This is a genomic window from Streptomyces sp. NPDC002680, from assembly GCF_042889145.1.
In the GTDB taxonomy this organism is placed as follows: Bacteria; Actinomycetota; Actinomycetes; order Streptomycetales; family Streptomycetaceae; genus Streptomyces; species Streptomyces adonidis.
Genome location: NZ_JBIAQP010000007.1, coordinates 1 through 457,067, shown reverse-complemented (window position 1 = coordinate 457,067; position 457,067 = coordinate 1). Strand labels below are relative to the sequence as shown.

393 protein-coding genes, 5 tRNA genes, 1 other RNA gene, 7 pseudogenes and 1 riboswitch (1 of these 407 running past the window's edge) are annotated in these 457,067 nt (G+C 70.2%); of the genes and pseudogenes, 203 read left to right on the top strand and 203 right to left on the bottom strand.

The window, feature by feature from the left end; genetic code table 11:
• Positions 1 to 469, top strand: partial view of a type ISP restriction/modification enzyme gene (locus ACFYXF_RS21130; RefSeq protein ID WP_389351157.1) — the end only. 2,996 nt of this gene lie to the left of the window's left edge; the window shows 469 of its 3,465 coding nt (coding positions 2,997–3,465); its start codon lies off the left edge, out of view; its stop codon occupies positions 467 to 469.
• 247 nt (positions 470 to 716) lie between these two features.
• Here ACFYXF_RS21130 and ACFYXF_RS21125 read toward each other — a convergent pair whose 3' ends face one another.
• The 4 genes from ACFYXF_RS21125 to ACFYXF_RS21110 all read right to left on the bottom strand — a co-directional run bounded on the left by ACFYXF_RS21125 (position 717) and on the right by ACFYXF_RS21110 (position 7,129).
• Positions 717 to 1,910, bottom strand: coding sequence for a hypothetical protein (locus ACFYXF_RS21125; RefSeq protein ID WP_389351155.1), 1,194 nt, complete (start codon positions 1,908 to 1,910; stop codon positions 717 to 719).
• Positions 1,911 to 2,028: 118 nt separating this feature from the next.
• Entirely contained in the window at positions 2,029 to 2,574 is a 546-nt protein-coding gene (locus ACFYXF_RS21120) for a hypothetical protein (protein WP_389351153.1), read from the bottom strand.
• Entirely contained in the window at positions 2,571 to 3,770 is a 1,200-nt protein-coding gene (locus ACFYXF_RS21115) for a helix-turn-helix domain-containing protein (protein WP_389351151.1), read from the bottom strand. Before ACFYXF_RS21115 ends, ACFYXF_RS21120 begins: the two co-directional genes overlap by 4 nt.
• Before the next feature lie 143 nt (positions 3,771 to 3,913).
• Positions 3,914 to 7,129, bottom strand: coding sequence for a DNRLRE domain-containing protein (locus ACFYXF_RS21110; protein WP_389351149.1), 3,216 nt, complete (start codon positions 7,127 to 7,129; stop codon positions 3,914 to 3,916).
• Positions 7,130 to 7,715: 586 nt separating this feature from the next.
• Between ACFYXF_RS21110 and ACFYXF_RS21105 the strand changes: the two genes are divergently transcribed.
• The 3 genes from ACFYXF_RS21105 (at position 7,716) to ACFYXF_RS21095 (ending at position 19,053) form a co-directional block, all read left to right on the top strand.
• Complete coding sequence (locus ACFYXF_RS21105; protein ID WP_389351244.1) at positions 7,716 to 15,626, top strand: ricin-type beta-trefoil lectin domain protein; 7,911 nt, start codon at positions 7,716 to 7,718, stop codon at positions 15,624 to 15,626.
• A gap of 96 nt (positions 15,627 to 15,722) precedes the next feature.
• Entirely contained in the window at positions 15,723 to 16,340 is a 618-nt protein-coding gene (locus ACFYXF_RS21100) for a hypothetical protein (protein WP_389351147.1), read from the top strand.
• Positions 16,341 to 16,482: 142 nt separating this feature from the next.
• Positions 16,483 to 19,053, top strand: a complete 2,571-nt coding sequence (locus ACFYXF_RS21095; RefSeq protein WP_389351145.1) for a DUF262 domain-containing protein — start codon at positions 16,483 to 16,485, stop codon at positions 19,051 to 19,053.
• A 13-nt stretch (positions 19,054 to 19,066) separates the two neighbouring features.
• Here the strand turns inward: ACFYXF_RS21095 and ACFYXF_RS21090 are convergent, their stop codons facing one another.
• Genes ACFYXF_RS21090 through ACFYXF_RS21080 form a run of 3 tightly spaced genes read right to left on the bottom strand, consistent with a single transcriptional unit; the run spans position 19,067 to position 20,014 of the window.
• The gene (locus ACFYXF_RS21090) at positions 19,067 to 19,495 is read right to left on the bottom strand and encodes a PIN domain-containing protein (protein ID WP_389351143.1); all 429 of its coding nucleotides are present in this window, start codon (positions 19,493 to 19,495) and stop codon (positions 19,067 to 19,069) included.
• Positions 19,492 to 19,740, bottom strand: coding sequence for a type II toxin-antitoxin system Phd/YefM family antitoxin (locus tag ACFYXF_RS21085; protein WP_389351142.1), 249 nt, complete (start codon positions 19,738 to 19,740; stop codon positions 19,492 to 19,494). Before ACFYXF_RS21085 ends, ACFYXF_RS21090 begins: the two co-directional genes overlap by 4 nt.
• Before the next feature lie 13 nt (positions 19,741 to 19,753).
• On the bottom strand, positions 19,754 to 20,014 hold the full coding sequence (locus ACFYXF_RS21080; RefSeq protein ID WP_389351140.1) for a hypothetical protein: 261 nt from the start codon (positions 20,012 to 20,014) through the stop codon (positions 19,754 to 19,756).
• Positions 20,015 to 20,048: 34 nt separating this feature from the next.
• Here ACFYXF_RS21080 and ACFYXF_RS21075 point away from each other — a divergent pair.
• From ACFYXF_RS21075 to ACFYXF_RS21065, 3 genes and pseudogenes are all read left to right on the top strand, one after another.
• Positions 20,049 to 20,204: pseudogene (locus ACFYXF_RS21075) on the top strand (transcriptional regulator); the annotation flags it as partial.
• 81 nt (positions 20,205 to 20,285) lie between these two features.
• Positions 20,286 to 20,483, top strand: a complete 198-nt coding sequence (locus ACFYXF_RS21070) for a DUF397 domain-containing protein (RefSeq protein ID WP_389351138.1) — start codon at positions 20,286 to 20,288, stop codon at positions 20,481 to 20,483.
• A 68-nt stretch (positions 20,484 to 20,551) separates the two neighbouring features.
• Positions 20,552 to 22,162 (top strand): annotated as a pseudogene (locus tag ACFYXF_RS21065) (UvrD-helicase domain-containing protein); the annotation flags it as partial.
• A gap of 43 nt (positions 22,163 to 22,205) precedes the next feature.
• Here ACFYXF_RS21065 and ACFYXF_RS21060 read toward each other — a convergent pair.
• The 4 genes from ACFYXF_RS21060 to ACFYXF_RS21045 form a co-directional block, all read right to left on the bottom strand.
• Positions 22,206 to 23,555, bottom strand: a complete 1,350-nt coding sequence (locus ACFYXF_RS21060) for an AAA domain-containing protein (protein ID WP_389351136.1) — start codon at positions 23,553 to 23,555, stop codon at positions 22,206 to 22,208.
• The gene (locus tag ACFYXF_RS21055) at positions 23,552 to 25,060 is read right to left on the bottom strand and encodes a hypothetical protein (RefSeq protein ID WP_389351134.1); all 1,509 of its coding nucleotides are present in this window, start codon (positions 25,058 to 25,060) and stop codon (positions 23,552 to 23,554) included. The genes ACFYXF_RS21060 and ACFYXF_RS21055 overlap by 4 nt, the downstream gene beginning before the upstream one ends.
• Positions 25,057 to 26,211 (bottom strand): hypothetical protein, encoded by a 1,155-nt coding sequence (locus tag ACFYXF_RS21050; protein WP_389351132.1) that lies wholly within the window; start codon positions 26,209 to 26,211, stop codon positions 25,057 to 25,059. The genes ACFYXF_RS21055 and ACFYXF_RS21050 overlap by 4 nt, the downstream gene beginning before the upstream one ends.
• A 144-nt stretch (positions 26,212 to 26,355) precedes the next feature.
• Complete coding sequence (locus ACFYXF_RS21045; RefSeq protein ID WP_389351130.1) at positions 26,356 to 27,228, bottom strand: hypothetical protein; 873 nt, start codon at positions 27,226 to 27,228, stop codon at positions 26,356 to 26,358.
• Between the two features lie 288 nt (positions 27,229 to 27,516).
• On the opposite strand from ACFYXF_RS21045, the gene ACFYXF_RS21040 reads away from it, so the two are divergent.
• The gene (locus tag ACFYXF_RS21040) at positions 27,517 to 29,199 is read left to right on the top strand and encodes a DUF6119 family protein (protein ID WP_389351128.1); all 1,683 of its coding nucleotides are present in this window, start codon (positions 27,517 to 27,519) and stop codon (positions 29,197 to 29,199) included.
• A 32-nt stretch (positions 29,200 to 29,231) separates the two neighbouring features.
• Here ACFYXF_RS21040 and ACFYXF_RS21035 read toward each other — a convergent pair whose 3' ends face one another.
• The 12 genes and pseudogenes from ACFYXF_RS21035 to ACFYXF_RS20980 form a co-directional block, all read right to left on the bottom strand.
• Positions 29,232 to 30,455 carry a TIGR02679 domain-containing protein gene (locus ACFYXF_RS21035; protein ID WP_389351127.1) on the bottom strand — a complete coding sequence of 408 codons (1,224 nt, stop codon included), beginning with the start codon at positions 30,453 to 30,455 and terminating at the stop codon, positions 29,232 to 29,234.
• Positions 30,448 to 34,698 (bottom strand): TIGR02680 family protein, encoded by a 4,251-nt coding sequence (locus ACFYXF_RS21030; protein ID WP_389351126.1) that lies wholly within the window; start codon positions 34,696 to 34,698, stop codon positions 30,448 to 30,450. Before ACFYXF_RS21030 ends, ACFYXF_RS21035 begins: the two co-directional genes overlap by 8 nt.
• The gene (locus ACFYXF_RS21025; RefSeq protein WP_389351124.1) at positions 34,695 to 35,348 is read right to left on the bottom strand and encodes a DUF2398 family protein; all 654 of its coding nucleotides are present in this window, start codon (positions 35,346 to 35,348) and stop codon (positions 34,695 to 34,697) included. The genes ACFYXF_RS21030 and ACFYXF_RS21025 overlap by 4 nt, the downstream gene beginning before the upstream one ends.
• The gene (locus ACFYXF_RS21020) at positions 35,329 to 35,856 is read right to left on the bottom strand and encodes a DUF2398 family protein (protein WP_389351122.1); all 528 of its coding nucleotides are present in this window, start codon (positions 35,854 to 35,856) and stop codon (positions 35,329 to 35,331) included. The genes ACFYXF_RS21025 and ACFYXF_RS21020 overlap by 20 nt, the downstream gene beginning before the upstream one ends.
• A complete protein-coding gene (locus ACFYXF_RS21015; RefSeq protein ID WP_389351120.1) occupies positions 35,853 to 37,397 on the bottom strand; it encodes a DUF2397 domain-containing protein in 1,545 nt (514 codons plus the stop codon). Before ACFYXF_RS21015 ends, ACFYXF_RS21020 begins: the two co-directional genes overlap by 4 nt.
• A gap of 51 nt (positions 37,398 to 37,448) precedes the next feature.
• On the bottom strand, positions 37,449 to 38,429 hold the full coding sequence (locus ACFYXF_RS21010) for a DUF6907 domain-containing protein (RefSeq protein ID WP_389351118.1): 981 nt from the start codon (positions 38,427 to 38,429) through the stop codon (positions 37,449 to 37,451).
• 491 nt (positions 38,430 to 38,920) lie between these two features.
• Positions 38,921 to 39,148, bottom strand: coding sequence for a hypothetical protein (locus ACFYXF_RS21005; protein ID WP_389351116.1), 228 nt, complete (start codon positions 39,146 to 39,148; stop codon positions 38,921 to 38,923).
• Between the two features lies 1 nt (position 39,149).
• Positions 39,150 to 39,854 carry a hypothetical protein gene (locus ACFYXF_RS21000; protein WP_389351115.1) on the bottom strand — a complete coding sequence of 235 codons (705 nt, stop codon included), beginning with the start codon at positions 39,852 to 39,854 and terminating at the stop codon, positions 39,150 to 39,152.
• A gap of 105 nt (positions 39,855 to 39,959) precedes the next feature.
• The gene (locus ACFYXF_RS20995) at positions 39,960 to 40,817 is read right to left on the bottom strand and encodes a hypothetical protein (protein ID WP_389351113.1); all 858 of its coding nucleotides are present in this window, start codon (positions 40,815 to 40,817) and stop codon (positions 39,960 to 39,962) included.
• Between the two features lie 398 nt (positions 40,818 to 41,215).
• Positions 41,216 to 41,622: RNase P RNA component class A (gene rnpB, locus ACFYXF_RS20990), an RNA gene on the bottom strand.
• Positions 41,623 to 41,737: 115 nt separating this feature from the next.
• A pseudogene (locus tag ACFYXF_RS20985) lies at positions 41,738 to 42,520 on the bottom strand (DMT family transporter); the annotation flags it as partial.
• Between the two features lie 19 nt (positions 42,521 to 42,539).
• Complete coding sequence (locus ACFYXF_RS20980) at positions 42,540 to 43,379, bottom strand: AraC family transcriptional regulator (protein ID WP_389351111.1); 840 nt, start codon at positions 43,377 to 43,379, stop codon at positions 42,540 to 42,542.
• 88 nt (positions 43,380 to 43,467) lie between these two features.
• On the opposite strand from ACFYXF_RS20980, the gene ACFYXF_RS20975 reads away from it, so the two are divergent.
• Both ACFYXF_RS20975 and ACFYXF_RS20970 read left to right on the top strand, forming a co-directional pair.
• Positions 43,468 to 44,220 carry a MerR family transcriptional regulator gene (locus ACFYXF_RS20975; RefSeq protein ID WP_389351109.1) on the top strand — a complete coding sequence of 251 codons (753 nt, stop codon included), beginning with the start codon at positions 43,468 to 43,470 and terminating at the stop codon, positions 44,218 to 44,220.
• Positions 44,217 to 44,855, top strand: a complete 639-nt coding sequence (locus ACFYXF_RS20970) for a hypothetical protein (RefSeq protein WP_389351107.1) — start codon at positions 44,217 to 44,219, stop codon at positions 44,853 to 44,855. The genes ACFYXF_RS20975 and ACFYXF_RS20970 overlap by 4 nt, the downstream gene beginning before the upstream one ends.
• Here ACFYXF_RS20970 and ACFYXF_RS20965 read toward each other — a convergent pair.
• Positions 44,806 to 46,260: an RNB domain-containing ribonuclease gene (locus ACFYXF_RS20965; RefSeq protein WP_389351105.1), complete on the bottom strand. Its 1,455-nt coding sequence runs from the start codon at positions 46,258 to 46,260 to the stop codon at positions 44,806 to 44,808. The genes ACFYXF_RS20970 and ACFYXF_RS20965 overlap by 50 nt on opposite strands.
• An 88-nt stretch (positions 46,261 to 46,348) precedes the next feature.
• Between ACFYXF_RS20965 and yaaA the strand changes: the two genes are divergently transcribed.
• The gene (gene yaaA, locus ACFYXF_RS20960) at positions 46,349 to 47,131 is read left to right on the top strand and encodes a peroxide stress protein YaaA (RefSeq protein ID WP_389351103.1); all 783 of its coding nucleotides are present in this window, start codon (positions 46,349 to 46,351) and stop codon (positions 47,129 to 47,131) included.
• A 140-nt stretch (positions 47,132 to 47,271) separates the two neighbouring features.
• Positions 47,272 to 47,919: a bifunctional 4-hydroxy-2-oxoglutarate aldolase/2-dehydro-3-deoxy-phosphogluconate aldolase gene (locus ACFYXF_RS20955; RefSeq protein WP_389351101.1), complete on the top strand. Its 648-nt coding sequence runs from the start codon at positions 47,272 to 47,274 to the stop codon at positions 47,917 to 47,919.
• Here the strand turns inward: ACFYXF_RS20955 and ACFYXF_RS20950 are convergent.
• Genes ACFYXF_RS20950 through ACFYXF_RS20940 form a run of 3 tightly spaced genes read right to left on the bottom strand, consistent with a single transcriptional unit; the run spans position 47,894 to position 50,765 of the window.
• Positions 47,894 to 49,126: a bifunctional RNase H/acid phosphatase gene (locus ACFYXF_RS20950; RefSeq protein ID WP_389351099.1), complete on the bottom strand. Its 1,233-nt coding sequence runs from the start codon at positions 49,124 to 49,126 to the stop codon at positions 47,894 to 47,896. The two genes, ACFYXF_RS20955 and ACFYXF_RS20950, sit on opposite strands and share 26 nt — an antisense overlap.
• Positions 49,127 to 49,167: 41 nt before the next feature.
• Entirely contained in the window at positions 49,168 to 49,911 is a 744-nt protein-coding gene (locus tag ACFYXF_RS20945; RefSeq protein WP_389351242.1) for a zinc ribbon domain-containing protein, read from the bottom strand.
• Positions 49,908 to 50,765 (bottom strand): Nif3-like dinuclear metal center hexameric protein, encoded by an 858-nt coding sequence (locus ACFYXF_RS20940; RefSeq protein WP_389351097.1) that lies wholly within the window; start codon positions 50,763 to 50,765, stop codon positions 49,908 to 49,910. The genes ACFYXF_RS20945 and ACFYXF_RS20940 overlap by 4 nt, the downstream gene beginning before the upstream one ends.
• Before the next feature lie 198 nt (positions 50,766 to 50,963).
• Between ACFYXF_RS20940 and ACFYXF_RS20935 the strand changes: the two genes are divergently transcribed.
• Positions 50,964 to 52,136, top strand: coding sequence for a hypothetical protein (locus tag ACFYXF_RS20935; RefSeq protein WP_389351095.1), 1,173 nt, complete (start codon positions 50,964 to 50,966; stop codon positions 52,134 to 52,136).
• 96 nt (positions 52,137 to 52,232) lie between these two features.
• Complete coding sequence (locus ACFYXF_RS20930; protein ID WP_389351094.1) at positions 52,233 to 52,400, top strand: hypothetical protein; 168 nt, start codon at positions 52,233 to 52,235, stop codon at positions 52,398 to 52,400.
• An 86-nt stretch (positions 52,401 to 52,486) separates the two neighbouring features.
• Here ACFYXF_RS20930 and ACFYXF_RS20925 read toward each other — a convergent pair whose 3' ends face one another.
• Genes ACFYXF_RS20925 through ACFYXF_RS20915 form a run of 3 tightly spaced genes read right to left on the bottom strand, consistent with a single transcriptional unit; the run spans position 52,487 to position 55,443 of the window.
• Positions 52,487 to 53,434, bottom strand: a complete 948-nt coding sequence (locus tag ACFYXF_RS20925; protein WP_389351241.1) for a 3-oxoacyl-ACP reductase — start codon at positions 53,432 to 53,434, stop codon at positions 52,487 to 52,489.
• A gap of 23 nt (positions 53,435 to 53,457) precedes the next feature.
• Positions 53,458 to 54,534 carry a Zn-dependent alcohol dehydrogenase gene (locus ACFYXF_RS20920; protein WP_389351092.1) on the bottom strand — a complete coding sequence of 359 codons (1,077 nt, stop codon included), beginning with the start codon at positions 54,532 to 54,534 and terminating at the stop codon, positions 53,458 to 53,460.
• A 45-nt stretch (positions 54,535 to 54,579) separates the two neighbouring features.
• Positions 54,580 to 55,443: a MaoC/PaaZ C-terminal domain-containing protein gene (locus ACFYXF_RS20915; RefSeq protein WP_389351090.1), complete on the bottom strand. Its 864-nt coding sequence runs from the start codon at positions 55,441 to 55,443 to the stop codon at positions 54,580 to 54,582.
• Positions 55,444 to 55,735: 292 nt separating this feature from the next.
• On the opposite strand from ACFYXF_RS20915, the gene ACFYXF_RS20910 reads away from it, so the two are divergent.
• The 4 genes from ACFYXF_RS20910 to ACFYXF_RS20895 all read left to right on the top strand — a co-directional run bounded on the left by ACFYXF_RS20910 (position 55,736) and on the right by ACFYXF_RS20895 (position 60,559).
• Positions 55,736 to 57,055 carry a sensor histidine kinase gene (locus ACFYXF_RS20910; protein ID WP_389351089.1) on the top strand — a complete coding sequence of 440 codons (1,320 nt, stop codon included), beginning with the start codon at positions 55,736 to 55,738 and terminating at the stop codon, positions 57,053 to 57,055.
• A gap of 5 nt (positions 57,056 to 57,060) precedes the next feature.
• Positions 57,061 to 57,693: a response regulator gene (locus ACFYXF_RS20905; RefSeq protein ID WP_389351239.1), complete on the top strand. Its 633-nt coding sequence runs from the start codon at positions 57,061 to 57,063 to the stop codon at positions 57,691 to 57,693.
• A 180-nt stretch (positions 57,694 to 57,873) separates the two neighbouring features.
• On the top strand, positions 57,874 to 59,616 hold the full coding sequence (locus tag ACFYXF_RS20900) for an MFS transporter (RefSeq protein WP_389351088.1): 1,743 nt from the start codon (positions 57,874 to 57,876) through the stop codon (positions 59,614 to 59,616).
• Between the two features lie 292 nt (positions 59,617 to 59,908).
• A complete protein-coding gene (locus ACFYXF_RS20895; RefSeq protein ID WP_389351087.1) occupies positions 59,909 to 60,559 on the top strand; it encodes a class I SAM-dependent methyltransferase in 651 nt (216 codons plus the stop codon).
• A gap of 45 nt (positions 60,560 to 60,604) precedes the next feature.
• On the opposite strand, the gene ACFYXF_RS20890 is transcribed toward ACFYXF_RS20895, so the two are convergent.
• Positions 60,605 to 61,696 (bottom strand): endonuclease/exonuclease/phosphatase family protein, encoded by a 1,092-nt coding sequence (locus tag ACFYXF_RS20890; RefSeq protein ID WP_389351085.1) that lies wholly within the window; start codon positions 61,694 to 61,696, stop codon positions 60,605 to 60,607.
• A gap of 104 nt (positions 61,697 to 61,800) precedes the next feature.
• On the opposite strand from ACFYXF_RS20890, the gene ACFYXF_RS20885 reads away from it, so the two are divergent.
• The 3 genes from ACFYXF_RS20885 (at position 61,801) to ACFYXF_RS20875 (ending at position 64,799) form a co-directional block, all read left to right on the top strand.
• Entirely contained in the window at positions 61,801 to 62,730 is a 930-nt protein-coding gene (locus ACFYXF_RS20885) for an N-acetylmuramoyl-L-alanine amidase (protein ID WP_389351237.1), read from the top strand.
• 109 nt (positions 62,731 to 62,839) lie between these two features.
• Positions 62,840 to 63,685, top strand: coding sequence for a hypothetical protein (locus tag ACFYXF_RS20880; RefSeq protein WP_389351084.1), 846 nt, complete (start codon positions 62,840 to 62,842; stop codon positions 63,683 to 63,685).
• 103 nt (positions 63,686 to 63,788) lie between these two features.
• Positions 63,789 to 64,799 (top strand): LLM class F420-dependent oxidoreductase, encoded by a 1,011-nt coding sequence (locus ACFYXF_RS20875; RefSeq protein WP_389351083.1) that lies wholly within the window; start codon positions 63,789 to 63,791, stop codon positions 64,797 to 64,799.
• 13 nt (positions 64,800 to 64,812) lie between these two features.
• Here the strand turns inward: ACFYXF_RS20875 and ACFYXF_RS20870 are convergent, their stop codons facing one another.
• Genes ACFYXF_RS20870 through ACFYXF_RS20860 form a run of 3 tightly spaced genes read right to left on the bottom strand, consistent with a single transcriptional unit; the run spans position 64,813 to position 68,382 of the window.
• Entirely contained in the window at positions 64,813 to 65,601 is a 789-nt protein-coding gene (locus ACFYXF_RS20870) for a hypothetical protein (protein ID WP_389351081.1), read from the bottom strand.
• Positions 65,588 to 67,162, bottom strand: coding sequence for a substrate-binding domain-containing protein (locus ACFYXF_RS20865; RefSeq protein WP_389351079.1), 1,575 nt, complete (start codon positions 67,160 to 67,162; stop codon positions 65,588 to 65,590). Before ACFYXF_RS20865 ends, ACFYXF_RS20870 begins: the two co-directional genes overlap by 14 nt.
• Complete coding sequence (locus ACFYXF_RS20860; protein ID WP_389351078.1) at positions 67,159 to 68,382, bottom strand: hypothetical protein; 1,224 nt, start codon at positions 68,380 to 68,382, stop codon at positions 67,159 to 67,161. The genes ACFYXF_RS20865 and ACFYXF_RS20860 overlap by 4 nt, the downstream gene beginning before the upstream one ends.
• 167 nt (positions 68,383 to 68,549) lie before the next feature.
• Here ACFYXF_RS20860 and ACFYXF_RS20855 point away from each other — a divergent pair, with 167 nt between their 5' ends.
• Positions 68,550 to 68,840: a hypothetical protein gene (locus ACFYXF_RS20855; RefSeq protein ID WP_389351077.1), complete on the top strand. Its 291-nt coding sequence runs from the start codon at positions 68,550 to 68,552 to the stop codon at positions 68,838 to 68,840.
• Between the two features lie 89 nt (positions 68,841 to 68,929).
• Here the strand turns inward: ACFYXF_RS20855 and ACFYXF_RS20850 are convergent, their stop codons facing one another.
• The 3 genes from ACFYXF_RS20850 to ACFYXF_RS20840 are packed head-to-tail and all read right to left on the bottom strand — an operon-like array spanning position 68,930 to position 72,158.
• Complete coding sequence (locus ACFYXF_RS20850) at positions 68,930 to 70,000, bottom strand: prenyltransferase (RefSeq protein WP_389351076.1); 1,071 nt, start codon at positions 69,998 to 70,000, stop codon at positions 68,930 to 68,932.
• Complete coding sequence (locus ACFYXF_RS20845) at positions 69,997 to 70,731, bottom strand: class I SAM-dependent methyltransferase (RefSeq protein WP_389351075.1); 735 nt, start codon at positions 70,729 to 70,731, stop codon at positions 69,997 to 69,999. The genes ACFYXF_RS20850 and ACFYXF_RS20845 overlap by 4 nt, the downstream gene beginning before the upstream one ends.
• Positions 70,725 to 72,158 (bottom strand): glycosyltransferase family 4 protein, encoded by a 1,434-nt coding sequence (locus ACFYXF_RS20840; protein WP_389351074.1) that lies wholly within the window; start codon positions 72,156 to 72,158, stop codon positions 70,725 to 70,727. The genes ACFYXF_RS20845 and ACFYXF_RS20840 overlap by 7 nt, the downstream gene beginning before the upstream one ends.
• A gap of 274 nt (positions 72,159 to 72,432) precedes the next feature.
• On the opposite strand from ACFYXF_RS20840, the gene ACFYXF_RS20835 reads away from it, so the two are divergent.
• Positions 72,433 to 73,095: a TetR family transcriptional regulator gene (locus tag ACFYXF_RS20835; protein ID WP_389351073.1), complete on the top strand. Its 663-nt coding sequence runs from the start codon at positions 72,433 to 72,435 to the stop codon at positions 73,093 to 73,095.
• A 243-nt stretch (positions 73,096 to 73,338) separates the two neighbouring features.
• Here the strand turns inward: ACFYXF_RS20835 and ACFYXF_RS20830 are convergent, their stop codons facing one another.
• Together ACFYXF_RS20830 and ACFYXF_RS20825 are read right to left on the bottom strand one after the other, a co-directional pair.
• Positions 73,339 to 73,572, bottom strand: coding sequence for a ferredoxin (locus ACFYXF_RS20830; protein WP_389351072.1), 234 nt, complete (start codon positions 73,570 to 73,572; stop codon positions 73,339 to 73,341).
• A 5-nt stretch (positions 73,573 to 73,577) separates the two neighbouring features.
• Positions 73,578 to 75,035 (bottom strand): aldehyde dehydrogenase, encoded by a 1,458-nt coding sequence (locus ACFYXF_RS20825; RefSeq protein ID WP_389351071.1) that lies wholly within the window; start codon positions 75,033 to 75,035, stop codon positions 73,578 to 73,580.
• Between the two features lie 214 nt (positions 75,036 to 75,249).
• Between ACFYXF_RS20825 and ACFYXF_RS20820 the strand changes: the two genes are divergently transcribed.
• The 8 genes from ACFYXF_RS20820 to ACFYXF_RS20785 all read left to right on the top strand — a co-directional run bounded on the left by ACFYXF_RS20820 (position 75,250) and on the right by ACFYXF_RS20785 (position 83,960).
• Positions 75,250 to 76,287, top strand: coding sequence for an MBL fold metallo-hydrolase (locus tag ACFYXF_RS20820; RefSeq protein ID WP_389351070.1), 1,038 nt, complete (start codon positions 75,250 to 75,252; stop codon positions 76,285 to 76,287).
• 58 nt (positions 76,288 to 76,345) lie between these two features.
• Positions 76,346 to 76,426, top strand: a riboswitch (cobalamin riboswitch).
• Between the two features lie 130 nt (positions 76,427 to 76,556).
• Positions 76,557 to 77,810, top strand: coding sequence for a prenyltransferase/squalene oxidase repeat-containing protein (locus ACFYXF_RS20815; RefSeq protein ID WP_389351069.1), 1,254 nt, complete (start codon positions 76,557 to 76,559; stop codon positions 77,808 to 77,810).
• Positions 77,810 to 78,439 carry an SCO2322 family protein gene (locus ACFYXF_RS20810; RefSeq protein ID WP_389351235.1) on the top strand — a complete coding sequence of 210 codons (630 nt, stop codon included), beginning with the start codon at positions 77,810 to 77,812 and terminating at the stop codon, positions 78,437 to 78,439. The genes ACFYXF_RS20815 and ACFYXF_RS20810 overlap by 1 nt, the downstream gene beginning before the upstream one ends.
• Before the next feature lie 103 nt (positions 78,440 to 78,542).
• Entirely contained in the window at positions 78,543 to 79,646 is a 1,104-nt protein-coding gene (locus ACFYXF_RS20805) for an energy-coupling factor transporter transmembrane component T (RefSeq protein WP_389351068.1), read from the top strand.
• Positions 79,643 to 81,385, top strand: coding sequence for an ABC transporter ATP-binding protein (locus ACFYXF_RS20800; protein ID WP_389351067.1), 1,743 nt, complete (start codon positions 79,643 to 79,645; stop codon positions 81,383 to 81,385). Before ACFYXF_RS20805 ends, ACFYXF_RS20800 begins: the two co-directional genes overlap by 4 nt.
• 118 nt (positions 81,386 to 81,503) lie before the next feature.
• Positions 81,504 to 82,328, top strand: coding sequence for an ECF transporter S component (locus tag ACFYXF_RS20795; RefSeq protein ID WP_389351066.1), 825 nt, complete (start codon positions 81,504 to 81,506; stop codon positions 82,326 to 82,328).
• Between the two features lie 316 nt (positions 82,329 to 82,644).
• A complete protein-coding gene (locus ACFYXF_RS20790) occupies positions 82,645 to 83,064 on the top strand; it encodes a transglycosylase SLT domain-containing protein (RefSeq protein WP_389351065.1) in 420 nt (139 codons plus the stop codon).
• A gap of 185 nt (positions 83,065 to 83,249) precedes the next feature.
• The gene (locus tag ACFYXF_RS20785; protein ID WP_389351064.1) at positions 83,250 to 83,960 is read left to right on the top strand and encodes a YoaK family protein; all 711 of its coding nucleotides are present in this window, start codon (positions 83,250 to 83,252) and stop codon (positions 83,958 to 83,960) included.
• A gap of 57 nt (positions 83,961 to 84,017) precedes the next feature.
• Here the strand turns inward: ACFYXF_RS20785 and ACFYXF_RS20780 are convergent, their stop codons facing one another.
• Positions 84,018 to 84,899 carry a helix-turn-helix transcriptional regulator gene (locus ACFYXF_RS20780; RefSeq protein WP_389351063.1) on the bottom strand — a complete coding sequence of 294 codons (882 nt, stop codon included), beginning with the start codon at positions 84,897 to 84,899 and terminating at the stop codon, positions 84,018 to 84,020.
• Positions 84,900 to 85,127: 228 nt separating this feature from the next.
• On the opposite strand from ACFYXF_RS20780, the gene ACFYXF_RS20775 reads away from it, so the two are divergent.
• The 3 genes from ACFYXF_RS20775 to ACFYXF_RS20765 all read left to right on the top strand — a co-directional run bounded on the left by ACFYXF_RS20775 (position 85,128) and on the right by ACFYXF_RS20765 (position 86,726).
• On the top strand, positions 85,128 to 86,030 hold the full coding sequence (locus tag ACFYXF_RS20775; RefSeq protein WP_389351062.1) for an alpha/beta hydrolase: 903 nt from the start codon (positions 85,128 to 85,130) through the stop codon (positions 86,028 to 86,030).
• Positions 86,031 to 86,334: 304 nt separating this feature from the next.
• On the top strand, positions 86,335 to 86,556 hold the full coding sequence (locus tag ACFYXF_RS20770; protein WP_235479498.1) for a hypothetical protein: 222 nt from the start codon (positions 86,335 to 86,337) through the stop codon (positions 86,554 to 86,556).
• Positions 86,553 to 86,726, top strand: coding sequence for a hypothetical protein (locus tag ACFYXF_RS20765; RefSeq protein WP_235479497.1), 174 nt, complete (start codon positions 86,553 to 86,555; stop codon positions 86,724 to 86,726). Before ACFYXF_RS20770 ends, ACFYXF_RS20765 begins: the two co-directional genes overlap by 4 nt.
• Before the next feature lie 16 nt (positions 86,727 to 86,742).
• On the opposite strand, the gene ACFYXF_RS20760 is transcribed toward ACFYXF_RS20765, so the two are convergent.
• The 6 genes from ACFYXF_RS20760 to ACFYXF_RS20735 form a co-directional block, all read right to left on the bottom strand.
• Positions 86,743 to 89,094, bottom strand: coding sequence for a PQQ-binding-like beta-propeller repeat protein (locus tag ACFYXF_RS20760; protein WP_389351061.1), 2,352 nt, complete (start codon positions 89,092 to 89,094; stop codon positions 86,743 to 86,745).
• Between the two features lie 270 nt (positions 89,095 to 89,364).
• Positions 89,365 to 89,937 carry a class F sortase gene (locus ACFYXF_RS20755; RefSeq protein ID WP_389351233.1) on the bottom strand — a complete coding sequence of 191 codons (573 nt, stop codon included), beginning with the start codon at positions 89,935 to 89,937 and terminating at the stop codon, positions 89,365 to 89,367.
• 201 nt (positions 89,938 to 90,138) lie between these two features.
• The gene (locus tag ACFYXF_RS20750) at positions 90,139 to 90,528 is read right to left on the bottom strand and encodes a sortase-dependent protein (protein WP_389351060.1); all 390 of its coding nucleotides are present in this window, start codon (positions 90,526 to 90,528) and stop codon (positions 90,139 to 90,141) included.
• Between the two features lie 102 nt (positions 90,529 to 90,630).
• Positions 90,631 to 92,760, bottom strand: a complete 2,130-nt coding sequence (locus ACFYXF_RS20745) for a sensor histidine kinase (RefSeq protein WP_389351059.1) — start codon at positions 92,758 to 92,760, stop codon at positions 90,631 to 90,633.
• A complete protein-coding gene (locus ACFYXF_RS20740) occupies positions 92,747 to 93,493 on the bottom strand; it encodes a response regulator transcription factor (RefSeq protein ID WP_389351058.1) in 747 nt (248 codons plus the stop codon). Before ACFYXF_RS20740 ends, ACFYXF_RS20745 begins: the two co-directional genes overlap by 14 nt.
• 47 nt (positions 93,494 to 93,540) lie before the next feature.
• Positions 93,541 to 94,875, bottom strand: coding sequence for a glycoside hydrolase family 125 protein (locus ACFYXF_RS20735; RefSeq protein ID WP_389351057.1), 1,335 nt, complete (start codon positions 94,873 to 94,875; stop codon positions 93,541 to 93,543).
• 203 nt (positions 94,876 to 95,078) lie between these two features.
• Here ACFYXF_RS20735 and ACFYXF_RS20730 point away from each other — a divergent pair, with 203 nt between their 5' ends.
• From ACFYXF_RS20730 to ACFYXF_RS20715, 4 genes are all read left to right on the top strand, one after another.
• Positions 95,079 to 96,080 (top strand): LacI family DNA-binding transcriptional regulator, encoded by a 1,002-nt coding sequence (locus tag ACFYXF_RS20730; RefSeq protein ID WP_389351056.1) that lies wholly within the window; start codon positions 95,079 to 95,081, stop codon positions 96,078 to 96,080.
• Positions 96,077 to 96,943, top strand: coding sequence for an ATP-binding cassette domain-containing protein (locus tag ACFYXF_RS20725; protein WP_389351055.1), 867 nt, complete (start codon positions 96,077 to 96,079; stop codon positions 96,941 to 96,943). Before ACFYXF_RS20730 ends, ACFYXF_RS20725 begins: the two co-directional genes overlap by 4 nt.
• On the top strand, positions 96,940 to 97,986 hold the full coding sequence (locus tag ACFYXF_RS20720; protein ID WP_389351054.1) for an ABC transporter permease: 1,047 nt from the start codon (positions 96,940 to 96,942) through the stop codon (positions 97,984 to 97,986). Before ACFYXF_RS20725 ends, ACFYXF_RS20720 begins: the two co-directional genes overlap by 4 nt.
• Positions 97,987 to 98,052: 66 nt before the next feature.
• Positions 98,053 to 99,033 carry an ABC transporter substrate-binding protein gene (locus ACFYXF_RS20715; protein ID WP_389351053.1) on the top strand — a complete coding sequence of 327 codons (981 nt, stop codon included), beginning with the start codon at positions 98,053 to 98,055 and terminating at the stop codon, positions 99,031 to 99,033.
• Positions 99,034 to 99,152: 119 nt separating this feature from the next.
• Here the strand turns inward: ACFYXF_RS20715 and ACFYXF_RS20710 are convergent, their stop codons facing one another.
• Positions 99,153 to 99,701, bottom strand: a complete 549-nt coding sequence (locus ACFYXF_RS20710; RefSeq protein WP_389351052.1) for a YceI family protein — start codon at positions 99,699 to 99,701, stop codon at positions 99,153 to 99,155.
• 55 nt (positions 99,702 to 99,756) lie between these two features.
• A complete protein-coding gene (locus tag ACFYXF_RS20705) occupies positions 99,757 to 100,248 on the bottom strand; it encodes a MarR family winged helix-turn-helix transcriptional regulator (RefSeq protein ID WP_389351051.1) in 492 nt (163 codons plus the stop codon).
• A 123-nt stretch (positions 100,249 to 100,371) separates the two neighbouring features.
• On the opposite strand from ACFYXF_RS20705, the gene ACFYXF_RS20700 reads away from it, so the two are divergent.
• Both ACFYXF_RS20700 and ACFYXF_RS20695 read left to right on the top strand, forming a co-directional pair.
• Positions 100,372 to 101,733 carry an MFS transporter gene (locus ACFYXF_RS20700; RefSeq protein WP_389351050.1) on the top strand — a complete coding sequence of 454 codons (1,362 nt, stop codon included), beginning with the start codon at positions 100,372 to 100,374 and terminating at the stop codon, positions 101,731 to 101,733.
• A gap of 285 nt (positions 101,734 to 102,018) precedes the next feature.
• A complete protein-coding gene (locus ACFYXF_RS20695) occupies positions 102,019 to 102,840 on the top strand; it encodes a BTAD domain-containing putative transcriptional regulator (protein WP_389351049.1) in 822 nt (273 codons plus the stop codon).
• 107 nt (positions 102,841 to 102,947) lie between these two features.
• On the opposite strand, the gene ACFYXF_RS20690 is transcribed toward ACFYXF_RS20695, so the two are convergent.
• Together ACFYXF_RS20690 and ACFYXF_RS20685 are read right to left on the bottom strand one after the other, a co-directional pair.
• Positions 102,948 to 103,808, bottom strand: coding sequence for an SDR family oxidoreductase (locus ACFYXF_RS20690; RefSeq protein ID WP_389351048.1), 861 nt, complete (start codon positions 103,806 to 103,808; stop codon positions 102,948 to 102,950).
• 65 nt (positions 103,809 to 103,873) lie between these two features.
• Complete coding sequence (locus ACFYXF_RS20685) at positions 103,874 to 105,484, bottom strand: FAD-dependent monooxygenase (RefSeq protein ID WP_389351047.1); 1,611 nt, start codon at positions 105,482 to 105,484, stop codon at positions 103,874 to 103,876.
• Positions 105,485 to 105,675: 191 nt separating this feature from the next.
• On the opposite strand from ACFYXF_RS20685, the gene ACFYXF_RS20680 reads away from it, so the two are divergent.
• The 6 genes from ACFYXF_RS20680 to ACFYXF_RS20655 are packed head-to-tail and all read left to right on the top strand — an operon-like array spanning position 105,676 to position 109,231.
• Positions 105,676 to 105,987: an antibiotic biosynthesis monooxygenase family protein gene (locus ACFYXF_RS20680; RefSeq protein WP_389351046.1), complete on the top strand. Its 312-nt coding sequence runs from the start codon at positions 105,676 to 105,678 to the stop codon at positions 105,985 to 105,987.
• Positions 105,984 to 106,436: a nuclear transport factor 2 family protein gene (locus tag ACFYXF_RS20675; RefSeq protein WP_389351045.1), complete on the top strand. Its 453-nt coding sequence runs from the start codon at positions 105,984 to 105,986 to the stop codon at positions 106,434 to 106,436. Before ACFYXF_RS20680 ends, ACFYXF_RS20675 begins: the two co-directional genes overlap by 4 nt.
• Positions 106,411 to 106,911 carry a nuclear transport factor 2 family protein gene (locus tag ACFYXF_RS20670; protein ID WP_389351044.1) on the top strand — a complete coding sequence of 167 codons (501 nt, stop codon included), beginning with the start codon at positions 106,411 to 106,413 and terminating at the stop codon, positions 106,909 to 106,911. The genes ACFYXF_RS20675 and ACFYXF_RS20670 overlap by 26 nt, the downstream gene beginning before the upstream one ends.
• Positions 106,904 to 107,365: a nuclear transport factor 2 family protein gene (locus ACFYXF_RS20665; protein WP_389351043.1), complete on the top strand. Its 462-nt coding sequence runs from the start codon at positions 106,904 to 106,906 to the stop codon at positions 107,363 to 107,365. Before ACFYXF_RS20670 ends, ACFYXF_RS20665 begins: the two co-directional genes overlap by 8 nt.
• A gap of 20 nt (positions 107,366 to 107,385) precedes the next feature.
• A complete protein-coding gene (locus ACFYXF_RS20660; RefSeq protein WP_389351042.1) occupies positions 107,386 to 108,138 on the top strand; it encodes an SDR family NAD(P)-dependent oxidoreductase in 753 nt (250 codons plus the stop codon).
• A gap of 31 nt (positions 108,139 to 108,169) precedes the next feature.
• A complete protein-coding gene (locus ACFYXF_RS20655; protein WP_389351041.1) occupies positions 108,170 to 109,231 on the top strand; it encodes an LLM class flavin-dependent oxidoreductase in 1,062 nt (353 codons plus the stop codon).
• Between the two features lie 86 nt (positions 109,232 to 109,317).
• Here the strand turns inward: ACFYXF_RS20655 and ACFYXF_RS20650 are convergent, their stop codons facing one another.
• Entirely contained in the window at positions 109,318 to 110,385 is a 1,068-nt protein-coding gene (locus tag ACFYXF_RS20650; protein WP_389351040.1) for a phosphotransferase family protein, read from the bottom strand.
• 179 nt (positions 110,386 to 110,564) lie between these two features.
• On the opposite strand from ACFYXF_RS20650, the gene ACFYXF_RS20645 reads away from it, so the two are divergent.
• The 3 genes from ACFYXF_RS20645 (at position 110,565) to ACFYXF_RS20635 (ending at position 112,952) form a co-directional block, all read left to right on the top strand.
• Positions 110,565 to 111,065 carry a flavin reductase family protein gene (locus ACFYXF_RS20645; protein WP_389351039.1) on the top strand — a complete coding sequence of 167 codons (501 nt, stop codon included), beginning with the start codon at positions 110,565 to 110,567 and terminating at the stop codon, positions 111,063 to 111,065.
• 62 nt (positions 111,066 to 111,127) lie between these two features.
• Complete coding sequence (gene fabG / locus ACFYXF_RS20640) at positions 111,128 to 111,916, top strand: 3-oxoacyl-ACP reductase FabG (RefSeq protein ID WP_389351038.1); 789 nt, start codon at positions 111,128 to 111,130, stop codon at positions 111,914 to 111,916.
• 64 nt (positions 111,917 to 111,980) lie between these two features.
• Positions 111,981 to 112,952, top strand: a complete 972-nt coding sequence (locus ACFYXF_RS20635; protein WP_389351037.1) for an aromatase/cyclase — start codon at positions 111,981 to 111,983, stop codon at positions 112,950 to 112,952.
• Between the two features lie 69 nt (positions 112,953 to 113,021).
• Here the strand turns inward: ACFYXF_RS20635 and ACFYXF_RS20630 are convergent, their stop codons facing one another.
• The 5 genes from ACFYXF_RS20630 to ACFYXF_RS20610 form a co-directional block, all read right to left on the bottom strand.
• Positions 113,022 to 113,957 (bottom strand): MBL fold metallo-hydrolase, encoded by a 936-nt coding sequence (locus tag ACFYXF_RS20630; protein ID WP_389351036.1) that lies wholly within the window; start codon positions 113,955 to 113,957, stop codon positions 113,022 to 113,024.
• Complete coding sequence (locus tag ACFYXF_RS20625) at positions 113,954 to 114,220, bottom strand: acyl carrier protein (RefSeq protein ID WP_389351035.1); 267 nt, start codon at positions 114,218 to 114,220, stop codon at positions 113,954 to 113,956. The genes ACFYXF_RS20630 and ACFYXF_RS20625 overlap by 4 nt, the downstream gene beginning before the upstream one ends.
• A 58-nt stretch (positions 114,221 to 114,278) precedes the next feature.
• Positions 114,279 to 115,550, bottom strand: a complete 1,272-nt coding sequence (locus ACFYXF_RS20620; RefSeq protein WP_389351034.1) for a ketosynthase chain-length factor — start codon at positions 115,548 to 115,550, stop codon at positions 114,279 to 114,281.
• On the bottom strand, positions 115,547 to 116,833 hold the full coding sequence (locus ACFYXF_RS20615; protein ID WP_389351033.1) for a beta-ketoacyl-[acyl-carrier-protein] synthase family protein: 1,287 nt from the start codon (positions 116,831 to 116,833) through the stop codon (positions 115,547 to 115,549). Before ACFYXF_RS20615 ends, ACFYXF_RS20620 begins: the two co-directional genes overlap by 4 nt.
• Before the next feature lie 64 nt (positions 116,834 to 116,897).
• Entirely contained in the window at positions 116,898 to 117,650 is a 753-nt protein-coding gene (locus ACFYXF_RS20610) for an SDR family NAD(P)-dependent oxidoreductase (RefSeq protein ID WP_389351032.1), read from the bottom strand.
• A 327-nt stretch (positions 117,651 to 117,977) separates the two neighbouring features.
• On the opposite strand from ACFYXF_RS20610, the gene ACFYXF_RS20605 reads away from it, so the two are divergent.
• The gene (locus ACFYXF_RS20605; protein WP_389351031.1) at positions 117,978 to 118,340 is read left to right on the top strand and encodes a hypothetical protein; all 363 of its coding nucleotides are present in this window, start codon (positions 117,978 to 117,980) and stop codon (positions 118,338 to 118,340) included.
• 43 nt (positions 118,341 to 118,383) lie between these two features.
• On the opposite strand, the gene ACFYXF_RS20600 is transcribed toward ACFYXF_RS20605, so the two are convergent.
• The 5 genes and pseudogenes from ACFYXF_RS20600 to ACFYXF_RS20580 all read right to left on the bottom strand — a co-directional run bounded on the left by ACFYXF_RS20600 (position 118,384) and on the right by ACFYXF_RS20580 (position 123,236).
• On the bottom strand, positions 118,384 to 119,079 hold the full coding sequence (locus ACFYXF_RS20600) for a peptidoglycan-binding protein (protein WP_389351231.1): 696 nt from the start codon (positions 119,077 to 119,079) through the stop codon (positions 118,384 to 118,386).
• 873 nt (positions 119,080 to 119,952) lie between these two features.
• A pseudogene (locus ACFYXF_RS20595) lies at positions 119,953 to 120,759 on the bottom strand (serine/threonine-protein kinase); the annotation flags it as partial.
• Between the two features lie 135 nt (positions 120,760 to 120,894).
• Positions 120,895 to 121,086 carry a DUF397 domain-containing protein gene (locus ACFYXF_RS20590; protein WP_389351030.1) on the bottom strand — a complete coding sequence of 64 codons (192 nt, stop codon included), beginning with the start codon at positions 121,084 to 121,086 and terminating at the stop codon, positions 120,895 to 120,897.
• Positions 121,068 to 121,922 carry a helix-turn-helix domain-containing protein gene (locus ACFYXF_RS20585; RefSeq protein WP_389351029.1) on the bottom strand — a complete coding sequence of 285 codons (855 nt, stop codon included), beginning with the start codon at positions 121,920 to 121,922 and terminating at the stop codon, positions 121,068 to 121,070. Before ACFYXF_RS20585 ends, ACFYXF_RS20590 begins: the two co-directional genes overlap by 19 nt.
• Positions 121,923 to 122,066: 144 nt before the next feature.
• A complete protein-coding gene (locus ACFYXF_RS20580; protein ID WP_389351028.1) occupies positions 122,067 to 123,236 on the bottom strand; it encodes a steroid 3-ketoacyl-CoA thiolase in 1,170 nt (389 codons plus the stop codon).
• Positions 123,237 to 123,512: 276 nt separating this feature from the next.
• On the opposite strand from ACFYXF_RS20580, the gene ACFYXF_RS20575 reads away from it, so the two are divergent.
• The 3 genes from ACFYXF_RS20575 to ACFYXF_RS20565 all read left to right on the top strand — a co-directional run bounded on the left by ACFYXF_RS20575 (position 123,513) and on the right by ACFYXF_RS20565 (position 127,049).
• Positions 123,513 to 124,751 (top strand): cytochrome P450, encoded by a 1,239-nt coding sequence (locus ACFYXF_RS20575; RefSeq protein WP_389351027.1) that lies wholly within the window; start codon positions 123,513 to 123,515, stop codon positions 124,749 to 124,751.
• 190 nt (positions 124,752 to 124,941) lie between these two features.
• Positions 124,942 to 125,796, top strand: coding sequence for a phytoene/squalene synthase family protein (locus tag ACFYXF_RS20570; protein WP_389351026.1), 855 nt, complete (start codon positions 124,942 to 124,944; stop codon positions 125,794 to 125,796).
• Positions 125,797 to 125,912: 116 nt separating this feature from the next.
• Positions 125,913 to 127,049, top strand: a complete 1,137-nt coding sequence (locus ACFYXF_RS20565) for an AraC family transcriptional regulator (protein WP_389351025.1) — start codon at positions 125,913 to 125,915, stop codon at positions 127,047 to 127,049.
• Here ACFYXF_RS20565 and ACFYXF_RS20560 read toward each other — a convergent pair.
• A complete protein-coding gene (locus tag ACFYXF_RS20560; RefSeq protein ID WP_389351024.1) occupies positions 126,961 to 129,012 on the bottom strand; it encodes a bifunctional glycosyltransferase 87/phosphatase PAP2 family protein in 2,052 nt (683 codons plus the stop codon). The two genes, ACFYXF_RS20565 and ACFYXF_RS20560, sit on opposite strands and share 89 nt — an antisense overlap.
• A 353-nt stretch (positions 129,013 to 129,365) precedes the next feature.
• Here ACFYXF_RS20560 and ACFYXF_RS20555 point away from each other — a divergent pair, with 353 nt between their 5' ends.
• Entirely contained in the window at positions 129,366 to 130,247 is an 882-nt protein-coding gene (locus ACFYXF_RS20555) for a metallophosphoesterase family protein (protein ID WP_389351023.1), read from the top strand.
• 59 nt (positions 130,248 to 130,306) lie between these two features.
• Positions 130,307 to 130,978, top strand: coding sequence for an O-methyltransferase (locus ACFYXF_RS20550; RefSeq protein ID WP_389351022.1), 672 nt, complete (start codon positions 130,307 to 130,309; stop codon positions 130,976 to 130,978).
• Positions 130,979 to 130,997: 19 nt separating this feature from the next.
• On the opposite strand, the gene ACFYXF_RS20545 is transcribed toward ACFYXF_RS20550, so the two are convergent.
• Positions 130,998 to 131,390: an FHA domain-containing protein gene (locus ACFYXF_RS20545; RefSeq protein WP_006378544.1), complete on the bottom strand. Its 393-nt coding sequence runs from the start codon at positions 131,388 to 131,390 to the stop codon at positions 130,998 to 131,000.
• Between the two features lie 110 nt (positions 131,391 to 131,500).
• On the opposite strand from ACFYXF_RS20545, the gene ACFYXF_RS20540 reads away from it, so the two are divergent.
• The gene (locus ACFYXF_RS20540) at positions 131,501 to 131,905 is read left to right on the top strand and encodes a DUF1992 domain-containing protein (protein WP_389351021.1); all 405 of its coding nucleotides are present in this window, start codon (positions 131,501 to 131,503) and stop codon (positions 131,903 to 131,905) included.
• 20 nt (positions 131,906 to 131,925) lie between these two features.
• Here the strand turns inward: ACFYXF_RS20540 and ACFYXF_RS20535 are convergent, their stop codons facing one another.
• From ACFYXF_RS20535 to ACFYXF_RS20525, 3 genes are all read right to left on the bottom strand, one after another.
• Complete coding sequence (locus tag ACFYXF_RS20535) at positions 131,926 to 132,441, bottom strand: hypothetical protein (RefSeq protein ID WP_389351020.1); 516 nt, start codon at positions 132,439 to 132,441, stop codon at positions 131,926 to 131,928.
• Positions 132,442 to 132,446: 5 nt separating this feature from the next.
• Positions 132,447 to 133,046, bottom strand: coding sequence for a hypothetical protein (locus tag ACFYXF_RS20530; RefSeq protein WP_389351019.1), 600 nt, complete (start codon positions 133,044 to 133,046; stop codon positions 132,447 to 132,449).
• A gap of 122 nt (positions 133,047 to 133,168) precedes the next feature.
• Positions 133,169 to 135,226, bottom strand: a complete 2,058-nt coding sequence (locus ACFYXF_RS20525) for a DHA2 family efflux MFS transporter permease subunit (protein WP_389351018.1) — start codon at positions 135,224 to 135,226, stop codon at positions 133,169 to 133,171.
• A gap of 197 nt (positions 135,227 to 135,423) precedes the next feature.
• Here ACFYXF_RS20525 and ACFYXF_RS20520 point away from each other — a divergent pair, with 197 nt between their 5' ends.
• Entirely contained in the window at positions 135,424 to 136,383 is a 960-nt protein-coding gene (locus tag ACFYXF_RS20520; RefSeq protein ID WP_389351017.1) for a peptidoglycan-binding protein, read from the top strand.
• 275 nt (positions 136,384 to 136,658) lie between these two features.
• On the opposite strand, the gene ACFYXF_RS20515 is transcribed toward ACFYXF_RS20520, so the two are convergent.
• From ACFYXF_RS20515 to ACFYXF_RS20505, 3 genes are all read right to left on the bottom strand, one after another.
• The gene (locus ACFYXF_RS20515; RefSeq protein ID WP_389351016.1) at positions 136,659 to 137,318 is read right to left on the bottom strand and encodes an HAD family hydrolase; all 660 of its coding nucleotides are present in this window, start codon (positions 137,316 to 137,318) and stop codon (positions 136,659 to 136,661) included.
• Between the two features lie 199 nt (positions 137,319 to 137,517).
• Positions 137,518 to 138,099, bottom strand: coding sequence for a TMEM165/GDT1 family protein (locus tag ACFYXF_RS20510; RefSeq protein ID WP_389351015.1), 582 nt, complete (start codon positions 138,097 to 138,099; stop codon positions 137,518 to 137,520).
• 283 nt (positions 138,100 to 138,382) lie between these two features.
• A complete protein-coding gene (locus ACFYXF_RS20505; protein WP_389351014.1) occupies positions 138,383 to 138,829 on the bottom strand; it encodes a hypothetical protein in 447 nt (148 codons plus the stop codon).
• A gap of 309 nt (positions 138,830 to 139,138) precedes the next feature.
• Between ACFYXF_RS20505 and ACFYXF_RS20500 the strand changes: the two genes are divergently transcribed.
• The 6 genes from ACFYXF_RS20500 to ACFYXF_RS20475 all read left to right on the top strand — a co-directional run bounded on the left by ACFYXF_RS20500 (position 139,139) and on the right by ACFYXF_RS20475 (position 147,501).
• A complete protein-coding gene (locus ACFYXF_RS20500) occupies positions 139,139 to 139,783 on the top strand; it encodes an HNH endonuclease family protein (RefSeq protein WP_369034527.1) in 645 nt (214 codons plus the stop codon).
• Positions 139,784 to 139,921: 138 nt separating this feature from the next.
• On the top strand, positions 139,922 to 141,580 hold the full coding sequence (locus ACFYXF_RS20495) for an alkaline phosphatase D family protein (protein WP_389351013.1): 1,659 nt from the start codon (positions 139,922 to 139,924) through the stop codon (positions 141,578 to 141,580).
• A gap of 260 nt (positions 141,581 to 141,840) precedes the next feature.
• Positions 141,841 to 143,856 carry an FAD/NAD(P)-binding protein gene (locus ACFYXF_RS20490; RefSeq protein ID WP_389351012.1) on the top strand — a complete coding sequence of 672 codons (2,016 nt, stop codon included), beginning with the start codon at positions 141,841 to 141,843 and terminating at the stop codon, positions 143,854 to 143,856.
• A gap of 93 nt (positions 143,857 to 143,949) precedes the next feature.
• Positions 143,950 to 144,390 (top strand): DoxX family protein, encoded by a 441-nt coding sequence (locus ACFYXF_RS20485; protein WP_389351011.1) that lies wholly within the window; start codon positions 143,950 to 143,952, stop codon positions 144,388 to 144,390.
• A 215-nt stretch (positions 144,391 to 144,605) separates the two neighbouring features.
• Complete coding sequence (locus ACFYXF_RS20480) at positions 144,606 to 145,241, top strand: DedA family protein (protein ID WP_389351010.1); 636 nt, start codon at positions 144,606 to 144,608, stop codon at positions 145,239 to 145,241.
• Between the two features lie 274 nt (positions 145,242 to 145,515).
• Entirely contained in the window at positions 145,516 to 147,501 is a 1,986-nt protein-coding gene (locus tag ACFYXF_RS20475) for an RICIN domain-containing protein (RefSeq protein WP_389351009.1), read from the top strand.
• Between the two features lie 104 nt (positions 147,502 to 147,605).
• Here ACFYXF_RS20475 and ACFYXF_RS20470 read toward each other — a convergent pair whose 3' ends face one another.
• The gene (locus ACFYXF_RS20470) at positions 147,606 to 147,836 is read right to left on the bottom strand and encodes a DUF2277 domain-containing protein (protein ID WP_389351008.1); all 231 of its coding nucleotides are present in this window, start codon (positions 147,834 to 147,836) and stop codon (positions 147,606 to 147,608) included.
• A gap of 80 nt (positions 147,837 to 147,916) precedes the next feature.
• Between ACFYXF_RS20470 and ACFYXF_RS20465 the strand changes: the two genes are divergently transcribed.
• Entirely contained in the window at positions 147,917 to 148,846 is a 930-nt protein-coding gene (locus ACFYXF_RS20465) for a ketopantoate reductase family protein (protein ID WP_389351007.1), read from the top strand.
• A gap of 97 nt (positions 148,847 to 148,943) precedes the next feature.
• Here ACFYXF_RS20465 and ACFYXF_RS20460 read toward each other — a convergent pair whose 3' ends face one another.
• Positions 148,944 to 149,768, bottom strand: coding sequence for a chitosanase (locus tag ACFYXF_RS20460; RefSeq protein WP_389351006.1), 825 nt, complete (start codon positions 149,766 to 149,768; stop codon positions 148,944 to 148,946).
• A gap of 186 nt (positions 149,769 to 149,954) precedes the next feature.
• Between ACFYXF_RS20460 and ACFYXF_RS20455 the strand changes: the two genes are divergently transcribed.
• Positions 149,955 to 150,308, top strand: a complete 354-nt coding sequence (locus ACFYXF_RS20455; protein WP_389351005.1) for a hypothetical protein — start codon at positions 149,955 to 149,957, stop codon at positions 150,306 to 150,308.
• Between the two features lie 3 nt (positions 150,309 to 150,311).
• Here ACFYXF_RS20455 and ACFYXF_RS20450 read toward each other — a convergent pair whose 3' ends face one another.
• Positions 150,312 to 151,862 (bottom strand): serine/threonine-protein kinase, encoded by a 1,551-nt coding sequence (locus tag ACFYXF_RS20450; RefSeq protein ID WP_389351230.1) that lies wholly within the window; start codon positions 151,860 to 151,862, stop codon positions 150,312 to 150,314.
• Positions 151,863 to 152,011: 149 nt separating this feature from the next.
• Positions 152,012 to 152,086 (bottom strand) — tRNA-Val (locus ACFYXF_RS20445).
• Positions 152,087 to 152,308: 222 nt separating this feature from the next.
• Here ACFYXF_RS20445 and ACFYXF_RS20440 point away from each other — a divergent pair.
• From ACFYXF_RS20440 to ACFYXF_RS20430, 3 genes are all read left to right on the top strand, one after another.
• On the top strand, positions 152,309 to 153,106 hold the full coding sequence (locus ACFYXF_RS20440) for a DUF4097 family beta strand repeat-containing protein (protein ID WP_389351004.1): 798 nt from the start codon (positions 152,309 to 152,311) through the stop codon (positions 153,104 to 153,106).
• A gap of 55 nt (positions 153,107 to 153,161) precedes the next feature.
• Positions 153,162 to 153,233 (top strand) — tRNA-Val (locus ACFYXF_RS20435).
• Between the two features lie 167 nt (positions 153,234 to 153,400).
• Entirely contained in the window at positions 153,401 to 154,852 is a 1,452-nt protein-coding gene (locus tag ACFYXF_RS20430) for a hypothetical protein (protein ID WP_389351003.1), read from the top strand.
• A gap of 68 nt (positions 154,853 to 154,920) precedes the next feature.
• Here ACFYXF_RS20430 and ACFYXF_RS20425 read toward each other — a convergent pair whose 3' ends face one another.
• The 3 genes from ACFYXF_RS20425 to ACFYXF_RS20415 all read right to left on the bottom strand — a co-directional run bounded on the left by ACFYXF_RS20425 (position 154,921) and on the right by ACFYXF_RS20415 (position 159,406).
• Positions 154,921 to 156,096, bottom strand: coding sequence for an amidase domain-containing protein (locus ACFYXF_RS20425; RefSeq protein WP_389351002.1), 1,176 nt, complete (start codon positions 156,094 to 156,096; stop codon positions 154,921 to 154,923).
• 129 nt (positions 156,097 to 156,225) lie between these two features.
• Positions 156,226 to 157,527: a hypothetical protein gene (locus ACFYXF_RS20420; protein WP_389351001.1), complete on the bottom strand. Its 1,302-nt coding sequence runs from the start codon at positions 157,525 to 157,527 to the stop codon at positions 156,226 to 156,228.
• A gap of 40 nt (positions 157,528 to 157,567) precedes the next feature.
• Complete coding sequence (locus tag ACFYXF_RS20415; RefSeq protein ID WP_389351000.1) at positions 157,568 to 159,406, bottom strand: transglycosylase domain-containing protein; 1,839 nt, start codon at positions 159,404 to 159,406, stop codon at positions 157,568 to 157,570.
• Positions 159,407 to 159,774: 368 nt separating this feature from the next.
• Between ACFYXF_RS20415 and ACFYXF_RS20410 the strand changes: the two genes are divergently transcribed.
• Together ACFYXF_RS20410 and ACFYXF_RS20405 are read left to right on the top strand one after the other, a co-directional pair.
• A complete protein-coding gene (locus ACFYXF_RS20410) occupies positions 159,775 to 159,999 on the top strand; it encodes a zinc ribbon domain-containing protein (protein ID WP_389350999.1) in 225 nt (74 codons plus the stop codon).
• A gap of 71 nt (positions 160,000 to 160,070) precedes the next feature.
• A complete protein-coding gene (locus ACFYXF_RS20405) occupies positions 160,071 to 160,739 on the top strand; it encodes a DedA family protein (protein ID WP_389350998.1) in 669 nt (222 codons plus the stop codon).
• Positions 160,740 to 160,746: 7 nt separating this feature from the next.
• Here the strand turns inward: ACFYXF_RS20405 and ACFYXF_RS20400 are convergent, their stop codons facing one another.
• Genes ACFYXF_RS20400 through ACFYXF_RS20390 form a run of 3 tightly spaced genes read right to left on the bottom strand, consistent with a single transcriptional unit; the run spans position 160,747 to position 165,243 of the window.
• The gene (locus ACFYXF_RS20400) at positions 160,747 to 161,553 is read right to left on the bottom strand and encodes an HAD family hydrolase (RefSeq protein WP_389350997.1); all 807 of its coding nucleotides are present in this window, start codon (positions 161,551 to 161,553) and stop codon (positions 160,747 to 160,749) included.
• A complete protein-coding gene (locus ACFYXF_RS20395; protein ID WP_389350996.1) occupies positions 161,550 to 164,030 on the bottom strand; it encodes a phosphoribosyltransferase in 2,481 nt (826 codons plus the stop codon). The genes ACFYXF_RS20400 and ACFYXF_RS20395 overlap by 4 nt, the downstream gene beginning before the upstream one ends.
• A 40-nt stretch (positions 164,031 to 164,070) precedes the next feature.
• Positions 164,071 to 165,243, bottom strand: a complete 1,173-nt coding sequence (locus ACFYXF_RS20390) for an HpcH/HpaI aldolase/citrate lyase family protein (protein ID WP_389350995.1) — start codon at positions 165,241 to 165,243, stop codon at positions 164,071 to 164,073.
• A 218-nt stretch (positions 165,244 to 165,461) separates the two neighbouring features.
• On the opposite strand from ACFYXF_RS20390, the gene ACFYXF_RS20385 reads away from it, so the two are divergent.
• On the top strand, positions 165,462 to 166,232 hold the full coding sequence (locus ACFYXF_RS20385; protein WP_389350994.1) for a TerD family protein: 771 nt from the start codon (positions 165,462 to 165,464) through the stop codon (positions 166,230 to 166,232).
• A 98-nt stretch (positions 166,233 to 166,330) separates the two neighbouring features.
• On the opposite strand, the gene ACFYXF_RS20380 is transcribed toward ACFYXF_RS20385, so the two are convergent.
• From ACFYXF_RS20380 to ACFYXF_RS20355, 6 genes are all read right to left on the bottom strand, one after another.
• Positions 166,331 to 167,068, bottom strand: a complete 738-nt coding sequence (locus tag ACFYXF_RS20380) for a Tellurium resistance (RefSeq protein WP_235479455.1) — start codon at positions 167,066 to 167,068, stop codon at positions 166,331 to 166,333.
• A gap of 134 nt (positions 167,069 to 167,202) precedes the next feature.
• Positions 167,203 to 168,351: a DUF475 domain-containing protein gene (locus ACFYXF_RS20375; RefSeq protein ID WP_389350993.1), complete on the bottom strand. Its 1,149-nt coding sequence runs from the start codon at positions 168,349 to 168,351 to the stop codon at positions 167,203 to 167,205.
• Between the two features lie 50 nt (positions 168,352 to 168,401).
• Positions 168,402 to 168,977, bottom strand: coding sequence for a TerD family protein (locus tag ACFYXF_RS20370; RefSeq protein ID WP_389350992.1), 576 nt, complete (start codon positions 168,975 to 168,977; stop codon positions 168,402 to 168,404).
• 115 nt (positions 168,978 to 169,092) lie between these two features.
• A complete protein-coding gene (locus ACFYXF_RS20365; protein WP_389350991.1) occupies positions 169,093 to 169,668 on the bottom strand; it encodes a TerD family protein in 576 nt (191 codons plus the stop codon).
• Positions 169,669 to 169,791: 123 nt separating this feature from the next.
• On the bottom strand, positions 169,792 to 170,250 hold the full coding sequence (locus ACFYXF_RS20360; RefSeq protein ID WP_389350990.1) for a peroxiredoxin: 459 nt from the start codon (positions 170,248 to 170,250) through the stop codon (positions 169,792 to 169,794).
• A 106-nt stretch (positions 170,251 to 170,356) separates the two neighbouring features.
• The gene (locus tag ACFYXF_RS20355; RefSeq protein WP_235479451.1) at positions 170,357 to 170,794 is read right to left on the bottom strand and encodes a DUF3052 domain-containing protein; all 438 of its coding nucleotides are present in this window, start codon (positions 170,792 to 170,794) and stop codon (positions 170,357 to 170,359) included.
• A gap of 477 nt (positions 170,795 to 171,271) precedes the next feature.
• Between ACFYXF_RS20355 and aceE the strand changes: the two genes are divergently transcribed.
• The gene (gene aceE, locus ACFYXF_RS20350; protein WP_389350989.1) at positions 171,272 to 174,004 is read left to right on the top strand and encodes a pyruvate dehydrogenase (acetyl-transferring), homodimeric type; all 2,733 of its coding nucleotides are present in this window, start codon (positions 171,272 to 171,274) and stop codon (positions 174,002 to 174,004) included.
• Positions 174,005 to 174,133: 129 nt separating this feature from the next.
• The gene (locus ACFYXF_RS20345) at positions 174,134 to 174,952 is read left to right on the top strand and encodes an ion channel (RefSeq protein WP_389350988.1); all 819 of its coding nucleotides are present in this window, start codon (positions 174,134 to 174,136) and stop codon (positions 174,950 to 174,952) included.
• Positions 174,953 to 175,072: 120 nt separating this feature from the next.
• Here ACFYXF_RS20345 and ACFYXF_RS20340 read toward each other — a convergent pair whose 3' ends face one another.
• Complete coding sequence (locus tag ACFYXF_RS20340; protein WP_389350987.1) at positions 175,073 to 176,692, bottom strand: MFS transporter; 1,620 nt, start codon at positions 176,690 to 176,692, stop codon at positions 175,073 to 175,075.
• Between the two features lie 99 nt (positions 176,693 to 176,791).
• Here ACFYXF_RS20340 and ACFYXF_RS20335 point away from each other — a divergent pair, with 99 nt between their 5' ends.
• The 3 genes from ACFYXF_RS20335 to ACFYXF_RS20325 all read left to right on the top strand — a co-directional run bounded on the left by ACFYXF_RS20335 (position 176,792) and on the right by ACFYXF_RS20325 (position 179,712).
• The gene (locus ACFYXF_RS20335; RefSeq protein ID WP_389350986.1) at positions 176,792 to 177,424 is read left to right on the top strand and encodes a TetR family transcriptional regulator; all 633 of its coding nucleotides are present in this window, start codon (positions 176,792 to 176,794) and stop codon (positions 177,422 to 177,424) included.
• Between the two features lie 112 nt (positions 177,425 to 177,536).
• Positions 177,537 to 178,781, top strand: a complete 1,245-nt coding sequence (locus ACFYXF_RS20330) for an alpha/beta hydrolase (protein ID WP_389350985.1) — start codon at positions 177,537 to 177,539, stop codon at positions 178,779 to 178,781.
• Positions 178,782 to 178,839: 58 nt separating this feature from the next.
• Positions 178,840 to 179,712 carry a DUF4429 domain-containing protein gene (locus ACFYXF_RS20325; protein ID WP_389351228.1) on the top strand — a complete coding sequence of 291 codons (873 nt, stop codon included), beginning with the start codon at positions 178,840 to 178,842 and terminating at the stop codon, positions 179,710 to 179,712.
• A 122-nt stretch (positions 179,713 to 179,834) separates the two neighbouring features.
• Here the strand turns inward: ACFYXF_RS20325 and ACFYXF_RS20320 are convergent, their stop codons facing one another.
• Both ACFYXF_RS20320 and ACFYXF_RS20315 read right to left on the bottom strand, forming a co-directional pair.
• Positions 179,835 to 180,860: an aldo/keto reductase gene (locus tag ACFYXF_RS20320; RefSeq protein ID WP_389350984.1), complete on the bottom strand. Its 1,026-nt coding sequence runs from the start codon at positions 180,858 to 180,860 to the stop codon at positions 179,835 to 179,837.
• The gene (locus tag ACFYXF_RS20315; protein ID WP_389350983.1) at positions 180,857 to 181,336 is read right to left on the bottom strand and encodes a MerR family transcriptional regulator; all 480 of its coding nucleotides are present in this window, start codon (positions 181,334 to 181,336) and stop codon (positions 180,857 to 180,859) included. The genes ACFYXF_RS20320 and ACFYXF_RS20315 overlap by 4 nt, the downstream gene beginning before the upstream one ends.
• Before the next feature lie 95 nt (positions 181,337 to 181,431).
• Here ACFYXF_RS20315 and ACFYXF_RS20310 point away from each other — a divergent pair, with 95 nt between their 5' ends.
• Positions 181,432 to 181,902 (top strand): GNAT family N-acetyltransferase, encoded by a 471-nt coding sequence (locus tag ACFYXF_RS20310; RefSeq protein WP_389350982.1) that lies wholly within the window; start codon positions 181,432 to 181,434, stop codon positions 181,900 to 181,902.
• A gap of 19 nt (positions 181,903 to 181,921) precedes the next feature.
• On the top strand, positions 181,922 to 182,743 hold the full coding sequence (locus tag ACFYXF_RS20305) for a serine hydrolase domain-containing protein (protein ID WP_389350981.1): 822 nt from the start codon (positions 181,922 to 181,924) through the stop codon (positions 182,741 to 182,743).
• Positions 182,744 to 183,043: 300 nt separating this feature from the next.
• On the opposite strand, the gene ACFYXF_RS20300 is transcribed toward ACFYXF_RS20305, so the two are convergent.
• Complete coding sequence (locus ACFYXF_RS20300; RefSeq protein ID WP_389351226.1) at positions 183,044 to 183,697, bottom strand: pirin family protein; 654 nt, start codon at positions 183,695 to 183,697, stop codon at positions 183,044 to 183,046.
• Positions 183,698 to 183,757: 60 nt separating this feature from the next.
• On the opposite strand from ACFYXF_RS20300, the gene ACFYXF_RS20295 reads away from it, so the two are divergent.
• From ACFYXF_RS20295 to ACFYXF_RS20275, 5 genes are all read left to right on the top strand, one after another.
• A complete protein-coding gene (locus ACFYXF_RS20295; protein WP_389350980.1) occupies positions 183,758 to 184,963 on the top strand; it encodes a PucR family transcriptional regulator in 1,206 nt (401 codons plus the stop codon).
• An 89-nt stretch (positions 184,964 to 185,052) separates the two neighbouring features.
• Positions 185,053 to 186,009, top strand: coding sequence for an ACP S-malonyltransferase (locus ACFYXF_RS20290; protein WP_389350979.1), 957 nt, complete (start codon positions 185,053 to 185,055; stop codon positions 186,007 to 186,009).
• A 15-nt stretch (positions 186,010 to 186,024) separates the two neighbouring features.
• On the top strand, positions 186,025 to 187,020 hold the full coding sequence (locus tag ACFYXF_RS20285; protein ID WP_389350978.1) for a ketoacyl-ACP synthase III: 996 nt from the start codon (positions 186,025 to 186,027) through the stop codon (positions 187,018 to 187,020).
• Positions 187,021 to 187,109: 89 nt separating this feature from the next.
• On the top strand, positions 187,110 to 187,358 hold the full coding sequence (locus ACFYXF_RS20280) for an acyl carrier protein (RefSeq protein ID WP_105971431.1): 249 nt from the start codon (positions 187,110 to 187,112) through the stop codon (positions 187,356 to 187,358).
• 111 nt (positions 187,359 to 187,469) lie between these two features.
• Positions 187,470 to 188,753 carry a beta-ketoacyl-[acyl-carrier-protein] synthase family protein gene (locus ACFYXF_RS20275; RefSeq protein WP_389350977.1) on the top strand — a complete coding sequence of 428 codons (1,284 nt, stop codon included), beginning with the start codon at positions 187,470 to 187,472 and terminating at the stop codon, positions 188,751 to 188,753.
• 135 nt (positions 188,754 to 188,888) lie between these two features.
• On the opposite strand, the gene ACFYXF_RS20270 is transcribed toward ACFYXF_RS20275, so the two are convergent.
• Positions 188,889 to 189,383: a DUF3145 domain-containing protein gene (locus ACFYXF_RS20270; protein WP_235479438.1), complete on the bottom strand. Its 495-nt coding sequence runs from the start codon at positions 189,381 to 189,383 to the stop codon at positions 188,889 to 188,891.
• 284 nt (positions 189,384 to 189,667) lie between these two features.
• On the opposite strand from ACFYXF_RS20270, the gene ACFYXF_RS20265 reads away from it, so the two are divergent.
• Both ACFYXF_RS20265 and ACFYXF_RS20260 read left to right on the top strand, forming a co-directional pair.
• The gene (locus ACFYXF_RS20265; protein WP_389350976.1) at positions 189,668 to 190,567 is read left to right on the top strand and encodes an SGNH/GDSL hydrolase family protein; all 900 of its coding nucleotides are present in this window, start codon (positions 189,668 to 189,670) and stop codon (positions 190,565 to 190,567) included.
• A 24-nt stretch (positions 190,568 to 190,591) separates the two neighbouring features.
• A complete protein-coding gene (locus ACFYXF_RS20260) occupies positions 190,592 to 191,569 on the top strand; it encodes an aldose epimerase family protein (RefSeq protein ID WP_389351225.1) in 978 nt (325 codons plus the stop codon).
• A gap of 96 nt (positions 191,570 to 191,665) precedes the next feature.
• On the opposite strand, the gene ACFYXF_RS20255 is transcribed toward ACFYXF_RS20260, so the two are convergent.
• On the bottom strand, positions 191,666 to 194,128 hold the full coding sequence (locus tag ACFYXF_RS20255; protein ID WP_389350975.1) for a beta-glucosidase: 2,463 nt from the start codon (positions 194,126 to 194,128) through the stop codon (positions 191,666 to 191,668).
• Positions 194,129 to 194,284: 156 nt separating this feature from the next.
• Here ACFYXF_RS20255 and ACFYXF_RS20250 point away from each other — a divergent pair, with 156 nt between their 5' ends.
• Complete coding sequence (locus tag ACFYXF_RS20250; RefSeq protein ID WP_389350974.1) at positions 194,285 to 195,559, top strand: pyroglutamyl peptidase; 1,275 nt, start codon at positions 194,285 to 194,287, stop codon at positions 195,557 to 195,559.
• Here ACFYXF_RS20250 and ACFYXF_RS20245 read toward each other — a convergent pair.
• A complete protein-coding gene (locus ACFYXF_RS20245; protein WP_389350973.1) occupies positions 195,529 to 196,311 on the bottom strand; it encodes an EI24 domain-containing protein in 783 nt (260 codons plus the stop codon). The two genes, ACFYXF_RS20250 and ACFYXF_RS20245, sit on opposite strands and share 31 nt — an antisense overlap.
• Positions 196,312 to 196,354: 43 nt before the next feature.
• On the bottom strand, positions 196,355 to 197,215 hold the full coding sequence (locus ACFYXF_RS20240; protein ID WP_389350972.1) for a hypothetical protein: 861 nt from the start codon (positions 197,213 to 197,215) through the stop codon (positions 196,355 to 196,357).
• Between the two features lie 180 nt (positions 197,216 to 197,395).
• Here ACFYXF_RS20240 and ACFYXF_RS20235 point away from each other — a divergent pair, with 180 nt between their 5' ends.
• A complete protein-coding gene (locus tag ACFYXF_RS20235; protein WP_389350971.1) occupies positions 197,396 to 199,972 on the top strand; it encodes a M14 family zinc carboxypeptidase in 2,577 nt (858 codons plus the stop codon).
• Positions 199,973 to 199,985: 13 nt separating this feature from the next.
• Positions 199,986 to 201,137, top strand: coding sequence for a serine hydrolase domain-containing protein (locus ACFYXF_RS20230; RefSeq protein ID WP_389350970.1), 1,152 nt, complete (start codon positions 199,986 to 199,988; stop codon positions 201,135 to 201,137).
• Between the two features lie 84 nt (positions 201,138 to 201,221).
• On the opposite strand, the gene ACFYXF_RS20225 is transcribed toward ACFYXF_RS20230, so the two are convergent.
• The gene (locus tag ACFYXF_RS20225) at positions 201,222 to 202,253 is read right to left on the bottom strand and encodes an NADP-dependent oxidoreductase (RefSeq protein WP_389350969.1); all 1,032 of its coding nucleotides are present in this window, start codon (positions 202,251 to 202,253) and stop codon (positions 201,222 to 201,224) included.
• Positions 202,254 to 202,376: 123 nt separating this feature from the next.
• Between ACFYXF_RS20225 and ACFYXF_RS20220 the strand changes: the two genes are divergently transcribed.
• Both ACFYXF_RS20220 and ACFYXF_RS20215 read left to right on the top strand, forming a co-directional pair.
• Positions 202,377 to 202,820 carry a MarR family winged helix-turn-helix transcriptional regulator gene (locus ACFYXF_RS20220; protein WP_389350968.1) on the top strand — a complete coding sequence of 148 codons (444 nt, stop codon included), beginning with the start codon at positions 202,377 to 202,379 and terminating at the stop codon, positions 202,818 to 202,820.
• A 137-nt stretch (positions 202,821 to 202,957) separates the two neighbouring features.
• Positions 202,958 to 204,514, top strand: coding sequence for a subtype B tannase (locus ACFYXF_RS20215; RefSeq protein ID WP_389350967.1), 1,557 nt, complete (start codon positions 202,958 to 202,960; stop codon positions 204,512 to 204,514).
• 132 nt (positions 204,515 to 204,646) lie between these two features.
• On the opposite strand, the gene ACFYXF_RS20210 is transcribed toward ACFYXF_RS20215, so the two are convergent.
• From ACFYXF_RS20210 to ACFYXF_RS20190, 5 genes are all read right to left on the bottom strand, one after another.
• Positions 204,647 to 205,843, bottom strand: a complete 1,197-nt coding sequence (locus ACFYXF_RS20210) for an aldo/keto reductase (protein ID WP_389350966.1) — start codon at positions 205,841 to 205,843, stop codon at positions 204,647 to 204,649.
• Between the two features lie 96 nt (positions 205,844 to 205,939).
• Positions 205,940 to 207,079, bottom strand: a complete 1,140-nt coding sequence (locus ACFYXF_RS20205) for a metallophosphoesterase (RefSeq protein ID WP_389350965.1) — start codon at positions 207,077 to 207,079, stop codon at positions 205,940 to 205,942.
• Positions 207,076 to 207,246: a hypothetical protein gene (locus ACFYXF_RS20200; RefSeq protein ID WP_389350964.1), complete on the bottom strand. Its 171-nt coding sequence runs from the start codon at positions 207,244 to 207,246 to the stop codon at positions 207,076 to 207,078. Before ACFYXF_RS20200 ends, ACFYXF_RS20205 begins: the two co-directional genes overlap by 4 nt.
• Positions 207,247 to 207,306: 60 nt before the next feature.
• On the bottom strand, positions 207,307 to 208,152 hold the full coding sequence (locus ACFYXF_RS20195; protein ID WP_389351223.1) for an aldo/keto reductase: 846 nt from the start codon (positions 208,150 to 208,152) through the stop codon (positions 207,307 to 207,309).
• An 80-nt stretch (positions 208,153 to 208,232) separates the two neighbouring features.
• Entirely contained in the window at positions 208,233 to 209,120 is an 888-nt protein-coding gene (locus ACFYXF_RS20190) for a helix-turn-helix domain-containing protein (protein WP_389350963.1), read from the bottom strand.
• 343 nt (positions 209,121 to 209,463) lie between these two features.
• Here ACFYXF_RS20190 and ACFYXF_RS20185 point away from each other — a divergent pair, with 343 nt between their 5' ends.
• The gene (locus ACFYXF_RS20185; protein ID WP_389350962.1) at positions 209,464 to 210,441 is read left to right on the top strand and encodes an aldo/keto reductase; all 978 of its coding nucleotides are present in this window, start codon (positions 209,464 to 209,466) and stop codon (positions 210,439 to 210,441) included.
• A 22-nt stretch (positions 210,442 to 210,463) separates the two neighbouring features.
• Here the strand turns inward: ACFYXF_RS20185 and ACFYXF_RS20180 are convergent, their stop codons facing one another.
• The 6 genes from ACFYXF_RS20180 to ACFYXF_RS20155 form a co-directional block, all read right to left on the bottom strand.
• The gene (locus tag ACFYXF_RS20180) at positions 210,464 to 211,144 is read right to left on the bottom strand and encodes a hypothetical protein (protein WP_389350961.1); all 681 of its coding nucleotides are present in this window, start codon (positions 211,142 to 211,144) and stop codon (positions 210,464 to 210,466) included.
• A gap of 274 nt (positions 211,145 to 211,418) precedes the next feature.
• Positions 211,419 to 212,444 (bottom strand): galactofuranose ABC transporter, permease protein YjfF, encoded by a 1,026-nt coding sequence (gene yjfF, locus ACFYXF_RS20175; protein ID WP_389350960.1) that lies wholly within the window; start codon positions 212,442 to 212,444, stop codon positions 211,419 to 211,421.
• Complete coding sequence (locus ACFYXF_RS20170) at positions 212,444 to 213,568, bottom strand: ABC transporter permease (protein WP_389350959.1); 1,125 nt, start codon at positions 213,566 to 213,568, stop codon at positions 212,444 to 212,446. The genes yjfF and ACFYXF_RS20170 overlap by 1 nt, the downstream gene beginning before the upstream one ends.
• Complete coding sequence (locus ACFYXF_RS20165) at positions 213,565 to 215,103, bottom strand: sugar ABC transporter ATP-binding protein (protein ID WP_389350958.1); 1,539 nt, start codon at positions 215,101 to 215,103, stop codon at positions 213,565 to 213,567. The genes ACFYXF_RS20170 and ACFYXF_RS20165 overlap by 4 nt, the downstream gene beginning before the upstream one ends.
• Before the next feature lie 143 nt (positions 215,104 to 215,246).
• Positions 215,247 to 216,251: an ABC transporter substrate-binding protein gene (locus ACFYXF_RS20160; RefSeq protein ID WP_389350957.1), complete on the bottom strand. Its 1,005-nt coding sequence runs from the start codon at positions 216,249 to 216,251 to the stop codon at positions 215,247 to 215,249.
• Positions 216,252 to 216,353: 102 nt separating this feature from the next.
• Positions 216,354 to 217,349: a LacI family DNA-binding transcriptional regulator gene (locus ACFYXF_RS20155; RefSeq protein WP_389351221.1), complete on the bottom strand. Its 996-nt coding sequence runs from the start codon at positions 217,347 to 217,349 to the stop codon at positions 216,354 to 216,356.
• Between the two features lie 484 nt (positions 217,350 to 217,833).
• On the opposite strand from ACFYXF_RS20155, the gene ACFYXF_RS20150 reads away from it, so the two are divergent.
• From ACFYXF_RS20150 to ACFYXF_RS20115, 8 genes are all read left to right on the top strand, one after another.
• Positions 217,834 to 218,991 carry a mandelate racemase/muconate lactonizing enzyme family protein gene (locus ACFYXF_RS20150; protein WP_389350956.1) on the top strand — a complete coding sequence of 386 codons (1,158 nt, stop codon included), beginning with the start codon at positions 217,834 to 217,836 and terminating at the stop codon, positions 218,989 to 218,991.
• On the top strand, positions 218,988 to 219,992 hold the full coding sequence (locus tag ACFYXF_RS20145) for a zinc-binding dehydrogenase (protein ID WP_389350955.1): 1,005 nt from the start codon (positions 218,988 to 218,990) through the stop codon (positions 219,990 to 219,992). Before ACFYXF_RS20150 ends, ACFYXF_RS20145 begins: the two co-directional genes overlap by 4 nt.
• A 130-nt stretch (positions 219,993 to 220,122) precedes the next feature.
• Positions 220,123 to 221,091 (top strand): hypothetical protein, encoded by a 969-nt coding sequence (locus ACFYXF_RS20140; RefSeq protein WP_389350954.1) that lies wholly within the window; start codon positions 220,123 to 220,125, stop codon positions 221,089 to 221,091.
• Between the two features lie 143 nt (positions 221,092 to 221,234).
• Positions 221,235 to 222,347: a multiple monosaccharide ABC transporter substrate-binding protein gene (gene chvE, locus ACFYXF_RS20135; protein WP_389350953.1), complete on the top strand. Its 1,113-nt coding sequence runs from the start codon at positions 221,235 to 221,237 to the stop codon at positions 222,345 to 222,347.
• 32 nt (positions 222,348 to 222,379) lie between these two features.
• Complete coding sequence (gene mmsA / locus ACFYXF_RS20130) at positions 222,380 to 223,930, top strand: multiple monosaccharide ABC transporter ATP-binding protein (RefSeq protein WP_389350952.1); 1,551 nt, start codon at positions 222,380 to 222,382, stop codon at positions 223,928 to 223,930.
• On the top strand, positions 223,927 to 225,174 hold the full coding sequence (gene mmsB / locus ACFYXF_RS20125; protein WP_389350951.1) for a multiple monosaccharide ABC transporter permease: 1,248 nt from the start codon (positions 223,927 to 223,929) through the stop codon (positions 225,172 to 225,174). The genes mmsA and mmsB overlap by 4 nt, the downstream gene beginning before the upstream one ends.
• 52 nt (positions 225,175 to 225,226) lie before the next feature.
• Positions 225,227 to 226,294, top strand: coding sequence for an aldose epimerase family protein (locus tag ACFYXF_RS20120; protein WP_389350950.1), 1,068 nt, complete (start codon positions 225,227 to 225,229; stop codon positions 226,292 to 226,294).
• 211 nt (positions 226,295 to 226,505) lie between these two features.
• Positions 226,506 to 228,104 (top strand): pyridoxal phosphate-dependent aminotransferase, encoded by a 1,599-nt coding sequence (locus tag ACFYXF_RS20115; RefSeq protein WP_389350949.1) that lies wholly within the window; start codon positions 226,506 to 226,508, stop codon positions 228,102 to 228,104.
• A 77-nt stretch (positions 228,105 to 228,181) separates the two neighbouring features.
• On the opposite strand, the gene ACFYXF_RS20110 is transcribed toward ACFYXF_RS20115, so the two are convergent.
• Positions 228,182 to 229,531 (bottom strand): DUF3500 domain-containing protein, encoded by a 1,350-nt coding sequence (locus ACFYXF_RS20110; RefSeq protein ID WP_389350948.1) that lies wholly within the window; start codon positions 229,529 to 229,531, stop codon positions 228,182 to 228,184.
• A 199-nt stretch (positions 229,532 to 229,730) separates the two neighbouring features.
• Between ACFYXF_RS20110 and ACFYXF_RS20105 the strand changes: the two genes are divergently transcribed.
• Entirely contained in the window at positions 229,731 to 230,534 is an 804-nt protein-coding gene (locus ACFYXF_RS20105) for a hypothetical protein (protein WP_389350947.1), read from the top strand.
• Between the two features lie 96 nt (positions 230,535 to 230,630).
• Here the strand turns inward: ACFYXF_RS20105 and ACFYXF_RS20100 are convergent, their stop codons facing one another.
• The 3 genes from ACFYXF_RS20100 to ACFYXF_RS20090 form a co-directional block, all read right to left on the bottom strand.
• The gene (locus ACFYXF_RS20100; protein WP_389350946.1) at positions 230,631 to 230,816 is read right to left on the bottom strand and encodes a type II toxin-antitoxin system VapB family antitoxin; all 186 of its coding nucleotides are present in this window, start codon (positions 230,814 to 230,816) and stop codon (positions 230,631 to 230,633) included.
• On the bottom strand, positions 230,816 to 231,223 hold the full coding sequence (locus tag ACFYXF_RS20095) for a hypothetical protein (protein WP_389350945.1): 408 nt from the start codon (positions 231,221 to 231,223) through the stop codon (positions 230,816 to 230,818). The genes ACFYXF_RS20100 and ACFYXF_RS20095 overlap by 1 nt, the downstream gene beginning before the upstream one ends.
• Before the next feature lie 65 nt (positions 231,224 to 231,288).
• On the bottom strand, positions 231,289 to 231,759 hold the full coding sequence (locus ACFYXF_RS20090; protein ID WP_389350944.1) for an ATP-binding protein: 471 nt from the start codon (positions 231,757 to 231,759) through the stop codon (positions 231,289 to 231,291).
• A 159-nt stretch (positions 231,760 to 231,918) separates the two neighbouring features.
• On the opposite strand from ACFYXF_RS20090, the gene ACFYXF_RS20085 reads away from it, so the two are divergent.
• From ACFYXF_RS20085 to ACFYXF_RS20070, 4 genes are all read left to right on the top strand, one after another.
• Entirely contained in the window at positions 231,919 to 232,758 is an 840-nt protein-coding gene (locus ACFYXF_RS20085) for a Scr1 family TA system antitoxin-like transcriptional regulator (RefSeq protein WP_389350943.1), read from the top strand.
• On the top strand, positions 232,755 to 233,000 hold the full coding sequence (locus ACFYXF_RS20080; RefSeq protein ID WP_389350942.1) for a DUF397 domain-containing protein: 246 nt from the start codon (positions 232,755 to 232,757) through the stop codon (positions 232,998 to 233,000). The genes ACFYXF_RS20085 and ACFYXF_RS20080 overlap by 4 nt, the downstream gene beginning before the upstream one ends.
• Positions 233,001 to 233,261: 261 nt before the next feature.
• Positions 233,262 to 234,161 carry a hypothetical protein gene (locus tag ACFYXF_RS20075; RefSeq protein WP_389350941.1) on the top strand — a complete coding sequence of 300 codons (900 nt, stop codon included), beginning with the start codon at positions 233,262 to 233,264 and terminating at the stop codon, positions 234,159 to 234,161.
• 131 nt (positions 234,162 to 234,292) lie between these two features.
• Entirely contained in the window at positions 234,293 to 235,063 is a 771-nt protein-coding gene (locus ACFYXF_RS20070; RefSeq protein WP_389350940.1) for an intradiol ring-cleavage dioxygenase, read from the top strand.
• A gap of 84 nt (positions 235,064 to 235,147) precedes the next feature.
• On the opposite strand, the gene ACFYXF_RS20065 is transcribed toward ACFYXF_RS20070, so the two are convergent.
• Positions 235,148 to 235,792: a DUF4360 domain-containing protein gene (locus tag ACFYXF_RS20065; RefSeq protein ID WP_389350939.1), complete on the bottom strand. Its 645-nt coding sequence runs from the start codon at positions 235,790 to 235,792 to the stop codon at positions 235,148 to 235,150.
• A 368-nt stretch (positions 235,793 to 236,160) separates the two neighbouring features.
• On the opposite strand from ACFYXF_RS20065, the gene ACFYXF_RS20060 reads away from it, so the two are divergent.
• Positions 236,161 to 237,024, top strand: coding sequence for an intradiol ring-cleavage dioxygenase (locus ACFYXF_RS20060; RefSeq protein ID WP_389350938.1), 864 nt, complete (start codon positions 236,161 to 236,163; stop codon positions 237,022 to 237,024).
• 80 nt (positions 237,025 to 237,104) lie between these two features.
• Here the strand turns inward: ACFYXF_RS20060 and ACFYXF_RS20055 are convergent, their stop codons facing one another.
• Together ACFYXF_RS20055 and ACFYXF_RS20050 are read right to left on the bottom strand one after the other, a co-directional pair.
• Positions 237,105 to 239,393: a peptidoglycan recognition protein gene (locus tag ACFYXF_RS20055; RefSeq protein ID WP_389350937.1), complete on the bottom strand. Its 2,289-nt coding sequence runs from the start codon at positions 239,391 to 239,393 to the stop codon at positions 237,105 to 237,107.
• Positions 239,394 to 239,597: 204 nt separating this feature from the next.
• Entirely contained in the window at positions 239,598 to 240,056 is a 459-nt protein-coding gene (locus tag ACFYXF_RS20050; protein ID WP_235479401.1) for an Rrf2 family transcriptional regulator, read from the bottom strand.
• A gap of 63 nt (positions 240,057 to 240,119) precedes the next feature.
• Here ACFYXF_RS20050 and ACFYXF_RS20045 point away from each other — a divergent pair, with 63 nt between their 5' ends.
• Positions 240,120 to 243,092, top strand: coding sequence for a beta-galactosidase (locus ACFYXF_RS20045; RefSeq protein ID WP_389351219.1), 2,973 nt, complete (start codon positions 240,120 to 240,122; stop codon positions 243,090 to 243,092).
• Between the two features lie 27 nt (positions 243,093 to 243,119).
• Here the strand turns inward: ACFYXF_RS20045 and ACFYXF_RS20040 are convergent, their stop codons facing one another.
• The gene (locus ACFYXF_RS20040) at positions 243,120 to 244,634 is read right to left on the bottom strand and encodes an alpha-N-arabinofuranosidase (RefSeq protein WP_389350936.1); all 1,515 of its coding nucleotides are present in this window, start codon (positions 244,632 to 244,634) and stop codon (positions 243,120 to 243,122) included.
• Between the two features lie 185 nt (positions 244,635 to 244,819).
• Here ACFYXF_RS20040 and ACFYXF_RS20035 point away from each other — a divergent pair, with 185 nt between their 5' ends.
• Genes ACFYXF_RS20035 through ACFYXF_RS20020 form a run of 4 tightly spaced genes read left to right on the top strand, consistent with a single transcriptional unit; the run spans position 244,820 to position 248,790 of the window.
• A complete protein-coding gene (locus ACFYXF_RS20035) occupies positions 244,820 to 245,434 on the top strand; it encodes a transcriptional regulator (protein ID WP_389350935.1) in 615 nt (204 codons plus the stop codon).
• Positions 245,431 to 246,093 carry a toxin-antitoxin system, toxin component family protein gene (locus tag ACFYXF_RS20030; RefSeq protein ID WP_389350934.1) on the top strand — a complete coding sequence of 221 codons (663 nt, stop codon included), beginning with the start codon at positions 245,431 to 245,433 and terminating at the stop codon, positions 246,091 to 246,093. Before ACFYXF_RS20035 ends, ACFYXF_RS20030 begins: the two co-directional genes overlap by 4 nt.
• Entirely contained in the window at positions 246,090 to 247,346 is a 1,257-nt protein-coding gene (locus ACFYXF_RS20025) for an MAB_1171c family putative transporter (protein WP_389350933.1), read from the top strand. Before ACFYXF_RS20030 ends, ACFYXF_RS20025 begins: the two co-directional genes overlap by 4 nt.
• A complete protein-coding gene (locus ACFYXF_RS20020) occupies positions 247,339 to 248,790 on the top strand; it encodes an FAD-dependent monooxygenase (RefSeq protein ID WP_389350932.1) in 1,452 nt (483 codons plus the stop codon). Before ACFYXF_RS20025 ends, ACFYXF_RS20020 begins: the two co-directional genes overlap by 8 nt.
• A 108-nt stretch (positions 248,791 to 248,898) precedes the next feature.
• On the opposite strand, the gene ACFYXF_RS20015 is transcribed toward ACFYXF_RS20020, so the two are convergent.
• Together ACFYXF_RS20015 and ACFYXF_RS20010 are read right to left on the bottom strand one after the other, a co-directional pair.
• The gene (locus tag ACFYXF_RS20015; protein ID WP_389350931.1) at positions 248,899 to 249,822 is read right to left on the bottom strand and encodes an SMP-30/gluconolactonase/LRE family protein; all 924 of its coding nucleotides are present in this window, start codon (positions 249,820 to 249,822) and stop codon (positions 248,899 to 248,901) included.
• A complete protein-coding gene (locus ACFYXF_RS20010; protein ID WP_235479394.1) occupies positions 249,819 to 250,592 on the bottom strand; it encodes an IclR family transcriptional regulator in 774 nt (257 codons plus the stop codon). The genes ACFYXF_RS20015 and ACFYXF_RS20010 overlap by 4 nt, the downstream gene beginning before the upstream one ends.
• Before the next feature lie 141 nt (positions 250,593 to 250,733).
• On the opposite strand from ACFYXF_RS20010, the gene ACFYXF_RS20005 reads away from it, so the two are divergent.
• Positions 250,734 to 251,300, top strand: a complete 567-nt coding sequence (locus ACFYXF_RS20005; protein ID WP_389350930.1) for a hypothetical protein — start codon at positions 250,734 to 250,736, stop codon at positions 251,298 to 251,300.
• 101 nt (positions 251,301 to 251,401) lie between these two features.
• Here the strand turns inward: ACFYXF_RS20005 and ACFYXF_RS20000 are convergent, their stop codons facing one another.
• Positions 251,402 to 252,274 carry a RimK family alpha-L-glutamate ligase gene (locus ACFYXF_RS20000; RefSeq protein WP_389350929.1) on the bottom strand — a complete coding sequence of 291 codons (873 nt, stop codon included), beginning with the start codon at positions 252,272 to 252,274 and terminating at the stop codon, positions 251,402 to 251,404.
• A gap of 154 nt (positions 252,275 to 252,428) precedes the next feature.
• Between ACFYXF_RS20000 and ACFYXF_RS19995 the strand changes: the two genes are divergently transcribed.
• From ACFYXF_RS19995 to ACFYXF_RS19980, 4 genes are all read left to right on the top strand, one after another.
• On the top strand, positions 252,429 to 253,541 hold the full coding sequence (locus ACFYXF_RS19995; RefSeq protein WP_389350928.1) for a MerR family transcriptional regulator: 1,113 nt from the start codon (positions 252,429 to 252,431) through the stop codon (positions 253,539 to 253,541).
• An 81-nt stretch (positions 253,542 to 253,622) separates the two neighbouring features.
• Complete coding sequence (locus ACFYXF_RS19990; protein ID WP_389350927.1) at positions 253,623 to 254,237, top strand: O-methyltransferase; 615 nt, start codon at positions 253,623 to 253,625, stop codon at positions 254,235 to 254,237.
• Between the two features lie 1,047 nt (positions 254,238 to 255,284).
• On the top strand, positions 255,285 to 256,091 hold the full coding sequence (locus ACFYXF_RS19985; RefSeq protein ID WP_389350926.1) for an SDR family oxidoreductase: 807 nt from the start codon (positions 255,285 to 255,287) through the stop codon (positions 256,089 to 256,091).
• 27 nt (positions 256,092 to 256,118) lie between these two features.
• Entirely contained in the window at positions 256,119 to 257,012 is an 894-nt protein-coding gene (locus ACFYXF_RS19980; RefSeq protein WP_389350925.1) for a helix-turn-helix transcriptional regulator, read from the top strand.
• 154 nt (positions 257,013 to 257,166) lie between these two features.
• On the opposite strand, the gene ACFYXF_RS19975 is transcribed toward ACFYXF_RS19980, so the two are convergent.
• On the bottom strand, positions 257,167 to 257,889 hold the full coding sequence (locus tag ACFYXF_RS19975; RefSeq protein ID WP_369035739.1) for a FadR/GntR family transcriptional regulator: 723 nt from the start codon (positions 257,887 to 257,889) through the stop codon (positions 257,167 to 257,169).
• A 290-nt stretch (positions 257,890 to 258,179) separates the two neighbouring features.
• Here ACFYXF_RS19975 and ACFYXF_RS19970 point away from each other — a divergent pair, with 290 nt between their 5' ends.
• The 7 genes from ACFYXF_RS19970 (at position 258,180) to ACFYXF_RS19940 (ending at position 267,071) form a co-directional block, all read left to right on the top strand.
• Entirely contained in the window at positions 258,180 to 259,478 is a 1,299-nt protein-coding gene (locus ACFYXF_RS19970; RefSeq protein ID WP_389350924.1) for an SLC13 family permease, read from the top strand.
• Between the two features lie 74 nt (positions 259,479 to 259,552).
• Positions 259,553 to 261,025 (top strand): acyl-CoA synthetase, encoded by a 1,473-nt coding sequence (locus ACFYXF_RS19965; RefSeq protein ID WP_389350923.1) that lies wholly within the window; start codon positions 259,553 to 259,555, stop codon positions 261,023 to 261,025.
• A 16-nt stretch (positions 261,026 to 261,041) separates the two neighbouring features.
• On the top strand, positions 261,042 to 262,466 hold the full coding sequence (locus ACFYXF_RS19960; RefSeq protein WP_389350922.1) for a carboxyl transferase domain-containing protein: 1,425 nt from the start codon (positions 261,042 to 261,044) through the stop codon (positions 262,464 to 262,466).
• A 236-nt stretch (positions 262,467 to 262,702) separates the two neighbouring features.
• Positions 262,703 to 263,740 (top strand): rod shape-determining protein, encoded by a 1,038-nt coding sequence (locus ACFYXF_RS19955; protein WP_389350921.1) that lies wholly within the window; start codon positions 262,703 to 262,705, stop codon positions 263,738 to 263,740.
• A gap of 21 nt (positions 263,741 to 263,761) precedes the next feature.
• Positions 263,762 to 265,273 (top strand): GAF domain-containing sensor histidine kinase, encoded by a 1,512-nt coding sequence (locus ACFYXF_RS19950; RefSeq protein WP_389350920.1) that lies wholly within the window; start codon positions 263,762 to 263,764, stop codon positions 265,271 to 265,273.
• Between the two features lie 65 nt (positions 265,274 to 265,338).
• Positions 265,339 to 265,878: a hypothetical protein gene (locus ACFYXF_RS19945; RefSeq protein ID WP_389351217.1), complete on the top strand. Its 540-nt coding sequence runs from the start codon at positions 265,339 to 265,341 to the stop codon at positions 265,876 to 265,878.
• 200 nt (positions 265,879 to 266,078) lie between these two features.
• Entirely contained in the window at positions 266,079 to 267,071 is a 993-nt protein-coding gene (locus ACFYXF_RS19940) for a LysR family transcriptional regulator (protein ID WP_389350919.1), read from the top strand.
• Positions 267,072 to 267,237: 166 nt separating this feature from the next.
• On the opposite strand, the gene ACFYXF_RS19935 is transcribed toward ACFYXF_RS19940, so the two are convergent.
• The 10 genes and pseudogenes from ACFYXF_RS19935 to ACFYXF_RS19890 all read right to left on the bottom strand — a co-directional run bounded on the left by ACFYXF_RS19935 (position 267,238) and on the right by ACFYXF_RS19890 (position 277,358).
• Positions 267,238 to 267,930, bottom strand: a complete 693-nt coding sequence (locus ACFYXF_RS19935; RefSeq protein ID WP_389351215.1) for a pectate lyase — start codon at positions 267,928 to 267,930, stop codon at positions 267,238 to 267,240.
• 168 nt (positions 267,931 to 268,098) lie between these two features.
• Positions 268,099 to 268,572: pseudogene (locus tag ACFYXF_RS19930) on the bottom strand (RICIN domain-containing protein); the annotation flags it as partial.
• Between the two features lie 261 nt (positions 268,573 to 268,833).
• Complete coding sequence (locus ACFYXF_RS19925) at positions 268,834 to 270,045, bottom strand: VWA domain-containing protein (protein WP_389350918.1); 1,212 nt, start codon at positions 270,043 to 270,045, stop codon at positions 268,834 to 268,836.
• The gene (locus ACFYXF_RS19920; protein ID WP_389350917.1) at positions 270,042 to 270,722 is read right to left on the bottom strand and encodes an SRPBCC family protein; all 681 of its coding nucleotides are present in this window, start codon (positions 270,720 to 270,722) and stop codon (positions 270,042 to 270,044) included. Before ACFYXF_RS19920 ends, ACFYXF_RS19925 begins: the two co-directional genes overlap by 4 nt.
• Positions 270,719 to 271,642 carry an AAA family ATPase gene (locus ACFYXF_RS19915; protein ID WP_389350916.1) on the bottom strand — a complete coding sequence of 308 codons (924 nt, stop codon included), beginning with the start codon at positions 271,640 to 271,642 and terminating at the stop codon, positions 270,719 to 270,721. The genes ACFYXF_RS19920 and ACFYXF_RS19915 overlap by 4 nt, the downstream gene beginning before the upstream one ends.
• 12 nt (positions 271,643 to 271,654) lie before the next feature.
• The gene (locus tag ACFYXF_RS19910; RefSeq protein WP_389350915.1) at positions 271,655 to 272,452 is read right to left on the bottom strand and encodes an XdhC family protein; all 798 of its coding nucleotides are present in this window, start codon (positions 272,450 to 272,452) and stop codon (positions 271,655 to 271,657) included.
• Positions 272,453 to 272,491: 39 nt separating this feature from the next.
• Positions 272,492 to 274,912, bottom strand: a complete 2,421-nt coding sequence (locus ACFYXF_RS19905; RefSeq protein WP_389350914.1) for an aerobic carbon-monoxide dehydrogenase large subunit — start codon at positions 274,910 to 274,912, stop codon at positions 272,492 to 272,494.
• Positions 274,909 to 275,430, bottom strand: coding sequence for a (2Fe-2S)-binding protein (locus tag ACFYXF_RS19900; RefSeq protein WP_389351213.1), 522 nt, complete (start codon positions 275,428 to 275,430; stop codon positions 274,909 to 274,911). Before ACFYXF_RS19900 ends, ACFYXF_RS19905 begins: the two co-directional genes overlap by 4 nt.
• A 5-nt stretch (positions 275,431 to 275,435) precedes the next feature.
• Positions 275,436 to 276,317 (bottom strand): FAD binding domain-containing protein, encoded by an 882-nt coding sequence (locus ACFYXF_RS19895; protein ID WP_389350913.1) that lies wholly within the window; start codon positions 276,315 to 276,317, stop codon positions 275,436 to 275,438.
• A 183-nt stretch (positions 276,318 to 276,500) separates the two neighbouring features.
• Complete coding sequence (locus tag ACFYXF_RS19890) at positions 276,501 to 277,358, bottom strand: DUF4231 domain-containing protein (protein WP_389351211.1); 858 nt, start codon at positions 277,356 to 277,358, stop codon at positions 276,501 to 276,503.
• A gap of 241 nt (positions 277,359 to 277,599) precedes the next feature.
• On the opposite strand from ACFYXF_RS19890, the gene ACFYXF_RS19885 reads away from it, so the two are divergent.
• The 5 genes from ACFYXF_RS19885 to fxsT (ACFYXF_RS19865) all read left to right on the top strand — a co-directional run bounded on the left by ACFYXF_RS19885 (position 277,600) and on the right by fxsT (ACFYXF_RS19865) (position 286,340).
• Positions 277,600 to 277,776: a hypothetical protein gene (locus ACFYXF_RS19885; RefSeq protein WP_389350912.1), complete on the top strand. Its 177-nt coding sequence runs from the start codon at positions 277,600 to 277,602 to the stop codon at positions 277,774 to 277,776.
• Between the two features lie 134 nt (positions 277,777 to 277,910).
• Positions 277,911 to 280,046 carry a radical SAM/SPASM protein FxsBH, inactivated beta-hydroxylase extension form gene (fxsBH, locus tag ACFYXF_RS19880; protein ID WP_389350911.1) on the top strand — a complete coding sequence of 712 codons (2,136 nt, stop codon included), beginning with the start codon at positions 277,911 to 277,913 and terminating at the stop codon, positions 280,044 to 280,046.
• Positions 280,039 to 280,953 (top strand): AAC(3) family N-acetyltransferase, encoded by a 915-nt coding sequence (locus tag ACFYXF_RS19875; RefSeq protein WP_389350910.1) that lies wholly within the window; start codon positions 280,039 to 280,041, stop codon positions 280,951 to 280,953. The genes fxsBH and ACFYXF_RS19875 overlap by 8 nt, the downstream gene beginning before the upstream one ends.
• Before the next feature lie 93 nt (positions 280,954 to 281,046).
• Positions 281,047 to 282,405 (top strand): TIR-like protein FxsC, encoded by a 1,359-nt coding sequence (locus ACFYXF_RS19870; protein WP_389350909.1) that lies wholly within the window; start codon positions 281,047 to 281,049, stop codon positions 282,403 to 282,405.
• Positions 282,402 to 286,340, top strand: a complete 3,939-nt coding sequence (gene fxsT, locus ACFYXF_RS19865; protein ID WP_389350908.1) for an FxSxx-COOH system tetratricopeptide repeat protein — start codon at positions 282,402 to 282,404, stop codon at positions 286,338 to 286,340. The genes ACFYXF_RS19870 and fxsT (ACFYXF_RS19865) overlap by 4 nt, the downstream gene beginning before the upstream one ends.
• A gap of 18 nt (positions 286,341 to 286,358) precedes the next feature.
• Here fxsT (ACFYXF_RS19865) and ACFYXF_RS19860 read toward each other — a convergent pair whose 3' ends face one another.
• From ACFYXF_RS19860 to ACFYXF_RS19845, 4 genes are all read right to left on the bottom strand, one after another.
• Positions 286,359 to 287,237, bottom strand: coding sequence for an alpha/beta fold hydrolase (locus tag ACFYXF_RS19860; RefSeq protein ID WP_389351209.1), 879 nt, complete (start codon positions 287,235 to 287,237; stop codon positions 286,359 to 286,361).
• A 99-nt stretch (positions 287,238 to 287,336) separates the two neighbouring features.
• Complete coding sequence (locus ACFYXF_RS19855) at positions 287,337 to 288,728, bottom strand: hypothetical protein (protein WP_389350907.1); 1,392 nt, start codon at positions 288,726 to 288,728, stop codon at positions 287,337 to 287,339.
• Positions 288,729 to 288,820: 92 nt separating this feature from the next.
• Entirely contained in the window at positions 288,821 to 290,083 is a 1,263-nt protein-coding gene (locus ACFYXF_RS19850; RefSeq protein ID WP_389350906.1) for a sensor histidine kinase, read from the bottom strand.
• Positions 290,073 to 290,750, bottom strand: coding sequence for a response regulator transcription factor (locus ACFYXF_RS19845; RefSeq protein ID WP_389350905.1), 678 nt, complete (start codon positions 290,748 to 290,750; stop codon positions 290,073 to 290,075). Before ACFYXF_RS19845 ends, ACFYXF_RS19850 begins: the two co-directional genes overlap by 11 nt.
• Positions 290,751 to 291,062: 312 nt before the next feature.
• Between ACFYXF_RS19845 and ACFYXF_RS19840 the strand changes: the two genes are divergently transcribed.
• Both ACFYXF_RS19840 and ACFYXF_RS19835 read left to right on the top strand, forming a co-directional pair.
• Entirely contained in the window at positions 291,063 to 292,160 is a 1,098-nt protein-coding gene (locus ACFYXF_RS19840; protein WP_389350904.1) for a magnesium and cobalt transport protein CorA, read from the top strand.
• A 73-nt stretch (positions 292,161 to 292,233) separates the two neighbouring features.
• The gene (locus ACFYXF_RS19835; protein ID WP_389350903.1) at positions 292,234 to 292,758 is read left to right on the top strand and encodes a hypothetical protein; all 525 of its coding nucleotides are present in this window, start codon (positions 292,234 to 292,236) and stop codon (positions 292,756 to 292,758) included.
• Here ACFYXF_RS19835 and ACFYXF_RS19830 read toward each other — a convergent pair whose 3' ends face one another.
• The 4 genes from ACFYXF_RS19830 to ACFYXF_RS19815 form a co-directional block, all read right to left on the bottom strand.
• Positions 292,759 to 293,307, bottom strand: a complete 549-nt coding sequence (locus ACFYXF_RS19830; protein ID WP_389350902.1) for a DUF6174 domain-containing protein — start codon at positions 293,305 to 293,307, stop codon at positions 292,759 to 292,761.
• A gap of 123 nt (positions 293,308 to 293,430) precedes the next feature.
• Complete coding sequence (locus ACFYXF_RS19825; RefSeq protein ID WP_389350901.1) at positions 293,431 to 294,171, bottom strand: type 1 glutamine amidotransferase; 741 nt, start codon at positions 294,169 to 294,171, stop codon at positions 293,431 to 293,433.
• 45 nt (positions 294,172 to 294,216) lie between these two features.
• Positions 294,217 to 294,792, bottom strand: coding sequence for a MarR family winged helix-turn-helix transcriptional regulator (locus ACFYXF_RS19820; protein WP_389350900.1), 576 nt, complete (start codon positions 294,790 to 294,792; stop codon positions 294,217 to 294,219).
• Positions 294,793 to 294,936: 144 nt separating this feature from the next.
• Entirely contained in the window at positions 294,937 to 295,875 is a 939-nt protein-coding gene (locus ACFYXF_RS19815; RefSeq protein WP_389350899.1) for a TIGR03619 family F420-dependent LLM class oxidoreductase, read from the bottom strand.
• A 264-nt stretch (positions 295,876 to 296,139) separates the two neighbouring features.
• Here ACFYXF_RS19815 and ACFYXF_RS19810 point away from each other — a divergent pair, with 264 nt between their 5' ends.
• Positions 296,140 to 296,895: an NPP1 family protein gene (locus ACFYXF_RS19810; RefSeq protein ID WP_389350898.1), complete on the top strand. Its 756-nt coding sequence runs from the start codon at positions 296,140 to 296,142 to the stop codon at positions 296,893 to 296,895.
• Positions 296,896 to 296,921: 26 nt separating this feature from the next.
• On the opposite strand, the gene ACFYXF_RS19805 is transcribed toward ACFYXF_RS19810, so the two are convergent.
• A complete protein-coding gene (locus ACFYXF_RS19805; RefSeq protein WP_389350897.1) occupies positions 296,922 to 297,956 on the bottom strand; it encodes a LacI family DNA-binding transcriptional regulator in 1,035 nt (344 codons plus the stop codon).
• Positions 297,957 to 298,282: 326 nt separating this feature from the next.
• Between ACFYXF_RS19805 and ACFYXF_RS19800 the strand changes: the two genes are divergently transcribed.
• The 4 genes from ACFYXF_RS19800 (at position 298,283) to ACFYXF_RS19785 (ending at position 304,105) form a co-directional block, all read left to right on the top strand.
• Positions 298,283 to 299,488 carry a hypothetical protein gene (locus tag ACFYXF_RS19800; RefSeq protein WP_389350896.1) on the top strand — a complete coding sequence of 402 codons (1,206 nt, stop codon included), beginning with the start codon at positions 298,283 to 298,285 and terminating at the stop codon, positions 299,486 to 299,488.
• Between the two features lie 240 nt (positions 299,489 to 299,728).
• Complete coding sequence (locus ACFYXF_RS19795; protein WP_389350895.1) at positions 299,729 to 300,541, top strand: hypothetical protein; 813 nt, start codon at positions 299,729 to 299,731, stop codon at positions 300,539 to 300,541.
• Entirely contained in the window at positions 300,538 to 301,656 is a 1,119-nt protein-coding gene (locus tag ACFYXF_RS19790; protein WP_389350894.1) for a hypothetical protein, read from the top strand. Before ACFYXF_RS19795 ends, ACFYXF_RS19790 begins: the two co-directional genes overlap by 4 nt.
• A 76-nt stretch (positions 301,657 to 301,732) precedes the next feature.
• Positions 301,733 to 304,105: a hypothetical protein gene (locus ACFYXF_RS19785; RefSeq protein ID WP_389350893.1), complete on the top strand. Its 2,373-nt coding sequence runs from the start codon at positions 301,733 to 301,735 to the stop codon at positions 304,103 to 304,105.
• Between the two features lie 65 nt (positions 304,106 to 304,170).
• Here the strand turns inward: ACFYXF_RS19785 and ACFYXF_RS19780 are convergent, their stop codons facing one another.
• From ACFYXF_RS19780 to fxsA, 3 genes are all read right to left on the bottom strand, one after another.
• Positions 304,171 to 305,184, bottom strand: coding sequence for a hypothetical protein (locus ACFYXF_RS19780; RefSeq protein WP_389350892.1), 1,014 nt, complete (start codon positions 305,182 to 305,184; stop codon positions 304,171 to 304,173).
• A gap of 52 nt (positions 305,185 to 305,236) precedes the next feature.
• A complete protein-coding gene (gene fxsT / locus ACFYXF_RS19775; protein ID WP_389350891.1) occupies positions 305,237 to 308,899 on the bottom strand; it encodes an FxSxx-COOH system tetratricopeptide repeat protein in 3,663 nt (1,220 codons plus the stop codon).
• Between the two features lie 171 nt (positions 308,900 to 309,070).
• Entirely contained in the window at positions 309,071 to 309,295 is a 225-nt protein-coding gene (gene fxsA, locus ACFYXF_RS19770) for an FxSxx-COOH cyclophane-containing RiPP peptide (protein ID WP_389350890.1), read from the bottom strand.
• A gap of 227 nt (positions 309,296 to 309,522) precedes the next feature.
• On the opposite strand from fxsA, the gene ACFYXF_RS19765 reads away from it, so the two are divergent.
• From ACFYXF_RS19765 to ACFYXF_RS19750, 4 genes are all read left to right on the top strand, one after another.
• Positions 309,523 to 310,842, top strand: coding sequence for an FxsB family cyclophane-forming radical SAM/SPASM peptide maturase (locus ACFYXF_RS19765; protein ID WP_389350889.1), 1,320 nt, complete (start codon positions 309,523 to 309,525; stop codon positions 310,840 to 310,842).
• Entirely contained in the window at positions 310,839 to 312,257 is a 1,419-nt protein-coding gene (locus tag ACFYXF_RS19760; RefSeq protein ID WP_389350888.1) for an HEXXH motif domain-containing protein, read from the top strand. The genes ACFYXF_RS19765 and ACFYXF_RS19760 overlap by 4 nt, the downstream gene beginning before the upstream one ends.
• A 158-nt stretch (positions 312,258 to 312,415) precedes the next feature.
• Entirely contained in the window at positions 312,416 to 313,501 is a 1,086-nt protein-coding gene (locus tag ACFYXF_RS19755) for a glycoside hydrolase family 5 protein (RefSeq protein WP_389350887.1), read from the top strand.
• A gap of 29 nt (positions 313,502 to 313,530) precedes the next feature.
• Positions 313,531 to 314,421: an LLM class flavin-dependent oxidoreductase gene (locus tag ACFYXF_RS19750; RefSeq protein ID WP_389350886.1), complete on the top strand. Its 891-nt coding sequence runs from the start codon at positions 313,531 to 313,533 to the stop codon at positions 314,419 to 314,421.
• 24 nt (positions 314,422 to 314,445) lie between these two features.
• Here ACFYXF_RS19750 and ACFYXF_RS19745 read toward each other — a convergent pair whose 3' ends face one another.
• The 5 genes from ACFYXF_RS19745 to ACFYXF_RS19725 all read right to left on the bottom strand — a co-directional run bounded on the left by ACFYXF_RS19745 (position 314,446) and on the right by ACFYXF_RS19725 (position 319,841).
• A complete protein-coding gene (locus ACFYXF_RS19745; RefSeq protein ID WP_389350885.1) occupies positions 314,446 to 315,438 on the bottom strand; it encodes an expansin EXLX1 family cellulose-binding protein in 993 nt (330 codons plus the stop codon).
• 161 nt (positions 315,439 to 315,599) lie between these two features.
• Positions 315,600 to 316,667, bottom strand: a complete 1,068-nt coding sequence (locus ACFYXF_RS19740; protein WP_389350884.1) for a M12 family metallopeptidase — start codon at positions 316,665 to 316,667, stop codon at positions 315,600 to 315,602.
• Positions 316,668 to 316,685: 18 nt separating this feature from the next.
• Positions 316,686 to 317,543: a caspase family protein gene (locus ACFYXF_RS19735; protein ID WP_389350883.1), complete on the bottom strand. Its 858-nt coding sequence runs from the start codon at positions 317,541 to 317,543 to the stop codon at positions 316,686 to 316,688.
• A gap of 100 nt (positions 317,544 to 317,643) precedes the next feature.
• Positions 317,644 to 318,465: a thioesterase family protein gene (locus ACFYXF_RS19730; protein ID WP_389351207.1), complete on the bottom strand. Its 822-nt coding sequence runs from the start codon at positions 318,463 to 318,465 to the stop codon at positions 317,644 to 317,646.
• A 320-nt stretch (positions 318,466 to 318,785) separates the two neighbouring features.
• Positions 318,786 to 319,841 carry a LacI family DNA-binding transcriptional regulator gene (locus tag ACFYXF_RS19725; protein WP_389350882.1) on the bottom strand — a complete coding sequence of 352 codons (1,056 nt, stop codon included), beginning with the start codon at positions 319,839 to 319,841 and terminating at the stop codon, positions 318,786 to 318,788.
• A 212-nt stretch (positions 319,842 to 320,053) separates the two neighbouring features.
• Here ACFYXF_RS19725 and ACFYXF_RS19720 point away from each other — a divergent pair, with 212 nt between their 5' ends.
• Genes ACFYXF_RS19720 through hydA form a run of 9 tightly spaced genes read left to right on the top strand, consistent with a single transcriptional unit; the run spans position 320,054 to position 328,108 of the window.
• Positions 320,054 to 321,004 carry a dihydrodipicolinate synthase family protein gene (locus ACFYXF_RS19720; protein ID WP_389350881.1) on the top strand — a complete coding sequence of 317 codons (951 nt, stop codon included), beginning with the start codon at positions 320,054 to 320,056 and terminating at the stop codon, positions 321,002 to 321,004.
• Positions 321,005 to 321,011: 7 nt separating this feature from the next.
• Entirely contained in the window at positions 321,012 to 321,887 is an 876-nt protein-coding gene (locus ACFYXF_RS19715) for an ABC transporter substrate-binding protein (protein ID WP_389350880.1), read from the top strand.
• A gap of 19 nt (positions 321,888 to 321,906) precedes the next feature.
• The gene (locus ACFYXF_RS19710; protein WP_389350879.1) at positions 321,907 to 322,635 is read left to right on the top strand and encodes an amino acid ABC transporter permease; all 729 of its coding nucleotides are present in this window, start codon (positions 321,907 to 321,909) and stop codon (positions 322,633 to 322,635) included.
• Positions 322,632 to 323,402: an amino acid ABC transporter ATP-binding protein gene (locus ACFYXF_RS19705; RefSeq protein ID WP_389350878.1), complete on the top strand. Its 771-nt coding sequence runs from the start codon at positions 322,632 to 322,634 to the stop codon at positions 323,400 to 323,402. The genes ACFYXF_RS19710 and ACFYXF_RS19705 overlap by 4 nt, the downstream gene beginning before the upstream one ends.
• 44 nt (positions 323,403 to 323,446) lie before the next feature.
• The gene (locus tag ACFYXF_RS19700; protein ID WP_389350877.1) at positions 323,447 to 323,719 is read left to right on the top strand and encodes a (2Fe-2S)-binding protein; all 273 of its coding nucleotides are present in this window, start codon (positions 323,447 to 323,449) and stop codon (positions 323,717 to 323,719) included.
• Positions 323,712 to 325,109, top strand: coding sequence for an FAD-dependent oxidoreductase (locus tag ACFYXF_RS19695; RefSeq protein ID WP_389350876.1), 1,398 nt, complete (start codon positions 323,712 to 323,714; stop codon positions 325,107 to 325,109). The genes ACFYXF_RS19700 and ACFYXF_RS19695 overlap by 8 nt, the downstream gene beginning before the upstream one ends.
• On the top strand, positions 325,106 to 326,287 hold the full coding sequence (locus ACFYXF_RS19690) for an NAD(P)/FAD-dependent oxidoreductase (RefSeq protein ID WP_389350875.1): 1,182 nt from the start codon (positions 325,106 to 325,108) through the stop codon (positions 326,285 to 326,287). The genes ACFYXF_RS19695 and ACFYXF_RS19690 overlap by 4 nt, the downstream gene beginning before the upstream one ends.
• Positions 326,284 to 326,673, top strand: a complete 390-nt coding sequence (locus ACFYXF_RS19685; protein ID WP_389350874.1) for a gamma-glutamylcyclotransferase — start codon at positions 326,284 to 326,286, stop codon at positions 326,671 to 326,673. Before ACFYXF_RS19690 ends, ACFYXF_RS19685 begins: the two co-directional genes overlap by 4 nt.
• A 22-nt stretch (positions 326,674 to 326,695) precedes the next feature.
• The gene (hydA, locus tag ACFYXF_RS19680) at positions 326,696 to 328,108 is read left to right on the top strand and encodes a dihydropyrimidinase (RefSeq protein WP_389350873.1); all 1,413 of its coding nucleotides are present in this window, start codon (positions 326,696 to 326,698) and stop codon (positions 328,106 to 328,108) included.
• A gap of 18 nt (positions 328,109 to 328,126) precedes the next feature.
• Here the strand turns inward: hydA and ACFYXF_RS19675 are convergent.
• Together ACFYXF_RS19675 and ACFYXF_RS19670 are read right to left on the bottom strand one after the other, a co-directional pair.
• Positions 328,127 to 328,240, bottom strand: a pseudogene (locus ACFYXF_RS19675) (3-hydroxybutyryl-CoA dehydrogenase); the annotation flags it as partial.
• A gap of 202 nt (positions 328,241 to 328,442) precedes the next feature.
• The gene (locus ACFYXF_RS19670) at positions 328,443 to 329,081 is read right to left on the bottom strand and encodes a TetR/AcrR family transcriptional regulator (RefSeq protein ID WP_389350872.1); all 639 of its coding nucleotides are present in this window, start codon (positions 329,079 to 329,081) and stop codon (positions 328,443 to 328,445) included.
• Positions 329,082 to 329,226: 145 nt separating this feature from the next.
• Between ACFYXF_RS19670 and ACFYXF_RS19665 the strand changes: the two genes are divergently transcribed.
• The 3 genes from ACFYXF_RS19665 to ACFYXF_RS19655 are packed head-to-tail and all read left to right on the top strand — an operon-like array spanning position 329,227 to position 332,753.
• Positions 329,227 to 330,156, top strand: a complete 930-nt coding sequence (locus ACFYXF_RS19665) for an MBL fold metallo-hydrolase (protein WP_389350871.1) — start codon at positions 329,227 to 329,229, stop codon at positions 330,154 to 330,156.
• Between the two features lie 42 nt (positions 330,157 to 330,198).
• Positions 330,199 to 331,812, top strand: a complete 1,614-nt coding sequence (locus ACFYXF_RS19660) for an MFS transporter (protein WP_389350870.1) — start codon at positions 330,199 to 330,201, stop codon at positions 331,810 to 331,812.
• On the top strand, positions 331,809 to 332,753 hold the full coding sequence (locus ACFYXF_RS19655; RefSeq protein WP_389350869.1) for a fumarylacetoacetate hydrolase family protein: 945 nt from the start codon (positions 331,809 to 331,811) through the stop codon (positions 332,751 to 332,753). Before ACFYXF_RS19660 ends, ACFYXF_RS19655 begins: the two co-directional genes overlap by 4 nt.
• Positions 332,754 to 332,779: 26 nt before the next feature.
• Here ACFYXF_RS19655 and ACFYXF_RS19650 read toward each other — a convergent pair whose 3' ends face one another.
• The 3 genes from ACFYXF_RS19650 to ACFYXF_RS19640 form a co-directional block, all read right to left on the bottom strand.
• Positions 332,780 to 333,331, bottom strand: coding sequence for a hypothetical protein (locus ACFYXF_RS19650; RefSeq protein WP_389350868.1), 552 nt, complete (start codon positions 333,329 to 333,331; stop codon positions 332,780 to 332,782).
• A gap of 125 nt (positions 333,332 to 333,456) precedes the next feature.
• Positions 333,457 to 333,867, bottom strand: coding sequence for a nitroreductase family deazaflavin-dependent oxidoreductase (locus tag ACFYXF_RS19645; protein ID WP_389350867.1), 411 nt, complete (start codon positions 333,865 to 333,867; stop codon positions 333,457 to 333,459).
• Positions 333,868 to 333,923: 56 nt separating this feature from the next.
• A complete protein-coding gene (locus ACFYXF_RS19640) occupies positions 333,924 to 334,703 on the bottom strand; it encodes an SDR family NAD(P)-dependent oxidoreductase (RefSeq protein ID WP_389350866.1) in 780 nt (259 codons plus the stop codon).
• A 105-nt stretch (positions 334,704 to 334,808) separates the two neighbouring features.
• Here ACFYXF_RS19640 and ACFYXF_RS19635 point away from each other — a divergent pair, with 105 nt between their 5' ends.
• Both ACFYXF_RS19635 and ACFYXF_RS19630 read left to right on the top strand, forming a co-directional pair.
• Complete coding sequence (locus ACFYXF_RS19635; protein ID WP_389350865.1) at positions 334,809 to 335,456, top strand: TetR/AcrR family transcriptional regulator; 648 nt, start codon at positions 334,809 to 334,811, stop codon at positions 335,454 to 335,456.
• 79 nt (positions 335,457 to 335,535) lie between these two features.
• Positions 335,536 to 338,508 (top strand): AAA family ATPase, encoded by a 2,973-nt coding sequence (locus ACFYXF_RS19630; protein WP_389351205.1) that lies wholly within the window; start codon positions 335,536 to 335,538, stop codon positions 338,506 to 338,508.
• Positions 338,509 to 338,548: 40 nt separating this feature from the next.
• Here the strand turns inward: ACFYXF_RS19630 and ACFYXF_RS19625 are convergent, their stop codons facing one another.
• The 3 genes from ACFYXF_RS19625 to ACFYXF_RS19615 form a co-directional block, all read right to left on the bottom strand.
• Positions 338,549 to 339,409: a hypothetical protein gene (locus ACFYXF_RS19625; protein WP_389350864.1), complete on the bottom strand. Its 861-nt coding sequence runs from the start codon at positions 339,407 to 339,409 to the stop codon at positions 338,549 to 338,551.
• A 68-nt stretch (positions 339,410 to 339,477) separates the two neighbouring features.
• A complete protein-coding gene (locus ACFYXF_RS19620; protein WP_389350863.1) occupies positions 339,478 to 339,684 on the bottom strand; it encodes a hypothetical protein in 207 nt (68 codons plus the stop codon).
• Between the two features lie 341 nt (positions 339,685 to 340,025).
• Positions 340,026 to 341,120, bottom strand: a complete 1,095-nt coding sequence (locus ACFYXF_RS19615; protein WP_389350862.1) for a peptidoglycan recognition family protein — start codon at positions 341,118 to 341,120, stop codon at positions 340,026 to 340,028.
• Between the two features lie 497 nt (positions 341,121 to 341,617).
• Here ACFYXF_RS19615 and ACFYXF_RS19610 point away from each other — a divergent pair, with 497 nt between their 5' ends.
• Entirely contained in the window at positions 341,618 to 342,496 is an 879-nt protein-coding gene (locus ACFYXF_RS19610) for a helix-turn-helix domain-containing protein (RefSeq protein ID WP_389350861.1), read from the top strand.
• Between the two features lie 89 nt (positions 342,497 to 342,585).
• Here the strand turns inward: ACFYXF_RS19610 and ACFYXF_RS19605 are convergent, their stop codons facing one another.
• Positions 342,586 to 343,029, bottom strand: a complete 444-nt coding sequence (locus tag ACFYXF_RS19605; protein WP_389350860.1) for an RlpA-like double-psi beta-barrel domain-containing protein — start codon at positions 343,027 to 343,029, stop codon at positions 342,586 to 342,588.
• Positions 343,030 to 343,329: 300 nt separating this feature from the next.
• A complete protein-coding gene (locus ACFYXF_RS19600; protein ID WP_389350859.1) occupies positions 343,330 to 343,728 on the bottom strand; it encodes a hypothetical protein in 399 nt (132 codons plus the stop codon).
• Positions 343,729 to 344,004: 276 nt separating this feature from the next.
• Here ACFYXF_RS19600 and ACFYXF_RS19595 point away from each other — a divergent pair, with 276 nt between their 5' ends.
• Positions 344,005 to 344,697, top strand: a complete 693-nt coding sequence (locus tag ACFYXF_RS19595; RefSeq protein ID WP_389350858.1) for a response regulator transcription factor — start codon at positions 344,005 to 344,007, stop codon at positions 344,695 to 344,697.
• Positions 344,694 to 346,145 carry an ATP-binding protein gene (locus ACFYXF_RS19590; RefSeq protein WP_389350857.1) on the top strand — a complete coding sequence of 484 codons (1,452 nt, stop codon included), beginning with the start codon at positions 344,694 to 344,696 and terminating at the stop codon, positions 346,143 to 346,145. Before ACFYXF_RS19595 ends, ACFYXF_RS19590 begins: the two co-directional genes overlap by 4 nt.
• Before the next feature lie 206 nt (positions 346,146 to 346,351).
• Here ACFYXF_RS19590 and ACFYXF_RS19585 read toward each other — a convergent pair whose 3' ends face one another.
• Both ACFYXF_RS19585 and ACFYXF_RS19580 read right to left on the bottom strand, forming a co-directional pair.
• Positions 346,352 to 348,502 (bottom strand): MMPL family transporter, encoded by a 2,151-nt coding sequence (locus ACFYXF_RS19585; protein WP_389350856.1) that lies wholly within the window; start codon positions 348,500 to 348,502, stop codon positions 346,352 to 346,354.
• Between the two features lie 86 nt (positions 348,503 to 348,588).
• Entirely contained in the window at positions 348,589 to 348,864 is a 276-nt protein-coding gene (locus tag ACFYXF_RS19580; protein WP_389350855.1) for a hypothetical protein, read from the bottom strand.
• A gap of 44 nt (positions 348,865 to 348,908) precedes the next feature.
• Here ACFYXF_RS19580 and ACFYXF_RS19575 point away from each other — a divergent pair, with 44 nt between their 5' ends.
• Positions 348,909 to 349,622: a DUF2568 domain-containing protein gene (locus tag ACFYXF_RS19575; RefSeq protein ID WP_389350854.1), complete on the top strand. Its 714-nt coding sequence runs from the start codon at positions 348,909 to 348,911 to the stop codon at positions 349,620 to 349,622.
• A gap of 39 nt (positions 349,623 to 349,661) precedes the next feature.
• Here ACFYXF_RS19575 and ACFYXF_RS19570 read toward each other — a convergent pair.
• The 3 genes from ACFYXF_RS19570 to ACFYXF_RS19560 all read right to left on the bottom strand — a co-directional run bounded on the left by ACFYXF_RS19570 (position 349,662) and on the right by ACFYXF_RS19560 (position 350,054).
• Positions 349,662 to 349,735 (bottom strand) — tRNA-Ile (locus ACFYXF_RS19570).
• Positions 349,736 to 349,902: 167 nt separating this feature from the next.
• Positions 349,903 to 349,975 (bottom strand) — tRNA-Asn (locus tag ACFYXF_RS19565).
• 6 nt (positions 349,976 to 349,981) lie between these two features.
• Positions 349,982 to 350,054: transfer RNA gene (locus ACFYXF_RS19560), tRNA-Asn, on the bottom strand.
• 208 nt (positions 350,055 to 350,262) lie between these two features.
• On the opposite strand from ACFYXF_RS19560, the gene ACFYXF_RS19555 reads away from it, so the two are divergent.
• The 4 genes from ACFYXF_RS19555 (at position 350,263) to ACFYXF_RS19540 (ending at position 356,024) form a co-directional block, all read left to right on the top strand.
• Positions 350,263 to 350,568: a YtxH domain-containing protein gene (locus ACFYXF_RS19555; RefSeq protein WP_369034774.1), complete on the top strand. Its 306-nt coding sequence runs from the start codon at positions 350,263 to 350,265 to the stop codon at positions 350,566 to 350,568.
• A 165-nt stretch (positions 350,569 to 350,733) separates the two neighbouring features.
• The gene (locus tag ACFYXF_RS19550) at positions 350,734 to 352,194 is read left to right on the top strand and encodes an FGGY family carbohydrate kinase (protein ID WP_389350853.1); all 1,461 of its coding nucleotides are present in this window, start codon (positions 350,734 to 350,736) and stop codon (positions 352,192 to 352,194) included.
• A gap of 162 nt (positions 352,195 to 352,356) precedes the next feature.
• Positions 352,357 to 354,090, top strand: a complete 1,734-nt coding sequence (locus ACFYXF_RS19545) for an ABC transporter ATP-binding protein (RefSeq protein WP_389350852.1) — start codon at positions 352,357 to 352,359, stop codon at positions 354,088 to 354,090.
• Complete coding sequence (locus tag ACFYXF_RS19540) at positions 354,090 to 356,024, top strand: ABC transporter ATP-binding protein (RefSeq protein WP_389350851.1); 1,935 nt, start codon at positions 354,090 to 354,092, stop codon at positions 356,022 to 356,024. The genes ACFYXF_RS19545 and ACFYXF_RS19540 overlap by 1 nt, the downstream gene beginning before the upstream one ends.
• A gap of 224 nt (positions 356,025 to 356,248) precedes the next feature.
• Here ACFYXF_RS19540 and ACFYXF_RS19535 read toward each other — a convergent pair whose 3' ends face one another.
• Positions 356,249 to 357,622: an RNA polymerase sigma factor gene (locus tag ACFYXF_RS19535; RefSeq protein WP_389350850.1), complete on the bottom strand. Its 1,374-nt coding sequence runs from the start codon at positions 357,620 to 357,622 to the stop codon at positions 356,249 to 356,251.
• A 138-nt stretch (positions 357,623 to 357,760) separates the two neighbouring features.
• On the opposite strand from ACFYXF_RS19535, the gene ACFYXF_RS19530 reads away from it, so the two are divergent.
• Positions 357,761 to 358,426, top strand: coding sequence for a hypothetical protein (locus ACFYXF_RS19530; RefSeq protein WP_389350849.1), 666 nt, complete (start codon positions 357,761 to 357,763; stop codon positions 358,424 to 358,426).
• Positions 358,423 to 359,412, top strand: a complete 990-nt coding sequence (locus ACFYXF_RS19525) for a nucleotidyl transferase AbiEii/AbiGii toxin family protein (protein WP_389350848.1) — start codon at positions 358,423 to 358,425, stop codon at positions 359,410 to 359,412. Before ACFYXF_RS19530 ends, ACFYXF_RS19525 begins: the two co-directional genes overlap by 4 nt.
• Positions 359,413 to 359,433: 21 nt before the next feature.
• On the opposite strand, the gene dnaG is transcribed toward ACFYXF_RS19525, so the two are convergent.
• Together dnaG and ACFYXF_RS19515 are read right to left on the bottom strand one after the other, a co-directional pair.
• Positions 359,434 to 361,347, bottom strand: a complete 1,914-nt coding sequence (gene dnaG / locus ACFYXF_RS19520; protein ID WP_389350847.1) for a DNA primase — start codon at positions 361,345 to 361,347, stop codon at positions 359,434 to 359,436.
• Positions 361,348 to 361,394: 47 nt separating this feature from the next.
• Positions 361,395 to 362,660 carry an NAD(P)/FAD-dependent oxidoreductase gene (locus tag ACFYXF_RS19515; RefSeq protein WP_389350846.1) on the bottom strand — a complete coding sequence of 422 codons (1,266 nt, stop codon included), beginning with the start codon at positions 362,658 to 362,660 and terminating at the stop codon, positions 361,395 to 361,397.
• A gap of 263 nt (positions 362,661 to 362,923) precedes the next feature.
• Between ACFYXF_RS19515 and ACFYXF_RS19510 the strand changes: the two genes are divergently transcribed.
• Positions 362,924 to 364,504 carry a M28 family metallopeptidase gene (locus ACFYXF_RS19510; RefSeq protein WP_389350845.1) on the top strand — a complete coding sequence of 527 codons (1,581 nt, stop codon included), beginning with the start codon at positions 362,924 to 362,926 and terminating at the stop codon, positions 364,502 to 364,504.
• Positions 364,505 to 364,557: 53 nt separating this feature from the next.
• Here ACFYXF_RS19510 and ACFYXF_RS19505 read toward each other — a convergent pair whose 3' ends face one another.
• A complete protein-coding gene (locus tag ACFYXF_RS19505) occupies positions 364,558 to 365,805 on the bottom strand; it encodes a deoxyguanosinetriphosphate triphosphohydrolase (protein WP_389350844.1) in 1,248 nt (415 codons plus the stop codon).
• A gap of 82 nt (positions 365,806 to 365,887) precedes the next feature.
• On the bottom strand, positions 365,888 to 366,733 hold the full coding sequence (locus ACFYXF_RS19500; RefSeq protein ID WP_389351203.1) for a sirohydrochlorin chelatase: 846 nt from the start codon (positions 366,731 to 366,733) through the stop codon (positions 365,888 to 365,890).
• 351 nt (positions 366,734 to 367,084) lie between these two features.
• Between ACFYXF_RS19500 and ACFYXF_RS19495 the strand changes: the two genes are divergently transcribed.
• Both ACFYXF_RS19495 and ACFYXF_RS19490 read left to right on the top strand, forming a co-directional pair.
• Complete coding sequence (locus ACFYXF_RS19495) at positions 367,085 to 367,759, top strand: vancomycin high temperature exclusion protein (protein ID WP_389350843.1); 675 nt, start codon at positions 367,085 to 367,087, stop codon at positions 367,757 to 367,759.
• Positions 367,760 to 368,065: 306 nt separating this feature from the next.
• Complete coding sequence (locus ACFYXF_RS19490; protein ID WP_389350842.1) at positions 368,066 to 370,384, top strand: molybdopterin oxidoreductase family protein; 2,319 nt, start codon at positions 368,066 to 368,068, stop codon at positions 370,382 to 370,384.
• A gap of 28 nt (positions 370,385 to 370,412) precedes the next feature.
• Here the strand turns inward: ACFYXF_RS19490 and ACFYXF_RS19485 are convergent, their stop codons facing one another.
• The 8 genes from ACFYXF_RS19485 to ACFYXF_RS19450 all read right to left on the bottom strand — a co-directional run bounded on the left by ACFYXF_RS19485 (position 370,413) and on the right by ACFYXF_RS19450 (position 378,552).
• A complete protein-coding gene (locus ACFYXF_RS19485; protein ID WP_389350841.1) occupies positions 370,413 to 371,621 on the bottom strand; it encodes a cytochrome P450 in 1,209 nt (402 codons plus the stop codon).
• Positions 371,614 to 373,215 (bottom strand): alkaline phosphatase family protein, encoded by a 1,602-nt coding sequence (locus ACFYXF_RS19480; RefSeq protein WP_389350840.1) that lies wholly within the window; start codon positions 373,213 to 373,215, stop codon positions 371,614 to 371,616. Before ACFYXF_RS19480 ends, ACFYXF_RS19485 begins: the two co-directional genes overlap by 8 nt.
• Positions 373,212 to 374,378, bottom strand: coding sequence for a metabolite traffic protein EboE (gene eboE, locus ACFYXF_RS19475; RefSeq protein WP_389350839.1), 1,167 nt, complete (start codon positions 374,376 to 374,378; stop codon positions 373,212 to 373,214). The genes ACFYXF_RS19480 and eboE overlap by 4 nt, the downstream gene beginning before the upstream one ends.
• Before the next feature lie 7 nt (positions 374,379 to 374,385).
• A complete protein-coding gene (locus tag ACFYXF_RS19470; RefSeq protein WP_389350838.1) occupies positions 374,386 to 375,240 on the bottom strand; it encodes a TatD family hydrolase in 855 nt (284 codons plus the stop codon).
• A 2-nt stretch (positions 375,241 to 375,242) separates the two neighbouring features.
• A complete protein-coding gene (locus ACFYXF_RS19465; protein ID WP_389350837.1) occupies positions 375,243 to 375,941 on the bottom strand; it encodes an EboA domain-containing protein in 699 nt (232 codons plus the stop codon).
• 116 nt (positions 375,942 to 376,057) lie between these two features.
• Positions 376,058 to 376,906: a sugar phosphate isomerase/epimerase family protein gene (locus tag ACFYXF_RS19460; protein WP_389350836.1), complete on the bottom strand. Its 849-nt coding sequence runs from the start codon at positions 376,904 to 376,906 to the stop codon at positions 376,058 to 376,060.
• A 70-nt stretch (positions 376,907 to 376,976) separates the two neighbouring features.
• Complete coding sequence (locus ACFYXF_RS19455) at positions 376,977 to 377,924, bottom strand: SCO3242 family prenyltransferase (protein ID WP_389350835.1); 948 nt, start codon at positions 377,922 to 377,924, stop codon at positions 376,977 to 376,979.
• A 214-nt stretch (positions 377,925 to 378,138) separates the two neighbouring features.
• Positions 378,139 to 378,552: a gamma-glutamylcyclotransferase family protein gene (locus ACFYXF_RS19450; protein ID WP_389350834.1), complete on the bottom strand. Its 414-nt coding sequence runs from the start codon at positions 378,550 to 378,552 to the stop codon at positions 378,139 to 378,141.
• 159 nt (positions 378,553 to 378,711) lie between these two features.
• Here ACFYXF_RS19450 and ACFYXF_RS19445 point away from each other — a divergent pair, with 159 nt between their 5' ends.
• Together ACFYXF_RS19445 and ACFYXF_RS19440 are read left to right on the top strand one after the other, a co-directional pair.
• Complete coding sequence (locus ACFYXF_RS19445) at positions 378,712 to 380,334, top strand: M4 family metallopeptidase (protein ID WP_389350833.1); 1,623 nt, start codon at positions 378,712 to 378,714, stop codon at positions 380,332 to 380,334.
• A 155-nt stretch (positions 380,335 to 380,489) separates the two neighbouring features.
• On the top strand, positions 380,490 to 381,299 hold the full coding sequence (locus tag ACFYXF_RS19440) for an SAM-dependent methyltransferase (protein WP_389350832.1): 810 nt from the start codon (positions 380,490 to 380,492) through the stop codon (positions 381,297 to 381,299).
• Between the two features lie 52 nt (positions 381,300 to 381,351).
• Here the strand turns inward: ACFYXF_RS19440 and ACFYXF_RS19435 are convergent, their stop codons facing one another.
• Both ACFYXF_RS19435 and ACFYXF_RS19430 read right to left on the bottom strand, forming a co-directional pair.
• Positions 381,352 to 381,678: an antibiotic biosynthesis monooxygenase family protein gene (locus ACFYXF_RS19435; protein WP_389350831.1), complete on the bottom strand. Its 327-nt coding sequence runs from the start codon at positions 381,676 to 381,678 to the stop codon at positions 381,352 to 381,354.
• Positions 381,675 to 381,887, bottom strand: a complete 213-nt coding sequence (locus ACFYXF_RS19430; RefSeq protein WP_389350830.1) for a hypothetical protein — start codon at positions 381,885 to 381,887, stop codon at positions 381,675 to 381,677. The genes ACFYXF_RS19435 and ACFYXF_RS19430 overlap by 4 nt, the downstream gene beginning before the upstream one ends.
• Positions 381,888 to 381,911: 24 nt before the next feature.
• Here ACFYXF_RS19430 and ACFYXF_RS19425 point away from each other — a divergent pair, with 24 nt between their 5' ends.
• A complete protein-coding gene (locus ACFYXF_RS19425) occupies positions 381,912 to 382,070 on the top strand; it encodes a DUF397 domain-containing protein (RefSeq protein ID WP_389350829.1) in 159 nt (52 codons plus the stop codon).
• Here ACFYXF_RS19425 and ACFYXF_RS19420 read toward each other — a convergent pair.
• Together ACFYXF_RS19420 and ACFYXF_RS19415 are read right to left on the bottom strand one after the other, a co-directional pair.
• Positions 382,067 to 382,576: a hypothetical protein gene (locus tag ACFYXF_RS19420; RefSeq protein WP_389350828.1), complete on the bottom strand. Its 510-nt coding sequence runs from the start codon at positions 382,574 to 382,576 to the stop codon at positions 382,067 to 382,069. The genes ACFYXF_RS19425 and ACFYXF_RS19420 overlap by 4 nt on opposite strands.
• A 129-nt stretch (positions 382,577 to 382,705) precedes the next feature.
• Positions 382,706 to 383,923: a GNAT family N-acetyltransferase gene (locus ACFYXF_RS19415; RefSeq protein ID WP_389350827.1), complete on the bottom strand. Its 1,218-nt coding sequence runs from the start codon at positions 383,921 to 383,923 to the stop codon at positions 382,706 to 382,708.
• A 170-nt stretch (positions 383,924 to 384,093) separates the two neighbouring features.
• Here ACFYXF_RS19415 and ACFYXF_RS19410 point away from each other — a divergent pair.
• Positions 384,094 to 384,207: pseudogene (locus ACFYXF_RS19410) on the top strand (TetR/AcrR family transcriptional regulator); the annotation flags it as partial.
• Between the two features lie 22 nt (positions 384,208 to 384,229).
• Here ACFYXF_RS19410 and ACFYXF_RS19405 read toward each other — a convergent pair.
• The gene (locus ACFYXF_RS19405; protein ID WP_389350826.1) at positions 384,230 to 384,835 is read right to left on the bottom strand and encodes an NADPH-dependent FMN reductase; all 606 of its coding nucleotides are present in this window, start codon (positions 384,833 to 384,835) and stop codon (positions 384,230 to 384,232) included.
• Positions 384,836 to 385,131: 296 nt separating this feature from the next.
• On the opposite strand from ACFYXF_RS19405, the gene ACFYXF_RS19400 reads away from it, so the two are divergent.
• Both ACFYXF_RS19400 and ACFYXF_RS19395 read left to right on the top strand, forming a co-directional pair.
• Positions 385,132 to 385,662: a hypothetical protein gene (locus ACFYXF_RS19400; RefSeq protein ID WP_389350825.1), complete on the top strand. Its 531-nt coding sequence runs from the start codon at positions 385,132 to 385,134 to the stop codon at positions 385,660 to 385,662.
• 191 nt (positions 385,663 to 385,853) lie between these two features.
• Positions 385,854 to 386,504, top strand: coding sequence for a class F sortase (locus tag ACFYXF_RS19395; RefSeq protein WP_389350824.1), 651 nt, complete (start codon positions 385,854 to 385,856; stop codon positions 386,502 to 386,504).
• Between the two features lie 13 nt (positions 386,505 to 386,517).
• Here ACFYXF_RS19395 and ACFYXF_RS19390 read toward each other — a convergent pair whose 3' ends face one another.
• Complete coding sequence (locus ACFYXF_RS19390) at positions 386,518 to 387,270, bottom strand: SDR family NAD(P)-dependent oxidoreductase (RefSeq protein WP_389351201.1); 753 nt, start codon at positions 387,268 to 387,270, stop codon at positions 386,518 to 386,520.
• Between the two features lie 122 nt (positions 387,271 to 387,392).
• Between ACFYXF_RS19390 and ACFYXF_RS19385 the strand changes: the two genes are divergently transcribed.
• A complete protein-coding gene (locus ACFYXF_RS19385) occupies positions 387,393 to 388,031 on the top strand; it encodes a TetR/AcrR family transcriptional regulator (protein ID WP_389350823.1) in 639 nt (212 codons plus the stop codon).
• Between the two features lie 24 nt (positions 388,032 to 388,055).
• On the opposite strand, the gene ACFYXF_RS19380 is transcribed toward ACFYXF_RS19385, so the two are convergent.
• Positions 388,056 to 388,841: a sulfite exporter TauE/SafE family protein gene (locus tag ACFYXF_RS19380; RefSeq protein ID WP_389350822.1), complete on the bottom strand. Its 786-nt coding sequence runs from the start codon at positions 388,839 to 388,841 to the stop codon at positions 388,056 to 388,058.
• Positions 388,842 to 389,150: 309 nt separating this feature from the next.
• Here ACFYXF_RS19380 and ACFYXF_RS19375 point away from each other — a divergent pair, with 309 nt between their 5' ends.
• From ACFYXF_RS19375 to nirD, 3 genes are read left to right on the top strand one after another with little or no spacing between them, the layout of a single operon-like run.
• Positions 389,151 to 390,425, top strand: coding sequence for an NAD(P)/FAD-dependent oxidoreductase (locus ACFYXF_RS19375; protein ID WP_389350821.1), 1,275 nt, complete (start codon positions 389,151 to 389,153; stop codon positions 390,423 to 390,425).
• Positions 390,425 to 393,031, top strand: coding sequence for a nitrite reductase large subunit NirB (gene nirB, locus ACFYXF_RS19370; RefSeq protein ID WP_389350820.1), 2,607 nt, complete (start codon positions 390,425 to 390,427; stop codon positions 393,029 to 393,031). Before ACFYXF_RS19375 ends, nirB begins: the two co-directional genes overlap by 1 nt.
• Positions 393,028 to 393,387, top strand: coding sequence for a nitrite reductase small subunit NirD (gene nirD / locus ACFYXF_RS19365; protein WP_389350819.1), 360 nt, complete (start codon positions 393,028 to 393,030; stop codon positions 393,385 to 393,387). The genes nirB and nirD overlap by 4 nt, the downstream gene beginning before the upstream one ends.
• A gap of 53 nt (positions 393,388 to 393,440) precedes the next feature.
• Here the strand turns inward: nirD and ACFYXF_RS19360 are convergent, their stop codons facing one another.
• The 4 genes from ACFYXF_RS19360 to ACFYXF_RS19345 form a co-directional block, all read right to left on the bottom strand.
• Positions 393,441 to 394,367, bottom strand: a complete 927-nt coding sequence (locus ACFYXF_RS19360) for an oxidoreductase (RefSeq protein ID WP_389350818.1) — start codon at positions 394,365 to 394,367, stop codon at positions 393,441 to 393,443.
• A gap of 113 nt (positions 394,368 to 394,480) precedes the next feature.
• A complete protein-coding gene (locus ACFYXF_RS19355) occupies positions 394,481 to 395,326 on the bottom strand; it encodes an SAM-dependent methyltransferase (protein WP_389351199.1) in 846 nt (281 codons plus the stop codon).
• A 31-nt stretch (positions 395,327 to 395,357) separates the two neighbouring features.
• A complete protein-coding gene (locus tag ACFYXF_RS19350; protein WP_389350817.1) occupies positions 395,358 to 397,136 on the bottom strand; it encodes a SulP family inorganic anion transporter in 1,779 nt (592 codons plus the stop codon).
• Positions 397,133 to 397,744: a carbonic anhydrase gene (locus ACFYXF_RS19345; protein ID WP_389350816.1), complete on the bottom strand. Its 612-nt coding sequence runs from the start codon at positions 397,742 to 397,744 to the stop codon at positions 397,133 to 397,135. The genes ACFYXF_RS19350 and ACFYXF_RS19345 overlap by 4 nt, the downstream gene beginning before the upstream one ends.
• A gap of 255 nt (positions 397,745 to 397,999) precedes the next feature.
• Here ACFYXF_RS19345 and ACFYXF_RS19340 point away from each other — a divergent pair, with 255 nt between their 5' ends.
• From ACFYXF_RS19340 to ACFYXF_RS19325, 4 genes are all read left to right on the top strand, one after another.
• A complete protein-coding gene (locus tag ACFYXF_RS19340; protein WP_389350815.1) occupies positions 398,000 to 398,884 on the top strand; it encodes a response regulator transcription factor in 885 nt (294 codons plus the stop codon).
• Positions 398,881 to 400,404, top strand: a complete 1,524-nt coding sequence (locus tag ACFYXF_RS19335; protein ID WP_389350814.1) for a sensor histidine kinase — start codon at positions 398,881 to 398,883, stop codon at positions 400,402 to 400,404. Before ACFYXF_RS19340 ends, ACFYXF_RS19335 begins: the two co-directional genes overlap by 4 nt.
• 197 nt (positions 400,405 to 400,601) lie before the next feature.
• Positions 400,602 to 401,762, top strand: coding sequence for an alkaline phosphatase PhoX (locus ACFYXF_RS19330; protein ID WP_389351197.1), 1,161 nt, complete (start codon positions 400,602 to 400,604; stop codon positions 401,760 to 401,762).
• Between the two features lie 71 nt (positions 401,763 to 401,833).
• Positions 401,834 to 402,430 carry a hypothetical protein gene (locus tag ACFYXF_RS19325; protein WP_389350813.1) on the top strand — a complete coding sequence of 199 codons (597 nt, stop codon included), beginning with the start codon at positions 401,834 to 401,836 and terminating at the stop codon, positions 402,428 to 402,430.
• Between the two features lie 8 nt (positions 402,431 to 402,438).
• Here ACFYXF_RS19325 and ACFYXF_RS19320 read toward each other — a convergent pair whose 3' ends face one another.
• Positions 402,439 to 404,358 (bottom strand): glycoside hydrolase family 3 protein, encoded by a 1,920-nt coding sequence (locus tag ACFYXF_RS19320; RefSeq protein WP_389350812.1) that lies wholly within the window; start codon positions 404,356 to 404,358, stop codon positions 402,439 to 402,441.
• 215 nt (positions 404,359 to 404,573) lie between these two features.
• Here ACFYXF_RS19320 and ACFYXF_RS19315 point away from each other — a divergent pair, with 215 nt between their 5' ends.
• Positions 404,574 to 405,065 (top strand): MarR family winged helix-turn-helix transcriptional regulator, encoded by a 492-nt coding sequence (locus ACFYXF_RS19315; protein ID WP_389350811.1) that lies wholly within the window; start codon positions 404,574 to 404,576, stop codon positions 405,063 to 405,065.
• A 77-nt stretch (positions 405,066 to 405,142) separates the two neighbouring features.
• On the opposite strand, the gene ACFYXF_RS19310 is transcribed toward ACFYXF_RS19315, so the two are convergent.
• A complete protein-coding gene (locus ACFYXF_RS19310) occupies positions 405,143 to 405,796 on the bottom strand; it encodes an FMN-dependent NADH-azoreductase (protein ID WP_389350810.1) in 654 nt (217 codons plus the stop codon).
• 126 nt (positions 405,797 to 405,922) lie between these two features.
• Here ACFYXF_RS19310 and ACFYXF_RS19305 point away from each other — a divergent pair, with 126 nt between their 5' ends.
• Positions 405,923 to 406,591, top strand: coding sequence for a nitroreductase (locus ACFYXF_RS19305; protein WP_389350809.1), 669 nt, complete (start codon positions 405,923 to 405,925; stop codon positions 406,589 to 406,591).
• 10 nt (positions 406,592 to 406,601) lie between these two features.
• Here ACFYXF_RS19305 and ACFYXF_RS19300 read toward each other — a convergent pair whose 3' ends face one another.
• Positions 406,602 to 407,222 (bottom strand): NADPH-dependent FMN reductase, encoded by a 621-nt coding sequence (locus ACFYXF_RS19300; protein ID WP_389350808.1) that lies wholly within the window; start codon positions 407,220 to 407,222, stop codon positions 406,602 to 406,604.
• A 113-nt stretch (positions 407,223 to 407,335) separates the two neighbouring features.
• Here ACFYXF_RS19300 and ACFYXF_RS19295 point away from each other — a divergent pair, with 113 nt between their 5' ends.
• Together ACFYXF_RS19295 and ACFYXF_RS19290 are read left to right on the top strand one after the other, a co-directional pair.
• Positions 407,336 to 408,175 carry a helix-turn-helix domain-containing protein gene (locus ACFYXF_RS19295; protein WP_389350807.1) on the top strand — a complete coding sequence of 280 codons (840 nt, stop codon included), beginning with the start codon at positions 407,336 to 407,338 and terminating at the stop codon, positions 408,173 to 408,175.
• 198 nt (positions 408,176 to 408,373) lie between these two features.
• Complete coding sequence (locus ACFYXF_RS19290) at positions 408,374 to 410,725, top strand: NACHT domain-containing protein (RefSeq protein ID WP_389350806.1); 2,352 nt, start codon at positions 408,374 to 408,376, stop codon at positions 410,723 to 410,725.
• 158 nt (positions 410,726 to 410,883) lie between these two features.
• Here the strand turns inward: ACFYXF_RS19290 and ppdK are convergent, their stop codons facing one another.
• Both ppdK and ACFYXF_RS19280 read right to left on the bottom strand, forming a co-directional pair.
• Complete coding sequence (gene ppdK / locus ACFYXF_RS19285; protein WP_389350805.1) at positions 410,884 to 413,604, bottom strand: pyruvate, phosphate dikinase; 2,721 nt, start codon at positions 413,602 to 413,604, stop codon at positions 410,884 to 410,886.
• Between the two features lie 434 nt (positions 413,605 to 414,038).
• On the bottom strand, positions 414,039 to 415,250 hold the full coding sequence (locus ACFYXF_RS19280) for an ROK family protein (RefSeq protein ID WP_389350804.1): 1,212 nt from the start codon (positions 415,248 to 415,250) through the stop codon (positions 414,039 to 414,041).
• A 120-nt stretch (positions 415,251 to 415,370) separates the two neighbouring features.
• Between ACFYXF_RS19280 and ACFYXF_RS19275 the strand changes: the two genes are divergently transcribed.
• From ACFYXF_RS19275 to ACFYXF_RS19265, 3 genes are all read left to right on the top strand, one after another.
• Entirely contained in the window at positions 415,371 to 416,813 is a 1,443-nt protein-coding gene (locus ACFYXF_RS19275; protein ID WP_389350803.1) for an amylo-alpha-1,6-glucosidase, read from the top strand.
• Entirely contained in the window at positions 416,810 to 418,747 is a 1,938-nt protein-coding gene (locus ACFYXF_RS19270; RefSeq protein ID WP_389350802.1) for a glycogen debranching N-terminal domain-containing protein, read from the top strand. The genes ACFYXF_RS19275 and ACFYXF_RS19270 overlap by 4 nt, the downstream gene beginning before the upstream one ends.
• 489 nt (positions 418,748 to 419,236) lie before the next feature.
• The gene (locus tag ACFYXF_RS19265; RefSeq protein ID WP_389350801.1) at positions 419,237 to 420,790 is read left to right on the top strand and encodes a CDP-alcohol phosphatidyltransferase; all 1,554 of its coding nucleotides are present in this window, start codon (positions 419,237 to 419,239) and stop codon (positions 420,788 to 420,790) included.
• A gap of 198 nt (positions 420,791 to 420,988) precedes the next feature.
• Here the strand turns inward: ACFYXF_RS19265 and dusB are convergent, their stop codons facing one another.
• Positions 420,989 to 422,143, bottom strand: a complete 1,155-nt coding sequence (gene dusB / locus ACFYXF_RS19260) for a tRNA dihydrouridine synthase DusB (protein ID WP_389350800.1) — start codon at positions 422,141 to 422,143, stop codon at positions 420,989 to 420,991.
• A gap of 64 nt (positions 422,144 to 422,207) precedes the next feature.
• On the opposite strand from dusB, the gene ACFYXF_RS19255 reads away from it, so the two are divergent.
• Positions 422,208 to 423,722 carry an MFS transporter gene (locus tag ACFYXF_RS19255; protein ID WP_389350799.1) on the top strand — a complete coding sequence of 505 codons (1,515 nt, stop codon included), beginning with the start codon at positions 422,208 to 422,210 and terminating at the stop codon, positions 423,720 to 423,722.
• Between the two features lie 27 nt (positions 423,723 to 423,749).
• Here ACFYXF_RS19255 and ACFYXF_RS19250 read toward each other — a convergent pair whose 3' ends face one another.
• On the bottom strand, positions 423,750 to 423,938 hold the full coding sequence (locus ACFYXF_RS19250) for a hypothetical protein (RefSeq protein WP_389350798.1): 189 nt from the start codon (positions 423,936 to 423,938) through the stop codon (positions 423,750 to 423,752).
• Between ACFYXF_RS19250 and ACFYXF_RS19245 the strand changes: the two genes are divergently transcribed.
• Positions 423,910 to 427,449, top strand: coding sequence for a LuxR C-terminal-related transcriptional regulator (locus ACFYXF_RS19245; RefSeq protein WP_389350797.1), 3,540 nt, complete (start codon positions 423,910 to 423,912; stop codon positions 427,447 to 427,449). The genes ACFYXF_RS19250 and ACFYXF_RS19245 overlap by 29 nt on opposite strands.
• Here the strand turns inward: ACFYXF_RS19245 and ACFYXF_RS19240 are convergent.
• A complete protein-coding gene (locus ACFYXF_RS19240) occupies positions 427,427 to 428,308 on the bottom strand; it encodes an MEDS domain-containing protein (RefSeq protein ID WP_389350796.1) in 882 nt (293 codons plus the stop codon). The genes ACFYXF_RS19245 and ACFYXF_RS19240 overlap by 23 nt on opposite strands.
• Before the next feature lie 212 nt (positions 428,309 to 428,520).
• The gene (locus ACFYXF_RS19235) at positions 428,521 to 429,435 is read right to left on the bottom strand and encodes a helix-turn-helix transcriptional regulator (protein WP_389350795.1); all 915 of its coding nucleotides are present in this window, start codon (positions 429,433 to 429,435) and stop codon (positions 428,521 to 428,523) included.
• A gap of 101 nt (positions 429,436 to 429,536) precedes the next feature.
• On the opposite strand from ACFYXF_RS19235, the gene ACFYXF_RS19230 reads away from it, so the two are divergent.
• Positions 429,537 to 430,970, top strand: a complete 1,434-nt coding sequence (locus ACFYXF_RS19230; protein WP_389350794.1) for an MFS transporter — start codon at positions 429,537 to 429,539, stop codon at positions 430,968 to 430,970.
• Between the two features lie 281 nt (positions 430,971 to 431,251).
• Here ACFYXF_RS19230 and ACFYXF_RS19225 read toward each other — a convergent pair whose 3' ends face one another.
• Together ACFYXF_RS19225 and ACFYXF_RS19220 are read right to left on the bottom strand one after the other, a co-directional pair.
• A complete protein-coding gene (locus ACFYXF_RS19225) occupies positions 431,252 to 433,627 on the bottom strand; it encodes an ABC transporter permease (protein ID WP_389350793.1) in 2,376 nt (791 codons plus the stop codon).
• Positions 433,624 to 434,316, bottom strand: a complete 693-nt coding sequence (locus tag ACFYXF_RS19220; RefSeq protein WP_389350792.1) for an ABC transporter ATP-binding protein — start codon at positions 434,314 to 434,316, stop codon at positions 433,624 to 433,626. Before ACFYXF_RS19220 ends, ACFYXF_RS19225 begins: the two co-directional genes overlap by 4 nt.
• A gap of 226 nt (positions 434,317 to 434,542) precedes the next feature.
• Here ACFYXF_RS19220 and ACFYXF_RS19215 point away from each other — a divergent pair, with 226 nt between their 5' ends.
• The 3 genes from ACFYXF_RS19215 to ACFYXF_RS19205 all read left to right on the top strand — a co-directional run bounded on the left by ACFYXF_RS19215 (position 434,543) and on the right by ACFYXF_RS19205 (position 436,950).
• Positions 434,543 to 435,934, top strand: coding sequence for a sensor histidine kinase (locus ACFYXF_RS19215; RefSeq protein ID WP_389350791.1), 1,392 nt, complete (start codon positions 434,543 to 434,545; stop codon positions 435,932 to 435,934).
• Positions 435,931 to 436,644 (top strand): response regulator, encoded by a 714-nt coding sequence (locus ACFYXF_RS19210; protein WP_389351195.1) that lies wholly within the window; start codon positions 435,931 to 435,933, stop codon positions 436,642 to 436,644. Before ACFYXF_RS19215 ends, ACFYXF_RS19210 begins: the two co-directional genes overlap by 4 nt.
• A 99-nt stretch (positions 436,645 to 436,743) precedes the next feature.
• Entirely contained in the window at positions 436,744 to 436,950 is a 207-nt protein-coding gene (locus ACFYXF_RS19205; RefSeq protein WP_235479257.1) for a hypothetical protein, read from the top strand.
• Positions 436,951 to 436,969: 19 nt separating this feature from the next.
• Here ACFYXF_RS19205 and ACFYXF_RS19200 read toward each other — a convergent pair whose 3' ends face one another.
• The 3 genes from ACFYXF_RS19200 to ACFYXF_RS19190 all read right to left on the bottom strand — a co-directional run bounded on the left by ACFYXF_RS19200 (position 436,970) and on the right by ACFYXF_RS19190 (position 440,182).
• Positions 436,970 to 437,581, bottom strand: coding sequence for a LysE family translocator (locus ACFYXF_RS19200; RefSeq protein ID WP_389350790.1), 612 nt, complete (start codon positions 437,579 to 437,581; stop codon positions 436,970 to 436,972).
• A gap of 75 nt (positions 437,582 to 437,656) precedes the next feature.
• Entirely contained in the window at positions 437,657 to 438,574 is a 918-nt protein-coding gene (locus tag ACFYXF_RS19195; RefSeq protein WP_389350789.1) for a DUF4394 domain-containing protein, read from the bottom strand.
• Positions 438,575 to 438,799: 225 nt separating this feature from the next.
• Positions 438,800 to 440,182, bottom strand: a complete 1,383-nt coding sequence (locus ACFYXF_RS19190) for a glycine--tRNA ligase (RefSeq protein ID WP_389350788.1) — start codon at positions 440,180 to 440,182, stop codon at positions 438,800 to 438,802.
• Positions 440,183 to 440,345: 163 nt separating this feature from the next.
• Here ACFYXF_RS19190 and ACFYXF_RS19185 point away from each other — a divergent pair, with 163 nt between their 5' ends.
• The 7 genes from ACFYXF_RS19185 (at position 440,346) to ACFYXF_RS19155 (ending at position 448,063) form a co-directional block, all read left to right on the top strand.
• On the top strand, positions 440,346 to 441,305 hold the full coding sequence (locus ACFYXF_RS19185) for a metal ABC transporter solute-binding protein, Zn/Mn family (protein WP_389350787.1): 960 nt from the start codon (positions 440,346 to 440,348) through the stop codon (positions 441,303 to 441,305).
• Positions 441,306 to 441,333: 28 nt separating this feature from the next.
• A complete protein-coding gene (locus ACFYXF_RS19180) occupies positions 441,334 to 442,104 on the top strand; it encodes a metal ABC transporter ATP-binding protein (protein WP_389350786.1) in 771 nt (256 codons plus the stop codon).
• On the top strand, positions 442,104 to 443,006 hold the full coding sequence (locus tag ACFYXF_RS19175) for a metal ABC transporter permease (protein ID WP_389350785.1): 903 nt from the start codon (positions 442,104 to 442,106) through the stop codon (positions 443,004 to 443,006). The genes ACFYXF_RS19180 and ACFYXF_RS19175 overlap by 1 nt, the downstream gene beginning before the upstream one ends.
• Positions 443,007 to 443,064: 58 nt before the next feature.
• On the top strand, positions 443,065 to 443,484 hold the full coding sequence (locus ACFYXF_RS19170; protein WP_389350784.1) for a Fur family transcriptional regulator: 420 nt from the start codon (positions 443,065 to 443,067) through the stop codon (positions 443,482 to 443,484).
• 117 nt (positions 443,485 to 443,601) lie between these two features.
• Positions 443,602 to 444,828: an MFS transporter gene (locus tag ACFYXF_RS19165; RefSeq protein ID WP_389350783.1), complete on the top strand. Its 1,227-nt coding sequence runs from the start codon at positions 443,602 to 443,604 to the stop codon at positions 444,826 to 444,828.
• Between the two features lie 219 nt (positions 444,829 to 445,047).
• Positions 445,048 to 447,489, top strand: coding sequence for a M4 family metallopeptidase (locus ACFYXF_RS19160; protein WP_389350782.1), 2,442 nt, complete (start codon positions 445,048 to 445,050; stop codon positions 447,487 to 447,489).
• Positions 447,490 to 447,676: 187 nt separating this feature from the next.
• Positions 447,677 to 448,063 (top strand): hypothetical protein, encoded by a 387-nt coding sequence (locus ACFYXF_RS19155; protein WP_389350781.1) that lies wholly within the window; start codon positions 447,677 to 447,679, stop codon positions 448,061 to 448,063.
• A gap of 31 nt (positions 448,064 to 448,094) precedes the next feature.
• Here the strand turns inward: ACFYXF_RS19155 and ACFYXF_RS19150 are convergent, their stop codons facing one another.
• The 4 genes from ACFYXF_RS19150 to ACFYXF_RS19135 form a co-directional block, all read right to left on the bottom strand.
• Entirely contained in the window at positions 448,095 to 448,943 is an 849-nt protein-coding gene (locus ACFYXF_RS19150; RefSeq protein WP_389350780.1) for an isoprenyl transferase, read from the bottom strand.
• Positions 448,944 to 448,996: 53 nt separating this feature from the next.
• A complete protein-coding gene (gene recO / locus ACFYXF_RS19145) occupies positions 448,997 to 449,746 on the bottom strand; it encodes a DNA repair protein RecO (RefSeq protein WP_369034173.1) in 750 nt (249 codons plus the stop codon).
• Positions 449,747 to 449,897: 151 nt separating this feature from the next.
• Entirely contained in the window at positions 449,898 to 450,149 is a 252-nt protein-coding gene (locus tag ACFYXF_RS19140) for a hypothetical protein (protein WP_389350779.1), read from the bottom strand.
• Positions 450,146 to 450,361, bottom strand: a complete 216-nt coding sequence (locus ACFYXF_RS19135; protein WP_389350778.1) for a hypothetical protein — start codon at positions 450,359 to 450,361, stop codon at positions 450,146 to 450,148. Before ACFYXF_RS19135 ends, ACFYXF_RS19140 begins: the two co-directional genes overlap by 4 nt.
• A gap of 120 nt (positions 450,362 to 450,481) precedes the next feature.
• On the opposite strand from ACFYXF_RS19135, the gene ACFYXF_RS19130 reads away from it, so the two are divergent.
• Positions 450,482 to 451,318, top strand: coding sequence for a helix-turn-helix domain-containing protein (locus ACFYXF_RS19130; RefSeq protein WP_389350777.1), 837 nt, complete (start codon positions 450,482 to 450,484; stop codon positions 451,316 to 451,318).
• Positions 451,300 to 451,572 carry a DUF397 domain-containing protein gene (locus ACFYXF_RS19125; RefSeq protein ID WP_389350776.1) on the top strand — a complete coding sequence of 91 codons (273 nt, stop codon included), beginning with the start codon at positions 451,300 to 451,302 and terminating at the stop codon, positions 451,570 to 451,572. The genes ACFYXF_RS19130 and ACFYXF_RS19125 overlap by 19 nt, the downstream gene beginning before the upstream one ends.
• Here the strand turns inward: ACFYXF_RS19125 and ACFYXF_RS19120 are convergent.
• Positions 451,562 to 453,838: a M4 family metallopeptidase gene (locus ACFYXF_RS19120; RefSeq protein ID WP_389350775.1), complete on the bottom strand. Its 2,277-nt coding sequence runs from the start codon at positions 453,836 to 453,838 to the stop codon at positions 451,562 to 451,564. The two genes, ACFYXF_RS19125 and ACFYXF_RS19120, sit on opposite strands and share 11 nt — an antisense overlap.
• Positions 453,839 to 454,197: 359 nt before the next feature.
• Between ACFYXF_RS19120 and ACFYXF_RS19115 the strand changes: the two genes are divergently transcribed.
• Positions 454,198 to 454,923 (top strand): DUF6215 domain-containing protein, encoded by a 726-nt coding sequence (locus ACFYXF_RS19115; RefSeq protein ID WP_389350774.1) that lies wholly within the window; start codon positions 454,198 to 454,200, stop codon positions 454,921 to 454,923.
• Positions 454,924 to 454,926: 3 nt separating this feature from the next.
• On the opposite strand, the gene ACFYXF_RS19110 is transcribed toward ACFYXF_RS19115, so the two are convergent.
• Positions 454,927 to 455,820 (bottom strand): LysR family transcriptional regulator, encoded by an 894-nt coding sequence (locus ACFYXF_RS19110; protein ID WP_389350773.1) that lies wholly within the window; start codon positions 455,818 to 455,820, stop codon positions 454,927 to 454,929.
• Positions 455,821 to 455,998: 178 nt separating this feature from the next.
• Here ACFYXF_RS19110 and ACFYXF_RS19105 point away from each other — a divergent pair, with 178 nt between their 5' ends.
• Positions 455,999 to 456,919 (top strand): SDR family oxidoreductase, encoded by a 921-nt coding sequence (locus ACFYXF_RS19105; RefSeq protein ID WP_389350772.1) that lies wholly within the window; start codon positions 455,999 to 456,001, stop codon positions 456,917 to 456,919.
• Positions 456,920 to 457,067 lie beyond the last annotated feature (148 nt).

Here is a 457,067-nt window from a genome sequence, read left to right as displayed (position 1 = left end):
ACGCATGCGCAACTACACCACTGGCGGGCGCAACGTACTCGACAGCTGGCTCGCCTACCGCAGCAACCGCGCCGCCAGCAAAATCACCAGCGATCTGGACCGCGAGCGTCCCGAGCACTGGGAGCATGAGTGGAGTCGGGAGCTCGTCGAAATCCTCGCCGTACTCAGCCATCTCACCGCCCTGGAACCACAGCAGGCGGAGCTGCTCAACCGCATCGCCGTCGCCCCGCTGATCGACGTCGCTGAACTCACCCGACGCCGTATCCTCCCCGTACCCGAGCGCGCCAAGCACGCTCACACCGGCCCGGACAACGCCTTCCTGCCCGGCATGGAAACAGTCGATGGCCAACCGCCAGGGCCAGTCGACCCACTGACGCTCCCCAACGACTCCACAAGTACCGCGCTACCGGAGCCGCACACATCCGCGCGTCCCGGCCCACACGCCCGACGACGCCGAGGAAGGACCTGATCAGCGCAGTCGGTAGCCAGTCCGTAGTTCGCGATGCATGCCCATCCGCTCTCTTGCCAGCAGCGTGCCTGACGGCCACCGGCCGTCGGCGGAGGCCGACCGACGGTCTCCGGTGCGACCTCGTGCGTGTCTTGATGTCGATCTGATCCGGATCAGAGGGCGAGGTCAGAGGCTCCTGCGTCCCCTCTTCCCCGGCGCCCTCCTGGTACCGCTCGTACACCGATCACCGGTCCGTCCTGGTCGTCTCTCACCCTGCTGGCCGTGATCCTGCGGTGACGGCTGGGCGGTCGGCGCAGTGGGGGCAGGGGGTGCTCGATGCCGGTACCGGTCGACTTGGCTCCTCGTCTGCCAGCTCTATAGCCGCGTTGTCGGTGGGCAAGCCGCCGAAAAGAAGTCCCCTTGCTCGGTTCAGGGCTTCTCGGAGCGGCGGGCAGACCAGGGCGAAACTCGCCAGGCCTGCCGCTGCCAGCAGATCCGAGGCGACTCCCTCGCCCGGGAAGAGGACCGCCCCGGCAAGAAGACCCACGGCCACCGCGAGCCTGCCCGCTCCTGCCAGTAGGCGGTTCCTGAGCAGCTCGGTCGCGACGCCTGCCTCGCCGGGTTCCGGTGTGTCCGCAAGGAGCCGGGAGTCAATGATCACCAGGCTGTCGTGCTGTGCAGGCGGGACGCAGCTGTGGCGCAGGGCACCGGCGACCAGCCGGGACAAGTCGCGTATGGCGGCGGCACGGTCGGGTCCCTCACCGAAGAGGTAGCGCTGGTTGCCGTCGGCGAGCACCGTGACAAGGCGTTCCGTTGTCTCTCGCACCCGTGTGCGGGTGACCGGCGGCATGGTGCGGGTCCCATGCCTGGCCTGGCTGCGCAGGGCGTCGCAGAGGCGTCCGAACAGCTTGCCGTGGACATCCAGCGCCGAGTCCTGTGCCCGGCGCCCGGCCGGGATGAGCAACATCTCCAGGAAGTGAATCGCCTTCACCGTGACGGCCCCGGCAGCGTCGGAGACCGCGGTGGCTCGTTCGTCGGCGGCCATGAGCGTGATGGAGACGGCGCCGAAGCCGACGATCGCAGCGAACATCCAGAAAGGCGTGACCGTGGTGCGGGCGAGCGATGTGGCCCACCAGAAGGGGAGCACAACGACCAGGAGGGGTATCGCCTGGAGCAGCACAGAAACGCACCGACCGGCAACGATACGGTGCCACCGGTCGACGAGTTCGTCCTTGTCCGGCCTGTCTTCCGCCGGTACACCTCTACGCTCCAACTCCGCCAACAGCGCCTCGACACGCTTCTCGCACGCACCGCGTCGGACGCGCCGCGCACCGGGAATCCGGTACACCCCGTCGCCCAGCACACGGGAGCGGCTCTGCCACAGCACGGCGATCCACACCGCCTCGAAGAAAGTCCACCAGCCCCAGAGGAACGCGAGGTTCCCGAATTCCGTCCGCGTCATGACGAACAGAGTCGCAGACGCCACTGACAGTCACGCCAGGGCGACTTCGCCTGAGGCAGGCTGTTCGGCTGCGCCAAGAAGTCGAAGCGAAAGCCGGTACGTATACCCGCGGCCCGCCTCAACGCAACAGGTCCTCCGCCCTGTGGGGAACCCCCCGCAGATGACGTCCGGCCTGTTCCATTCCTCGGAGGAGGCGGTGGCCGTCCTCCGCCATGACAAGGCCGCCCACGACGGCCTCGCGCATAAGGTCGACGGTGTTCTTGACGCGGATGCCCTTGCGGCGCGCATAGTGGCCCGCTTCGCCATCGTCAGTGATCCATACAGAGCTGGCGAACCCGTCGCGATGCTCGATGACAACCAGTGTCTCCGCCTCACCCAGGTGCTGCAGGGGCCGGGACGGGGACCCCGCGAAGACGACGCGGCGGATGCGGTCCACCAGGACGGTTTCCGCCGGGTCATCGATCTCGATGGGTTCGCCGAGCCATCCGTCGGTGAGTACTTGGCTCAGCTTTGGCCAGTACCGCCGCGACTGTTCGGCCTCGGCCGCGACGGCCTGTGTCCAACGGCCTCGGCCGTCAAGGGCCTTCTCCAGGAGGCTCAGTCGGTCGACGGCGGAGAAATTGCACAGCACGGTGTTGTCGGGGAACCAGCAGTGGCGCGTCATGGCTGGAAGACCAGGTCCCCTTCGCCCGCGTCCGTATCCGCATCCGTACCCGTAGTGGATGCCGCGCTCTCTGGTGGAACCGGTTCGGGTTCGAGCAGCTCACGCATCCTGTCCACGTCCACGCCTGTGTACGCGGCCAGCGGGCGGAGGGTGGTGTCGCCGGCGAGGTATGCCTCGTACAGCAACTGCGCTGGGCGGAAGGGCAGTCGCCTGGCCAGTGCCCACGTCTTGTTGGCCTCGAAGAGGTCACTCTGTCCGGCCAGCCAGTGGCAGGTCTGGGTCGTGAGGCCGCGCAGTCTGTTCGCCGTCTCCGGCGCGATGACGCCCAACTGCACGAGCCGTGCCGCGAGTGCGCTAGGTGACACCTGGAAGTGCACCACCAGCGTGGTGAGTTGCTCGTCCGTGAGGTCGCCCTCCTGTACTGCAGAGCTGATCTCGCTCCGGGGCATCAGAAGGTTGGCCGCGAACACGTTGGCGCGTACTTCCGTCAGGTCCTTCTGGTGTCCCGGGGAGAGGTGAGTCTCCGTCAGCAGGTCCTGGGCGTCCCTGGCCAGAATGTGTCCAAGCTCGTGGGCCAAGGTGAAGCGCTGACGTGTCGGCACGTCGGTTCGGGCGATCATGACCAGTCGGAATCCGTCCGCCTGCCAGGCAGCCCCGTCAATTCCCTCCGGCAGACCGATCTTCGCCACGTCGACACCGAAGGCGTGCTCCATGGCCTGGAGCAGATCGGCGGTGTCCAGGCCGCCGACGGCGGAGGAACCTGCGGCGGCAAGTCGGGCGAGTGCGTCCTCCGCGAGGGCCACGCCCTGGTCGACGTAGCGCTTGAGGTCCGAGCGGACCGAGGGCAGCTCCGGCAGTTCGGGCGACAGGCCCAAGAGGTCGATCACCTCGTGTGCCGTGGTGAACCTTTCGACGAGGTCCTTGAGTCTTCCTCGGCCATGCTCGTCGACTGCTGGTGCGCTGGTACGGGCCGCGATGATGGGGCGGAGCGGTTCCCTGCCGGTCAGCAGCCAGTCGACTGTGGTGCTGCCGAACTCGGCGATCCGGGCGAGGTCGAGAGACGTGAACCTGCGGACGCCGCCGAGGGACTTCGACAACTTGTCGGGGGTCAGCCCGATGGTCTCAGCGAACGCCGCCTGGCTGACCGAAGCCACCACCATGACTTTGCGTACACGATCGGTCACAGAATCAGCCATAGGTCCACCATATGGGCCAGATGCGAAAATCGCAACACGCCGGAGTGTGAACCACCGACCGGGCCCTACGGAAAGGGGTGAGCCCCCGGCGCCATGCAGCAGCGCCGAGGGCTCACCCCGTACAGGCCCGAAGGCCAATCACCTCACCCAAACGCCAACTTGTCGTTCCACCCCGACCCGATAACCGTCTTCACCGGAGCGTTCGTGTTAGTAGTCGACGGGTGGTACACGGACATATGCCCGTCAGCCGCAAACCGAGCCCAAATATCCGGCACCCCATCCCCGTTGATATCCGGAACCCCAATGGCCGAATTCACATTGGCCTCAGTCCAGCTGGTCCCGAACGCCTCGTCCCCGTTAACGGCGTTGGCCGCCAACATCAACGAGTTGAGATCAACGCTCCCCGCCCCCGCAGCCCCCACCTTCCCCCGCCGCAGATACATGCTCCCGTTGTCCAGGTTCCGCCAAAGCAGGTCCGCCACCCCGTCCTTGTTCATATCCGCGAGGTTGACGATGTCCCGGCGGGCCCACGCGTCAGCGTTCATCAACGTCGCCGTCTGGACAGTGCCGCCCGTGTACCCGGACAGCACCCAGAACCCCGCAGCCGTTCGAAGCACCAGGTCGGGCAGCTTGTCGCCCGTAATATCACCCAACGCCTTCAGCTGAGTCCAAGTAGAAGGAGTCGGCGCATTCGACGGCAAACGGATCTTCATCCTCTGCCCCACATCGAACGAGCCGTACCCATCCCCCGGATACAGCCAGAAGCCGCCGTCCGGAGTCCGGGCGAACAAATCCGTCGTGCCATCACCCGGGTACGTGTCCTGGTAATGCGCGATCAGCGCCGCCTTGTTACCCAGCGTCGACGCCGCGTCGTACCAGTGGCCCGGCGGGTTCAGGGTCACCGTGCCGTTGGCGCCCCTGCTGTACGACGAGATCAGTGAGCCGTACAGCTCGCCGTCCGGCTTCTGGCCCGCGTATGTCCGCAGGGCGCCCGCCGCGTCGATGACCATCAGGTCGGGGGTGCCGTCGCCGCCTGTGTCGCCGGGGGTGTCGGCGTTCTCCTTCGGGGGGACGTACGTCGTGTAGTCCGTGCGCACGCTCGGGTTGCCCAGGCTGTCGTAGGCGTACACCTGGAGGGTGTTCGGGCCGGCGTTCAGCGGTTGCAGGTCCGGGACCGTGGCGAGCCCGTTCGCGTCGGCGTTGACCGACTTCGGGCTGACCCCGCCCCACGCGTACTGGAATCGCACCGCACCCGGTGACTCGAACGTGATCGGGCCGGTCGTGCCGAAGTTGACCTTCGCCCAGGTGGTGCCGCTCGAAGTCGCCTCCAGGAACACGTCGCTCGTGACCTCGGGCTGGGACGGGCCGCTCGGGTCCACGGTGATGCGGCAGGGCTCGGTGCCCGGCGGGTAGTTGGTGGACGTCGCGCCCGCCAGGTCCTCGCCCATGGCGTCCCAGCTGAACGTGGTGTTGGTCGTGATGTCCTTCAGGCGGGCGTCCGTCACCGGGATGGTCAGCGACGAGGTGCCGCCCGACGCGCCGATGGTGACGTACGTGCCGGCGGGGACCGTGCCGCCGGTCTTCCAGAAGCGGAAGCGGACCTTGCTCATGTTGTTGTCGGGGTCCTTGGCGGTCACCGACAGCGTGATGTTGGTCTTGCCGACGGTCATGCCCGCGCCCGGTCCGGGTGTGCAGGCGCCGCCGGGCTTCGAGGTGCCCTTTGTGGGCTCGGACGGCGGGCGGTTGTAGACGGCCTCGATGGTCGCCGAGGTCGCCCTGAACTTGCGCCAGGTCTGGGTGTCCGACTCGCTGGTGGCCCGCATGCCGAGGGTGACGGTCGAGTGGCCCTTGTCCGTGGCGTACTGGGCGGCGTCCTTCACATTGAAGGCCTCGTAGTCGTCCGGGCAGGAGGACGCCGACCAGCCGTGGGCGAAGGACCTGCGCTGGAGTTCGTCGGACCAGCTGGGCTGTGCGTTCCAGGTCGTGCCCGACGAGATCGAGCCGGTGCGCCAGATCTGGAACTCTCGGTTGGTGCACGACCAGGAGTGGTTGTTGAGCACCTTGAAGGTGGCGCTGGTGATGTCCGCGCCCTTGATGCTGCTGGACCAGTCCATGCGCCAGAAGGAGCGGGCGGTGCCGCCGGTGTCGTCCTCGTGGCCGACGCGGGCGTCGGAGGTGCCGGAGGAGAAGTTGGTGCCGTTGAAGAAGCTGGTGCTGGGGTACGGCTTGTAGGCCACCGTCCACGCGTCCCAGCCGGGGTTCAGGGGCGGGTCGACGTACAGGGGGTACGTGACGCCCTTGCGGTCGGCCAGTCCTGTGGCGGCGAAGCCGAGCTTCAGGCCGGCGGCACCCGTGTTCTCGCCGTCCAGGGTGATCGGCAGCGGCGCGGAGTTGGCGCCCGGCTCGATGCCGGTCAGGCCCGACAGCTTCAGCACGTCGGCCGGGGTGGCGACCGACGTACGGTTCGGGGTGCCCGGGGGCAGTTCGGGGTCACGGCCGCTCGAGTCCCACGCGAACGGCGTCGGGATCGAGCCGACCTCCTTGTTCGTTTTGTCCAGGACCTGGACCCTGCTGGCCTTGCGGTCCTGCCGGAACACGGCGGTGTCGGAGCGCAGCCCGTACGTGACGGTCTTCAGCGCCTCCTGCCGTGCGGCCTCGGGGGTCTTGACGATGAGGACCTGTGCCATGCCGCCCTCTTCGCGGGCCACCAGCAGCAGGTCCACGCCGGGCAGCACCTCGGAGTAGAGGGCGCGCGGTCCGTCCAGCACCGGCTCGGGCAGGGCGCCCGGCCAGGTGTACGCGACGGTGTGCTCGCCCAGCTCCACCTCGGCGAGGATCGTCTCGCCGGGTGTCCGACCCAGCATTCCGTCCCGGGCGAACGAGCGGTCGGCGCGCGCCTTTTGGGCGGTGCCGCTCGCGAAGCGGACCGGGACGACGGGGTTCGCGGGGGCGACGCCGAGTCCGCGTGGGGCCTCGGCGGTCCGCTTGAGCTTGTTGTCGACGGGGGCCCACTTGCCCTCGGCGTTCTTCGCCCGGGTCGGCGCTGCCGTGATCCGGGTCTTGAACTGTCCGTCGGGCAGTGCCCAGGTCAGCGCGGTGGCCGTGGTCGCCGTGTCGACGAGCACCTGCTTGCCGGTGCGCCTGGCCTGGGCCATCGCGGTGACCTCGTCACGCGGGCCGGTCGAGGCGCGGGTGACGTCGGTGGTGGTGCCTCCGGCACCGGTCGGCGGGGTGCCGTCGTCCGGCTGCCACCACGGCAGCAGGGCAGCGGTCAGGGCGGCCAGCACTAGGCCGAGGGTCAGGGACAGCCGTGTGCGTGTGCGCACGAAGGGGCTGAGAAATCGGGGCGGCGCGGTCACGGCGGTCTACTCCCGTGGGAACCAAGCGGATTGAGGACAGCACAAGCAGCCCCGTTCGGCAGGCCGCGGGGCAGGAGGCGGGCACACGATCACACACTCGCCATAGCACGTCCACATTTTAATTAGTTAAGGATTTGTTATGAAAATACTAAGCCGATGTGGCGGTGTGGCAGTTGTGTCCGGTTCGGGGCTTTTTGGATGCCGCATTGATGCCGATCAGGTGATTCACCCGCTCCACCCCATGAGTCACCGACGGGATGGTCTGATGCGTTTCACCCCGTGACCCAGATCACCCAGCAAGGCTTTTCGGCCCATTGGCCGATCTTGAATTGCGCGGCGGACATGACACAGAGTGCGCACGCACGCGTCTGAGCCGGACGTGTGTTTTTGGTGAATTACCAGGTGGGGGTCGACGCGGATGCGTGCTTCAGGTCGCCTGTCATGGCTGGGGCCGATACACCCAGTCCTGACAGACTCACAGAGACGGCGTCGGCGGCGAAACCGCACGGCGACCGTTCTTCTGTTGTCCTCGGTTCTTACGGTGACCAGCCTGGGCGGGGAGGCGCTCGCCGTCCCCGGCCCCGACATGAGCCGTGAGAAGTCGATCGCCGAGGTCGACCTCCCGGACCTGCCGGAGGCCACCGAGGTCGACGGCGACGAGGCCGCGGACAAGACCCTCACCCTGGCTCCGCAGAACCCGGTCGTCCCGTACACCCCCGACGCCATCGCGCCGTGGACCTCCGGGACCGGCAGCGCGACCCTCTCCGCGGCCGACGCGCCCGGCACCACCAAGCCGGTCAGCAACAACCTGCCCGTCGCCATCGGCGTCCCGGCGGGCGGCGACGCCGCCGACCTGGCCGGCAACTGGACCGTGGGCGTGGCCCCGCAGACCACCTCGCAGGACGCGGGCGTCTCCGGCATCGTCATGAAGCTGACCCCGCCGGCCACGGTCGACCCGGCCGCCGAGGTCGCGATCAGCATCGACACCACGGGCTTCGCCGACCTCTACGGACCGCAGGCCGCCGACCGCTTCGGTCTGATGCTGCTGCCCGACTGCGTCTACTCCTCGCCCAACGAGGGCGACTGCGCCGACGCCGGCGGTGTGACCACGATGTCCCTCCCCCAGGGGGACAAGGACGTCAGGAACGGCAAGGAGAACTTCCAGCGGCTGCGCAGCACGGTGAAGACCGTGGCGGCCAAGGACGCGCCCACCAACACCACGACGGCCAGGAACGCCAAGACCCGCAAGATCCTCGGCGGCAACATCCCGGTCGCCGGCCTCGTCGGCGAGGGCTTCGTCCCCGCCAAGGCAACACAGGCCTCGCAGGCCTCCTACCGGGACGGCGTCCAGCCCGCGGTCTCCGCGAACGGCGGCGGCACCGTCGGCGGTCTCGACACCGGCTCGTCGGTGTCCGGTGACTTCACGGCCTCGCCGCTGCTGTCCTCCGGCTCCTGGTCGTCGGGCTCGTCCTCGGGTGCCTTCACGTACTCGTACCAGGCGCAGGTCCCGGAGACCGCCGGCGGTCTGATGCCGAAGGTCAACCTGGCGTACTCCTCGCAGTCCGTGGACGGCCGTACGTCCTCGACGAACAACCAGGCCTCGTGGATCGGCGACGGCTGGGACTACAACGCGGGTTCCATCACCCGTACGTACGCCAACTGCCGTCAGGACTCCAAGAAGGCGGGCTCCAACAACTCCACGCACCGCACCGCGGACCTCTGCTGGGGCTCGGAGAACGCCACCCTCTCCCTCGGCGGCATGACCACCGAGCTGGTGTGGGACGAGACCAAGAGCAAGTGGTTCACGGCCAACGGCGACGGCTCCACCGTCGAGCTGGTCAAGGGCGAGGCCACCGGCAACGGCGCCCGGGACGGCGAGTACTGGGTCGTCACCACCAAGGACGGCATCAAGTACCACTTCGGCAAGAACAAGCTCCCGGGCTGGTCCGACCGCGGCACCGCCGCCGACGACCCGACCACCAACTCGGTGCTGACGGTCCCGGTCTACGGCAACCACTCCGGCGAGGACTGCTACAAGGGCCCGACGACCACCGACTGGACCAACTCCTACTGCACGCAGGGCTGGCGCTGGGGTCTCGACTACGTCGAGGACGTCCACGGCAACGCGATGTCGCTGTGGTGGAAGAAGGACCAGAACCACTACGCCCGGAACTTCAACTTCAAGGACCCGGTCGTCTACGACCGCGACGGCTGGCTCGACCACATCGACTACGGCCAGCGCAGCAACACCATCTACACGGAGACCGCCCCGGCCCGGGTCGGCTTCTCGGTGGAGGAGCGCTGCTACACCGTCGACGACGTCACCTGCTCCGAGGCCAACTTCACGTCCAAGGACCCGCGCAACTACCGGCCCTGGTTCGACACCCCGGCCGACCTGCGCTGCGCGTCCGGCAAGAAGTGCTGGAACGCGGGCCCGACCTTCTGGACCCGTAAACGCCTCGACAAGATCACGACCTCGGCCCAGCGCCGTACCGACACCGCGGCCCGTCAGGTCGTCGACGAGTACCAGCTGAAGCAGAGCTTCGCCAAGCTGAAGACGGGCCCGAACACCGCCCTGTGGCTGGAGTCCGTGCAGCGCACCGGCTACGGCCGCAACGGCACCACCGACGCGAAGGTCACCCTCAACTCGGTGCGGTTCGAGTCCAACGCGGAGGACATGCCCAACCGCGTCAAGGCGGTCAACGCGCACCGTCCCGGCTTCTCCCGGCTCCGTATCACCCGTGTGATCAACGAGTACGGCGGCGAGACCATCGTCCGCTACAAGCCGATCGAGGGCGACTGCCTCACCGGCAACCTGCCGCTGCTCGACCAGCAGTCCGGCGAGACCCGTGCCCAGGCCATGGCCCGGCTGCAGGGCCAGCTGAAGGGCAACAACCGCCTCTGCTACCCGTCCTTCTGGAACCCCGACGCCGAGGTCGAGGACATCGACTGGTTCCACAAGTACGTCGTGGACACCGTCGAGGAACTGCCGAACATCGACGGCAACTTCACCACCAGGACCGAGTACAAGTACAAGAACCCGGCCTGGAAGCTCGCCGAGGCCGAGTTCACCAAGAAGTCCCAGCGCACCTACTCGCAGTTCGCGGGCGTCGAGCAGACCACGGTCCTGACGGGCCCGGTCAACGACGAGGGCACCGCGGACACCGCCGGCCAGCGCTCCAAGGCCGTCACCCGCTACTTCCGCGGCCTCGGCGACACCGTGTCCGTGAAGGACATCACGGGCGCCGAGATAGCCAAGGACGAGGAGCCGTTCGCAGGCCGGATAGCGGAGGAGCTGAGCTACACCGACTCCACGAAGGCCGACTCCGACTGGCTGACCCGCTCGATCACCAAGCCCGCAGCCACCGAACTGGCCAAGCGCGACCGTGAGGACGGCCTGACCCCGCTGCGGGCCTGGCGGGTCACGGAGCCCGAGGAGATCGCGTACACGAAGTCGTCGGGCACCAACTCGGACGACACGCGCACGGTGCGCTCGGTGAAGACGACGACGTCGTACGACGGGACGTACGGGCTGCCGACGCAGGTGGAGTCGTCGGGCGACACCGGGAAGTCCGGTGACGAGTCCTGCACCAAGTCCGAGTACGTGCACCAGACCGGCAGGAACCTGATCGGTCTCAGCAAGCAGGTCCTCGTCTCGCCGACCACCTGCGCGAGCGCGAACTGGAGCGACCTCACGACGCTGAGCGGCGTCACCCGCACCGCGTACGACGGCGGGGCCTACGGCGCGGCGCTGTCGGGCTCGACCCGCGGTCTGGCCACCGAGTCGTGGTCGCTGAACGGCACCGGCACCGGGTTCCTGACCAACGGCACCGTGGGCTTCGACGAGGTCGGCCGGGTCGTCCGGCAGACCGACCCGGACGAGCTGGCCAAGCCGGTCCCGAAGGCGTCGACGACCACGTACGCCTCCGTGGGCCCGGCCACCGGCCAGGTCTTCAAGGTCACCTACACCAACGTGCTCGGCCACAGCCAGATCATGGACCTGGAGCCGGGCCGCTCCGTCACCGTCAAGACGACCGACGCCAACAGCCTCGTCAGCGAGGCCGTGTACGACCCGCTGGGCCGACTGTCCGAGGCCTGGGCCCCGGGCCGCACCCCGTCGGCGTCGTCGGTGCCGGACCTCCGCGCGGTCTACACCGTGCCGCCGGAGGAGACCGACCCGGACGACCCGAACATCAAGATCCGCAAGCCTCCGTACGTCACCACCTACACGCGGGGCTACGAGAACCGGGTCGAGACCTCCGTCACCCTCTACGACGGCCTGGGCCGCGAGCGGCAGACGCAGGAGGAGGCCGACGGCGACTCCGGCTGGCTGATCACCGACACGCTGTACAACAGCTCCGGTGACGTCTACCAGACCAACAACGCCTACCTGACCCAGGAGGCGAAGCCGGGCGAGCTGTTCACCCCGCTCTCGGACATCGCCGTCCCCAACATCACGCGCTACACCTACGACGGTCTCGGCCGCGTGACGCAGGAGACGCCGTACCTCAAGTGGCTGGACCCGATCACCAAGGAGTCGTTCTCCAAGGCGTACGAGGACCGGGCCACCAAGTACGAGTACGGCGAGGACTGGTCGAAGGTCGTCAACCCGAAGGGTGACTCCTCCTACCGCGTCTACACCGACGCGACGGGCCGGACCGTCCGCACGGACACCTTCAACCCCGCGGCGCCCGGTGGCTTCACCTCGACGCGCTACGCGTACGACGCCAAGGGCCAGTTGGAGAAGGCGACCGCCTCGGCCGACCCGACGCACCCGTGGAGCTGGACGTACGACCACCGCGGCCGGACGGACTCGACCACCGACCCGGACACGGGCACCACCCGTACCGAGTACGACTCCCGCGACCGCGTCCTGACGACCACCAACGCCCGTGGCGTGAAGATCTGGAACGCCTACGACGAACTGTCCCGGCCGAAGCAGCAGCGGCTGACCGACGTCAACGGCACCCTGCTCGCGAACTTCACGTACGACTCCGCCACGGGCGGCAAGGGCATGCCCGCCACCGCCACCCGCTACACGGACGGACTGGGGTACACCCAGACGGTCAGCGGCTACACCAAGGACTACCAGCCGACCGCGACCACCCTGTCCCTGCCGCAGTCGATCGCCGACACCTGGGGCCTGAAGAAGGACTACAACTACTCCTACTCCTACTCGGACACCGGCGCCTTGGAGGACACCACCCTTCCCGAGATCGGCAAGTTCGGCGCCGAGAAGCTCGTCGTCCGCTACAACAAGGACGGCAAGCCGCTCTCCATTTCCGGCAAGGACTGGTACGGCTCCGAGACGGCCTACTCGCCGTACGGCCAGGTCCTCCGCTCGACCCTGGGCGCCCAGCCCTACCGGGTGTGGACGCAGAGTTCGTACGACGAGAGCAGCGGCGAGCTGCAGGAGCAGGCGGTCTACCGGGAGAAGGCCGACGCGAGCATCGTCGGCGGCAACCTGGTCTCGAACCGCGCCTACGGCTACGACCCGGCCGGCAACATCACCTCCGTCGAGGAGCGGGCCGTCGGGATCGAGGAGCGCCAGTGCTTCGTGTATGACCCGGTGGGTCAGCTGAAGTCCGCCTGGACCGCCAAGGACCCTGCGGCCGAGTGCGCCGCTCCGAAGAAGGCCGACGGCACGCTCGACGTCGCCGCGGGCAAGGACGGCTCCGGCTACTGGCAGGAGTACGAGTACGACCTGCTCGGCAACCGCACGAGGCTGACGGAGAAGGACCTCGCCGGGAACACCGCCAAGGACGCGGTCACCGACTACGCCTACGGCAAGAACGCCGCCAAGGACCAGCCGCACACCCTCACCAAGGTCACGAAGAAGTTCACGACCCCGGCGGGCGCCCAGGTCACGGCCGAGGCCCAGCGGCTCTACGAGCTGACGGGCGAGACCAGGTCGATCACCTCGGCCGACAACGGCGACAAGCAGGAACTGACCTGGACCCCGGACGGCAAGATCGACCGGATCACCGGCCAGGGCAGCGGAGGCAGGACCCCGTACGTGGGTCTCGGCCAGAAGTGCCTCGACCTCAAGTCCGGTCTCGCGGCCGCGGGCCAGCCGATCCAGCTGTACCAGTGCAACACCACGGTGGCGCAGAACTGGCACTTCCAGCCGGTCCCGGGCTCGACGCAGACCCCCCAGCCGAATCCCGACCTCGGCACCCTGGAGGTCTACGACACCTGGTGCGTCCAGCCCGCCGCCAACACCGCGGGCTCGGCGGTCCAGCTGCAGAAGTGCAACGGCACCAGCGCCCAGCACCTGAAGCGCAACGCGTCCGGTCAGCTCGTCCACGTCGACTCCACCCTGTGCCTCGCGGTCCAGGGCGCGGCGAACGTGAACGCCACCGCGATCGTGCTGGCCACCTGCGACGCGGCCCAGGCCGCCCAGCAGTGGCTGCCGCAGAACGACACCCGGCACATCTACGGGCCCAACGGCCAGCGGCTGCTGACCATCCAGGGCAAGCAGGCGACCCTGCTGCTGGACGAGGCCTCGGTCACCGTCCAGGCGGGCGGGGTCCTGGTCAACACCCAGCGCACCTACGCCGCCCCCGGCGGTCAGGTGATGCGCTACGCGAGCGGCACCGGCTCCGACGTCCTGGTCGCCCAGACCACGGACCACCAGAGCAGTGTCTACACCGAGGTCGCGCTCAACGGCACCATGCCCGTCCGGGTGCGCAAGCAGGACCCGTTCGGCAACCAGCGCGGCGCCGCGACCACGGCGCAGAACCTCCAGAGCCACAAGGGGTTCACGGGCCAGACCCGGGACGACGCCTCCGGCTTCCAGCCGCTCGGCGCCCGTCTGTACGACCCGGTGGTCGGACGCTTCCTGTCCGCCGACCCGGTGCTCGACCTGAACGACCCGCAGCAGACCAACGGCTACACGTACGCGCACAACAACCCGGTGACGTACGACGACCCGAGCGGTCTGGCGATCTCCCTGACCGCCTCGGAGAAGGCCGCGGCCCTCGCCGGTGCGGGGCTGTCCGCGGCGCAGGTCGCCCAGGCGCAGGCCACCATGGGCAAGTCGCTGTCCTCGGTGATCCTCGCGATCGCCTGGGAGACGCTGAAGGACTTCATCGGCATCAACGACGCCATGGCCTGCTTCGGCGGTGACATGTGGTCGTGCGGCAGCATCATCCTGGACGCCATTCCCTGGACGAAGCTGGGCAAGATCCCGTCGGTCCTCAAGGCGATCAACCGCACCATCAACGCCATCCAGGCCTTCAAGGCCGCGAAGAAGGCCGCCGAGGCCGTTCTGAAGGCGGCCAAGGCCGCGGAGGCGGCGGCGCTGCGGGCCAAGAAGGCTGCCATCGAGAAGGCGAAGCGGGAGGCCGCGCAGAGAGCCAAGAAGAAGGCTGCCGAGGCCGCCAGGAGAAAGGCCGACGAGGCGGCCGCGGCGAAGCGGAAGACGGGCAACCCCGTCCAGAAGCAGGCCCAGGCCAAGGCTGCGCCCAAGTCCTCCTCCCACGCCGGCAAGAGCGGCGGCGGAGGCGGCGGGAAGAGCGGCGGCAAGTCCGGCGGCTCCACCCGCAGCAGCGGTGGTACGAGCGGTGGCGGCGGTTCCGGCAGGGCCGACGGTGGCGGCGGCTCCTGCCCGATCAACAACAGCTTCGTGCCCGGCACGAAGGTACTGATGGCGGACGGCTCCACCAAGCCGATCGAGAAGGTCAGGGCCGGCGACAAGGTGGTCGCGACCGACCCGAGGACCGGGGAGACCCGGATCGAGACGGTCACCGCCGAGATCAAGGGCCAGGGCCTGAAGCACCTCGTCACCGTCACCGTCGACATCGACGGCGGGGCGGGAACGAGGACCGCCGAGATCACGGCGACCGACGGGCACCCCTTCTGGGTCCCCGAAGCCGGAGAGGCCGGCGCGTGGATCGAGGCCACCGACCTCACCTCCGGTCAGTGGCTGCGGACCAGCGCGGGCAGCTACGTCCAGATCAGCTCGATCGAGCGCTGGACGGCCCAGGGCGCCACCGTCCACAACCTGACCGTCTCGAACGTCCACACGTACTACGTCGTGGCGGCGGGTGCCTCGGCCCTCGTCCACAACTGTGGTCCGAGCCGGGGCAACGAGGGCGACGGGCTGACGCCGGAGAGCCCCGCGTTCGACGGCGATCCGTACAGCGAGGCGGCGCGCGACGCGCGCAGTGAAGCGTGGAACGCGCACTTCGCCAACTACGAGGACCTGACGAGGCAGCTCGACAGACTCGCCCGCGAGGTGGCCAACAATCCGGGTGCCCGGCAGCGGGTGAACGCCAGCGGTCCGGACATCTTCAGGAACGACGGCAACGCACGGGGCTGGGCAAGCTGGGTGAACTCGCCCATCTTCGACGGCGAGAACATCGGTCTCCCGGCGAACAACCAGCTGCGCGTGATGCTGAATGTGCAGACCGGTGAAGTGGCGTGGTTCCCGCTCAAGAACGGGGTCCACGACTACAACAGACCGACGCTCTACCATTACGGGCGTCGTAGCTGAGCAGCCGAGCGGGCGGGCCGTCCGAAAGGACGGCCCGCCCGCTCGTTTTGCAGAAGAAGGCCAGAAGAAGAAAGCCAGAAGAGGGGAGGTACCTGAATGGACGTGGCGCAGGAGGCGCTGGACAAGCTCTCCGCCGCCGGGCTCGTCTTCCGCGAGGTCATGGGGACGCGGGGGGAACTGCCGCCCGTCAACGTCGCCAGCTACATGGGGAACCTGGACTCCGAGAGCGGTCGGCACGGATTCGTGCTCGCCCATGACGAGAAGGACCTGGGACGCCGTTTCGACCAGGAGTGGGAGCGGCTGGCCCGCGACAGCGGACTCTTCTCCCCGGGTCCGGACGGCCGACCCGAGTTCCTGCTCGGCGTCGACATCGCGCAGGACCACTCGGAGGACGGCGAGGAGCAGGTCTGGCGCTGGGTCCGCGTCGCGCTCGGCGACGGATGGGACATCGCGGGAGCCGGCTGCGAGAACGGGATCCTGGGCGCGGGTGCCGACAACCCGGCCTTCGTCATGATGTCGCTGGACGCGGATGTCGTCGTGAAGGGCGCCTACTACCAGGACGGCATCGGCGCGAGCGCCCTCCGGCATCCCGGCCGCGTTCCCGAACTGCACGCCCACGCCCGCCGTATCGCCTTCGAGTTCGACTGGCTGGAGGACGAGGTACGGGAGTGGGCGGGGCGGTGGGTCACGTACGTGACCGATGGGGAGCTCTGAGGGGGCAGACGAGTCGGGCTGTATGCCGGGGAGTGGTGCGTGTGCGTGGACGAGTGCTGAAGCATTTCCGTGGTTGTCAGTGGGAGGCCCTAGGGTCGTTCCCACGAGGCACGACCGCATCAACTGCCAAGGGGGGACAAGGATGCAGGCGAAGGAGACCCTGTTCGCCGATCTCGTTCAGGGGAGGGCCCAGCAGTTCCAGGTGCCGCTCTATCAACGGACGTATTCCTGGACGGAGAAGCAACTCAGACAGTTATGGAGCGACATCCTGGAGCAGGCCGAGCTGATCGAGCGCGGGGAGAAGGCGAACACGCACTTCCTGGGGTCCGTCGTGCTGGCGCCGTCGCCGCAGAACGATGCGACGTTCCCTCGCTGGCTCGTCGTCGACGGCCAGCAGAGGCTGACCACGCTCTCGCTCGCCCTGGCCGCGATCCGCGATCACATCAGGGACGCCAAGCCGGGCGATGCCGAGCGCATCGATGAGCAATACCTGATCAACAAGTGGAAGACCGGCAGCGACCACTTCCGGCTGCTGCCCACTCAAGCGGACCGGCCACAGTTCGCCGCTCACGTCCGCGGCCCGCTCACGGAACAGGCCGCCGGCGGTGGTGTCGCCGCGGCCTACACCTACTTCCGCCGCAAGCTGGTCGAGGCAGCCGATCCCGCCGCCCCGCAGGACGTGTTCCGCATCGAGGAGGCCATCACTTCCCGGCTGACGCTGGTGGCGGTGACCGCCGAGCGCGGCGACAACGTGCACCGCATCTTCGAGTCCCTCAACAACACCGGGCTCAAGCTCAGCCAAGCGGACCTGCTGCGCAACTACCTGTTCATGAAGCTGCACACCCGCGGTGAACACGTCTACGAGACCTACTGGCTGCCGCTGCAGGACAGCCTGAGCAACGAAGAGCTGGAACAGCTCATGTGGCTGCAACTGGTCCTCGACGGCGACGACCGGGTGCGCCGCCAGGACCTGTACGCGGCCCAGCAGCAGCGCTTCGAGCGCGGCGGGGCGAGCGAGGAGGAAATCGAGGCGTACATCAGGGAGTTGCACCGCCGTGCCACTCTTTTCCGCCGGCTGCTCCACCCCGGCGAGGAACCGGACACAACGGTCCGCGCCCATCTGCACCGCCTGGACACCTGGCAGGCCCAGGCCACCTACCCCGCGCTGATGCTGCTGCTCGACCGGCGCGAGCGCGGAGAGCTCGACTCCTCGGACACCGCCCGTGCGATGTCGTACGTCGAGAGCTTCCTGGTGCGCCGGATGATCTGCCGAGTGCCACCGAACAACCTCAACAGGATCTTCCAAGCCGTCCCCGGGCAGCTACCTCTCGACGTGCCCGTCGCCGACGGGTTGCACCAACTGCTCTCCGCTGACAACCGGTTCTGGCCCGACGACGACGAGCTGCGCGAGAAGATCCAGAAGGCGCCCTTCTACCAGTTCGGACGCTCACCGCAGCGCAAGATGGTGCTGCAGCGGCTGGAGGAGAGCTATGAGCATCCCGAGCCGGTGGACTTCGCCGCCGCGCAGCTCACCATCGAGCACGTCATGCCGCAGTCGCCCGGTGACGAGTGGCTGCGCATGCTGGGCGAGGACGTGGCCGACGGAGAGAACGCGAAGGACCTGCACTCCCGTTTGCAGCACACCCTCGGGAACCTGACGCTCACCGCGGTCAATTCGGAGCTCTCGAACCACCCCTTCGAGCGCAAGCAAGGCCTGCTGCAAGGCAGCCACCTGGAGATGAACCGCCGCATCGCCGCGACCGAGCGCTGGGCCGCGAAGGAGATCCTCGCTCGCGCCGACGAACTCACCGACCGCGCGGTGGCGTTGTGGCCGGCTCCCCTGCGCGGAGTCGGCCGAGCGGAGCGCAGCCGGGACTGGCACCTGGCCCACCAGGCGCTCGCGGCACTCCCCCACGGCACCTGGACGTCCTACGGCGACCTCGCCGCGTTCCTCGGCTCCGGCGCCCAGGCGGTGGGCAACCACCTGGCCGGCACACCGGGGGTGGCCAACGCGTACCGGGTGCTCACCTCGGAGGGCAAGGTCTCCGCGGGCTTCAGCTGGACCTCCGAGGACGAGGAGGGCGACGTCCGTTCCCGGCTGACCGCCGCCGGCGTCGCATTCACCGTGACCGGAGCCGCCGATCCCGCCCAGCGCCTCACCGCCGACGATCTCGCCCTGCTGGTCACCGAGGACGACGACCAGACCGAGGGCTCGGACACCGCCCAGGGCATACCGAGCGACCGGGACGAGGAGACACGCGCCGACCGGTTCTTCCGCCAGCTCGCAGCGGACGACTCCCCCGAGACGGTCGAGGCGGTACGCGCGCTCTTCGCCCGCTGGGAGGAACTCGGCGGCTGGATCGGACACGGAGCGGGCCAGGTCACGACCAGCGCCTTCCTCATGCTCGGGGAGGCGGGCGCGCCGGGCCGGGGCATCTGGCCGCTGACGCTCTATCCGGGCGGCGGGCGCGGTGGCACAGCGGAGGTGGTGTTCCAGCACCTGGCCGCACGAGAACCGTTCACCGACCGGCCCCTGCGCGCTGAATTCCTCAGGCGGCTCAACGGACTGGAGAGTGTCGACATCCCGGAGGGCAAGCTGGAGCTGCGCCCCGGCTTCCGTCTGTCGCTGCTGGAGAAGGACCGCGATCGAGAGCTGCTCGCCGAGACTCTGGCGTGGTTCCGGGACCGCTGGGAGCGCCGGGACGCCGCCTGAGCTGTCGGGCGTGTCAGAGATCGTCCGGGAGCAGCCGGAAGGCGGGGTGACCCGTCAGCGGGCGAAGCATGCGGAAGTGGCGGCGGTCCAGCGTGAGGATGGCGTCCGTGTGGTACTGGGCCGCCATCACCACGTTCATCGTGTCCGTGAGCCCGATCTGTGGGTACCGGTGCATGGTGACCAGCGCGGTGGACAGGTGCGGCTCGATCTCCGGGACCGCGTAACGGCGTACCGCGACACGGTCGCGGATGTGGGCGAGCGCCGCCTGAGCGGCCTCGGGCCCGACGCGTGTACTCAGCAAGTAGTCGAGTTCCGCGAGCACCATCGGTGTCACCACAAGGTGGGACGCGGTGGCCACGGCCTTTTGGCAGGCCCCGTGTTCGGGTGCGTCCGCGTCGAAGAGCGAGTACAGGCCCGAGGTGTCGGCGATCAGTACGGTCACTCGCCGAACCCCTCCAGATAGTCCCCACGCCCGGCCGACCAGTCGATCGGCGAACCACTGTGGAACACGGGGATGTCGCTGTCCCCCATCGGATCCGTGGGATACGGCGGGACCACCTCATCCGTGACGGGCGACAGTATGGCGACCGGGCGCCCGTTCTTGGTCACGGTGATCCGCTCACCGCGCTCGGCGGCGGCGAGGATCTTCGAGGCGTTCTGATTGAACTCGCGCGCGGTCGTCTCCATGTACTACACGGTACTACGGTGCGAGGGTGTGCTCAGCCCAGGCGGTCTTGCCCGGTCCGTCCGGGCTCGGGTGCCAGTACCCAGCGGGCGGCCAGACGCGGAGGCGGAAGTCCCGGCCGGGGACCTGGCCATGCCGGACGGCGTTGGCGGTCAGCCCGGCGACGATCAGGACGAGGTCGTCGTGCGCGCCGGTGCTGTACGGGATGCCCCACCCCTCCAGCCGGAGGGCGGTGAGGCGCGGGCGAGGCGGGCGCCGTGGGGGGAGGTGAAGCACATCTCGAAGATCAAGTGTGGGGTGGGGTGGGGTGGGGTGGCGAGTTGGTTGCGGTGCCGGTACGAGGTACACGGAGCAGGGGCAGCGGATTCCGTCGGCTCGGACGATCGACCTGGCGGACGAAGTGCTGGACGCGGGTCGGTTGTTGAGAGTGCGGAAGGAGGAGGTGGAGCGGGCTCAATATCCGGGATCCGACGCCACTGCTGAGTTTCGTGCTGGACGAGTCGGTGTTGCGGCGCCCGTACGGTGGAAGGGCGTTCTGCAGGGACAGTTGGAGCAGCTCCTCCCGACCGAGCAGAACGTACGCCGAAGCACAGGGAACGAGTCCTCGACCACTGCATCGGGCCGTGAGTGTCTGGATGTCGCGGCCGCTACGACCGCCGTGCACGTCCGGGACTCCAACGACGTCACCGCGGCCGTTCTCACGGTGTCGCTTGACGCTTGGGCGGGGTTCGTCGAGTCGGTCTGACGCGATGTGATCGCCCCCTCCCGTGGCGTGCCGATCGGTAAGTAGGATTTACCGATCGCACAGTCGTTGCGCGAGTCCTCACCCGTACCGCGGTAACCACGGTCGACGACGACATCCGCAATGTCCTGGCCGAGGGCGACTTCCGCGCCTGGAAGGTCTACCTCCACCCCACCCAGCGCAAAACCGTCGAACGGAACTACAGCGGCCCTGCCCGGGTCAGCGGCGGCCCCGGTACCGGCAAGACCATCGTCGCCCTGCATCGTGTGGCCCGCCTCGCCGCGGCTCTGCCGCCCGGCCACGGCAAGCCGATCCTGCTGACCACGTACACCAAGAACCTCACCGCCGACCTGCGCTCCCGGCTCACATCGCTCATGGACCCGGTGCTGCTCAGCCGGGTCGACATCAAGCACATCGACCAGCTCGCCCAGAGCGTCCTCAACGAGAACACCGCGCCCGGCGCACAGCGCAGCCTGATCACCGACGACCGGGCTCTGGACGTGCTGCGCGAGGTCCTCTTCGAACACGACGAGCAGCGCTGGGACGCCGAGTTCCTCTTCGACGAATGGGAACAGATCGTCCTCGGCCAGTCCCTGGCCACCCGCCAGGACTACTTCAAGGCCCGCCGCGCCGGTATGGGCCGCGCCCTCAACCGTTCCGAACGCGCCGTCATCTGGAAACTGCTCGACCAGTTCACCCTCCGCCTCAACGGCATGGGCCGTGAGACCTGGGCCCAGGCCGCCGAACGCGCGGCCCGCTACGAGATGGAACGCGCCCGCAAGATCCAGAGCCGGGCCGAACGCAAGGCGGACATCGGCGGCGGCGACCTGACCCACCTCGACGACAACAGCTCCGCGATGCGCTACCTGCGTCATCGTTACCGCCACATCGTCGTCGACGAGGCCCAGGACCTCAGCCCCGCCCACTGGAAAATGCTGCGCGCCATGGTCGCGTCCGGCCCGGACGGCCTGTTCATCGCCAGCGACACCCACCAGCGGATTTACGACCGGCAGGTCACCCTCTCCACCGTCGGCGTCCACATCCGCGGCCGCGCCTCGAAGCTGACGCTCAGCTACCGCACCACCCAGGAGATCCTCGACCAGGCCGCCAAGGTCGTTCGCGGAGCCGCCTACGACGACCTCGACGACGGCACCGACACCCTTGACGGTTACCACTCCCTGCTTCACGGCCCGGCCCCCGAGTACGTCGCCTGCGCCGACTGGACCGACGAGATCACCCGGCTCGCCGAAGCCCTCAAGCAGTGGCGCGCGGACATCGCCCAGCCCGGCGAGGACGGCACCGTGCGCGACCCGAGCGGCACCATGGCCGTCTGCGTCGCCGACGGCGAGTTGGTCGGCCGCGTCGCCGCCGACCTGGAGATGAAGCACGGCATCACCACGGCGACCCTCACCAAGGACGGCCCGCAGGGCGGTGGCGAGGTCCACATCGGCACGATGCACCGGTTCAAGGGGCTTGAGTACCAGAAGCTCGCGGTCATCGGCGCGAGCGACGGCATCCTCCCGCGCGCCTCTCTCATCGAGAAGTACGAAACGGCCGACCCCAACCGCTACGAGCGCGAACTCAAGAAGAGCCGCAACCAGCTTTTCGTCGCCACCACCCGAGCCCGAGACGCGCTGCGCATCTCCTGGCACGGCAGGGCCAGCCCGTTCCTGCCCTTGTAGGCGGAAGGCCTTGCTGTCCTCCCCGCCCCATGATCCAAACGGCTCAGACCGGCACGCGGTGGTCAGACCGCTCAAGGTGTTCCATGACGAACTGGTGCGCGCGCCAGCCGTCCGGGAACTTGGGCGGGACGTCCAGGTAGACGGGCTGAGCCGAGGGATGACGGTCCAGAAGATCCGGGATCCCGGCGCGGGCGACGACGACGCAGGCATGACGGTGACGGGAGAGCAACACGCACAGGCGGCCGGTCTCCAGGTGGAAGGCGCTGGCGTCTACGCGGCCGGACAAGGGATGCCAGACGAGGGTGACATCGAATTCCCGGCCCTGGAGACGGTTGGCGGTGTCCACGGTGATGCCGTCGAGCTCCGGCGCCAGGGCGAGACGGCTACGGACGGCCTCCGCCTGGTCGTTGTGAGCGACGCCGATGGCGATGCGGCCGGGGGCGAGGCGCCGTCCCTCGGGTGGGGGCGCCTGGTCGCAGTAGGTGCGGAACCCCCGCGTGAGGAGGCGTCTGGCGGTGTCGGCGAGAGCGTCGGCCAGTTCACCGTCGGTGCGCAGGGTGTGCCGGGCGGGCAGTTGGAGATACCCCCAGCCGGTCTCGGCGGCACGGTCGAGGACGCGGTCGACGGGATCGGGGGCGAGGGTACTCAGCAGTGCCGCACGTCGGTCGTCAGGACCGGTGCCGGCGATGAACCGGGTGAACGGGTAGAAGGCACGCTCGACCAGCGGGGCAGCCGAGGCCGGCAAGCGCCAGGACACGGGGAGCTCATGGAGCGTCATGCCGGGGTTGTGCGCCAGAGTGACGTCCACGGCGTTGCGCAGAGGGTTCCAGGTCAGGCCCGTCCAGCGGTCGGTGTCGACACTGCTGAACGGGTCGAGCTGGCCGGGGTCACCGACGAACAGGGCGCTGTCGAAGAGGCCCGCGCAGGCGAGCAGGGCGTCGGAGCGCATCTGGTACGCCTCGTCGACGACGGCGATGGGCCAGTGACCGTCCTCCTCCTTCACCCGCGCCCACTTGGCGGCAGTCGCAATGACGATCGGAGGCAGAGGGCGCAGGCCGGTGACCCGTTCGGCACCGATGACGGCGTCGGAGTGCTCCGCGAGTCGCGGGGACAGTGAGCCTCCGGTACGCAGCAATCTGCCGACGGTGAGGCCGGATTGGTCTCGTACGAGCCGCTCGGCCAGGTCGTCGACCTGCTCGTTGGTCTGGGCGACGATCATGACCGGCTCGCCGCGTGCGGCGAGGTGACGGGCCGCCCGCACGACCAGGGTGGACTTCCCGGCGCCGGGTGGAGAATCCACCACGACGCCGCGAGAGGAATCGCCGTCGAGCCGGTCGAGGTCGGCGAGGACTCCGGCGACGGCGATGTCGGCACGTTCACCGGGTGTGCTCATTCCCATGCCTCGTTCGCGTCGTCGTCGGTGGGTGCGTGGGGCTGGGGCGGGCCGCCGTGCGTCCAGGGCGTCGACTCGTCGTCCGGAAGGGCGGCCGGCAGTGTGAAGACGGGCAGGCTCGTGTAGCAGATCTCCTCGCCGGACTCCGGTACGGTGCCCGGCGGTGCCGGGGGCCGCTGGGAGCGCCCCATGCCGCCGCTCAACTCGAAGTCGATCTCGTACGGTCCCTCCTCGGTTCGCCGTAGGGCCAGGACCTCTGCTTTCTGCCCGGTCCGGGCAGGACTTCGCACCTCGTCACCGACACGAAGGCGCCCGGAGCCCGGAACGGTGAGCGTGAGCGACGGGCGGAGCAGCTGCCTGCCGGAGGGGCTGACGACCGTACGGCTGGGGTCGACCGCTGTCACGACGCCGACCACGGCCTCCCCGGTCAGCTCGTACTCGGCCATCACCAGGGGGTCGTCGAAGGCCCGCTCGGACGCGTAACGGTCGGCAGCGTCCTCAAGTCGGGCAAGCCTCCGGGCCGCACCCGAGGCGTGCTCCCACCTGCCTTGCGGAAGTCCGCCGTCCGCCACGTACGCGGCGAAACCACTGAATCGATCCCTGTCCGTCTGCCACCGCGATGCCACGCTGCGTCCTGCGGGACGGTCCTCAAGAAGGTCCAAGCCGCGCCACATCAGCGTCCAGGTGGGCAGCAGTTGGGTCCGGAGTTGATCTTCCAGCTGGCGTATCGCCGCTGCTCTGTGGCGCTCGCCCGGAGCCTGTCCGATCGCCGTGTAGAGCTCGGTGAGGATGCCGTCGAAAACCGGGTCGGTGGCGGGGCCGGCGGGCGGGAAGCGGGAGGGGTCCTCGGCCTGTCGCGCCGCCGTCGGTCCATCGGTGCCGGGCGGCGGGTCGATCCAGGCCATGAGAGCGGGGAGATGCGCATCCTCGGTGGGGCTCTGCCCGGTGGCCCAGTGGGCGGTCAGCATCCGGGTGAGGCCGAGGCACAGGCTGGAAGTGGGGAACTCGTTCTGGTCGGTGAACCAACTCAGCCACTGACCGAGCCGGGGAACAGCTGGATCCACCGCGTACGGGCCCTCGGCGCGCCGGAACCGGGTGGAGCGGCCGAGCAACCGCAGGAACCCCACGCAGGCGGGATTGGGCACGATCAGCTGCGGGGCGTCGGTGGAGCGCTCCTGTAACTCCTTCGCCTTGCCGCGGCCGTGCTCATAGGGCTCGGTGTCCGTGGCGAACCCCTCGCAGTACGGCAGTACGTGTCCGGCGAGCCGGGCGGCGAAGCGGAAGCGGTCGGTACGGTCCTTCGGATTCGGCACAGTCAGCAGGACGGGGGCGTCGCGGTCCGTTCCCACCATCACGGCGAGCGGGGCACAAGCCTCACCGGCGAGGCTCAGCGGGATGAGGACCAGCGGCCGGTCGGCGATGTGGACATGGCGCACGGTCGTGACCGGCACCGCGCGGCCGGTGGCAGCCGCCTCCAACGCCGCTGCCACACGAAGGGTGCTCATGCCGCACCTCCGGTGAGGCGGAGGGTCCGGAGCCGGACCGCGTCGCCGAGCAACGCGGCCACCTCGTCCTGCGCGGCCGACGGGTTGAGCTCCCCACGGGCGAGTGCGTACGCGGCGGCCGTACTCGCCAAGCCGGGAAGGCTGTCCCGTACGACACTGCCGAGGTGCGCGGGGTCACCGTCGCGCAGGGCTGCGTTCCGGCAGTAGCGGGACAGCTCGCACATGTCGAGACAGCGCGGGCCGTAGAGGTGCGGAAGGGCCTCCACCGTGTGGACCAACTCGTCGGTGCCGACTGTCGGATGACCGGTGCGAGGGTCCGTGGAGAGATCGAGCGTAGCCTCGGGCGGCAGCATGGCAACCCGTTCCTCGACCCTGCCGAGGCGGGCCAACTGGTGGCGGACGGCGTCGAGTTGCTGGCGCAGGTCGACGAGGCGGCCGTAGGGGCGGTTCGCGAAGTCCTTGGGCAGCACCAGGAGGAACTCTTCAGCGACGAGAGCGGGATCCGCGCCGATCCCGCTCAGAACCGAGCGCAGGGCGAGGACGTACACGGCGGCCTGCTTGGCGGCCTCGGCCACCTTGCCCGCGTCGGCCTGCCCGTCCACGGCCGCAAAGGACTTGATGACGACCACGTAGAGACGGTCGCCGATACGGTGGCTGACCGCGTCTGGCACGAGGTAGGCGTTGGTGCCCGCGATATCCAGGGTGAGGACCGGGTGGTCGAGAATCACTCGGGCGTCGTGGTTCGCGGTGATGGCGCCGAGAAGTCTCCTGGTCTCCCCCGCACGCGGCCGCCAACCGGCGTTCTCCCCCACTGTGTTGAGGTCGGCGACGGCCGCCTCTGCGACCGGAACCTCAAGCTCGGCTCGCAGCAAGGTGATCAGTTCGGCGTAACCGTTCGCCTTGAGCTGTTCCTCGAACGCCCGCTGGCGGGTGATGGCGAAGGGGGACTGGCCGAACGGGGCGGTCGGCCCAAGTCTCACGGCCAGGCCGGCCTTGTCGATTCCGGCGGCATCAAGGACGGCTCGCCGGTCGCAGCCGGGGTTGACGGTCAGGGCGGTGATCTTCCGCGCGGAGTAGTCCTGCCGTTCCATACCGCCACGCAGCCGGTCGAGAGGACTGCTTCCGGGCGCCGGAGGAGAGGTTGGCGGCATGGACCTTCCATTGAGCGGGAGTACGGGCATGACGCCCTGCGGCGCCTGGCTGCACTCGTGCAGGCGCCATGGAGGTGGAGCACGGGGCAGGAGTGGCCATACAACCTTACCGGCAACTCCACGTCATCGGCGTGCTACCGGTGGCTACTGTTGCTCGACCGCTTCGACGGCACCCAGGCGGGTCGCACCGAACAACATGCGCACCGGCTCGGTGAGTCGTTCGCGCGCATGGGCGGCGGCGGCCCGCCTGGTGGCCCGATCGGCCTCCGCGTGCACGTCGGCCTCGGCCTCGGCCGCCTGGGACACCCGGGCGGGATCCGGCGAGCCGTAGCCCTCGTATGCGCCAGGGATGTTCAGTGCGAAGCGGCGCAGCAACGCCCAGGCGGGGAGCGTCGGTTCATGACCGGCCGCCCGCATTCGAGCGATCTGCCGGGAGATGCTCCGAGCGTGGACGAGAAAGTCGACACGAGGGCCCAGCGGTCCGACGATCCGCTGCTCAAGAGGCCACGTGGACACTGCCAACAGCCCCCGGACAGGGGTGAGCCGGTCATGGCTGAGGGCGGGGCAGATGTAGTAGGGGCGGGCGAACGGCTGGGCGGTGAAAGAGCGTTCCTCGTCCCGCCGCAGTGACCCCAACCGGGTGGTGACCACTTTCTCGAACAGGAACGCCTCATGGGTCGCGGCGATCAGCTTCGGACCCGCCGGGGCGTCGAGAATGGTCAACGCCTGGTGCGCCTGCTCCCGGATCGGAACAGAGCCGCCTGCGGGGCGGAGCGCGGGCGGCGGGGCTGCCGTCGGAGCGTCATTTTTCGACGCCGGGGTGGGCTCGGACGCGTCCGCCTCGGGTTCGGGCAGATCGTCCATCTCGTCGAGACGACGGCCGTACTCCTGCACGATCGCGCGCAGTTCGGTGCGCAGCTGTCCGGCGGTGACCTTGTCGCCGCGACGCTTGGCAACGCTGATGGCGGCACGGTACTCCGCCATGCGCGCTTCCAGCTCTTCCAGTGACTCAGTCATACGGGACAGGCTACCCACCTCCCACTCAACGCTTCAAGGTCCAAGCTCTCCCAATAATTTGCGTTATTAAGCCGGATGCGGTTACGGTGAAGCACCGGCCCTGCTCCACCGACGCCACAGGCGAGTGGGTGAGGCGGCCGGCACCTTGTCACCCCTGGTTTCAGCGTGTGCGGTCCCCGACGGGTTCCCGCCGCCCCGCGCCGTCGATCGACATCGGCGCACTCCGTCCCGAAGCACCTCGGACTCACCGCCTTCGGCACGACCAGACCTCGCAGGAGCAACACGCCCATGTCCCGGCTCTCTCCCGTCCCGACCTCCACTCGCACCCTCTACCGGCTCGTCGGCGTCGAGCCGACCCTGGAAGGCATGTTCGACAGCATCCAGGCCGACCGCCTCGACGAGATCGGCGCCGAGTTCCGGGCACTCGACCACTTCGACGTCCCGGCCATCGCCCTGCACGGCCGCTACAGCAAGGACGAGGCCGGCTGGTGCGCGGACTTCGCCCGGCTCACCGACTGGCCGGTGGTCCACCCGTCCCTGCGGGGCGCGGGCCTGGTGCTGCTGGCGGTCGACGGCCAGGTGTACGCCCTCGCCTACGGCGACGGCTTCCGGCTCGTGCCGGGACCGCTCAAGGACCGGCGGTTCGGGCTGCGTTTCACGGTCCGCAGCATCGACCCCGACGACATCCGTGCCGCCGTGGCCCGCACTCCGGGCCAGGGCCGGACCGATATCGCCGTGATGCCCGGGGGCGCGCCCATTGGGACGCTGGGCCTGGACACGTACACCAAGCTGGTCCAGCGCATGGGCGGCCGTCTCGCCCGGCCCGAGCTGACGGTTGAGCGCGCCGGCGGTGGCCGGGTGCGCAGCATCGAGGGCGGCTGCGGCCTGCGGCTGCCATACGGCGCGAACGCGGCGTCGCTGATCAGCGACATCCGTACGATCGCCAGGGTGTCGCAGGAAGAACTGCCGCATCCTCAGCTGGAGTTCGTCGAGTCGGTGGTGCAGCTGCAGGACGCGGAGACCGTCGCGCTGCTCGACGCCGCGCTCGACCACGCCCTCGGCACTGTCGACGGAGCCCGCATCGCGGCGACCGTCCCCGCCGACTGCCTGGCGGACTTCGGGCGGGCTCGTGCCGTCGGGGTCCGTTTCGGCTCCGGCGAGGAATGGACGAGTGACACGTTCGAGCTCGACTACGTGCGGGGAAGACTGCGGTTTCACCGGCCCGGACGCCGGGTCGCCGCGCTCCGCGAGGCCCGGGTGACCCTCTACAGGGACCGCCGTACGAAGCCGGGCGACGTCATGCGCACCGAACCGCTGCAGCGCTGGGTCGAGGCGGACCTGCTCCGGGCGGACGGGCGCCGGTTCGTCCTCACGGAGGGCGAGTGGCACGAGTTCGACCAGGCGTACCTCGCGGGCCTCGCCACCCAAGTCGAGCGGCTGATCACCCCCACCCCGTCGGTGGACCTGCCGGCCTGGCGCGCCGGTGACGACGAAGAGGCGTACAACAAGAGCGTTCAGCGCACCCGGGACGGCTTCGTCTGCCTGGACCGGAAGCTGGTGCGGACCCCGCTCCACCGGCAGCGTGGCGTCGAGATCTGCGACCTCCTCGCGCCCGACAACACGCTGGTGATGGTCAAGCAGGCCAGCGGCTCGGGTGCGCTCAGCCATCTGTTCAGCCAGGGTGTCGTGGCCGTGGACGCCCTGCTGAACCAGCCGGAGGCGCGAGCCGGGTTCGCCGACCGGGTGGCGGTCCTGGGCGGACGTCGGCTGCCGGAAGGTTTCCTCCCGGAGCGGGTCGTCTACGCGATCCTGCTCAAGGGTCACGCCGAGCTCACCATCGACACGCTCTACCCGTTCGCGCAGGTCGCCCTCGCTCACGCGGCCCGCGCACTCCAGTCGTACGGAGTGCAGGTGGAGGTCGTCGGAATCCCGCTGGAGGACGCGCCGGAAGACGACTGCCAGGCCGCCTGAGCAGGGAAACCACGCTGCCGAAACTGCCGCGTTCACCGGCTCCGCGGAGGTGACAGATCTTCGAGCAGGGTGGTGAGCAGGGCCTCCTCGTGGATCGGGATGCGGTGTTGCTCGTAGAGACCGCGGAGTGTGTCCACGCCCACCCTCTGATCTCCGGTGATCGTCATGCCGAGGTGGTCGAGGTACGTTCCCGCGTCGTACCGCCAGGGCGTCGCGACCGGTGCTGCGGACAGGAGTTGATCGACCACGACGAACCCGGCGTCGTCGATGTCGGCCCGGACGGCGATCTCGTCCGTGGCGGCCGCCAGTCCCGCCACCAGATCGAGGGCCGCGTTCGAGGGCATCCCGTCCGTGCAGATCAACGCGGGGCAGTCCGGGCCCAGTTCGTCGGCGGCGGCTTCCAGGACGGAGGGGTTCTCACAGACGAAGACCCTGGTCGCCGGGGGCACCGACCAGGTGCCGGTGAGGGAGCGCAGGGACAGCCACAGCGGCTCGCCGGGAGCCGCGGTGCTCCATCGGGCGGCGGGTGCGTCGCCGTACAGGGGCAGGTTCAGGACCAGGACGCGGGAGGAGATCTCATCGCACCACACTCCCACCGCGCCCCAGGCTCGCCTCCAGTCCCGTCCGGGACGCGACGGACGTGGCAGTTCGTGGGCGCAGGCAATCAGCCTGGACAGGGCTCTGCCCAGCGGCTCCCTGTGGTCCAAGGCGTGTGCGTCGTCCATGAGGGTGGCGGCCAGGTGTGCCAGCCGCACGCCTGGCCGGTCCGCACCGGGCAGCCGGCGCCAGACCCGGACCGCTTGTTCCGTCAGCGAGCGGAGTTCTCCATCGCCCGCGCGTGGCGTACCGGGATCGTCCAGCCACACTCGGGCCACCGGCGCGTCGATCCCGGCCTCGGCAAGGAGCGCTTCGGCGGCCGACCGCTCCGCATTGGCCGCCGCCTGCTTCTCAGCTCGAAGCCGCCGCAGACTGACGACCGGTCTGCCGTCGAGTGCCTCAATGAACTCCCGCACAGTCAGACCGTGTTCACCCAGCTCGGCGGCAAGGTCCTTCAGCCGTACCGGCCGCCCGGACACATCCCACGAGGTGCCCACCAGACGGGCCACTTCCCGGCGCTGGGACACCGTGAGGGCGATGCGCAGGGTGCCCTCCTCGGTGTTGAAGCCCCGTTCAGCTCGCTTCCGGACCGCGTCGAGCACAAGGCGAGGTCCGGCCAGCCGAGCCCAGGCGACCAGGCCGGCGGGCAGCTCAGTCATCGTCGTACGCTCCGAACAGTCCTTCGGCCATGACCGGCTCTGCCTCGACGGACAGCCCGAGGCGGTCGACGTCCACCTGGGTCAGCGTGCCCGAGCACCAGAGGTAGGGCATGGCGTCCACGCCTGGCAGGTGCCGTTCGCGGGCCAGGTCGTACACCGCCACCGCGGGCACCTCCGGATAGGTGCACCACTCGTCGTGGGCGGTGAGCATCACGTCGAGTTCGAAATCAACGGTCAGGCCCATGAAGGATGCCTTGACCGCGGTGTCCACACCCGTCATCGCCTCGTCCAGCCACACCCATCGTGGGGCGTGCGGCCCGGCCGCGTCGTACGCCACGACGGCGGCGGCGAAGAGGGGCTGGGACAACAGGACGACTTTCTCTCCGCCGGACTTCGCGGCATGCCGGGCGGAGTCGAACGCCGCCCAGGCGCCGCCCGCACCCAACCGGTATTTCAGTGACAGACGCAGCCATTCCCGGTAGTCGAGCGCCTGCGCGAGCTGTGCCTTCCAGTCGGCGACTCCCTCGGCGGACGCGTCTTTGCGGGCCTCGGCGATCTTGCGGGCGAGGAACGCCCTCACCAGTTCCTGGCGGCCGGAGGAAAGCTCGTCGTAGCCGCGTCCCAGAGCGGCTACCACGGGACCGGCGTCGGGATCGGCGGGATCGGCTGCCCAGTCGACCCGGACCACGTGCCCCTGCCGGGTCGGATGCCCGGCCAGTCGGTTGTTGATCTTGGCGAAGGTGTGCGCGGTGTAGTCCAGCCGCTCCTTCAGGTGCTCGATGAACGTCGATCCCAGGAGGGTGGTGAGGACCCGCTGCTGCTCGGTGTCGTAACCGGCCTGCTGCAGGCGCACTCGGGCGGCCAGGGCATCTGCGGCGTGGTGCGGCGCCTGCCAGCCCCTGTCCGGGTCACCGAGGATCACGACTTGTTGGATACCCCATGCCGCCGCTGCGCCTTCCCCCTCCGATCCGTCGGCCTCGTCGAGAACACGGGCGTCACGGTCCGGCAGCAGGTTCTGCCGGAGTTCCTCCAGTTGTCGGTAGCAACGGCGCCAGAGCCGTTCCTCGTCGGCGGCTTGTGCCGGGACGGCGAGCTCCCGCCGGGCGGTGGCGGCGAATTCGCGTGCGGACTGCACGGAGTGCCGCTCGGGCGGTGTCAGGCCCACCGGCTCCGCCAGACCGGCGTCCACCGTCGCCCACAGGGCGGCCATCGCGAAGTCCCGGCTCTGCTCGGCCACCGCTCGGCGCTCCTCGTGTTTGTCGAGGACTTCCTCGGCGCGGGCGACGGATGCCTTGGCCTCGGACAGGGATTCCGAGAGCTCTTCGATGCGCGTCTCCAAGTCCGTGCCTCGGGCGTCGAGTTCTTCTCGGCGCCGTAGCTGGGCCTGGTGGTCGGTGCCGAGTACCGATTCCGCCGTGGACAGTTGCACCGCTGCCCGGCGCAGTTTCCCGTCGAGGTCGGAGACCTCCGCCTCGACGGCCTGATGGTCACGTTCCCGCTGCTCGACGACTGCGGCCAGGCTCTCAAGGGTGTCCTGGCGCGCGGCCAGCACGTCCAGTTCACCGATCATCGACGCGAGACAGGAACGGAAGTCCTGCAGGGCCGTGGCCTGGCCATCGAGGTCGCGCAGGCCGAACCGGTGCATGCCCGCGTAGTCGGCGAAGCGCGCCCAGGCTTCGTCGCGCCGCACCAGGTCCGCATCGCGCTTCTCCCGCGCGCCCCGAAGCCCGGACTCGTCGGCCAGGCGCCGTCGGATGCGCTCGGCCAGCGTTGCCACGGCTGCGGCCAGCGTCCGCTCGGCCCGGACAGGGATGCGACCGCTGTGCTCGGCCAGTTGGGCCACCGCATGCTCGATGCCCGACAACACGCCGTCCATCTGGGCCAGTTCATCGTCCAGGGCCGACAGCTCAGTCTCCAGCCGCACGGTCTCCCGCTGTCGTGCGGCCTCTCTTGCCGCTGCTCCCAGATACACGGCCGGTCCCGTCGGCTCGGCCCGGCCGACCAGCCCACCCACCCGCCAGCCACCGTCGGCGGCCAGCCAGTAGCCGCGCGCACCGTCCGTGCGGCTCGTGCCGCGCCATCCGATGCCGGCGAGGAGACGTCGTACGACATCGGAGTCCACGCCTCCCGCCGAGTCCGCCTCCAACACGGCCAACAAGCTTGGCTCCGACGGCACTTCGCCGATCACCGGCTGCACATCGGCGACCGGTACACCATCGCGGGCGGCGAGGTGCCCGTCCGAGGTGACCCAGGCATCGAGCAGGCCGGACGCGGTCAGAGCGGCCTCCAGACGGGCGAGCAGATCCTGGTCGATGCCGTTCACGGGATTGACCAGGCGCCACAGCGGCGCACCGCGCAGATCATCGATCTCAGGCCTCTCACGGCGCTTCCAGCTCGTGGGTTCGGGCGGCGAACCTGTGACCTGTTCCCGTACGGCTGTCAGTTCGGCCGTCGCTTCGTCGTGGCGGCCCTGCAGGGGCGATCGGCGCAGCCGGAGCTGTTCGGCCCGTGCGGCGAGCCCGTCGCGCACCGCCGTGACATGTGTACGCATCGCCTCGGTGGGCGATGCCCCGGCATGGACCGTGCCGGTCTCGGTGTCGATGACGGTCAGTTCGGCGACCTGGTCGCACCATTCCTCGACGAGTTCCGCCGGACAGCGCGCGACCCCGCTCTGGGCAGCCCAGTCGCGGATCTGCTCGCGCAGCGCACCGACCTGCCTCTCGGCCTCGGCTCGGGCCTCACGCTCGTCACCCGAGGCCGTGGCCAGCGCTCGTTCTGCGCTTTCGACCTCGTGGCCTGAGCGTTCTGCCCGGCGCTCGATCTCGCCGTACTCGGTGTGGAGCTCGCGCAGAGTCCTGAAGCGATCCGCGCGGGTGCCGAAGTCGGCGGAGAGAGCTTCGACATCCCGCGTCGGCAGATGCCGGTCGGCGGATGCCTCCAGGCCGCAACTGTCGGCAGCCGAGCGGAGTGCGCTTTCGAGACCTCGTACTTTCTCCTCCGCCTTGCCGACCTCTCGTTGTGCCTCACCAGCCTGTCGTCGTGCCTCGTTCAGAGCGACCTGCTCGCGCCCCTGCCGGGCGCGTGCCGCCGCTGTCTGTTCCGTCAGTCCGGCTACGACGCGGCGCAGGCCCTCCACTCGCTCGGCTGCCGCCACCGCATCCTGATACGGCTGGGAGTCCAGCAGTTCACGCAGCTCGGTGGTCTGATCCTGCTTGGCCTGCCGCGACTCCGCCAACCGGCCTGTGGCGGTTCGTACATCCGACTGGGCTTTCTCAAGGACGTCCTGCGCCCGGTTCTTGTCCCGCGTGGTGTTGTCCAGGGTTGTCGTGGCCGCAGCGAACTCGTCGGCCCGGCGGCGAACCACGACACGGCCCCAGGGTCTCCATCCGCCGCTGACGAACCTGGCCACGGCGGTCGCTGCCGACTCCGTCTGCTCCACTGCCCGGCGCAACTGCTCAAGGTGGTCCCAGCCGTCGGCGAGTTGCGTGATCTCGTGGCCGGACAGGGGCGGTAGGGCCGCACGCAGTGTCTCGGCCAGGCTGGCCGGGTTGAGGCGTTCGCCGAGCTTGGGCTTACGGAGCTGCTTGAGGAGTTCGGTCAGGTTGTCGTACGACTCACCGGACAGCCCGAACAATTCCTCGGCGAGACGCGCGCGGTATGCCGCCGCCGTACCCGGCACCGTCACCCCGTCGATCTTCTTGAGGTCCTTCTCCTCGATCGCCCGGCCGCCAGTCAGCAGCGCGAAGTCCTTGCCGGGGCGTCTCACTGTGACGAAGTGCCAGGTCGTGACGGGCTGGCTGCCCGTGCCCCGGCGAGCGCTCGCGCCCATGCCGCACACGAAGTAGCGGGCGGCACCGGTTTCGTCCCGACGACCGAACTCGACCCAGGCGTAGCCGAGGCCTGAGTCAGCCGGGGCACGCGGGTCGTCGCCCTCGCCCGTGGGCAGCAGGTTGAACCGCATGGTGCGGTGCTGAGAGCCGAAGGGGTCGAGCACCGATGGCGTGATCTCCCCGCGAAGCAGCATGAGGGTCGTCAGCTCCAGCACCTTGGTCTTGCCCGCCCCGTTGCCCCCGCGTAGCACCAGGCGGCCGTCGGCGAACCAGAACTCGGCTTCGTCGTACTCCCACAGGCCCACGATCCCCACCCGCAGCGGCTGCCAGCGGATGCGGCCCGGCTCGGGCAGTCCGCCGGTGGTCGCGGCCGCCAGCCATGTCGTCCCGGGCTCGGTCCGTTCCGAGGTCATCGGTCCTCCACCTCGTCGAAGCCGACCGTCACCGACACCACTTTCGGGTCACGGAACCGGGCCGCCGCGGGCGTCAGCCGCCACCAGCCGGTCTCTCCGTCCGACCGCACCAGGTCCAGGGCTCGCAGCAGTTCCAGCGCGTGCTCACGGACCGCCTGATCGGTCTGGAGTTCCCTGGTCATGGCCTTGTGATAGCGGACGCGCACCTCGGCCGCGGCACGGTCAAGCCGGCCGTCGTCAAGCAGGCCGTCGGTGTCCTGGCGGGACAGGAGCTGGTCCAGCACCATCAGGGTGGCGAAGTCGACGGCCCGCAGTCGGGGGAACGGCACGTCCGTCTCGTTCTCGTCGGTGAGGACCAGAGCCAGCCCTTCGGCCCGCTGCTCCACCGTCCAACCGGTCATCTCCGCGCACCAGGCGAGGATCCGGTGCCGTTGCCCGGTGAGGTAGGCACGTTCGCCGGGTGTGAGGTCCGCCCAGAGGCAGACGGGCAGTTCGATCAGCTTCCTCATCACCCCGAACCGTGCGGTGGTCTCGGCCGCAATGGCTTCGTCGACTCCGTCGACGCCCTGGGCAAGGGCCGCGCGCAGGGCGGCCGGGTCCACCAGGCGTAGCAGCAAGTCCCGCCCGATCTCATAGGCACCGCCGATCACGTCCCTGCGGTGTGCCCAACCCTCCCCCCCGTTCTCCCGCGTCGCGAGAGAACGGGCGCAGAGCCCCGCTGTCCACCAGCAGGTGCACGGCCTTGACAAAGAGTTGTCGCTCGGCGAAGCGGTCCGGGTCGTACGGCGCGAAGTCGACATCGTCGTGTCGGGTCAGTATCCGGACCCGGTCCGACAGGTCCTGTGTGGTCGTGACGTCCTCGGCGTCCTCTGCCGCGGCGGCTGCAAGGATCGCGAGGACGAGGACACGTCGGGAAGGCGCACGGAATCGTCTGGGCGCTGTCACTTCCCTGCCCAGAGGCGGCCGGAAGAGACGGGCGGCGACATCGGTGACGACCAGCCGGTATCCCAGCCGTGATGCGAACCACTCGATCAGTACCGGCTGGTGCCGAGGATGCCTGACCAGCGCGAACAGTTCTGGATGGCGCCGCCGCTCAGCCACCGGGTGAACCAGCAACCCTGTGAAAGCTCGCCGCCGATCCTCCGTGTCCCGGCTCACCGCGTCGGCTCCAGCTCGAACAGCCAGTTCAGTGTGACGAGTTGGCCTCGGGGGCTGTACAGCGCGGCAGTGGCCGGGCCACTGCCCGGCGGCCTGAGTGTCACCCGCCATCTGCCGTCCGCGGTGACTGCGGTCCGGGCGGCCCCGCCACCCCGGCCGCGGGCGACGCCGAACAGTTCGAGGAGAAGGTCCAGTTCCGGTTCGGACACGTGGTCCCAGTCGGCAAGGGTGGTTCCAGAACGGGCCCGTAGTGTCGCCTCGGCATCCGCGCGTGCGGCGACGGCCGCGGCGCGGGCGCGCCTGGCTGCCGCCCTGCCCGCCGAGTAGTCCACCGATCGGGCTCTGCGTCCCACGGCGGCTCTGACCCCTTGCTCGCGAAAGCGCGCGGTGACCGGAGCCGCGGGAGCGTCCGCCCAGGAGCTCGTACGGTCGTCGGCGGCATCAGAGGGCAGCAACAGATGCCGTGCGGAGAACAACCCCGTGGCGGTGTCCCACATCCGCCAGGCAGTCTGCTCGTCCGGAGCCCGCTCGATGGCACGCGCCAGTCGCAGCAGCTCGGCGCGGCGCGTGACGGTGCCGCCGGTGTCCATCAGGATGCGAGTGTTCCGCGCCCAGGGCGCCACCAGGTCCCGCAACTGCCGACGCAGCCTCCGTGCCTGCCCGGTGGCACCGGAGAACCAACTGGACAACGCCGTCCACGTCCGGGCCCATCGCTGAGCCTGTACGTCGATCAGTTCCTCCGCCGCGTCCTCTGCCAGCGCGGCCCGCGCGCAGGCTCGCCACACCGACTCGCTGAGCAGAGGCGCGAGTTCGTCGACGAGAGTGGCGATCCGAGGCGTGTGCACGTCGACTTGCTCGCCCCACATGGCGATGTACGACTGCAGGGTGCGCCACAGAACCTCCTGCTTTCCCTGGTCGGGCCCGCCGGACAACGCGTGTGCCAGGCTGCGTTGCCATGCGCGGGCGGCCGCCGCCATGCCCTGGTGGAGAGCGATGATCTGCTGGTACTCGGCGGCCGCGTTGGGATAGCGCCGTTCCCGCACGGCCTGCCCGAACATCTCAAGACGGTCGTGGATCGCCCTCGGTGCCAGGGTCAGGTCGGCCGCCGCGTCTTCGTCGGCCATCGCCTCCTGCGTCCAGAAGACGTGCAGCCTGGCGGCCACGGGCGTGATCTGATAGCGGTCGCGGCGGCGCAGGAAGTCCTCGCCGGTGCGGGCCTGGTCCTGCCAGCGCGTGACCACGCCCCACTTGACGAGCTGGTCCAGCCGGGTGTCCAGATGGAATCCCTCGTCCGAGACCAGCTCGCCGACGACCGCCGGGTCCAGCCGAGCGGCAAGGTGACCGGGCACTCGCGCGACCACTTCGTCGTACGGCATTCCGACCAGGCTGGTGTCCTGCGCCTCCAGCAGGATCTCCACGATCACCCGGTACTGAGCCGCGAACTTCGAAACCAGATAGGCGGGCACCAACTCCTGTCCGGGGAGGTGTCCCGCCCATGAATCCGGTCGACTCGGCTCGGGCAGTTCCTCGTCATCCGACATGACCATCAGCGTACGATCAACTGCGTTGGGTGAGCGATCGGTTCGCGTACATCAGGCGGCTGATTCCGGGTTGGCGACGAACAGAGGTCGTGAATCGGCCAGTTGGAACAGCGCCGTGCCATCCTGCCGGGAGCCGGAGTTGTCGATCGGCACTTCTGCGAGCAGCTTTCGGACGAACGTCTCTGTCCGGTCCCGGGGCAGTCCGCCGGGCACCACCACGCGCACCCGACCGCCGGGGGTAACGTCCCTGAGGATGTAGCCGGGAGAGCCCGAGGTGAGACGAGAGTCCTCGACCACATGGGCACCCATGCGGCTGAGCAGTTCGTCGACTGGCAGGAGGTCCCGGGAGGCGCAGGTCTGCGCAGACGCGATCAACTCGCTGAGATGCTCCCGGAATTGCTCCGCCTCGGTGAGGCTAAGACGGAGCGCTGTCCCGTCCCGACCGGGAGCGGTCACCGTCAGGTCGACCTCCGGGAGCCGTTCGAACGGGCTGTGGTTCAGTGAGATCCACAACTCGTCGGATACACGACGCGCCAGGCCGGTATGTACGTGAGACGTCTTGCCTCGTGCTGTCAGGGAGTACGTACGTGCGTCGCACCAGAACGGACATCCGGAGCCGGTGCGGGCAGGGTGAGCGTCGGCTGGGTTCACCTCCTCCACCAGCACGGCGCCCTGAAGCATCGCCGCGTACCGGATCCGCAGGGCGCGCAACCGAAGCACATGGCTCTCCATGTCCCCGATATGGGCGTCGAACGTGTTCAGGTCCAACTCGGCGCTTCCGCCTTCGCAGTAGACCCAGACCTCCGGCCGCGGACCGCCCGGCTCCTCCTGGTCTTCGTGCAACCAGGCCACGTGCGCCGTGAGCATCGTCTGCGGGGGCCGCCCGTCCGGACCACCGGGCGTCCTCAGCTCCACCGCGGCACCCAGGTGCGCACCCCGACGGTCATCCCCGCAGTCCTCCACGCACCAGTCCGGGCATCGGCTGAGGTCTCGCGGATTCCGTGATCTCTCCTGCTCCGTGCCGTCCCTCATCATGGGTCCCTTTCAAGCAGCCCGAATGGGCGAAGCCGTCATGTCGTCCAAGCGTCTGTACACGCGGAAATCACACTCTCCGGGTCGTCTGCCGAGCCGCTGAAGGATCAGGGCCCCGGCAAGTCCCCATCCGGGGCGCGTGACAGCATGGCGTTCACGCCCGACCAGGAGCATTCCTTCTTCTCCGGGTTCGACAAGCCCATCGGCCATCGTGGCTGCCAGCCCTGTCGTGAAGCCCCAGAGATCGGCCCGCAGATCCGTCGGCAGATCGGCCCTGACGAAAACACAGGGTCTTGCTGCGCCGTTTCTGTACGGAGCTGTCGCTACCGCACCCAGAACATCCGGAACAGGACCGTCCTGGGGCAGGATGTCCACGGCATCACCCCCGAGGTGATCGGTGATGACCTCTCTGAGAGCGAGGATCACCTCACGATCCGAACGCCAGCCACTCCGAGGCTCCCACTGCGGCCCCCGGAACTGGTCCAGGAAGCTCATCGCCGGACTTCTCCGATCAGCAACCGGCAGGGGAATCCGCCCCGGCCGGTCGGCTCATCCATCCGGCTCCTGCCCACGTGCATCGCCTTGGCGGCCATGCGCAGATCCACCACGGTCGGCAGCGCAGGCAGTTCCCACACATTGATTTCCTGACGGGCCAGACGGTCTGGCGCATCGATGCCTCCGCGTAGCCATTGGTGTACCGAATTGTGCTCGCGTGCCATGTCAGGCCGCCGCTACCAGATCTGTGAGGGACGGGTGGGACGGAAGGTCCGGCCCGGATGAAGGACCCGAGACAAGGAGGTAGCGGGCGAGGCGTTCCTCGGCGGCCGCTCGACGAACGCGACAGGCGGTGTATCCGAGGCCGAGACGTCGTGCGGCTGCGGCCAGGCCTTCGCCCTCCATTCGGGTCCGGCCGATGAGCTCCGCCTCGTCGGCCGTGACCGCCCCGGCGTGAACTGCTCGATCCAGGACGAAGTCGGGGTGACCCTGGGTGGATTGTCGGGCGTGCAGCACCCAGCGGTCCATCAACGGAACGGCTCGCACCGCTCCCGTGTAGAGGGACCGGGCGCTCAGGCCCCGGCGATAGCCGGCCCACCAGAGCCGCGATGCCACTCCGCCTGCATCGACGTCGATGGTCGTGAGCTCCCTCAGGAAGCCCTCGATCACTTCGGCCTCGGCGTCCGGGAAGGGCACTCCACCTCCGCGGACCACTCGGGCCGCGGCTCCTCGCAGTCCGGGGGCCATCATCCACACGGCGGCGAGCGGCCAGTCGCCACCCTCGCTCTGGGTTCGAAATACCAGTTCCGCCCAGACTTCCTCCCTGACGGCATAGCTCGTGGTCCGGTCAAGGAGCCGGGCCCGTAGCGCTCTCAACGGGACCTGATGCCGCGGGAGTTCACTTTCTACGTCGATGTCGATATCGCTCATGTCCAGGGCGAAATCCTGCGACTCTGAATCCAAGTCCCGGAACGCCGCCTCGATCGAATCCAACGGTGCCCAATCACCGGCCCACGGCATGAGCGTTCTCCTTCCTCATGCCGCCATCGGTCCGGGGCTCAACTGGACGGACATGTCTTCCACTCCGGTCACCTGCCGCTGTTTCCTCCGGGTCCTGCGCATGAGGAGCGGACCGAGGTCGTCGCCGTGATCCAGCAGGGCAGAGCCCGTCGCCGTCCGGGCCAGGTGCTCCGCAACCCGACGCTCGGCTCTGCCCCGCCGTTTGCTGCATGCTTGGTAGCTGATGCCGAGACGCTGTGCCGCTACGGCGAGAGGTTCACCTTCGAGGCGAGTACGCCCGATGAGATCCCCTTCAGCCTCGCTGATGACGCCTTCCTCGCGCAGTCTGACCAGCGCCAGGTCAGGATGGCTGGGAGCTCGAAACTGGGCAGGAAGGCTTTCACCAAGGTCAGGCACGAGGTGACGCGTGGCGTCCTGATCTTGCCGGCGGGCACGAATCGCCCCTCGGAAGGCCGCCCACCACAGCCGCTGCGCCAGCCCGTCAGCCCTGGGGTCGGTCCTCTCCAACTCGGCCAGGAACGCGACGACGACTTCGGAGTCCAGGTCTTCCCAGTCCCTCCTGGTTCCCCATGCCTGCCGTCTGCTGATGCCACGCAACCCCGGCAGCATGACCCCGATCGCGGCCAGCAACCACCTGTCCCGGTCACCGGCCCCGTGAGCGCAGTTGGTGATGGCCCTCCATACGGCGTCCCGAACTTCCGGTTCAGAGCATTCCAACAATCTCGACCTCACCTCATCCAGAGGTAGCGGCCCGGACGAAACGCCTTGACCCAGTAGGGCACCATCGAGAGTGAGCGGATTCGGGTCGGCGGCGAGTTCATGGAAAGCGGATTCGACTGTTTCCAGCAGTGAGCGGTTCACGGCAGGCGACATCGCCTATCTCCCTACGGATTCCCTCACGGCATCGGGAGGCCCAAGCTCCCGATGATCACCCCTCACCACATGAGACCTGTCTTTCCCGCAATTTAGGACAGCACCGGAGGAAGATTCGCCCATCCGATTGAAATTCTTCAGAACGAGACTGAACTTAATTGAACATTAGGCCAGTTCGAGGTAAGGCGACCCGCCTAAACTGCTGCCAGGAGCAGACTGAGTTCCCGAACGACACCGCCATGGGCGAAGGAAAACCACAGAGTGTCCAGAAAGCGCCTCCCGCAACCAGAGGGCACAGATTCCTACTACCCTCACAGCGCCCTAGGTGGCGGGCATCAGCCAGAGAAACGGCGAGTCGACCGCGGCCAGGCCATCAGCCCCGTTCAGAGCCCAGCCGGCAGACGAGTCGGACTATACGCCGGGTTCTGTCGCCCGGTCGCCTCGCGGCGGCCGGGGAGACGGCCATCCATCTAGGGCCGACGTTGCCGCCGGCCTCGTGCGGTCTACCCGCGGACTCGGGCGGGCAGCCCTCGAACGTCCGCGCAGAGCACGTTTTACGGCGCTCCTTTTGACCTTGCTCCGGGTGGGGTTTACCTAGCTGCCCAGGTCGCCCTGGGCACTGGTGGTCTCTTACACCACCGTTTCACCCTTACCGGAGATCGAAATCCCCGGCGGTCTGTTTTCTGTGGCACTGTCCCGCGGGTCACCCCGGGTGGCCGTTAGCCATCACCCTGCCCTGTGGAGCCCGGACGTTCCTCGGGGAGCGCCCCCGAAGGGGAGTCCACGCGGCCGTCCGCCCGGCTCGTCTGCCGTGTCGACCATGCTACCGGGCGTCCGCCCCGACGCGGTCCAGTGGCCGTCGCCAGGACCGATCCCGCCAGGATCAGGGCGAAGGCGGCGAGGATGCCCGCCGTCAGCGGTTCGTCCAGGAACAGGGCGCCCGCCGCCACCGCGACCGCCGGGTTGACGTACGTGAACACCGTGGCCCTCGTCGGGCCGACCTCCTTGATCAGTTCCAGGAACGCCACGAAGGCGAGGGCCGTGCAGATCACGCCCAGGACCGCCAGGGCGGCCAGGACGTCGGGGGACGGAAGGGTCTCCGGGCGGGTCACCACCGCCGCCGGGGCGTACACCAGGGCCGCCAGCGCCAGGCACGGCGCCGTCAGGTGGAGGGACGGGACGTCCTTCAGGTGGCGGGCCGCTATCAGCGGGGCCGTGGCGTAGCCGATCACCGTCAGCAGTACCTCCGCCAGCGAGCGGGCGTCGCCGCCCGTCAGGTGCGGGACCGTCAGGACCGCCACGCCCGCCAGGCCCAGGGTCAGGCCCGTGAGCCGCCGGGTGCCCAGTCTCTCCGCACTGCCGAAGAAGCGGGCCAGGGCGACGCCCACTATCGGCACGCCCGCGATCAGCAGGCCCGCCGTCGAGCTGGACAGGTGGCGTTCCGCGTCCGTCAGGGTCCACCACGGGCCGATGATCTCGATGACCGCGAAGGCCAGCATCGGGCGCCAGTGCGCGCGGATCGTGCGCGGCAGGCCGCCCTGGCGGATCGCGAAGGGGAGGAGAAGCGCCGCGCCCAGCGTGCAGCGTACGAACACCACCGTGGACGGGGACAGGTCCGCCTCCACCGCCACCTTGATCAGCAGATACGGGATGCCCCAGACCACTCCCATCAGGGAGAACAACAACCAGCCGCGTGCAGTCATGCGGGCAGTGTCGGCCGGCTCAGCGTCCGCCGTCTTGAACGCTGTTGCGGTAGGCCGCCGGGGTCACGCCCATCACCCGCCGGAACCAGCGTGTCAGGTGCGCCTGATCGGCGAAGCCGACGAGTGATGCGACTTCGGCCGGCCGCAGTCCGGACTCCAGCAGGACTCTCGCCCGGGTCACGCGGTACTGCGCCAGCCAGGCGTACGGGGGTATCCCGACCGTCGTCCGGAAGGCTCGGAGGAGCTGGTAGCGGGAGAGGCCCAGGTCGGTGGCGAGGTCGGCGAGGGAGGGCGGGGCGATCAGCTCGTCGGCCAGGCGGGTCCGTACCGCGTGGGCTATCCGGTCCGCGCCGGGGATCCGGTCGTCCACCGGGCGGGCCGTGGAGTGGCGGCGGGCCAGTGCCGTGAGCAGCCAGGGGAGGCGGGACTCGGCCTCCAGGGGGTCCGGGCAGGCGCTCAGGTCGGTGTGCGCGGCGCGGAAGGCGGCGGCCAGTTCGGGGTCGTCGAGCAACGGCTCTCGGAAGTGCGGGAGGCCGCCGGTCGTGCCGTCCGTGAGGAGGGAGGGGGCGGCGTACAGGGCTTGGTAGGCGTAGCCGCCGGCGGTGTCCGGGCCGCCGGTGTGCATCTCTCCGGGGTCCAGTACGACGATGGAGCCCGGCGTGGGGCGCAGGCGCCCACCCCGGTAGTCGATGACCTCGACGCCGCTGGAGCTGACGCCGATCGTGAACTCGTCGTGGGCGTGCGGGGCGTAGACGTGGCGGTCGAAGCGGGCGGTGAGCAGGTCAAGGGCGGGGCCGCAGCGGCCCAGTCTCGCTCTGGTCCACAGTGCCTGTTCGCGTCTGTCCCCGGCTGCCTTCACGCGTCAACGGTACTTCGCGGACCGTGGCTCACGGAGTGCCGATGTTCCCGCTTGACCCTGCCGCAACGTCAACGTTTCTACTGGTCCCATGCGGATCGGAGAGCTTGCCACCGCCGTCGGCGTCACGACGCGGACCGTGCGGCACTATCACCACCTGGGGCTGTTGCCCGAGCCCGAGCGGCTTGCCAACGGGTACCGGGACTACACCTTGCGGCACGCCGTCGTGCTCGCCCGGATCAGACGGCTGACCGAGCTGGGCCTCGGGCTCGCCGAGGTGCGGGACGTGCTCGCGGACGAGGCCGGGCGGGATCTCGTCGAGGTGCTCGCCGAACTGGACGAGGATCTGGCCCGGCAGGAGGCCGCCATTCATGAGCGGCGGACGCGGTTGCGCGCGCTGCTGCGCAATGCGGAGGCGCTGCCCGCCGAAGGGCCCGTCTCGCCCGAACTCGCCGCCGTGTTCGCCGCGTTGGCACCCCTCTCCGACTCCCCCATGGCCTCCAAGGACCGCGAGATGTTCGCGTTCATCGAGACCACGGCGACCCCGGAGGACCGGGCACGGCTGATGTCCGCGCTGGGCGGTGCCTTCGCGACTCCGGAGGGTGCGGCGCGGGCGCACGAGGTGTACGTGCTGCTTGACGCCCTCGCCGACGCCCCGGCCGACGATCCGCGCGTGGCGGAGGCGGCTCGTGCCCTCGCCGACTGTCTCCCCCGCGAGCTGCTCCCGGAGGCCGACATCGACCACGACGACTGTTTCCTGCGCGCCCTCTACGCCGACCTCACACCCGCGCAGGCCGCCGCCGTCCGCGGTGCGCTGCGGATCGTCACCGGAGGACACTCATGACACGCCCGAGAGTTGTCAGGACCGCGGGCGCCCTGCTGCGGCACGAGGGGCGGCTCCTCGTCAGTCTGGCCCTGTGGCTTACGCGGCGCCGGCACGGGATCGGAGCCGGCGGGCAGGCCTTCGGGTACGCCCGTGGGCAGGGCGCGACGATGTTCGCGTTCGCCTTCGTCTGTGTCGTCGAGACGGTCGCGATGTTCGTACTGCTGCGCGACTGGCCGACCCTGCACTGGACCGTGTTCGTCCTGGACGTCTACACGATCGAGTTCGTCATCGGACTGCACGCGGCCTCCGTCGTCCGCCCGCACGTCCTCGACCTCAACTCGCGCTCCCTGCGCGTCCGTTACGCCGCCCACGTCGATCTGACCATCCCACTGGAGACCGTCTCGACCGTACGTCGTGAGCTGCGGGCCACGCACCAGCGGGCCGAGGGGGAACTCTCCCTCCCCATCGGCTCCCAGACCACCATCACCCTCGAACTCACCGAGCCGGTCGCCCACTTCACCTTCTTCGGCCGCCGACGGGACATCCGCCTCGTCCGCTTCCACGCCGACGACGCCGACACCCTCGTACGCTCGCTACGGGCCGTCATGCCGGAGCGAACCGCACCCCCGCCGCACCAAGGTCTGCCCTCGTGAGCCGTACCCGCAGCCGTTCGCCGAGGGGCAGCGGAATGCCGTCGCCGTCCTCGATGCGCGCGACCACCGCCGGAGACTCCAACTGCACTGTCCCTACCGTGGGTCTGCGTTCCTCCACATCCACCACGCACCCCTCGAAGACCTCCCCCACCCGGTCCTTGAGCAGCGCCGCCTCGACGATGTCCAGGCACCCGCGTTCCACCGCGCCCGCCCTTCTTCCGCCCTCGGCCATCTCCTTGGGGAGCGCGTCCAGGGCCGCCAACACCCAGTCGGGCGGCGGCTGTTCGGCGACGGCGGCGAGGCAGAGTTCCGAGGCGTAGCGGTCGGCGAGGCGGCGGAGTGGGGCCGTGCAGTGGGCGTAGGGGGCGGCCACCGCGGAGTGGGTGGTGATCGGCGGGAGGTCACCGTCCCGGAAGACCGTGTAGCCGGCGCCTCTCAGCAGCGTCGTGCACTCCTGGAGGAAGGCCGCGTGGTGGGGGCGGCGCGGGTCCAAGGAGCGGATCAAAGCCGCGTACGAGACATGGTGCGGCCAGTCGATGCGCAGGGCCCGCGCAGTGCGGCGCAGACGGCCCACGGCGCCGTCCGGGGCGGCGGGAAGGGTACGGAGCACTCCCGTGCCGTACGTCAGCATCAGTTCGGCCGCCGCCATCCCCGTCAGGAGGGAGATCTGGGCGTTCCAGCCTTCGGCGGGCAGGGGTGCGCGGTAGGCGAGGGAGTACGTGCCGTTCTCCTCGACCACGATCTCCTGCTCCGGCACGTTCAGGGAGATGCCGCCGCGTTCGACCTCCAGGCGTTCCCTTGCCTCGCCGATGTCCTTCAGCAGGGCCAGTGGCTCCTCCGCCGTTCCGGTGTCGAGTCGCCGTTGCACGCCGTCGTAGTCGAGTTTGGCGCGGCTGCGGACGAGAGCCCGGTGGACGTCCACGGCGACCGTACGGCCGTCCGCGTCCAGGTCGATCGTCCAGAGTGCCGCCGGGCGGGTCCGTCCGGGGAGGAGGCTCGCGGCGTCCTCGCTGAGCGTCGGTGGGTGCAGTGGGGTCTTCTCGTCCGGGAAGTAGAGGGTCGTGACCCGGCGGTGCGTCTCGGTGTCCAGGGGGCCGTTCGGTACGACGAAGGCGGCGACGTCGGCTATCGCGTACCGGACGCGGAAGCCGCCGCCGGGGCGACGGGCGAGGTGCATCGCCTGGTCGAGGTCGGTGGAGGTGGGCGGGTCGATGGTGAGGAACGGGATGTCCGTGGCGTCGTCGTCCGGCTTCGGGAGGGCGGGGGACTTCGCCGTCCGGTCGGCTTCGGCCAGGGCCGCCGGTGGGAAGCTCTCGGGGACACCCAGTTCTGTGCGCAGCGCTGTGAGGGCGGCCCGGAGAGGGGCTTCGGGTGCGCCGGTCACGCTTATGTGGCGGCGGGGCATGGAACGAGCGTAGGCACAATCCGGCCCACCCGCCTCGCCACGTAATCTGACGCGAGTCGAGCCCGCGTACCCGTTTGGAGAACTCACCGTGCTTGTCCTGCTGCCTCCCTCCGAAGGCAAGGCCTCTTCCGGGCGCGGCGCCCCGCTCAAGCCGGAGTCACTGTCCCTGCCCGGCCTCGCCGACGCCCGCGAGGCCGTCCTCGGGGAACTCGTCGAGCTGTGCCTCGGCGACGAGGACAAGGCGCGCGAGGTGCTCGGGCTCAGTGAGGGGCTTCGGGGCGAGGTCGCCAAGAACACGGAGCTGCGGACCGCGGGGGCGCGGCCCGCCGGGGAGATCTACACCGGGGTGCTGTACGACGCCCTCGACCTCGCCTCTCTCGACGCCGCCGCTAAGAAGCGGGCGGCGCGGTCGTTGCTGGTCTTCTCGGGGTTGTGGGGTGCTGTTCGGGTCACGGACCGTATCCCCTCGTACCGGTGCTCGATGGGGGTGAAGCTGCCCGGGCTCGGGGCATTGGCCTCGCACTGGCGGGCGCCGATGGCTGCCGCGCTGCCGGAGGTGGCTGGGGGTGGGCTGGTTCTTGATCTGCGGTCCTCCGCGTATGGCTCCGCCTGGAAGCCGAAGGGGGAGGTTGCTGGGCGGACGGCGACTGTGCGGGTGTTGCATGCGCCGACGCGGAAGGTGGTCAGCCATTTCAACAAGGCGACCAAGGGGCGGATTGTGCGGAGTCTGGTGAGTTCGGGGGTGGCGCCCTCCGGGCCGGGGGAGTTGGTGGAGGCGTTGCGGGATTTGGGGTATGTGGTGGAGGTTGAGGCGCCTTCGCGGGCGGGGGTTGCGTGGGCGCTGGATGTGTTGGTGGACGAGGTTCACTGAGCGGGTGGGTTGTGTGTTGTCTGCTGCGCCGTCGTGGCTTGTCGCGCAGTTCCCCGCGCCCCTAGGTGGGCGACCGTCCCGTATTGCAGCATGCGCAACGACCTTTGCGCGTGCCGCAAAGCGCGGGCAGGATGGTGCGCATGCCCGTCTCCTCCTCCCCCTCCGTTCTTGATCTTGCGCCCGTCATCCCCGTGGTTGTCGTCGAGGATCTGGTCGATGCCGTGCCGCTTGCTCGGGCGCTTGTCGCCGGGGGGCTGCCTGCCATTGAGGTGACTCTGCGTACGCCCGTCGCGCTCGATGCCATTCGGGCCATCGCCGACGAGGTGCCGGACGCGATGGTTGGTGCCGGCACTGTCATCTCGCCCGCCCAGGTGACCGACGTCCTGGCCGCCGGGGCGCGTTTCCTGGTCAGTCCGGGGTGGACCGACGTACTGCTGGAGTCGATGCGGGCGTCCGGGGTGCCGTTCCTGCCGGGGGTGTCGACCACCTCGGAGGTTGTGGCGCTGTTGGAGCGGGGGGTGCGGGAGATGAAGTTCTTCCCGGCGGAGGCGGCGGGCGGGGCCGCCTATCTGAAGGCGCTGGCCGGGCCGCTTCCCCAGGCCCGGTTCTGTCCGACCGGAGGGGTCGGTCCCGCGAACGCGCCCGAGTATCTCGCGCTGCCCAACGTCGCCTGTGTGGGCGGGAGTTGGATGCTTCCCGCGGATGCCATCGCCGCTCGCGACTGGGACCGGGTCGAGGCCCTGGCCCGTCAGGCCGCCGGGCTCAGCGCAGGTGCGACGTGTCGTTGAACAGCCGTACGCTCGCGTTGCCGTCCGCGTAGTACGCCACCGCCGACAGTGACGCCGCCGAGAGTTCCATACGGAACAGGGACTCCGGCGGGGCGCCCAGGGCGAGGCGGACGAGGGTCTTGATGGGGGTCACGTGGGTGACCAGCAGGACCGTACGGCCCGCGTGGGCCGCGATCAGCTTGTCGCGGGTGATCGCCATCCGGCGCGCTGTTGCCGCGAAGCTCTCGCCGCCGCCCGTCGGTTCGGCCTTCGGGGAGGCCAGCCAGGCGTTCATGTCGTCCGGGTAGCGCTCGCGCACCTCGCCGAAGGTCAGCCCCTCCCATGCGCCGAAGTCCGTCTCGCGCAGGCCGTCGTCGATCGTCACGTCGAGGCCCAGGCGGGCGGCGACCGCGGCGGCGGTCTCACGGGTGCGGGTCAGGGGGGACGCGATGATCGCCTCGATCGTGCCTCGCCCGGCCAGGGACTCCGCCACGCGTTCGGCCTGGTCCCGGCCCACGTCCGAGAGGGACGGGTCCGTGCCGCCGCTGCCCGAGAAGCGTTTCTGGGGGGTGAGGAGGGTTTCGCCGTGGCGGAGGAGGACGAAGGTGGCGGGGGCGCCCATGTCTGCGGGGGCCCAACCTGTGGTGGGGGTGGCTACCTTGCTTGCGGCGCGGGCGTCGGCTTCGGCTTTCGCGTCAGCGGTCGTCGTCACAGTTGCGGTCAGTGGGGGCTGGTCGCGCCCGCGCGGCGGAGCCGCATGTGTCACAGCCCCGCGCCCCTTAGGTGGGACGCCTGAGCCTGCGATCCACTGTTCGCCTCTTTTCCCCGCGTCCATCGCCTCGTTGGCGAGCCTGTCCGCGTGTTTGTTCTGCTCTCTCGGGATCCACTCGTACGTCACCTGCCCGGCCGTCGGGAACACCCGCGCCGCCTCCGCCGCCAGGGGCTTCATGTCCGGGTGCTTGATCTTCCAGCGGCCCGACATCTGCTCGACGACCAGCTTGGAGTCCATCCGGACACGGATCCTGGCGGTCGGGTCCAGCTCGCGGGCCGCGCGCAGGCCGGCCACCAGGCCCCGGTACTCGGCGACGTTGTTGGTGGCGATGCCGATGTACTCGGCCGCCTCCGCCAGCGTCTCGCCCGTGGCCGCGTCGATGACGACGGAACCGTAGCCCGCGGGCCCCGGGTTGCCCCGGGAACCGCCGTCCGCCTCGACGATGAACTCCCGCACGCCACAAGCTCCTTGCTGAACCGGCCGACCGGAAAAACTGCTTACAGACCCGACTCCGACGTACGCACCAGGATGCGACGGCAGTTCTCGCAGCGCAGTACCGCGTCCGGAGCCGCCGCCTTCACCTCGTTGACCTCGGTGATGTTCAGCTCCAGGCGGCAGCCCTCGCAGCGGCGCTGGTAGAGACGGGCGGCGCCGACCCCGCCCTGCTGCGCGCGCAGCTTGTCGTACAGCTTGAGGAGGTCGTCGGGCACCGAACCCGCGATGACCTCGCGCTCCTTCTTCGCCGTGCCCACCTCGCCGTCGAGGGTCTCGAACGAGGCCTCGCGCCGGGCGGTCGCGTCGTCGATCTTGCCCTGGACGGCGCCGACGCGCTCGGTCAGCTCGGCGACGCGCTCCTGCGCGGACTCACGGCGCTCCATGACCTCCAGGACGATGTCCTCCAGGTCGCCCTGCCGCTTGGCGAGGGAGGTGATCTCGCGCTGGAGGTTCTCCAGGTCCTTGGACGAGCTGACGGCGCCGGAGTCCAGGCGCTGCTGGTCGCGGGTGGCGCGCTGGCGCACCTGGTCCACGTCCTGCTCGGCCTTGGTCTGCTCGCGGGCGCAGTCGCTCTCCTCGGTCGTCGCGGCCACCAGCAGGTCGCGCAGCTGCGTGAGGTCCTTGGTCAGCGACTCGATCTCGGCGTGCTCGGGCAGCGACTTGCGCTTGTGCGTGAGCTGCTGGAGGCGTGCGTCGAGGGCCTGGACGTCGAGAAGTCGGATCTGGTCGGCGGGCGCGGCGTTCAGTTGGGGGCTCCCAGTGCTTCAGATGTGGTGGTGGACGCCGCGTGGGCGGTCCAGGGGTCGGTGACCGTCGCGGAGACATGGACGCGAAGGCCCCATCCGTTCCGGTCGGAGATCTCGTCGAGCTGGGCGGCGGCCAGCTCGCACCAGGGCCACTCGGTGGCCCAGTGCGCGGCGTCGAGCAGCGCGAGGGGGCTGTGGGCGCGTGCCTCCGAGACCGGGTGGTGGCGGAGGTCCGCGGTGAGGAAGGCGTCGACACCGGCCGCGCGTACGTCGTCGAAGAGGCTGTCGCCGGAGCCGCCGCTGACGGCGACCGTACGGACGAGCGCCTCGGGGTCGCCGGCGACCCGGATGCCCTGCGCGGTCGCGGGCAGCCGTTCGGCGGCGCGGGCCGCGAACTCGCGGACGGTCAGCGGGTGGTCCAGCTCGCAGACCCGGCCGAGACCGCGTCGGCCCGCCGGGTCTGAGGGGTCCGGTACGAGCGGACGTACGACCCGCAGGTCGAGGGCACCGGCGAGGGCGTCGCTGACTCCCGGGTCGGCGCGGTCGGCGTTGGTGTGGGCGACGTGCAGGGCGATGTCGTGCTTGATGAGGGTGTGCACGACGCGGCCCTTGAAGGTGTCCGCCGCGACCGTGGTCGTACCCCGGAGATAGAGCGGATGGTGGGTGACCAGCAGATCGGCGCCCAGCTTCACGGCCTCGTCGACGATGTCCTGGACGGGGTCCACCGCGAACAGGACCCGGGAGATCTCCAGGTCGGGGTCGCCCACGACGGTGCCGACCGCGTCCCAGCTCTCGGCCCGCTCGGGGGGCCAGAGGGCGTCGAGTGCGGCGATGACTTCAGACAGACGGGGCACGCAGGCAAGGCTACCTGGCTGGTCTGTACGGCTGAACCGGTGCGCCCCTCCCTTTGTCGCCCCGGTCCCGGCCAGCACACACGTCTCCGTCTCCTCAGGCGAATCGTTACTTTGCCACCCTTATGTGTGAAGTGGATGCCGCCCGATCCCACGCCCGTGCGTGCGAAAACTAGTTTTGTCGCCGGAGGTGACCGATCGATGACAGCCTGTGCGATCGAACCGAGCACGGAGGACGGGTTGTCCCCGGCGGCGGAGTGCGTGATCACCGCGGACGGCGCCTACGCGGCCCGGCTCGCGCGAAGCGGCGACTCCTGGTTCCCGGAGCGCTGGACACTCGACGGACCCGAGCCGTACGCCGTACCGCTGCCCGGCAACCAGCCTGAGGAACCCGGCACGCAGGTGCTTCCGATGGGCGACGGGCGGGTCCTCATCCACCGTCTCGTCGACGGCCGGCACACCTTCGCGCTGCTCTACCCGACCGGCCCCGGCACCGGCGAACTCCCCCTCGGCGCGGTCGAGTGCCCCGACGCCGGCACCCCGCTGCGGCTGCTGCCCCCGGCGCCGGGCGGCGACCGCGCGTACGCCCTCGCCCTGGGCCGGCGTTCGACGACGGTGTGGCTGGTGGCGGGCGGCGCCTTCGGGCCCGAGTACGTCACGGAGGTCCCCGGGCGCTGTTCGGGCGGGGTCTGGCTGGACCGTACGGGCCGACTGCTCGCCCTGGACCGGGAGGTCGGGGGGCGCACGAAGGCGGTCGTGGTCGACCTGGAGCGCGACGGCGAGGTGTCGCCGCTGCTCCAGATCTCGGCGGAGAGCAACGACCGGCTGCTCCTCGCGGACGCGGACAGCGGGCTGCTGCTGATCGGCTCGGACGCGCCCTCGCCCGGCGGGCCCGAACGGCTGGGCTGGGGGGTGCTCGGCAGCACCCTGCCGGTGCGGTTCCCGGAGTGCCTGCGCGTCGAGGGGTGCACGCTGACGCCGTTCGCGATCCAGCCGGGGCAGGTGCTGACGCCGGAGGGGTGCGGGGTGGCGCTGCGGGTCGACGGTCCGGCGGGGAGCTGGGTCGGGGTGTGGCGGCCCGTCGGGCGACAGGTGCGGCACTTTCCGGCGCCGGAGGGGTGGCTGCGGGGAGTCGGTCTGTGGAGCAGGGACGGGGAGCTTCAACTGCCGTACGCGACGGGGGAGGTGCCGTGCGGGGTGGCTCGGGTGCGGGCCGAGGAGCGGGATGAGGAGCCGGCGGAGGAGCCGGAGGAGAGTGCTCCGGCACCCGTCGTCGTGGCGCGGCCGGTGCCGTTGCAACAGGCGCCACTGGCACGGGTCGTGGCGAAGACCGGGAAGCCCGGTAACGAAGTGACGACGCTTGTAACGAAGTAGTCCCGGTCGGCGTGTGCGGCTCGTGTCACCCCGATGTGTGCCGGTTAAGATCGTCCGGCTGTTAGAAAGATCATGTTGACGGGGTGAACCATTCCGATGAACGACGCAAGCATCACGCAGCCTCTGTCCGCCGATGCCCAGGAGGGCACGGGTCACGGAGGTGGCCACGGCAAGCACCGGGGCCCGGTCTCGGTCCACAACGACGAGGCGACCCCGAACGGCCGTCACCGCAAGCCGTCCGAGCAGGCCGAGAACAGGGCCTGACCGGTACGCAGGCCTGGCACGGCTCCGCCCTTCTCGTACGGGCGGAGCCGTTGCCGTTTCCCGAGCCGTTCCCGACTCCCTTTTCGCTAACCGCGCTTGAGTCCGAGCACCTCCGCCGCCGCGAACGTCTCCCCCGCGGGCCGCTGCGCGTAGTGCGGGGTGAGGAGCGCGTCCAGTTCGTCGTAGGTGAAGGTGTCCTGCTTGCTGTCGAACTTGGCGGCCACCCGCGGGCGTTCGACGACGGCGACCATGCCGCCGTGGACGACGAGCAGCTGGCCGTTGACCTGCTCGGCGGCCGGCGAGGCCAAGTAGCCGACGAGCGGGGCGACATGCTCGGGAGCGAGAGGGTCGAGGCCGCTGTTGCCGTTCTCCGGCCGCTCGAAATCCTGGAAGACGTCCTCGGTCATACGGGTCCGGGCGCGGGGGCAGATCGCGTTCGCCGTGACGCCGTACTTGGCGAGGGCGAGGGCCGTGGAGGTGGTCAGCCCGACGATTCCGCCTTTCGCGGCCGCGTAGTTGGGCTGTCCCGCCGAACCGGCGAGGAACGCCTCCGAGGAGGTGTTCACGATCCGTCCGTACACCGGTGCGCCGCTCGCCTTGGACCGCTCGCGCCAATGCGCGGCGGCGAAGTGGGTCGTGTTGAAGTGGCCCTTGAGGTGGACGCGTATGACGGAGTCCCACTCCCCCTCCGTCATGGAGAAGACCATACGGTCGCGCAGGATGCCCGCGTTGTTGACGAGGACGTCCAGTTTCCCGAACTCGGCGATCGCCAACTCGACGAGTTCACGGGCCTGTTGGTGATCGGCGACGTCTCCGGTGTGCGCGACCGCCATGCCGCCCGCCGCTCGGATCTCGGCGGCGACCTCCTCGGCGGGGGTGGCGGACGCCTCGCCTGAGCCGTCCCGGCCGGGCTGCCCGTAGTCGTTGACGACGACGGCCGCGCCGAGCCGGGCCAGTTCCAGTGCCTCGGCCCGGCCGAGACCGCGCCCCGCGCCCGTGACGATCGCGGCGAGCCCCTCAAGTGGCAGTGACATCATCGGCCTTCCGTCCTCGGCTCTCAGATCTCGATGCACGTACGCAGCGCGGTTCCCGTACGCATCTGGTCGAGGGCCTCGTTGATGCCGGAGAGCGGTACGCGGTGGGTGATGAGGTTCTCCAGGTCGACGCGTCCGGCGCGCCAGAGGGCGATCGTGCGCTCGTAGGACCGCAGGACGTCGCCGCCGCCGTACATGGACGGCAGGATGCGCTTCTCGTCGAAGAACAGCTCGAACATGTTGAGTTGGAGGTTGTCGTCCATGGCGCCCGCGCCGACGACGACCATGGTGCCGCCGCGCCGGGTGGTGTCGTAGGCGGTGCGGGCGGTGGCGGAGCGGCCGACGACCTCGAAGACGTAGTCGAACCCCTCGCCGCCGGTGAGCTGTTGCTTGGCGTCGGCCAGTTCCTCCGGCGAAACCGCCTTCGTGGCACCGAACTTGAGCGCGGACTCGCGGCGCGAGACGACCGGGTCGACGGCGACGATCTCGGCGGCTCCCTGGAGCCGGGCGCCCTGTATCGCGGAGATGCCGACGCCTCCGCAGCCGATGACGGCGACCGACGAACCGGCCTGCACATTCGCGGTGTTGATGGCGGCGCCGAGTCCGGTGGTCACCCCGCAGCCGATGAGGGCGGCGATGTCGAAGGGCACGTCGTCGGGGATGGGCACGGCACAGCCCGCGTCGACGACGACCTCCTCGGTGAAGGTGCCGGTGCCCGCCATGCCGAAGACATCGCCGCCGGGGCGACGGAAGTTGGGAGTGCCCGCGTTCATGAACCCGGAGAGGCACAGTTCGCTCTGCCCGCGCTTGCACGCGGGACACGCCCCACAGGCGGGCAGCCAGCAGACGACGACCCGGTCACCGGCCTTCAAGTGCCCTACCCCGTCCCCGACTTCGAGGATCTCGCCGGCGCCCTCGTGGCCGGGGACGAAGGGCGCGGGCTGCGGCAGTACGCCGTTCATCGCGGAGAGGTCCGAATGGCACAGCCCGGTGGCCCGTACCCGGATCCTCACCTTGCCGGGGCCGAAGCCCACGGCCTCGACGTCGTCGAGGACGTCGAGCTTGTCCTGTCCGATCTCGTGCAGTACGGCTGCGCGCATGATGCGGCTCCCCTCAGGAATGTGCTCGGCTCACGGGTGTGCGGTTCATGCGGAGTGCTCGACGACGGTGTCGGCCAGTACCGGCGCGTCGTCCCGCTCGACGGCGGTGACCGACACCTGGACGCGGTCCGGTTCGGGCGTCCACATCCGGATGCGCAGGGTCTCCCCCGGGAACACGACCCCGGCGAAGCGGGTGCGGTACGCCCGGACCCGGCCGACGTCCCCGCCGAGCACGGTGTCGACGACCGCCTTGAGCGTCATGCCGTACGTGCACAGCCCGTGCAGGATGGGCCGTTCGAACCCGGCGCGGGCGGCGAACTCGGGGTCGGCGTGCAGCGGGTTCCAGTCGCCGGAGAGCCGGTAGAGCAGCGCCTGGTCCTCCCGGACGGTCCGCTCGACGACCTTCACGGGCTCACCGTCAGGCACCGGAAGCCGGGTCGAGGGGCCGCGGTCGCCGCCCCAGCCGCCCTCCCCCCGTACGAAGATCTGCGCGTCGCTGGTCCACAACGGCCCGTCGGCGTCGGCGACCTCGGTGCGCATGACGAGGATCGCGGCGCTGCCCTTGTCGTACACGGCGGCGATGCTGCCGGTGGCGCGCGCCCTGCCCTCGACCGGGATCGGGCGGTGGACCTCGATGCTCTGGCCGCCGTGCAGGACGTGGGCGAGGTCGACGTCGACGCCGGGCATGGACAGGCCGCTGATCACGTCCGGGGAGTCGTTGCCCGCGACGGTGGCGAAGCTGGGCAGGACGTGCAGCCGGGATTCGAGGGTGTAGCGGAGTTCGCCGGGATCGGTCGCGGGGACGCCGGCGCCGATGCCGAGGTGGTAGAGCTGGACGTCCTTGCGGCCCCAGGCGATCTCTGCGGACCGGGGTTCGGCGGCGACGGCCTTGGCGGCGTCAATGGGCATGGGACTCCTGATCGACTGGCAGAGAACTGACGGCGAGCTCGCGGAACTGAGGCGGAACTGAGACCTCGGTACGGTCGTCCGCACCGTCGGCCGCACCGAGGTCGATACGGGCCGTTCTAGAACGCGTTCCAGTCCGGCGCCCTCTGTTGTATAGCCGAGCGGTCCCGAGTTGTGAAGGCTCCTGACACTCCGTCAGCTGTATGCGTGATTCACGGGACCGGGACATTTGTCCTGCCGGAGTCCGTACATCGGCATCTGCCCGGGGCGACGATCGCTTCGTACGCTGATGTCCATGTTCTGGATGCGAGAGGTCGCCTGCCAGGTGAGCGAATGGCAGGCGGAGCGAGCGCGGTGGCGAGCGGACGCGCAGCGGTTCAGGGCCGCCCGGCGCGCCGCGCGGAAGTCGGGCGGCCGGCTGCCGGAGCCGGAGAACCCGGGCCCGCCGCCCACCGGTTTCACCCTGCTGCCCTGGCTGCTGATGGGCCTGGGCTCCTTCTCCAACCTCCTCCAGGGCCGCACCCCACAACCCTGGATCGGCGGCCTGGGCCTGCTCGCCTTCAACTCGCTCTACGTCTACGTCACGTTCCGCGCCTTCGTGAAGGAGAAGCGGGACGCGAGGTCGACGCGGGTCGCGCTCGCCCTGATGGGCGTGGTGACCTGCGCGCCGGCGATCGTGTACGGCGGCAGCTGGCTGTACTTCTTCCCGCTGCTCGGGCTGGCCACGGGCGCGGTGATGCGGGGCCCGCGGCTGGGCCGCGCCGGACTCGCGCTCACCGCACTCGCGGCGGCGGTCTCCGCGGTGCGGGACGGCTGGGACGCGCTGAACATCGCGTACGGGACGTTCCTGTCGACGATGGTGACGGCGGCGATCCTGTCTCTGGCCGAGGCGGTACGTGAACTGCGGTCGGCGCGTGAGGAGTTGGCGCGCCGCGCGGTCGAGGAGGAGCGGCTGCGGTTCTCCCGCGACCTGCACGATCTGCTGGGCCACACCCTGTCGGTGATCGTGGTGAAGTCGGAGGCGGCGCGTCGGCTGGCACCGTCGAACATGGACGCGGCCCTGCTCCAGATCACGGACATCGAGTCGGTGGGGCGCCAGGCCCTGACGGAGATCCGCGAGGCGGTGACGGGCTACCGGCAGGGCGGCCTGGCCACGGAACTGGACCGCGCGGACTCGGTCCTGACGGCGGCGGACATCACCCCGGCGATCCACCGCTCGGGCCCGCCCCTGCCCGCGTCGGCGGAGGCGCTCCTGGGCTGGGTGGTACGGGAGGCGGTCACGAACGTCGTACGGCACAGCGGCGCCGCCCGCTGCGAGATCACGGTGGAGAGCGCGGGCGAACGGGTGCGCCTGAGCGTCGCGGACGACGGCACCGGTGTACAGCCGCCCGCGGGGTCCACGCGTCCGGGTGTCGGCGGCACCGGACTGAAGGGCCTCAAGGAACGTCTGGCGGCGGCGGGCGGCTCGCTGGAGGCGGGCCCGACACCCAGGGGCGGCTTCCTGGTGACGGCCGAGCTACCCACGGAGGTAGCCGCGGAACCGGCTACGGAGATGCGGGAGTCGCCGCCTTCCTCCCAGCTCAGCCCCCACACCCGCCCTACCCTTACCCCGTGAACGAGATGCCCCGGGACCACCGTCCCGCGAAGTCCGTCAGAGTCCTGCTCGCCGAGGACCAGGGAATGATGCGGGGCGCTCTCGCCCTGCTGCTCGGGATGGAGCCGGACATCGAGGTCGTCGCCCAGGTCGGGTCCGGGGACGCGATCGTCGACGCGGCCCTCCTGCACCGCCCGGACGTGGCGCTCCTCGACATCGAACTGCCCGGCATCAGCGGCCTGGACGCCGCCGCCCAGCTCCGCGACGAGGCCCCGGACTGCCGCGTACTGATCCTGACCACCTTCGGCCGCCCCGGCTATCTGCGCCGGGCGATGGAGGCGGGCGCCGCCGGTTTCCTCGTCAAGGACGGCCCGGTGGAGGAGCTGGCGGCGTCGATCCGCCGCGTACTGACCGGCGAGACGGTCATCGACCCCGCCCTCGCGGCCGCCGCACTCAGCGCCGGCCCCAACCCGCTCACGGCCCGCGAGGGCGACGTACTCAAGGCCTCGGTGGACGGCGCGACGGTCGCGGACATCGCCGCCAGACTCCACCTCTCGGAGTCGACGGTCCGCAACTACCTCTCGGCGGCGATCGGCAAGACGGGCACCCGCAACCGGATGGAGGCGGTACGGGAGGCTCGTCGGCAGGGGTGGCTGTAGACGACCCGTATGTCTTGGCGATACCCATGAGTAGGTCAAGAACTAGTTAGTACGCCAAAACATCGGAATAGTTGCCCAGGCACACAGGTTCATCTCACACGTACCCCCGTCCCCCGGACTCCGCACCCCGTCCCCACGGCGAAACGCCACGATCACCGCCCTGCCTGGAGGCTCCACCCCATGACGCACACGACCACGACCGACCGGCCCACCGGGGATACCGGTGGCACCGGCAGAACGGGCGGGGCCATAGTCCCGGTGCTCGCCTTCGCGGGCATTGTTGTCGCGGTCATGCAGACCCTGCTCGTCCCCGTCATCAAGGACCTGCCCCAGCTGCTGAGCACCTCGCCCAGCAACGCCACCTGGGTGCTGACCTCGACGCTCCTCTCCGGAGCCGTGGCCACGCCGATCATGGGCCGGCTCGGTGACCTGTACGGCAAGCGGCGTCTGCTGATCGCCAGCCTCTCCGTGATGGTGGTCGGCGCCCTGGTCAGCGCGCTCACCAGCGACCTGCTGACCATGATCGTGGGCCGGACCCTCCAGGGCTTCGCCATGGGTGCCATCCCCCTCGGCATCGGTCTGATGCGCGACATGCTGCCCCGCGAGAAGCTCCCCTCGGCGATGGCCCTGATGAGTTCCTCCATCGGCGTCGGCGGCGGCCTCGCGCTCCCCCTCGCCGCGCTGATCGCCCAGCACTCCGACTGGCACGCCCTCTTCTACGGCGCCGCCGGTCTCGGTGCCTTCGCCATCGCCCTCACCCTGTTCTTCGTACCGGAGTCCCGGATGCGCGCGGAGGGCACCTTCGACGTGCTCGGCGCCATCGGACTCTCCGCCGGTCTCGTCCTCTTCCTCCTGCCCATCACCAAGGGCAGCGACTGGGGCTGGACCTCCGGCACCACGCTCGGTCTGTTCGGCGCGTCCGCGCTCGTACTGCTTCTGTGGGGCGTACTGGAGCTGCGGTTGAAGGCCCCTCTGGTGGACCTGCGGACCACCGCCCGGCCCGCTGTCCTCTTCACCAACCTCGCCTCGATCATGGTCGGTGTCTCCTTCTACGTCGTCTCGCTCGTCCTGCCCCAGCTCCTCCAGTTGCCCACCTCCACCGGCTACGGTCTCGGCCAGTCCATGGTCATGGCGGGCCTGATCGTGGCGCCGCTCGGCCTGACGATGATGTTCACGGCCCCTGTCTATGCGCGGCTGTCCGCCAAGTACGGGCCCAAGGTCACCCTGATCCTCGGCCTGCTGATCATCGGCATCGGCTACGGCGCCGGCCTCGGCCTGATGAGCGCGGCCTGGCAGTCACTCGTCATCGCGGTGGTTCTGGGTGCCGGTATCGGGCTCGCGTACTCCTCCCTTCCCGCCCTGATCGTCGGGGCGGTTCCGGCCTCGGAGACGGGCGCGGCGAACGGGCTCAACACCCTGATGCGGTCCATCGGTACGTCGGTGTCGAGCGCCGTCATCGGCATGGTGCTCGCGAACACGGCGAACCATGTGGGGGGCGTTGCGATCCCGACCATGCATGGCTTCCGTGTGTCCTTCCTGATCGCTACGGGTGCGGTGGCGGTGGGACTGCTGCTGGCGTTGTTCCTGCCGGGGCGGCGGGCGGACAGTGGGCTCCAGCTGCGGGCGAGCAGCGAGGAGGACGCCTCGGGCGGATCCGGGTTCCGTGGGCGGGTTCTGGGGGCTGACGGGGTTCCGGTCGCGCGGGCCAAGGTCACGTTGATCGACCGGCGTGGGCGGCAGGCCGGCGCCACGCTCTCCGCGTCCGACGGGAGTTACGCACTCGCCGTTCCCGGCGAGGGGGCGTATGTGCTGGCCGCGCGGGCTTCTGGGTATGGGCCGCATGCGTCGTCCGCGACGCATGCGGGTGGGGAAGGGGCGGTTGACTTGGACCTGTCCTTGCCCGGGGAGACCGTCAGCGCGTAGGCGCTCCGCGCGCGAGCGGGGGGGCAGGGTTGTGTGTTGGCTGCGGGCCGGTGGGGGCCGGTCGCGCAGTTCCCCGCGCCCCTGAGGTGGGGATGCGGACCCCCTGTCTTCCCGCGCCCCTGAGGTGGGGATGCGGGCCCCCTGTCTTCCGGTGACCCTGGGGTGGGGATGATGCGGACCCTCTGTCTTCCGGTGACCCGGGGGTGGAGATGCGCACCCCCTGTCCTCCAGTGGCCCGGGGGTGCGGCAGCATGGGGCCGTCGGCATGTCCGTACGATCGAGAGGACCCCCAATGCCCCCCGCGCCCACGCCTGAGATCCTGGCCGCGTTCGAGGCCGCCAAGGGGTTCATGCCCCTGGATGAGGGGCTGGCGCTCTATGCGGCCGCCGTCGAGGCAGGGGCCCTCGGGCTGCCGTTGCTCGAAGTCGGGACGTACTGCGGGCGGTCCACCATCCTGCTCGCCGATGCCGCCCGTGCCGCCGGGGTCAGCGCGGTCACCGTCGATCACCATCGGGGCAGCGAGGAGCAGCAGCCGGGGTGGCAGTACCACGACCCTGACACCGTCGACCCGGAACTCAAGGTCATGGACACGCTTCCGCTCTTCCGGCGGGCCCTCTTCCAGGCCGGCCTGGAGGAGCACGTGATCGCGGTCGTCGGGCGTTCGCCCCAGGTCGCGCGGGTCTGGAACTCCCCGCTCGGGCTCGTCTTCATCGACGGCGGGCACACCGACGAGCACGCCACCGCCGACTACGAGGGCTGGGCCCCGCATGTCGTCGAGGGCGGGCTGCTCCTCATCCACGACGTCTTCCCCGACCCCGAGGACGAGTTCACCGGGCAGGCCCCCTACCGCGTCTACCTCCGCGCCCTCGCCTCCGGCGCCTTCACGGAGGTCTCCGCGACCCGCTCGCTGCGCGTGCTGCGACGGACGGGGGGCGGGGTCTGAGGGCAGGTTGGCGCCGACCGTCGGGCAGCCTTTACAGATCGAGCACTACAGGTCGAGTTCGGCGACGACGGCGGCGTGGTCGGAAGCCTGGTTCTCGGGTCCGGTCACTTCGGGGAACGGGCTGCTGAACTCGGAGATTCCACGCCGCTCCACCTCGACCTTGCTCACCTTGGTGAACAGCTTCGGCGAGAGCATCAGGTAGTCGATCTTGTCCCTGAGGCTCGTGCACGTCCCGTGGGTGCCGGGCAGTTCATCCTGGTAACTGTCGTGGGTCATCGCGTCCTTCAGGCTGGTGGCCTCCAGGACCGCGAGCGGCGGACTGCCCGGGAAGTCGTTGAGGTCCCCGGCGACCACGACATGGGCCGAGCGCTTGAGCGCGGCCTCGTAGAGCTCGGCGACGCGATCACCCTGGAGCTTGCGCTTTTCTTCGCCTCCGCCGAGCTTGCTCTTGAAGTGGTTCCCGAGGAGCCAGAGCGGTTTGCCCTTGATGTCGATCTCGAATTCCGGGCAGTCCCGGCTGAAAACCACCAGGTTGCCCTTCTTGTCGAAGATGTGCGAGCGCACGGAGGTGATCGGGTACCGGCTGAACAGCCCCACGTCGATGCCGCGAATGTCGTTGCCGTCGATCAGCATGTTGTACGGATACGGCTCCGCATCGAGCTGGCCCGCCAGTATCTGTTCGTTGAAGCGGTGCAGGGTGAGCCGGTCCTCGACCTCGACCGTCAGCAGTATGTCGGCGTTCACCTCGGCGATCACCCTGGCCGTGTTCGTGACGGCGTCCCAACCGAGGTCGCCCTTGGCCAGTTCGGCCCAGCCGACCCAGGAGGACCGTCCCGTGACCTCGGGCCTGACCTCGATGTCCTGGCCCACGCCCTTGAGGAGCTTGGCCTGTCCGCGCGGCTGGTTCAGTTGGATCGTCTGGGTGGAGATGTCCTTGGAGACATCGACGCTGTGCTTCTTGAGCAGCTCGATGATCTTTGTCTTGCCGTTGGCCGTGTAGGCGTCGCGTTCGAGGATGTCGACAAGCTTTCTGAAGTCCACGAGCACGGCGTCGCGTATCGGGTCGTTCCCGCTGCCGAAGACGACAGGCCTCCGGAAGAGGTTTTCGCAGTTGAAGGTGGCTATGCGGATACTCATGGGACCTCCTTCCACACTTCCAATTCTCCGGCGGCGTGCGACAACTGTCGAACCGAGCCCCTCGGACGGCATGGACGCCATGGACGGTCAGTAGGGTGGCTGACGTGTCCTACGTCGGCCCCGGCTTCGAGCCGCCCCAGCCCCCCGGTTCCTCACGTTCCTCCGTACGCCGTTCCCTGGCCGTCGCCCTCGCCGTGCTGGTGCTGGGCGGGGGTGGGTGGTTCGTCTGGGGGGCCGTCGCCGATGACGGTGGTGGCAGGGAGGGGGATGCCCTGTCCAGCGGCGACTACGAGCCCCTCTCGCCCATCGGGACGCCCGGTATCTCCGTCCCCAGCGAAAGCGAGAGCGAATCCGCCGCTCCCCTCGCGGGCAAGGTCGTCGTCGTCGACCCGGGACACAATCCCGGGAACTTCAAGCACACCGCCGAGATCAACCGCAAGGTGGACATCGGTACGAACTCCAAGGAGTGCGACACCACCGGTACCGCCACCAACAGCGGTTATACGGAAGCCGAGTTCACCCTCGATGTCGCGCGGCGGCTGCGGACGGTGCTCGAACAGCAGGGTGCCACGGTCAAGTTCACGCAGGACGGCGACCTGGCCTTCGGGCCCTGCATCGACGAGCGGGCGCGGATCGGGAACGCCGCGCACGCCGACGCCGTCGTCTCCATCCACGCGGATGGGAGTTCGGCCGGTAATCGGGGGTTCCATGTGATCCTGCCGGGGGCCGTGCACGAGGGTGGCGCCGACACCCGGCCGATCATCGCCTCCTCCAAGGTGCTCGGGGAGGACGTCAAAGACGGGTTCATCCGCGAGACCGGCTCCGCGCCCTCCAACTACATCGGTGACGGAACCGGTCTGGACACCCGTACGGACCTCGGCGGTCTCAATCTGTCAACGGTTCCGAAGGTGTTCATCGAGTGCGGCAACATGCGCGACAGCGCGGACGCGGCCCTGCTGACCAGCGGGACCTGGCGGGAAAAAGCCGCCCAAGGGATCTCTGAAGGAATCGTGAGTTTCCTGCGCGGTTCGTGATCAACGCGTGCATCCCGGCGGACAGCCCGCTCGGACGGACGATAATGTCGTGCCCCTACGAACGATCGATTGACGACGACACGACCTACGAAGGACCTGAGGACCTGAAGTGAATATCCGCTCCCTCACTCGAGGCGACGGCGTGGTGATCGGAGCAGCGGTGTTGCTGTTCATCGCGTCGTTCCTCGACATCTACTCCGTCGACGGTGCCACTGGCCTCGACATGCCGAGCGCCTGGGCCAGTGGACCGGTCCTGCTGGGCGTCGTCCTCGCGGGCCTCATCGGTGCCGCGCTCGTCGTGGTGTCGCACGGTCTGCCGCAGGTGCCCAAGGTCGCGGGCATCGACCTCGGCCAGTTCGGTGTCGCCTTCACCGTCTTCGCCGCCTGGAGCGCGCTCGGCAACGTCTTCGACCCGGCGGGCGGCGCCAACAACGTCGGTGAAAGCGCCAGTTCGGGGCCGGACGCCGGCACCGGCCTGATCCTCTCCCTCGTCGCCACGGTCGTCATGGCCGCCGCCGCTGTCGCCACCCCGCTGGTCCCGGCCCTCAAGGGCGCCCTGATCGGCGCCCCCAAGCCGCCCGCCCCGCAGCCCTACGGCGGTCAGCCCTACCCCGGTGGCCAGCCCCAGGGCGGCTACGGCTACCCGGGTGCCGGCGCGCCGCAGCAGCCGTACGGCGGCCAGCCGCAGGCCGGTCAGCCCTTCGGCGCCGGAGCCGGTGCGAGCGCGGGTCAGCAGCAGGCGCAGCCCCCGGCCGCCGACTTCTCCCCGTTCTGGTTCGCCGTACCGGTGCCGCGTCCGCTGTTCGCGGAGGACGGTTCGTCGGCGCCGATCGCCGAACTGGCCCCCGGTACCTGGTACCTGGCCGTCGAGCAGCGCGGCCAGGGCCTGATCGCCCAGACGCAGGACGGCCGCCGTGGCGTCCTCCAGGACACCTCCGGCATCCAGCGCGGTTAACCCGTCGCGAGCCGCCACGGCCCCTTGCCCTTCCGGGCGAGGGGCCGTTGTCGTACAGTCGCCGCCAGCTCTCTCACATCTGACGCACCGTCAGGAGGCAGGCATGCGGCTCGGTCTCGCGCTCGGCTACTGGGGGCGCGGTCCCTCCCCGGACCACGTTCCGCTCGCCCAGGAGGCCGAACGGCTCGGCTACGACTCCGTGTGGACGGCCGAGTCCTGGGGCTCGGACGCGTTCACCCCGCTGACCTGGATCGCGGCGCAGACGTCAAGGATCAAGCTGGGCACGGCGGTTGCGCAGATGGCCGCCCGGTCGCCAACGACCACCGCGATGCACGCCCTCACCCTCGACCATCTCTCCGGCGGACGCGTCCTCCTCGGGCTGGGGCTGTCCGGTCCGCAGGTCGTCGAGGGCTGGTACGGCCGCCCGTTCCCGAAGTCGCCGCTCACCGCGACCCGGGAGTACGTGGATGTCGTACGCCAAGTCCTCAGGCGCGAGGCACCCGTTGAGGTGGCGGGACGTTTCCATCCCCTGCCGTACGACGGGCCGGACGGGACCGGTATCGGCAAGGCGCTGAAATCCATCACCCACCCCTTGCGCGCCCAACTCCCCGTCCTGCTCGGCGCGGAGGGCCCCAAGAACATCGCGCAGACGGCCCGTATCGCCGACGGCTGGTTGCCCCTGTACTGGTCCCCGCTGCGGGCCGACACGTACGAGGAACCGCTCGGCGGCGCTCCGGACGGCTTCCTCGTCGCGCCGATGGCGCAGGCCCGCGTCTGCTCCGACGTCTCCGAAGGGCTGTTGCCCGTCAAGACCATGCTCGGGTTCTACATCGGCGGGATGGGGCACGCGGCCCGGAACTTCCACGCCGATCTGATGGCACGCATGGGGTACGAGGAGGAGGCCCGGCGGATCCAGGAGCTGTTCCTCGCCGGGCGGCGCGAGGAGGCCGTGCTCGCCGTGCCGGACGCCTTCGCCGACGAGATCTCGCTCGTCGGGCCTCGTGAACGCATCGCGGAGCGGCTGGAGTTGTGGCGCAAGGGGCCGGTTACCGACCTCCTCGTCCTCTCCCCCGACCCGCACACCCTCCGCGTCCTCGCCGAGCTGAACTCCTAGCGGCCTCAGGCGATTACCGGAAGATGGCGATCGGGTCCAGCGTCAGTTCCCCCGTCTCCCGGTCCCACGTGCGCACCTTGCCCAGGCAGCGCGCCTGGAACGCCCCCGTGTAGTAGTCCTCGTTGCGGAACTCGCCCCGGCCTTCGGACTCGTCGCAGGTGATCTTCACATGGGCGGCCGGCGAACCCTCGTACCGCGCCCGCAGGACGACGTCGCCGCTCTCCGTACGGCGGGCCGAGAACAGGCCGGTGACGGAGACGAACTCCGTCATGACCGCGCTCAGCGGTACCGTCCCGATGCCGCTGCCGGGGTCGGTCCGGTCGCGCAGTGCCTCCGTGAGGGTGCCGTTGGGGAGCAGGCGGCCGGTGGTGAGGTCGGCGTCGACGACGACGTCCTCCTTGCGCATCGTGTCCATGAGCACCCGGATCACCATGATGGGCGTGCTCTCCCGGATGAACCGGATGACGCGCTCCTTGGCGACGTCCCGGTGGGCGTTGATGCCGAGGAGGCCGAGAGTTCTGCCCCACAGTCCGAAGCCGCCGTTGACGTTGATCTTGTCGGCGACCTCCTGTTCCAGGGCCTCCGAGAAGCCGCCGGCCTGGTAGATGTCCATCACGCGCTGCTTGTGCAGGTAGAAGCACATGCCGAGGTCGGTACGGCCGACACCCCGGCGCCGTCTGCGCAGCCAGCCGCTGTCGACCAGCGCGTACCGGAGCAGCACGGCGCAACTGACCGCCGTCACCGCCCAGACGGCCAGCCACGGCCACCACTGGCTCCACCACTGACTCTCAGTGACACCCACGGATCTCCTTGAACGCGTCGGAGAGCGAGGAGAGTCCGGCGTCGACCATACGGCCGCCGGTCGCGTCGGCGGCCTTCTTCAGGGCGGCGGCGTCGGCCTCTCCGAATTGGACGGTGAAGGTGGGCACCTCACGTGCGTCGGGGCCCAGTTGACGGTGTCGGCGCAGGAACTCCTCGTACCCGATACCGGCGTTGCTCTCGCCGTCCGTCATCAGCACGATCGACACGGGCCGTCGGGGCTCCTCGCGCACCGCGTCGGCGGCGATGCGGTAACCCCGGTCGAGGGCCGACCAGACGGCGGTCGCGTCGGCGAAGTCCCCTTCGGCGACAACCTTGTTGAGGTTCCGGAGATCGCCGTCACCCCGGACGGTGACGGTGCGTTCCTCCAGTACGCGGCCCCCGAACCGTACGACGGTCAGGCGCTCGCCCCGGTAGAAGCGGGCGAACTTGCCGGTGGAGGTGGCGTCGGCGCCGCTCAGCCCGGCGAAGGCGGCGCGCAGCCCTGCCATCCGTTCGCCGCGCATCGAGCCGGAGAAGTCGAGCACGAACACGACCTGGTCGGCGGTCGCGCTCGCCGGATCACCGTAGTCGTCGACGAGTCGCTCCACGATGGACAGCTTGTCGGGGAAGGACAGGGCGTTGCCGACGTCGGCGCGCAGCGGTGCGGAGGGCTCGACGTCCTGGTTCACCGGGCGCCGGTACGTCCGTCGCATCAGCTTCTTCTGTACGTCGGCGCTCTTGAGCCAGTCGACGACCCTGACGTACGCGGAGTGCTGTTCCGGGTGGAGCAGGAGCAGCGGGAAGTCGGACAGCACCATGCCGTCCTCGGGGTAGACGATCTCCAGGGGCTGAGGGAGCTTGCCGCCGGCGTTCAGGGAGAGCAGTTCGGACTCGTGGGCGATCAGCGCGTTGGCGTCGCCCTGGTCGTCGGCGTAGGTGTCGAGCAGCTCGCGGGAGCTGGCGCCGGTGAGGGTCTGGCCCGAGCGGAAGCCGCGCAACCGGTCGCAGGACACGTCCTGTTGGCGCAGAGCGCCGCCTGTCCCGGCCGCCGCAGTGGCCACGCCGACGAGGGCCGCTCGACCGGTGTCGCTGCGCCGGGGGTCGGCCATCCCGAACCGTACGGTGCCGTCGGCCGCCGCGTCGGCGATGTCCGCCCAGGAGAGCCGCCCGCCGGGGACACCGGCCCGCACCTTCCTCGCGACCTCGGGGGTGAGGCCGACGACGACGGGTGAGCGCATGATGGCGGTCGACTCGGGCCGGGTCTCCTGGCCGCCCGACTCCTGGAGGCGCAGAAGGAAGGACCGGTCCGAGGCGGGCCAGGCCAGGTCGTAGGCGGAGCCCGAGGAGGCCGCGGTCAGGTCGGCCGTCGCCTTGTACCGCATGTCCAGCTCGACGCCCGTGTCCTCCTTCAGCTCCGCCAACAGCGGGGCCAGGTCGGCGAGTTCGGGACTGGCGAGAACGGTCAGGGTGATGTCGTCCTCGCCCTGGGTGCAGGCCGAGGTGAGGGTGCCGAGGAGGGCCAGTGCGAGGCAGACGGTCGCGGCCCGGGCAACGCGCCTCACGGGGCGGCCTGTTCGGCGGCCGAGCAGTTGCCCACGTAGTCGATGATCTGCTCCAGGACGTTCAGGTCGGGTATGTCGACCTTGGTCTGGTCTCTGTTGCGGGCCGGGACCTGTATCCCGTGCTCGCGCAGATACGCGTTGAGCTGGTCGCTACTTCCCTCCTCGCCGGAGAAGCGGACGCGGAAGCCCAACTCGGTTGCGCGCTGGCGAAGTTCGGCGTCGGTGCGGATGATCTCGACGAGCCGGTCGCCGTCGTCGGTGAGGCCGATGAGCTGGGGCTCGGTGAGGGCGTAGGGCGTGGGATAGAGCAGGACGCGCTGGGTGTCCTGCTTCTTGTGCCGCTCGTAGTAGGCGAGTTGGTGGGCGAGGTACTGGTGCTCGTAGATCACCGCGATGGGCGCGATGCTCTCGCCCTCGCCGGAGAAATAGCTGTCGGCCTGTTCGTCGGACCACATGCCCTGGAGGTTGATCAGGGGTTTGACCTGCTTGGCGAGGTCGAGCGCCTGATCCTCGGCCACCGGCACGCGCTGCCCGTTCTCCACGAACGAGAGGATGCTCAGATACGTGCCGGCGGAGTTGGACTCGCACACACTGGAGGTGCGGACGAGCACCCGGCCGCCGTTGCTCTCGCCCTTGTTGACGTCGTCGAAGCCGATGGCGTTCCAGGTGTCGGCGCTCGCACCGTCCAGCAGGTCGGCGAACTTGTCCATGTCGAGGTTGTAGTAGAGCGTGTCCCCGCCGGACTTCTGGGGCTCGGCGACGCCCTTGGCCTCCAGGGTCTCGGCGTAGTCCCGGAACGTGGCCAGCACCAGCGGGGTGACGAAGGGGCGTACCGAGTCCAGCGTCCGGTTCTCCTTGTCGAGGATGATCTTCGCGGCGGGCTGGCCGGACGGGAAGACGACGTCCATGCCCTTCAGGGACTGCTGGGCGATCCCGCGTGACCCGAGCCGCTGGATCTCGACGCGGATGCCGTGCCTGAGCAACAGCCGCTGTACTTCGGGGTCCTTGAAGTAGTCGGACTTCGAGGCCATCTTGGCCTGGATGGTCGTGATGCGTTCGAAGGGCCGCAGCGCGTTGCCGGAGACCAGCAGGGAGATCAGCCCAGCCAGGGCGAGGGGCATCGCGACGACGACATGGCGCGGGAGACGGCGTCTGGCTCTGCGGCGGCGGGTCGTGAGTCCCGGTTCCTCGATGACGGTCGGTCTGCTCTCGTCGGACACCGCTGTCCCTGCCTCTCCCCCGGGTGAAGGATCATCAGGTACGGCGTCGAACGCAGCCCGTTGAAATCCCCAACTCCAGCCGAACAGGGGGCAAACGGCGGCTGTCCCCACCGCGTTCTTCCCTTGCCGCCCTGGTTTCATCCTGGATTCGAGGGCACCCGAAGGACATGTCCCCTGAAACTCGCCGCAGTGCGAACCGGGCCGGCGCGATCTTCGCCGTCGCCGCTGACATCATGGCCCTCATCCTCGGGCTCTGGATCCTGATGTACCTGCTGGACGCCGACCGCGCGAACGACTTCGTGGAGTTCATCCACGACGCGGCCACGTGGCTGGCGGGCTGGTCCTACGACCTCTTCACCTTCGACGAGCAGTGGGCACGGGTCGTAGCCGGCTACGGACTGGCCGCAGTCGTCTACCTGTTCGTGGGCCACGCCCTAGCCCGCGTCGGCCGTCACTGAGCGATCAACCGCGCCCCAAAGGGGCGCGGGGAACTGCGCGACCAGCCACGACGCACCCGCACCCGCAAACTGAACTCCCCGCCGGGCGGTCACCCGCAACAGTCGGGGTCCAGCCCCATAGGCAACAACTCGCCACCGAACACCGCACAAGTCGCCTCATGACCCCCAAGCGCCGCGACAGCGAGCAGCAGTGAACCCGCCGTCCACGTGGTGAGTTCACGCGGCCAGATCTGCCGGGCGTCGAACACGTACCCCGTCCAGTACAGCCCGCTGTCCGCGTCCCGCAGATGCTGGATCGACTGGAGGATCTCCAGGGCTCGGTCGGACTCGCCCACCGCCCAGAGCGCCAGGGCGAGTTCGGCGGACTCGCCGCCGGTCACCCACGGGTTGGGCACGACGCACCGCACCCCGAGTCGGGGGACGACGAAGCGCGACCAGCCCTCCTCGATACGGGACTTGGCCTCCGAACCCGTCAACGCGCCGCCCAGGACCGGGTAGTACCAGTCCATCGAGTAGCGGTCCTTGTCGAGGAACCGCTCGGGGTGCCGGCGTATCGCGTGCCGCAGCGCGCCCACCGCCAACTCCCAGTCGGGCTGCGGCTCTTCACGTTCCTCGGCGATGGCGAGCGCACAGCGCAGCGCGTGGTGGATGGACGAACTCCCGGTCAGGAGCGCGTCCTTGAGGTCGCTGCCGTCGTCCTCCCGCTTCCACCCGATCTCGCCGCCGGGCTGCTGCAACTGAAGCACGAACTCGACGGCGGCGAAGACCGTGGGCCACATCCGGTCCAGGAAGGTGTCGTCGCCGGTGGCGAGGTAGTGGTGCCAGACGCCGACGGCTATGTAGGCGACGAAGTTGGTCTCCCGGCCCCGGTCGGTGACCGCGTCCGCGTCCCCGTCGGCGTACGCCGCGTACCAGGAGCCGTCCTCGGTCTGGTGGGCGGCCAGCCACAGGTACGCCCGCTCGGCGGCCTCGTGCTCGCCGGCCGCGTCCAGGGCCATCGCGGCCTCGGTGTGGTCCCACGGGTCGAGATGGTGCCCCCGGAACCACGGAACGGCCCCGTCCTCCCGCTGCTCCGCGAGGATCCCGCGGACGGTGACGGCGGCCTGCTCGGCGGTGAGGACCCCGGGCAGGACGAGGTGTTCTGTCCGGGGCGTCGTCACTTTGCTTCCACCAGGGGGAGGTGCGGCTTGGTCGCGTACGCCACGAAGCTCTTGCCGATCAGCGGGTTCAGCGCCTGCTCGGCGACCCGGGTCGCGAGGGGTTTCTTCATGATGTCCCAGACCAGCAGCTTGTGGTACGCGCGGACGGGCAGCGCCTTGTCGTTGTCGACGCCGAACGCGCACTTCAGCCACCAGTACGGCGAGTGCAGCGCGTGGGCGTGATGGGTGCCGTAGGGCTTCAGCCCGGCTCCCTTGATCTTCGCGAGCAGTTCGTCCGCCTTGTAGATGCGGATGTGGCCGCCCTCGACCTCGTGATAGGCGTCGGAGAGGGACCAGCAGACCTTCTCGGGCCCGTAGCGCGGCACGGTGATCGCGATCCGGCCCCCGGGCTTCAGCACCCGGACCATCTCCGCGAGTACGCCCTTGTCGTCCGGGATGTGCTCCATGACCTCGGAGATGATCACGACGTCGAAGGACTCGTCGGGGAACGGCAGCGCCAGGGCGTCGCCCTCCATGGCCGTCGCCGTGGCCCCGGCGGGTGCCTCGCCCGCCTCCCGCATCGCCGCGAACCACTTGGCGACCTCGCGGATTTCCTCCGCGTTCTGGTCGAGCGCCACGACCTGGGCGCCGCGCCGGTAGCACTCGAACGCGTGCCGGCCGGCTCCGCAGCCGAGGTCCAGGACGCGGTCGCCCGGGGCGAGCGGGAACCGGGTGAAGTCGACGGTCAGCACGAGCTCCTGCTTTCGCGGTCGGGGGTCACGGTGGGGGCGGGGGCGGCCGCGGAGCGGCGGGGTGGCTTGGGCGCGGAGCGGGCGGAAGGGGGGTGGTGGGCCGCGGAGCGGGCCATTGCCTCGCGGTAGTGGGCTGCCGTGCCCTGTGCCGCTCGGGCCCAGGTGAAGCGGGTCAGTACGCGCTCACGGCCCGCCCGGCCGAGGCGCGCGCGCAGTTCGGGGTCGGCGAGGAGCGTGGCCAGGGCGGTGGCGAGGGCTCCGGGGTCACCTGGGGGGACCGCCAAGCAGGTCTCGCCGTCGGGGCCCGCGACCTCCGGGATCGCTCCGCCCGTCGTGGCGACCAGGGGCGTACCGGTGGCCATCGCCTCCGCCGCCGGGAGCGAGAAACCCTCGTACAGGGACGGTACGCAGGCGATCTCCGCCGAGCGGACCAGGTCGACGAGTTCGGCGTCCGAGATGCCCTTGACGAACTCGACGGCGCCTTCGAGGCCGTACCGCTCGATGACCTGGGCGACGGGTCCGTCCTCGGCGCGCTTGCCGACGACCACGAGGTGGGCCGCGGGGTGTTCCGTACGTACCTTCGCGAGCGCCTCGACGAGGAACACCAGCCCCTTGAGGGGGACGTCCGCGCTGGACGTGGTCACGATGCGGCCCGGTACCTGGCGTACTGCCGGGTCGGGTGAGAAGAGGTCGGTGTCGGCGCCGATGTGCACGACGTGGATGCGCTCGTCCCGTACGCCGAGATGGTCGACGATCTCCTGCCTCGACGTACCCGAGACGGTGAGCACGGAGGGCAGGCGGCGCGCGACGCGCTTCTGCATGCGCGTGAAGCCGTACCAGCGGCGTACGGACATCCGGCGGCGTATGCCGTCGGCCGCGTCCAGCTCCAACTGGCGGTCCACGGTGATGGGGTGGTGGATCGTGGTGACGAGCGGGGCGCCGATGTCGCCCAACAGGCCGTACCCGAGCGTCTGGTTGTCGTGCACGACGTCGAACTCGCCACGCCGGGCGCGGAGTTGACGGCGGGCGCGGAGCGAGAAGGTGAGCGGCTCCGGGAAGCCGCCGGTCCACATCGTGGCGACTTCGAGGGCGTCGATCCAGTCGCGGTACTCGTCACGGCCCGGGGTGCGGAAGGGGTCCGGGTGGCGGTAAAGGTCGAGGCTGGGCAGCTCGGTGAGGACGGGGTCGGGGCCGGTACTGGCGTGACGGGACCCGTCGAGTACGTCCAGCACGGGGTACGGCTGGGAGCCGATGACCTCGACCCGGTGGCCGAGCCGGGCCAGTTCGCGCGACAGATGGCGTACGTAGACGCCCTGGCCGCCGCAGAACGGGTTCCCCTTATACGTCAGAAGCGCGATGTTGAGCGGTCGCTCGCCGTCCGCGGCGGGATCCCCCAGAGGGCCCGCCTCGCTGGCCTCAGCGGTCACTCCCGGCCCCCTTCTGCCCGCGTTTTCCCGCGAGACTACGTCGGGACGCTAATCTAGAACAAGTTTCAGACTTGATCGTTCAGGAGGCTCCGAATCTACCGGCAGGTACCTCCGCTGTGAGCGGTGGATCAGGTGATTCGCGCCACGGCGGACGCACGACGCGGACGTGCCATGCTGACTGACCGCTGACCGATCTCTGACTGACCGCTGACTGTTTGCTGCTACATGACTGCCCGATCGCCGCGCGATCACCGACTGTCACGGAACGGGACCCATGCCTGCCGACGCGAAGGTGGAAGCACGTACGGCGCGACCGAGTTCGCCGCCGCCCTCCGCTCCGCTCACCGAGCGGCAGGAGGCCCGCAGGCGCCGGATCCTGCACGCGAGCGCGCAGTTGGCCGCGCGGGGTGGGTTCGACGCGGTGCAGATGCGGGAGGTCGCGGAGTCGTCGCAGGTCGCGCTGGGCACGCTGTACCGGTACTTCCCGTCGAAGGTCCATCTGCTGGTCGCCACGATGCAGGACCAGTTGGAGCACATGCACGGCACGTTGCGGAAGAAGCCGCCGACGGGGGAGACGGCGGCGGAGCGGGTGGCGGAGACGTTGATGCGTGCGTTCCGGGCGTTGCAGCGGGAGCCGCATCTGGCGGACGCGATGGTGCGGGCGCTGACGTTCGCGGACCGCAGTGTCTCCCCGGAGGTCGACCAGGTCTCGCGTCAGACGACGGCGATCATCCTGGACTCGATGGGGCTGGGCGAACCGGGGGCCGGTCATCCGACCCCCGAGCAGCTCTCGGCGGTCCGGGTCATCGAGCACACCTGGCACTCGGCGCTGATCACGTGGCTGTCGGGGCGGGCGTCGATCGCCCAGGTGAAGATCGACATCGAAACGGTATGCAGACTGATCGACCTGACGGGCCCGTCGGGGAAGGGCCCCTGAGGCTTCTTTCGCCCCCGCCGCCCCTACCCATACCCATCCCTGGGGGCTGCGCCCCCAGACCCCCTTATCGGCCTGAACGGCCTCGTCCTCAAACGCCGGACGGGCTGGGGATGCCGGCCGGGGCTTGATCTTTTAGCCCGTCCGGCGTTTGAGGACAAAGGGGGGTCTGGGGGCGCAGCCCCCAGAAGGATGGGACGGGTAGGGGCGGCGGGGGCGAGACAAACCGCGCCGGCCGGCGCCCCCTCACTCCTCCGGTGGAAACACCGGCTCCCCACCCCCCAGCAGCGTGATCACGATCGCCTCCACCGGACAGTTCTCCGCCGCCGCCAAGACGCTCTCGTTCGCGTCCGTGTCCGGTTCCACCGGATGGGACTGCATCCCGGTGTCGAGGCGGAACCCGGCCGGGGCCCGGTGGACGCACTGGGCCGAGCCGATGCAGAGCGAGCGGTCGACCTCCACGTGCCAGCGGTCGCCCATGGCCGCTATCCCTCCCAGCCGACCGGAAGATGGATCATCTTGTGCTCCAGGTACTCGCCGAACCCTTCCGGGCCGAACTCCCGCCCCAGCCCCGAGTTCTTGTAGCCGCCGAACGGGCCGAGCATGTCCAGGCTGAAGGTGTTGACGGAGTACGTTCCCGTACGGACCTGCCGCGCCACCTCGATGCCGTGGGCGACATCGGCCGTCCACACACTGCCGCTCAGCCCGTAGTCGGAGTCGTTCGCGATCTTCACCGCCTCGGTCTCGTCCCCGTACGGGAGCAGGCAGATGACCGGCCCGAAGATCTCCTCGCGGGCGATGCGCATCGAGTTGTCGACGTCGCCGAAGAGGGTCGGTTCGACGTACCAGCCCCGGTCGAGCCCGGCGGGGCGGCCACCGCCGGTGAGGATCTTCGCGCCCTCCTCCTGGCCGATGCGGATGTAGTCGAGGTTGCGCTGCTGCTGGCGTCGCGCGACGAGCGGGCCGACCTGGGTCGCCGGGTCGAGCGGGTCGCCGACCACCAGCGCGCTCGCAGCCTGGGTGAAGGCGTCCGCGAACTCGTCGTAGCGGGAGCGCGGGAGGAGGATGCGGGTCTGGGCCACGCACGCCTGGCCGTTGTTCATCCAGGCGGCGGAGACGATGCCGGGGACGGTGGTGTCGAGGTCGGCATCGGGGAGCACGATCGCCGCCGATTTGCCGCCCAACTCAAGCGTGACGCGCGTGAGTTGACGTGCCGCCACCTCCATCACGCGCTTGCCCGCCGCGACCGAGCCGGTGAAGGCCACCTTGTCGATGCCGGGGTGTCCGACGAGGTACTCGCTCACCTCCCGGTCGGCCGGGAGGATGGACAGGACGCCCTCGGGGAGACCTGCCTCCTTCGTTATCTCCGCGAGGATGTACGCGTCCAGGGGCGACTCGGGCGACGGCTTCAGGACCACCGTGCAGCCGGTGAGCAGCGCGGGCGCGAGCTTGGCCGCCGCGACGAACTGCGGGACGTTCCAAGGGACTACGGCCGCGACGACCCCGACCGGCTCGCGGCGGACGAGGATCTTCCCCAGCACCCCGTCGCGCGACTCCTCGTACGTGAAGTCGCGGGCGACGGTGATCGCGGAGTCCCACACCATCATCGCGCCGAGGGCCTGGGCGAGGACGCTCCAGGAGTACGGGGAGCCGTTCTCGGAGGAGATGACGCGGGCGATCTCCTCGTGCCGTACCAGGATCGCGTCCTTGATGCGGGTGACGACGGCGAGCCGCTCGTCGAGGGTCATGCGCGGCCAGGGTCCCTCGTCGAAGGCGGTGCGCGCGGCGGCGACCGCCCGGTCGACGTCGGCCGTCGAGGCGTGCGGCACACGGCCGATGACCTCTTCGGTGTGCGGGGAGATGACCTCGATGACGTCCTTGCCGAGGGGATCGGTCAACTCCCCGCCGATGAACAGCTGTCCGTGTTCCACGAGTTCGGTCATGGCCGACTGCCTCCCCGGGGACCGTCTCTGACGGTTCGTCAGATAGATACGGAGACAGTTACCAGTTCCCTCCCGAGGAGTCCACAGCCCTCACACCACTACACACCACCACGAGGTAAGTGACTTGGGCTCCCATTGAAACTGGTTCTAGTTATAGTTGCCAGGCAGTCGACCGCAGCCGACCGCAATGCAGCCGGGGAAACCGGGGGAACCCATGACACAGGTGTCGACGCAGGTGACCGATCACGGCGGGGGCGTACGGTCCATCCGGGTCCCGATCCCGGACAATCCCCTCGGATACACGCTGGTGTACGTCGTGGACACCGACAGCGGTCCGGTGCTCGTCGACACGGGCTGGGACGACCCGCTGTCCTGGGACACCCTCGCCGAGGGCCTGTCGGCGTGCGGCACCTCGGCCGCCGAGATCCACGGCATGGTGATCACCCACCACCACCCGGACCACCACGGTCTGTCGGGCCGGGTCCGTGAGGTGTCCGGGGCGTGGATCGCGATGCACGAGGCCGACATCTCCCTGGTCCGGCGGACGCGGGAGAACCGGGCCGAGCGCTGGTACTCGTACATGACGGCGAAGCTGGCGGCGGCCGGAGCCCCCGCCGAGCACGTGGCGACCCTGACCAGGACCCCCGTCGGCATCCTGCCCGGCTTCTCCCCCGCCCTCCCCGACCGTGAGATCGTCCCCGGCGAACTCCTCGACCTCCCCGGCCGCCGACTGCGCGCGATCTGGACGCCCGGCCACACCCCGGGCCATGTCTGCCTCCACCTGGAGGAGACCCACCCGGCCCAACTCCCGGGCAACGGCCGCCTGTTCTCCGGCGACCACCTGCTCCCCGGCATCACCCCGCACATCGGCCTGTACGAGGACCCGGACGACACGACGGTCGCCGACCCCCTCGGCGACTACCTCGACTCCCTGGAACGCGTCGGCCGCCTCGCCCCGGCGGAGGTGCTCCCGGCCCACCGCCACGCCTTCCCCGACGCGACGACCCGCGTACGGGAACTCCTCGACCACCACGACGAACGCCTCGCCGGCCTCCGCGCCCTCCTCACCACTCCCCTCACCGCCTGGCAACTGGCGGAACGCATGGAGTGGAACCGCCCCTGGCCCGAAATCCCCCCGGGATCAAGGAACATCGCGGTCTCGGAGGCCGAGGCCCACGTCCGCCGCCTGGTCAAACTCGGCCAGGCGGAGGCGGTGACGGGGAGCGAGCCGGTCACGTACGTGGCGGTGTGACCTCGGTGCCGTTTTCACCGGCCGGTACAGTGGCCAGGTCGTCATCACACCCGTACGGGGGGAAGCCGGTGCAATTCCGGCGCTGACCCGCAACCGTGAGCGGCCCGGGCATCTGCCGGGGCCGTGAGCCGGATTGCCCCGTGGGGACCGTGACCGGCTCGCGTCACCGGCGGTCCGCCGGTGTACGGCACCGTCGAGGCATACGGAGCCGAGCCGCCCGGGGTGTCCCGTGCTGCCCGTCTCCCCGCAGGGAGAGGCATCCGCCGATCATGAATGTCCGCCGCAGCGCCGCGGCTCTGGCCGTCATAGCCGTCGTCGTCTCCGTCGTCTCCGTCGTCTCGGGGGGCGGGCCGGCGTCCGCCGCCTCTCCGTCGCCCTCCTCCGCCGCCCTTCCCGCCGGGCTGTACGGCACCTCCGATCCCACCTACGACGGCGTCTGGCGGCAGTCGCTCGCCCTGCTCGCCCAGGACACCGTGGGCGTGCGGCCCGCCGCCTCGGCCGTGGACTGGCTGGCCGGGCAGCAGTGTGCCGACGGCGGGTTCGCCGCCTTCCGGAGCGATGCCGGTTCGGCCTGCGGTGCCAAGACCCTCGTCGACACCAACAGCACCGGCGCCGCCGTCCAGGCGCTCGCCGCCCTCGGCGGGCAGGAGGCCGTGGTCGGCAAGGCTGTCACCTGGCTGAAGTCGGTGCAGAACGCCGACGGTGGTTGGGGGTACGCGGTCGGCGGGGCCAGCGACGCGAACTCCACCTCCGTGGTCGTCGGGGCCCTCGCCGCCGCCGGTGAGAAGCCTGGCGGGGTGACCAAGGGTGGCAAGTCTCCGTACGACCTGCTCGTGAAGTTCGCTCTGCCGTGCGGTGGGAGCGGCGGGGGTGCCTTCGCCTATCAGCCCGACAAGAAGGGCAAGCTCGTCGCCAACGCCGACGCGACCGCTGCGGCCGTGGTCGGCGTGCTGGGGAAGGGATTCGGTGGGGCGGCGGCCGGGAAATCGGCCGACACCTCTCTGACCTGTTCGCAGTCCGCCTCCGCCGAGCCCGCGCAGGTCGCTCGCAACGGTGCCGCCTACCTCGTACAGGCCCTCGCCAAGGACAAGCACCTCACCTCCGCCCTGGCCGGTGCCGAGGACCAGCCCGACTACGGGAACACCGCCGATGCCGTCGTCGCCCTGGCGACCGTCGGCCAGGGTCGGCAAGCCGCCGGCGCGCTGGACTGGCTGGAGGGCAACTCCGCGCAGTGGGCGAAGCAGGCGGGGCCTGCCGCGTACGCGCAGCTGATCCTCGCCGCCGACGCCGGGGCCGCCGATCCGCGTGACTTCGGCGGGCAGGATCTGGTGAGTCTCCTCAACTCGACCGGGCCGGCGCCCGTGTCCGTCCCGGCCTCCGCGTCCCCGGCTCCCTCCTCAGCGGCCTCCGCCAAGGACGGCGACAGCGGGTTCGGGGTGTGGTGGACCGTGGGTGTGTTCCTCGTCGCCGGTATCGGGATCGGGTTTCTGCTCAGTGGGCGCCGGAAGAGGCAGCAGCCGTGATGCGGCGCCGGGTGCTGCCCCTTCTTCTTGCCTCGCTGTTTCTCTGCCTCTGGGCCGGCGCCGGGCCCGCCCAGGCCGCCGGGTACCGCTACTGGTCCTTCTGGGAGCGCGGCGGCGATGCGTGGACGTACGCCACGGTCGGGCCGTCCACCGCCGTCCCCTCCGACGGTGACGTCCAGGGGTTCCGGTTCGCCGTCAGCCAGGACTCCAAGGACGCCGCCCAGCCTCGCGGCGGTGCCGTGTTCGGGGTCGTCTGCGCGCGGACGCCCGCTCAGGACGGGCGTAAGCGGGTCGCTCTCGTCATCGACTTCGGTACGTCCGCCGACGCGCCGGCCGGTGAGAGTCCGCCCGCGACGCGTTCGGTGTGCGCCCGCGTGGGCCTCGACGCGACCACTGCGGACGCCCTTGCGTCCGTGGCCAAGCCGCTGCGTTACAACTCCGGTGCGTTGCTGTGTGCGGTCGGCGGGTATCCGCGCACCGGTTGCGGCGAGGCGGTGGGCACGGACAAGTCCGCCGGGGACACGGATTCGGGCAGTGGCCCGTCCGTGGGGCTGCTCGCGGGGATCGCGGTCGTGGTGGTGCTCGGGGCGGCGGCCGTCTGGCAGGCTCGCCGGCGTCGGCATGCCTGAACGCTCCGTGGGAAGGGCTGTTTTGAACCTGCGGGCCGGTGGGGGCTGGTCGCGCAGTTCCCCGCGCCCCTATCGGGGCGCGACCCAGCGAGCGTCGGTGTCCATGCACCCTGGCGCGTGGTGGGTCTGGTCGCTCGGCCTGGGTACCGCCGCCACCCGTACCACCAACCCGCTTCTCCTCGGTCTGCTCATCGTCGTGGCCGGGTATGTCGTCGCCACGCACCGTACCGACGCTCCCTGGGCCCGTTCCTACAGTGCCTTCGTCAAGCTCGGGCTGGCCGTGCTTGTCATCCGGCTCGTCTTCGCCGTCGTTCTCGGCTCTCCGATCCCGGGCTCGCACGTCCTCGTCGCACTCCCCGAACTCCCGCTCCCCGACTGGGCGCAGGGGGTGCGCGTCGGGGGGCGGGTGACCGCCGAGGGGCTGGTCTTCGCGCTGTACGACGGTCTGCGGCTGGCCGCGCTCCTCATCTGCGTCGGCGCCGCGAACGCCCTCGCGAACCCGGCCCGGCTCCTCAAGTCCCTGCCCGGAGCGCTGTACGAGATCGGGGTCGCGGTCGTCGTCGCGCTCACCTTCGCGCCGAACCTCATCGCGGACGTCCAGCGGCTGCGCGCCGCCCGTCGGCTGCGTGGCCGTCCGGACCGTGGTGTACGGGGGCTGCTGCAGGTCGGACTCCCGGTCCTGGAGGGCGCGTTGGAACGGTCGGTCGCGCTGGCGGCGGCGATGGAGGCGCGCGGATACGGCCGTACTGCCGAGGTGCCGGTCGGCGTCCGCCGTACGACCGCCGCGCTCACCCTGGGCGGTCTGCTCGGCGTCTGCGCTGGCACGTACGGGCTGTTGACGGCGGCTGGCGGTACGTACGGGCTGCCGGTGCTGCTGGGTGGGCTGGCGGCGGCGCTGGGCGGGCTGTGGCTCGGGGGCCGGCGTTCGTTGCGTACGCGGTACCGGCCCGACGTGTGGGGCGTACGGGCGTGGTTGGTCGCGGGGTCGGGGGTGTCGGTGGCGACGCTTCTCGTCCTCGCGTCCGTCGGCTCCGGCGGCTCGGCGGCGCTGCATCCCGGTGTCGTGCCGCTGGTGTCCCCGACCCTGCCGCTGTGGCCTGCGGCGGCGGTGCTGCTGGGTCTGCTCCCTGCCTTCGTCGCCCCAAATCCACCAAGTCCCCCTGCCGGTAAGCCAGTCGGGCCCATCGCCGTGAAGGAGCCGTCGTGATCCGCTTCGAGGACGTCTCCGTCACCTACGACGAGGCACCCCAACCCGCCGTCCAGCACGTCGACTTCGAGGTGCCGGAGGGCGAACTCGTCCTGCTCGTCGGCCCGTCGGGGGTCGGCAAGTCGACGGTTCTGGGTGCCGTCAGCGGTCTCGTGCCGCACTTCTCCGGGGGCACCCTGCGCGGCCGGGTGACCGTGGCCGGCCGGGACACCCGTACCCACAAGCCGCGTGAACTCGCCGACGTGGTCGGCACCGTGGGGCAGGATCCGCTCGCCCACTTCGTGACGGACACCGTCGAGGACGAACTCGCGTACGGCATGGAGTCGTTGGGCCTCGCCCCGGACGTGATGCGCCGCCGGGTCGAGGAGACCCTGGATCTGCTGGGCCTGGCCGAGCTGCGCGACCGCCCGATCGGCACGCTCTCCGGGGGACAGCGGCAGCGGGTGGCGATCGGCTCGGTCCTCACTCCGCACCCGAGGGTCCTGGTCCTCGACGAGCCGACGTCGGCGCTCGATCCTGCGGCGGCGGAGGAGGTCCTGGCGGTCCTGCAACGCCTCGTCCACGACCTCGGGACGACGGTCCTGATGGCCGAGCACCGGCTGGAACGGGTCGTCCAGTACGCCGACCGCATCGCGCTCATCCCCTCCCCCGGCGCCGCGCCCGTCGTCGGCACCCCGGCCGAGGTGATGGCGTACTCCCCGGTGTACCCGCCCGTGGTCGCCCTCGGCCGCCTGGCGGGCTGGTCCCCGCTGCCCCTGACCGTCCGCGACGCCCGCCGCAGCGCCGGGGAGCTGCGGGACCGGCTGGCGAACCGCCCGTACCCGACGCGGACGTCAACTCCCGTACCGGTGGCGGCAGTCGAGACACCCCCGGCCACACCTCGCCGCCTCTTCCGCAGAACCCCACCATCACCGGCGCCGACGCTTGACCCGACCCCGACCACGCCCCGCCGCCTCTTCCGCAAGACCCCGTCACTCCCAACGACCCTTCGCCCGGCCGAAGTCGACGCGCTGACCGTCCGCCGGGCCCGCGTCGAGGCCCTGCGGCGCGTCACCCTCACCGTCTCCCCCGGCGAGACCGTCGCCCTGATGGGCCGCAACGGCGCCGGGAAGTCCACGCTGCTCGGGGCACTGGTCGGGCTCGTCGAACCGGCCGCCGGTTCGGTGCGGGTCGGGGGCGCCGTGCCGCATCGGACGGCGCCCCGGGATCTCGTACGCCGCGTGGGTCTCGTACCGCAGGAGCCGCGCGATCTGCTGTACGCCGACACGGTCGCCGCCGAGTGCGCGGCGGCCGACGCCGACGCGGGCGCCGGGGCGGGGAGCTGCCGGGCGCTGGTCTCCGAGCTGCTGCCCGGCATCACGGACGACACACACCCGCGCGACCTGTCCGAGGGCCAGCGGCTGGCGCTCGCACTGGCGGTGATACTGACCGCCCGGCCACCCCTGCTGCTCCTCGACGAGCCGACCCGGGGTCTCGACTACGCGGCGAAGGCCCGCCTGGTCGGCATCCTGCGCGGACTGGCCGCCGAGGGCCACGCGATCATCCTGGCCACGCACGACGTGGAACTCGCCGCCGACCTGGCCCACCGGGTCGTGATCCTGGCCGACGGCGAGGTGGTCGCCGACGGCCCGACGGCGGAGGTGGTCGTGGCGTCACCGTCCTTCGCACCACAGGTGACCAAGATCCTGGCCCCACAACGATGGCTCACGGTCACGCAGGTACGGGAGGCCCTCCGGTGAGCGGGGCAGCCGGGAACCGACACCCCGTCCGCACCACCCCCACCATCCGGCCCGCGCCACGCTCCAGCGTCGGGCCCGTCCAGGACGGGCCCGGCGCCCGCGCCCGGGAGGACCTCCAGTGAACCGACCCGGCAAGTCCCGTCCCGTTCGGCTCGGGGCGCGGTCCGCCGCCGTTCTCGTTCTCGTCGGTGCCGTGGGGGTGGTGGGGTTCGGGTGGCCGTTTCTGGCGCCGCCCGCCTCCGCCGTGAGTGCGCACGCGCAGGACGCGCCCTGGCTGTTCGCCGGGCTGCTCGTGCTTCTCGTCGCGGTCGTCGTGGCGGCGATCTCCGAGTCGGGGCTCGGTCCGAAGGCCGTGGCGATGCTCGGTGTGCTGGCGGCGGCGGGGGCGGCGCTGCGTCCGTTGGGCGCCGGTACGGCCGGGCTGGAGCCGATGTTCTTTCTGATGGTGCTCAGCGGGCGGGTCCTCGGACCCGGTTTCGGGTTCGTTCTCGGGGCGGTGACCATGTTCGCGTCCGCGCTGCTCACGGGCGGGGTCGGCCCCTGGATGCCCTTCCAGATGCTCGCGATGGGCTGGTTCACGATGGGCGCGGGGCTGCTGCCGGGCGCGGAGCGGCTGCGCGGCCGGGCGGAGCTGCTCCTCCTCGCCGCCTACGGCTTCCTCGCCGCCTTCGCCTACGGCACGGTCATGAACCTGGCGGGCTGGCCCTTCATGGGCGAGTTGGCCTCGAACATCGCCTTCGCTCCGGACGCGCCGGTGCCGACGAACCTGGCCCGCTTCGTCACGTACTGCCTGGCGACCTCCCTCGGCTGGGACCTGGGGCGTGCGGTGCTGACCGTCGTACTGACGATCACCCTCGGCACGACCGTCCTCAAGGCGCTGCGGAGGGCCACACGGCGGGCCGCCTTCGAGACCCAGGTCACTTTCGACGCGCCCGGCGCGTGAAGCGGCCCACAGGACGCAGGTCACTTACGAAGCGGAGTAGTAGATCGATGTTCGTGTCATGACCACACAGAAACCGGCTCTGACCTGGCCATTGAGAGCCACGTCACAAATGCCTCCTTAAACCCACATACGACCACAACTAGCAAAAGGGGTGATTGCGGACGGGCCGTCGAGCCTGTTTCTCTGGAGCAGTCGCACGGCGCCGACGAACCCCCACGGGTCGCGGCGCCGCCGCATGTCACCGCCACACACGCAGTACGCACCACGTGGCACCGACTTGCCGCGACGGCCCTGACCCCGAAGAAAAAGGTTCTCCGTGTTCGTCTCCCGCATCGCCCGCACCATCGCCTCGCCGAAGAAGGCCCTCACCACCGCCGCCGTGGCCGCCGCCACCGCCGGTATGGTCCTGGCCGCGGCCCCCGCCGAGGCGGCGACCTCCGCCTCCGCCTCCGATGCCAAGGCGATCGCGCACAAGATGATCCCGAACAACGCCCAGTTCAACGCGTTCAGCAAGATCGTCGAGCACGAGAGCGGTTGGGACGTCGACGCGACCAACTCCTCCTCCGGTGCGTACGGCCTGGTCCAGGCCCTTCCCGCCTCGAAGATGGCCTCGGCCGGTTCCGACTGGAAGACCAACGCGGCCACGCAGATCAAGTGGGGTCTGAACTACATGAACGACCGGTACGGCAGCCCCGTCGGGGCCTGGAACTTCTGGCAGGCCAACGGCTGGTACTGAGCCGGCCCGGCCTGACCTGCTTGGGGCGACGGCCCCCGACTCTCCTGAGTCGGGGGCCGTCGCCCCGTCGTCGTATCCGGGCATCCGTTGCCTGCGGGTGCGTCGTGGCTGGTCGCGCAGTTCCCCGCGCCCCTAAAAGCCCACCGCAGCCGCCCGTCGAGAGCCCCCCGTGGTGGACTGGCCCGATGAGTGCCGAGGCCGCCGGGCCGTCCCAGCCGCCGCCGACGTCGCCGTACGACCCCGAGTCGCGCGGGCTGCGGCTCGTCGCCGTACTCCTCGTGCTGACGGTGGTCAGTGGGCTGATCGATGCCGTGAGTTATCTCGGGCTCGGGCATGTCTTCACGGCGAACATGACCGGCAACGTCGTCGTGCTGGGCTTCGCCGCCGCCGGGGCGCCCGGCTTCTCCGTACCGCACACGCTGGTGTCGCTGGCGTCGTTCGTGGTGGGCGCGGTGGCCGGCGGGCGGGTCGCGGGGCGGATGGGCGGCGGATCGCGCCGACGGTGGGCCCGGGTCACCCTCGCCGTCGAGGCGGTGTTCCTGGGCACGTCCTCGGCGGTCGCCTTCGCGGCGCCGGACGCGACCGCCACCGTCTACGCCCTGATCGCGGTCACGGCCTTCGCGATGGGCCTGCGCAACGCGACGGTACGCAGACTGGGCGTCCCCGATCTGACGACCACCGTCCTGACGATGACCCTCACGGGCCTCGCCGCCGACTCCCGCGCGGCCGGTGGCACGGGCAGACACTCACCGCGCCGCTCGGCATCGGTGGCGGCGATGGCCCTGGGCGCGCTGCTCGGCGCGTGGCTGTTCCTCCATCACGGCCTGGGGATTCCGCTGCTGGTAGCGGCCGTGGTGGTGGGGGTGCTGGCGGTGTGCGCGTCGGGGCGGGAGTGAACGGGCGGATCGTCCGGACCACGCTGCTCGGGCGGCACCGTCCGGATCCCACCCCGCTCACGCCCCGTCGCCCGTAGGCACCGCCCCTCGCTGGTCGTGGCTCGCCGCCCACGTCGCCAGCAGCCGCAGGCCGTCCTCGGAGGCGGTGCCGGGTTCGGCGCCGTAGGCCAGGAGCGTCAGGCCCTCGTCCGCGACCAGTTCCATCGCCTCGAAGGTCAGGTCGAGGGTGCCGACCGCGGGGTGGTGGAAGTGTTTGACGCCCGTCGTGTGGCGGCGTACGTCGTGGCGGGCCCAGCGGGTGCGGAAGTCCGTGCTGCGGGTGGACAGTTCGCCGATCAGGGCGGTCAGATCCGGGTCGTGGGGGTTACGGCCGGCCTCGGCGTGCAGGAGGGCCACGGTGTCGTCCGCCGCGTGGTCCCAGTTGTCCCAGAAGTCGTGGGAGCGGGGGTCGAGGAAGATGAACCGGGCGTAGTTGGGAGGCTGCCACGCACTCTCGTGGAGTGGTGCGAACAGGGCCCTGCCCAGCGCGTTGGCCGCCAGGACGTCCGTACGGCCGTTGGTGACGGTCGCCGGCGTGTCGGTCATCGCGTCGAGGAGCCGCTGGACGTTGGGGCGTACACCCTGCGGGGCCCTGGCCGGTCTGCGTCGGCGCGGGCTCGTCCCGGCGGCGCGGGCCAGGTCGTACAGGTGGGTCCGCTCGGTGTCGTCCAGGCGCAGGGCGCGGGTCAGTGCGTCCAGGACGGCGTCCGACACCCCCGAGAGGTTTCCGCGTTCCAGGCGGGCGTAGTACTCGACGCTGACCCCGGCGAGCTGGGCCGCCTCCGCGCGGCGCAGGCCGGGCACCCGGCGGGCGCCGTAGCTGGGCAGCCCGGCCTGGTCGGGAGTGATCCTGGCCCGCCGGGAGGTCAGGAACTCGCGGATCTCGCTGCGGTGGTCCATGTCTTCCAGGCTAGGCAGCCGCAAGCCCCCGTGGGGTGCCCTGCCATTACGCCTTTCAGCGGTGACTCCCTCGGGCTGCCCTACGGCGGTTGCATAGCTGTCGGCCGTTCTCGGCCCCCGCGCAGGGCATGGTTCCGACCGGCTCCGCGCGCCATCCATCTCCCGGTCGGGGAGGGCGGCTGCGGCCCCGGACCCGACCGGACCCGACCGATCAGCAAAGGACTCACCATGCGGAGCATCACCTTCGACAACGCCGGCATCACCATGGCCGGGAACCTCCACCTCCCCGACGGCTTCTCCGAGGACGGGTCCTACCCGGCGCTTGTCTCCGTCCATCCCGGCAGCGGCGTCAAGGAGCAGACCGCCGGACTGTACGCCGCCAAGCTCGCCCGCGAGGGCTTCGTCACCCTCGCCTTCGACGCCTCCCACCAGGGCGCTAGCGGCGGCACGCCCCGTCACCTCGAAGACCCCGCCGCCCGGGTCGAGGACGTACGGGCCGCCGTGGACCACCTGTCCACGCTCGGCTTCGTCGACGCCGACCGCATCGGCGTGCTGGGCATCTGCGCCGGCGCCGGTTATGCCGTCAACGCGACGATGACCGACCGCCGGATCAAGGCCGTCGGCACCATCAGCCCGATCGACATCGGCGCCGCCTACCGTCTGGGCTGGGACGGTTCCGAGCCCGTCGCCGCGCAGCTCGCGACCCTCGACACGGTGGCGCAGCAGCGCGCCGCCGAGGCCCGGGGCGCCGACGCCGCCGTCGTGCCGTACGTGCCCGAGGTCGTGGACGAGAGCACCGTTCCCGACATGGCCGAGGCCCACGACTACTACCGCACGCCCCGCGCCCAGCACCCGAACTCCGACAACCGCATGCTGTTCACCAGCGTCGCGAACATCTACGCCTTCGACGCCTTCCACCAGGTCGAGACCCTGCTCACCCAGCCGCTGCTCATGGTCGCCGGCAGCGAGGCGGGCTCCCTGTGGCAGGCCGAGCGGCTGCTGCCCCGGGTGAACGGGCCCAAGGAGCTGGCCCTGATCGAGGGCGCCGGACACGTCTCCCTCTACGACGTCCCCGAGTACGTCGACCAGGTGACGGCCCACCTGACGCCGTTCTTCGCCAAGTACCTCTGAGCGCCGGGACAGCGGCACAGCAGCGGATGAGAAGGCCACAATTCCCGGGCCTCAGCCCGAGGAGCAAGTCAACGAACGATAACTCTTCACGATTGCCCTACGTGGGCTCGTCCCGCCCGACCGGCCTGCGCGGGGACTCGTCCCGGCCCGCCGCACCCCGTCTGACCTGCGTAACCCTCGCCACCGGGCGGGATCTCGCGCCGTTCGCAGCCTCGTTCGAGGGCCGGGCGGAGGTGCGGGCCGCGAGAGCAGGTAGTGCGCGCGCGGCCCACGGCGGTCCGGAGCGGAGCATACTGGCGTCACAATGACTAAAACAGCGGCGACAAAGGCCCATCTGCCCACCAGCCCCTTCAAAGCCCCTGTGGCACCACCTGCCAAGCGGTTCGCGGTAGGAGACCGGGTCACTCACGATGTGTTCGGCCTCGGCCGAGTGACCACCGTCGAGGACGGCATCGCGGTGCTCGTCGACTTCGGCGGAATGCAGCAGCGGATCACCAGCCCCTACGCCAAGCTGACCGTTCTGTGAACTCGGCCGTAGGAACGACCTCACTCTTCTCCGCACCGGAACAGCTCCCGGTTCACGAGAAGACCGACACCCCCACCCCGGTGATCAACCCCTTCCAGGCCCCGGCCTTCGCGGAGGGCACCCCTGAGCCCTCCGCCGCCTGGGCGGAGGACCCGGGCGCCGGAGAGTAGCCGCTGACGATGCCTTTCAGCTGTGAGGCATCGGCAGCGCGTACACCCTGTCGAAGTGCTGGGCGATCAGCGGGTGGTCACTGCCGACGCCCGGATCGCAGGAGAGCTGCCAGTCGTTGATGCCGGTGTCCCGGCCGTCGGTGAAGTTCCAGAGCAGCTCGCCCCGTCGGGCGTCGATCGCGTAGAACCCGTTCTTGTTGGCCGCGGCCGTGACGAAGACCGCGCTGCCGCCCGCGACGAGGGGGTTCTCCAGGTCGAGCCGGGGCGTCTCGCGGAACCAGCGGCGGGCACCGGTCACGGCGTCGAACGCCTCGACGCCGTGCGGGTTCCTCGTCGTGCAGTACACCGTGTCCTCCGCGACGGCGACGGACGCGAAGCCGCCGTTCTCCGCCCGCACCCGCCAGCGCAGCGCACCGGAGTCCAGGTCCACGGCGATCAGCTCGTTGTCGGCGGCGAAGACGGTCTTGCCGAGCACCACCGGGACCGACCGGGTCTCCGACTCGGACGCCATGGGCTGGCTCCACAGCACGCTGCCGCGCCCGTCGGTGCCCCGGGACGTGAGACGGTGCAGGCCGTCGATGTAGACGAAGTGACCGGCGTCGATGAGCGGCTTCAGGTCGAGGCCGATGTCCTGCGCGCTGATCGGGATGACACTGGCCAGCCGCGCCCCCAGGTTCGTACCGAGGACGACGTTCGTCGACGTGGCCGACCCCTGCGCCCCGTCCGGAGTGTCCTCGCGGTCGAACCGCAGGCCGACGATGGTGACAGTGTCGCCGACCCCGCCGAGCAGGGTGTCGAACCGGAAGTCCGTCCCGAAGTCCAGCGCGTACCGCTCGGCGCCCGTGACCGGGTCGACGCCGATCACGGTCGCGCCGGTGCCGAGGGCGACGACGACGTCCGAGACGAGCAGGGGCGGGGTGGGCGACTGGCTGATGCCCCGGTAGGTCCAGCGGGGACTGGTGCCGTCGGCGAGGCCGAGGCTGAACAACGTGCCCGACTGCGTCTTCAGCAGGGCCGTCTCGTTGTAGAAGACCGCCGGCGCCTGGACGAGCGGGTCGCTCCGGTACATCCACAGCGGTTCCGGCGCCGCACCCGACGGTGCCGCCACACCGCCCCCGGACCGGTCGTCCGAGCCGTGGAGCAGTGCGGCGAAGCCCGTGCCCACGGCGAGCGCGCCGGCCGTGAGGATTCTGCGGCGCGAGGGTCCCGGCCGCAGCGAGCGGCGGGCGCGATGGCTGCCCCGCTCGGGCGACTGGGCGGGCGGTGCGGTGGGGGTCTGCTCGCGTGTCGGGCCGGGCTTCGGCCGTGCCGGGGATTCGGGATGTCCCGCGTGTTCGGGGTGTCCGGGGTGCTCGGGGTGTTCCGGGTGCTCGGGGAAGACCACGGGCTGGGGGCCGCTCGGGCGCCGCTCCGTGATCAGCCGCTGGACGGCCGCCAGGCGCGGGTCCACCCGGACGCCCCCGGGGCCGGAACCAGGGCCGGGGCCGGGCGCGGCTGTGGCGCCGACGCGGGCCGCCTCCCGCTCACGGACGTCCGTCTTGCCGTCGCCCCCCAGGTCCAGGTCCATCAGGGCGGCGGCCTGCCGTCCGATCGAGTCGAGAACGGCCTCCGGGAGCCAGTCGTCCCAGTCCAGCGCGTCGGCGCCGCCGGGCGCGCACGCCGCCGACACCCGGTCCGGGCTGGGCCTGGCCCCCGGGGACTTCTCCAGGCAGAGCCCGATGATCGTGTCCAGCGGCTCCTGGACCCTCGTCAGGTCGGGCGTGCCGTGCACCACCTGGTAGAGCAGGGTGGCCGCCGACGAGCCGTCGAAGGGCGACTTCCCGGTCGCCGCATAGGCCAGGACCGAGCCGAGACAGAACACGTCCCCCGCAGGGCCCATCGGGTCGCCGGTGGCGTGCTCGGGGCACATGTACCTCGGGGAGCCCAACAGGACGCCGGACAGGGTGAGTTCGTAACCGTCGGTGGCCCGGACGATACCGAAGTCGATGACGCGCGGGCCCTCGGCGGAGAGCAGCACGTTGGACGGTTTGAGGTCGCGGTGCACAAGTCCCGCGGAGTGCACGGCGATCAGCGCCTCGGCGAGCCCGGCCCCGAGGGCCAGGACGGATCGCTGCGGCAACGGCCCGTACGCCTCGACCGCCTCGGCGAGCGTCGGGCCGAGGATGTGCGTGGTGGCCAGCCAGGGGACGGGCCCGTCCGGGTCGGCGTCCACGACGGACGCCGTATAGGTACCGCTCACCGCGCGCGCCGCGTCGACCTCGCGGCGGAACCGGTTGCGGAAGGCCTTGCCGGAGGCAAGTTCCGGGCGGATGACCTTGACGGCGACGGTCTGTTGCCGGTCGTCCTTGGCGAGGAAGACCTCCCCCATCCCCCCGGCGCCGAGTCGCGCGACAGTACGGTACGGCCCCAACCGCTCCGGATCCGTGGGACGAAGTGGCTCCATTGTCCTCAGCCCGCCTGTTGCCCTGTTGCCCTGTTCTCCGTACATGGACTTGTGGGGAGAGTAGGTGCTGAAGGGACAGTTGGAGTACGCATCGGAACAAGTCATGGCCATTACTTGAGAGTTAAGGCAGGGATCGTTTGGACGTTACTCGTGACGGCAGGACGAATCCGGCATGTGATATTCCGCATACGGCCCTCAACTCAGCGTCGCGTACACGATGAGGTTGTTCACCGGATGGCCCTGCGCGTCGAAGTCGCCGTCGCATGTGATGAGCCGCAGAGCACGGTCCTGGGTCGGGCCGTAGACCTGCTCCGTGGGGAAGGCGTTCTTGCCGACGCTCTCCGTGTCCGTGACGGTGAAGTGGGCCGCGTCGCCGCTCGCGTCGGTGACGGTGATGTCCGCGCCCTTGGTGATCTTCTTGAGGTCGTGGAAGACGGCCTTGCCGAAGCGGGTGTCGTTGTGGCCGATGATGACAGCCGCGCCGACCTCACCGGGCACGACACCGCCCGTGTACCAGCCGGCGGTCATCCCCTTCTCGGCCGGCGGCACCTCGACCGTCCCGTCCGTGTTGAGCCCCAGCTCCATCAGCGAACTGGCGATCCCGAGGGAGGGAACAGCGACCTCGGCCGGAGCGGCACGCTCCTCGGGTGCCGAGGAGGTCACGGACTCCTGGGACTCCTCGGCCTGTTCGGGCGCCGAGGCGGTGGGCGCGACCCGCAGTCCCGGGTCGGGCGCGGAAGAACAGCCGGAGAGCAGGGTGACAAACATGAGCAGGACGAGGGCCGGACGGAGTGCAGGGGACAACGCGGGCTCCAGAGCGAGGGTGCTGGGTGCGGTAACACGCGTGGCGCCGCCCGATGAAGGACGGCGCCACCGTTTCGTACGAGCGCCCCAAAGGGGCGCGGGGAACTGCGCGACCAGCCACGACGGCGCCGCGGACGACCGCCGACACACCGCGCAGCGGCGCGCTCAGCGGCGAGCGGTGGTGCGGCGGCGCACCACATACGTGCCCGCGCCCGCGAGAAGCAGCGCGCCCGTGGCCGACCCGATCAGCGTGCCGGTGTTGTCCCCGGCCGGGGCCTCGCCCGCGGCGACAGCACCCCGCGGGTAGCCCTTGCCAAGCTTCTGGGCCTCCTGGGCCTTCAGGGCCTCGGCCTCCTTGAGCGCCCTCGCGTCCTCGGCCTTCTTCTTCGCCAGGGCCTCCTTGTCGGCCGGGGTCAGGTCGGACGCGCTCGGCGTCGGGGTCGGGTCGGTGGCGAAGGCCGCGGAGGCCGGGACGAGCAGCGCGCCGGCCGCGACGCCGGTCAGCACGGCGATACGAAGAGTGCTCAGCGGGCGCAGGGTGAGACGGCGGGACATTTAAGACTCCAGTTCCAGCCCGGCCTTGGTCGTACCTGGGTGCTCGATCCGCACCAGGTTCCGGGCATGGCCCCACACTGACTGCCAGTTGTGAGGAACCTGTCAGATCGCCGTGGTCATCCCATCAGGGTCGGCCGCGGGGCTCGTGGGCAGCCGCAGGGTGAAGGTGGCCCCCTTCCCCTCCTCGCTCTCCACGTCCACCGTGCCGCCGTGCGCCTCGGCCAGCTTGAGGACGATCGCCAGGCCGAGACCGCTGCCGCCGGTGCTGCGGTTGCGGGACTTCTCCGCCCGCCAGAACCGGTCGAACACGTACGGGAGATCGGCCGCCGGGATGCCGCTGCCGGTGTCGGACACCTCCACGGCGACCTCGTCCCCGGCACCGGTGACGTACGGGCGCAGGGTCACCGTGCCGCCGGACGGTGTGTGGCGTACCGCGTTGGAGAGCAGGTTGCTGACGGCCTGACGCAGCCGTACGGGGTCGGCGTCGAGGAGCGGGAGGCCGGGCGGCGAGGCGACGACGGTGAGGGCGACGCCCGCCGTCTCGGCCAACCCCTGGTGTGCGGAGGCGACCTGGCCGAGCAGCTCGTCGATCCGTACCGGCTTGCGGTGCAGCCGCAGGGCGCCCGCGTCGGCCGCGCCCAGGTCCTGGAGGTCGTTGATGAGGTGCTGGAGCTGCACCGCCTCCTCCAGGAGCGAGGAGACGAACGCCGGGTCGGGGTCGGCCAGTCCGTCATGGGCGGCCTCAAGCCAGCCCCGGATGTTGCTCAGCGGCGTACGCAGCTCATGGGCGACATCGCTGACCATCACCTTGCGCTGCTCCTCAAGGCGGGCCCGGTGCGCGGCCATGTCGTTGAAGGCCGTCGCCAGCCGTCCGATCTCGTTGTCGGAGCCGACCGGCACGGGCACCGGCGTCGAGTCGAGACCGTCCCGCATCCGCTGGGCGGCACCGGTGAGCGCGTGCAACGGGCGTACGAGCCTGCCGCCCGCGAGCACCGAGGCGCCGACGGTGAGGGCGAGGACCAGGGCGGTGACCCCGGCGATACGGGCGGTGTTGGCCGGGGAGAGGTCGAGGCCGGGCACTCCGGCGGCGCCGGGGCCGTCGATGAACAGCAGTGCGGGCGCGGCGACATAGGCGGTGAGCTGCTCGCGGCGGGCGCTGACGACACAGGCGGCGATGGCCCGGTCGTAGCCGCTCCCCCGGACCCCGGCGGGGATGTCGTAGATCTCGTCGCCGCCAGTTAGCTTCCGCTTGGCGGCATCAGCGGCCTCCGCCGCCTCGGCGGCCGCGGAGGCCTTCGCGGCCCTGGCGTCCCCCGCGATCTTGGCCGCCAGCATCTCGGCCTCCGCCGCTTCCTCCGCCGTCAGCTTGTCGGTGCCGTCCTCGGCGACGCGGCTCACGCCGTCCTGGCCGTATCCCCAGCTCCGGTCCCAGGACAGGTCCAGGTTCAGGGTCACGCCCGTACGGCCCTGGCGTTCCAGGCAGGAGTCGGCGAGCTGGTTGAGGGCGCGCAGGGCCTTCCGCTCGGTCGGGGTGGGGGACACCGGGTAGGAGTCCAGACACTTCGCTTCCATGGAGCGGGCGATCTCGTCCTCGGCCGCGTTGTCCGTCTCGTTGCTGACGAACTGGACGCGGGGCCGTCCGCCGGGGCTCTCGACGATGTCCGCGGCGATCCCGATCTGGCTGAGGCACCGCACCCTCCCCTGGGAGGCCTTCCGCAGAGCGGAACGTTCCTTCGCGGGCAGCCGGAAGGGCCCCACGGCGCGTGGGTCGACACGGTCCGCGCCGGTCTCGGCGGCGTCGGGCACCAGCACGGTGTCGACGGACAGCGGGTCGACGACCGCCGAGGGCTGCGAGGCGAGCGCGGCCGACGACGATCCGCCCTCCCTGGAGCCCGAGTTCGCGGAGTCGGCGAACGGGCGCCGGTCCTCGGCGGTGAGCACGATCCGGCGCCCGGACTGCCGGGCCAGTTCACGCACGGTCGCGTCGACGCCCTCCCAGCCGGGGTGGGTGGCCGCGTAGCCGAGCAGGGTGTCGTAGATCTTCGCGTCGGACTTGAGGTTCTGCCCCTGCTCCTGCCGGATCGCGACGGAGGTCGTCTGCACGGCGAGCCAGGCGGTGGCGGCGACCGAGCACGAGGCGACCAGCGCGGTCACGGTCAACAGCCGCCCGGCGAGGCTCTTCCGGAGCGGCAGCCGGCCCTTCGCACCCCCCTCTTTCTCAGGACGACGCATGGCGCACGCTCTTCGCGGGGTCCGTCAGCTTGTAGCCGACGCCGAAGACGGTGATGATCCGGGACGGCCGGCGCGGGGCGCGCTCGATCTTCTTGCGCAGGTTCATGATGTGCACGTCGACGGTCCGGCCGCTGATGTACTTGTCGAAGCCGTGCAGTTCCTCCAGGAGCCGCGCCCTGCTGAAGACCCGGCCTGGCTCGGCCGCCATCGCCGCGAGGATACGGAACTCACCGGGCGTGCACTCAACTGCGGTACCGCCGACCGAGACCTCGTGCCGGGCCGGATCGACCTTGAGCGCGCCGACCGCCAACACCTTCTCGTCCGGGGCCGTTTCGGGCTCGGGTACGGGCTCGGGGTCGCTGCCGCGCCGGTTGCGGCGCAGCAACGTCCGTACACGGGCCGTCAGTTCGCGCGGGCTGAACGGCTTGGTCATGTAGTCGTCGGCGCCGAGGTCGAGGCCGAGCAGCAGATCGTCCTCGGTGCTGCGGGCCGTCAGCATCAGCACCGGCACCTCGCGGCGTTCGGCGCGCAGGATCCGTACGACGTCCAGGCCGTCGGCTCTGGGCATCATCACGTCGAGGACGACCAGGTCGGGTTCCTGGTGCCGGACCGTGTCGAGAGCGGTCCGGCCGTCCTCGACGACCGTGACGGTGTGACCCTCGTGCTCCAGATAGCGGCGCACCAGTTCGGCCTGTTTCGCGTCGTCTTCGGCGACCACAATGTTTGCGCACACGCCCGCGATCGTAAGCGAGCGCGGGCGCGGGCAGGGCGTAAGTGGCTTTACCGTGAGGGCCGTTCGGTCACGGACAGCCGGGGGTGCAGACGTGCGGTGGACCGTCCGGTGAGGTCGAGCAGCAGCTCGGCGAAGAGGGCGTCGCCCCAGCCGAACCAGGGCCGTGTGAAGGTCGCGGGGTCGTCGACGTGGAAGCTCTCGTGCATGGCACCGGTGCCCGCGTCGGTGCGCAGCAGCAGCTCGGCGAGGCGGACCCGCTCGGCCTCGTCGTCGCTGGTCAGCGCCTGCATGGTGAGGGAGAGCGGCCAGACGTGGCCGGGCGGGGTGTGCGGGCTGCCGATGCCGGCGGCCGAACTGCCCGTGTAGTGGAAGGGGTTGGCGTCGCTGAGGACGAACTCGCGGGTGCGCAGGTAGAGCTGGTCGCCCGGGTCGCACCAGCCGAGGTAGGGCAGTGAGAGCAGGCTCGGGATATTGGCGTCGTCCATCAGCAACTGCCCGCCGAGACCGTCGACTTCGTACGCGTACACCGTGGGGTCTGCCCCTGCGGTCACCCCGTGCGTACGTACCCCGGTGGCGATCTCGCCGGAGAGGGCCGTGGCGTCGGCGGCGAGATCGGGGTCCCCGATCGCGGTCGCCAGTTCGGCGAGGCCGCTCAGCGCGACGGCCGCCATGGCGTTGGACGGGACCAGATAGCCGTACTGGCAGCGGTCGTCGCTGGGGCGGAAGCCGGACCAGGTCATCCCGGTGGGCGCGGTCGGCACGCCCCGGCCGTCGCGGGCCAGGATGTCGTACTCCCAGTCGCCCTCGCGCCGGAACTCGTACGGTGAGCTGTTCTCGTGGTCCTGCTCGACCCGCCACAGGGCGATGATCCGGCGGGCGGCGCGGGCGAAGCGGTCGTCGGCGGTGAGGTGGCCGAGGCTGCCGGTGGCCCGCCAGATGCCGTACGCCAGTTGGAGCGGGGCGCACAGCGAGTCGATCTCGTACTTCTGCTCCCAGACCAGCGGGGCGGGGACCGGATCGTCGACGTAGCCGGCGCCGGAGCCGTCGGGTTCGGCGTTGAAGGCGTTGGCGTACGGGTCGGCGAGGACGTACCGCAGCTGGCGGCGCAGGACGCCGGTGAGCGCGGCGGCGACGGCCGGGTCGTCGGCGGCGAGCAGGTAGGGGCGGACCTGGGCGGTGCTGTCGCGCAGCCACATCGCGGGGATGTCACCGGTGAGGACGAAGACCTCGCCGTCGGGCTGGGGGCGCATGGCCCGGCCCCAGGTGCCGGTGAGCAGGGCCGTGAAGCGGTCGGCGGCGCGCGGGTCGAGGGAGCGCAGCTCGCGGTGCACGTCGGCGCTCAGGGCGCGGAGGCCTTCCGGCAGCTCGTCGACAGGCCTCATCTTCATCCTCCGGTGCGCTGAGACAACGTTGTTTCGGAACAACGTTGTCGGAGCGTACGTACCGACCCCCGCACCGCGCAAGGCGTGCAAAATCCGCGTTCCGATCCATTGACAACGTTGTTTCACGGGAGTTTGCTGTGCGGCACGCAACGACGCGTAGCGACCTTTGTCGCGAAGCGAGCCTTTTCGGAGTGATGCCGGACATGCGAACGCCCACCATGCGGGAGGTCGCCGCCCTCGCCGGGGTGTCGATCAAGACCGTCTCCCGGTTCGTCAACGGTGACGAGACGGTCTCCCCCGCGATCGCGGAGCGGGTGCGCGCTGCCATAGACGAGACGGGTTACCGCCGCAACGACCTCGCCCGGAGTCTGCGCCCCGGCCAGCGCAGCACCACGCTCGCGCTGCTGGTCGGCGATCTGACCAACCCGTTCTACGGTTCGATCGCCAACGGTGTCATGGGCGTGGCCCGCGCCCACGGCCACAATGTCGTGCTGGCCAGCTCCGACGAGGACCCCGAGGCCGAGCGCCGAGGCATCGACGACCTGCTCGGACAGCGCGTCGCCGGGCTGCTGATCGTGCCCGGCGCCATGGACTACGGCTATCTCGGCCGCGAGGTCGCCCAGGGCACCCCGGTCGTCTTCGTGGACCGGCCCGCGCTGGGCCTGGACGCGGACACCGTGCTGCTGGACAACCACGGGGGCGCCCGTAAGGCCACCGAGCATCTGATCGCCGCCGGTCACCGGCGGATCGGGGTCGTCGTGGCCGCCAGCCACTACACCACCGGGCGCCGGCTCGACGGCTATCTCGACGCGATGCGCGCCGCGTTCGGCGAGGTCGACGAGGCCCTGGTCGCCCGCCTGGAGCACGGCACCCGGGAGGAGGCCGAGCAGGCCGCCGCCGAACTCCTCGCACTCCCCCCGGACCGGCGCCCCACGGCCCTGTTCACCACCACCAACTTCCTGACCCACGGCGCCCTGCGCGCCATGGGCCCGGGGCAGGACACGGCCCTGGTCGGCTTCGACGACTTCCCGTTCGCCGATCTGCTGCCCACCCCGGTGACGGTCGTGTCCGGGGACGCCGACGAGATGGGCCGCGAGGCCACCCGACTGCTGCTGACCCGGATCGCGGGCCAGATCGGACCACCCCGCCGGGTCCAGCTCGGCACCGTACTGATCCCCCGTGGAAGCGGAGAGCAGAAACCATGAGCACGCCCACTCCCGCCGGTCCGGTTCCGGTCGGCCCGACCCCGCACGGGGCCACCGCCCTCGCCACCCCGGTCCTCGAACTGTCCGGCATCGTCAAGAGCTACGGCCAGGTGCAGGCGCTGCGCGGGGCCGCGCTCACCGTCTATCCGGGCGAGGTGGTCGCGCTGGTCGGTGACAACGGCGCCGGCAAGAGCACCACCGTCAAGGTCATCTCCGGGGTGATCCAGCCCGACGCGGGCGAGATACGGGTCGACGGCCGGCCCGTCACCATCCCGGACCCGATCGCCGCCCGGCGCCTGGGCATCGAGACCGTCTACCAGGATCTCGCGCTCGCCCCCGACCTGGATCCCGCCGAGAACCTCTTCCTCGGCCGCGAGATCATGCGCCCCGGTCTGCTCGGGAAGCTCGGGTTCCTGGACCGGAAGGCCATGCGGGCCAAGGCCGACGAGGCGTTCGGTTCGCTCGGTGTCGGCATCCAGGACACCGCCGCGCAGGTCGTCACGATGTCCGGCGGCCAGCGCCAGGGCATCGCGGTCGGCCGGGCCGTCAACTGGGCGGACCGGGTGCTGCTGATGGACGAACCGACGGCCGCGCTGGGCGTCGTACAGACCGAACGGGTCGGGCAGTTGATCCAGCGGGTCCGGGCCTCGGGTGTCGCGGTGGTCCTGATCAGCCACAACCTGCCGTTCGTCTTCGAGTACGCGGACCGTATCGAGGTGCTGCGGCTCGGGCAGCGGGTGGCCCGGCTGTCGGGCGCGACGGCGACCAGCGAGAACGTGCTCGGCGCCATGACGGGCGCCCTCACCTTCGAGGACGCGTCCGATCCCGCCCTCGATCCGGCAGACAGCGAGGACCAGTCATGACGACCCCCACCACCGAGGTGAAGTCCGCCCGACCGGACGAGAACTCCGCCCGTCCGCTGCGCTCGGTCGCCCTCGCCGCCGCCTGGCGCAACATGAAGGGCACCCGGAGCCTGGCCCTGGTCGTCCTGCTGGTGCTGCTCGCGGTGTTCGGCGCGGCCTACCCCGACAACTTCCTCACCGCGTACAACCTGCGCAGCGTCGCCATCGAGGCCGCCTCCTACTGCGTCCTGGCCATCGGGATGACGTTCGTGATGACCACCGGGGGCATCGACCTGTCGGTCGGCTCGGTGCTGATCTTCTCCGGGGTCGTGGGCGTGAAGGTGATGTCGGCACTGGGCGGCGGCGGCCCGCTGACCCTCCTCGCGGGCCTGCTGACAACGATGGCAACGGGCCTTGCCTGGGGCGTTCTCAACGGCCTCCTGGTCACGAAGGCCAAACTCCCGCCGCTGATCGCCACGTTGGCGACCCTCTCGGCGGCGGGCGGCGGCGCGCTCGTCCTCACCAACGGCCTGGATCTGCGCGGCGTCCCCGACTCCCTGGTCAGCGGCCTCGGCTTCGGCCGCTTCCTGGGCATCCCGTACACGGTCTGGCTGGCCATCGGCCTCACCATCGCCGGCGCGATCGTCCTCGGCCTGACCCGCTTCGGCACCTACACCCGCACGATCGGCTCCAACGTCGAGGCCGCCCGTCGCGCGGGAGTCGCCGTCGACCGCCACCTCATCAAGGTGTACGCGCTCTGTGGACTCCTCGCCGGAATCGCCGCGTACGTCAACCTGGCCCGCTTCTCCACCACCACCGTCGGCGGCCACACCGGCGACAACCTCCAGGCGATCGTCGCCACCGTGCTCGGCGGCACCAGCCTCTTCGGCGGGGTGGGCAGCGTCCTGGGCACCGCCTTCGGGTCCCTCATCCCGGCCGTGCTGAGCAACGGCCTGGTCATCATCGGCCTCCAGCCGTTCTGGCAGCAGGTGGCGGTCGGCGCGGTCCTGGCGGGGGTCGTGTACGTCGACCACGTCAACCGGCGCCGCCGCACGCTCCGTTAAGCCCCCTAAGCCCCCTCCATTCGCTGGTCCCCGCTCAACGCCCCGTCGCACCAATGGAGTTGCACCATGAAGACCGCCCACCTCACCCTCAGAGGCGCCGCCCTCGCGAGCGTCCTCCTCCTCGGCGTCACCGCCTGCGGGTCCGGCGATTCGTCCTCGACCGCCAACCCGAAGGTGACCGTCATCCTCGGTACCGCGTCCGACTCCTTCTACAACACCCTGGGTTGCGGCGCGAAGGCCGAGGGCAAGAAGCTCGGCGCGACGGTGGACGTCCAGGGCGCGACGACCTTCGACCCGGCGACGCAGACCCCGATCCTCACCAGCACGGTCGCCAAGAAGCCGAACGCGATCGTCATCGCGCCGACCGACTCCAAGGCGCTGGGTACGCCGCTGAAGCAGGCCAACGAGGCCGGCATCAAGATCGTGACGGCCGACACCGGGCTCGACGACACGAGCTTCGTCTCCTCCGCCGTGTCCTCCAACAACGAGGAGGGCGGCGCCGAGGCGGCCCGCACCCTGGCCAAGCTCGTCGGCGAGAAGGGCAAGGTCGTCATCATCGGCGGCACCCCGGGTGTCACCACGGCCGACCAGCGGATCAAGGGCTTCGAGACCGAGATCAAGAAGTACCCGGACATCACCTTCGTCGGCGTCCAGCCCTCGACACCCAGCGGTGGCGTGGTCGAGGCCGCCCGTCTGACCGCCGCGTCCCTCTCCAAGGACCCCGACCTGGCGGGCATCTTCTCCATCAGCACCCCGGCCAGCGACGGCGCCAACAACGCCATCAAGGACGCCGGAAAGGTCGGCAAGGTCAAGGTCGTCGGCTTCGACGCGGGCCCCGCACAGGTCGAGCAGCTGAAGAAGGGCACGGTCCAGGCACTGATCGCCCAGAAGGCGGAGGAGATCGGCGCCCAGGCGGTGCGCGAGGCGGTGAACGCGGTCCAGGGCAAGAAGGTGACGAAGACGATCGGGACGTCGTTCGTGTCGATCACGGCGGCCAACCTGGGCGACGCGAACGTGAGCAAGTACGTGTACCGGTCGACCTGCTGACGACTCGTCAGCGTCAATCTGCGGCAACCGCCTTGTGGCTCCGCCCTGTTGCCTGGGGCGGAGCCACTTCTGCCTGGGGCGGAGCCACTTCGATGCTCAGGCCCCCTGGGGGGTGAGGCTCACGCTTCGAGCGCGGCCTCGACCTCCAGGGCGATCGTGATCTTGTTGCCGACGGCGCCGCCCGCGGCGCCCCCGGTGACGCCGAAGTCCCGGCGGTTGATCTCCGTACGTGCGGAGAAACCGACGACCCTCGTACCGTCGTAGCTCTCGCCGAAGCCGCCCACCTCCAGTTCGAGGGTCACCGGCCTGGTGACCCCGCGCAGGGTCAGTTCGCCGTCGAGCAGGGCCCCACCGTCACCGTCGGGACGCACACCGGTGGAGACGAAGGTCATGGTCGGGTGATCCGTCACGGACAGGAAATCGTCACCGCGTACATGCTCGTCGCGGTCGTTGTTGCGGGTGTCGATGGACGCCGTCCGGATCGTGGCGGTGACCGAGCACTTCAACGGGTCCTCGGCGGTGACGATCACCCCCTCGAAGGCCCCGAAGGTGCCGCGCACCTTGCTGACGCCGAGATGCCGGACGGTGAACGAGACGTCCGAGTGGACGGGGTCGATGTTCCAGGTTCCGGCACGGTAACCCTGGAACTCGGCGAGCTGCTGTGTCATGAGGGATCCTCCACTCTCAGGTGGTCGGAGTTCGGAGTCGGTGAGCCCACGAAGGTCAGCCCTTGCGTCCGCCCGTCGGGCCCGGTCGCTCCGGGCGGCTTCCCGCGGCTCCCGGCAGGGGCTCCCGGAGAACACGCTCCAAGTCCTCCAGGAGCTCCAGGAGTTCTTCGCCGGAGGCAGCGGACAGCCCGGACACGATGTGCTCCGCGAGGGACTTGCCGAGCCTGCGGATCTCGGGCACGACGGCCCGGCCCTGGTCGGTGAGCGTCACCACCACGGCCCGGCCGTCGGTGGCCGAGGCCGCGCGGCTGACCAGGCCGGCCGCGCTGAGCTTGCGCACCATGTTGGTCACCGTGGGCGGCTCGCAGCCCGCGGCGGTGGCGAGCTGAACCTGGGTGCAGGGGCCGCGTTCGGCCAGTTCGAGCAGGATGACGTCCTGGCCGGGGTGCATCTTCAGGTCGGCGAGCAGTGCCGCCGTATGGGTGCGGTGCTTGATGCTGATCCGCCTGATCAGCTGGTTCAACGCATCGGCCTGCTCCGCACGCACCCGGCACCTCCTGGGCTTGAAACAACTTACTTAGCCGTCTAACCTTTTTGCTTAGCCAGCTAATCTTTAGCTGGCTAAGTAAATATAGCAGCGCCTCCCCCTGCCACCACTGGAGCGTTCGACATGACCGACACCCCACAGCGCGACCGCTGGCTGCTGGTGGCAGCCGCCGGGCTGGCGGTGTTCATGGCCACCATCGACATGAGCATCGTGAACGTGGCGATGCCCGCCATCCAGAAGGACCTCGACACCGAGCCGACCGTCACCGAATGGGTCGCCATCGGCTACTTCCTGCCGCTGATCGCGCTCGCGCTGCCGAGCGGCCGCTGGCTGGACCGGGTGGGCAAGCGCGCGGCACTGGGCTTCGCGGCCACCGGGTTCGGGGTCGCCAGTGTCGCGTGCGGGCTGTCCCCCACCATCGAGGTGCTGATCGGCGCCAGGGTGGCCCAAGGGCTGTTCGGCTCCGTGCTGTTCGCGATGACGCCCGTGCTCGCCACCCTCGCGGTACGTCCCGAGGTGCGCGGCAGGGCGCTGAGCGTGTTCGCGACACTGGGCCCGCTGGGCGCGGTGAGCGGCCCCGCGGTGGGCGGCCTGCTGATCAGCGGACTCGGCTGGCAGTGGATCTTCTACGTGAACGTTCCGGTGTGTGCCGCGGTCGTGGCTCTGGGCATGAGCCAGATCGCCCCGGACGGGCCGCTGCGGATTCCGGGCCGCGACTGGTTCGCGGAGGCCGCACTGCTCGGGGCGGGCACGGCCGCGCTGATGCTCGGGCTGTCCTTCACCGCGAGCGAGGGCCTCGGCTGGCTGGCGCTGAGCGCGCTGGCCGTCCCGTTCGTCTGGATCTGGGCCCGCCGACCGAGCAGCGCGGCGCCGCTCTCCCTGCTCCGCACCCCCGGCGTGACCGGCCCGCTGGTCAGCCTGCTGACGATGATGACCGCGCTCGCCTTCGTGCAGTATCTGGCGCCGTTCTTCCTCGACCAGGTGCTGGACCGGTCCGCCGGGACGGTGGCCGCGACGGTGCTGGCCTTCCCTCTCGCCATGGGGGTGTGCGGTCCGATCTCCGGCGTGCTGACCGACCGGTGGAACCCGCGTCTCACCATGATCACCGGCGCGACCGTCGCCACCGTGGGCCTGCTCCTCCTCCTGCCGCTCGACGAGGGCTGGCAGCCGGCGGACGTCGCCTGGCGGCTCGCGGTCATCGGTGCGGGCGTCGGCCTGTTCACCGCGCCGAACCAGACCACCCTGATGTCCAACGCCCCGAAACAGATGATGGCGACCGTGGGCGCGGGCAGCAGCCTGATCCGGCAGCTCGGCCTCTCCCTGGGCCCGGCTCTCGCCACCCTGACGTGGGCGCTCAACGACTACCGGACCTCGGGCATGCGCATCGGCCTCGGTGTGGCCGTCGTAGCCGCGCTGATCGCGGGCGTGTCCGCCGCACGCCGCCCCCGCCCGGCCATGGAAACGAGCCACGGAGTTTGTCGGTGAACAGACCGATCGGAACAATGCATTCCGAAAAAGCTGAGCAAAAATTCTCCAAAAATGTCAACCCCGCAGACCGCATCTGCGTGGAAGACATCCAAGATTAACAAATCATCGCTTGAGCCGCCCCCGCGCCATGCTTTAGGATTTCCTCTGTTTAGGCAGTAACAGGCCAGTAATCATGCTCGAGATCTCCAGTCGCTCGAGGTAACGGGGGAGCCGGAATACCAAACCGAGGGCTGCCCTCCCTCCGTTCCGCTTCGGGCCTCTCCGGGGGAGGTAGGCGAGAACGTGATCGAGTTTTCTGTATTGGGGCCACTGGGTGTGTACGAGCAAGGGTGCTCGTACACCCCGACGGCCCCCAAGCAGCGTCAGCTGCTGGCGCTCCTCCTGCTCAACTCCAACCAGGTCGTCTCGACGGACACCTGTATCGAGGAGCTGTGGGAGAACTCCCCGCCGAACACATCACTGTCCACCCTCCAGTCCTACATCCTTCAATTACGCAGAAAACTGCGACAGATTCCACGCATCGGCAGCTTACGCGCGGCACACAGCGTTCTGGAGACCCGCGACAACGGCTATCTGATGGTCGTCGAGGGCGAGAGTCTGGATGCCGCCGCCTTCACGTCCCTCGCCCGCAAGGGACGTGACCTGCTCAACCAGGACGATGCCACCGCCTCGTCGCTGCTGGCCAAGTCCCTGCGGATCTGGCGGGGTTCGGCGCTGTCGGACGTCCAGACCGGCCCGGTCATGCAGTCCCACCTGGTGGGTCTGGAAGAGGAACGGGCCAGCGTGCAGGAACAGCGCATCGATGCCGATCTGCGGCTGGGCCGGCACCAGGAGCTACTGGGTGAACTCAGTTCGCTCACCACGAAATATCCCATGCACGAACAACTGCACGGCCAGCTCATGCTCGCCCTGTACCGTTCGGGCCGGCGTACACAGTCACTGGAAGTCGTACAGCGGCTGCGGAAAACCCTGCGCAACGAGCTGGGCATCGAACCGTCCCCCCAGATCCATCAGCTGCACCAGGCGGTTCTGGCCTGCGACCCGCTGATCGATTTCCCCAATCCGGTCACGGAATCCTCTTTTGCTCAGGCTCTCTTCCGATGACCGGGAAGTGATCCAGGAAAAAGAGACACGGGAAAAGCGGAATGGCGTGCGGGTGCCGGACGGAGATGATTCCGTCCGGCACCCGCACGCCGCACCAGGATTTCTGATCAGACGAAGAAGCCGCGATTGTCCTCGGCCCACTGGCGGAATGTCCGGGGCGGACGGCCCAGTACCTGCCGTACCCCGTCGAAGGTCCGGCCACGGAATTCGTCGCCCGACTCGATCGCTTCTTTCAGCGCCTTGACCACACCGTCCGCGGTCTCCGGGGAGAATCGCGCGGCGAGGATCTCACGGTGTTCCTCGAGCGAGATCTGCTCGAAGCGCAGCTCCCGGCCGAGCACCGAGCCGAGTATCTCCACCTGCTGCGGAGTCGTCAGCGCCTCGCCTCCGGTCAGCGCGTGGACGGCGCCCTCATGGCCGTCCGTCGTCAGTGCGCGCACGGCGACGTCCGCGATGTCCTGCGGGTCGATATTGGCCTCCGCCAGGTTGGCCGCCGGGCCGCGGACGACCCCCTCGGCCCGGACGGACCCGGCCCAGCCCAGCGCATGGGTCATGAAGCCGTTGGGCCGCAGAATCGTCCAGCCGAGACCGGACCGCTGGAGGGCTTCCTCGGCCAGCCGGTGCCAGCGGCCCAGCGGCGTCTCGTTCGCCTCGTCGGCCTCCTGCACGCCCAGCGTGGAGAGCTGCACGATGTGCCGCACCCCCGCCTTCGTGGCCGCGGCCACGAGATTCGCGTCGTGGGTGCTCTTGTTGTGGCCGAGCGCCATCAGGAAGACCTTGTCGACGCCGTCCAGCACCCCCTGCAGCGTCTCGGGACGGCCCAGGTCGGCGGCGACCACATCGAGGTCCGGGGCGAATCCCGCCCGCGCCGGATCACGGGTCAACGCGCGCACCTTGTGGCCGGACTGCCGTAGCCGGGCCAGTACCTTGCCCCCCACATTGCCGGTGGCACCGGTCACCAGGATCATGGCAACTCCCCTTCTTGGACGGTCGGTCGGACGGACGGTTGGACGGACGGTCGGTCGATCCGCGGTCAGCCGGCGGGGCGGTCCAGCACCTGGCGCAGGGCCTGTTCCAGTTCGTCCGCCCTGCCGTCGCCGGGCGAACGCCAGGCGACGAAGCGGTCCGGGCGCACCAGAACCGCTCCTCGGGGTGTGACGCCGTATGTCTTCTCCCAGCCGCCCGTACGGTGCACCGCGAGCGGTACGCCGAGCCGGGCGGAGGCGGTGGCCGCGGCGGTCTCCCAGTCCTCCGCTTCGGCGCCGGTCAGCAGCACGAACGAGCGGCCGAACAGGGCCGTGGTCGAGGCGGCGGGTGCCGCCGTCCCCTCGTCGGACGGCTCCAGCCGTACGTACGGCGCCCGCGAGCCGGGCCGCCCGGTCGGGCTGACCGGGTCCTCCAGCAGCTCGCCCGCGTCGTCCGGCTCCCGTACGACGGCGCCGTGCGCACAGCGGTAGCCGAAGACCTGGGTGACCGGGTGGATCGGGGCGGCGGCCGTGCCGTCCGCAAGATGCGGGCCGAGGCGCTCGACGGTGTTGGTGAACTGCTGCTCCGCGATCATGTCGGCGACCGGCCTGCGCTCCGTGTCATGGCTGTCCAGCAGGCCGGGGCCGGCCTCGCCCTTGACCACCATGGCCAGCTTCCACGCCAGATAGAAGCCGTCCATGACCGCGGTGTTGCCGCCGAGGCCGCCGGGCGCGGGCACCACCTTGGCCGCGTCACCGATGAGATGGACCCGGCCGACGGTGAAGGTGTCCGCCACCTCGCACTCGATCTCGGTCTCACCGCTGCCCACGACGGTCAGCTCCAGGTCCGGCAACCGGAGCCCGGCCCTGACCAGTTCGGCGCACTGCTCGGGCGAGTAGCCGGAGAAGTCGGGCTGTTCCTCGGTCATGCCGCGGATATAGCCGTACCGTCCGGGGATGTCGGTGGTGTAGAAGACGCCGGGCAGCGGCTTCAGCAGATGGAACAGGGCGAACCTGCCGCCCTCCGCCAGCCCGCCCTCCAGCGTCGACAGCGGTCCGCTCATGTCGGCGTCGAAGAACACCCGGAAGATCCCGCCGAGGAAGCCCCGGCCGTGCGTTCCCACACCCAGGGCCTCGCGCACCGGACTGCGGCGCCCGTCGGCCGCCACCAGATGGTCGGCCCGCACGGTGCGTTCCGCGCCGGTGACCGTGTCGCGCAGTACGGCGGTGACCCCGCCGGCGTCCCGGTCCTGCTCGAAGGAGACCAGGCGGGTGTTGAAGTGCAGGTGGGCGCCGAGTTCCGCGGCCCGGTCGGCCAGGATCTCCTCGGTGCGCTCCTGGCTGGCCATGGCCCACTCCTCGGGCGAGACATGGTTCATGCTCATCTCGCCCTGGGTCATGATGCCGCGCAGCACAGGGCCGGCGAGGGTCTCGGCGATGGCCATGTAGAACCGGCCGTCACCGCCCGGCGAGGCCTCGGTGATCCGGTCGGCCACGCCGCCGATCCGCAACGCCTCCATGGTGTGCGGATACTGGCCCCGTGCCTTCATCACCACGGACGTACCGGGGTGCTTCTCGACGAGATGTGCTCGGACGCCGTGCAGTCCGAGGAAGAGAGCCGTACTCAGGCCGGACAGCCCGCCGCCTGCGATGAGAACGGGAACGTGCTCGTCGGACACGGGGCCTCCTTGAAGTGGGGAACGCGCGGGTCTGCGGCCAGCCTGGTGCCCCCGGATAGTGAGCCGGTCGGGGCCCGGTGACGCCCCGTGCGAGCGCCGGTCGGGACACCCGCCACCGCGCGCGAGGGTCTTCGCCCGGGCTCCAGCGGCTCCCCAACGGCCCGATACCGCAGGGGCGCAGGGTGTGAGCCATGGTTGTCTTCGTCAATAAAGTGAGCGTCATCGGCAACGCCGGGGACTTCGAGCGCGTCTACGGCCACATCGCGGACCATCTGCGCACCCGGCCCGGCCTTCTCCGCTACCAGCTGCTCCGTTCGCAGAAGGACCCCCTCACCTACTTCAACGTCGCCGAGTGGGAGACGAAGGAGCTCTTCGACGCGGCGATGGCGGACCCCGAGTTCCGCGCCAGGCTGAAGAAGCTGGAAGGGCTCATCAAGGGCGACCCGCATGTCGCGGACGTCGTCGACCACGGTGTCGTCGCCGCCGAGGGGAGTTCCCGATGACCCAGACCACGGCCGAGACCGTGCTGGCCGGGCCTCCGGTGGACGGTCAGGTGTACGCGGAGATCCTCCAGTTCTACGCCCACCACATGCAGTTGCTCGACGCGGGCGCGGCGGAGGAATGGGCGGACGGCTTCACCGAGGACGGGGTGTTCGCCCAGAACGTGAAGCCCGAACCCTGGAGCGGCCGGAGCACGATCGCCACCTCCATGCGACGCGGCGTCGACCGGCTCGCCGGCCGGCAGGTGCAGCGGCGGCACTGGTTCGGCATGGTCGCCGCCACCGCCGTGGACCCGGACACCGTGCGCTCCCGCTACTACGCCGTGGTCTTCGAGACGCCCCGGGGCGGCAAGGCCTCCGTGTATCTGAGCACCACCGGTGAGGATCTCCTCGTACGGCAGGACGGCGGCTGGCGGATCCAGCGCCGTGACATCGCGCACGACGGTGTCTGAGCACACCGGACCGGTACCGCCGGCGGATCCCGGACTGTACGCCGAGATACAGCAGTTCTACGCCCGCCAGGTCCAGCTGCTCGGTACCGAGGACATCGACAGCTGGTCCCGGACCTTCGCCGAGGACGCGGTCTTCGAGCAGGAGACCGAGCCCGGCCGGACCTTCGCCCGCGGCGCCCCGTCGCACCGCCGGGGCCGGGCCGCCATCGCGGCGGCGGCGCGGGGCGCCGTCCAGCAGCGCCGTGAGCAGAAGACCGTACGGCGCTACCTGATCGGCATGCTCGACGTCGCCCCGCAGGACGACGGTTCGGTGCGGACGGAGTACTGCGCCGTGCTGATCCAGACCGGCCGGGGAGAACCGCCCGTCGTCCACCTCAGCACCACCGGACGCGATCTGCTCGTGCGGGAACGGGACGCCTGGCAGGTACGGCACCGGATCAACTCTCATGACAACAAGGAGACCCAACGTGGCTGATCTGACCCGGGCCCATGTGGAAGCGGCATACGAGGCCCTGTTGACCGGGGACAAGCAGAAGATCCTGGAGTACTGGCACGAGGACCTGCGGTTCGAGATGCCGGGCAACCACCAGTTCGCCGGCTGGTTCAACGGGCTGGACGACTATCTGGAGAAGATGGCCAAGCTGAACGAGGCGTGCGGCGGACGGTTCACCGCCACGACCCTCAGCATCCTGGTCAACCCGGACGACGGGCTGTCCGTCGACATCACCCGCCTCGACGGCTACCGCGCGGACGCCCCGGAGGACGCCACCTCGCCCTACGAGCGGCTGCAGATCGAGAACATCCATGTACTGCGCTGGGAGAACGGCCGGATCGTCGAGGGCCGCAGCGCGCTGTTCGCCGACGGCGGCACCCTCGCCAACATGTGGTGGTCGCCGATGAACAGCCGCGGCGAACGTACCGAGCTGTGACGGGCCGTATGACGACGGACATGGGCGCGCTGAAGGACCGCGCGATCGTGGTGACCGGCGCGGGCACCGGCATCGGCCGGGCGACGGCGCACGCCTTCGCGGACGAGGGGGCGCGGGTGCTGGCGGTCGGCCGGACCGCGGCGCGGCTCGCCGAGACCGCGGCGGGCCGCCCCGGGATCCAGGTGCTGGGCGCCGACATCTCCCTGTCCGAGGCACCCGAGCGGATCGTGGCGGAGGCGGGCCGCCTGCTCGGCGGCATCGACGTGCTGGTGAACAACGCGGTCACCATGACGTCCGCCCCGCTCGGCCGGATCGACCCCGCGGACATGGCACGGCAGCTCGCCACGAACCTCCAGGCTCCGCTCCTCCTCGCCCAGGAGGCGCTGCCCGCCCTGGAGGCGTCCAGGGGGACGATCATCAACGTCACCACCGCGGGCAACCAGCGCGGCTGGCCCGGGCATTCCGTGTACGGCGCGACGAAGACCGCGCTGGACTTCCTCACCCGCACCTGGGCCCTGGAACTCGCTCCCCGGGGCATCCGGGTGGTCGCGGTCTCACCGGGCCCGGTGGACACCCCGATCGGCGAGCACGCCGGGCTGGACACGGAGGGCATCGCGCGGCTGCGGGAGCGCCAGCGCCGACGGGTGCCGCTGGGCCGGGTGGGGCGGCCGGAGGAGATCGCCTGGTGGATGGTGAATCTCGCCCGTCCGGAGGCCTCGTTCGCGACCGGGCTCGTACTGCCGGTGGACGGCGGCGCGGGCGTCGTCTTCTGAGCACCCGCCCTCTTCCGAGAACGGAGAACGCATGAAGTTCGGGATCAACTTCTTTCCCACCGTGGGCCCCGGCGAGAAACCCGCCGGTGAGTACTTCGAGGAGGCCCTGAGCCTCGTCGAGCTGGCCGAGGAACTCGGCTACGACCATGTGAAGACCGTCGAGCACTACTTCTTCGAGTACGGCGGCTACAGCCCCGATCCGGTCACCTTCCTGGCCGCCGCGGCAGCCCGCACCAGCCGGATCAACCTGGTCACCGGCGCGGTCATCCCGGCCTTCACCCACCCGGTCAAACTGGCGGGCAAGCTGGCGATGCTGGACAACATCTCCAAGGGCCGGCTGCACGTGGGCTTCGGCCGCGCCTTCCTGCCGGACGAGTTCGACGCCTTCGAGCTCTCCATGGACGAGAGCCGCGCCCGCTTCGCGGAGGGGGTGCTCGCCTGCACGCGGCTGTGGCGGGAGGAGGACGTGGTCTTCGAGGGGGAGTTCTACCGGTTCGGCCCGGTCACGCTGCTCCCCCGGCCGTATCAGCGGCCCGCTCCGCCGGTCCTGGTCGCCGCGGCGATCACACCGTCCTCGTGCGAACAGGCCGGCCGGGACGGTCACGGGCTGATGCTGGTGCCGTCCATCTCCAAGCGCGAGAAGGTCCAGGAGATGCTCGGTCTGTACCGCAAGACCTACGCGGACGCGGCCCATGAGCCGGGCGCCGACGAGGTGCACATGAGCTACAACTGCTACGTCAGCGAGGACCCGGCCGAGGCCAGGGCCAAGGGCAAGCAGTACTCGCAGCGCACGAACGCCGTGATGCGCGACGCCGTCGCGGCCTGGGGCGAGCGGCGCAGCTCCGGATACGCGGGCTACGAGCAGATCGTGGACCGTATCGGCAAGGCCGACTTCGACAAGGCACTCGCCGAGAACAAGGTCCTGGTCGGCACCCCCCACGAGGTCACCGAGCGGCTGCGCACGATCCGCGAGTGGTACGGCGACGTGACCATCAGCCTCCAGGTCATCTCCGGCAACCCCACCCACGCGGAGTCGGTCCGCACGATGCGGCTCTTCGCGGAACAGGTGATGCCGCGTCTGGCGGAGGACTGAGACGAACACCGGTGAAGGGGTACGGCGTACAAGGAACTGTCCCTTGTACGCCGTACCCCTTTTCGCCGTTTCGTCGTTTCGTCGTTTCACCGGGCCCGCAGTGTGCGCTCCAGCAGCCGGGCCGCGTTGGCGGCGAGCGGGATGTCCTTCTCCGAGGCGGCCAGGCCGTGTTCCACCAGCAGCCGCCCCACCCGGGAGGCGATCAGGGCGAAGCGGAGGCCGGCGAAGAGTTCGTACCAGCCCATGTGCCCGGCCACGGACCGTCCGGTCAGCGCCTCGTACCGCTCGATGGTGCGGGACCTGTCCGGCAGGCCGGGCAGCCGCTCGGCGCCGACGCCCTCGCTCAGGTGCCGGTCCAGATACAGGAACCAGCCGAGGTCGGCCTCGCCGGGGCCGAGGAACGCCATCTCCCAGTCGACCACGGCGGCGGGCCGCACCCCGCGGAAGAGCAGGTTGCCGAGCCTGGCGTCGCCCCAGACCAGGCCGGGGTTCTCCGGCTCCGGGGGCCGGGTGTCCCGCAGTTCGCGCAGGGTGTCCGCGGCGAGGGGGGAGCCGGCGCAGCCGAAGTGGTCCAAGTGCCCCTCGTAGAAGTCCAGTTGTCCGGTGAGTCCGCTCGGGGCGGTCCGCGAACGGGCCAGGAAGCCGAGCCCGTGGGCGGCCGGGCTCAGCCGGTGGACGCGGTGCAGTACGTCCACTCCGTGCCACCACAGCCGCTGCCGCGACGGCTCGTCGAGCTCCGCCACGGGGCCCGCGCGGTGGTACGACGGGAGGTCCGGCGGGGTCCAACCGTCCACGTACTCCATGACGTAGAACGGCGCGCCCAGCACTGCCGGGTCGGGCTCGTGGCCGCAGGGCCGGGGTACCGGTACGTCCGTCCCGACGAGCGCCTCCAGGACGCGGTACTCCTCGCCCAGCCGCTCCAGGGGCATCACCCGGTGCCGGTCCGGCGCGACCCGTACGACGAGCCGCCGGCCGCCCGCGCCACCGGGACCGGGTCCGGTGAGCCGCACCAGCAGGGTCTCGTGGGAGAACCCGGCCCGCTCGGGCACCGTGACCGACAGTTCCGCTCCCGCGTTCTCCGGCAGCCTGCGGGAGAGCCAGTCCGTGAGGCGCTTGCGGGTCAGTTCGGGATCGCGCTGCTGCGGGACCGGCACGGTTTGCTCCCCAGGACGTGGACGGGCGCTCGATGCCGTCGATCCTCACCCGGCGCGATGGTGCCGCGCTGGTGGTGCGCTCACCCCTTCACCGAGCGCCGACCGGCTCACCAAGAGCGGTTGCCAGCCTGGAGAAGGTCAGCGATCCGGCCGGTGATCCGCCCTCCAGGAGGTCATTCATGAGCATGGCTCCGCCCGTCGGGACCCATGTCGAGCCATTGGTGCTGCGCCAGGTGCTCGGCCATGTCCCGACCGCGGTCACCGTGGTCACCGCCGCCACGGAATCCGGCCCCGCCGGACTGGTGGTCGGCTCCTTCGTCTCGGTGTCGCTGACACCGCCGCTCGTCGGGATCTTCGTCGACGAGAGGTCCACCAGCTGGCCGTCGATGAGCGGCGCGGGCTCGTTCACCGTCAACGTGCTGGCGCACGACCAGCGGGAACTGTGCGCGCGGTTCGCCCACAGCGGCGGGGCGAAGTTCGCGGGGCTGTCCTGGTGGGAGTCGCCGCACGGCAACCCGGTGCTGCCGGGGACCACCGCCTGGCTGGACTGCGTGGTGCAGCAGATCCAGCGGCTGGGCGACCACTACTTCGCGGTCGGGGAGGTGGTCGGTCTGGGGATGGGCGACGCCGTACCGCCGATGGTCTTCCACCGCGGCGCGCTGCGCACGGTCGGGCTCTAGGGCCCGCCGCACGGAACGAGCGAGCACCCCACGCACAGGCCACCACAGACAGAGGGAGAACCATGGCAAGCGAGCAGGACACTCGTACGGTACTGATCACCGGGGCCACCAGCGGCATCGGCCTCGCCGTCGCCCGGACCCTGGGCGCGGCCGGCCACCGGGTCTTCATCACGGCCCGTACCGCCGAGAACGTCGAGAAGACCGTCAAGGAGCTGACCGCGGACGGCATCGTGGCGGACGGGGTGGCGGCCGACGTGCGGGACACCACGGACATCGAACGGGCCGTCTCGGCCGCGGTGGAGCGGTTCGGGCCGATCGACGTCCTGGTCAACAACGCCGGGCGCAGCGGCGGCGGAGTGACCGCCGAGATCCCGGACGAACTGTGGGACGACGTCATCGAGACCAACCTGCACAGCGTCTTCCGGGTGACCCGCGCGGTGCTCACCACCGGCGGACTGCGCGAGCGGGCCACCGGCCGGATCATCAGCATCGCGTCGACCGGCGGCAAACAGGGCGTGGTGCTCGGCGCGCCGTACTCCGCGTCCAAGCACGGCGTCGTGGGCTTCACCAAGGCCCTCGGCCTCGAACTCGCGAAGACGGGCATCACGGTCAACGCGGTCTGCCCCGGCTATGTGGAGACGCCGATGGCGCAGCGGGTCCGCGAGGGGTACGCCGCCGCCTGGGACACCACCACCGACGACGTGCTCACCCGGTTCAACGCGAAGATCCCGCTGGGGCGTTACTCCGCCCCGGAGGAGGTGGCGGGCATGGTCGGCTACCTCGTCAGCGACGTGGCCGCGTCGATCACCGCGCAGGCCATCAACGTCTGCGGCGGCCTGGGCAACTACTGACCCCGCGCCCACGGACACGCACGGGAACCGGCAGACATCCTGAGCAGGGAGGCACAACACCGTCATGACCGACATCCACCGCACTCGGCACACGATCACCGTGGACGCTCCGGCGCGGACCGTCTACGACCTCATCGCCCACGCCACCGACTGGCCCCGGGTCTTCCCCCCGACCGTTCATGTGGAGCGGACCGACGACGGGGACTCCCCGGACTCCGGTGCCTCCGCCGAGCTCATCACCATCTGGGCGACGGCCAACGACGAGGTCAAGAAGTGGACCTCGCGCCGCGAGCTGGATCCCGAGGCGCTCACCGTCGGCTTCCGGCAGCGGGTCTCGCAGCCGCCGGTCGCCTCCATGGGCGGCGACTGGCGGATCGAGCCGCTGACCGACGCCAGTTGCACGGTCGTCCTCGACCACGACTTCACGGCGGTCGACGACGCCCCCGAGAACCTGGCCTGGATCGGACAGGCCGTGGACCGCAACAGCGGCACCGAACTGGCCCGCCTCAAGGCGAGCGCCGAACAGGCCGGGCGGCTCGGCGAGTTGCTGCTCACCTTCACCGACACCGTGACGGCCCAGGGTTCGGCGGCGGACGTGTACGAGTTCATCTGGCGCGCGGAGAAGTGGCAGGAGCGGCTGCCGCATGTCGCCCGGGTGGCGCTGACCGAGGAGGCGCCCGGGATCCAGACGCTGGAGATGGACACGGTGGCCACCGACGGCTCGCAGCACACCACCCGGTCCGTCCGGGTGGGTTTCGAGCCGCACCGCATCGTCTACAAGCAGCTCCTCGTGCCCGCGCTGCTCACCGCGCACGTCGGCGAGTGGCTGCTGACGGAGACGGACGCGGGGCTGGTGATCGCCTCGAAGCACACGGTCGTCGTCAAGCCGGAGGCGGCGCCGAAGGTGCTCGGCCCGGAGGCCACGGTGGCCGACGCCCGTGCCTTCCTCCGCAAGGCCCTGGGCAACAACAGCCTCGCCACGATGCGGCACGCGAAGGAGTTCGCCGAGGAGCGCGGCGGCGTCTCGGTGGGCTGACCGGCAACGCGGGAGGCGCCCGGGGCCAGGAATCTCTTCCTGGCCCCGGGCGCCTCCCGCGTTGTGTGCTCAGGCCAGACAGGTCAGCGGCCGGCCGCCGTTGTAGCGGACCATCTCCGCGAACACCGGCCCCGAGCGGATCTGGGTGTCGATCGGGTGCCCCCGCTCCTCGGAGCAGGCGCGGTGCAGATTGGCCACCACCCGCTCCGGGTCGCGCAGTCCGGCGTGCTCCCCGAGGTCGCTCTCCAGGGCGGCCTCCAGCGGTTCCAGGCCGGCCTCGACAGCCGCCCGGGCGGTGGTGCGGATCCAGCGGAGATACGCCTCCGCCTGGTCGATCGCCTCGGGGCCGCTCACCTCGCCGTGGCCGCCGACGACCGTCCGTGGGCCGAGCGCGCGCAGCCGCTCCAGGGCGTCGAGCGAACCCCGTACGGAGCCCATGAGCACGAACGGCGTGCAGCCGGGCATCAGCACGTCCCCGGCGAAGAGCAGCCGGTGTTCGGGCACCCAGACGACGATGTCGTTGGTGGTGTGCGCCGGACCCACATGGATCAGTTCGACCCGGGTCCCGTCCACGTACAGGGTCAACCGCTCCTCGAACGTCACTGTGGGCAGGGCGAGTTCCACCCGGCCCCAGTCGGTGTCCGGCCAGACCTGGAGCAGTCCGGTGCCCTTCTCCGCCATTTCGGTGCGCGCCAGCTCGTGCGCGACGACCGTCGCCTCGGGGGCGAACAGCCAGTTGCCGAAGGTGTGGTCGCCGTGGTGGTGGGTGTTGATCACGGTACGCGGCGCGACCGGGGTCAGATCGCGCACCGCCTCCCGCAGCCCGCGACCGCGGGACTCGGTGGCGGCGGTGTCCACGATCGCCACCGAGTCCCGGCCCAGGAAGATCCCCGAGTTGCTCAGGCACCAGCCGCCGTCCGGCTGGAGGTAGGCGTAGATGTTCTCCGCGACCTCCTGCAACCGGGGCGGCGCGGTGGTGCCGGACGCGGTGACCGGCGCGGTCACGCGGCCTCGGCCTTGTCCAGCATGCCGTTGACGAGTTCCAGGAACAGCCTGGGGGTGTTGGCCGACGAGGCGTGGTCGTCGTCCAGGCTGATCCGGTACTCGCGCTCGATCATGCCGCTGACCTCCAGTACCGCCAGCGAGTCGTAGCCGAGATCCGTGAACTCCGTGTCCAGCAGGTCGTTCGTGACGTCGGGGGCCTCGTCGCTCTCCCCCGCCGCCCTGTGCAGCATGTCCTTCAGGCTCTCCAGGGTCATCTCGGCCATGGTCGGTGTCTCCTCTTCCCTTTGTTCGTACGTGCCTGTGTGCATGTCCTGGGGTCGTTCAGCCGTCCTGCTTCCGGACCACCAGGGCGGCCGTGAACCCCCCGGTGCCGCGCGCCAGGACCAGCGCCGTGCGCAGGGGTGCCTCGCGCGGTTCGTCGCGTACGAGGTCCAGGCCGGCGCACCAGGGGGCGAGTTCCGCGACATGGACGGTGGGCGGGATCACCCCGTCGCGCAGAGCCAGCAGCGCGGTGGCGGTGTCCAGCGCGCTGCCGCCGGAGGCGAGCCGGCCGACCATGGTCTTGGGCGCGGTCACCGGGACCCCGCCCGGGCCGAAGACCGCGGTGACCGCCTCGGCCTCCGCCCGGTCGGACTCGGGCAGCCCTGAGGCGTCCGCGAAGACGGCGTCCACCTCGTCCGGCCGTACGCGGGCGTCGGTGAGCGCCTGCTCGATCACCCGGCGCAGCGCCGGCGGGCGGCCGGTACCGGGGGCCGGGTCGATCCCGGCGGCGTAGCCCGCCACCTCGCCGTACGTGCGGGTCACGCCCCGTGCCCGGGCTGCCTCCGCGTCCTCAAGGACCAGGATGGCGCCGCCCTCACCTGGCACCCAGCCGGCGGCGTCGGTGTCGAAGGGCACGAAGGCGCGGCCCGGGTCCGCGCGTTCGCTGATCCCGCCGCCGGCGAGGTAGGCGACCCAGCCCCATGGGCAGAGCGCGCCGTCCACTCCGCCGGTGACCACGAAGGGCGTGCCCTTGCGGATGTGGCGCCGGGCGTGCCCGAGGGCGTCGAGTCCACCGGCCTGCTCGGAGACCAGCACTCCGCTGGGGCCGCGCATCCCGTGCCGGATGGAGATCTGGCCGGTGTTGACGGCGTAGAACCAGGCGAAGGACTGGTACGCGCTGACGTGGTTGACGCCCAGGCTCCACAGCTTCTCCAGCTCCCGGTGCCCGAACTCGAAGCCGCCGTAGGCATTGGCCGTCACCACGCTCATGCCGTACTCCGGCAGCTCCGCCGGGTTCGCGGAGGCGTCCTCCAGCGCCCAGGCGGCGGTGGCCAGCGCGAGCCGGGTCATGTGGTCGGTCTGCGGGATCAGCCGCTTCGGGATGTGGTCCGCGGCGGTGAAGTCGCGTATCTCACCGGCGAGTCGGGCCGGGTACTGGCCGGGGTCGAAGCGGGTGATCCGGTCGATGCCGGACTCCCCGCGCAGTGTGGCCCGCCAGTACTCCTCGGTGCCCAGGCCGTTGGGCGCGGCCACCGACAGCCCGGTGACCACCGCGGTCGCCTTCGCCGTTGCCGTGGCCGCGGGTGCCGTCGGGGTCGCCGTGTCCGTCATGACGCCCGCCGATCGGGCCTGGCGAGCACCATCGCGCTCTGGAAGCCGCCGAACCCGCTGCCCACGGTGAGCACCGCGTCGGTCCGCTTCTCCCGCGCGACCAGCGGAACGTAGTCCAGGTCGCACTCCGGGTCCGGGTCCGTGAGGTTCGCGGTGGGCGGGATGACGCCGTGTTCCATGGCCAGGGCCGACGCGGCGATCTCGATGGAACCGACGGCGCCCAGCGAGTGGCCGATCATCGACTTGATGGAGCTGACCGGTGTGTCGTACGCGTGGTGGCCCAGGCTCCGCTTGAACGCCGCGGTCTCGTGCCGGTCGTTCTGCTTGGTGCCGGAGCCATGGGCGTTGATGTAGTCGATGGCGGTGGGATCGCACCTGGCCTCGTCCAGCGCGACCCGGATGGCCTCGGCCATCTCACGGCCGTCGGGGCGCAGTCCGGTCATGTGGTAGGCGTTGCACCGGGTGGCGAACCCGGCGATCTCCGCGTACACATGCGCGCCGCGCTGCCGGGCCCGCTCCCATTCCTCCAGTACGAACATGGCGCAGCCCTCGCCCAGGACGAAGCCGTTGCGCGACCGGTCGAAGGGGCGTGAGGCGCTCCCGGGGTCGTCGTAGCGCGGTGTGGTGGCCTTGATGGCGTCGAAGCAGGCGACGGTGATCGGGGAGATCGGCGCGTCGGTGGCGCCCGCGATCATGACGTCCGTCGTCCCCTCCCGGATCAGCTCGGCGGCGTGTCCCACCGCGTCCAGGCCCGAGGTGCAGCCCGCCGAGACCACGGCGGCCGGGCCCTCGGCACCGACCGCGTGTGCGACCTCCATCGCGAAGGAGCTGGGCACGAACCAGTCGTAGAGATGCGGCATCCCGTACCTGTGGTCGACCGTCCAGCTCTTTCCGCCGTCGCTCACCACCCGGTACTCCTGGTCCAGGCTCATGGTCGCGCCGACGGCGCTGCCCACGGTGACCCCCGTACGGAGCGGGTCGAGCCCGCCGGGTTCCGTGCCGCTGTCCGCCATCGCCTCCCGTGCCGCGGCCAGCGCGAACTGCGCGGCCCGGTCCAGCCGTCGGATCTCCTGCGGGGAGAGTCCCTCGGCCACCGGGTCGAAGTCGGCCTCTCCGGCCACCCGTGACCGGAAGGGGGAGGCGTCGAAGAAGGTGATTCCCCGGGTGGCCGTACGACCGGAAGTGATCAGTTCCCAGAATGCCTTGGTGCCTGTTCCTCCGGGCGCGATCACACCGATGCCGGTGATGACCACCCGGCGCCCAGCCTGTGTCTCTCGTGTCATACGGTCGACCATCCATTCGCGTCCTGGTGCACCGGTGGTGAGGGGAGCGCACGTGGCTCGGGCGTCACCAGCGGAGTCCGCCGTTGACCTCGAGGACATGGCCGTTGACGTAGCGCGAGTCGTCCCCGGCGAGGAACAGCGCGGCGTCGGCCACTTCGGCGCCCTCGCCGGCCCGGCCGGCCGCGATCTTGTCCCGGTAGTGGTTCCACACCCGCTCGTTGCGGGCGAGTTCCCGGCCCATGCCCTCGTCGATGAACCCGGGGCTGAGGCAGTTGACGGTGATACCGCTCGGCGCCAGTTCGACGGCCGTCACCCGCGTGAACGCCTCGATGCCGGCCTTGGACGCGGCGTACGCGGACGAGCCCGCTGCGACCCTGGTCGCCAGCGCCGAGGAGAGGGTGATCACCCGTCCCCCGCCGTCCCGTTCCAGATACGGGACCGCCGCCCGCACGGTCAGGAACGTGCCGGTCAGATTGGTCTCGACGACCTCGGTCCAGTGGGCCGGGTCCAGCCCGGCGGCCGGTCCGGGCCGGCTGGCACCGGCGTTGGCGACGACCACGTCCAGCCGTCCCTGTGTCTCGTACGCCCCGCGCATCAGCTCCCGCAGGGACTCCGCGTCGCGTACGTCGACCGGGAGGAATCCGAGCCCGCCGGACACGCTCGCGCCGAGCGGCGCCAGGTCCCTGTCCGGCGCGGCGCCGGGATTCCGGCCCGCGCACACGACCCGGCAGCCCTCCTTGGCGAACGCCTCCGCGACGACCCGCCCGAGTCCTCGGGTCCCGCCGGTGACGACGGCCACCTTTCCGGCAAGCCTCACAGTGCCTCCCCTCGCTCGCGGGCCCATGTGCCGGACCCGGAAGGCCGACGCTAGAAGGGGCCGGAGGTGAGCGGCTGAACACCCGTTGGGAGCCGACTGGGCGGGGGCTGGACGCACGGGCGTGCGCCGCCCCCTTGCCGCGGACCACCCCTTGCCGCTCCCTTGGCTGCCCCCGTGCTGCCACGAACGGGAGCCCAACGAACGACGAGAGGGCCCGGCCAGCCTTGGAGCCGGCCTTGACCGACGTTCGGCTGCATCGGAGGTAGCTCTGTGTGGAACGTCCACATCCCGGTTCCGGTTGTTCCGGCGGTACCGGTCCCGGCCCCCTTGCCCGCACTGCCGTGCCCGCCGAAACCGCTCGGCGTCCGGCAGCCGGGGCCGCTCACCGGGCAGCGCATAGCCGTCGTCGGCCCGGCGAGGCGGTCCGTGGCCGTCGCGACCAGGCTCGCCGCCCTCGGAGCCCTGACGAGCGTCCACGCCCCCGGGCACGTTCCGGGCGGCACCCGGTCCCGGCGGCTCGACGGCGTCGTCGTCCTGCTCCCGCCGTCCGGCACCCGCGGCAACGCCCCGGCCACGGCGGGCGCCGGGCGACCGGCCCCTCGCTGGACGCTGGTCCTCGACTCGGACACCTCACCCGACGAGATCGCCGACACGGTGGAACGCCTCGGCTCGGGCAGGCGAGCGAGTTGACGCGCACCAGGGAAGCAACACCGGCGCGGAGGGCGTTACTTCGTCACACCGTCGCCCGCAGCACCGGCCATGTCGCCCGCCTCACGATGCCGTCGGCGGCGAGTCCCTTGTCGCTCTGGAAGCTGCTCACGGCGGCCTCCAGCCCCTCCCCGAACACCCCGTCCACACCGGTGCCGCCGATGTCGTACCCGCGCTTCAGCAGGATGCACTGGACCTGCTTGACGCGCTTCCCCGTGGCTCCGAGGGCCGTGCGGGCCTTGCCCGCGTAGTACGTGCACTCGGTGACCCACGGCGCCGTCGCGGCGGGTTCGGTCGAGGAGTTGACCGGAGACGGAGCGGCGGTGGGAGTGGGAGTGGCACCGGTGCCGCTGTCCGTTCCGCCGCCGGTGGCAGGGTCGGTGGCCGTGGCCGTGTCCGTGGGGGCGCCGGGCTCCGTGGGAGCGCCCTCGCCGTCGTCGGCGGAGCCGGAGATCTGTGAGGGTACGGCCGACCCGCCGGCGGTCTCGGTGCCACTGCCGGACGTGGTCGGGACCGACTTCCCGTCCGGGCTCTCCCGCGTCGGCGAGGAGACCCCGGCTTCGACCGCGGTACCGGCGGAGGAGGTCGCGACGGTCCCCGGGGGCGCGGCGGTCGTACGGTCCTCAGGGCGGGCGAGTACGACGGCCAGCGCGGCGAGGGCGCACAGCGCGAGAGCAACCGCCCCTGCCTGTACGGGCCTTCCGCGAACCCACGCGACCACTCCCGTCGGCCGCCGCCGACCCGGGGACGTCTCGTCGGACGACACTCCGACCGGTTCCACCGGGCCAGCGGGAGCCGGAACGGGCAGCGCCGGATTGGGGCTCGGCCGGTGACCCGGCGACCGCAGCTCCGCCGCCCGTGCGACGGGGACGCGATACAGCACGTCGTACGCCCGCTGCCGCTCCAACACCCTGGCGTGGAGAGGCTCCGGCCAGATGGACCCCACCCCGGAGCCCCCGGCACGCCCACTCACTCCACCCGACACACCGTCCCGCCCACCCGGGCCCGCCGACACACCGTCCCACCCGCTAGGGCCTGCCGACCCACCAGCACGCCCGCCCGGGGCCGCCAACCCACCGTCCCGCCCGCCCGGGTCTGCCGGCCCACCAGCCCGCTCACTCGGCCCCGCCGACGCACCAGCACGCCCACCCGGGTCCACCGACCCACCGGCACCCCCGCTCGGGCCCGCCAATCCGCCGGGGCGCCCGCTCGGGTCCGCCAATCCGCCGGGGCGCCCGCTCGGGTCCGCCAACCCACCGGCCCGCTCATTCGGGCCCGGCGACGCACCAGCACGCCCGCTAGGGTCCACCCACCCACCGGCACGCCCGCTCGGGCCCGCCGACGCACCAGCACGCCCGCCGAGGTCTGCCAACCCACCAGCACGCCCGCTAGGGTCTGCCGGCCCACCAGCACGCTCATTCGGGCCCGGCGACGCACCAGCCAGCCCGCCCGCCCCCGCCAACCCACCGGCACCCCCGCTCAGGTCCACCGACCCACCAGCACCCCCGCCCAGGCCAGCCTCGCGATGTCCACGCCGGCCGTCCCCGTCGGCCTGCTCAGCCGTCGAAGGTCCAGGGGCCGCCCCCCGGGCAGACGCCGCCGCCTCGATCAGCGCCGCAGGGGTCGGGCGGCGCCCGGGTTCCTTGGCGAGGCAGGCCGCCAGGAGTGTGCCGAGTGCCGGGTCCGCTGCCGTGATTCCGCCGATCACCTCGGCGGCGGGCTCCTCGAAGGCGACCCGGTGCATCACGTCGACGCCGGTGCCGTCGCCGAACGGGGCCCGGCCTGCCGCCGCGTAGACCAGGGTCCCGGCGAGCGAGAACACGTCGGAGGCCGCGTCGCAGTGGCCGGTGCGCAGATATTCCGGGGACATGTAGGCGGGCGTGCCGACCCGGTTGCCGGTGCCGGTGATCGAACTCGCGTCGGCGGCCTTGGAGATGCCGAAGTCGATGACATGGGCGCCGCTGACGGACAGCAGCACGTTGGACGGCTTCAGGTCCCGGTGCACGATCCCCGTGGCCGAGAGGTCGGCGAGCGCCTGCCCCAGCTCCGCGACCAGCCGCCAGACGGCGCCCGGCTCCAGGGCACCGCCCTCCCGGACGGCGTCCGCCAGATCGAGGGCGGGGAGATACTCCGTGGCCATCCACAGCAGCTCGTCCTGGAACCCCGTACCGCACAGCCTCGGCGCACGCGGAGTACGGACCCGGCCGTGCACCAGGGCCTCGTGCTCGAATCGGCGCCGGAACATCGGGTCCTCGGCGTACTCGGGGCGGATCACCTTGACCGCGAAGAGGCCGGGGCCGTCGTCCAACGGGCGGGCGAGATAGACCCGTCCCATGCCACCGCTGCCGAGCAGCGCCAACGGGACGTAGGGGCCGACGCGTTCGGGGTCGGCGGGACGCAGCGGCGCGGCTCCGGTCTGCCGCAGTGCGGCAGCTTCGTCCGTCACGGAACCCCCGAAGTGATGTGCTGTGTACGCCAGTTCGCCCAGCCGGCAGAACGAGGCTAACCCAGCCCGTGCGTACGCACAGGGTTTCGATCAGGTCCGGACGGCGGCCACGAAGGACGCCCAGGCCGGGACGGGGAATATCAGGGCGGGAATGTCCGGCTTCTTGGAGTCACGGACCGGTACGACGGGCAGGTCGTCGGCGACTTCGAGACACTGGCCGCCCTCGGAGTTGCTGTAGCTGCTCCTGCGCCATCTCGCGGCCTTCAGGTCGATAGGACGCACGGCACTTCCTCCAGCAGCTGCCCGATGTACGTGCGCGACCCGGCGGGGGACAGCGCTCGGTCGCGCAGCGCATCGTATGCGTGCTGCAGCCGGTCGACCGGGGCGTGTTCCTGGACGAGTTCGCCCCAGTGGGCGGTCTCCACGTAGGCGACCGTACGGCCGTCCCGAAGCTTCAGGAACATCACATCGGTGCTGTCCAGACTGCACGGCCCCGCGCTGAACGGGAGCACCTGGATCGTGACGTACGGCAGCTCGGAGACCTCCAGCAGATGCTCCAACTGCTCACGCCACGCGCCCCGTTCACGCAGCGCCACACGCAGCACGGCCTCGTACAGGATGGTCCGGAAGTGCGGTCCCCCGCCCTCTCCGGTCAGCAGCTCGGCCCGGCCGAGCCGCGCCTCGACCTGCTGGACGAGTTCCGCGCCCCGGATGTCGCCCGCCGCGAGCACCTCGGTCGCGTAGCCACGGGTCTGGAGCACGCCCGGAATCCTGGTGACGCCGAAGTGCCACAGGCTCACCGCCTCGGACTCCAGCTGCATGTACTCGCGGTACTGCTCCTTGAACTCGGACTTGTCGCCGAGCGCCAGCTCCCACAGCGCCACCAGGAACCCGTCGGCGCCGAAGTACTGGTCCAGCGCCAGTACGACGTCCGCGCTGCCCAGCGTGTGGCCGTGCTCCATCTTCCCGAAGAGCGAGAAGTCCCAGCCCACCTTGTCGCCCAGCTGCCGCAGGCTGTCGCCGCTCTTCTCCCGCAGCGCCTTCAGCTCCTCGGCGAACCGCGCCCGTGGCTCCTGACTGCGACTGGTCACCGTACGTCGCTGTGGTCGCTGTGACATCGCGCCCTTCCCTGCGGCACCCATGGAGTCTCACGCACGGTAATCCAATGGATGCGCAGGGCACAGGAAAACGTCGGGACACCCCCCTCTGCGGGTGACCCCTACTTCTTAGGGTGACCTTCTCTCAGAATCTCAGAGCCGCTGTCAGAGCCGCTGGATGATCGTTCCCGTGGCGAGCGCCCCGCCCGCACACATGGTGATCAGGGCGAACTCCTTGTCCGCGCGCTCCAGTTCATGGAGCGCCGTGGCGATCAGCCGGGCGCCGGTCGCCCCGACCGGATGCCCCAGGGCGATGGCCCCGCCGTTCACGTTCACCTTGTCCAGGTCCTGTCCGAAGACCTGCGACCAGCTCAGTACGACGGAGGCGAACGCCTCGTTGATCTCGATCAGGTCGATGTCCTTGAGGGTCATGCCCGCCTTGCCGAGCACCGCGCGCGTGGCGTCGATGGGACCGTCCAGATGGAAGTGCGGGTCGGCACCCACCAGCGCCTGGGCCACGATCCGCGCCCTCGGCCGCAGCTTCAGCGCCCGCGCCATCCGCTTCGACGCCCACAGCAGCGCGGCCGAACCGTCGCTGATCTGGGAGGAGTTGCCGGCCGTGTGCACGGCGGTCGGCATGATCGGCTTGAGCCGGGCCAGCCCCTCGGCCGTGGTGTCCCGCAGCCCCTCGTCCCGGTCGACGAGCCGCCACATGCCCTGCCCGGCGCCCTGCTCCTCCTCCGTGGTGGGCACCTGGACGGCGAACGTCTCCCGCTTGAACCGCTCCTCCGCCCATGCGACGGCCGCCCGCTCCTGCGAGAGAAGACCCAGCCCGTCCACGTTCTCCCGGGTCAGCCCCCGCCGCCGGGCGATCCGCTCGGCCGCCTCGAACTGGTTGGGCAGATCCACGTTCCACTCCTCCGGGAACGGCTTCCCGGGCCCGTGCTTGGACGCCGATCCCAGCGGTACCCGCGACATCGACTCCACCCCGCAGCTGATGCCGACGTCGATGACGCCCGCCGCGATCATGTTGGCGACCATGTGCGAGGCCTGCTGGGAGGAGCCGCACTGGGCGTTGACCGTCGTCGCGGCCGTCTCGTACGGCAGGCCCATGGTCAGCCAGGCCGTGCGGGTGGGGTTGGCGGACTGTTCGCCGGCCTGGGTGACCGCGCCGCCGACGATCTGCTCGACGCAGTCGGCGGGGATGCCGGTGCGGCCCAGGATCTCGCGGTAGGTCTCGCCCAGCAGATAGGCGGGGTGCAGATTGGCGAGCGCGCCGCCGCGCCTGCCGATGGGGGTGCGTACGGCTTCGACGATCACGGGTTCCGCGGCCATGGTGGGGAGTTCCTCTCCTCAGGTCACCCGCGCGGCGCGGGCGTCCCGGCCACCCGCCACGCAGAACTAGTACGCGTTCTAGTTCTGCTTGCAGTCTGCTGACGGGCCGTCCGACACCGCAACCCCCTTGCAGCGCCCGATACCACAAGCGGTGCCCGGAATTGGGGTCGTCGCGCCCCTTGCCTCTTCTAGAACCCGTTACTACCTTCACGACACCACATTCCTGATGGACCGTCAGATGCCGTCAGATACCGTTCGGATGACGGGAGTTTTCCGATGGCGCACTGCCCCGCGTTGCCCGAAGGGTTCGACTTCACCGACCCCGATGTGCTCCAACACCGCGTGCCCCTCCCGGAGTTCGCCGAGCTGCGCGCCACCGAACCGGTCCACTGGGTGCCCCAGCACCCCGGTGTCGCGGGCTTCGCCGACGAGGGCTACTGGGCGGTGACCCGGCACGCGGACGTCAAGTACGTTTCCACGCACCCGGAGTTGTTCTCGTCCACCACCAACACGGCGATCATCCGCTTCAACGAGCACATCGAGCGGGACGCGATCGACGCCCAGCGGCTGATCCTGCTCAACATGGACCCGCCCGAGCACACCCGCGTCCGCCAGATAGTGCAGCGCGGCTTCACCCCGCGCGCGATCCGCGCGTTGGAGGACAACCTCCGCAACCGAGCGCTCGCCATCGCCGCGAACGCCGCCGCCCGTACCGGCCCCTTCGACTTCGTCACCGAGGTGGCCTGCGAACTGCCCCTCCAGGCCATCGCCGAGCTGATCGGCATCCCGCAGGAGGACCGGCTCAGGATCTTCGAGTGGTCCAACAAGATGATCTCGTACGACGATCCGGAGTACGCGATCACCGAGGAGGTCGGCCAGGAGTCGGCCATGGAACTCATCGCGTACGCCATGAACATGTCCGCCGATCGCAAGCAGTGCCCGGCGAAGGACATCGTGACCACGCTGGTGGCCGCCGAGAACGAGGGCAACCTCGCCTCGGACGAGTTCGGCTTCTTCGTCCTGATGCTGGCGGTGGCGGGCAACGAAACAACCCGCAACGCGATCACCCACGGCATGCACGCCTTCCTCACCCACCCCGACCAGTGGGACCTGTACAAGCGCGAACGCCCGTCCACCACCGCCGAGGAGATCGTCCGCTGGGCGAGCCCCATCGTCTCCTTCCAGCGAACGGCCACCCAGGACACGGAGTTGGGCGGCCAGAAGATCAAAGAAGGCGACCGGGTCGGCCTGTTCTACTCCTCCGCCAACCGCGACCCCGAGGTCTTCGACTCCCCGGACGTCTTCGACATCACCCGCGACCCCAATCCGCACCTCGGCTTCGGCGGCGGAGGCCCGCACTTCTGCCTCGGCAAGTCCCTGGCCGCCCTGGAGATCGACCTGATCTTCAACGCGCTCGCCGACGCGATGCCGGGCCTCACCCTGGTGGGAGACCCACGCCGCCTGCGCTCGGCCTGGATCAACGGAATCAAGGAACTCCAGGTGAGCGCCGGCTGACCCCCGCCCCACCAGACTCGGGCCGGCGGCCTCCCGGCGCCGCCGGCCCGTCCCCACGTGAGGCAGGGGCTGACCCCTACGCCCCGCCCCTGCCTCCGCCCAGCACCGCCCGTACACTTCATCTGAATTGCAACTACAACGGTGAGGCGTGCCGGTGCGATCCTGGCAACGTTGTCTGGACGCGGCGGGAGTGACCAGCGGCTCCGACCGCGCCGCCTACCTGAAGGCCAAGCAGTTCATGCTGAGCCGGGAACCCGCCGGCCACCTGGCGGTACGGCTGCTGATACCGCCCCGCCTCCAGCCCCACATCCTCGCCGGATACGCGTTCGCGTCGTTCACCGACGACCTGTGCGACAAGGGCACGGTGCCGGAGCGCACGCACCGCTACGAGGGCTGGGCCGAGCAGGTCCGCACGGCCCTGGACACGGGCAGGGCCAGCCACCCTCTCCTCCGGGCCTTCCTCCACACCGCCGAGAAACGCGAACTCCCCCGCTCCTGGGTGGACTCGTACCTCGTCGGCGCCCAAATCGACCTGGACTTCTCCGGGTTCACGACCGAGGACGACTACCAGGCGTACATCGAGACGCTCACCTGGCCGTTCCTGATGATCACCTCGGGCCTGTCGATGCCGGGCGGCGGCAGCCAGGCGTACGCGGACAGCTGCCGCCTCCTGGCAGACGCCTGCCAGCGCACCGACTTCCTCACAGACCTGGCCGAGGACCTGCGCGACGGCCGCCTCTACCTCCCGACGGACGACCTGGAAAAACACGGCGTCATACGGTCCGACCTGGAGCAGGGCCGAGACCTCCCAGGCGTCCGCTCCCTGCTCTCGGCCACAGCGTCAACGGCCCACGCGACACTCCGCGAGGCGACCAGGATCATCGCCGAACTCCCGGAGGAACAACGCCCGTTGACCCGCTTCGTAATCCTCCTGCACGACCACCGTCTACGCCGGGCGAAGGCGATGGGGGCGGCGGTAACCCGCCGCCCGGTAAGAGACGACCCGCTGACATGCCTGCGCCTATTGACCCGGGCTCACATGTAAGGGGCGCGGGGAACTGCGCGACCAGCCCCCACCGGGCCCGCACCCAACGAACAACTACGCTCTCGGACAGACCAGTTCAAGCCAGCAAGGGCAAACCGGGACCGAGGTGACGCACGATGATCGGGACGGTGTTCCGCAGCGAGGACGTACCGGCGGAGCACCGCTTCGACTACTGGCGGGAGCTGGTCGGCCAGACCCACGCCCCCAGCGACATGAGCAGCGACTACACCACCGACTTCTGGGCAGAGCAACGCCTCCTGGAACTGGGCCCGGTGACAGTGTGGCCGGCCTCGTTCCGGCCGACCCGGTTCCACCGTGACGCACGGATGGTGCGACGGTCCGACCCCGAGCTGTACCACCTCTCACTGGTGCTCGGCGGCGGCCTGGGAGTCGACCACGCCGGAAGGACCGACACCCACGGCCCCCAGGACCTGTACGTGATCGACACCTCGCGGCCGTACGACGTCCGACCCCCGGCGGACCAGGACCGGCGGCTGGTCACCGGGGTGGGCGTCGAGTTCCCCAAGGTGCTGCTGCCCACCTCACCGGACCGGGTCCAGGAACTCCTGGGCAGACGGCTGTCGGGGCGGGAGGGCGTGGGCGCCGTACTGACCGGCTTCCTCACCGGTCTGAACCAGCAGGCCGACTCCCTCCAGCCCTCCGACGCCCCACGCCTGGGCACCGCCCTGCTCGACCTCCTGCTGGCCTGGTTCGCCCATGTGCTCGACACCGAGGCGGACCTGACCCCGGAGACCCGCGACAGAACCCTGACCGCACGCATACGGGCGTTCATCCGGCAGAACCTCCACGACCCGGAACTCACCCCGCCCGTGATCGCCGCCGCCCATCACATCTCCCTCAGCTACCTGCACCGCCTCTTCCAGGACCAGACGCAGGGCGAGACCGTCGCCGCCTGGATCCGCGCCCGGCGACTGGAGGGCGCCCGCCGCGACCTGGCGGACCCCGCCCTGCGCGCCGTGCCCGTGCACACCATCGCCGCCCGCTGGGGCCTGCCCCGCCCCGCCCACTTCAGCCGGGCCTTCCGCACCGCCTATGGACTGCCGCCCACCGAGTACCGGCTCCAGGCGACGACTCCGACCGCACCACCCGGCACCGTGAACCAAGGTCCCGCCGCCGAGGACACCCCCGTACGCCCGATGCCCTTCAGTTCCGGCTGGTCGCCGCCGACGTCAGCCGCGGCTCGTCGTCCTTCTCCGCCGCCGCCACGACCGTACGGGCGCGCGGCCCCATGAACACGTACGACAGCCCGAACCCGGCGAGCACCACCGCCGCGCCGCCCACCGCGTCCAGCACCCAGTGGTTGCCGGTGGCGACGATCGCGGAGACGGTGAAGAACGGATGCAGCAGGCCCAGCGCCTTCATCCACCACTTGGGCGCGACGATCGCGATGACGAGCCCGCACCACAGCGACCACCCGAAGTGCAGCGAGGGCATCGCGGCGTACTGGTTGGTCAGCGCGGTGAGCGTGCCGTAGTCCGGCTTGGAGAAGTCCTGCACGCCGTGCACCGTGTCGATGATGCCGAGGCCCGGCATCAGACGCGGCGGCGCCAGCGGGTAGAGCCAGAAGCCGACCAGGGCGAGCAGCGTGGCGAAGCCGAGGGACGCGCGGGCCCACCGGTAGTCGACGGGCCGGCGCCAGTACAGGATGCCGAGCACGCTCAGCGGCACCACGAAGTGGAACGACGTGTAGTAGAAGTCGAAGAAGTTCCGCAGCCAGTCGACCTTCACGACCGCGTGGTTGACCCAGTGCTCGATGTCGATGTGCAGGAACTTCTCGATGTCGTGGATCTGGTGGCCGTGGGCCTCGGCGGTGGACCGCCCGCCGGTGGTGGTCCCGCCGGTCGCGGCGAGCCGGACCTTCTGGTAGGCGGCGTACGTGACCCGGATCAGCAGCAGTTCGAGGAGCAGGTTCGGGCGGGTGAGCACGCGGCGCATGAACGGCAGCAGCGGGACGTTCTTGAAGCGGGCCGGGACCGGCGCCGCGTAGTCCGTCGGGATCGGTGAGCGGTAGTACTCCGAGGTCCGGGACAGGAACGGTACGACGGTCGCGGCGGCGATCGCGGCCAGCAGCACGATGTTGTCGCGGACCGGATACAGCGCGCCCATGTTCGGGATGACCATCTTGGCGGGCAGCGTCATCACGATGACGACGGCGACCGGCCACATGTAGCGGTCGGAGGCCCGCTTGCCGACCCGCCCGACGACCGCGAGCAGCACCCACAGCAGCTGGTGCTGCCAGGTGGTCGGCGATACCGCGATGGCGGCGCAGCCGGTGATCGCGACCGCCAGCAGCAGCTGCCCGTCCTGGGCGTACCGCACCGCCCGCCGCAGACCGAGGACGGCGACTCCGGCACCCAGCACCAGGAACAGCGTGATTTCGAGCGGGCCCTCGACGCCCAGCCGCAGCAGCGCGCCGTGCAGGGACTGGTTGGCGAGGTCGTCGGCGGCCCCGCCGAGGCCCACCCCGCCCATGTGATGGACCCAGTACGTGTACGAGTCGTCCGCCATCGTGACCCACGCGAGCGCGGTGCAGGCGGCGAAGGTGATCCCGGCGGAGGCGGCGGCCCGGCGGCGGCCGGTGAACCACAGCAGCGGCGCGAACAGCAGGACGGTCGGCTGGAGGGCCGCCGCGAGGCCGATCAGGGCGCCGGCGGCGCGTTCCTCACGGGCGACGAAGCAGCCGAGCAGGACCAGCAGGACGGGGATGATGCTGGTCTGGCCGAGGTGGAGGGCGTTGCGCACGGGCAGCGACAGCATCAGCAGGCTGATCGCGATGGGCGCGGCGAGGAGCGAGGAGCGGCGGGTCACCGGCTTCGGCAGGGCACGGGCGGCGACCGCGCCGAGCGCGACGACCAGGAGCAGTGAGCCGAAGGTCCAGCCCCAGCCGAGGGCCTGCTCGGCGGCCCGGGTGAGCGGCTTGAGGACGAGTCCGCCGAAGGGCGTGCCGGTGAACTGCGTCGAGTCGTAGAGCGAGCCGTTCACATGCAGGACGCCGTCGGGCCCGACCCACGTCTCCAGATCCGTCAGCCGGTCCGCCTTCGGGGTACTGAGGACGGCGGCCACCTGTCGTACCGCGAGGACGGCGACGAAGAGCCAGAGCGCCACGCGGGCCGCCTTCAGCCGTGCCTGCGCCGTCCCGGCGGCGCCCACTCCGAAGGCACCTCCCGCTCCACCACCGTGCTCTGCGTTTGCCACGCGCCGTAGGCCTCCCGCCCATTCGTCCCGTACGCCCCATGGGCACCTTGCGTCCCACGCGTCTCATCCTGTACGAATCCCAAGAGAATCGCACCGCCTCCGATGTGAGACGCGGGCAACCCCCTCTTTACCTGAGAGACCCCTGGCTTTTGTCCGGACGACGATAGTCGGCCCGGGGCCGGGTTCCCTCCCCCGGTCACACCCCAGATCACACAGAGACGGAAAACCGTCCGGTTTCAGGCCGGATCGGACAGCGTCCGCCCGAAGACGACCATGGCCGTCCGACCGCTCCCCGCCCGGCCCCGCCGGAAATTCCCGGTTCCCCGCACGCGCGCGGGAGTAGCGTCGCCGGGATGCGGATCCTGCATCTCTCCGACACGCACATCAACCACGTCGGCGCGCCCAACCGGCACGGCGTCGACACCACCGAGTCGCTGGACCGGATGCTGACCGACGCCCGGCATCTCACGGGTCTCGGGGCCGTCGTCGTCAGCGGGGATCTCGCGGACAGCGGGGCTCCCGAGGAGTACGCGGTCGTACGGGACCTCGTGGGCGCCTTCGCCCGCGAGCGGGGCATCCCGGTGTTCTGCACCACCGGCAACCACGACGAGCGCACCGCCTTCGCGAAGGCGCTGGGCAGCGGCCACCTGGATGCGGCGGGACGGGAGCGGGCCGACGTTCGGTTCGCCTCCCCCGAAGGCGAGTTGGCGGCGGCCAGCACGGTCGACGGCCATCGGATCGTCACGCTCGACTCACTCGTACCGGGCAAGGTGTACGGATATCTCGGCGCCGCCCAACTGGCCTGGCTGCGCGAGCTGTTGCGCACCCCGGCACCGCACGGCACGACGGTCGTGCTGCACCATCCGCCGGTCGCCCTCGACGACGCGCTCCAGAAGGCGCTGGGCCTGGGCAATCCGGCGGACCTGGCCGACGCCGTGCGCGGCAGCGACGTACGGCTGATCCTGGCCGGGCACTTCCACGTCCAGCTCATGGGGTTCCTGGAGTCGGTGCCGGTGTGGGTGACACCGGGGGTGTACAACCGGATCGACCTGACCGGCCCGCCGAACACCGGACGGGCGGTGCGCGGGGCCTCGGCCACGCTCGTCGACCTGGGCTCGCCGGGCGCCCCGCTGCTGCACACACTGCACGCCCGCGACCCGCGCGCGGGCGAGACGATCAGCGAACTCGACGAGGCGCAGATCACCGACGTGATCGCCCGTGAGGGCTACAAATGACCCGGCACATACTTCGTACGTACTTCGCACCTCGGTCCCGAACGGAAGGTACGGCTCTCATGAGCGAGTCCCAGCGCTGGGATGACGTCGACGACTACTTCACCGCCCTCCTGGCCCCGGCCGACGACGCCTTGGAGGCGGCACTGCGCGACAGCGACGCGGAGGGGCTGCCGCACATCAACGTCGCGCCGAACCAGGGCAAGCTGCTCCAGCTGCTCGCCCAGATCCAGGGGGCCCGCAACATCCTGGAGATCGGCACGCTCGGCGGCTACAGCACCATCTGGCTGGGCCGCGCGCTCCCGGCCGACGGCCGGCTGGTCACCCTGGAGTACGACGGGAAGCACGCCGAGGTCGCCCGCCGCAACCTCGCCCGGGCCGGCCTCGACTCCATCGCCGAGGTCCGGACGGGCCCCGCCCTGGAGTCGCTGCCCAAGCTGGCCGACGAGAACCCGGAGCCCTTCGACCTGGTCTTCATCGACGCCGACAAGGTCAACAACCCGCACTACGTGGAGTGGGCGCTCCGGCTCACCACCGCGGGCAGCCTGATCATCGTGGACAACGTGGTGCGCGGAGGCGCGGTGACCGACCCGGACTCCACCGACCCGAGCGTGCGCGGCACCCGCGCCGCCCTCCAACTCATCGCCGAGCACCCGAGGTTGAGCGGCACGGCGATCCAGACGGTGGGCAGCAAGGGGTACGACGGCTTCGCGCTGGCGCGGGTCGTGGCCTAGCCGGGAGCCCCGCCCGGCCTCAACCCTCGTGGTAGAAGCCCACGTTGACGCTGCGCGGCCCGGTGCGGTCCTGGACGATGATCTCTCCGGCACCGCCCCGGGGCAGCGGCACGCTCCCGCCGTACGGCACGGTCTGGGCGTACTCGCCGACCACCAGCCGGACTTCGGAGGACGGGTCGGGCTGGGAGCCCTGGAGCCACGACAGGTGCCAGGTGTTGTCGGGGCCGCACAGGAACTCCAGGTGGACCCGTGAGACGAACAGCCAGTCGTCGGGGGTGACGAGACGGCACACCGCCTTGTCCCGGCCCACCCGCATGATGGCCCCCGGTTCGCTGGGCGCCTCGGCCATGAGCATGCCGGCCGTGGCGCCGGCTTCCGTCCCGGAGACGGTCGCCATGGTGAGTTCGAGCACGTGCGCTCCTTCAGATGAGCAATACCTGTACGGCAGCCATGTTGCCGTACCGCCGCCGCATGATAAATCGCCCCATCGTCGGCTTGTGCGAGGTCCGGCACAATGGACACATGACCGAACGCAAACCACCTGGTGTGAGTTTCGAGTCCTGGGTCGACAAACAGATCCGCGAGGCGGAGGCGCGCGGGGAGTTCGCCCAGCTTCCGGGCGTGGGCAAGCCCTTGTCCGACGGTCCTGACACGTCGTACGACGAACTGTGGTGGGTCAAGCAGAAGATGGCCCGCGAGGGGCTGTCGGTCCTGCCGCCGACGCTGGCCCTGCGCAAGGAGGCGGAGGACGCGCTGGCGGCGGCGCACAAGGCCCCCTCCGAGGGGGCGGTCCGCCGGATCCTGACGGAGATCAACGCCAAGATCCGCGACATGATGTTCAAGCCGCCGCCCGGCCCCCCGCTGGGCCTCAAGCCGTACGACGTCGACGAGGTCGTACGGGAGTGGCGGGAGGCTCGGGCGAGGTAGCCGGCACGGGCCCGGCTGTCTCAGCTGTGGAGCAGGCGTTCCGTCAGTTCCCGGTAGTCGCGCAGGGCGAGGCGGAGCTTCTCGGTGTCGCCTGCGTCGCTGCCGCTGCCCGACTGCCAGGACCCGCGTACGGTCCGGCGGGTGCGCTCCACCGCCTCCGTGAACCGCTCGGTGACCTCCGCCAGTACGCGGTCGGCCTCCTCGACGGAGTCCCGGGGGCCGTCCACGAACCCGGTGACGGCGTGCTGGAGCCGCAGCGTGAGCTTGTCCCGCTCGTCCTGCGCGAGCAACGCGGTCCCGTGGGAGGACTGGGAGGACCGGTCCGACGACGGCCGGGCCTCGTGGGGCCGGGCGGGGGCCGGCGGGGCGGACGGCGGCGGTACGGCGGGGGCACCGGCAGGCTTCTCCGCGCGCGGGTCGGACTTGTCCGTACCTGTACCTGTACCCGTACGCAGGTCCGGCTTCTCCGTCTGCGTGTCCGGCCTCGAGGTCTGGGTGTCCGGACGCTTACCGTCCCGGTTCTCGATGTCCGTCATGTGGGTCAACTCCCCTTTAACTGCAGCTTGTTGAGTCGTGACTTGGACTTCGGCCGGGGGTGCTCCCCCTGGCCGACCAGGTCGTCGAAGAAGGCGCGGGCCTCGATCATGGCCGTGCGCATCTCCTCCGTGTCGGGCTGGTGCTCGTGGGCGGCGCTGTGCACGCGCCGGTAGCCGTGCACATGGTGGGCGTGGTGCACGGAGAGCGCGTCGAGCTGGTCCTCGTACTGGCCGCCGTCGGGGAAGCCACGGGCACCGGCCAGCTCGGCGAGGAGCACGTCCGCGTCGGCGACCGCCTGCTGCGGCGACTCGACGAAGTGCTCCTGCGCGGCTGCCCAGCGGGCCGCGAACCGTTCGCGCTCGGCGGGCTCCAGCGGCCGTTCCCGCAGGTCGCCGTGGCGCTGGACGCGCTCGGCGAGTTCGTGGTCGGCCGCCTTGGTGTCCCCGTCGTGACGGGAGACGGCCCGCTCGTACTCGGGCCCGAAGCGCCGTTTCAGATCGCGTGGGCCGTGGGTACCGGCGGCCCGCCGGTTCAGGGTGACCGCGCCCACGGCGAGGGCCGCGACGACGATCACGATCAGAACGATGATCACTCCTGTGGACATGAATGCCTTCCGGATCTCCTCGACCGATTGCTCGTCTCGACCGATTGCCCGTCGGACGACTTCTCGTCAGGATCCGGGTTGCCCCGAAGGCCCTCCCCAAACCGGACGGCCCCGACCGGGCGTCAACCGAGCCTGTCCGCCGAGCCGTTGTGCGGCTGCTCCGCGTCCGAACCGCACAGCTCCTCGTTCAGGAGCTTCACCAGCTGGACCAGGTCGGTGGGCCGGTCCGGCCCCCACCAGTCGCCCAGCAGCTCGGCCAGGGACTCCTCACGGGCCTGCGCGAGCCGTTCGGCGACCACGCGGCCCTCGTCGGTGAGGACCATGTCGAGGCCCTCGCGCACCCCGAGCCGCCGTTCCTCGACCTGCCGGGCGGCCTCGATGATCACGGTCAGCGGTACGGAGCTGCGCTCGGCCAGTACCGAGGGCTCGGCCCAGCCGTACCGCCGGATGCGCAGCAGCAGCCAGCTCGCCGCCGGGTACAGGTCGAGGCCGGCCCGTGCGGTGATCGTCCGGTAGATCTCGCGGCGCCCCTCTCGGGTGCCGAGCACGGACAGCGCACGGCACACCTCGTCGTACGACGACCGCTGGACGGGGTTGCTGGCGAGGGTCTCGGTGACGTCGGGGGCGGTCACCGAGCCGCGCAGCTTGTCCTCGCGCAGGAACCAGGCGAGGACGAAGCCGAGAACGGCGACGGGGGCGGCGTACAGGAAGACGTCGGTGATGGCGGACGCGTACGCCTCCAGGGCGGCCGGGCGGACCGCCGAGGGGAGGGCGGCGATGCCGCGCGGGTCGGCCTCCAGGGCGTCCACCGAGACCCCGGTGGGCAGTTGTACGCCCCGGAAGGCGTCCGTGAGCTTGTCGCCGAGCCGACTGGAGAAGACCGTACCGAAGACGGCCACGCCGAAGGAGGCGCCGATCGAGCGGAAGAAGGTGGCGCCGGAGGTGGCGACGCCCAGATCCTCGTACGAGACCGCGTTCTGCACGATCAGCACCAGGACCTGCATGACCAGGCCGAGACCCAGGCCGAAGACGAGGAAGTAGGCGCTCATCTCGCCGGTGGAGCTGTGCTCGTCGAGCCGGTGGAGCAGCAGGAGGCCGAGGGCGGTGACGCCGGTGCCCGCGATGGGGAACACCTTCCAGCGGCCCGTACGGCTGACGATCTGCCCGGAGACGGTGGAGGCGACGAGCAGCCCGAGCACCATCGGGAGCATGTGCACGCCGGACATGGTCGGGGAGACGCCCTGGACGACCTGGAGGAAGGTCGGCAGATAGGTCATCGCGCCGAACATGGCGAAGCCGACGATGAAGCTGATGACGGCGGTGAGGGTGAAGGTGCGCAACCGGAACAGCTTGAGCGGAAGGACGGGCTCGGCGGCCCGCCGCTCGACGAGAACGAAGCAAAGGGCGAGAACGACCCCCAGCACCGCCAGACCGACGATCCGCGCCGAGCCCCACCCCCAGGAGGCACCGAGCGAGGTGACGAGGATCAGACAGGTGGCGACGGAGGCGATGAGGAGGGTGCCGAGGTAGTCGATGACATGCCGTTCGGACCGGCGCGGGATGCGCAGGACGGTCGCGATGACGGCGAGGGCGACGGCGCCGACGGGCAGGTTGACGTAGAACACCCAACGCCAGCTGAGGTGTTCGGTGAAGAGCCCGCCGAGCAGCGGCCCCAGCACGCTGGTGGCCCCGAAGACGGCACCGAACAGCCCTTGATAGCGCCCACGTTCGCGCGGCGGGACGAGATCCCCCACGATCGCCATCGACAGCACCATCAGCCCACCGCCGCCGAGCCCCTGCAAGGCGCGGAAACCGATCAGCTGGGGCATGTTCTGCGCCATGCCGCAGAGCGCGGAGCCGATGAGAAAGATCACGATCGCGGCCTGGAACAACTGTTTCCGGCCGTACTGGTCGCCGAGCTTGCCCCAGAGGGGGGTCGCGGCGGTGGACGCGAGCAGATAGGCGGTGACCACCCACGACAGGTGATCCATGCCGCCGAGGTCGCTGACGATGGTGGGCAGCGCGGTCGACACGATGGTCTGGTCGAGGGCGGCGAGCAGCATGCCGAGCAGCAGGGCACCGATGGAGACGAGAACGTTCCCAGGCACGTGTTCGGGCCCGGGAGCCTTCGGCCTCTCTTCCGCCACATCTCCCGTCCTACCGCGCGCTTCCCCGGCCATGAAGTCCTCCAGTGACTCTCGTTACACCCCCATCGTGGGTGGTGTGACCGGTTATGGCCTGTCGAATCCCCACGAGATTCGGCGGAACCCCGGATTCCGGGGGCGTACGGGAGATGGTGTGAAGGAGCGCCGGATAACCTCTGGGATTCGTACGGGGATTCGTACGGGGGTTCGTACGGGGAAGGAACAGACGCGCAGTGAACGATCCGATGGGGCATGTGTGTCCGGAGTGCGGCGCGCCCCGGGGAGCCGACAACACGCCCTCCTGCGCCTGCGCCGAACGCGCGGCCGACGCCCACATAGAGAACCGCACGGCGGAGGCAGCGGCGGCGGAGGATTTCGATCCCCTGCGCATACGCCCGTACGTGGAACTGACCCCGGAGACCCCCGCAGCACCGCCCGACCCGGCGGCCGACGTGACGATGCCGCTGCCTGCGGTGCCCGCGGATCCCGGCTGGGCGGACGAGACGGCGACGGCGGCGATACCGGCGGTACCGGCACTACCGCTGCCCCCGGACACCCCCACAGAGGACGACGAGCAGACCGAAGGCCCGGGCAACCGCCCCCGGATCCTCCTCCTGGGCGCCGCCGGAGCGGTCGTCCTGATCCTGGCGGCGGGCGGACTGGCGGGCGGAATGTTCACGTACGACAAGCCGTCCCGGAACAACACGGCCGCCCAGGACGTACGGGAGAGCGTGCCGGCCGCGACGACCAGCGCGGCGTCCCCGACCCCGTCGAGCAGCCCCACAGCATCTAGGTCGGCGCCCCCTTCCCCGACCCCGACCCTCAGCGAGACCCCGACCCCCACACCCACCCCGACGTCCGCCGCCCCGACCCCGACCAGGTCGGCCACCCCGAGCCAGGCCCCGACGACCGCCCAGGCCACCGGCACGATCACCCCGGCCCCCGGCGGCGACGACGACAAGGAGACCGCCCCGGTCCTGCGCCCCGGCGACCACGGCGACGAGGTCCTCGAACTCCAGCAGCGACTCCGCCAGCTGGCGCTCTACGTCAACGACCTCGACGGCGTCTACGACGACAACGTCGAAAACGCGGTGACCGCCTACCAGACGACCCGCAACATCGACGCAGAGGAACCGGGCGTATACGACAGAACAACCCGAGAACGCCTGGAATCAGAAACAACAGAACCGTGAGACGGCGCGGGCAGCGCAGGCGGCGCGGGGCACCAAACACGCGAGAGCGGTAGACGGACCCGCTTTCAGTGGCGGCGCGGGCCGTCTTTTAGGGGCGCGGGGAACTGCGCGACCAGCCACGACGGACCCGCGGCCGAGGTAGACACGGGAGAGACACGGGACAGACACCTGAGGTTCACCCGCGCCTCAACCCGCACCCCAAAGGGGCGCGGGGAACTGCGCGACCAGCCCCCACCGGGCCCACAGCCGAAACACACCCCTCCCCCGCAAAGCACTCAGCCGACGTACACCCGCATCTCCCCGCCCCCCACACTCTCAACCCGCACCCCACTAAGATCCGCCACCACCACATCAGGCCGGTGATAGTGGGCCCGAGCCCCAACCCCCACCACCCGCATCCCCGCGGAGCGCCCCGCCGAGATCCCCGCCCCCGAGTCCTCGAACACCAAACAATCCGCAGGGTCGACCCCCAGCTCAGCCGCCCCCTTCAAAAACCCCTCGGGATCCGGCTTGCTCGCCCCGACCGACTCGGCAGTCACCCGCACATCCGGCAACGCCAACCCCGCCGCAGCCATCCGCGCGGTCGACAGAGCAACATCGGCCGAGGTCACCAACGCATGCGGAAGCCCCCGCAAGGACTCCAGGAACGCACCGGCGCCCGGTATCGCGACGACGCCATCCAGATCCGCGGTCTCCTCCGCGAGCATGCGCGCATTGTCCGCGTGGTTCTGCTCCACAGGCCGGTCGGGCAGCAGCACGGCCATGGAGGCGTACCCCTGCCGCCCATGCACCACCTTCATGACCTCGTCGCCGTCCAGCCCGTGCCGATCGGCCCAGCGCCGCCAGATGCGCTCGACGACGGCATCCGAGTTGACGAGGGTCCCGTCCATGTCGAGGAGCAGGGCACGGGCGGTGAGCACGGTGGGGACCGTCATCGGCAGACTCCAAGGCACGGCACAGGACAGCACAGATACGGGACCAAGGCGGCCCCGCCCGCCGGTCAGGGAAAACGGGCGGGAGCCACTTTGTTCCCACACGGTACAAAAGAAACGACCCCGCCCGCTACCGCCTTCGGCAACAGTTCACCGACCGGCCATCTACGAAGCGCCCCCACTGACCACCCGCACCCCCTCCCTACCCAGCCACCGCCTCCCAAAGACTCCACACCCCGAGCCCGAGCATCAACACGGCCGCGATCTTGGTGATCAGCTCCAGCGGCACCCGCTTCATCAGCGCCCGCCCGCCCACGATCCCGAGCCCGGCCACGGCCCAGAGCGCGAGCACCGCGCCGAGGCCGACGGAGAGCGGGTCGTCGTAGCGGGCGGCGAGGTTGGCCGTCATGATCTGCGTGAGATCGCCGAACTCGGCGACGAGGATGAGCATGAAACCGGCCCCGGACACCTTCCAGAAGGACTGGTCCTCGGGCCGCCGCACCTCGGCCTCGTCCTCCCCCTTCTTCATCAGCAGGACCGCGGCCCCACCCAGGAAGAGCACGCCGGTCAGTGCGTGGACGAGCTGCTGCGGCAGCAGGGTGAGCACGCTGCCCGCCGCGACGGCGAGCACGACATGCAGCGCGAACGCGGCGGCGACGCCGGCGAAGACGTACGAGGCGCGATAACGGGTGCCGAGGACGAGCCCGGCGAGGGCGGTCTTGTCCGGCAGTTCAGCAAGGAAGACGACGCCGAAAACCAGCGCCGTCACGGTGAAGCTGATCAAGATTCCTCAATCGGTAGGGGCCGCCCCACCGAGAGTGTTACCGCTGAACGACACCTCGGCACGGCAGCACACAGTCAGTGCACTACTGGCCGAAGGTCTCGCTGGCAGGCCACATGTGGCCTGCCTCCGGGCGCCGGCTCAGACGAGCTGAGCAGTATGTCGACGGTCCGGCGAAGAGCTACTCCCCTTCTGCGCCGTCCATCGTACGCGACGGGTCAGACACAGGAGCCGGGAGGCGGCAGCGGCAGCGGCAGATCCGGCGTACGGCCCGGCCGGGCCCCGCTCACCGCTCCGTGATGTGCTGGTCCCGGCCCGCCTGATACACCCGCCCGGAACCGGACGCCTGCGCCTTCATCACCACCGTGCCGCCCCGGGTGCCGTCCCCCTCGGGCAGCAGCGGGGTCAGTTCGGCGTCCAGTACGCGCCGCAACTCCCCGGCGAGGTCCGGGTGTTCACGCAGCAGCAGATGCAGCCGGAACTGCCAGTCCGTCTCCAGCGCGGACACCACGGGCGAGGTGACACCTGGCGCCGCCGCACCGGGCGCCCCACCCTCCAGCGCCGCCAGCAACCGCGTACGCGCCTGCCCGAACTCCGCGCCCACAGTGTCGGCTTCCGCCTCCGGCCGCACCCGGCGCCACAGCGCGACGAGCGCCCGTTTCGCCTGCTCCCAGGAGTCGGTGGCCATCGCCCCGACAAGTGCCGTCCCGACCGCCACCGCCAGCGGATCCATTGCCAGCCCCCAGCGGATCCCGCGCGCCCCCGTGACCGCGGGTCCTGGATCTCACGGTAGCTCTCACGTCCGGGCCGGATATCCGAAACGGCGTCACTTTCCGCACTATTCAGGCCTGTTACGGAATCAGGGGAACCAACCACATCATCTGCCCCGGCCGTTCCGCGCCCGAGGAAATCAGCACCCCGACACCTTGCCTTGACATGCACACGTCACTAACTTCTTACCCAACGCTCATTCCCCGGCAACACTGCGACGCGATCATTCACTCGCTCGCGTTCAACACCCCCATCCCCCGAGGGAGTTCGCATGCCGAAGTTCTACGCGCGTCGACGGCTCAGCATACTCGCCGCTCTCACCGGACTCATAGCATCGGTCGGACTTTTCAACGGTCCGACCGCCTCCGCCGCTCTCCCCACCCCGGTCAGCGCCGCCACCGCCCGCACCTACCTCGCCTCGCTCACCGTGGCGACCGAGGACCGCACCGGCTACGACCGCGACCTGTTCCCGCACTGGATCACCATCTCCGGCACCTGCAACACCCGTGAGACGGTCCTGAAGCGGGACGGTACGAACGTCGTCACCAGCTCCGCCTGTGCCGCCACCAGCGGCTCCTGGTACTCCGTCTACGACGGCGCCACCTGGACCGCCGCCTCCGACCTCGACATCGACCACCTCGTACCGCTCGCCGAGGCCTGGGACTCGGGCGCCGACAGCTGGACCACCGCCCAGCGTCAGGCGTTCGCCAACGACCTCACCCGGCCCCAGCTCATCGCGGTCACGGACAACGTGAACCAGCAGAAGAGCGACCAGGACCCGGCCGAGTGGATGCCCTCGCGCACCGCGTACACCTGCACGTACGTCCGCGCCTGGGTCCAGGTGAAGTACTACTACGACCTCTCGGTCGACTCGGCCGAGAAGAGCGCGCTCACGAGCTACCTCGCCAGCTGCTGATCGACCGCCGAATGGATCAGTGGTTCAGCCACCAAATGGGCCACTGGCTGAGCCACTGATCAAATGCACCATGCACGGAACCTCCCCGCCCTCCCCCGTCGTCCGTACCGTACGGTGCGACGGAGGAGGGTGATCAACGTGGCGACACTTCGCCTGGGTCCGCTGCTGAGGTATGCCGACGAGTCGGCCGCGACCGTCTGGGTCGAGGCGAGCCGTCCGTGCACGGCCGAGGCGCGCTGCGCGGACGGTGCCGGCGGCGAGACCCGCACCTTCCAGGTCGCGGGCCACCACTACGCGCTGATCCCGGTGACCGGCCTCGCCCCGGGCACGACGACACCGTACGAGGTGTTCCTGGACGGCGTCCGCGTGTGGCCGCTGCCCGACTCGCCCTTCCCGCCCTCCGTCATCCGCACCGCCGAGGACGGGGAGAGCGAGTCGGAGGGCGACGGGTTCCGGGTCGCCTTCGGTTCCTGCCGCTGGGCCGCACCGGCCGTCGACGACAAGGACCCGGTCGGCGCGGACGCCCTGGACACCCTGGCCGCGCGCATCGCGGCCGACCCCACGGCCGAACGCCCGGACGTGCTCCTCCTGTTGGGCGACCAGGTGTACGCCGACGAGGTGTCCGACGCGACCCGCCGCTGGCTGGCCGCCCGCCGCGACCTGTCCGAACCGCCGGGCGCCGAGGTCGCGGACTACGAGGAGTACACCCACCTCTACTACGAGTCCTGGCTCGACCCCGAGGTCCGCTGGCTGCTGTCCACCGTCCCCACCTGCATGATCTTCGACGACCACGACGTCATCGACGACTGGAACACCAGCGCGGCCTGGCTGGCCGACATGCGGGAGACCCCGTGGTGGCGCGAGCGGCTGCTGAGCGGCCTGATGTCGTACTGGGTGCACCAGCACCTCGGCAACCTCGCCCCGGCCGAACTCGCCGCCGACCCGCTGTACGCGGCCGTACGCGAGAGCCCCGACGGTACGGACGTCCTGCGCGCCTTCGCCTCGAAGGCGGACGCCGATCCCGCCTCGGTCCGCTGGAGCTACCGGCGCGACTTCGGCCGCGCACGGCTGCTGATGGTGGACAGCAGGGCGGCCCGGGTTCTCGACGAGGACAGCCGCGCGATGCTGGACCCGGGCGAGGCGGAATGGGTACGGGAACAGGCGCTGGACGCCCCCGGCTCGTACGACCACCTCCTCATCGGCACCTCGCTGCCCTGGCTGCTTCCCCACCTCGTGCACGACGCCGAGGCCTGGGACGCGGCTCTGTGCCGGGGTGAACGGGGCGCGCGCTGGGCCCGGTTCGGGGAGAAGCTGCGCCGCGCGGCCGACCTCGAACACTGGGCGGCGTTCACCACCTCGTTCACCGACCTGGCCGCGCTGATCGCGGAGGCCGGCTCGGGCCCCGAGGCCCCGGCGACGGTCCTGGTCCTGTCGGGAGACGTCCACCACGCCTACGCGGCCGAGCCCACCTGGCCCGAGGCCGACCGCCCGGACGCCCGGGTCCTCCAGCTGACCTGCTCCCCCGTCCACAACGCCATCCCCCGCCACATAAAGGTCGGCTTCCGCCTCGGCTGGAGCGGTCTGGGCCGCGCCCTGGGCCGCCGCTTCGCCCGGCACGGCCGGGTCCCGCACCCACCGGTCACCTGGCGCCGGACGGGCGGCCCCTGGTTCGGCAACATGCTGATGACCCTGACCCTGAGCGGCCGTTCGGCCCGGCTGCGGCTGGACCGGGTCCGCGAGCAGAAGGGCGGCGCCGCACAGCTGGAGACGGTCACGGAGTCGCAGCTGAGCGGCTGAGCGGGTGAGGCTTCCAGGGCCTGTCCGGCGGATCATGCCGGAGACGCGGGGCTTGGCACGCCCGTCCCGGCGTTGTCGTCACCGCGGCTGTCCTCCGACCCGATCCGCCGGACAGGCCCTAGTGAGGCATCCCACACCGGCGGCGATCCCCGTCCCCGGTGCTCGGCTCTCCCAGCTCCCGGCGGCATGATGAGGCGGACCGTCCGCTTCCGGTGGACGGTCTGCTGCCATCGCGCCCCACACGCCCGGGAGTACCCCCCTTGTCTCCAGCGCCCGCCGAGCCGCCGTCCAGGACCGCCCCGGAGGCCACGCCCCGGTCCCCCTCCGTGTCCGTCGCCCTGGTCGGTGCCGGGCCGCGCGGCACCAGCGTGCTGGAGCGTCTCTGCGCCTCCGCGCCGGAACTCCTGGCGCCCGGGGCCCGGTTGACCGTCCATGTCGTCGACCCGGCACCGCCGGGCGCGGGCCGGGTCTGGCGCACCTCGCAGTCGCCCCGGCTGCTGATGAACACGGTGGCCTGCCAGGTGACCCTCTTCACCGACGACAGCGTGGACTGCTCGGGGCCCGTCCGACCGGGCCCCAGCCTCTACGAGTGGGCGCGCGAACAGGCCGACGAAGAAGGCGAGTTGAGGCCGGACGACTACCCCACCCGCGCCCACTACGGCCGTTACCTGGAGTGGGTGTTCGCGAAGACCGTGCGCGAGGCACCTCTCTCCGTCCACGTCGAGACCCACGCGACCCGTGCGATCCACCTCGACGACGCCCCCGACGGCAGCCAGACCCTCACCCTCGCCAACGGCCGTACCCTGTCCGCCCTTTCGGCCGTCGTCCTCGCCCAGGGCCACCTCCCCCTCCTCCCGGACGAGGAGCAGCGGCACCTGACCTCGTACGCCACCGGGCACGGCCTCTGCCACATCCCGCCCGCCAACCCGGCCGACGTCGACCTCTCCCCGCTGGCCCCCGGCGAACCCGTCCTGCTGCGCGGCCTTGGCCTCAACTTCTTCGACCACCTCACCCTCCTGACGACGGGCCGAGGCGGCCGTTTCACGCACGGCCCCGAGGGTCCCGAGGGCGGACTGCGCTACGTTCCCTCCGGACGCGAGCCACGCCTCTACGCCGGCTCGCGGCGCGGCATCCCGTACCAGGCGCGCGGCGACAACGCGAAGGGCCCGTACGGCAGGCACACCCCGCTCGTCCTCACCCCCGAGGCGACAGCGGGCTTCCGCAAACGCGCCGACTCCGGCGAGGCGCCCGACTTCCGCACCGAGATATGGCCGCTGGTGGCGAAGGAGGTCGAGACGGTCTACTACGAAACCCTGCTGCGGGCCCGGGAGTTCACGAGCCGCCCGCTCGACGACTTCCGGGACCGCTTCCTCGCCGCCCCGCACGGCACCGGCCAAGAGGCGGCCGTACTCGACGAGTTCGGCGTTCCGGAGGCCGACCGCTGGTCCTGGGACCGGATTTCACGGCCGTACGCCGGACAGGTCTTCCCCGATGCCACCGCCTGGCGGAGCTGGCTGCTGGCCCACCTGCGCGAGGACGCCGCCCAGGCCGCGCTGGGCAATGTCGACGGGCCCGTGAAGGCCGCCCAGGACGTACTGCGCGACCTGCGCAACGAGTTGCGGCTGATCGTCGACCACGGCGGACTGCCGGGCGACTCGCGCCGGGACCACCTGGACCGCTGGTACACCCCGCTCAACGCCTTCCTGTCCATCGGGCCGCCCCGGCGGCGCGTCGAGGAGCTGACGGCGCTGGTGACGGCAGGCGTGGTGGAGATCCTCGGACCCCGCCTCGAAGTTCGGGCCGAGGACAGGGCCTGGGTGGCGCACTCCCCCGATGTGCCGGGCTCGGCAGTGCGCTTGACCTCACTCATAGAGGCACGGCTGCCGGAGCCCGACCTGCGCCGTACGGCCGACCCCCTACTCGCCGGACTCCTGCGGACGGGCAGGGCGAGGCCCCATGTCACAGACGGCTACGAAACGGGCGGACTGGACGTGACACCGCGCCCGTATCTCCTGATGGACCGTCAAGGCCAGGCGCAGGCACGGAGGTTGGCGTTCGGGGTGCCCACGGAGGGCGTGCACTGGGTGACCGCGGCCGGGGCCCGCCCAGGCGTGGATTCGGTCACACTTTCGGATGCGGACGCGGTGGCACGGGCAGTGCTGCGCATGACCTCACAGGCGTTCCCACCTGCGGAAACAGGCACACCGGAAAGGCGGGAGGAGGCCCATCCGGAGGCAAAGCGGTGGCCAAATGTTGAACTTGCAAGCATTGATTAGGCCCCCCTACGGTGGACTACCCGCTCGGTTCATCCCCCAGGAACGCCCCGTCCCCCGGACGGAGCGATTCAGACCGAAGGAGACATCCCCCACATGTCCGCTCGCCTCAACAACGCTCAGCCCTACGCGATAGGCCTCTTCCGGATCGTGGTCGGCCTGCTCTTCGCCTGCCACGGCGCCCGTTCGCTCTTCGGCGTCCTCGGCGGCGAGGAGACCGTCGCGGGCGGCACCTGGCCCGGCTGGTACGCGGCCATGATCGAACTGGTCGGCGGCACCCTGGTCCTGCTGGGCCTCGGCACCCGCGTCGCCGCGTTCATCGCCTCGGGCGCGATGGCGTACGCGTACTTCGACGTCCACCAGCCCAACGCCCTCATGCCGATCCAGAACCAGGGCGAACTGGCCGCCGCCTTCTGCTGGGCGTTCTTCCTGCTGGTCTTCACCGGCTCCGGCGCCTTCGGCGTGGACCGGCTGTTCGCGAAGCGCTCGTCGGCGGCGACAAAGACGTCCCGCGACAAGACGCCGATAGCCGCCTGACCCGACCCCGACACACACGCCGGTGCCCATCCCCGCATCCAGGGGGTGGGCATCGCGTGCGTCGGAGTGAACATGGTGTGGCGAACACATGAGCCCCCGGTGGATCTCCTGTCGGACCCCAGGCGTACGCTGTATGGCTGTCACACGCCGCCCGCCGCTCCCCCGCGAGGTAGCGGCACGGATCGGGCGAACGGGGGAGTCACGGGGAGTCTGCGGTGCTTGAGAGTGTGGGGTCACTGACCGGGACCCCGTGGATCTACGCCCTGGTGGGCGCGTCCGTCCTGTTCGACGTCCTCGTACCGGTACTGCCGAGCGGTGTCCTGGTCATCACGGCCGCCACCGCTGCCGCCGCCGGTTCGGGCGCGGCCACCGGGCAGGTCCCGCAGGAGGTCCCCGACATCCTCGCGCTCACCCTCTGCGCGGCCACGGCATCGGTCCTCGGCGACCTGGTGGCCTACCGGCTGGCCTGGCACGGCGGGGCCCGACTGGACCGCGCGATCGCCCGCTCCCGACGCCTGACCAGCGCGCAGGAACGTCTCGGCCAGGCCCTCGCGCACAGCGGCGGCATCCTGGTCGTCGTCGCCCGCTTCGCCCCGGCCGGCCGCTCGGTCGTCTCCCTGGGCGCCGGCGCCGCCCACCGCCGGGTCGGCGAGTTCCTCCCCTGGTCCATCGTGGCGGGCCTGGCCTGGGCCGCGTACAGCGTCGCCCTCGGCTACTTCGGCGGCCAGTGGCTGGGCGCGACCTGGCTGGCAACGGGCGTATCGGTGGCGGCCCTGTTCGGCGCGGGCGCGGGGGCGGCGTTCCTGATGCGCCGCCCAAGGGCAACAGTCGGGCAAGGGGCTCCTGTCTAGCGGGCAAGGGGCCCCTGTTCAACAGGCGCCGAGGAGACGCGCCCGACAGGGGCGCGGGGAACTGCGCGACAAGCCACGACGTGCCCGCACCCGCCACCACACAGAACCCCCCACCCCTCCGGCGCCCCAACCCCCGCCCCAATTCCCCCGGCTGGACAACCAACTTCTGCCACAACCGTTGACTTCAACCTCCCCTCGCTCTAATTTCAGCGCGCCCCCTCGTTCGGTTCGCCGATCGCAGTTCGAAATACCGACCAAACCCCCCGGGAGCCGCATGTACCCCCCGCCGCGCTCATCCCTCTTCAGACGCACAGCGATACGCGTCCTCGCCCTGGCAACAGCCGCAGCCGCAGCCCTCGTCTTCGCCCAACCCCAGGCCGAGAAAGCCCCCACACTCGACAACACCACCCCCGTCGCCGCCTCCACCCGCCAGATCCCCGTCCCCACCGCCCCCATGGGCTGGGCATCCTGGAACAGCTTCGCGGCGGTCATCGACTACAACGTGATCAAGGGCCAGGTCGACGCGTTCGTCGCGGCCGGACTCCCCGCGGCCGGCTACAAGTACATCAACATCGACGAGGGCTGGTGGCAGGGCACTCGGGACAGTGCCGGCAACATCACCGTCGACGAGTCCGAGTGGCCCGGCGGTATGAGCGCCATCGCCGACTACATCCACAGCAAGGGCCTCAAGGCCGGTATCTACACCGATGCCGGCAAGGACGGCTGCGGCTACTACTACCCGACCGGCCGCCCCGCCGCCCCGGGCAGCGGCAGCGAGGGCCACTACGCCCAGGACATGCTCCAGTTCTCCCAGTGGGGCTTCGACTTCGTGAAGGTCGACTGGTGCGGCGGTGACGCCGAGGGCCTCGACGCGGCGACGACGTACAAGGCGATCAGCGACGCGGTGGCCACCGCGTCCGCCACCACCGGCCGCCCGCTCACCCTCTCCATCTGCAACTGGGGCTACCAGAACACCTGGAACTGGGCCCCGGGCCTCGCCCCCATGTACCGGACCAGCACCGACATCATCTTCTGGGGCAACAGCCCCTCGATGTCGAACATGCTGTCCAACTACGACCAGGGCCTGCACCCCACCGCCCAGCACACCGGCTACTACAACGACCCGGACATGCTGATGGTCGGCATGACGGGCCTCACCGCCGCCCAGAACCGCACCCACATGGCACTGTGGGCCATCTCCGGAGCCCCGCTGCTGGCCGGCAACAACCTCTCGACGATGACCGCCGAGTCCGCCGCGATCCTCAAGAACCCCGAGGTCATCGCCGTGGACCAGGACCCGCGTGGCCTCCAGGGCGTCAAGGTCGCCGAGGACGTCTCGGGCGCACAGGTGTACGAGAAGGTGCTGTCCGGCACCGGCAAGCGTGCCGCCGTGCTCCTCAACCGCACCTCCTCCACCCAGAACATCACCGTCCGCTGGGCCGACCTGGGCCTGACGAGCGCGTCCGCGACCGTCCGTGACCTGTGGAGCCGTACGAACATCGGCTCGTACGCCACCGGTTACACGGCCAGCGTCCCGGCCGGCGGCTCGGTCATGCTCTCGATCACCGGCGGCACGGAGGCGGCGACCACCGCGTACGAGCCCAACTCCGCCGGCAGTTACACCGCCGTGAACGCGGCGAACACCGGTCTCGCGGTCGCCGACTTCACGTACACGAACAACACGAGCACGGCCCGTACGGCGACCCTCCAGGTCAACGGCCAGACCTCGACCAAGGTGTCCTTCCCGCCGACCGGCTCGACCCCGGGCACGATCTCGGTGCAGGTCTCGCTCTCCAAGGGCGCCGCCAACACGCTCGCCGTCACGAACGGCCCGACCCTGGGCACGCTGACCGTCCAGCCGGTGGCCGGTACGAACGGCAACCTGGTCGTCGGCAAGCAGTCCGGGCGCTGCCTGGACATCTACAACAACACGATCACCAACGGCACCCAGGCCGAGCTGTGGGACTGCAACGGCGGCCGGAACCAGGCGTGGACGTACACCTCGCGCAAGGAACTCGTGGTGTACGGCAACAAGTGCCTGGACGCCTACGACAACGGCACGACCAACGGCACGAAGGTCGTCATCTGGGACTGCCACGGCGGCAACAACCAGAAGTGGAACGTCAACAGCGACGGCACGATCACGAACGTCAACGCGGGGATCTGCCTGGATGCGTACGGTGCGGGCACGACCAATGGCACGCAGATGGTGCTGTGGGCCTGTGGCACTGGGGACAACCAGAAGTGGAGCTTGAGCTGACGGCTCCGCCGGTTGGGCGGTCTTTTGGCTGCCGGCCGGTGGGGGCTTGTCGCGCAGTTCCCCGCGCCCCTTGAAAGACAGCCCGGTGAGCGTCCTGAGGACGCTCACCGGGCTGTCTTCGCACCACCGCCCCGGACCTCGATCCCGGCCAGGAGTTCGGCCGTGGCCGCCGCGATCGTGTCGACGGCGTGTTCGAAGACATCGCGGTTGTGGGCGGCCGGGGCCCGGAAGCCGGAGACCTTGCGGACGTACTGGAGGGCGGCGGCCCTGATCTCGTCCTCGGTGGCTTCCTCGGGGATGACGGGCGGGCGAAGGGTCTTGATACTGCGGCACATGCCTCCAGTCTCGCGCGTACGAGGGGACAGCGCGGGCCGGGACGGGAATAGCGCCGGTCACCAGCCGGATTGTGCAGGACATGACCTCCACCGAGCACACGTCAGCCACCCCTCTCACCGTTGCCGTACTGGGCCCCGGAGGCGTCGGCGGCCTCCTCGCCGGTCTGCTCTCCCGGGCCGGCCACCGAGTGCTCTGCCTGTCCGGCGAGGACACCGCACGCACGCTCCGCGAGGACGGAATCCGCGTCCGCAGCGGCAGGTACGGCGAGTTCACGGCGAAGGTGGACGCGGCGACCGGGCTGACGGAGGCGTCCGGCCCCGTCGACGCCGTCCTCGTCACGGTCAAGCACACCCACCTCGACGCCGCCCTGGAACGCGTCCCGGCGAAGGCGCTGGGCGACGCCCTGGTCGTACCGTTCCTCAACGGCGTCGAACACCCGGCCGCACTGCGCGCCCGCTACGGCGCCGACCGTGTCGCCCCGGCCGTGATCCGCGTCGAGTCGACGCGTACGGCACCCGGCGTGATCGAACACGCGAGCCCCTTCGTCGAGATCGACCTGGCCGGCGACCCGGTACCGCGCGAGCGCCTCGACACGCTGGCCACCATCTTCACGGCCGCCGGCCCGGCCACCCGCGTCCTGTCCGACGAGACGGCGGCGCTGTGGGCGAAGATGTCGTTCCTGGCCCCCTTCGCCCTCCTCACCACCCGGTACGGGCTCCCCCTGGGCGACATCCGCACCCGCCACCGTGACGAGCTGGCCGCCCTGGTCGAGGAGACGGCGGCGGTCAGCCTGGCCTCCGGCGGGCCCTCGGACCCCGCCCAGGCCCTGGCCCGCTACGACGACTTCGCCCCGGCCACCAGGTCGTCGATGCAGCGCGACGCCGAGGCGGGCCGCCCGCTCGAACTGGACGCGATCGGCGGGGCGTTGTTGCGCGCGGCCGAACGGCATGGCGTCGACGTACCGGTGGCGACGCGGGTGGTGCGGGAGCTGGCGGCCGGGACCCGCTGACCCTCCTCGCCCTCGCCCTGATCCTCGTCCCCCCGACGGCGCAGGACGGTTGCCCTGTGCCGTCGGGGTTCGCGTGACCCGTGGCCCGACCCGGGTGTCAGCCGATGTGGTAGCTGTCCCCGTAGACCTTCCAGTCCAGTGGCGGATCCAGGTTCAGGTTGCCCGCCCTGAGGAAGACCCGCTGAGCGGTGTCGACGCGGCTCGTGTCCGAGTGTGCCTCCTCCTGTTTCATCGCCCAGACCCGGGCGTCGAGGAACGCGTTCAGATACCTCACCTCGTCCCCGCCCCACGCCGGCGGGTTGGCCCTGGCCAGGGCCCGGCCGCGGATGCTGCCGAAGCTGGTGCTGTCGCCTCCGTTGCCGTGCATGACGATGGCGTCGTAGTACGCGAACTGGCCCAGGACGCCGATGCCGTCCGCCTTGCCCTGCCGGACGGCCGGGTTGAAGTAGACGCGGTCGCGTTCGTCGTTCTGCGCCTGCCGGAACGCCCTGTCCCGGGCCGCGCTCCGCCAGGCGTCGGGGAAGCCCGGGTCCAGGCCCTGGTGCGAGTCGCTGCCGTTGACATCGCGCAGCGCGGGCAGGTATCCGGCCAGGGCGTTGCCGGGCCGGCGCCGGGCGTAGAGCTCCACGAGGTCGAGCATGTCGCCGGTGCCGGAGCAGAAGCCGATGATCCCGGCGGTGTAGCCGCGGCCGTCGCCGATGTCCTCGATGTACTGGTACTGCGCCTGCCAGTCCAGCGAGGAGTTCTCCGCGCTGGACACCAGCCGCATGGCGATCTCCTTCTTCGCCGGGTCGTCGAGACCGACGGCTGCGGAGGTGGCGGTGGCGGACTGGGCCGCCAGGAGGGGGCCGGCCACGAGCGAGGCGCCGATCAGAGTGAGCAGGGCGCGGCGTGAGGGGTGGTGTACATGGGGGGTGTGCACGGTGCCTCCGAGTGGGGTTCGGTAGTTCGCGCATTCTGTTAGGAAAGTTTCCTACCAGATTTTGAAGATGACGCATACCCGTCAAGCAAGACGAGGGCGAACCGCTCTCACTCGTTCGCGTGAAGACCGGGAGGAAGTCCCCGAAGGAACTCGCATCCCAAAATCGAACAGGCGTACCATTGCCGCGTGGCGACGACCTATGACTTCCCGAGTGACCTCCTGGCCGGTCAGGAGGAGCTGCATCAGGTCCGGGCCGAGCTGTCGACCCTCCTGAAGCGGCTTCCCTGGTCGGTCGAGCCGCTGGACGGGTTCAGTGACACCGGCGGCTGGCGCAAGGTGGAGCGCCCCGCGTCACCGGGCTGGACGGCCGACGAACAGGCCGAGGTGGAGAAACTGCGCCGCCGGGAGCACGAGCTGGCGGTGTTCGTGAGCGGCCACCGCTTCTGGGCCGAGGTCACGGGACCGGACCGGGTGGACGCGCGCACGCGGCTCAAGCACGCGCACGAGGAGAGAGAAGAGAACGAGGGCAGCGGTAAGTGACCCTCAGGAGGTGGACGTGATGCGGAACCCTTCCCGCACCCGGTCGAAGACCGGCCGGTAGGTGTCCCACTGCTTCTCGGGCGCCGAGACGTAGATGTCGTACTCCCGGCCGCCCTCCTGCCCGAAGCCGAGGTTGATGGCGTGGAAGACGCGCTCGCGGCCCCGGAAGGTGAACTCCCAGATGGCGCCCTTCTGGCCCCGGTACGTCGTGCGCTGCATGTAGAGCTTGCGGTACTTGCCCCCGGGATAGTTGAGCTTGGTGTTCGCCTCGATGTCCCTGAAGTGCGCCAGGGCGTCGCCCGCGGGGTCGACGATGCCGATGGTGAGGCCGACCAGCCGGGTCCCGTCGATGTAGACGACATCGCCGGACGTCCGCTTGCTCAGCGTCCAGCCGTCCGGCACCGGGAAGGCGACGCCGAGCGCCTTCTCCGTGACCAGGTGGTAGCCGTCGGGGACGGGCGAGGGGGTGTACGTCGGGGTGGGGCTCGTCGCCGAGCCCGCGCTCTGTGTGCCGTCCTCGTCGGGCGAGTTCGCGTAGTAGAGGCCGCCTGCCGTGGCCCCGGCGACCAGGATCACCGCGACCGCGCTCCAGAGGACGGTGCGGCGACCGCGACCCTTGCGGGGCGGTACGGGTGCCGCCTTTCCGGTGCCGGTCCGCCTCCGGGTGCCGCCGGTGCGGTCGGGATCGGCGGCCGGTATCGACATCGGGACGGACGCCGTCCACGCGCGCGGCTCCGTGTCCTCGGTCACCGCCCGCAGCGCAAGTTCCGTCTCCTCCGCCGATGGCCGCTCGGCCGGGTCCTTGGCCAGCAGGGCCGTGATCAGCGGCTCCAGCGGACCGGCCTGCTTCATCGGCTCCACGGGGGCGGTGACGATGGAGTACGCCGTCTCGACCGGCGTCAGCCTGCGGAACGGCGGCTGCCCCTCCACCGCCTGGTAGAGGGTCGCGCCGAGCGCCCAGAGGTCGGAGGCGGGGCCTGGGGTGTCGCCCTGGACGCGCTCCGGTGCCATGTAGTCGATGGAGCCGACGATCTCGCCGGTCCGGGTGAGGGTGCTGGTCCCGGTCGCGGTGGCGATGCCGAAGTCGGTGAGGACGACCCGGCCGCCCTCGGTGAGCAGGACGTTGCCCGGCTTGACGTCACGGTGCAGTACGCCGGCCTCGTGAGCGGCCCGCAGCGCGCCGACCATGCCCCGGCCGATGCGGGCGGCCTCCTCGGGCGAAACGGTTCCGCCGCTCTTGAGCAGGGCGCCCAGGGTGGTGGACGGGACGTACTCCATCACGATGCAGGGCAAGCCGTCGTCCTCGACGACGTCATGGACGACTACCACGTTCGGGTGCGCGATCCGGGCCGCGCTCTGCGCCTCGCGGCGGGTGCGCTCGTACATCAGGGCCAGCTCGTCGTCGGCGAACCGCGAGTCCTCGTGCAGCCGCTTGAGCGCGACCCGGCGGTTGAGCATCTCGTCGGCGGCCAGCCAGACCGTGCCCATGCCGCCCCGGCCGATCTGCTCGGTCAGCCGGTACCGCCCGGCGATGAGCCGTCCCTCGTCCGACACGTGCGACACGGCAACCCCTCTGATCCCACCGGCACTGCCGCTCACGATAACCGGCGGGCGTGCGGGGCCGATCCGAAGGTCGCGTTCACCACACCCGCCACACGAGGAGACCCCCCGGCGGTTCCGCCGGGGGGTCTCTTGCTTGATCCTGGTGGGCGCGGACGGTTTCGAACCGCCGACATCCGCCTTGTAAGGGCGGCGCTCTACCACTGAGCTACGCGCCCAGGACGAGTCGTCAGCCTACATTGCCCGGGGCACTGCCTCGCAAACCCGTAACCGGCCCTGGGATCCCCGGGCTCGGATTCGGGGGTTTTCCCCCGCATGGATCGGGGAGCGTCCCGGATGCCCCGGTGGGCGACCGCTCCGTACGGTCGAAGAGTGTCGCAGGGCCGGCTCCACCGATCACCGATCACCGGTCCCGCGTTCGCCTCAGGGGGAGAAGGACCATGGCCCGATCAGCAGTTCAGCGCACCCGTGCCCGCACCAGCACCCGGATCGTCGCCGTCACCGGCGTAGTCGCCGCGCTCGTCGTCACCGCGTCGGCCTGTGCCTCCGCGGGGGACGACAAGGATCCGGAGCAGCGTTCCTTCACCCTGCAGGGGCGCACACTCACCGTCGACTCGAACGACTCCGCGCTCGACATCGTCGCCGCCGACGCGAACAAGTCGGGCCGGATAGAGGTCACCCGCTGGTTCCAGGGCTCCGTGACCCTCGGCAAGGATCCCAAGGTGACCTGGTCCATGGAGGACGACCGGCTCAAGCTGCGGGTGAAGTGCTCGGGCGTGGTCGCCGACTGCGCCGCCAAGCACCGGATCGAGGTCCCGCGCGGTGTCTCCGTCGTCGTGCGGACCGGGGACGGGAGCGTCACCGCGCGCGGCTTCGACCGGGCTCTCGACATCCGCTCCGAGGACGGCTCGGTCACCGTCAAGGACTCCACCGGCCCGCTGAAGCTGTACACCGACGACGGTTCGATCCGCGCCGTCGATGTGCGCTCCCGCCAGGTGCGGGCACACTCCGAGGACGGCTCGGTGCGGCTCGAACTGGCCTCCGTACCGGACCTGGTCGAGTCGAGCAGCGACGACGGCTCACTCACGATCGAGCTGCCCCACGAGACGTACCGCGTGACAGCGGACTCCGACGACGGCTCCGTAAAGGTGTCCGTGCCGCGTGCCGAGAACAGCGCTCACGTGGTGTCGGCGAAGACGCAGGACGGGAGCATACGGGTGCGGGCGGCCGCGCAGTGAGCCCTGCGGCGGTCCGGGTCGTCCTGGGTACGCGTCCCGATACGCGACCCGTCCCGGGCGCATAGCTCAGCGGTGGAGCGCCGCCCTTACTAGGCGGACGTCGGCGGTCCGAAACCGTCCGCGCCCCAAGGACAGGCAGCGGGATCAAGTACGAGTGGCTCTCCGGCGGCCCGACCGGTGCGCACCCCGGTGTACGACCGGGTACGCGCAGCGCGAACCGACCGGGCCGTGTGTTCGTCCTCAACCGGTGGGAGAATGAACCGGGCAGGGCAGATCACAGCACGGGAGAGGGATGTGACGGCGACCACTTCTGAGCCGTACACGCCGATTGCGCCGCTTGCGTCATGCGCGCACCAGCCGCCCCCTCCCCCGGAGAACACCGCACCGCACCGCCCGCCCGAGGCCCGCTGCACCGGCGTGCGCGCCGCCGCCAGGGATGCGCTGACGCTCGTACTGCTGCCGTTGCCGCTGCTGCTCGCCCTGCCCGCCTCGTTCGCCGGGGGCGGTACGCGGCGGTGGTTCGGCGGTCGGGCCGAGAGCCAGCGGGCCGAGGCGCAGGCCGCGAAGGACGCCGCTGCCGCTGCCTTCTACGAACTGGACACCGCCCAGCGGGATCTGCGCATCTCGATAGAGACCATCAAGGCCGTCGACGACACCCCCGCCGCCCGGCGTGCGGTCGCCGACTTCGAGGGGCTCGGGCGGCGGATCGACGAGGCCAGCGGGCAGTACATCACCGCCATCGACGCACACGATCTCGACCGCGACGACCTGGAGGCCTCGGCCGCCACCCACGCCCGTGCCGAGCTGACCCGCGCCAAGGAGGAGCTGGGGCGGGTCAAGCAGGACCTGGACCGCTTCGCGGACGGGCTCGGGCCGCTGCTCGGCAAGGCCGAGACCCAGCTGGCCCGGCTCGCGCCCTCCGTGGAGCGCGCCCGGCAGTCCCTGCTGGCCGCGTCGAACGCGCTGGACGCGGTACGGGGATCGGGGCTGCGGGCGGACGATCTGGCCGCCCGGCTCGCCGCCCTCGGGCCCGAGCTGACGCGGCTCAACCAGGGCGCGGGACAGCACGGCGTGCCGGACACGCTGGAGCGGGCCGACCGGGTCGCGCGCGAGGCGGAGGCGGTGCGGGCGGAGGCGGAGCGGCTGCCGGAGCGGGCGGCCGAGATCGACCACCGGCTGGTGTCGTTGCGTACCCGGGCCGAGGCGCTGACCACCCGGTCGGGGCAGGTGCAGCCGGTGCTGAGCGAGCTGCGTCGGCGGTTCTCGGCGGCGTGCTGGCAGGACCTCCAGCTCGTGCCGGAGCAGGCCACGGACCACGTACGGCAGGCCGAGGCGAAGCTGAAGGAGGCGCAGACGGCGCGGGACGCCCAGCGCTGGCCGGACGCGACGGCGCTGCTGTCGACGGTGCGGGCGCTGCTGAACACCACCGACGAGGCGGTGTCGGCGGCCGGGGAGCGGCTGCGGCGGCTGAACACCGTACAGAAGGACCCGCAGGGCGAGATCGACCGCACGCGCTTCGCGATCCGGGACGCGCAGCGGCTGGCCATGTCGGGGCGCAACACACCGGATCCCCGGGACGCCCGCCCGCTGGACGAGTCGGTGGCCCGGCTGGAGCGGGCGATCGCCTCGCTGGATGGCCGGCACCCCGACTACTGGCACTTCCTGACGGAGACGGAGGCCGTGCGGCAGGCGGTGGCCGGTGTGGTGACCCGGATCCGGGAGGAACGCGGGACCACCGCCCACTGAGCGCGTACGCAGGGCAGGGGCCCGCCGCCCCGGACCGGTGAAGGGCCGGAGCGGCGGGACCGGGTCGGTCAGGTGCGGTAGGCGTAGTACCAGGCGTTCGGTTCCGACGCGATGATGCTCGTCAGCGACCTGCGGTAGGTGTTGGCCGAGTGGTAGGTCAGATACGGCACACCCTGGGCGTTGCGGTACGTGACGATCATCGTGTGGTCCTTGGAGCCGTCCCGCTCGAAGTCCATCTGGAGGACGTCACCGACGTCCATCTGGAAGACGTTCGCGAGGCTGGTCGTCCGCTTGGAGTTCTGGGCGAACCAGGACCACTCGTTGACGCCGACGAACGAGTCCGACTGGATCTCGGCGTTGCCGAACCACTTGGTGTAGTCGTAGACGTAGCCGGGGGCGTGCTTCCAGCCGCCGGCCTTCAGGGACTGGCTGACGAAGTTGGTGCAGTCGCCGCCGGCGCCGTGCCCGTTGAAGTTGGGGTAGTCAGGGTTGTAGGTGCTCCAGTACTTCTCCGCGTAGGTCGCCATCGCCTTGTAGTCGAAGGCGCCACCGGTGAGGGTCTTGGCGTTGGCCGGGGCCGGGCGGGTGGTGGCCGCGCGGGGAGCGTTGGGCATGGTGTCGTCGGCGGCGGCCACGGTGGCGACGGTGGCTGCGACCGACGGCTGGTTCACCGCCACACCGGCGGCCGCATCGGTGTTCCGGATTCCCGTCAACTGCCAGTCGCCGCCCGCGTCGGCGGTGAACGTCAGCCGGTGGTGGGCCTGGAAGCCGGTGGTCGCCGGTTCGTCGCCGCGGACCTTCTCGTAGGTCAGGGTCGTGGTCTCGGTGACCTCGACCTCGGCCTTGCCGCCCTGGAGGCGGGTGCTGTCCAGGGTGACGGCGGTGTCGGCCTTGCTGTACTTCTCGCCGAGTGCGGCGAGACGGTCCTTGCGTGTCTCCAGCGAGGACAGTGCGGCGCCCTCGCTGCGGGCCAGTGCGGCGGACAGCCTGACGTCACCGGAGAAGCCGTTGGTCAGCGGCTCCTTCCGGTCGCCCTGCGCGCCGTCGACCAGCGCGTCGGTACGGTCGGTGAGGACCGCGTCGGCCAGGCGCTGGAAGGTGGCCCTGGTCTGCTGGTCCACCTGCTGGTCCGCCGCGCTCGCGCTTCCGGCCGGCAGCAGTGCCGCTCCCACGGCGGCCGAGGCAGCCGCCGCGACGACTATCGCGGCGCGGCCGCGCGTACGGCCCATGTTCCTTGACTTCACGAATGTTTCCCCTCTTGCCCGGCAATGGGGGATGCCGGGTCGTGGAATTTTTGCATGCCCTGTGAAGGTCCCGTGAACGGGGATACCCTTTGCCAGCAAGGCAGTTGACGGACCGTCAGGTCAGGACGGTCACTTCACGACCGTCGACCAGTCCGGCGACTGCGCCGGGTCCAGGCCGCGCAGCCGCTCCAGGGTCGCCGGGGTCTGTACGTCGAGCCAGTCGGCGAGTTCCTTGAAGGAGACGCACTTGACGTCCGCCTTCGTGCACATGGTCGCCATGACCTCGTCGACGGCCTTCATGTAGATGCCGCCGTTCCACTCCTCGAAGTGGTTGCCGATGAACAGCGGGGCGCGGCTGCCGTAGTACACCCGGTCGAAGCCGGCCATGTAGGCGTCGACGGTCTCCTGCTGCCACTGCGGATAGTTGGCCGGGGCGCCGTCGGTCTCGCCGTCGGACTGGTTGTAGAGGAAGTTGAAGTCCATGGAGAGGCCCTGGTAGTCGCCGCCCTCGTACGGGAGCATCTGCAGCGGGAAGTCCCAGACGCCGTTCTTCTTCGCCGGCCAGATCTGGAAGTCACCGGCGGAACTGGCGTCGTAGCGCCAGCCGTAGCTCTCGGCGGCCTTCAGCAGGTTCGCCTGGCCCTCCAGACAGGGCGCGCGCCCGCCGGTGACCTCCTCCTTGACGTCGAACGGCAGCGGGGCGAGGTCGGTGTAGCCGGTGTTGGTCTTCCAGTTCTCCACGAAGGAGAAGAACTGGTCGATCTCGCTCTTCCACTCGGCGACGCTCCAGTCGCCGCCGCCCTTCTCACCGCAGAAGTGGCCGTTGAAGTGGGTGCCGATCTCGTTGCCCGCCTGCCACGCCTTGGCGAGCTTGTCGAGGGTGGTGCGGATGTGGTCGTCGGTGGGGAAGCTGATCGCCGCCGAGCCCTCGGGGTGCTGCGGGGGCTGGTAGAGGTCGGCCCTGCTCTTGGGCAGCAGGTAGATGCCCGTGAGGAAGTACGTCATGTGGGCGTCGTACTTCTCGGACAACTCCAGGTAGTGGGCGAAGAGTTCGTCGTCGCCCGCCAGTGCGCCGTCCCAGGAGAAGACGACGAACTGGGGTGGTTTCTCACCGGGCTTGAGCGGTACCGGCTTCAACCGTCCCTGCTGCGGCCCGGTGTACGAGGTGGAACCGTCTCCCAGGACCTTGGTCCTGCCGTCCCACTCCGGTGTGCCGGTCGCCTTCGTGGGGGGTTTCACGGTTCCCCCGTGTCCCACGGTGGCGGTCGGTGCGGTGCGATCGGTGCGGCCCAGCGTCAGATACGCGGCGGTCAGTGACGCGAGCGTGAGGGACGCGACGGTCAGGAACGCCGCGATCCGCGGGCGGCTGGTGGCGGTGGCGGGGGGAGGTGTTGCCGGGGCCTTGCGACGGCGGCCCGACGGTTGTCTCATGTGCTGCTCATTTCGAGGGGGGTGGGGGCCCCGCCGGTGGTCAGCCGAGCGGGCCCATTGCGCCTGACCAGATGTCGTACGGGACGCTGTCGTCGGTGGTGCCGGCGAGGCCCTTCAACGGCAGCGGTTCGAGGCTCTTGGTCAGGTCGATGCGGTAGACGACGACGGCCGTGGACACGAACTTGTGCGTGCCGACGTACCAGGAGGCGGTGTCGTCCGGTGTGGTGCCCGCCTTCCCGGCCACCGTCGCGTCGGTGGACGCGGCGGCGGCGGGATGGGCGGTGCGGAAGGCGTCGGTGAGCGCCGAGGTGACCTCCGCGGCCACGTCGGCGCCGATCGCGCGGGTCGGGGTGGGGGTGTCGAGAGGGACGCCGAGGCCGTTGCGGGTCACCTTGCGCACCGAGTACGGCTCGGTGCGCAGGCCGCCGGCGACGAAGGTCGTGTAGCCGCCGGCCATCCGGATCGCGCTGGGCGTGGAGGTGCCCGTCGACAGTGCGGGCACCTGCGCCCCGATGCTGGAGGGCAGCAGCCCGGCGGCCTCGGCGGTCGTACGGACGTTGTCCAGTCCGGTGTCCATGCCGAGCTGCATGAACGGCGTGTTCACGGACAGCTCCAGCGCCCGGTGCAGGGAGATCTGCCCGTAGGACAGGTCGCCGTCGTTGCCGGCGACCACCTTCTTGCCGCTGCGGTCCCAGTAGGGGCCCTCGGGGGTGGTGACCGGGACGTCGTCGTTCCCGTCGTACAGGGACTCCCCGGTGACACGTGTCGCTTCGTCGCCCCGGCTCTTGGTGACACCGTGCTCAAGGCCGGCGGCGTACACGAACGGCAGGAAGGCCGAACCGGCGGGCACGGTGGTCGAGTTGGACTCGTTGTAGCCCTGCGTACGGTGGTCGGGGCCGCCGTACACGGCGAGGATCCGTCCGTCGGCGGTGACCGAGGCGGCCCCGTAGTGCGCGGTCTTCACGGCGTCCGGGTCGTCCTTCACGGCCTGCTTGCGGGCCTTGGTCACGGCCTCGGCGAGCTTGCGCTCCCGGGTGCGGTCGAAGGTCGTGTACACCTGAAAGCCCCCGAGGTCGAAGTCCTTGTCGGAGATCCCCCCGGCCTTCTTGGCGTACTGCGAGGCCACTTCCACCAGATAGTCGGTCTGCTCACCGGTGTCGTAGAGCGGGCTGCTCTTCAGCGGCTCGGGGAACTTCGTGTACGTGGCCCGCTCGGCCTTCGTCAGCCTGCCGATGTCGACCATCCGGTCGAGGGTCCAGGACCAGCGCTCGACGGCTCGGGCCCGGTTGGCGCTGCTCAGGGTCGGGTCGTAGAGACCGGCGCCCTTGAGCAGGGAGGCGAGGAACGCGCCCTCACCGGCGTCGAGTTCGCTGACGTCCTTGCCGTAGTAGGCCTGGGCGGCGCGCTGGATGCCGTAGCAGCCGCGGCCGAACCAGCTGGTGTTGAGGTAGCCCTCCAGGATGTCGTCCTTGCTCATCCGGTTGTCGAGCTTGAGGGCGATCATCGCCTCGGTGAACTTCCGGCTGACCGTCTGCTCCTGGCTGAGGTAGACGTTCTTGACGTACTGCTGGGTGATGGTGGATCCGCCCTGGGTGTCGCCCTGGCCGACAGTTCGGAAAAGGGCGCGACTGATGCCCTTGACGGAAATGCCGGAATCACTGTAAAAACTCGCGTTCTCGGCGGCGAGCACCGCCCAGCGGACGTCCTCGGGTATTTCGTTCAGCGGCATCGCCTGCCGCTGAACGAAGCCGGTACGGGCCATGGGAGTCCCGTCGGCCCAGAAGTACACATTGTCCTGCTGGGTGGCGTACGAGTTGAGGTTGTCGGGAATGTCGGTGGCCGCGTAGGCGATGCCCAGGAGCAGCACGCTCAGCCCCATGGACGCGACAACGCCACCCAGCCACTGCCGCCAGGACGGAATCCAGCGCCGCCAGCCGGTACGGCCGGGCCGCGGATACCTCGGCGAAGGAAGAGAAAACCGGCGGGCCGCTTTACGAGCTAATCGGGCTTTACGCCTGTTTCCTGGTGCGGTGTTTCCCGGTATGGGCGATTCTTTCCCGCCGTAGGTCACGACACACCCCTCCGCACTCCACGAAAACCCCGAATTCCCCGGCCTCACGGCTCATCGCGGCATACACAAATTATCAGCGATCTTCGCAGGTTCTCCACATGGGGAATGAACAGAAAGGATCACGATCGGAACCACCGGGCTCCGCACGGCGAGCAATTGGGGACTAACCTGTCCGCATGCCTCGCTACGAGTACCGCTGCCGCACCTGCGGCGACACCTTCGAACTCAGCCGCCCGATGGCCGAGTCGGCCGCCCCCGCGGACTGCCCCTCCGGCCACGACGACACGGTGAAGCTCCTGTCGACGGTGGCGGTCGGCGGCTCGGCCTCCGCACCGTCGTCGGCACCCCGGGCGGGCGGCGGAGGCGGAGGCGGTTGCTGCGGCGGAGGCTGCTGCAGCTGAGAGCCAGCCCCCTAGGGAGCCCGCCAGGGACCTTCAGGGTCCCTTCAGGTCGGGTTCCCTAGCGTGGCCGCATGACGACAGCCACGCCGGGCGCACCCCAATGGGTCGCCGATTTGATGGACACGCTGGGCGCCCCCGGCGCGGGTCTCGCCATCGCGCTGGAGAACCTCTTCCCGCCGCTGCCCAGCGAGGTCATCCTGCCGCTCGCCGGATTCGCGGCGAGCACGGGCCGGATGAGCCTGCTCGCCGCGCTGCTCTGGACGACAGCCGGCTCGGTCGTCGGCGCGCTCGCCCTGTACGGGATCGGCGCGCTGCTCGGCCGCGACCGCACCGTCGCGCTCGCCGCCCGGCTGCCCCTGGTCAAGGTGACGGACATCGCGAAGACCGAGGCGTGGTTCCTGCGGCACGGCACGAAGGCGGTGTTCTTCGGCCGCATGATCCCGGTCTTCCGCAGCCTGATCTCCGTACCGGCAGGCGTGGAACGCATGCCCCTGCCCGTCTTCCTCACCCTGACGACCCTGGGCAGCGCCCTGTGGAACACGGCCTTCGTCTGCGCGGGCTACCTACTGGGCGACAACTGGACAGAGGTGACGACAGTCGTCTCCGCGTACTCGAAGGCGGTGCTGGCAGGGGCGGCGGTGGCGGTGCTGGTCTTCGTGGCTGTGCGGAGGCGCCCCAAAGGGGCGCGGGGAACTGCGCGACCAGCCACGACGGCGCAGCAGCCACCCGACAACCCCTGACAGCCCGCTACCTCACCTCGCGCAAGAACTCCCGAAGAATCCGCTCCCCCGCAGCAACCCCCCGTTCGGGAAGCGCGACGACCGTATCGGCCCCCCACTCCGTATCGGCAAGCTCACCATGCCCCGGCCGCCACGCCCGATCAGCGGCAAGAAGCAGATCGGCGTCAAGGAGAGAGTCCCCGGCAGCAAGCGAACGCACCGCCCCAGAACGACGCGCGACCTCGCGCATAGCCGCACTCTTCGTCAACGGCTTCGGCACCGCGTAGATCTTGCGCCCCTGGAGCGACACCGTCCAGCCCCGGTTCTCCGCCCACACCGCCAGCTCCTTCACCCACTCCTCGGGCAGCAGCTCACGCTCGACGACGAGATAGGCGAAGAAGTCCTCCGCGACGCGGTGCTTGCGCACCCAGAGCGGATCGGCGGTGGCGGCGAGATGGTCCCGGACCTCGTCCAGGGAAGCGCACTCGTCCGCGAGCCGTGCCTGCACTCCCGCGTGCCAGTCCTCGTCGGCGACACCGTCGACGAGGATGTGCCCGCCGTTCGCACAGATCGCGTACTTCGGTGCCGGACCCGGCAGATTGATCCGCTGGTACTGCTTACGGGTCCGCGTGGTCGTCGGTACGAAGACGGCCGCGTCGCCGAGTTCGGTGAGCAGCGCGGCGGCCGTCTCCGTCATGTACGACAGCGGCCGGGCCTCGTGCACCTCGACGCAGAGCAGCCGGGGCGCGCGGGCGTCCGGCATGGTCAGCGCGAGGGCCGCGGCGGAGTAGATGAGCGTACGGTCGAGATCACTGGCGACGAGGACAGGACTCATACCGACACCGCCCGGCCGTTGGCACCGGTCGCGCCGCGCGTGTACTTGGGGTGGATCAACCCCACGCAGGTGTACGGGAGTTCGGCCACCTCCTCGACCGGTACGCCCCGCTGCTCGGCGAGCAGGCGCACATGGTCGAGGTCGGTGCCCGCTCCGGCGCGGGCCAGGATCTTCCAGGGGACGCGGCGCAGCAGTACCCGGGTGGTCTCGCCGACGCCGGGCTTGACGAGGTTCACGTCGTGGATCTCGTACTCCTCACTGATCCGCTCAACCGCCGCCCAGCCCTCCCATGTTGGAGTGCGGTCCGAGTCGAGGAGTTTCTTCGTGAGGGCGAGGACCTCCAGGGCGGCCACCGGGAAGCGGGCCTCGACGGCGTCCAGGAAGTCCACCGACACATCGGCACCGGCGAGTTCGCGGTAGAACTTGGCGCCGTGGAAGTCGTTCGGACCAACCAGGTCCGCGCGCAGCACAGTTCGCGAAATTAGCCCGGAGACGGTCGAGTTGAGGCACGCGGAGGGGATGAGGAAGTCCTCCCGGGTGCCGTACGTCCGTACGCAGGAGCCCGGGTCGGCGAGCACGGCGATCTCCGGGTCGAAGCCGGTCGCGCCGCCGTTCGCCTCGAACTCCTTGATGGCGTCGGCGAGTTCGCGGGTGATGGCGCCCTTGCCGGTCCAGCCGTCGACGAACACGACGTCGGCGGGGTCGTGGTGGGCGGCGAGCCAGCGCAGCGCGTTGGCGTCGATGCCCCGGCCCCGGACGATGGAGACGGCGTAGTGGGGCAGTTCGAGCCCGTGCCGGTACTTGGCCCAGCGGCGCATGAGCGCGCCGACCGGGGTGCCCGCGCGGGCCAGTGACACCAGGACCGGGCGCGGCGACCGTTCGGCGAGCACCAGCTCGGTCACGACACCGACGGCCTGCGCGATACGGGCGGCGGAGGTGTCGAGGGCGGCGCGGTACAGCTCCTGGTACTGGTCGCTGGGCTGGTACTCGACCGGCAGCGACTCGGCGTAGTGGGCGCCGCCCGCCTGGATGGCCTCCTCGCGCTCCTCGACGGGCGCCTCCAGGCTGACGTCCGAGAGATCCTGCAGCAGCCAGCCGACCTCGTCCGGTGGGTACGAGGAGAACGCGGGTCCGCGGAGGGGCTCGGGCAGCATGGCGGGCCTTTCGGAAACGTGCGGGCGTGCGGGTACGTAGGAGGGGACGACGGCGAGCACGACGTTCGGCGTGTGCGCGGCGAGCGTGGCCAACAGGCCGTCGGGGGCGTGCAGTTCGGGTGTGTCGGCGGTGGAGTCGACCACCGCGACGACGGCGTCGAAGCCGGCGCCGGCCACGTTGTAGGCGTAGCGCTCGCCGGGGCCGTCGGCCGGGTCGTCGTGGGCCGGGAAGACGAGGCGGCTGCGGATCGCGTAGCCCGGGTCGTCCACGGCGAGGACGGGTGAGCGGGTGGTCGTCGAGTAGCGGACCTCGACGCCCTCCATCACCTGCTCCAGCTCTCGGGCGAGGCGGAGGGGGGCGTACATCAGCTCTTCGAAACCGAGGACGAGGATGCGGTGGGCGTCTGTGGGGAGGGTTTCGGCGAGCCTTGCGGCCATCGCGGGGAGGGCGGTCTCCAGGCGTATTCGGTGGCCTGGTGTGAAGCCGTGGCGGGCGCCGTCCGGCAGTCGGGCGGGCCAGCGCAGATCGACTCGGGTGCACTGGTTGTATGGCGGGTGCGGGGCGGTGGGGGCTGGTCGCGCAGTTCCCCGCGCCCCTAGGTCGGTCTCGTACCGCTCGACTAGTTGTTGACCCTTTTCCAGTACGCCCTCCGGCAGGCGAACCGTTCCGTTGGCGGCGCTGACCAGGTCGACCTGCGCGCCGATCTCCTGTGCGAACTCCGCCAGGCGGGCCACGTCCGCCGGGGCGCGCATGTCGACCAGGGCGACTATGACGTACCGCTCGCGCGGGTAGCGCTCGTGGAGGGAGCGGATCGTGTTGAGGACGGTGTTGCCGGTGGAGAACTCGTCGTCGACGAGGACCAGGGGGCCGGGGCCGGCCAGCAGGGCGGGGTTCTCCGGGAGGAGGAGGTGGGAGGTGGCGTGCGAGTGGGACTCCTCGAAGCCGCCCGCCTGGGCGACGCCCTCGACGGGCCGCCGGGTGGAGTGCAGGTAGGGCGCGAGGCCCACGCCGTCGGCGACGCAGTGGCCGAGCCCGGTGGCCGTCTCGGCGTACCCGAGGACGACCGCGCGCCGGGACTCGTCGGCGCCGAGCAGCTCGCGGACGCGCCTGCCGAGGGCGAAGCCGTGGCCGTAGACGACGGCGGGCGACTGCGGGACGTGCTTGCCGAGCACGTTCGACACCAGCAGGTGCGCCCGCTTGGGGTTGCGCCGCAGGGCGAGGCCGAGCAGCTCGCGCAGCCCGTCGTCGCCGACCAGCTCGACACCGAGCCGCTCGGCGACCCAGGTGCCGGACCAGACCCCGTTGTGCACAGCGTTGTTCATGAGTCCCTAGTGGATGGTGGTTGGGGGGAAGACGGGCGGGTCAGTCGGGGATACCGGCGGTGAGCAGCTCCACGAAGCCGATGTCCTCGTTGGCGACGCCGAAGACCTCGGCGCGCAGCAGCGTCCGCTCGGCCCAGGCGCGGTGCGGCTTCACCTCGTTCATCTTGTTCGTGTACGCCGACCGCAGCACACCTCCGCCGCAGCGCTCGGGCCGCAGGATGTCCTGGGCGTCGCTGAACTCCTCGTGGCTGACCACGGACAGGGCGTGCACCGGCAGTACGTGCGAGGGGTGGATGCAGGTCTTGCCGAGCAGACCGTTGGCCTGGTCGAGGGTGATCTCGCGGAGCAGTCCATCCATGGCGTGCTCGATGAGCTTCTCGCGGAGTTCCTCGGCCTGGCCGTCCAGGAAGGGGCTGCGGCGCAGCTGCGGCTTGAACATGCGTTCCTGGACCCGGAAGTACTCCCAGACGGGCCCGGTGACGGTGAACCCGGTGCCGTCGGCCCGCCCCAGCATGTTGACGACGTCGGCGATGACGGAGGCGACGACCTGGACGTCGTACGCCGTCATGTCGGGGGCTCTTCTGAGCCCGTACGAGGAGCAGAAGTCGGTGACGCCGAGGCGCAGGGCGAGGACGCGGTCGCGGTACTTGTCGACGGCGCGGGAGATGCCCTCCAGGGTTTCTACGCGCGTCTCCCGGTACAGCAGCTCGGGGGATTCGAGCACGGGCATGCCGAAGAGGCGGTGGCCGCTGGCGGCCTCGGCATCGGCGAGGGCCTCCAGGAACGGCATCCCTCGTTCCTCGGTGAACTTCGGCATCACGAACCCGGACAGCAGCCGGGCGGCGGGCCCGAGGCGCTGGACGAGGTCGGGGATCTGTTCGGGCGTACGGACCCTGACGAACAGCAGCGGCAGCCCGGTGGCGGCGTCGGGGCGCTCGGCGAGCAGGCCCAGCTCCCGCACGAGGTTCTCCTCGGCGTCGGCGACCTCCGAGTCGTCGATCGAGTCCTCCAGGCACAGCACCATCGAGACGACACCGCGGGCGACCTGTTTGACGACGGCCTCGGCGAGGCGCGGACGGGTGGCCGGGCTGTACAGGGTGGCCCCGAGGGCCGTGGCGAGCAGCCGGGCCGGGGAGTCGGCGGTGAACTCGCACGGCTCCTGGTGGAACAGACGCTGTCGTACCTCAGGGGCGATGTGCCCGAAATGACGCATGAAACTCCCCCGGGGCGGCTGGGCTGCCGGTCGAGTGTTGATGGGTGGCCGGTAATAGTACGTAGGGATCCATGTCAGGGGTTCCCACTGGGAATGAAGTTCAGGTAACGCGGACAAGCACGTGCGGGCACAGCCGGGCGGCGAGCACGCGCGACCCGACCCGCGGAACCGGTGCCCCCGCGTTGTCGTGACCAGGACCGAGAGGGCAGGATGACCGCATGACGCACGCGATGCTGAAGGGGTCGAACGTCCCGCTCGAAGCCACGACGGTGCGCGCCGTGCTGCGCTGGACGCCCGGGCAGGGGGTTCCGGACGTCGATGCCTCGGCGCTGCTCCTCGGCCCCGACGGTCGTGTGCGCTCCGACGAGGACTTCGTCTTCTACAACCAGCCCCGCCACCCCTCGGGCAAGGTCTGGCGCCTCGGCAAGAAAAGGGTGGCCGAGGGCCTGACCGACACGATCCAGACGGATCTGACCGGTGTCGAGTCCGGAGTCGGACAGATTCTGCTGGTCGCCTCGGCGGACGGCGTCACCTTCGACCGCGTACGCTCCCTGCGCATCCTGCTGTACGACGGTACGGTCGCGGACGGCGAACCGCTGGCGTACTTCGACGTCAAGCCGGAAACGGGCGAGGAGACGGCCCTGATCTGCGGTGAACTGTACCGCCGCGGCGAGGGCTGGAAGTTCCGCGCCCTGGGCGAGGGCTACTCGAACGGCCTGGAGGGCCTGGCGACGGACTTCGGTATCTCGGTGGAGGACCCGCCGGCGACCGAGGAACCCTTCCCCGAGGCCACCCCGACCACGGACCCCGCGGCGGCGACAACGATCCAGCAACCCCCCGCGCTCCCGCCCCAGCCGACCTACGGCTACCCCCAGCCCACCAGCACGAACACCAGCCAACCGGCGTACGGCTACCCCCACCCGGTAGGAGCCTCCCCGTCCCCGGACTTCCACCTGCCGCCGCAAGGGCCACAGTTCATCGGACGGTAAGGAAGCGCCCCAAAGGGGCGCGGGGAACTGCGCGACAAGCCACAACGGACCCGCACCCGCCAGAGCACGGAAGCCCCCGAGCTCTTAGGCACCGCAGGTCACCGCTCAGCCTTCGTCTTGTATCCCCTGCCCCACTGCAACCCCCACCCGTACAACCGATCAAGCTCGGCCTGGAACCCGTAAACGAACTTCACTTCCCGCCGAACGATCAACTCGTTCTTCACGTTCTCGATCATCACCACCGCACACGACCGAGCCTGCGAGTGCCGCTCGTCGAGACCTATCTCGATCCGCGGCCCATTGCTCGGATACAGCGTGACGATCGCGTGCGTCCGGTCGAACGCAGGCGTCTGGTCATAGATGTAGACGAAGACCAGCAACCGCTTGATCTCGTCCCGATGGTCAAGATTGACGTACGCCGTCTCCCCGGACGCGGACCCGAACCGGTCGTCCCCGCTCAGCTTCACGTACGGCGGCGCGTTCGTGTCACCGAGGAAGCCCCCCAGGGGCTGCACAACCCCCTTGGTGCCGTCGGCCAGCTCGTACAGGATCCCCAGGTCCAGGTCGACGTTCACCATGCTCTGGGTGTGCCCCTGGACCTCCTCTGGCTTCAGGGCCTGGAAGGGGTGCCGCCACAGGCTCTGCCGCTTGGGGCCGCCGATGTCCGACGTACGCATCCGCCAGGACAGGTTGATGCGCAGATGCCCGGTCGCGGCGCCCTGCCTGGTGAGCGAGACCCGCTGGTGTCGCTTGGTCAGCTCGATGGAGTTGCTCGCCGCACTGCCCGCGTCGAACTCCATCGACCGGCCGCGCCACAGGTCGTCCCAGAAACTCATCCCGCCCCCACCCGTCCAGCCCCCGCAAGTCCGTCACTGTCACCGCACCGCTGCCCGTCAATGCCACGGGGCGGCCGACGAGGACGATTCCTCGTAGCCGCCCCGCTCAGAGCGTTCCCTCACACCGGAGGTTGTCACACCCCGGACGAGACCTCAGTCTTCTCGTCCGAGCCCGCCGCTTTTCCCTCGGCCGCTGCCAGCTTGGTGTTGCGGCGCACGGAGGACCAGAAGGACCAGGCGATCAGGACGACGCCCACCAGGCCGGTGATGACCTCGTGGATCTCGTACTGGATGGTGACGAGGAGGATGCCGGCGAGGGCGCCGATCGCGTAGTGCGCGCCGTGCTCCAGGTAGACGTAGTCGTCGAGGGTGCCCTGGCGGACCAGGTAGACCGTGAGCGACCGGACGTACATCGCGCCGATACCGAGGCCCAGGGCCATCAGCACGATGTCGTTGGTGACGGCGAACGCGCCGATGACACCGTCGAAGGAGAAGGACGCGTCGAGGACTTCGAGGTACAGGAACATGAAGAACGCGGCCTGTCCGGCGAGGACGACCGCCGGCTTCTTCTTGCCGGTGCGCTCGGCCTCTTCCTCCTCCTCGTGCTCGCGTTCCTCCTCTTCCTCCAGCTTGTTCTCGAAGTAGCCGGAGAGCCCGCCGACGATCATGTACGTGATCAGACCGGCGACACCGGAGATGAGGACCGTCTGCGCCTTGTCGACATGGGCGCCACCGTGCTGGTGGGCGTTGGTCGCGAAGGTCATGGCGGAGATCAGGAGCACGATCAGGGCGATGCAGACCGACAGCATGTCGATCTTGCCGAGCTTGGCGAGCGGGCGTTCCAGCCAGCCGAGCCACTTGATGTCACGGTCCTCGAAGATGAAGTCGAGGAAGATCATCAACAGGAACATGCCACCGAAGGCGGCGATCGCCGGGTGGGCGTCGGTGACCAGTTCCTGGTAGTGGTCCTTGTCGTTGAGCGCGAGGTCGACCGCGTCGATGGGACCGATCTTCGCGCTGATGGCGACGATCACGACCGGGAAGACGAGTCGCATACCGAAGACGGCGATGAGGACACCGACGGTGAGGAAGATCTTCTGCCAGAAGGCACTCATCTTCTTCAGGATGCCGGCGTTGACCACCGCGTTGTCGAAGGACAGCGAGATTTCGAGGATGGAGAGGATCGCCACGATCCCGAAGCCGGTCCACCCCCCGTAGAAGACCGCCGCGACCAGGCCGAGCGCGGTGACCGCGAACGACCAGCCGAAGGTTTTCAGAATCACTGGCTACCCAATCGTGTGTTTACGGGTCTCCCCCGCTGCCGTACTCGGCTTTACGAAACGTTGACTCCGAAGTCTAGAGCGATGCCCCTCAGTCCCGACGCGTACCCCTGTCCTACTGCACGGAACTTCCACTCGCCCTGGTAGCGGTACAGCTCCCCGAAGATCATGGCGGTCTCCGTCGACGCGTCCTCGCTCAGGTCGTAGCGCGCCAGTTCCTGACCGTCGGCCTGGTTGACGACGCGGATGAAGGCGTTGCTGACCTGGCCGAAGGTCTGGCCGCGGTTGTCGGCGTCATGGATCGAGACCGGAAAGATGATCTTGTCGCAGGCAGCCGGCACCTTGGGGAGGTCGACGATCAGCGACTCGTCGTCACCCTCGCCCTCGCCGGTGAGGTTGTCGCCGGTGTGCTCGACCGAGCCGTCGGGGCTGGTGAGCTGGTTGTAGAAGACGAACCACTCGTCGCCGAGAACCCGGCCGCCCCCGCACAGCAGCGCGCTGGCGTCGAGGTCGAACGGCGCACCGGTGGTGGAACGCGCGTCCCAGCCGAGCCCGACCAACACCTGGGTGAGGTTCGGTGCGGCTTTGGAGAGGGAGACATTGCCCCCCTTGGCAAGCGTGACGCCCATGCTGCTGGTCCTCCCCGAGGTGAAGCCTTGCGATCTGCGTGGATCGCGGAACTGAGCACGTCCGGCGCCGCACCGAGAGTGCGACGCCGGACGACGGAGCCGGAGAGAGTCCGGCTCAGACGTTCACGCCGAAGTCCTGCGCGATACCGCGCAGGCCGGAGGCGTACCCCTGGCCGATGGCGCGGAACTTCCACTCCGCGCCGTGCCGGTACAGCTCGCCGAAGACCATGGCGGTCTCCGTCGAGGCGTCCTCGGAGAGGTCGTAGCGCGCCAGCTCGGTCTCGCCGGCCTGGTTCACGACGCGGATGAACGCGTTGCGGACCTGGCCGAAGGACTGCTGGCGGTTCTCGGCGTCGTAGATCGAGACCGGGAACACGATCTTGTCGATGTCGGCCGGGACCGTCGCGAGGTTGACCTTGATCTGCTCGTCGTCGCCCTCGCCCTCACCGGTGGTGTTGTCACCGGTGTGCTCGACCGAGCCGTCCGGGCTCTTGAGGTTGTTGAAGAACACGAAGTTGGCGTCACTGCTGACCTTGCCGTCCGCGCCCGTCAGGATCGCGCTGGCGTCGAGGTCGAAGTCGGTGCCGGTGGTGGTACGGATGTCCCACCCCAGACCGACGATGACCGCGGTGAGACCCGGGGCCTCCTTCGTCAGCGATACGTTGCCGCCCTTGCTGAGGCTGACTCCCACGAGTCCTCCATTGGTGTCTCGTCTGCCGCCGGGGGCGGTGTGCCCCGTCGTGCGCCGTTATCGGATCAACGTGCAGATCCTAGTGACGGGTTCCCGCCCCACGCAGGGCTTGGACCCGAAGAATCACAGGGTGTCGAGGGCCTTCACGTACTCGTTCAGGTCACGCGCGTCGGGCAGACCGTTGACGACGGTCCACCGCACGACACCCTCCTTGTCGATGACGAAGGTCCCGCGCACCGCGCAACCCTTGTCCTCGTCGAAGACGCCGTACGCGCGCGAGATGTTGCCGTGCGGCCAGAAGTCGGACAGCAGAGGGTATTCGAGGCCCTCCTGCTCGCCGAAGACACGCAGGGTGTGGATGGAGTCGTTGGAGACGGCGAGCACCTGGGTGTCGCGGTCGGAGAACCTCGGCAGGTTGTCGCGCAGGGCGCACAGCTCGCCGGTGCACACGCCGGTGAAGGCGAAGGGATAGAAGAGCAGCACCACGTTCTTCGCGCCACGGAAGTCGGAGAGCCGCACGGTGGCGCCGTGGTTGTCCTTGAGCTCGAAGTCCGGGGCCTTGTCGCCGACCTCGATCGCCATGATCCTGCATCCCTTCGGTGGGCTGTTCGGGTGAGAACACCCTAGTGACCACCCACTGAAGCCATTGGACGGGCTGGAGTCATCCAGCCCGTCCGGCGATTGAGGATTACTTCTTGGACTTCGCTGCCTTGGGTGTCGCCAGACGACTCCCACTCCAGTCCTTGCCCACACTGACGCTCTTCGTCGCCGACAGACCCGCCGTCGTCGCGGCTTCAGAGATGTCGCTCGGCTCCACGTAGCCGTCACGGCCCGTCTTGGGCGTGAGGAGCAGGATCGCGCCGCCTTCTTCGATGTACGTGGTGGCGTCCACCAGCGCATCGGTCAGGTCGCCGTCCTCGTCGCGGAACCACAGCACCACGGCATCTGCGACGTCGTCGTACTCCTCGTCCACGAGATCGCTGCCGATGACTTCCTCAATGGCCTCGCGGAGCTCCTGGTCGACGTCGTCGTCGTAGCCGATCTCCTGGACCACCTGCTCGGGCTGGAACCCCAGCCTTGCGGCAGGGTTAGTCCGCTCCTCCGCGTGGTCCGCGGTCGCGCTCACGGGTTGCCTCCTGATCATGTTCGAGAAATGTCCAGCCACGCGCGTGCGCGAAGCATTGGCCGTAGTCCACACGGGCGGGGCGGATCGCGCAAGTACCCGGCCGTTCAGACCGCCGAAACGGTGACGATCCTGGCGGTGTCGCCGCAACTTCACACAGCGGTTCCCGGGAACAAGTGACGCACAACACACCATTCTGCCCGCTTTGCGGTTTTGCTGCTCCCGAGTGACTCCCGAACCTCTCATACATACGTGCGAGATCCGAATCGCTTTACGGAACACGTCACGGACTGGGCGTATCGTTGCGATTTGGCTGCGACCACCCCGGCCCACACCGCCCAGGCACCTCCTCCGGGGCTACCTCTGAGTAGAGGTGACGTACCCGGCCTCGGGGTACACGATGGGGACCAGTGCATTCGCAGCCCCAGGGCAGGCCCACAGCGTGCCCCGGATCAAGTCTCCCGAGAGCGAAGGAACAGCGTGGCTTCCGGATCAGATCGCAACCCGATCATCATTGGCGGCCTTCCGAGTCAGGTTCCTGACTTCGATCCCGAAGAAACCCAGGAGTGGCTCGACTCCCTCGACGCCGCGGTTGACGAACGCGGCCGGGAGCGGGCCCGCTATCTGATGCTGCGGCTGATCGAGCGGGCCCGCGAGAAGCGCGTGGCCGTGCCCGAGATGCGGAGCACGGACTACGTCAACACGATCGCGACGAAGGACGAGCCCTTCTTCCCCGGCAACGAGGAGATCGAGCGCCGCATCCTCAACGCGACCCGGTGGAACGCGGCCGTGATGGTCTCGCGCGCCCAGCGCCCCGGTATCGGCGTCGGCGGCCACATCGCGACCTTCGCCTCCTCCGCCTCCCTCTACGACGTGGGCTTCAACCACTTCTTCCGGGGCAAGGACGAGGGCGACGGCGGCGACCAGATCTTCTTCCAGGGCCACGCCTCCCCGGGCATCTACGCCCGCGCGTTCCTGCTCGACCGGCTCAGCGAGCAGCAGCTCGACGCGTTCCGCCAGGAGAAGTCGAAGGCGCCGTACGGGCTGTCCTCGTACCCGCACCCGCGGCTGATGCCGGACTTCTGGGAGTTCCCGACCGTCTCGATGGGCCTCGGCCCGCTCGGCGCGATCTTCCAGGCGCGGATGAACCGCTACATGGAGGCGCGCGGGATCGCGGACACCTCCAAGTCCCATGTGTGGGCGTTCCTCGGCGACGGCGAGATGGACGAGCCGGAGTCGCTCGGCCAGCTGTCGATCGCCGCCCGCGAGGGCCTCGACAACCTGACCTTCGTCGTCAACTGCAACCTCCAGCGGCTCGACGGCCCGGTGCGCGGCAACGGCAAGATCATCCAGGAGCTGGAGTCGCAGTTCCGGGGCGCCGGCTGGAACGTCGTCAAGCTGGTCTGGGACCGCAGCTGGGACCCGCTGCTCGCGCAGGACCGGGACGGCGTGCTCGTCAACAAGATGAACACCACGCCCGACGGACAGTTCCAGACGTACGCCACCGAGACCGGCGCGTACATCCGCGACCACTTCTTCGGCGACGACAGCCGGCTGCGCGCGATGGTCGAGGGCATGACCGACGACCAGGTGCTGCACCTCGGGCGCGGTGGCCACGACCACCGGAAGATCTTCGCGGCGTTCGCGGCGGCCAAGGCGCACAAGGGCCAGCCGACCGTCATCCTCGCCAAGACGGTCAAGGGCTGGACGCTCGGACCCAACTTCGAGGGCCGCAACGCCACGCACCAGATGAAGAAGCTGACGGTCGCCGACCTCAAGGGCTTCCGCGACCGGCTCCACCTGCCGATCTCCGACAAGGAGCTGGAGAGCGGCGCCCCGCCGTACTACCACCCGGGCCGGAACTCGGAAGAGATCCAGTACATGCACGACCGCCGCAACTCGCTCGGCGGCTACGTCCCGACCCGCGTCGTCCGCGCCAAGCCGCTGACGCTGCCCGAGGAAAAGACGTACGCGAGTGTGAAGAAGGGTTCGGGCCAGCAGTCGATCGCCACGACCATGGCGTTCGTCCGGCTGCTCAAGGACCTCATGCGGGACAAGGAGATCGGCAGGCGTTTCGTGCTGATCGCGCCGGACGAGTACCGCACGTTCGGCATGGACTCGTTCTTCCCGAGCGCGAAGATCTACAACCCGCTCGGCCAGCAGTACGAGGCCGTGGACCGCGAGCTGCTCCTCGCGTACAAGGAGTCGCCGACCGGCCAGATGCTGCACGACGGCATCTCGGAGGCCGGCTGCACCGCCTCGCTGATCGCGGCGGGTTCGGCGTACGCCACGCACGGCGAGCCGTTGATCCCCGTCTACGTCTTCTACTCGATGTTCGGTTTCCAGCGCACCGGTGACCAGTTCTGGCAGATGGCCGACCAGTTGGCGCGCGGTTTCGTCCTGGGCGCGACCGCAGGGCGTACGACTCTGACCGGCGAGGGGCTCCAGCACGCCGACGGCCACTCGCAGCTGCTCGCCTCGACGAACCCGGGCTGTGTGGCGTACGACCCGGCGTACTCGTACGAGATCGCGTACATCGTGCAGGACGGTCTGCGCCGGATGTACGGGCCGGACAGTGAGGACGTCTTCTACTACCTCACCGTCTACAACGAGCCGATCCAGCACCCGGCCGAGCCCGCGGACGTCGATGTCGAGGGCATCCTCAAGGGCATCCACCGCGTGGGCCAGGGGACTTCGGGCACGATTCCGGCGCAGGTCATCGCGTCCGGTGTCGCGGTGCCGTGGGCGCTGGAGGCGCAGCGGATCCTCGCCGAGGACTGGAACGTACGGGCGGACGTCTGGTCGGCGACCTCCTGGAACGAGTTGCGGCGCGATGCGGTCGCGGTGGAGCAGCACAATCTGCTGCATCCCGAGGAGGAGCAGCGTGTCCCCTATGTGACGCGGAAGTTGAGTGGCGCCGAGGGTCCGTTCGTGGCCGTTTCCGACTGGATGCGGTCTGTTCCGGACCAGATCTCTCGGTGGGTGCCGGGGACTTACCAGTCGCTCGGTGCGGATGGGTTCGGCTTCGCCGACACCCGTGGGGCTGCCCGGCGGTTCTTCCACATTGACGCTCAGTCGATCGTGGTGGGGGTGCTGACGGAGTTGGCTCGGGAGGGGAAGGTTGATCGGTCGGTGCTGAAGCAGGCGATCGATCGGTATCAGTTGCTGGATGTGGCGGCTGCTGACCCGGGTGCTGCGGGCGGCGACGCGTAGCGCTCCGCGGGTTGGGCGGTTGTTTGTCTGCGGGGCCATTGTGGCTGGTCGCGCAGTTCCCCGCGCCCCTGTAGAGCGGCCCCTTCGGGGCGCTCTACAGGGCATCCCCGGGCCCTTAATATGCGCAGCATGAAGGAAGAGTCTGCGCAGGCTCGTTGGGAGGGGTTCACGCAGCGGCCCCTCATGGCACTCGCGGTTGTGTTCGCTGTCGCCTACGCGGTGCCCATCGTGGACAGTCCCGCGAGTCGGCCCGTGTCGATCACGTGCACGGTTGTGGAGTGGGGGGTGTGGGGTGCGTTCGCCGTCGACTACCTCGTGCGGGTCGGGCTTGCCGAACAGCGGCGGGACTTCGTACGTCGGCACTGGCTGGACCTGTTCGCCGTGCTGCTGCCGCTGCTTCAGCCGCTGAGGCTGCTGCGGGTCATATCCACGCTGCTGCTGGTGGGCCGGCGGGCCCAGATGGCGTCCCAGGTGCGGCTGACGACGTATGTCGGCGGGGCCGTGGTGGGGCTGCTGATGTTCGGTTCGCTGGCCGTGCTGTCGGTGGAGCGTGAGTCGCCGGACGGGAACATCCGAACGCTGGGCGACGCCCTGTGGTGGTCGTTCACGACGATGACGACCGTGGGGTACGGGGACCACGCGCCGACGACCGGAGTGGGCCGGGTGCTCGCGGTCGGGCTGATGCTGTCCGGGATCGCGCTGCTCGGTCTGGTCACCGCGAACATCGCCGCGTGGTTCATCTCCCGGTTCGAGATGGACGACGTGGAGGAACGGCGCCAGACGGCCGCGATCGCGGCCCTGACCGAGGAAGTACGGGCGCTGCGGGCCGAGGTGGCCGCCCTGTCCGACGGGCCCGTCGGCGCGCTGTCCCCCTCCGGCAGCGCGCCGCGGCCCGGCGGTCCTCCGTGTCGTACATGTCTTACGGACCATGCCGTGCGGAGGACTTGACTAACTGTGACCTGCCCCGAGTACCGAAGGGGAGGAATCTTTAGGGGAGTCACTCGGATAGGGGAATTCCCCGGCACAGGTCATAGATATATGCGCGAGATATGTGCCTCAGATGTGCCCTCAGATGTGCGCCGCGCCCGCGCCCGCCTCCGCGTTCTCGCCGCGCTTCGTCAGGAGGGCGACCAGTACCGCCACCACTCCCACGCCGGCCGCGACCAGACAGGCGAGGCTCATGCCGGAGATGAAGGTGTCGTGGGCGACCTTCGTGATCTGGGCGGCGACCGTCTCCGGAGTGCCCGGTGCCACCGGGGGCACGCCGACCTGGACCGCTTCCGAGGCCTGCGCCTGCTGTTCGGCGGTGAGTTCCGGAAGGCCCGCGGCCGTCCAGTTGCCCGCGAGGTCGTTGTCGACCTTGGAGGCCATGACCGCGCCGAGGACCGCCGTACCGAGGCTGCCGCCGATCTGCATCGCCGCCTGCTGGAGACCGCCGGCCACACCGGACAGCTCCATCGGGGCGTTGCCGACGATGACCTCCGTCGCGCCGACCATGACCGGGGCGAGGCCGAGGCCGAGCATGGCGAACCAGAGCGACATGACGCCGCTGCCGGTGTCCGTCTCCAGCGTGGACATGCCGAACATGGCGATCGCGACGCACGCCATACCGCCCGCGAGCGGGATGCGCGGGCCCGTCTTGCTGATCATGGCGCCGGCCAGCGGCGAGCCGACGATCATCATCCCGGTGAGCGGGAGCAGATGCAGGCCCGCGTCGATCGGGCTCATACCGTGCACGTTCTGCAGGTAGAAGGTGACGAAGAAGAGGCCGCCCATGAAGGCGATGGCCATGAGGACCATCAGCACCACACCCGCCGACAGCGGGACCGAACGGAACAGGTTGAGCGGGATCAGCGGTTCCTTGACCTTCGTCTCCCAGAGCGCGAAGAAGCCGAAGCCCGCCACCGACACGACCAGGAACAGCCATGTCTTGCCGTCGCCCCAGCCCCACGCCGGAGCCTTGATGAGCGCCCACACCAGGCAGAACATCGCACCGGAGAGCAGGGCGATACCGAGGACGTCGAAGGAGCGCGGGGCGTTCTCCGCGCGGTGGTCGACCAGGATCACCAGGCCGATGACGAGGGCCAGGATGCCCACCGGCACGTTGATGAAGAACACCGACTGCCAGCTGACGTGCTCGACGAGCAGTCCGCCGAGGATCGGGCCGCCCGCGGTGGAGGCGCCGATGACCATGCCCCAGATGCCGATGGCCATGTTCAGCTTCTCGGCGGGGAAGGTGGCCCGCAGCAGACCGAGCGCGGCCGGCATCAGCAGCGCGCCGAACAGCCCCTGGAACACCCGGAAGACGACCACCAGGGCGATACTGCTGGACAGGCCGATGGCCGCCGACGAGGCGGCGAAGCCGACGATGCCGATGAGGAAGGTCTGCCGGTGCCCGAATCGGTCGCCGAGCTTGCCCGCGGTGATCAGCGTGACCGCGAGCGCGAGGAAGTAGCCGTTGGTGATCCACTGGACGTCCGCGAAACTCGCGCCCAGGTCCTTCTGGATGGCCGGGTTGGCGATCGCCACGATGGTGCCGTCGAGGGCCACCATCATGACCCCGACGGCCACGGATATCAGGGTCAGCCACGGATGGCCGCGCAGCCCCTTGGCAGGCGTGGGGTCCGAGGGGGAGACAGGTGCCTTGTCCCCCGGACCGGTCGTCTCGATGGTGGTCTGACTAGTCATGGATCGAGGCTAGTGACAGCCACTGACAATTGACAAACGAGTTCACAAGTCGGTAACTGACACGTCGTTCCCCGATAAGAACGAAGAGGCCTGATCACCATGAGCGCACTGCGCGAGCTCAAGAAACAGCGCACCCGGGACGCGCTCGTGCGCGCCGCCCTCGTCCTGTTCACCAGCAAGGGGTACGAGCACACGACCGTCGACGAGATCGCCGAGGCCGTCGAGGTCTCGCAGCGCACCTTCTTCCGCTACTTCGCCGGCAAGGAGGACGCCGCCTTCGCCGTGCACCGCATCGCGGAGGCGCACTTCATCGAGGCGGTGCGCGAACGTCCGCCCCACGAGGCCCCGTTGGAGGCGCTGCGCCAGGCCGTGCTGGAGGGCTGGCACGTCATCAACGAGGCCGTGGAGTCCGTCGTACCGGCGGAGTTGCAGATGCGCATGTACTACGTGATCGAGTCGACGCCGGTGTTGCTCGCCGCGCACCTGCGCCGCTCCACCGAGATGGAGGAGGCGGTGGCGCGGGTGGTCGCCGAGCGCGAGGGCGTCGACGTGGACGGCGATCTCCGGCCGCGCGTCGTGGTGGCCCTGTTCGGCGGGCTGATGCGGCTGACGGAACGGCGGTGGGGCGCGGGCTCGGACATGAGCGTGACGGCGATGCGCGAGCTGACCAGCACCTACCTCGACGCGATGGGTCCGGCACTGGCGGGGAACTGGCGTACGGAAGGGTCGTGACGCCCCGTACGGCCGCGCGCACGTAGCGCCATACCCACCGACGGTTATCGAAACGTGATCCCCGTCACTCGGTTAACGCGAGACCCTCTCGTTCTCCTAGTGTGTCCTTTCAGTGACTTCCTTCGACACCTCCCCGCAACTGAACGTCTGGCGCGCACTGCTCGCGCTGGCCGTGGTCTTCGTGATGCTCGCGACGACCGGCTGGACCGCGGTCCGCAGCCATCGCACTCCCTCGCCGCTCCAGGCGTCGCTCTCCGCGTGGGAGCACGGACGGATCGGCGGCCACGCGCTGCCCGACCCGGACGGGACACCCGGCAGGCTGGCCCGGTTCTTCGCCTCGCTCACCGTCCACCAGCGCGACCGGCTCGTCCGCCGCTATCCGCTGGCGGTCGGCAACATGAACGGCGCGCCCGTCGAACTGCGCTACCGCGCCAACCGGATCGCGCTGCACACGGCCCGCGAGACGGAGCGCGTGCGGATGCACGACAACCGGCTCTCGGCCGTCGGCCAGCACGAGGCGGGGCGCCGGATGCACCGCTACGACGACCTGCTGGCGAAGGGCCGCAAGATCCTGGCCTTCGACCCCGAGGGCAACGGCCGGGTCGCCGAGGTCTTCGGCGACCTCGACAAGGCACAGCGCGTCTCGGTCGTGGTCCCCGGCGTGGACACCGACCTCCTCACCTTCCAGCGCACCAACCGCAGGTACTCGGCGCCCGTCGGCATGGCGTCGGCGCTGTACCGCGCGGAGTGGGAGGCGAGCCCCACGACGCGTACGGCCGTGATCGCCTGGGCCGACTACACCGCGCCCAACGGGCTCGGCATGGACGCGGCGACGGCGATGCGCGCCAAGTCCGGGGCGCTGCGGCTGAACGCGCTGGTGCGCGGACTGCCCGGCCGGGCGCCGGTCGCGCTGTACTGCCACAGCTACGGCTCGGTGGTCTGCGGGGTCGCCGCGCACGCGCTGCCCAGCCGGGTGACCGACATCGCGGTGGCCGGCAGCCCCGGTATGCGGGTCGAGAACGCGGCGCAGCTGCACACCTCGGCCCGGGTGTGGGCGATGCGGGACGCCGACGACTGGATCCAGGACGTGCCGTATCTGGAGGTCGGCGGCCTCGGGCACGGCGCCGACCCGGTGTCGTCGGGATTCGGCTCCCGCGTGCTGTCCGCGCGGGGCGCGAAGGGACACGGCGGCTATTTCGAGCCGGGTACGGAGAGTCTGCACAACTTCGCCGAGATCGGCGTCGGCGCGTTCGGCGCCGTGCGGTGCGCTCGGCGGGATCAGAACGATCAGCAGGACCGCAAGGATGACGTGTGTCTGAAGGGTTTGTCCGACGGGGCGACGGCCGGACGCGCGTAGAAGACGCAGAAATCACGGTGTGCCCGGGGAGGGGACTATGAAGCTCTTGCCGCATACGATGAGCCGCATGGGTGACGTACTGGCCGGATTTCATGCCGCCTGGGAGTTCGAGTCCGACTCCGTGCTCATCCGCTTCGAACGGGGAATCCGCACGCCGAAGCTGTTCCAGGCGCTCGGCGAACGCCGTATCCCGCTGGAAGCGATCGCGGGTGTCACGCTGACCCCGGGCAAGCGCGGAACGGTGGTGCTGCGCGCCGAGCCCCGGCCGGGCGCCGACCCCCTGATGGAGGCGGCCGACGGCCAGCTGAAGGAGGGCTGCGATCCGTATCGGCTGGTGCTGCCCGCCGAGCGGGAGACTCTCGCCGAGTACTACGCGGACGAGCTGCGGGCCCGGGTGGGCGAGATCGGTGGTACGGACAAGGAACCTGCTGAAAGGTTCCTGGTGGCCGCGCCCGAGGTGCCGCGGGCGTTCAAGGCGTACGACGCGAAGGCGTCCTTCGACGGGCGCGCGGTGTCGTTCCGGTGGTTCTGGACGGGCGCGTCGTCGGCGAAGTGGAAGGCCGGCGACCAGACGTTTCCGGTCGCCGACCTGATGGGGGTGGAGTGGCGGTCGCCCGAGGTGTTCGAGGGATATCTGCGGCTGCTTCGGCGGGACGGGTCAGCTGTCCCGTTGGCCGTCGACCAGGATCCCGCGTCGGTGGTGTTCGGGCTGGGGTACGGGCCTGTGCATGAGTCGTTGCCGTTTGCGGCGGCGGTGTTGGCGGGGGTTCGCTCCGCGGGTGGGGCGGGGGTGGTTCAGGTGAGTTCTGGGCGGCGGGATCCGGGGGATGTTGCTGAACGGATTCGGCACCTTGGGGAGTTGCACTCGGCCGGGTTGGTGACGGACGAGGAGTTTTCGTTGAAGAAGGCTGAGTTGTTGGCGGAGTTGTAGGGCGCCTGTGGGGGTGGGGGGCTCTGTGCGTCGTTGGCGGGTGCGGGTTCGTTGTGGCTGGTCGCGCAGTTCCCCGCGCCCCTGGGTGGGGCAGGTCCGCGCCCCTTGGGACGAACCGGTGTCTACTCCCTGCCTGCTGATGCGAAGCGCATGTCCGGGTAGCGGGTGCCTGCAACCTTTGCCGCGATGGGGTCCAGGGTCGCCAGGTCCTCGTCGGTCAGGGTGATCGTTGTTGCCGCTGCGTTCTCCTCGATCCTTGTCCTCCTGCGGGTGCCCGGGATGGGGATTACCGGGAGGTTGTGGATCGTGGACTGTTGTTGGACCCAGGCCAGGGCTATCTGGCCTACCGAGGCTCCGTGGGACTCGGCCACGGTTCGGATGGGGGTCAGGAGGGCCGCGTTCGTTGCGGCGTTGGTGCCGGTGAAGCGGGGCTGGGTGCGGCGGTAGTCGCCCTCGGTGAGTTCCTGGTCGGCGTTGGTGAAGGAGCCGGTCAGGAAGCCTCGGCCGAGCGGGGAGTACGGGACCAGGGCGACGCCCAGTTCGCGGGCCGTCGGGACGACCGAGGCCTCGATGTCCCGGCTGAACAGGGACCACTCCGACTGGACGGCGGCGATCGGGTGCACGGACTGGGCCGCACGCAGTTCGGCGCCCGTGACCTCGCTCAGGCCCAGTTGCTTGACCTTGCCCTGGCGGACCAGGCCGGCCATCACACCGACGGTCTCCTCGATGGGGATGTTCACATCGCGCCGGTGCATGTAGTAGAGGTCGATGACGTCGAGGTCGAGGTTCTTGAGGCTGGCCTCGACCGCCTCGCGGATGTAGGCCGGGTCGTTGCGGATGATCCGTGGGCCCGTGACACCGGCCGGCATCGCCAGGGCGAACTTCGTCGCGACGACGACCTCGTCGCGGTGGGCGTTGAAGAACGGGGACAGGAAACGTTCGTTCTCACCGTCGCCGTAGGCGTCCGCGGTGTCGTAGAGGGTCACGCCGAGTTCGAGGGCGCGTTCGAGCGTGGCGCGGGCCTCGTCGGCGTCCGTGGGGCCGTACGCGATGCTCATCCCCATGCAGCCGAGGCCCTGTACGCCGACCTCGGGGCCGTCGGCGCCGAGCGTGGCAGTGGTGAGCTTGGTGGTGTCGTCGTTCGTCATCGGGCACTCTCCACCTGTCGGGCGAGACCCGCGTCGAGGTCCGCCTCCGCGTAGAAGCTGATCTTCCGGTCCAGTACCGCGAGCGTGTCCTGGAGTTCGGCGATACGGTCCAGGACGGCCCGGCGGGTCGATTCGAGCAGTTCGAACCGCTCGCCGTACGTACGGTCGCCCTCGCGCACGAGTTCGGCGTACCGCACCATGTCCGCGACCGGCATCCCGGTCAGCCGGAGCTTGCCGACCAGGTCGAGCCAGTCGAGGTCGCGGTTGCTGTAGCGGCGCTGGCCGGTGTGGGAACGGTCGATGTGCGGCATCAGCCCGATGCGCTCGTACCAGCGCAGGGTGTGCGCGGTCAGCCCCGTGAAGACGACGACCTCGCTGATCGTGTAGCGGTCCTGTCCGTCCGGGCGCCGCTCGGGCGCCCTGTTCGTGGTGGGCTCTGTGGACTCCGTGGACTCCGTGGTCTCCAGCACCGTCATGGCCCCTACGCTAAAACCTTGGAGTGCACTCCAAGCAAGCGGATCCCGCGATATTGCGGAGACTTGGCCGGTCCCGGCTCATTACCGTACGGATCATGACTCTCGTACGCCGTGCCACACCCGATGATGCCGGAGAACTGCTGCGGCTGCGCCAGGTGATGATCGACTCGATGCCCGGGGCGAACACCGATGCGGGCTGGCAGTCCGAGTCCCTGTCCACGGTGACCGCTCGGCTCGCGGATCCGGACGGGGGCTTCGCCGCGTTCGTCGTCGACCACCCGGAGCGGCCCGGGTCGCTGGCGGCGCTGGTCGTGGGGACCGTCGAGTACCGGATCGGGCGTGCGGGCAATCCGCACGGGCGGGTCGGGTACGTGTTCAGTGTCGCCACCGATCCGGACGCTCGGCGGCGGGGGTATGCGCGGGTGTGCATGGAGGCGTTGGTGGAGTGGTTCCGGGAGCAGGGTGTCGGGCAGATCGACCTGACCGCGTCCGCCGACGCGGAGCCGCTGTACGCGTCGCTGGGATTCACCCGCCAACCGGACCCCTTCATGCGGCTGCGGTTCTGATCCTCCTAAGCTCGACGGCATGTCCTTGCAAAGCCTCGCGTCGATCGAGAACTGGCCCGTGCCCACCGCCGCCGCGGCCGTCGTACGGGCGGACGGTGCCGTTCTCGGCTCCCACGGCCCCCTCGACCACCGGTTCCCGCTCGCCTCGGTCACCAAGCCGCTCGCCGCGTACGCCGTCCTTGTCGCGTACGAGGAGGGCGCCATCGAACTCGACGAGCCGGCCGGGCCGCCCGGTTCCACGGTCCGCCACCTCTTGGCGCACACGTCGGGGCTCGCCTTCGACGAGCACCGTGTGACGGCTCCGCCCGGGGAGCGGCGGCTGTACTCCAACGCCGGGTTCGAGGTGCTGGGGGATCATGTGGCGAAGGCTGTGGAGATGCCGTTCGCGGAGTATGTGCGGCAGGCGGTGCTGGAGCCGTTGGGGATGGGGGCGACGGGGGTGGAGGGGTCGCCGGCCAAGGACGGTGTCTCGACCGTCGGGGATCTGGTGCGATTCGTGGCGGAGGTGCAGGGGCCTCGGTTGCTGGATGCGCGGACGGTGGCTGAGGCGATGTCTGTGCAGTACCCGGGGACGAAGGGGGTGCTTCCCGGGTACGGGCATCAGAACCCGAACGACTGGGGGCTGGGGTTCGAGGTCCGGGGGGTGAAGTCGCCGCACTGGACGGGGAGTTCGTCGTCGCCTCGCACCTTCGGTCACTTCGGGCAGTCGGGGACGTTTCTGTGGATCGACCCGGTGGTGGGAGTGGGGTGTGTGGCGCTGGCCGATCGGGCGTTCGGGGCGTGGGCGGTGGAGGTGTGGCCGGGGTTCACGGATGGGGTACTGGCGGAGGTACGGGGCTGAGGCTGGGTGTTTTTCGCCCCCGCCGCCCCTACCCGTCCCATCCTTCTGGGGGCTGCGCCCCCAGACCCCCCTTTGTCCTCAAACGCCGGACGGGCTGGAATGCCCAGGCTCGTGCTGAAGTGCGGCAGGGGTGGTGGGCGGGGAGGGGTTGAGTGCGGTTGTCCTCGAACGCCTGCCGGGGCTTGCTTTTTAGCCCGTCCGGCGTTTGAGGACGAGGCCGTTCAGGCCGACAGCGGGGGTCTGGGGGCGGCAGCCCCCAGGGATGGGACGGGTAGGGGCGGCGGGGGCGAAGAAACGTCGTCACGTGGACATTTCCCACAGCAGCAGCTCCGTCGCCGTCACCCCTATCGCCTCCACCCCCTCCTCCGCCGTGAGGCGCACCGCGTCACCCGGGGCCAGCTTCTCCGGGCCCAGGCGGACTTCGCCCCTGACCACGTGGACGTACACATACGCCGCGTCCGGAACCGCCGTGCGCTCGCCCGCCGACAGTCGGCGTACGTGCAGCATCGCCCCCGCCTCCGGGATCGCGTACGGCGTGGAGTCCGCGATGCCGTGGACTATCTCGTAGGACGGGGTGCCGCCGGGGTGCAGCGGGGCCAGCCAGGTCTGGATGAAGGTCAGCGGGGTCGGGCCCTCGTTGCGCTCCACGTGGCGTACCCCCGCCGCCGCGCTCAGACGTTGCACGTCCCCCGCCACCACCACCGTCTCGTGCCCCGTCGAGTCGCGATGGGTCAGCGACCCCTCCGTCACCCACGTCACGATCTCCGTGTGACTGTGCGGGTGTTCGTCGAAGCCCGCGCCGGGAGCCAGGCGTTCCTCGTTGCAGGCGATCACCGCACCGAAGCGCAGGTTGTCCGGGTCGTAGTGGGGGCCGAAGGAGAAGGCGTGCCAGGATTCGATACCGGCCGCCGGGTCACCCCCTGGATAGCGCGCGTCCGCGCGCCGTACGTCCATCACGCCACCACCGTAGACCCGACGCCGCACGCCCCCGTCCTGATAAGGCAGTCTTGTTCCGTGCCCGAACCCGAATCCCATCGCCCCGAACCCTCCGCGCGTCCCGCTCATCCGCATCCCGCGACCTTGAAGCGGCTGGAGAAGTCCTCCGGGAGTCTCGCCGCGCAGGCGATCACGCGCATGGACGAGACGCTCTCGTGGTACCGGGCCATGCCCCCGGAGAACCGTTCCTGGATCGGGCTGGTCGCCCAGGCCGGTATTGCCGCCTTCACCGAGTGGTTTCGGCATCCTGATGCGCCTCAGGCCATCTCCACCGATGTCTTCGGTACCGCTCCCCGTGAGCTGACCAGGGCCATCACCCTTCGTCAGACCGTCGAGATGGTCCGTACGACCATCGAGGTCATGGAGAGTGCGATCGATGAGGTCGCCGCTCCCGGTGACGAAGGTGTGCTGCGGGAGGCTCTGCTCGTCTACGCCCGCGAGATCGCCTTCGCCACCGCACAGGTGTACGCCCAGGCCGCCGAGGCACGGGGTGCCTGGGACGCCCGGCTGGAGTCGCTCGTCGTCAATGCCGTGCTGAGCGGGGAGGCGGACGAAGGGGCTGTTTCGCGGGCCGCCGCTCTTGGCTGGAATTCGCCCGAGCATGTGTGCGTGGTGCTCGGTACCGCGCCCGACGGTGACAGTGAGTTGACCGTCGAGGCCATTCGGCGGGCCGCCCGGCATGCCAAGGTGCAGGTGCTGACGGGGGTGCTGGGAGACCGGCTTGTCGTTATCGCGGGCGGGAACGACAACCCCCTCGCCGTCGCCAAGTCGCTGATCGGGCCTTATGCCGCCGGGCCCGTCGTCGCGGGGCCGATCGTGCCCGATCTGCTCGCCGCCACCCGGTCCGCGCAGGCCGCCGCCGCCGGGCTCAAGGCCTGTTCCGCCTGGCAGGACGCTCCGCGGCCGGTGCTGGCCGATGATCTGCTGCCGGAGCGTGCCATCGCCGGTGACCCCGGTGCGCGTGACCAATTGGTGGAGGAGATCTACAGACCGCTGGAGGAGGCCGGGTCCGCGCTCCTGGAAACGCTTGCCGTCTATCTCGAACAGGCGAGCAGTCTGGAAGGTGCGGCACGAATGCTCTTCGTTCATCCCAACACCGTGCGCTACCGGCTTCGACGTGTGACTGACGTCACCGGCTGGTCGCCTTCAGATGTACGATCCGCATTCACGTTGCGGATCGCGCTGATTCTCGGGCGCCTGGCCGATGGGGATCTTCAACCCTAGGCTTTTGTCGGGGCCCTACAAAACCCCCTGCCGTTCTTCGTCCCTGTCCCCACGGGCGGCCGTGCCCGTACCCAAGAGAGAGTGTGAGAGTGCTCGTACTCGTCGCTCCCGGCCAAGGCGCCCAGACGCCCGGCTTCCTGACTCCTTGGCTCGATCTGCCCGGTGCCGCCGAGCGCGTCGCCGAGTGGTCCGACGCCATCGGCCTCGACCTGGTCCACTACGGGACCGAGGCCGACGCCGACGCGATCCGTGACACCGCGGTGGCCCAGCCGCTGCTGGTCGCGGCCGGGATACTGTCGGCCTCGGCACTGGGTGCCATGGGCGGTGACCTCGTTCCGGGCGCCGTCGCCGGGCACAGCGTCGGTGAGATCACCGCCGCCGCCTTCGCGGGCGTACTCGACGACACGGCCGCCCTGACCCTCGTACGCAAGCGCGGTCTGGCCATGGCCGAGGCCGCCGCCGTCACGAAGACCGGGATGGCGGCGCTTCTCGGTGGTGACCCCGAGGTGAGCGTGGCTCATCTGGAGAAGCTGGGGCTGACCCCGGCGAACGTCAACGGCGCCGGACAGATCGTCGCAGCCGGGACGGAGGAGCAGATCGAGGCTCTCCTCCAGGACAAGCCCGAAGGTGTGCGCAAGGTCGTCAAGTTGCAGGTGGCCGGTGCTTTCCACACGCACCACATGGCTCCGGCGGTCGATGCCCTCGCCGCTGCCGCCGCCTCCCTGACGCCCGGCGACCCGAAGATCACATACGTCTCGAACAAGGACGGGCAGACGGTCGCGGAGGGGTCGGAAGTGCTCGCGCGGCTGGTCGGGCAGGTCGCCAACCCGGTGCGCTGGGACCTGTGCATGGAGACGTTCAAGACGCTGGGCGCGACCGCGTTCATCGAGGTGTGCCCGGGCGGCACCCTCACCGGTCTCGCCAAGCGGGCGCTGCCCGGCGTGAAGACCCTGGCCCTGAAGACCCCCGCCGATCTCGACGCCGCTCGTGAGCTGATCGCCGAGTCGCTGATCCCGACCTCTGCCGCTGACGCGGCGGGTGCCTGAAAGGAGCCCCGCGCAATGCCGAAGATCAAGCCCAGCAAGGGTGCCCCGTACGCGCGCATCCTGGGCGTGGGCGGGTACCGGCCGGTCCGGGTCGTGCCCAACGAGGTGATCCTGGAGACGATCGACTCGTCCGACGAATGGATCCGCTCCCGCTCCGGCATCGAGACCCGGCACTGGGCCTCCGACGAGGAGACCGTCGCCGCGATGTCCCTGGAGGCGTCCGGCAAGGCGATCGCGGATGCGGGCATCGCCGCCGAGCAGATCGGCGGCGTGGTCGTCGCGACCGTCTCGCACTTCAAGCAGACTCCGGCCGTGGCCACCGAGATCGCCGACAAGCTCGGCACGGCCAAGGCCGCCGCGTTCGACATCTCGGCGGGCTGCGCGGGCTTCGGCTACGGCCTGACCCTGGCCAAGGGCATGATCGTCGACGGTTCCGCGGAGTACGTCCTTGTCATCGGCGTCGAGCGGCTGTCCGACCTGACCGACCTGGAGGACCGGGCGACCGCCTTCCTGTTCGGTGACGGCGCGGGCGCGGTCGTGGTGGGCCCGTCCCAGGAACCGCACATCGGTCCGACCGTGTGGGGGTCCGAGGGCGACAAGTCGGACACCATCAAGCAGACCGTACCGTGGAACGAGTACGACAGTTCCGGCAAGTTTCCTGCGATCACGCAGGAGGGCCAGGCGGTGTTCCGCTGGGCCGTGTTCGAGATGGCGAAGGTCGCCCAGCAGGCGCTGGACGCGGCCGGGATCACCCCGGACGACCTGGACGTCTTCATTCCCCACCAGGCCAACGAGCGGATCATCGACTCGATGGTGAAGACACTGAAACTGCCGGAGCACGTCACTGTCGCACGCGACGTGCGCACCACCGGCAACACGTCGGCCGCCTCGATCCCGCTCGCGATGGAGCGGCTTCTGGCGACCGGCGAGGCGAAGAGCGGCGACACCGCGCTCGTCATCGGCTTCGGGGCGGGTCTCGTGTACGCCGCGACGGTCGTTACCCTCCCCTAGGCACCCCGCACCGGATCCGGATCGTCGGAACCGGAACGGGGACAACCGCCAACCCTCTCTGGATAGATACACAAGAAGGAGCGCCTGCCATGGCCGCCACTCAGGAAGAGATCGTCGCCGGTCTCGCCGACATCGTGAACGAGATCGCCGGCATCCCGGTTGAGGACGTCCAGCTGGACAAGTCCTTCACCGACGACCTGGACGTCGACTCGCTGTCCATGGTCGAGGTCGTCGTCGCCGCCGAAGAGCGCTTCGACGTCAAGATCCCCGACGAGGACGTCAAGAACCTCAAGACGGTCGGCGACGCGACCGCGTACATCCTCAAGAACCAGGACTGATCGCAGGGCCGGCCCCGCGGCCGGCCCGTCAGCCCCGCCACCCGGCGGTGGCGCCGTTCTCCCCGCCTACGCGGGGGTTGTCCTCCCGTATCCGTTGGAGAAGGAATTCCCGTGAGCCCGACCAATCGCACCGTGGTCGTCACCGGTATCGGCGCAACCACACCGCTGGGTGGCGACGCGGCCTCTACCTGGGAGGGTCTGGTCGCCGGCAAGTCCGGTGTCCGTGCCCTGGAGCAGGAGTGGGCGGCCGAGTCGGCCGTCCGCATCGCCGCGCAGATCGCCGTGGAACCGTCCGAGATCATCCCCCGGCCGCAGGCCCGCCGTCTGGACCGGTCGGCGCAGTTCGCGCTGATCGCCGCCAAGGAGGCGTGGGCCGACGCGGGCTTCACCGACCGGGCGGGCGAGGGCGCCGCTGAGGGCGAGAGCCCGGCCGTCGACCCCGACCGGCTCGGTGCGGTCATCGCCTCGGGCATCGGTGGAGTGACGACCCTGCTCGACCAGTACGACGTGATGAAGGAGAAGGGCGTACGCCGTGTCTCCCCGCACACCGTGCCGATGCTGATGCCCAACAGCCCCTCCGCCAACGTGGGTCTGCTCGTCGGCGCGCGCGCCGGTGTGCACACCCCGGTCTCCGCCTGCGCGTCGGGCGCCGAGGCCATCGGCTACGCCATCGAGATGATCCGCACCGGCCGCGCCGACATCGTCGTCGCCGGTGGCACGGAGGCGGCCATCCATCCGCTGCCCATCGCCGCGTTCGGCAACATGATGGCGATGTCCAAGAACAACGAGAACCCCGAGGGTGCCTCTCGTCCGTACGACACGGCCCGCGACGGCTTCGTGATGGGCGAGGGTTCCGGTGTGATCGTGCTGGAGTCCGCCGAGCACGCGGCCGCACGCGGTGCGCGGGTGTACGCGGAGGCGGTCGGCCAGGGCATTTCGGCCGACGGCCACGACATCGTGCAGCCTGAGCCGGAGGGGCGCGGTATCTCCGCGGCTCTGCGGAATCTGCTGGCCGCGACCGATCTTGATCCGGCGGAGATCGTGCACGTGAACGCGCACGCCACTTCTACGCCGGCGGGTGATGTGGCTGAACTGAAGGCGCTGCGGAATGTGTTCGGCGACGATGCGGATCACATGGCGGTGTCCGCCACGAAGTCGATGACCGGGCATCTGCTCGGTGGTGCGGGTGGGGTCGAGACGGTTGCGACCGTGCTCGCGCTGTATCACCGGGTTGCTCCTCCGACGATCAATGTCGAGAACCTTGATCCGGAGGTCGATGCGGACATCGTGCGTGGGGAGGCTCGTAAGTTGCCTGTGGATGGGCGGATCGCCGCGCTGAACGACTCGTTCGGGTTTGGTGGGCACAACGTGGTGCTGGCGTTCAGGTCGGTTTGATTTCTGGCGTGAACGTGTGTGGCCCGGACTCCTTGGTGGAGTTCGGGCCACTTTCGTTCGTTGTCGGCTGTCCGCCCGGTGGGGGCTGGTCGCGCAGTTCCCCGCGCCCCTGAGCAAGCCCCTCTGAACGCCTGTCTACACGACCTGGTGGAGCCATCTCACGGGAGCGCCTTCGCCCGCGTATCTGAAGGGTTCGAGTTCGTCGTCCCAAGGCTTGCCCAGGAGTTTGGACAACTCGGCTTCCAGGTCCGTTTCGCCTCGTTGGGAGCGGGTCAGGGCGGCGCGGAGGCGGTCCTCGGGGATGAGGATGTCGCCGTGGATGCCGGTGACGGCGTGGTAGATGCCCAGGTCGGGGGTGCAGCTGTAGCGCTCGCCCTCGGCGGTGGCGCAGGGTTCCGCGGTGACCTCGAAGCGGAGCAACTGCCAGCCGCGCAGGGCGGAGGCGAGCTTGGAGGCCGTGCCGACCTGGCCCTTCCAGGAGAACTCGGAGCGCCAGGTGCCGGGGGCGGCGGGCTGGCGGATCCAGTCGAGGCTGACGCGGGTGCCGAGTACTCCGGCGACCGCCCACTCGACGTGCGGGCACAGCGCGCGCGGCGCGGAGTGCACGTACAGGACTCCACGTGTCGTCACTGGGACCTCCGGACAGAGCGGGACATCTTCGAACTGGTCGAGCGGCGGTGGCAAGGCAGCCACGTTGATGGCGAGGCTACCGTGCGGCGGCGCGAGGAGTGTGACGTACCGTCGGTCCCGATGCCATGAAACGCCCGCCATTCACCCAGGGGGACGCTTGTACTGGTGTGCGGCGTTGCACTGTTTGGGGCATTAGTTGTTCTCGGTCTCGGGAACTCCCGTGCGTTGTTATGGGCGAGACCCATTGCGCACCGCGCCGCACGCCGACCGAGGGGACCCAGGGGATGCCGAATCGAAGTCACCGTTCGCGGGCCGTCGTCGCCTTCGCGTCGGCGGCCCTGCTGGGTGTCGCCGGGTGCAGCGGCGGCGGCGGTGACACGTCCCCGGCGCCGGACGGCACGCGGGCGAAGGCGAAGCCGTCCGCGACTCCGGCGTCCGCGTGGGACAGCAGTCCGGCCTCCATGGCGGCCGTGGGCGACTCCATCACGCGTGGCTTCGACGCCTGCTCGGTGCTGTCCGACTGTCCCGAGGTGTCCTGGGCGACCGGCAGCGACAAAGAGGTGAACAGTCTGGCCGTACGGCTGTTGGGTGCTTCGGGGGCTGCCGCGCGGAGCTGGAACTACGCCGTCACCGGGTCCGTGATGGCCGATCTGCCCGCCCAGATGACGAAGGCCGCCGCCCGCAAGCCCGCGCTGGTGACGGTGATGGCGGGGGCCAACGACGCGTGCCGGTCGTCGGTGGCGGAGATGACGTCGGTGGCGGACTTCCGGGCGTCGTTCACGGAGGCGTTGCGGACTCTGCGTACGGCGGCGCCCAAGAGCCAGGTGTACGTGGCGAGCGTGCCGGATCTCAAGCGGCTCTGGTCGCAGGGGCGGACCAACGGGATGAGCAAGGCGGTGTGGAAGCTGGGGCTGTGCCAGTCGATGCTGGCCGACCCGGACGCGGTCGACTCGGCGGCGACCGCGCGGCGGGACGAGGTGCGGGGGCGGGTGGAGGCGTACAACTCGGTGCTGAAGGAGGTGTGCGCCACGGACCGGCTGTGCCGGTTCGACGGGGGCGCGGTCTTCGCCTACGACTTCGGGATACGGCAGCTGAGCCCCTGGGACTGGTTCCATCCGAGCCGCAACGGCCAGGCGCGGCTCGCCGAGATCGCGTACCGCGAGGTCACCGCCAAGGAGGCGTGACCTAGGGTTTTCCGCATGGTCCACATGAACGAACTTTTCGGCACACTTCCCGACGGCACTCCTGTCCACCGCTGGACCCTGGAGCGGGCCGGGGTCCGGGTGCGTGTGCTGACGTACGGCGGGATCGTGCAGTCGGTCGAGGTCCCGGACCGGGACGGGCGGACCGTCGATGTGGTGCTGGGGTTTCCGGACGTGGCCGGCTATCTGGCGCACCCGGAGCCGTACTTCGGCGCGCTGGTGGGCCGGTACGCGAACCGCATCGCGGGCGGCGCCTTCCCGCTGGACGGGCGGACGTACGAACTGGCGCGGAACAACGCGCCCAACTCCCTGCACGGCGGCACCCACGGCTTCGACAAGCGGGTGTGGGACGCGGAGCCGGTCGAGCACGGGGTACGGCTGTCCCGGGTGAGCCCGGACGGCGAGGAGGGGTTCCCGGGGCGCCTTGAGGTCTCGGCGACGTACACGCTGGACGCCGACGGGGCGCTGCGGATCGCGTACGAGGCGGTCACGGACGCGCCGACCGTGGTCAACCTGACGAACCATACGTACTGGAACCTGTCCGGGGCCGCCTCCGGCAGCGCGGGCGGGCATGCCCTGCGCGTCGACGCCTCGCGGTACACGCCCGTCGACGCGGATCTGATCCCGACGGGGGTCGAGCCGGTGGCGGACTCCCGCTTCGACTTCCGTACGGAGCGGAAGGTGGGCGCCGGGTACGACCACAACTTCGTTCTCGACAAGGGGCGGACGGCGGACGCGGTGGCGGTCGCCGAGTTGTACGACCCCGCTTCGGGGCGTGTCGTGACCGTGGCGACGACCGAGCCCGGTCTTCAGCTCTACACCGCCGACCACCTGGGCGAGCCGTTCGGGCCGGGGCACGGCATCGCGCTGGAGACCCAGCACTTTCCCGACTCCCCGAACCGGCCCGAGTTCCCGAGCACGGAGCTGCGGCCGGATGGCGCCTACCGCTCGGAGACCGTGTACGGGTTCGGCGTACGGGAGTGAGATTTCCAGGGCTGAGATGCGCATGCCAGCCGGCGAGCCCCGGTCCGGGGGTCAGGTCCCGGGCCGGGGCCGGCTGGTGGGGCGGACTGCCCTTGGCTAGACCGTAATCGGCGCGGTGAGCCGATGGTCGGTGATCGAGCGACCGATCTGGATTTCGTACGAACCTTTCACAAAGGCCCATGCGTTCGCGGACTCGTCCCAGATCTCGAAGGCGCGGCGCGGGAGTTCGAGGGTCACCTCGGCCGTCGCGCCGGGGGCGACCTCGATCCCGGCGAAGGCGGCGAGCCAGCGGGCCGGGCGGTCGGGGTCCTGGGTGGTGGGTGCGAGGTACGCCTGGACGGTCTCGCGGCCCGGGCGCGTGCCCGAGTTGGTGACCCGGACGGTGACCGTCACCCCGGTCGCCCCGCTCCCCTCCGCCTCGGCGTTCTCGTACGTCCAGTCGGTGTAGCCGAGGCCGTGGCCGAAGGGGTACGAGGGGGCCTTGCCCTTCTTCTCCCAGGCTCGGTAGCCGATGAACACACCCTCGGTGTACGGGAGTTCGCCGTCGGTCGGGGTGACCTGGGTGACCGGGGCGTCGGCCAGCGCGCCCCAGGTGGTGGGGAGCCGGCCGCCGGGTTCGCGGGCGCCCGTGAGGACGTCCGCCAGGGCCGCGCCGCCCTCCTGGCCGGGGAACCAGCTCAGCAGTACGGCGGCGACCTCGTCGCGCCACGGTAGTTCCACCGGGGAGCCGGAGTTGACGACCACGACGGTGTTGGGGTTGGCGGCGGCGACCGCGCGTACCAAGTCGTCCTGGCGGCCGGGGAGTCGGAGGTCGGTGCGGTCGAAGCCCTCTGATTCGACGCGTTCGGTGGTGGCGACCACGACTACGGCGGTGTCTGCGGCGCGGGCCGCTTCGGCGGCCTCGGCGATCAGTTCGTCGGCGGCGCGGCGCGGTTCCTGGTGGCAGAGGCTGAAGGCGACGGTCGGCATCGGGGTGCCCTCGGGGAAGGCGACGACGTAGGCGAGGGACACCTCCACCCTTGTGTCCGCGGTGAGTTGGACCTCGGCTCGGGGTACGGGGTCGCCGAAGAACGCGATGAACGGGTCGTCGCTGTCGGTGGTCTGGATGCCGTCGTAGTGGGTCGTGCCGTCGACGGTGAGGGTGAAGGCGCCGAGGCCCTTGATGCCGAAGGTGTGGGGGCCGGTGTGGCGCGGGGTGAGGGTGCCGGTGAGTTCGACGGTGTGCAGTCGGTCGTGGGTGACGCCCTCGGGGAGGTCCGAACCCATCCAGTTGATCTGGCCGTTGGGCGCGGAGCCGGTGCCGATGACCGTGCCGGCCGCGTCGCGGCAGACGGCTCGCAGGGCGAACCCCTTGTCGGCGACAGCGAGTTCGGTGTTCGGGTCGGCGCCGACGGAGTACGTCAGGGCGCCTTCGGGGAGCGCGGCGGTGAGGCCGTCGAGCGGGGAGACGACACGGGCCGGGAAGACGGTGGCGGAGCCGCCGCCGAGGACGCGGGCGTCGCGGGCGGCGGCTCCGCTGAGGGCGACGGTGTGTCCGGCGGGCAGTGGCAGGGCGCCCTGGTTGCGGACGAGGACGAAGGAGCGGTGGGCGATCTCGCGGGCCAGGGCGATGCCGTCGACGGTCGCCGGGAGTTCGGCGACGGCGGGTTCGGCGCCCTCCAGGACGCCGACGCGGGCGGCGAGGCGCAGGACGTTGCGCACGGCTCCGTCGAGGGTGGTCTCGGCGACGGCTCCGTCCCGTACGGCCTTGGTGAGGGGGGCGCCGTACACCGTCCTCGGGCCGGGCATGGCGACGTCGAGGCCGCCGTCGATGGCGCCGGTGGTGGAGCGGGCGGCCGTCCAGTCGGAGACGTTGTAGCCGTCGAAGCCCCATTCGCCGCGCAGGACCTCGTTGACGAGATAGCGGTGCTCGCTCATCGTCGTGCCGTTGACCGTGTTGTACGCGGTCATGATGCCCCAGGGGTGGGCGTTCTCGACGATGGCCTCGAAGGGGGCCAGGTACAGCTCGCGCAGGGCGCGTTCGGGGACCAGGTTGTCGACGGTGAAACGGTCGGTCTCGGCGTCGTTGGCGACGAAGTGCTTGACGGTGGTGCCGACGCCGCCGGACTGGACGCCGTTCACATAGCCGGCGCCGATCCGCCCGGTGAGATACGGGTCCTCGCTGTACGCCTCGAAGTGCCGGCCGCCCAGCGGGGAGCGGTGCAGGTTGACGGTGGGCGCGAGGAGGACGTGGACGCCCTTGCGGCGGGCCTCCTGAGCCAGCAACACGCCTGCCCTGCGGGCCAGTTCGGGGTCCCAGGTGGCCGCGAGGGCGGTCGGGGAGGGCAGGGCGACGGAGGGGTCGTCGGCGGTCCAGCGGGTGCCGCGGACACCGATCGGGCCGTCGGACATGACGAGGGACCTCAGCCCGATCTCGGGGAGTGCGGGCAGCGACCAGCTGTCCTGCCCGGACAGCAGCCGGGCCTTGGCGTCCAGGTCGAGCCTGGCGAGAGCCGCCTCGACGGCCGCCTCCCGGGCCCTGTCCCCCGATGCCTGCGGTACCTGCGGTGTGTCCGTCACGTGGGCGCCTCCTCGTCGAAGTCCATGGACGTCTCCCCGCCCCGCACTCCGCCTCACACTATGGCGTAGACCACTTCCGTCACGCGATACTGCGGCCGTCCGGCAGCACCCCACGGTTGTGTCCTCCCCCACGGCGACGGAAAGGCCTGAACTCCCTTGAATTCCCTACGTGTTCGGATCGGCGTACTCGGACTCGCACTGCTGGCGGGGCTCTCGGCGCCCGCCACCGCCTCGGCCGCCGAGGCCCCGGCCGCCCCCACCGTCGAGGAGCAGCGGCTCGACAAGGCGGCGCCGCAGGAGATCCTCCGGCGTTCCGGGTTCGACTCGGTGGCGCCGAGGTTCGCGCGGGCGCTCGGCGACGCGCGGTCGTACGCGCAGGCCCGCGGGCTCGTCGTGCGTCAGGCGTCGGCGCTGTGGCAGCGGGCGGTCGACCGGGCGCAGGGGCGCGGTCCTGCCGGGGGTGATCTGAGCCGGGACGACGACCGGCCGCTGTACTGGGCGCGGCTCGCGATGATCCGTGAACTGCGGCTGTGGGAGCCGTCGTTCGGAGTGAGCGACGGTCAACGGGCTTCGCTGCTGGGCGAGTTGGAGCGGAACTCGCGCGGGCAGACCTCGATCCGGTATCCCTGCGGCGGGGCGCTGAAGCGGATTCTGGTCACCGGGTTCGATCCGTTCACGCTCGACCGTGACGTGCGGATCTCCAATCCGTCCGGGGCCACCGCGCTGGCTCTCGACGGCACGGTGATCGAGACGGCGGATGGTCCGGCCAGGATCGAGACCGCCGTATTTCCGGTGCGCTGGCAGGACTTCGCCGACGGGACGGTGGAGCGGACGCTGCGGCCGGTCCTGCCGAAGGTCGATCTGTTCACGACCGTGAGTCAGGGGCGGGTCGGGCGGTTCGACGTGGAGCGGACCAACGGGGCCTGGCGGGGCGGCTTCCCGGACAACGAGAACATCGGCCGCACGGAGACCGTCCCGGTCAGCGACCCGGCCTCGCAGCCGCAGTGGACGTCAACGACCTTGCCGTACAAGGCGATTGTGGCCGCGAACACCGGGCGGTTCCCCGTGTACGACAACACCGCCGTGACCGAGATACCGGCGGGCGGTACCGATTCCGTCGTGCGGGCGGACGGGCCCACCGCCGGGTCCACGGCACGGGCCGGGGGCGGCGGGAACTATCTCTCCAACGAGATCGCCTACCGGGCGACCCTGTTGCGCGACCGGCTCGGTCTGGGCGGCACGCTTCCCGGCGGGCATGTGCACACGCCGGTGCTGCAGTTCGGGACGGGCAACACCGACCCGGCGACCGGGACGGTCACCGATGCCGAGTTCGTGCAAAACCGGGTGGACATCATCGCGCAGGTGCGGTCGATCCTGACGGTCGCCGTGGACGCGTCCGGTCAGGCGGCTGCTTCCTCCGACGGTTCCTGATCGCCGCTCTCCTCACCGAGCAGGTCGCGGGCCATCAGCGTGGCGCCCGCGACCGCGCCCGGCATCAGGAAGACGGCCACGAACGGCACCACGAAGGCCAGCGCGAGCGGCGTACCGAAGCCCCACACCAGCAGTCTGCGGGAGCGCAACAGGGCCAGCCGGTCCCGGAGTTCGACCCGGCGCCGCATGAGCGCGACTCCGGTCAGTTCCTCGGTGAGGAAGAAGCCGGTGACCATGAAGCCGAGTACGGGTACGACGGTCTGGCCGAGGAACGGGACGAAGCCGAGGGCGAAGAGGAGCACGGCCCAGCACAGGGCCCGGACGAGGACCCGGAGGCTGTCGCGGGCCGAGATCCACAGCTCCCTGTACAGCGGCAGGCCCGACTCGGGGGCCGTGCCGTCGGGGGACACGTCACGGTCGACCTTCTCGGAGAGGTTCTCGTAGAAGGGCTGGCCGATGAGCAGCGTCATCGCGGTGAAGGTGAGGACCGAGAGGAGCAGGGCCAGGGCGAAGAGGAGGACGGTGAGGAAGCCGCGGAAGAGTCCGAGCCAGGGGCTCGACCAGTCGTCGGCGAAGGGGGTGGCCCAAGTGGTGAGGTCGGTGCCGTAGGCGGCGAGGGCGACCAGGGCGGCCAGGTAGAGGACGAGGGTGAGGAGGCCGGGCAGTAGCCCGAAGCCGTACTGCTTGCCGTGTCGGGCGACCCAGCGCTGGCCTTTCAGGAGGTAGCCGAAGCCTCTTGCAAGATCGCTCATGGGGGAACTCTATCGGGGGCGAAACATGGTGTTGTAAGGGAGGCTAGGCGGAAGTGGCCACCACCAAGGGGCCGTCCGCCCTGGGTGACACCGCTGCCGACACCCGTACCGCCGCCGCCCTCGCCACGCGGCCCGTGCGGGAGGCCGTGGCGAGCAGGAGGGGCTGGAGTTGTTCCAGGCTCGACACCAGCAGCTCCTCCCCCGCGATCAGTACCGGCCGGGCCGCCTTCGTCGAGGCCGCCGCCGCTTCCGTGAGGTCGGCGAGGGGGGACAGGGTCGCGCGGACGACGCCCGCTCCGGCTGCCGCCGCGCGTTCGGCCAGGGCGACCTGGAGGGGCATCAGGGGTGCCAGGGCGGACGTCAACGCGTCGGCGATACGGCGGAGTTCGGGGGTGCCGTCGCGCAGGACCTCCGCCGCCGCGCGGATCAGCGGGGTGAGGGCGAGGAGGACCCCAGCGGTCAGGCCCGCCGCCGCGGGCAGCAGCGGGGACAGCGCCTCGACGAACTCGCCGAGCGCCTCCGCGACCTCCTCCACTGCCGGTTCCACCGCGTCCAGGACTGGCAGCAGGCTGTCGCCGAGGGCGGTCAGCAGGGCCTGCGCGGGCTCGCTCACGGGGTGTACGGCGAGCGGGGCGCCGGTGGTGCCGAGGCGGGTGAGGGTGTCGACGATGCGGTAGAAGGCCTCCTGGGCCTGCGGTGACGCGCTCGCCTCGGCCAGGTCGGCGGTGGTCTTACGCAGGACGCGCAGGGCCTCCGCGCCCGAACCGTCCCTCGGGTCGAGGGTGTTGACGGCGATCTTGGTGATGTTTCCCGCCGTGTCCAGGAGTTGGCCGGTGATGTCGGTCGTACTGCGGGCCATGCGCAGTACGTCCTCCCTGCTGGGGAGCGAAGGAATCGTTGCCATCGGCCGGCTCTCCTCGTCTCGTCTCTCGCACTCAGGATGCCCCTTCCGGCCCCTCCGGCATGCGCCATCCGGGGCATCCGTGACGCGTGGGCCCTCTTGTTGGCGTTGAGTCGAGGGGGTACATCTCGCCGTACCGATCTCAGGAAGCACAGAACACAGGAAGCAATGGAGGACGTACGCGTGCGTCGTACAAGACCCGTTCCGCCGAGCCCTGTTCTGCTCGCCGCCCTCGCCGTCACCACGGCGGGTGCGCTGCTGCTCACCCCCCACATCGCCAGCGCCGACCGCAAGCCCGTGACCCGGGAGGGGGCCGCGAGTGAGCGGTCCGTGGCCGGTGAGCGGGCCGCCACCGCTCCGGCCGGCGCTGCCGTCCGGGCCCTCACCAGCCCCGTCACCGCCCTCACCGGCACCGGTCGCGGCTACCCCCGTGAGCAGACCCTCTCCCCCGACCCGGAGAACCCGGCCGACAAGTCCATCAAGCTGGGCCTGGTCCCGTACCACGCCATCGCGCCGAAGCTGAACGCCCTTCAGCGGCTGGGCGACCGGGTGAGCGTCGAGGTCGCGGGCCGGTCGGCGGGCGGGCACCGGCTCTACCTCGTCACGGTGACCGCGCCGGAGAGCGCGGCCCAGACGCGCGCCCAGGAGGGCATGCGCGAGCTGATCGAGAACGCGCCCGCGGTCGCCGCCAAGAGCCAGACGATCAAACGGAGTTACAAGGCGCCCGTCTTCGTCAACAACAACATCCACGGGAACGAGTGGGAGGGCACCGACGCCTCTCTGAAGCTCATCGAGCGGCTCGCGACCGCCACCGATGCCAGGACACGCGATCTGCTCGCCCACTCCCGGCTCTACTTCAACATCACTGCCAACCCGGACGGCCGGATCGCCGGTACCCGTGCCAACGCCAACGGGTTCGATCTGAACCGGGACTTCGTGACCTCCTCGCAGCCCGAGGGGCGGGCGATGCGGCAGATCGAGATCGACAAGCAGCCGACCGTGATGCTCGATCTGCACGGATACGTCAACGGCACGCTCATCGAGCCCACCACTCCCCCGCACGGCGAGAACTACGAGTACGACCTCTTCCTGAAGAACACCTACGCCAACGCGCTCGGGATGGAGGCCGCCGTCAACGGCCTCGGCTACACCCCGCAGAAGGACGGTGTGGAGCCCGCCCAGATCCCGTTCCGTGATCAGGAGGAGGGCTGGGACGACTGGCCGCCGATCTTCACCCCGCAGTACGCGGCCTTCCACGGCACGGTCGCCGCGCACACCGTCGAGATCCCGCTGACGGTCAACAACCGCGCCTACGACACCCTTCCGGTCGACGAGTTGCGTCGCCGTTCCGCGATCAACACCGCCGTGGCGGGTGCGGCCATCACCGCGACGCTCAACTACGTTCAGGATCACCGGACTTCGCTCGTCGCCGACCAGATCGAGGTCTTCCGGCGCGGGGCGGCGGGGGCCGCGCAGGTGCCGGTGTCGGCCGAGACCGTCCCGGGGGTTCCGGGGATCGGGCCCGAGGACGTCTACACGACCACCTTCCCCCGGGCGTACGTCATCCCGGCGGGCGCCTCGGCCCAGCGTTCCGCGCCCGCCGCCGCCCGGCTGGTCGACCACCTGCTCGCCAACGACGTCAGAGTCAGCCGGGCCACCCATGACTTCCGGCTCGGCGGGCGGACGTACGCGAAGGGCTCGTACGTCGTCGACATGCGTCAGCCGAAACGCGGGCTCGCCAATGTGCTGCTCGCCGACGGGCGGGACATCAGCGACAAGGTGTCGGTGATGTACGACATCTCGGGCTGGAGTCTGGGCCGGTTGTGGGGCGCCACCGTCCAACCGGTGGGCAGCGGCAGCCTGTTGGGCTTGCCCATGCGGGCCGTGAGCGGCGCCACGCGGGTCGGGTATGTCGCCCCGTACGGCGATCTGCGGCTGCGGCTCGACGATCCGCGTGAGATCGCCGCCCTCAACTCCCTTCTGCGGGACGGGGTTTCGGTACAGCGTGCAGTGGACGGCAGTGCGATCGTCCCGGCGTCGGCGCGCAAGAAGGCGGGCGCGGTGGCCCGTACCTACGACGTGGCCTTCGACGCGACGAAGGCGACCGGAACCACTGCCCTGCGTCGGACGCGGGTGGCTGCTGCCGTCACGCCCGGGGAGCTGTTCGCGCTGCGGGAGATGAACTTCGAGGTGACTCCGGTGTCGACGGCAGCCCTCAACGCCGGTTTCGACTGGTCGGGGGTGGATGTGCTGTTCGTGTCGCAGGGAGTGGAGTACGAGGGGCTGAACCCGGCCGCCCGTACGGCACTGGACGCCTTCCTGGACTCGCGGGGGCTCGTCGGCCGGGGTGCCGTCGGGGCCGCGCTGAACTCCGCCGCCGGGGTGCTCGCGGCCAAGGCGGTCGAGGGCAACGGGGATGCCAACGGCGTGGTGCGGCTGGTGAATTCGGGGCCGGTGACTGCCGGTGCCCCCGGCCACGGCTTTGTGTACGCGCCCGTCTGGTTCACCGATCTCGGCCCCACGGTCCGGGTCGAACAGTCGTACGCGAGCGGCAACCCCCTCGTCTCCGGGCACTGGCGGGCGCTGGACGACGGCTCGGGCGGCCCCACGGCCGCGTCCGGACGGCCCTCCGTGGTCAGCGGCCCGGGAGCCGTACTGTTCGGTACGGAGCCGCTCTTCCGGGATCATCCCAAGGGGGAGTTCGCGGAGGTCGCACGGGCGTTGTTCACAGTGGCGCCCCGCACGGCACAGCTGCAGTAGGTGAGGAGAGCGGATGACGCAGGAGATCCACGGCACTGTCAGCGACGGGTTCGAGGCGGTGCGGGAGGAGTTCGCCGCCTTCGTCGCCGGTGAACTGCCCGACTACGAGGGCCAGTTGTGCGCGCATGTGCACGGCAGGCGGGTCGTCGATCTATGGGCCGGCCCGGACACCGGACCGGACGACCTCTACGGCGTGTACTCGTCCACGAAGGGCGCCGCCCATCTCGTGGTCGCCGTCCTGGTCCAGGAGGGCACCCTGGAGCTGAACCGCAAAGTCACCTACTACTGGCCGGAGTTCGCCGCCGAGGACAAGTCGACGCTGACCCTGCGTGATCTGCTCGCGCACCGGGCCGGTCTGGTCGGCGCCGACTCCGGGTTCACCCTGGAGGAGCTGGCCTGCGACCGGGTGGTCGCCGAACGCCTCGCGGACCAGCGCCCGTTCTGGCGCCCGGGGACGGCATTCGGCTACCACGCCTTCGTCATCGGCGCGTTGACCGGCGAGATCGTACGGCGCGCCACCGGCCGTACGCTCCAGCAGGTCCACGAGGAGCGGGTGCGCGCCCCGTACGGCCTCGACTTCTACCTGGGGCTACCGGAGGCGCTGGAGCCGCGTTTCCGGACCGTCCAGCCGATGCAACCCACCCCGGAGGAGCGGGAGTTGCTGGACTCGCTCCCCTCCGGGCCACACACGCTCGCGTCGATCGCCTTCAACCGTCACGGGGCCGAGCCCACCGACCTGGAATCGCTGCCCAACCATCGGGTGGTCCGCGCCAAGGGGCCCGCGTCGGTCGGCGGGGTGGCGTCCGCGCGGGGGCTGGCGGGGCTGTACGCGGCGGCGATCAGTGAGGTCGGGGAGCACGCTCCGCTGCTGAAGCCGGACACGGTCGCGGAGTTCGGCCAGTTCCACTCGACCGGCTACGACCTGGTGGCCCGGGCCCACAAATCGTTCGGCCTGGGCTTCCAGAAGACCGCGGACGTGGCCTACCCGTTCCTGGGTGCCAACACGATCGGCCACAGCGGCGCGGGCGGCTCCCAGGCCTTCGCCGACCCGCACAGCGGTCTGGCCTACGGCTACACCCGCCGCCGGTTCGCCTTCCCGGGCGGAGCGGCACCGGAGAACGAGCGGTTCGTACGGGCGGTCCACGCGGCGGCGTTGCGCGGCTGAGCCGCGAGAGGCGAGAGGCCGCACCCCACGTCCAGGGGTGCGGCCTCGGTCGTCCTCGACAACTACCGCCGTACGAAGGTCGGTTCAGTACTTGACGATCATCTTGCCGGTGTTGTCGCCGCGCAGCACCCCGAAGAACGCCTCCAGGTTGTTGTCGATGCCCTCGACGACGGTCTCGCGGTACTTGAGTTCGCCGGAGCGGACCCAGGCGCCGACCTCCTGGACGAACTGCGGCTGGAGGTCGTAGTGGTCGCTCACAAGGAAGCCCTCGATACGGCCACGGGTCGCGATGAGACGGGCGAGGTTCTTCGGGCCGGGGGCGGGTTCCGTGTTGTTGTAGACGGAGATCATGCCGCAGATGGCGATCCGGCCGTGCAGGTTGAGGGAGCCGATGGCCGCCTCCAGGTGGTCGCCGCCCACGTTGTCGAAGTACACGTCGATGCCGTCGGGGGCGGCCTTGCGGAGCTGCTCGCTGACCGACCCGTCCTTGTAGTTGAAGGCGGCGTCGAAGCCGTACTCCTCCACCAGCAGCTTGACCTTGTCGTCCGATCCGGCGGAGCCGATGACCCGGGAGGCGCCCTTGAGCTTGGCGATCTGTCCGACCTGGCCGCCCACGGCACCGGCGGCGCCGGAGACGAACACCGTGTCGCCCTCCTTGAAGGAGGCGGTGCGCAGAAGGCCCGCGTAGGCGGTGAGGCCGGTCATGCCGAGCACGCCGAGGTACGTGGACAGCGGCGCGGCCTCGGGGTCGACCTTGACGGCGTCCTTCGCGTTCACGGCCGCGTACTCGCGCCAGCCGAGGAAGTGCAGGACGTGGTCGCCGACGGAGAGACCCTCGGCGTTGGAGGCGATCACCTCGCCGACCGCACCGGCCTGCATGACCTTGCCCAGCTCGAAGGGGGCGACGTACGACTTGGCGTCGCTCATCCGGCCGCGCATGTAGGGGTCCACCGAGGCGTACAGGTTCCGCACCAGCACCTGGCCCTCGCGGGGCTGCGGGACCGCGGACTCGACCAGGGCGAAGTCCTCCGCCTTGGGCGCGCCGACCGGACGGCTGAGCAGGTGCCATTCGCGGTTGACGGTGGGGAGCGGGGCGGGGGCGGGGCTGTCGGACATGAGGGGGCCTTCCGGTGCGGCTCAGATGCTTCAGTTACTTCAGAGACTCAGATGCTTCAGTACCTGAAACAATAATGCTCCTGAATATTTCAGGGTGTCAAGTAAAGGGGTAGCCTGGAGAGCATGGCCACACCCGAATCAGTGAAGCCCCGCCGCCCCGACCCCCTGACCCTTGAGGTCGTCGACCTCATCGGCGCGGTCGTGGCCCGCTATCACCAGGAGTACGAGGAGGCGGCCACGCAGCACTCCCTCACCGGGGCCCAGGCCCGTCTGCTGAGCCTGCTCTCCCTGGGGCCGCTGCCGATGCGGCAACTGGCCCGGAAGCTGCGCTGCGAGCCGTCGAACGTCACCGGGATCGTGGACCGGCTGGAGTCCCGGGACCTGGTCGAGCGCCGCCCCGACCCCTCGGACCGCCGGGTGAAGCTGGCCGCCTGCACGGAGGAGGGGGTCCGGGTCGCACGGAGCCTGCGCGAGTCCCTGAACTTCGCCCGGGAGCCGCTGGCGGGGCTGTCGGAGGAGGAGCGGGTGCTGTTGCGGGGGTTGCTGGTGCGGATGGCGGAGGCGTAGGCGTAAGGCGCGGATCTTCGGTTCATAAGAGGTCGCTGTGCGTTGGCGATGAGTTCAACTAAATTGTTGACGATTTTGCCGCCATCAAATTACGTTCGCATGCGCAGACGCACCCCCTCACGGACCGAGGAGACATCGTGAAGCGCAGGACCGTAATCGGAGGATTGGGTGCGGCTGTGGCCGTCCCTGCTGTCGCCACGTTCGTGAACAACGAGGCGATAGCCGGTTCGGCGACCGTCGGCGGGCTCGTCTTCGACAAGGACGCGTACACCAAACTGACCACGACGATCACCACGGACGCCGGTGAGAAGTCGGTGACGTACCACTTCTACAAGGCGATCACGTACGTCACGAACCCGGTCGACGAGAAGTACCAGAGCCTGAACGTCAGCGTCCCGGTCGAGATCGACGGTACGGCGGTCGACGCGACCCGCGCGCCCATCCTGTTCGCCAACTCGGTGGGCGGGTACATGCCGTCGTCGGTGGCGGACGCCACGGGCATCGGGGGCGGGGGGATGACGGGGGTACCGGGTGGTGGGACCGGTGAGGTGGCGTCCGGCGGGAACGCCCAGGTGGACGGCCAGGGCGAGATGGTGAGCAACGCCAAGCTGGCGCTGGCGGCGGGGTACGTGGTCGTGGAGCCGGGGGCGCGCGGCCGTACGCTGGTCGACTCGTCCGGCACGTACTACGGCACGGCGCCGGCGGCGATCGTCGACCTCAAGGCCGCCGTCCGGTACGTCCGCTTCAACAAGGGCCGCATTCCCGGTGACACCGACCGGATCGTGTCGTCCGGTACGAGTGCGGGCGGCGCCCTGTCCGCGCTGCTCGGGGCGTCGGGCGACAGCCCGCTGTACGCCGAGTACCTGACGGCGCTGGGCGCGGCCGACGCGAGCGACGCGATCTTCGCCAGTGGTGACTGGTGCCCGATCACCGACCTCGAACACGCGGACATGGCGTACGAGTGGAACTGGGGCGCCAACAAGCTGAGTTCGGGCTCGCTGGTGGACCAGACGGTGTCGAAGGACCTCAGCACGGCGTTCACGGAGTACCAGGCGTCGCTGAAGCTCCGGGCGCGCGGTTTCGGCGCGCTGACGGCACGCAACCTGGACGACTACCTGCTGGAGACCTACCTCCAGCCGGCCGCGACCAAGTACCTCGACTCCCTTTCGGAATCGGCGCGTTCGACGTACCTGGCGGCGAACACCTTCATCACGTGGGCCGGCGGGAAGGCGACGTTCACCTGGGCGGACTTCCTGACGCATGTGGGGGCGCGGAAGAAGGACACGCCGGCGTTCGACGCGTTCGATCTGTCCGCCGGGGAGAACAACCTGTTCGGCACGGGGACTACGGAGGCCCGTCACTTCACGCTGTACAGCCTGCGGCACGAGGGCAGCGGCAGTGCGCGGCTGGCGAGCGATCTGCCCGAGAAGCTGACGCTGATGAACCCGATGCCGTTCATCGCGAAGCAGAATCCTTCGCGGGCGAAGCACTGGTGGATCCGGGTCGGCACGAAGGACAGCGACACGTCGCTGTCGGTGGTGGGCAACCTGGCGGCGAGCCTTGAGCAGTTGGGCGACGACGTGAACGCGGCGATGTACTGGGACTCGGGGCACGGGGCGAACGACGACGCGGCGGACTTCATCACCTGGATCGCGAAGGTGACGGGCTACAAGGCCAGGGCCAAGGCCAAGTAGCCCTCTGCCCACTCCCCCAAGACGCGGCGCCGGTTCTTCCCGTCCCGGTGTCCGCGGTCGTGGCGCCAAGCTCCTTCTCTGTCAGGCTTGGCGCCACGACCTGTTTCGCACAGTCGGCACTGCTCTGGTTGGTCAGCGGGGCGGTGCTTCGACGCCCGTCATCGCGAGGGCCTCCGGCGGGAGTCGGTCGCCGTGGATGGTGATGGCGGCGACGGCGGTGTTCAGTTCCTGGAGTTCGGCGGGGGTGAACCTGACCTCCTCCGCGCCGATGTTCTCCAGGAGGTGGGACAGGCGGGTGGTGCTGGGGATCGGTACGATCCACGGCTTCTGGGCGAGCAGCCAGGCGAGGTCGATCTGGGCGGGGGTGGCGCCCTTGCGCACCGCCCAGTCCTGGAGCAGCTGCACCAGCGGCATGTTGGCGGCCAGGTTGTCCCGGCTGTTGCGGGGGAACACGGGCCGGAAGTCGCCCTCCGCGAACTGGAAGTACGGGCTCATCGCACCGGTGGTGAAGCCCATGCCCAGCGGTGCCCAGCACACGAAGCCGATGCCGAGCTCCTCGCAGAGCGGCAGGACGTTCTGTTCCGGGCCGCGCCAGAGGGTGGAGTACTCGTTCTGGATCGCGGTGAGCGGCAGGATCGCGTGGGCCCGGCGGACGGTCTGCAGACCCGGCTCGGACAGGCCCCAGTGCAGGACCTTGCCCTGGCGGACGAGGTCCTTCACCGTGTCCGCGACGTCCTCGATCGGGACGGTGGGGTCGACCCGGTGCTGGTAGAGCAGGTCGATGTGATCCGTCCGCAGCCGCTTCAGCATGCCGTCGACGACTCGGCGGATGTGCTCCGGGCGGCTGCTCAGGCCGGTTACGGCCCCCGTGTCCGGGTTGATGTCCCAGCCGAACTTGGTCGCGATCACCACCTTGTCGCGGACGGGCCGGAGCGCCTCACCGACGATCCGCTCCGACTCGAACGGCCCGTACGCCTCGGCCGTGTCGAAGAACGTCACCCCCTGGTCCACCGCTGTCCGGACGAGAGCGACCATGTCCTTGCGGCTGGTGACGGGACCGTACAGGTTGCCCGGCATGGTCTGGGTGCCGAGGCCGATGCTGGACACCTTCAGGGAGCCGAGCCTGCGGCGACCGGTCTGCGTGACGGACGCGGTCACGGGGTTACGAGGGCCGGCCGGGCCCCTGACCCCCGTGGCGGACGATGCCGCCTGTGCCTGCGCCGACCCGGCCACCACCGAGGTGGCGGCCAGACCGGCCGCGCCCATCAGGAAGCCGCGACGGCCGCGGTCGGTCGGATTGCTGTTCGGCGTGCTGTCCTGTTCATGCATGGGTCACGTCTTTCGTGATCGTCAGTGGAGAGCACCCTCGGTGGGTCACCGTGGGTGACGAAGAAGCGGACATCGCTGAGTGGGCCAGGTCGTGGACTACGCCTGCCTTGACGCGAGTTCGACGATGGTGATGTCGGACGGTGCGCCCACGCGGACCGGTGGGCCCCAGACGCCGGCGCCGCGGCTGACGTACAGCTGGGTGTCGCCGTAGCGTTCGAGTCCGGCGACGGTGGGGTTGGCCAGTTCGGCGAGGAGGTTGCCGGGCCAGAGCTGGCCGCCGTGGGTGTGGCCGGAGAGCTGGAGGTCGACGCCGTGGCGGACGGCGTCGTCGATGACGACGGGCTGGTGGGCGAGGAGGACGGCGGCGCGGGTATGGTCGCGGTCGCCGAGCGCCTTGCCGAAGTCGGGACCCTGGCCTTCTGCTTCGCCCTGGACGTCGTTGACGCCCGCCAGGTCGAAGCCGGGCAGCTCCGTGCGGGCGTTCTCCAGCGGGCGCAGCCCCAGCTCCCGTACCTTCTCGATCCACGGTTCGGCGCCGGAGATGTACTCGTGGTTGCCGGTGACGAAGTACGTACCGTGCCGTGCCCGGAGTCCGGCGAGCGGTTCGACGGCCGGGGCGAGGTTCTCGACGCTGCCGTCCACCAGGTCGCCGACGACCGCGATCAGGTCGGGCTGGGTCGCGTTGATGGTGTCGACGACGCGCTGGGAGAAGGCACGCCCGAGGACCGGGCCGATGTGGATGTCGCTGACCACGGCGATACGGAATCCGTGCGCGCTGCGCGGGAGTTTGGCCAGCGGAACGGTGACGCGCTTCACCTTCGGCCCGCGCAGCACACCGTACGTGCCGTGGCCCACGGTTCCGACGGCGACCGCTGCTGCGGCGCCGCCCACGGCACGGGAGACGAAGAGACGGCGTGACGGGCCGGTGGGGGCGGTGCCGGTCGACGGCACGGGCTCCGGCGGAGCGTCCAGTACGCCGACGGGCCCGGCGGTGTTTCGTGCGGCACCGGAGTCAGCAGCTTGTGCCTCTGCGCCCCGCGCCGTCGGCAGAACCCTCTGCCGCGCATCCACCCCAGTGCTCCGGGGCACGAGCCACCGCCGCAGCACGGGCCGCACCGCCTCACCGGCCAGCAGCGCGAGCAGCAGGTACAGGAACAGCGCCATCCACAGGTACCCGGGCCAGGCCAGAATCCGCTGCACAAGGAAGGGGACGCTTTCCTCACCCTCCGCCGTCATGGCCACCACCGACAGCAGGGCCCGGCCACGAAGACGACGCTCCCGGTTCGGCGGAGGCGCGAGCCCTTGTGGGTGGTGTCCCGGACGAGACGGCGCCACACGTACCAGTGGAGTGCGCCGAACAGTGCCAGCAGGACGGCACTGACGAGCGCGAATACGACGACCACGACCTTGCGCAGCCCTTCCTTTGAGATGCGGGGCGTTCTCAGCCGAGATGCGGGGCGTTCTCAGGCGAGGTGGTATCCGCCGACGGCGCTGACCGTCTGGGGGTCGCGGTGGTCGAGGACGAGGCTGGCGCCGGTGTCCAGGGTGGTGATGCGGTCCATCTCGTCGGCGGTCAGTTCGAAGTCGAGGACCGCGAGGTTCTCGGCCATGCGTTCGGGTCGCGTGGACTTGGGGATCACCACGACACCGCGCTGGATCAGCCAGCGCAGGACGACCTGGGCCACGGACTTGCCGTGCGCCGCGCCGATGGCGGACAGGGTCGGGTCGCTGAAGATGTTGTTGCGGCCCTCGGCCAGCGGGCCCCACGCCTCGATCTGCACGCCGCGCTCGGCCATGAGGGCCTGGTCGTCGGCGCGCTGGAAGTAGGGGTGGGTCTCGATCTGGTTGACCGCGGGGACGGTCTCGTTGTGGTCGATCAGGTCGACGAGGCGGTCGGGGTGGAAGTTCGACACGCCGATCGCCTTGATCAGGCCTTGGTGGTGCAGGTCCTGCATGGCGCGCCAGGAGCTGTAGTAGTCGCCGAAGGGCTGGTGGATGAGGTACAGGTCCAGGTAGTCCAGTGCGAGCAGGCGCAGGGAGGTGTCGAAGGCGGCCTTGGCGCCTTCTTCGCCCTTTTCGTTGACCCATATCTTGGTGGTGATGAACAGTTCGTCGCGGGCGATGCCGCTGGCCTTGATCGCCTTGCCGACGGCTTCCTCGTTGCCGTAGGCGGCGGCGGTGTCGAGGTGGCGGTAGCCGGCGGCGAGGGCGTCGGTGACGACCCGCTCGGTCTCCTCGGCGGGGACCTGGAAGACGCCGAAGCCGAGGACCGGCATCCGGACACCGTTGTTCAGCGTGACATGGGGGATTTTGGGCATGGTGAACCTTTCGGGGTGGTGCTGGACGGCGCGAGGGTGCGCACCGGCATGTTGGGGAGGTGGGGCGGGTGTTACCGGCCGCGGTCGCTCGGTTCTTCCTTCGCGGGCTGGGCGGGGTCCGGTGCGGTAGCCCAGCTGGCGAGGAGGTCGAGGGCCTGGCGGCTGGGTGAGCCGGGTTCCGCGGTGCAGATGATCAGTACGAGGCCGGGGTCGGCGGGCAGCTCGAGGGTTTCGTAGGAGAGGTCGAGGTCACCGACGGCCGGGTGGTGCAGCCGTTTGACTCCGGTGCGGTGCAGCCGGACGTCCTGGGAGGCCCACCGGGTGCGGAACTCCTCGCTGCGGGTGCACAGCTCCCCGATCAGATCGGTCAGTGCCTTGTCGTAGGGGTTCTGGCCGGCCAGGAGGCGCAGCCCGGCGACGCCGTCGCGGCCGGTGGCCTCCCAGTCGCGGTAGTAGCCGGCGGCGCGGGGGTTGAGGAAGCGGAACCGTGCGGCGTTGACCGGCCGGGCGGGGTCCTCGTACAGCGGAGACAGCAGGGCCCGGCCCAGCGTGTTGGTGGCCATGACGTCCCCGAGACCGTTGGTGACGTAGGCCGGGGACAGCTGGCTGTCCAGGATCGCCTGGATGGCCGGACGTACCCGCTGCACCGCCGGGCGCCGGCGGACCGCCGCGCCGCTGTTGGCCGCACGCGCCAGGTCGAACAGGTGGGCGCGTTCGGCCTCGTCCAGCAGCAGTGCCCGGGCGATGGCGTCCAGCACGGTCTCGGAGGCGCCGCGCACGTCGCCGCGCTCCAGCTGGGTGTAGTACTCCACCGACACCCCTGCCAGGTCGGCCACCTCGCTGCGTCGCAGACCGGGCACCCGGCGCGTCCCGCCGTGGTCGACGAGACCCACCTGCTCGGGGGTGACCTTCCCGCGGCGTGAGATCAGAAAGTCCCGTACCTCGCTGCGGTTGTTCATGCCCTTCACGCTACGAGCCCCACCACGAACGTGGGAGATGCTGCCGGCACCCCCCTCAGCCGCACCCCGCACGACGGCGGGCGCTGCACCGCCCCCCGATCACACCGGGCGCGGGCCGCCGCACACACGCACCCGACTCCGGCCCACCGGGTGGCGGGGCGATCCGCGCCCGTCCAGCGGCCGGAAAGCACCGCACCCCGGGCGGCCCCTACCGCTACGGCGGGCGTGTGGCTCGCCCGGTTGGGGGGTGCCGGCAGCATCTCCCACCGCGCCCGTCGGATGCCTAGCGTCGAGGATGAGGCAGCCGGTGTGGGCCGGCCGCGCCGACGATGAGGAGCGCGTCATGCAGTACACCCGTCTGGGTACCTCCGGACTGAAGGTCAGCCGTATCGCACTGGGATGCATGAGCTTCGGCGACACCTCGCAGATGCCGTGGGCCCTTAACGACGACGGCGCCGAGCCGGTCTTCCGCCAGGCCGTGGAGTCCGGGATCACCTTCTGGGACACCGCCAACATCTACGCCTACGGCACCTCCGAGGAGATCGTGGGCCGCGCGATCAAGAAGTACACGAGGCGCGACGACGTCGTCCTGGCCACCAAACTGTTCAACCCCATGCACGACGGACCCGGCGGGTCGGGCCTGTCGCGCAAGGCCGTGATGGAACAGATCGACGCCTCCCTGACCCGCCTGGGCACCGACTACGTCGACCTCTACCAGATCCACCGCTTCGACCCGCAGACCCCGGTCGAGGAGACCATGGAAGCCCTGCACGACCTCGTCAAGGCCGGCAAGGTCCGCTACCTCGGCGCCTCCTCGATGTGGGCCTGGCAGTTCGCCACCATGCAGCACACCGCCCAGAGCCACGGCTGGACACCCTTCGTGTCCATGCAGGACCAGTACAGCCTCCTGGCACGCGAGGAGGAGCGGGAGATGTTCGGCCTGCTCGCCCACACCGGCGTCGGCTCCATCCCCTGGAGCCCCCTGGCCGGCGGCCGCGTCGCCCGCCCCTGGGGCCAGGACACCACCGTACGGGCCCAGGCCTCCCCCGACACCGACCACCTCGGCCGCCCCCTGTTCGCCGACACCGACGAAGCCATCGTCGACGCCGTCCAGAAGATCGCCGACGCACACGGCGTCCCGATGGCCCAGATCGCACTCGCGTGGGTACTGAAGAACCCTGTCGTGTCCGCACCCATCGTCGGCGCCACCAAGACCCGCCACCTCACCGACGCCGTCGCCGCCCTCGACCTCACACTCACAGACGACGAGATCGCCGCACTGGAGGACCCCTACACCCCGCGCCTGCCCACCTACTTCTGATCCGCCTGAACGGCCTCGTCCCTCACGTGCACCACCACAGGAACTGCTCGCACGTCTCCGAGGGGGACGGTTCCGGGGTCGGGTCCGCTGTGGTCGGGTCCGACGACGGGGTCGTCGAGTCCGTGGGGGTCGAGGACTCGCCCCTTGTCGGGGTCGGGGCCGAGCCGACCGGGGCCGACTGGGCGTCCTTGCTTCCGCTCGGTGAGGCCGTCGGGGACGGGGAACCCGAGCTTTCCGATGCCGAGGGGGATGGCGACCCCGACGGGGACGCCGAGTCGGATGCGTCGTCGTCCGCCGATGACGACTCGTCGGACAGCGGCTCCGCAGTGTCGCCGGCCTCCGTCGACGCCGAGCCGTCGGCCGACTCGCTGCCCGCCGCCGCGGGCTTCGGGTTCGATCCCGGCGCGTCTATCCCCAGTTCGGCGAGGCTCAGTCCGCCCGCCGCGAGCACGAACCCCGCGGCGACGAGCAACGTCCGCTTCCGGCGCCGCCGATGTGCCGCGGCCTTGCGGTCACGTCGGCTGCCGGCGGGCTGTTCAGCGGCCTCGTCCTCATCGTCGTACTCGTCGGAGTCGGCGTCTGCTGCCTCTGCCTCTGCTACCCCACGGCCGCGTCCGCGACCCGCCCTCCGGGCCTCCGCGCGCCCAGGACGCCGTACCTCATCGGCACCGCCCTCTTCCGGGCGCGCGTCGGTGCCCTCCACGTTCGTGTGGAGGGGCGTTGTCGATGAGCCGCACCCCGGGCAGGCAAGTGCGCCGTTGAGGTGCCGGTGGCATTGGTGGCAGAAGTCCATGACGCGGGAAGAATAAGTTCCTCGCGGGGCGCGTTCCTAGGGGTCCCGGTGAAGTTTCCGTGCGGAAGCGGTGTTTCGCGTTTGACCGGTTGGGGTCAAGCCGGACCATTCCACGTCATCTTCTGACACGCCGACGGGCTTGGGACCGGACCGGCCCCAAGCCCGCGCACTGCCTCTCCCTGGCTCAGGTTTTCCCACGCGCCGTCATGGCCCGCTGGATCAGGATGAACGCGCAGAGCAGCACGCCCGTCGCGATCTTCGTCCACCAGGAGCTGAGCGTCCCCTCGAACTGGATGATGCTCTTGATCAGGCCCAGCACCAGGACGCCGAAGAGGGTGCCCAGGACATAGCCCGAGCCGCCCGTCAGCAGTGTGCCGCCGATGACGACCGCCGCGATGGCGTCCAGCTCCATGCCCGTCGCGTGCAGCGGGTCGCCGGACTGGATGTAGAGGGTGAAGAGCAGGCCCGCCAGGGCCGAGCAGAAGCCGCTCACCGTGTACACCGCGATCTTCGTGCCGCCCTGCGGAAGGCCCATCAGCAGCGCCGACTGCTCGTTGCCGCCGATGGCGTACACGCGTCGGCCGAAGCGGGTGTAGTGGAGGATGTAGAAGGCTGCCGCCAGGACGACGAGCGCGACTATCGCGCCTATCGACAGGAAGCCCACCCCCAGCTGTGCCTGCGCCTGCGCCATGCTGCTCACCGAGGAGTCGTCGATGGCGATCGACTCCTTGCTGATGACCAGGCACAGGCCCCGGAACAGGAAGAGGCCGGCGAGGGTCACGATGAAGGGCTGGATCTCGAAGTTGTGGATCACATAGCCCATCAGGAAGCCGCCGAAGGCTCCTACGCCCAGTGCGATGGGGATGACCACCAGGATCGGCAGGCCCTGCTTCTCCACCAGCCATGCCGTGAGCATCGTCGTGAAGCCGATCACCGAGCCGACCGACAGGTCGATGCCGCCGGAGAGGATCACGAAGGTCGCGCCGACCGCGGCCACCAGCAGATAGCCGTTGTCGATGAACAGGTTGAGGAACACCTGCGGTTCGCCGAAGCCGTAGTTCTGGTAGCGGCTCAGGCCCACGATGTACATCACGAGGAAGAGCGTGGCCGTCACGACGACGGGCAGCCGCCGGTCGCCCAGCAGTTGCGTGGCCTTGGACGTCCCCGTACGGCCGTCCTCGATCTTGGGGGTACGGGTGGTCGTGCTCATCACGACACCTCCATCTTGGGGGCTGCCGCGGTCGTCGGGGCGGTGTCGGCGGGGGCCGCCGTGGGGGCTCCGCCGTCGGTCTTCGCGCCCTTTCCGGGGCCGAACCTCCCGCCGAGCTTCCCGCCGAAGACCTTCGCGCGGAACTTCGGCGACTGGAGCAGGCAGACGACGATGACGACGGCGGCCTTGAAGACCAGGTTGGTCTGGGTCGGTACGCCGATGGTGTAGATCGTGGTGGTCAGGGTCTGGATGACAAGGGCGCCCACCACCGTGCCGCCGATCGAGAACCGGCCGCCCAGGAGTGACGTACCGCCGATGACGACCGCCAGGATCGCGTCCAGCTCGATCCACAGGCCGGCGTTGTTGCCGTCCGCCGCCGAGGTGTTGGAGCTGATCATCAGGCCCGCGATGCCGGCGCACAGCGCGCAGAACACGTAGCACATGATCTTGATACGACGGGACCTGATGCCGACCAGGCGGCTGGCCTCCGCGTTGCCGCCGACCGACTCCACCAGGAGGCCGAGGGCCGTTTTGCGGGTCAGGGCCACCGTGACGGCGACAACCGCCGCGACCACGAAGATGGAGAAGGGCAGGGTCAGCCAGTAGCCGCCGCCGATCAGCTTGTACGGCTCGCTGTTGATCGTGATGATCTGGCCGTCGGTGATCAGCTGGGCCACTCCTCGGCCCGCGACCATGATGATCAGCGTGGCGATGATGGGTTGGATGCCCATCCTGGCCACCAGGAAGCCGTTCCACAGGCCGCAGACCACCGCCGCCACCAGGCCGATGCCCATCGCCAGGAAGACTCCGGCGAGTGCGCCCTGGTCGGACTGGTCGCTGATGTACGAGCAGGTCAGAGCGCCGGTGATGGCGACCACCGCGCCGACGGAGAGGTCGATGCCGCCGGTCGCGATGACCAGGGTCATGCCGACCGCCACCAGGATCAGCGGCGAGCCGAACAGCACGATCGAGACGAGGCTGCCGTAGAGGTGGCCGTCCGTCATCTTGATCGAGAAGAAGTCGGGGGTGAAGGGAACGTTGATCAGCAGCAGGACGACCAGCACGGCCACCGGCCAGAACAGGTGGTGCTGGGTCAGCGTCCGCCAACGGGGAGTGGTGGTCACTGGTGCTCTCCGCTCGCGATGGTCTCCAGGATCCGGGTGGGGGTGATCTCGGGCCCGTTGGCGAGCTGGGCGACCAGCTTGCGGTCGCGCAGCACGCCGATGGTGTGGCTGAGCCGGAGCACCTCCTCCAGCTCGGCCGCGATGTACAGCACGGACATGCCTTCCTCGGAGAGCGAGACCACGAGCTTCTGGATCTCCGCCTTCGCGCCGACGTCGATGCCTCGTGTGGGCTCGTCCAGGATCAGCAGCTTCGGCTGGGTGATCAACCAGCGGGCCAGGAGCACCTTTTGCTGGTTGCCGCCGCTCAACTGGCCTACGCGGGCCTCCGGGTTGGCGGGGCGGATGTCCAACGCCTTGATGTACTTGGCGACCAGTTCGTCGCGCTGGGCGGCCGGGATGGGCCGGGTCCAGCCGCGGGCCGCCTGGAGGGCGAGGATGATGTTCTCCCGTACCGTCAGGTCGGGGACCAGGCCCTCCGTCTTGCGGTTCTCCGAGCAGAAGGCGACGCCCGCGCCGATCGCGTCGTTCGGGGCACTCATCGAGACCTGCTTGCCGTCGATGCTGACCTTGCCGCTGTCGGGCTGGTCGGCGCCGAAGAGCAGCCGGGCGAGTTCGGTGCGGCCCGAGCCGAGGAGGCCGGCGAGGCCCACGACCTGGCCCTTCTTGATCTCCAGGTCGAAGGGGGCGATGCCGCCCTTCCGGCCGAGACCGTCCGCCTGGACCAGCGGTTCGCCGACGTCGGCGTGGAGTTGCTGCTCGTGCAGGCCCTCCAGCTGGTCCATCGCCTTGCCGATCATCAGCTGGATCAGGCCGACCTGGTCCAGCTCGCTGACCATGTGCTCGCCGACGAGGGTGCCGTTGCGCAGGACGGTCATGCGGTCGCAGATCTCGTAGATCTGGTCGAGGAAGTGCGAGACGAACAGGATCGCCACGCCCTCGTCCCTCAACTGCCGCATCAGGCGGAACAGTTCGAGGACCTCGTCGCGGTCGAGGCTGGACGTCGGCTCGTCGAGGACCAGCACCTTGGTGCCCGCTCCGGCGCCGTCGCTGTCCCCGGTGCCCACCGACCGTACGATCGCGACAAGTTGCTGCACGGCCAGGGGGTACGAGGACAGGGGCGCGGTGACGTCGATGTCGAGGCCGAGGCGGTCGACCAGCTCCGCGGCCTCCTTGCGCATACGGCTCCACTGGATGCGGCCGTAGCGGGTGGGTTCACGTCCGATGAAGATGTTCTCCGCCACCGAGAGGTTGGGGCAGAGGTTCACCTCCTGGTAGACGGTGCTGATGCCGGCCTGCTGTGCCTGGAACGGGCTGTCGATCCGCACGGGCTGCCCGTCGAGGGCGATCGTGCCGCCGTCCAGCGGGTAGACGCCGGTCAGCACCTTGATGAGGGTGGACTTGCCGGCTCCGTTCTCGCCCATCAGGGCGTGGATCTCGCCGGGGAAGAGCCGGAAGTCGACACCCGACAGAGCCCGTACCCCCGGAAACTCCTTGACTATGCCCGTCATCTCCAGGACGGGCCGCGGCTCTGCCATGGCAGCGCTCCTCTTGAATCTTGAATCGCGTAAATCTTGAATCGCGTTGAATCTCTAAATCGCGTTGAGTCTTGAATCGCGTTCAGGCCCGCAGGGAGCCCCCGGCTCGTGGTGGGGGGCTCCCTGCCGATGCGTGCGGTGGGTCAGTACTTGCGGGTGGGGAGCGCGGCCGCCGCCTGGTCCTGCATGAAGTCGCCCTCCTTGGTCTTGATCCAGCGCTCGACCGTCTCGCCGTTCTTGACCTTCTGGACGACCTCCATCAGCTGGGGGCCGAGCAGCGGGTTGCACTCGACGATGGCGTTGATCTTGCCCTCGGACATCGCGATGAAGCCGTCCTTCACGCCGTCGACCGTGACGATCAGGATGTCCTTGCCGGGCTTCTTGCCGGCCGCCTCGATGGCCTGGATGGCGCCGATGCCCATGTCGTCGTTGTGCGCGAACAGCACGTCGATGTCCGGGTTGGACTGCAGGAAGGCGGCCATGACCTGCTTGCCGCCGGCCCGGGTGAAGTCGCCGGTCTGGCTGACGACGATCTTCCAGTCGTCGGCGTGGTCGGCGTCCATGACCTCCTTGAAGCCCTTGGCGCGCTCGATCGCGGGGGCCGCACCGGTGGTGCCCTCCAGCTGGGCGATCTTGATGGGGCCCTTCTTGCCGGCCTTCTCCAGGACCTTCTCCAGGATCTTGCCGGCGCGACGGCCCTCGTCCGTGAAGTCGGAGCCGACCAGGGTGACGTACAGGGACTCGTCGGAGGTCTCGACGGAGCGGTCGGTGAGGACCACCGGGATCTTCTTGGCCTTGGCCTCCTTGAGCACCGCGTCCCAGCCGGTGACGACCACCGGGGAGAAGGCGATGACGTCGACGCCCTGGGTGATGTAGCTGCGGATCGCGGAGATCTGGTTCTCCTGCTTCTGCTGCGCGTCGGAGAACTTGAGGGTGTAGCCCGCCGTCTTGGCCGCCTCCTTCACGGAGTCGGTGTTGGCGCTGCGCCAGCCGCTCTCGGAGCCGACCTGGGAGAAGCCGAGGACGAGCGCCTTGCTGCCACCGGAGGTGGAGCCAGAGGAACTGTCGTCCTCCTTGGCGCAGGCCGCCAGGCCCGTCGCCGCCGCCACGCCGACCGCCGCAGTGAGGAAGTTCCGTCTGTTGAGCATGTTCTTCTCCTTTGAAGAAACCGGATCGCAGTGCGTCCAGCCTGTCGATCACCGTTCGAGATTTCGACCGCGTAGCGAGAGCAGATACGGCCGGGTTCGTGACTAGGGGTTGTACGGGAACGTGCTTGCGCGAACGAGGAGTTGGGGTTCGATGGCGACCTGGGAGGTCCCGGAGGGAGTCCGGCCCTCGATGAGGTCAAGCAGCAGGGCGATGGAGCGCGAGCCCACCGCCGAGAAGTCCTGCCGGACGGTGGTGAGCGGCGGGGCGAAGAACTCCGACTCCGGGATGTCGTCGAAGCCGACCACCGCCACGTCCTGGGGAGTGCGTACGCCCGCCTCGCGCAGGGCCCGCAGCACCCCCAGGGCCATCTGGTCGTTGGCCACGAAGACCGCGGTCAGACCTCGGCCCACCCAGCCCGCCAGTTCCTGGCCTGCCCGGTAGCCCGACAGCGGGCTCCAGTCCCCGCGCAGCGGCGCCGGCGGTTCCACCCCCGCCGCTTCGAGGGTCGCCCGCCAGCCGTCGGCCCGGTCCGCGGCCTCCTGCCAGTCCTCGGGTCCGGCGAGATGCCAGACCGTGCGGTGTCCCATGGCGAGCAGATGGCCGGTGGCCAGCCGGGCGCCGAGTCGCTGGTCGACGTTGACGCTGGGGATCTCCACGCCGGACCCGGTTCCGACGGCCACCACCGGGAAGGGGTGGCGGAGTTCGGTGAGGGCCTCGACCGCCGAGCGCTGCGGGGCGAGGGCGATCACCCCTTCCACCCCGCCTTCGCTGAGACGGTTCAGGGCTTCGGACAGTGTCTCGACCGTCAGTTCGCGCAGACTGACCGTCGAGACGAGATATCCCTCGGCACGCGCCGCGTCCTCCAGCGCGAAGAGCGTGCTGGCCGGTCCGTAGAGCGTGGTGTTGGAGGCGACGACACCCAGGGTCAGGGTGCGCCGGGTCGCCAGGGCCCGTGCGGAGGAGTTGCGGCGGTAGCCCATCTCCTCGATGGCGTGCAGCACCTTGGCGCGGGTCTCGATCCGTACGTTGGGGTGATCCCCCAGGACGCGGGACACGGTCTGGTGGGACACACCGGCCTGGCGTGCCACGTCGGCCATGGTGGGCGGCCGGAGCTGGGAGCTGCTCTGCGGGTTGCTCACGGCGGCACCTCCCTGGCGATCGTCTGCGGATAAGTCCTGTGGTGCGGGCGGTCGTTTCCGTGCCGCCGGCTTCACTCCGGGGCTCCGGATTGCCCCAAGGCACCGGGCGGGAAGGCCATTTGGGGCACTGCCGACATGACTCTCGGACCTCCTTGGATGCCGTCGGGCGACAACTGGTGAATGCGGAGGTCATTGTGAGCGCTAACAATTCATGCCGGTCAAGAGGGCTGCATCAGGAAGGTGTCACGGTTGGATAACGCGGCCAGTAGCGGGCAGGAGGGTCACGGCGCGGCGATGTGGGCGCTGATGACGGCCGTCCACGACACGGCGAAGTGATGTGCGTTCGACCCATTGACACCCCGGCCAATGCGTCCTTACTGTCGCGACAGCATTTCGAACAAGTGACGATATCTCGAACAGGCCAAAGGACTTAGGGAGTACCGTGCGCATCACGGGAATCAGCACGCACGTGGTCGGGACGCCGTGGCGGAACCTGACCTACGTCCAGGTGCACACCGACGAGGGACTCACCGGCGTCGGCGAGACCCGCATGCTGGGCCACACCGACGCCCTGCTCGGCTATCTGCACGAAGCGAAGACCAACCACATTCTCGGCTCCGACCCGTTCGCTGTCGAGGATCTGGTCAAGCGCATGAAGTACGGCGACTACGGCCGGGCCGGCGAGATCGTGATGTCCGGCATCGCCGTGATCGAGATGGCCTGCTGGGACATCAAGGGCAAGGCCCTGGGCGTACCGGTGTGGCAGCTCCTCGGCGGCAAGGTCACCGACAAGGTCAAGGCGTACGCCAACGGCTGGTACACCACGGAGCGCACGCCCGAGGCGTACCACAAGGCGGCGCAGGGCGTCATGGAGCGCGGGTACAAGGCGCTCAAGATCGACCCCTTCGGGACCGGCCACTTCGAGCTGGACCACGAGCAGAGCATGTACGCCGTCTCCCTGATCGAGGCCGTGCGCGACGCGATCGGGCCGGACTCCGAGCTGATGCTGGAGATGCACGGCCGCTTCTCCCCCGCCACCGCCGTCCGTCTCGCCAAGGACCTGGCGCCCTTCAAGCCCGCGTGGCTGGAGGAGCCCTGCCCGCCGGAGAACCTGAAGGCGCTGGAGAAGGTCGCCGCGAAGGTGGACATCCCGGTGGCCACGGGTGAGCGCATCCACGACCGGATCGAGTTCCGGGAGCTCTTCGAGAGCCAGGCCGTGGACATCATCCAGCCGGACGTCGGTCACATCGGCGGCATCTGGGAGACCCGCAAGCTGGCCGCGACCGCCGAGACGCACTACGTGCTGGTCGCGCCGCACAACGTGGGCGGGCCGGTGCTGACGGCCGCCTCGCTCCAGGTCGGGTTCACCTCCCCGAACTTCAAGATCCTCGAACACTTCAACGACTTCGCGGACGCGGAGATCAAGAAGGTCGTCTCGGGCGCCCCCGAGGTGATCGACGGCTACTTCCACCTCTCCGACAAGCCCGGCCTCGGTGTCGAGCTGGACGTGGACGCGGCGGCGGAGTTCCCGCAGCAGCAGGCCCGCTTCGACCTGTGGGCCGAGGGCTGGGAGCAGCGCAAGCCCAAGGGGACCGAGTGAGCAGCGCCGTGGTGATCGAGGCCCCGGGCGAGCACCGGCTGGTGCCGCACGAGCCTCGGCAGCCGGAGGCCGGCGAGGCCCTCGTACGGGTCCACGCGGCCGGGATCTGCGGCAGCGACCGCGAGGTCTACCAGGGCAACAGGCCCGAGGGGTACGTCCGTTACCCGCTGATCCCGGGCCACGAGTGGTCCGGGACGGTGGCGGCGGTCGGCGCCGGGGTTCCGGCAACTCTCGTGGGCCGCAAGGTGGTTGGGGAAGGCTTCCGCAACTGCCAGGTGTGCGACCGCTGTCACGCGGGCGAGACAACGTTGTGCAGCGCCGGGTACGAGGAGACCGGGTTCACCGAACCCGGCGCGATGGCGACCACGCTGACGCTGCCCGCGCGGCTGCTGCACGTGCTGCCGGAGGACGCGGATCTCACGGCGGCGGCGCTCCTTGAGCCGGCCGCGTGCATCGCCGCCGCCGCGCTCAAGGCGAACGCCGTTCCGGGTGAGCGGGTCGCCGTGGTGGGCACCGGGACGCTCGGGATGTTCGCCGTGCAGTTCCTGAAGGCGGGTTCGCCGTCCGAGCTGCTGGTCGTGGGGACACGTCCGGACCGGGCCGAGCTGTCGAAGCGGTTCGGGGCCACGGACTTCCGTACGAAGGACCAGGAGCTGCCCGACGACTTCGACGTCGTCATCGAGACCGCCGGGTCCGCGGACGCCGCGCGTACCGCCGCCGCCCTGCTGCGGCGCGGTGGCCGGCTGGTCCTGACGGGCATCCCGGCGCCGGGTGCGGACGGGCTCGACCCGACGGATCTCGTCGTACGGCAGCTGGAGGTGCACACCGTGTTCGGCGCCGCGCCGGACGCGTGGGCGCACACGGTGCGGGTCTTCGGGGCCGGGCTCCTCGATCCGCTGCCGCTGGTCACGCACGAGCTGCCGCTGGAGGAGTTTCCGCAGGCCATCGAGTTGGTGGGGTCCGGCGACCCGAAGGTGGGAAAGGTCCTGCTGCGGCCATGACACACCCCTGAGCCGTACGCCGGTACGGGGTACCTGACGACCCCGTACCGGCGTACATCCAAAGTCTTGTGCACCCAGAGCCGCGAACCTCGTCCGAAATACCGAACCTGCCGAACCTGAAGGACAGATAGTGACCGACACCACCGCCTCCGCAGCCCGCCGCCCCGGAGAGCAGGCGCTCGCCGCGCTCGGCCTGGACGTGCCCGCACTCGACCCCTCCGACGCCTCCCCGCACGCCTTCCCTGGCGGCGGTCGCTGGCGCACCGAGGTGCCCTCCGTGGAGGGGCCCGAGGCGCTCGGCGTCGTCCTCAAGGAGGCCTCGCGGCTCGATGTGCCGATCCACCGGGTCAGCCAGGGCAGCGGTGTCTGGATGCTCACCGACGCCGAGATCACCGAGATGGTGGAGGCGACGGCCGAGCGCGACATCGAGCTGTGCCTGTTCACCGGTCCGCGCGGCACCTGGGACATCGGCGGCTCCACCCGGACCGACTCCAAGGGCGGCGGGCTGCGTGCCCGGGGCCATGACGCGGTCGCCGGGTGCGTCGAAGACGCCATCAGGGCAACGGAGTTGGGCGTCAAGTGCCTGCTCGTCGCGGACGAGGGCGTGCTGTGGACCCTGCACCGGGCCCGAGTTGGCGGAATCATCCCGGCCGACACGACGCTCAAGGTGTCGGCGCTGATCGGTCCGGTGAACCCGAGCGCGTACGCGGTGTACGAGAACCTCGGCGGCGACTCGATCAACGTACCCAGCGATCTGACGCTCGATCATCTCACCGAGATCCGGCGGGTGTCGGCCGCTCCGATGGACATGTACATCGAGGCGCCGGACGATCTCGGCGGCTATGTGCGGATGTACGAGGTCGCCGAGCTGATCCGGCGCGGCGCACCGCTCTACCTCAAGTTCGGACTGTCGAAGGCGCCCGGGATCTACCCCTACGGGAACCACATGCGCGACCTGACGCTGTCCACGGCCAAGGAACGGGTGCGGCGCGGCCGGCTCGCCCTGGACCTGCTCGCGCGGCACGGGGCGGACGGCGACATGGCGCCGCTCGGCTCGCGGCTGCCGGGCGCCCTCAAGCGGTTCGAAACGCCTGCATAACGTTCCGGACAACGCCCCTTCACAAAACACGACGCAGTCGAACAGACTCCGACACGACTTCTCTTGGTCTGCTCTTACCTCAGCCTCAAGGGCGCCCGTACCGCCAGACCGCTCCAGGCCTCACGACATCAAGGATGATGATCATGCGTACTCGCAGAGCCGCACTCTCCGCCATAGCCTCCTCCGCCGCTCTCGCCCTCTCCCTCACCGCCTGTGGTCAGAGCAGCGAGGGTGGCAGCGAGGCGGGTTCCGCCGACGCCAAGGACGCGACCATCGGCATCTCCATGCCGACCAAGTCCTCCGAGCGCTGGATCGCCGACGGCGCCAACGTCGTCAAGAACCTGGAGGCCAAGGGCTTCAAGACCAAGCTGGTCTTCGGCGAGGACGAGCCGGACCAGCAGGTCTCGCAGATCGAGAACATGATCACGCAGGGTGTGGACGCGCTGATCGTCGCCGCGATCGACAACAAGTCGCTGAACAACGTGCTCCAGCAGGCCGCCGACGCCAAGATCCCGGTCATCTCCTACGACCGTCTGATCCTCGGCACGAAGAACGTCGACTACTACGCGTCCTTCGACAACGAGAAGGTCGGCGAGCTCCAGGGCAACTACATCCTGGAGAAGCTCGGCCTGGCGGACGGCTCCAAGAAGGGCCCGTTCAACATCGAGCTGTTCGCGGGCTCCAACGACGACAACAACACGCGGTACTTCTTCGGCGGCGCGATGAAGGTCCTTCAGCCGTACATCGACAAGAAGCAGCTTGTCGTCAAGTCCGGCCAGACCGAGCTGACGCAGGTCACCACCCTGCGCTGGGACGGTGCCACCGCGCAGCGGCGCATGGACGACATCCTCACCGCCTCGTACAAGAGCGGCAAGGTCGACGCGGTGCTCTCGCCGTACGACGGCATCTCCATCGGCATCATCTCGGCGCTGAAGTCGGACGGCTACGGCAGCGCGAGCAAGCCGCTCCCGGTCGTCACCGGCCAGGACGCCGAGGTCGCCTCGGTGAAGTCGATCATCGCGGACGAGCAGTCGATGACCGTCTACAAGGACACCCGCGAACTCGCCAAGGTGGCCGCGAACATGGTCGACGCGGCGCTCAACGGCAAGACGCCGGAGACCAACGACACCAAGACGTACGACAACGGCTCGAAGGTCGTGCCCGCGTACCTGCTGGTGCCGGTGAGCGTGGACAAGTCGAACTACCAGAAGGTCGTCGTCGACTCGGGCTACATCAAGGCGAGCGACCTCAACTAACCGCCGCATTCTAGGGATTGGAAGGCACGACCATGGCGGGACCCGTCCTGGAAATGCGCTCGATCATCAAGACCTTTCCTGGCGTCAAGGCGCTGTCGGACGTCACACTGACGGTCCGTCAGGGCGAGGTCCATGCCATCTGCGGGGAGAACGGCGCCGGCAAGTCGACCTTGATGAAGGTCCTCTCCGGCGTCCACCCGCACGGGAGTTACGAGGGGGACATCCTCTTCGAGGGAGAGATCTCCACCTTCAAGGACATCAGGGCCAGTGAGCAGCACGGCATCGTGATCATCCACCAGGAACTGGCCCTGGTGCCGTATCTCTCCATCGCGGAGAACATCTTCCTCGGCAACGAGCACGCCACGCGCGGTTTCATCAACTGGAACGAGACCCTGCGGCACGCGTCCCAACTGCTGCGCCGGGTCGGCCTCGACGACCACCCGGAGACCCGCGTCACCGACATCGGCGTGGGCAAGCAGCAGCTCGTGGAGATCGCGAAGGCGCTGTCGAAGAAGGTGAAACTGCTCATCCTCGACGAGCCGACCGCGGCGCTGAACGACGAGGACAGCGGCAAACTCCTCGATCTCATCCTGGAGTTGAAGAACCAGGGCATCACCTCGATCATCATCTCCCACAAGCTCAACGAGATCCGCAAGGTCGCCGACTCGGTGACCATCCTGCGCGACGGGCGGTCCATCGAGACCCTCGACGTGAAGGCGGCGGAGACCACCGAGGACCGGATCATCAGCGGAATGGTCGGCCGCGACCTCGACCACCGGTTCCCCGAGCGCACCCCGTACGAGGGGGAGGTCGGCGCGGCCCCGGCCCTGGAGGTCCGCAACTGGACCGTGCACCACCCGATCGACCAGCAGCGCAAGGTGGTCGACGATGTGTCGATCAACGTCAAGCGCGGTGAGATCGTCGGCATCGCGGGCCTGATGGGCGCGGGCCGCACCGAGCTCGCGATGAGTGTCTTCGGGCGCACCTACGGCCGGTACACGAGCGGCTCGGTCCTCCGGGACGGCAAGGAGATCCGTACGAAGACCGTGCCCGAGGCGGTCGGCCACGGGATCGCGTACGTCACCGAGGACCGCAAGCACTACGGCCTCAACCTCATCGACACCATCAACCGCAACATCTCGCTCAGTGCCCTGGGCAAGGTCTCCAAGCGCGGTGTCGTCGACGAGCACGAGGAGCGGCAGGTCTCCGAGGGCTTCCGCAAGTCCATGAACATCAAGGCGCCGACCGTCTTCGAGCCGGTGGGCAAGCTGTCCGGCGGCAACCAGCAGAAGGTCGTCCTCAGCAAGTGGATCTTCGCGGGTCCCGAGGTGCTGATCCTGGACGAGCCGACGCGCGGGATCGACGTGGGCGCCAAGTTCGAGATCTACACGGTGATCGACAAGCTGGCCGCCGAGGGCAAGGCGGTCGTCTTCATCTCCTCCGAGCTGCCCGAACTGCTCGGTATGTGCGACCGCATCTACACCATGGCCGCCGGGCGGCTCACGGGCGAGGTCCCGCGGGCCGAGGCCACGCAGGAAGTGCTGATGCGCCAGATGACGAAGGACAAAGAGGTAACCCGATGAGCACGGATGTGACGGACAAGGTCCCGGCCTCGGCGCCGCCCGGGAAGTCCGGCGGCTCGGCCACCGGCGGTGGCCTGCTCCAGCTGGTGCTGGACGGCCTGCGCCGCAACATGCGCCAGTACGGCATGCTGATAGCCCTCGGCCTGATCGTCGCCCTCTTCGCGGTCTGGACCGACGGCGACCTGCTGCTGCCGCGCAACGTCTCCAACCTGGTCCTGCAGAACAGCTACATCCTGATCCTCGCGATCGGCATGATGCTGGTGATCATCGCGGGCCACATCGACCTGTCGGTCGGCTCACTGACGGCGTTCGTGGGCGCGTTCGCGGCCGTACTGACGGTCCAGCACGATGTGCCGTGGCCGGTCGCCGTGGTGCTGTGCCTGCTGATGGGCGCGGTGGCCGGCGCGGTACAGGGATTCTTCATCGCGTACGGCGGCATACCGTCGTTCATCGTCACCCTCGCCGGCATGCTGATCTTCCGCGGGCTGACGGAGATCCTGCTGGAGGGCCAGACCCTCGGTCCGTTCCCGGACGGTCTGCAGAAGATGGGCAACGGCTTCCTGCCCGAGACCGGTCCGGAGACCAACTACCACAACCTCACGCTGCTGCTGGGCCTCGCGCTGATCGTCTTCGCGGTCCTCCAGGAGGTCCGTGACCGCAAGCGCCAGCAGGAGTTCGCGCTGGAGGTGCTGCCCAGGAACATCTTCCTGCTCAAGCTCGTCTCCATCGTCGCCGCGATCCTCGTCGTCACGATGCTGCTCGCCAGCTACAAGGGCGCGCCGATCATCCTCCTGATCCTCGGTGTCCTGGTGGTCGGCTACGGCTACGTCATGCGCAACGCCGTCTTCGGCCGCCACATCTACGCGATCGGCGGCAACCTTCCGGCGGCGAAGCTGTCCGGCGTCCGGGACAAGAAGGTCACCTTCCTGGTCTTCCTGAACATGGGCGCGCTCGCGGCCCTGGCCGGTATGGCCATCGCCGCCCGTCTCAACGCGGCCTCTCCGAAGGCGGGCCTCAACTACGAACTCGAGGCGATCGCCTCGGCGTTCATCGGTGGCGCGTCCATGAGCGGCGGTGTCGGCACCATCCTCGGCGCGATCATCGGCGGTCTCGTCCTCGGCGTGCTGAACAACGGCATGAACCTCCTCAGCGTCGGCTCCGACTGGCAGCAGGTCATCAAGGGCCTGGCCCTGCTGGCGGCGGTCGGGTTCGACGTGTGGAACAAGCGCAAGGTCGGTTCGTAGACAGGTAGTTCGCCGGGGCCTCGCGGGCAGTCCGTCCGCGAGGCCCCTCCGCATGTGGGGAGGCAGGAACACCATGAGGGAACTCTTCGGCAAACTCGCCGACGGGACGGAGATCCACCGCTGGTCGCTGGAGAACGGCGGCACCCGGCTGAAGGTCCTGTCGTACGGCGGGATCGTGCAGTCCCTGGAGATTCCGGACCGGGAGGGCCGGTACGCCAATGTCTCCCTGGGCTTCGACAGCATCGAGGAGTACGTCGCCGCCAGCCCGTACTTCGGCGCGCTGATCGGCCGGTACGGCAACCGGATCGGCGGTGGCCGGTTCACGCTGGACGGCACGACGCACCAACTGTCGGTCAACGACGGCGAGAACAGCCTGCACGGCGGGGCCGAGGGCTTCGACAAGCGGGTGTGGGACATCGAGCCCTTCGAGCAGGGCACGGACGTCGGTCTGCGGCTCCAACTCACCAGCGCCGACGGCGAGATGGGCTTTCCCGGCACCCTCACGACGACGGTCACCTACACCCTCACCGAGAACGGCGACTGGCGGATCGACTACGAGGCGAGCACCGACAAGGCGACCGTCGTCAATCTCACCAGCCATGTCTACTGGAACCTGGCCGGCGAGAGCGGCGGCTCGGTTCTCGGCCACGAGCTGGAGATCGCCGGCGCCCGCTACACCCCCGTCGACGCCGGTCTGATCCCCGCCGGTGAGCCGGCCGAGGTCGCGGGCACCCCCTTCGACTTCCGTACACCCAAGACGGTCGGCGCGGATCTGCGCGCCGCCCACCAACAACTGCTGTACGCCAAGGGGTTCGACCACAACTGGGTGCTCGACAAGGGCGTCACGGCGGAGCCGGAGCGCGTCGCCACGCTCAAGGACCCGGTGTCCGGGCGCACGTTGAGCATCGCGACCACCGAGCCGGGGCTCCAGTTCTACTCGGGCAACTTCCTCGACGGCACCCTCGTCGGCAGCGGCGGCACGATCCACCGTCAGGGCGACGCGCTGTGCCTGGAGACGCAGCACTACCCGGACTCCCCGAACCGGCCGGATTTCCCCTCCACCGTGCTGCGCCCCGACCGGATTTATCGCACGACGACGATCCACTCATTCGGCGCGTAATCGCCATCCCCCATGGCTACAGCAAACGTTACCAACGGTAAGAGTGATGATCGGTTTCACAGGTGCTTCACAATTTCCCATCGAAACCACAGCCGTTGAACAGCGCCCCACAGGCATCCGTATCTAAGGCTGGCCCGCGCTCCCCCGCGCGGGCCACCCAAGAGTCGGAGGGCCCGTCCTCCCCAACGGGTTCGCCACATACGGAGGTTCCATGGCCGACAACGTCACCTCGCTCTTTCGCAGCACGGCGGCCCACAGCCCCTCGATGGCTGCGCTGGCGCGAGAGAGCGACGGGACCGGTCCGGTCGACTTCTGCATTCCGTGCAACCCGTACTTCCCCACCCCGGCCATGATGGACACCATGTCGGCGCGGCTGCGCGACATCATCACGTACTACCCGAGCAGCGCCGACACGATCACGGCCGAGCTGTGCAATCTGCTCCAACTGCCCCCGCAGGCAGTCGCGATGGGCAACGGCTCGACCGAACTGATCACCTGGATCGACCACTTGCTGGTCCGTGAGTCCCTCGCCGTCCCCGTCCCCACCTTCGGCCGCTGGACCGACCAGCCCATGGAGACCGGCAAGCGGGTCGACATGTTCCCGCTCCAGGAGTCCAGCGGCTTCAACCTGGACCTCGCCCAGTACGCCGAGTTCATCCGGGCGCGGGGCACCCGGGTCGCCGTCATCTGCAACCCGAACAACCCCGACGGCGGCTTCCTGCACAAGCACGCGCTCGTGCAGTTCATGGACGCGATGGCCGACCTCGACCTCGTCATCATCGACGAGTCGTTCCTGGAGTTCGCCGACGCGGAGGCCGAGCCGAGCGTCGTGCAGGAGGCGATGATCCGCCCCAACGTGATCGTCCTGCGCAGCCTCGGCAAGAACTTCGGTCTGCACGGCATCCGCTTCGGCTACATGGTCGCCAACCCGTCGCTCGCGGGCCGCGTCCGTTCGATGCTGCCGAAGTGGAACCTCAACGCCTTCGCCGAGTACGTGGTGTTCATGCTCAAGGAGCACGGCCAGGAGTACATGCAGAGCCTCCAGCAGGTACGCCGTGACCGCCTCGACATGGCGAGCCAGCTGTCGTCCCTGCCCGGCCTGACGGTCTACCCGTCGCAGGGCAACTTCCTCTTCGTGCGCCTGCCCGTCGGCGCCGAGGGCACCGTGGTCCGGGACCGGATGCTCACCGAGCACCGCATCCTGATCCGCGAGTGCGGCAACAAGATCGGCTCCTCCAGCCGCTTCGTGCGTCTCGTGGTGCGCCCCCAGACGGACGTGCGTCGCCTGGTGTCCGGCCTGGAACAGGTGCTCTACGGGAGCCGGAGGGGAGCCGCCGTGCCCGAGCTGGGTACAGGGACCAACTACAGCTCGGGTACGGCGGCGGTGGACCGACTCGTCGGTGCCACCAACGGGGGCGGTATGCCCGGCCTTGCCGCTCAGGCCCTCGGTTCCGGCATGCCGTCCCCCGCACCGGCCATGCCGATGCCCGCCGCCATGCAGCAGATGCCGGCCGCGATGTCCGCGCAGAGCTACGGCGGTGCGCAGAGCTACGGCGGCGCGGGCATGCAGATGCAGATGCCCATGCAGCAGCAGCCTCAGCCGGTCCCCCAGCCGCAGATGCAGATGCAGCAGCCCCAGATGCCGATGGGCCAGCAGCAGCCCACCCCGTCCGGCGTCCCGGCCCGCAACGGCCTCACGGCCGCCCAGGTCCGCGGCACGACAGGACCGGGCCTGGCCCCCGCCCCCGCGACGGGCTGGCCCGCAGCCCAGAGCTGGCCTAACGCGGCGGGCATGGGCCAGGTGAGCTGACCCGACCCGATCGGTTCGCCGAAGGGCCGTCACCCATGCCCGGGTGACGGCCCTTCGGTTTCCGCACTGACGATCCGTCAGTGGTCGTTCTCCAGATGCAGCTTGAGCAGATCCACGCCGTAGTCGCCGCCGTTGGGCGTCCGGATGATGGTGTGGATGTGCTGCTGGGTGGGTGTACCGCCGGGCCCGCCCATGCCGCCGCCCGTGCCTCCGCTGGAGGACTTGTTGCCGTAGCCGAGGGGCGACTGGGCGTCGTACTCGATCAGGACGACGGGACTGTGTACGCGGTAGTAGAAGGCGGAGGAGTCCTTGGTCTCGCCGATCCAGTAGAAGTACGTGTCGTCGAGGTGCTCCTCCACCTCGGACATCCGTACCTCCGCGTGCGCGTCGGCCATGTTGCCGACGTAGACGCGCACCAGGTCGAGCAGCTTGGCGCGCGCGGTGTCGCTGAACTCGGCGGCGGCCAGGCCCTGGTAGGCGAGCTTGAGGTTGTCCTGACCGGCACCGGCCTTCAGGTTGTCGCCGGCCTTGGTCTCGGAGGAGATGACCTTCTTGCGCTGGGCGTCGGTGAGCGCGCGCAGCGCCGCCAGACCGGCGGCGGTCTCCTTCTTGAACGTGGTGATCTTCTCGCCCTTGTAGGTGGCCGAGGTCGGCTCGGAGCCCATGAAGGTCGGGGTCATGACGACCTGGTCACCGAGGACGAAGTAGTTGATGGCGACGTGATGACCCTCGTACTGGAAACCCCAGGGCTTGGTGGTCGAAGGGGTCCCCATGAAGGTGAAGAAGTAGGCGCCTTCGGTGAGGGTCTCCCGGCCGCCGCCGCTGTAGTCGCCGAGGAACGCGTTGAGCTTCATGATGTTGCGGGTCTGGGTGAGCCCGTCGGCGGACAGCGCGACGCCGAGGAGCGCGTACCCGAGATTGCGCTGCTTCTCCGTGATGTCACCCATCCGGACGCCCTGGCGCTCGTACCCGTCGACGTTGCTCCACTTCAGCCACTCGTCGTCGTCCACATCGAAGACGCAGGACTTCCGCTCGGCGCTGGAGAGCCCGTCGAGGAAGGCCTGCGCGGCCTTGACGACGGAGTCTGTCGAGACGTCGGTGGAGTGGATCGAGTAGAGGTCGTCGACGATCTTCCCGTCGGTGGTGAGACCGGTGAAGTCGGCGTACTTGATCTCACTGGCCCCGGGCCCCATCCCGCCGCCGCCCCCGGGGGCACCGCTGCCGCCGGGCCCGCCGGAGGGCATGCCGTTCGGGGGACCGCCGTACGAGGAGGAGCCCGAGGCACTCGAACTCGCCGCGTCGGAGGATCCGGAGGAGCAGCCGGTCATGGTCGCGAGGGCGGCGACTCCGCCGGTGAGCAGCGCCTTGTTCATGAACCAGCGGCGGCTGCGCTCGGTTTCGGGGGTGCGGGGGCGGTGTGCTGACATGGGGCCACGGTGGGGGGCAAAGCTGAGGGAAACCTGAAGCCGGGGCCGGCCCTCCTCCCGTTCGCCTTGTGGCATCGGGTGAAAGGGCGGCGTCGGCGGCGAGTCGTTTCACCCGATGCCACGAAGACGACGCTCCCCGGTCGCTGGAAGGGTCGTACTCGCGACGGGCGGAATCCGCGACTTTTCACGAGGGAGCACGATGAGATCGCTTTGGGCGACCAGAACGGCGGCCGTGATACTCACCGCCACGGCCATGATCCCCTTGGGCACACAGGCCGCACAGGCCGCGCCGGCCCGTGCGGAACACGTGCAGTCATCCGTATCCGTACGGGCCATCGACTACGTCGCTGTGGTGAAGGCCGCGTACGCGGCCTACCAGGCGTACGCCGCGAGTCAGGCCCTGACGTTGGAGCAGGCGACCCAGCAGATCCTCAGCGCGATCGACTCGGCGAAGTCGGAGATCCTCTCGCACATCGACCAGGTCGCCACGGCGGACGCACGGGCCTGTGCCCGGCAGGCCGTCATCGACTTCGCCGACATCACGCGCTTCACGACGGACACGCTTCAGGCGTTCGCCCGTGACACCACGGGCTGCGTGACCCGGATCGAGAGTCTCCTCAGCGCCGTCACCGACAAGGCGGCGGCGGACCAACTCGGCTTCGCCGTCAACGCGGTGGGCCCGATCTCGCTGGTCGCCCGGGCGCGCGCCGGCTTCGAGACCGCCGGGCTGAAGGGCACCCTGGTCAACACCCACAACACGATCGTGGCCAAGCTGGACCCGGTGTGCGTGACCGTGACGGTCAGGGAGCCGGGCCCGGTCCGTCCCATCGTCGAGGAACAGGTCACCTGCACCGCGTACAACGGCAACTACGGCTGGGACGCCAGGCGCGTCTCACCGGCCCCGGCCGGCCCACCGATCGACGTCAACGGCCTGAAGGCCATAGCAGCGGCGGGTACGAGCTGGGCGGCGGCCAAGGCGGTCCTGCCCACGCTCCAGTCCTGACCCACCCTGTGCACCCACGCCCAGGCCGGACGGATCCCGAGCCTGGGCGTCGGCGCGTCCAGCGGCAGCGGCAGCGGCAGCGGCAGCGGTCCTGCGTCAGGTGGCCTGACCACCGGTGCGCCTGAGGGAGCCGTCGGCGTTGCGCGGGCCGGTGGTCTCGATGATTTCGCCGAAGTCCAGTTCGCCGGAGGCCATGGCGTCGAAGAACTCCTGGCGCAAGCGGCGCTTGACGGCGTCAGCCACGGCCATGCGTACGGCCTTCGCCTCACCGGCTCCGGGCATCAGCGTCCGCCGCGCAGCAGCAACTCAAGGGTGTCGGCGTCCCGTTCGCTGAGCAGGATGCGGACTTCGCCCCGGCCGGGAGCGGTGTAGCGCAGGTTGACCAGCCCCGCCCGCCAGCTCTCCTCCCGGTGAATCCACTCGCTTCGAGGCAGCTCCACCGAGTCCTTCCACCGCCGCGAGAAGGCCAACTCACCATCGGTGCCGGCACCGGCCACCACCTTGCCGTACACGAAGCCCTTCCTCCCGGTACCGGCCTGCCAGGACACCCGGCACGGGAGCTTGCCCGCGCTCGACTCGGCCAGTGCGCTGCTGCGTCTGCCTGCGCGTCTACGGGTCGTCGAACGGACCACCGCCGCCGTTCCGCACGCGACGATCCCGATCAAGAGAAATTCGACCAGAGTCCCCATGTCGCTCTACCCCCCTGTCCCCGACGGATCACCATCCTCCCCTCGCCGACAAGGACGATCCACCCCTACATCTGCCTCACCCGCGGCAGCCGCCCCGGTACGTCCACCTCGGCCCGTACCGTCTTCCCGGGCGGCTCCCGGTCGAGCACCTCCCACCGGTCCGCCACCGCGTCCACGACGAGCAGTCCGCGCCCCGACTCCGCCAGTGGCGACGGAGCCTGTACGTCCATCGGGCCCGGTGGACGTGGCCCGCTGCGGCTGTCGGTGACCTCGACGCGGACGCTGCCCGTCATGAGGCCGAGCCGTAGCTCGAAGTCCCGGCCGGGGACGCGTCCGTGGGTCACCGCGTTCGCGGCCAGCTCGGCGACGATCATCGCGACGGCCTCGGAGACGTCCGAGCCGTACGGGATGCGCCAGGCGTTCAGCTGGCCCACGGCGAGGCGTCGGGCGAGACGTGCGCCGCGCGGAGTGGCACTTAGCCGCTGCCTGAACATACGTACGGTAACCGGGTGTTGAGGGGCTGAAGGTGCGCTCATGAGCCCAATGTGCCGGGCGGGAGCGGCACTTCACCAGGTCGGAGCCGTGTACGCCGGGGCAGCGTACGCGGTTACGCGCTGGACAGTACTCATCACCAGGCGTGACCATGGGCGGATCGGGTGTGTGCAGCGGGGCGAGTGCGCGAGAGGTGGCCGACGATGGCTGAGGGCACGCAGGGGATGACGGGCGGCGAGCCGGAGTCCTCGGACAGTCTGCGGACGTTCGGGGCGGTGGTGCAGGCGCTGCGCGAACACATGGGGATGAGCAGGAGGGAACTGGCACGGGCGGTGCAGTTCTCCGAACATACGGTGGCCTCCGTGGAGTTGGGGAGGAGGATGCCGGATCTGGTGTTCGTGGACCGGGCGGACGTGGCCCTGGGCAATACGGGGGCCTTGAGGAAGGCAGCGGAGCATCTGAACCGGCAGCCAGGGTTGGCTGCGTGGTTCCGGCGGTGGGCTCTGCTGGAGGCCAAGGCGATCTCCCTCTACACCTACGAGTGCCGCATGCTCCCGGGCTTGTTGCAAACGGAGGCGTACGCACGGCAGTTGTTCGCCGACGAGTTGCCGCCGCTGACCGACGAGCAGATCGAGGCCCACTGGATCGCACGCGCCAAGCGTCAGGAGTTGCTCCGGGAGCGTCCGAACACCGCCTTCGGCTTCATCCTGGAGGAACACCTCTTCCGTCGTTGCACGGGCGGCGAGGACGTCACCCGGGACCTCATCGATCACGTACTGCGGATCGCGCAGTGGCGGAACGTGGAGATCCAAGTCATGCCCCTGCTGCGCAGGTCGCACGCCGGACTGCACGGCCCCTTGCAGCTTCTCGAAACTCCGGAGAACAAGTGGTACGCCTACACCGAAGCCCCGGAGTCCGGCCAGCTCATCTCCGATGCCAAAGTGATCAGCGTGCTCCAGCAGCGATATGCCAGGATGCGTGCACAGGCTCTCACGCTCGAAGACTCCGTGAGCCTGTTGGAGCGGATGCGAGGGGAACTATGAGCACCGGTGAACTGGCCTGGTTCAAGTCGAGCTACAGCAGCAGCGGTTCCGGCGACTGCGTCGAAGTCGCCCTCTCCTGGCGCAAGTCCACGTACAGCAGCGGCTCCGGCGACGACTGCGTCGAGGTCGCCACCTGCCCCGGTACCGTCCACATACGCGACTCCAAGGACAAGGCCGGCCCCCAACTCGCCCTCTCCCCCACCCCCTGGGCCGACTTCGTCGCGTACGCCGTCAAGGCCTGATGGCGAAGCCCTACTGGTACCGCGTGCGCGTTCGTCTCGACGACGAGCAGTGGGCCGGGTGGCAGGGGCTGGGCGGGCCGGAGTTCAGCCAGGTCTCGAACGTGGCGTTGCGGGACTCCTCCACCAGCCCCCGCCACCGGCACCGAGCCCGTGCACTCCGCCCAGGTGGCCATCCGAAAAGCATAGAAACGCACGCGAGAACCGAACGCAAACCGGGTCCAATGCGTCACAGTCACGACAGCATCAGCCCCGGGGGGACCCATGCGTACGCACACCACCCGTACCAGCGCCCAACTCCTGCTCGCCCTCACCCTCGCCCTGTCCACGGCCGCCTGTGGCAGCGAGAACGTGGAGAGCGGCAACGGCTCGAAGCCCTCCGCCCCGAAGGGCGACCCGAGCCGCGCCCAGCAGGTCGCCGACGCCTGGGACGGTTCCGAGGCCGCCAAGGCGTGGCGCGAGGGTTTCTATCCCATGGGCGACACGGAACCGCTGCCCGGCGTCGGCTTCCACAGCGACGACGACAAGATCGCCCACATGCTGGAGAACTACCTGCTGCGCGGCGAACTCCCCGCCACCACGCCCGAGAAGGGGCAGGTGAAGTGGGAAGGCGGGGAATCACTCACCCTGCCCCTGCTGAACGCACGGGAGGCGTACACCGCCCTGGACCGCGTCGACAGCCCCACGGACCCTCAACTCACCGTCACCGGCGCGAAGTTGGGTGAGATGTCGATCGTGACGAGCCGTGGCCCGGCGACCGTGCCGGCCTGGTTCTTCACGCTGAAGGGGTACGACGAGCCGCTCAAGCGGATCGCCTTCGAACCGTCGAAGCTGCCGAAGCCCCCGATCGGGAAGGCCGCGGGCGGCCGGTCGACGAGTGACGGACTTCAGGAGATGGGCCAACTCATCGAGGTGTCCGAGGACGGCCGTTCCGTCACCGTCGTGGCGTACCACGGGTCCTGCGACGACGGCCCCGCCGTGGACGTCCTGGAGACGGACGGCAGCGTGGTGCTGTCGGCGACGATCCTCGGGGGCAACACGACGGGCAAGATCTGCACCATGGAACTGCGCGGCGAGAAGATGACCGTGCGGTTGGACCGGCCGTTGGGCGGCCGAGTCCTCCTGGACGCGTTCATGGGCCGCCCGCTGCCGTACCAGGGGTAAGCATCACCGGGCCCCACCGGAACCCACCAGAACCCCCTTGTCTCACAAGAGACTTGACGCCTCGTCACTTTGCCGAATCCCCAGCTCTCCGACAGCTCATCGACAGCAACCACCATTAGCTTGCCGTGTTCATGACAGAGATTTCGGAAACTCCCCCCACTGCGATCAGGCGCCGCACCGTGCTGATCGCGACCGGTGCCACCGCCGCCACCCTGGCCGTGGCCGCCGCCGCGCCCGAAACGTCCACCCCCACCGCGGACACCGCCGTTCCGGTCGCCGCCGCGGCCGTCTGCACCCTCACGAAGGAGATGACCGAAGGCCCCTACTACCTCGACGGCCAGTACGTCCGCGCCGACATCCACGAGGACAAGACCGGCATCCCGCTCAAGCTCACCCTCACCGTCGTCGACGACGACACCTGCGCGCCCCTCTCCAACGCGCTCGTGGAGATCTGGCACTGCGACGCCCTCGGCGAGTATTCCGGCTTCGTCGGCAACAACGGCCACAGCGAACCGGACAACGGCACCTTCCTGCGCGGCGGGGTGCTGACGAACTCCAGCGGCGTCGCCAACATCACCAGCGTCTACCCGGGTTGGTACCGGGGCCGCTGCGTCCACATCCACCTCAAGGTGCACACGAACGTCACGCTCACGTCCGACGGCTCGTTCACGGGCGGCCAGGAACTCCACACCGGCCAGCTGTTCTTCGACGAGACGATCACGACCAGGGTGGCGGCGCTCTCGACCTACGCGGCCAACACGGTCACCCGCACCACCCTCGCCCAGGACTCGATCTACGACGAGGGAGGCGCCGCCTCCGGCCTCCTCACCCTTACCGCGCTGGGGAGTTCGACCTCGGCGGGGTACGCGGGGACGCTGACCGTGGGCGTCGAAAGCAGCTGACGCCGGCGGTATCGGCGTAACAAGTCACGACAGCGGGGTGTGGACACGGCCGTGGTGTCCACACCCCGCCTGGTGCTCAGACCCTCACTTCGCCGGGCACTGCTGCCACGCCAGGTGGTAGATCGTGTCGATCTCGCCGTCCGTCGAGTCCATCGCCATGAAGCTGGTGCCTGTCGACGTGCCGGCGGTCACCCGCAGCTCCGTGTTGATGTTGAAGTTACGCTGAACTCCACAGGGCGCCCAGACCAGTTGGGCCCAGTCGGTGGTGTCGGTGGCCTGCCAGTTGTCGTTGTACGGGCCGTTGTACGAGTGGGTGCGGAACGCCGTGCTCGGCGAGCCCTGGAAGTAGTACGAGGCCCGCTGGACGCCGCTCGCACCGCGCTGGAGAGCCGCGAAGCCGCGGTAGTCGACGCTCGCGATGGCGTACGTGAAGCCCGCCGGGACATGCACCAGCAGGTTGAGCTGGCAGTTCTTGCGGAACGCCGTCGGGTCGGAGTTGCCGCCGGCCTGGGCGAGGTAGTCGCTGTAGGTGACGGTGAACGCGGTGTTGTCGCCGGAGACGGCCACCGCGGCCGTACCCGCGGGACAGCCGGAGCCGTTCACCGTGGCGACCTTGATGACGATCTTGTCCGGGGGCGGGTCCTCGAAGGACGACCCGGCACCCTGTGCGGGTACCGCGGCGGCGAGCAGAGCGGCTATCGCGCCGCCCACGAGCAGGCCAGCAGCCATGTTTCTCCCTTTCGTCGTGCTGTTTGCGGTGGGGGGTGAGAATCACGCACACAGCCTTCATGTGGTCATGCGCATGCCAAATACAGACACACGCCCGACCTGACCTGTGATTGAGCAGTGAAGAGTCTGTGAAGGCGGGGCGGTCGCAGCATAGGTGTCACGACGGACACCAGCCAGGTCGATCCCCGGCCAATCCCCCGTTCACACGCGGCCTGTTCCATCCGTCGATGTAACCCGCAGCCATCGCCGCGCCACGCGGAGTGTGCCCCAACTCTGCCCCAAACCAACGGAGTTGAGAGGTAGGTCCCCAGGGCATTCATAGCCCCGATTTAAGGTAATCCTCAGGTGCGCGCCTAAGTTTCCGGAACATGACAGAGAACACGAACCCCCAGAACAGCGCCCCCGAGGCCTCCTCCGACACCACCGCTCCCGCGGGCAAACACCGGCTCAGCAAGACCGTCCAGCGGCGCCGCGTCCTGATCGGCGGCGGCACCGCCGCGGTCGTCGGCGGACTCGCGGTGGCCGGCTTCGCCTCCGCCAGCCCGACCACCACGGCGACGGAGTCCGAGACCGCCACGACCACCACCGAGGACAGCTCCTCGTCCGCCACGAGCAGCGTCTGCGTCCTCAACGCCGAGGTCACCGAAGGCCCGTACTCCCTCGACGGCGCCCTCGTCCGTGAGGACATCCGCGAGGACAAGGAAGGCTTCGAGGTCCAGTACACCTTCACCGTCGTCGACGTCGCCAACGACTGCGCCCCGCTGGAGGGCGCCCTCGTCGAGATCTGGCACTGCGACCACCTCGGCGAGTACTCCGGCTTCGTCGGCGGCAACGGCCACACCGAGGAGGACAACGGCACGTTCCTGCGCGGCGGGGTGCTCACCGACGCCAACGGCGAGGCCAGCATGATCTCGATCTGGCCCGGCCACTACGTCTCCCGCTGCACCCACGTCCACATGCGGGTGCACACCGACGTCACGCTCACCGACACCTCGTACACCGGCGGCGAGGTCATCCACACCGGGCAGCTGTTCTTCGACGAGGACATCAACGCGGAGATCCAGGCGACCTCCCCGTACTCGGCGAACACCACCTCGGAGACCACCCTCTCCAACGACAGCATCTACGACGACGGTGGCGCCGCCTCCGGTCTGCTGACGCTGACCGCACTCGGCTCCAGCGTCTCCGACGGCTACAAGGCCACCCTCACCGTGGGTGTCGACAGCGCCTGATCCGGCCGCCCCGCAAACGAAAGCAACCTGAGCACCGTATCGAGGACGGTACTCAGGTTGCTCGCGTAGGTCGTTTCAGATCACTTCAGGTAGACCAGACCGTCCGTCGTGACCGCCGGGCGGCCGGTCGTGCCGACCACCACGATCTTGACGGTGTGCTTGGCGCTCGCGCTCCAGCTCTTCGTCCAGATCGCGTCGCGGTACTTCGTCGTCGACGACTTCAGGTCGACCGTCGCGGCCTTGACGCCGTCCACGAAGACGTTGACCTGGCCGGACGTCGAGGCCCGCGACACCGCGAGGGCGGCCGAGCGGCCGGTGAACGTCCAGGTCAGCGAGGCGTTCTTCGCGGAGCTTGAGTACGACTTGCCGCCCAGGTAGCTGGTCGACGACTTCGTCGTCCAGGTGCCGGTACGGGTCGCCGAGGTCTCCTGGAGGATCACCGGCGTACCGGCGACCGAGGCGGCCTTGGTGTTGCCCGCCTGGTCGTACGCGGTCATCGACCAGGTCGTGGCCGAGCCGGACTTGGAGGTCAGGGCGGCGCTGGTGACCGTCGGGCCGTACGTCTTGGCGACCGGGGCCGTCAGGCGTACCTCCTTCAGGGCGGCGGTGTCCGTGGCCTTCCACTTCAGGGTGACCGGGACGGCCGTCGTGCTCACCGTGCCGGTGCGCAGGGCGAGGTTCGGCGCGGTGGTGAAGGCCGGCGCGGTCGTCTCGGCGACGACGGTCGCGGCGGCGGTGGTCGTCGTCTTGCCGGAGATGTGCGTGGCCCGGACGGACACGGTGTGCGTGCCGAGCGCCAGGTTCACGCTCGCCGAGGTCACCGAACCGGCCTTGGTGGCGGCGGTCTTGCCGTCGACCAGCACCTCGTACTTGCTGATCAGCGCGGCGGGCGTGGTCGCCGACCAGCCAACCGTTATGGCCGACTTGGTGTACGTCCGCGTACCCGAAGTACCCGCTCCCGTCACCGACTTGAGCGCGAGACCGGAGACCGGGCCCGCCGCGTAGGCGCGGATGGTGGGCAGCGCGGCGTGGAGGTTGGTCCCCGGGCACTCGGTGGCGTAGCTGTCGCCGTGGCCGAAGATGGTCGGGAAGCTGAGCTTGTCGCCCGTCTCCCACGTCCTGGTGTTGTACTCGCTGGTGCCGGCGGCGCCCGCGGTGAGCGTGGTCGTGCCGGTCGGGTTGACCCCGTACTGGCCGAGCTTCCAGGCGGCGACGCGGGCCACCGAGGTCAGTACGGCGGTCGGCGGGACGACCTTGCTGTAGTCGCCGAGGACGGAGACACCGGTGGTCTGGGTGTTGAAGCCGTAGGTGTGCGCACCCAGCACCGCCTTGTCGACCCCGCCCTTGCGGCCCTCGAAGATGGTGCCGCACTTGTCGACCAGGAAGTTGTAGCCGATGTCCTTCCAGCCGTTCGTCTTCACGTGGTACGTGTAGATGCCACGGATGATCGACGCCGACTCGGCGCACGTGTAGTCGTTGGTCCCGGCGCTGTGATGGACGGCCACCGCCTTGATCCCGTTGGCCAGGTAGTCCGGGGATTCCGGGCTCAGCGACTCGTCGGCGCCCCAGCCCGCCCGTGAGGTGATCGGCGGCTTGGCGGCGGTGGACGTGGGGGCGGTCGTGCCGGTGCTCGTCGAGGCGGACGGCGTGGCCGAGGCCGACGCGGACGCCGAGGCACTCGGGGACGCGGAAGCCGAGGCGGAGGTGGACGGCGCTGCCGAGGTCGACTCGCTCGCGGAGGCGGACGCGGAAGCCGACGCCGAGTCCGTCGCCGTCGGCGAGGCGGATTCCGTCACCTCCGGCGTGGTCGTCGCGTCGGGCGTCGCGCTCTCCGCAGCCACGTAGGCGGCGGGCTCCAGGTCCGAGACCGAACCGCCGGTGCCGGGGTCGATCATGTCGACGCGCAGGCCCTCGGGCAGCTCGGCGGACGCCTTGCCGTCGACGCGGACCTCGACGCCGTCGGACGCGCCGACCCATACGGGCTCGGTACCGGCGCGGGTCGCGCCCTCGTCGCCGGGGCCGCTGTCCGTGCCCAGCTCCAGCCAGGACGACCAGGTGTCGGTGCCCGCGTCGCGCGTACGGACCTCGACCTTGCCCGCGATGGTGGCCGACGGGTCGGACCAGGTGACGCCGAGCATGCTGAACGGCTTGGTGTCCCGCTTGGCCAGGGTCGCCGAGTCACCGTCGGCGGCGACCTTCAGCGCCGCCGCGTACTCCTCGCTCGCGATCGGCCCGGAGGCCGGCTTGCCGTCGTCGGCCGCGCTGTCCGCACCGCCGCCGCTCACGCCCTGCACGATCAGAACCCCGGACACTCCGGCGGCCACTACGGCCCCGATGCCCCACCCTCGACGCGATCTCAGCGATCTCATCCCCGTACGCACAACCCTTCACCTTGGCCCCACCTGTTACATGCACATGCAGAGGTCAAGGTATCGGGAGAGTGGTGCGCGTCAACGACCAACCCTGAACTTAATCCTTCACGGTGGTTTACGAGCGCTCCGATGGAGCACACTAAACGGCCCTGAAAGACTGGAAAGTTTGGAAATTTGCCGCCCTGTCGGCGCCTACAGGCTTTACGGGTTCTCCCAGGCCGCCGGTTCCGCCGCGAGCCCCCGCACCGGCTCGGGCAGCTCCCCTGCCGCGAGATCGGCGAAGGTCACCCCCTCCAGCACCTTGCGGACATTGGCGCGCAGCGCGACCCACAGTGGCAGCAGCGGTTCGGCGGGGCCGGTGTAGGCGAGGCCGGTCGGGCGTTCGCCGCGCACCGACACGATGGGCCCGTCGACGGCCCGGACGACATCCGCGACCGTGATCGCGTCGGCGGGCCGCGCCAGCCGGTAGCCGCCGTTGCCGCCGCGCCGGGAGTCCACGATCCCGCCGCGCCGCAGATCGCCGAGGATGCCCTCCAGGAACTTGTGCGGAATGGCCTGCGCGGCGGCGACGGTCTCCGCCTTCACCGCACCCTCGTCCTGCCGTACGGCCAGCTCCAGCACCGCTCGCACCGCGTAGTCCGCCCGCGCCGAGATCCTCATGGGGTCATTGTCGGCCGTCGCGGTGTGTGGACAATGACCGGACACGTGTACGAGGAGATCCCGTTGGTGCTGAGCAGACGAACCTTCACCGCAGCCGTCGGTACCGCCGCGCTCGGTCTCTCTCTCGGCGCCAGCGCGGGCATGGGCTCCGGCGCCCCGGGCGGCCCCGGGGACACGGCGCCCACCGGCCCGCCGCCCGCCCCGCCCACGGCGGACGGCCGCCCGCACACCGTCGGCTTCGACCGCTACTCCCTCCTCGTCGACGGCAGACGGCTCGTCCTGTGGTCGGGCGAGCTGCACCCCTTCCGCCTGCCGAGCCCTTCCCTGTGGCTGGACGTGCTCCAGAAGATGCGCGCCCACGGCTACAACGCCGTCAGCATCTACGTCGCCTGGAACTACCACTCCCCCGCCCCCGGCCGGTACGACTTCACGGGCGTCCGGGACCTCGACCTGTTCCTCCGCCAGGCCGCCGAGACCGGCATGTACGTCATCCTGCGCCCCGGCCCCTACATCAACGCCGAGGTCGACGCGGGCGGCTTCCCCGGCTGGCTGACCGCGACGAAGGGCCGGGCCCGCACCTCCGACCCCACCTATCTCGGGTACGTCGACGAGTGGCTGACGGCGGTCAACGAGATCGTGGCCCGCCACCTCTACACCCGGGGCGACGGCACGGTCCTGCTCTACCAGATCGAGAACGAGTACGGCTCGTACGTCACCGAGCCCGCCGGCATCGACTACATGTCCCACCTGTACGCCAAGGTCCGCGCCGACGGTGTCGACGTCCCCCTCTTCCACAACGACCTGGGCAGGAACGGCTACTGGGCCCCCGGCACCTTCGACACCGGCGGCGAGCGCGGGCGCTGGCTGTACGGCTTCGACGGCTATCCGGACCCGGACCAACTCCCGCCGGACTGGGGGCTCTTCGGCATCGGCGGCAAGAAGGGCGGGGCGACGGCGAGTCCCGGGACCCCGGGGTTCATCCCCGAGTTCGGGGGCGGCTGGTTCGATCCGTGGGGCGGGGCCGAGTTCGACGGCGCGGGGTACAGGGGCTCGGCGCGGACCCGGAACGCGGCCTACGAGCGGCGCTTCTACCTCACCAACCTCGCCAACGGCATCACCGTCCACAACGTCTACATGACCTTCGGCGGCACGAGTTGGGGGTGGCTGCCCGCCCCGCAGGTGTACACGTCGTACGACTACGGCGCCGCCTTCGACGAGGGGCGCGGGGCCACCCCGAAGGTCGTGCCGATGCACCAGTTCGGTCATCTGGTGCGGTCCGTACCGGAGTTGGCGAAGCTGGACCGGGCCCGGCAGGTGTCTGCGGGCGACTCACGGCTCAAGGTCTACCACCTGACCAACCCGGACACCCACGCCCACGTGTACGTCCTGCGCAACGACTCGGCCGAGCCGGTCACCTCCACGCTCCCGATCGCCGGGACCTCCCTGCCGGTGACCGTCCCCGCCTCGGACGCCCGTCTCCTGGCCGCCGGAATCGCCCTGGGGCGGCGGAAGTTGGCGTACTCCAGCGCCCAGCCGATGCTGTGGCTGACGGCAGGGCGCCAGGACGTCGCCGTACTGACGGGACGCTCGGGCGAGACGACGGTGACGGCGGTGGAGTGCGCGAGCGAGCCGACGGTGACCGTGCAGACCGGGGCCGCGGAGGTCTCGTACGCGGACGGGGTGGTGCGGGTGACCACCCGACTCGGCGGGCTGACACGGGTGTTGGTGGAGGGAGGTGGGGTCTCGGCTCCCCTCCTTCTCCTCCTCGCCGACGACGAGGAGTCCATACGGCTGTGGCCGCGCGAGACTCCCTCGGGGTCGGTGCTGGTGTACGGGCCGTCGCTGCTGCGGACCGCCGAACTGCGGGGCGATGTCGTGCGGTTGACCGGGGACACGGTCGAGGCCGCCGAGCTGGAGGTGTGGGCGCCGCGCGGGGTTCGTGAAGTGGTCTGGAACCAGGGGACGTTGACGACATCGGCCACCGAATCGGGGAGTCTGCTGGCCTCGCAGCCGCTTGCCGGGGTCGGGAAGGTCAGCCTCCCGACACTCGGCGGCTGGCGTCGCCGCACGGAGAACCCCGAGTCCGATCCCGGGTTCGACGACTCCAAGTGGACAGTGGCCGACCGGACTTCGACGTTCAGTACGACCGCTGTGCCCGACGGGCAGCCCGTGCTGTTCGCCGACGACTACGGCTTCCACTACGGGGACGTCTGGTACCGGGGCTCCCTCACCGACGCCACGGGGGTGGAGTCCGTGTCCCTCGCCTACAGCACGGGGACTCAGGGGCTGCTGATGGCGTGGCTCGACGGTGTGCCACTGGGGTCGCACCGGATGCCCGTGCCGGACAAGAAGACCGTACGGAAGGGGAGTTGGGCGGCCACGGCGACCTTCGACGTGCCGGAGAAGGCGCGTACGCGCGGTCGGCATGTGCTGTCCGTGCTGGTGCGGCGGATGCAGCACGACATGGACGGCAAGGCGCTGGACACGCACAAGGTCGCGCGCGGGCTGACGGCCGTGAACTTCACCGGTGCCTCTCCCGCCGTGAAGTGGCGGTTGCAGGGCGAGGCCGCCGCCGATCCGGTGCGCGGGCCCCTCAACACCGGTGGGCTGTACGGGGAACGGGAAGGGTGGCATCTGCCTGGGCACGCGGACGAGGGCTGGGATGTGGTCGACCTCCCGCGTGCCGAGGGGCGGCGGCAGGGGGTGACCTGGTACCGGACGGGGTTCCGGCTCGCCGTCGATCCAGGGGTCGACGCCTCGATCGGGCTGGAGCTGCGGGACAACCCGGCGCGTGCGTACCGCGTCCAGATCTTCCTGAACGGCTGGAACATGGGCCAGTACATCAACGACGTCGGCCCCCAGCACACCTTCGCCCTCCCGAACGGCATCCTGCGCACCCGAGGCGCCAACACCCTTGCCCTGGCGGTCCTTTCGGACGGGACGACGGTGTCGGGGCCGGGGGACGTACGGCTGACGTTGCTGGGGAGTGCGGCCGGGGGAGTTCCGGTGACGGTCGTCCCCTCCCCCGGCCGCTGAACTGCCGTAGCTGAACTGCCGTACGGGCTAGGCCAGTCGGATCACGTTCCAGGACAGCGGCTCCAGTACGGCGGTCAGTGTGCCGTCCTGGAGGGTGGTGGCGGTGACCTGGTGCGGGGTGACTCGCTCGGGGTCGGCCAGGGTGTTGCGGGCGTCCGGGTCGGCGTCGGCGATCGCGCTGTGCTCGACGACCTGCGTCAACTCCAGGCCGTTCAGGGCGACTTCGAGGGGCAGCGGCTGCGTGCGGTCGCGGTTGACGGCGAAGACGGTGACCGTGCCGTCGGCGGCGCGTACGGCGGTGGCGTGCAGCAGGTCCGTCTCGCCGTACCTCTTCGTCTCGTAGGTCGGCGAGTCCACCCGTACGTCGAGGACCTCGCCGCGCCCGTACCTGCTGGCCTGCGCGAACGGGAAGAACGTCGTCTGGCGCCAGGCCGGGCCGCCCGGCTCGGTCATGATCGGGGCGATGACGTTGACGAGCTGGGCGAGACAGGCGACGGTGACGCGGTCCGCGTGCCGGAGCAGGGCGATGAGGAGCGAGCCGAACACGACGGCGTCGGTGACGGAGTAGACGTCCTCCAGGAGGCGCGGGGCCTCTTCCCAGTCCCGCACGCCGGAGTTCTCGATCTCGTGCCACTTCGAGATGTACCAGACGTTCCACTCGTCGAAGGAGAGGTTGATCTTCTTCTTGGACTTGAGCTTCGCGCCCACGTGGTCGGCGGTGGCGACCACGTTCTCGATGAAGGACTCCATGTCGACGGCGGAGGCCAGGAAGGAGTCGATGTCGCCGTTCTCGGGCTGGTAGTAGGCGTGCAGGGAGATGTAGTCGACGAGGTCGTACGTCTCCGCCAGGACCGTCGCCTCCCACTCGGCGAACGTCGGCATGGACTGGCTGGAGGAGCCGCAGGCGACGAGTTCGACGCCCGGGTCGATCTGGCGCATCGCGCGGGCCGTCTCGGCGGCGATACGGCCGTACTCCGTCGCCGTCTTGTGGCCGGTCTGCCAGGGGCCGTCCATCTCGTTGCCCAGACACCAGACCTTGATGCCGAAGGGGTCCTTGTCGCCGTGGGCGATCCGCCGCTCCGCCAGCGCCGTGCCGGCGGGGTGGTTGGCGTACTCCTGGAGTTCGATGGCCTCGGCGACGCCACGGGTGCCGAGGTTGAGGGCCATCATGGGCTCCGCCTGGGGGCCGACCTTCTTCAGGAAGGCGATGTACTCGGAGAGGCCGAAGCGGTTCGTCTCGGTGGAGCGCCAGGCGAGGTCGAGGCGGCGGGGGCGGTCCTCGACCGGGCCGACCGAGTCCTCCCACTTGTAGCCGGAGACGAAGTTGCCGCCGGGGTAGCGGATCGCGGTGACGCCGAGTTCCCGGACCAGGTCCAGGACGTCGGTGCGCAGGCCCGCCTCGTCGGCGGCGGGGTGGTCCGGTTCGTGGATGCCGGTGTAGACGCAGCGGCCGAGGTGTTCGACGAAGGAACCGAAGAGCCGGGGGTTGACCTCGCCGACCTTGAAGGCGGGGTCGAGGGTGAAGCGGGCGGTGCGGGACATGGGTTCCTCTCGGATGTTCGACGTGCGGCGTTCGGTATATCGGCATCCGCTCGCAACTTCGAACAAAACCGTAATTTTGGAGTGTCCGCACGTCAATGGCGTGCGTGCCCAACGATCGTTCCGCTGCTTCCAACGATCGTTGGATTTTCCTGGTGCGGAGGGGTCCGGACGCGTAGGGTCGGCCCGTGAGTGAGAACCTTTCGGAGACCCTCTCGAACACCCTCGCGCGTCTCGACGAGCGCATCGCCGACGCCCGTCTCGATCGCGCCGAGGTCATCGACGTACGAGGACTGTCGGCCCGTACCGCTCTCACCGAGGGCGAGATCCAGGCGCTGCTGGCCGGGGGCGCGCAGCCGTCGGCCGACGACATCGAGGGCCGGATCCGGCGCCGGGTGCGCACGCTCCACGAGACGCGGCTCGCGGCGAGCGGCCGCAAGCGCGCCGAGGTCTGCAAGGAGGTCGCGGACGCGCTGTCGATCAGCCCCGAGTGGGCCCGGCAGCTGCTCCTCGGCAAGAAGATGCCGAACGTCCCGGATCTCACCGCGCTCGCCGCGTACTTCGGCGTCGAGCAGGGCACCGGCTTCTTCACCGACCCTGCCCCCGTCGTCCTCAACCGTGAACTGCACCGGCTGCTGGAGGAGCTCGGCGGCGCCGAGGAGGGCCCGCTGGTCCGGTTCGCGACCCGGCACGGTGTCGTCACGCTGGCCCTGCGCGGCCGGCGGCTGACCCCGCGCAAGCAGGAAGCCCTCGCGGTGATGCTCGAAGGGCTGCTGAGCGGCGGCGAGGAGACGGAGCGATGACGACGTCACGGGGGCTGACGAGCGGTATGACGAGGCGGGCGGCAAGGGGTGCGCTGGCGGCTCTGCTGCCCACCCGGGCCGCCCACCGGTTCCGGACCAGGGGCGCGATGCGCGACCTGACCGGCGCGCTCGACACGGCGCTGAGGAAGCAGGGGGAGGACAACGGCCCTTCCGGCGTACGGGAGTTGTGCCTGGCGCTGTGCGAGGAGATGAGCGAGCGGCGCGGGCGGCGCGTCGAGCTGCGGTTCGAGCGGTTCCCCGACGAGATCGAAGTCACCGGTCTGTGGGTGGAGTTCCACGACTTCGACCTGGTGATCGTCGAGGAGCGTGCCGAGGCCGTGCAGCAACTCGTCATCCTGGGCCATGAGTTGTGGCATCTGCACGCCGGGCACTGTCACCACCACAGCGTCGGCGCGACCGCCGCCCGTGTGCTCGCCGACGAGCAGTGGGGGCAGGACCGGGCGCTCGCCGTCGCCGCCCGCAACGGCTCCCGCGAGACCGAGGAGGCCGACGCCGAGGAGTTCGGCCATCGCCTCGCCACCGTCTTCCGGCCGTGGGTGGAGGGCCTGGAGGGCGGCCGTACGGCGAGTTCGGGCAGCAGCGGTGTGCAGGCCTCCCTCGGGTATCGCGGCCGGGGAAGCGGAAACGCGCGGCGATGAACCCCTCCGGCTTCCTGGGCGAGCCGTACCCCGTCCTAGTGTTCGGGACACCGATCGCGGTGCTGACCGCCGCCCTGGTGTTCAAGCTGCCCAGCATCGTCAGGCTGTGGCGGGATCCGCTGCGGCGCGCGGTCGGCGGGCTGCTGCTGCTCGCCTGCGGCATCTTCGTCTTCGCGGCGCCGCCGGTCCTCGCCCGGACCAACCGGGTCACCGGCGTGCCCAACTTCGCGGCGCCCCTGGTCTACAGCCTCCTCGTCGCGTTCTGCGGCGCGAGTCTGCTGCTGATGATCGCGTGGCGCGGCGGCATCCCCGGCCACTCGGGGAGATCCGCCAGGGCGCGTCGCGCGATGCGGTGGGTCACCGTCGGCAACGTGGGCGTCATCGTCGCGCTGTGGGCGCTGTTCGGGCTCGCGGACGCGTCCGTGGAGCGCCGGCGGGACCTGGACACGTACTACGCCCGTACGCCGTACATGCGCGAGCTGATCGTGCTCTACCTGCTCGCGCACACCACGTCCTGTGTCCTGACGTACCGGCTGATCCGCGACTGGATCCACACCGCCGGACTCGACGTGTGGCTGCGCCGGGGCCTCAAGTCGCTGGCCGTCGGCTATGCCGCCAACCTGGTGTTCGACGCGGCGAAGGGCACGGCCGTCGTCGCCCGCTGGACGGGCAACGACCTGGACCCGCTCTCCACCGAACTGGCCCCGGCCGCCGGGGGCGTCGCCGCCGTACTGATCGCGACGGGGTTCGTGCTGCCGCACGCCGGCCAGTATCTGCGCGACCGCCGGCAGATCCGGCGCGGCTATCGTCGGCTCGGCCCGCTGTACGACCTGGTGCGCACCGCCACCGGCAAGGGCGTCCCCTTCTCGCTGCGGGCCACGCCGGAACTGCGGCTGACCCGCAGGGAGACCTTCATCCGCGACGCCCTGCTCCAGCTCTCCCGGCACTTCGACGAGGAGCTGCGGCGACGGGCGTACGAGGCCGCGCTGCACCTGGGGTGCGGGCCGGAGCGGGCGGGGGCGCTGGCGGCGGCGGTGACGATCCAGGAGGCGATCGAGGCACGGGACACGTCCCGGCTCACCTCTCCCCCGTCTCCTCAGCCTCCCCAAGTCCCGGACCGGGCCACGGACTTACTGACGGAGCTGCTCCAGGGCATCGAAGCCGTGTCCCAGGTCCTGAGTCACCCCGATGAGATCGAGGCGGTGCGCGCCCTTGCGACCGCCCCAGCAGAGAGCCTGCACGTATATGAGTGATCAACCGTCCCCTGTCAGATCCGCCGTCGTGCTCGGCGGATCCCTCGCCGGGCTGCTCGCGGCCCGTGCCCTGGTCGAGTTCGCCGACCGCGTGACCGTCGTCGAGCGAGACGTCCTGCCCGACGGCCCCGAGCCGCGCAGAAACCTGCCGCAGGCCCGGCATGTGCACATGCTGTGGTCCGGCGGTTCCCGGGCCGTCGAGGAACTCGTGCCGGGTGCGGGCGAGTTGCTGCTCGACGCAGGTGCGCACCGGCTGGCGGTCACGACGGACATGGTCGCGCTGTCGCCGCAGGGCTGGTTCCGACGGTGGCACGAGTCGCACCACGCGTTCCTGTGCGGCCGGGATCTGCTGGACGCGACGATCCGCGCCCAGGTCCTGGACGACGACCGGATCAAACTCGTCGAGCACGCCGAGGTGTTGGGCCTGGAGGGCACCGACGAGGCCGTCACCGGGGTACGGTTGCGCGGCGCCGACGGCAGCAGGCGCACCCTGCACGCGGACCTGGTCGTGGACGCCACCGGCCGCGCCTCGCGTGCCCCGCACTGGCTGCGCGAACTTGGCCTGCCCGAACCGGCCCGCCGTGTCGTCGACTCGGGGCTCGTGTACGCGAGCCGGATGTACCGGGCGCCCGAAGCGGCGTGGCAGGGCTTCCCGGTGGTCAACGTCCAGGCGGATCCGAGGGGGGACGGTCCGGGCCGGGCGGGTGTCCTCATGCCCATCGAGGACGGCTGCTGGCTGGTCTCCCTGTCGGGCACCCGGGGCGGCGAACCCCCCTCCGACGGCGCGGAGTTCACCCGCTTCGCCCGCGAGGAACTCCGCCACCCGGTGATCGCCGACCTGCTCGCGGGCGCGGAACCCCTGACGGCGGTCTCCGTCACCCGTACGACCTCGAACCGCCGCCACTACTACGAGCGCATGGCCGCCTGGCCGGACAACTTCACGGTGATCGGCGACGCGTTGGCCGCGTACAACCCGATCTACGGCCACGGAATGTCGGTCGCGGCCCAAAGTGCCGTGGCGCTACGGGATGTGATCCGCCGTCAGGGCTGGGGCACGCCGGGTCTGTCCCGCCGTATCCAGAAGGCGGTGGCCGGTCCGGTCGCGGCGGCCTGGGACCTGGCGACCAGCCAGGACGTCTTCTACCCGGGCTCCACGGCGAAGGGCCCCACCCTCCGGGACCGGCTGCTGGCGGCGTACGTGGGCCGCCTGATGCGCACGGCCACCGGCAACGGCCGTATAGCGCGCCGGGTCACGGACGTGACGTCCCTGGAACGCGGCGCGGAGGTGCTCCTGACGCCAAGTGTCGTACTGGCGGCGGCGATCGGCCCGCTCAAGCCACCGCTGAGCGGGCCGCCGTTGCTGCCGGAGGAGTTGAAGGCGGCGCTGCGTTTCCCGGGGGACGACCCCCGGACCCCCAGCAGAAAGACAGGCCGGACCGAGTGACCGTTGCGGGCGCCGCGAGGCGACCCCGCGCGAATCCGGCATGGAAAGGGCGGTCGGCAGGCCACGGGAACCCCGTTGCCTGCCGGCCAGTGACCGCGTGGGGTCCGCTCAGCCCGCGAACGCCGGCTGGGCCACTCCCTTGCCCGCCCCCGGTACGACCAGGAGCGAGCCCGACAGCGGGTGCGGCGTGGTCAGGCCCACCCGGGCCGTGGTGATGTACAGGTCCGTGAGGTTCGGGCCGCCGAAGGCGCAGGCCGTGGGGCGGACCGTGGGGAGGGTGATCGTGCGGTCCAGGGTGCCGGACGGGGTGTAGCGGCGGACCGCTCCGCCGTCCCACAGGGCGACCCAGACACAGCCGTCCGCGTCGACCGTCAGGCCGTCGGGGAAGCCCGCGCCCTCCTCGATCAGCGCCAACTGGCGGCGGCCCGTGACACTTTGGCCGTCGGCCGACACGTCGAAGACGTCCACGCGGCGGGTCGGTGAGTCGATGTAGTACATCAGCCGGCCGTCCGGGCTCCAGCCCGTGCCGTTGCTCACCGCCACGTCGTCCAGGACGGTCGTGACCTCACCGTCGCCCGTCAGCCGGGACAGCGTGCCGCCGCCCGGCGCCTCGTCGTAGCGCATCGTGCCCGCCCACAGGGAGCCGTCGGGCGCCACCGCCGCGTCGTTCGCGCGGCGGCCGGGGGTGGGGTCGTGGTGCAGCCAGCGAAAGCTGCCGGGGGGTGGGGCGGGGGCGGGAACAGGGTCGGAGGTGAGCGCGTCGGCCGGGGCGGCGCCCTCGGCGTCGTACAGGGCCACTCCGTCGCGCAGGTTCAGGACCAGGCCGCCGCCCGCGCGGGGCTTGGCCGCGCCCACGTGCTGCTCCGTCGCCATGACCGTACGGCGGCCCGTCGACGGGTCGTACGTGTTGACGCGGGAGCCGAGGATGTCGATCCAGATCAGCCGGGACTTCGCCGCGTCCCAGGTGGGGCCCTCGCCGAGGGTCGCCTGTGCCTGGACGGCCACTTCGAGGGCGGGCTCGTACGTCGTCATGCCACGCTCCGGTGACCGAGGCGCTCGGAGAGTTCGGCGGCGCCCTTGGCGGCGAGCTGCTCCAGCTCCGAACGGTGGTCGTCGCTCCAGCGGATCATCGGGACGGAGATCGACAGTGCGGCGACCACCCGGCCCGTACGGTCGTGCACCGGCGCGGCGACGCAGCTGACGTCCGGGTTCGACTCGCGGTTCTCGACGGCGACGCCACGGCGGCGGATCTCCGCGAGGGCCTCACGCAGGGCCGCCGGGTCGGTGATGCTGTTCGGCGTCATCGCGGCCAGCGGGACGTTGTCGGGGACGCGGGCGCTCAGCTCGTGGTCGGGGAGCGAGGCCAGCAGCATCTTGCCGACGGAGGTGCAGTGGGCGGGCAGTCGGCGGCCGGCCGCCGACACCATCCGGACCGCGTGGGTGGAGTCCACCTTGGCGATGTAGATGACGTCCGTGCCTTCGAGGATCGCGACGTGCACCGTCTCGTCACAGGTCTCGGCGACGGAACGGGCCACCTGCTGACCCTCGGCCGCCAGGTCCAGCTGCTCCGCGTAACGGCTGCCGAGCTGGTACGGGCGGACGCCCAGGCGGTAGCGACCCGGCTGGCCGGGGACCTGCACAATGTACGAACGGGCGGCGAGCGTCGTCACCAGTTCGTGCACGGTGGTGCGCGGCAGCTGGAGCCGGCGCACGATGTCCGGGGCGGAGAGCGTCCCGTCTCCGTCCAGGAAGAGCTCAAGAATGTCGAGAGCCCGGGTCACGGCAGGTACGAGGCGTCCCATGACGGCCCCCTCTGGTGTTTATTGCTTTTCGGTGGCGGTAGCGATGTCGTTCGAGATTTCAACAGACGATCGGAATGACGAACAGAGCACAGGCTAACCACAAGGGCTCGGGCGGGCAATGGGCGCGCGACGTGGGGGACGATGGTTCGCATGCTGCTCGATTTCCAGCTGGTGCTGCTGCGCCGCATGGCCGACCACAACCCGGACCTGGTGGAGGACGCCCGCCATGAGCTGGGCGTCTCGCTCGCGGAGATGCGGGAGGCCAACAAGCGCTGGCAGGCGATGGTGCGCTCGCCGCGTGCCCGCGCCGCCGCTTCCCGCTACCGCTCGGTCCTCGGCACCCCCGAGTCGGTGACCTCGCGCAAGATCGGCGACCTGGAGTGCGAGGCCTGGCTGTGGCCCCTCCCTCTCTGGCCCGACCTCCGCTTCGAGGTGCTCGTCGCCCCCAACGGCACGGCGTGGAACGAGTGGCTGGTACGAGCCCCGGGCGCCCCCGCCCCCGACCTCCGCACCCTGGACGACCTCCACCCCTGGTCCTGCACGGTCGACGAGGCCGCCCGCGCCTTCGCCCCGGCCCGCCCCTTGGAGGGAACGGCCCCGACCCGCTGGGGCCTGGCATTCACGGCACCGGACGGGACGGGGGTACGAAGGGAGTGCGTGGCGGAGTTCACGTGGGGGCTGTTGCAGCGGGTGGGGGTGAAGGGCTGAGGGGCCGCGCCCCTTTGGGGCGCGCCCCAAAGGGGCGCGGGGAACTGCGCGACCAGCCACGACGACCCAGCAGCCGACACACCACCTCTCCCCCCGACCCCTTAGTCGACAGCAGCCCGCAGAACAGCCTCCACAACCCCCGCGACAGACCCCGGATGCAGATCGAGAAACAGATTCGGCTCGATCAACTCCAGCTCCATGACCAGGGGTTCACCCTCATCACCGAGGACGAGGTCCACCCGGGCGTACAGGAGGGACGAGTTGCCCGGCACGACAGCCAACGCCCGCTCCGCCAAGGCAAGTTCCGCCGGGGTCGGGTCCCAGACGGTGAGGTCGGGATGAGCGACCTTGTCGTCGTCGTACGCCGCGCCTGGCGCGAGCACGGCCCCCTTGCGACTGGCGTGCAGCAGCCGCCCACCGAAGAACTGGAGCGCACGCTCCCCGGTGACGTCGATGCTCCCGACGTACGGCTGCACCATCGCCGTGAACCCCTCGGCGTGCATCCGCGCGAGATGCCGTACGGCCGTCTCCCGGTCCTCGGTCGTGTAGCGGGCGGCATACCGGGCGCCGGCACCGGAGGTGGGCTTGACGACGTACTCGCGGTCGCCGGGAAGATCGGGAACGTCGCCGGGGGCCAGGTAGGTGGTGGGGACTGTGGGGACACCGGCCGCGGCCAGCTCACCGAGGTACCGCTTGTCCATGTTCCAGCGCAGGACGCCGACCGGATTCGCGACCCGCGTGAGCTTCCCGCACCGCTCCAGCCAGCCCGCGAACTCCTCCGCACGCCAGGTGTAGTCCCAGGTTGAGCGGACCAGCGCGAGGTCGAAGGACGCCCAGTCGATGTCGGGATCGTCCCAGTACACGGCGGCCGTGTCGGCGCCGGCCGCGGTCAACTCCCGTACGAGAACCGGGAGATCGCGGTCCTTGCTGGTCCCCGGACGGGGGTCGTAGGTGACGATCGCGATGCGAACCACGGGGACTCCCTCTGTAAGGCGTGTACTGCCGTACACCACTGATACCGAGTGAAGGTTAACCGCTGCTTGACCTTCACCTTCGGGGAAGCCGCAGCATCGGTGGCGGAACGAGGAGCTTGGCGGACAAGCGGGAAAACGGGAAACGGGGCACACCATGCCGAATCCGGAGATGCTGACGATCGGGGCGTTCGCGAGAGCGTGCCGGCTGTCGCCGAAGGCACTGCGGCTGTACGACGAACTGGACCTGCTCCGTCCCGCCCGCGTCGACCCCGACACCGGGTACCGCTACTACGCGGCCGAGCAGCTGGAGCAGGCCCGGCTGGTGGCCTGGCTGCGCCGGCTGGGGATGCCGTTGGCCCGTATCCGGCAGGTCGGGGCCATGGAGCCACCGGCCGCCGCCCAGGAGATCCGGGCCTTCTGGGCCCGGATCGAGGCGGAGACCGCGGCCCGGCGGGATCTCGCCATGTTCCTCGTCGACCATCTCTCGACACCGCCGAGGAAGGACACCACACCCATGACAGGCACCGACCTGCTCGAACTCCGTTACGCGGCCCGCACCGACATCGGTCTGGTCCGCGCCGCCAACCAGGACACCGCGTACGCCGGTTCACGCGTACTGGCCGTGGCCGACGGCTTCGGCCCCGGGGGCGCACCGGCCAGTACGGCCGCCGTCGAGGCCCTGAAGTTCCTGGACGCCGAACCGCTGACCGCGGGCAGTGTCCTGAACCTCCTGGAGGACGCGGTCCAGGGCGCCGCCCAGGCGGTCCGGGACGTCGCCGGGGCCGAGCACGGGAAAACGGGGGACGAGGTGACCGACGACATCGGCACGACCCTCACCGCGATGGTGTGGACGGGCTCGCGCCTGGCCCTCGTACACATCGGGGACAGCCGCGCGTACCTCCTGCGCGACGGCGAACTCTTCCTGATCACCCACGACCACACACTCGTCCAGTCGCTGATCGACGAGGGCCGACTGACCCCCGAGGAGGCCACGACCCACCCCCAACGCACCCTGCTCCGCAAGGCGTTGACGAAGTCCCCGTCACCCTCTCCCGACCTCCGCCTGCACGACGCCCAGGCGGACGACCGCTACCTCCTCTGCTCCGACGGCCTGACCAGGGCGGTACCGGAGAACACGATCCAGCACCTCCTGACCACGATCCCCGACCCGGACGCGACAACAGCTGCCCTTGTCGAGGCGGCTAACGCCAACGGGGGTCCTGACAACGTGAGTTGTGTGGTGGCGGACGTGATACGGACGCAGTGACCGACGCTGCAACGGAGCAAGGCGGGGCGCTCACCTCAGAGGGCCGAGGGCCGAGGGCAGGCGTACGGCACCATCTGCACCATGGCCCTCACCGGAACCGACGCCTACGCGACCCTCGCCCCCTCCACCCTTCCCCCGCTGGTACGACGCGCGGTCGCCGCCGCCCGCGAACACGGCTTCCCGTACTCCTGCCGCCCCGAACAGGGCCGTCTGCTGCACGCCCTGGCCGGTGGCGCGGGTGCCCGAATCGGCGAGACCGGCACGGGGTGTGGGGTCGGGCTGGCCTGGCTGGCGTCGGGGGCGGGGGCGGGGGCGGACGTGCGGGTCGTGAGCGTGGAGCGCGATCCCCGACTCGCCGGCCGTACAGCCGAGTTGTTCGCCGACCACTCCGCCGTCGAGGTCGTCGAGGGCGACTGGCAGAGGATCGCGGAGCAGGCGCCGTACGACCTGCTGGTGCTGGACGGCGGCGGCCAGGGCAAGACACCGGGCGACCCACCGGCCGACGTCCACAGCCTGCTGGCCCCCGGCGGCACGGTCGTCATCGACGACTTCACCCCGGCGGCCGGCTACCCGCCACTGCACGAGGGCGCCCCCGACCGGGCCCGGCTGCACTGGCTGGAACACCCCGCCCTCCGGACGGTGGAACTCCGCCTCGCTCCCGACCTGAGCACGGTCGTGGGGACGCGGCGGTGGTAGGCGGCGCGGGGATTTCAGACGCCAGGGGCGCCGCCGAGCGCCGAGACTTCCTCGAAACTCGCCGCATGGCCCCACCTTGACGTCTCTGCATCGCCGCAGCAATCCCCGACTCACCAGGCTTGCCAGGCGCGCCGGCGTGCCCTTCTGACAACGGCTGCCACAGAAGCAGCGGGAGGGTGGCATCACACGGGCGAACCCCCGGGCGGACAAACCCGTTCGAGGCATTGTTCGGGATCGTGGCACGATGTACGGCATGACGACCAACCGGAAGGTCCATGCCGCGTAGACGGCCAGGACATATCCGGGCCGGCATTCCCCGCAGCCGGAATCCCGTAGCAAGGCCGGGCATCGACGGCTTGTCCCCCGGTGCGCTGTCCGAGATCTTCCGTCTCGAACAGACCCGCAACCATCTCCAGCCAGGGGACATCAGCGCGGCCGTACGCCTATGGAAGGACTACGTCCGTCGTCCCGAGCGGGAACTGTGGCACGACTACGAGTGGGGCAACGCGCACTGGTACTGCTGCGGCAATCCCCTCGAAGCCCGTGCTCTCCTTGATGCCGGGATACAAGCCATGTCACCTCGAACCGCCCGCGAGCTCCGACGGATCGTCAGCCGGTCTGACACCGTCTGGAACCAACCGTCACCGCGTACAACTCGAGCTGCCTCAACCCGGATCCACCGGCTTGATTCCCGGTTGATCGTTTCGGGGCCCGCACTCAGAAGTGCCTTGTCGACCGTGCCTGATGTGGTCCTAGAAAAACCCCGACATCGCAGGTCGCAAGGCACTTCTTCGTTTCTGGGTGAACCATCCACGGGCATCAAGCCGGGGTGATCCTGACTCAGCGCACCAGGAAGGGAGGTTCTGACAGTACCTGTATCACCAGGGTCTCCCCGACATTCCAAACACCTGTCAATCTGGTTGAGCCGAAAGTGCCGACAACACGCCATGGAAACGCACTGCAGCTTCACCATCATCATGCAATTCAGCTGCCCCGAATACGCGACCGTGTCGGCACATTCTTTTACGACAGAAGTGACGGAGACCAATGACGGAGAACCAGTTCACCACTCACACAGAACTTTTCGATCTGAGGGGAAAGTACGCCCTTGTCACTGGCGGCACCAGGGGAATTGGGATGATGATTGCGCGCGGCCTTCTCCAGGCGGGCGCCCGCGTCGTCATCAGCTCACGCAACGCAGACACGTGCGCGGAGGCACAGCGTCTACTGTCCGAATTCGGCGACGTTCGAGCAATCCCCGCCGACCTGTCCAGGCACGACGAGTGTCAGCGCCTCGCTGATCTTGTCCAGGCCGACTCGGAACGCCTGGACATCCTTGTCAACAACGCGGGAGCGATGTGGCGCGAGCCGCTGGAGACGTTCCCGGACGAGGCCTGGGACACCGTGCTCGACCTCAACCTCAAGTCGCCGTTCTGGCTGGTGCAGGCACTGCTCCCGGCACTTCGTAAGGCGGGCACCGCCGATGATCCCGCACGGATCATCAACATCGGCAGCATCGCCGCCATCCACGTCGCCCCGTCGCCCAACTACTCGTACGCCAGCAGCAAAGCGGCACTCCATCAGCTCACCAGGGTGCTTGCCAGGGAGCTGGGCCCACAGCACATCGCGGTGAACGCGGTGGCACCGGGAGTGTTCCCGTCGCAGATGATGGCGACCACTCTCGATGCCATGGGCGACACGATCGCGGCGGCGGCCCCTCTGCGCCGGGTCGGCCGCGACGACGACATGGCGGGTGCCGCCGTGTTTCTCGCCAGCCGGGCCGGGTCCTACCTCACGGGCGCCATCATCCCGGTGGACGGCGGCATCGCAACGACCGCAACAAATATCCATTAGTCTGCGGGACGGGCTTACGGTGAGGAGATGACCGCGATGGATCTACGCACCGAGATCCGGGAATTTCTCAGCTCGCGTCGCGCCCGCATCGCACCGGAGCAGGCGGGCCTGCCCGCTTACGGCGGCAACCGCCGGGTCAAAGGTCTGCGCCGCGAGGAGGTCGCGCTCCTGGCGGGGGTATCGGTCGACTACTACGTGCGCCTGGAGCGCGGCAGCCTCGCCGGTGCCTCCGACGGCGTACTCGAGGCGTTGGCCTCTGCCTTGCAGCTCGACGAGGCCGAGCGCGACCACCTGTTCCGCCTCGCGCGCCAATCCAGGGCGCCCCGCAGCCCACGCCGGCGCAGGCCTGCCGTGGCGGTGCGCTCGACGCTGCAGCAGGTGCTCGACGCGATCTCCGATGCGCCGGCCTGGATCGGTGACGGCCGTTATGACGTGCTCGCCATGAATCAACTCGCTCGCGCACTGTATTCACCGGTGCTGGCCGACCCGCGACGGCCCGCGAACACAGCGCGGTTCGTCTATCTAAAACCTGAGGAGGCCAGAGATTTCTTTGTCGATTACGACCAGGTTGCCGGTGGCGTGGCCGCGAAGCTGCGCATGGAAGCCGGCCGCAATCCGCACGACGAGGAGCTGATCGCCTTGGTCGGCGAACTGTCAACGTGCAGTGAGCTGTTCCGGCAGCGGTGGGCGTCTCAGGACGTGCGGCTGCACCGGTCCGGCCGCAAGCGTATGCACCATCCGATCGTGGGCCAACTCGACTTGGACGTCGAATCCCTGGAACTGCCCGCCGAACCCGGCCTGCACCTCAACATCTACACCGCACCCGCGGGCACACCGACCGCTGACAATTTGGCGCTCCTGGCGTCGTGGGCGGCCACCCAACAGACGCTGGCGACCGAACTCGAAGCACACAACGGATAGTCCAACCCCCTCAGCCGTACTGAGGATTGCATCTCGGAAGTGCCTTGTCGACCGTGCCTGATGTGGTCCTATAAAACCCCATCACCGCAGGTCGCAAGGCACTTCTTCGTTTCTGGGTGAACCATCCACCGGCATCGAGCCGGTGGATCCGGGCTCAGTCCGACTGCGAACCCTCGTCCTCCGGATCCCAGTCCAGCAGCCGCACCTTCGCCACCGTCCGCACATGTCGTCGCATCGCGGCGGCGGCCTGCCTCGGCTGTCCGGCCTCGATCGCCTCGAAGATGGCCATGTGCTGGGCCAAGGAGCGGACGGGACGGCCCGGTTGGCGCAGGGACTCGTGGCGACTCTCGGTGATCTGGTCGGCGATCGACCGCATGAACTCGGCGAGAATGCCACTGTGGGCCGCCGCCGTGACCGCGGCGTGGAAGAGACGGTCCCCCTCCACCCCGTTCGCGCCCTCGTCGATCTCCTCGCCCATGACACCGAGCGCGGCACGCAGCTCCGCGATGTCCTCCGCCGTGCGGCGCTCGGCGGCCAGTTCGGCGAGCTTGGTCTCCAGAGCCTCGCGGGCGTCGAGTACGTCGGGCAGCCGGCGCCGACGCTCGACGAGCTGCTCCACGGGCTCGACCTCAAGGCTGTCGCGCACGAGGTACGTACCACCGCCGTGGCGGGCCTCGACCAGGCCCTGAACCTCCAGCACGACGATGGCCTGCTTCACGGAGGCACGGCTGACGCCCAGACGGGCGGCCAGATCACGCTCGGGCGGCAGCCGGTCACCGGCTCTCAGGCCGCCCTCGACGACGTAGTTGCGCAGCCGGTCGAGCACCTGCTCGTACAGGCGTGTTTTGGCTTCCACCGGGCGCAATGCATCGGCCATGCCCATCCCCCCTCATCTCGGCCGCAGCGTAACACTGGGTAGCCGCCGGTTCTGGGGGCCTGTGGATGAGTGGCTCAGTGGCCTTGTGGCCGAGTGGTCGACTGGCTGAGTGGATGAGTGGCTGAGCCAATTTGCGTCACGTCTCTTGACGCTTGCCGAGACCAACGCCCAATGTGGTTCAGCCACTTAGCCAATCTTGGCAGGACCAGTCAGCCGCTCAGCCGCTCAGTCAGTCCGCCACACCCTCTCTCCCCCACTCGTCGACAAGGGACCCAAGGACGGGAGCCCGTATGTCCGCCGAACTGATTTCGATCCTTGTGCTTGTCGTGGTGTTCGTGATCGCCACGACCCGTTCCATCAACATGGGCGCGCTCGCGTTCGCCGCCGCCTTCGGGGTGGGCGAGCTCGTGGCCGATCTCGACACCGACACGATCTTCGCCGGGTTTCCCGGTTCGCTGTTCGTCGTGCTGGTCGGGGTGACCTATCTGTTCGCGATCGCCCGGGCCAACGGCACCACCGACTGGCTGGTGCACGCCTCGGTCCGGCTGGTGCGCGGGCGGGTCGTGCTCATTCCGTGGGTGATGTTCGTGCTGACGGGGGCGCTCACCGCGATCGGCGCGGTCAGTCCGGCGGCCGTCGCCATCGTGGCGCCGATCGCGCTCAGTTTCGCCGCGCGGTACGGCATCAGCCCCCTGCTGATGGGCGCGATGGTGGTGCACGGGGCGCAGGGCGGCGGCTTCTCGCCGATCAGTATCTACGGGTCGATCGTCAACGGCATCGTCGAGAAGGAGAAGCTTCCCGGCAACGAGATCGCCCTCTTCCTCGCCTCCCTCTTCGTCAACCTCGCGATCGCGGCAGTGGTGTTCGTGCTGTTCGGGGGGCTGAAGCTGAGCCGTGGAGGGGGCGAAAGAGGCGGTGAGGACCCCGCCATCGGACACAGCGCCGCCGACGATGGCGGCGGGGTGTCCGTCCGTACGGAAGAGGCCCTCCAGCTCACCCCCGCCCGTATCGCCACCCTCGTCTCCCTCGTCCTTCTCGTCGTCGCCGTGCTCGCCTTCGATCTCGACGCCGGGCTCACCTCCATCACCCTCGCCGTCCTGCTCGCCGCCTGCTGGCCCGAGGACAGTCGCAAGGCCGTCGGGCAGATCGCCTGGACGACCGTGCTGGTGATCTGCGGTGTCCTCACCTACGTCGGCGTGCTGGACGAGATGGGCACGATCACCTGGGCCGGCGAGGGGGTCGGCGACATCGGCGTACCGCTGCTCGCCGCCGTGCTCCTCTGCTACATCGGCGCGGTGATCTCGGCGTTCGCGTCCTCCGTCGGCATCATGGGGGCGCTGATTCCGCTGGCGGTGCCGTTCCTGGCGCAGGGGGAGATCGGGGCGGTCGGGATGGTGGCGGCGCTCGCGGTGTCGGCGACGGTGGTGGACGTCAGTCCGTTCTCGACGAACGGGGCGCTGGTGCTGGCCTCGGCCGCGGATGTCGACCGTGAGCGTTTCTTCCGGCAGTTGATGATGTACGGAGGGATCGTGGTGGCTGTGGTTCCGGCGGTGGTGTGGCTGGTCCTGGTGGTGCCCGGCTGGGGGTGACAGTCGCGACGGCACCTGTTCGACTGTTCGGGGTTCGACTGGTGTGATGATCGACGATCGAAGGAGTACGACGCGTGTCCTCTCTCTTTCCCGGGCTGGCCGACAGCCCCACCGGTACGCAGGGCGGACGGCCCGCCCTGCGTTTCGGCGAGCGCTCGCTGACGTACGCCGAACTCGCCGCCTCCGCCGGAGCCCTCGCCGACCGGATCTCGGGAGCGGGCGCCGGACGGGTCGCCGTCTGGGCCACGCCGACACTGGAGACGGCCGTCGGCGTCGTGGCCGCGCTGCTGGCCGGGATCCCGGCGGTGCCGCTCAACCCGAAGTCGGGCGAGAGCGAACTGGGGCACATCCTCAAGGACAGCTCGCCCGCGCTCGTACTCACCGCACCCGGCGACCAACTCCCCGCCGCCTTCGGCTCGTTGGAGCGGGTCGACATCGATGTACGCCCCACAGCAGCCCCCGCCACAAACGCATCCCCCGAGCCCTCCCCCGAAACCCCCGCCCTGATCGTCTACACCTCCGGCACCACCGGCCCGCCCAAGGGTGCCGTCATCCCGCGCCGGGCCATCGCCACCACCCTGGACGCGCTCGCCGACGCCTGGCAGTGGACCTCCGAGGACGTGCTGGTGCACGGGCTTCCGCTCTTTCATGTGCACGGTCTGATTCTCGGCGTCCTCGGCCCGCTGCGGCGCGGCGGCTCGGTGCGGCACCTCGGGCGGTTCGGGACGGAGGGTGTGACCCGTGAGCTGAACGACGGGGCGACGATGCTCTTCGGCGTACCGACGATGTACCACCGGATCGCGGAGGCGCTCCCCGGCGACCCGGAACTCGCCGGGGCCCTCGGCCGGGCCCGTCTGCTCGTCTCCGGGTCGGCCGCGCTGCCCGTGCACGACCACGAGCGGATCACCGCCGCGACCGGGCGGCGGGTCGTGGAGCGGTACGGCATGACCGAGACGCTCATGAATACGAGCGTCCGCGCGGACGGCGAGCCCCGCGCGGGCACGGTCGGCGTACCGCTGCCGGGCGTCGAGCTGCGACTCGTCGAGGAGGACGGGGCGCCCATCACGGCGTACGACGGCGAGACCGTGGGTGAGATCCAGGTGCGCGGGCCGAACCTGTTCACCGAGTACCTGAACCGGCCCGACGCCACCGCCGCCGCGTTCACCGCCGACGGCTGGTTCCGCACCGGTGACATGGCGGTGCGCGATCCCGACGGCTACGTCCGTATCGTCGGCCGGAAGGCCACCGACCTGATCAAGAGCGGCGGTTACAAGATCGGCGCGGGCGAGATCGAGAACGCGCTCCTTGAACACGCGGGAGTGCGCGAGGCCGCCGTGACCGGGGAGCCCGACGCCGACCTGGGTGAGCGGATCGTCGCCTGGATCGTCCCCGCCGATCCCCAATCCCCGCCGGACGCCGACGAGTTGGCGAGCCATGTCGCCGGTCGGCTCGCCCCGCACAAACGGCCCCGGGTCGTGCGCTATCTGGACGCCCTCCCACGCAACGACATGGGGAAGATCATGAAGCGAGCCCTCCCCAGTGACTGACCCCATGACTGGCCCCATGACTGGCCCCACGCCTTACGCTCGGCCTGCGCGCAGTTCCGCCCGCGAGATCATCGCCCTCGTCTGCGACAACTCCACGTTCAGCGAACTCCCGTACCCGATCGTGGAGTTCAAGGCGGACGGCCCTCTCGCCTGGCAGGGTTACGACGCCTCGCGCGCCCGCGCCACCGCCCGTACCGGCGAGGAGGAGTCCGTCGTCTGCGGTACGGCGCGCATCGGCGGCACCCCGGCCGTCCTGATCGTCTTCGAGTTCGGCTTTCTCGGCGGCTCGCTCGGTGAACGCACCGGCGACCGGCTGGAGTTGGCGTACGAGCACGCGCGCGCCAACCGGCTGCCCGTCGTGCCGCTCGTCGCGACGGGCGGCAGCCGGATGCAGGAGGGCATGCTCGCGCTGACCCAACTCCAGCGCGTGGCCCGGCAGTCGGCGCTCACCCGCGAGGCGGGCCTGCCGCAGATCGCGGTCCTCCGGGATCCGACGACCGGCGGCGGCTGGGCGACCCTGGGCGCGGGCGCCGATGTCATCCTCGCCCTGCCCGGCGCCCAGGTGGGCTTCGCGGGTTCCCGGGTGCGGCCCGCCGACGCGGACCCGGCGGCGTACACGGCCGAGGCGCAGGTGGCTGCGGGCGCGGCCGACGCGGTCGTACGTCCCGAGGCGCTCCGGGAGACGCTGGCCCGCTGGCTCTGGCTGCTGAGCGTCGGTGACAGGTCGAGTGACGGGTCAAGTGACAGGTCGGCGGAGGCCGCCCCGCCACCGCCGTCCCTCGCCGCCGAAGCCCTCTCCGCCACCGGCTGGGACGCCGTCCGGCGCGCGCGGTCGCCTCAACGCCCGCGCGCCGACGCCTACTTGGACGCGTACTTCACCCGGCGCACCGCGATCAGCGGCGACCGCTGCGGCGGCACCGACCCCGGTATGGCATGCGGGTTCGGCGAGTGCGCGGTGAACGGGCGGACCGTCGCGTACGCCGCCCAGCTCGGTACCGCCACCCGCCCCGCCGGCTATCGCACCGCCGCCCGGCTGATCCGCCTCGCGGACCGGCTCGGCATCCCGGTCCTGACCCTGGTGGACACCCCGGGCGCCGCGAACGACGCCGCCGCGGAACGAGAGGGCGCGGGAGCCGCGATCGCGGACCTGTTCGGCGCGGTCGCCACCGCCCGTACACCGGTCACCACACTGCTGATCGGCGAGGGCGGCTCGGGCGGCGCGCTCGCGCTGGCCGCCCCCGGCAACACCTGGGCCACCCCGGACAGTTACTTCTCCGTCATCGCGCCCGAGCTGGCGGCGGCCATCCTCAAGCGTTCGGAGGGGGAGGTGCGGGCGACGGCGGACCAGCTCCGGATCCGGCCGCAGGATCTGGTGGAGCTGGGGGTGGTGCGGGGGATCGTGGGCCCGCCCGACCCGGACCCGGACCCGGACCTTCGGTGACGTTCTCGGGACCTTCGGCGGTCGTCTCCTCAGGACCTTCGGCGGTCTTCTCGGGACCTTCGGCAGCCCCTTCGGGACCTTGGTCATAATTGCGACATAAGGGATAAATTACCCATACGGCGGCACCCCACCCGGCCCCCTACAACAGGCGCCCCCTCCCCCGCCACCCGCACGATGCCAGTGGAGGCCCGCCGACCGGCGGGCCCGTACGGTCTGCGCTCTCGGGAGGATCTGCCATGACCGTCAGTCTGGAACAGATGCGCCGCTGCCATTTCGCCGTCGACCTCGGGGCCGCGCGGACCCGCGTCTACGTCAAGGGGGCCGGGCTCGTCGTCGACCAGCCGTCCGTCGCCGCCGTGAACACCAGGACCGGCGCGCTGATCGCGGTCGGGGAGTTCGCCGAGAAGATGACGGGGCGTACGCCCGACTACATCCGCGTCGTACGGCCCGTGTCCGGCGGGACCGTCGTCGACATCGAGATGGCGCAGCGCATGCTGCGGCACCTGATCGGCGACAAGGTACGGCGTACGCTGCGCCGCAAGCCCTTCCTGCGGGCCGCCGCCTGCTACCCGCACGACGCCGACCCGCTCGCACAGCGCGCGACCATCGAGACGCTCGTCGGGCTCGGCGCCCGGCGCGTCGAACTCGTCGACACGCTCATCGCCGCCGGCGTGGGGTGCGGACTGCCGGTCGAGCAGCCCGAGGCGACCATGGTCATGGTGTGCGGGGCCGCCGCCACCCAGCTCGCCGTGCTCTCCCTCGGCTCGATCGTGACCGCCGAGCGCATTCCGGTCGGCGGCGAGGCCGTCGACCACGCGATCGTGCAGCATCTCCGGCATCAGCACGAGCTGATGCTGCCGAGCCAGTCGGTACGTCCGCTGCAGCTGGCCCTCTCCGGCAACGGGCTCACCCCGCACGGCCCGGAGTCCACCGAGATCCACGGACGGGACGTCGCCACCGGTCTCGCCCGTTCCGTCCAGGTCGACACCGCCGCCGTGCGCGACGCCATCCAGACGCCGCTGACCGCCGTACTCGACGGGATCGGCAAGGTGCTGCGGGACTGCCCGCCGGACCTGGTGGCCGACCTCGCCGACCGCGGGATCATGATGGTCGGCGGCAGCGCGCTGCTCCCCGGCCTCGACCAGATGCTGCGGCACGCCACGGGCATGCCGGTGCACATCGCGGAACGACCGGACGTGTGCGCGGTGCAGGGCCTCGGGTACATGCTGGAGGGCAAGATCGAGCCGCTGGTGCTGGATCCGCTGGCCACCTGAGTCGACAGCACTTCCCGTCATATGTCGGGCGACGCGCCGCCGCCTCCTCCTCTCCCGCCCCGTCTCGAAGCCGTGCTCGGCATCGGTACCGATCTCGAACTGCGCACCACGCTCCAGCACATCGTGGACGGCGCCGCCGAGTTGACCGGTGCCCGGTACGCGGGGCTCGGGATGGCCGACCCCGGGCACGACGGTCTCGTGGAGATCCGCAAGGCCGATCTGGGGCGCGCCGAAAGGGCGGGCATCGCCGTCCTCGACGTACCGATCCTGGTGGAGGGCGGGGAGTTCGGGCGGTTGTATCTCGCCGAGAAGCTCGATGGTGATCAATTCAGCGACTCCGACCGGCAGTTGCTGAGCGTCCTGGCCGCGCAGGCCGGGATCGCGATCGGCAACGCCCGGATGTACGAGACCGCGCGGCAGCGCGAGCGCTGGATCGAGGGTGCCGCCGCCGTCACCACCGCGCTGCTCACCGGCGGGGCCGACGACGACGCGCTGCTGACCGTCGCGGACCGCGCCCGGCTCCTCGCCGACGCCGCCGCCGGTGTCATCCTGCAGCCGACGGACGAGGGCGGTATGGAGGTCGTCACCGCCGCCACGCTCGACGGCGACGATCCCGGTGACGGCGACATCGTGGGGACCGTCATCTCGCCCAGCAGTCCTGTTCTCGTCCAACTGCTCGGCGGGGAACCGGTGTTCGTCGACGACTCGGCGACCGACCCACGGCTGACGACCCCGGTACGGCACCGGTTCGGGCCGAGCATGCTGCTGCCGTTGCAGGCCGAGGGGCGGCTGATCGGGACGCTCGCGCTGCCGCGCCGGCGCGGGGAACGGCCGTACACCGACACGGAGAAGCTTCTCGCGACGCAGTTCGCCTCGCAGGCCGCCCTCGCGCTCGTCCTCGCCGACGCCCGGCGGCGCCGCGCCCGGCTCGCGGTGTACGAGGACCGCGACCGGATCGCCCGTGACCTGCACGATCTCGTCGTCCAGCGGCTGTTCGCCACCGGCATGATGCTGGAGTCCACGCAGCGCCGGGCGGTGGGCGACGACAAGGTGCGCGAGATCCTCGGGCGGGCGGTCGACGAACTCCAGGCCACGGTCCAGGAGGTCCGTACGACCATCTTCGCTCTCCAGCAGCCACCGGCCGACGCGCCAACCACCTTGCGCGGCAAGGTACTTCGGGAGGCGGCCGGGGTGGCGGCGGTGCTCGGCCGCCGGCCTTCCGTCCACTTCACCGGACCCGTCGAGCACCGCGTCCCGGCCCCGGTCGCCGCCCAGCTCCTCACCGCCCTGCGCCGCGCGCTCGCCACCGCCGTACGCCGTCCCGGTGTCACCCGCGTCGCGATCACGGTCGACTCGACGGCGGTCCTGCCGGACGGACGGAACGGGGTACGGCTGACGGTCTACGGCGATGGCGACAGCGGTGACGGCACAACGGACGCAGGCTCGGGTACGACCGCGCTCTGGCAGGCCCCGCTGGAAGACGGCACTCTGGGGGAGGTGACGGAACGTAGACGACGGAGGGGCAGTCGGTGACGGACATTGACACGCGTAACGGCACGCTCGTCGGCACTCGCTTCGGCACGTGCATCGACACGGGAATGGATCCCGGCAGGGACCCGGGCAGGAACACCGGCAGGGGTACGCGTGTCGTGGCGCGGGTCCGTACACGCATCGGTGTGACCGGGCATCGCTCGATCCCCGCCGCCGTTCTGCCGTCCGTACGCACGGGTATCCGCCGGCTGCTCCAGGGCGACGAGGAGCTGGAGGCGCTGAGCAGCCTCGCCGCCGGGGCCGATCAACTGTTCGCCGACATCGCCCTTGAGCTCGGTATCCCGCTCACGGCCGTGATTCCCGGTATGGACTACGAGGCCCACCTCGGCGACGCCGACACCCGGGCCTCGTACCGCCGCCTCCTCGACTCCTGCCGCACCCGCGTGAAGCTGCCCGACGAGGCGACGCACGAGGAGGCCTACTTCGCGGCGGGCCGCTGGATCGTCGACCATGTCGACCGGCTGGTCGCGGTGTGGGACGGGCTGCCCGCGCGGGGGCTCGGCGGCACCGGGGACGTGGTGGAGTACGCGCGGCGTACGGGGGTCGCGGTGACGGTGCTGTGGCGGCCGGGGCTGTTGCGGTCCTGACCTCGGGGCGGTCGCGACTTCCGGTCGCGTTTCCAGTCTCGATTCCCGGTCACGATTCCGGGTCTCGATTCCCGGCCACGGGGCCTCCGGTCCGATCCATTCCGATCCTTTCCGCTCCATGGCTCTTGGCGAACTGGTGCGCTAATTTGTGGTGCAGGTCACCGGTGAATGGGCACCCGTGGTGAGCGGGGGAGGTTCTGTTGACCCCGGCACAGCTGCGGGCCTTCTCCGCGACCGTCCGGCTCGGTTCCGTGAAGGCCGCCGCGGCCGATCTCGCCGTCACCGAGGCCGCCGTGTCGATGCACGTCGCCCATCTGCGCAGGGAACTCGGCGACAAGCTCTTCACCCGGACCGCCCAGGGGCTCGCGTTCACGCCGGGCGGGCTGCGGCTCGCCAGCCGGGCGGCGGAACTGCTCGGGCTCCAGGACCGTACGATCCTCGAAGTCCGGCAGGCCGGTTCCGGCCGGCGGCTGTTGCGGGTGGCTGCGTCGAGTCTGTTCGCGGAGCATGCCGCGCCCGGCCTCATCGAACTGTTCGCGGGGCGCGCCGACGATCTGGACGTCGAGCTGAGCGTGCACAGTCCGCAGCGGTTCGGCGCGTTGCTGGTGAACCGGGCCGTGGATGTGGCCATCGGGCCGTCTCCCGCCATCGCCGTCGGCGGCGACGAGAGCATGCCTGTTGCGATGGCCATGAACTGCACGCCCTTCCTCAACTATCAGCTGATCGCCGTCGTGGGACCCGACCATCCGCTCGCGACAGGGGCCGCCGGGGGTGCCGGGGTACGCGAACTCCGGGAGCAGACCTGGCTGTTGGGGCCGTCCGCCGTCGGCCGGGTCGGCATGGTGCCGTCCGTGCTGCGCTGTCTGGGTGTCCCCGAGCACAATCAGCGCATCTTCCAGAGCCATGCCGCCGCGGTGGAGGAGGCCAAGCGTGGGAAGGGGGTCGCTCTCGCGGTGGCGTTCGCGGTCGCGAAGGACATCGCCGGTGGCGGGCTCTGCCGGCTCGACGCGCCGGCCCTCCCGGCCCGTGGTTCCTGGAACGTCCTCGCCCTCGCCGACCGCGAGGAGCCGCCGACGGCCGCGGAGCTCCGGCGGTTCGTCACCACGCCCCGGGCCATCCAGGCGATGCTGCGGGGTGCGGGGGTTACGGCGGGGCGGTTTCGGCCCGCTATTCACGTGACTCTGTGGAGCTGAGGCTCCGCTGGACATGCGGTTCGTTCGCTTGGGTACGCGGTTCTTTCGCTGCGGTCCGGTGGGGGCTGGTCGCGCAGTTCCCCGCGCCCCTAAAGGCGCGGGGTTCCCGCTGAGGCTGCTCAGGACATCAGCCGTGTGTCCGATACCGAATCAGCCCCGCCGCCGATCACTTGTACGTGATGTCCGAGTTGCTGTAGCGGCAGTTCGTTCCGTCCGGGCCGGTGCCGAGGGACGGGGGTTCGGCGCCGGTGTTGTTGCCCTTGAAGCGCTCGCAGATGACGATCTTCCTGCTGCTGTCGCCGACGACCGTGACTCCCGAAATCGTGGCCGTGTCGCCGTAGTTGGAGTTGATCCCGACCAGGACCTTGCCGGGGCTGGTCGCCTGGACGTTCTTCACCACGACGTGGCGCTCGAACTGCGTCTTGCAGTTGCCGCACGAGCGGACCAGCTTGCCGAAGTCGGCGACCTGAAAGTTCTGGACGGTGAGCGTGCCGGTGCCGTTGAACTGGAAGACCTTGTCGTCCGCGTTCCGCGCGCCGCCGCCGGAGACGAGGTACGTCGCCGAGGCCGACTTGCTCTTAAACGTGGCCGCGTCCTCGCCGACGTCCTCCCACCAGACGTTCTGGAGCATGCAACTGCCCAGGCAGTGAACGCCGTCGGCGGCCGGGGCACCCAGGACCACGTTCTTCAGGACGGCGCCGTCGGCGAGTTCGAAGATCGGGCCCTGGTTCTCGTCCTGGTCGGCGCTGCCGAGGGCGCCGGAGCCGTAGAAGCGCTTGAGGCCGCCGTCGTACGTACCCGAGACCTCGATGCTCGCGGTGACGGCCTGCACGCCGGCGACCGTGGGCCACGCGCCCAGCGTCGTACCGCCGGTGGAGTCCGTTCCGGAGGCCGGGGCGGTGGAGGCACTCGCGGACTTGCTCGCCGAGGCGGAGGCAGAAGCAGCGGACGAGGCCGACGGGGACGCGGACTTGGAGGCCGACGCCGAGACGGACGGCGAGGCCGACGCCGACTTGGTCGCCGAAGCCGAGGCCGAGACCGAAGCCGACGGTGACTTCGTCGACGACGCGCCGCCCGCCGCCACCAGCGTCCAACTCTTGCTGCTCGCCTTGTCGCAGGAGTTCTGCTGCGCCAACCCGCCCTTCACATTGAGGCACTTGGCGCTCTTGGCGTTGACCAGGTGGTACGCGTCGTCCACCGCCGTCAGCTTCCACACCTGCGACGTGCCGCCGTCGCAGGTCTGCTGCTGCACCGCCTTGCCCGCGGAGGCCGACGCCCCCTTGACCCCGGCGCACAGTGCGCCGACCACGCCCTTGACCGTGAACCCGCCCTCGGCGTCCGCCAGTTGCCAGGTCTGTCCGGCGGCCGAGTCGTCGCACGCGGCCGTGCCCAGTTGCGCACCGCTCGCGCCGGCCGCCGTCGCCCCCGTCAGACAGGTGCTGTCGGCGGCGTTCACCAGGCGGTACGTTCCGGCGCCCGGGCTGGACGCGGACGCCGTCATCAGCACCCCGCCGACGACCGCGCCTCCGCCCAGGGCCGCGACCAGCGCACCGATCAGTACGCCCCTGCGACGGCTCGTTCTCCTGCGGCGCGGTCTGCGCTCAACTGCTCTCTTACCCACGTCGTCACTCTCGTTCGGGAGTTCACGCTGTTCGTTTCCGACGCCCGTCTGTCGCCACCGGTGCTGTGGGGGTTGCCGCGTCCACGGAGATTTGTGAGAACTGTGTGCTTCCTGAGTGAGAGCGGGGTGACTGCCGCGCGGTCAGCGGGAGTTCGCGGCCCCGAGGCGCGCCACCTCGCCCGGCACCCGCAACAGCGCCCCGAAGCTGTCCGCCGGGAGGAGCAGGTCGACGTACGGCAGCGCGGTGGACATCGTCGTCGTACGGGGTTCGAAGCCCGGGGCGGCGGCCCTCGGATTCAGCCAGATCACCGTGTGGGCGCGGCGCCGCAGCCGGGCCATGGCCGCCGCGAGCCGGTCGGGCGGGTCTCCGTCCCAGCCGTCCGAGCAGATGAGGACGACGGCTCCGCGCAGGGTGCCGCCGTGGTGCGAGGCGAGCAGGGTGGCGAGGCAGTGCGCGATCCGGGTGCCGCCGAAACGGTCGCCGACCCGCTCGGTGGCCTCGCCGAACGCCGCCTCGGCCGAGCGGCGTCCGAGGACCGTGGTGAGCCGGGTCAGTGTCGTCGCGAACGCGAACACCTCGGCGTCCGTGGTCAGCGCGAGTGCCCGCATCAGATGCAGATACGCGACCGCCTGCGGCTGCATCGACCGGCTGACGTCACACAGCACTACGACCCGGCGGGGCCGTGCCACCGGCCCCGTCCGCACCAGCCGCACCGGCTCCCAGCCCGTCCGGCGGGCCCGCGCCACGGTCTCCCGGATCGCCACGCGCGGCCCGCCGGCCCGTACCGCGTACCGCCGCGACCGACGCCTGGGCCACTCCCCCAACGCCCTCTCCAGCCACCGCCCGAGCAACTCCGCCTCCCTCGGGGCCAGTTGCTCGAACGGCGTGTCCACCGAACCGGCCAGTTCACTGGGCAGCCGCTCCGGTACGACGGTCAGGGTGCGGTCGTCCCGCTGGTCGGCGCCGGTGACGGCGGACGGGAGGGTGACCCAGGGCAGGCCTGAATCGCCAGGAGCGGCAAGGGAGTTGTACGACGCCGAGGCGCCCTTCTCCCCCACCGGCGTACGTCCGTTCCGGCGTGCGTGCGGGTCCACGGCAAGCACCGCCTCGCCGAAGACACCGGCGAACACCTCCTCGAATGGCGCCAGTTGGCCATGCTCACGGACGAGGGTGACCCGAGCCGTCCAGTACAGCGCCGTCCGCGAGGCCGGCGGAACGGCGGCCAGCGCCTGTACGAAGTCCCGCGTGGCGGTGAGGCCCACGGGTACGCCCCGCTCCCGCAGCCGGGTGGCGAGCGCGACGGCGAACGCGGCACAGTCAACTGCGGGCAGTACAGGACCGGTTGGTGTCACCGGACCAGGAGATAGATCACCACGGCCACGACTACTACGGCGACGGCCACCGGAATCAGCCGTCTGCTGACGGACCCTCCGGCCAGCCGCATCAGGTCCAGCGGTTCCTGCACGGGCTGCGGCGACACGGCCACCGGGACCGGAGCCTGTGGCTGTGCCCCTGCCCCCGCCTCTGCCTGTGCCGGCGGCTCCGGCTCCGCTGCAGATACAGGGACCTCCGCCTCCTCCGCGTCCGGCGTCAGGAGCTGCGCCTCCACGTTCTCGATGAACTGGGTGAACAATTTCTCCGAGATCTCCTTGATCATCCCGCTGCCGAACTGGGCCAGTTTTCCGCTGATGTTGAGGTCGGTGGAGACCGTCACGACCGTCCTCGCGCCCTCCGCCCGCAGCCTTGCGTCGATCGTCGCCGACGCGTTGCCCGCCCCGCGCGTGTCCTTGCCCACCGCGCTGATCACCGCGTGATGTGCCGCCTCGTCCTTCTCCACGAAGCGTGCCGTGCCCGCGAACTGGCTGATCACCGGCCCGACCTTCACCTTCACCCGGCCCCGGTAGACCTCGTCCTCCACGCCCGTGAGCTGGGCGCCCGGCATGCACGGGGCGAGGCCCTCCAGGTCCGTGAGCGCCTGCCAGGCCCGCTCGACGGGCACACCGACCTCGAACTCGTTGTCGATCTTCATGGTTTCCTCGCTTGTCCGGGGTAGCCGAGCTGTTCGAGGGCCTCGGTGACGGTGACGCGGTCGTCGGGGCTCTTGGCGACGGCGCTGAGCGTGGCGACGATGTCCCCGCGTGCCAGCCGCGCCACCCGCAGCGCGGCCAGGGCCGACACCCAGTCGATGGCCTCCGCCATGCCCGGCGCCTTGTCCAGGTCAAGGCCGCGCACCCGCCCGATGAACTCCGTCGCCGACGCGATCAGCGGCTCGTTCGCCGCCGGTACCGAGCGGCGCAGGATCTCCGTCGCGCGCTCGGGCGCCGGGAAGTCGATCCAGTGGTACAGGCAGCGGCGGCGCAGCGCGTCGTGGAGTTCGCGGCTGCGGTTGGAGGTGAGGATCGCGACGGGCGGCCGTACGGCGGCGAAGGTGCCCAACTCCGGGACGGTGATGGCCGATTCGCCGAGGAACTCGAAGAGCAGCGCCTCGAACTCGTCGTCGGCCCGGTCGATCTCGTCGATGAGGAGGACGGGCGGCAGCGGACCCCGGTGGCGTACGGCTCGCAGCAGGGGCCGGTCGAGCAGGAACTCCTCGGTGAACAAGTCGGTTTCCGTCAGCCGCTGTTGATCGTGGCCGTGCGCCTCGGTGAGTCGGACGGCGAGCAGCTGACGCTGGTAGTTCCACTCGTACAGGGCCTCCCCCGCCGTCAGTCCCTCGTAGCACTGCAACCGGATCAGCGGGGTGTCCAGGGCCTCGGCGAGTGCCTTCGCCGCGCTGGTCTTGCCCACGCCCGGTTCGCCCTCCAGGAGCAGCGGGCGGCCCAGGACGGTGGCGAGGAAGAGTGCGGTCGCAGTGCCCTCGTCCACCAAGTAGCCGACGTCGTCGAGGCGTTGGCGTACGTCGTCGGCGTCCTCGAACAGGGCGTGGCTCTGGGCGGGCGGTTCGGACATCGCGTCCATCCGTCAGTCGTGGCACGCGGTCGTGGTCATGGTCGTGCCGCATCCCGGGGCGGCGACCGTCTCCGGCGCGCGTTCGGCCGGGGGCCGCGCTGTCCGCCGTACGGCCGACACCACCTCCGCCAGGATCGACAGCGCGATCTCGGGTGCCGTGCGCGCGCCGATGTCCAGCCCGGCCGGGGTGTGGATCCTGGCCGACTCCCCTTCCGCCAGGCCGAGTTCCTCCAGGAGCGCCGTGCTCCGGCGTCTGCTGGCGACCAGCGCGATGTACGGGACGTCGGCGTCGAGGGCGGCCCGCAGCGCTTCGGCGTCCCCTCTCCCCTGCCCAGCCACGACCACCGCCACCGTCTGTTCGGCGGGCGGGTCCTCCGGCAGCGAGCGTGCGGTGGCGTAGCCGAGTACGTCGGCGAGGGCGATGAACGCCTCGGCGATCGGGGTGCCGCCCACGACCTCGATCAGCGGGGGCGGCAGCACCGGCTCCAGGAAGATCTCCAACGCGCCTCCCGAGAGGCAGGGGTTGACGACGACCCGCGATCCGGGCGCGGGCGGGAACTCGGGCTCTCCCTCGGGCAGCACCCGCAGCAGCAGCGGCCCGTCGCCGTGCAGGGCGCCGAGTGCCGCCGTACGCACCGAGCCCTCCGCGCACACGCCGCCGACGAAGCCGTCGATCGTGCCGTCGCCGTACACGATGGCCTCGTCGCCGGGGCGGGCGGACGCGGGCGCCTGGGCGCGCACGACGCGCGCGTGCACGAACGGCACGCGTCGTTCGGTCAGTTCACGCGCACGAGCGCTCACCGTCTTCATGACGCCCCCTCAGATCAACTCGGATCGGCTTGGATCGGGTCAGATCGGTGGCGTCGGGCGCCCGTTCATCGCCTCCCACACCCGTGAGGGCGTGAGCGGCATGTCCGCGTGCCGGATGCCGTACGGCTTCAGCGCGTCGACGACCGCGTTGACGATGGCGGGCGGTGAGCCGACGGTCGCGGACTCGCCGACGCCCTTGGCGCCGATGGGGTGGTGCGGGGACGGGGTGACGGTGAACCCCGTTTCCCAGTCGGGGACTTCGAGGGAGGTGGGGATGAGGTAGTCCATCAGGGAACCGCTGAGGCAGTTGCCGTCCTCGTCGAAGGAGATCATCTCCATCAGCGCCATCCCGACCCCGTCGGTCAGCCCGCCGTGCACCTGCCCCTCGATGATCATCGGGTTGATCCGGGTCCCGCAGTCGTCGACGGCCACGAACCGCCGTACGGTCACCTTGGCCGTCCCCGGGTCGATGTCGACGACGCAGATGTAGGCGCCGTGCGGGTAGGTGAGGTTCTCGGGGTTGTAGCAGATCTGCGCCTCCAGGCCGCCCTCGACGCCGTCGGGCAGGTCGCCTGCGCCGTGTGCGCGCATCGCGATGTCCTGGATGGTGACCGAGGCCTCGGGGTCGCCGGCGACCCGGAAGGAGCCCTTCGCCCACTCCAGGTCGGCGACCGACACCTCCAGCATCGAGGAGGCGATGAGCCTCGCCTTGTCCCGTACCTTGCGGGCGACCAGCGCGGCGGCGGCACCGGAGACGGGCGTGGACCGGCTGCCGTAGGTGCCGAGCCCGAAGGGTGTCTGGTCGGTGTCGCCGTGCACGACGTCGATGTCCTGCGGCGGGATGCCCAGTTCCTCGGCGACGATCTGCGCGAACGTCGTCTCGTGGCCCTGCCCCTGGGTCTGCACCGACAGCCGCACGACCGCCTTCCCGGTCGGATGCACGCGCAGTTCGCAGCCGTCGGCCATGCCGAGCCCGAGGATGTCCATGTCCTTGCGGGGCCCGGCGCCGACCGCCTCCGTGAAGAAGGCCACCCCGATGCCCATGACCTCACCGCGGGCCCGCTTCTCCGCCTGTTCTGCGCGGAGTTGGTCGTACCCGGCGAGCTGCTTGGCGAGTTCCATGGTGGGCGCGTAGTTGCCGGAGTCGTACACCCAGCCGGTCTTGCTGCGGTAGGGGAACTGCTCGGGGCGGATGAAGTTCCGCATCCTCAACTCGACGGGATCGGCGCCCAGTTCGTACGCGAGACAGTCCACCATCCGCTCGACGAGGTAGACCGCCTCGGTGATGCGGAACGAGCAGGCGTAGGCCACCCCGCCCGGGGCCTTGTTGGTGTAGACGGCGGTCATCTTGCAGTAGGCGGCCTCGATGTCGTAGCTGCCGGTGAAGACGCCGAAGAAGCCGGCCGGGTACTTCACGGGCGCCGCCGTGCCGTTGAACGCGCCGTGGTCGGCGAGGACGTTGGTGCGGATGGCGAGGATCTTTCCGTCGTGGGTCGCGGCGATCTCGCCGCGCATGACGTAGTCGCGGGCGAAGCCGGTGCTGATGAGGTTCTCCGCCCGGTCCTCCATCCACTTGACGGGCTTCCCGGTGAGCAGCGAGCCGACGATCGCGCACACGTAACCGGGGTAGATCGGCACCTTGTTGCCGAAGCCGCCGCCGATGTCCGGCGAGATCACCCGGATCTTGTGCTCGGGCAGGCCTGCGACGATCGCGTAGAGGGTGCGGTGGGCGTGCGGGGCCTGGGTGGTGGACCAGAGGGTGAGACGGCCGTCCACGGCGTCGTAGTCGGCGACGGCACCGCAGGTCTCCATGGGGGCCGGGTGCACCCGCGGGTACACGATGTCCTCGGTGACGACGACATCGGCGCGGGCGAACGCGGCCTCGGTCTCGGCGGCGTCCCCGGTCTCCCAGTCGAAGCAGTGGTTGTCCCGCTTGCCCTCCAAGTCGTCCCGGATGACGGGGGCTTGGGGCGAGAGGGCGGTGCGTACGTCGATCACCGGGTCGAGTGCCTCGTACTCGACGTCGATCAGCTCCAGGGCGTCCCGGGCCGCGTAGCGGTCCTCGGCGACGACGAAGGCGACCTCCTGGCCCTGGAAGCGGACCTTGTCGGTGGCGAGGACGGCCTGGACGTCGCCGGAGAGGGTCGGCATCCAGGCCAGACCCTGTTCGGCGAGCGCGGCACCGGTGACGACGAGCCGGACCTTCGGGTGCGCCTCGGCCAGGGTGGTGTCGACGGACACGATCCGGGCGTGCGCGAACGGCGAGCGCAGGACGGCGAGATGGAGCATGCCGGGGAGCTGGAGGTCGTCGACGTACCGCCCCTTGCCGCGCACGAAGCGGGCGTCCTCCTTGCGGAGCATCCGGCCGTGGCCGCAGGGTTTCTGATCGTTGTCGACGAAGGCAGTCGGGCGGCTGTCCTGGCTGTCTTGGGCGGAGTCGCGCCCGGCGACGGTGGTCATGAGACACCCCCCAGGCCGCTCGCCAACTCGTCCGCCGGTTGCTCGGTCCGGGTCCCGGCCTCCTCCGCCGCCGCCCACCGCACGGAACGGACGATGGTGGCGTACCCGGTGCAGCGGCAGATCTGCCCGGAGATCGCCTCGCGGATCTCGGGCTCAGAGGGGTCGGGGTTGCGGTCGAGAAGAGCGCGGGCGGTCATCATCATGCCGGGCGTGCAGAACCCGCACTGGAGACCATGGCACTCGACGAACCCACGCTGCACGGCGTCGAGTTGGCCGTCGGCCCCGGCCAGCCCCTCGACGGTCCGCACCTCGTGCCCGCCCGCCATCGCGGCTAGTACGGTGCAGGACTTGACGGGCTCGCCGTCCAACCACACCACGCACGTACCGCAGTTGCTGGTGTCGCAGCCCCAGTGGGTGCCGGTCAGCGCGAGATGGTCGCGCAGGAAGTGGACGAGGAGCAGCCGCCCCTCGATCTCCCGGGTGACCTCGTCCCCGTTGACGGTCATGGTGACCTGCATGCGCGTCACACCCCCTGTCCGTTGATCCTCGCGACGGCCCTGCGCAGCACGCGCACGGTCAACTCCCGTGCCAGGTGCCGCTTGTACTCGGCGCTGCCCCGTCGGTCGGTGACGGGCGAGCAGGCCTCGGCGGCGATGTCCCCGGCCCGCGCGTACAGTTCCTCGCCGGGCGGCCGGCCACGCAGGGCGTCGCCGATGCCCTCGATCCCGGCGGTGTTGGGCCCTACGGCGGCGAGTCCGACCCGCGCGTCGGCGATCAGCCCGTCCCCGTCCAGCCATACGGCGGCCCCGGCGGACACCACCGCCCAGTCCCCGGCCCGCCGTTCGACCTTCTCGTACGCGCTGGACCCGTTCGGCCGCACCGGGAGGCGTACCTCGGTCAGCATCTCGGCGTCGCCGACGGCCGTCTCGTACGGACCCTGATGGAACTCGCCCATGGGTACGACCCGTTGGCCGTCCACGCCCTGGATCACACAGCTCGCGTCGAGCGTCGTGCACACGGCGGACAGGTCCTCGGAGGGGTCAGCCTGGCAGAGGGAGCCGCCGAGCGTGCCCCGGTTGCGGACGACGGGGTCGGCGATGACGCGTTCGGCGTCCCGGAACACCGGGAAGACGGCGGCCAGTTGGTCGGACTCCAGGAGTTCGCGGTGCCGGGTCATCGCGCCGATGCGGATCAGTCCGGGCTCGGCTCGGATGTAACCCAGCTCGCCGTGCAGGTCGTTGATGTCGATCAGGTACTCGAAGTTGGCCAGCCGGAGTTTCATCATCGGCAGCAGGCTGTGCCCGCCGGCCACCAGCCGGGCGGTGTCGCCCAGGCGGTCCAGGAGAGCGACGGCCTCCGGGACACTGCCGACGCGCCGGTACTCGAATGGAGCGGGAACCTGCATACCGCATCCCCCCTGACTTCCCCGTGTCAGTCGTGCGGACGTGGTGTCCGGGGGCAATTCACCGCCTGCCGGTGAACGGTGTCAACGGCTGATTAAGCGTTCACTTAACTCGCTCACCCCCAGGCAGCCCGCTCACCGACCGGGCAACCCGCCCAGCGCCCCCGCACAACCCGCACACCCCGCTCACCCCCCGAACCTCACCAGCCAGTCGGTGTGCTGCGGCGAAACGATTCGCTCCGCCTCGGCCACCGCCTTCGCCCAGCCCGACTCCGTCACCGTCCTGATCATCGTGACGCGCAGTGTCTCCAGGTCCTGCTCGATCAGGGAGTGCGCGTACTTCAACGGCCGGTGCCGCCGTACCTCCTGCCAGGCCACCCCGGCCGCCGCACCGGCGCTGAGGAGCCCGGTGAGATCCCAGCCGCCGATCAGGCTGAAGGCCCTGAGCACGGCGGCCAGCAGGGCGAGCAGCGTCAGCGCGGCGGTGATGGAGGACCAGCGCACGGAGGAGCGGTGCGACTGCGCGGCCCGGTTCTTGTACCAGACGAACTGTTCCAGTAAGCGCTCGCGCAAATAGAAGTCCCGGCGCGCCTCGAAGGGCTTGGCGCGCACGGCCCGCATGACCGGGGTGATCTGCCCGATCCCACGGGCGCGGACCCCGTTGCGGGAGTCCTCCCACCCCACCCGCCGGAGTTCCCGCAACCGCTCCTCCAGCCGTTCCGCGAACAGTCCGTCGGGGTCCGCGACCCCGGTGTGGAACGGCCCGCCGTGCACCATGTACTGCCAGGCCAGCGACTTCAGCAGCTCGGCCACGTCACGATGCGCCCGCCACTGGGCGCGGGCGCGGCGACGGGCGGTGTGCAGACCGATGGCGATCGTGCACGCGTAGAGCACTGCGGAAAACGCTGCTGGAATATGACTGTGGAAACGTTCCGCCAGCATCGCCATCGCCGTCGCCGACAGCAGCAGCGTCAATTGCGTACGCACCGCATAGAAGGACTCACTCTGACGGCTCAGCGCCCGCCGGTCACTTACCACGAACAGCGGTGGAAGATCATTCTCACTCAACGTGACACTGGGTCCCGGAGTACTGGCGTGCAATTGACTCACCCCCGCGGTCATTGCGCACACAATTGTCCACTCTTCGAAAATCAGAGTATGAAGTCGAACGGCCAATGTCACCCTCGCCGTCGGCCTCCGGTATCGTCCGCGTCAAAACCAGACTTTCTCGTCGCGGCAGGTCCCACCGTCGACGGGGAACAGCACGAGGAGCCACGAACCGGCCATGACCCTCTCCCAGTCACCGGCAGCGCCCACCACCGACGCTCAGCCGACGCAGCAGCGGCAGACCCCGCTGGGGGGCATCCCCCGATACTCGCCCGCGGTCACGGGCGCGATCGGGCGGTTGCTGGACAGCCCCGACAGGCGTCCGTCCCACCCCACCTTCAACTCTGCGGTCTGAGTTCAGAGGTTCACGCGGACAGGTGGATCCGGCGGTGACTCCCGCCGGATGCACCCATGTCAGAGCTTCCTCGATCGTCAACTTGCTGAGTTTTTAGCCAAGTTGCCCATCGGAGCGGCCGGATCTTTGCAATGATGCGAGGGGTGACGAGCCCATCCCTCCAGCAGCTGGTTCTCAAGGTGCACAGCAGGTGCGACCTGGCATGCGACCACTGCTATGTGTACGAGCACGCCGACCAGGGCTGGCGGGCCCGCCCGGTGGTCATCTCCGAAGAGGCTCTCACCCAGACCGCCCGCCGGTTCGCCTCCTACGTCGAAGCCCACCAGCTGCCGTCGGTGGCGGTCATCCTCCATGGGGGCGAGCCCCTCCTCTGCGGCCCCGCCCGGCTCAGAGGAATCTGCGCGGAACTCACGCGTCACCTCGCCCCGGTCACCTCACTGGACCTCCAGATCCACACCAACGGAATCCAGCTGAACACCAGACATCTGGACGTCTTCGCGGAATTCGGCGTCAAGGTGGGTATCTCGCTCGACGGGGACCGTACGGCCAACGACCGACACCGGCTCGATCGCAGGGGCCGCAGCAGCTACGACCGGGTACTGCGCGGAATCGAGCTGCTGCGCACCCCCGAATACCGTCACCTCTTCGGCGGCCTGCTGTGCACCGTGGATGTCGCCAACGACCCCGTCACGGTGCACGAGACACTCACGGCTCTCGACCCTCCCCGAATCGACTATTTGCTGCCGCATTCCACCTGGGAACACCCGCCCCCGAACCCCTCCGGATCACCGACCCCGTACGCCGACTGGCTGCTGGCGGTGTTCGACCTCTGGGAGAAGCAGGGGCGCAGGATTCCCGTACGGACGTTCGAGTCCGTGCTCAGCACTCTGCGCGGCGGCCCCAGCCTCACCGAAGCGATGGGACTCGCCCCCTCCGACCTCGCGGTGGTCGAGACGGACGGCAGTTTCGAGCAGGCGGACTCGCTCAAGACGGCTTTCGACGGAGCGGCGGCCACGGGGTTCGACGTCTTCGAGCACGGCTTCGAGGAGTTCGCCCGGCACGAGGGGGTACTGGCCCGTCAGCGCGGACTCGCCGGTGTCAGCGAGGCCTGCCGCCGCTGCCCGGTCGTCGACTCCTGCGGCGGCGGTCTGTACGCCCACCGCTACAGTCCCGAACGCGGTTTCGACAACCCGTCCGTCTTCTGCGCCGATCTGCGCGCCCTGGTGGACGGGATCGCCGAGCGGGTGACATCGCGGGAGCTGTCCCCGGCGGTCTGCCGTGCGGACGCGCTCGGTTTCTCCCAGCTGGAGCTGGACCGGACCCTGCTGAGCGTCACACACGACGACCTGGCGCTCCAGCCCGACTGGGAGGACGCCTGGCGGGCCCTGCTGGAACTGGACTCGGACGACAGCACCGCCTCGGACCTCAACAACGTCCTCGCCCACCCGTACGTCCGTACCTCACTGCTCCGGTCCCGGCACGAGGCCGCCGACCTCCCCCGCTTCATGGCGCTGGCCTTCACGGCGGCGGTACGGGCAGGCGCCGATGTGACGCTCGGCTGGGACCAGCCCGAACGTGCCCTCCATCTCCCGACGCTGGGCACGTTCACCCTGGCGGAGCCCGGCCGGATCGAGGTCAAGACGACGTCGGACGGCTTCTGGGTGGTCGACGCCTCGGGCTCCGAACAGGTCCAGCTCACCGGCGCCGCGCCGACGCCCCGGTGGCGCCCGCTGCAAACCGTACGACCGCCCGGCCGGCCACCCGTGCTGATCGACGACGCGGACCCCTACCGCGACTGCTTCTCCGCCCCCCTCGCCGCCGGCCCGACCCCCGCGTCGTTCGCCGAGCGACTGGCGCAGGCGTACGGACTCCTGACCGCGCGGCTGCCCCGATGGTCCGAGGACCGCAACGCGTTCCAGGTCACGACCGTCACCCCGCTCGCACCGGGCAGCGGCCTGCGACTCGGCGGACACGGACCGGGCGCGCTGGGCGTGGCGATCGACTTCACACCGGAGGACTTCGCACACGAGCTGCCGCGCCTGGGCCGCCGGGCCAGGTTCACCTCCCTCCGGGAGACAACCGACCTGAACGTCCTGGGCAACCGAGCCGGCCGCCTCCTGGACGAGGCCTTCGAACAACTCGGCAACTCCCGCCCCGAGGCCGCAGTAAGAGCCCTGGTAGAACTGACGGCCCTCCCCGAGCACGAACTAACGGAAACGGGAGCGGTGTTGGCGGCACAGTTGTGGACGGAGTGGTCCACCCATGCATAACCAAGGGGGACTTCCAGCCCGACGGGCACTTTCAGCCCGTCCGGCGTTTGAGGACGAGCGCGTCCAGCGCGAGCGGGGGTTCGGGGGCGGAGCCCCCGAGGATGGGACGGGTAGGGGCGGCGGGGGCGAGAAAAACCACCCCGCCGCCCAACTACGGGACGTACTGGCCGAGTTACCCATCCAGCGCACCACCCCCCTCCTGGTCCACGCCTCCCTCCACGGCACCACCCTCCCCCCCACCCTCGTCCGAGACACCCTCCTCACCACCCTGGGCCCCGCAGGGACACTGATCGTCCCCGCCTTCACCCCCGAGAACTCCGACACCTCACGGCAGTACCGCGCCGCCACCGAGGGCATGACCGACCACCAGAAGGCCACGTTCCGCGCCTCGATGCCACCCTTCGAGCCGGCCACCACACCCTGCCCCTCCATGGGCGCACTGGCCGAATGTGTACGGACCACTCCCGGCGCCGTACGCAGCACGCACCCCCAGACCTCGTTCGCCGGACTCGGCCCGAGAGCCGCCGAGTTGCTCGGCCACCACGACCCGCACTGCCATCTCGGCGAGCGCTCGCCCCTGGCCGAGCTGTACGCCGCGGATGCCCAGGTCCTGCTGCTGCGCGTCGGGTTCGAGGTGTGCAGCGCGTTCCATCTGGCCGAGTACCGGACCACACCGCCCCCGCCCCGGCGTACGTACCGGTGCGTGGTGGGCAGCACCGGCAACTGGATCTCGTACGAGGATCTCGCCCTGGACGACAGCGACTTCGGCGTGATGGGGAAGCGGCTGCCGCGTGAACTGGTGGTGGAGCGGGAATGGGCCGGGAAAGCGGTCGCACTCTTCGGGATGCGAGCCGTCGTGGACCACGCAGTCGATCAGATGGCCGGTTATCGCACCGGAATGACGTAAAACAAGCAACCCGGGCGACCCTCCCGTCGGGCACATTGTTGGTTCCGGTCAGGTGGCCCCGGCGGCGGGGCGCACCGACGGGCAGGGGGGCGTGTGGACATACCTGAACGGGGTCGGGAACGGGTGCCGGACACCCAGCCCTATTTCTTCCTCTCCTACGCCCACACGCCGGCGTGGGGCACGGGCGGCGGAGACCCCGATCACTGGGTGCACGTGTTGTACCGGGACCTGTGCAACCACATCATGGCGCTCACCGATCTGCCCGCCGGCTCCCAGGCCGGGTTCATGGACCGGGAGATGCGCTCCGGCGAGGGCTGGCCGGAGAAGCTCAGTGAGAACCTGGCCAAGTGCCGGGTGTTCGTACCGCTGTTCTCGCCCCGCTACTTCACCAGCGAGATGTGCGGACGCGAGTGGTTCGCCTTCCACGAACGGGTGTTGCACGCCAAGGCGACCGGCACCGGCTCCACGTCCGCCATCGTCCCCGCCCTGTGGACGCGTGTGGACTACGACCAACTCCCGGACTCCGTACGGCACATCCACCTCGACCACGCGACCTACGGCGACCGCTACGCCGCCAACGGGATCTACGGCCTGATCAAGCTCAACCGGCTGCACGACGAGTACGAGGAGACCGTGCTGGGTCTTGCGCAGCGGATCGTGCGGGTCGCCCACGAGTCGCCGCTGCCGCCGAGCAGACCCCGCAACTACGAGAACACGCCCAGCGCGTTCAAGCCGCGCGGCTCGGGCCCCCGGCACATCCATCTCACCGTGGCCGCGCCGACCCGGGACAGTGTCCCCGAGTACCGGGACATCCGGCCGTACGGCGAGGACTCGCAGGACTGGAACCCGTACCACGGCGAGTCCACCCGGCCGCTGCCGGCGCTCGCCGAGGAACTCATCCGGTCCCTGGACTACCGGATCACGATCTCCTCCTTCGACGACGAGGACACCGGGGAACCGCCGGCGCTGTCCGTCGACGGGTCCCGGGACGACCACGGCGACCACGGCGACAAGGACGACAAGGCGGTGGGCAGGCCGGGCATCCTGCTGGTCGACCGATGGGTGCTGACGGACGAGGAGCGGCGTCGGCGGCTCAAGATCTTCGACGCGCATGCCCGGCCCTGGGTGAGTGCGATCGTCCCGTGGAACCGTCTTGACCTGCAGTGTCACAGTCCGGAGGGACGGCAGCTCTCCGAGGAGCTGGAGCGCACCCTCCCACTGATCCTGGACCGTGGCCGGCGCGCCGACTGCCGGATCGCCGTGACCGGCGTACCCACGCTCAAGGCCTTCACCGACGTGCTCCCCGCCGTCGTGGCCCATACGACCAGACAGTTCCTCAAGCACGCGGAGGCACATCCACCACCGGGCACGCGCACCCCGAGGCCCCGGCTGATGGGCCCCGTCCCGCCGCATTACCCGGAAGAGGGACCCGACAACGGAGGAGAAGCATGACGGCCGTGCAGAACGGACGCATCATCACCTTCTACTCGTACAAGGGCGGTACCGGGCGCACCATGGCCCTGGCCAACACGGCGTGGATCCTCGCCGCGAACGGCAAACGGGTGCTGGCCGTCGACTGGGACCTGGAGGCGCCGGGCCTGCACCGCTTCTTCCACCCGTTCCTGGAGCCCAACGCGCTGGTGGCCACCACCGGGGTCATCAACATCATTCACGACTACGCGTGGGCCGCGACCACCGGCCCGCAGCGCACCGACGACTGGCAGGACGACTACGCGAACGTCGAGCAGCACGCCATCTCCCTCACCCCGGAGCGGCTCGGGCTGAGCTTCCTGGACGGCGGTTCGCTGGACTTCCTGTCCGCGGGCCGCCAGGAGCCCGCCTACTCGGCGACGGTGTCCTCCCTGGAGTGGGACAACTTCTACGACCGGCTGGGCGGCGGCGACTTCCTCAAGGCGCTGCGCGCCAACATGAAAAGGTCGTACGACTATGTCCTGATCGACAGCCGTACCGGGCTGTCCGACAACGCGGACATCTGCACCATGGAGATGCCCGACGTCCTCGTGGACTGCTTCACGCTGAGCGACCAGTCCCTGGACGGCGGCGCCGCGGTGGCCCGCAGTGTCGAGGGCAGCTCCCTCCCCCACCCGATCCGGGTCCTGCCCGTGCCGATGCGGATCGACGAGGGCGAGAAGGACAAGGTCGACGCCGGCCGGGCCCTGGCGCGGCTGCGGTTCCAGGGGCTGCCCAGGGGGCTCAAGGGCGAGAAACTGGGCCCGGACGAGCAGACGGCGTACTGGGGCAGCGTCGAGATCCCGTACCGCCCGTACTACGCGTACGAGGAGACCCTCGCCACCTTCGGCGACGCGAAGGGCGACCCCAAGTCGCTGCTGTCCGCGTTCGAGCGGCTCACCCAGGTGATCTCCGACGGCGAGGTCACCTCGCTGCCGCCGATCCCCGAGCCGGTGCGGCTGCGCTGCCGCGACGCGTATCTCAGGCGGCGCCCGCTGACCAGCGCGGCCGATGTGGTCGTGGCGTACACGGCGGAGAACCGGATGTGGGCCGACTGGGTCGAGTCGCTGCTCAAGCGGGTCGGTTGCAACGTCGTGCCGCACGACATCTCCGGCGGGCCCGTCGAGCGCACGGACGCGGCCACCCGCACCCTGGTCCTGCTGTCGACCGCGTTCCAGAAGTCCCGGTACGCCGACGCCGTCTGGCGCACCCTCACCGACAGCGGGCCGGACACCCCGCCCGGTACGACGGTGCCGCTGCGGGTCGACGAGGTGCGGCTGCCCGAGTCCTACCTCAACCTCAACCCCGTGGACCTGCACCGGTTCGACGAGGCGCAGTGCGCCGCCGCGCTGCTGCGCGCCCTGGGGCTGCCCGGGCAGGCACCGGAGGGCGGCCCGCACGCGGCCCGGTTCCCCGGCAACGTCCCGGCGTACCTGAGCGCACCGCAGCGCAACAACACGTTCACCGGCCGCAACGCCATCCTGGAGCGGATACGGGACCAGCTCGGCGGCGGTGTCTCCGCCGGCCCCTCGAAGCCCCAGGTCCTGTTCGGGCTCGCCGGCGTGGGCAAGACCCAGGTCGCGCTGGAGTACGTACACCGCTTCATGGGCGACTACGACCTGGTGTGGTGGACGTCCGCCGAGCACGAGGACGACATCGTGGCCTCGCTCGCCGAACTCGGCTCCCGGATCGGCGCGCCCGGCCGTGACGACATCACCATGGCCAGCAAGGAAGCCCGGCAGATGCTGTCCCGGGGCACGCCGACCAGCCGCTGGCTGCTGGTCTTCGACAACGCCGACGACCCGGAGGTGCTGACCCCGTATCTGCCGACGGGCGGCAGCGGGCACATCCTCGTCACCTCCCGCAACAACCCGGCCTGGGAGAAGCGGGGTTCGACGCAGCTGGTCGACATCTTCCTGCGCGAGGAGAGCGTCGAGCACCTCACCCAGCGGGCCAGGGGGCTGACCGCCGAGGAGGCAGACCAGGTGGCGACGGCGGTGGGCGATCTGCCGCTGGCCGTCGAGCAGGCGGCGGCCTGGCTGGCCGAGACGGCCACCCCGGTCGAGACGTATCTGCGGCAGCTGGCGGAGCAGACCATCGACGTCCTGGACCTCAACCGTCCCGCCGACTACCACAAGACGGTCGCCGCGACCTGGAACGTGTCGATCTCCCGGCTGAAGGAACGTTCTCCCGCGTCGGTACGGCTGTTGCAGCTGTGCGCGTTCCTGGCCCCGGAGCCGATCTCCTCAGACCTGCTCTACAGCAAGGAGATGATCGACGCCCTCAAGCCCTACGACCCCGCGCTCCAGGAGCCGCTGCTGCTCGGCCGGGTCGTCCAGGAGATCGGGCGGTTCGCGCTGGCCAAGGTGGACCAGGTCAGCAACAGCATCCAGGTGCACCGGCTGGTCCAGGTGGTGATCCGCGCGCAGCTGTCCAAGGAGGAGCAGAGCCAGGCCCAGCACGTCGTGCACACCGTGCTCGCGGGCGCCCGCCCCGACGGCGACGAGCCGATCGACGACCCCGAGAGCTGGCCCCGGTTCAACGTCATCTGGCCGCACCTCACCACCACCGACGCCCGCAGCTGCGACGAGAGCGAGACCCGCCGGCTGCTCATCGACCGGATCCGCTACTACTGGAAGCGCGGTGACTTCCCCAACGCGCAGAAACGCGCCGAGGACCTGCTGAAGCACTGGAAGACGCTGCTCGGCGAGAACGACGTGCAGTATCTGTACCTGCGCGGCCAGCTCGCCAACGTGCTGCGCTCGCAAGGGCGTTACATCGAGGCCCGGGACATCGACACCGAGCTGCTGGACCGTCAGCGCACGGTCCTGGGCCCCTCGCACCCGCACACGTACGTCACCACGTCGAGCCTCGCCAGCGACCTCGCCGCCCTCGGTGACTACCGGTCCGCGGTGGACCTCGCCCGTGAGGCGCACGACGGGTTCAGCGAGATCTTCCACGAGTCCCACCCCAGGACCCTGAACGCGGCCAACAACCTCGCCCTCGCGCTGCGCATGGTCGGCCGCTACGGCGAGGCCCGCGACCTGGACCAGGAGACGCTGGACCGGCGTACGCGGGTGCTTGGTCCTGAGCACCCCTACACGTTGGCCTCGGCCGAGGGACTGGGCCGCGACCTGCGCGAGGTCGGCCGGTACGCGGAGTCGGTGTCGGTGCTGTCACAGGCGTACGACACGCACAAGCGGATCCTCGGCAAGGAGTTCCCGGGCACGCTTCGGTGCGCCAAGTCCCTCGCGGTGTCGCTGCGCCGGGCGGGGCAGTTCGAGGACGCCCGGCGGCTCACGGCGGCGACCCAGGACCAGTACCGGGCCCAGTACAAGGAGCCGACACCGGACTCGCTGGCCTGCGATCTCAACATGGCGGCCGACCTGTTCGCGGCGGACGAGCGGGAGCGGGCGCGCGAGGTCGCCCGGGAGGCGCTGGCCAGGTACATGGAGGTGCCGGGCGAGGCCCACCCGTACACCCAGGCCGCGTTCAACAACCTCGGTATCTACCACTGGGGTTGCGGCGACACGGAGAAGGCGGACACGGTGTTCCGGCAGGTGCTGCGGCGCATGGGCGAGGTGCTGGGCGAGCAGCATCCGCACTCCCTGTTCTGCGGCATCAACTACGCCAACGTGCTGGCCGGCCAGGGCCGTCTGGAGGAGGCCCGGGAGCTGGAGGAGAACGCTGTGGTCACCCTGCGCCAGGTGCTGGGCCCGCATCACCCGGAGACCCTGGCCGTGGTCGCCAACTCGGCCCTGACACTGGGCGAGTTGGGCCACGAGACGGAGGCGGCACGGCGCCACGGCGAGGCCGTGGCGGAACTGCGCAGGCTGCTGGGCGACGAGAACGGGATCACCCGGTTCGCGAGCAGCAGGCGGCGGGTGTACCGGGATCTGGAGCCGCTGGCGGTGTGAGGACACGCGTACGCGGGCTCAGCGCGGGGAGGTGCCCGAGAGCAGCCAGTTGAGGGCCTTGGGCAGGGCGCGCAGGGACGCGAAGTGGGCCGCCGCGGGTTCCAGTACGGCCGTGACGCGCGGGATGCGGGCGGCCAGCCAGGAGGAGTGCGAGGCGGGCGAGAAGACGTCCTTCCCGCCGTGCCACAGCAGCACCGGCACATCGATCTGCGCCGGGTCGAAGCCCCACGGGCCGGTCAGCGCGAAAGCGTCGTCGATCCAGCCGTACGGTGAAGTGCGCAGTGCCTCAAGGTAGTTGCGCAGCAACATGGACCGGATGGTGCTGTCGGAGACGATCATCCGGTCGTCGTCGGTGAGGTCCGGGCGCAGCTCCTCCAGCAGCTTCGCCGGATCGCTGCGGATGGCCGCCGAGCGCGGGATGAGCCGGGCCGCGAACCGCTCCGGGTCGGTGAACGCGGTCCGGTACTCGCTGACGTTGGAGGGTGCCATGCCCGCGAACCAGTCGAGTCCCTCCGCGTCCCTCGGCGCGAGCCCGACCAGCGCGGCGGCCCGGGTCACCCGGTCCGGGAGCAGCGCGGCGCAGGCGAGGGCGTGCGGGGCGCCGCCGGAACGCCCGGCGACCGCGAACCGGTCGAGCCCGAGGGCGTCGGCGACCACGGAGACATCGTCCACGACGTCGGCGACCCGGCGCCCCGCCCTGCGGTCCGAACCGCCGTACCCGGGGCGGTCGTAGCTGATGAGGCGGGCGCCGTGCTGGTGGAGGTACATCGCGCGGGGCCGGGGGCCGACGCGGCTGCCGGGTGTGCCGTGCAGCAGGAACACGGGGTATCCGTGCGGATCCCCCGAGATCTCGACCCGCAGCCGCCGCCCGTCCGCGGTCCGCACATGGTCAGACACCACCGTCCGCGTCTCCCTCCCCCTGGCCGACCGAAACGGCAGGAACAGTCAAGTAGCCATAAGATCCAGATACTTGACGGTACATCACCTCTTGTCCAGCTACAGTACGGGCACCTTCGCGATGTCCGCCAGCAGCCGGTGAGCCAGTTCGCCCGCGCCCGTCACGTCCTCGCGGTCCGCCGCGTCCCGGGCCGCGCCCAGGTCGGTCGTGAGGGTGTTCGCCGTCGCTGCCGGTGTTCCCTCCCGCAGTCGCTCCCAGGCGAGTTCGAGGCTGGTGACGTCGCCGGCGACCGCGCCCGCGTCCCCGGCGGCGGCGTCGATCCCCAACTGCCGTGCCCACAGCCCGAAGCGGTCCGCGTCGACGGTGCGCGGCGGCTCGTACCGCAGCCGCAGGTCGGTCGTGTTCTGGGCGACCCGCAGGGCGGCCGAGCGGTCCTCCGGGGCCTTGGCCAGTGCCGCCAGGTCGCGGGTCATCTGGCGCTCCAGCAGGGCCGGTACGTCGTCCGAGGCGCGGTACGCCGTCCAGGCGGCGCTCGCCGCACGGGCCGTACCCGCGCCCGGGTCGGTGTGGGCGGCACGCACCGCGCGCTCCAGGGCGGTGAGCGCGGCCGGGACCGGGCCGGACTTCGCGTCGGTCGGTACGGCCAGCGAGACCGCCTCCAGGTCACCCGTCTCGGTGGCGGTACCGCCGGTGGAGAACTCGCCGTACCCCGGTGCGAAGACCTTGTCCTCCGTCGAGCCGTCCATGTGCAGCTCGCGCACGGTCAGCGCGCCCTCGACCTTCCCGTACGGCCCGTCGACGGTCTGGTCCACGGCCCGGACGGTGACCTCCTCGAAGACGATCTCGGGCAGGTTCTCGGGCCGGTACACGTCCCCCTTCTCCGGCCGCGCCGGCATGATCATGGCGGCGGGCGCTCCCTCGCGGCCGGCCATCCAGGTGCCGTCGGTGTCGGCGACGACTCCGTCCTCGTAGTTGAAGACGTCCTCGCCGAGATACCAGACGGAGCCGTCGTCGGCCTGGGCGAACCAGTCGAGGGCGACCTCGTTGATACGGCCGTCGGAATAGGCGGCGTACTGCTGGATCAGCGCCTTCACGGACGTACCGTCGGCCAGCGTGATCGTCTTCGTGCCGGGCAGCGTGCTGACCTCGGTACGGAAGGGCTTGCCGTCGACCTGACCGCCGTAGATCGTCTGGTCGACCTCGCTGGTGGGGTGCAGCGGGTTGGTGACCGGGGTGGGGTGGGTGAAGCGGGGCTCGGTGAGGTCGACGCGGTCGGTGGCGGGGGCGACCGGGAGGCAGTCGGAGCCGGGGCGGCCGGTGTTCTCGTCGACGACGTGTACACAGGTGTTCGACTTAGTTGCCTGACCGCCCGCCTCGTTCGCCGTCCCGTTCGCTGTCCCGTTCGCCGTCCCCGAGCACGCGCCGGCCAGCAGTGCGGCGGCGGTGACGGCGGTCGCGGGCAACAGGACCCTGCGCTGCTGTGTGTTCATGACGGCCTCCTCGGAAGCGTGCCGTACCCCGAGCGTGCGCCACCGGCCCTGAACAGACGCTGAAAGGACCTGAACGGGGGTTCAGGCCCCCCTCAGTCCTCCTCCGGCTCCACCTCCGGCAGCGTCACCGTGAACCGCGCCCCGCCCAGCCCGGGGGCCGTCCCCACCGTCACCGTGCCCCCGTGCGCCGCGACCAGTTCCGCGACGATGGCCAGGCCGAGCCCGGTGCCGCCGGCCCCGCGCGAGCGGGCCTCGTCGATCCGGACGAAGCGTTCGAAGACATGGGCGCGGTCGGCCTCCGGAACTCCGGGCCCGTCGTCGTCGACGTACAGCCGGGCCCGTCCCTCCGCGCCGCCGAGCGTGAAGGCGACCCGGGTACGGGCGTGCCGGGCCGCGTTCTCGCCGAGGTTGCGGACGACGCGCCCGAGCGCCTCCGCGTCACCGAGGACGCGCACGGCCGATACGCCACCGGTGTCCACGCGCGGCCCACCGCCCCTGTCCTCCCGCAGCCTGCGCGCCTCTTCGAACACCAGGTCGTCGAGGTCCACGGCCCGGCGCCGCAGGGCGACGGCGTCCTCGTCCGCGCGGGCGAGGAGCAGCAGGTCGTCGACGAGTCGCTGCATGCGTACGGCCTCCGCCAGCACCGTCCCGGCCAGCGCGCGGGCGTCCGCCCGGTCCGGGTGGGCGAGGGCGACCTCGGCGTGCTGCCGTACGGCGGCCACGGGCGAGCGGAGTTCGTGCGAGGCGTCGGAGACGAAGCGGCGGCGGGCGGTCTGGGCGCGGGCGACCCGGACGAGTGCCCGCCCGACGGCGGCCCAGGTCGCGGCGGCGGCGAGCACGAGCAGTACGGGCAGCCCGATGAGCAGCAGCCGGGTGACGGCGGAGGTGGCCTCGGCTACGGCGGCAGGTGTACGGCCGTCCAGCACGACGAGTTCGCGGTCACCGTCGCGCGCGTCGACGGCGACGACGAGGAAGGGGTCCTCGTCGAGCGGGGTGTCGACCTCGGTCGTGGCGCCCCCTTCGAGCCGGGCCAGCGCCGGCAGCCCCTCGACATTGGCACTGGCCGCGACCACGACACCCTCGGCGTCGACGACCTGGAGGAACTCCTCGTCGGGGTCGGTGACGGTGGGCGCGGGCACCCCCCTGCCGGCCTCGATCACCCGGGCGACCTCGGTGGCCCGGGTCCTGGCGGCGTCCCGTACGTCATTGCTCAGCTCGGCCCGCAGCACGAGGACGAGCGTCACGCCCCCGACGACCAGCGCGAGCCCCACGGCCAGCACGGCGACGACGGTGGCCCGCACCCGCACGGCCCGCAACCGCCGCCGCTCGGTCTCCCCCACGCTCTCACCGGTCATCGGCCACCAGCCGATACCCGTGCCCCCGCACGGTCGCGATCGAGTGCCGTCCGAAGGGCCGGTCGACCTTGTTCCGCAGCCGCCGCACATACACCTCGACGATGTTCGGATCACCCTCGAAGTCGTCGCCCCACACGTGGTCGAGAATGGTCCGCTTGGACACCGCCTCGCCGGTGCGGCGCAGCAGGAACTCCAGCACGGCCAGTTCCCGTGCGGTCACCTCGATGTCCTGCCCGGCCCGGGTCACCGTCCGGCTCGCCGGGTCGAGCCGCAGATCACCGGCGGCGAGCACTGCGGGCCGTTCCGGAGTCCCTCGGCGCAGCAGCGCCCGCAGCCGGGCCAGGAGCACGGCGTACGACACCGGCTTGGTCAGATAGTCGTCGGCGCCGGTGTCGAGTCCCTCGACCTCGTCCCACTCGCCCTCCTTGGCGGTGAGCATGAGGATCGGCGTCCAGTCGCCCGAGCCGCGCAGCTCCCGGCACACGCGGTACCCGTTGAGCCGCGGGAGCATGATGTCGAGGACGATCGCGTCGTACGCGTTCTCCCTGGCCAGCCAGAGCCCGTCCACCCCGTCGAGCGCGACATCGACGACGAACCCCTCGGCCTCCAGCCCGTCCCTGAGCCCGGCCGCGAACCGTTCCTCATCCTCGACGACCAGCACGCGCATAGGGCTCACGGTATGACGCGACGGCAGGTTCAGCGCGCTCGACGGACTTCTTTCGCCCCCGCCGCCCCTACCCGTTCCCATCCCTGGGGGCTGCCGCACCCAGACCCCCGCTGTCGGCCTGAACGGCCTCGTCCTCAAACGCCGGACGGGCTGGGTAGTCAGCCCGTCCGGCGTTTGAGGACAAAGGGGGGTCTGGGGGCGCAGCCCCCAGAAGGATGGGACGGGTAGGGGCGGCGGGGGCGAGGAAACCTCCCTGACCACCCCTTTACCCCCACCTGGCACACTGTCCGAACCCAAACAAGGAGCACCCGCATGTCGATGGTCGGCAGCCTGCGCAAAGTGGCCCGCCTGGCTCGGCGTGCGCGGCGACGCGTGGACCTCAGTCACCCCGCCCGCTCACCACTCGGCTCAGCCGTCGTCAACTGCGTGATCTACCGCGACGGCGTCCGCCAGGACACCGCCCCGACCGTAGAGGAGTCCGTCGCCCGAGTCCGCAAGCACCACCGCGGCTTCGTCTGGCTCGGCCTGCACGAACCCTCCCAGACGGAGTTCGCCCGCGTCGCCGAACTGTTCGGCCTGCACCCGCTCACCGTCGAGGACGCCGTCCAGGCCCATCAGCGCCCCAAGGTCGAGCGGTACGGGGACATCCTGTTCGCCGTGTTCAAGACGGTCTGCTACGTCGAGCACGAGGAACTCACCGCGACCAGCGAGGTCGTCACCACCGGCGAGATCATGGTCTTCGCCGGCCCCGACTTCGTGGTCACCGTCCGCCACGGCCGGCACGGCTCCCTCGGCCCCCTGCGCGAGGACCTGGAGGCCGACCCGGAGCAGCTCGGCAAGGGCCCGGCCGCCGTGCTGCACGCCGTCGCCGACCATGTCGTGGACGACTATCTGCATGTCACGGACGCCGTCCAGGACGACATCGACCAGGTCGAGTCGGACGTCTTCTCCCCGCAGAGTCCGCGCACCGCCGACGCCGGACGCATCTACCAGCTCAAGCGCGAACTCCTCGAACTGAAGCGGGCGGTGGTCCCCCTCGCCCGTCCCCTCCAGACACTGGCCACCGAGCCGATGCCCTCCATCGAGCCCGCGATACAGGCCTACTTCCGGGACGTCGCCGACCACCTTCTCCGCGCCACCGAGCAGATCCACGCCTTCGACGCCCTGCTCGACTCGATCCTCCAGGCCCACCTCGCCCAGGTCACCGTCGGCCAGAACGAGGACATGCGGAAGATCACCGCCTGGGCCGCGATCATCGCCGTACCGACGATGGTCTGCGGTGTCTACGGCATGAACTTCGAGCACATGCCCGAACTGCACTGGCGCTTCGGCTACCCGCTCGTCCTCGGCGTCATCGCCACCGCCTGCTTCTTCGTCCACCGCGGCTTCAAACGCAACGGCTGGCTGTGAACGCGGCCCGCCGCCCGTCCGTATCCCCTGTCGAGTCGTACGTCCGCCGTACCACCCGACCTGGAGAGGCGCAGTGTCCCAGCAGCAAACCCGGCGACCGTTCCCCCGCAGGGCCCTCGCGCTCGCCGCGCTTCTCACGGCCGTCGTCCTCCCCCTGACCACGGCCTGTACCTCGGACACAGGCAAGGCAGACAAGAAAACGTCGGAGTCCATGACTCCCGCCCCCGTCGCCGCCGTGGTCGCGCCGGCCAAGGTCGAGGTCATCGCCGAGCTCACGGGCTGCACGGTGAAGATCCGCACCGACGCGGACGAACTGCGCGAGGGCGTCTGCCACACCAAGCTGGGCGACTATCTGATCACGACGTTCCCCGAGGAGAAGTACAAGCTGACCTGGCTGGACAGCGCGGCCATGTACGGCGGCAAGTACCTCGTCGGCACCAAGTGGGTCATCAGCGCGGCCCCGAAGCTCCTGGACCCGCTGCGCCAGAAGGTGGGCGGCACGGTCGAGGACCTGAGCGTCCAGGGCAGCCAGGGCAGCGCCGGGCAGGGCGCCGCCAGTCAGGGGCCCACCCCGGAGAGCACCGCCAGTCGAGGCTAGCTAGGGCTGAGCCGTCGCGGACTCCGCGGACTCGGTGGTCTCCGCGGACCCCGAGGCCTTCTTGGTCCCGGCCGGCTCGTAGTCGCTGATGACGTACGACTCCTCGTCGTCGACCGCGTCCTTCAGCGGGTCCAGGGTGATGCGTTCGGGGTGTCCGTCGGGCGCGTACGCCGCCTCCGCCGTGTACGCGCCGTCCTGATGGGCCTGGGCCAGCCGGTCCAACAGCCCGCCGATGGTGGGGACTTCCTCGGGCGCCCGCTCCACGGCACCCCGCCCGCTCTCGTCGAGCCCGACCGCCTTGGTCACCTTCCCGTCCCTGACCGTCACCCGGAACGTGCCGATGAGGCTGCGCTCCCCCTCGCTCGACGTCAACGTGTAGGCGTACGCGGCGGGTTCCTCCCAGGACTCCGCGAACGACGAGAACGAGGACGACGGGGAGGACGGCGCCGGTGCGGACACCGAGGCCCCGGAGTCCCCGCCGCAGCCGACGGCCGCGCACATCAGCCCCCCGACCAGCACGACGGACGACAGCGATCGGACCGAAGCCATGGTGATCCCCCTGTACGAGTGAACGCGCCTACCGGCCCGCGACCGGCGACCGGCCGACAGCGACCGCCCCTACGACTACGACGCGATTCCGCGGCGAACCGTTCACTCGGGAAGCGGAAGCCGTCAGGCCGCACGCCCCCGACCAGCGCCGCTCGACCCCGTCACCCCGGCGATCCGCGCGAGAAACGCGTCCACGAGGTCGTACGCCCGCTGCCGTGACTCCTCGTGCCGGGCGCGGGTCTCGGCGAGCAGCCGCTCCGGGTCCTCGCCGTGCGCCACGGCCTCGCGCCGGCCGCCGGAGTCCAGCCACTGAAGCAACGTTTCCTCGGCGAGTTCGGGATGGAACTGCACCCCGAGCGCCCGCCCCGCCCGGAACGCCTGCGGACCGACCGCGCTGCGGGCCAGCTCCACCGCGCCCGGCGGGACCGTGAACCGGTCGAAGTGCCACTGGAACCACGGCCCGGCCGGTATCAGCCCCGGTACGTCCGACTCGACGGCCGTCCAGCCGATCTCGTGCCGGGGAGCCGCCTCCACACTCCCCCCGAGGGCGGTGGCGAGCGCCTGCGCCCCGAAGCAGATGCCGAGCACGGGCAACTCTGCGGCGTACGCGGTGCGCAGCAGTTCCAGTTCGCCGTCGATCCAGGGCGCGACCGAGGCCCGGTCGTAGACCGACCAGGGCGCCCCCAGCAGCACGACCAGGTCGTAGCCGGCCGGGTCGGGGAACGCGAACTCCACACCGGGGCTGTCGTGTCGCTCGGCCGGTACGACGGTCAACTCGTCGATTTCATAGCCGAGTTGGGCGATCCGGTCACCGACGGGACCGGACAGCGAGAGATGGTCGTGACGTATGACGAGGGCACGCACGGGGGTTCTCCAGTTCTGTACTTCCACACTTGCACGTTCGACGACTCAGCCCTTGGCGCGCCGTCCGCTGCGGCGCGGAGCGGGTTCGGCGCCGTCGAGCAGCTCCAGTCGACGCTCCTCCCCGTGGGTCTCGACCTGGACCACGATCCTGCGCAGCGCGTCCGCCGTGGCCCGGCACTCCTCGGCGCTCAGCGGTGCCGCGACGAACGCCTCCTCGGCGTTGAAGTCCGGGAACAGCGTCCGCATCAGTGCCTCGCCCTCGTCCGTGAGCCCGAGCAGGACCCGCCGCCCGTCCGAGGGGTGCTCGATACGCCGGACCAGTCCCCGCGACTCCAGCGTCCGGGCCACCCCGGTGAGCGTCCCCTTGGAGATCCCGGCCTCCTCCGCCACGAGCCGGGTCTCGGTCTCCCCCGAGATCCAGACGACCCACAGCACCACGAACCCGGTCCACGTCAGATCCACCCCGCGCAACACGGAGTTCTCGACGTGCTGCCGCACGGCGGAGGCGGCCCGATGAATGTTCGCGACGACGGCCATCTGGTCGTGCCGGATCGAAATATCCCCCAGCTTGGCCTTGACCAGCCGCTCGGTCTCAACGATCGGTCGCTGCGTCACCGGCATTCCCCTCCAGGGCACCTTGTCGTTCGGCACCAAATTGTACGAGGGCCAGGGCAGGCGCCCCCGATAGGGGCGCGGGGCTGTGACATTTGCGGCTCCGCCGCGGGGCGCGACCAGCCACACACAACCCGCAGCCGCCCACCAACATCACATGGCAGACGAAACGCGCCGCATCACCTCCCGACAGAACTCACCAACCCCATCCGGATCATCAATAAACTGCGACGGTTTCACACAAAACGTCGTAAACCCCATCTCCATCTGCTCCGCAACAGAACCCAACGCCGCCCCAAGATCCGCACAGGACCGATCATCAGGAAACTCCACCCGAATCCCCCCGATCATCTCCAGCTCGGAAACATCCCGCCCCGCCTCCTTCATAGCCCCCTCAAGCACCCCCATCTCCTCAACCGTCGGCCGCCCCAACGGATTGAACGCATGCCCATACCGCACCAACCGCCGCACCATCGCCGCGTGCATCCCCGCCCCGCCGAAACACAGCCGGGGCCCGTCCGCCCGATACGCCTTGGGCTCGAAGTACACGTCCTCGAACCGGTAGTGCTCGCCCGAGTGGGACACCGGCGAGACCCCCCACAGCTTCGCCCAGATCTCCAGGTGCTCGTCCAGCAGCCGGCCGCGCCGGGCGAAGGGCACCCCGAGCGCGTCGTACTCGTCCCGGCTCCAGCTGGCGTTGGGCAGGACCATCAGCCGCCCCTCGGAGAGCAGGTCGAGCGTGCCCAACTCCCTTGCCAGCAGCAGGGGATGACGCAGCGGGGCGATCACGGCGGAGGCGGCCAGCCGGACCCGTTCGGTCACGGCGGCGATCGCGCCGAGCAGGATCAGGGAGTTGGGCCAGGGCGTGTACGGGTCCTGGTTGCCCGGCAGGGCCCAGTCGCGCGGGTTGCCCATGACGCCGTTCACGCCGGCGTCGGGGCCGAGCACGATGTGCTCGCTGAGCATCACCGAGTCGAATCCGGCGTCCTCGGCCTCCCGGGCCCAGCGCACCAGCAGCGGCAGGTCGACGCGCCCGCCGGTCATGGTCCAGTTCTCACTGAGGACCAGTTGCATACGAGGAACCGTGGTCATGGCCGTAGACGCTCCGATCATTCGACTGCTTCTTCACCCGAATCTTTTCGTTTGATGCCAAACAATAAATAGATCGCTCCCGTCTGACAAGAGGCCGACACCCCTCAGACCCCAACTCCCCCTCGCCCACTATTGGTTGAGTTTTCATCACAGTGACACCTGTCACCTTTCGGGCCGTCGGGCGGTGCGGCAATTTTGATCCGGGCACGCCAACCGGACTGTTGCCTTCCACCCGTCACCCCCCACGGTCGACAGGAGCACGCAGTGAAGATCCCCCCGCGAGTCCGCAGAGCCTCACTGGTTCTCGGCAGCGCCGTCGCGCTGGTCGTCGCCGTTCCCGGCAGTGCGTTCGCCGCCCCGCCGTCGGCCCTGCCCGCCAACGCCGACACGCTCGAGAACACCTGGCAGCCGGCCTACGACTACGACACCGACGGCTGCTACCCCACGCCGGCCATCGGTCCCGACGGGACCATCAACGGCGGTCTCAACCCGTCCGGTTCAGTCAGCGGCGAGTGCCACGACACCTCGGACCTCGACAACACCAACGGCTACTCGCGCGAGAAGTGCAACAACGGCTGGTGCGCGATCATGTACGCGCTCTACTTCGAGAAGGACCAGGCGACGATCGGCGGCCACCGGCACGACTGGGAGCACGTCGTGGTGTGGGTGCAGGACGGTCAGGCCAAGTACGTCTCCACGTCCGCGCACGGTGACTTCGTGGTCCAGGCCGCCAGCGCGGTCCGCTGGGACGGCAACCACCCCAAGATCGTCTACCACAAGGACGGGGTGAGCACCCACACCTTCCGCATCGCCGGCTCGAACGACGAGCCGCCGGAGAACGCCTACGGCACCTGGCAGTACCCGGACCTGGTCGGCTGGAACGGCTACCCGGCCGGTCTGCGCGACAAGCTGAGCGCGTACGACTTCGGCAGCGCCAACTTCGGCCTCAAGGACGCCAACTTCGCCGCCCACCTCACCAAGGCCCTGCCGTCGGGCATCTCGTTCGACCCGAACGCCTGACGCAGTCGATTGGCCCGGCTGCCGCGTCAGGCGGCCGGGCAGCCGCACGACGTGCGGACGACCAGGTGGGACGGGAAGCGCCGGGTGCGGTCCGTCCCGCCGCCGGGTGTGACCGCGTCCAGGTCCGCGTCGAGCGCCATGTCCACCGCCGTGCGGGCCATCGCCTGGCGGTCGGAGGCGACCGTCGTCAGGGGCGGGTCGGTCATCGCCGCCTCCTTGACGTCGTCGAAGCCCGCCACCGCCAGCTCGCCCGGTACGTCCACGCCCAGTTCACGGGCCGCCCGCAGCAGGCCGATCGCCTGGTCGTCCGTCGAGCAGAACACGGCGGTCGGTCTGCCGGGGGCGGCGAGCAGGCGCAGCGCGATCTCGTAGGTGCCGTACCGGTTGTAGGGGGCGCGGACCAGGAGCCCCTCGGTGGAGCGGCCGGCGTCGGCCATCGCCTTGCGCCAGCCCTCGACATGGTCGGCGACGGGATCGCCGGCCCGGGGAGCCGTCTCGGGTCCGCCGAGGCAGGCCACGGCGGTGTGACCGTGCTGGAGGAGATGCCGGGTGGCGATCCTGGCGCCCTCGATGTCATCGGTGACCACGGCGAACTTCCGTACGGACGCGGACCGTTCGTGCATCAGCACGACCCGGGTGTCCATGGTGTCGATCTCGGCGGCGGCCCGGTCGCCGAGTCCGAGACTGACCAGGATCAGCGCCGACACCCGCATCCCCAAAAAGGCGTGCAAGTAATGGATTTCGCGCTCCTCCTGGTAATCGGAGTTGCCGACGAGGACCATTTTTCCCCGGTCGGCGGCGGCGCGTTCCAACGCGTGGGTGATTTCCCCGAAAAATGGCTGACGGGCGTCGGGAACAATCAGTCCCAAGAGGTCCGTACGGCGACTGGCCATGGCCTGGGCCACCCGGTCGGGGCGGTATCCCAGCTCTCTGACCGCTTCGAGAACGCGTCTGCGTTTCTCCGCGGATACGGGCCGTGGGCCATTGTTGACGACGTAACTGACGACCGCGCTGGAAGTTCCCGCGAGCCTGGCGACGTCGTCCCGTGTCACCTTTGTCACCGGGTGAGTGTACGGGCGCCAAATACCCTCCTGGAAAGGAACGTTGGCTTTCGGCCAGGCAGGTGCGCCGGGTTCGCGGGCGGTCCCGGCCGGGCATCGTGAAGGGGAGGAGCACAGGGCGGGACGGCAGCGTCGCCGGCCCGTCGGGCCGCGTACCGGCCAGGGGTCGTCGGCGGGCGCGGCGGAAGGCCGATCTTCGGCTTCTCCCCCGGCACCGTGGCCCCTACCATTCACCTGCCCCGCGACGGTCGCACACGCACCGCCGGGAGTACGTCTCCGGCCGTGCCGGACACCACGCGGGGCCGGAGCGGAGGGGGGAACAGGCCATGCGGGCATCCCTGCGCACCCGTTTACGACAGCTGCCGGTACGACGCCTCCCCGAGCTGGTCCCCGGCATCGTCCTCGGCGGCGCCGGCCTGCTGGCCCTGGGAGTGCTGGCCGGGCTGGTGGTGGACGTCTCGGCGCTGACGGGTTCCGGCGCCTATGTGTTCGGGGCGGCGCTGCTGCTCGCGGTCGGCCTGTACGGGAGCACGTACTCGATCGATCTCAAGGCGCTGCGTGCCGATCTGCGCGGTGTGGTCGCCGCGGTCACCCTGGGTGTGGTCCTGAAGGCCGGTCTGATCGCGGGCACGATGGTGCTGGTGTTCGGGAAGCCGGAGTATCTGGTGCTGGGCATCGCCGTCGCCCAGATCGACCCGCTGTCGGTCGCCGCCCTGACCGGCAGGGGCCGGATGTCGCCGCGCGCCCAGTCGCTGCTGACGGCGTGGGCCTCGTTCGACGACCCGATGACGGTCCTGCTGACCCTGTATCTGGCGGGGTACGCCTATACGGCCGCGGGGCACGAGGGCGCCCCCGAGATCAGCCGGGGCGCGGGCGGCGACTACGCGACCGGGCTCCTCTTCAACGCCGTACTCCTGGTCGTCGTCGTGCTGTTGTGGTGGGCCGGGCGGCGGGCGGTGTCACGGTTGCCGGACGTACCGGCGGTCCGGCGCACGAAGGCCGGCGGCGCGGTGCTGCTCGTCGGGGCGATGCTCGTGCTCGCCGCGCTGAACCAGCTGATGCTCGGGGTGGCGCTGGCCGGGCTCGTGCTGCGGGCCGGGGTGCTCGACAGGGCGGTCGGCCGGGCGGTCGGCGGCGCCTTCCTCGCCGCGTTCCTGACGCTCGGGCTGCTGCTCTCGCACGGGGTCGAGCTGTGGCCGGGGTTCGTCCTCGGCGTGGCCGCGTTCGGGGCGCAGGCGGTGGTGGCGCTCGGCGTGATGCCGTTGTTCGTACGGGGGTTGGAGCGCGGCGACCGGATCGCGCTCGGCCTCGGACAGCAGAACGGCATCACGGCCGTACTGATCGCCCTGACCCTGGAGCGCGACTTCCCGGGCACCGCCGCGATCGTCGGCCCGGCCGTGATCACCGTCAACCTGCTGCACGGCACCTCACAGGCGCTGCTGGCCCGTCCGTCCCGGCGGGAACTCTCCTCCGAGGGTGAGCGTCACTCTCCGTACGAGCAGGATGCCGAGGACGAACAGTCGGTCGCGTAGCCGGAGTTCGGCTGCCGGAAATGTGGGACAGGCAGCGGCCGTGGGGAATGCAAGACGTACGAGACCCAATGGCGTACGAAGTGCCAGTACCGGACGGGGGAGACGCTGATGAGGCAGGCGAGGAGATCAGGTGTGCGAGGGGTGCCACGCGGTGGCACCCGCCCGCTGAACCGGAGGGCCCGGGGCACCCGGAGTGCCCGGAGTGCCCGGAGCATCGCTCCCCCGGGCCGCCGACGGCACGTGGTGACCGGGGCTGCCCTTCTGCTGCTGGCCGCCGGTGCCGTGCCGGCCTTCGCCGTGTCCGCCGGGGGCGCCGACTCGCCCGAGCGGGACGCCCAGTTGGTGTACTGCCTCGCGCCGGTCCACCGCACCGACCTGCTCACGGCGGCCGTCCGGCTGGGGCTGCTGAAGGCCGACGCGGACGTCACGCCGGAGCAGTGGGCCAAGGACCACGACGCCGACTTCGGGCGGGCCTGCGCCGCGCTGATGACCGCCGAGTCGGACTCGCCGGGGACGGCCGCGCGGGCCGAGGAGGCGGACGGGGACGGCTGGCTCATGACCGCGCTCAAGCAGTTACCCCTGCTTCTGCTGGGCGCGCTGCTCACCCTGGTCGGCCAGTCCTACGAGCGCGGGTCGGCCGAACGACGGTCGCTGCGCCTGGAGTTGAGGACGACGGAGAACGCGTACCGGGATGCCGTACGGGACTACCTCGACGCGTACGGAGTGTCCTACGCCCAGGCGGACCACTTGCCGGTGCGGTCCGCGCGGGAGGCATTGACCGCCGCGCTCTCCCGGGTGCCAGGACCCGCCGCCCGCCTCGCGGCGGCGGAGCGGATCGCCGACGGACTGCCGCTGGCCGAGCCGTTGCCGAGGGACGGCGGCGGCTATGTGCTCGACTCGGAGGACCGCACCCGTATCGCGAACGAGGAACACGCGTCCTTGGCGAGCTGCCTGCGCGCCCTGCCCGAGCTGAACCGCGCCTTCCCGTACTGGAGTTGGCGCACCCGGCGGCCCGGCTCCGCGCAGTCCGGGACGACGGAGGGCGCCGAATGATCGGGCCGCTCGACGAGACGGAGAACGCGAACCCCTTCGGCGTGTATGTGCCGGAGAGCCGGGACCGGCTGCCCGCGACGCACGTCCGGCCGAAGGCCGACCATCCGCTGGTGCCCTGGAAGGACGAGAGCCATGTCCACCAGTGGGTGGACGTCGACCACGCACGGGAGCAGCTGCAACTGTTCGAGGAGTGCCTCCAGGAGGAGTTGCCCGGACTGCTCGACCCGGAGGCGCGCCGGGGCCATCTGGTCGTGGTGACCGGGCCGGTGGGCATGGGCAAGACCACGCTGATCCACCGCTGCGTGCACTGGGCGCAGGAGTACATCGAGGGCCTGGTGCGGCCGGTGGTGGCGATGGCCGGGGGGTACGAGAACCTTGGGGACAAGGTGAGTTGGGACCGCCGTGGCGACTTCGCGCAGACCCCGGAGATCAACACGGCGATCCGCGACCGGATCGTCGAGACTCTGGAGCGGGAGTTCCCCGGGGTGTCGCTCGACCCGACGTTCACCGGTGACGACGTGCCCAAGGCGTTCAGCGCCATCAGCAAGCTGCTCGCCCAGCAGAACGGTCTGCTGTTCGCCATCGTGCCGCACATCGACTGGCGGGACGCCGGGGGCGAGGTGCGGACGAACTTCCTCAAGACGTGGCTGAGCCACGCGGAGAGCCGGATCGTACTGTTCGTCGAGATCAGTCACCAGAACCCGCGAACGGCGGGTGAGGTGATCGCGGGCCTGCCGCTGAACTCGGCACTCACCCATCTCTCGCTCGGATCGCTCGCCACGGAGGACACCGTGAAGTTCACCGAGACCGCTCGCGGCGGCCATCCCGACCCCGAGGACGCCGTGCCGCCGCTGGCCGCGATCCCGAGCCAGGGCCAGGGGCAGGGGCAGGGACAGGGGCAGGGGCAGGGGCAGGGTGCGGAGCCGGCCCCCGACCCGTGGAGCCTCGCCGACGTACGGCATCTGCGCCGGGAGTGTTTCCGGGTCGCCGAGCGGCAGAGACTCGCGGGCGGCCGGGTGCGGGTGACCGCCGCCGACCTCGCCGCGCCCACCCTCGACCCCGCGGACCTGGGCCGCACACCGCCCGCGGGCCGCGCGCCCCGCAGACCCGCCTAGCCGGGGGTTCCCGACGCACCCGTTCCACCCGTACACAGGAACCAGGAACCAGGATTCATACACAGGAACCGAACAGATGTCCTCGCCAGACTCGCTGTACCGGCAGTACCGGCAGTACCCGCTCCACTCGCCGCACCCGCTCGCCGCTCCCAAGGCCGACACCGGACACACGAGGAGTGCCATCGTGACGCCGACCAGTGGACACACCTGGCACCGCAACCCCTTCCCGCTGAGCCCTGTCGTGCGCCTGGGGCCCATGTCCGACCTGGGGGACGCGCGGGTGCGGGCGGCCGACTCGGGCAACGCCCACATCGACACCCCGCTCATCGAGGACGTCGAGTCGCTCGTCGACGACTACTTCGCGCCGCCCGCCGCCGGTGGCCGGCGCGGCCGGGCGATCGCCCTGGTCGGCGAGTTCGGCCTGGGCAAGAGCCATGCCCTGCGCCGGAGTTACCAGACGATCCGGGCCCGGCACCCCGAGACGGCGACCTGGATCGTGGACGAACCGGCGCAGGACATGGGGCGGCTCTACCGCGACCGGCTGCGCGGGCCGGGCGACACCGAGCAGGGCAAGCGGGCCTTCGAGGAGCTGGTGCGGGACTACTACGCCTATGTGACGGCCGGCTGGGTCGGCGGCGAGGACGACGACCCGCGCCGCGGCACCCTGCGGGAGATCGCGACCGGGCTGCGCGACCGGGTGCTCGACCCGGACAAGGTGGTGTCGGCGCTGCGCTACGACCCCGAGGTGATCCACGCCGATCTGCGCGGCACCCTGGGCGAGGTCACCGAGCACCGCAGGTTCTCCAGCGCGCTCGCGCTGCTCCTGGAGCCGCCGTTCAACCGGATGGTGTGGAACTGGCTGAACGGCGCCGAGCCCGCCGAACCGCTGCGCGAGCGTGGCATCACGGAGGCGATCGGCCCGTCGGAGGGGCGCCCGGACAACGCGGCCGGCATCGACCGGGTCTTCGACGCGCTGACCGTGCAGGGCTTTCTGCACGGCCGGGTCGGACGGCCGTACGTCCTGCTCCTCGACTCACTGGAGAAGGTCCTGGACTGGCCGGACGACAGCCGGCGCGCGTTCATCGACGCCTTCGAACGCCTCATCAACATCTATACGAGCCACGGCGGTCTGCTGGTGTTCTGCTCCTCGCCCGACGGGCTGCGGGCACTGCGCCAGAGCGTGCACGAGCGGGTGGTGCAGCTGTGGCCGACGGGGCTCGACCCGGACCGTACGGGGGAGTTGGTGGCCCGGTATCTGGCCTCGGGCGACGAGGCGGACGACGACTCGGGCGAGGGAGCACCGGCGTCCACCGGTCCCTTCGACGACGAAGCTCTGCGGCTGCTCCATGAGTTGACCGAGGGCGTGCCGCGCGAGGTGCTCAAGACGTGCCGCGAGGCCTGGCAGCTCAGCGAGGACCGCGACGGCGTGGTGAGCCGGGTGCCCGGCGCGACGGTCCTGCGGGCGGTACGGGCGCTGCACGAACGCGTGTCGTACCAGCGGGTGTTGGGCGATGTGCACGACGCCCTCGACCTGGGCCAGTGGCGGATCGCCTCCCGTGATCCGGTGCCGTCCAGGCTCGCGCGCTCGGCCGGCGGCCGGGAGGAGGTCCTGTACTGGCTGTCGCCCGCGCCGAACGCCTACATCGCGGTGATCTACGCCCGCTCGCTGCTCCTCGCCGACGACGTCGAACGGATCGTCACCCAGGTGAACGGGTTGCGCGGCGCGGTGCGCCCGGGCCGGTTCGAGGCGCTGCTGGTGGTCAACGGCCTGGTGTCGCACGCGATGCAGGACCGGCTCGGCCGGTCGATCGGCTCCCGCCCGCTGGTGTACCGGCAGGGCCGGTTCCCGCAGAGCGTGCACGAGGCGCTGCTGCAGCTGGAGCGGCGGCTCGTGGAGGAGGGGCGGGAGGAGGATCTCGCCGAGCTGGGCGAGCGGATGCGGCGGAATCTGGAGCAGCAGACGGCCCATCTCGACGAGATGCGGCGCAACTTGGCGGCGATGACGCTGGAGGCGGCGCGGCCGGCCGCCGTACCGGCGGTGACGGGTGGGCGGGCGGCTCCCGAGCCGGAGCCGCCCGAGGAGTTGCCGGGGGCGGTGTGGCGGCGGTTCCGGGACGCGTTGGCGATGCTGGAGTCGGTGACTCGGCGGGCCGCGGCGGGATCGGCGGAGTTGCGTGTTCTGGGGTGTGCGACGTTGGTGCGGGCGTTGACGGAGGAGTTTCGGGGGGCGGTGGCTGCTTGGGCCCGGGGGGCCTCGCCCGGTGTGCCGACCGAGGTTCAGCTGAGTGATCTTCGGCGGATTTGTCGGGAGTACGAGAACGCGGTGGAGGTGTTGCCGGTGCATTTGCTTGGGGGCGCCGAGCATCCGAATCCGCTGACCCCGGCTCGTACGGTGGAGGTGCTTGCGGAGGAGGTTTGGGGGACTTTGAGTGCGCCGGCTGTTTCTTAGGGTGGCGATGGGTGTGTTTTCGTCTGCGGGCCCGGTGGGGGCTGGTCGCGCAGTTCCCCGCGCCCCTAGGGGGTTGCCGGGACCGTCAGTTCGCCTGTCAGCCCGGCCAGGGCCGTCAGCCTTTTCTCCGCGTTGCCTACCTGCCTCTGGTCCAGGGTTACGCCCAGGAGGAAAGCTCTGGGCGAGGTCCAGTGGACGTAGACCGCGCCCTCCTGGACGTCCAGGACGAGGCGGTCCACGGAGGCGGCGCCGCCTGGTGGTGGGGCGATCAGGTCCAGGGCGTCCTTGAGGCGGACGAGGTGGCCTCGGAGGCTCCGGGAGAGGTCGCGGTAGGCGGTGCGGCGGGTGCGGACGCTGACGTCCATGAAGCGGGGGCCCAGTTCCTGGCTGTCGAAGACGTCGCCGACGCAGACCAGCGTCCAGTCGCGGTAGTAGCCGGCGTACTGGAGGTCCGTGGTGTTCACGTGGGTGCGCCAGAGGTCGCGCAGCCGCTGCTCGTACACGGTGTCCGGGGCGGCGGCTGTCCCGAAGTCGACCTGGGGGCCCGCGGGTGCTTCGCCGGTCTGGAGATGGGCCTTCGCCTGTGCGTCACCGCCGAGCAACTCGTCGGGCAGGCCGTGCACTTCGGTCCGTATCCGGGTCACGAGCCGGTTCATCGCCTCGTCCATCTCGGGCACACCGCCGGGTACGTCCGTCACCGCGGCCAGGAACTCGTCGGGGCGGGCCCGGCCACCCCACAGGCCGGCGCGCCCGCCCGCGAGGACCGTACGCATCAGCTCGCCCGTCTTCAGCGGGCGCAGGACGGCGCCGAGATCCTGGGAGCAGAGCAGGAGTCTGCTGCCGGGCAGCGACTCGTTCTGCGCGTCGTCGCCGGTCTCGGTGATCAGGCTGGAGAGCGGGGCGCGGTCGGCGCGCAGGACGGCGAAGTCGAGGATGCCGTTGCTGTAGTGGGCCAGGGAGCGGATCGCGGGCGTCCGTGCGACGGTCTCCTCGCACAGCGCGGTTATCAGGCCGTGGCGCTTGGGGGTCCAGTGGGACTCCTTCAGCGTGGTGCTCGCGTGCGGTGCGGGGGCTGCCACGGGTGCTCGCCTTTCGCTGGTGGGTGGGTTGCCGGTCGATGACCTGGACGGGTCATACGTCGGGCAGCTCCAGGTCGATGTCGTAGCCCGACGGCGGCACCGGCCTGGTGGGGTCGGTGCCGGTGAGGTGTTCCAGGTGGGCGCGGACCCGGCGGCCGCCGAGGCGGTGGGCGATGCCCAGGTCGCCGAGGCGGGCCAGGGCGGTGCCGGCGAGTTCGACGGCCTCCTCGGCGCGGCCCGCCGAGGCGAACGTGGCGGCCAGGGAGTTCTCCGCGACGGCGACCCAGGGGTGGGCGCGGCCCAGTTTGTGGGTGAGGAGGTTGAGCGCGCCCCGGCCGACCTCCTCGGCCAGCCGGATGTCGCCCGTGGCCCGCAGATAGACGCCGTGCCGTACCTCACCGAGGCCGGTGTAGGGGTGCCCGGGGCCGAACCACCGGCCGAGCGTCTCCACGCACTGCCTGGCCTGGTGTTCGGCCTCGTCGGCCTTGCCGAGGGCGTGCAGGTCGGCGGCGTAGCTGAACCGGCAGCGCACGGTGTCGAAGCGGTCGGGGCCGAACCGGTCGACGTACAGGCCGAGGGCGCGCAGGTCGCGTTCGTGGGCGAGTTCGTAGCTGTAGAGGGGGTCCTTGAGGGCGGGGAAGCCGTCGGCGAGCCGGCGTTCGCTGATCGCGAGGCCGACCTCGGTACGGAGCCGGACTAGGTCCCAGGTGTCGCCGTGCCTGCGCAGCTTCTGGCGCAGCAGGTCGCGGGCCTCGCCGTCGCGTCCGGCGGCGCGGTACAGGTAGGCGAGGAGTTCGGCGGCGTCCCAGGCGACGGGGTCGTCCGTGCCGCCGACGGCCTGGCGGTAGCGGAAGCGGTCCTGGATCGCGGTCAGGGCGGGGGCGATCCGGCCGGTGAGCGCCTCGGTGAGGGCGAGGTTGTGCTCGGCCTGGATGGTGGCCGGGTGCTGCGGGCCGAGCAGCAGGGTGAGGCCGTCCAGGACGGGCCGCAGTTGCAGCAGGGCGTCGTCGAAGCGGCCGAGCGCGCGCAGGGTGGCGGCGTAGGAGTCGGCGGAGAGCAGGGTGCGCGGGTGGGTGATGCCGAGGAGCCTGCGGTGGCCGCGCAGCGCGTCCTGGGCGATCCGCCGGGAGAGGTCGTAGTCGCCGCGCAGCCGGTGGGCGCGGGCGACGAAGTTGAGCAACCGCAGGTATTCCGGGGACTGTTCGTCGTCGTCCTCTGCCCGCCACTGTTCACGGGCGCGCCCGGCGATGTCGAGGAGGCGGTCGAGGTCGGCGGCCTCGGCGCGCTGGCCGAGCGCGTTGAGGTGACGCAGCAGGGAGCGGCGTACCCGGGGCCGGGGGTCCTCCCACAGGCGCAGCGAGAACACCTCGCGGGCCCAGTCGGCGGGCAGGTCGGCGCCCTGCGGGGCGTATTCGGACAGGACGCCGCGCAGGACGGACTCGATGTGCGCGCGTTCGTCGGGGTCCATGCCGGCGCGGATCAGGTCGCGCAGTCCGTGGTGCTGGACGAGGGGCTGGCGGACGCGGTCGAAGTCGACGTCGAGCAGGCCGACTTGGGCGAGGGCCCACAGGGCGACGCTGACCATGTGCTCGTCGGGCAGCAGGATCTCGGTGCCGGCGGGGGCGGGCGTCGCCGATTCGTCGTCGTGGGCCAGTTCGGACAGGATGCGGCGCGAGCGCAGCAGGTCCAGGCCCATACCGCGCCCGGTGAGCAGGGAGGCGGCGCCCAACAGCCAGCCCACGGCGTCGCGTTCGGGGCTCTCGGCGCTCCAGGCGAGCGCGCCGGGCGTGGTCCGTACGACACGCCGGGCGACCCGCACCATCACCTCGACGGGGCTCACCGCGTCGCGGGTGCGGAGCAGGTCGGTCTTGCCGGCGCGGTACTCGGCGAGCAGGTCGCCGACGGCGGCGCGGACGGCGGCGTCCTGGTTCATGTGGTCGTCGCGGCGGTGCGCGGCGGTCCGTTCGGCCAGGCAGTGGGCGGCGATGTGCAGGGCCTGCGGTACGGAGTCGACGACGCTGCCGATCTGCCGGGCCTGCCGCTCGGTGATCTCCGGCACCTTCTCGGCGAGCAGCGCGCGGCTCTCCTCGACGTCCATCGGGGCGACGGCGAGGGGCAGCAGATGCGGGGGCCGGACGTCGGCGGCGGAGTCGCTGTCGGGCGGTGCGGTGCGGCTGGTGACGAGGACGTGCCCGCGCTCGTGCGGCACGGGCAGCAGGCCGTGGAGTTCGACGGGGTCGGTGACACCGTCGTACACGATGAGCCAGCTGTCGGCCTCGGCGTCGGTGCGGGAGAGCCGGGAGAGCAGCCGGGAGATGCCGTCCTCGTCGGTGCCGACGCGGTCCTCGGGCGCGCCGAGGCGCCCGGCGAGCCGGCCGAGGCCGCGTTCGACCCGGGTGCGCTCCCAGGCGCGCACCCACCACACGACGTCGTACGAGGCTCCGATGCGGTGGCACAGTTCGTGCGCGGTGTCGCTCTTGCCCCAGCCGCTGGGGCCGTGCAGCACCAGGCAGGCGCCGTCGCGGGCGGCGCCGCGCAGCTCCTCGTGGAGCGTGCCGAGGAGTCCCGGGCGGTCCACGAAGGCGGCGTTGCGCGGCCCCACGTTGGTGGTCTCCGGCAGCCGCGGGAACCCGGCCCCGCCGCCGCTGTCGCCGGGTTCGGGGGCGCCGAGGCCGAGGCCGGTGTACAGCGCCCGCAGGGCCCCTTCCTCGGTGGTGTCGCGCAGGTCGATCCGCTCGTGGTGGGCGGCGGCGGTGTGCGGGAACGGCTCGTCGACGAGCAGGATGCGGACGTCGGTGTGGGAGAGGGCGCCGATCTGTTCGAGGAGCGTGTCGTCGGCGTCGTCGGGCGACAGGAAGAGCAACGCCGCACCGGGATCGGGGCGTTCACCGGCGTAGGTGTCGGCGCGGCGCAGCTCGGTACGCACTCCCTTGACGGCGAGCCGGTCGCGCAGCCACGCGGCCCACAGGGCGTGCCGGGCCGAGTGGACGACGGTGACCTCGGTGAGGCGGGCGGTGCGACGGGCGCGCAGCCAGTCGGCGAGCTGCTCGTAGTAGGGGCGCAGTCCGCTGATCGTGCCGGCGTCCTCGGCGTCGACGGCGAGGCTTCGGCTGTCCTGGTAGAGCGGGTTGTACGGGATTTCGAGGAACGGGATGTCGGTCGCGCCGAGCGCGGCGGCGACCGGGGCGAACTTCCGGCGCACCCGCTGGCGGGCGTCGCGCAGCCGGTCGTGCACACCGACGTCGCTCTTGAGTCCGAGGGTGAGCAGCCGTACGGGACGGTCGCCCCGGCGGGCCATCAGGTCCTCGGCGAGTGCGGCGGCCCCGTCGATGGACCAGGCGGTCATCGCGAAGCAGACGACGAGCGTGTCGGCGTACGCGGCGAAGCGCGCCGGTTCGGTCGTCTCGGAGGTGTCCGGTACCGGGGCCTCGACGAGGAGATGGTCGTACGCGGCGGCGACGGAGGCCTCGGCGAGCGCCGCGAGGGCGGGTCCGCCGGGGGCGGTCGCGGTGTGCACCTGGCCGGGTTCGGGGTCGGGCGGGGGCGCGCTCTCGCCGGGTTCACCGTGACGTCCGTCGACGAGGAGGACGCTGCGGTTGGTGTCGGCGAGGATGTCGGCGACGTTGCGCAGGGTCGTACTCAGGCCGAGGTTCTCGGAGGTGGCGAGGAAGACCGCGAACGGCCCCGGCCGGTCAGGGGTGTTGGCGTCTGGCATGACTTCTCCGCTCGGCGCGGCGGTGAACAAGGGAAAGAGAAAGGAAAAGAGAGCGGATAAATAGAACAAAGGAGATAAAGGGTGTATTCAGGGAGCGCCAGTATAGGACTCCGCACACCTGACTGACGGCGTCCGAACCCCTCCCGCGTGCCACGACGCGCGCCCCGCGTCTCATGCGCTCTCGCTGTGCCCGGTGACGAAGGGGTTGCCCTCGGCGCAGCTGTCGTGCACCCGGCGCAGCAGGGCGCCGAGCACCGAGTCGGGCAGGGCCTCGATGTCCTCGGGCGGCAGGGCGGCGAGGTCGAGAACGACCGACTCGACCTCGGGCTCCGGGCTTTCGCCCGCTCCCGCTCCGGTACCCGCCCCGGTGGGGGCGGTGCCGTCGGCGACTGCCATGCAGGTCACTCCATGGGGTGTCGGAGGATCTCGGGACGGTCTTCCAGCCTAGCGCCGTCAACTGCCCCTACGGCAGGAGCCGGAGACCGTGAGCGTCACTCAACTTCCCTCCGGTCGACCTTCGTTGGCTCATTCATGATGTTGACGCTGAAGTTTCCCCGCCCGAATACTGACCGGGATACCGACATACTGGTCGAACGCCGAACAGAGTGCGCCGGGGGAAGCGGATGAGCCGACCGCCACCGCACCGCGCCGAACCGCCCTGGCCGAGGGCTGCCGACGTGGCGGCGCGCCTGGCGGCGGGCTGGGTGCCGTCTCCGCTGCACTCCTTCGTCCTCAAGGTCCACAGCCGCTGCGACCTGGCCTGCGACTACTGCTACATGTACCGCTCCCACGACCGGAGTTGGCGCACCCAGCCGCGCACGATGGCCCCCGCGACCCTGACCCGCACGGCCGAACGCATCGCAGAGCACCTGTCCGCGCACGGGACGACCGAGGCGGGCGTGGTCCTGCACGGCGGCGAACCGCTCCTGATGGGCGACGAGGCACTGACCCGGACGGTACGCACCCTGCGCACGACGGTCGGCGACGGAGTACGCCTGCATGTGACCGTGCAGACCAACGGCCTCCGTCTGACCGAGCAACGCCTGGACCTGCTGGGCGAGTTGGGCGTACGGATCGGGGTGAGCACGGACGGCACCCGCGCGGCCCACGACCGCCACCGCCGGAGCGCCGACGGCCGAGGCAGCCACGCCCGGGTGGAGGCGGCCCTGCGCCGCCTGTCGAGCGAGCGCCACCGCCCCCTGTTCGGCGCCCTGTTGTGCACGATCGACCTGCGCAACGACCCGGTACGCACGTACGAGGCCTTGCTGGCTCACGACCCCCCGGCGGTCGACTTCCTTCTCCCGCTGGGCAATTGGCGAACCCCACCACCCGGCCTGGACCCGACCGGCCGACGCACTCCGTACGCGGACTGGCTGTGGGCGGTCTTCGAGCGCTGGTACGGCGCACGGACCAAGGAGACATCGGTCAGACTCCTGGACAACCTGCTCGCCCTACTGCTCGGCGCGACCCCGCAGACGGAGGCGCTGGGCCTGTCCCCGGTCCGCTACGCGGTGGTGGACACGGACGGCTCCCTGACCCAGGACGACACCCTCCGCACCGCGTACGACGGCGCCGCCCGCACCGGCCTGGACATCCACCACCACTCCTTCGACACCCTGCTCCTCCACCCCGGCATAGCGGCCCGCCAATGGGGCGCGGCCGCCCTGTCCGACCGCTGCCGAGCCTGCCCCCTCCACCGGGTATGCGGCGGCGGCCACTACGCCACCCGCTACGCCCACGACACAGGCTTCGCCAACCCGAGCGTGTACTGCGCGGACCTGACGGAACTGATCGAACGGGTACGCAGACGCCTTGGCGCGGACTTGAAGGCAGGGGCGGAAAGGGGCGCGCCCCAAAGGGGCGCGGGGAACTGCGCGACCAGCCACACCAAACCCGCACCCGCCAACGCACAGCACCCCCCGAGCTCAACGGCGCCCCGATGACCCCACCCCCGCACCGGATACCCACCGCACTGTTCGACGCCCTCGCCACAGGCGCCGGCGGCGCACCCGCCCTGCACCTACTCGCCCGCGCCGAACACAGCAGACGCCTCGCCTGCGCCTACGCCGTAACCGTGGCGGCCCGGAAAACCGGCGGCAAGCCCGCCGAGGCGACCGAACACGCCTGGACCCTGCTCACCGACGCCACCCGCACCACCCCCGACGCGACGACGACAGTCCTGACCCACCCTTCGGCAGGCCCCGCCCTGTTCGGCCTGCTGGCCCACCTCCGCAACCCGGACGACCAACTCCCGCCCCCCGTCCACTGGTTCACCGCCCTCGCGGTGTCGGCGGCGGCCCGCGCGGGCCTGCCGACCCGGACCGAACTACCGCTCACCGGCCCCTGGCTGCCCCTGCCGTCCCTGGGCCGCGCCCACTTCCCCGACGCACACCCCGGCGACCACGCGGAGGTGCACATCGACGAGGCGGGCCACTGCCACATCACGGTGCGGGACGACACCGTGACGGTGCCGGGACTCCCGTACGGCAAATGCGCGGCACCCGAACTCCCGTACACCGAAGCCCCATCGCACAACTCCCCCGGCACCACCGCCCGTTGGCACGGCCCCCACCTCCTCACCACCCTCGAAGGCGGCACCCCGCTCCTCCTCGACACCCTCGACCCACCCTGCTTCCCCCACTCGGCCCCTCACCCAGAGGGCCTCGCCGAGACGCGCCGCTGGGCCGCACACGCCCAGGACGCGTGCCGGCTCCTGCGCGCGGACCACCCCGAGGCGTACGCCGAACTGGCCGCCGGGCCACACCTGTTGGTGCCGCTGACCCGACCCGGCCACGGCAACAGAAGCGGCAGCAGTGCCGAGACCTTCGGCTGCATGGCCCTGTCCCCGCCGACCTCGGCGACAGGCCTCGCGGTGACGCTCACGCACGAGACGCAGCACAACAAACTGGCGGCGCTGCTCCACCTCTTCGACCTGTTCGAGCCGGGCGGCCCCGAGCGCTTCTACGCCCCCTGGCGCCCCGACCCACGCCCCCTGCCCGGCCTGTTCCACGGTGCGTACGCGCATCTGGGCGTCGCCCGCTTCTGGGAGCGCCGCCGGGAGACGGAACCCGACCCGGCGCTGCGCGCCACCGCGCACGCCCAGTTCGCCCGCTGGCGCCTGGCCGCCCACGAGGCGACGACCGTCATCCTGTCCTCCGGCCGCCTCACACCCCTCGGCCACCGCTTCGCCGGGCACATGCTGACCACCCTGGACACCCTGTGCGCCCTGCCGGTGCCCGCCCCGGCCCTGCGCCACGCGGAATCCGCGGCCCGCGCCCACCGCACGGCCTGGCACCACCGAAACACGGACACGCCCCGACAACCGGGATCGGGCGTGATCAACAGCCCTGCGGCGTGATCACGTTCGACCCGTCGTCACGCGTTCTGCCCAACGGACGCGTTACACGCCGGAAACCTTGACGATCTCTGTGGTGGGTGCCACGATTCCGGCGCCGCGATGTTTACGTAAACATCGCCCCCCTCGGTCCCCCGACCGGCATGCGAAAGGGCTAGTTGATGCGCAACATCCTCGGCGGCATCCGCCCCTCCTCCCCCCGACTGCGCGCCGCACTCGTAGCGCTCGCCATCGCCGCGACCAGCGGTACGGCGGTCGCCGCGACCCCGGCCCCAGCCCCAGGCACAGCCGCAGCCTCCTCCGGCGGCCTGGCCAGAGACACGACCCAGTTCAAGGGCGTCAACTGGGCCGACCCGCGCGACAACTTCGCCGACGACCTGCTCCAGTTGTCCGGTCTGTCGACCTCCGACACCTACGCCCAGACGTACGCCAAGTCGAGCCGGATCATCTCGGCGTTCCGCGCGAACCTGGGTGCCAACACGGTGCGGCTGCCGATCAACCCGTACACGGTCAACGGCGCCTACTGGAAGTCGTACCGAGGGGTCATCGACGCGGCGTCGGACAAGGGTTTCAAGGTGATCGTGTCCTACTGGGAGGGCACCGGCGCCCAGAAGGACGGCTTCATCGACGACACGGCCACCTACTGGCCCATGTGGGACAGGGTCGTCAAGGCGTACAAGAACGACAGGCACGTCTACTTCGAGCCGATGAACGAGCCGCACGGCTACACCGAGACCGAGTGGGCGGACATCGCGGCGAAGTGGCTCGCGACGTACAAGTCCGTGCCGCGCAACCAGGTGTTCGTCAGCGGCGCCGGCTACAACGACCACGTCACGTCCGTCTGCGCCGACCCGCGTCTGAAGGGTACCTACCTCTCGCTGCACCACTACGGCTTCTGGAAGGAGTACGCGACCTACGACCAGTGGGTGGCCGACCTGAAGGAGCGCATCGGCACGTGCGCGAACCGGACGGTCGCGGACGAGTTCGGGGCCTTCATGACGACGGGCTTCGACTACAACAAGAAGACCCCCGACAACAACTTCATCAACTTCATGCAGGCCGTCACCGACACCTTCCGCGAGCTGAGGATGGGCTCCGTGTACTGGCCCGGCCTGCGCACCGACGACATGTACTCGATCCAGACCCTGACGGGCACCACCGACCGCCCCTGGCTGGCCACCACCAACCAGTCCGGCGCCGACCGTCTCGCCTGGGGCTGGGGCAGGGGCAAGCCGGTCCAGGACTGATCCGTCGCGGCTCACGTAGGTTCGGGAACATGACGAACCTGATGAGCCCGACGAACCCCCGGATCAGTGTGCTGTACGACCGCGACTGGGCCCCGGAAGGGCTGCCCGGCTTCGCGCGCCGGGCCGAGGCCCTCGGTGTGGACGACCTGTGGGTGGTCGAGGACCTCGGCTGGAACGGCGGTGTGTCGGCGGCGGCCGTGGCGCTCGGCGCGACGGAGGGACTGCGGGTCGGCATCGGGATCGCCCCCGCCCCGCTGCGCAGCCCGGCACTCCTCGCCATGGAACTGGCCACGCTGGCCCGGGTGTTCCCGGGCCGGCTCGTCGCCGGGATCGGACACGGCGTACGGGAGTGGATGACCTCGGTCGGCGTCGCACCCCGTTCACCGCTGGCCCTGCTGGAGGAGACGATCACCTCCGTACGCGCCCTGCTGCACGGGGAGCGCGTGGAACTGACGGGTCGTGAAGTACACCTGGACGGCGTCCAGTTGGTACACCCGCCCACCGAACCACCGCCCCTGGTCGCCGGTGTGGTGCGACCCCGCTCGCTGGAGCTGTCCGGCCGGGTCGCGGACGGCACCCTGATCGCCGAGGGCCACGGCCCGAGCGACCTGGAGAACACCCGGGCACTGACCACGAAGGGCGGTGCGGGCCCCGAACACACCCTGACGGTACTGGCGTTCTGCTGCGTCGGCGACGACCCCGACGACGTGGCACGCACCCTGCATCCGCACACCGAGGGCCACGGAGAATGGCTGGGGCGCCCGCAGGAGGACGTGTTCACCGTCTCCGGCAGCGCCTCGGAGGCCGCCGAGGACATCGGCGCACTGTCGACGGCCGGCGCGGACACGGTCGTACTGCGGATCGTCGGCGCGGAGCCGATGCGTCAACTGGAGTCCGTACTAACGGCGTTGGGCCGCTGAACCGGTCCTGGACTCCTGGACGGATCAGTGGGCGGCGAACTGGACGCGGGTGGGCTGCACGGCATCGGGCCGTACCGCGATCCCGTCGATCGTGAGCTGCTCCCCGTAGATGTCACTGATCCTGATCGCGCCGCCGCATCCGCTGCCCTGCTCGGAGAGGAAGTAGTTGTACTCGGTACGCGCCAGCCGGACCCAACTGCCGCCGCTGGTACGGACTTCGAGGCGCGCCAGCGGATTGCGGTGGCCGATGACCTGGATACCGCACCAGTACTGGCTGGACCCGGTCTTGTAGCGGACGGAGAGGGTGCCGGCGTTCGTGGGGCTCAGCAGACTCCACGTGATCGGGATCCGGCCGGCCACGGGGTCGGCGATCTTGGCGAACGCCTCGGCGCTGAGGTCGACCTGGCCGGGTGCGCAGTCCCCCGGGCACTCGTTGGTGATCCGGACCGTGACGGACGCGCCGCTCGCCGCACGGACGAGGATGTACGCCCCGCACGCCATGGACGTCTCGTAGTCGGTGGTGTTCATCGCGGCGGTCATGACGTCGGCGCTCGGCCCGTACGAGCAGGCGTGACCGTCGCCGTTCCCGGCACCGTAGAAGGTGGCGACGCCCTTGTAGTCGACGCCGGGCTTGATCCGCCCCGCCAGGGGCGCCGCGCCGGAGGCCGGTTGGGGAGCGGCGGCGGTACGGGTGGCGGCGGCCGACGGCTTCGGGGCCGCGGCGGCGGTCCGAGTGGCCGTCGGGGTGGCCTTCGTCGTGGCCTTCGGGGACGCGGACCGGGTGACGGAGGCCGTCGGGGACGGCGTCGGCTCCGGCGACGCGGTGGGCGGGACGATCACCCGCGCTCCGGCGGCGGACGTGGCGGCCCCGTACCCGTCGTCGGCCTCGCGCCCGGGGCGCAGGGCCATGACCAGGGATATGACGAGCGCGACAGCCGCCACGGAGGCACAGACGAGAACGCCCCGCCGCCGGTGGAGGGGCGGACGCGGAGAACGACGCGAAGAACGGGACGCCACGGCAGAGGTCCTTACCTGGTCCGGTTGAGGCAGCTTCCGGCCCATAGTCTCCACGGCGCCCCGAAAGGTTGCCGGGGTTTCGCCGATCCCGTGAAATCGAGCGGGTGACCGACCCGCGAAGTTCTCAGTCGTCCGGGCAGACGGGGTCTGTCGACTCGCCGTCACCAGTACATGACCGACGCGTTCCCCGACCCGTACGTGGAGTACATCCGGACGCGCAGGACGTACCGGCGCCCCTTGAAGAGCTTGACCTCGACGCGGCCGTTGCGGTCCTCGCCGCTGTCGTCCTCACTGGTGACGTAGCGCAGGTTGTCACCGTCGACCTGCTCGAAGAGGACCATCAGCGCGTCGGCGTCCCCGAAGGTGCCGAACCGGTACTTCTGGCTCTTCTCCGGGACGATCCCGTAGTCGGCCTGTTCGCCGGAACCGAGGTCCAGGACCGCCGACTGGAACGGCTTCAGCTCGTCCAGCTGAGGAGCCAACGGCGGGTACCACAGGCGTACATGCTGCTTGTCCGTCTCGGACAGTTTGAGCGGGGAGGCGATGCCGTTCCGCAGTGCCTCCGGCTTCCTGATCAGGCCCGGTCCGAACCCGTAGTGCATGATCGACTTCGGGTCGTGCTGCGAACCCGTCACCTGGTTCGTGGAGAGTTTGCGGATGATGTTGTGATGGGTCCGTTCCGGGGGCCAGAAGTTGGGCGGGCCGCCCATGAACTGGAGCAGCTTCGGCTCGTCCCACTCGATGCCCGCGAACGGGTTCTGGTGCTCGTGGCAGAAACCCATCGCGTGCCCGATCTCGTGCCGGACCGTGGCCTTTCCATGGGGTGACGTCGGGTCCCAGCCGAAGTTCATCGTGGCTTCAGCGGCACCGATGCCGAGGCAGTCCGTGCCTACGTACGACCAGGAGCCGTCATCGGCGAAGGTGATCCGGATCTCCGATTCCGCGGGGTCGTCCTCGGGGCGGAACCGCAGTCCGATCCCGACGTCCTCCCATTCCTGGAAACCGTCGTGGACCTCGGTCAGCCACGCCTTCGCCACACCGTCGTCGGCGCCGTCGAGGAAGCAGTACCGCAGCTGCGTGCCGTTCACCCACTTCGACTGGTTGAGCAGTATCGCTCTGGTCCGGGGAAGGCTGAGATCCGGGGGCAGCGTGCGCATTGCCTGCGGAGGCTGGGCACAGTACCGCTGAGCGTCCTGGTTCTGCACGTCGTTCTCCTGGTGAGCGGTCATGGCGATGCACTCCTCGGATCAGACGGTGAAGGGGCGCTGCCGCAGGAATCCGTCGTCGGGCCGGCCGGTGATGAACAGGCCCGGGCTCTGGTTGGGCGGCATCCTGCGGAGGATCTCGCGGTGGAAGGACTTGTGCCCGCCGGTGAACTTCCCCTCGCTCCACACTTCCTTGAGCGTGCCGGTGAACAGCCCGTTCTCCCAGCCGTCGGCGGCCAGTTGGTTGTCCGCGCAGGCGGAGAGGAGCAGGACGCTGGCCGGCAGGTCGAGGGTGTCCTTCGGCCGCAGGTTGCGCTGGATCGTGTCGTAGAGGGTGCTGTCCCGGTCGTACGCGGCATGCTGCTCGTCCGGCGGCATGATCCGCGAAGTGACCTCGATGTGGTCCGGGTCGCGGGTCTGGTACTGCTCCTCCATCGCGTCCGGAGTCAGGAGTCTGCGCACCGCCCTGACGGCCGTCTCGCTGTGGCAGCAGTCGAAGCAGGCGGAGATGCGCACCCCTTCGGCGAACGCCTCGAACTCCTTGTACAGCTCGTCGTCGATGAACTCGCGGTCGTAGAGGACCAGGGTCTCGTCGAGACGGTCGGGCTCGTCCTCGGGCCCGTTCCTGTCGGGCACCTGGCCACCGTGACCGGAGTAGGTGAGGAGCAGGATGTCACCGGGCGTCAGGACCCTGGCCGCCCTGCGGAGTTCGGCGGTCACGTTGTCGACCGTCGCGTCCGCCGTCAGCAGCATCCTCCGGTCGTCGAAGCCGGTGCTCCTGGCGATCTCCTCCATGTCGCGGGCGTCGTTCTCGCACGCGTTGAGCTTTCCGTCCCATCCACCGTACTTGGTGGGGTCGACCCGATTGAGTCCGATGTGGAGTGATATGCCGTTGGCCATGGGGTGGCCTCCTTCTCTACGGACGAAAGCGTCCGGAGCGGATCCCCGAGCCTGAGCCGATCAGCCCATTACTTCTCCCAGTATCCGATACTGGCCCATATCACGCCTTTTCTGGATTTTCCGGCGGCATGGGACGGACCGTGAGGATCTGCTCCGCCTGTCCGACCGGCCCGTGGATGTCGTGCAGGACGCTGCTGGTGAGGCCCTGGCCGGTCGGGCCGAACGTGACGGTGGTGTCCAGGCCGGTCCAGGGGCCTTCGGGCTGTCGGTGGAGGTGGACGGTCAGATCGACGTTGGGGAACATCCAGGCGGTGGGCGGCTGTCGTACGGCGATCCCGTTGGCGGTGTCGACGAGGGAGACGAAGGACGCGAGCGGGCTGCTGGGCTCGCCGTCGACCAGGGCGAGGCGGGTGGAGACCCAGGCGGTCGTCCGGCCCGGCCGGGGCGGCGCGAGCGTACGGAAGTCCAGCGAGGCGATGTACCCGCCGGGCCACAGCTCCGTCATCGGCCACGGGGTGAGCGCCTCGGGAGGGGTGAGCCGGGCGTCGGGGCCGCCGGCGACGGCGGAGGTGTCGAGGACGGCGAGGAGCCAGGCGCGGGCCCGGACCACCGGGCGGCCCGCTATGAGCACCGTGGCCTCGATCAGCTCGATGGTGCGGCCGGGCCGGACGGTCTCCACCCGGATCTCGCACTCGTCGAGGGCGAGCCGGCCCAGGATGTCGTAGCTGATCCGGGCCAGGACGAGACCGGTGCCCGGCCGCGCGGCCAGATGACGGTCGATGGCGTGGACGACCAGGCCGCCGAGCGGGCTGAAGTGCTGCTCGTCCGGGTCCCAGGCCCCGCCGGCGTGGACCGTCGGCTTGTAGCGGTGCTCGTCGATGCGCTCGTAGTAGCTGCCGGGGGCCGGGGTGCCGGTGTTCAACGTGCGTCTCTCCTCGGGCTGTTCGCGAGCCTGGTCGACTGTGCGCTCGCGGGGGTCTGTCACCTCTTCATCATCGCCCCCGGGTGACGCACGACAATGACCGGGAGCCCGGCCGCGGGGAGAGTCGCGGCCGGGCCCGGTGGCGGAGATGAGCGGGCTCAGTACAGGCCGGTGCAGCCGCTCCAGCCGGTGGCGATCCGGGTCTTCGTGCCGAAGGTGGCCGCTTCAGCCCATGCCGCACCGTCAGACTCACGCCGAGGGGAAGACGTTGTACGGAACGGCACCGGACGGTGCCGCAGGGCCGGCCGAAGAGCCGGCCGTCATCCTCCCGGCAGACGCGGAGCCGTGGTCGAACTGCGCACCACCAGCCGCGAACCGACGCGGATGAGCCGGCCGACGCCCTCCGGACCAGGGTCGCCGTTGTCAGGACGGCCATTGTCGGAGCGGCTGTCGATGCGGCGCAGGATCTGCTCCGCGGCCAGTTCGCCGAGGTCGCGGGCGCCGTTGTCGACGACGGTGATCGGCGGGTGCCAGTACGGGAACCAGGGCGCCTCCTCGTGGCACACGAGCGAGAGCTGCTCCGGCACCCGGACCCCGAGCTGCACCAGGGACCCGAGCGCCCCGAACGTCGCTTCGTGGTTGGCGCTGTACAACGCGGTCGGCGGATCGTCCGCACCCATCACCCGCAGGACCGCCTCCGCGCCGAACGGCACGGTGTACGGGCCACGCGCGCACAGGACGGGATCGGGTTCGAGTCCGGCGGCGCCCAGGGCGGCGGCGAACCCCGCGTAGCGGTCGCGTCCCGAGTCGACGTTCGCCGGGCCGCCGATGAAGGCGATCCGGCGGTGTCCGAGGCCGAGCAGGTGCTGGACGGCCAGTTCGGCGCCCTCCCGGTCGCCGGCCATCACGGAGTCACCGGGAGCGCCGTCGGGGGTGCGCATCAGGTTGACGACCGGGATACCGGCCGCGCTCACCTCCCGGACCGTCGCGGTGTTGTCGCCGGTGCCCACGATGATCAGGCCGTCGACGCGGTGGTCCAACAGCATGTCCAGGTAACGGCGTTCGCGTACCGGGTCGGAGTCGGTGACGCACAGCAGCACCTGGTAGCCGCACTCGTCCAGCCGCTGCTGGAGCACCCCGGTGATGGTGTGGAAGGAGGCGTTCACCAGGTTGGTGATCACCAGCCCTATGAGGTTGCTGCGCCGTGTGCGCAGTCCGCTGGCGATCCGGTTCGGGCGGTAGCCGAGGCGTTCCGCCGCGGACTGCACCGCGCGCTTCGTCCGGTCGCTGACCCGGCTGGACCCGCTGAGCACCCGCGAGGCCGTGCTCTTGGAGACCCCTGCCGCCTCGGCCACCTCGTCCAAGGTGACTGCCACCCGCCCACCCCCGATCCGATCTGATCCGATCATGAAATCGATCCCATACGACCCTGCTCACACGCGGAGTCGCGATCGCCATGATGGCAGATCCAGTGAAGTCAGTGGCGTAAACAATGCGTTTCACGAGCAACTTCCGGCCAGAACGACATTGACCTCCACCCCGATCCGCTGCAACCGTGCTGTGCAATCGATCCCACACGGAGCACAGCATGACCCCTTCGAGCACCGTCCCCTGGCGCGGCTACTGGCCCGCCGCTCCCACCCCCTTCGCCGCCGACGGCTCGCTCGACGAGAACGCCTGGCGCGAACTGCTCGGGCTGTACGCCGAAAACGGCGTCCACGGGGTCCTGGTGAACGGCACGACCGGCGAGTGGTTCTCCCAGACCCCCGAGGAGCGCCGCCGGGTCGCCGAGATCGCGGTCACCGAACTCTCCGGGCAGCTGCCGGTGGTGATCGGCTGCGGCGCGTACACCGCGGCCGAGTCCGCGCGGTACGGCACACACGCCCGCTCGATCGGCGCGGACGGCATCCTCACCACCCCGCCGCCCTACGTCCATCCGAGCCAGGACGAGATCCACGCCTTCTACGCCACCCTCGCCGGGGCGGTCGACCTGCCGCTCATGGTCTACAACTGGCCGCGCGGCACCGCCGTCGACATCACCGTCGACACCCTGGCCAGGCTGGCCGAACTGGACACCGTGGTGGCCGTCAAGGACAGTTCCGGCGACGAGCTGAAGGTCGCCGACACCTGCGCCGCCCTGGCCGGGAAGGTCCAGGTCTTCGGCCGCTTCATCCACCGCCGGGGCATGGCCGTCATGGCCGAGTTCGGCGGCGCGGGAAACATCGACGGCGGCGGCCTCGGCGCCCCCTTCGCCGTCCCCTTCTACGAGGCCTACTGGGCAGGCGACCTGGCCCTCGCCCGGGACTGGTCCGCACGCTACGAACGGCTTGTGAACCTGCTCGTCAACGACGACTACAGCTCTCGGTTCGCCTCACCCACCTCGCAGCTCAAAGCCGCCATGCGGCTGCTCGGGCAGCCCGGAGGGCACGTACGCCCCCCGCTGCTTCCCCTGGAGGACCCGTCCGCGCTGCTCGGCCTGTCCGAGGCGCTCGACGAGGCCGGGCTGCACCCCTGTTCCACCAGTACCGGAAAAAGGTGAACCGACCGTGCGCAGACTTCTCATCGCGGCCTCTTCAGCCGCCGCCCTGCTCCTGACCGTGACGGCCTGCGGCAGCGAGGACTCGTCCTCGTCGTCCGCCGCCGCGGCCCCGACCGGCTGCACGCCCAAGGTGGGCAAGGCGGACCTGGTCAAGGCGGGCACGCTGACGATCTCGACCAACGCGACCCTGCCGCCCATGCAGTACCTGGACGCCTCCAACAAGATCGTCGGCATGCGGGTGGACCTCGGCAACGAGATAGCCAAACTCCTCTGCCTCACCCCGGAGTTCGTCAACATCCCCTTCGACGCGCAGATCCCCGGTGTGCAGTCCGGACGCTGGGACATGATCGACACCGGCATGTTCTACACACCGGAGCGCGCCAAGACCATCAAGCTCGTCCCGTACGAGATCCAGGGTGTCTCCGTCTCCGTCGCCAAGGGCAACCCGAAGAAGATCACCTCCGAGGACGGTCTGTCGGGCAGGACCATCGCCGTGGAGGCCCCGGGCTACGAGTTCGACACCCTCACCGCGCTCAACAAGGAACTGAAGGCAGCGGGCAAGAAGCAGATCACCGTCCGCACCTTCACGACCACCGCCGACGCCTACCAGGCACTGTCCGCGGGCCAGGTCGAGGGCGTGGCCATCGTCGAGTCGGTCACCAGCTACTACCAGAAGGACGGCCGCTTCGAGACGGCGGTCAAGGGCATGAACCCCGCGCCGCTCGCCCTCGGCTTCGGCAAGCAGAAGCCCGCCGACGCGGTGGCGGGCGCGCTCAACACCCTGCGCGAGAACGGCTACTTGGCGACGTTGTTCAAGAAGTACGGCGTCACGGCCTACACCGGCGACCTCAAGGTGACCACCGGCGCGATCAGCGCGAAGTAGCGAGCGAAGGGCGAGAGCCATGTGGTCCTGGGATGCCTTCTTCTCCTTCCTCACCAATCCCCAGCTCATTCAGGGAGCCTGGACGACGATCTGGCTGACCACGGTCAGCATGGTGCTCGCCCTTCCGCTCGCCGTGCTCGTGGCGCTCGGCAGAGCGTCCCGCATCGCACCGGTCCGGGCGGTCACGGGCTTCTATGTGTGGCTGATGCGCGGCACCCCGCTGCTGGTCCAACTGGTCATCATCTACACGGGGTTGCCACAGGTGGGCCTGCGCCTCGGCGTGATCAGCGCGGCACTGACCGGTCTGGTCCTCAACGAGGCGGCGTACCTCTCGGAGATCGTCCGCGCCGGGGTCCTCTCGGTCCCGCGCGGTCAGTCCGAGGCGGCCCGTGCTCTGGGCATGCCGCCCTGGAAGGTGTTCCGGGTGGTGGTCATGCCGCAGGCGCTGCGGGTGATGGTCCCGCCGCTCGGCAACAGCTTCAACGGCCTGCTCAAGACGACCACGCTCGTCTCGGTGATCTCCGTCGAAGAGCTGCTGCGCCGCACCCAGTTCGCCGTCCAGACCAACTTCCGCGTCCTGGAGGGCCTCACCGCGGCGGCCCTGTACTACCTGGCGATGACCACCCTGTGGGGGCTGGTCCAGCGGTGGCTGGAGGTCCGGGTGGGCCGCGGTCACCAGACCGGGCCGAGCCGTGGCCGCCGCATCAAGAGCGCCACCGTACCGGCACTCGAACTGGAGACCCGATGACCATCGAGAAGACAGCCGCTCCCGCGGTCGTCGAAGCGTGCCAGGTACGCAAGTCGTACGGCGGGGTCGAGGTCCTCAAGGGCATCGACCTGACGGTCCGGCAGGGCGAGGTCGTCCTCGTCCTGGGCCCGTCGGGCGGCGGCAAGAGCACCTTCCTGCGCACCCTGAACCACCTGGAGGCGCCCGACTCGGGCACCGTCAGCATCTGCGGCGAGCGGATCGGCTACGGCGAGAAGGGCGCCCTGCGGGAACGGCGGATCGCCGTCCAACGGCGGCGTACCGGCATGGTGTTCCAGCAGTTCAACCTGTTCCCGAACATGACCGCGCTGGACAACGTGGCGTCCGGTCCCGTGCACGTGAACGGCGTGTCCAAGGCCGAAGCACGCGCCGCCGCAGGCGAGTTGCTGGCGATGGTGGGCCTCGCCGACAAGACCGGCTCCTACCCCTCCCAGCTCTCCGGCGGCCAGCAGCAGCGGGTGGCCATCGCCCGCGCCCTGGCGATGCGGCCCGAACTGCTGCTCTTCGACGAACCGACCTCGGCGCTCGACCCGGAGATGGTCGGGGAGGTGCTCGACGTCATGGTCCGGCTCCGCGAGGAGGGCATGACCATGATCGTGGTCAGTCATGAGATGGGCTTCGCCCGCGCGGCGGCCGACCGGGTGGTGTTCATCGCCGACGGCCTGGTGGTGGAGGACAAGTCCCCGGACGTGTTCTTCTCCGCGCCGGAGCACGAACGCACCCGGCAGTTCCTGGAGCGAATCCTGTGACCCTCGTATGTCCTCCACCCCCCATGACCCCAGTGAGCACCACCATGAGCACACGCCCTCTGCCGGAGACCGTCACCGTCACCATCGACGGCAGCCCCAGCCAGGCCTGGGCGGGCCAGTCCGTGACCGCCGTCCTGGTCACGGCCGGGATCTGGCCGCTGCGCCGCAACCCGGTCAACGGCCAGCCGCGCGGCCCGTTCTGCGGGATGGGGGTCTGCATGGAGTGCGAGGTGACCATCAACGGCCGTCCGGGTTCCCGCAGTTGCACCGCGCACGTCACCGACGGCATGGACATCCGGACGGCGGCACATGGCTGACGTCATCGAGGAGTCGGAGACGGATGCAGCGGTGGTCGGCGGCGGCCCCGCCGGACTGCACGCGGCGCTGGTCCTCGCCCGGGGCGGGCTGCGGGTGGTCCTGCTCGACGAGTCCGACACCCTCGGCGGCCAGTACTACAAGCGCCGGGCCGAGCAACTCGCCGCGTCCTTCGGCGACTTCCGCCCGCGCGGCACCGAACTGATCCGCCAGGTACGGGAGTCGGGCGTCGACTGCCGCACCGGCACCCTGGTCTGGGGCGCCGAGGACGACGGGCGCACCCTGTTCACCAGCGACGTGCACACCGGCGCGCTCGGCCAGGTGCGCGCCCGTGCCACGCTCGCCGCCACCGGCGCGTACGAACGCACCCTGCCCTTCCCGGGGTGGACCCTGCCTGGTGTCGTCACCCCCGGGTTCGCCCTGCATCTGGCCACCATGGACCGGGTCCCGGTGGGCCGGCGGGTGGTGCTCGCCGGGACCGGTCCTTTCCTGCTCCCGGTCGCCTGCGCGCTGCTGGAGGCGGGCGCCGGGATCGAGGCGCTGGTCGAGCTGAACCACCCGTACCGGCCCCGGACTTCGGTGATCGGCGGTGCGCTGCGGCAGCCCGCGCGGCTCGCGGAGGCGGCCCGTTATCTGCTGACCCTCGCCCGGCACGGCGTACGCGTCGAACAGGGTGCGCGCGTGGTGGCCGCGCACGGCGACACCCAGGTCACCGCGGTGGACATAGCGGGCGCGGACGGTGGCGTCCGCCGGGTCGAGACCGACGCGCTGTGCGTCGGCTTCGGCTTCCGCCCCAGCACCGAACTCCCCCGCCTCCTCGGCTGCCGTACCGAACCGGACCCGACGGGCACGGAACAGCTCCCCGTCGTGGACGCGGACGGCGCGACCTCGGTGGACGGGCTGTACGTCGCCGGGGACTGCGCCGGTATCGCGGGCGTCCACGCGGCAGGCGTACGAGGACAGCTCGCCGCCCATGCGATCCTGCGCCGCCTGGCACCGGAACGCGCACCCGTGCGGGTGGCCGGCCTCCGTCGCCGGGCCCGCGCCCTGGACCGCTTCGCGGAACTGGCCGACCGTCTCTATCCCCTGCCCGCTCTGGCGGACCTCGCCGACACCACCCAGGTCTGCCGCTGCGAGGGCGTCACCGCGGGCGAGATCCGGCAGGCCGTCGCCACCGGCTGGAACGATCTGCACGGCACCAAGGCCGCCACCCGTGCCGGTATGGGCCCCTGCCAGGGACGCGAATGCGGCCACATCGTCGCGGCGCTGGCCGCGCGGGGTTCCGGGCCGGACCGGGAACCGGAGTCCTTCGCGGCCCGGATGCCGCTGCGACCGCTGCCGATGGCCACGACGGTCGAGGCGGCCGGAGGGCGGGAGGTGGCGGACCGGTGACCGACGCACAGCCGGACGTCATCGTCATTGGCGCCGGCGTTCTCGGCGCCAGTGCCGCCTTCCATCTCGCCGAACGCGGTTACCGCGTCGTGGTGTTGGAGCGCGGCGCCCCCAACAGGGAAGGCTCCGGCACCACCGCGGGCAACCTCCACATCCAGGCCATCCACACCCGTCGCCCCGGCCAGGAGGTCCCGGTCGACAGTGCCCGGCTGCTGCCGCTGCAACGCAGGGCGTCGGACCACTGGGCGCAGATCGAGGAACGGCTCGGCGCGGACGTGGAGTTGCGGCGCGGCGGCGGCTTCATGGTCGCCGAAACCGCCGTACAGGAAGAGGAGTTGAGGGAGAAGCACGAGTGGGAGCGCGAGGCGGGCATCCCCACTGAGGTGCTCACCGGCGACGAGGCCCGCAAGCGCCTGCCGCTCCTCTCCGACCGTGTACGCGCCGCCAGTTGGTGTCCGCTCGACGGTTACGCCAACCCGCTGCTGATCACCCCGGCCTATCTGACGGCCGCCCGCCGCCTCGGCGCCGAGGTGCACGCCTTCACCCCGGTGACCGGCGTCCAGCGGGCCGGCGACGACTACAAGGTGCTCTCGGGCGACCGGAGTTGGACCGCGCCCGTCGTCGTCAACGTGGCCGGACCGTGGATCACCGAGATCTCCGCGCTCGCGGGGGTGGGGATACGGATGTCCCCGGTCGCCATCCAGATGCATGTGACCGTGCGGGTCCCGCCGGTGATGCACCACCTGGTCCAGCACATCGGCGAGGGCATGTCGGTCAAGCAGGTCAGCGCCGGCAACCTGCTGATCGGGGGCGGCTGGCCCGCGGCGAAGCTCGACATGGCGGGCCGCAGCACCGTCAGCCTGCCCAGCATGGCCGGCAACCTCGCCCAGGCCGGACGGATCCTGCCGTTCCTCGGCGACCTGCGGCTGCTGCGCATGTGGGCCGGGCCACTGGCCGCGACCCCGGACGAGATGCCGGTGATCGGCGAAGTCCCGGGCCACCCCGGGTTCTTCGTCGCGGGCGGCACCTACGCGTTCACCCTCGCCCCGGTGTGGGGCGACACGCTGGCCCGCCAGATCGCCGGGGAGCCCCCGGCCGACCCGGTGGACGACCTGGGCCCCGCCCGCCTGCTCCACAAGGCCACTGTCCCCACTCCCCGAAAGGCCACGGCACCATGACCACCACCCTGAGGATGTTCGTCAACGGCCAGGCCATGTCCGGAGGCACCCTCAACCACGCGCTGAGCGACGCCCGCCTCCTCGGCCCCGCCCGCACGGCGGCCTCGTACCGCTTCTTCTCCGTACGCGACGAGTTCCCCGGCCTGCACCCGGTCACGGAGGGCGGCGCGGCGATCAACGGCGAGGTGTACGAGGTGAGTTACGAGGTGCTGCGCGAGCAGCTGCTCCCCGAGGAGCCCGAGGAACTCGAACTGGGCGTCATCACCCTGGAGGACGGCTCGGGTTCCTTCTCGATGCGCATGCGCGCCTCCGCGCTGACGGCCCCCGGTGTCGTCGACATCACGGCCCACGGCGGCTGGCACGCCTACCTCGCCACCACCCTCTGACCCCTCGCTGGAGGTTCTCACCATGTCTCATCCCGATCCGATCGATCTCGTGGTCCGCGGTGGCACCGTGGTCAACGCCGACTGGCAGGGCACCGCGGACGTCCTGGTGGGCGGCGGAAAGGTGCTGGGGGTGGTGGAGCCGGGCGCGTACCGTGCCGCGCAGCCGCCCGGCACCACCGAGATCGACGCGTCCGGACGCCTCGTCCTGCCCGGCGGGGTGGATCCGCACTGCCATGTCGGCTTCACCTCGGGCGACTTCACCTCCCTCGACGACTACCGCCAGGCGACCACGGCGGCCGTCTTCGGCGGTACGACCACGATCGTGGACTTCGCCATCCCGCGCCCCGGCGAGAACCCGGCCGACGTCGCCGCCACCCAACGCGCCAAGGCGGCACAGGGGTTGTGCGACAGCGCGCTGCACGCGTGTGTGGTCGAGTGGGACGACACCGTGCCGGAGCAGCTGCGCTCGCTGACCTCCGACGGCATCGTCACGGTCAAGATGTTCACCACGTACCGCGGCGAGACGATGGCCGACGAGAAGACGATCCTGAACGTGATGACGACACTGCGGGACCTGGGCGGCATGGTGGTCATCCACTGCGAGGCCGACCACATCATCGCGGACACGCAGGAACGCGGTGAGGCGGCCGGGTCGATCAGCGCGTGCCATCACGCCGGTACGAGGCCGGAGTTGGCCGAGAACGCCTCGGTCGCCGAGATCCTCGCCATCGCCGAATCGGTCTCGGCCCCCGTGTACTTCGTCCACCAGTCGACACCCGAGGCCGTCGACCTGGTGGCCCGCGCCCGCGGCCGGGGCGTACGCGCCTTCACCGAGACCGTCGCCCACCACCTGGTCCTGGACGACACGGCGTACGAGGGCCCGCACCCCGAACGCTTCGTGTGCTGCCCGCCTTTGCGCGGCGCCGACACGGTAGCCGGACTGCGCTCACGGCTGCTCCTGGGCCAGGTGGCGACCATCGGCAGCGACCACTGCTGCTACGACACGGCCCAGAAGGAGTCGGTGAGCCACGACGTACGGGCGATGCCCAATGGCCTGCCGGGAGTTGAGACCCGGATGCCGGTGATCTTCAGCGAGCTGGTGGTCAAGGGCGGGCTGCCGGCGGGCCGCTTCGTCGAGCTGATGTGCGCCAACCCGGCCCGGCTCAACGGCCTGTACCCCCGCAAGGGCGTCATCGCCCCCGGCGCGGACGCCGACCTGGCGATCTGGGACCCCACGGCCACCCGGACCGTCCGCAGCACCGGCCTGCACATGGCCACGGACTACACCCCGTACGAGGGCATCCAGGTCACCGGCTGGCCCCAGACCGTCCTGGTGGCCGGCCGCCCCGTCATCGAGGCCGGCCGCCTGACGGACCCCGAACCCCGGGGCCGCCATCTGCGTTCGGGGCCACTGAGCGGGTCCTTGGTCTGCTGATCCGGCCGGATCGGAGACTGCGTCGACCATCCTCAGCGGCGGTGGCGGGGAATGCAGAGGCTCCTTGAACTCCTCGTACATGGAGTCGGCGACGGCCCTGGGGTTGTCGAGGCCGATGAGGTCGGCCATCTCGGAGGCCGTCGGCCAACTGTGCCTTCCCACCGTGGATGCGCGTGCGCTGAACGGCCTCAAGTTCAGCGCCACACTGCCGACCCGGCTTTCGGAGGCCACGAGAAGGCGGCGCCCCAGCGACCCACCAGAAAGCCCAGGACGTAGGCCGGGCCGACGGGTTGGCCACCTTCGCGCGTGCGGCTGGACGAGGTGACATGCCGCGTCAGACCGCTTCGCCGTCGAGGAGGCCCCGCAGGATGATGCCGAGCGCGCCGGCGACTCGCTGGTGGAGGTCGAAGGGGGCCGGCTCCGTTCGGATCCAGCGCAGGATCGTCGTGAAGTAACAGGCGGCCAGCAGCTGTCCGGCCTGTTCGCAGTCGACGTCCGCCCTGATCTCCCCACGCCGCCGCCCTTGTTCGACGATCCTGGCGAGTTCGATCTCCAGGGACGGGTCCTGGAGAAGGCGGCCGTACCGCGCGGAGGCGTCCATCAGGACGGTGGTCTCGGCGCGGGACACGACGTTGAGGTCGGCCATCTCCTTCAGGTAACGGCGCAGGCGGTCGCCGACCGGCAGGTCCTCGGCGCCCTGGGAGCCGAGGATCTCGTTGACGCGGGCGCGGCGGCGGGCCCCCCATTCCTCGAGGAACCCGACCTTCTGCGAGAAGTGGTTGAAGACGGTGGCCCGGGCGACGTCGGCGGTCTCGGCGATCTGGTCCATGGTCGTCGCCTCGTACCCCTGGCTGACGAACAGGTGCAGCGCCGAGGCGTAGAGCTGGTCGCGCACCTGCTGCCGCTTGCGTTCCCGGCGTCCGGCGGGCGGCGCCGCGGGCACGGTTTCGGCTCCTGTCTCCGGGATCTTCATGGCCGCCAGTACAGCACAGGGCCGCACGGGTATTGACGCCGCCCCACCACCTTCTTAGATTGTCGGCCATTGATGGACTCCAGTCCAGCAATGTACTGAAGTCTCGCCATCCGTGCGGGACGAGACAGGAGGCAACGTGGCTTCCGTGGCATCCCGGACAGGCTGTGTCGAGCTCGGACACGGCTGTCACGCCTGGATCGCGGGCGATGTCGGCTGGGGCATGAGCAACGCCGGGCTGATCACCGGCCGGGGCGCGTCACTGCTCGTCGACACCCTCTACGACCTGCGGCTGACCAGGAACATGCTCGACGCGCTGACACCGCTGACCGCGACCGCGCCGATCTCCACCGTGGTCAACACCCATGGCAACGGCGACCACTGGTTCGGCAACCAGCTCGTGGCCCACGCCGAGATCATCGCGGCCCGCGGGTCCGTCGCGGACATGCGTCAGGTGGGTCCGGCCGAGATGCGGGCGCTGACCGGCATGGACAGCCCCGCCGGACACTTCGCGCGACGGATCTTCAGCCGCTTCGACCACGCCGGCATCGAACCCGTCCTCCCGAACCGGGTCTTCGACGGCGAGACCGTGCTGGACGTCGGCGGCACCGAGGTCCGCCTCATCGACGTGGGTCCCGCGCACAGCGCCGGGGACACGATCGTGCACGTGCCGCGGGCCCGGACCGTCTACACCGGCGACATCGTCTTCGCCGGGGCGGCGCCGGTCGTCTGGCACGGCCCCTTCGCCCGCTGGCTCGCCGCCTGCGATCTGCTGCTGGGCCTCGACGCGGACATCGTCGTGCCCGGCCACGGCCCCGTCACCACCAAGCGGACGGTCCGTGAGATCCGCGACTACCTCGAATACGTCCATGAGCAGGCCACCGCCCGCTTCACCGCCGGAATGCCGGCCATGGACGCGGCCCGCGACATCCGCCTGGGCCGCTTCGCCGACCTGCACGAGAGCGAACGCCTCGCCGTCAACGTGCACACCGTCTACCGGGAGCTCGACCCCGCACTGCCCCCGCTCGACGGCCCCGGTCTGTTCGGCCGCATGGCCGAGCTCTGCCCCCGCGTCTGACGACGCCCCACCTCGCCTGCCCTGACCTCGCAAGGAGGAGACATGGTCTCCACTCCCGCCTACGACCCACCTGCCGCCGCCCCGTCGCCCGATGCAGCACCGACCGAAAGGGCCACCACGGCACGCCACACCGGCACGATCGTCGCCGCCTGTCTGGCGGTCTGCCTGGCCCAGATCGGACTGGTCCTGCCCGCCGCGATCAACGGCGTCATGCAGCGCACCCTCCAGACGTCCGGCGGCGAACTGACCTGGATCAGCGACGCCTTCCTGGTGCCCGCCGCCGTCCTCGCCCTGACCTTCGGCGTCGTGGGCGACCTGTACGGCCGTAAGAAGCTGGTGGTCTGCGCGGCGCTGCTGTCCGCCGTCGGCTACCTGGTGTCGGCCACCTCCGACTCGGCGGCCCAGCTGATCACCGGCCAGGCGATCTCCGGCATCGGAGCCGCCGCGCTCTTCCCCGCCTCCCTGTCGATGGTCATCGCCGGCACGCCGACACCGGCCGCGCGCGCCAAGGGCCTGGCCTCCTGGACCACGGCCCTGTCGCTGGGTGCCCTGATCGCTCCGCTGATGTCCGGTGGCATCGTCGAGCACGCCTCCTTCCAGTGGGCGTTCGGCGTGACCGGAGTGCTCGCCGTGATCACCGCGGCGGCGGCCTGGCTGCTGGCCACCGAGTCCAGCGCCCCCGAGGGCCGTTCGCTCGACTGGCCGGGACAGATCACCATCGCCCTGGCCATGCTCACCCTCCTGTACGGCATCATCCAGGGCCCCTCCGACGGCTGGGGCTCGGCACCCGTCGTCGCGTGCTTCGTCGCCTTCGTCGTGTTCCTCGCCGCGTTCGTGACGGTGGAGAACCGCAGCGCGTCCCCGATGCTGCGCCTGGAGCTGTTCCGCATCCCGGCCTTCGCCGCGTCGGCCGCGATGGCGGTGATCGGCATGTTCGGCTTCCTCGGCGGCGCGTACGACCTGAGCATCCGCCTCGGCGTCATCCAGCACCAGAGCCCCTTCCAGACCGCGGTGCCCTTCCTGGTCGTCCAGGGCATCACCCCGTTCATCTGGCCGCTCCTGGTCCGCCTGCTGCACCGCGTCGGCCCCGGCCCCATGCTGGTCACCGGGTTCGTCTCGCTCGCCGTCGCCCAACTGTGGCTGCGGGCGGTGCCGATCCACGAAAGCGGCCTGATCCCCCTGCTCGGGCCGCTGGTGCTCAACGGTGTCGGCTTCGGTCTGGTCGTCGCCGCCCTCACCGCCGCCGCCGTCAACGTCGTACCGCCCACCCTGACCGGTATGGCCAGCGCCACCACCAGCCTGGTCCGCGATCTCGGTCAGACCCTCGGCCCGGCGGTCGTCGGCGCCGTCGCCCTCGGCCTGGCGTCGAGTCAACTGACCGGCAGTCTCGCCGACTTGGGCCTCACCCCCGAGGAGCACGGCATCGCCTCCGCCGTCCTGCACGAAGGCGGCCCGATCGCCCTGCACACCGCCGACCTCGGCCCGCTCAGCGCCAAGCTCGCCCCGTACACCACGGACGCCCTGGCCCACGGCTACAACAACGGACTGATCCTCACCGCCGTCGCCTGCGTGGCCGCCGCCGCGATCGCCGCCGTCTTCGTCGGCTTCCGGCCCGGTGGCACCCGGCCGGCCGGGGCGGAGGGGAGCACGGCATGAGGTTCGCGACCTTCGTCCACGACGGGAAACGGCGGTCGGGAGCCGTCGCCGGCGACCAGGTCCACCCGTTCGAACACCCCGTAGAGCTGCTGGACCTGATCGTGGAGGGCGAGCAGTCCCTGCGCTCGGCGGGCGAACGCGCCCTGACCGGCACTCTGCCGCTGCCCCTGGCCGACGTACGGCTGCTGCCACCACTGCGACCGCCGACCGTACGCGACTACATGACCTTCGAGAGCCACGTCGAAGGCGTCGCCCAGGGGTACGGCGACACGGTCCCCGAGGAGTGGTACGAGGCCCCCGCGTTCTACTTCACCAACCCGTACGCGATGATCGGCGCCCACGACAACGTACCGGTACCGCCGGGTTGCACACGCCTCGACTTCGAACTCGAAGTGGCCGCCGTCATCGGCAGGGCGGGCCGGGACCTCACCCCCGAGCGGGCACGCGACCACATCCTCGGCTACACGATCCTCAACGACTGGTCCGCCCGCGACCTCCAGGGCCGCGAGATGAAGGTGAAACTCGGCCCGGCCAAGGGCAAGGACACCGCCACCACCCTCGGCCCCTGGCTCGTCACCGCCGACGAACTCGAAGCCCACCGCACCCCGGAGGGCTTCCTCGACCTCGCCCTGACCGTCCAGGTCAACGGCGAGAACGTCGGCCGGGACCGACTGGCCGACATGGCCTGGACGTTCGAGGAGATGGCGGCGTACGCCTCCCGCGGCACCTGGATCCGCCCCGGTGACGTCCTGGGCTCCGGCACCTGCGGCAACGGCGGCTGCCTGGCCGAACTCTGGGGCCGCGGCGGCACCTTCGAACCCCCGCCGCTGACCCCCGGCGACACGGTCACCATGACGGTCGAGGGCATCGGCACGATCAGCAACACGGTCGTCGAGGGCGTGGCTCCGGTGCCGCTGCCCTCCGCCCGCCGCAGGCGATGACCCCACCGGACGTGGCCGACCTCTGGCTAGACGGTCACATGTGCGTAGACCAGAGGCTCGGCCGCGTCGCTCTCGTCGACGGTCACCAGGGCCGTGCCTGCCGTGTCGCCCTGCTCGGGGATGTCCGCGTAGAGACCGGCCAGGTGCCCCTCGGTTCCGATCGTCCAGGGAAGCCCGACGGATTCGATGTCGTCCTGCTCCAGGACGGGGTCGTCGGTCACCAGGTCCCCGGTGGTCCTGTCCAGCGAGGCCAGGAACGCCTTGAGGCCTGCGGGGCCGGTGCGGAAGCGCAGATAGAGGTCTTGGCCGCTCTCCGCACCGCCGTCGCCCGGGACCACCAGGTAGGAGGCGTTCCGGGCCCCGGCGGGCACCGCGAGCCGGAAGGTCTTCCGGAGCGCGGCGCCGGGGACCCCGTGCTTCTCCCGCGGGGCTTTCGGCAACGCGTCGTCCTTGAACCCGAAGGCCATCAGCGGTCCCGCGAGGATCGCCCCGGCGATCAGCAGGAACACACAACAGACCAGCACAAGAAGCGCGAGGGGCAGTCGCCGCTCGCCCTCCGGGCGCGTCATGTCCGCCATCAGGGCTCCTTCTCCGAACCTTCGGGTGTGATGCCTACGATCCCCGGCGCGCTCGCGGGTGCCGCAGCCGGGGTACTCGCCTCCGGGGGCGCCGGCCGGAGGGGCGGTTCAGCCGGAAGGCCGGTTCAGAGGAAGGTGATCCGTGCGAGCCGGCTGTCCAGCCAGTCCTCCGGGCGGGTGGGCTGGGCGATGGTGCCCGGGTTGTGGGGCTGGTTGAGGTCGGCGACGATCTCGGCCAGGACCCGGCGGCGTTCGGTGCCGTCCGTGACGGGCGTGGCCCGTGCGGCGAGGTCGGCGCGCAGCCCGTGCTTGAGGTGGAGCGTGAACTCCGGGTGGGCCAGGAGGTTGGCGTACCAGCTCGTCGGGCGGCCCGACGTGCCGCTGCACAGGTACGTCTCCCCCAGGGCCCGGTAGAAGAAGATCTCGATGCGGCGGGGGCGGCCGGTGCGGCGTCCCGTCGTGGTGATGTCGATGATCCGCTCGGCCGTCCCGGCGGCCGGGGTGATCTCGATGGCCGCGCGTACCGTCGCGTCCACGGTGGCTCCTTTCCTCTTTCCTATTTCCTCGTACGGCTGTGGCCTGTGGCGTCGGGTCAGGCGGCTGCGTGCTTGAGGGCGGGACCGAGGAGGAGTCCGCCGTCGATGACGAACTCCGCGCCGGTGGCGAAGGACGCGTCGTCCGAGCTGAGGAACAGCAGGGCGCGGGTGATGTCGGCCGGTTCGCCGAGCCGGGGTACGGCGAACGGCTCGGGCGAGTAGAAGTCCGAGATCGGAGCGTCGCTGCCGACGGCGGGCTCGGTGATGAACGGTGTGGCGATGACGCCGGGGTGGATGGCGTTGACGCGGATGTTGTCGCGGCCCAGCTCCAGCGCGGCGGTCTGCGTCAACCCTCGTATCGCCCACTTCCCAGCGACATAGGGGGCGTAGAAGGCGGTGCCGCCCATGCCGGAGGTGGAGGCGATGTTGACGATGACACCCCCGCCGCCCCTGCGCAGCGAGGGGACCGCCGCCCTGATGCCGAGGAACGTGCCCGTGAGGTTGATGTCGAGGACGCGGTCCCACACCCGCCGGTCGGTGGCCTCGATCGGGGCGGCCGGGTTCTGGACGCCGGCGTTGTTGACCAGGACGGACAACGGGCCGAAGCGCTCCTCGGCCGCCGTGACTGCGGCGTCCCAGGAGTCCTCGTCGGTGACGTCGAGGCGGACGTGGAGGGCGCGGTCGCCGAGTTCCGCGGCGAGGACGCGCCCCTGCTCCTCGGCGATGCCGGCGATCACGACGTTGGCGCCCTCGGCGTGGTAGGCGCGGACGTGGCTGGTCCCCTGGCCTCCGGTACCGCCGGTGACGAGCACGGTGCAGTGGTCGAAGCGTCCCATGGGTGGCTCCATTCATAGTGGCGAGTCGAGTGACTCGCCTCGCATTCGAACGTACGGGCTCGACGCATGGCGAGTCAAGTGACTCACCTCGCCTAGGATGGGGCCATGCCCACCGAGCCGTCGGCCTACCACCAGCGCGTCGCCGAGCAGAAGCGCGCGGCGATCCTGCGCGCGGCCACCCGTCTCTTCCTGGACTCCGGATACGACCGGACCTCGCTGGCCAGGGTCGCCGAGGCCGCCGAGGTGTCGAAGGCGACCCTGTTCAAGCAGTTCCCGACCAAGGCGGCGCTCTTCGACGCGATCGTCTCCGCGTCCTGGCAGGCGGGCGACGGGGACGAGGAGGCTCCGCCGCCGGGCGACCCGCGCGCCGGCCTCGCCCGGATCGGCCGGCGCTACGTGGCACTGCTCACCCGCCCGGACATGGCCGACCTGTTCCGGATCGTCATCGCGGAACTGCCGCGCTTCCCGGAGCTGGCCGAGTCGCAGTTCAACCACGGCAAGATGCCGTACTTCGACTCGGTACGCCGTTATCTGGAGGCCGAGCGCACGGCCGGCACGGTCGTGCTGGACGATCCGGAACTGGCCGCCACACAGTTCCTCGGCATGATCTCCAACTACGTGTTCTGGCCCCGCATGCTCCTGCCCCGCTGGGCTCCCGACGACGCGGCCATGGAGCACGTCGTGGACGAGGCCGTGGCGATGATGGCCGCCAGGTACGCCGCGACGGTTACGGCGATCACCAGGGGAGAATGATATGTGAGGGGAATGTAAAGACAGGGGGGCAACTGTGGGAGTGGACGGGGTAGTTGGGGACAGCGGGAACGGGGCTCCGTTGCTGGGCCGCTCCGTCGAACTGGCCAGGTTCGACGCGCTGCTCGACCGTGCGGCACAAGGCACGGCAGGCGGCGAGGAGCTCCGTGACAGCGGCCGTTCCCGGCTCGTCTCCCGGCTCGTCGACATCACCGGTGAGGCCGGCATCGGCAAGAGCCGGCTGCTCGGCGAGGTCTGCGCACGGGCGCGCCGACGCGGGATGACGGTACTGCGCGGCAGAGCCACGGAGTACGAGCGGCAGGTGCCGTTCCAGGTGTTCACCGACGCGCTCGCCCACCTCGACCCGCACGCCCTGGACGCCCTGGACGGCTTTCCGAAGACGGAGACAGAGGCGGTGGCGCCCCTCCTTCAGCGGAGCCGGCGGAGCGGCGCGGTCGACCGTTTCGCACTGCACCGGTCCACGGCCGCCCTGCTCGCCCGGCTCGCCGCCCCGTCCGGGCTGCTGCTGGCCCTCGACGACCTGCACTGGGCGGACCCGGCGTCACTGGAGCTGCTGGACCATCTCGTACGCCATCCCGTGCACGCCCCCGTCGTCCTGGCCGTGACCCGCCGTGACCGCCAGGGCCCCGAGTCCCTCGCCGCCAGGCTCACCCGGGAACTCGACACCGGCACGGTCGTCAGACTCGGCCTGAGACCGCTGAGCGCACGCGACTGCGCCGAGCTGGCCGGCCCCGGCCTGCCGCCCGCCGAGACCACCGCGCTGTACGCCGCGAGCGAGGGCAACCCGTTCTACTTCCTGACCCTCCTTCAGGCCCACCGCGGGGGTACGACGCCCGGGTCCTCGGCGCCGCCCGGGCTCGGCACCCTGTTACTGGACGAACTGACCGTGCTCACCCCCTCCGAGCGCGGCATCGTCGACGCCGTGGCGGTACTGGGCGAGCACGCCACCCCGGCGATGGTGAGCCGGGTGACCGGCCGCTCCGGCACCGCGTTCACCGCCGACGTCCACGCCCTCACCCGCCGCGACCTGCTGCGCTCCACCCCGCAGGGCCTGCTGACCCTGCGGCATCCGGTCGTGCGGACCCTCGTCCACGAGAGCACGCCCCTCCTGAGGCGCGTCGAGATCCACCGGCTCGCCGCGCGGGAACTGGCCCACGCGGGCGCCTCCGCCGCCGAACGGGCCCACCATGTCGAACAGTCGCTGACCGCCTGGGACCCGGAAGCGGTGGCCGTACTGGAAGAGGCCGCCGCACGAACCGCCCGAACGGCCCCGGCGAGCTGCGCCCACTGGCTCGACGTGGCACTCCGCCACCTGCCGCACACCCCCGAACACACCACCCGGCGGCGCGAGTTGGTCCTGCAGCGGGCCCGCGCACTGGCCGCGTGCGGCGGCCTGCGCGAGAGCCGCGACCTGCTCCAGGAACTGATCGCCACGCCACGCACGCCACGGCGGTCACCCGGTGACCCGGCCACCGACAAGAACCAGGGCCTCGGCGAGAACCAGGACCGCCTCAGAGTGCGCGCGGTCGTCCTGTGCGCGCTGGTGGAGCGTCATCTGGGTCGCTGCACCGAGGCGGTCGCACTGTTGCGCCGCGAACTGGCCCGCGACCCCGCCCCGGCCGACGTCGTCCGGCTCGGCCTGGAGCTGGGCTCGGCCGCGCCCCAGGACAGCGACACCTCGTACGCCCAGGTGCGCACCGAGGTCGAGGTGGCGCTCGCGGCGGCCCGGTCCCTGGGGGACGAGGTCAAGGAGGCGGGCGTCCTCGCCGTCGCCGCCCTGGGAGAGGCGTACGAGGGCAACATGACGGCGGCGCACGGACTCGCCCGGCAGGCCGCCGCCCTGGTCGACTCCCTGCCCGACAACGACCTCACCGCGCTGTGCGAACCACTGGCCCGGCTCGGCTGGGCGGAGGCCTTCCTGGAGCACTACCCGGACGCCGAACGGCACGCGGAACGCGGCCTCGACATCGCCCGCCGCAGCGGCCAGCTCTATGTCATGCCCCATCTGCTGCTGTGCCTGTCCCACATCCGGGTCCAGACCTGCCGGATCTCCTCGGCGCTGGAACTCGCCGACCAGGCCGAGGACATCGCCCGCGGCATCGGCAGCGACCAGTTGCTCGCGTTCGTCCTGGCGAGCAAGGCCGCGGCACTCGTCGCCGCCTGCCCGCCGGGCGACCCGCGCCCGCTCGCCGTCGCCGAGGAGGCGGTGGCCGCGGCCGGTACCGGGGTCGACTGGTGGGCCTCCACGGCCTGGTGCATCTTCGGCTGGGCCGCGCTCATGGCCGGCGACCCGGTCCGCGCCCGGGACGCGATGCTCCGGGCGGGCGGCCCCGAACTGCAGCGGATCCAGCCCTCGATGCGTCCGCTCTACCTGGAGATCCTGGTCACGGCCGCACTGGTGACGGACCGGCCCGAGGAGGCCCGCGGCTGGGCCGAGCGGGCGAGCAAGGAGGCGGAACAACTGGGACTGCCGATGCTGCGGGCGTCCGCGCTGCGCAGCACCGCCCATCTGCCGCTGGCGCAGGGCGACACGGCAGCGGCGGCGGACCTGTTCGCGGAGGCCGCGGCGGAGAGCGCCCGCTGCGGCGCGGTCTTCTGGGAGGCCTACTCCCTGCTGCTCGGCGCCCCGCTGGAAGCGGCGGCGGGCCATGACCGGGGCGGCACACGCGCCTGGCTCAGGGGGCGCCGGCTCGCCGAGACGGGCGGCAGCGGAATGCTGGTCGGCCTCGCCGACGCCAACCGTCCGCCCGGTCACGGCTCCGAGGCTCCGTACGATTCCCCGGAACGCGCCCGACTCACCCAGCGGCTGGCCACCCTGACCGCCCGGGAGCTGGAGATAGCCGAGCTGGTGGCGCAGGGGCTCACCAGCCAGGCCATCGCGGACCGGCTCTACGTCAGCCGGCGTACCGTCGAGACCCATGTCTCCCGCACCTTCCGCAAGACAGGGGTCTCGACGCGTACCGCCCTGGCCACGCTGATGGCCCGCCGCCGCGCCGGGAGCCGTTTCGGGGACGCCCGCGCGGAACAGGACTGAGCCCGTTCCGGTCGGACGCCCGTATCGGCCGGGAATCCGCCTACTTGACGTCGATGAAGTCGCCGGGCGACGTCGCGGCGCCGGTCGTGAAGGTGCCGGCGAAGACGAAGCGGTAGTCGCCGTCGACACCGGCCTTGGTGGTGGTGCTCAGGGCGCCGGTGCGGCTGGTCTTGACCGTCTTGAGGGTGGTCCAGGCGCTGCTGCCCTTCTTGCGGAACTGCAGCTTCACCGGCTGGGTCGCGTATCCCGGGGTCTTGCCCGTGGACCAGTCGGCGCGGGTCAGCTTGCCGGTGACCGTGATGGTCTTGCCCTTCTTCACCGGCTCCGGGGTGGCGTTGACGGTCAGCTTGGCGGCACGCTTGATGCTGCCGCCCTTGGCGACGTCGTCGTCGACGCTGGCGTTCGCGTAGAGGTCGTAGGCGCCCAGGAAGAGCTTCCAGGGCCCCGCGGTGCCGTTGCCGTCCTTGAAGTCGACCGCGGGGTCGATGGTGAAGACCGTCTTGCAGCTGTAGCTGTAGCCACCCTCGACCGTGGTCTCCGTGCAGACGGGGTTGTCGTCCGTCCCCAGGGCGCCGGTGATGGTGTCCGTGCTCGAACTGTCGGTGCCCTGCCACAGGAACGCCATGGTGAGGACTACGCCTTCCTCGTCGAAGGCGGTGAACGTGACGGGAACGGCCTTCTTGCCCGTCACACCGAGAACGATGTCCTTGCCCTTGTTGACGACTCCGTTCTTGAAGGTGGTACCGCCGATCGCGTCCTTGGGCTGGCCACTCTGCGAGGCGAGGGCTCTGAGACCCGCCGCCGCCTCAGGCCGCTCCGCTCCCTGGGCGGCGCCCGGAAGAACGACCGCCGAGAGTACGAGGGCGCCGGAAAGGACGGTGGCCGCGGTGTGCTTACGCATGTGATTCCCCCAGGGTGAGGTTGAAAGAGGTCAAGAGGTCGGTGCACGCCTGGATCCGTGAAAGGGGCTCAGGGCGTGGGAGAGCGGAGGACGTCGTCGATGTCGAAGCTGTGTTCGGGCGTCGGGTAGAGGTCGGTCGGATAAGGATCCGTTGTCGGCGACTCGGACACCCCCGTCGCGCTCTCGGACGGATCCCCGGAAAGGGAGGTGCCGTGGGCGCTGGAACACCCCCCTGCAAACAGGACGGCGACGTCGAAGGCCGCGACGACAGTCACGACGGAGTGTCTCGGCCCGGGTGGGCGCCTCGCTACGCACCTCACAGCGGGAGCGCCCCCGCGATCGCCGGCGACAACACAGCCACGAACCGAAGCAGCCCGGCCTGGACCCACACCCCCACCAACGCCGGCCTGACATTCTTCGGCATCTGCGCTCTCACGCCCGGTGTCGTCATGAACGCAAGGAAACGGCACGGGTGTCAGGGACACGTCGGTAGGAGTACGTATTCCATGTACGTATGTGCCATCGCCGGTCGGCTCCTCCTGAGCCGGCCGTCACAGGGCGTCCGCTCCTGCGGACGCCCCTCTCGCGTGCTGTGGCCGACCGGGCCGGCCCTGTGTCAGCCTCCGGAACGTGCTGCCGCGACGTCCTCGCGCAGGGCGGGAAGGTCACCGTAGAACGTGGTGCCGGGGCACTCGGTGGCCAGCCAGTCGCGGTGGCCGCTGATCATCTGGACGTCCCTCTTGACGCCGTTGACCGGGTTGACGAACGTGACGGCGGCCTCGGGGTCCAGGTCGTGGTAGTCGGACAGCGCCGCGAGCAGCTTGGTCAGCGACGCGCGGGCCGCGGCGGTCGGGGCCTGGCTCTCGAAGGTGCCGAGTACGGCGATGCCGAGGTTGCCGGAGTTGAAGCCGGAGGCGTGGAAGGCGGTCACCATCTTCCCGTCGGCGTTGTGGGCCGGGATGCCGTCCGTGCCCGTGTAACGGCCCTCGTAGACGAGGCCCGCCTCGTCGATGAGGAAGTGGTAGCCGATGTCACCCCAGTCGTTGGTGATCGCGTGCAGGTAGTAGTACGCGCGAATGGTCGCCGCCGGGTCCAAGTCGCCGTTGGCACCCGCTGTGTGATGCACCGTCAGCGTCTGGGCCGGGTAGTAGGTCTGCGGCGAGTTCTCGGTGCCGTCCGCCTTGAAGCGGAGGGATTCGTCGGCGCCCCAGCCGGCCCGGGTGATGAACTCGACGCCCCGGAACGACGCGGTCTCGGTGGCCACGGCGACCTTCATGGTCGGACCGTTGACGGTGTCGATGGCGGTGGAACGTACGTCGGTCGCACCGTCCGGCATCGTGAGCTCGTAACCGGCGGCCCCGCCGGTCGGCACCAGCACGCTCACGTTCTTCGCAGGTGTCCCGGCGTCCCCGTCCGCCCCGGCGGCGCAGACCGGCTTCAGCGTCTGCCACGCGCCCGCCTTGCCGTCCTGGTCGAGCAGTCTGATCGCGGCACCGCGCTGGGCCCCGGTCCAGGTGACCCCGACGTATTCGACGGGGAAGCCCGGCTCCGCGGACTTGGCCGCCGCGCCCGAGAACGTCTTCGCCCGGGTACGGGGCACACGCTCCTGCCGCGTCGTGGCCTTGGTCGGGGCGGCCGAGGCAAAAACCGGTACTGCGACTGCCGCGCCGGCTGCGAGACCGGCCGCTCCGAGGACGGTACGACGAGTCATGGCGCGCTTCTTGTGACGCAAGGACTGATCCCTTCGGGTCGTGCACGGCGTGGCGAACGCTGCCCTGACGTCCCGTCACCTCGCACGGCTACGGGACAGGAGACACATCCGCCACTCCCTTCTCCTCTATAAAATGCGTGTCGCGCCGCACCGGTTGCTATGAGCCGCACCACATCCGGCGCCGCCAGATCGCCCCAACTCCCCTGATTGACAAGCATTTTGGGGGCTCCCCTGCCCTGCTGAGGACCCCGACGCCGCTGTACGCACCAGGAGTACAGACCGATGCGCCCGAGAGGCCGTCACTGCGGGGCATGTTCTCCGGCGCGGACGGGCAACCCGGCATCCGGCCAGGCCCGTACACCTTCGTGCGGCTCATTGATCGGGCTCCGCACCATGTGATCCCGTGCCGCCTGTCGACGAGGCTCTGCCGTTGCCCGTGGCCCCGTCGTGCGCCGGTGTCGCCGTGCGCGAGTTCCCACTCCCAGGAGATGCGCGCGATGACACCTGCCCGCTACGAACCTTCGGAGCCGCCCCCGCCGCGGAAGCACCCGGTCCCCTGGCGGGCGCTGAGCGTGGCCCGGAGGATCGTGGCGCCGGGGGTCGTCGACTGGGAGCAGCCGCCCTCGGACTGGTTCCGGATCGTCGCGCACCTGCGGGGTACCGCCCGGTTCGAGGCGGACACCGGTGACGGCCGGTGGCGTTCGGCGTCGTGTGCGCCCGGCGACGCCTGCCTGGTTCCTCCCGGACGCCGCGTCAGGCTGCGCTCCCGGCTGCTCGGACCGGGCCCCCTGGAAACGGTGCACATCCTCCTGCCGGCGGACGTCTTCGAACGCCATACGGCCGAGGTGCCCGACAGCCGGCCCGCCGATCTCCAGTCCCTGGAGCGGCTGGCGGAACAGGATCCGCTGATCACCTCCATGGCCGCCGCGCTGCTCCGGGCCCGCGACGCCGGAGCCGGGCAGCTCTACGCCGACTCCGCCGCGGAGTATCTCGCGGCACACCTCCTTGCGCCGCCGCACAGCGGACCCGCCGAGCCCCATGCCCTCGGTACCCGGCAGATGGACACGGTCACCGCGTACATGCGGGCCCATCTCCACGACCGCATCGGCCTGGACGACCTGGCCCGGGAGGTAGCGATGAGCAGGTTCCACTTCCTGCGCCTGTTCTCCACGGCGACCGGGCAGACACCCCATCAGTTCCTCACCGGACTGCGGATCGAGGCCGCGCGTCGGCTGCTGGAAGCCGGTGACGAACCGGTGGGCAGGATCGGCCTGTTGTGCGGGTTCAGTACGGCCAGCCACTTCACCACCGTGTTCCGCCGGCACGTCGGTCATACGCCCACGGACTACCGGCGGCTTCGGCGCGGACACGGGTGAACGGTGAACGACGGGACAGGCCCGGCCGAGGGGTGTCACCCGACCGGGCCTGCAAATGGAATGACTCAATGGCTCAATAGCTCAATGGATCAGATGTAGTCGGCCCAGTAGGTGCTGAACCTGCCGACGCCGAGGTCGGCGATCACGCCGAACGCGGCGGGGCTGAGGTCCACGTCGTACGCCGCGCATTGCGCGCACCTGTCGACGATCTGTGCCCACGTGGCCTTCCCCGTCGGACCATAGACGATCACGTACTTGCCGCACACAGGGGAGTTGTTGGGGTTGGGGTAGCTGCCGTACATCTGCGGGGAGACCGCCGCCACCAGCTCGTTGTCACCGTGCCACTGACCGCACGCCCCGACACCGGCGCTCGGGTTGTACCAGGTGATGCTCCCGTAGTGCCAGGTCTCGGCGGAGGCGGGGGAGGCGCCCAACGCGGCCGTGGCGGCGATACCGGCGGTGACTGCGCCGACCGTCAGAGAGCGCCGGGTGGCGCTCTTCATGGCTTTGAGGGACTCCATGATTCTGGGCACGTTTCAACTCCAGGGGAGAGAAGGTGAGTTCGCGAAGTCCGGATCCGGGACTGTGCACTTGCTGTGGCCAGCGCAGACAATACGCAATTCCCGCGCCGGAACTCTGTCGCGAAATTGCGGTCAGTTGTCGGGAAGTTGCGGCCCTCACCGCTTGACCGAACAGGCCACTACGAAAGAGCTGCACCCATGCCAGAAGTCCACGTATCCGGCCCTGGTAGAGCAGCGCGCTGACGATCTCCCGCATCTCGTACCGGACCCGATGGCCGCCAACCGAGGGATGCGCGACCTTCCACGCAGCGATCACCGGCTCGACCAGCGACCACTGCTCGTCGTACAGATCGGTCTTGTAGGGCTTGCGCTCTCTGGGGCAACCCGGCAGCAGGAGCAGGTGGAGCGTGACGGGCGCCGGCACGACGTGGACGAGCCGGGGTGCAGTCGCTTCCAGTCGCTGCCGAACCGGCGCATCGACCGCCGCTTGGAGGTGATGGCGAGGGGGACAAGCAGCAGGGTGGCGAGGGTACCGGCGGCGAGGAACGCCTGGCCGACCACCCCGGCGCGCCAGCCGTCGGTGGACATCGTGGCGGCGAGGACCAGGTCCAGGGCGGCGAGGGCGAAGGTCCACAATCCGAGGTCCCGCGCCGGGATCTGGTGCCATCGCCGGCCGGTGACGGTGGTGACCGGCGTGATCGCGAACGTCACGGCGAGACTCGGCCAACGGGGCGTTTCCGAGGATGAGGGTTGGGCGCGGGAGCCACCTGGGGACGCCGAGCGTCCGTGACCGGCGCGGAGGATCTACTGTCTGGTTGCCGGGTGCGATGTGCCGGCATCTGGTCCTCCCCTGTCCATGAGCCGACGGTAGGTTCCATTTCTCAGGTATCCGTAAGAGCGCGGTCCCCAGCGACGCTCTAATCCTCGCCTCAGGTTGATCGGGGACAATGAGCGGCAAAAACATCGACTGGAAGGGGGCGGGCCGGCGTGCGGATCATGATCGCGGATGATGACGTGGCCATCCGTGAGTCGCTGGAGCGGGTGCTCCAGGTCGAGGGTTACGACACCAGCACCGTCGCCAACGGTTTCGCCGTGCTCGACGGGGTCGGTGGGGCCGGCGGTGACACGCTGGATCTGCTGCTCCTCGACGTGATGATGCCCCGCCTCGGCGGGCTGGAGACCTGCCGGCGATTACGGGCCGCGGGTCGGGATCTGCCGGTGCTGATGCTGACCGCCCGTGACCAGGTCTCCGACCGGGTCGCGGGGCTGGACGCGGGCGCCGACGACTACCTGCCCAAGCCGTTCGCCACCGAGGAGTTGCTGGCCCGGGTGCGGGCCCTGCTGCGCCGGCGCACGCCGACCGACGAGGAGTCGCAGATCCTGTCGTTCGCCGACGTCCGGCTCGATCCCGACAGGTTCGAGGCGTGGCGGGGCGCGCGGCCGCTGCGCCTGACCCGGACCGAGTTCTCCCTCCTGCAGGTCCTCGTGAGCAACGCGACCCGGGTCGTGACCCGCGACGCGCTGTTCGAGGCGATCTGGGGCTTCGGCATGAGCTCCACCGCCAACAACCTCCAGGTATACGTGAGTTACCTGCGCCGCAAGATGGAGGCCGAGGGCGAGCCGCGATTGATCTACACGCTGCGCGGCCTGGGATACACGTTGCGGGAGACTCCTCCGTGAGCAGGCCCGCCGGCCGGGGACCGCGCCGGCTGACCCGATGGTGGCGCCGGCGGTCCCTGCGGGCCAGGCTGACGGTGATCGCGGCGACGGCCATCGCGGTCAGCGTGTTCGTGGCCTTCCAGGTGGCCAGCCAGCTGCTGGACTGGGAGCTGAAGGACACCGCCGAGAATCAGCTGCGCGCCGACTCCCGCGTCCTGGCGACGAACGCGGAGCGCGCCGGTCTGGCGCAGGTCCAGCTACCGCCGTATCCCGGATCCGGCCGGCTGGTGCGGGTGATCCTGCCCGACGGCTCGATCCGGACGCCGGCCGGCCAACCCGCGCTGCCCCCGGTCAGCGAGGACGCCGGGCGCGTGGCGCAGGGCGCGTCGGCCGACCTGATGGAGTCGAACGACAGCGACGAGGACGGCTACGTCATCTACACGCTGCGGGCGGGCGACGGCGCGGTCCAGGTGGCCCGCGTCGTCGACGACGGCCCGATCAACCGGTTCGGGTTCGGCATGCTGCTGATCGGGCTGCTCTGCGTGGTCGGCGGCGCCCTTGTCGGGCGGACCGTGGCGCGGACCGGGCTGGCACCGATCGACCGGCTGACCGCCGCCGCGGTACGTGTCGCGCACACCCGGGATCTCGACGCCGACATCCCGGATGAGGGCGGTGGGGAGATCCGGCGGCTGATCCGGTCGATCAACGACATGCTCGCCGCGCTCCGGGACTCCCGGCTGGCCCAGCGGCTGCTCGCCGAGGACGCCGCTCACGAGCTCAAGACCCCGCTCACCAGCCTGCGCCTCAACGTCGAGCTGCTGATCCGGCTCGATCGGCGCGGCACCCTGGACAGCGCACTGCCGGCGGAGAGCCGGACCCGGCTGCTCAACGATCTCGGCGCCCAGGTGGCCGAGTTGAGCACCCTTGCCGCCGAGCTGACCGACCTGGCGCGCGGTGACGTCAGCGACGAGAGCACCGAGGTGCTCGACTTCGCCGACGTGGTGGTGGCCGCCGCGACCCGGGCGGGTTCCCGCGTGCCCGACGTCGAGGTCGCGCTCGACGTGACCTCCGTGTGGGTGAGCGGGCGTCCCGCTGCGCTCGAGCGGGCGGTGCTCAACCTCATCGACAACGCCGGCAAGTGGTCCCTCGCGGACCAGCCGGTCCAGGTCCGGCTCCGTGCCGAGGGCGCGTCGGCGGTGCTCGAGGTCGACGACGCCGGGCCGGGCATCGACGCCGCCGACGTACCGCGGGTGTTCGACCGGTTCTACCGTGCCGACAGCGCCCGGGCGTTGCCGGGATCCGGTCTGGGGCTGTCGATCGTGCAGCGGGTCGTCGACGCCCACGGCGGCCGGGCCACCGTCGCCCGCTCCGCACGCGGTGGCGCGCTGCTTCGGGTCGACCTTCCGGCCGCGGCCCCGCCCGCCCCGATCGCGCGGCTCACCACCGGGGAGGACACCGCGACGCGCTGACCCGCCCCGGCGCCGCGACGCAGGACAAGGAACGGCAGCCCTCGTGCAGGGCCCCGCCCGGCCCACCGTCGGGGCAGGACACCGCGACGCGCCGACCCCAGTCCCGGCGCGTGGCGCAGGACCAAAAGGGCGGCGACCGTCGGGCCCATGAAAAAATCCGGGACGGGCCTGGGGCCCCGTCCCGGATCTCGTCCGTGCCGCCGCGCTCACCGTTGCAGCACGGGCTCCTCCTCGTCGGCGAGCGGCTGTTGACCGTCCGGCAGCTCCGCCGCCGGACGGGACAGCCGGCTCGGCCACCAGATCCGCCGGCCGATCAGCAAGGTGAGGGCGGGCACCAGGACCGACCGCACCAGCAGGGCGTCGAGCAGCACGCCGAAGGCGACCAGGAACCCGACCTCGATCAGCATCACCAGCGGAAGTGTGGCGAGGACCGCGAACGTGGCCGCCAGGACCAGGCCTGCCGAGGTGATGACTCCACCGGTGGCGGAGAGAGCTTTGAGCATGCCCTCTCCGGTGCCGAGACGCACGGTCTCCTCCCGGGCCCGGCTGGTCAGGAAGATGTTGTAGTCGACGCCGAGCGCCACCAGGAACAGGAATGCCAGCAGCGGCACCGAATAGTCGATCCCCTTGAACCCGAGGATCGTGTCGAAGACGAACACGCTGCCGCCGAAGGCCGCGGCGAACGAGACGATCACGGTGGCCATCAGGACCAGCGGGGCCAGGATCGCGCGCAGCAGCAGCCCGAGGACGATCAGGACGACGGCGAGCACCAGCGGGATCACCAGCTTCTCGTCGCGCCTGGTGGTCACCTCGGTGTCGAGGTTCTCCGCACTCGGCCCGCCGACGATCGCCTCCGCCCCGCTCACCGCGTGCACGGCGGTGCGCACCCGCTTGATCGTGTCGTACTCCGCGACGGTGTCCGGCGCGTCCTTCGGGAACACGGAGATGTTGGCCCAGCCACCGCTGGTCTGCTCCGGGACGGCCAGGGCCACACCGCGAGTGTCCTTGACGACGTCGAGCACCCGCTCCTGGTACGCCGGCCGCGTGAAGACCGTCATCGGCTGGCCGCCGAGCTCCGGGAAGTGCTGGCGGAGAACGGTGAAGCCGGTGACCGACTCCGGCGCGGACAGGAACTGGTCCTGCTCCCGCAGGGCGCCGGTGTTGCCCGCCAGCCCGAGGGCGAGCACGCCGAGGACTCCGAGCGAGCCGAGCGTCGCCACCCACCGGCGGCGGCTGATGGCGGTGCCGAGCCGTCCCCACAGCCCCGGCTTCTCCTCCACGGCCGTGCTGAACCGCGGGACGGCCGGCCAGAAGATCCGCCTGCCGAGCACCACGAGCACCGCCGGGAACAGCGTCAGCATGGCCACCAGCGCGCACAGGATGCCGGCCGCACCGATCGGGCCCAACCCGCTGGTGCTGTTCAGGTCCGCGACGAGCAGGCAGAGCAGGCCGGCGACCACGGTGGCCGCGGACGCGACGATGGCCGGCGCCGCGCCGCGCAGCGCGTGGACCATCGCGACCCGGACGTTCTCATGGTGGTGCAGTGCCTCCCGGTATCGAGCGATGAGCAACAGCGCGTAGTCCGTGCCGACGCCGAACACCAGGATCGTCAGCAGCGCCGAGTTCTGGTCGTTGACCACGATGCCGAAGCCCTTGACGAGCAGGTAGACGGTCGCCATCGAGGTCAGTGCGGCCGCGCCGACGGCCACCAGCGGGATGATCCACAACACCGGGCTGCGGTAGGTGAGGATGAGCAGGAGCGTGACGACGGCGATGGTCGTGAGGAGGACCTGCACGTCGATGCCGTCGAAGACGGCATCCATGTCGCCGTCGATCGCGCCCGGGCCGGTCACGTCGAGTTCCAGGCCGGAGGGGCGGTCCTTCGCGGCGTCACGCAACGGGCCGACGATGTCCTCCGGTGCGCCGTAGGCCGTGCTCACCTCGAGGGTGAACATCATCGCCTTGCGGTCGGTGGAGGGGCTCGTCGGTGAGCCCTCGTCGTCCTCGCCGGCCGCCGCCGTCGCCTTCGGCGGGTACCGCTCCGCAAGGGTGTCGTAGTGGCGCTCGACCGTCGCGCGGTCGGCGTCGGTCATGCCGCCGGCGCGGTGGTACACGAAGACGAACGTGTTGTTGTCACCGCCGGGGAGACTGTCGTCCAGCACCGCCACCTTGGTGGACTCGGCACTGGCCGGCAGGGTGTCCACGGCGCTGTCGGTGGTGACCGAGCTCAACTTTCCGCTCAGCGGCACCATGCCCGCCGCCAGCACCAGCCATAAGCCAATCACCAACCATGGCACCCACCGGCCTGCCAACCGACCGGCCGGCGCTTCCCCGGACGGCGCTGCGTCGACTGCCATCACTAGCCTCCTACATACGAGTTGCATCGCTTGTCTGGATGCCTACTTCGTACCGAGCGAACCTTGGACGACTGTTAATGCGGTGCTCAGGCCGGTTGGCCGAACCATGTGCCCAGCGCACGCACCAGCGTGGTGGCATCGAGGTCCTGCCCGGTGGGCAAGTCCCGGGCGACAGAGCCGTCGGGCCGGACGATCAACGCGTCGAGGTCGAGCAGGAGCCCACGCCCCTCACGCAGCAGGTCCGCCGACCGGGTCACCGCGGTGACGACGTCCGGGTCGGGCCGCTCCAGCGTCAACTTCAGGTCCGGGCACAGGGTGCCGACGAGCCGGTGGTCGTCGCCCAGGTCGTACCGGACGTCCATGCCGGTGGGCGTCGTCGAGGGTCCTGGCGCAAGGTCCCGTCTCCGTGGCGCCAGCTGCTGGTCGTCGCACTGCCCGTGGCTGTGGGCTGGGCGGGGGGGGTTCCTTCGCCGTGCCGGATGACCCGTCCCGTTCTGGCGAGAGCGATATCCACACCCCCGGACCGGTGCGCCTGCTCCTCGAACTCACTGTGTTCTTCGGCGCGGTGGCCGCGCTCAACTTCGCCGGCCTGCGCCGCGCGGCCCGCCGGCTCCTTGTGATCATGGCCGGCTGGCAGGTCCTCGCCTACGACCGAATCGGTGGCTGCTCAGCCACTGATCCGCCTCCGATACGTTCGCGCCGTTGGCCGGATGTGCGCCGGCGGAGCCATCCCTCCCACAGAGCCACACCCACACGACGAAACCCGCCACGCCACCCACACCGGCATCACGACCCCGCTGCGCGACCAGGGCCACCCCACCGACCTCACCCTCGGCGCCCGCCGAACCCGCCGAACCCGAGCAGCGGCCCTGATGATGCCGGCCCCGGAGGTCCGTCACGAGAACGCCTTCCCCGTAGCGGACCATCGCCTCGTAGTACCTCGCGGCACATCGACGGCACGACATCGGAACGGATACTTCTGTTTCCCTGTGTCCTGCCGGCGTCCCGAATTCGACGTCCAGCCGCTCACACCGGCGACCGACAGCCACAACACCAAACCCACGAGCAGCGGATTCAGTCCGTCCAGGCAAAGTTGACGCCCCGACACCCAGAAAAATGAACGTTTCCGCAGGTCTGAAGCCTGCTGGGGACACCGAGGTGGGGCGGGTGGGACTCGAACCCACGGCCGACGGATTATGAGTCCGCTGCTCTAACCGGCTGAGCTACCGCCCCATTACGGCGCGTCGCGCACATTTGTGCGCGCCGTCTGCCGCAGCATAGCCGCTCATACGATCTCCTGCTTCGGATGGTCGACTTCGCATGACCATGAGGACCCTGACGCGGCTCGCGCGGTTCCCCCGGACATGAAAAAGGACCCCAACGGGGTCCTCGTTCACGTGCTCTCCCGACTGGACTCGAACCAGTAACCTGCCGGTTAACAGCCGGCTGCTCTGCCAATTGAGCTACGGAAGACCGAAGCTCCCCCGACTGGACTCGAACCAGTAACCTGCCGGTTAACAGCCGGCTGCTCTGCCAATTGAGCTACGGAGGATTGCCTCGTTGCATCGAACGTACCTCCCTGGGTATTCGCCAGGGGGCGTGTGCTCGCTGCGACACATACATTAGCGCAAGCAGGGGGGTGCTCCGCCAATCGGTTCCCCGCGGCGCACACCCCTCGCCCGTCGTCAGCCACTCGTCTCACTCGTCAGCTCCTTGTCCCACTCGCCTCACTCGACACTCGTCAAGGAAAGGTGGCCGTCATGCGCTACCGGCTCACGTTCGTCGCCGGACTGGCCCTGGGTTACGTGCTGGGCACACGGGCCGGGCGCGAGCGCTACGAGCAGTTGAAGAAGTCAGCCCGTCAGTTCGCGCAGAACCCGGCCGTCCGCAACACCGCCGAGTCGGCCGCGCTGCAAGGGCGGGAGTTCGCCGGCAAGGCCTTCCACACCGTGAGCGAGAAGGTCGGCGACCGGGTGCCCGACTCCGTGGCCGACCGGGTGCGCTCCCTGCGCGAGCGCAACGCCACGGGAGGTGGCGAGGACGACTGGGGCACCAGCAACACCTGAGCGCCCCGGGGCGGGAGTGTCAGGGGTGCCGGGGGTGTCCGGGGTGTCGGCATCGCCACATCTGGCGCGTCCGCACGGCCCCTGGACACCGACAACGCACAGCTTGTCCCTAACGGAACGGCGACCCGGCGCGTTCACCTCTCCGCGTACGGCAGAATTTTCGCCATGGGGATAGTCGCCGGGTTGGACAGTTCGCCCGATTTCACTCGTATCGTCGTCTGCGACGCGGACACGGGGTCCGTGCTGCGGCAGGGCTATGCGCCGCATCCGATGGAAGGCGCCGAGGGTGGGAGCGGCGGGCGGCCGTCCGATGTCGATCCGCAGGCCTGGCTGCTCTCCCTCGGTGAGGCCGCCGGGGGCGGGCTCCTCGAAGGCGTGCAGGCCATCGGTGTGTCCGCGCAGCAGAACGCGCTCGTGCCGGTCGACGCGCAGGGCAACACCGTACGGCCGGCGATGGTCGGTGGGGACAAGCGGGCGCAGGTCGCCGCCGCCGATCTGATCGACGCGCTCGGTGGGCGCGAGGCATGGGCGCAGGCCGTGGGGTGTGTGCCGCAGGCCGCGCAGCCGGTGACCAAGCTGCGCTGGCTGGCGCGGAACGAGCCGGAGGCCGCCCAGCGGACCGCCGTCCTTATGCAGGCACATGATTGGCTGGTGTGGCAGCTGCTCGGGCGGCCCGTACGGAGGACGACCGACCGGGGTGGGGCCTCCGGGACCGGGTACTGGTCCGCCGCCATGGGCAACTATCGCGGTGATCTCGTCGAACTCGCGCTCGGGCGGCAGGCCATGCTGCCCGAGGTGCTCGGCCCTTCCGACGCCGCCGGTACGACGCCCGAGGGGCTGCTGATCTCCGCCGGGACCGGGGAGACCATGGCCGCCGCCTTCGGGCTCGGGCTCGGGCTCGGGGATGTCGTGGTGTCGCTCGGGGCCTCCGGGTCCGTGATGGCCGTACATCCCGAGGCGCTCTTCGACTCGACCGGGATGATCACCTCGCTGGCCGACGCGACCGGGCTGCATCTGCCCGTCGTCACGACGCTGAATGCCGTACGGACCTTGCGCGGGACCGCCGAGTTGCTGGGGCTCGGGGATCTGGAGAGCCTGTCCGATCTTGCGATGAAGTCGACGCCCGGCGCTCATGGGCTGGTCATGCTGCCCTATCTGGAGGGTGAGCGGACGCCGAGTCTGCCGCACACCGCCGGGACGCTCGCCGGGCTGCGGCGGGAGTCCATGAAGGCCGAGCATCTGGCGCGGGCCGCCTTCGAGGGCATGCTGTGCGGGCTCGCGGACGCCTTGGACGTGCTGCGGGGGCGGGGGGTGGACGTACAGCGTGTCTTCCTGCTCGGGTCCGCCGCCGAGCTGCCCGCCGTACAGGCCGCGGCGCCGATGCTGTTCGGGGCGCAGGTCGTCGTACCGCAGCCCGCCGACTACGCGGCCATCGGCGCCGCGCGGCAGGCCGCCTGGGCGCTCGGGGTGACGCAGGGCACGCTCGATCCGCGTACCCCGCCCGCCTGGCAGGGGGCCACCGCGCAGGTGCTGGAGCCCGGTGAGGAGCTGGCGGTGGGGCAGGCGGTGCGGCAGCAGTACGTGTCCGTGCGGGAGCAGACCCATCCCGGGGCGTTTCGTAGCTGAGCCACCAAAAAAGGTCCTGCCGTTGGATTAATCGGTTGAAGTAACACGGGTGGAGTGTTCGACGATGGGGGCGTGGGGCACTCCCCATCGTCCGGCGCGGGCGAACGTCAGTCATGAACAGACGTCCGTTCCGGACAAACCGCCGACTCCGAGAGATTCAGCGTGCTCATACGACTTCTCCGCGCTTACCTACAGCCGTACAGGAAACCCATCGGTCTGCTCGTGCTGCTCCAGCTCCTGCAGACCTGCGCCACCCTCTATCTGCCCACGCTCAACGCGGACATCATCGACGACGGTGTGGTGAAGGGGGACACGGGTCGCATCCTGGCCCTCGGCTCCCTGATGATCGGCATCTCGCTGGTGCAGGTCGTCTGCAACATCGGTGCCGTGTACTACGGCGCCCGTACGGCCTCGGCGCTCGGCCGGGACGTACGCGCGGCCGTCTTCGACCGGGTGCAGTCGTTCTCGGCGCGCGAGGTCGGACAGTTCGGCGCGCCTTCGCTGATCACCCGTACGACCAATGACGTCCAGCAGGTCCAGATGCTCGTGCTGATGACGTTCACGCTGATGGCGTCCGCGCCGATCATGTGCGTGGGCGGCATCGTGCTCGCGCTGGGCCTGGATGTGAAGCTGTCGGGCGTACTGATCGCCGTCGTACCGGTGCTGGGCATCTGTGTGACGCTGATCGTGCGGCGGCTGCGGCCGATGTTCCGGTCGATGCAGGTGCGGCTCGACACCGTCAACCGGGTGCTGCGCGAGCAGATCACCGGCAACCGGGTGATCCGGGCCTTCGTGCGGGACGAGTACGAGAAGGACCGGTTCCGGAAGGCCAACCACGAGCTGACCGAGGTGTCGCTGGGGACCGGGCGGCTGCTCGCGCTGATGTTCCCGATCGTCATGACCGTCGTCAACGTCTCGTCGATCGCGGTGGTGTGGTTCGGCGCTCATCGCATCGACAGCGGCGGGATGGAGATCGGCGCGCTCACCGCGTTCCTCGCCTATCTGATGCAGATCGTCATGTCCGTGATGATGGCCACCTTCATGTTCATGATGGTCCCGCGCGCGGAGGTGTGCGCCGAGCGCATCCAGGAGGTCCTTGGTACGTCGTCGAGTGTCGTACCGCCGGTGGACCCGGTGGTCGAGCTGCGGCGGCACGGGCATCTGGAGATCCGGGGCGCCGGGTTCCGCTATCCGGGCGCCGAGGAGCCGGTGCTGCGGGCCGTCGACCTGGTGGCGCGGCCCGGTGAGGTGACCGCGGTGATCGGGTCCACGGGGAGCGGGAAGTCGACGCTGCTGGGGCTGGTCCCGCGGTTGTTCGACGCGACCGACGGGGAGGTGCTCGTCGACGGCGTGGACGTGGCGACCGTGGAACCGAGGCTGCTGGCGAGGACGGTGGGGCTGGTGCCGCAGAAGCCGTATCTGTTCGCGGGGACCGTGGCGACCAATCTGCGGTACGGAAATCCGGACGCCACGGACGAGGAGCTGTGGCGCGCGCTGGAGGTGGCGCAGGGCAAGGGGTTCGTCGAGCGGCTGGAGGGCGGGCTCGACGCGCCGATCGCTCAGGGCGGTACGAATGTGTCGGGCGGTCAGCGGCAGCGGCTCGCGATCGCCCGGACCCTGGTCCAGCGGCCCGAGATCTACCTCTTCGACGACTCCTTCTCCGCGCTCGACTACGCCACGGACGCGGCCCTGCGGACGGCGCTCGCGCGCGAGACCGCCGAGGCGACCGTCGTGATCGTCGCGCAGCGGGTGTCCACGATCAGGGAGGCGGACCGGATCATCGTCCTCGACGAGGGCCGGGTCGTCGGCACCGGCCGCCATCACGAGCTGATGGCGGGCAACGAGACCTACCGCGAGATCGTCCTGTCCCAGCTCACGGAAGCGGAGGCCGCCTGATGGCCGGGCCCATGGGGCGCATGATGGCGGGGACCGGACCCGACCATCACTCGATGGATTTCAAGGAGTCCGGCAAACGGCTCCTCTCCCAGTTCAGGCCCGAACGGGCCACGATGTACGTGATGCTGCTCACGGTGGTCGTGAGCGTGGGCCTGTCGGTGGTGGGCCCGAAGATCCTGGGGCGGGCGACCGACCTGGTCTTCGCCGGCATCATCGGACGGCAGTTCGAGAGTGGGAGTTCGAAGGCCGAGGTTCTCGCCGGGATGCGGGAGCGTGGAGACGGCGGCATGGCCGACATGCTCTCCGGTACGGATTTCACGCCGGGCAAGGGCATCGACTTCGGCGCGGTGGGCGAGGTGCTGGGGCTGGCCCTGGTGGTGTTCCTGCTGTCCGGGATGCTGATGCTGGTGGCCACCCGGCTGGTGAACCGGGCGGTCAACCGGACGGTGTCCCGGATGCGCGCGGACCTCCAGGAGAAGCTGTCGCGGCTGCCGCTGTCGTACTTCGACAAGCGCCAGCGCGGCGAGGTGCTGTCGCGGGCGACGAACGACATCGACAACATCGGGCAGACGCTCCAGCAGTCGATGGGGCAGCTCATCAACTCGCTGCTGACGATCATCGGCGTGCTGGCGATGATGTTCTGGGTGTCCTGGCTGCTGGCGCTGGTCGCGCTGGTGACCGTTCCGCTGTCGTTCTTCATCGCCACGCGCGTCGGCAAGCGGTCGCAGCCGCACTTCGTGCAGCAGTGGCGGACCACCGGCAAGCTGAACGCCCACATCGAGGAGATGTACACCGGGCACAACCTGGTGAAGGTGTTCGGACGCCAGGACGAGTCGGCGCAGCAGTTCGCGGAGCAGAACGACGCGCTGTACGAGGCGGGGTTCAAGGCGCAGTTCAACAGCGGGGTGATGCAGCCGCTGATGTTCTTCGTGTCGAACCTCAATTACGTGCTGGTGGCCGTGGTGGGTGGGTTGCGGGTCGCTTCGGGCGCGCTGTCGATCGGCGACGTGCAGGCGTTCATCCAGTACTCGCGCCAGTTCTCGATGCCGCTGACGCAGGTCGCGTCGATGGCGAACCTGGTGCAGTCCGGGGTGGCCTCGGCCGAGCGGGTCTTCGATGTGCTGGACGCGGAGGAGCAGCAGGCCGATCCGGTGCCGGGGGTACGGCCGGAGGAGCTGCGGGGGCTGGTGTCGCTGGAGCATGTGTCGTTCCGGTACGACCCGGAGAAGCCGTTGATCGAGGATCTGTCGCTGGCGGTGGCGCCGGGGCAGACGGTGGCGATCGTGGGGCCGACGGGGGCCGGCAAGACGACTCTTGTCAATCTGCTGATGCGGTTCTACGAGGTCTCCGGCGGCCGGATCACGCTGGACGGGGTGGATGTGGCGACCATGTCCCGGGACGAACTCCGGGCCGGGATAGGGATGGTGCTCCAGGACACCTGGCTGTTCGGCGGGACCATCGCGGAGAACATCGCGTACGGGGCCGCGCGGGAGCGTGAGGTGACGCGCGGGGAGATCGAGGAGGCGGCGCGGGCGGCGCACGCGGATCGGTTCATCCGGACGTTGCCGGACGGGTACGACACGGTGATCGACGACGAGGGGACGGGGGTCAGCGCGGGTGAGAAGCAGCTGATCACCATCGCGCGGGCGTTCCTGTCCGATCCGGTGATCCTTGTGCTGGACGAGGCGACTAGTTCGGTGGACACGCGGACGGAGGTGCTGATCCAGAAGGCGATGGCGAAACTCGCCCATGGGCGGACGTCGTTCGTGATCGCGCATCGGCTGTCGACGATTCGGGATGCGGACACGATTCTGGTGATGGAGAACGGGGCGATCGTGGAGCAGGGGGCTCACGGGGAGTTGTTGGGGGCGGACGGGGCTTATGCGCGGCTGTACAAGGCGCAGTTCGCGGAGGCGGTGGCTGAGGTGGATTAGCGGGTCCGGGGGGTGTTTCTTCGCCCCCGCCGCCCCTACCCGTTCCCATCCTCGGGGGCTGCCGCCCCCGAACCCCCGCTGTCGGCCCTGAAGGGGCCTTGTCCTCAAACGCCGGACAGGCTGGGTAGTCAGCCCGTCCGGCGTTTGAGGACAAAGGGGGGTCTGGGGGCGCAGCCCCCAGGGATGGGAACGGGTAAGGGCGGCGGGGGCGAGAAAAGTTGACCTCAGTCCAAGTAGCCCCGTAGCTGGTCCGCGAAGGCGTGGTCCCTTAGTTTGTTCAGGGTTTTGGACTCGATCTGGCGGATGCGCTCCCGAGTGACGCCGAAGATCCGGCCGATCTCCTCCAGCGTGCGCGGACGCCCGTCCGCCAGGCCATAACGGAGTTGGACGACCTTGCGTTCCCGCTCCCCCAGCGTCGACAGCACCGCCTCCAGGTGCTCCCGCAACAGCAGGAACGCCGCCGACTCGACCGGCGAAGCCGCGTCCCCGTCCTCGATGAGGTCACCCAGCGCGACGTCGTCCTCCTCCCCCACCGGCGCGTGCAGCGACACCGGTTCCTGAGCGAGACGCAGCACCTCGCTCACCCGCTCGGGGAGCAGGTCCAAGTGGGCGGCCACCTCCTCGGGAGTCGGCTCGTAGCCGCGTTCCTGGAGCATCCGGCGCTGCACCCGGACAACCCGGTTGATCAGTTCGACCACATGTACGGGGACACGGATCGTACGGGCCTGGTCCGCGAGGGCGCGGGACATGGCCTGGCGGATCCACCAGGTCGCGTACGTCGAGAACTTGTAGCCGCGCGCGTAGTCGAACTTCTCGACCGCGCGGATCAGCCCCAGGTTTCCCTCCTGGACGAGGTCGAGCATCGTCAGCCCACGACCCACGTACCGTTTCGCCACCGACACCACCAGGCGCAGGTTGGCCTCGATCAGCCGGCGCTTGGCCATCCGGCCCATGACGACCAGCTTGTCCAGGTCGAGGGCCAACTGGCTGTCCAGGTCGGACGCGAGACGCAGTTTCTCCTCGGCGAACAGACCGGCCTCGACCCGGCGGGCGAGTTCGACCTCCTCGGCGGCGGTGAGCAGCGGGATACGGCCGATCTCCCGCAGATACTGGCGGAACAGGTCGGAGGAGGGCCCGCTGTTGTCGGCACGGGCGGGGGCGCGGACCGGCTCGATGACCTCGATCGGCTCGACCACCTCAACCTGTTCGACCGGCTCGATCCGGTCGATCGGTTCCGCAGTCTCGACCGCGTCCACCGCGTCGGCCGAAGGGCCGTCCGGTTCGGGCGGGCTCTCGGGGTGGTGCGCGACACGGCTCTGCGGAGGCACGGCCGCGATGACCTCGGCGACGTCGGTGACGTCCGCGATCTCGGTCTCGGCGTCGGGCTCCGTCACCGCGGTACTGCTGTCGGTCTGGGTGAGGGTCTGGGTCTGCACGGGGGCGACCTCCAGGATGATCGCTGCTGAGGCGTACGGCAGCGGTACTCGGGGGGCGGAGTGGGCGGCCTCGCCGCTGTCCGTCCCGTACGCGTTGAGCGGAACCGCGGGGGTGTCGGACCCGTTGTGGACGGGTCGGCCGCGCTCCGAGGACTCAGGCACCGGAACCCAGTGTGGAGTACGACACATCGCCGCCACGAGGGGCGTGCGACCACTTTTTGGGTCCGGTCCGTGACCACGCGGTTACCGTCGCAGCAAATCCGAGTGCTTGTTCGGGGTCCGACCTGGCACGATCGGCACGTGTCCGGTTCACTCTGCTCGACTCACGTCTACGAAACGCATGTCACCGTCCGCTGTGGAAGCCCCGCCGAGACGGAACGGCTGGGCCGCTGGGCGACCGCGGTCGGGCTGAAGTTGACGCACATCATCCTTGCCCGTGGCCGGATGCCGGCCCAGCCGATGCTCACCCTGACGGGATCCCCGTCGTACGCCGACGAATCGGCGCGGGCCCGGGAAGTCGCGGCGCTGCTGCGGGCGGACGGTTTCGAGCCGGTGCGCGTCAAGATCGAGTCGTCACCGTGGGCTCCCGAGGTGCCGAGTGAACCCTGTCTGGATGAGCGGTACTTCGAGCATCACGTGAAGCTGCGGCTGCCCTTGGACGCGGATCTCGACGCTCTGGCGGCGCGGGTCGTCCCGTACGGCGCACATCTTTCGTGGAACGCCCGCCGGGTCGCGCGGGGCGGGCGGTGGACCGAGCGGTTCGTGACTCAGCGGTGCCGGGGAGTGGACGCCACCGGCGCGGGGCGGGTGCTGGAACAGCTGCTGACGGAGCTGCGCGGGCTGGAAGTGGTCGACGTGGAGCGGGAGTTCGTGCTGTACGACAGTGACCTGTCCGTCGACGACGGATGGATCGAGGAGAACGGCGGCGTCGTGACCGCGTCGGACATACGGGAGGTGTGGGCATGAGGAACAAGTGGACCTGGCGCAGGCGGGTCGTGGCCGGCCTCGACGCGCCCAAGGACGCCCTCGACGACCGGACCCGGGAGGCCCAGGGGCTGCCCCGGACCCTGCGTACCGTGCCCGGTGAGGACGTCGTGCAGCGGCTGATCTTCGAACCCGCGCTGAAGCAGTACGACAACGCCTTCCGAGCCTCCGACCCGGGCTTCACCGACCCGGCCCGGGGCGAGGACTGGCGGGCCGCGCGACGCCGGGCGCTCGACCTCGTGCTCGACGCGATCGCCGGGTCCGAGTGGGCCGAGTCGCTGGTGCTGCGTGGGAGCGTGCTGATGGCGGCGTGGTTCGGCGAGGCCGCCCGCGAGCCCGGTGACCTGGACTTCGTCGTCGTACCGCCCACCTTTTCGATCGATGATCCCCGTGCGGGGCAGATGCTCGTCGGGATCGCGGCGGCTGCCGAGGCCCGGGGCGACGGCGAGGTGGGGTTTTCCGCGCGCGACGCGGTGGTCGAGGACATCTGGACCTACGACCGGGTGCCGGGCCGCCGTATGGTGCTGCCCTGGTCCGCGCCGGGGCTGCCCGGCGGCCATGTGCAGCTGGACTTCGTCTTCAACGAGCGGCTCGCCGAGCCGCCGGTGCCGGTGGAGCTGGCAGGCGGCGCACTGGTGTGGGCGGCGACTCCCGCGCTGTCGCTGGCCTGGAAGCTGATGTGGCTGATCAACGACATGTACGCGCAGGGCAAGGACCTGTACGACGCCGTGCTCCTGGCCGAGCGGTATCCACTCCCCCACGAACTGCTGGACGAGGTGTTCCGGCTCTCGGGCGAGTGGCCCCACTACGGCCGCGAGCGGATCCTGTTGGCGGACGTGGTGGACGCGGTGGGGTACGTCGAGTGGAATCACTTCGTCATGGAGTACCCGCAACTCGCGGACAGGGAGCGGGAGTTCGTGGACCGGTTGCTACGGGCGGTGACGCCGACCTTCGACGGGCGGGAGTGACAGCAGGTGTGACGGCGGCGGTCAGAGCGCCGTCGCCCCCTGCTCCCGCAGTGCCTGGTCGTACTGCTGGAGTACCCACAACTCGTTCTGTACGGCGGCCAGTTCGGCCGGGTCGCCGTGGGTGGCCAGGCGGGTGTGGGTCACCTGGACCTCCTGGATACGGCGTTCCACGGCTCTGCGGCGGACCGCGACCAGCTGGTCGCCGGCGTAGATGTCGTCGACCGTTCTGCGCATGATCGCCTCGACCGCCAGTTCCGTCACCATGGAGCGGACAGTGTTGTCGGGGGCCACCTCGCGGACGCGGACCAGATACTCCTGGGGGTCCTGGACGCCGTACTCCGCGCCGCCCGCTTCCATGATCGCCTGGCGTACGGCCGCGTAGGGGGCGGCCGTGAACTCGTCGATGCCGTAGGCGTCGAAGGCCGGGGAGACCAACTCGGGGCGCTGGAGGGCCAGTTTGAGGAGTTCGCGTTCCGTGGCGTAGACCGGGTTGCGGAGGTTCAGGGCGGGGCCGGAAGGGCCGCCGGATCGGGGCGTGGTCGCCTCGTACTGTTGCGGCCTGCCCTGCTGGCCGGTGGGGGCCGGGCCCTTGCCGCCTCGGTCGCGGGCCCAACGGGCCAGCTGGGCCACCCTCTTGACCACGAACTGGGTGTCCAGGATGCCGAGCATGCCCGCGAGCTGGACCGCGACCTCGTGCTGGGCGCCGCTGTTCTTGATGCGGGCCACGACCGGGGCCGCCTCGTCCAGTGCCGCCGCGCGGCCCGCCGGGGTTTCGAGGTCGTAGCGGGCGGCGATCTGGCGCAGGGCGAACTCGAAGAGGGGGGTGCGGGGTTCGGCGAGGTCGGCGACGGCCTGGTCGCCCTTCGCGAGGCGCAGGTCGCAGGGGTCCATGCCGTCGGGCGCGATCGCGATGTACGTCTCGGCGGCGAACTTCTGGTCGTCCTCGAAGGCGCGCAGGGCCGCCTTCTGGCCGGCCGCGTCGCCGTCGAAGGTGAAGATCACCCGGGCCGAGCCGTTGTCCATCAGCAGTCTGCGGAGGATCTTGATGTGTTCCGTGCCGAAGGCCGTGCCGCAGGTCGCGATCGCCGTCGTGACGCCGGCCAGGTGGCAGGCCATGACGTCCGTGTAGCCCTCGACGACGACCGCTCGGCTCGCCTTCGCGATGTCCTTCTTGGCGAGGTCGATGCCGTACAGGACCTGGGACTTGCGGTAGATCGGTGTGTCGGGGGTGTTCAGATACTTGGGGCCGTTGTCTGACTCGTACAGCTTTCGTGCGCCGAAGCCGACGACCTCGCCGCCGATGTCTCGGATCGGCCACATCAGGCGGCCCCGGAAGCGGTCGATGGGGCCTCGGCGGCCTTCCTGGGCCAGGCCGGAGAGGACGAGTTCCTTGTCCGTGAAGCCCTTGCCGCGGAGGTAGCGGGTGAGGTGGTCCCAGCCCTGGGGGCTGTAGCCGACGGAGAAGTGTTCCGCCGCCGACTGGTCGAAGCCGCGCTCCGCGAGGAACTTGCGGCCCGCGTCCGCCTCGGAGGTCGTCGCCAGCTGTTCCACGTACCACTGGGCCGCGATCTTGTGGGCCTCGACCAGGCGGATGCGCTCGCCGCGCTGGCCCGCCGGGTTGTAGCCGCCCTCCTCGTACCGCAGGGTGATGCCGGCCTGGCCGGCCAGGCGCTCGACCGCCTCGGAGAAGGAGAGGTGGTCGACCTTCATCACGAACGTGATGGTGTCGCCGCCTTCCTGGCAGCCGAAGCAGTGGAAGAGTCCCTTGCTCGGGCTGACCTGGAAGGACGGTGACTTCTCGTCGTGGAAGGGGCACAGGCCCTTGAGGTTGCCGCCGCCCGCGTTGCGCAGCTGGAGGTACTCGGACACCACGGCGTCGATCGGGACCGCGTCCCGAACCGCCTTCACGTCCTCGTCGTTGATCCTTCCGGCCACGCAGTGATTCTACGGGGGTCCACCGACAGTCCCGTGCCCTGGCGTCGCTACGGGACGAGGCTGTCCAGCGGTACGTGCGGGTCCGCCAGGGCCTCCGTGTCCACCTGGGACCGGGAGCGGATGAGCTGCTGGACGGTCTCTGTGACGTCCCACACGTTGACGTTCATCCCGGCCAGCACCCTGCCCTCCTTCACCCAGAAGGCGATGAACTCGCGCTTGCCCGCGTCTCCCCGGATCACCACCTGGTCGTAGGAGCCGGGGGGCGCCCAGCCCGAGTACTCCATGCCCATGTCGTACTGGTCGGAGAAGAAATACGGCACGCGGTCGTACGTCGATTCGCGGCCCAGCATCGCGCGGGCCGCCGCCGGGCCGCCGTTGAGGGCGTTGGCCCAGTGTTCGACGCGCAGCCTGGTGTCGTAGAGGGCGTGGTGGAAGGCGGCCACGTCACCGGCCGCGTAGATGTCCGGGTCGGAGGTCCGCAGATGTTCGTCGACCGCGATGCCGCCACCGTGCGCGCGCTCGGCGAGGGTCAGTCCCGCCGCCTCCGCCAGGGCCGTGCGCGGGGCGGCGCCGATGGCCGCCAGGACGTCGTGGGCCGGGTGCTCCTCGCCGTCGTCCGTACGGGCCGCGAGGACCATGCCGTCCTGGCCGACGATCTCCGTGAGGCGGGCGCCGAAGTGGAAGCGGACGCCGTGCTCGCGGTGCAGCTCCGCGAAGAGGTTGCCCAGCTCGGGGCCGAGCACCGAGTGCAGCGGGGTCGATTCCGGTTCCACGACGGTCACCTCGGCGCCGTACTCGCGTGCCGCCGCCGCGACCTCCAGGCCGATCCAGCCGGCGCCGGCGATCACGATGTGGCCGTTGTCGCGGCCCAGGGCCGCCAGGACGCCCTTGAGGCGCTCGGCGTGCGCGAGGCGGCGCAGGTGGTGGACACCGGCCAGACCGGTGCCCGGGATGTCCAGGCGGCGCGGCTCGGCGCCGGTGGCGATGAGCAGTTTGTCGTAGTGGACAAGGGTGCCGTCGTCACCGAAGCGGACCGTCTTCGCCGTACGGTCGATGGCGTCGACGGTCTGGCCGAGGTGGAGTTCGATGTCGTTGCGCGCGTACCACGCCGGTTCGTGGACGAAGACGCTGTCGCGCTCCTCCTTGCCGAGGAGGTAGCCCTTGGAGAGCGGGGGCCGCTCGTACGGGTGGTCGCGTTCGTCGCAGATCAGTATCACGCGGCCGGTGAAGCCCTCCGTCCGGAGCGTCTCGGCCGCTTTGGCGCCGGCCAGTCCGCCTCCGATGATGACGAATGTCTGATCCGCGTCGACCACTTGATGCCTCCTCGTAACGGTGCCGCCACATGCGAGCCTCCCGCACGGAGCGTGATGGGGGAAGAGGGAGTGGGCCGATCAGACCCACGGAGTGTCACATCCGGGCATGTCACGTGTGCCGGGCGGGATGTCCCGCGCACACGGGGCATGTGAGCCAAACCGGCGAAACCGAACACGAGTTGCAGAAAACCCCTTCTCGTGACCCTCGTAGCTCGCTAGCGTCCCTCCCACCTCGTTCGCACATCCACTGGGGAAGGACCTCTGTGAACGTATTACGCAAGGCATCGTCCCACTCGCGCAGAGCCGTGGCGGTCATCGCCGCCACCGCACTCGCGACACCGCTGCTGATCGCCTCCGCCGGAACGGCCGGCGCCCACGGCGGCCACGGCAACCCGGCCGGCGACGCCAGGAAGCTCGCGAAGACCCTGGTCAAGGAGTCGTCCGCGAAGGACGCGTACAAACACCTCAAGACCCTCCAGGCCATCTCCGACGCCAACGGCGGCAACCGCGCGGCCGGCACACCGGGCCACGACAAGTCCGCCCAGTACGTCTACAGGGTGCTGAAGAAGGCCGGTTACAAGGTCTCGTACGACAGCTTCGACTTCGACTACATCGAGACCCTCGCCGAGAAGGCCGCCGTGGTCTCGCCCACGCCGCGCGATCTCGGCATCACGGCGATGACGTACACGAAGTCGACGCCGGTGGGCGGGATCACGGCCGCGCTCGCCGCCGCCACGGTGGACGCCACCCCCGGCTGTGAGGCCGGTGACTACGCGGCCGGTGCCTTCACCGGCAGGATCGCGCTGATCAAGCGCGGTGGCTGCACCTTCGCGCAGAAGCAGATCGTCGCCTCCGAGGCGGGGGCCGTCGGCGCGATCATCTACAACAACACGGCGGGCGTCCTCTCCGGCACCCTCGGCGACGCGGCGAGCGGCCGGATCCCGACCGCCGGCCTCAGCCAGGCCGAGGGCGAGGCCCTCGCCGCCGATGTCGCGGCGGGTACGGTCACGGTCAGCTTCGAGGTCCGCCAGCTGATCGAGACCCGTACGACGAACAACGTGATCGCGGAGACCCGTGGCGGCGACGCTGACAACACGGTGTTCCTGGGCGCCCACCTCGACTCGGTCACCGCCGGCCCCGGCATCAACGACAACGGCTCCGGCTCGGCCGGCATCCTGGAGGTCGCCGAGGAACTCGCCGAGAACACGCGGTACGGCAAGCAGCCACCCAACAAGGTGAAGTTCGCCTTCTGGTCGGCCGAGGAACTCGGCCTGGTCGGCTCCGAGTCGTACGTCGAGCGGCTCACCGAGGAGCAGCGGGCGCAGATCAAGCTCTATCTGAACTTCGACATGATCGCCTCCCCGAACTACGCCCAGTTCGTGTACGACGGCGACGACTCGGACGCCGAGGGCGCGGGTGCGGGCCCGGAGGGATCGGCCCAGCTGGAGCGCGACATCAACGCGTTCCTCGACTCCAGGCGCACACCGCACCAGGGCACCGACTTCTCCGGCCGTTCCGACTACGGGCCGTTCATCGCGGTCGGCATCCCCTCCGGCGGCACCTTCACCGGCGCCGAGGGCATCAAGACCGACGCCCAGGCCGCACTGTTCGGCGGGACCGCCGGCGTGGCGTACGACGCGTGCTACCACGCGGCGTGCGACGACCTGGACAACATCAACATGAAGGCGTTCGGCATCAACATCGGGGTCATCGCCAACGCGGTGGGCACGTACGCCCACGACCTCAGCTCGCTCAGCACACCGGTCGTCTCCACGCCCACCACGGGCGGCGACGGCAGCGGCGGCGGGCTGCACCCCGGCCACGACGAGGTCGTGGCGGAGTAGTGCGGTAGTTGGTACGGCGTTCGGGAGAGTCGCGCGCTCTCCCGAATGCCGTGTCAGGCGGTCAGGCGTTCGTGGAGCGAGCGGGCGGCGGCGTCCGTGAGCGAGGCGATCTGGTCGACGATCACGCGTTTGCGGGCCCGGTCGTCGGGGGCCTCGTCGAAGAGCGCGCGGAACTGGGGTTCCAGGCCGTCCGGGGCGCGGGCGGTGAGTGCCTCGGCCAGCTCCGCGACGACGATCCGCTGGTCCGCGCGGAGCACTTCCTGCTCGGCACGCTGCATGACGTACCGGTCGGCGACCGCCTTCAGGACCGCGCACTCCAGCCTGGTCTCGCGCGGTACGACGAGTTCGGCGGTGTACCGGGTGAGCGGGCCGCTGCCGTACGCCGCGCGCGTGGCGCCCTCGGCGGCGAGGCAGAAGCGGCCGATGAGCTGGCTGGTGGCGTCCTTGAGGCGGGCCTGGGCGACGGCCGAGCCGTCGTAGCCGTGCGGCCACCACGGCTGGTTCTGGAGCCGGTCCAGGGCTTCCGCCAGTTCCGCCGGGTCGGTGTCCAGCGGGACATACCGGCCGAGGGCGACCGCGAAGACCTCCTGGCGTTCGGATTCCGTGTGCAGGGCGGCCGGGTCGAGGTGGCCGGCGTGCAGGCCGTCCTCGACGTCGTGCACCGAGTACGCCACGTCGTCGGCCCAGTCCATGACCTGGGCCTCGAAGGTGGTGCGGGTGCCGGGGGCGTCCTTGCGGAGCCAGTCGAAGACGGGGCGGTCGTCCTCGTAGACGCCGAACTTGGGGGACCCGGGGTCGGTGGGGTGGGCGCCGCGCGGCCAGGGGTACTTGGTGGCGGCGTCCAGGACGGCCCGGGTGAGGTTGAGGCCGACCGAGCCTTCCGGGGTGAACCGCTTGGGCTCGATGCGGGTGAGGAGTCTCAGGGACTGGGCGTTGCCCTCGAATCCGCCGCAGTCCTCCGCGAACTCGTTCAGTGCCTGTTCGCCGTTGTGGCCGAAAGGGGGGTGACCCAGGTCGTGGGCGAGGCAGGCGGCTTCGACGAGGTCGGGGTCGCAGCCCAGGGCCGCGCCCAGCTCTCGGCCTACCTGGGCGCATTCCAGGGAGTGGGTGAGGCGGGTGCGGGGGCTGGCGTCCCAGCTGTGGCTGCGGGTGCCCGGGGTGACGACCTGGGTCTTGCCTGCGAGGCGGCGCAGGGCTGCTGAGTGGAGGATTCGGGCGCGGTCGCGTTGGAAGGCGGTTCGGCCGGGGCGCTTGTCCGGTTCCGGGGCCCAGCGTTCTGTTGACGACAGGTCGTACGACATGTCTCGACAGTACGGGCAGGGACTGACAAACGGGGTGCGCGTTCCTGTCTGGCGGGTGCGCCGTTTCGTCTGCCGGGTGTGGTTATACGGCGAGTGCGGGCCGGTGGGGGCTGGTCGCGCAGTTCCCCGCGCCCCTGAGGGAGTCGCCCCTTAGCGGAGTTGACAATGCCTGGTCGTAGCGGTGTAGGAGGAGGTTTGCCATGGCCGGGTGTGTGCCCAGGGGGGCCGACGCGATCCATGGGGCCGTTTCCGCGCACTCTGTCGCGAAGCGGCCGGGGGCCGTGAAGTAGGAGGCGATGGCCACCCTTGTGCGGCCGCTCGCCTTCAAGGCCTTGATGGCGTTCGGGACCGTCGGGGTGGCTGTCGTGGCGTAGGCGGGGATCACCGGGACGCCCAGGCAGTCGGCGAGGAGTTGGGCCGTGCGGGCCGTGTCGACCTTGGACTCGGGGTCCCGGGAGCCCGCTGCCGCCAGGACGACCGCGCTCTGCCGCCGGGTCTCGTGGTCCGTCCGCGCAGGCCAGCCCGCCTCGACCAGGCGGGCGTACAGGGCGTCCACCAGGAGGGGGTGCGGGCCCAGCGCGGGGGCGACGCGCGCGTGCACCCGTGATTCGGCGGCCATCTCGGGGATGTCGCGCTTGACGTGGTAGCCGCGGCTGAGGAGGAGCGGGACGAGGATCGCCTCGCGGTCGCCGAGGGTGGCGAGCGTGTCGGGGAGGAGGGGCTCGTTCAGCTCGATGTGACCGAGGTGGACCGGCAGGCCGGGGCGCAGGGCGCGGACCTGGTCGAGGAGGGTGCGTACGGTGCTCAGGGCGCGCGGGTCACGGCTGCCGTGGGCCACGACGACGAGCGCGGGCGGCTCGGGGCGGCGCCTGCCGGCGAGGGACACCAGGCTGAGCTGGCCGGCGAGCTGACTGCTGATCCGGTTCATGAGGTGCGCCGTACTGTCGAGGTGGGTTCCCGGGAGCGGGTGGGCGTCGGGGGTGGGGGTGGGGCTTGGCGTGGCGGTCTGGCTGGGGGTCGGGCTGAAGGTGGCGGTGGACTCGTCGTGTGGTGGGTTCGACGGCGTCATGGACCGATGGTCGCGGGGGGAGGTTGCCACCCCGTTGCGCGAAGATATCGATGCTTTTCCACAGGTTCACGGTGGGGCGGGGGGTCACTGTGAGGTGGCTTGACCTGCGCATTCGGTCGGGCAGGTGAGGCCGATCACGTGCGTTGGCGTGAACCGTGGGGCCTCGCGTCACGTCCCTGACTGTCGTAGGCCGACCTGGAGGTACCGCCCGTGAGACTCCGCAGACCCCGTCTGCCGCGCACCCGTACCGGGCAGCGGAGGCTGGTGCAGGCCGTGATGCTCGGGTGCGTGGTGGCGTTGCTGCCGGCCACATGGATGTTCGTCGCCACGGGTGACCGGCTGCGGGGTGTCTCGGACGTGCCGCGTACCGATGTCGCCGTCGTCTTCGGGGCCGGGTTGTGGGACGGGGAGCCGTCTCCGTATCTCGCGCATCGGTTGGACGCGGCGGCGGAGTTGTACCGGGCGGGGCGGGTGAAGGTGGTGCTCGTGACCGGGGACAACAGCCGGGAGGACTATGACGAGCCGGATGCGATGCGGGGGTATCTGACACGGCACGGGGTGCCGGACGGGCGGATCGTGAGCGACTATGCCGGGTTCGACACGTGGGACTCGTGTGTCCGCGCGAAGAAGATCTTCGGGGTGGACCGGGCCGTGTTGATCAGTCAGGGGTTTCATATTCGTCGGGCGGTGGCGTTGTGCGAGGCGGCGGGGGTGGAGTCGTACGGGGTCGGGGTTGAGGATCGGCATGATGTGACGTGGTACTACGGCGGGGTGCGGGAGATTTTCGCGGCGGGCAAGGCTGCGGTGGATGTGGTGTTCGAGCCTGATCCGCGGTTTCTTGGGCCGGTGGAGGTGGGGGTGGAGCGGGCGTTGGGGGGTGGGTGAACGTGGGGGTTGTTCTCGCCCCCGCCGCCCCTACCCGTTCCCATCCTCGGGGGCGCTGCCCCCGAACCCCCTTTGTCCTCAAACGCCGGACGGGCTGACCATCCAGCCCGTCCGGCGTTTGAGGACAAGGCCCGTTCAGGGCCGTAGCGGGGGTCTGGGGGCGGCAGCCCCCAGGGATGGGAACGGGTAGGGGCGGCGGGGGCGAGAAAGACCTCACCGCCCGCCCACGCTTCCCGGGAGGTCCCCGTGCCCCCTGTGTAACGGGGGGCGTTCCGGGGTGTAACACCGGCGTCGCACGCTGGCGGGATGGAGACCTCCGTGACGCCCACGCACTGCCCGTACTGCGCCCTGCAGTGCGGTATGAACCTCACGCCGGCAGCAGGCGGGGGCGTCACGGTCTCCGAGCGCGTCGACTTTCCCGTCAATCGTGGCGCCCTGTGCGGCAAGGGGCGCACCGCCCCAGCTCTGCTGTCACCGTCACTGCGGCTGACCGAGCCGCTCGTCCGGCGGGACGGCGTCCTCGTACCCGCGACCTGGGAAGAGGCGCTGGACCGCGTCGCCGAGGGACTGACCCGCACGCGTACGGAGCATGGCCCGGACGCGTGCGGTGTCTTCGGCGGGGGCGGGCTGACGAACGAGAAGGCCTACGCCCTCGGGAAGTTCGCCCGGGTCGTTCTCGGGACCTCCCAGATCGACTACAACGGGCGTTTCTGCATGTCGTCCGCCGCCGCTGCCGGGAACAGGGCGTTCGGGCTCGACCGGGGGCTGCCCTTCCCCATGGAGGACATCCCCAGGACCGGGTGCGTCATCCTCGTCGGATCGAATCTCGCCGAGACCATGCCGCCCGCCCTCCGCTACTTCACCGAACTCAAGGAGAACGGGGGGACGTTGATCGTCATCGATCCGCGTCGGACCCGTACCGCGGAGCAGGCCGATCTGCATCTCGCGCCGCGTCCCGGTACCGATCTCGCCCTCGCCCTGGGCCTGTTGCACCTGGTCGTCTCGCAAGGGCGCACCGACGAGGCGTTCATCGAGGAGCGGACCAGTGGGTGGGAGGAGACGCGGGCTGCCGCCATGGCCCACTGGCCCGAGTACGTGGAGCGGATCACCGGGGTGCCGGTGCCCCAACTCCGGGACGCCGTGCGGATGTTCTGCGAGCCGTCCACCGCGATGGTGCTCACGGCGCGTGGGCCCGAGCAGCAGTCCAAGGGGACGGACACGGTCAACGCGTGGATCAACCTGTGCCTGGCCACTGGACGTTCGGGGCGGCCGTACTCCGGATACGGGTGTCTGACCGGGCAGGGCAACGGGCAGGGCGGACGTGAACACGGCCAGAAGGCCGACCAGTTGCCCGGCTACCGCAAGCTGACCGACCCCGACGCGCGGCGCCATGTGGCCGGTGTGTGGGGCGTCGACCCGGACTCGCTGCCGGGGCCCGGGCTGAGCGCGTACGAACTCCTCGACTCGCTCGGTACGAGCATCCGCTCGCTGCTGCTGATGGGGTCCAACCCGGTGGTGTCCGCGCCCCGGGCCGGGCACATCCAACAGCGCCTGGAATCACTGGACTTCCTCGCCGTCGCGGATGTCGTGCTGTCCGAGACGGCCGCGCTCGCCGATGTCGTCCTGCCGGTGACGCAGTGGGCCGAGGAGACCGGTACGACCACCAACCTGGAGGGGCGGGTGCTGCTGCGCCGGCAGGCCGTCACTCCCCCGGAGGGTGTACGGAGCGATCTGTACGTCCTGCATCAACTCGCCGCCCGTGCGGGGGTGGAGAAGGGGTTCCCGGTCGAACCCGAGGAGGTCTTCGAGGAGTTGCGCCGGGCCAGCGCGGGCGGGATCGCCGACTACTCGGGGATCACGTACCAGCGACTCGCCGAGGAGAACGGCGTCTTCTGGCCGTGCCCCGCGCAGGACGACCAGCCGACACAGGACGACCAGCCAGCGCAGGCCGGCCAGCCGACGCGGGACGATCAGCCAGCGCGGGACGATCAGCCAGCGCAGGGCGGCCAATCGGCGCGGGACGGCCGGCAGTCGCAGGGCGGCCAGCCGACGCAGGACGATCAGCCAGCGCAGGGCGGCCAATCGGCGCAGGGCGGCCAGCCGGCGCAGGACAGCCTCCCGCTTGAACACGGCAGCGACCTGCCGTCGGCCTCGGTACATCCCGGCTCCCCCCGGCTCTTCCTCGACCGGTTCGCGACCGACGACGGTCGGGCCCGGTTCGTGCCCGTCGCCTACCGGCCGCTCGCCGAGGAGCCGGACGCCGAGTATCCGGTGCTGCTGACCACCGGGCGGGTCGTGGCGCAGTACCAGTCGGGAGCCCAGACGCGGCGTGTCGACGAGTTGAACGCCGCCGCGCCCGGGCCGTTCGTGGAGCTGCATCCCCGGCTGGCCGCGCGACTGGGGGCCGGGGAGGGGGACGCCATCACCGTCGTGTCGCGGCGTGGGCGGGCGGTGGCGCCGGCGCGGATCACGACCGCGATCCGCCCCGACACCGTCTTCATGCCCTTCCACTGGCCGGGCGAGGGCCGGGCCAACACGCTGACCAATCCGGCCCTCGACCCGGTCTCCCGGATGCCCGAGTTCAAGGCGTGCGCGGTACGGCTGGAGGTTGCCGTACGAGGCTAGCGGCGGCCCGGGGCCCGGTTTACGGGTACTACCAGGTGACCGGCAGCGTGCTTACTCCGTGGACCGCGCGCCCCTCGTGGGCGTTCACCTCCGCCGGGGCCGTCAGGCGCAGGCCCGGCAGGCGGCGGAACAACGTGGGCAGGGCGATCTGGAGTTCGGCGCGGGCGAGAGACTGACCGAGGCAGTTGTGCAGGCCGTGGCTGAAGGTGAGGTGGTGCTGGGTGTCCCGGGTGATGTCGAAGGTGTCCGGGTCCGAGAAGGTCCGGGGGTCGCGGTTCGCGGCCTGGAGCGCGATGACTACGCCCTCCCCCGCCCGTACCGTGACACCGCCGATCTCGGCGTCCTCCGTGGCGATACGCCGTATCCCGATGTGAACGACCGTGAGATAGCGCAGGAGTTCCTCGACCGCGCCCGGCACCAGCTCCGGATCGGCGCGCAGCGCTGCCAGTTGGGCGGGGTGGGACAGCAACGTGACCACCCCTAGGGACAGCATGCTCGCCGTCGTCTCATGACCCGCGATGAGCAGCATCACGGCAAGTCCGGCCGCCTCGGCGGCAGTTGCCTCGCCGGTGGCCACGCGCTCGGTCGCGAGCCTGCTCAGCAGGTCGTCGCCGGGGTCGGCGGTCTTGGCGGCGAGCAGCTCCATCAGGTACCCGAAGAGCGCGCCCCAGCCCGCCCGCATCGCCTCGGGCCCGTCGGTCACGGTGGCGAACGCGGCGGCGTGCCGATGGATGAACTCCCGGTCCGCGTACGGCACTCCGAGCAGTTCGCAGATGACGAGCAGCGGCAGCGGGAGGGTGAACTGCTCCACCAGATCGACGTCGGGCCCCTTGGCCACCAGGTCGTCGATGAGTCGGTCGGTCAACTGCTGGATGGACGGCCGCAGTTCCTCGGCACGGCGGAAGGTGAAGTCGGGGATCAGCATGCGACGCAGCCGGGTGTGGTCGGGCGCGTCCATGGCGAAGAGCTGGCCGGGGGTGGGGGGCGGCGGGGTCGGCTGAAGCCCGGGGAATCCTTCCCGTCGGTTCGACGAGCTGAAGCGGGCGTCGGCCAGGACGGCACGGGCGTCCTCGTGCCGGGTGACCAGCCAGGGCGTGTTGCCGCCCCAGAGGGCGATACGGCTGATCCGGCCCTGCTCGCGCAGCACGGCGTACTCGGCGGGCGGGTCGAGCAGGGCGGTGCGCCGCATGGGGAGGGTGGGCAGGGTCGTCTCGGAGGGGAGCGTGGTCTCAGACATGGTCGGTGTCTCCGGCGGGGTGGGGGGCTGCGGCGGGATCGGGGGCTGCGGCTTGATCCGTGGCTGCGGCATCGGCGGGCGCAACCGCAGTGCCGGTGGGCGTGGCATCGGCGGTGGGCGCGGCTTGGCCGGTGGCTGTGCCGGGAGCAGCGGCTGCGGCATCGGCCGCAGTGGGTGGCGTCGGCGACAGGCCCGCCAGCTTCAGCAGCAGGGCCTTGACGTCCGTCGCCGCGATCGACTCGCTGCCGTGTTCCGGCGCCGAGCACAGCAGTACCGGGCCGTGGTCGGGGTCGGTCGGGAGGCGGCCGTGGCTGCCCCGGACGCCTTCGGGGTTCAGGGGGACCGTTTGGAGGCGGTAGCGGAAGCCCAGTTTCTTGCGGGCCAGTTGGCCTGCCGCGCGTAGTTTCACGTTGGGGACCGTGTTGTCCCAAAGGAGTTCGGCGGGGTCGTAGCCGGGCTTGCGGTGGATCTCGACCTGGCGGGCGAAGTCGGGGGCTCGGTCGTCGTCGAGCCAGTAGTAGTACGTGAACCAGGCGTCGGCGTCCGCCACCGCGACCAGCTCTCCGGAGCGCTCGTGGTCCAGGCCGTGGGCCGCCTTGCCGACCGGGCCCAACACCTGGTCCACGCCTTCGAGTTCACCCAGGAGTTTTGCGACTCCGCGTACGTCGTCCGGATTCCGTACGTACACGTGCGCCACCTGGTGGTCGGCGACGGCGAAGGCGCGGGAGGTCCAGGGGTCGAGGTACTCCATGCCGTCCTGGGTGTGCACCTCCAGCAACCCGGCGCTGCGCAGGGCCCTGTTGATGTCCACGGGGCGGGAGACCGGGGTGATGCCGTACTCGCTGAGCGCGACCACCGTGGCGCCCGCCGCGAGGAAGTGGTCGATCAACGGGCGCAGGGCGTCGTCGAGTTGGCGCGCGGCGCGGATCGACGCCTCGGACTGGGGGCCGGAGCGCTGGGGTTCGTAGTCCATCTGCGGAATGTAGACCAGGGTCAGGTCGGGACTGTGCTCGTCGAAGACCTGGCGGGCGGCGCCCAGGATCCACTGGGTGGAGGGCATGCCGGCGTTGGGGCCCCAGTAGGTGAACAGGGGGAACGGGCCCAGGCGTTCGGTGAGTTCGTCGTGCAGGGTGGGCGGCCAGGTGTAGCAGTCGGGTTCCTTGCGGCCGTCGGAGTAGTAGATCGGGCGCGGGGTCACCGTCCAGTCGACGTCGGCGCCCATGGCGTACCACCAGCAGATGTTGGCGACCTTGTAGCCGGGCACCTGCTTTCGGGCCGCGTCCCAGATCTTCTCGCCGCCGACGAGGGCGTTGTGTTGCCGCCACAACAGGACGTCACCGAGGTCGCGGAAGTACCAGCCGTTGGCCACCGCGCCGTGGGTGGAGGGGAGTTCGCCGGTGAGGAAGGTGGACTGGGCGGTGCAGGTGACGGCCGGGAGTGTCGTGCCCAGGGGGGCTTTGAAGCCTCGGTCGGCGAGGGCCGCTACTGCGGGCATGTGGCGGAGGAGGGCCGGGGTGAGGCCGACGATGTCCAGGACGACGAGTCGGTTGGCGCTTCGGTTGGTGTCTCGGTCGGCGTTCGGGGTTTCGGTCATGAGTGGTCCTCCTTGAGGCCCAGGCCGGTCAACCGGTCGCGGGCCCAGGCGAGTTCGGCGGCGATACCGGCGGCGAGGTCGGCGGGCGGGTCGGGCAGGACGGTCCAGGTATAGGTCTCGACCTCGATGTGGTCGCAGATCGCCGTCGGGCCGCCCAGGAGGCCGGCGAGGGTGCCCGTGAGCGCGCCGGTGGTTGTCCGGAGAGGCGGCGCGGGCTCGGCATGCAGTGGGGCGTGGAAGTGGGTGCGCCAGGGGGTGGAGGAGCCGGTTGCCGGAAGGCCGTCGCCGTCCAGGGCGTCCGGCAGGTCGTCCACGCCGACTACCTTGCCCTCGGCGACCGTTCGGGTCTGGTGCAGGAACCGTCGTTCGGCCAGTTCACGCAGGGCGGCGAGGGCGTGCGGGTCGGTCGGGTCGGGGGCCTCGACCGCGCAGGACGCCTGGAGCTTGACGACCGGCAGTCCGGCCTCGGCGAGCCTCCCGAGGGCGTCCCCGGGCTCCTCGAACTGGACGGCGAGATGGCAGGCGTCCAGGCAGACGCCGAGATAGTCACGGTCGACGTCCGCGAACTCCCGTACCGCCTGGGTGGTGGTCTCCACGACGCACCCCGGCTCCGGTTCGAAGCCGACCCGGATACGGCGGCCGGTCTCCGACTCCAACTTCCCCAGCCCTGCGGCCAGTTGGTCCAGCGCGCGACGGGCCGTGTCCGCGCGCTCGTCCTCCCACGGGATGCGCCACGCGAGCGGGAGCGTGGAGACGCTGCCGCGTCGGGCGTCGTCGGGGAGGAGGGCGGCGAGGACACGGGCGCAGTCGAGGGTGTACGCGAGGCGGGCCGGGTCGGCCCAGTCGGGGAGGTAGACGTCCTTCTTGACGACCTCGCGGTGGAACCCCTCGTAGGGGAAGGCGTTGAGGGTGACCGTCTCCAGCCCTCGCGCCGCCAGTTCGGCTCGGAGCGTCCTCAACGCCCGTTCATCTGCCGCCAGTTCGGTGACGGCCGTACGGGCCAGCCACAGGCCGATGCCGAGCCGGCCCACGCCGAGCCGCTCCCGTACGGGTTCGGCGTAGGCGGCGAGCTGGGCGACGACTCCGGCGAGGTCCTCGGCCTGGTGGACGTTGCTGCAGTACGCGAGGTGGACGGGGGTGCCGTCGGGGTGGCGGAAGCGCACGGGCGGTTCACTCTCCCCCGCGCCGGATGGAGTTGCCCTCGAACGACGAGGTGTCGTCCGGCTTCGGCTCGTCCAGGTCGAGGCGTCCGCTCTGACCGTAGAAGGCGACGGGGTTGCGCCACAGGACGCGGTCGACGTCGTCGGCCGAGAAGCCGTCGGCGAGCATCGCTATTCCGGTCTTGCGTGTCTTCAGGGGGTCCGAACTGCCCCAGTCGGCCGCCGAGTTGACCATGACACGGTCGAGGCCGTGCTCCTGGAGGATGCGGACCATGCGGTCCTCGCTCATCTTCGTCTTGGGATAGACGGAGAATCCGGCCCAGCAGCCGCTGTCGAGGACCATGCCGACCGTCAGCTCGTTCAGGTGGTCCAGGACGACGAGTTCGGGGGCGATGCCCGACTCCCGTACGACGTCCAGGGTCCGGCGCGTGCCGGCCGCCTTGTCGCGGTGCGGGGTGTGGACGAGGGCGGGCAGGCCGTGTTCCACGGCGAGTTGGAGCTGTCGGGCGAGGACCTCGTCCTCCTCCTTGGTCATCGAGTCGTAGCCGATCTCGCCGACGGCGACGACCCGGTCCTTGGCGAGGTAGCGGGGCAGCTCGTCGAGGACGGGGAGGCAGCGCGGGTCGTTCGCCTCCTTCGGGTTGAGGGCGATCGTGCAGAAGTGCTGGATGCCGAACTGGGCGGCCCGGTACGGCTCCCAGCCGAGCAGCGAGTCGAAGTAGTCGTAGAAGGTGTCGGGCGAGGTACGGGGCTGGCCGAGCCAGAAGGCGGGCTCGACGACTGCCCGGACACCTGCCGCGTACATGGCCTCGTAGTCGTCGGTGGTGCGGGAGGTCATGTGGATGTGAGGGTCGAAGATGCGCATGATCACTCGGTTCCGTGGGTGCTGGTCGCGCTGGTCGTTGTTCCGCTGCTGGTGGTTCCGATGGTGGTCGTTCCGGTGGTGGTCGTTCCGGTGGTGGTGAAGGGGCGCACCAGGGGGGTGATGTCCTCGGGTACGGGACGTCCGGCCGCCGTCCGCTCACGCGCGAAGTCGCCGAGCATGCGGGCGAGTTCGGCGTCGGCGCGGTCGTCGAGTCCGGCCACGCGGGCGAGCGGGATCTCGCAGAAGACGCACTTCAGGACGGCCTGGCGGTATTCGTCCGCCGGGAGGTGGGCCGCCGCGTAGGGGCCGAGGGCGGCCTCGATCAGCGTGTTGTCGTTGCCGCGCAGGGTCTGCCGTACGAGGTCCAGGAACCGGCCGGTGCCGTCGCGGTCGAGCTGGGGCAACGCCCGTAGGACGGCGCGTTGTTCGGCGGGGTCGCCGTAGCGGTGGAGCGCTCCCACCTCGTCGGTGAGGGCCTGGTCGCGCAGGGGCAGCGCGGTCAGGAGGAGGGCGCGGACGGCTTCGTCGACGGTCCGGCCGTCGGGCAGCGGGGCGCGTCCGCAGTGGCGGCGGACGGCGGGGAAGAGGGTGCGGATGGCGGTGGGCGCGGCGGCGATCTCGGCCAGGGCGGTGTCGAGCCAGGCGCGGGCTTCGGGGGTGAGGGGAAGGGAGGAATGGAGGGCTGGGCCGGAAAGGGGCATGACGGCGTTCCAGAATGGGAGTGGGCGAAGAGGAACAGAAAGAAAGGGGGTCGGGAGAACGTCAGAGCAAAAGAGATCGCAAAATACTCGTGAACGAATTGCGAAAGGGCGGACGCTCAGGAGGCGAGCAGGGTCCGGGATTCGGCCCGGCGCAGGAACTCCAGGGAGTTGCGGGCGATGTCGGGGGCGTCCAGAGCACCGCCCTGGATCTCGACGGACACCAGACCGCGGTGCCCGAGGTCGGTCAGCGCCGCCAGTACCGGCGGGAAGTCGATCTCGCCCGCGCCGAACTCCAGATGCCGGTGGACACCGCGGACCATGTCCTCGATCTGGACGTTCAGCAGCTGCGGCGCGGCCAGGTCGACGCAGTCGAGCAGCGACTGCTCTTCCACGCAGTGCGCGTGCCCGATGTCCAGCGTGACGCCCAACAGCTCGTGTCCGCCGGTCAGTTCGCGCAGCCGCAGACACTTCGCGACGGTGTCGACGAACATGTGCGGCTCGGGTTCGAAGGCCAGCGCGACCCCGTACGCCTCCGCCGTCTCCAGCGCCGCCCCGACACCCGCGGCCAGCCGCCGCCAGGCCTCCGGCTCCGGAATGCCGTCCGGAGCCGGTCCGCTGCACAACTGGACAGTGGGCGAGCCGAGTTCGGCGGCGATACGGACGGCGCGCCGCAACAGGTCGATACGGCGGTCCGGTTCGCCGGACATCAGGGTCGGCTGGTGCTTGCCCCAGGGGTCGAGGAAGTAGGGCGCCCCGGTCTCGACGGTGACCGTCAGTCCGAGTCGCGCCAACTGTCCTTGTACGCGGGCGACTTGGTGGTCCAGGTCGTCGGCGTACGGGTCGAGGTGGTTGTGGTCGAGGGTGAGGGCGACGCCGTCGTAGCCCAGGTCGGCGAGGATGCCGAGGATGTCGGAGAGTCGGTGGTGGGTGAAGCCGTTGGTGCCGTAGCCGAATCTCAGGCCCATGCCCCGCCCTTCGTCACACTTCCCAAGTCGGGTCTCATGTCGGGCCCCGTATCGGATCTCATGTCGGATCTCATGTTGGGGACACCCGTCTCGCCAGGCGCTGGGCCACCGGGTGCACGGCACCCAGGAGTGCGGCGGCGACCGGCGCTCCGGCGCGCGCCGTGAGCGCCGCCTGGAGGGGGACCATGGCGAGGATGCCCGCCCCCACGGCACGCCGTACCGAACTCGCGCCTGGATCGCGTACGGCCTGCGCCTGGGCCCTGCCGTACGTCCCCAGGTAGGCGAGAACCGCCGCGGAGGCGACGGCGGTTCGGGCGGCCGTCGCGCGGGGCAGCGGGCGCCGGGGCGGCAGCACCGCCGGGAGCACGGAGGGCAGCACCGTCGAGAGCGCCGTGGCCGAGGACACGGCCAGGGTCGTGGCGGGCAGCCGGGCCGGCGCACCGGAGATCTCGTGACGGCTCAGAGCGGTGATCGTGTAGGTGTGCACTCCGGTGAGGAGTGCGGGGAGGGCGCCGCGAGCGAGCGCACCGCCCGTGCCGCCGCCACGGGAGCCGTGCGTGCCACGGGAGCCGTGCGACGGAGGGCTGCCGCCGCCCGCCACCGCACCCGCCAGCACGTCGAGCGCGCGGGCGCCCGCCATCGCCGCCGGGCCGGCCGGAGTCGACTTCAGTTTCAGGTCGTACGCCCATATCAGCGCCGTCAGCGGCAGCGCGACGGCGAGTCCGCGCCGGCCGCCCGACACCGCCGCGAGGCCGAGGCCCGCGCCGGTCAGACCGGTGGCGACGGCCAGCGCGGTCCGGCGCGGCACCCGGCCGGAGGGCACCGGACGGGCGGGCCGTTCGACCGCGTCGACGGCGGCGTCGGCGTAGTCGTTGAGGGCCATGCCGGCCCAGTAGAGACAGACGGAGGAAGCCATCGCGCCGGCTGTCCTGGGGCCGAGGGGCCGGCCCGCCGCGGTCGCGCCCGCCAGGATGTCACCGGGGACACTGAGCGCGGCCGGAGCCCGGACCAGGCTCACCAGGTCGGAAAGTGGGGGTAGTTGGAACTTGGCACTTTGTAGGGGTTGTCTGGAACCGGCGTGGGGAATTGCTTTCCGGTCACTCATGGCCCAATCATTACCGAAATTGTTTGAAAGCTAATACTCCGATCCGATGATGTTCCTTGTGAGGAACGCGACAACTGAATCTTGTTGACAAGGGTTGCCAGTTGGGGGCGGACCAGCCGCGTTGCCTTCAGCGGCGCGTGTGCCAGTCTCCGCCCTCGATGCGCCTGCCGTCCGCCCGCAACTGCGCGGCGACGACCGGACCGGCGACGTACACCCAGGCGTCCACGGCGGTCCCGTCGGCGTCCAGTGTCACCGGGTGTTTCACCCGCTCGTACAGGCTGCGCGGGTCGCCCGGCACGCACTCCTCCAACTCGTCGAGTACGGCGAGCAGTTCGTCGTACGCCTCCGGCAGCGCGGTGACCAGTTCGCCGTGCACGACCCCGCCGGGTTCCGGCACGGCGTACGGGTAACCGGGCCCGTCGTACAGGGCCGCGTCCGCCAGCCGTCCCGGACGCTCCGACTGCGTACGGCCGCGCAGGAAGTGGTCGTGGTTGTGCTCGCCGGGGCGGAGGGTGCCGTAGACGAAGAAGGGGAGTCTCACCGGTCGTTCTCTCATTCGTGGGGACGGCGTTCGTGTGGATGGGGAAACGATTCTCGCCATAAGTCGAGGTGAAGGCGTACGCGGTCTGGACACGACATGTCATGGCCCCTTAAACCTGGGCGATCACCGCCGCCTTCGTCCCCCCACCCAAGGAGACCGATGACCTCCCGTCTCGCCGCGGCCGGCGTAGCCGCCACCACCGCCGCCCTCCTGGCCGCCGCGCTCTCCCCCACCGCCGGTGCGGCCGACAGACCGACCCGGGACACCGCGATCAGGAACGCGGTCACCGCACTCGTGGACCAGGCCGCTCACCTGGGTCTGACTTCCGTACAGGGCACGACAGTTCGGGACGTCATCGTCGACAAGGACGGCAGCCAGCACGTCCGTTACGACCGGACGTACCGTCAACTCCCGGTCCTGGGCGGCGACTTCGTGATCCATCTGACCCCCGAGGGCACCTACCGAGGCGCGAGCCGCGCCACGACCCGCCCGATATCCCTGTCCACGATCCGCCCGACGGTGTCGGCCCCGAGGGCGGCGGACCTGGCGACGGCGGCGCTGCGCGCGGTGAACGTGGGCGAGCTGCTGAAGAAGATAACGACCAAGCCGGAGCTGGTGGTTGACGCCCTGCACGGCACCCCGAAGCTCGCCTGGCGGACGAACGCGGTGGCACAGGACTCGGCCGGCAACCCGGTCGCCCGGACCGTGGTGACCGACGCGAGGACCGGCGCCCAGATCGACGCCTGGGACAGCATCGAGACGGCGACGGGCGACGGGAAGTCCCTGTACGGCGGCACGGTCCCGCTGGAGACGACGGTCTCCGGATCGACGTACCAGCTGAAGGACGCGACGCGCGGCAACACGTACACGGGCGACGCCGAGAACGGCACCGACCTGTGCATTCTCGGGATCTGCATCATCCGTGCGCCCGCGACGCTCTTCACGGACACGGACAACCACTGGGGCACCGGGACGACGGCGGACCGGGCCTCGGCGGCGGTGGACGCGCAGTACGGCACCGACGAGACGTGGGACTACTACAAGGACACGTTCGGGCGCAGCGGCATCAAGGGCGACGGGGTCGGCTCGTTCAACCGTGTGCACTACGGCAGCAGCTACAACAACGCGTTCTGGGACGACACTTGCTTCTGCATGACGTACGGCGACGGTGACGGTACGACGTTCGGTCCACTGGTCTCGCTGGACGTGGCCGGGCACGAGATGACGCACGGCGTGACCTCGGCGACGGCGGATCTGACGTACTCGGGTGAGCCGGGCGGCCTGAACGAGGCCACGTCGGACATCTTCGGCACGTTGGTGGAGTTCAACGCGGCCAACTCCACTGATCTCGGGGACTACTTGATCGGCGAGAAGATCGTGAAGTCGGGCTTCGGCCGCTCGGCCCTGCGTTACATGGACGAGCCGTCGAAGGACGGGAACTCGGTCAACTGCTGGAGTTCCAGCGTCGGGAACCTGGATGTCCACTACTCCTCGGGCGTCGCGAACCACTTCGCGTATCTGCTGGCGGAGGGCAGCGGCGCGAAGTCACTGAACGGCGTCAGCTACAACTCCCCTACCTGCAACGGCAGTTCGGTCGCGGGCATCGGCCGGGCAAAGCTGGGCGCGATCTGGTACAAGGCGCTGACGACGTACATGACGTCCTCGACGAACTACGCGGGCGCCCGCACGGCGACGCTGAACGCGGCGCGTGATCTGTACGGGGCGAGCAGCACGGAGTACGCGACGGTGGGCGCGGCCTGGAGTGCGGTGTCGGTGGGCTGAGCAGGGGGTGTGACGGTGGCCACTCCGGGCGGATCACCGGGGTGGCCGTCCGGTTGCTCGTCGATTCGGCGAAGCGGAGTACGTATCGTTGACCTTGGGCCTTAGGTTGAACCCTGCACGAACGCGTCCGCTGCGACCGAGGAGACGATGTCACCATGTCCGAATCCGAGCCGAGATCCGAACAGAAGATCGACACCTCGGTTCCGCATTCCGCCCGTATCTGGAACTACTGGCTGGGCGGCAAGGACAACTACCCCGTGGACGAGGCGGCCGGTGACGCGTACACGGCCGTGTTCCCGGGCATCGTCACGATCGCGCGCAGCAGCCGCGCGTTCCTGGGCCGGACGATCCGCCATCTGGCCGGGGAGGCGGGCATCCGCCAGTTCCTGGACGTCGGCACCGGCCTGCCGACGGTCGACAACACGCACGAGGTCGCGCAGGGGGTCGCTCCCGACGCGCGCATCGTGTACGTGGACCACGACCCGCTGGTCCTGACCCACGCCCGCGCCCTGTTGACGTCGACCCCCGAGGGCGCGACGGACTATGTGGACGCGGACCTGTACGACACGGAGCGCATCCTGGAGGCGGCGGCGAAGACCCTCGACCTCACCCGCCCGACCGCCCTGATCCTGAGCGGCATCCTGGGTCACGTGACGGACTACGACGCGGCCCGCGGAATCGTCCGCGACCTGATGTCGGGCCTCCCGTCGGGGAGTTACCTGTCCCTGAACGAGGGCTCACGGGGTACGGACCCGGCCTACGAGCAGGCACAGGACGCGTACAACGAGACGGGCGCGGTGCCGTATTTCCTGCGGCCGGTGGAGCAGATCGAGGCGTACTTCGAGGGGCTCGACCTGGTGGATCCGGGGGTGGTCTCGGTACCGCTGTGGCGGCCGGAGCCGAGCGCGTCCGGGGTGGCGGCACCGGCGATCGGCCAGCACGGCGGGGTGGGGCGCAAGCGCTGACCTGTGCTGTCGGGGCGCGCCGAGTGCGGTTCGGCGCGCCCCGACAACGGGCTCAGCCCTGCTTGGGGGCGGCCTGCTGGACCACGTCGAACGACCAGAGAGTCGAGGCGGAGGCGGCGGGCTTGGGCTGCTCCCCTCCTGCGGCGGCAGGACGGTGCGCCGACTGCATCGGGCCCGCCATCCAGGCCTGGAAGTCCTCTTCACTGCGCCAGCGCGTGTACACCAGGTAGCTGTCGGTGCCCTCGACGGGCCGAAGCAGCTCGAACCACTCGAACCCGTCCGACCCCTCGACGGCCCCGGCCCGCGACGCGAACCGCTTCTCCAGCGTCTCGCGCTGCTCTTCGGGAACCGTGAGTACGTTGATCTTTACGATGCTCATGAGGCCCATCTTGCCGCAGGGCGCTCAGCGTTTCGCAGGGGGACTCGTATGACGTCCAGCTCGCACCAGACGAGCTTGCCGACGGTCAGCTCGGTGACGCCCCAGCGGTCGGAGAGGGCACCGACGATGAGGAGTCCCCGGCCGATGAGCTGTTCGGGAAGATCGCCGAACGCTCCCTCAGCGAGCGGGAGTCGGTCTCGTTCCTCCACAAGCTGCGCAAGGAACTGTGAGCCGTGACTGAATTCGAGTACCGGAAGTCCAGCTACAGCGACCAGGCGGCCGAGTGCGTCGAGGTCGCCACGAACATCCCCACCACCATCGCGATACGCGACTCCAAGACCCCGACAACACCCCCCTCCACCTGGCCCCCGCCACCTGGGAAACGTTCCTAACCGTCCTCGCACACCCTCGCCTTGAACTCCGCCACCGGGACGGTGACCGCGGATTCGTCGCCCTCGTAGCGGACCGTTCCCGGGGTTAGCCCGTCCCGGTCGGCCGTCGTGAACGAGACGCTGCTCGACGACCAGGAATTGTCCTCGGTCCAGCCGTACAGGGTGTAAGTCGTCTTGGCGGTGAGCGGTTTGAGGGATGTGGTCGCCGTCCAGCCGGTGGCAGGGGCGTCGAGGGACCATGTGGCGAGACCGGCCTTGAGGGGGCGGGCGGCGGACCATGAACCGAGGTCCGCTTCACTGTCGGAGTCGGCCGCGTACAGAGTCGCCCCGTCGATGTGATGCCCGCAGACCATCATGACGCCGAGCAGATCACCGTCGGCGTTCACCGAGATCCCGGCGACCGCATCGATCGGGACCGTGCACCCCGAGGTCGTGGTCAGGGCGGCGCAGGCCGCCAGTGCGCCGACGAGACGTCGGATCAGCGGCCACGAAACGGTCGACTGCACGGAGGCCCCCTCGCCGAGGGGTCGCTACGTGTACCCCCGTACACCGGATGGTAGGCACGCCCCGCGTCGAGCCACGGCGTCGCCGCCCACCCGTTGCACCCTCGTTGTGGCCTCGTAGCCGACGCACCGTCAGAACCAGTGCAGGCAGTGCGGGGAGCGGTCTGCGCGGAAGAGGGTGTCGGCGAGGGTGGCCGCGCCCGGGTGGTGGGCCTGGATGTGTCCGGCGCGTACGAGTGTGCTCGGGGCGGTGCCGCCGAGGTAGACGGAGCCCAGGTCGCGTATGTCCAGGGACAGGTCGGGTTCCCGGTCCGTGGGAACGCATTCGGCCTTGCCGTCCCGGACGGTCAGCAGGTGGCGGCCGTGTTCGCCGAGGAACGGGTCGTCGACGTCGAGGACGAGTTGGCCGTCCGTGAACCAGCCGCGCGCGGTCAGCGCACGCGGGACGTCCAGCAGCCGTACCCAGAGCCAGTCCATGTCGCCGCTCACCTCGCCGGCGCGGCGGTCCGCGAGCTGCCAGCGCAGCGGGTGATCAGGCGGGACCTGCTTGAACACGACCTGGGAGACCAGGTCGTGTCCGAGTACGAACCGGGCCAGGGCCGTGAAGACGGCGTCGTCGGCGGTGATGATCTCGTCGACCGTCAGGGTGCCGGACTCGAGCGAGTAGCTGGCGTACCCGTCCGGGACGCCGTCGGTGTCCCGGTGGACGGCGATGTAGCGCGGCGCCGGCGAGATCGGGGGCTGCCCCGCGCGCAGGGCCCACCAGCGGTGCGGTCGGGACAGTGCGCCGGGCTGGGCGCGGCGGTAACGGTCGTAGACCTCTTCCAGGATCTCGCCGCATTCGGCACGGCGCAGTACCTCGACCGTGCCGGTCGCCGGGGCGTCGGTCGCTGCGTGTGCCCGGGGAGCGGTGAAGGCGGCCTTGTGGCGTGGCACCGTCAGACGGGCCGTGTAGGTCGCCGGTCCGTAGCCGAACCTGCCGTAGATCGTGGCCTCGGAGGCCAGCAGTACGGAGAGGAACTCCCCGCGGGCCCGCAGCTCGGCGAGCTGATGCCGCATCATCGCGGTGAGCACGCCCTGGCGCCGGTGCGAGGGCAGAACGCCGACGGCGGTCACCCCGGGGACCGGGACGAGGATCTCACCGGGCAGGGTGAGCTCGAAGGGGTACGTGGCGGCGGTGCCTACGGACCGCCCCTCCGCCGTCACGGCGAGCAGGCAGCGGTCCGATTCGATCGCCGACCACCAGCGCCCGCCGCCGTCGACCGGAGGTTCCGGGAAGAGGCCGAACGCGGCATGGACTGTCTCGACGAAGACGTCGAGATCCTCATCGGTCGTGGGACGGATCTCCATCGGTACCGCTGCCTCCTCGGGGTTCGGGATACCGCCACCACGACTCATATTGTCCGGCCAGGCCACATTGCAGCGTCAACCCGTAGGCAGGGCAAGCGAATTACGGCCGGTCCGGCCCCGCCCTGGCTCAGGCAATGGGCGTCAACCCGAGCAGGGTGAGGGCAGAGTGTGGCGTCGCCATGGACAGACTCGGCTCGGCGAACGCCACGGAGGACACGCGCGTACGGCCACTGGTCGTCGAGGGAGTACGGACCTTTCTGCGGGCATACCGGACCACCAGGTAGGCAGGGAACGCCCCCCAACCACCTACCCCCCGTACGCCCGAACCGCCCGCCCCTCCCTCAACGTCCGTCCCCACCACACCACTTGGTCCAGCATCGTCTTCGCTGCCGCGTCCGGGCCCGAGGGGTCCCTGAGGCGGCCCCCGTCGTCGAAGGACGCGCCCGCGTTGTGGAACGACACCGTGTCGCGGACCGTCGTCGCGTGGAGTTCCGCGAAGACCTGGCGGAGGTGTTCGACCGCGCGGAGGCCTCCGGAGACACCGCCGTACGAGACGAAGGCGACCGGCTTGGCCTGCCATTCCGTGTAGTGCCAGTCGATGAGGTTCTTGAGGCCGGCCGGGTAGGAGTGGTTGTACTCGGGGGTCAGGACGACGAACGCGTCCGCCGACGCCAGCTTCGGGGTGATCCCCGCCAGCTGGGCCTTCGCCTCCGCGTCGGTCGCGAAGGTCGTCGGGAGTGCCGTGTCCGCCACGTCCACGACCTCCGTCACCAGGTCGGCACGGTCCTCGATCCGGTTCAGGAGCCAGGCGGCCACCACCGGGCCGAAACGGCCCTCGCGGTTGCTGCCCACGACCACCGTCACACGTACGGGCAGCTCGATGGGATCGGTTCGTTCAGTGGATGTCTGCATGCGGCACAGCCTCTTACCTCAAGCTTTCTTGAGGTCAAGGCCCGCATTCGTACGGAACTCCGGTCGCTCCGGTCACCCGTTCACACCCCCGGCCCCCGCCCATCGGGTTCTTTTCCGCGAGCCATCGGCTGTACGGCCATGACCTGCCGGAATGTCGACGCGCCCCTCGCCTCCCGCGGCCTCCGGCCACCCGTTCACCGTATTTCTGACGGACCCTCAGGAAGCGCTCCCCGCCCCGTGCCACTTACCTCGAAAGCAGACCACCCCGTTCGCAAGCTCTCGGAGGAGCAAGCCCGATGCGACGTACCGCCGCCGCCCGTCTGCTGACCGGTACCGCGCTCGCCGTCGCCCTCGCCGGGCCCGCTCACGCAGGGACCGGCGGTTCCCTTGAGGTGTACCCGGCGACCGTCACCCCCGGTTCCCAGGTCACCGTCAACACGACGGCCTGCGGTGCGGGCGGTACCGCCGCCGGTGACGCCAGTGCGGTGGGCGCCGGGGCCTTCGTCCTCGCGCCCACCACGCACAAGGAGGTCGCCGTCGGGCAGTTCCGGGTGCCGCCGGGCGCGCAGCCGGGGACGTACGAGATCGTCGCCCGGTGCGACGGCGCGGCAGACGCGGATGCGCGGCGGGTGAGTGGGGATCTTGTCGTCACTCTCACCTCGACGCGGCCACCCGCCGCGCATCCCAGGGGGAGTGTGAAGACGGGGGTCGGTGGCGCACTCGGTCCCGACCCCGCACAGACCGCGGCCGGCGTGGCGGCTCTCGCCGTCGCCGCCGCGGGCGGTACCTGGCTCCTGCATCGCCGGGCGAGAGGCGACGGGATCTGACGGACACCCTCCGCCGTCCGTCCGCCGGTACCGCATGTCCCCCTCCCCTCCGGGTCCGACGCCCCTCGCGGCCCGGAGGGGGGCCGGGGTGCTGCATTCTCCCGGGGCTGTGACACCAGCGGCTCCGCCGCGGGCCCCCGGACCCCCAGCAGAAAAGCAGGTCATCAGTTGTCACCGGCGCGGAGGCCCACGTGCGTAGATTCAGCAACCTCGTCATAGCCGCCCTCACCCTCGCCGCCCTTCTCTCCGGCGCCTGGCTGGTGCGCGGCGGCGGCGCGAAACACGCCCCGCCGCAGCCCTCCCCCGCCCAGGCCCGTACGGAGGCGAACCACCCCGAGTCCGCCGTACCGGAGTCCCCCGCGCTCCCGCCCTCCCCTCCCCTCCGTATCCGCATCCCCGCCATCCGCGTGAACGCCCCGCTGATGGGCCTCGGCCTCACCCCCACCGGCAGCCTGGACGTACCGCCCGCCGAGCGCGAGAACCTCGCCGGGTGGTACGAGGCCGGGACGGCGCCCGGCGAGACGGGCACCGCGATCGTCGCCGGGCATGTCGACAACGCCGACGGCCCCTCCGTCTTCTACCGGCTCGGCGCCCTGCGGAAGGGCACCGCGATCGACGTCGAACGGCGCGACGGGACCACCGCCCGCTTCACCGTCGACGCCGTCGAGGTGTACGACGCGGACCGCTTCCCGGACGAGAAGGTGTACGGCGCCGCGCCCCGGCCCGAGCTGCGCGTCATCACGTGCGGCGGCGGTTACTCGCCCCGCACGGGATACGAGGGGAACGTCGTCGTCTTCGCCCATCTGACCGGCAGCAGCCGAAGCCTCGACAGCGGCCGCTGAGCGTCGACCTCGATCAGATCTGGTTCAGGCCGCCGTCGGCGTACAGGCTCGAACCGGTGATGAAGCTGCTCTGCCCGGACGCGAGGAAGGTCACGGCGGCGGCGATCTCCTCCGGGCGCGCGAGCCGGCCCAGGGGTACCTGCGCGGCCAGTTGGCGCTTGAGGTCGGCGGCCCGCTCCTCGTCGGGGGCGAGCCCCGACACGCCAGGGGTGTCGGTCGGGCCGGGCGTGATGGCGTTGACCCGGATACCGCGACCCTTGAGCTCGTTGGCCCAGGTCCGGGCGAACGACCGGGTGGCGGCCTTGGTCGCCGCGTACACGCCGAACGCCTCGGCGCCGGAGTCCACGGCGGTGGAGCCGTTCAGGATGACCGAGGCACCCTCGTTGAGCAGGGGCAGTGCCTTCTGGACGGTGAACAGCGTGCCCCGGACGTTGATCCCGAAGAGGGTGTCGAAGTGCTCCTCGGTGACCTGATCGAGTGTCACGAACTCGCCGATGGAGGCGTTCGCGAACAGGACGTCCAGGCCCTGTCCCCGGCTGCCGATCGCCTCGTAGAGCCGGTCCAGGTCGGCCGGGTTCGCGATGTCGCCGATCACCCCGGTGGCCGCCGAAGCGCCGATCGCCTCGACGGCCGCGTCGAGTTCGGTCTTGCGTCGGCCGGTGATGAGCACATGCGCACCCTCGGCGGCCAGCCGTACCGCGCTGGCCAGGCCGATTCCGGTGCTGCCTCCGGTGACGAGAGCGGTCTTCCCCTCAAGCAGTCCCAGTCCTGATCCCAGTGCCATGTGAACAGCCTCCTTCTAGTTCCGCATCGATCGATGCGGAAGTTGGTCGGAAGGCGACCGTAGCACTTCCGTATCGATCGATGCGGAAGGGGTAGACTGCGGGAGTGGGAACCAGCCAGAGCAGTCGGAACAGCCAGAAGAGACAGAACGGCCCGATCGGCCGACCGCGAGGCTTCGACGCCGACGAGGCTCTCGAACGCGCCATGCTGCTCTTCTGGGAGCACGGCTACGAGGGCGCCAGCCTGGCGAGCCTGACCAGCGCGATGGGCATCTCCACGACCAGCATGTACGCGGCCTTCGGCAACAAGGAGGAACTGTTCCGCAAGGCCCTGGAGCGCTACACCGAAGGCCCGAGCGCCTACGTGACCCGAGCCCTGGACGAGCCGACAGCCCGTGACGTCGCCACCGCGCTCCTGACCGGCGCCGTCCGGACCAGCACCCGCCCGGCCCACCCCCGCGGATGTCTGGGCGTCCAGGGCGCCCTCACCGCCAGCGACGCCGGACAGACGGTCCGCGACCTCCTCGCCGACTGGCGCAACAACGGCTGTGCCTCCATCCAGGAGCGGTTCCAACGAGCCGTCGACGAGGGCGACCTGCCTCCGGAGGCCGATCCCGGACTACTCGCCCGCTACCTCACCACCATGGCCTTCGGCATCTCCGTGCAGGCCGCGAGCGGCATCGGCCGCGACGAACTCCAGACGATGGCGGACGCGGCCCTGCGCACCTGGCCGCCGCTCTCCTGAGAACGCCTCAGCCGGACCGGCCGCCTACGCCACCCACTGCTGATACGCCAGATTCGCCACCAGCGTGAACACCACCACCAGCAGCACCACCCGTACGAACCCGCTCCCCTTCTTCAGCGCCGTGTGCGCCCCCACCATCCCGCCGACCAGGTTGAACCCCGCCAGCAGCGCGCCCAGCTGCCAGTACACCGTGCCCTGCCAGGCGAAGATCGCCAGGGCGCCCGCGTTGGTGCAGCAGTTGACGATCTTGGCGGTGGCGGAGGCGGTCACCAGGTCGAGGTGGAGCAGCGCGGTGAGCGCGAGGACGAGGAACGTACCCGTGCCGGGACCGATGAGACCGTCGTAGAAGCCGATGCCGAGGCCGGCGAGTCCGATGGCGGCGAGGACTCGGCGGGCGGAGACCGGGGTGGTCGCCGGGGCCGTACCGAAGGCGGGCCGGAAGATCACGAAGGCGCCGACGCCGAGCAGGACGACCATGATGACCGGCTTCAGCGTGTCCGTGCTCATGCCGGCGGCGACGAACGCCCCGGCCGTCGAACCGGCGACCGCCGCCAGGCCGACGCGTACCGCCAGGCGCACGTCCACCGGCGTCTTGCGTGTGTACGTCACCGCCGCGCCCGTGGTGCCGACGATCGCCATGGCCTTGTTGGTGCCGAGCGCGTACTGAGCCGCCGACGACGTGTCCGGCAGCCCCAGGAGCAGGACCGGCATCATCAGCAGGCCGCCGCCGCCCACGACCGCGTCGATCCAGCCTGCCGCGAGGGCGGCGGCGCAGAGGGCGGCGATCAGGGGCAGCGATATGTCGGGCATGATCGCGAGCTTATGGACCCGATAGGTGCGGACACCATGGATTTCCGGAACCTTGAGGATCTTCAGAGGTTCGGTGGTTCGGTGGTTCGGTGGTTCGGTGGTTCGGTGGTTCAGAGGTCGGGCGTCCCGGAGCTGGACCGGCAGTAGCGGTCGGGCGCCCATCCGCCGTATCGTTCACGCACCTCACAGGCATCCCCCGCACGCCCACCGAACCCTCACACCCACTCCGCGCCCCCGCTGAGGGAAGCGTGCCCCCCGGGAAACAGACGTGATGCGGCCGGGTAACACCGGCAACGCACGCTGCCGTACATGACCTCGAATACGCGTGTGGTGGTGATCGGCGCCGGGCTCGCGGGCGTACGGCTCGCCCGGCGGCTCGGCGAGCTCGGCATGTCCGCCTCGGACGTCGTGCTCGTCGGCGAGGAGGAGCACCGCCCGTACAACAGGGTGCTGCTCGCCGAGATCCTCGCCGGGCGCTACGCCCCCGAGGTGATCGCCCTGCCGTCGCCTGAGCGGCTGGTCAGGGCCCGGGCCGAGTCCGTCGACCGTGCCGCGCGCATCGTGCACTGCTCCGACGGGTCCTCGATCGCATACGACACGCTGGTCCTGGCCACCGGGTCGAACCCCGTGCTCCCGCCCCTGCGTGGGCTGTTCACGCCCGATCACGAACTCCCGCTGGGCGTCCACGCGTTCCGGACCATGGACGACTGTCTCGGGCTGTCCAAGGACGTACGTCCGGGGGCGCGGGCCGTCGTCATCGGCGGCGGGCTGCTCGGGGTCTCCGCCGCGCGCGCACTCGCCGTACGCGGTGCACAGGTCGTGCTCGCCCAGCAGGCCGAGCGGCTGATGGAACGTCAGCTGGACCCGGGCGCATCGGAGTTGGTGCTGCGGCACCTCAAGGAGCTGGGCGTCGAGGTGCACACCGAGTGCCGGGTGCGCGACGTGCGCTGCGTGGGCGGCAAGGTCCGGTCGGTCGAGCTGGCCGACCACTACGCCCTCGACGCGGACATCGTCGTACTGGCCTGCGGAGTTCATCCCCGGGTTGGGCTCGCGCGCGATGCCGGGCTCGCCGTGCACAAGGGCATCATCGTCGACGACGAACTGCGCACCTCCGACCCGCACATCCGGGCGCTCGGGGACTGCGCCCAGCACCAGGGAACGGTGTACGGCCTGGCCACCCCCGCGCTCGAACAGGCCGAGGTCCTGGCCGAGTTGATCGCCAACGAGGCCGGCGAGCCGAGCGTCCGTTACACCGGCACCCGTTCCCTCACCCGGCTCACCCTCACCGACTTCACCGCCGAAACCGGCGACACCGGCAACAACGGGGGCGTCGGCAACCCCTTCGATCTCGCCGCCTTCGGCGAGACCACCCCCCGCCCCGGCGACGACGTCATCCAGCTCGCCGACGCCACCCGGGGCACCTACCGCAAGGTCGTCGTCCGTGACGACCGGCTGGTCGGCGGGGTGCTCGTCGGCGAACTCGGCACCGTCGGCGCCCTCGCGCGCGCCTGGGAGGGAGCAGAGCCGCTCCCCACCGACGGCGGCCCGCTGCTCCACCTGCTCACCAACGATGGAGGCTCCTAATGCCCGCCACTGATGGGGCCACCCCCACGATCGTCCTCGTCGGCCACGGCATGGTCGGCCAGCGCTTCCTGGAAGCCCTCGCGGACCGTGGCCTGACCGCCGCGCACCGCGTGGTCGTACTGTGCGAGGAGCCACGTCCGGCGTACGACCGCGTGGCGCTGACCTCGTACTTCTCGGGCAAGACGCCCGAGGACCTCTCGATGACCGACATGGCGTTCATCGAGAAGGAGGGCATCGAGCTGTACGTCGGTGACCCGGCGGAGACCATCGACCGCGAGGCCAAGCGAGTCACCGCCCGCTCGGGCATGGTCGTCGACTACGACATCCTCGTCCTCGCCACCGGCTCCTACCCCTTCGTGCCGCCGGTCCCCAACAAGGACGCCAAGGGCTGCTTCGTCTACCGCACGATCGAGGATCTCCTCGCGATCGAGGAGTACGCCAGCACCCGTACGACGGGTGCCGTGGTCGGCGGTGGGCTGCTGGGACTTGAGGCGGCCGGTGCGCTGAAGGGGCTCGGACTCACCTCCCACATCGTGGAGTTCGCGCCGCGCCTGATGCCGGTGCAGGTCGACGACGGCGGTGGCGCGGCGCTGCTGCGGACCATCCAGGAGATGGGTCTGTCCGTCCACACCGGTGTGGGTACGCAGGAGATCGTCGTCGACGAGGACGGCGCGGTCACGGGCATGAAGCTGTCCGACGGTTCCGAACTCGCCACCGATCTGGTGGTGTTCAGCGCCGGTGTCCGGCCGAGGGACCAACTCGCCCGGGACTGCGGCCTGTCGGTCGGCGAGCGCGGTGGCATCGCGGTCGACGATCAGTGCCGTACGGTCAACGACCCGCACGTGTTCGCGATCGGCGAGTGCGCGCTGGCCTCCGACGGCCGGGTGTACGGCCTGGTCGCCCCGGGTTACGAGCAGGCCGAGACGGCCGCCGCGACCATCGCCGCCGACGAGGCGTCCTTCACGGGCGCCGACCTCTCGACCAAGCTCAAGCTCCTCGGCGTGGACGTGGCGTCCTTCGGCGACGCACACGGCGCCACCGCCGACTGCCTCGACGTCGTCTACTCCGACTCCCGCTCGGGCCTGTACAAGAAGCTCGTCATCGGCCGCGACGGCACGCTGCTCGGCGGCATCCTCGTCGGCGACGCGGAGGCCTACGGCACGCTGAAGGCGTTCACCGGTTCGGTGCCGCCCGTCTCGCCCGAGTCCCTCGTGCTGCCGGCCGGTGCCGGGGAGTCCGTCCAGCTCGGCCCGTCCGCGCTGCCGGACGACGCGATCATCTGCTCCTGCAACAACGTCCGCAAGGGCACGATCCGCGGCGCGGTCACCGAGCACAACTGCACGACCGTGCCCGAGGTCAAGAAGTGCACCAAGGCCGGTACGACGTGCGGGAGTTGCGTCAAGGTGCTCGGCCAGCTCGTCACCGCCGAGCTGGAGGCGAGCGGTGTCGTCGTCGACAAGGGCCTGTGCGGCTGCTTCTCGCAGACCCGCGAGGAGCTGTACGAGATCGTCCTCGCCCTGCGCGTCAACAAGTACCAGGACCTCCTCGACCGTTACGGCCGCGAGGACGCCCGGGGCGGCGACGGCTGCGAGATCTGCAAGCCCGCCGTGGCCTCGATCATCGCCTCCCTCGCCCCGACGATCGGCGCCGACGTCTACGTCCTGGACGGCGAACAGGCCACCCTCCAGGACACCAACGACCACTTCCTCGCCAACCTCCAGAAGAACGGCTCCTACTCGGTCGTCCCGCGCATCCCCGGCGGTGAGATCACCCCCGAGGGTCTGATCGTCATCGGCGAGATCGCCCGCGACTTCGGCCTCTACACGAAGATCACCGGCGGTCAGCGGATCGACATGTTCGGCGCGCGCGTCGAGCAACTCCCGCTGATCTGGACCCGGTTGGTGGACGCCGGCTTCGAGTCGGGGCACGCCTACGGCAAGTCCCTCCGTACGGTGAAGTCCTGCGTCGGCCAGACCTGGTGCCGTTACGGCGTCCAGGACTCCGTCCGGATGGCGATCGACCTGGAGCTGCGCTACCGGGGCCTCCGGTCGCCGCACAAGCTGAAGTCGGCGGTGTCGGGCTGTGCGCGTGAGTGCGCCGAGGCCCAGTCCAAGGACTTCGGCATCATCGCCACCTCGGGCGGCTGGAACCTGTACGTCGGCGGCAACGGCGGCGCGACCCCGCGCCACGCGGACCTGCTGGCCCAGGACCTGAACGACGCCGAACTCATCAGGCTCATCGACCGGTTCCTGATGTTCTACATCCGTACGGCGGACCGCCTGGAGCGCACCTCGACCTGGCTGGAGCGCATCCCCGGCGGCCTGGACCACGTACGCGACGTGGTCGTGGAGGACTCCCTCGGTATCTGCGAGGAGCTGGAGTCGCTGATGACCTCGCATGTCGCGCACTACCGCGACGAGTGGGCCGACACCATCAACGACCCCGAGAAGCTCGCCCGGTTCGTGTCCTTCGTGAACGCGCCGGACACCCCCGACCCGGTCGTCGGCTTCGTCCCCGAGCGCGACCAGATCAAGCCTGACCTGCCACTGCTGTCCATCGGCCTGCGCCCCGCCGACGACGTCCTGGAAGGATCCGCCCAGCGATGACCCTGGCACCCGAGACCACCGACCTGAAGATCCAACTGCGCATCGACAACAGCGCCGACGACTGGTTCACGGTCTGCGACCTGAACGTCCTGCTCCCAGGCCGCGGTGTGGCGGCCCTGCTGCCGGACGGCCGGCAGGCTGCCCTCTTCCGCGACCGCGCGGGCACCCTGTACGCCATCGACAACCGCGACCCGTTCGGCGGCGCCGCGGTCCTCTCCCGCGGCCTGACCGGTACCCACCAGGGCCGCCCGTTCGTCGCCTCCCCGCTCCTGAAGCAGCGCTTCGACCTGGAGTCGGGCCAGTGCCTGGACGACGAGTCGGTGAGTGTGACGGTGTACGAGGTGCGTACCGCCTGAAGTACGGACGTAGCGATCGTGAGGGGTGCCCCAGCCATCGGCCGGGGCGCCCCTCACGCCTTCAAGCCCTCGTACGTCACCCCGGTGAGCTGCTCGGAAGCGGCCCAAAGCCGTTCCCCGGCACGGTCGTTGAGCGTCCAGGAGGCCCGCCAGGACTTCGCGGGCGCGCCCCGCCAGCCCAGGAACCTGGGGCCGATGAACGCGTCGGGGCTCACGTCCGGTGCGGTGGCCGCGTACAGCGTGGGCAGGGCGCCCGCCTCGGCGGACTGGGCGAAGTACCGGTTGCCGATCTCCATGAACCGCTCGGCGCCCTTGCGGCCCTGCATCTTCGGCGCGGCCGTCTGGAGGTTGGTGTCGGCGTACCCGGGATGCGCGGCGGCGACCACGACACCGGAGCCGATCGCGGCCAGCCTGCGCGCCAGCTCGTGCGTGAAGAGCAGGTTGGCCGTCTTGGAACGCCCGTACGCGATCCAACGCCGGTAGTTCCGCTCGCTGTTGAGGTCGTCGATGTCGATGTTGGCGAAGGCGTGGGTGCCGCTGGAGAGGTTCACGATCCGGGCGCCGGGCGTACCGAGCAGCGCCGGGAACAGCAGCCCGGTGAGCGCGAAGTGCCCGAGGTGGTTGACCCCGAACTGCGTCTCGAACCCGTCGGCCGTCGTGCCGTACGGCAGCGCCATCACGCCCGCGTTGTTGACGAGGAGATCGATCCGCTCGTACGGCAGCCCGACCGCGAACTCCCGTACGGAGCCCAGGTCTCCGAGATCAAGGCGCCAGAACTCCGCGATGGCGTCCGGCACTTCACCCAGCAGCCGCCCGACCGCCTCGTTCCCGCGCGCCTCGCTCCGGCACGCGAGCACCACCCGGGCGCCCTTGCGCGCCAACTCCCGCGCGGTGACGTACCCGAGCCCGCTGTTGGCACCGGTGACGACGGCCGTACGACCGCTCTGATCGGGGATGTCCCGCGTGTTCCAGCCCGACATGTCCGGGTCCCTCCATTGGCGAGTCTGGCGGATCTCGTCGTGCCCGGTAGATCCAGGCCTGAGTCCCAGAGTGCGCCGGAAGTGCCCCGATGGCCAGTTCCACGCCCCGCATGTCAGGGCTTGCGCCCCACCCCGCAGTAGGCGTCGACGGCCGAGGCGGGGGCGGCCGGGTCGCGGAGGTCGGGGCGCCACTCGGGTACCTGGACCACGCCCGGGTCCACCAGGCCGAGGCCGTCGAAGAAGGCGGCGATCTCGCCGATGCTGCGGACGTAGTACGGCACGGCACCGCTCGCGTTGTAGGCCTCCGACGCGGCGATCATGCCCTCGCTGGTGGCCGTGCTGTCGCTGATCACCAGGTGGCTGCCCGACGGCAGACCCGCCATCAGCCGGCTCACCAGGTCGCGGGCCTGGTCGTGGTCGGCGACATGGCCGAGCGTGTTGAGGATCATCAGGGCGACCGGCTCGGAGAGGTCGAGGGTGTCGGCCGCCGCTTCGAGGATGGTCTCGGGGGCGTAGAGGTCGGCGTTCAGATAGACCGTGCGGCCCTCGGGGGTGCTCGCGAGCAGGGCGTCCGCGTGGGCCAGCACGATGGGGTCGTTGTCGACGTACACGATCCGGGCGTCGGGGGCGGCGCGCTGGGCGACCTCGTGGGTGTTGTCGGCGGTCGGCAGGCCGGTGCCGACGTCCAGGAACTGACGTACGCCCTGCTCATCCGCGAGGTAGCGGACGGCCCGTCCTAAGAAGTGCCGGCTGGTGACGGCCACGTCGACGAGACCCGGGAAGATCTCCTTGATGTGGTCCCCGATCTCCCGGTCGACCTCGTAGTTGTCCTTGCCGCCGACGAAGTAGTTCCAGAAGCGGGCCGAGTGCGGCTTGGTGGTGTCGATACGGGTGCGGGGGCGAGCGCCCGTACCTGTTCCGGTCTCGGTCTCGGTCGAGGGGGTGGGGTCGTCGTCCAACACGGCAGGGCCTCCTGTGTTCCGGTGCTGATCATCCGGGACCAACGTAGGTGAACTCATTGGCTCCGCCCGGGAGTTGTGAAGATCCGCGTTCACGCACCGTAGGGTTCTGGCCATATGCGGTCGTGTCCAGGTAGAACCACTCGGCGTCGGGGCCCGGGACCGGCGGCATCAGCTTCCCCTCGATGGGTTCGGGAGAGGGCTTCTCCGCGCCCGGCATCAGCAGTTCCACCTCCGTCCCCAGACCCCGCTGCTGCGCGGTGAACTCCTCGACCTGGCTGCGGCAGGCGTGGTCCAGGTGGGTCACACCGGTCAGGTCCAGGCGGATGCGGGGCTTCCCGGACGCGGCGGACGCCTCCAGCGCCTCGATGACCTGCGGCAACCTCAGGAAGGTGGCGTTGCCCGCCATGACGACCTGGGCGACGTCGTCGCCGCTGTCGACGTCCTGGCGGATGACCGTCCGGGACATGCGCAGGGCAGCCAGGACGACCCCGGCGGCCAGCCCGATGAGGACGCCTTCGAGCAGCGCGGTCGCCACGATGACCAGTGTGGTGACCGTCATGACCGCGAACTCGCCCCGGTCCTGCCGCCACATCTTCGGGAACTCCTCGGGCGCGAACAGCTTCCAGCCGCTGTGTACGAGGACTCCCGCGAGCACCGAGATCGGGATCAGCGCGAGCACCTGCGGCAGCAGCAGCGCGAAGGCGAGCAGCCAAAGTCCGTGCAGCGTACGGGAGACACGGGTCTTCGCGCCCGCCTGCACGTTGGCCGAACTGCGTGCCACCACCGCCGTGATGGGCAGCGCGCCGAGCAGCCCGGCGACCGTGTTTCCCGCGCCCTGCGCGACGAGTTCGGCGTTGTAGCGGGTGCGCGGGCCGCTGTGCATCCGGTCGACGGCCGCCGCCGTGAACAGGCTCTCCGCCGAGGCGATCACGGTGAAGGTGAGGATCGCGGTCAGGATTCCCACGTCGGCCAGTCCCGCCAACTGCCCGGGCCCCGGCACGTCCACGGCGGCCAGCAGATTGCCCACCTGGAGCGTCTTCACGTCCACGCCCGGCAGCGCCGCGACACCGATCCCGATCCCTACGGCGACCAGCGCGGCCGGGATCTTCTTCACCGGGCCCGGCATCTTCTTCCACAGGAAGCTGAGCACGATGGTGACGACGCCGAGCAGGGCGGCCGTCATCGCCTGCCGGTCGGCCAGGGTGTCGGCGAGCAGTCCGGGCACGCCGGCGATGTTCTCCAGCGGGGTGCCGGGGGCCCGGGAGTCGGACATCGGGTACAACTGGCTGAAGATCAGCGGGAGTCCGATGCCGGCCAGCATGCCCTGGACGACGGCGAGCGAGATGGCCTGGAACATCCGGCCGAGCCGTACGAGGCCGAGGACGATCTGCAGGATCCCCGACCCGAGCACGATCACGCCGAGCGAGGCGACGCCGTACTCCAGGACGGTCTCCGCGACCAGCGCGGCGAGCCCGGCGGCGGGCCCGCTGACCTGGAGGGTGCTGCCCCGGGCCGCCCCGACTACCAGCCCGCCGATGACCCCGGAGATGATGCCGAGTTCGGCGGGCACCCCGGACGCGACGGCGACACCGATACAGAGCGGCAGCGCCACGAGGAAGACGACGAGGGAGGCGGTGATCTCCGTGGCGAGGTCGATGCGTCCGGTGCCACCGCCCTTGGCCCGTCCGGCATCGCCGCCTTTGGTACCTCCCGGGGCCGAAGTGGGCTTGCGCAACGGGGTAGTTGGAACCGGGGCCTTCGGACGCGTACGAGTGCCCTGCGCATGGCGCGCGTGCTGGCCGCTCATGCCGCGTGCACCCGGAAGCGGTCGTCCTCGTCCAGCTCGTACACCCGGCCGGTGTCGACCTCGTAGTACCAGCCGTGCAGCCGCAGCCGGCCCGAGTCGAGCCGCTGCCGCACCACCGGGTAACTGCCCAGTACGGCAAGCTGGTTGACGACGTTGCGCTGCGCCACCTCGGGCAGCGTCGCCGGGTCGTCGGAGGACTTGGTGAGCACGGGGGCCAGTTCCGGGCGGGCCAGCTCCAGCCAGGCGTCCACGCCGGGCAGCGCGGACAGGTCGTCGCCGGACTTCAGGGCGCCCATCGCCCCGCAGTGGGAGTGGCCACAGACGACGAGGTGCTGAACGCCGAGCACCTCCAGTGCGTACTCGATGGTGGCGGCCTCACCGGAAGCCGCCCCGTACGCGCTGTGCGGCGGGACGATATTGCCCGCATTCCGCAGCTCGAATATCTCGCCGGGCCGTGCTCCGGTGATCAGGGCGGGTATCACTCGCGAGTCCGAGCAGGTGATGAACAATGCCTCCGGACATTGTCCCTGTGCCAGTTTCCGGTATTCGTCGCTCTCGAAATCCACATGCCGCTTGAACGACCGGGCGCGGTCCAGCAATGCCTTCATGACCCCTCCAGATGGTGCTTGACATGGGGTTACTCCTGCCACCAAGAACGCTAGAGGAGCGCTGCCCAGGGGACGGCCAGCGGAAGGTTAGAGGAACACTAAATCGAGGCCAGGTTTCGGCACCGGGTTATCGTGAGGGGCTTTTCACATTGTCCTGGATTCGCTCGGCACGGCATTCTGGCGTCTTGTAACGTGTCATCACAGCGTGTTGACTTCAGGAATTCATGGACGCCTCGGGAGTGGGAGACAGGACGTATGGGCGTACGGGTGCTGCTCATCGAGGACGACGAGACGATCGCCGAACCGCTGGCCGAGGGCCTGCGGAACTTCGGGCTGACGGTCGTGCACGTCGCCACCGGTGCCGAGGGCCTGCGAGGACCGCACGGGGACGTCGTCCTGCTGGACCTGGGCCTGCCGGACATGGACGGCATCGACGTGTGCCGGGGCATCCGTCAGACCTCCGAGGTCCCGATCATCATCCTCAGCGCGCGCGGCGAGGAGGCCGACCGCGTCCTGGGCCTGGAACTGGGCGCCGACGACTACCTGGCGAAACCTTTCAGCCTGCGCGAACTGGTCGCCCGGGTACGGGCGGTGACCCGGCGCGTCCGACGTCCTGATCCCACGCAGGCGTACGAGCCGTACGCCACGGCTCAGGAACCGGCCGTCACTTACGAGACCCCCGTGTACGTGCCTCCCGCTCCCCCACCGACCTCCTACGAGGCCTACGAATCGTTCGACTCGTACGCCTCTCCCACCTCGCACAACTCGCACGCCTCGTACGTCTCGCAGGACGCGCCCCACGCACCCGAGCCGGCCCCGGCCACCCCCGCCCCCGGCCCCCTCGTCGTCGACCGCCGTACGCGTCAAGTCTGGGTCGGCGAGGTGCCCGTCGCCCTCACGCCCAAGGAGTTCGAGCTGCTGGCGCTGCTCTCCGAGGACCCTGGTGCCGTGTACTCGCGGCGCCAGATCCTCACCCGGGTCTGGGACACCCACTACCAGGGCCCGACCAAGACCCTGGACGTCCATGTCGCCACGCTGCGGCGGAAGTTGGGCGACCCGGCATGGATCCAGACGCTGCGCGGAGTCGGGTTCCGACTCGCCGTGCGCACCCCGGGCGCACCGAGGGCCGCGGCCTCATGACCCGCCGTCTGCTGCTGAGTTACCTGAGTCTGGCCGCCCTCGTCCTGCTCGGTCTGGAGATCCCGCTGGGCTTCGTCTACTCACGGGCCGAGCGGGAGCGGATCGTCAACTCCGCCAACGAGGAGGCCGAGTCGGTGTCGGCGTTCGCCGCGCTGTCCCTGGCGTCGGGGCGTCCGGACGAGCTGGCGGCCCGTGCCGCGCACTGCGCACGCCGGATCGGCGGCCAGGTGTTCATCGTCGACGCGGGCGGTCAACTCATTGCCGCATCACATCAGTTGACGGGTGCGGAGCAGCGGGAGCTGACCACCCGCCCGGAGGTGGCGGCCGCGCTCGACGGCACGGCGACGACCCATGTCCGTACGTCCACGATCGGCGGGGTTCAGTATCTGTCCGTGGCGTCGCCGGTGGGGCACGGGGCCGGAGAGGTGAAGGGCGCGGTACGGATCACGCTTCCCACGCAGATGGTGCAGTCCCGGGTCCACCAGGTGTGGCTGCTGCTGGCCGCCGTCGGGCTCGCGGTACTGGCGGCGGTGGCCGTCGTGGCGTTCGCGTGCGCGCGTTGGGCAGGGCGGCCGATCCGTGAACTGGAGCAGGCGACACACGAGTTGGCGGACGGTGGCGCGGCGACGCCGGTCGCGGTGACATCGGGGCCGCCCGAAGTCCGCAGTCTGGCAGCCGCGTTCAACCGTACGGCCGCCCGGCTCGCCCATCTCCTCGCCTCGCAAAGGGCGTTCGCGGGCGAGGCCTCGCACCAGCTGAAGACTCCGCTGGCCGCGCTGCGACTGCGTCTGGAGAATCTGGAGCCGGACATCGCCCAGCACGCCCGGGGCAGCCTGACCGCCGCAATGACGGAGACGGACCGACTGGCCCGGATGGTCGAGGGACTGCTCGCGATGGCCCGCCTGGAGGAGGACGCGGCGCCGCCCGGCCCGGTCGACCTGGCCGGTGCCTGCGCGGAGCGGCACGGCACCTGGGCTCCGCTGTTCGAGCAACAGGGCGTGTCACTCGTCCTGTTCACGGGCGGTACGGGACCGGTGGGTCCGGCGCTGGCGCTGCCCGGGGCGGTCGAGCAGATCGTCGACAACCTTCTGTCGAACGCCCTGCGGGTCTCGCCCGCGAACAGCACGGTGGCCATGGAACTCCGCGCCGTCGCTCCGCCGCACCCTCGCCGTCCCCACCTGAGCCATCTCAACGTCCGTGAGAACCGGGCCACTTGGATCGACCTGCACATCACGGACGAGGGTCCCGGGATGACGGCGGACCAACGCGCCCGCGCCTTCGACCGCTTCTGGCGTGCGCCCGGCGCCCCCAAGGGCGGTACGGGCCTGGGCCTGGCCCTCGTACAGCGGCTGGCGCTGGCGAGCGGCGGGGAGGCGAGTCTGCGGGCGGCGGCAACGGGCGGCCTGGACGCGGTGGTTCGGCTGCCGTCGGCCCGACACGCCATGCAGGGACAGGCGTTCGGCGGCAGGGATTCGGGGGCGGGGGTACGGCGACGGGAGACGTCGGCGCTGCGGGCGTAGGAGGAACCCCGCCGGACCGAACCCCGCCGGACACCTCCCTTGAGGCGAACTCCCGGCGGCCGGAGCGTCCCGTACGACCACCGACGAGACATCACGCGTACATGACAATTCCACCCCGTCGCCCTAGGGTCCCTGACGTCACGGCACGTCACGCCACCCCCCTTGGAGCGAGAGTGGACGCACGAGTCAACGCACACGTGGAACGCCGTACCCTCCTGCGCGCCGCCGTCATCGGCGGTTCGGCGGCCGTCTTCGGCGGCACCCTGTGGCGCGGGGCAGCCCACGCGGCCCCCGCCCAGCCGGGCACCGGCCCGTACGGAGCGCTCGCCGCGGCCGACGCCAACGGCATCAGACTGCCCGCCGGCTTCACCAGCCGGGTGATCGCCCGCTCGGGCCAGACGGTCGGCGGAACGTCGTACACCTGGCACAACGCCCCTGACGGCGGGGCCTGTTACGCCGACGGCACCGGCTGGATCTACGTCTCCAACTCGGAGATCAACCCGTCGGGCGGCGCGAGCGCGGTCAGGTTCTCGTCGGCCGGAGCCGTCACCTCCGCGTACCGCATCCTCTCCGGCACCCGCCAGAACTGCGCGGGCGGACGCACCCCTTGGAACACCTGGCTGTCCTGCGAGGAGGTGTCGCTGGGGTACGTCTACGAGACCGACCCCTGGGGCACGAACGCGGCGACGCAGCGCGCGGCGATGGGCCGCTTCAAGCACGAGGCGGCGGCAGCGGACCCGGTGCGCAAGGTCGTCTACCTCACGGAGGACGAGACGAACGGCCGCTTCTACCGTTTCGTTCCCACGACTTGGGGCGATCTGTCGGCCGGCACCCTCCAGGTCCTGGTGGCCGGCACGGCGACCTCGGGCTCGTACACCTGGACCACGATCCCGGACCCAGACGGCTCTCCGACGACCACGCGCACCCAGGTCTCCGGCTCCAAGTCCTTCAACGGCGGCGAGGGTTGCCACTACGCCGACGACAAGGTCTGGTTCACGACGAAGGGCGACAACCGGGTCTGGCAGCTCAACCTCCTCACGAACACTTATGAGTTGGCGTACGACGACTCCCTCGTCACCTCGGGCACGGCCCCGCTCACCGGCGTCGACAACATCACCGGGACGTCCTCCGGCGACCTGTTCGTGGCCGAGGACGGCGGCAACATGGAGATCTGTGTGATCACGCCGGACGACGTGATCGCCCCGTTCCTCCGCATCGACGGCCAGTCGGGCTCGGAGATCACGGGCCCGGCGTTCTCCCCGAACGGCAGCCGTCTGTACTTCTCCAGCCAGCGGGGCACGAGCGGCAGCTCTTCGGGCGGGATCACGTACGAGGTGACGGGCCCGTTCCGGTCATAGCCGCCGGTCGTACGTTCATACGTTTCGTACTGCGCACCGGCGTTGTCAGTGGTGCGCAGTACGTTGCGGTCATGGGCATTTACCTGGTCGATGTCGGTGCGGAGGAGTGGTTCAGTGAGGACGAGGACGAGGAGGGGCACGCGGAGATCGCCGCGGGGCTGAACGCGGAGTTGGTCCGGCGTGGGCTGCCACCGTACGAGTCCGTGCCGGTGGCGGCGGAGTTCGTACGTGGTTCGGGCCAGTCCTTCGAGGAGAAGATGGTCCCGTCGATGGAGAGCTTCCTGGCACTGTGCCGGGCGCGGCTCTCTGACGCGGAGACAGAGCTGCTCTGCGGCTGGTCCGTGCTGGTGCCGGTGTCCCTGGACGAGGAGATCGAGCTGCCGGTCGAGTCGTCGTACTCCGAGTCGACGGTGATAGCCGGCGCCCCGCAGGTGCTGGTGATCGCCGAGAAGCTGGCGGCGGCGGTCGCGCTGCCGCTGTCCGAGGTCCCGGAGATGTGCGACAACCTGGAGCTGACCTGCTGGTTCCTGGACGGCGCGGCGAAGGAACTGTCCGCCGCCGCGCCGGGCCCCTGGAGCGAGGATCTGGACGCGTCCTTCTACGTGGCGCTGTACCTCCGGGCGGCACAGCACTCACTCAGACGCGGATGTCCGATGATCTACTCCTAGATCTACTCCTAAGGGGTCGTCAGGCCGTATCCGTAGGGGAAGAGCGGGTCGTAGTTCCGGTCGCCGACGTTGATCGGTTCCTGGGCCTCGCTGCGGGGCCAGCTGACAGGCAGTTTGCCGGTGAAGGGGCGCTTGCCGAAGAGGACGTCGGCGACCCCGTCGCCCTCGCTGCCGGGGAGCCAGGACATCACGAAGGCGTCGGTCCTGGGCAGTTGGCCGGTGATGATCTGGGTGCGCCCTGCCACGTCGAGGACGACGCAGGTCCTGATGGCGGAGCAGACGCGGTCGATGTTCGCCTGGTCGGCCGCGGAGAGGTTCAGCGTGTGGCCGCCGACACCCACGTCGCCGACGCCCTCGGCGTAGGGGGTCTCGCCGATGACGACGACACCGACGTCGTGACCGGCGGTGGGGGCACTGGCGTCCGCGCTGTACGTGACGTTCTTCGCGGTCTTCCGGATGCCCTGGAGGATGGTGGTGCCGGGGAACGCGGTGTTGCCGGACTGTCCCTGCCAGGTGACGGTCCAGCCGCCGGCCTGGTTGCCGAGGTCGTTGGCGTTGACCCCGGCGACGTAGAGCCGCTGCGAGGGCTTGAGCGGCAGTGCCTTCTTGTCGTTCTTCAGCAGCACCTGGGACTCGGCGACCGCGCGGCGGGCCACGGCACGGTGGGCGGCCGAGCCGATGGTGCCGATGTTGGTGCGGTCGGTGTACGGGTGCTCGAACAGGCCGAGTTCGAACTTGGCCTTCAGGATGCGGGAGACGGCGTCGTCGATCCGGGACGTCTTGACGCGCCCGGCCTGCACCTCGGCGGTGAGGGCCTGGATGAACTGGGGCGCGTTGTACGGCTGCATGAACATGTCCATGCCCGCGTTGACGGAGGTGCGGACCTGGGTGGCGAAGTCGCCCGGGATCTCGCTGATGGCGTCCCAGTCGCTGATGAGGAAACCGTCGAAGCCGATCTTCTCCTTCAGGACGTCGGTGAGCAGCTCCTTGTGGGCGCTCATCCTGATCGGCTCGCTGCCGGGCACGTCGGTCCACTGCACCGAGGAGTACGAGGGCATGACGCTGCCGACGTCGTGCACCTGGACGGCGGTCACGTAGGGGGCCAGGTCGATCTCGGCGAAGCGCTTGTGGCTGGTCTTCGTGATGCCTCGGTCGATGATGTAGTCGCCGGTGGTCGACGTGCCGTAGGTGGTGTCGCCGTCGCCCGCGTAGTGCTTGACGGTGGCCAGGACATGGTCGTTCCGGGCGCGGTCCTTGGTGCTGCCGCCCTGAAGTCCCTCGACGGCGGTGGTCATCCGGGAGACGAGGCGCGGGTCCTCGCCGAAGCTCTCGTAGGAGCGGCCCCAGCGTTCGTCGCGGGTGACACAGACACAGGGCGCGAACACCCACTGCGGGCCCGTGGCGCGGGTCTCGGTGGCGGTGATGTGCGCCGCCTCGCGGACCAGCGCGGTGTCGCGGGTGGCGCCCATGCCGATGTTGTGCGGGAAGATCGTGGCGCCGACCAGGTTGCCGTGGCCGTGCACGGAGTCGACGCCGTAAAGGATCGGGATGCGCAGCCGGCTCGCGAGCGCGTGCGACTGGTAGCCGTCGACCATGTCCGCCCACGCCTCGGGGGTGTTGGGCGTGGGGACCGAGCCGCCGCCGGACAGCAGCGAACCCAGGGCGAGGCTGGTGATCTGCGTCTTGTCGTTCTCGACCGATCCCCGCTCGGCCTGGGTCATCTGGCCGACCTTCTCCGCGAGGGTCATCCGGCCCAGCAGATCGGCGACCCGCTGCTTCACCGGCAGCCGGGGGTCGAGGTACGGCTGCGTACTGCTGAGGGCCGGGGCCGAGGCGCCGGGTTCGGCGACGGCGGACGAGGCCGGGATCGCCGTGACGACCAGGGCCGCGGCGGCCAGTAGCAGGGCTGCGGAGTGCTGTTGTCTCACGTCGGTGCTCCTTGAACGTGGCCGCCTCGTTGCGGCACGAGCGGAGGTGCGCTGCCGGACTGCTGTTGAGGGAGGAGGGGAGGGGACGCGATCGGTGTCCTGTCCACCTCACCGATCACACCCGCCGACCCCACCCGCCGACCCCATCCTTCCCGCCGGTCATTTCATTTCAAACGAGACCGTATCGAATGAGCCAATGGCGGTAATGTGACCGCATGACCGCCGACGTTCCCCAAGGAACCGCCCCCTCCCCCGCACGGGTGACCGACCGCCCCGGGGACGTCTCGCCCTTCGCACTCGGCCTGTTGTTGCGCCGGGCGCACTGGCGGGCGGCCTCGGTGATGGAGGAGGCGCTCCGCCCGCTCGGCATCGAGCTGCGGCACTTCGCCGTACTGATCGTGCTGGCCGACCGCGGCCCCACGGTGCAGCGCGACCTGGTGGCGGCGACGGGTTCGGACAAGGCGGGGATCATGCGGGTCGTGGACGACCTGGAGCGCAAGGGCCTGGCCGTACGGAAGTCCGTCCCGGGCGACCGGCGGGTACGGGCGGTGGAGATCACGCCTCAGGGCGTCGAACTCTTCGACGCGGCCCATGTGGCGGCGGAGCCGCTGGCCGAGCGGCTGGTCGCGGACCTGGGAACCGGCGAGGCCCGGCAACTGGCGGATCTCCTGACCCGGTTCGCGCATCCGTCGGGCGGCGAGGCGTAGGCGAGGACGTTGTACGAGGACGTTGCACGACGCCCCGAGCGAAGGCGTCGTACAACGTCCGTCCATGACCCGGTGGCCTATGCGGCGGCGACGCGCTCCGCGACCTCCTTGGCCTTCCTCGCCGCGTCCTCGAAGGCGCGCTCGCGGGAGGCCTCGTACAGCGGGATCAGGTCGGACATGGCCGGGACCCGGGTGGACAGGGTGAGTTCCGGGACGATGAATTCGAGGTCCATGCCGAAGGTGTCGCGGAGGACGGCCTCCAGGTAGTTCTGTACGAACTCGAAGCCCTCGCGCGGGGTGCCGGGCGCGTAGGAGCCGCCCCGGCTGGCGACCACGACGACCGGGGTGCCCTTGGCGGACGGGGTCTCGCCGGCGGTGCGGCCGATCAGGTACACGTTGTCGACCCACGCCTTCAGGGTCGACGGGATCGAGAAGTTGTACATGGGGGCGCCGATCAGGACGGCGTCCGCCCGCTCCAGTTCCCCGATGAGCGTCTCGCGCACGGCGAACGCGGCGGCCTGCTCCGGCGTACGCGCGGCCGGCGCGGCGAGACCGGCGGTCCAGGCGGCGGCGGTGATGTGCGGGACCGGGTCGGCGGCGAGGTCGCGGTGGATCACCGTGCCGCCCGGGTGCTGCTCCTCCCAGACCCCGCGGAAGGCGGCCGCGACCGAACGGGACGAGGACGCCTCGCCCGGGAGCACGGACGAGTCGATGTGCAGCAGCGTGGCCATGACTTTCTCCTGTGGATAGGCGATGTGACTTGTTCTCACCCATAGTTAAACACGAGAAAGTATCAAGTGATACCGTCGCGATCGCAACGGAGCTGAACACGTCGAGCAAACGAGAGGCAGACGATCGTGGACGTCCATGAGGCGGTCAGCAGCCGACGAGCGGTGCGCGGATTCATCGACAGGCCGGTCCCGAGAGAGGTCCTGGAGCGCGTCATGGCCCGCGCGGCCTGGGCACCGTCCGCGTCGAACCTCCAGCCGTGGCACGTCTACGTGGCGACCGACGCGCCACTGGCCGAACTCAAGAAGCGCGCCGGCGAACGGGTCGCCTCGGGCGACCCCTGGGACGAACCGGAGTACGAGCAGTACCCGCCCGTGCTGAAGTCCCCGTACCGCAACCGCCGTTCCGCCTTCGGCGAGCAGCGCTACGGCGCGCTCGGCATCCCGCGCGGCGACCTGGAGGCACGCCAGCGGGCGGCCTCCGCGAACTGGGGCTGCTTCGGCGCGCCCGCCGCCCTGTTCTGCTACATCGACCGCGACATGGGCCCGGCCCAGTGGTCCGACGTCGGCATGTACCTGCAGACGGTGATGCTGTTGCTGCGCGCCGAGGGGCTGCACAGCTGTACGCAGATGGCGTGGGCGAAGTACCACAGGACCGTCGCGGAGGTCGTGTCACCGCCGACGGACCTGCTCCTCTTCTGCGGCATGTCGATCGGCTTCGAGGACGCCACGGTGGACCATCCGCGCACGGGCCGGGCACCGCTCGCGGAGACGGTCACGTTCGTGGACGGCCGCTGACCCCCCGCCTCTAAGCCGGGTAGGGAGTGGCCGCCCGTGCGGTCCTGAGCGCACCCGCCCACCAGGCCAGCTGCTCCAGCAGCGTCTTGGCGTAGCGGGGAGCATCGGGGTCGTTCGGACGGCCGTCCTGCCAGGCGGTGAAGTAGTTCGGGAAGGCGAGGCCGTCGCGGATCGTCACCGCGTGCAGTTCGGTCAGCACGTTCTCCAGGTGCAGGACCGCGTGCCGGCCGCCCGCCGCGCCCCCGTAGCTGACGAAGGCGACGGGCTTGGCCGTCCACTGGGTGAAGTGCCAGTCGATGGCCGCCTTCAGGGAGGCGGGGTAGCTGTGGTTGTACTCCGGTGTGACCACGACGAACGCGTCCGCGCTCTCCAGTACGGCGGTCAGTGGCCGCATCCCGGCCGGGCGCGGGTAGTCGTCGCCGGCGTACTTCGGCGACGCCGCGGGCAGCGACAGCGGGATCTCGAAGCCGGCCAGATCGAGGACGTCCACGTCGAATCCGCCGTGCAGACGGGCCTGTTCGGCGACCCAGGAGGCCACGACGGGCCCGAACCGTCCTTCCCTGACGCTCGCGACGACGATCACCAGCCTGTGCGGGTGGTCGCCCTTGTTGTTGTCCTGGTTGTTGTCCATGGCCACCACGATCGGGGTGGCCCCCGGCCGCAGCCAGGCCGCACTCAGGCTGGCCCCCGCAGGGCCAGCCTGAGCCTGCCGTGACCGGCCGGGCCCGCCCTATCCTCGAAGGCATGGGTACGCCGCTGGGGGACTTCATCCGGAGCAAACGCGACAGCATCCAGCCGACGACACTCGGCCTGCCGGACCGGGGCCGCCGCCGCTCACCGGGGCTGCGGCGGCAGGATCTCGCGGTGCGCGCGGGCATCAGCGTCGAGTACCTGACCCGTATCGAGCAGGGCCGTGACCGCAATCCCTCGGTGGCGGTGGTCAACGCCCTCGCCGACGCACTCAGCCTCTCCTCGTCCGAGCGCGACCATCTGCGCTACCTCACGAAGATCACCGGCGGGGAATGCGTCACACACCCCCGCCCCGAGCCCCCGTCCCGGCAGGTACGGGACGCGGTCCTGCGGACACTCCGCCTCCTGGAACCGGGCATGGCGGTGGTGGCGAACCGACTGGGCGACATCCTCGCCCACACCCCCACCTACGACGCGGTGATGAACGCGAGCGGACTGCTCGACACGGAGACCCCGAACCTCACCCGCTACGTCTTCACGGACCCCCGCGCCCGCGCCTTCTTCGCCGACTGGAACGAGGTCGCCGACGAGCAGGCCTTCGACCTGTGGCTTGCCCCCTCCGCCGAGAACTCCGAGTGGTTCCGCTCGGACCTGGCACCCCTGGCCGGCCCCGACCTGACCCGCCGCCTGAACCGGCACGTGGTCCCGCAGCGCGGCGTCCTCCGCATCGCCCATCCGGCCGGCCAGGAGCTACGACTGCTCCGCGAGACACTCGAATTCACCGCGGAAGCACAGCAGTTGATCATCTTCCTCCCGGCGGACCCCCAGACCGCCGAGGCCGTCGACCAGCTCGCCCACCAGTCCCGACACGGCGCGCTCCGGGCCATCTCCTGACTCGCGCCGGGGAAAACCCAACGGCCCCTGGACAACTCCCCCGTTGATGCCTGGCGGCGCAAGGCGCATGCGCCCGCTCACACGCGACGGCGTTTGCGCCTTGCGCCCCAAGCCCCGGCCCCGGCCGGTGACCGGCGTGGGTGGTGGGTCGTTGGTCCTCGTGCGGGGGCGGGTCGTGCGTGGACGACGGGGGCATGGGTGCGGTGGCGCTGGGGCGTGGTGTGGGTGCTGGGCGCCGGGCTGGTGGCCGGGCTCGGTCTGTTGTGCTGGTACAAGGGCGTCTCGGACGCGGGGAACGCCGCCTCCGTGCTGGGCTCCGTCGGCGTGATCGCGCTGCTGGCGGCGTGGGCCCGGCGCAACGGGCGGGCCCACAGCGGCGCCGACCAGGTGGACGAGGCCGCGAAGGATCTGGCACGCCTGGTGCTGCGCCAGTGGGAGGAAGAAGCCACGCTGCGCCAGCTGTTCGATCCGGCGCCGCTCCCGGTGGCCTGGTCCGACAGCTTGTTGCCCGGTGTGGGGGATCATCGGGAGCTGGTGGGTGATCCCGTCGACTGCCGGGCGGACGAACCGGAGAACCTGGCCCGCGCGTTTCGTGCGCTGCCGCGCCGTCGGCTCGTCGTCATCGGTGCGGCCGGGTCGGGGAAGAGCACCTTCGCCGTCCTCCTGACGCTCGGGCTGCTGCGTTCCCGCGCGGAGGGCGACCCGGTGCCGGTCCTCCTCTCGCTCGCGTCGTTCGACCCCGCGCGGGAAGGCCCGGGAGAATGGCTGCGCCGCAGGATCACGGCGGACTGCTCGGCGTTGGCCGACACAGAGGCCTACGGGCCGACGGCCGTACGGGATCTGCTGGCCGACGGCCGGATCCTGCCCGTACTCGACGGACTGGACGAACTCCCGGCCGCCGGCCAGGCCGCGGTTCTCACGGCGCTGAACCACGGCTACGCCACGGACGCCCCGCTGGTGCTCACCTGCCGTACCGCCAACTACGTCAGTGCCGTGGCACAGGCCGGCGTGCTGGCGGGCAGCGCCGTGATCGAACCCGCACCGGTCCGCCACGACGACGCGGTGGCCCTGCTGCGGCTCGCCGCCCAGCCCGGCCGCGGCCACCGCTGGACGATCCTCGCCGACCATCTGCGGGACCACCCCGAAGGCCCGGTGGCCCAGGCCCTGACCAGCCCGCTGATGGTGGTCCTGGCCCGATCGGTGTACGCCGACGCGGCCGGCGCCGATCCTGCCGAACTCGCCGACCCCGCCCGCTTCCCCACCTCCGCCGCCGTCGAGCACCACCTCCTCGACAGACTCGTCCCGGCGCTCTACGGGCGCGCCCACGCCGCCGACCCCGGCAGCCGCCGTTGGGACCCGGACCGGGCCCAGCGATACCTCACCCACCTCGCCCGGTGTCTGACCGCGCAGGGCACGCACGACCTTGCCTGGTGGCAGCTGTACCGCTCGGTACCCGTACTGACCAGAACCTGGAGCCGGGCGCTCCTCTGGAGCCTGGCGGCGGCGGTCGCGAGCGCCGTGCCGCTCCTGTGGACCACGGCCGAGAAGTTCAGCGAGGGGCTGACGGACAACGCGCCGTTCCCCGGTGCGGACTACGTCTCCACGTTCGCCGCCATGGCGTTCTGCATGGTGTGCGTGGCGGCGGCCCTGCCTCGCCGGGGCATCCCGACAGCATGCGTCACGGCGGTGTGCGGGGCCCTGGCCGGCGCTGTGGTCCTGGAGACCTGGTACGCGGCGGTCGGCGCCCTGGGGCCGGCCGACGTGCCCTCCGACCTGCTGGACGGCCTGTTCGACGGGACGTTCGTGTTCCTGGTCGTCCTCCTGACCACCGGCCCGCCCGTGCCGCCGTCGTCCCCGAGCCGGGCGTCCTTCACCACCCTCCGCTGGCGCCGCCGGCTCCTCCACGCCGCCGCCCGTACCTGCGGGGTCGCCCTCCTCGTCGGCGCGGCGTTCAACGTCTACTGGCTCTTCGACGACGAGCGCCCGGCGTTGGCCGCCGTCTGGAGCGCGAGTCTCCCGATCGGCCTGCTCGTGGGCATCGGACTGGCCGCCCTGCAGTGGACCAGGAACTCGGTGACCGTCAACGACGTCACCACACCCCCGTCGTCGATCCGGGGCGACCGCCGGATCACCCTGCTCCACGGCGCCTACGCCGCTCTGCTGCTGAGCGTCCTCGCCGCCGCCGTGACCCTCTTCCTCAACAGGCCCGTACCGCCCGGCTTCCCCACAGTCATGGAAGCGGCCGTACAACCACACTGCGTTTCCGTCGGCCTGTTGGGAGTGACCCTGGCCCTGGCCGCCGCCTCCTGGCCGCACTACCTCGCGGCCAGACTGGTCCTCGCCGTCCGCACCCGGCTGCCCTGGCGCTTGCAGTCCTTCCTGACGGACGCCCACCGACTGGGTGTCCTGCGCCAGGTGGGCCCCGTCCACCAGTTCCGCCACGCCCGCATCCAGCACCACCTCACCGAATCCCCCTGCCTCCCCGGCCAACGCCGCCCGACCGAACCGTCCGACACCGCCCCGGCTGCCACGGGCCCCGTCGAACCGTGACGCGGCACGGTCCGCGTCCGCCACGCAAAGAGGCGGCACCCCCCGCACAGGGGTGCCGCCTCTTCTCGTGCACCGGAGCCACCGTCAGGTCGCTGAGGGTCGGGTTGACCGACGACAGCCCCGGAGATCAACAGGCCCGCGCACACGGGCCCTGTGGCCTACCGGTGATCGCTCCCCGCCGAAGAGGACGCCGCCCGCCCCGCCTCCAGTCGCGCCACCGGAATCCGGAACGGTGAGCAGCTGACGTAGTCCAGGCCCACCTCGTGGAAGAAGTGGACCGACTCCGGGTCGCCGCCGTGTTCGCCGCAGACGCCGAGTTTCAGGTCGGGGCGGGTTGCCCGGCCCGCCTCCACCGCCGACTTGACCAACGCGCCTACGCCGTCGCGGTCGATCGTCTCGAACGGGGAGACGCCGAAGATGCCCTTCTCCAGGTACGCCGTGAAGAACGAGGCCTCGACGTCGTCGCGGCTGAAGCCCCACACGGTCTGGGTCAGGTCGTTCGTACCGAAGCTGAAGAACTCCGCCGCCTCCGCGATCTGGCCCGCCGTCAGAGCGGCTCGCGGCAGCTCGATCATCGTGCCGATGGCGAGCTTCAGCTGCGTGCCCGTCGCCGCCTCCACCTCGGCGATGACCTGGTCGGCCTCCTCGCGGACGATCTCCAGCTCCTGGACGGTGCCGACGAGCGGGATCATGATCTCCGCGCGCGGGTCGCCCTTCGCGTTCTTGCGTTCGGCCGCGGCCTCCGCGATGGCACGGACCTGCATCGTGAACAGGCCTGGGATGACCAGGCCAAGGCGTACGCCTCGCAGGCCCAGCATCGGGTTCTGCTCGTGCAGGCGGTGCACCGCCTGGAGCAGGCGCAGTTCGTTCTCGTGCGGGTCCTTGCGGGACTCGGCGAGGGCTACTCGTACCGACAACTCCGTGATGTCCGGCAGGAATTCGTGCAGCGGCGGGTCCAACAGGCGGACCGTCACCGGGAGGCCGTCCATCGCCGAGAACAGTTCTACGAAGTCCTGCTTCTGGAGCGGGAGAAGCGCCTTCAGGGACTCCTCGCGCTCGGTGTCCGTGTCGGCCAGGATCAGGCGTTCCACCAGCTCGCGCCGGTCGCCGAGGAACATGTGCTCCGTACGGCAGAGGCCGATGCCCTGCGCGCCGAACCGCCGCGCCCGCATCGCGTCCTCGGCGTTGTCCGCGTTGGCCCGGACCCGCAGGCGACGCTTCCGGTCCGCGAAGGCCATGATCCGGTGGACCGCCTCGACCAGTTCGTCGGCGTCGTTGGCGCCCGCGTGCATCCGGCCCTCGAAGTACTCCACCACGGGGGAGGGGACCACCGGGACCTCGCCCAGGTAGACCTTGCCGGACGAACCGTCGATCGAGATCAGGTCGCCCTCCTCGACGACGTGACCGCCCGGGACCGTCATCCGGCGCCGCTTGGTGTCGACCTCAAGCTCCTCCGCGCCGCACACACACGTCTTGCCCATGCCGCGCGCGACCACCGCCGCGTGGGACGTCTTGCCGCCCCGCGACGTCAGGATGCCCTCCGCCGCGATCATGCCGTCGAGGTCGTCGGGGTTGGTCTCCCGGCGGACCAGGATGACCTTCTCGCCCGAACGCGACCACTTCACCGCGGTGTACGAGTCGAACACCGCCTTGCCGACCGCCGCACCCGGGGAGGCGGCGATGCCCCGGCCGACCTGCGCGACCTTCGACTCCTCGTCGAAGCGCGGGAACATCAGCTGGGCGAGCTGGGCGCCGGTCACTCGCTGGAGTGCCTCCGCCTCGTCGATCAGGCCCTGGTCCACCAGCTGCGTCGCGATACGGAAGGCCGCGCCCGCCGTGCGCTTGCCGACGCGCGTCTGGAGCATCCACAACTGGCCGCGCTCGATGGTGAACTCGATGTCGCAGAGATCCTTGTAGTGGTTCTCCAGCGTGTCCATGATCTTCATCAGCTGGTCGTACGACTTCTTGTCGATCTGCTCCAGCTCGGCGAGCGGGACCGTGTTGCGGATGCCGGCGACCACGTCCTCGCCCTGCGCGTTCTGCAGGTAGTCGCCGTACACGCCCTGGTGGCCGCTGGCCGGGTCGCGGGTGAAGGCGACTCCCGTGCCCGAGTCGGGGCCGAGGTTGCCGAAGACCATCGAACAGACGTTGACCGCCGTGCCGAGGTCGTGCGGGATGCGCTCCTGGCGGCGGTAGAGCTTCGCGCGGTCCGTGTTCCAGGAGTCGAAGACCGCGTGGATCGCGAGGTCCATCTGCTCGCGCGGGTCCTGCGGGAAGTCGCGGCCCGCCTCGGTCTTGACGATCCGCTTGAACTTGGTGACCAGCTTCTTGAGGTCCGCGGCCTCCAGCTCCGTGTCGACCGTGACCTTCTTGGCCGTCTTCGCCGCGTCCAGCGCGTCCTCGAACAGCTCGCCCTCGACCCCGAGGACCGTCTTGCCGAACATCTGGATGAGGCGGCGGTACGAGTCCCACGCGAAGCGCTCGTCACCGGCCTGCTTGGCGAGGCCCTGCACCGACTTGTCGGAGAGCCCGATGTTCAGCACCGTGTCCATCATGCCCGGCATCGAGAACTTCGCCCCGGAACGGACGGACACGAGGAGGGGGTTGTCGGCCTGGCCGAGCTTCTTGCCCATGGCCTCTTCGAGCGCCGCGAGATGCGCGCTCACCTCGTCACGCAGTGCCGCCGGCTCGTCGCCACTGTCGAGGTAGGTCTTGCAGGCTTCGGTCGTGATGGTGAAGCCGGGAGGAACGGGGAGTCCCAGGTTGGTCATCTCGGCGAGGTTCGCACCCTTGCCACCAAGGAGGTCCTTGAGGTCCTTGTTTCCCTCGGTGAAGTCGTAAACGAACTTGACTACGTGGGGTTCTTTGTTTTCCGACACGGGTCTCGACTCCCTCGGGACGCGGTGGCTGCCCTGACGGCGAGGAACATACCCAGATCGAAGGCGTCTGGGTACGTCCACTTGCGTGTCATGCGCCTGTAACCAGCCGTCCGCCAGCAGATCCAAAGTCAAGGCTTGGCAAGCAGTGGAAGCGTCATGTTTTCACTTCTTGAACACAGTGGCAGGCGCATGCCCATTTTGTCGCTCAGATGAGCAGATGGCAACACGTCTGAGTTTTATCGATGAACGATCAAAGGGTGGCACTCAGTGCCACCCTTTGAGAAGTGCAGCCGCCCATGATCCGCTCATCTGAGCGCAACCCCTATCAAGGGTGGCGAGAATCACGCACGATCCAGCGACGGGATTTCACCATGCGGACGCCGACCCGAAAGGGAAACACCCCCGTCACAGGCCCCTTCAGCCGTTGACGCGGTTCACACGCCGAGCGCCGTCAAGCGCTCCTCCACCCGCTCAGGTGCGTACAGATGCTCGACGACCATCGCCCCGGCCCCCACCAGCCCCGCCCGCTCCCCCAGCCTCGACGTCACCACGTCCAGATGAGCGGTCGAGCGCGGCAGCGCCCGCTGGTACAGCAGTTCCCGTACGCCGGTCAGGAACGGCGTACCGGCCAGGTCCCCGGCGATCATCAGCACGCCGGGGTTGAGCAGCGTCACCACCGTCGCGAGTACGTCCCCCACGCTCCGGCCCGCCTCCCGCGCGAGCGCGACCGCCTCCGGGTGCCCGGCCGCGAGCAGGTCCCGTACGTCAGAACCCGACGCCGCCGGAACCCCGGCCTCGGCCAGCCGTCGCGCCACGGCGCCACCGCTCGCGACAGCGGCCAGACACCCGTACGACCCGCACCGGCACAGCGCATCGGCGCCCTGCGGCACCCGGATGTGCCCGATGTCCCCGGCGCCGCCGTCGATGCCCCGGAAGACGGAACCGCCCACCACGACCCCCGCGCCGATACCCGTCGAGACCTTGACGAGGACGAAGGCCGAGCAGCCCGGGTATCCGGTGCGCTGTTCGCCGTACGCCATGAGGTTGGCGTCGTTGTCCACCAGTACCGGGACGTTCGCCGCGGCCGGCTCCCCCGTCTGTTCCGCGAGGGCGCGGGCCAGGCGGGTGCGTATGTCGTAGCCGTCCCAGCCGGGCATGATCGGCGGCTGGACGACGCGGCCGGCGTCCGTGTCGACCGGGCCCGGTACCGCGAGGCCGATGCCGCAGACCTCGGACGGGCCGTGGCCGGCCTTCGTGAGGAGTTCCGCGAACCAGCGGCCGATCTCGCCGAGTACGGCGTCGGGGCCGTCGTCGACGGCCAGCACACCCGAGTGTTCCGCGAGGAGTTCACCCGTGAGGGTGAGTACGGCGGCGCGGGCATGACGGGTGTCGAGATCGGCGGTGAGGACAACGGCGTGGGCGTCGTCGAACTCCAGGGTGATCGAGGGGCGTCCGCCGAGCGGCGAGTCGACCGGGCCCGAGGCTCCCTCGCGCAGCCAGCCCGCGCGGAACAGCCGGTCCAGGCGGTGGCCGACGGTCGCGCGTGAGAGACCCGTCACTTGTTGCAGGGCACCGCGAGTCGTGGCGCGCCCAGAGCGCACCAGTTCGAGCAGATCGCCCGCGCTCGTCTGAGCACGACTACTCATGCGCACCCCCTTGTGTTTCTCAAGCTTGCATTACATATTGAGTTCTGCGTGTTAAATAGACGTAACTCTAAGGTGGCCGCGACCGAACTGGTCAGGCCGAACGTCTTCGGGGAGCCCCGAGTGGATCGCACTGCCCAGTTGACCGCCCGCGCCGCGACGCACTCCGTCGTATACGAACCGGACGTTACGACACATTCCCTGCACGTCAGAGCGGCGGACGTACTGGAGGCCAACTGGACCGGCAGCTCGACGGTCCCCTCGCGCGGCCTGTATCCGCACCAGTGGTCCTGGGACTCCGCGTTCATCGCGATCGGCCTGCGCCATCTCTCACCCCTGCGTGCGCAGACGGAGCTGGAGACGCTGCTGTCGGCCCAGTGGGACGACGGACGCATCCCGCACATCGTCTTCAACCCCTCCGTCCCGCTCGACGCGTACTTCCCGAGCCCCGACTTCTGGCGCTCCTCGACCGCGGGGCGCGCTGCGGGCGCCCCGCGCACCGTACAGACGTCCGGCATCGTGCAGCCACCGGTGCACGCGCTGGCCGTCTGGCTGGTGCACCAGGCCGACCCCGGGCTGTCCCGCTCGCGCGGCTTCCTCGCCCGCGCCTACCCGCGGCTCGCCGCCTGGCACCGCTATCTGCTGCACCGCCGTGACCTGGGCGGGGGCGGTCTGGCGTCGGTCGTGCACCCCTGGGAACAGGGTATGGACAACAGCCCCTGCTGGGACGCCCCGCTGAGCCGCGTGACCCCGGCCCCGGCCCGCTCCTTCCGCCGCGCCGACCTCGACCACGGCGCCGCCGAGGACCGCCCGACGGATCTGGACTACGGGCGGTACGTGCGGCTGGCGACGGACTACAGGGACGGCGGTTACGAGGACGGCGCGAGTGAGTTCGCCGTCGAGGACCCCTCCTTCAACGCGCTGCTGATCGCCTCCGAGCACGCGCTGGCCAGGATCGCCCGCGAGCTGGGCGCGACGGGGACGGCACGGCACGCGCGCGCGGAGCGGCTGACGGCGGCGCTGGTGGAGCGGCTGTGGGACCCGGCGGAGGGCATGTTCTTCTGCCGCGACGTACGGGACGGCTCGCTCATCCCCGAGCGCAGCGTCTCCGGCCTCATCCCCCTCCTCCTCCCCACGCTCCCCCGGGACATCGCCGACACCCTCGTCCGTACGGCGCGCGGGCCGCACTTCGAACTCGGCGGCGCCGCCCGCCTCGTACCGTCGTACGACCTGCTCGGCGAGGCCTTCGACCCGCACCGTTACTGGCGCGGTCCTGCCTGGTTCAACACCGGGTGGCTGGTGGAGCGCGGGCTGCGGCAGCACGGCGAGCGGGCGCACGCCGACGCGCTGCGCACGGCGCTGCTGGAGACCGCCGACGCCACCGACTTCGCGGAGTACGTGGATCCGTACACCGGCGAGGCCTGCGGGGCGCTCGGCTTCGGCTGGACGGCCGCGCTGACTCTGGATCTGCTCCACCAACAGCCCATCGCCGACATCGGTGTCGGGGGTGCGTTCGACATGAGTGGCATGAGCGAGATGAGTGACAAGGGAGGCGAACGGCGATGACGGACCGGCATCATCTGCTCGTGCACGGCGGGACGTTCGCGGCCGTCGGCGACGGCGGGGACATCAGCGGTGTACGCGGCGGCAGCAACCCCGACGGGTTATTCGTACGCGACGCACGGCACTTGAGCCGTTGGCAGCTCACCGTCGACGGCGCCGTGCCCGAGACGCTCAGCCCGGTCGCCGACGGGGACACCGCGCGCTGTGTGCTCGTACCGCGTGGGGGCCGGCAGGAGCCGCCCGCGTACACGCTCTTCCGTGAACAGGCCGTAGGGGACGGGGGGTTCGTCGAGTCTCTGCGCGTGACCAGCAACCGTCCGACGCCGACGACGGTCCGGATCGCGGTCACGGCGGACGCCGACTTCACGGACCAGTTCGAGCTGCGCTCCGACCACCGTACGTACGTCAAGTCCGGCGCGGTCCGCAAGCGCGAAGTCCGGGACGACGGCGTCGAGTTCAGCTACCGGCGCGGTGAGTGGCAGTCGCGTACGACGGTCACCGCGGAGCCCGCTCCCGACGGTGTCGAGGAGACCGGCACGGGTGCCCGACGCCTGGTCTGGACACTGGAGTTGGAGCCGCACGGCTCGGCGGAGCTGGCGCTGCGCGTGGCGGCCCGCCCGCACGGAGCGACGCAGGAACCGCAGGTCCCCGTATCCCCCGCAGCCGCGAACGACCATCTCCTCGCCCTGGAAGGGGAGTTCGTCGAGGGCGTCGCATTCCCCACCGGCTGGCCGGAGTTGGCGGCGGCCTGCGCACGCGGCCTCTCCGATCTGGCGGCACTCCAGGTCCCCGCGACGGGCCCGGACGGCGAGGAGTTGCGCGTACCGGCGGCGGGAGCCCCCTGGTTCCTCACCCTGTTGGGCCGGGACGCACTCCTGACCTCCCTCTTCGCACTCCCGTACCGCCCCCAACTCGCCGCCGCCACGCTCCCGGCACTCGCCGCGACCCAGGCGACGGAGGTCGGCCCGGACTCGGTGGCCCAGCCGGGCAAGATCGTGCACGAGGTACGGCACGGCGAGCTGGCGCACTTCGGGCAGGTGCCGTACGGGCGTTACTACGGCTCGGTGGACGCGACACCCCTGTTCCTGGTCCTCCTCGGGGCATACGTGGAACAGACCGGCGACACGGCCCTGGCCCGCCGCCTGGAGGCCAACGCCCGCGCGGCGATCGGCTGGATGCTGGACCACGGCGGCCTGACGTCACGCGGCTATCTGGTCTACCGGGCCGACCAGGGCGGCCTCGCCAACCAGAACTGGAAGGACTCCCCCGGCGCCATCTGCTCGGCCGACGGCACCCGCGCAAGCGGCCCGGTGATGGCGGCGGGGGCCCAGGGGTACGCGTACGACGCGCTGCGCCGCACGGCGTGGGTCGCGCGCACGGTGTGGGAGGACGAGACGTACGCAGCCCTCCTCGAACAGGCGGCGGGCGACCTCCGGGACCGTTTCCAGCGGGACTTCTGGATGCCGGAGCACTCCTTCCCGGCACTGGCGCTCGACGGCGAGGGCAACCAGGTCGACGCGCTGGCCTCGGACGCGGGCCATCTGCTCTGGTCGGGGCTGCTGGACAAGGAGTACGGGGAGAAGGTCGGCCGGCGCCTGCTGGAGCCGGACTTCTTCTCGGGCTGGGGCGTACGGACGCTGGCGTCGGGCCAGTCGGCCTACCACCCCCTCTCCTACCACCGGGGTTCGGTCTGGCCGCACGACAACGCCCTGATCACGCTGGGCCTTTCGCGGTACGGCCTGCACGACGAGGCCCGTACGGTCGCCCACGCCCTGGTCGACGCGGCGACCGCGACCGGTCACCGTCTCCCCGAGGTCCTCGCCGGTTACGGTCGCGACACCCATGGGGAGCCGGTGCCGTACCCGCACGCGTGCGTACGCGAATCCCGCTCGGCGGCGGCCCCGTTGGCGCTGCTCACGGCGGTCGGGGGCGCCTGAGGGGGTGTGAGTCCGGTCGCTTGGTGAGGCGTTTGCCCGGTGTTTGCCGGGTGCTTGGGCGCGGAGGCTGAACGGAGGCCGAGGGCCCGCCGTACGGGATGGTGGCGGACCCAGGCTCCCGCGCCCGGGTCCGCCGCTCCTGCACGGGCTCCACACGGAAGGACCTTCGGGGTGCCTCTGTTCACGCGCATCAACCCATCGACTGATACAGCGGCTGAGGCGACGCCTGCTGAGGAATCCCCGGTCACAGAGACGGGCCCCGAAGGGGCGCGGGGAACTGCGCGAGAAGCCCCCACGGCGGACAGCCGACCACTACCGGCAGACTCGGCCACTTCAACCGACCCGGACTCGGACGCGGACTCGGACTCAGCCGAGAAGCCGGCCCAACCCACCAAACCCAACTGGCGAACCCGGCGTCCCACCGCCGCCCGGAACCTCAGCTGGGCGGCAACCGCCCTCTCCGTACTCCTCGTACTGTTCGCCCTCCAGATGCCGAACACCGTGGGCAACTTCCGGATAACGGAGTTCCTGCGGCTCCCCGCGGAGGCGATCGTCGCGGCCGTCGTACTGCTCGCGATGCCGCGTCGGCCACGGGTGATCACCGCGGCGTGCATCGGCGCGTTCCTCGGTGCGCTGACCGTGCTGAACCTGCTGGACATGGGGTTCGTCGAGTTCCTGGGCCGGCACTTCAACGTCGTGCTGGACTGGGTGCTCCTGGACGACGCCCAGTCGTACATCTCCGACGCCATCGGTACGACGGGGTCGATCGCCGTCACCCTCCTCGTGATCCTGCTGACGCTGCTCCTGCCGATCGGCACGGCCTTCGCGTGCGTGCGGCTCAGCAACCTGCTCGCCCGCAACAACACCGTCGCCACCAAGGCCACGCTCATCGCGGGCACCGTCTGGATCACCTGCATGTCCCTCGGGCTCAGCATCGGCGGGGTGCCCATCGCCTCGGACCACACCGCCGGCGTCGTGAAGGTGCATCTGCGGCGGGCGAGCGACACCTTCCGCGACGAGGCGGCGTTCGCGAAGTTCGCCAAGAACGACCCCTTCGCCAAGACGCCCGGCGACCAGCTGGTGCCGGACCTGCGCGGCAAGGACGTCATCTTCACGTTCATCGAGAGCTACGGCCGCAGCGCGATCGAGGACCCGATCATGTCGCCCGGTGTCGACAAGACGCTCGCGGACAGCACGCAGGCCCTGACGGACGCCGGTTTCGCCGCGAAGAGCGGCTGGCTGACGTCGGCCACGTTCGGCGGCAACAGCTGGCTCGGCCACTCCACGTTCCTGTCGGGCCTGTGGATCAACAACCAGCAGCGCTACAACACCCTGGTCAACAGTGACCGGCTCACCCTCCCCGAGGTCTTCCGGCGCACCGGCGACTGGCGGACGATCGGTGTGATGCCGGGCGTGCAGAAGGGCTGGCCGGAGTCGAAGTTCTACGGCCTGGAGAAGAACTACTCGTCGAAGGATCTCGGTTACAAGGGACCGAAGTTCAGCTGGTCGACCATGCCGGACCAGTACACGCTGGAGGCCTTCCAGCGCCTGGAGCACGGCAAGAAGAGCGCCAAGCCGCTGATGTCCGAGATCATCCTGACCTCGAGTCACCAGCCGTGGGCGCCCCTTCCGAAGACGGTCCCGCAGGACCAGCTCGGCGACGGCTCGGTGTTCGACTCGATCCAGAAGGCGGGCAAGGACCCGAAGGACGTCCTGTACGACGGCACCGCGGCCAAGCAGGAGTACGGCAAGTCGATCCAGTACTCGGTGACCAGTCTCGTCGACTGGCTCACCCGCTACGGCACCGACGACACCGTCCTCGTCTTCCTCGGCGACCACCAGCCCATGTCCCGGGTCAGCGGCAGCAACGCCAGCCGCGACGTCCCGGTGTCGGTCGTGGCCAAGGACCCGAAGATCCTCGACAAGATCGCCGACTGGAACTGGACGGACGGCCTGCGCCCGGCCCACGACGCCCCGGTGTGGAAGATGAGTTCCTTCCGGGACAAGTTCCTCACGGCGTACGGCTCAACGCCGCATCCGTGATCGGGCTGAGCCGGCGGGGGGGGGTGTTTCTCGCCCCCGCCGCCCCTACCCGTTCCCATCCTTCTGGGGGCTGCGCCCCCAGACCCCCGCTGTCGGCCTGAACGGCCTCGTCCTCAAACGCCGGACGGGCTGGAGGAGCGCCCCAAAGGGGCGCGGGGAACTGCGCGATCAGCCACAGCGCACCCGCAGACAAAGAACTCATCCCCCAGACGTATCCAACTCCGCATCCTCACTCACACCCGCGCAGTCATACGGATCCTTCAACCACCCGTCCGGCAACACCACCCGGTTGTTGCCGGACGTACGCCCCCGAGGACCATCCGCACCGAGCGGCCAGGCCTGGTCGAGGTCCAACTCGTCCAGCCCAACCCGGAGTTCCTCCAACGACGACGTGATCGCAAGGCGCTTCCGCATCTCGCTGCCGACCGCGAACCCCTTCAGGTACCAGGCGACATGCTTGCGGAAGTCGATGACCCCGCGCGCCTCGTCCCCGATCCACTCACCGAGCAGCGTCGCGTGCCGGACCATGATGTCGGCGACCTCGCGGAGCGTCGGGCGGGCGATGGCCTCCGTACGGCCCTCGAACGCGGCCACCAGATCCGCGAACAGCCACGGACGGCCGAGGCACCCGCGCCCGACCACCACCCCGTCGCAGCCCGTCTCCCGGACCATCCGCAGCGCGTCCTCCGCCGACCAGATGTCGCCGTTGCCGAGCACGGGGATCTCCGGCACGTGCTCCTTGAGGCGGGCGATCGCCTCCCAGTCCGCCGTGCCGCCGTAGTGCTGGGCGGCCGTACGGCCGTGCAGGGCGATCGCCGTCACGCCCTCCTCGACCGCGATCCGGCCGGCGTCGAGGTAGGTGATGTGGTCGTCGTCGATGCCCTTGCGCATCTTCATGGTGACCGGGATGTCCCCGGCGCCGGACACCGCCTCGCGCAGGATCGCGCGGAGCAGGTTCCGCTTGTACGGGAGGGCCGACCCGCCGCCCTTCCTCGTCACCTTCGGGACCGGGCAGCCGAAGTTGAGGTCGATGTGGTCGGCCAGGCCCTCCTCCGCGATCATGCGGACGGCCTTGCCGACGGTCGCCGGGTCGACGCCGTACAGCTGGATCGAGCGCGGCTTCTCGGTCGCGTCGAAGTGGATCAGCTGCATGGTCTTCTCGTTGCGTTCGACCAGCGCCCGGGTCGTGATCATCTCGCTGACGAACAGACCCTTGCCGCCGCTGAACTCCCTGCACAGGGTGCGGAAGGGCGCGTTCGTGATCCCGGCCATGGGGGCGAGGACGACGGGCGGCGTGACGGTGTGCGGGCCGACGGAGAGCGGGCCGGCGAGCAAGGTCGTGGGCGTGGACATTGGGTCATTCTCTCGCACCGAATGGAGTACAGCCAAAGTCGTTAGTTAGGCGTACTATGTTCGCATGTCCGAGCTGAGTCCCCGCCGCCGCATGCTGGTGCTCGCGATCTGCTGCATGAGCCTGCTGATCGTGAGCCTCGACGTCACCGTGCTCAATGTCGCGCTGCCTTCCATGGAGAAGGACCTGGGCGCGAGCGTGGCCGGTATGCAGTGGGCGCTCGACGCGTACACGCTCGTGCTGGCCTCGCTGCTGATGCTCGCGGGGTCGACCGCCGACCGGATCGGGCGTCGCCGGGTCTTCAAGACCGGCCTTGTCCTGTTCACCCTCGGCTCGGTGCTCTGCTCGCTCGCCCCGAACCTCGACTCGCTCATCGTGTTCCGCATGATCCAGGCGATCGGCGGTTCGATGCTCAACCCGGTCGCCATGTCGATCATCACCAACACCTTCACCGACCCGCGCGAGCGGGCCCGGGCGATCGGGGTGTGGGGCGGGGTGGTCGGCATATCCATGGCCGCCGGCCCGATCGTCGGCGGCCTGCTCGTGGACTCCGTCGGCTGGCGCTCGATCTTCTGGCTCAACCTGCCGGTGGGCCTCGTCGCGCTGCTGCTGACCTGGCGGTTCGTCCCCGAGTCCCGGGCGCCGAAGGCCCGCCGTCCGGACCCGGTCGGCCAGGTCCTGGTCATCGCACTGCTCGGCTCGCTGACGTACGCGATCATCGAGGCCCCCAACTCGCCCGTCACGCACACGCTCGCCTTCGGGGCGGTCGCCCTGGCCGCGCTGCTGGGGCTGCTGTACTACGAGCCCCGGCGCACCGAACCCCTCATCGACCTGCGGTTCTTCCGGTCGGTGCCGTTCAGTGGGGCGACCGTGGTCGCGGTGAGCGCGTTCGCCGCGCTGAGCGGGTTCCTGTTCCTGTCGACGCTGTATCTGCAGAACGTGCGGGGGCTGTCCGCGCTGCACGCCGGTCTGTGGATGCTGCCGATGGCGGTGATGTGCTTCGTGTGCGCGCCGATATCGGGGCGGCTGGTCGGCAGCCGGGGTCCACGGTTCTCGCTGCTCACAGCGGGGGTCACGATGACGGCGAGCGGGGTCCTGTTCGCGGGGTTCGACGGGGAGACGTCGAACGTGACGCTGGTGATCGGGTACTTCCTGTTCGGTCTCGGCTTCGGCTTCGTCAACGCGCCGATCACCAACACGGCCGTCTCGGGCATGCCCCGCGCCCAGGCCGGGGTGGCCGCCGCGATCGCCTCGACCAGCCGGCAGACCGGCGGCACGCTCGGGGTGGCGGTGATCGGCGCGGCGCTGGCGTCGGGCATCGGGTCGGGCCCGTACAAGGAGGTGTTCGCCGCCGCGGCGCGGCCCGGCTGGTGGATCATCGCGGGCTGCGGTCTGTCCGTACTGGTCCTGGGTGCCGTCACGACCGGCGGCTGGGCCCGGCGGACGGCCGAGCGGACGGCGGAGCGCCTGAAGATCGAGGACGGCGGCGGCAGCGGGAGTGCGGCCGGTGAGGGCAGTGGCGGGAGCGGGGGCGGGGAGACAGGCGTGCGAGGCGCTGCGGGGGCGCGCACCTCGATGTGAGCCGTTGTTGTAACCCATTGCTGATGATCACCGTTGGGGAAGAAGCAAGGGCACCATCAACTCGACGAACTCGAAGAGGGCGTGGCCGATCGTGGGGGCAGTCGGGTCGCGGCGGACGGTCGGATTCCCCGCGACGGGCACGAGTTTCGTGGGCCGGAGCCATGAACTGACGCAGGCCAGAAGGCTGTTGACGACCACCAGGCTGCTGACGCTCACCGGTCCCGGCGGGGTGGGCAAGACCCGGCTCGCGGGACGGGTGGCGGAGGGAGCGGTACGGGGTTTCCCGGACGGGGTGTGGCTGGTGCCGCTGGCCGCCGTGCGGGACGGCACGCTGGTGCCGCACGCGGTGGCGGACGCGCTCGGTATCCGGGACGAGACGGGCCGGGCGCCGCTGGAGACGGTCGTCGAGCATCTGCGTACCCGACGGCTGCTGCTGGTCCTGGACAACTGCGAGCACGTGGCGGAGGCGTGTGCCTCGCTGGTGGCGGCCGTGCTCGGCGCGACGGAGGGGGTCAGGGTCCTGGCCACCAGCCGCCACCGGCTCGGTCTCCCCGAGGAGCGACTGCTCCCGGTGGCCCCGCTGGCCACCCCGTCCCCCGGGGACGACCTCCCCGGGACGGACTTCCCCGCACTGCGTCTGTTCGCCGACCGGGCGGCGGCGGTGGCCCCCGGCTTCGAGATCACCGACCGCAACCGGGTGGCGGTGGCCCGCCTCTGCCACCGCCTGGACGGCCTCCCGCTGGCGATCGAACTGGCGGCCGTACGGATGCACGTGCTGGGCGTGGAGCAACTGGACGAACGCCTCGGCGAACGCCTGGGCGACCGCTACCGCCTCCTCACCTCCGGCAGCCCGACGGCTCCACCCCGCCACCAGACGCTCCGCTCAGCGGTGGACTGGAGCCACGACCTGTGCACGCCGGAGGAGCAACTCGCCTGGTCCCACCTGTCGGTGTTCACCGGCAGCTTCGATCTGGCGGGGGCGGAGGCGGTGTGCGAGTCCTTCGCGGGGCGGTCGGGCGGGAGGAAGGGGTGCCGTTCCGGGGCCGGAGCCGATCCGGCGGGAGCGGGCCATGCCGGCGGGACATCCGGCCCGGCGGGCACGGGCCACGCCCACGGCACATCCGGCCCGGAGGGCACGGCTCACGCCCACGGCACATCCGGCCCGGAGGGCACGGCTCACGTCACAGGCCGGGCAGCCCGCCCGGACACGGTCGGCCCGCACGGCGGGCCGCCCCAGGCGGGGACAGCCCGCACGGGCGGCAGGGCACCGGCCCGCGCCGACGCCGGAGTGGGCGCTGCTGGGGTCGGAGCAGGGAACGCCCGAGTCGCTGTGCTGGCCGCCGTGACCGGGCTGGTGGAGAAGTCCGTGCTGGTCAGGGAGGAGGGTGAGAGCGGGGCCCGTTATCGGATGCTGGCGCTGCTTCGGGAGTACGGGCTGGAGAAGCTGGAGGCGGGTGGGGAGGCCGATGATGCTCGTCGGCGGTTGTGCGCGTACTTCGTCCGCGTTGCCGAGGAGCACGAGCGGGGGTGGTTCGGGCCGGACCAGCCGGGGACCCTGGCCGGGCTGCGTGCCGAGCACGACAATCTGCGGGCGGCGCTCGACTTCTGTCTCACCACCCCCGGGGAGGCCCCGCGCGGGCTGCGTCTGGTCGGCAGCCTGTGGTTCTACTGGATCGCGCGCGGCGCCTGGGCGGAGCTGCGGCACTGGTGGCAGAGGCTCGCCCTGCGCGAGGGCGGGCGCCCGTCGCCCGAGCTGACCCGGGCGAACTGGGCCGCCGCCCTGATCCCGCTGGTCCGCAGCCGTACGAACGCCGTTCTCCTGGCCGGCGCCCCGCACACCCCGACGCTGGCCCCGCACGAGATACCGGACGTCAGACCACTCGCCGAGATCCTCGGCGAACGCACCGGGAACGACACGGCACCGCTGCTCTCCTTCCACGTCCTCAGCCGCGTCGAGATGGCGACGACCCTCACCTTCCACGGCAGGCCCGAACTCGCCGTCCCGCTGTGCCTGGACGCCCTCGCCGTGTGCGAGGCGCACGGCGAGCAGTGGGTGCGCTCGTACGTCCTGGGCGCACTCGCCACCGCCCGCTGGGCCCTCGGCGAGCACGACGCCGCCGCCGAGAGCGCCCGGCGCTGTCTGCGGCTGCCGTACGTCACCGGCGAGCCGCACGCCGTCGGCGGCACCCTGGAGGTACTTGCCGTCGCCACCGCCGCCCGGGGCGACACCGAACGGGCCGCCGTGCTCCAGGGCGCGGCACACCGCATCTGGTACGACCTCGGCCACGACCCCCTGGCCGGCCAACGCCAGCCCCACGAGACGTCCAACGACGACTGGCACGACGAGGCCCACCGCCAGGGTTACGACCTGTCCGCCGAGGAGGCTCTCGCGTACGCGCTGGGCGAGACGGGCACCGCAGCAGCGGAGAACGGGCGCGCCGCATCGGGAACCGGACGCGCCTCGGTGGCAACCGGGCATACATCGGCGAAGAACAGCCGCGCCGCAACGGAACCCGAGCGCACCTCGGCGAACAGTCGCGGCGCGACGGGTGCTGGGCGCGCCTCAGCGGGCCCCAGACACGCCTCGGCGGGGAGCGAACGCACCTCGGCGGGGAACGGACGCGGCACACCAGGAGCCCGGGGCGCCGCTCCAGAACCCGGACGCACCACGGCAGGGAACGGGCACAGCACACCAGGAGCCGGGGGCGCCTCACCCGGAGACGGACACACCACAGCGGAACCCGGGCGCGCCCCGGCAGGAAACGAGCGCGGCGCAACGGAACCCGGACGCACCTCGGCGAGAGACTCGCGCGCCTCAGCAGGGAGCGGGCGCACCGCACCAGACCCCTGGCGCACCACAGCGGGCAGCGAGCGCGGCACAGCGGGAGCCGGACGCACCACAGCCGAACCCAGGCGCACCCCGGCGGGGACCAGGCGCGCCGCACCAGGAGCCGGACCCACCACAGCGGGACCCCGGGACGCCTCGGCAGGGAACGAGAGCAACGCAGCGGAACCCGGACACGCCACAGCGGGCAGCGAGCGCGGCACATCGGGAACCGGACGCACCACAGCCGAACCCAGGCGCACCCCGGCGGGGACCGGCCGCGGCGCTGCGGGAACCGGACCCGCCGCAGCGGGCCCCGAACGCACCCCGGCAGGGAACGAACGCACCCCACCAGGAACCGGACGCACCACAGCGGAACCCGGACGCACCTCTGCCGGGAATGAGCGCACCGCAGCGGGCTGCGAGCGCGGCGCAACGGGAACCGGACGCGCCTCGGCGGGAGCCGGACGCACCCCGGCAGGGACCGGGCGCGGCGCAGCGGAAACCGGGCCCGCCGCAGCGGGCCCCGAGCGCGCCCCGGCAGGGAACGAGCGCACCGCACCAGGAGCCGAACGCGCCACAGCCGGACCCGGACTCCCCTCAGCGGGGAACGGGCGCCCCGCCTCGGCAGCCGGACGCCGCGCACCGGGAGCCCGGCGCCCCGCGCGGGCCGTGCCCCCTGCACGGGCCGCACCCCCCGTACCCCCCGACACCGGCCTCACCCCCCGTGAGTGGGAAGTTGTCGCGCTGATTGCCTCGGGTATGACCAACCGGCAGATCGCCGAGCGGCTGGTAATCTCGCGGCGTACGGCTGAGGGGCATGTTCAGCGGATTCTTGGCAAGTTGGGGTTCGCGGGGCGGAGTCAGGTGGCGGCCTGGTTCAGTGGGCCGCCCTGCCGGTGACCGTTCCCGTCTCCGTGCGGAGTCTCAGCTGGCGTACGTCGTCGGAGCCCAGGCCCCGCAGGACCGCTTCGAGGATCGGGCCGCAGCGGACGTCGAGGGTGTCGCCGTCGGGCAGTCCTCGGGCGAAGCCGATGAGCTGCCAGGCGGCGTGGGCCTCCATGTAGAAGAGGTCGGTCAGGTCGAGTTCGTATCGGAGGGGGGTCGAGCCGATGGCGGAGCGGCGGGTCAGCAGGGCGCGCAGGGTCGCCGTGAACTCCTCGCGGGTGCCGGGCTCGGCGGAGCCGGCGATCCGTGCGCCGCCGTCGGTGCGGGTCACTTCGAGGGCGTCGAGGTGGGTCATCACCTGGAGTGGGTGGACCGTCCGCATCGCGGCCACCAGGTGGTCGGTGTACTGATGACGGCTGTACCAGCACATCGCGGTGAGACGGGGATCCACGAACAGCGGCTCCATGAACGCCTCGTAGTCGACGAGTTGGTCGTCGCTGACCCCGGTCCGCTGCCCCCAGGCCATGTCGGCCCCGACCCGCAGCCCGGTCAGCCCCTCGGTCCGCGCCCGCTCCAACTCGTCGGAGTAGAGCCGGAACTGGCGCTCCTTCGAGAAGCTGCCGTCGGGGACGTACACGGCGGTGTTCCGTACGATCTCCAACTGCCCGCTCCGCCGGGCATCTTCGGCCTGGCCGGTGCCGCCGTCGAGCCGGGCGAGGGCGTCGTCGTCGCTCACGTCGGCCGGGTCGAGGACGACCATCACCCGCTCGCCCCGGGTCAGTCCGGTGCGGGTGTAGGCGGTCAGGACCTGCCAGTGGGCCTGCGCGTCGGGCACGTCCAGGCAGGCGTGGTCACCCGGTCGCAACGCCTCCACGGGGACGCTTCTGGCAGTTGCGTGTGCGTGCTCAGGTCCGTGTTCCGTCATCGAGGGCGCCTCCCCGGCTGCTGATGATCCACTCAGTACGACGGTAGGGAAACGCCTGCGCCCATCACCGCCGCCACCACCAACTCCCCTCATTGCGAACGGAATTGACCAATCGCGATCGGATGTCCGATCTGAATGGATCGACTTCCACCCCTTCGCGACTACCCCTCGTCCGCGAACATCTCGTACAGCTTCTCCATGCGTTCGCGCGTCTCCGCGTCCGACGGGACCATCGTCACCAGGCGGGTGCCCAGCTCCGGGGCGAGCCACAGGTCCGTGTGGTCGACGGTGAGCAGGCCGACGTACGGATTGCGGAACTGCTTCGTCTTGCCGCGGACGTTGATCACCTCGTACCGCTCCCAGATCTCGCAGAACTCCGGGGACTCCGCGCGCAGCCGCCTCAGCATCAACTTCCAGGCAGGGTCGCCGAGATGGGCCGCCTGCTGGACCCGGAGCTTCGCCGCCATCACGCGCAGTGTCTCTTCGAGCAGGACGACCGACTTCCGCCACTCCTCGTTCGTGTAGACGAGCAGCATGAGGTTGCGGTCCTCGGGCGGTACGGCGTCCAGGTCGCCCATGAGACGGCTGTACGTGCGGTTGTACCCCTGGATGTCGTACCGGCTGTTCTGGATGCAGGCCGGGATGGGGTCGAGGGCGCGCAGGAGTTCACGGATGGCGGGCGTGATCGTCGGGCAGCTCGCGGCGGGCGTGGGGTCGACGGCTCCGGCCAGTTGGAAGAGGTGGGCGCGTTCGCTCGGGTCGAGGAGGAGGGTACGGGCCAGGGCGTCGAGCACCTGTTCGGAGACCTGGATGGCGCGGGCCTGTTCGAGCCAGGTGTACCAGGTCACGCCCACGGCGGAGAGCTGCGCGACCTCCTCGCGGCGCAGTCCCGGCGTACGGCGTCGCCTGCCGCGCGGCAGGCCGACCTGCTCGGGGGTGATGCGCTCGCGGCGGCTGCGCAGGAAGACGGCGAGTTCATGGCGCCGGATCTCCGAGCCGCGCCCGCCCGGCCGCTGCTCCTGCCGGTGCTGCTCGTGCTGTTGCTGAGCGACGGTTTCCTGGGCGATGGTGGTCACCCCTCCACTTTCTCTCCGCGCGGACCCTGTTTCCAGGTACTCCTACTACCAGGATAAAGACACTCTGGTACCACCCTCAGGAGAGGCGGACGCTGGTCGACGTGACCGAAACAAGCACCTCACCCACCGCCTCCGTCCGCTCCCCCGCCGGGTCACCCGTACTCGGCGGGCTCGGCCTGTTCACCGTGCTGCTCGGTGCGGCACTCCCTCTCATCGACTTCTTCATCGTCAACGTCGCCCTGCCCACCATCGGCCGGGACCTCGCCGCGAGCGAGGCCGTCCTCGAACTGGTGGTCGCCGGGTACGGGGTCGCGTACGCCGTCCTGCTCGTTCTCGGCGGGCGGCTCGGCGACCTCTTCGGCCGGCGCCGGCTCTTCATCGGCGGCATGGTGGCCTTCGGCATCACCTCGCTGGCCTGCGGGCTCGCGCCGACCGCCTGGACGCTGGTGGCGGCCCGGATCGCGCAGGGCGCGGCGTCGGCGGCGATGCTGCCGCAGGTGCTCGCGACGATCCAGTCGGCCACGGCCGGGCCGCGCCGCGCGCGGGCGATGGGCCTGTACGGGGCGACGGCGGGCCTGTCGATGGTGGCGGGCCAGATCCTGGGCGGCGTACTCGTCGCCGCCGACATCGCGGGCACCGGCTGGCGGTCGGTGTTCCTGGTGAACGTGCCGGTCGTGCTGCTCGGCCTGGTCCTGGCGGCCCGGACGGTCCCGGAGACCCGCTCGCAGCGCCCGGAGCCGGTGGACGTGCCCGGCACGTTCCTCCTCGCGGTGTCCCTGATCACGCTGCTGGCGCCCCTCACCGAGGGCCGGGCGGCGGGGTGGCCGCTGTGGACGTGGGTGTCGCTGGCCGCGTTCCCGTTCGCGGCGGCGGCGTTCTACGCGGTCGAGCGCGGCGCGGACCGGAAGGGGCGTACTCCTCTCGTGCCGCCGACCCTCTTCGCGCTGACGTCGTTGCGGCGGGGGCTGGTGATGATCGTGCCGTTCTCGATCGGCTTCAGCGGGTTCATGTTCGTGATCGCGGTGGCTCTGCAGCGGGGTGCGGAGCTGGGGCCTGTGCAGGCGGGGTTGGCGCTGGCGCCGATGGCGGTGACGTTCTTCTGCGTGTCCCTCGCGGGGCCTCGGCTGGTCACCCGGTTCGGCACGCGGGTCGTGACGGTCGGCGGGATGATCCAGGGGGTGGGGGTGGCCCTCATCGCCCTCGCGGCGTGGCGGTCCTGGCCGGATCTGGGGCTGGTGGAGCTGCTGCCGGGCGCGGCTGTCGCCGGGGCGGGGCAGGCGCTGCAACTGCCTGTGCTGTTCCGGATCATCCTGTCGGAGATCGAGCCTGCGCGGGCTGGTGTGGGGAGCGGGGTCATGATCACGACTCAGCAGTCGGCTCTGGCGTTGGGGGTGGCTACGTTGGGGACGTTGTTTCTTTCGCTGTCTCCGGGGATGGGGATGGGGGATGCGCTCGTGACGACGCTGGTGGTGCAGTTGGGGGGCATTGTGTTGACGACTCTGCTCAGCGTGCGGTTGCCGCGGGTGATTGGCTGAGCGGTCAGTACTGGGAGCTCGGGTCAGGCGGTTGGGTGTTGGGTGCGGGTGCGTTGTGGCTGGTCGCGCAGTTCCCCGCGCCCCTGGCGGGAGCGCCCCTTCGGGGCGGCTCCCGCATCTTCGGGTCTCCGCCCGTTCCCCCCGGCCCGCCCGTTCCCCCGGCCTCCGCCCGCCTCCGGCCTCCGCCCATCCTCCGGCCGCTGCCGTCCCCGCCCCGGCCCCGGCCCCGGATCCACGCCCTCCCCCGCCACCCGCCACCCAAGCTCCCTCCCCCTTCCCCCTTACTCCGTCCGCAGCGCCGTCGCCGTTCGTGCTCTCGCCGCCCAGCCTGCCGGGAGCAGCGCGCCCAGTAGGGCGATCGTGATGCCTGCCAGGCCCAGTAGGGCCAGTTGCCACGGGTCGTACACGTCGAGGATCGACGGGGGTAGTTCGGTGCCTGCCGCGTGGCCCATCAGGGGTAGGACTATGCCGTGCAGGGCGAAGCCGGTGGGGACGCCGATCAGGCCGCCCAGGATGCCTATGCCGGTCACCGAGGCCAGTACGAGGGTGACCGTCTGGCGTGGGGTCATGCCGATGGCCTTGCAGACGCCCAGGTCGTGGACCCGTTCCCGGGTGTCCAGGACCACCGAGTTGAGAACGCCCATGCCGGCCACGGAGACCAGCATCAGGGTGAGCAGGGCCGCCATGGACTGCAGGATGATCACGAAGTTGTCCTGCCCCGAGGGGGAGTTGGCCATGGCATCGCCGCCCAGTGGTCGCACGGCCTCGGCGAGCTTCTCCGCGTACTCGCCGGGAGCGACGCCCTGCTTCACCTCGACGAGGAACATCCTGGGCTCGGTTCCGGGGAAGTCCGCGATGTTCGCGTGGAGTTGGAGCCCGCCGTCCGATGTGTCGAAGGCCTCGCCGACGATCCGCAGGGTTCGGGTGTGCCCCTCGTAGGTCATCCGGAGCGAGTCGCCGATCCGGGTGCCCGTTCGTTTCAGGTAGCCCGAGCCGACCACCACCTGGCCCGCGCCGTCGAGCCAGTGCCCGGAGAGCATCTCGTAGCTGCCGGTCCGGGTGTCCCCCTGGTAGAGGCTGGCCGGGACCGCACCGGTGATCCCGGCCACCGAGGCGTCGTTCTTCGTCATGGCGTAGTAGGAAGCGGTGCCTGGCTGGGCCTCGACGGCCGCGCGGATGGCGGCCGGGTCGGCGGCCGGGGCCTCGGGTGTCTCGTTCTCCGTACGCCGGGTGCCGCCGGGGCCGGGCGTCGGTCCGCCCGCGAACACCGTGACCTCGGCGCGGTCCTCGGGGTCGGCCGCCGCGCCGACCGCCGTCAGGGACGCGGTCAGGCCCACCGCGAAGGTCGCCGCGACCGTCCCGAAGGTCACCGCGAGCAGCATCGCGACCGTGCGGACCGGGTGCGCGAAGGGACTCGCGAGGCCGTACGTCACCGCGCGCGGCAGCGGCAGCCGTCCCGCCGCCCGGTGGGCCCACTGGCCGCGTCCGGTGCGGGGCGCCCTGCCCACCGCGATGGCCTCGACCGTACGCAGCCGTCCGGCGCGCAGGGCGGGGATCAGCGCGGCGACCCCGACGACCAGCAGCGCCCCGCCCGCCACCACGACGTCCACCCACCAGGCGACGCTCAGACTGGCGGTGCCGTACGCCTGCTCGGTGTCGTCGAGGAGCGGTACGGCGAGCAGGTTGCCGAGGACGACGCCCAGCGCGATACCGACGGCCGCCGGGATCAACGCCTGGGCCACATAGGCGCGTACGACCTCGCGCGGGGTGAAGCCGACGGCCTTGAGGATGCCGATCCTGCGCAGGCTCGACCCGACCGCGCCGCTCGTCACACTGGAGACGATGATCACCGACATCACGATGCCGAGGATGCCGAAGGCGACGAGGAACGGGATGGTCGGCGCGGCGCCCTGATCGGCGTCACGCTTCGTCTCCAGGTACGACCGGCTGCCCAGCAGCGCCCCGGACGGCACAGCCGCGGCGATCCGCTTGCGGCCCGCGGTGATCTGGCCCTCCGTGTCGGCCGCGGCGAAGCGGTAGAGCATCTGGCTCGTGAGGGGGGCGTCCGCCGAAGCCAGTGCCCTGGCCTGGGCGGGGGTCGTCCAGACGTCGGCGGTTCTGCTGACCGAGACGGCGAAGCCGACGATCGTCAGGGTCGGGCTGTCGGCGGCGTCCGTGGCCCTGAGCGTGGAGCCGAGGCCGAGGTTGGGGCCGTCGAACTCCCCGTTCAGCACGATCTCGCCCGACTTCGCCGCCCACCGGCCGGACTTGAGGTCCAGATCGTCCACGTCGGCCCCTGGCGCGGACCGTCCGACGAGCGTCAGCGTCGGCAGGTGTCCGTTCGCCGAGTCCACCGGCTTGATCGTCGTGGCCGGGTAGGGCCCGGCGGTCGCGGTGACGCCCTCCTGCTCCCCCGTGGCCTCGATCTGCGCCTCGGTCACCTTGGCCGGATCGAACTGTACGGTCAGATGCGCGCCGTGCTGCTGCGTGAACGCCTGGTCGAAGGGCCGGTTCGCGGCGACGACGAGCGACCCGGCGACCACCGCCGAGGCCACGGCCATCATCGTGGCCACGGCGATCACCACGGTCTGCACCCGCCGCCGGCCCACCCCCGACCGTACGACCCGGCCGAGCGCACCGCCGCCGAAGCCGATCATCGGACGGCCTCCGCCCGGGTGTCGAGGGCGAGATGACCGTCGACCAGCCGGATCGTGCGGCTCGCGCACGACTCGGCGAGCGCCAGGTCGTGCGTGACCAGCACGATGGTCTGCCCGCCCCGATGCAGCTCGACCAGCAGCTCCCGTACGTCCTGACCGGACGCGGTGTCGAGGGCGCCGGTCGGCTCGTCGGCGAGCAGCAGCGCGGGGCGGTTGACCAGGGCGCGGGCGACCGCGACCCGCTGGCGTTCACCGCCCGAGAGCCGGCCCGGATAGGCGCGGGCGTGCTTCTGGATGCCGAGCACCTCCATGAGTTCCCCGGCGCGGGCGGCCGTCTCGCGCCGTGCGGTTCCCCGCAGTTGGGCGGGGAGCTGGATGTTGTCGGTGACGGTGAGGTCGTCGAGGAGGTTGAAGAACTGGAAGACCATGCCGATCTGTTCGCGGCGGAACCGGGCCAGCGCGTGCTCGCTCAGGTCGTCGAGCCGTCGGCCGGCCACGGACACACTGCCCTCGGTCGCCCGGTCCAGGCCCGCGACGAGGTTCAGCAGAGTGGACTTGCCGCTGCCGGAGGGGCCGGTCACGGCGAGGGCCTCGCCCTGTTCGACGGAGAGCGTGAGCGGCCCGAGCGCGGGCCTGCCCGCACTGTCGTAGCGCTTTGCCACGCCGTCGAGTTGGATCACCTGGGTCATGAACTCGCCTGCCCCTGCCGTTGGTTGGAGAGAGAAACTTGCCGGACCCGGTGAACGTAGGGGCGGGCGGCGTGGCAGCGCGTCGGCCGCGACACCGACGTCCGGCCCTCCCCGCGGAGGACCCGGCCGTGGGGTCATCCCTGCGAAGTACGCCTGAGGAACGGCTTGTTGATCTGTTCGGTACGGAGGGACGCGGGGCGGGGCGACCCGCCCCCACAATGAGCCGATGGAAACGCCGACGGAGACGGAGTACCGGCGCGCCCGGCATCGGCGTCGTTGGCGGCATTGGCGTCAGCACCTGTGGGACGCGCTGCGGCCGGAGCCGAAGCCCGCTCCGCTGTCACGGCGGGCGGTACGCGCCGACCTGGCGCTGGCGGTCGTACTGACCGTCGTCGCGCTGATCGTCGCGGCGCGCTATCCGGGCGACGGGCCGGTGCGCTTCCTCCCGAAGGCCGACTACGGGTACGGAACCGGGGCCGAGACCACACCGGTGGTCCCGCAGCCCCCGGAGATCCCGCAACCGCCACCCCGCCCGCCGGTCATGGAGGGCGACGACGGCTCCGTCGCGCCCTGGCCCCTGGTCGTCCTGTCGGCGCTGCCGCTGCTGGCCCGGCGCCGGTATCCCCTGGCCGTGTTCGGGGTGGTGCTGGCCGCGGGGCTGGCCACCGGTGACCGCGCCTCCTGGATCACCGTGCTGACCTGCGTCATCGGCGCCTACAGCGCGGTCGTGCACAGCCGCTATCGGGCGGGCGCCCTGGCCGCGCTGGTCGTCGGCGCGGTGCTGGCCGGGGTCGCGTTCCAGCGCGCGGAGCCGATTCTGCCCGGCTGGTCGAGTCCCGGGGTCGTGCTGCTGGTCGCCGGGGTACTGGCCGGGCTCGTCCGGTTCGGGCAGCGGCGGCTGGCGGTCGGCCGGGACCGGTTCGCGCGGTTGGAGCGGGCGCAGGAGGAGGCGATGCGGAAGGCAGTCGCGGAGGAACGGGCCCGGATCGCCGCCGAGTTGCACGATGTGGTGACCCACAATGTGAGCGTGATGGTGATCCAGGCCGGGGCGGCGCGCAAGGTGATGGACGCGGCGCCCGAACGGTCGAAGGAGGCGTTGCTCGCGGTCGAGGCCGGGGGCCGGGCCGCGATGGCCGAACTCCGGCATGTGATGGGCCTGTTGGCCGCCCCGGACACCGGCCTCCACGACACCCCCGCCGACGGTCTGGAGCCGCAGCCCGGCCTGGACCGGCTCGACGCGCTGACCGAACGGGTGCGCGGCGCCGGGGTTCCGGTGTCCGTCGCGGTGACGCTGCCGCCGGACCCGTTGCCGCCCGGGGTGGACCTGACGGCGTACCGCGTGGTGCAGGAGGCGCTGACCAACACGATCAAGCACGCGCCGGGCGCCGAGGCCTCCGTCGTGATCGGCTGGACCGACGACTGCCTCCAGATAGAGGTGGCCAACACGAGCCCCAACTCCCCACCGCCGGAAGGCGAGAACAGCGGCACCGGGGGAACCGGTCGAGGTCTGATCGGCCTGCGTGAACGCCTGGCGGTCTACGGCGGCGAGCTGATCGCCGGCCCGACCCTCACCGGCGGCCACCGCATCAGAGCCACCGTCCCGTGGCGGACACCATGACCCACAACCAGTCACCCCTGCCATCGCCGCCGCCCCTCCGAGCGGTCATCGCCGACGACCAGGCCCTGGTCCGTACGGGGTTCGGGATGATCCTGGCCGCCGACGGCATCGAGGTGACGGCCGAGGCGTCCGACGGCGCCGAGGCGGTGGCCGCCGTACGCCGGACCCGTCCCGATGTCGTCCTGATGGACATCCGGATGCCGGGCATGGACGGCATCGAGGCGACGCGGCGGATCCTCGCCGACGACGCCCCGGAGGCGGCGAGAACCCGCGTCGTGATCCTCACCACCTACGACCTCGACCACTACGTCTACGCGGCCCTCACCGCCGGTGCCTGTGGCTTCCTCCTCAAGGACGTCACGCCCGAGCATCTGGTGGCCGCCGTACGTCTGGTGCAGTCCGGCGACGCCCTGCTCGCGCCGGCGATCACTCGCCGCCTCATCGAACGCTTCGCCCATCGCGAGGCGCCCTCACCGACCACGACCCGGCACGCGGACCTGTCGGGGCTGACCCCCCGTGAACTGGAGGTCCTGCGGCTGCTGGCGACGGGTCTGAGCAACGCCGAGCTGGCGGAACGGCTGTTCCTGAGCCCGACCACGGTCAAGACCCACGTGGGCCGCATCCTCTCCAAACTGGAGCTGCGCGACCGGGTCCAGGCGGTCGTACTCGCCTACGAGACAGGCCTGATCGCGCCCGGGGCCGAGGCCTGACCTATCCAGATCCTGTCAACTCTTCACACAGTCGACCCCCGTTGATGTTGCTCTTGCTGCACACTCACACCTGCACGCACCTTGGACGCCGGAGAGGTCATGTTGCAGATCAACACGAGCAAGGTGAGCCGCTGGGACCAGCACGGGCGGGAACACGTCGTCCACGTCCAGCGAACCGGAGCACATCGCGTCATGAGCTGCGACACGTGCGGCTGGCGGAAGAAGGTCCAGTTCCTGCCCTGGCTGAAGGCGGAGGAACACCTCGCCGAGGAACACCAGGCGACGGTGGACCCGACGGCGGGCTGAAGGCCGTTCACGCCCCCGCTCACGCGCTCGTCGTCGCCAACTTCGCCCCCAGCGCGAGGAACGACCCCGCGAACGCCCGCCGCAGCCAGGTCATCACACGTGGCCGTGCCATGACCTGGCTGCGTACGGAGGCGGCGAGGATGCCGTAGGCGGCGAAGACCACGAACGTGGCCAGCATGAAGACCCCGCCCAGGACGAGCATCGTGACGACCGAGTCGGGGTCGTCGGGGTTCACGAACTGGGGCAGGAACGCGAAGAAGAAGACGGTCAGTTTGGGGTTGAGGAAGTTGATCAGCACGCCCCGGACGATCACCCGCCACGTGGACCGGGGTGCCGCCTCCTCCGTGACGGCGATCGCCCCCTTCTCCCGGAGCGTGGCCCACGCCATGTACAACAGGTAGGCCACACCGGCGTACTTGAGGATCTGGAAGGCGGTCGCGCTGGTGTGCAGCAGGGCGGCGACCCCGGTCACCGTGGCCAGCATGTGCGGCACACACCCGAGGGTGCAGGCGAAGGCCGCGACGACACTGGCCCGCCGCCCCCGCGACAGCCCGGCGGCGAGCGTGTAGACGACACCGGTACCGGGCGTGGCGACCACGACGAGGGTGGTCAGCAGAAAAGCGATGCTCATGGGGCCAGCCTGCCGCCGGTGCGGCCGGACCTACAGGTCCAATGGCCGGCCCCTCAAGAGGACCACTTACGGCGTTCAGCCCTGCCGCAGCGGCAGCGCCAGGTCCACCACCGGCCGCCCGGCGTCGAAGGTGCCCGCGCGCTGCACCGCACCGCCCAGCAGGTTCACCCGGTACAGACGCTGGGCGCCGCCCACGCGCAGGACCGCGTAGCCGGTGTTCGTGCCGGAGCGTGCGGAGCTGTAGATGTCGAAGCCGGCGCCCGCCGGAGCCGCGTCGACGCCCAGCTTGCCCGTGGGGGCGAGGTTGCCGGCGTTCGCCGGGGACTGGATCGACACCTGGTCGTTGACGGTGTCGACGTCGAACAGGGTGGTGGCCGTCGTCGCGTCGAGGTCGTTGTTCGTGTACGCCGCCGCCGTGACGCCGGTGGCCACCGCACCCGAAGTCGCGGGCGGGACCGGCGGGTTGGTGAGGGTACCGTCGGTCGCCGTCGTACCGGCCGCCGGTGCGCCCGCCGGGTCGTCGATGTTGTGGCGGAGGTTCTGGCCGGTGTCGCTGATGACCCGGAGCCGGTTGGCGGCGGGGTTGAAGTCGACGCCGAAGCTGCTCCCCTGCAACGGCACGCTCAGCTGGGAGACCTTCGTCGCCTTGGCGCCGATCTCGCGGACGGTGTAGACGCCACCCCGGTCCCCGACGCCGTACAGCTTGTTGTTCTGGACGCGGTAGTCGATGCCGATGAGCTTGGTGTCACCGTGCAGCCCGTTCACCTTGCCGAGCGGAACGGCCCGCCCGGGCCGGTCGACCCGGAAGGTGACGAGCCGCTGGTCGGCGGTGAGCCCGACGGCGGTGAGCCGCCCGCCCGCTGCCTGCCCGCTCACTCCGGCGGACTGAACACCGATGTCGGACGACGAGGCCGCCTCGTCCGCGGCCTCGCACCCGACCACCCCGATCGCCAGAGCCATCGTGGCAACGCCGATCACTGCTTGCTTGCGCATGGTGCCCCCGAGAGGTCAGCGCCGCCCGCACCCTGCGAGCCGCGTATGACCTGTCCTTCGGAGCCCCAAGTGTCCCGGATGGGCGAAACCCCGCTTTCGTTACGTCTGTTACGACGGTAACGAAAGCGGGGCATCGAGAAATCCCGTCCAGCTGCCGCGCCCGTCTTTAGGGGCGCGGGGAACTGCGCGACCAGCCCCCACCGGCCGCCGGCCGACAAAGAACCCCTAGCAGCCGATAAGCCGCTGAGCCAAGTAACCCTCGATCTGGTCCAGCGACACGCGTTCCTGCTTCATCGTGTCCCGCTCACGAACAGTGACCGCGTTGTCATCCAACGTGTCGAAGTCCACCGTCACACAGAACGGCGTACCGATCTCGTCCTGCCGCCGGTAACGCCGACCAATGGCCCCCGCGTCATCGAACTCGATGTTCCAGTTCTGACGAAGCGCGGAAGCAAGACCCTTCGCCTTCGGAGACAGCTCCGGGTTACGCGACAGCGGAAGCACCGCGACCTTGACCGGCGCCAGGCGCGGGTCGAGCCGCAGCACCGTCCGCTTCTCCATCTTGCCCTTGGCGTTCGGCGCCTCGTCCTCGATGTACGCGTCGAGCAGGAACGCCAGCATCGCGCGGCCCACACCGGCCGCGGGCTCGATGACGTACGGCGTCCAGCGCTCGCCGGCCTCCTGGTCGAAGTACGACAGGTCCTGGCCGGAGGCCTTCGCGTGGGCCGAGAGGTCGAAGTCCGTGCGGTTGGCGACGCCCTCCAGCTCACCCCACTCGTTGCCGCCGAACTGGAAGCGGTACTCGATGTCCGCGGTGCGCTTCGAGTAGTGCGAGAGCTTCTCCGCCGGGTGGTCGTACCAGCGCATGTTCTCCTCGCGGAGACCGAGGCCGGTGTACCAGTTCCAGCGCTCCCCCATCCAGTACTCCTGCCACTTCTCGTCCTCGCCCGGCTTGACGAAGAACTCCATCTCCATCTGCTCGAACTCACGGGTGCGGAAGATGAAGTTGCCGGGCGTGATCTCGTTGCGGAACGACTTGCCCATCTGGGCGATGCCGAACGGCGGCTTGCGGCGCGAAGTGGTCTGCACCTGGGAGAAGTTGGTGAAGATGCCCTGGGCGGTCTCGGGGCGCAGGTACGCGACCGAGCCGGAGTCCTGGGTCGGGCCGAGGTGCGTCGACAGCAGGCCCGAGAACTGCTTGGGCTCGGTGAACTGGCCCTTGTTGCCGCAGTTGGGGCAGTTGATGTCGGCGAGGCCGTTGGCGGGCGTACGGCCGTGCTTGGCCTCGTACGCCTCCTCCAGGTGGTCGGCGCGGTAGCGCTTGTGACAGGAGGTGCACTCGGTGAGCGGGTCGGAGAAGGTGGCGACGTGGCCGGAGGCCACCCAGACCTCGGGGGCCAGGATGACGGACGAGTCGATGCCGACGACGTCCTCGCGCGACGTCACCATGTAGCGCCACCACTGGCGCTTGAGGTTCTCCTTCAGCTCGACACCCAGTGGTCCGTAGTCCCAGGCGGCGCGCTGGCCGCCGTAGATCTCACTGCAGGGGAAAACGAAGCCACGGCGCTTGCTCAGGCTGACGATGGTGTCGATCTTGTCGGCGGCCACGATGCTCTCTTCATTACGAACGGACGGCGCGAATGCTTCAGGTTACCGGCGGGGGCCGCCCCCCAATCAAATCGGTTCCGGCCAGAGCCCTTGACGGCGCTCCGGGCCTGCCCTTTTGACCGCTTGTTGACAATCGTTTCCAGAATCATTGAAAATGACTGTCATGAACGTACGACGACTCATATCGGGCACCGCGATCGCGGCGGCCACCGCGCTCGGCCTCGGCGCCCTGTCCGCCTGTTCCTCGGACTCGAGCGCCTCCGACCGGAACACCACCGGGCAGCTCGACGTCGTGGCGTCGTTCTATCCGATGCAGTACCTCGCCGAGCAGATAGGCGGCAGGCATGTCTCCATCAGCACGCTGACCGAGCCCGGCCAGGAGCCGCACGACCTGGAGATCAGCGCCAAGCAGACCGCGCAGCTCCAGGAGGCCGACGCGGTCCTGTATCTCAAGGGCCTCCAGCCCGCCGTCGACGAGGCGGTCTCGCAGTCCGAGGCGAAGACGAAGATCGACGCGGCGACACTCACCACCCTCGAGGATCACGGCAGCGACGGGCACGCCCACGAGGGCGAAGATGCGCACTCCGACGAGGAAGCCTCCGGCCTCGACCCGCACGTCTGGCTCGATCCCGTGAAGTACGCCGAGATCGCCGACGGGGTGTCCGCCGCCTTCCAGAAGGCCGATCCGACCAACGCGGCGGAATACAAGCTGAACACCAGGGCGTTGACCGCCAAGCTGACCTCGCTCGACACCTCGTTCGAGGACGGCCTGAAGAACACCGCGACGAAGGTGTTCTTCACCAACCACGCGGCCTTCGGCTACCTCGCCGAGCGCTACGGCCTGACCCAGGAGGCCATCGCCGGAGTGGACCCGGAGAGCGAGCCGAGTGCCGCGCGGATGAAGGAGCTCCAGCAGGAGGCGAAGGCGGACGGAGTGACGACCGTCTTTTACGAGACACTGGTCTCCGACAAGACCGCGAAGACCCTCGCCGAGGACGCGAACCTCAAGACGGACGTCCTCGATCCGCTGGAGGGCATCACGGAGAAGTCCCGGGGCGACGACTACATCGCGGTCATGGAGGCCAACCTCAAGGCGCTCCGGACGGCACTTGGCGCCAAGTGACACCAGCCACATCACGGAGGTACGACGGATGAGCAGCGAGCCGGTCATCTCCCTGCGCGGCGTACGCGCCGAGCTGGGCTCGCGCCCGGTTCTGCGGGGCATCGACCTCACCGTGGGCCGCGGTGAGGTCGTCGCGCTGCTCGGCGCCAACGGCTCGGGCAAGTCGACCGCGATCCGCACGGTCATCGGCCAAGTGCCGGTCAGCGAGGGCGAGATCGAGCTGTTCGGCGTCCCCCGCCGCCGCTTCACGGACTGGCGGCGCGTGGGCTACGTACCGCAGCGGACGACCGCGGCCGGAGGCGTGCCCGCGACGATCACGGAGATCGTCTCGTCGGGGCGGCTGTCCCGCGCCCGCTTCGGGATGCTGCGCAAGGCCGATCACGCGGCCGTCCAGCGGGCCATCGGCCTCGTCGGCCTCGCGGACCGCGCGAAGGACTCGGTGAACGCGCTCTCCGGCGGCCAGCACCAGCGCGTGCTGATCGCCCGTGCCCTCGCCGCCGAACCCGAGCTGCTGATCATGGACGAGCCGATGGCGGGCGTCGACCTGGCGAGCCAGGAGGTGCTGGCGCGGACGCTCCGGGAGCAGGTCGCGGCCGGTACGACGGTCCTGCTCGTGCTGCACGAACTCGGGCCGCTGGAGCCGCTGATCGACCGGGCCGTCGTCCTGCGCGACGGCTGTGTGACGCACGACGGGCCACCCCCGCAGGCCGTCGGACAGCACGCGCTGCCCGGCCACGACCACGTACACCCGCACGCGGCTCACGACGCCGAACCGATCCGGACGGGACTGCTGAGCTGATGGAATTCCTCGACTACGCCTTCATGCAGCGGGCGCTGCTGGCCGCCGTCCTCGTCGGCGTCACGGCCCCCGCCATCGGCATCTACCTCGTCCAGCGCCGCCAGGCGCTCATGGGGGACGGCATCGGCCATGTCGCGATGACCGGCGTCGGCCTCGGCTTCCTGCTGAACACCTCGCCGGTGTGGATGGCGACGGGCGTCTCCGTCGTCGGCGCGGTGATGATGGAACTCATCCGCTGGTACGGCAAGACCCGCGGCGACATCGCCCTCGCGATGCTGTTCTACGGCGGTATGGCCGGCGGCGTGATGTTCATCAACCTCGCGCCCACGGGCTCCAACGCCAACCTGACCTCGTATCTCTTCGGGTCCCTGTCGACGGTCAGCGAGTCCGACGTGACCGCGATCTGTGTCCTCGCGGCCCTCGTGGTGTTGGTCACCGTCGGGCTGCGGCGGCAGCTCTTCGCGGTCAGCCAGGACGAGGAGTTCGCCCGGGTCACGGGGCTGCCGGTGCGCGCGCTGAATCTGCTCACCGCGATCACGGCTGCCGTCACCGTGACGGTCGCCATGCGGGTCGTCGGGTTGCTGCTGGTCAGCGCCCTGATGGTGGTTCCCGTGGCCGCCGCCCAGCAGCTCACCCGGAGTTTCGCGGCGACCTTCGCGATCGCCGTCGCGATCGGGGTGTCCGTGACGATCGGCGGGACCGTGACCTCGTACTACCAGGACGTGCCGCCCGGCGCGACAATTGTGCTGCTGACCATCGGCGCGTTCATCGCGCTGACCGCGCTCGCGACACCCCTGGCCCGGCGCCGGGCCCGTGCCGCGGCCGCCTCGCAGTCGGCCGGGGACCCGGCGGAGTGTGTGATTCCGGCCAGCCGGGAGGCCGCCGACAGGGCGGGCGTCTGACCGCGCACAGTCCGGGCTGGCACAATGGCCCGGCAAGCGCAGACGTAAGGAGACAACGGTGACGACGGCCGGCCCGCCCGTTAAGGGACGATCCACCCGCCAGCGTGCCGCTGTGGCGGCGGCGCTGGACGAGGTCGACGAGTTCCGCAGTGCGCAGGAACTCCACGACATGCTCAAGCACAAGGGCGACTCGGTCGGTCTGACGACCGTCTACCGCACGTTGCAGTCCCTGGCGGACGCGGGTGAGGTGGATGTGCTGCGGACGTCGGACGGGGAGTCGGTGTATCGGCGGTGCTCGACCGGCGATCACCATCACCACCTGGTTTGCCGTGTGTGCGGCAAGGCTGTGGAGGTGGAGGGGCCCGCTGTGGAGAAGTGGGCGGAGGCGATCGCTGTTGAGCACGGGTATGTGAACGTGGCTCATACGGTGGAGATTTTTGGCACCTGTGCGGAGTGCGCTGCGGCTGTGCAGAAGTAGGTTCGGTGCGTTGTTGTCTGCGTTGTCTGCGTTGTCTGCGGGAGCGTCGTGGCTGGTCGCGCAGTTCCTCGCGCCCCTAAAAGGGGCGCGTCACCTCGCGTCCGATAGCTTCGCGCCGTGAGTCGTGTCGGGGAAAAGCAGCTCAGCGCCGTCTCTCTCGGAGTGCCGTTTCGGTGGCTTTGGGGGGCCTATGCCACCAGTCTGTTCGGGACCTGGGTGGCCTTTGACGCGTTTCCGTTGATTGCTGTGCTCGTGTTGCGTGTCGGGCCTGCTCAGGTTTCGTTGTTGGCTGCCGTCGGGGTTGCCGTGGGGGCTCTGGTGGCTGTGCCGCTCGGGCCCTGGGTGGAGTTTCGGCGGAAGCGGCCTGTGATGGTCGCTATGGATCTTGTGCGGTGTGGGGCGTTGCTCACCGTGCCCGTTGCTTATGCGCTCGGGGTGTTGTCCTTTGGGCAGCTCGTGGTCGTGGCTGTCGTCGTCGCCGCTGCCGACATCACCTTCACCGCCGCCAGTGGGGCCTGTCTCAAGGGGCTGTTGCCGCCCTCCCAACTCCTTGTCGCCAATGGGCGGTTCGAGTCCACGATGTGGACGGCGAGCGTGGTCGGGCCGCCGCTGGGCGGGGCCGCCATCGGGCTGCTCGGGCCGGTGGTCACCGTGGTCGCCAACGCCGTGAGTTTTCTGCTGTCGGCGGTCGGTATCCGGGCGATGGGTGGGGACGAGCCCCGTCCCGAGGGGGTGCGCAAGGCAGGACCGCGGGTCGGGGATCTGCTCGACGGGTGGCGGTTCATTCTGGCCGATCCGGTGCTGCGGCCCCTGTTCCTCAACACCGTGCTGGTCAGCGGGCTGATCATGGCGACGGCGCCACTCGTCGCCGTCCTGATGCTCGGCGACCTCGGCTTCGCGCCCTGGCAGTACGCGCTCGCCTTCGCCGTGCCCTGCGCCGGCGGCCTCCTCGGGTCCCGTCTGTCCCGGCCGCTCGTCGCGCGGTACGGGCAGCGCCGGATCATGCTCGCCTTCGGGACACTGCGGGTGTGCTGGCCGGTCGGGATGGTGTTCCTGCACAGCGGCACGACCGGGCTCGTCCTCGTGATGGGCGTGCAGTTCGGGCTGATCACCTGCATGGGCGTCTTCAATCCGGTGTACGCCACCTACCGGCTCCAGCACACACCGGCGGACCGGGTCGCCCGTACCCTCTCCGCCTGGTCGGTCTCCAGCAAGCTGACCGTCGCCGCGCTCACCGCGCTGTGGGGGCTGCTGGCGGCCCTCACCACGCCCCTGACGGCCATCGGGGCCGCGGGCGCCCTGATCCTCGCAACTCCCCTGCTGCTGCCCCGTACAGAGGCCTGAAGACGCCCTAGAGGGTTCCTGCGGCGCGCAGAGGGATAACCCTTGACCTCTTAACTTTTGATGACATGCACTCCTCAATGCTGCCACTCTTCCGGCAGCCGTCCCCCACGTCTCAGGCACACATCCCGCACTGCTCAGCTCATCCCGGGCCGCACACCCCTGTCCGCCCGGTTCTGTTTCCGGCCGTTGAAGGCGCGGCCGTCGCAGGAGGAGTTTCGAGTGAGACGAACGTCCAGCAACACCCCCCACAGATCCGGCCGCACCCAGGCCCTCCGCTCCCGCAAGGCCACCGCCGCGGGCGCCCTGCTCGCCACCGCGACCCTGCTGACCGTCGGTGTCCAGACGGTCCCGGCCGCCGCCAAGCCCGCGCCCCCGGCGCCGAGCCCGCTGCGGGCCGGCTCGCTCCAGGCGGAACTGACCCCCGCCCAGCGCACGGCGCTGATCAAGAGCGCGACGCAGCGAACGACGACGACCGCAGGCTCCCTGGGTCTCGGCGCGAAGGAGAAGCTGGTCGTCAAGGACGTCGTCAAGGACGCCGACGGCACCGTCCACACGCGCTACGAGCGCACGTACGCCGGACTGCCCGTGCTCGGCGGCGACCTCGTCGTGCACACCCCGCCCGCCGCCAAGGCCTCGGGCACGGTGAGCACCACCTTCAACACCCGGCGGGCCATCTCGGTCGCGTCCACCACCCCCACGTACGCCAAGTCGGCCGCCGAGACGAAGGCGCTGGGCGCGGCCAAGGCGCTGGACGCGGAGAAGGCCACCACCGACAGCGCGCGCAAGGTGATCTGGGCGGGCAGCGGTACGCCGAAGCTGGCCTGGGAGACGGTGATCGGCGGTCTCCAGGACGACGGCACGCCGAGCCAGCTGCACGTCATCACGGACGCGCTGACCGGCGCGGAGCTGTACCAGTTCCAGGCCATCAAGACCGGTACCGGCAACAGCCAGTACAGCGGCACGGTGACCATCGGGACCACGCTGTCCGGTTCGACGTACCAGCTGAACGACACCACGCGCGGCACCCACAAGACGTACAGCCTCAACAACGGCACGTCGGGCACCGGCACTTTGATGACCGACTCCGACGACACGTGGGGCACCGGGTCCGGGTCCAACACGCAGACGGCGGGCGTGGACGCCCACTTCGGCGCGCAGACGACGTGGGACTTCTACAAGAACACCTTCGGGCGCAGCGGCATCAAGAACGACGGTGTGGCGGCCTACTCGCGCGTGCACTACAGCACGGCGTACGTGAACGCGTTCTGGGACGACGACTGCTTCTGCATGACGTACGGCGACGGCACGAGCAGCACGCACGCGCTGACCTCGCTGGACGTGGCCGGGCACGAGATGACGCACGGTGTCACCTCCAACACCGCCAACCTCACCTACTCCGGTGAGTCGGGCGGGCTGAACGAGGCGACGTCCGACATCTTCGGCACCGGTGTGGAGTTCTACGCGGCGAACTCCACCGACGTCGGTGACTACCTCATCGGCGAGAAGATCGACATCAACGGCGACGGTACGCCGCTGCGTTACATGGACGAGCCCGACAAGGACGGTGGCTCGGCGGACAGTTGGTACTCGGGCGTCGGCAACCTGGACGTGCACTACTCGTCCGGCCCGGCGAACCACATGTTCTACCTGCTGAGCGAGGGCAGCGGCTCCAAGACCATCAACGGCGTCACCTACAACAGCCCGACCTCCGACGGTGTCGCCGTCGCGGGCATCGGCCGGGCCGCCGCGCTCCAGATCTGGTACAAGGCGCTGACGACGTACATGACGTCCAGCACCACGTACGCCCAGGCCCGCACCGCCGCGCTGAACGCCGCCGCGTCGCTCTACGGCACCAGCTCCACGCAGTACGCGGGTGTCGGCAACGCCTTCGCGGGCATCAACGTCGGCTCCCACATCACCGTCCCGACGACGGGCGTGACGGTCACCAACCCGGGCAGCCAGTCCTCGACGGTCGGTACGGCGGTGAGCCTGGCGATCACGGCCAGCAGCACCAACAGCGGCACGCTGACGTACGCGGCGAGCGGTCTGCCGACGGGCCTGTCGATCAGCAGCTCCACGGGCACGATCTCCGGCACCCCGACCACCGCGGGCACCTACAGCAGCACGGTCACGGTGACCGACAGCACGGGGGCCACCGGTACGGCGTCCTTCACCTGGACGGTCAGCGCGACCGGCGGCGGCTCCTGCACCTCGGCCCAACTGCTGGGCAACCAGGGCTTCGAGTCCGGCAACACCACCTGGACGGCGACCAGCGGTGTCATCACCAGCTCCAGCAGCCAGGCGGCCCGTACCGGCTCCTACAAGGCCTGGCTGGACGGCTACGGCTCGGCCCACACCGACACGCTCTCCCAGTCGGTGACGATCCCGAGCGGCTGCACGGGCACGACGTTCACGTTCTACCTGCACATCGACACGGCTGAGACCACCACCAGCACGCAGTACGACAAGCTGACGGTTACTGCCGGGACGACCACTCTGGCCACCTACTCCAACCTCAACGCGGCCAGCGGGTACGTGGCGAAGTCGCTGAGCCTGTCGGCCTACGCGGGTACGACGGTCTCCCTGAAGTTCACGGGCGTCGAGGACTCCTCGCTCCAGACGAGCTTCGTGATCGACGACACGGCGGTCACGACCAGCTGACCGACGCCCACCAATCAACCCCCCACGGGTACGACAGCGGCACCCGGCGCTCTCCCTGCGCCGGGTGCCGCTCGCCACTGAAGCCGGCGGATCGTCCCGTCAGCTGGAAGGGGCTCGAATCCGCCCTGTGGACGGCGGCGGGCGTTGTCACAATGAGTGGCCCTTCGACCTATCCACGGAGCTGACCATGCGTAGACCCGCTGTCCCGCTGGCCGTTGTCGCCGCCCTCGGCATTCCGTTGACGGCGGCGACCCCTGCCGCCTCGGTCCCCGTCCCGCCGACCGAGGTCATCTGCCAGGACTGGTCCATATACCCGCAGTACATCCGCCACATCTTCCTGAGTCCGGACAACCCCACGGCTGTCAGGGACTTCGACGAACTCCCGGAGATCCTCAGCTGCTACGAGTGGTCGGGGTCGACTCCGGCCACTGTGGAGTACACCATCAGCTACTCCATGCACGGGGTGGACCATCCCGACGGGTACACGGGCACCCTCACCATGGGGCACGGCTTCTCGTGGGGCACCCCCACGCCGGGCCATGTCTACCGGGCGAGTTTCACGCTCGTTCCCTGACCCACCGAACCCGGCCATGCCCCGGGGGCGTTCAGGCCCCCGTGTTGCCCTTCATGTCCCGTTCCATTTCCAGGAGTTGCTCATTCGGGACGGCGCCGCCGAACCGCCGGTCCCTGGAGGCGAATTCGACGCACGCGCGCCACAGGTCGCGTCGGTCGAAGTCGGGCCAGAGCACGTCCTGGAACACCATCTCGGCGTAACTCGACTGCCAGATCAGGTAGTTGGAGGTGCGCTGTTCACCGCTCGGGCGAAGGAAAAGGTCGACGTCCGGCATGTCCGGGTAGTAGAGGTACTTCTGGATGGTCTTCTCGGAGACCTTCTCGGGGTCGAGCCTGCCGAGGGCGACATCACGCGCCATCGCCTTGGCGGCGTCTGCGAGTTCGGCACGGCCGCCGTAATTGACGCAGAAGTAGAGCGTCATGGCGTCGTTCTTCTTGGTCTGCTCCTGGGCGATCTGGAGTTCCTGTACGACGGACTTCCACATCCTGGGCATACGCCCGACCCACCGAATCCGGATACCGAGTTCGTCCATCTCGTCGCGCCGCCGCCGGATGACGTCACGGTTGAAGTTCATGAGGAAGCGGACCTCTTCCGGGGACCGCTTCCAGTTCTCGGTGGAGAAGGCGTAGAGGGAGAGATTCTTGACGCCGAGTTCCAGGCAACCCTTGAGGACATCGAGGACGACGCCCTCGCCGACCTTGTGCCCCTCGGTACGCGGCAGCCCGCGCTCCTTGGCCCACCGTCCGTTGCCGTCCATGACGCACGCCACATGGTTCGGTACGAGTTCGCCGGGGAGCTTCGGCGCGGTGGCGCCGGAGGGGTGCGGTTCCGGCGTCTTGTACTCGCGACGCCGTCCCCCCAGGATTCCGCGTACGGCCATGTGCTTCTCGTCTCCCTCTTGCTTGCTCTTACTCGCTTGCGGTGCTTGTGCTTCTAGTTTTTCTCTACGTAGCGCAGGGAGCGCAGGCCGCGCTCCAGGTGCCAGTGCAGGTAGGCGGACACGAGTCCGCTGCCCTCCCGGACATAGCGCGGCTCGCACGCGTCCGCGGTCGCCCAGTCGCCCGTCAGCAGCGCGCCGAGCAGTTCGAGGGCCTGGGGAGAGGGTACGACGCTGCCGGCCACCCGGCAGTCGACGCAGACGGAGCCTCCGGCGGACACCGAGAAGAAGCGGTTCGGGCCCGCCATGCCGCAGCGCGCGCAGTCGGTGAAGGTGGGCGCGTAGCCGTTGACGGCGAGCGAGCGCAGCAGGAACGCGTCGAGGATGAGATGGGGCTCGTGCTCGGCACGGGCGAGGGTGCGCAGGGCGCCGACGAGCAGCAGATACTGCTGTACGGCGGGCTCGCCCTCGTGGTCCGTGAACCGCTCCGCCGTCTCCAGCATGGCCGTACCTGCGGTGTAGCGGGCGTAGTCGGTGACGATGCCGCCACCGTACGGAGCGATGGTCTCGCTCTGCGTGCACAGCGGCAGCCCGCGTCCGACCAGGTCGCTCCCCCGCGAGAAGAACTGCACGTCGACGTGGGAGAACGGTTCGAGCCGGGCCCCGAACTTGGACTTGGTCCGGCGTACCCCACGGGCCACGGCCCGTACGCGGCCGTGACCGCGTGTGAGCAGCGTGATGATCCGGTCGGCCTCACCCAGCTTCTGGGTGCGCAGCACGACACCGTCGTCACGGAACAGGCTCATGGGGTCATTGTCGCGTACGGAACGGTGGGCCCGGACGTGGGCGGTAGCGCTTCGCCGGATATCTGGATATGCGGTGCAGAACCTGCGGGTCCGCTGTGGCCGGTCGCGCAGTTCCCCGCGCCCCTTGGGGGCGCCAGGCCCGGCCGGGGACTTAGGGGACCTCTCCCCTGCTGCGTGCGTTCGCGTACGCCGTGGCCGCGCTGAGGCGTTCCGCCGGGGTCGCCGGGCGCAGGCCGTCCGGGGCCGCGTCCCACTCCCTGCCGCCGCCGTACGATCTCAGCTGGACGTAGGGTCCCTCGTGGCCCATGACGAGGCCCACCTTTCCGGTGCGGGTGTCCATGACGTACGAGCCGATGTCCGGCCGGCCCGGCTTTCCCGACTTCGCGCGCCATACGTCGTTCATCGCAGCGCCGCCGCGATCCGGGCCGCCGTCTCGACGCTGCAGCGTCCCAATTCGATGAGCGGACGGGGCACTTCCCGGGCGACACTCGCGGTGTCCAATCGGAGCGTCGGCAAGGTAATCCCGGCGTTTTTCAACGCCGTCCGCAATTCCTTCACAATTTCCTCCGCTTCTTCGACGCAGTCCGCCGAGCGTGCCGTCCTTCGTGCCGTCACCGTGCTCCCCTTGCTAATCGACTTTCACTCTTCGCACTTCTACGGTGACGTGCTGTGCCTACACTCGGAAGGCTCTGGGCGCAGCAACGACGGTGCAGTTGAAGGGGGTTCGGTTCGGCTATGGCCAATGGTTCACAGCGGCAGGCGGCTTGGGAGTTCTTCGGGGCGGAGTTGAAGCGACGGAGGGAGGAAGCGGGGTTAACGCAAGTGGAGTTGGGGGCGATGGTCTTCGTCTCCGGGGGCTACATCGGGCAGTTCGAGCAGGCCATTCGTAAGCCGCAGTTGGATGTCGCGATGAGGATTGACGACGTCCTACAAACCGCAGGTTTTTTCGAGCGTACCTGGCGCAAGCTCATCGACGACAAACGCTACGCGGATTACTTCGCGGAGGTTGTGGAGCTTGAGCGGACGGCGACGAAGATCTGTGAGTTCGCGCCCACGGTGATTCCGGGACTGCTACAGACGGCCGCGTACGCGCAGGCGGTCACGCTCGCGGCCAACCCGTTCGTCACGGACGACTACGTGGCCGAAAAGGTCGGCGCCCGACTGGAACGCGCGCGCATCCTCAAGGACGCTACAAGGCCCGAGTATTGGGCGATCCTGCACGAGAACACCTTGCGTACGCCTGTCGGCGGGCCGGCGGCCATGGCCGAGCAGCTGGAGCACATCGCGGCGCTGGCCCGCGAGCGGAAAGCGCTGGTGTTGGTGGTCCCGTACTCAGCGGGAGCGTTCGCTTCCATGCTCGGGATGCTGAAGCTCATGGAGTTCGAGGACGCGCCGCCGACCCTCTATACAGAGACCTCGTTTTCGGGCGACCTGCTTGATGACCCGGCGGTGGTGAAGCGGGCACAGCGAGCATACGATCTGCTCAGGGGTGCCGCACTGTCGCCGGAGGCGTCCCTCGCCCTGATCGAATCGGCGGCGGAGGACCACAGACGATGCGCGAGTACGACCTGAGCAACGCCCGCTGGTACAAGAGCAGTTACAGCAACGGCGAGGGCGGCAGCTGTGTCGAGGTTGCGTACGACTTCATCGGCGCCGCCCGCTGGCGTAAGAGCACGTACAGCAACGGCGAAGGCGGGGACTGCGTCGAAGTAGCCGACGGAGTCCCCGGAGTGGTGCCCGTCCGAGACAGCAAGGTCTCGGACGGGCCCGTACTGCTCATTACTGCGCTTGCCTGGACCGACTTTCTCGGTGGGGTCAGGGAGTGAGCTGCCAGCGCTGGATGTAGCCGACGTCGATCGCCGCCCGGTCCTGCACGCGCAGCTTCCACGTGCCGTTGAGGGGCTGGGCCGAGGCGTCGACCGTGAACGTCTGGTCGACGTTGTCCGCGCCGCCGCCGCTCCGGTTGAGGAGTGAGTAGACGGTGCCGTTGGGGCCGACCAGGTCGACGGTCAGGTCACCGCGGTAGGTGTGGACGATGTTGACGTAGACCGAGGTGGTCGCGGAGGCGTTGCCGTCGCGGCCCTCGATGGTGACCGGGGACTCCACGGCGGCACCGACGTCGGGGATGTCGACGCGGGTGGTGCTGCCGTAGATGTACGCGATCCGCCAGCTGAAGGTGTCCGTGACGGACGAGCCCGTGCCGTCGGTGACCGTGAGGGTGACATCGCCGGTGCCGAGGGTGGTCGGCGTCCCGGAGATCAGACCGCTCGGGCTGAGGGTCAGACCGTCGGGCAGGCCGGTGGCCTCGTAGGTCAGCCCCGAACCGGAGTTGGTGGTGTAGGCGTCCACCTGGAGGCTGACCGCCTGGCCGACGCCGCTGATCTGGTCGGCGACCGGGGCGACGTTGACGCCGAGGGCTATCCGGCCGCCGACGTTGATGGCGGCCCAGGCGTCGGCGACGGCGAGGTAGGTGGGGCTGTAGGCGCCGAACAGGTCACCGGCCGCCTGGAGGGTGGCGGTGCGGGCGCCCGCGTAGTTGGTCGACGACGTCATGTACGTCGTCAGCGCCCGGTACCAGATCGCGGCGGCGTTCTCGATGCCGATGCCGGTGACGGCCTGACCGTCGGAGGTCGGGCTGTCGTAGGAGACGCCGTTGACGGTCTTGGCGCCGCTGCCCTCGGAGAGCAGGTAGAAGAAGTGGTTCGCCGGCCCCGAGGAGTAGTGGACGTCGATGCTGCCCAGGGTGGAGCTCCAACTGTCGCGCGAGGAGCCGTCCTTGGAGGGCTTGTCCATGTAACGCAGCGGGGTGCCGTTGCCGTTGATGTCGATCTTCTCGCCGACGAGGTAGTCGCCGGGGTCGGCGGCGAGGTCCGAGTGGAACTCGACGGCCGCGGCGAAGATGTCGGAGGTGGCCTCGTTGAGGCCGCCGGACTCGCCCGAGTAGGTCAGGTTGGCGGTGGCGGCGGTGACACCGTGGCTCATCTCGTGCGCGGCCACGTCGAGCGAGGTCAGCGGGTGCGTGTTGCCCGAGCCGTCGCCGTACGTCATGCAGAAGCAGCTGTCCTGCCAGAAGGCGTTGACGTAGTTGCTCCCGTAGTGGGCCCGGCTGTAGGCGGCGACACCGTCGTTGCGGATGCCGTTGCGGCCGTACACGTCCTTGTAGTAGTCCCAGGTCGCCGCCGCACCGAACGCCACGTCGACACCGGCGGTCTGGCGGTTGGACGGCAGACCGTCGCCCCAGACATCGTTGTCGTCGGTGAAGAGGGTGCCGGTGCCGGAGGTGCCCTGGTTCAGGTCGTACGTCTTCTGCCCGGCGCGGTCGGGGTCGGTGAGCTGGTACGTCGATCCCGAGAGGGTGCTGCCGACGGGGACCGTGCCGACGTACTGGCCGGTGCCTTCGCCGGTGTGCACCTTCTCGGCGGCGAGGAGCTGCTTGCCGGTGCTCGCGTCGGTGACGACCTGCAGTTCGCTGGGCGTGCCGTCGGGCTGGACGCCCTCGACCAGCGTCTCCCAGGCCAGGACGGGCTTGGTGGCACCGGCCCAGACGACGAGGCGGGCCGCGCGCTCGGTCTCGGCGCCGGTGACGTCGGCGCCCTTCGCCGCGGCGAGAGCCTTGCCGGTGGCACTGGTCCCGGAGAGCTTCGGGGTGAGGGTCGGCAGCGTGAGGGTCGCCGCGCTCGCCTTGGAAACGGTGGTGCGGTTGCCCTTCAAGTGGACGACCAGGTCGCCGCCGAGGACGGGCAGTCCGGCGTAGGTGCGCTCGTAGCGGGTGTGGACGGTGCCGTCGGCGTCCTGGACGACGTCCTTGACGACGAGCTTCTCCTGCGCGCCGAGGGCGAGTTGACGAGCCGTGGTGCCGGACGTGGTCTGCGCGCTCTTGATCAGCGAGGCGCGACGGGTCGCCGACAGGGGCACGGCGGCGGCCCCCGCGCGAGGCTCGGCGGTGATCTTGGCCGGGCTCGGGCCCGGATCGGCCGGGGCCGCGGTCGCGGTGCCGACGGGGGCTCCCATGGCGAGCAGGGTCCCGATGGTGGTCAGCGCGAGGGCGGTGGCGCGTCTGCGCCGGAGGGTGGTGCGAAGTCGCCGGGGCAACGTGTTCTCCTTCTGCGGCGGTCGGTCCGTGGTGGGGACCGAGGTGGGGGCGGACCGACAGGGATGTGGCCGGTCCGGGGCGCTGCACGGCAGGTGGGTGGAAGGAGGTGGGGGGTGAGTGAAAGACGTGAAGGATGAGTGAACTCCGGCAGAAGCGTGGCACTGCGTGTCTCGCCTTGTCATGTGATCGCCAAAACAACGGCTTGAAATGGTCATGTCCAACTGGGGACCGTCCGGCTGGGCGCACGTTTTCAGCCGCCCGGCCGGTCGCCACGCAGAGATCGCGCGGTTATGCTGCCCGGCGCGCGCGTAACGGGCGCGTGCACACGGGGTGTGGGGACATGGGTGGGGGACCTGGCATGACCGAAGACATCGACGTACCCAGACCGGCCGAAGCCGAGAAGGGTGTGAGCGCCGAGAAGGGTGTGAGCGAGGGCGCCCAGGTCGCGTCGGCGCTGCTGCTGGTCGGCTGCCTGGCGGTCGGCTTCTGGGTGGTGACGAAGTACCAGCCCGACTCCGCTGCCGACGACCGGAAGCCGGCCTCGTGCTCCAGGTCGGACGACGCCGCGCCGCCGTCGAAGCCCATATCCGGTACGCGACTCTGCAAGGCGTTGAACCGCTCGGACCTGCCGACGCTGCTCGGCACACCCAAGGACTACGCGCTCGGCGCCTACAGCAACGAGGCCCAGTTCAGCGAGTCGCTCGGCATCACGACACAAGACCCCGAGGCCACCGTCCAGTTGGAGGGTTACTCCGTGAAACTCTCGGCGGCCTACGACGACTTGACCGTCGCCGAGATAGCGGAGTACCTGCCCGCAGCGGCGGAGCGGAAGACTCTCCTGGGCCACCCGGCGTACCTGTATCCCGGCCGGACGATCGGCTTCGTCTTCGACGACGGCAAGGCGTCCACCGGCCCCGGCGGCGTCGCCCGTACCCTCCTGGTCGCCAAGGACCCGAAGGACGGCGGCGGTTCGTACGAGATCGCCATCTGGCGCCAGGACGACGTGCCCCCTGACGAGACGGCACTGCTCAGGGTCGCGGAGCAGGTACTGCCGACGGTCCCGGGATGGACGGCGGGCGGCTGAGGATCAGGTGGTACCGGTACCGCCCGTCAGCAGGGCCCGCGCCACCTTCCGGAAGGCGGCGAGCAGACGACCGCGGTCGTCCACGCGGGTGGCGAGGACGACATGGCTCGGGTCGACGCCGTACAGGGGGATGGTGGTGAGGTCGGGACGGAGCCGGTCCGCACCCATACCCCCCGGGACGATGGCCACCGCCTGCCCGGCGGCGATGAGTTCGAACTTGTCCTCCAGCGCCCGGACCAACGGCCCCTCCGGCGCCCGGCTGCCGTCCGGACGCGGATCGATACGCCAGAAGGCGTTCCAGGCCGCGTCCTCCCGCACCCGGGGCAAGGGTTCGTCGGCGATGTCGTCGAGGGTGACGGACTCCTTCCCGACGAGACGGTGATCGAGCGGAACGACGAGGACCCGGGGTTCCTCATAGAGGACGGTCACCTCCAACTCGTCGGTGGGGAGCGGGAGTCGGGCGATCACAGCGTCGACCCGGTGGTCGAACAGCGCGGTGTGGGGTTCGTTCCAGTCGAGGTGCACGGCCCGTACGTCGGCGTCCGGATACCGGCGGCGCAGCTCCCGTACGGCCGGGGTGACGATGAGGTTCGACGTGTAGCCGATGACGAGCCGGCTGGGCTCGGCGGCGGCGCGGGTCTGGGAGGCGGCGCGGGTGGCGGTCCGGAGCAAGGCCCTGGCATGTGGCAGGAAAACCTCACCGGCCTCGGTGAGCCGACTCCCCTGCGGAGTCCTGTCCAGCAGCCGAGCCCCCAACTCCTTCTCCAGCCGCCGGATCTGCCGACTGAGGGAGGGCTGGGCGATCCGCAATGCCTCGGCGGCCCGCCCGAAGTGAAGCTGCTCGGCGACAACGACGAAGTACCGCACGAGCCGCAGATCGAGATCGGGTCCGGTCATGTGCCAAGCGTATCGGGCAAGTTGGCCACCTGAACCAAGCACACCAGGACTGACCTGAGGTGATGCCTGATACGCATTACCTATTCCGGAACAGGTCTTGGACCGGGAAGGGACCCGACACGCACGCTGAAAGCACACCGGCCGACACCAGGAGGCCGGTAGTGAGAGGGAGTTCATCATGCGTGTGTTCGTCACCGGGGCGAGCGGGTTCGTCGGGTCCGCCGTCGTACGGGAGTTGCTCGGCGCGGGTCACGAGGTGGTCGGGATGGCCCGCTCGGACGAGTCGGCAGCGTCACTGAAGGAGGCCGGGGCGGAGGTCCACCGGGGAGACCTGGACGACCTCGACAGCCTCCGCGCAGGGGCGGCGGCCTCGGAGGGCGTGATCCACACCGCGTACGTCCATGACTTCCGCGACATGGCGGAGGCGGCGCGGACCGACCTACGGGCCGTGGAGACGATGGGCGAGGCGCTGGTGGGCTCCGGCCGCCCGCTCCTCATCTGCTCCGGGACCGCCTTCTCGCCAGGCGTGCTGGCGACGGAGGACGACCCGGGCGACCCGTCGAGGTCCCACATGTACCGGCTTGCCTCGGAGACGGCGGTGATGCGGCTCGCGGAGCGCGGGGTGCGGGCATCGGTCGTACGGCTGCCGCCGTCCACGCACGGCAAGGGAGAGTACGGCTTCGTGCCGCGGCTCATCGACATAGCCCGCGCGAAGGGCGTCTCGGCCTACCCCGGCGACGGCACCAACCGCTGGGCCGCCGCCCACCGCTTCGACGTGGCCCGCCTGTTCCGACTGGCCCTGGAGTCGGCCCCGCCGGGGACCCGCCTGCACGCGGTCGCAGAGGAGGGCGTTCCGGTGCGGGAGATCGCCGAGGCGATCGGACGGGGCCTGGGGGTGCCGGTGAAGTCGATCCCGACGGAGGAAACACAGGACCACTTCGGCTGGCTGGGCAACTTCTTCGCCCTCGACCTGCCGGCGTCGAGCGCGGTGACGCGGGAGGGGTTGGGGTGGGAGCCGGTGGAGACGGGGCTGCTGGCGGACTTGGGGGCGGGGTACTACTTCGCTTCGGCGGGGGACGGGGATACGACGGCTCCCTGACAGTTTTCCTCGCCCCCGCCGCCCCTACCCGTTCCCATCCTTCTGGGGGCTGCGCCCCCAGACCCCCCTTTGTCCTCAAACGCCGGACGGGCTGACTATCCAGCCCGTCCGGCGTTTGAGGACGAGCGCGTTCAGCGCGATACGGGGG

Excerpts from the sequence above, each read along its gene's own strand:
- ACFYXF_RS21125 (WP_389351155.1), bottom strand. The coding sequence starts at position 1,910 with ATGACGCGGACGGAATTCGGGAACCTCGCGTTCCTCTGGGGCTGGTGG.
- ACFYXF_RS21120 (WP_389351153.1), bottom strand. The coding sequence starts at position 2,574 with ATGACGCGCCACTGCTGGTTCCCCGACAACACCGTGCTGTGCAATTTC.
- ACFYXF_RS21115 (WP_389351151.1), bottom strand. The coding sequence starts at position 3,770 with ATGGCTGATTCTGTGACCGATCGTGTACGCAAAGTCATGGTGGTGGCT.
- ACFYXF_RS21105 (WP_389351244.1), top strand. The coding sequence starts at position 7,716 with ATGAGCCGTGAGAAGTCGATCGCCGAGGTCGACCTCCCGGACCTGCCG.
- ACFYXF_RS21100 (WP_389351147.1), top strand. The coding sequence starts at position 15,723 with ATGGACGTGGCGCAGGAGGCGCTGGACAAGCTCTCCGCCGCCGGGCTC.
- ACFYXF_RS21095 (WP_389351145.1), top strand. The coding sequence starts at position 16,483 with ATGCAGGCGAAGGAGACCCTGTTCGCCGATCTCGTTCAGGGGAGGGCC.
- ACFYXF_RS21085 (WP_389351142.1), bottom strand. The coding sequence starts at position 19,740 with ATGGAGACGACCGCGCGCGAGTTCAATCAGAACGCCTCGAAGATCCTC.
- ACFYXF_RS21060 (WP_389351136.1), bottom strand. The coding sequence starts at position 23,555 with ATGAGCACACCCGGTGAACGTGCCGACATCGCCGTCGCCGGAGTCCTC.
- ACFYXF_RS21055 (WP_389351134.1), bottom strand. The coding sequence starts at position 25,060 with ATGAGCACCCTTCGTGTGGCAGCGGCGTTGGAGGCGGCTGCCACCGGC.
- ACFYXF_RS21050 (WP_389351132.1), bottom strand. The coding sequence starts at position 26,211 with ATGCCGCCAACCTCTCCTCCGGCGCCCGGAAGCAGTCCTCTCGACCGG.
- ACFYXF_RS21045 (WP_389351130.1), bottom strand. The coding sequence starts at position 27,228 with ATGACTGAGTCACTGGAAGAGCTGGAAGCGCGCATGGCGGAGTACCGT.
- ACFYXF_RS21040 (WP_389351128.1), top strand. The coding sequence starts at position 27,517 with ATGTCCCGGCTCTCTCCCGTCCCGACCTCCACTCGCACCCTCTACCGG.
- ACFYXF_RS21035 (WP_389351127.1), bottom strand. The coding sequence starts at position 30,455 with ATGACTGAGCTGCCCGCCGGCCTGGTCGCCTGGGCTCGGCTGGCCGGA.
- ACFYXF_RS21030 (WP_389351126.1), bottom strand. The coding sequence starts at position 34,698 with ATGACCTCGGAACGGACCGAGCCCGGGACGACATGGCTGGCGGCCGCG.
- ACFYXF_RS21015 (WP_389351120.1), bottom strand. The coding sequence starts at position 37,397 with ATGTCGGATGACGAGGAACTGCCCGAGCCGAGTCGACCGGATTCATGG.
- ACFYXF_RS21010 (WP_389351118.1), bottom strand. The coding sequence starts at position 38,429 with ATGAGGGACGGCACGGAGCAGGAGAGATCACGGAATCCGCGAGACCTC.
- ACFYXF_RS21005 (WP_389351116.1), bottom strand. The coding sequence starts at position 39,148 with ATGGCACGCGAGCACAATTCGGTACACCAATGGCTACGCGGAGGCATC.
- ACFYXF_RS21000 (WP_389351115.1), bottom strand. The coding sequence starts at position 39,854 with ATGAGCGATATCGACATCGACGTAGAAAGTGAACTCCCGCGGCATCAG.
- ACFYXF_RS20995 (WP_389351113.1), bottom strand. The coding sequence starts at position 40,817 with ATGTCGCCTGCCGTGAACCGCTCACTGCTGGAAACAGTCGAATCCGCT.
- ACFYXF_RS20975 (WP_389351109.1), top strand. The coding sequence starts at position 43,468 with ATGCGGATCGGAGAGCTTGCCACCGCCGTCGGCGTCACGACGCGGACC.
- ACFYXF_RS20970 (WP_389351107.1), top strand. The coding sequence starts at position 44,217 with ATGACACGCCCGAGAGTTGTCAGGACCGCGGGCGCCCTGCTGCGGCAC.
- ACFYXF_RS20965 (WP_389351105.1), bottom strand. The coding sequence starts at position 46,260 with ATGCCCCGCCGCCACATAAGCGTGACCGGCGCACCCGAAGCCCCTCTC.
- ACFYXF_RS20955 (WP_389351101.1), top strand. The coding sequence starts at position 47,272 with ATGCCCGTCTCCTCCTCCCCCTCCGTTCTTGATCTTGCGCCCGTCATC.
- ACFYXF_RS20935 (WP_389351095.1), top strand. The coding sequence starts at position 50,964 with ATGACAGCCTGTGCGATCGAACCGAGCACGGAGGACGGGTTGTCCCCG.
- ACFYXF_RS20930 (WP_389351094.1), top strand. The coding sequence starts at position 52,233 with ATGAACGACGCAAGCATCACGCAGCCTCTGTCCGCCGATGCCCAGGAG.
- ACFYXF_RS20925 (WP_389351241.1), bottom strand. The coding sequence starts at position 53,434 with ATGTCACTGCCACTTGAGGGGCTCGCCGCGATCGTCACGGGCGCGGGG.
- ACFYXF_RS20920 (WP_389351092.1), bottom strand. The coding sequence starts at position 54,534 with ATGCGCGCAGCCGTACTGCACGAGATCGGACAGGACAAGCTCGACGTC.
- ACFYXF_RS20915 (WP_389351090.1), bottom strand. The coding sequence starts at position 55,443 with ATGCCCATTGACGCCGCCAAGGCCGTCGCCGCCGAACCCCGGTCCGCA.
- ACFYXF_RS20910 (WP_389351089.1), top strand. The coding sequence starts at position 55,736 with ATGTTCTGGATGCGAGAGGTCGCCTGCCAGGTGAGCGAATGGCAGGCG.
- ACFYXF_RS20905 (WP_389351239.1), top strand. The coding sequence starts at position 57,061 with ATGCCCCGGGACCACCGTCCCGCGAAGTCCGTCAGAGTCCTGCTCGCC.
- ACFYXF_RS20900 (WP_389351088.1), top strand. The coding sequence starts at position 57,874 with ATGACGCACACGACCACGACCGACCGGCCCACCGGGGATACCGGTGGC.
- ACFYXF_RS20895 (WP_389351087.1), top strand. The coding sequence starts at position 59,909 with ATGCCCCCCGCGCCCACGCCTGAGATCCTGGCCGCGTTCGAGGCCGCC.
- ACFYXF_RS20890 (WP_389351085.1), bottom strand. The coding sequence starts at position 61,696 with ATGAGTATCCGCATAGCCACCTTCAACTGCGAAAACCTCTTCCGGAGG.
- ACFYXF_RS20875 (WP_389351083.1), top strand. The coding sequence starts at position 63,789 with ATGCGGCTCGGTCTCGCGCTCGGCTACTGGGGGCGCGGTCCCTCCCCG.
- ACFYXF_RS20855 (WP_389351077.1), top strand. The coding sequence starts at position 68,550 with ATGTCCCCTGAAACTCGCCGCAGTGCGAACCGGGCCGGCGCGATCTTC.
- ACFYXF_RS20835 (WP_389351073.1), top strand. The coding sequence starts at position 72,433 with ATGCCTGCCGACGCGAAGGTGGAAGCACGTACGGCGCGACCGAGTTCG.
- ACFYXF_RS20830 (WP_389351072.1), bottom strand. The coding sequence starts at position 73,572 with ATGGGCGACCGCTGGCACGTGGAGGTCGACCGCTCGCTCTGCATCGGC.
- ACFYXF_RS20825 (WP_389351071.1), bottom strand. The coding sequence starts at position 75,035 with ATGACCGAACTCGTGGAACACGGACAGCTGTTCATCGGCGGGGAGTTG.
- ACFYXF_RS20820 (WP_389351070.1), top strand. The coding sequence starts at position 75,250 with ATGACACAGGTGTCGACGCAGGTGACCGATCACGGCGGGGGCGTACGG.
- ACFYXF_RS20815 (WP_389351069.1), top strand. The coding sequence starts at position 76,557 with ATGAATGTCCGCCGCAGCGCCGCGGCTCTGGCCGTCATAGCCGTCGTC.
- ACFYXF_RS20810 (WP_389351235.1), top strand. The coding sequence starts at position 77,810 with ATGCGGCGCCGGGTGCTGCCCCTTCTTCTTGCCTCGCTGTTTCTCTGC.
- ACFYXF_RS20805 (WP_389351068.1), top strand. The coding sequence starts at position 78,543 with ATGCACCCTGGCGCGTGGTGGGTCTGGTCGCTCGGCCTGGGTACCGCC.
- ACFYXF_RS20785 (WP_389351064.1), top strand. The coding sequence starts at position 83,250 with ATGAGTGCCGAGGCCGCCGGGCCGTCCCAGCCGCCGCCGACGTCGCCG.
- ACFYXF_RS20780 (WP_389351063.1), bottom strand. The coding sequence starts at position 84,899 with ATGGACCACCGCAGCGAGATCCGCGAGTTCCTGACCTCCCGGCGGGCC.
- ACFYXF_RS20775 (WP_389351062.1), top strand. The coding sequence starts at position 85,128 with ATGCGGAGCATCACCTTCGACAACGCCGGCATCACCATGGCCGGGAAC.
- ACFYXF_RS20770 (WP_235479498.1), top strand. The coding sequence starts at position 86,335 with ATGACTAAAACAGCGGCGACAAAGGCCCATCTGCCCACCAGCCCCTTC.
- ACFYXF_RS20760 (WP_389351061.1), bottom strand. The coding sequence starts at position 89,094 with ATGGGGGAGGTCTTCCTCGCCAAGGACGACCGGCAACAGACCGTCGCC.
- ACFYXF_RS20755 (WP_389351233.1), bottom strand. The coding sequence starts at position 89,937 with ATGTTTGTCACCCTGCTCTCCGGCTGTTCTTCCGCGCCCGACCCGGGA.
- ACFYXF_RS20750 (WP_389351060.1), bottom strand. The coding sequence starts at position 90,528 with ATGTCCCGCCGTCTCACCCTGCGCCCGCTGAGCACTCTTCGTATCGCC.
- ACFYXF_RS20745 (WP_389351059.1), bottom strand. The coding sequence starts at position 92,760 with ATGCGTCGTCCTGAGAAAGAGGGGGGTGCGAAGGGCCGGCTGCCGCTC.
- ACFYXF_RS20735 (WP_389351057.1), bottom strand. The coding sequence starts at position 94,875 with ATGAGGCCTGTCGACGAGCTGCCGGAAGGCCTCCGCGCCCTGAGCGCC.
- ACFYXF_RS20730 (WP_389351056.1), top strand. The coding sequence starts at position 95,079 with ATGCGAACGCCCACCATGCGGGAGGTCGCCGCCCTCGCCGGGGTGTCG.
- ACFYXF_RS20725 (WP_389351055.1), top strand. The coding sequence starts at position 96,077 with ATGAGCACGCCCACTCCCGCCGGTCCGGTTCCGGTCGGCCCGACCCCG.
- ACFYXF_RS20720 (WP_389351054.1), top strand. The coding sequence starts at position 96,940 with ATGACGACCCCCACCACCGAGGTGAAGTCCGCCCGACCGGACGAGAAC.
- ACFYXF_RS20715 (WP_389351053.1), top strand. The coding sequence starts at position 98,053 with ATGAAGACCGCCCACCTCACCCTCAGAGGCGCCGCCCTCGCGAGCGTC.
- ACFYXF_RS20710 (WP_389351052.1), bottom strand. The coding sequence starts at position 99,701 with ATGACACAGCAGCTCGCCGAGTTCCAGGGTTACCGTGCCGGAACCTGG.
- ACFYXF_RS20700 (WP_389351050.1), top strand. The coding sequence starts at position 100,372 with ATGACCGACACCCCACAGCGCGACCGCTGGCTGCTGGTGGCAGCCGCC.
- ACFYXF_RS20690 (WP_389351048.1), bottom strand. The coding sequence starts at position 103,808 with ATGATCCTGGTGACCGGTGCCACCGGCAATGTGGGGGGCAAGGTACTG.
- ACFYXF_RS20680 (WP_389351046.1), top strand. The coding sequence starts at position 105,676 with ATGGTTGTCTTCGTCAATAAAGTGAGCGTCATCGGCAACGCCGGGGAC.
- ACFYXF_RS20675 (WP_389351045.1), top strand. The coding sequence starts at position 105,984 with ATGACCCAGACCACGGCCGAGACCGTGCTGGCCGGGCCTCCGGTGGAC.
- ACFYXF_RS20660 (WP_389351042.1), top strand. The coding sequence starts at position 107,386 with ATGGGCGCGCTGAAGGACCGCGCGATCGTGGTGACCGGCGCGGGCACC.
- ACFYXF_RS20655 (WP_389351041.1), top strand. The coding sequence starts at position 108,170 with ATGAAGTTCGGGATCAACTTCTTTCCCACCGTGGGCCCCGGCGAGAAA.
- ACFYXF_RS20645 (WP_389351039.1), top strand. The coding sequence starts at position 110,565 with ATGAGCATGGCTCCGCCCGTCGGGACCCATGTCGAGCCATTGGTGCTG.
- fabG (WP_389351038.1), top strand. The coding sequence starts at position 111,128 with ATGGCAAGCGAGCAGGACACTCGTACGGTACTGATCACCGGGGCCACC.
- ACFYXF_RS20635 (WP_389351037.1), top strand. The coding sequence starts at position 111,981 with ATGACCGACATCCACCGCACTCGGCACACGATCACCGTGGACGCTCCG.
- ACFYXF_RS20625 (WP_389351035.1), bottom strand. The coding sequence starts at position 114,220 with ATGGCCGAGATGACCCTGGAGAGCCTGAAGGACATGCTGCACAGGGCG.
- ACFYXF_RS20620 (WP_389351034.1), bottom strand. The coding sequence starts at position 115,550 with ATGACGGACACGGCGACCCCGACGGCACCCGCGGCCACGGCAACGGCG.
- ACFYXF_RS20615 (WP_389351033.1), bottom strand. The coding sequence starts at position 116,833 with ATGACACGAGAGACACAGGCTGGGCGCCGGGTGGTCATCACCGGCATC.
- ACFYXF_RS20585 (WP_389351029.1), bottom strand. The coding sequence starts at position 121,922 with ATGTCACAGCGACCACAGCGACGTACGGTGACCAGTCGCAGTCAGGAG.
- ACFYXF_RS20580 (WP_389351028.1), bottom strand. The coding sequence starts at position 123,236 with ATGGCCGCGGAACCCGTGATCGTCGAAGCCGTACGCACCCCCATCGGC.
- ACFYXF_RS20575 (WP_389351027.1), top strand. The coding sequence starts at position 123,513 with ATGGCGCACTGCCCCGCGTTGCCCGAAGGGTTCGACTTCACCGACCCC.
- ACFYXF_RS20565 (WP_389351025.1), top strand. The coding sequence starts at position 125,913 with ATGATCGGGACGGTGTTCCGCAGCGAGGACGTACCGGCGGAGCACCGC.
- ACFYXF_RS20555 (WP_389351023.1), top strand. The coding sequence starts at position 129,366 with ATGCGGATCCTGCATCTCTCCGACACGCACATCAACCACGTCGGCGCG.
- ACFYXF_RS20550 (WP_389351022.1), top strand. The coding sequence starts at position 130,307 with ATGAGCGAGTCCCAGCGCTGGGATGACGTCGACGACTACTTCACCGCC.
- ACFYXF_RS20540 (WP_389351021.1), top strand. The coding sequence starts at position 131,501 with ATGACCGAACGCAAACCACCTGGTGTGAGTTTCGAGTCCTGGGTCGAC.
- ACFYXF_RS20535 (WP_389351020.1), bottom strand. The coding sequence starts at position 132,441 with ATGACGGACATCGAGAACCGGGACGGTAAGCGTCCGGACACCCAGACC.
- ACFYXF_RS20530 (WP_389351019.1), bottom strand. The coding sequence starts at position 133,046 with ATGTCCACAGGAGTGATCATCGTTCTGATCGTGATCGTCGTCGCGGCC.
- ACFYXF_RS20525 (WP_389351018.1), bottom strand. The coding sequence starts at position 135,226 with ATGGCCGGGGAAGCGCGCGGTAGGACGGGAGATGTGGCGGAAGAGAGG.
- ACFYXF_RS20515 (WP_389351016.1), bottom strand. The coding sequence starts at position 137,318 with ATGACGGTCCCCACCGTGCTCACCGCCCGTGCCCTGCTCCTCGACATG.
- ACFYXF_RS20505 (WP_389351014.1), bottom strand. The coding sequence starts at position 138,829 with ATGGATCCGCTGGCGGTGGCGGTCGGGACGGCACTTGTCGGGGCGATG.
- ACFYXF_RS20500 (WP_369034527.1), top strand. The coding sequence starts at position 139,139 with ATGCCGAAGTTCTACGCGCGTCGACGGCTCAGCATACTCGCCGCTCTC.
- ACFYXF_RS20485 (WP_389351011.1), top strand. The coding sequence starts at position 143,950 with ATGTCCGCTCGCCTCAACAACGCTCAGCCCTACGCGATAGGCCTCTTC.
- ACFYXF_RS20475 (WP_389351009.1), top strand. The coding sequence starts at position 145,516 with ATGTACCCCCCGCCGCGCTCATCCCTCTTCAGACGCACAGCGATACGC.
- ACFYXF_RS20470 (WP_389351008.1), bottom strand. The coding sequence starts at position 147,836 with ATGTGCCGCAGTATCAAGACCCTTCGCCCGCCCGTCATCCCCGAGGAA.
- ACFYXF_RS20465 (WP_389351007.1), top strand. The coding sequence starts at position 147,917 with ATGACCTCCACCGAGCACACGTCAGCCACCCCTCTCACCGTTGCCGTA.
- ACFYXF_RS20440 (WP_389351004.1), top strand. The coding sequence starts at position 152,309 with ATGGCCCGATCAGCAGTTCAGCGCACCCGTGCCCGCACCAGCACCCGG.
- ACFYXF_RS20420 (WP_389351001.1), bottom strand. The coding sequence starts at position 157,527 with ATGAGACAACCGTCGGGCCGCCGTCGCAAGGCCCCGGCAACACCTCCC.
- ACFYXF_RS20415 (WP_389351000.1), bottom strand. The coding sequence starts at position 159,406 with ATGGGGCTGAGCGTGCTGCTCCTGGGCATCGCCTACGCGGCCACCGAC.
- ACFYXF_RS20410 (WP_389350999.1), top strand. The coding sequence starts at position 159,775 with ATGCCTCGCTACGAGTACCGCTGCCGCACCTGCGGCGACACCTTCGAA.
- ACFYXF_RS20405 (WP_389350998.1), top strand. The coding sequence starts at position 160,071 with ATGACGACAGCCACGCCGGGCGCACCCCAATGGGTCGCCGATTTGATG.
- ACFYXF_RS20400 (WP_389350997.1), bottom strand. The coding sequence starts at position 161,553 with ATGAGTCCTGTCCTCGTCGCCAGTGATCTCGACCGTACGCTCATCTAC.
- ACFYXF_RS20395 (WP_389350996.1), bottom strand. The coding sequence starts at position 164,030 with ATGAACAACGCTGTGCACAACGGGGTCTGGTCCGGCACCTGGGTCGCC.
- ACFYXF_RS20390 (WP_389350995.1), bottom strand. The coding sequence starts at position 165,243 with ATGCGTCATTTCGGGCACATCGCCCCTGAGGTACGACAGCGTCTGTTC.
- ACFYXF_RS20385 (WP_389350994.1), top strand. The coding sequence starts at position 165,462 with ATGACGCACGCGATGCTGAAGGGGTCGAACGTCCCGCTCGAAGCCACG.
- ACFYXF_RS20380 (WP_235479455.1), bottom strand. The coding sequence starts at position 167,068 with ATGAGTTTCTGGGACGACCTGTGGCGCGGCCGGTCGATGGAGTTCGAC.
- ACFYXF_RS20370 (WP_389350992.1), bottom strand. The coding sequence starts at position 168,977 with ATGGGCGTCACGCTTGCCAAGGGGGGCAATGTCTCCCTCTCCAAAGCC.
- ACFYXF_RS20360 (WP_389350990.1), bottom strand. The coding sequence starts at position 170,250 with ATGGCGATCGAGGTCGGCGACAAGGCCCCGGACTTCGAGCTCAAGGAC.
- ACFYXF_RS20345 (WP_389350988.1), top strand. The coding sequence starts at position 174,134 with ATGAAGGAAGAGTCTGCGCAGGCTCGTTGGGAGGGGTTCACGCAGCGG.
- ACFYXF_RS20340 (WP_389350987.1), bottom strand. The coding sequence starts at position 176,692 with ATGACTAGTCAGACCACCATCGAGACGACCGGTCCGGGGGACAAGGCA.
- ACFYXF_RS20335 (WP_389350986.1), top strand. The coding sequence starts at position 176,792 with ATGAGCGCACTGCGCGAGCTCAAGAAACAGCGCACCCGGGACGCGCTC.
- ACFYXF_RS20325 (WP_389351228.1), top strand. The coding sequence starts at position 178,840 with ATGAGCCGCATGGGTGACGTACTGGCCGGATTTCATGCCGCCTGGGAG.
- ACFYXF_RS20320 (WP_389350984.1), bottom strand. The coding sequence starts at position 180,860 with ATGACGAACGACGACACCACCAAGCTCACCACTGCCACGCTCGGCGCC.
- ACFYXF_RS20315 (WP_389350983.1), bottom strand. The coding sequence starts at position 181,336 with ATGACGGTGCTGGAGACCACGGAGTCCACGGAGTCCACAGAGCCCACC.
- ACFYXF_RS20310 (WP_389350982.1), top strand. The coding sequence starts at position 181,432 with ATGACTCTCGTACGCCGTGCCACACCCGATGATGCCGGAGAACTGCTG.
- ACFYXF_RS20305 (WP_389350981.1), top strand. The coding sequence starts at position 181,922 with ATGTCCTTGCAAAGCCTCGCGTCGATCGAGAACTGGCCCGTGCCCACC.
- ACFYXF_RS20300 (WP_389351226.1), bottom strand. The coding sequence starts at position 183,697 with ATGGACGTACGGCGCGCGGACGCGCGCTATCCAGGGGGTGACCCGGCG.
- ACFYXF_RS20285 (WP_389350978.1), top strand. The coding sequence starts at position 186,025 with ATGCCGAAGATCAAGCCCAGCAAGGGTGCCCCGTACGCGCGCATCCTG.
- ACFYXF_RS20280 (WP_105971431.1), top strand. The coding sequence starts at position 187,110 with ATGGCCGCCACTCAGGAAGAGATCGTCGCCGGTCTCGCCGACATCGTG.
- ACFYXF_RS20265 (WP_389350976.1), top strand. The coding sequence starts at position 189,668 with ATGCCGAATCGAAGTCACCGTTCGCGGGCCGTCGTCGCCTTCGCGTCG.
- ACFYXF_RS20260 (WP_389351225.1), top strand. The coding sequence starts at position 190,592 with ATGAACGAACTTTTCGGCACACTTCCCGACGGCACTCCTGTCCACCGC.
- ACFYXF_RS20245 (WP_389350973.1), bottom strand. The coding sequence starts at position 196,311 with ATGAGCGATCTTGCAAGAGGCTTCGGCTACCTCCTGAAAGGCCAGCGC.
- ACFYXF_RS20240 (WP_389350972.1), bottom strand. The coding sequence starts at position 197,215 with ATGGCAACGATTCCTTCGCTCCCCAGCAGGGAGGACGTACTGCGCATG.
- ACFYXF_RS20230 (WP_389350970.1), top strand. The coding sequence starts at position 199,986 with ATGACGCAGGAGATCCACGGCACTGTCAGCGACGGGTTCGAGGCGGTG.
- ACFYXF_RS20225 (WP_389350969.1), bottom strand. The coding sequence starts at position 202,253 with ATGTCCGACAGCCCCGCCCCCGCCCCGCTCCCCACCGTCAACCGCGAA.
- ACFYXF_RS20220 (WP_389350968.1), top strand. The coding sequence starts at position 202,377 with ATGGCCACACCCGAATCAGTGAAGCCCCGCCGCCCCGACCCCCTGACC.
- ACFYXF_RS20210 (WP_389350966.1), bottom strand. The coding sequence starts at position 205,843 with ATGCATGAACAGGACAGCACGCCGAACAGCAATCCGACCGACCGCGGC.
- ACFYXF_RS20205 (WP_389350965.1), bottom strand. The coding sequence starts at position 207,079 with ATGACGGCGGAGGGTGAGGAAAGCGTCCCCTTCCTTGTGCAGCGGATT.
- ACFYXF_RS20190 (WP_389350963.1), bottom strand. The coding sequence starts at position 209,120 with ATGAACAACCGCAGCGAGGTACGGGACTTTCTGATCTCACGCCGCGGG.
- ACFYXF_RS20185 (WP_389350962.1), top strand. The coding sequence starts at position 209,464 with ATGCAGTACACCCGTCTGGGTACCTCCGGACTGAAGGTCAGCCGTATC.
- yjfF (WP_389350960.1), bottom strand. The coding sequence starts at position 212,444 with ATGAGCACGACCACCCGTACCCCCAAGATCGAGGACGGCCGTACGGGG.
- ACFYXF_RS20165 (WP_389350958.1), bottom strand. The coding sequence starts at position 215,103 with ATGGCAGAGCCGCGGCCCGTCCTGGAGATGACGGGCATAGTCAAGGAG.
- ACFYXF_RS20160 (WP_389350957.1), bottom strand. The coding sequence starts at position 216,251 with ATGCTCAACAGACGGAACTTCCTCACTGCGGCGGTCGGCGTGGCGGCG.
- ACFYXF_RS20155 (WP_389351221.1), bottom strand. The coding sequence starts at position 217,349 with ATGGCCGACGTGGCACGCCAGGCCGGTGTGTCCCACCAGACCGTGTCC.
- chvE (WP_389350953.1), top strand. The coding sequence starts at position 221,235 with ATGCGTACTCGCAGAGCCGCACTCTCCGCCATAGCCTCCTCCGCCGCT.
- mmsA (WP_389350952.1), top strand. The coding sequence starts at position 222,380 with ATGGCGGGACCCGTCCTGGAAATGCGCTCGATCATCAAGACCTTTCCT.
- mmsB (WP_389350951.1), top strand. The coding sequence starts at position 223,927 with ATGAGCACGGATGTGACGGACAAGGTCCCGGCCTCGGCGCCGCCCGGG.
- ACFYXF_RS20120 (WP_389350950.1), top strand. The coding sequence starts at position 225,227 with ATGTGGGGAGGCAGGAACACCATGAGGGAACTCTTCGGCAAACTCGCC.
- ACFYXF_RS20115 (WP_389350949.1), top strand. The coding sequence starts at position 226,506 with ATGGCCGACAACGTCACCTCGCTCTTTCGCAGCACGGCGGCCCACAGC.
- ACFYXF_RS20110 (WP_389350948.1), bottom strand. The coding sequence starts at position 229,531 with ATGTCAGCACACCGCCCCCGCACCCCCGAAACCGAGCGCAGCCGCCGC.
- ACFYXF_RS20105 (WP_389350947.1), top strand. The coding sequence starts at position 229,731 with ATGAGATCGCTTTGGGCGACCAGAACGGCGGCCGTGATACTCACCGCC.
- ACFYXF_RS20100 (WP_389350946.1), bottom strand. The coding sequence starts at position 230,816 with ATGCCCGGAGCCGGTGAGGCGAAGGCCGTACGCATGGCCGTGGCTGAC.
- ACFYXF_RS20095 (WP_389350945.1), bottom strand. The coding sequence starts at position 231,223 with ATGGGGACTCTGGTCGAATTTCTCTTGATCGGGATCGTCGCGTGCGGA.
- ACFYXF_RS20090 (WP_389350944.1), bottom strand. The coding sequence starts at position 231,759 with ATGAGCGCACCTTCAGCCCCTCAACACCCGGTTACCGTACGTATGTTC.
- ACFYXF_RS20085 (WP_389350943.1), top strand. The coding sequence starts at position 231,919 with ATGGCTGAGGGCACGCAGGGGATGACGGGCGGCGAGCCGGAGTCCTCG.
- ACFYXF_RS20080 (WP_389350942.1), top strand. The coding sequence starts at position 232,755 with ATGAGCACCGGTGAACTGGCCTGGTTCAAGTCGAGCTACAGCAGCAGC.
- ACFYXF_RS20075 (WP_389350941.1), top strand. The coding sequence starts at position 233,262 with ATGCGTACGCACACCACCCGTACCAGCGCCCAACTCCTGCTCGCCCTC.
- ACFYXF_RS20070 (WP_389350940.1), top strand. The coding sequence starts at position 234,293 with ATGACAGAGATTTCGGAAACTCCCCCCACTGCGATCAGGCGCCGCACC.
- ACFYXF_RS20065 (WP_389350939.1), bottom strand. The coding sequence starts at position 235,792 with ATGGCTGCTGGCCTGCTCGTGGGCGGCGCGATAGCCGCTCTGCTCGCC.
- ACFYXF_RS20060 (WP_389350938.1), top strand. The coding sequence starts at position 236,161 with ATGACAGAGAACACGAACCCCCAGAACAGCGCCCCCGAGGCCTCCTCC.
- ACFYXF_RS20055 (WP_389350937.1), bottom strand. The coding sequence starts at position 239,393 with ATGAGATCGCTGAGATCGCGTCGAGGGTGGGGCATCGGGGCCGTAGTG.
- ACFYXF_RS20050 (WP_235479401.1), bottom strand. The coding sequence starts at position 240,056 with ATGAGGATCTCGGCGCGGGCGGACTACGCGGTGCGAGCGGTGCTGGAG.
- ACFYXF_RS20040 (WP_389350936.1), bottom strand. The coding sequence starts at position 244,634 with ATGTCCCGCACCGCCCGCTTCACCCTCGACCCCGCCTTCAAGGTCGGC.
- ACFYXF_RS20030 (WP_389350934.1), top strand. The coding sequence starts at position 245,431 with ATGACGACGTCACGGGGGCTGACGAGCGGTATGACGAGGCGGGCGGCA.
- ACFYXF_RS20025 (WP_389350933.1), top strand. The coding sequence starts at position 246,090 with ATGAACCCCTCCGGCTTCCTGGGCGAGCCGTACCCCGTCCTAGTGTTC.
- ACFYXF_RS20020 (WP_389350932.1), top strand. The coding sequence starts at position 247,339 with ATGAGTGATCAACCGTCCCCTGTCAGATCCGCCGTCGTGCTCGGCGGA.
- ACFYXF_RS20015 (WP_389350931.1), bottom strand. The coding sequence starts at position 249,822 with ATGACGACGTACGAGCCCGCCCTCGAAGTGGCCGTCCAGGCACAGGCG.
- ACFYXF_RS20010 (WP_235479394.1), bottom strand. The coding sequence starts at position 250,592 with ATGGGACGCCTCGTACCTGCCGTGACCCGGGCTCTCGACATTCTTGAG.
- ACFYXF_RS20005 (WP_389350930.1), top strand. The coding sequence starts at position 250,734 with ATGGTTCGCATGCTGCTCGATTTCCAGCTGGTGCTGCTGCGCCGCATG.
- ACFYXF_RS19995 (WP_389350928.1), top strand. The coding sequence starts at position 252,429 with ATGCCGAATCCGGAGATGCTGACGATCGGGGCGTTCGCGAGAGCGTGC.
- ACFYXF_RS19990 (WP_389350927.1), top strand. The coding sequence starts at position 253,623 with ATGGCCCTCACCGGAACCGACGCCTACGCGACCCTCGCCCCCTCCACC.
- ACFYXF_RS19985 (WP_389350926.1), top strand. The coding sequence starts at position 255,285 with ATGACGGAGAACCAGTTCACCACTCACACAGAACTTTTCGATCTGAGG.
- ACFYXF_RS19980 (WP_389350925.1), top strand. The coding sequence starts at position 256,119 with ATGACCGCGATGGATCTACGCACCGAGATCCGGGAATTTCTCAGCTCG.
- ACFYXF_RS19975 (WP_369035739.1), bottom strand. The coding sequence starts at position 257,889 with ATGGCCGATGCATTGCGCCCGGTGGAAGCCAAAACACGCCTGTACGAG.
- ACFYXF_RS19970 (WP_389350924.1), top strand. The coding sequence starts at position 258,180 with ATGTCCGCCGAACTGATTTCGATCCTTGTGCTTGTCGTGGTGTTCGTG.
- ACFYXF_RS19960 (WP_389350922.1), top strand. The coding sequence starts at position 261,042 with ATGACTGGCCCCACGCCTTACGCTCGGCCTGCGCGCAGTTCCGCCCGC.
- ACFYXF_RS19955 (WP_389350921.1), top strand. The coding sequence starts at position 262,703 with ATGACCGTCAGTCTGGAACAGATGCGCCGCTGCCATTTCGCCGTCGAC.
- ACFYXF_RS19950 (WP_389350920.1), top strand. The coding sequence starts at position 263,762 with ATGTCGGGCGACGCGCCGCCGCCTCCTCCTCTCCCGCCCCGTCTCGAA.
- ACFYXF_RS19945 (WP_389351217.1), top strand. The coding sequence starts at position 265,339 with ATGGATCCCGGCAGGGACCCGGGCAGGAACACCGGCAGGGGTACGCGT.
- ACFYXF_RS19920 (WP_389350917.1), bottom strand. The coding sequence starts at position 270,722 with ATGAAGATCGACAACGAGTTCGAGGTCGGTGTGCCCGTCGAGCGGGCC.
- ACFYXF_RS19915 (WP_389350916.1), bottom strand. The coding sequence starts at position 271,642 with ATGTCCGAACCGCCCGCCCAGAGCCACGCCCTGTTCGAGGACGCCGAC.
- ACFYXF_RS19910 (WP_389350915.1), bottom strand. The coding sequence starts at position 272,452 with ATGAAGACGGTGAGCGCTCGTGCGCGTGAACTGACCGAACGACGCGTG.
- ACFYXF_RS19905 (WP_389350914.1), bottom strand. The coding sequence starts at position 274,912 with ATGACCACCGTCGCCGGGCGCGACTCCGCCCAAGACAGCCAGGACAGC.
- ACFYXF_RS19900 (WP_389351213.1), bottom strand. The coding sequence starts at position 275,430 with ATGCAGGTCACCATGACCGTCAACGGGGACGAGGTCACCCGGGAGATC.
- ACFYXF_RS19895 (WP_389350913.1), bottom strand. The coding sequence starts at position 276,317 with ATGCAGGTTCCCGCTCCATTCGAGTACCGGCGCGTCGGCAGTGTCCCG.
- ACFYXF_RS19885 (WP_389350912.1), top strand. The coding sequence starts at position 277,600 with ATGACCCTCTCCCAGTCACCGGCAGCGCCCACCACCGACGCTCAGCCG.
- fxsBH (WP_389350911.1), top strand. The coding sequence starts at position 277,911 with ATGCGAGGGGTGACGAGCCCATCCCTCCAGCAGCTGGTTCTCAAGGTG.
- ACFYXF_RS19875 (WP_389350910.1), top strand. The coding sequence starts at position 280,039 with ATGCATAACCAAGGGGGACTTCCAGCCCGACGGGCACTTTCAGCCCGT.
- fxsT (WP_389350908.1), top strand. The coding sequence starts at position 282,402 with ATGACGGCCGTGCAGAACGGACGCATCATCACCTTCTACTCGTACAAG.
- ACFYXF_RS19855 (WP_389350907.1), bottom strand. The coding sequence starts at position 288,728 with ATGAACACACAGCAGCGCAGGGTCCTGTTGCCCGCGACCGCCGTCACC.
- ACFYXF_RS19850 (WP_389350906.1), bottom strand. The coding sequence starts at position 290,083 with ATGACCGGTGAGAGCGTGGGGGAGACCGAGCGGCGGCGGTTGCGGGCC.
- ACFYXF_RS19845 (WP_389350905.1), bottom strand. The coding sequence starts at position 290,750 with ATGCGCGTGCTGGTCGTCGAGGATGAGGAACGGTTCGCGGCCGGGCTC.
- ACFYXF_RS19840 (WP_389350904.1), top strand. The coding sequence starts at position 291,063 with ATGTCGATGGTCGGCAGCCTGCGCAAAGTGGCCCGCCTGGCTCGGCGT.
- ACFYXF_RS19830 (WP_389350902.1), bottom strand. The coding sequence starts at position 293,307 with ATGGCTTCGGTCCGATCGCTGTCGTCCGTCGTGCTGGTCGGGGGGCTG.
- ACFYXF_RS19820 (WP_389350900.1), bottom strand. The coding sequence starts at position 294,792 with ATGCCGGTGACGCAGCGACCGATCGTTGAGACCGAGCGGCTGGTCAAG.
- ACFYXF_RS19815 (WP_389350899.1), bottom strand. The coding sequence starts at position 295,875 with ATGACCACGGTTCCTCGTATGCAACTGGTCCTCAGTGAGAACTGGACC.
- ACFYXF_RS19800 (WP_389350896.1), top strand. The coding sequence starts at position 298,283 with ATGCGGGCATCCCTGCGCACCCGTTTACGACAGCTGCCGGTACGACGC.
- ACFYXF_RS19790 (WP_389350894.1), top strand. The coding sequence starts at position 300,538 with ATGATCGGGCCGCTCGACGAGACGGAGAACGCGAACCCCTTCGGCGTG.
- ACFYXF_RS19785 (WP_389350893.1), top strand. The coding sequence starts at position 301,733 with ATGTCCTCGCCAGACTCGCTGTACCGGCAGTACCGGCAGTACCCGCTC.
- fxsT (WP_389350891.1), bottom strand. The coding sequence starts at position 308,899 with ATGCCAGACGCCAACACCCCTGACCGGCCGGGGCCGTTCGCGGTCTTC.
- fxsA (WP_389350890.1), bottom strand. The coding sequence starts at position 309,295 with ATGGCAGTCGCCGACGGCACCGCCCCCACCGGGGCGGGTACCGGAGCG.
- ACFYXF_RS19765 (WP_389350889.1), top strand. The coding sequence starts at position 309,523 with ATGAGCCGACCGCCACCGCACCGCGCCGAACCGCCCTGGCCGAGGGCT.
- ACFYXF_RS19760 (WP_389350888.1), top strand. The coding sequence starts at position 310,839 with ATGACCCCACCCCCGCACCGGATACCCACCGCACTGTTCGACGCCCTC.
- ACFYXF_RS19755 (WP_389350887.1), top strand. The coding sequence starts at position 312,416 with ATGCGCAACATCCTCGGCGGCATCCGCCCCTCCTCCCCCCGACTGCGC.
- ACFYXF_RS19750 (WP_389350886.1), top strand. The coding sequence starts at position 313,531 with ATGACGAACCTGATGAGCCCGACGAACCCCCGGATCAGTGTGCTGTAC.
- ACFYXF_RS19740 (WP_389350884.1), bottom strand. The coding sequence starts at position 316,667 with ATGACCGCTCACCAGGAGAACGACGTGCAGAACCAGGACGCTCAGCGG.
- ACFYXF_RS19735 (WP_389350883.1), bottom strand. The coding sequence starts at position 317,543 with ATGGCCAACGGCATATCACTCCACATCGGACTCAATCGGGTCGACCCC.
- ACFYXF_RS19720 (WP_389350881.1), top strand. The coding sequence starts at position 320,054 with ATGACCCCTTCGAGCACCGTCCCCTGGCGCGGCTACTGGCCCGCCGCT.
- ACFYXF_RS19710 (WP_389350879.1), top strand. The coding sequence starts at position 321,907 with ATGTGGTCCTGGGATGCCTTCTTCTCCTTCCTCACCAATCCCCAGCTC.
- ACFYXF_RS19705 (WP_389350878.1), top strand. The coding sequence starts at position 322,632 with ATGACCATCGAGAAGACAGCCGCTCCCGCGGTCGTCGAAGCGTGCCAG.
- ACFYXF_RS19700 (WP_389350877.1), top strand. The coding sequence starts at position 323,447 with ATGAGCACACGCCCTCTGCCGGAGACCGTCACCGTCACCATCGACGGC.
- ACFYXF_RS19695 (WP_389350876.1), top strand. The coding sequence starts at position 323,712 with ATGGCTGACGTCATCGAGGAGTCGGAGACGGATGCAGCGGTGGTCGGC.
- ACFYXF_RS19685 (WP_389350874.1), top strand. The coding sequence starts at position 326,284 with ATGACCACCACCCTGAGGATGTTCGTCAACGGCCAGGCCATGTCCGGA.
- hydA (WP_389350873.1), top strand. The coding sequence starts at position 326,696 with ATGTCTCATCCCGATCCGATCGATCTCGTGGTCCGCGGTGGCACCGTG.
- ACFYXF_RS19670 (WP_389350872.1), bottom strand. The coding sequence starts at position 329,081 with ATGAAGATCCCGGAGACAGGAGCCGAAACCGTGCCCGCGGCGCCGCCC.
- ACFYXF_RS19660 (WP_389350870.1), top strand. The coding sequence starts at position 330,199 with ATGGTCTCCACTCCCGCCTACGACCCACCTGCCGCCGCCCCGTCGCCC.
- ACFYXF_RS19655 (WP_389350869.1), top strand. The coding sequence starts at position 331,809 with ATGAGGTTCGCGACCTTCGTCCACGACGGGAAACGGCGGTCGGGAGCC.
- ACFYXF_RS19650 (WP_389350868.1), bottom strand. The coding sequence starts at position 333,331 with ATGGCGGACATGACGCGCCCGGAGGGCGAGCGGCGACTGCCCCTCGCG.
- ACFYXF_RS19640 (WP_389350866.1), bottom strand. The coding sequence starts at position 334,703 with ATGGGACGCTTCGACCACTGCACCGTGCTCGTCACCGGCGGTACCGGA.
- ACFYXF_RS19635 (WP_389350865.1), top strand. The coding sequence starts at position 334,809 with ATGCCCACCGAGCCGTCGGCCTACCACCAGCGCGTCGCCGAGCAGAAG.
- ACFYXF_RS19625 (WP_389350864.1), bottom strand. The coding sequence starts at position 339,409 with ATGCGTAAGCACACCGCGGCCACCGTCCTTTCCGGCGCCCTCGTACTC.
- ACFYXF_RS19615 (WP_389350862.1), bottom strand. The coding sequence starts at position 341,120 with ATGACTCGTCGTACCGTCCTCGGAGCGGCCGGTCTCGCAGCCGGCGCG.
- ACFYXF_RS19610 (WP_389350861.1), top strand. The coding sequence starts at position 341,618 with ATGACACCTGCCCGCTACGAACCTTCGGAGCCGCCCCCGCCGCGGAAG.
- ACFYXF_RS19585 (WP_389350856.1), bottom strand. The coding sequence starts at position 348,502 with ATGGCAGTCGACGCAGCGCCGTCCGGGGAAGCGCCGGCCGGTCGGTTG.
- ACFYXF_RS19580 (WP_389350855.1), bottom strand. The coding sequence starts at position 348,864 with ATGGACGTCCGGTACGACCTGGGCGACGACCACCGGCTCGTCGGCACC.
- ACFYXF_RS19555 (WP_369034774.1), top strand. The coding sequence starts at position 350,263 with ATGCGCTACCGGCTCACGTTCGTCGCCGGACTGGCCCTGGGTTACGTG.
- ACFYXF_RS19550 (WP_389350853.1), top strand. The coding sequence starts at position 350,734 with ATGGGGATAGTCGCCGGGTTGGACAGTTCGCCCGATTTCACTCGTATC.
- ACFYXF_RS19540 (WP_389350851.1), top strand. The coding sequence starts at position 354,090 with ATGGCCGGGCCCATGGGGCGCATGATGGCGGGGACCGGACCCGACCAT.
- ACFYXF_RS19525 (WP_389350848.1), top strand. The coding sequence starts at position 358,423 with ATGAGGAACAAGTGGACCTGGCGCAGGCGGGTCGTGGCCGGCCTCGAC.
- ACFYXF_RS19505 (WP_389350844.1), bottom strand. The coding sequence starts at position 365,805 with ATGTCGTACGACCTGTCGTCAACAGAACGCTGGGCCCCGGAACCGGAC.
- ACFYXF_RS19500 (WP_389351203.1), bottom strand. The coding sequence starts at position 366,733 with ATGAACCGGATCAGCAGTCAGCTCGCCGGCCAGCTCAGCCTGGTGTCC.
- ACFYXF_RS19490 (WP_389350842.1), top strand. The coding sequence starts at position 368,066 with ATGGAGACCTCCGTGACGCCCACGCACTGCCCGTACTGCGCCCTGCAG.
- ACFYXF_RS19485 (WP_389350841.1), bottom strand. The coding sequence starts at position 371,621 with ATGTCTGAGACCACGCTCCCCTCCGAGACGACCCTGCCCACCCTCCCC.
- ACFYXF_RS19480 (WP_389350840.1), bottom strand. The coding sequence starts at position 373,215 with ATGACCGAAACCCCGAACGCCGACCGAGACACCAACCGAAGCGCCAAC.
- ACFYXF_RS19470 (WP_389350838.1), bottom strand. The coding sequence starts at position 375,240 with ATGCGCATCTTCGACCCTCACATCCACATGACCTCCCGCACCACCGAC.
- ACFYXF_RS19465 (WP_389350837.1), bottom strand. The coding sequence starts at position 375,941 with ATGCCCCTTTCCGGCCCAGCCCTCCATTCCTCCCTTCCCCTCACCCCC.
- ACFYXF_RS19460 (WP_389350836.1), bottom strand. The coding sequence starts at position 376,906 with ATGGGCCTGAGATTCGGCTACGGCACCAACGGCTTCACCCACCACCGA.
- ACFYXF_RS19445 (WP_389350833.1), top strand. The coding sequence starts at position 378,712 with ATGACCTCCCGTCTCGCCGCGGCCGGCGTAGCCGCCACCACCGCCGCC.
- ACFYXF_RS19440 (WP_389350832.1), top strand. The coding sequence starts at position 380,490 with ATGTCCGAATCCGAGCCGAGATCCGAACAGAAGATCGACACCTCGGTT.
- ACFYXF_RS19435 (WP_389350831.1), bottom strand. The coding sequence starts at position 381,678 with ATGAGCATCGTAAAGATCAACGTACTCACGGTTCCCGAAGAGCAGCGC.
- ACFYXF_RS19415 (WP_389350827.1), bottom strand. The coding sequence starts at position 383,923 with ATGGAGATCCGTCCCACGACCGATGAGGATCTCGACGTCTTCGTCGAG.
- ACFYXF_RS19405 (WP_389350826.1), bottom strand. The coding sequence starts at position 384,835 with ATGCAGACATCCACTGAACGAACCGATCCCATCGAGCTGCCCGTACGT.
- ACFYXF_RS19400 (WP_389350825.1), top strand. The coding sequence starts at position 385,132 with ATGCGACGTACCGCCGCCGCCCGTCTGCTGACCGGTACCGCGCTCGCC.
- ACFYXF_RS19380 (WP_389350822.1), bottom strand. The coding sequence starts at position 388,841 with ATGCCCGACATATCGCTGCCCCTGATCGCCGCCCTCTGCGCCGCCGCC.
- ACFYXF_RS19375 (WP_389350821.1), top strand. The coding sequence starts at position 389,151 with ATGACCTCGAATACGCGTGTGGTGGTGATCGGCGCCGGGCTCGCGGGC.
- nirB (WP_389350820.1), top strand. The coding sequence starts at position 390,425 with ATGCCCGCCACTGATGGGGCCACCCCCACGATCGTCCTCGTCGGCCAC.
- nirD (WP_389350819.1), top strand. The coding sequence starts at position 393,028 with ATGACCCTGGCACCCGAGACCACCGACCTGAAGATCCAACTGCGCATC.
- ACFYXF_RS19360 (WP_389350818.1), bottom strand. The coding sequence starts at position 394,367 with ATGTCGGGCTGGAACACGCGGGACATCCCCGATCAGAGCGGTCGTACG.
- ACFYXF_RS19350 (WP_389350817.1), bottom strand. The coding sequence starts at position 397,136 with ATGAGCGGCCAGCACGCGCGCCATGCGCAGGGCACTCGTACGCGTCCG.
- ACFYXF_RS19345 (WP_389350816.1), bottom strand. The coding sequence starts at position 397,744 with ATGAAGGCATTGCTGGACCGCGCCCGGTCGTTCAAGCGGCATGTGGAT.
- ACFYXF_RS19340 (WP_389350815.1), top strand. The coding sequence starts at position 398,000 with ATGGGCGTACGGGTGCTGCTCATCGAGGACGACGAGACGATCGCCGAA.
- ACFYXF_RS19335 (WP_389350814.1), top strand. The coding sequence starts at position 398,881 with ATGACCCGCCGTCTGCTGCTGAGTTACCTGAGTCTGGCCGCCCTCGTC.
- ACFYXF_RS19325 (WP_389350813.1), top strand. The coding sequence starts at position 401,834 with ATGGGCATTTACCTGGTCGATGTCGGTGCGGAGGAGTGGTTCAGTGAG.
- ACFYXF_RS19315 (WP_389350811.1), top strand. The coding sequence starts at position 404,574 with ATGACCGCCGACGTTCCCCAAGGAACCGCCCCCTCCCCCGCACGGGTG.
- ACFYXF_RS19310 (WP_389350810.1), bottom strand. The coding sequence starts at position 405,796 with ATGGCCACGCTGCTGCACATCGACTCGTCCGTGCTCCCGGGCGAGGCG.
- ACFYXF_RS19300 (WP_389350808.1), bottom strand. The coding sequence starts at position 407,222 with ATGGACAACAACCAGGACAACAACAAGGGCGACCACCCGCACAGGCTG.
- ACFYXF_RS19295 (WP_389350807.1), top strand. The coding sequence starts at position 407,336 with ATGGGTACGCCGCTGGGGGACTTCATCCGGAGCAAACGCGACAGCATC.
- ACFYXF_RS19280 (WP_389350804.1), bottom strand. The coding sequence starts at position 415,250 with ATGAGTAGTCGTGCTCAGACGAGCGCGGGCGATCTGCTCGAACTGGTG.
- ACFYXF_RS19270 (WP_389350802.1), top strand. The coding sequence starts at position 416,810 with ATGACGGACCGGCATCATCTGCTCGTGCACGGCGGGACGTTCGCGGCC.
- ACFYXF_RS19265 (WP_389350801.1), top strand. The coding sequence starts at position 419,237 with ATGCCGAACACCGTGGGCAACTTCCGGATAACGGAGTTCCTGCGGCTC.
- dusB (WP_389350800.1), bottom strand. The coding sequence starts at position 422,143 with ATGTCCACGCCCACGACCTTGCTCGCCGGCCCGCTCTCCGTCGGCCCG.
- ACFYXF_RS19255 (WP_389350799.1), top strand. The coding sequence starts at position 422,208 with ATGTCCGAGCTGAGTCCCCGCCGCCGCATGCTGGTGCTCGCGATCTGC.
- ACFYXF_RS19225 (WP_389350793.1), bottom strand. The coding sequence starts at position 433,627 with ATGATCGGCTTCGGCGGCGGTGCGCTCGGCCGGGTCGTACGGTCGGGG.
- ACFYXF_RS19220 (WP_389350792.1), bottom strand. The coding sequence starts at position 434,316 with ATGACCCAGGTGATCCAACTCGACGGCGTGGCAAAGCGCTACGACAGT.
- ACFYXF_RS19215 (WP_389350791.1), top strand. The coding sequence starts at position 434,543 with ATGGAAACGCCGACGGAGACGGAGTACCGGCGCGCCCGGCATCGGCGT.
- ACFYXF_RS19210 (WP_389351195.1), top strand. The coding sequence starts at position 435,931 with ATGACCCACAACCAGTCACCCCTGCCATCGCCGCCGCCCCTCCGAGCG.
- ACFYXF_RS19205 (WP_235479257.1), top strand. The coding sequence starts at position 436,744 with ATGTTGCAGATCAACACGAGCAAGGTGAGCCGCTGGGACCAGCACGGG.
- ACFYXF_RS19200 (WP_389350790.1), bottom strand. The coding sequence starts at position 437,581 with ATGAGCATCGCTTTTCTGCTGACCACCCTCGTCGTGGTCGCCACGCCC.
- ACFYXF_RS19195 (WP_389350789.1), bottom strand. The coding sequence starts at position 438,574 with ATGCGCAAGCAAGCAGTGATCGGCGTTGCCACGATGGCTCTGGCGATC.
- ACFYXF_RS19185 (WP_389350787.1), top strand. The coding sequence starts at position 440,346 with ATGAACGTACGACGACTCATATCGGGCACCGCGATCGCGGCGGCCACC.
- ACFYXF_RS19180 (WP_389350786.1), top strand. The coding sequence starts at position 441,334 with ATGAGCAGCGAGCCGGTCATCTCCCTGCGCGGCGTACGCGCCGAGCTG.
- ACFYXF_RS19175 (WP_389350785.1), top strand. The coding sequence starts at position 442,104 with ATGGAATTCCTCGACTACGCCTTCATGCAGCGGGCGCTGCTGGCCGCC.
- ACFYXF_RS19155 (WP_389350781.1), top strand. The coding sequence starts at position 447,677 with ATGCGTAGACCCGCTGTCCCGCTGGCCGTTGTCGCCGCCCTCGGCATT.
- ACFYXF_RS19150 (WP_389350780.1), bottom strand. The coding sequence starts at position 448,943 with ATGGCCGTACGCGGAATCCTGGGGGGACGGCGTCGCGAGTACAAGACG.
- recO (WP_369034173.1), bottom strand. The coding sequence starts at position 449,746 with ATGAGCCTGTTCCGTGACGACGGTGTCGTGCTGCGCACCCAGAAGCTG.
- ACFYXF_RS19140 (WP_389350779.1), bottom strand. The coding sequence starts at position 450,149 with ATGAACGACGTATGGCGCGCGAAGTCGGGAAAGCCGGGCCGGCCGGAC.
- ACFYXF_RS19130 (WP_389350777.1), top strand. The coding sequence starts at position 450,482 with ATGGCCAATGGTTCACAGCGGCAGGCGGCTTGGGAGTTCTTCGGGGCG.
- ACFYXF_RS19125 (WP_389350776.1), top strand. The coding sequence starts at position 451,300 with ATGCGCGAGTACGACCTGAGCAACGCCCGCTGGTACAAGAGCAGTTAC.
- ACFYXF_RS19115 (WP_389350774.1), top strand. The coding sequence starts at position 454,198 with ATGACCGAAGACATCGACGTACCCAGACCGGCCGAAGCCGAGAAGGGT.
- ACFYXF_RS19110 (WP_389350773.1), bottom strand. The coding sequence starts at position 455,820 with ATGACCGGACCCGATCTCGATCTGCGGCTCGTGCGGTACTTCGTCGTT.
- ACFYXF_RS19105 (WP_389350772.1), top strand. The coding sequence starts at position 455,999 with ATGCGTGTGTTCGTCACCGGGGCGAGCGGGTTCGTCGGGTCCGCCGTC.